This window comes from Enterococcus sp. DIV1421a (assembly GCF_051711025.1).
GTDB lineage: Bacteria > Bacillota > Bacilli > Lactobacillales > Enterococcaceae > Enterococcus_B > Enterococcus_B hirae.
Genome location: NZ_JBIOLU010000001.1, coordinates 1,047,672 through 1,509,044, shown reverse-complemented (window position 1 = coordinate 1,509,044; position 461,373 = coordinate 1,047,672). Strand labels below are relative to the sequence as shown.

Below are 461,373 nucleotides of genomic sequence, written 5' to 3'. Positions count from 1 at the left end.
ATATTTTTTTGATTTTTGATCAATTCTAACGCACTATTGAAACAAGCACTGAAACCTGCTGCAAATAATTGCTCAGGATTCGTTGCATCGGCTACACGACGTCCAGGAGCCGCAATTGCAAGTTCAAATGAATGATCTGGACTATGAACTTCACCTGAACGACCACCAGTATTGATCATTTTTGTAGAATACATTTTTTTCATAAAAAACACTCCTTTAAATTTGATTTTGTACAATTAAATTGTATACAACTTAATTGAGAAAGGCAACTAATTCGTTTCAGCATGGGCATAAAAAAAAACGAGCGACTACACGTTATGGCATCACTCGTTTTAGATAAATTATTTAAGCAGAATCAATTTTTAGAAGAAATACAAAAATAGAAGAGGAAGTATTTATGAATAAGCCTCTTATTACTCAATTGGATGGTAAGTGAAGCCACTACCAGTTACTTCAGCTACACTGCTGACAATCACAAAAGCAGTAGGGTCGATTTCTTCGATCAATGGTTTGACTCTTGAAAACTCCTGGTCTGTTACGACGATCAATAAAACTTCTTTAGATTTGCGGTTGTAGCCACCTTTTGCTTCTAATAAAGTTAAGCCACGACCAATTTCCGCACTTAAACGTTGGCGGATTTCTTCGATAGAAGTTTCGCTCATCACCATTATCGATTTTTTACGATTCATTCCTGTTTCAATATATGACATTACAATCGAGGTAATGACGATCGAAAGAATGGCATATAAAAATTCTTCAAACCCAAAAATAAATAAATTAAGTGATACAACAAACGCATCTGTTACCAATAAACCAATCGAAGTATTCAAATGAAAGTACTTTTTGAAGATCAGTGGTGGAATAGTTGTTCCGCCACTTGAAGAATTATTTTTGTATAAAATAGCGACACCCAGAGCAAAGATCGCACTACCAAAGATCACTGAAAGTAAACGATCCGACGTTATCATCATTTCAGGGACGACCGCAATAATCAGCGGAAAGACAAGACTTCCAAAAAGCACTTTGAAAAAAGGTTTTTTTCCAAGAAATACAAGAGCTAATACCAACATGATGATATTTAATACTAAAATGACCATTGCACGATCAAAACCTAAAGCCGATTCTAAGAGAATACCTAAACCACTTACACCGCCTGCTGCGATATGGTGGGGGCCTAAAAACATATTGATACCTACGCCTAAAATGGTTAAGGCAAACATTATTTTTATGTATGTCCAAATCATCGTTTTCATTTGCTTCATCCATTCATTATTGTATTTTAATTTTTTAGTGCTTTTTTCATTATAACGTAATATTCACCTAAAGTTAACTACTATTTTAAAAAAATGTTAGGTTAGTCTAACATTTCAAGTCGAGAAATAGAGGTGCTATGAGTTCACTATGTTGCTATAGATAGTGAATATTAATATTTTTTATCGATTGAAATAAAAATGAAAGATGTCTTTTACTTTTCCTTATTTCGATAAAGAGCAAATAAAGATGGAAATTTAATGAATGAAAGGTTGGACATAAATGCAACGTCATGTCGATTCGTTACGAACAGTTAGTGTGCAAGAACCATTGGCAATAAGATGAGCAGGGGTTGGTTCGTTTTCTTTTTCTAAATAAATTTCAGCTGCCCAAAATTGGATAGAGCGTCCAATTTTAGTCGGACGTGCGATCACTTGTAATTGTCCATTTTGAGCGCTGTTAAGGTGGTTGACGTGTAAATCTACACCTACCGCATATTGTGGCGAGCTTAAATGTTGGTTAGCACCAATACTACAAGCGGTTTCAATCAAGATACCGTTGATTCCGCCATGAAGGAAGCCAAAAGGTTGGAGATGGATGTCAGAAATCGGTAGTAACAATTCAACCTGTTCTTTTGAGATAGATATTGTCTCAATCTGTAAATATTCGATTAAATTCATTTTTAGGTTTCATTCCTTTTTTTGTTTTTTTGAATAGTATAACAGAAATTCTTAAAAAATATAAAATTACAAACGTTTTCTTTGGCTTTTGTGTATAATAAGAATGTTCAACTTAGAGGAGGAATAAAATGAGAGAATGGCAAACAATTAAAGACTATGAAGAAATACTTTTTGAAAAACATGGTAAAATAGCAAAAATAACAATTAATCGACCTCAAGTACACAATGCATTCACTCCAAAGACAGTGTTTGAAATGATTGAAGCTTTTACTATTTGTCGAGAGCGGCAAGATATTGGTGTGATTATTTTAACTGGGGCAGGAGATCAAGCATTTTGTTCTGGTGGAGATCAAAAAGTTCGAGGAAATGGCGGGTATGTAGGTGATGATCAAATCCCTCGCTTGAATGTGCTAGATCTCCAACGCTTGATTCGGGTCATTCCAAAGCCTGTGATTGCTATGGTCAAAGGTTGGTCGATCGGTGGGGGCAATGTCTTACAACTTGTTTGTGACATCACAATTGCCGCTGAAAATGCGAAATTTGGACAAACAGGTCCGAATGTAGGAAGTTTTGACGGCGGTTATGGATCAGGCTATCTAGCTCGAGTGATCGGTCATAAAAAAGCAAAAGAAGTCTGGTTTATGACGAAACAGTATTCCGCAACAGAAGCTTTAGCAATGAATTGGATCAACACAGTGGTACCTTTAGCCGAAATTGAAGACGTAACGATAGAGTGGGCAGAAGAAATGTTGAAGAAAAGTCCTTTAGCATTAAGAATGATCAAGGCTGCAATGAACGCAGATACAGACGGACTCGCGGGGATCCAACAATTAGCAGGGGATGCCACTTTACTGTACTACACAATGGCTGAAGCTCAAGAAGGACGAGATGCATTCAAAGAAAAGAGAGAGCCTGACTTTGACCAATTTCCTAAATTTCCCTAACAAAAAACCAAAAAGTTGGTTGCAACGACAAGCATTAAAACAGCCAGATCAGCCAGCCTTTTATACGAAAGATGTTTGTCTAACGTTTAGTGAATTGAATCACTATGTACAGCAACTTGCTTATTATTTCAAACGTTTTATAAGCAATCAACAAAAAACTATTAAAAGAGTAGCCATTTTGAGCGATAATCAGACAATGATGTATCAGTCGATCTTAGCTCTATGGGAATTAGGAATGGAGATCCAATTTCTAAATACAAGGTTAACCAGTGAAGAACTAGCTTATCAGTTAAAAGATGCCAATACACGACTATTGATCACTGAACATCCTGAACATTTTTCCTTTGAAAATGTAACCATCATTTCTTTCCCGAAAAAAAAGGAACTAATCGGGAGAATTAATGAACCACCAATTGATTTCGGCTATCAATTGGAGCAAATAGCCTCGATCATGTATACATCTGGGACTACTGGAAAGCCAAAAGGAGTACCTCAAACTTTTTCAAACCATCAAGCAAGTAGCCTAGCTACACAAAAAAGTATGGCTATCGAGTCTGGCGAGAATTGGCTTTGTTGCGTCCCGTTGTACCATATCAGTGGTTTATCGATTCTTTTACGTTCCCTTGTTTTAGGAATTAGCGTTCATTTATGTGAAAAATTTCACCCATCAGAAGTCAACCAACTGATTTTAAGCGAAAAAACCGCTTATTTGTCGTTAGTCACGAAAATGTTAAAAGATCTGTTGCCGTTTGTACCAGAAGACGGTTATCCTTCTTCTTTGAAGCAAGTTTTATTAGGTGGCGGTCCGATTGAATCTACCTTACTTAAAGACTGTTGCCAGTTGAAGCTACCCGTTATGTTGTCTTATGGCATGACAGAAACATGTTCCCAAGTTGTCGCAGGTAAAATCAATATACATTCAAAGTTTAAAGACACGGTTGGTCGTCCGCTAATGGGTGTGCAAATTAAAATCGATGGGACAGATCAAGCGAATGAATCTGGAGAAATTCTTTTGAAAGGTCCGTCGATCGTTAAAGGATATCTCAACGGAAGAGATCGACATTCGTGGACGAAAGAGGGCTGGTTTTGTACTGGTGATTGGGGCTATTTAACAGATAGTGGTGAACTAAAAATTCTTAGTCGAATGAGTGAGCGAATCATCTCTGGCGGAGAAAATATTTACCCTGCTGAAATTGAAGCAATTTTTTTAAAAAGTCAGAAAATTACAGAGGCTATTGTTATTGGTAGAGCCGATCCTAACTGGGGGCAACGCCCAGTAGCTTATTTGAAATTAATAGATAAGGTCAGCGTTAATGAAATTTGCAATCTCATGGAGCCACTTGCTTCCTACAAACATCCTGACGAAATTTTTGTCATCAATGATCTACCAAAAACAGCCTCAGGAAAACCATTAAAACGACTTTTTTTAACAGAAGAAAGAGTGAACTATATTGACTACCAACTTATTTAATCTAAATCTACAGGAAGTACCTGAAGCTGACTATGTATGTTATAGCTTTAAGATTCCTTATGAACCGTTAGCAAATCTCTTTGCAAAAGCAAGTGACTTTAAAGGCACACGTTTCTTTTGGCAAACGCCAGACAAAAATGTCGGTTTCTTGGGGTTTGGGCGTAATCTTTTAAAGAAGCGTGGAAACTGGTCCACCGAAGACCTGATAAATGCCAAACAAGAGTTTTTTAAAAAACTTTCGTTTCTGGTTCCTGAAAAAGAGACTCCGATTCTTTTTGGAGGATTACCTTTCGATGCTGAAAACAAAAAACAAGCGCCTATTTGGGGAGAATTGGCAGAGGGCTATTTTATTCTACCCGAACTATTAATCAAGCAAAATCATCAGCAACTAACTGTTGTAATAACCGCAAGGAATCATTTTAAAACTTTAAAAAAACTCGATGAGTTTATTAAAGAAAAAATGAGACTCATTAATGAAATGAAAGAGCGATGTGTCCCAGATTTTTCGCCAAGTCAAATATTAAAAGAAACTGAAGTAGCTGTTCCTCATTTCTTAAAAGCTGTTGAAGAGACGATCGAAGTCACAGCAAATAAAAAATCAGCACTTAAAAAAGTGGTTTTAGCAAGACAGATGCAATTAGTTGGCAAAGAATTTTCTGTTGAAAAAATCTTACTTCATCTGATTAGTCAACAACCAAACACCTATCACTTTGTTTTAGAAGCAAAAGGTCAAGCGTTTATTGGCGCAACACCTGAACGTTTGCTTCAGGCGACTGATACCCATTTCTTGACCGCTAGCATTGCTGGCTCTATCGCTAGAAGTTCAAACGAAAGAGAAGACGTTACATTGGGAGAAAAACTTTTAAAAGATTCTAAAAATATTGGAGAACACCAATTAGTCGTCGAACGTTTAACAGAACAGATGCACTCATTTATTAAGGGGAAACTAACAGTATCAGATAAAAGTCTTTTAAAAAACCGAGACATTCAACATCTTTGTTTGACGTTGAAAGGGAGCCGTCAGGACGGTTTCTCATTTTTAGAAGTCATACGACAACTACATCCTTCACCAGCTTTAGGCGGTGTTCCTAAACAGGCAGCCATTGATTGGATAGCGGAAAAAGAACCTATTGGGCGAGGGTTATACGGTGGTCCAATTGGCTGGTGTAGTTTAACTGAGGATGTTGGTGAATTTGCAGTTGGTATTCGTTCTGGAGTAGTGAGTGATACTGAGGTCCAGTTGTATGCTGGCTGTGGAATTGTGCCAGATTCAACGCCTGAAGCGGAATACTTAGAAACTGCTCTAAAATTTCAACCGATGATTCGAGGTGTAAAAGAATGACGAACACAAAAGAGCTGACTGCTTATTTATTAGCATTTATTCATGGATTGAAAGAAAGTGGATTAAAAGAAATGGTCATTAGCCCAGGATCACGCTCGACACCACTGGCCTTATTGGCTTATCGTGACCCGGAAATCAATTGCTATATCAATGTGGACGAGCGTTCGGCTGCTTTTTTTGCGCTTGGTTTAGCAAAAGCACAAAAGGAACCTGTGGGTCTGATTTGCACATCAGGAACTGCTGCAGCAAATTATTATCCAGCCATTTGTGAAGCTGAGGCGTCAAATGTTCCACTCGTTGTGTTGACCGCTGACCGTCCACCAGAGGCGCAAGGCGTAGGAGCACCACAAACGATGGATCAACAACATTTGTATGGAAGCCATGTCAAAAAGTATATCGGAATGGCTTTGCCAGAAGAAGGAGAATCTTTTGAAAGATATGCGTTTTTTCAAGGTTGGGAGAGTGCGGCTGCTGCAATAAAAATTCCTAAAGGACCTGTACATGTGAATCTACCTTTTCGAGAACCTTTACTGCCGGATTTATCACAATCATTTACACGTCATTATTCAAGAAAAGGGGAAACGATCAATAAAGTAACTTCCTTTTCGTTACCAGAACTTGATTCTTGGTTGACCAAAAAAGGGTTGATTATTGTTGGAAGAGAATTGACCACACGACAGGCAACGAAAATGATTGAACTAGCTGAAATCGTAGGATGGCCTATTCTTGGTGATCCACTTACAAATTTAGGAAATTGCGGGAAAGAAAGCGACAATTATATTTCTCATGTTGATTTGATCTTTGCCGATCAACGCTTAGAAACACCCGAAATCGTTTGGCAGTTTGGTAACTTGCCATTGGCCAAAAACCTCATGCTTTATTTAAAGCAGTCAAAAGACCTGACTCATGTCATCATTGATGAAAGCGAATCTTGGAAAGACTGGTTACATCAAAGTAATTATGTTTTACCAATTGATCCACTGGCGTTTTGTAGCATGGTTAAGAACATGAGCGATGAAGCATTTCATACTCATGCAGATAGAAACTGGTTATCCTATTGGCAAGAAAGAGCAAAGCTTGCCCGACAAACGATAGAAACAACCTTACCCTTAGAGGCCTATAACGAAAGCAATGCCAGTAAGCGTCTTTTTCAATTGTTAAAGTTTGACGAAACACTCTTCTTGTCCAATAGTAATGCTATTCGTTTTATTGATCGCTACGCTGGTTTTTCAAAACAACGATTTTCAGTCTATGGGAATCGGGGAGTAAATGGTATTGACGGGATTATTTCAACAGCTGCAGGTATTTGTGCGGCTAAGAAACAGCAGATGTTTTTGCTGATTGGTGACTTAGCTTTGTTTCATGATATGAATGGGTTACAAATAATCAAAGAACTTGAGCTGCCGGTGACTGTGATCGTTTTGAATAATAACGGGGGAGGTATCTTTTCTTTCCTTCCTCAAAGGGAACTAGACAACTCTTTTTTTGATCCTTTGTTTTCAACACCCTTACATCTAGACTTGGAGAAAGTGGCAGATCTCTACTGCGGCGCTTATAAAAAGCCCAAATCGCTGACTGAATTTGAACAAATAGTTTGTGAAAGTCGAGAAAGAATAGACAGTAAAGACAACAGAGAAGAGAAAGAAAATTCAACTTGGACGTTGATTGAAGTCGTTGGCGAACAAAAAGCACCAGCAGAACTTTGGCAACACATGATTGAGGGATACGGTAATCGAAATGAGTGAGGGAAAAATAAAAATTAATGGTGTTAATTATGCTTATCGTTGGTTACAGCGAACATCTCCAATGAGACCTACTATCATTTGTTTACACGGATTTACCGGAACTTCCATGAGCTTTTCTTTGCCTTTTCAAGATTTAAATGTTTTAGCAATTGATTTGATCGGGCATGGTAAGACGGATGTTTATGTTCATCCTTATCGCTATAAGCTTCCATTACTTGTTCAAGATTTAGCACAATTGGTTTTGCAATTAAAGATCGATGCTTTTTATTTGTTGGGGTATTCCATGGGGGCCCGTACCGCGTTAACTTGGCTGATTGAACAACCAAAAGGAATTTTAGGCATCATTATGGAAAGTGGTACACCAGGCATCTATTCGCTTAGCGAAAGGCTCATACGTCAAAAAAAAGATCTTCTATTAGCGCAAAAGATCATGACTGAACCATTGTCTAGTTTTGTGGATTATTGGGAATCGATTCCATTATTTGAAAGTCAAAAAGAACTACCTGATTCGACAAGAAGAAAGATTCGCCAAGGAAGACTTATGCAACAACCAATTGGTTTGGCGCTTAGTTTGATGTGCATGGGAACTGGGCAACAGACGAATTACTGGCCATCGCTTAGAAATATCCAAAGACCGATCCTTTATTTAGCAGGAGAATATGATGATAAGTTTCAAAAAATCGGAAAAAAATTGGTTGAAGAAAATAGTCTGTTTTCCATGGCGTTGGTTCCCAAAAGTGGACACTGTATTCATCTAGAACAGCCAACGAAATTTGTTTTCCTAGTAAATCAATGGATAATGGAGAAAGAAAAAAGTGATACAAATTAGAAAAATCGAGCAATTACAACTTAAATTACCTTTGACTACCCCTTTTGAAACGAGTTATGGAATTCTAACTGAAAAAGCGTTTGATTTATTGATAATCGAGGATGAATTAGGCAATCAAGGAGTAGGAGAGTTGGTTTCTTTCCAACAAGCGGACTATATTGAAGAAACGATCGACATGAGTCGCTTGATCATCAAAAATGAATTGATTCCTTTACTTACTATGTCTCCAATCAAAGAGCCTTTCGAAGTTCAGCGACGATTGACGAAAGTGCAAGGGAATTTTATGGCAAAAGCAGCCTTGGAAACAGCTATTTGGGATTTATATGCCAGACGAAAGAATGTCAGTTTCCGAGAAATTTTCAAAAGTACGAAAACAGAATTAGCAGTTGGGATTAGTTTAGGTATCCACACAGATTCTGCAAAATTGTTAAAACAAGCTCGAATGTATGTTTCTCAAGGCTATACGCGGTTGAAGTTAAAGATCAAACCAGATTACGATATCGAACCATTAACCTTATTACGAAAGGAATTTCCTCACTTGCTTTTGATGGCAGATGCCAATTCTGCTTATACATTAAAGGATCTACCGGTATTGTTAGAATTGGATCGATTAAACCTAGCGATGATTGAACAGCCTTTTAATCAACGGGATTTTATCGAGCATGCGTATTTACAGAAACAATTAAAAACACCAATTTGTTTAGATGAGAATATTCGTACACTAAATGATGTTAAAACCGCTCATACCTTGGGAAGTTGTCGTGGGATTAATCTAAAAATCCCCAGAGTGGGTGGGATCGCTGAGGCATTATCCATCGTAACATTTTGTCGTGAACATAACTTGACAGTGTGGCTAGGTGGAATGTTTGAATCAGGAGTAGGACGTTGCTTAAATATACAATTTGCCAGCCAAAATGACTTTACTTTCCCTGGCGATATATCGGCATCAGATCGCTATTACTACGATGATATCATCAAAAATAAAGCTTGCCTCACTGATGGGAAACTTGCAGTTCCCTTAGGAAAAGGCAATGGGGCAGTCCTTGATCAAGAAAAAATCGAACGTTATTGCTACAAAAAGGAACTCCTTTTTTCTCAATAATAAACGTTTGACAAATAATATGATCACTGTGGTCGTTGTAGAGATACACCAAGTAATCAGAAAGAATCCAAAAGCAGCTCTTTCTCTTTTGGATTCTTTCTTTTTGTTGAACTTTTTTTATATGAATCAGCAAGTAGCGAGTATAAAATTACACTTTCTACAATACCGATAATTCAGCTAATGTCGCCATTGACCTAACTTCTCCTTTTGATGAGATAATCATGGGAAACAGAATTCTGTTACCGATAACATAAATGAAAGCGTTGTCTTTTGTTGTTCACTCTTTTATAGTGAACACGTAATCTTAAATATGAAGGAGGAAATACATGAACACCGCAGCAATTTATCATCGACCGGAAAGTGAATATGCTTTTTTATATACAGCTGATACTTTCAGAATTCGTTTACGTACCTGTAAAGACGATGTAAAAAAAGTTTATCTTATTAGTGGCGATCCTTATACGATTGATTCACAAAAATGGTATCTGGAAGAAATACCAATGAAAAAAAGTCTGAGTACTTTAGTTCATGATTACTGGGAAGTGGAAAAAACAAGCTCGACTAGAAGGTTACAATATGGGTTTCATATCGTAGGGATTGATGGCACAGAATGTTTTTACGGGGATCAAGGGATTTTTGCGTATGAACCAGCAAACTTAGCAGAAGCAAATTACTATTTCCGGATACCCTATTTTCATGAAATTGATCGTTTCAAAGTGCCGCAATGGGCAAAAGAAACGATTTGGTACCAAATATTTCCTGAACGATTTGCGAATGGCGACTCAACTAACGATCCAGCTCATACGCTACCATGGGGAAGTAAAGCACCTGACCGAGATGATTTTTTTGGCGGTGATTTACAGGGTGTGATTGATCACCTCGATTACTTAGTTGATTTGGGAATCAACGGTATTTATTTTTGCCCGATTTTCCAAGCTATGTCTAATCATAAATACGATACGATCGACTATTTGAAAGTTGATCCAGCCTTTGGTGACGAACGCTTGTTAAAAGAATTAATCGAAAAAGCGCATAAAAAGGGCATCCGCATCATGTTAGATGCTGTTTTCAATCATATTGGTAGCGACTCGCCCCAATGGCAAGATGTGATCAAAAATGGCGAAAAATCAATTTATAAAGATTGGTTCCATATTCATTCTTTTCCAGTGGATGCCTATCAAATGACGAATTTACCCGAAACAGCAGCAAATTTATCTTATGATACGTTTGCTTTTACACCTTTCATGCCTAAACTCAACACAGCAAATCCTGAGGTTCAATCGTACTTACTAGATATTGCTGCTTATTGGGTGAAAGAATTTGATATTGATGGGTGGCGTTTAGATGTCGCTAATGAAGTCGATCATCATTTCTGGAAATTGTTCCATGAAAAAGTCACTGCAATCAAACCAGATATTTATATTTTAGGCGAAATCTGGCATTCATCCCAAGCTTGGTTACAAGGAGATGAGTTCCATGCTGTAATGAACTATGCGTTTACAGACTCAATCAAAGACTATTTTGTTAAACGAAAAATCACTGCTTCACAAATGGCAAGTGGCATGAACCATCAGCAGATGCTGTACCAAGATCAAGTAAACGAAGGAACATTTAATTTATTAGATTCCCACGATACTGCGAGAATCCTAACCTTGTGTAATGGAAATAAAGAGTTGATGAAAGCTGTACTTACTTTCATGTTTTTACAAAAAGGCGCACCTTGTATTTATTACGGAACAGAAATCGGATTGACTGGAGAAGATGATCCTGATTGTCGTAAATGTATGATCTGGGAGAAAGAGCAACAAGATACGGAATTATACGGTTTTATTAAAGAATTGATTTATCTTCGGAAACGATTATCTGAAATTTTAATCACAGGTACGATTTGCTGGGAGCTAATTGATGATAGTCAAGACGTGATTCATTTTTCTCGTGAATTGAACGGCCAAAAGATCCATGCTATTTTTAATCAATCTTCTACAAGTTATTTGGTTGATCAGAAAAATGAAATTATCTTAAGCCAAAATAGTGAATTATTAAATGATGGGAAAGCTGAAATTCAACAATTCGGATTCATTTTGATGTGTGAATAACTTGTTACCGGTAACATGCAGAAAGCGTTTGCAAGTTGTCGTTTTATAACAGTATACTCTTTATACAAACAACATTTATGGAAGTGGAGGAACAAAAAGTGAAGAAAAACTATGTTAAAAAATTAGGGTTGGGTTTATTGTCACTTGGTATTTTAGGTGGATTAGCAGCTTGTGGTAATGGAAAAGCTGATACAGCTAGCGGTGGAAATGATGAAAAAACATTAACTGTATCGGTAGATTCTGGTTATAAAGATTACATCAATGAGATCAAGGGTGATTTTGAAAAAGAGAATGATGTCAAAATCAAGCTAGTTGAAAAAGATATGTTCGATCAATTAGAAGCGCTTTCTTTGGATGGACCTGCCGGTAAAGGACCAGATGTGATGATGGCAGCCTATGATCGAATTGGTGCGTTAGGACAACAAGGCCATTTAGCGGAAGTCAAATTAGGAAATGAAGCCGACTATGATGAAACAGATAAAGCACAAGTGACCTATGACGGAAAAATTTACGGCGAACCAGCGGTGATCGAAACATTAGTCTTGTACTACAACAAGGATCTAGTAGATGCAGCACCAACCACTTTCAAAGAATTAGAAAATCTAGCCAAAGACAAACGCTTTGCCTTTGAATCAGAAGCAGGAAAAAACACTGGATTCTTAGCAAAATGGACTGATTTCTATTATTCTTATGGTTTACTAGCAGGCTATGGCGGGTATGTTTTTGGTGACAACGGAACTAATCCATCAGATATTGGTCTAAACAATGCAGGATCAATCGAAGGAATCACTTATGCTACAAACTGGTTCCAAAATGTTTGGCCAAAAGGGATGCAAGATATCAAGAGTGCAGGCGATTTCGTTAGCCAACAATTCATGTCTAACAAAGCAGCAGCAATCATTGATGGTCCTTGGCAAGCACAAACTTATAAAGACAACAAAATCAATTATGGGGTAGCAAAAATTCCAACATTGAACAACGGCGAATCTTATCAACCGTTTGGTGGAGGAAAAGGTTGGGTAGCAAGTAACTATTCTAAAAACAAAGAATTATCACAAAAATGGTTAGACTATGTGACAAACACAAAAAATCAAGAAAAATTCTTTGAAATGGTCAATGAGATTCCAGCCAATCAAGCAGCACGTGAAACAGCTAAATCAAAAAATGATGAATTGACAACTGCGGTGATTGATCAGTATGAAACTGCGCAAGCAATGCCAAATATTCCAGAAATGGCTGAAGTTTGGACTGGTGCTGAAAACTTAATGTTTGATGCAGCTTCAGGTTCTAAATCGCCAAAAGAATCTGCTAACCAAGCAGTGAAAACCATAAAAGAAGCGATTGAGCAAAAGTATTAAAAGTAACAAAGCGATCTCTATTCATGATCAAATGGATATTTTTACTAGATGTGGTGATAGTAGACCACTAAATCTCATTTGGTCAACCAAATCATAAAACAAGTCATGGATCAATAGGTGAAACAGTTGAACGGTGTATTTTCTTTAACTGTTTCACATTGATTCGTGTGAATAACATCCACGAGCAGAGTTTTTTATAGCAACTGAGTGAGGACTACAAATGAATGGAAAATGGTTTTTGATAGCAATTATTGATGACTGTCATGGATAGCTACTATTTATAGTTACTATGTATAACTGCTATGAATAGTTACTTATAGATGGCTATTATGGATAGCCGACTGATTCATTTCCTTGCGCAAAGAATAAAATAGTAGTACTGGGGGTATCGTTATGCAAGACAAACAAAATAATATCAATGTAAGAAAAATTACACTTATGTCTCTCATACCTGGCTTAGGGCAATTTGCTAATGGTCAAGCGTTCAAAGGAATCGTATTTCTAGGTATTTTCGTAGCATTTATTCTACAACTGATAGTTGGTGGCTTCCACTCCTTGATTGGGTTAGTCACACTGGGAACGGTTCCGATGGAGGATCACTCCTTATTTATTTTGATTCAAGGAACGCTGCAACTAATCATTACGGTTATTTTTTTTATTTTCTATGGACTGAATCTGTTAGATGCCAAACGTGTCGCAGTTTTACGCAAAGAAGGTAAGAAAATCAACCGAACGATGAAGGAAGTTATACATAATATTGGTGATGAGGGTTTTCCTTATTTGCTTACACTTCCAGCCTATCTTTTGATGATTTTTACGATTATTTTTCCAGTTCTAGTCACATTATTTACAGCATTTACCAACTATGATTTCAAACATATCCCACCTGCTAGTTTGATTGATTGGATCGGAGTAAAAAACTTTTTTAGTATCTTCTTCTTAAGTTCTTACCGTAATACCTTTTTCTCTGTGTTTTCTTGGACTGTTATTTGGACACTATGTGCAACGACACTTCAAATCACATTAGGTATTTTTACAGCCGTTATTGCTCACCAAAAATTTATTAAATTTAGACGTTTTTTTGGTATTATTTTCCTTTTACCATGGGCGGTACCAGCATTTATAACAATTATGAGTTTCTCTAATATCTTCAATGATAGTGTGGGGGCGATCAACACCCAAGTGATTCCTTTTATCAATCATCTGCCATTCGTAGACATTAGCGCGATTTCATGGAAAACAGATCCATTTTGGACGAAAGTTGCGATCATTATGGTTCAAGGGTGGTTAGGATTCCCTTATATCTATGTCATGGTAACAGGTATTTTACAATCCATTTCTGAAGATTTATATGAAGCAGCAAAAATCGATGGTGCAAATGCTTGGAAACGTTTCTCTAATATCACGTTACCGGCTATTTTTCTAGTAGCAGCGCCAACGTTTATTACTCAGTATACTGGTAATTTCAACAATTTCTCGATGATTTATTTATTTAACAACGGTGGTCCTGGAAGTGTAGGAGGGGGCGCAGGTTCAACAGACATCTTGATTTCTTGGATCTATAAACTAACGACGGGAACCTCGCCACAATACTCCATGGCTTCAGCCATTACACTAATTATTTCTGCAATTGTCATTTGTGTTTCTTTACTTGTGTTTAAAAAGACTAATGCATTTAATATGGAGGACTAAGCGATGAAACAATTTAATTCAAGTGCTAAATTCCAACGAAGATTGTCACAATTCTTGACCTATGTTTTTTTGATTCTTTTGTCGATCATCATTATCTATCCATTGTTGATTACAGCCAGTACAGCATTTAAATCAGGTAATATCGCTGCTTTTAGTCTGGATTTATCCAGTGACTGGACACTAGAAAATTTTAGACGGCTATTCTCAGAAACGTTATATGGTACTTGGTATAAAAATACCTTGATTATTTCCATTTTAACAATGGTTATCCAAGTGACTGTTGTAACTTTGGCTGGTTACACTTATAGTCGTTACCGTTTCATTGGACGCAAATCAAGCTTGATGTTTTTCCTGGTGATTCAAATGGTTCCAACGATGGCTGCATTGACCGCTTTTTACGTCATGGCTTTTCTACTTAACGCCTTAGATCGATACTGGTTCTTAACAATGATCTATATTGGTGGGGGAATTCCGATGAATACTTGGCTAATGAAAGGTTATTTTGATACTGTTCCACTTGATTTAGATGAATCTGCTAAATTAGATGGAGCTGGTCATTTCCGGATTTTTCTACAAATCGTTTTACCGTTAGTTAAACCAATGATTGCCGTTCAAGCATTATGGGCCTTTATGGGACCGTTTGGAGACTTCATGCTCGCTAAATTTTTACTACGCACACCAGAAAATCAAACAGTGGCAGTTGGTTTGCAAACATTCATTTCTGATGTGACAAATCAACGGGTTTCATTATTTGCCGCAGGAGCGATCCTCATTGCATTACCGATTTGTTTATTGTTCTTCTTTTTACAAAAAAACTTTGTCACTGGTTTGACTTCTGGTGGCACAAAAGGTTAGGAGCAGGTGTTGATGCAAACATTTCCTTTGAATTACTTTTCTCATTTAAATAGTCCTAGACGTCTTTTTGCTGGTAGAAGACAGTTGTCATGGCCTAAATTGAGTCTGATCTTTCTTTTCTTGGTCGCGTTGATGGTTATGCCGATTACCATGTATTATACCAATCAGGTAAAAGCAATCCCTATGGAGCAATTTTTGACAGTTCACCAACTAATTGATCAAGATGGAGTAAATAAATTTTCAGAATTACCCATGGAGAATGGGCAAATAAATCACTCACCAATAACGATTTATCAGAATAACGAAATACTGATTGGGTCAGGATTGACGAAAGAACAAAAAAACGAAAAAAACGCCTTTATTGATTTCGCAAAAAATCATTGGACAATCCAGCAAAAAGAACAGGGGCGTATAAGAACCTATCAAATGAATTACCAAGCGTCTTTCAATCCCGAATCAGTCCGAACGCCACAAGAGTTTCAAGCATTTTTAGAACAGGAATTTTACGCCAGTAATCGTCCAATGATTATTTTATCTTATAGTATGAGTTTAGGAATCATCTTATTTATAATGACTAGCTTCATTTTATTTGGTGCTTCTTTCTTTTTATGGCTAACTAGAAAGAGTCGTTTTTCTTCCATCCAAACATTCAAAGAAAGTGCCAATTTAATGTTGAATGTGATTGGAGTTGGCTCCATTATTGCCACGATTGTTGGATTCTTTTATTTTGATTTTGTTTTGATGTTAGGTATTCAATCAACTGTTTCAGTTCTTTTATTGCTATGGATTTTTGCTAAAACTGGCTTTAAAGATGAAGTCAAGGCCTAAGATCATCAACTAATTATGAGAAAATAAATGTGAAAATAATGAAAATTTGATAGGTAACATAGATTTTTTTCTGAAAAATACCCTTCTGAGTTGATTCTTTTAATTTTTAGTATTAACGTTAAATAGTAGCAATTCTAAGGAGGAAAATCATGTTAGAAAAAACAGTATATAATCAATTATTTTCACGTTCTTTCTCCCTTCCAGTCGAAGTTACTTACTGGGATGGTACGACAAAACGCTATGGAGATACTGACAATCCTCCCCAAATCAAAATTAAGATCCATGAAGAAATACCAATGAAAGAAATCACAAATAACGCCTCTCTAGCTCTAGGTGAAGCTTACATGGATCATCGTATTGAGATTGAGGGAAGTATTCAAGCGTTGATCAACGATGCTTACCAACAAGCAAACAGCTTTTTAAGAGGGAGCGACTATTTAAAATGGCTTCCTAAAAAGCAAAAACACACAAAAAAACAAAATCAAGCAGATATTCATGCACATTATGATCTAGGAAATGATTTTTATGAAATGTGGCTAGATCCAACATTAACCTATTCTTGTGCTTATTTTGAGACGCCTGAAGATACATTGGAACAAGCCCAAATCAATAAAGTCCACCACATCTTAGATAAACTTTTTATCAAGGATAATGATACGTTATTAGATATCGGTTGTGGTTGGGGAACCTTGATGTTTACAGCTATCAAAGAATACAATGTAAAAGCAACTGGTATTACCTTGAGTGAAGAACAATATAACCATATTACTAATCGGATCAAAGAAGAACATCTGGAAGATAAATGTCGGGTCTTATTAATGGATTATCGTGATCTAAAAGATGAAACGTTTGATCATATTACAAGTGTCGGGATGTTTGAACATGTGGGAGCAGACAACTTAAAAGAGTATTTTGGTGTCATCCAAAAATTACTAGCTCCTAAAGGAACAGCGTTGATTCACGGTATTACTCGTCAGCAAGGTGGGGCAGTTAATGCTTGGATCAACAAATATATTTTCCCGGGTGGATACATTCCAGGATTAGCAGAAATCGTAACAGATATTACGGATAATGATTTACAGTTAATTGATTTAGAAAGTTTGCGCCGGGACTATCAGCTTACTTTAGAACATTGGACAAATAATTTCCATAAAGTACAAGACAAGGTAACAGAAACTATGGGCGATTCCTTTTATCGAATGTGGGATCTTTACCTTCAAGCTTGTGCAGCATCTTTTGAATCAAGTAACATTGATGTTATCCAATACTTACTTGTTCAACCAAGTAATAATGATCTTCCAATGCATCGTGCATAAGGGGAGAAACCTAATAAAAAATATATTAATTAAGATTCGCATGAAAAGAGGCTGTGAAAGAAGCGTTTAGCTCCTCCCTTATTATTGAGGAGTTGCTTCTTGAACGCCGTTTATTCGTTTTTAGAGATACTAGAAGAGGCTGAGACAACTTTTGTCCCAGTCCCTTTTTTTTTTGTGAAAATGTCTAATGCTGGCCAACCTATTTTTTAGATTTTTTATTAGCTAAAAAGGAGATGATTATCGAGCTGATTTTGCCCATAGAATAGAACAGATATTGAAAGAGCAACCGTGCTAAACTGTATTTTTTGATGAATGAAAATGAAAAAATTATGATAATCAAAATTGCATAGACTATATGTGTCGTTCCATAAAGTGAAAAAAGATTTTCCATCAGTTCTCACTCTATGTATATAATCATTAAGTGTATGTTGTTATTTTTTCTCTATATTTAAATAAAAAACAATACATATATTTTCGTTGTTATAAAAGCATTTATAGAACTATAAATAACAATTGTTTATAAATAAATCGTTCATCAAACCTCCATATTGTGATATTATAAACATGAGCTGTGGGTGGCTAGTTTACTCAAGTTCAAGTAAAACGAGGGAGGTGAAAAGAGTGGAAAAAATTCTTATACCATTAAAACAACATGTAGGCGCTTCATCAAAGAGTATGGTAAAAATAGGCGAATATGTGCAACGTGGACAAAAAATTGCTAAACCAGATGGATTAGGAGCAAACATTCATTCTAGCTTTTCAGGCGTTGTATCAGAAGTAACCAACGATCAGATTGTGCTAAAGATTGATGAAAAGCAAAATTTTTCAAGTTATCTTCCTATTCCAGAAACATCCTCTTATATTCAAGCAATCAAAGAAGCCGGAATTGTCGGAGCTGGTGGAGCTGGGTTTCCGACAGATATAAAATTATCTTGTGAAATACCAGAAGGCATCTTTATCGCAAATGGTGCAGAATGTGAAGCTTTATTACTTCACAATGTAAAGCAAATGAAAAGTCAAATCAAACAATTGATTCGTGGAATAAAGTATTGCATGAGCATTACGAAAGCACCCAAAGGAATCATTGCCGTTAAAGGAAAACATCGAGAGTTAGTCATACAATTGTTAAAGTTTACCAACAATGAACCGACAATAGATGTTTACCAATTACCTGATATCTATCCTGCAGGCGATGAACGTGTAGTGATTCGTGAAGTGTTGAACATCACTTTAGACCCTGGTCAACTGCCAATCGAAATCGGAGCAGTAGTGGATAATGTTGAAACAATTAAACGCATTGTCGAAGCGATTGAGCAGCGAAAGCCATTTATTGATAAAGATCTTACGGTATCTGGTCGTGTAAAACAAAAGAAAACAGTCTTTAAAGATGTCCCAATTGGAACACCTGTCAAGCAATTAATTGATCAAGTTGGAGGTTTTATTGAGCCCCATGGAGAAATTGTGATCGGTGGACCAATGACTGGTCATAGCGGCACGGAAGAAACCCCCATTACGAAAACCAGCGGAGGGGTATTGGTTGCTATGCCATTTCCTCAAGAACATCGAAAAATAGGACTATTACTTTGTGAATGCGGCGGTTCAGAAGAAAGAATGACTGAAATAGCTGAAAACATGGGTGCTGAAGTTGTTGCTACACAACGCTGTAAGCGAATGGTAAAAGTGAATGGAAGATATAGATGTACCTTGCCAGGTATATGTCCAGGACAAGCACAAACAGTCTTTGCTTTGAAAAAAGCAGGTGCTGAAGTTGTGATGACTGGAACTTGTTCTGATTGAACGAACACCGTTATTGGTGTAGCTCCTAGGTTAGGAGTTCCGGTTTATCATCATACAGATCATGTACTTCGGGCAGATGGGCACAGACTATATCGTAAATTACCTACAACGAAATAAATTTAAATTTTAGGAGGATTTAACGAATGTCTATTACGGCTGAAACTGCCCAAGAACATGCAAAAGATCTAGCTGTACTCTGTTGTCGTGCGGAAGCAGGCACAGTGATTACGCCAGAAAATCTAGAGGACCCCGCAATTTTTCTTGATCTAGAAGAATCAGGGTTGCTTGAATTTTCTGAAGATGTGTTAACAATTGAACAAGTACTTGGTACAACATTAAAAGAAACAACGGATGCGTTGATTCCATTGACAAAAGAATTACTGGAAGGTGTATCTAAAGGAATGAAAGAAGTTCATTTAAATGAAAAAAAAGAAGTTGAGACTTCTGAAACAATTGCGACGCCAATTCAAACTGCTTCATCTTCTGTAACAAGTGGTCAGACTATTAAAATTCATATTACTGAAGGAAAAGGAATTGATTTAGAGCTTCCTTTAATGATGGCTACTCAGTTAACCGAAACGGTAAATCCTGCACCGGAATCAATAATTCCTGAGCAAGTAACGCCAGTAATACCAGCACCGGTTTTGGAAAACTCAAATCAGGTGAAAGAAAAAGTGATTCGTTCTGTACGACATGATCATCTAAAAATTGATCGGGTGATTTTTGGGGAAGAAACAAAAATCGAAGGAACAACTTTAATTTTACGAAAAATGACAGAAATTTGTGCTGAAGCAGTTGAACTGGAACAGCTCGTTGAAGATATGACTTTAGAAATCATTACACCAGATAAATACACTGAATATAGTGAAACGATTATGGACGTTCAGCCAATTGCCGCAAAAGTTGAAGGCGATCTTGGGCATGGAATTACCCGAGTACTGGATGGTGTCGTCATGGTTGTTACAGGGACGGATGCTAATGGAGTTCAAATCGGTGAATTTGGTTCTTCTGAAGGAGAATTAGATCGTAACATTATGTGGGGACGACCTGGAGCACCAGATAAAGGAGAAATCTTTATTAAAACCCAAGTGACAATCAAAGAACACGCGAATATGGAACGTCCGGGTCCGCTAGCCGCTCACAAAGCTTCTGATTACATCACTCAAGAAATTCGTGAAGCCCTCAAAAAAGCGGATGAATCATTGGTGATACATTCAGAAGAAATTATACAGAAACGTCGAATTGGCAATAAGAAAGTTTTGATCATCAAAGAAATAATGGGGCAAGGTGCGATGCATGATAATTTGATTATGCCTATCGAGCCAGTTGGAACATTTGGCGCAAAACCAAATGTTGACCTTGGCAATTTGCCAATCCTATTGGCACCAACAGAAGTATTAGATGGAGGAATCCATGCGTTAACTTGTATTGGACCGGCTTCGAAAGAAACTTCACGCCATTATTGGCGGGAACCGCTTGTTAAAGAAGCAATGGCAGATGAAGAAATTGATTTAGTCGGTGTTATGTTCGTCGGCTCTCCACAAGCGAATACTGAAAAATATTATGTTTCAAAACGTTTAGGAATGACTGTTGAAGCCATGGACATTGATGGTGCCATTGTAACCACTGAAGGTTTCGGAAATAATCATATTGATTTCGCTTCTCACATGGAAGAAATTGGAAAACGTGGAATCAAAGTGGTTGGCGACTCTTATAGTGCTGTTCAAGGAGCCTTAGTTGTTGGTAATTCTGAAATGGGCGCAATGGTTGATAATAATAAATCAAAACAAGGGATTGAAAATGAAATTTTATCAAATAATACCTTGTGTAGAGAAGACGCCATTCGTGATTTAGCTATGTTAAAAACGTTAATGGGTGGAGGAACAATTAAACCAGCTGAACGTAAATGGAATCCGAATGTCAAACAAAACAACATTGAGATTATCGAAAAAACAACAGGAAGAAAAATAGACCTGGAAGAAAATGAGCAATCTTTGCCGAAAAGTAAAAAACGTCAAGAAATTTATGAAAAAGAATAAAATAAGGTGCAAAATGGATAGAATCGAAAAATTAAAGTATGTCTCTACTGAACAAATGTTTGAAGGGATACTTGTTGAAGTTCGAGATGCGAGCGTAACTATTGATATCAAAGGACGACTAGGTCAATTAAAAATTCCGCGGCGCATGATTATTTCAGAGTACGATTTAAAAATAGGACAAGAAGTTGGATTTTTGATGAGTTATCCAGAGGTTTTGGAAGAAGCAGCCAATACTCATTACGTTGAAGCAATCACAGAACATGAACGTCGACGTTTAAAAAATCAACAGAAGAAAATAAAAATGAGAGAGGAAAATGAGTAGATGAGTTTAACAGTATTCGAAGGATTACAGTCAGAAATTTTTGTACCAATCACACCCAAATCCGTCTTTACGCCCGTTAAAAAAGAGCTGAAAGAGATGCGGATTGCTTTAGCAACGGCAGCTGGTGTCCACTTAAAAAGTGATACACGTTTTAATTTGGCAGGAGACACAACGTATCGTGAGATTCCAGATGGAGTACCAAGTGAAGATTTAATGGTCTCACATGGTGGATATGACAACGCAGACGTTAATCGGGATGTCAATGCAATGTTTCCGATTGACCGATTACATGAATTAGTAAAAGACGGCTTTATTAAAGAAGCTGCCCCTGTACATTATGGCTTTATGGGAGGCGGCGGTGACCAAGATGCCTTTAATGAACAGACGGGACCAGAAATCGCACAAAAACTCGTAGAAGAAGAAGTTGACGCAGTTGTTTTAACTGCTGGTTGAGGGACCTGTCATAGAACTGCCGTGATCGTGCAGAGAGCAATTGAGGAAGCAGGGATTCCTACTATTTTAATCGCCGCATTACCACCAGTAGTACGGCAAAATGGTTCACCTAGAGCTGTAGCACCACGTGTGCCGATGGGTGCTAATGCCGGAGAACCACATAATATTGATATGCAAACGGGTATTTTAAAAGATACTTTAGAAAGCCTAGTTTCAATTGAAACACCAGGGAAAATTGTGCCATTACCTTATGAATATATCGCTCATGTGTAAAGAGGGATCAGCATGCAAGGAGAAACATTAAAAATGAAAGTTTTCCATATGGAAAAAGTTTCCATAGGAAATCAATTTAAGCTTGATCACAATCAACTACAGATAAAAACTGAATTTGATTGTCTGTGTGAGGATGTCAAATCCTTGACGATCCGATTGTTAGAGCCAGATCAGTTAGACCTAAAAACAAATACTATCATGGATATTTTACCAATTTCTGCTAAAGTATTAGGCGTTTTGGGGACGGGTATCACCCATACATTAACGGGAGTGTCGGTCATAATGACCGGCACAATCGATGAGGGTGAACAGCTCCATGAGTTTGGTTCTTCTGATGGTGTATTGCGTGATCATTTATTTTTAAATCGACCGGGCACACCCAACGCAGAGGATTACATTATTTTGATTGACTTACTTGTCAAGAAAGGAACACCTTTCGATCGTGAGTTATGTTTAAAATTATTTCGGATAGTTGACAATTATCTGCAGGAAATCCGAGAACAATTAAAGTTGCTAGATGGTAAGGAAGCAACGGAAACACATATCTATGAAGAAAAAAGAAATCCGGGAAAGCCAAAAGTGACGTTGGTCAAGCAGGTAGCTGGCCAAGGTGCGATGTACGATATGTTATTATTTCCAGATGAACCTAGTGGGTTTAAGGGTGGTCATTCGATTATCGATATGAATAATATGCCCATCTTTTTATCTGCCAATGAGTATCGTGATGGTGCCATTCGTTCAATGGTCTAATTGTTAGAAAAGGGGATTTTTATGGGAATAGGACCATCAACTAAAGAAACTTCGATGCACCTTTTTAAAGATCCTTTACTGGATGTTTTAAGCAAAGATCCTGACATTGATTTCCAAGGTGTTATTATTATTGGCACGCCTCAAAGCAATGAAATGAAGCATCTAGTCGGACAACGAACAGCTACTTGGCTAGAAGCGATGGCTACAGATGGCGTTGTTTTATCAACAGATGGTTGGGGAAATTCAGACATCGATTTTGCCAATACCCTAGAAGAAATAGGTTGTCGTGGCATCAGTGTTATTGGGCTCAAATTTATTGGGAAACAAGCCAAGTTTGTCGTAGAAAATGATTATACAAAATATGTGCTGGATTTTAATAAATCACAAGCAGGGATTGAAACGGAAGTGGTTGGAGAAAATACGATCACTTTCTATGATGCAGTTAAAGCGCTCGCTTTTATAAAACTAAAGATGCGTAAAGATAATCAAAAATTGAAGTAACGTGGAGGTTAGTATGAAAGTATCAAAAATGATATCAGTAGTAGATACCCATACAGCTGGTGAAGCCGCTCGGTTAATTGTAGGAGGCATTCCTAAATTTCATGGAAAAACGATGGCGGATAAAAAAATATACCTGGAAACACAAGCAGATGATTTACGTAAAATGCTAATGCATGAACCACGAGGGCATAAAAATATGTTCGGGGCTTTTATTTGTGAACCGGTTCATGATGAGGCAGACTACGGGATTATTTTCATGGATTCTGGTGGCTATTTAAATATGTGCGGTCACAACACCATTGCGGCAATGACAGCAGCTGTAGAATTGGGCTGGGTAGATGTAGGAGAAGGCACCCGTGTGGTTAAAGTAACGCAAGATACACCTGCGGGGATTGTTTGCGGAGAGGTTCGTCTGGATGAAGATTACTCTGCGGAATCAGTCTCTTTTGAAAACGTGGAATCCTTTCTATATAAAGAAAATGTGGCAGTGAGTGTGCCCGATATTGGGACAGTTCATGTGGATATTTCTTTTGGCGGAAGTTTTTTTGCCATATTAAAAGCCGAAGAAGTTGGTTTAACAATTGAGCCGAAGAATGCGTCAAGATTTACTGAAGCAGGTCTTAAAATTCGCGAAGCGATTAATCAAAATATCGAGATCCAACATCCCCGATTAAAACATATTAAAACCGTTGACTTAGTCGAATTTTATGGTCCTGCTAAAAGTCCTGAAGCTACTTATCAAAACGTCGTGGTATTCGGGGATGGGCAAGTTGATCGTTCACCTTGCGGAACGGGAACGAGTGCTAAATTAGCAACTTTGTATGCAAAAAATGAGTTGAAAATTGGTGAAAGTTTTGTTTATGAAAGTATTTTAGGAACGATGTTTAAGGGAGAAATTACAAAGGAAACACGTGTAGGAAACTATCAAGCGATTATTCCCAAAGTGACGGGATCTGCTTATATTACAGGATTTAATCAATTCCTTGTCGATCCTAAAGATTCATTAAAAAATGGATTTTTACTTGATTAAAATACACGGTATAACCATCCAAAATGTGAATTGAATTCTCTAGTCCTAGCCATTAACAGATGGTTACATAAAAAATGATGGGTTAGTAAAACTCTGCTTACTATTAAGGAGGTATCATGGTACAACTACTGTTGGGTTTATTAAGCGTTTTATTACTCTATTTCTTATTCTTTTTTGTTCTCGACTTACTTGCAAATAAAGGAAATTGGGGTGGAGGAAATTATCTTATTTCTGGAACAATTGGGTTAATTACCGACTTTTTAGATACATTAGGGATTGGTAGTTTTGCGCCAACAACCATGTTACTAGAATTTACCAAGCAATTAGATAACGATCGACAATTACCAGGAACGCTCAATGTGGCACACTCTATTCCGGTAATTATTGAAGCTTTTATTTTCATTACTGTTGTTAAAGTATCACCCATTACTCTGTTTTCATTAGTTGCAGCAGCAATTGTGGGTTCGTTTGTGGGTTCGAAAACAGTCAGTAAGCTACCTGAAAAAAAGGTGCAGTTTTTTATGGGACTTGCTTTGATTGTGACAGCAATTTTAATGGGGCTAAAACAAGCTGGAATGCTGGATCTCTTAGGCTCTGGAAATGAAGCGACCGCTTTAACAGGTCTTAAGCTAATCATCGGCGTCATCGGTAATTTCCTTTTAGGTGCATTAATGACGATTGGCGTAGGTTTATATGCACCATGCATGGCATTAGTATACATGTTGGGATTAAGTCCACTTGTTGCTTTTCCTATTATGATGGCTTCTTGTGCAGGATTGATGCCCGTTGCTTCAGGTAACTTTATTAAATCTGGTGATTATGCGCGTAAAGTTAGTTTGGCAATTACGATTGGTGGAGTGATTGGGGTAATTATTGCTGTTAAATTTGTCACAAGCTTAGATTTGAATATGCTGACTTGGGTAATCATTGCTGTAATTATTTACTCAGGAATTACATATATGCGAAAAGGAATGTTTTCTAAAAAATAGAAAAGCTTAATCTAGTAGCAAAATGTGAAGGAGTGGAAAGAACTGTACAGCCACTTCTTCATTTTTAGTACACCAAACTAGCATAGTTATTTTAATGATTTGCACGCTATTTTCTGATTGTTGGTGTAACTATAGAAAATGAAGCAGTAAGCAGTAGAGGAAAAGTCATCAATTATTACACTATATGAAAAGGAAGTGGATGCCAATGAAAAAAGAAATCGAACAATTAATTATTTGTGGTGGATGTAACGCTAAGATTGGTCCTGGAAATTTAGGAAATATTTTAGCAGACCTCCCTAAATCCCAAGATGAAAAATTGTTAGTGGGCTTTGATGCAACAGATGACGCAGCCGTTATCAAATTGACCGATGAATTAGCAATTATTCAGACGTTAGACTTTTTTCCTACTATGGTGACAGATCCTTATTTATTTGGCAAAATTGCTGCTGCCAATGCGATGAGTGATGTTTATGCGATGGGAGGGGATGTATTATCTGCCTTAAATATTGTTGCTTTTCCTGAAGAAAAAGAACTACAGGTTTTAAAAGAGATTTTAAGAGGTGGGGCTGAAAAAGTTCAAGAAGCAGGTGGAATCTTAGCAGGTGGGCACTCAATCCATGACCGTTCAGTCAAATATGGACTTTCTGTAACTGGCACAATTCATCCAAACAATATTTACAAAAATAATACTTGTCAAGAAGGAGATCACTTAATCTTAACAAAACCTCTAGGTGTAAGCATTATTACCATTGGTTATAGCGCCGGGGCAATAACCAAAGAAGGGTTTGCCAAAGCAACAAAAAGTATGGAAACCTTAAATAAATATGCGATGGCTATCATCAGAAAATATCCAATCACTAGTTGTACAGACGTAACAGGATTTGGGTTAGCAGGACATCTTCATGAAATGTTACATGACAATTTTTCAGCTGAAATCTATTCAGAAAAACTGCCATATTTTGAAGAAGCTTATGAAGGAGCAAAAGCCTTTCTTTTTACTGCAGGAGGACAACGAAACCGAAATTTTATGGAAAAAAAGATGGCCTTTTATGTCGATGACTTAGGAATCGAAGAGTTGCTATATGATCCACAGACATCTGGAGGATTATTGGTAAGTATCCCGGCTAAAGAAGCAAAAAAATTAGAAGAAGAGCTGAAATCAGCCAATATCTTAGCCAAAGATTTTGGCGTTGTTACGAAAAAAAAGACAGCAGAAATCATGGTTTATTAAGAAAAAAATTGTTCGATTAGTCTAACAAACTGATCCCATGATTAACTACACATGGAAAGGAGAATCAAAATGGTTAAAATTAACGCATTGGGAAAAGTATGTCCCCTTCCAGTGATTGAAACAAAGAAAGCTTTGGAAGAAAACGATACAGTAGAAACAACTGTCGATAATGAGATTGCTGCACAAAACCTAAAAAAAATGGCGGGACAACTAGGTTATGATTATCAAGTAAAGCAAAATGATGCACAATCGTTTACTGTACGTATCTCCAAGAAAAATGGCGGGATAGCTTCTATTTATGAACAAGAACTTACAAGAGAAAATGATATTGAAGACAATTATATAGTTGTTGTCGACACGAATACGATGGGGCAAGGGTCGAAAGAATTAGGGAAACAATTATTAAAAATGTTTATTTATTCTTTAACCGAACAACCTGATTTGCCCGAAAAAATCATTTTCTACAATGGTGGGGTCCATTTAGTAAGCGACAACTCGGATTCCTTGGAGGATTTACAGATTCTTGCGGAAAATGGGATAGAAATTTATGCTTGTGGAGCCTGTCTTAACTATTATAATCTCAGTGAAAAATGTAAAGTCGGTGAAGTGACCAATATGTATCATATTGTTGAAATGATGCGACAATCTAAAAAAATCATCAAACCTTAAGGAGTAAACAATGAAGTCATATGGAGTGGTATTATTTCATTCGACACGTGAAGCAATGAAAGCTGAGCTGATGTGCCAATCAGCTAAACTATCTGTAAGAATCATTCCTACACCCGAAAAAATATATCTTAGCTGTGGTTTTTCTTTAAAATTTCCGCTAGAAGCTGAAAATCAGATACGTCATATTTTAGCTAAAAATAATGTGTCATCAGAAGGTTTTTATAAAGCGCTTCAAGTTGGACTGGATGTAACGTATTACTTATTATAAGGGGTAAAAGAAATGGCAAATATTGTAATTGGAACAGCTGGGCATATTGATCATGGAAAAACAACATTGATCAAAGCGCTGACTGGAATAGATACTGACACAACAAAAGAAGAAAAAAAAAGGGGCATGTCGATTAATCTAGGATTTGCTTACTTAAATTTACCAAATCAACAACGTGTGGGTTTCGTAGATGTTCCTGGCCATGAAAAATTTATTAAAAATATGGTTGCTGGACTACCTGGTCTTAATCTTATTTTATTAGTCATTGATGCTAGTGAAGGAATCATGCCTCAAACAAAAGAGCATATTGATATTTTGAATTTATTAGGAATCCACCATTTTTTAATTGTATTAACAAAAATTGATACGATTGATGCTGAATTGAAAGAACTAGTCATCGAAGATATACGTGATCAATTACTTCACACGCCTTTAGAAAAAGCGGAAATAATTGAAACCGATGCCATTAGCGGAAAAGGGATCAAACAATTACTAAAAAAAATCGAAGCCTACACGGAGCAAACATCAGAACAAGTAAGTAATGGAACACCAAGGCTAAATATCGATCGGGTTTTCAGTGTAAAAGGCTTCGGTACAGTAGTTACAGGCACTTTGCTGGAAGGGGAACTAACCGTTGGAGAAAACTGCTATCTCTACCCAAATAAGCGAAAAGTTCGGATAAGAAATCTGCAGGTACATGAAAATAACGTTCAAAAAGCATATGCTGGACAACGAACTGCTATCAATTTAGCAAACATTACCCGTGAAGAAGTCATGCGAGGGGATGTTTTATCGACCGCGGATTCTTTAGAGGAAAGCTGGATGCTGGATGTTAAGGTATCTTGTTTGGCAGGAACGGATGGGGGAATTAGTCTATGGGATCGGGTAAGAGTGCTGATCGGAACAAAAGAAGTAATGGCTCGTACTGTTCCATTAGGATTAGATTGGATTGGGCCAAACGAAGAAGGCTTTTTGCAGTTACGATTAGAAGAAAAAGTTTCTGTAAAAGAAAAAGATCGTTTTATTCTACGCTCTTATTCACCCATGCATACGATTGCTGGAGGTGAAGTCTTAAACGCCGTTCCAAAAAAACATCGACGATTCAAGCAGGCGATTTTAGAAAGCTTAAAAGCGAAAGAAAATGGCAATCTAAACAGTATGATAATTGATTTTATGTTAAATAAGAAACAGCCATTTACAGTAGAAAAAGAATTGTTGACCTATCTGGGTGTCACCCTTGATCAACTAAGCCATTCATTAGAAGAACTACAGGATAAAAGTCAAATCTTCTTTACCTCTTGTGGGTTTTTACTTTATGAAAGATACCAACAATTAGCAGGAAAAGCACAAAAGATCTTAGAAGAGTATCATAAAAAATATCGTCTACGGGATGGTATGCCTTTAGAAGAATTTCGTTCTAAAATACGAAATGGCTTGACCGAAAAAGAAGTTTTCGTCTTGATTCAATTATTAAAAAAATTCAACGTAATCAAAGAACAACAGAAACGATTATCTGTTTATGATTTTCAAGTACAATTTAATAGCTATCAGCAAGTCGCCAAACAAAAAATTGAACGTTACCTAGAAAACAGTGGTTATATGCCGATAAAAAAAGAAGAGTTAGCCCTTTTAGACAAAAATGCTGAAGAAGTATTGGAAGCTTTGGATGCCACCAGCGCTGTTTTTTTAACCCACGAATATGTTCTGTCAGGAAAGATTTACCAGCAAGCTATTCAACAAATCCAGACTTATATCAAGAAAAACAAGAAAATGACACTGGCTGATTTTCGTGATATGACAAACTCGAGCCGAAAAGCTTCCATGCTTATTCTAGAATCAATCGATAAACTCGGCATCACGAAACGAGTAGAAAATTATCGGATTTTAGGGAAACAAGAAGGAGACTAGTATGACTATTTATTTAGATAATGCAGCTACGACAGTCCAAAAGCCGGTTTGTATGAAACAAACAATGCTGGATGTGCTTGAAAGTGAGAGGTATGGCAACCCAGCTCGTGGCGCTCATAGCTATTCCATTCGTGCTTATCAATTAATAGAAATGGCAAGAGATACACTAAAAAGTTTTTTTCATACCGGGGATTTATATGAAATTATTTTTTCTGGAAGTGTGACTATTGCTCTTAATGCAGTATTAAAAGGGTTCATTCAAGCTGGTGATCATGTATTGACCACAAGTTGGGAACACAATTCCGTGCTGCGACCACTCTATCAATTAGAAAAACTAGGCGTTTCCTACGACATTATCAGTAGTCATCCGATCACTGGACAGTTGAATTATGAAGAATTTACTGAAAAATTAAACGCAAAAACCAAAGTAGTGGTCTGCAATCATGCAAGTAATGTGACAGGGAATCTTTTAGATATTGAATGGATAAAACGTTTTTGCCACAAACATCAGCTGTATTTAATCTTAGATATTTCTCAAACAGCTGGTCATCTACCAATTGACTTAAGTGATGGGAAGGTCGCAGCGGCTTGTTTCACTGGACACAAAGCGTTACATGGACCACAAGGAACTGGGGGCATCTGTATTCACAAAAAACTGAAACTTACACCGATAATAACTGGTGGTGATGGTATGAAGTCCTTCTCTAAGGAGCAGCCGGATGAATTGCCAGCAATGTTGGAGGCTGGGACAGCAAATGTGCCAGGAATTGCTGGATTAGCAGCCAGTGTAGGTTGGCTAATGTCCCAAGAGACACCATCATTGGGAAACTACTTCTACCAAGAAGCGACGAAGATTTCAGAATTAACGTTTTATGGAGATTTCACGAAAGAGCATATAGACGTTTTTTCGTTGAATATCAGATCTGCAGAATCAGCTTTAATCAGTGACATTCTGTGGGAAGAGTTTGGCATTGCCACACGTTCAGGCTACCATTGTTCACCGCTAATACATCAAGATTTAGGAACTAAAAATACTGGAACTGTTCGAGTATCCTTATCCCGTTTTACAACAGAAGAAGAAATAGAAAAAACCATAAAGGCGTTGAGAATAATTGCAAAACGATAGAAAGCAGGTAAACGATGGCTAGAGAAATACAACGACGATTAGCAGATTTGCCTTCAGTGGATCGTTTATTAAAAACTCCTGAATTGCAAATATTAGAAAAGAAGTATTCTTACGGAGTAGTCAAACAACAGGTACAAAGTGTTTTAGAACAAACTAGAAAAACTGTTTTAAAAGAAGAAGTGTTACCTCCAGCGATTGAAGAACTCTGTATTCGAGTGATTGAAAAATTGAAACAACGAACATATTCGTTACAAAAAGTAATTAATGGGACAGGTACGATTCTGCATACAAATCTAGGACGTTCCTTACTTAGTAAGAAAATTGAGGAACAATTAAAGACAATAAGTTTTTCCTATTCAAATTTAGAAATGGATTTAACTAGTGGCAAGAGAGGTACCAGATACAATCATTTAACGCATATTCTAAAAAAACTTACTGGAGCAGAAGACGTCTTAGTGGTGAATAATAACGCAGCAGCTGTTATGTTAATTCTTGATACTTTGGCTACTGATAAAGAAGTATTGGTTTCTCGAGGGGAACTTGTTGAAATAGGAGGGTCCTTTCGTATCCCAGAGGTAATTACCGCAACAGGTGGGAAAATTAGAGAAGTAGGGACAACCAATAAAACGCATATTAGAGATTACCAACAGGCTTTGACTTCTGAAACTGGAGCGATTTTAAAAGTCCATACCAGTAATTATCGAATCATTGGATTTACAGAAACTCCTCACTTATCAGAGTTAGCTCTCTTAGCACAAAAACATCAAGTCCCGTTAATCAATGATCTGGGTAGCGGTCTACTCATTGACATGCGCCGCTTTGGCTTACCGTATGAACCGACTGTTCGAGAAGTAATCGAGCAAGGGTGTGATGTGGTCTCCTTTAGTGGAGATAAATTATTAGGCGGACCACAAGCCGGAATTATCGTAGGTAAAAAAACGTATATTCAGAGGATGAAAGAAAATCAACTACTGCGTGCATTAAGAGTCGATAAAATGACTCTAAGTGCATTAGAAGCAACTTTAGAACTTTATCTTGATGAAGAAGAAGCCATTCGATCCTTGCCTACTTTGCAAATGCTATCGGATAAGATCGAAAATTGTTTGAATCGCGCACAAATATTAGCTGAAAAGTTAAAAAAAATCGAGCAACTCGAAGTCGCTATCGAAAAAGATTATAGTACGGTTGGTGGTGGAACGTATCCAGAAAGCTTATTACCTACCTATGCAGTAACAGTAAAAAGTAAGCAATGCCATGCGGAAGAGCTGCAACGAAGACTAAGAAAAGGAATTGTTCCAGTGATTAGTCGGGTAAAAAATGAGCGAAACTATTTAGATATGCGCACAATTTTTGAAGAAGAACTTCATCAGGTGTTCGTCAGTTTAGAAAAGATTTTTGTGAGGAAATAACATGAAATTAAAGAGAGAATTTGTGGTTGTTTCACACTGCATCTTGAATCAACATGCGGTGATACCTGGATGGGAACGGGCTCGTGGTGCTTTTCCTTTGGCCATTTCTTTATTAAATCAAGGCGTTGCGTTGCTACAATTGCCTTGTCCTGAATTTTTGACCTTAGGAAAAGAGAGACCACCAATGACATATCAAGAATATGTTGCTATACCAGGCTATCGTCAAAAATGTCAAAGTATGTTGCAACCAGTCATTCAACAAATCAAAGAGTATCAAGCGAATGATTATCGCTATTTGGGAATCATCGGGATCAATGAAAGTCCTAATTGTTCCATCTCAGCACAGCGAGGCGTACTAATGGAAGAGTATTTTGAATTATGTAAGAATCATGGGATTGTTAATCCTTATTTTGAAGTTCCAACTTGGTATACAGAAGAATCACAAGGCGATTTATATCAGAAATTAAAACTATTTTTAGAAGGAAAAGTAAACGATGAATAATAAAATGAAAATATTAACTTTATGTGCAATGGCCGTTGTTTTAAATGTTGTTTTAGGTGAGGCTGTTTCACTAATGAAAATCCCCTTATTATTTTTAGATACGATGGGAACGATTTATATTTCAACCAATTTTGGTATGAGTTATGGGGTAATGACTGGGATTGCCACTAATTTATTAATGGGGATCATCAGTGGGCCGTTGGCTGTTCCTTTTGTATTCGTAAATATTGTTGTAGCAATTATCTGTTCTTTACTAGCGAAGAATGGATTTTCTTACAAAAAAGCGCTAATAGCAGGGGGACTATTAGCCGTTGTTTGTCCAATGATCGGTGCGCCGATCCGTTTAGCTTTATTTGGTGGTTTTACCGGTTCAGGAACGGACATCCTCATTTTTGCTTTCAAGGCTTCCGGTAAAGAAATGATCACTGCAACTTATTGGGCAACTGTTGCAGGAAATATTGTGGATAAGATGCTTTCTTGTTTACTCGTTGCTTGGTTTATGAAACGTTTACCGCAACGTATCCTAGTAAAATAAAAAGAGAACAACTAACAGATATTAAAGCTAGTCCAGTCTTTTATAACTACAAACATTCTAGCATTTGATATTGATTGAACAAACGAAAAATGTTAGAATGTTTTTATTAGGGGAGTGGATGGGTTCTGGTGTTCCCTCTGGTCTTCAAAACCAGTATGAGGAGTTAAGAGCTTCTTGGGTAGGTTCGATTCCTACACATTCCCGCCAATTGAATACATACAAAGCTAAAAACGTTGATACAGAGCTGTTCTGTTGATGTTTTTAGCTTTATTTTTTTGTCGCCACTGCATCTCCACTGCATTTGATTATTTTTCGAGGTAGTTCATTGCTTGATCACTGTTTTCATCAAGTGTAAGAAAGGAACATTCTGCTTCTCGCTTTTTATCAATGCTCATGTGATTAAAATCACATATTAGTCTCGACATGGCTATTTTTCCATGCTATATTTAATTCGAAAAGAAGAAATTAAAATATAGATGTGCGCATCTACTACATAAAAAGACTTAATTATTAAGGATTTTTATCGTCTTTCTATTAATTTCCACATAGTTAAAGTTTTTATATGAATGCGCCGGAAAGGAATGAGAGCTTGATTTCATTTGAACACGTTTCAAAGTCTTTTGGAGGTACCATGATCCTAAATGATCTCAATTTATTTATACCAAAAGGTAAAATCTTTGGTATCATTGGACGAAGTGGTGCAGGAAAAAGTACAATGATTCGTTTAATAAACGGATTAGATCAACCAACAAAAGGTAAGATATCTCTATCACAAGATGTGAAAAGAAGCACAATATTTCAACATTATGCCTTATTGCAGTCAAAAACTGTCGCTGATAACATTCGACTTGCTCTGAGATTTAGCAAAGTCAATAAGCAGGAATACGACAAAAGAATTGAAAACGTTTTACGTTATGTATCAATGATAGAGAAAAAAATACATATCCCTCCCATTTATCTGGTGGGCAGAAACAACGAGTGGGGATTGCTAGAGCGTTAGTAACGGAGCCTTCGCTTTTATTATGCGACGAAATTACTAGCGCTCTTGATCCAACCGCTAAAAAAAGTATTCTAAATTTGTTAAAAAAAGTGAATGAGGAACTAGGAACCACCATCATTTTGGTCACCCATGAAATGGAGGCGATAAAAGAAATTTGTGATGAAGTGGCTGTCATTGATTCAGGAAAAGTTATTGAACAGGCAACAACCAAAAAAATGTTTTTAAGCCCTCAAAGCAATTTAGTTCGTGAATTTTTAGCCGATATGATTTATCCTAAGTATCCAAAAAAAGAATCGATTTCCTTTAATTATGTCCTTTACTTCCTGATGAATGCCACAAATTATGCTCGTTTTCAAGAAAGTAAAATGGAGGGGACGGTCTATGATATCAAAACCATACATATTAGCGGAGAACGTTTTTTTGCGATGTATTTTCTAACGAATAAAATTCCTGATAATGAATTTATTGACCAACTAATTAGTTATGAGAAGGTGACCGTTGATGTTTGAAATACTTTCATCAGAGATCATTCTCAAAGCAACTTATGAATCGATTTATATGGTCAGTATTTCCTTGGTGTTCGCTATCGGCTTAGGAGTTCCTTTAGGCATACTATTAGCAGAGACCAGAAAACAAGGTGTTTTAGCTAATTCTCTTATGTACACGGTGTTACAGACGCTTATCAACATCTTGCGTTCAGTGCCATTTATCATTTTATTGGTGGCTATTTTGCCTTTTACTCGCTTAGTTGTTGGAACTTCCATTGGAACAACTGCTGCTATTGTCCCGTTAACGTTATATATTGTTCCCTTTATGGGCCGTTTAATCGAGCAAGCCATTCTAGAAATCCCTCCTACAATTATCGAATGTGCGAAAACTTTAGGGGCAAACCGATTGGAAATCATTCTTTACTTTATTCTACCTGAAGCTCGACCGGCGATTATATTAGCTATTACTAATTCAATGATTGGACTAATTAATGCCTCTTCTATGGCGGGAACTGTTGGTGGAGGAGGAATCGGGGATTTAGCTATTTCCCAAGGCTATCAACGATTTAATAGTGGGATGATTGTTGTAACGGTAGTTATCTTAATTGTTTTAATAAACAGTATCCAATTTCTGGGAAATTATCTTTATCATAAAATTAAATATTAAGGAGTAAACTTCATGAAAAAAATAGTAACTATAGTCTGTCTGTTCGTATTGGTTCTCATTGGGGGTGGTTGTCATTCAAAAGATCAATCATCACACGCTCAGAAAAAACATGAAATTGTCATGGGGGTAACTGGAGGACCTTATAACGATTTATTTGATGATGCGATTGCACCTATATTAGAATCGGAAGGATATACGATTAAACGAATTGAATTTTCTCAATTTATCCAATCAAATACTGCCTTAGGTGAAGGAAAGATTGATGTAAATGTTGCTCAACACTCCGCTTATATGAATGTTTTCAATAAGGAGAATAGGACTGATTTAGTTCCTTTAGTTGCTACACCCTCTGTTCCGTGTAATTTGTACTCTTCCAAATATACAAGTAAAGAAGAGGTGAAAAAAGGAATGATGATTGGGATTCCCCAAGATCCGAGTAATGCAGCACGAGCCTATGCAGTTCTTGCTAAAGCTGGTTTTATTCAAGTGGATAAACAAGTGAAAAGTACCGACTTGACTGCAAAAGCAATCACAAATAACCCCTATCAGTTAAATATCAAAGAGATGGACACGAACACTTTACCACACGTGTTGGATGACCTTGATTTTGAAGTCATACCTGGAAGCACAGTTGAAGATGCAGGAATTCGACAACAACTTCATTTGATCGAGCTAGAAAAAATGGTGCCTGAATTACAAATCGTAGCTGCTGTGACAAAAGAAAATGAAAAAACGGATTGGGCAAAAGCGATTAAGAAAGCCTACCAATCAGAAAAATTTCGTACATATATCAATAGTCATAATAAAGATAATTACTGGATCATACCTGACATTTCTGAAACTGAGAATAGCAGCCAATAAAGGTATTACATATTAGCAATTGAAAGGAAGCACTGCGTTTTTACTTAAAACACGTTTTGCTTGTTCGTAGAAGCGGAGACAATTTTTTTCTTATTTTGATTTTTTAGACAAGACTGATTACTTTTTTAGTCTTGTCTTTTTTTGCTATTTAATGATTGATTTGTTCAAAAATGACAGAACAACTTTACTTGTGTATACTTAAATTAAAGTGATTTTTATTCAAGAAAGGAAATGAAAATTATGAAAACTAATGTTATTTTTTGTGGTCTATTCTCATTACTATTATTAGCAGGTTGTCAATCGAATCAGTCCACGCCAGAATCAACGCCAGCTCCAGCGACTACGTCAACAAGTACTGGACAACAAGCAACTTCTTCAACCGAAGCATCAAATCAAACAATGAATTCTGGGACGAATGCAACAAAAGAGATCAAAGTATCTGCACAAAAAGCGATTGAGTTGTTTCAAAAAGAATATCCAAATGCAGCGATTACCAGTTTAGAATTAGATAGTAGTTGGGGAAGTTTCTTCTATAAAATCGATGGTGTTGATGACCAAAATGAATACGAAATGAAGATCAATGCAGCAAACGAAGAAATCCAAAAACAAAATCCTGAGCGTTTAGATCAAGATGAACAAAATGGACAGAAGAAACAAGAAGATGCTTTGGACACAAGTAAACTTCTAAGTATTGAAGAAGCAGCAAAGATCGCTGAAAAACAAGTGGGTGGGGGAACAGCCACTGACTGGGATCTTAGTAAAGAACTTGGTACCACCTACTGGGAAGTGAAAGTGAAAAACGGCAATAAGAGTACTCAAGTGAAACTTAATAGTCAAACGGGAGAAGTTTTAGCAACTGAAAATGATGATTAATTGTCTTGATCCTATTTGCTTTTGCTTGACTTGATGATAAACTAGAAAAAATGATTCATCAAAGGAGAGAATGACTTGACCTTAGAAACGACTTTTTTTAATCATACTTTTGCTAACCCTTTTATGAATGCCTCTGGTGTTCATTGCATGACAACGACAGAACTAGTTGAATTGGAACAATCCAATGCTGGTGCTTTTATCACAAAGAGTTGTACACTGAATGAACGTGCTGGAAATCCAGAACCCCGTTATTTCGATGTGCCTCTTGGAAGTATTAATTCCATGGGATTACCTAATCGTGGATTTGATTATTACTTAGATTATGCATTGAACTATGAAAAACAGCAGACACAACCGCTTTTTTTCTCTATTGCAGGCATGAGTGCAGCAGAAAATTTGGAAATGTTGACATTGATTGAAAAGAGTGACTTTCAAGGAATCACTGAATTGAATCTTTCTTGTCCCAATGTTCCTGGCAAACCACAGTTAGCCTATGATTTTGAGGCGACGGAAGATTTATTGCAACAAGTTTTTGCCCGTTTCACCAAACCATTAGGAATCAAATTGCCCCCATATTTTGATTTGGCGCATTTTGACCAAATGGCTGAAATTTTGAATCAATTTCCTTTAACTTATGTAAATTCTATTAATAGTATCGGCAATGGTTTGTATATCGATCCTCAAAAAGAAGCAGTCGTAATCAAACCTAAAGAGGGTTTCGGTGGACTTGGTGGAGAATATGTGAAACCAACCGCTTTAGCGAACGTCCGTGCTTTTTATACTCGCTTGAAACCAGAGATCAAAATTATTGGTACTGGAGGCATTCGGAATGGACAGGATGCTTTTGAACATTTATTATGTGGAGCAACTATGCTACAAATCGGTACCGAACTTCACAAAGAAGGACCAAAAATTTTTGATCGCATCACGAAAGAACTCGAACAGATCATGACAGAAAAAGGGTATCGAACCATCGATGAATTTAGAGGAAAACTAAAAACGATCTAATCGTTAACGTTTCTCTAAGTGATGAAATAAAAGACAACAATAAAAAATAAGCCAAAGAATCCAAACATAGTTTCTCTTATTTTGGAAATCTTTGGCTTATTTTTATGCGATCCGGTGGTTTTAGAATAATAACTGGTGATTAGCTTTTAGTCTATTCGTTGGTTTGCCATGAATAGTACCTTAGCTATTAGGATTCAATAGGTGTATATAATTACTGATAATAGCACCACCGTTTGTAACATGAAGCGTAATCATTCTTTTTGTTTGTTGAATAGAAATATGAGAAAATGGCACAAAGGTATGACAAATAAAAGGAGGGATTTACTTGAAAGATGGCATGGAGATCGTGAAGGGTCTAAAAAATAAGCAGTTCAGTTACAAGGAATTAGTCAAAGAGGTTAGCCAAAAAGTAGCAAAATTAAATCCAGAATTAAACGCGTTCGTTACTTTTGAAACAGATCAACCAATTAAAGATGAGGCATCAATTCTAAAGGATGAACAGCCTTTAAGCGGCTTACCGTTCCCGTTGAAAATGTTAGGACAGGAAAAGCAAGGCTGGTTAGCTACATCAGGCTCAAAGCTTTTTCAAACTCATCGCTCATCTAGAAATTCAAATTTTGTTTCGCAAGTTGAAAAAATTGGTCTTATCCCACTTGGCCAAACAAATGCACCAGAGTTTGGTTTTAAGAATATCACCGACCCACAACTTTATGGTCCAGCTAAAAATCCTTGGAATCTTGCGCATTCGCCAGGTGGTTCAAGTGGTGGGGCAGCAGCCGTTGTTGCTTCTGGTATTTTACCGATCGCTGGTGCTAGTGACGGTGGAGGATCAATTCGCATACCTGCTTCCTTTTGTGGTCTGATTGGCTTAAAACCTTCACGAGGAACGATGCCAGTTGGTCCTCATGCTTGGCGAGGTTGGCAAGGAGCAGCGATTGATTTTGGTTTGACCATTTCTATGAGAGACACCAAAGCTTTATTTGCAGGACTGCGAAGTATCCATTCAGGAGCGCCTTATCAAGTTTCGCCAGCGGAATGGCAAGCGCATCCACCAAAAAAACGGTTGAAAATCGCTGTTTGCACAGAATCACCGATCCACACAAAAATCAGCGATGAAGCACGACAAGCAGTGACCAATGCGGTGACATTTTTAGCACAAGAAGGCCATGAAATCATTGAAATCAATTACCCTCTTGATGGAAGAGCCTTGATTCAGTCTTATTATCAAATGAATGGAGCAGAAACAGCTAGTATGATTCACTCGATTGAATCTGGGTTAGGACGGTCGGTTGCTCAAAATGAACTTGAACCGATTTCTTGGGTACTACTAGAATACGGCAAGAAGGTTTCTGCAGCGAACTATATCCAGTCACTTCATGTTTGGGATCATGCAGCAATCACAATGGAAGAACTATTTCAAACTGTTGATCTTTTTCTTTCGCCGACAACAGCATTTACTGCTCCAGAAATTTCCACTGATCTTCAAAGCGATGAAATTCGGGCAAAAATGGCTGGAATCAACGAATGCAACGAACAAGAAAGTTTAGCAGTTATTTCTGAAATGTTTGAGGAAAGTTTAAAGATCACGCCTTACACCCAACTGGCAAATTTGACGGGACAACCAGCAATCAGTTTACCCACACATATCAGTGAGGAAGGTCTGCCTTTGGGTATCCAATTCATGTCTGCCAGAGGACGAGAAGACTTGCTCTTTCAAATTGGCGAAATCTTTGAAAATCATCAAAAATTCTATTTACCGCCAAGTTATCAATAATAGTCAGTTGAAGAAAAGCAGTTGGGACTAAGAAAACTTTAGACTCAACTGTTTTTTATCTGGCTGTCAACTACCTCGTGACGATGTTTTGTCCCATTCATTTCGCAGGATTAAAGTGAACAAAAACTAATTCTAAATATTTTTAAGGAAACGATTCAAATAATAATTAACGATAGATTTTTTGTTGGATCTAAGGTAGAATGGGTAGGCGAAAATATGTTCGGAGGTGGAGGGATTGAAAACTCCTTTAACGATCGAGATGGAAACTTCTCTTTATCAATACTGTATCGAACAAGGGGGCATTGTCGTAGAAGAGGTGACCATGCCTGACGACCATGGTATCGTGGATACGTTAAGTTGTCTCACAAAGTTTGATGGTACAAGAGAGTGGCGTTGCTATGAGTTGAAAGTATCAAAAGCGGACTTTCGTTCCACTGCAAAATTATCGTTTGTCGGGAATTACAATTATTTTGTATTACCTCAAACACTTTTTGATGAAGTCAAAGCTGAAATCCCCACTGGTATCGGTGTTTTAGTTTATCGACCTTACGGGATAGCAGAAGAGATGCCAGCTTCTGGCACATTCATTATTGCTAAAAAAGCAATGAAGCAACCGTTAGCAGTGGCAGAAGAGGCGCTGCTCAACCGTTTTATGGCTTCATTATTTAGAGAAGTAAGAAAAGCCAAACAAATGGAACGAGGCGTCAAATATTTTCCAACTGATCAGTTGTATAAAGAATTAAAAAAACGTTCAGATTCTCAAGATCCATTTGCCAAAGAGCGTTATTATGAACGATTTATTGAGGAAACAGAAAATCAAGCGATCCAAGATTTACAAGCAGAAATCAACGCTTTACAGCAAGATTATGAGAATCTGCGACAAAAGCAGCAAGTTAGACGCTTGCCAACAGAGCCATTGGAGTGAATAAGTATGTACTATCCTTATTTGAGAGGGAAACAATTTGATCTTTTAGCATTAAAAGAAATGATTCAACAGAATCTATTATCTAAAAAGGTGGTTCCCATCATCGAACCAGTTCGTGATTCAGCTACCTTTAAAAACGTTGTCGAGTTATTCCAAAAAGTAAATCACCCGCTGATCATCATCGATAATCCCCAAGTGGGTCAGTTCAAACTTTTTGATGAACATTTACATTTATGGGAAGAAAAAGAAAATAGTTCCATTCAACATGCAATGATCATCACGTCCGATAATTACCAACAGATCATGGAGCAACCACCTAAATTGATCATTTTTGATGGACAACATCAGCCTCGTGATCCAAAAATATGGAAAGAATTTTCAAAAATGGATACTCATTTTTTGTTACCAGACCATAGTCGGTTCCATATTTGGTTACCAGAAAACAAAATCATCATAAAAGAAGCCTTTAAACCAAGAAAACACGTAGAAGATTATAGCGAAAAAATAGATGATTTTTTTAGCGACGACTATTTGTTTTTTAAAGAAGAGGGGAATCATGGCTTTTCAGATTTTACGATTGAAGGAAGTCGCTATTTTGATAAAGGCTTTCCTAGTCGGGCATTGGCACTTCATCTGACCTATGTTGATGCATATGGTAATCTCAGAGTAAAACATTTTATTTCTGATACGAACGATTCAGCTAAGGATCAAGCACTAAAGTTTTTTGAAGCTGTTGAAAAAATGCAACAGTGGGTATTGAGGAACCAAGATCAACTGTTGATTACAACGGGTATATTAGCCCTGCTTTCTTTGAAACAACAAAAAAAATTTCCTGGTTTAGGTGTATTGAAAAAATGGACATTGGTCCATCATTTAGAACTGCTCAGTTTATTATTAGATCAGCCGACTAATTGGTTACGCATGTATTCTAAAATAGAGGAACTACATTCGCTGATTTGTGGTATTGGACATACAGAACGACAAAAATTGGTTTGATTCCCCTCACTAGTTTATGTTTTGAAGCTAGTGAGAGATTTTTTTGCTAATCAATCCTGTTTATCAAAATAAGATCATTCTTTGAGCATTTTTATTTGTCGCTTAAATTGGTTTTTGGTGGCTTCTAACCCTTCATTATTTGCTAAAACAATGAGGTTTGGTCGTTTTTTTAACTCATCTAATTTCTTCGTGTCTTGCTCAAAAAGAGCGAGCCTTTTTTTGATTTGATCCGGAGCATCTCCACGTTGTTCTAAACGCTGCTTCAATTTGTTTTTAGCGATAGTCACAAATACTGGTTGGATCTGTTCCCCAAATGCATGGAAGAGTGCCCAAAAACCAGCAGCTGTTAAAATCGTATAACAATCACCATTTTTCAACTTTTGAGCAATCTCCCTCTTAGTTGAACCATATTTATGTCCCGCATATTCATCCCATTCCACAAATGCCTGTTCAGTGATCAACTGTTCAAATTTGTCTTCAGAGAGAAAATAGTAATCTTTTTGATCGGTTTCACCTTTTCGAGGAGGACGAGTCGTCGAAGTGACAATTTTTTCTTTTGGTTCAAAAAGAGCATTAGCAATGGAGGTTTTTCCTGAATCAGAAGGACCAATAAATACATAACATTTGTTCATCATGAATCTCCTTTAACCCTTTATTTCTTTTATTAAACGATACACGAGAAAGTTTCTTTTAGCAATTGTTCTTTTCGCATAGATATTCCAGGTGGACGACAATAAATTTTGTCTTATAAAAAACACTCTCTTGAGTCTTTAGAAAATCGTCTAAAGAGCAAAGAGAGTGTTTTAAATATACAGTTCAATTAAATTTAATCATTTAGACTAATAAACCAGTGACGATTGCACTTAAAAAGCTGACTAATGTGGCAGTCAACAAGATTTTTAATCCATGTTTCGCAACTAAGTTTCCTTTTTCTTCATTTAGACCTTTCATAGCACCCGAAATGATTCCAATGGAAGAGAAGTTAGCAAAAGATACTAAAAAGACAGATAAAATAGCTGTTGTACGTTCAGTAAAATGCAAGTTCCCAGTGGCTAGTTCTGTCATCGCAACAAATTCATTTGTCACAAGTTTCGTCGCCATGATACTACCCGCATCCACAGCTTCTTTCCAAGGAATCCCGCTGATAAATGCTAGTGGAGCAAAGATGTAACCAAGAATTTCTTGGAAAGAGATCCCAAAGATTCCACTAAAAATGGCATTGATCATAGCAATAAGAGCAACGAATCCAATCAACATAGCAGCAACTGTAATCGCTACATGAAAGCCGTCAAGAATATATTCTCCAAGCATTTGGAAGAAAGTTTGTTCTTTGTTTTCTTCAATGATCAACTCATCTTCTTTTTCTTCTAATTCATAGGGGTTAACGACGGAGGCCAAGATATACCCACCGAATAAGTTCAATACCAGCGCAGTAATTACATACTTAGAATCGATCAACGCCATATAAGAACCTACGATCGACATCGAAACAGTCGACATGGCAGAAACGCTCATGGTAAATAAACGTTTTTCAGATAAGAAAGGCAATTCTTTTTTTATTGAAATAAAAACTTCAGATTGACCTAGTATTGCTGAAGCAACACCGTTGTAAGATTCTAATTTCCCCATACCGTTGATTTTACTTAAACCCAATCCAACTGCCTTCATGAATAATGGCAAGATCTTGATATAACGCAAAATCCCGATGATTGCAGAAATAAAAACAATCGGCATCAAAACATTTAAGAAAAACGGCGCACTGCCTTTATTGGCTACCCCAGCAAAAACGAAATTGACTCCTTCACCTGCAAACGCCAGTAAATGATCGAATACTTTCGCTAACATGGAAACGACTGCTGTACCAAAAGTCGTTCGTAACAAAATAAAACCAAAAATAAATTGCAACACGATCATCAATAGTAAAGGTTTTACTTTGATGGCTTTCTTGTTGGTACTAATCAAAAAAGCAAGGCTAAAAATAAAAAGTAATCCAATAATTCCTAAAATCTGACTCAAACTATCACTCCTAATCAAAATTCCGTTTAATTTTACACGTTTTATCGTTAAAATACTAATTTTTTGCTAAGATTATCATCGCTTTTTTAGACTGAAACGCATACATTTCAATTGAAACGGATACAACAAAATAAAACTCTTAAAAGATTATCAGTTGCACTTTTTCAGGTGCAATTTAAATAAAATCTTTTAAGAGTTTATTCAGCTATTTGTTTATTAAGAAACAATGCTTATTGATAAAATAAATTTTCCGATGGATAGAAGGGAGCACTTGTGATATCAATACCTAATTGTTTCAACGTTTGTTCATCATTTTTATTGACGATGACTGTCGAGTGAGCTTGAGCACCATCTAATTCAGCAAGTTTGTCATAAGCTACTTGAGCGATAGGGTTGGTTACCGCACTGATCGAAAGAGCAATCAGTACTTCATTTAGGCTCAATGTATCAACGGAAGAATGCAGTGCGGAAGACTTCATCCCTTGAATACGTTCTAGAACAAGTGGCGACAACAATGGAATATTATCTGAGATATGTGCCAAATGTTTGATCGCATTTAAAATGACGGCAGCAGAAGCATTCATTAAAGAACTGGTGCGTCCTGTAATGATCACTTCATCGGGTAATTGGATCGCGATCACCGCAGAAGGATCGTTGCTGTCATTTTGAACAGTTTTTGCATACTCATGAGCAGGCAATACCACTTGACGGTCTTCAGGTTGAAGACCTACTTCTTCCATGATCAATTTAATTCGATTTACTGCTTCCTCATCGATCAATCCTTTTTTAAAATCACACTCTGTTTGGAAATAGCGGCGGATGATTTCTTGTCGAGAAGCTTCTTGCACAACTTCATCATCAACGATTCCGAATCCCACACGATTCACACCCATATCGGTAGGGGATTGATAGATTGATTCTTTACCAGTGATTTTTTCAATGATCCGTTTGATTACTGGAAAGGTTTCAACATCTCGATTATAGTTTACAGCAACCTTGCCATAGGCATCATAATGGAAGGAATCGATCATATTAACATCTTTTAAATCCACAGTGGCAGCTTCATAGGCAATGTTTAGTGGATGTTTCAATGGGACATTCCAAACAGGGAAGGTCTCAAATTTTGAATAACCTGCTGATTGTCCTTTTTGGCTTTCATGATAAAGCTGATTCAAACATGTTGCTAGTTTGCCACTACCAGGTCCAGGAGCAGTAACAACAACGATTGGCTTACTGGTCTCAATATATTCATTTTTGCCAAAGCCGTTTTCAGAAACGATTTTTTCAACATTAATTGGATAATCTTCAATTTCTGAATGTTTGTAGACTTTGATATTACGTCTTTCTAATTTATTGACGAAGACATTCGTAGCTGGCTGACCATTGTAACGAGTAATGACGACACTATTGATAGATAATCCGTAGCCACGCATTTCGTCGATCAAGCGTAAAATATCCATGTCATAAGTGATACCATAATCCCCACGAATTTTATTACGTTCAATGTCTCCAGCGTAGACGCAAATCAAGATTTCTGCTTGGTCTTTTAATTTTTGTAACAATTTGATTTTTGCATCTTCTTCAAAGCCAGGCAAAACACGTTTGGCATGCTTATCATCGACCAATTTGCCTCCAAATTCTAAATATAATTTGTCATAGTGATTCACTCGTTCAAGGATATATGCTGATTGTTCTTCGATATATTTCTCTGAATCAAAACCGATTTTTTTCACGAGATTCCCTCCTTAAGTACTAAAGCATTTTTTCATTTTTTTTGATTTTCGTCAACTAGTAACTAACACCGGATTAAAACAACAGATAAAATCTCAAATCTGGCTTGTTTCATCTTAAATTCATTGGTATGATAGTTTTGATAAGGAAGGTGTCACATGAAAAAAAGACAGAAAAAGAAAAACGCATATAAACAATATATCCGTTCGATTTTTACCGGTTATGAAAAAATGCTCGAAAATACTGATTTAGAAGAGATGAAGTTTACTTATTTGAATGAAGAAACACTATTATCTCGTGATGAAAATCAGCGCATTCACTTCACAACCAGAGATCTGCCTCAAAAATAAAAAAATTACTGAGTGAAAAAGAGTGGGGGGATCTGCAGTAACCCCCAAAAGTTAGAATCTAACTTTTGGAGGTCGCTTCAATCCTCTTTCCACTCTTTTGTTTTACTCTCGATACGTAAGATTATTCAATAGTGAAAGTACAATAATCAGACCTTATCAAAACGGTGGATAATCAATGAATATTGATTAAAAGATACATAGAGGAGGAAGCCCTTTGTAACATTTTTTTCTATAAAATGGTACTATTAAATTATCAATTCAATAGTAAGTAAACTCAACCTATTGTGCTTCTGTCCAAGAAAGTGGATAACTGTGAGGAGGTAATCAAAATGAAAGAAACACCACAAGAAAATAACGAAGAAATCATCATTCAGCAAGAAGATGACACTACTTTTTTTGATATCAAAGAAAAAGCTAGTACGAATCTATCTCAACTGTTAGAGGATTTACAAGCATTTGAAAGAGCTGTTCGTGAAGAAAACATTCCAGAAATCTATCAACTGTATAATGGTCATTTAAATGAGGAATTGAAAAAAAGTTCGAATGAAAACCATGAAATCGATCAGCTATTAATGCGGAAAATCCATGATCGCTTTATTCAAGAATTTCCATTTATGGAGCTAGTCGAAAAGATTTCTCCTACGATGAGTTATTACAAGATCGGTACGTATTATCACGAAAGGCCAACAATTGGCATCGATGCTAGTCTACCGGAAATTTTCGTTTTGCCCCAAATTGACGAAGAGTGGGGCACCTATGCAAACCAAGAACCGGATGACTACAGTCAACAAATTAACGAACTTGATGCTAAAGTCATCACTGCAAAAGCCGAGATCGATCGTCTGGATGAAGAATTAAAAGAAGTGGATCGCCAAATCTCTGATCTGGATGACACTAAAGGATTCTTAAATCGGAAAAAAATTGATGAAGAAATCCAAGAACTAAAAAAACAAAAACAAGCATTATCGAATGAAAAATTAGGCTGGATGCCTTATCTTGAAGCACCTGAAAAAATCCAAAATCAAAAAGCTGCTTTACTTAACGAAGCAAAAGCGAATCAATTACGTGCAGCGATCGTTGAAAAAGAACAACGACAAATCAATCGCTACTTCGGTGGGATAGAAGGGTTCAGTCAAACCATCCATCATTTCCTAATGAATTACTTAGGAAATGTTGACCCACATAAAAACCCAGAAGTATCGATGCAAGAGGGAGGGGTAGAGGAATGAATGAGCATGAAGAGTTAGAAAAAAATGAAGAGCTGGAAGCACAATCGTTAGCAGAAACGACTGTGACGGAAGAAGCAATAGAAACAGATCCTGAAAACTCCAGCAAACACTCTGCTTCTGAAGATGATTTGCTTGATGAAAATGAACAGGTCACTTCTGAACAATTAGAGGCAATTGAATCCAGTCATCCACATGAAGCGAGGGAAAATCAAGTCTATTTAGAAACAAAAGAAAAAGACCATCAAGACATTGTTCTTTTGATTGAAACAGCAGAGGCAGAATTAGCGGATTTACGCTTACGGAAATATCTACTCGAATCGGACTTTTCACAATTATTAGATGCTTTTGAACGCTATATCTTAAAAGCAGAACCTATTTCCCCGATTGGTAAGACAAGTTTGATCGAATACTTTACTTATGAGTTGCTAAAACCTTTAAATGATATTGGTTTGAAATTCTCTAATACCACTTATGATACTTGGGAAACACGACATTTTTCGATCAACTATCGTTTGAATGAGTCCAATCAATTAGTATTTTCTTTTGTTCTTCCGACGATTGATCAACGATACCAAGTGGAATCACTCAACTTATTGGAAGTTTCACCAGAAACGATGGAAATCACGGTTCAGGATGACCGTGTGTTATCTTTGATTCGTTATTGGTCTGTTGAACGGGTATTCTCTGCTGGTCAACTGACTATTTTCAATCATAAGTTCAACCAAATATTAGCTCATGCACGTCACTTAGGTTTCTTAGTCAAGCAAACCTTACTAGATAACACCCAACCGTTACATCTGAATCTTCAAAGTCAATTTGAATTGACTGACCAGGTACTAGATGACATCTTTATCGTAGCGATGAAAAATCCTCAATATGATTTTGAAAAAATTGGAGAAGAAAAATACCAAGTTCTATTAGATAAAGGACAATCCATGATCATTTCCAAAAATCAGAAAAACCAAACAATGCTTGAAGTTTCTTCTGGGGAGTACCATCGATCAGTGATTGATTTCTTTATCAATTACGAATTTTTGGTTCCTTTGATGGTTCGAAAGGCTTAGACAGGATATAAACGTGTGGCAATCCTTAGAGAGATTGCCGCATGTTTTTTGTTCCGTCTGCAGGCAATAGATCACACGGTTCTTCCGAGAGATAGTTAACTGAGAAACTGTTGAGAAGAAAAGAAAGAAGGAAATAAGATGGAAAATTTTAAAAAGAGCGGGATGTTCTCTGTGATTGCCGCATTAGGTGCGAATATTTTAGTTGCAATCAGTAAATTTGTCGGTTATGCCATTAGTGGAAGTGCGGCAATGCTGAATGAAAGTATTCATAGTATCGTCGATTGCAGCAATCAAATCCTTTTGCTTTTTGGGGATAAACGAGCGAATAGAGGGCAAAGCGAATTACACCAATTTGGCGAAGGAAGAGCAAAATATTTTTTTAGCACAATTGTGGCAACCATGCTCTTTTTTGGTGGGGGAGCTTTGGGAGTCATGGAAGCTTTTGAAAAATTGACCCATCCAGCGCATGAAGTTGATAACTCATTGATCGTTATCATTATTTTAATTTTTGGATTAGCCATTGAAGGAACGTCATTACGTATCGCTATGAAAGAAATCCATGAGTTGAATACCGAAAAGTTATCATTGATGAAATTTTTGAGAGAAAGTCGTCACAGTGAAATTTTGATCATCTTTACTGAAGATTTTTGTGCTGTGATCGGACTCATTCTTGCTTTAGTAGGAACAGTCTTGACGATGGTAACAGGAATTGCGGCGTTTGATGCGATTAGCGGCCTATTGATCGGATTATTGTTGATGGGAGCTGCCATTTTCTTAGCAAAAGAATTTTATAGTTTGATTGTTGGTGAAAGTGTGACAACGAGTGACTTGATTAAAATCAAGCAAGCCTTTGAGCGTCCGGAAGTCTCTCGTTTGATCGATGTAAAGACCGTTCATCTGAGCCCAACTGAGGTATTGGTAGCTGCTAAAATCGATATCTTTGATCACCCAGAGAATGAATCGTATGCAATCATCAATAACATTGAAGAAACGATTCGTCAGTCTTTAAATGATAAAAAAGTTTATATTTATATTGAAACTGATAAATATGACCCTAATTATCGAAGATGACCATGCTGATTCTTCAGCAAAAAATGCTTTTATGTTGCATAAAAATAACTTGTTTATGATTTAAAATTTCAAGATTCAAGCTTAAAATGAGAAAAATATAATATTGTTTTTAGATAAAACGGCTACAATTTCGTTTTTTTATGTTACAATGAGTCCGCTGTTTATTTGTTGTAATTGAAGGAGACATTTTGATGAATAAAAAGAAAAGTGCGCCATGGCTTCAGGCTTTGCACGCAGTAATGCCACTTTGCTTAAGTTATATACCAGTTGGGTTAGCTTGTGGGGTCTTATTGCAAAAAGTGGGTTTTGATCCAATCTTAACCGGTCTGTTGTCCATATTAGTATTTTCGGGTGGAGCGCAATTTTTAGTTGCTTCGATGCTAACAACTCAAGCATCTTTTGCAACGACACTTTTGATGGTATTTTTCTTGGAATTACGTTACACATTGTTAGGGTCGAGTCTTTCAGGTTTTATGAAGAAAGAAAAGAGACTATTCTTGGCGGTATTTTCACAATCGTTAAATGATGAAAATTATGCGGTTAATTATCTTAAATATTCAACTGATCCTACATGGAATAAGCGTAAAGCTTTATATGTAAATTGGTTTTCGATGGCTTCTTGGACAGGTAGTAACATGATTGGAAACATGTTTGGTTCTGTTATCCATGTAGATGCTGATCTCGTTCACTTTGCACTGACTGCGATGTTTATCTTCATGTTTGTCATGCAAATGAAAAATAAGCTGCTCATTTTTACAGGATTGTTTTCTGGTGTATTAGGCGTTACTTTCATGGTCATGTTCCAAAATACATTAGGTTTAATTGCTGCGACGGTGATTGCCTCTTTTGCAGGGTTTGCTTTAGAGAAAGCTTTCAAAAAAGAGAAGGCAAAAAAATTAAAACGATTAAAAAATCGTGGCAAACATGTCAATGAACCACTATTCAACTTCCCAGAACAGGAGAGTCAACATCATGACTAAGACGTATCTTATTCTTTTAGTACTTAGTTTATTCGTGGTGGCTTATGTGCCACGACTATTCCCGATGCTCTATTTTACCCATCGGAAAGTCCCTTCATGGTTTAGTGAATGGATGAAATATGTGCCTGTTGCGCTATTCGCAGCTTTAGCATTCAAGGATGTCTTTATTACCCATGAACATTTAGCCATTGCTTGGAATATCAAAATCTTAGCTATGGTTCTCGTAGTTGGCGTGGCGTATAAAACTCATTCTATGGCATTATCAGTAGTAACTGGACTTGCTTCGGTATTTTTGCTGTCGATGTTTTAAACAGTTCCAAAATTTTGCCTTCTCTTAGTTTTAGAGAATGGCTTTTTTTTTGCCTTTTTTATTAAAATTTTAAGGATGATTTGTCCTTCTTTGAATTTTTGCTATAATGGGAAAGGTATTGATTTAAATATAGATAGTTGAGGAAAATTTAATGAATAAAAAATTGATGCAAGGAACATTTTGGTTAACCTTTGCTAATTTGCTTTGTAAGGTATTAGGTGTTGTTTACTTGATCCCATGGCTAAGTATGATGGGGAACAATCAAGAAGGAATGTTAGCGACCACTTTATACAATGTAGGTTATTTACCTTATGGCTTGTTCCTGATGCTGGGAACAGTTGGGTTTCCTAATGCGATTGCTAAAAAAGTCGCTGTAGCAACGAAAGAAAATGATGAACAGGGCTGTCGAACGATTTTTCGCAGTACCATCAATATCATGTTTGTCATTGGGATCATTTCTGCTGTGCTGATGTATCTTTTTGCCCCGATGCTTGCAGGAATCAGCCCAATTGCAAATGTAAATAATGGGATCTTAGCAATTCGTAGTTTGTGTCCGTCATTGATCGCCATTCCAGTTCTTAGTGCAATGAGAGGTTATTTTCAAGGGAAAAACAATCTGAGACCTTATGGGACTTCACTAATCATTGAACAAGCGGTTCGTGTCCTGGTCATTTTAGCAGGAACGTTTTACTTACGCGTCTTGACCGATGGAACGATTTTAGAAGCTGTTCTGATCAGTACAGTGGCATCCTTCTTTGGTGGGTTAGCAGCAATTATCCATATGTATTTCGTTGGAATAAAAAATGATTATTTCAAATTAAAAGATTTCTTGATCTCTAGTCGTTATTTCAAGCATGAAAATCGGGCAGAGTCGGTATCGATCATTCGTGAAACTTTACCTTTCATCTTTGTGGGATCTGTTATTACCATCGTGCAAATGATTGACCAAGTGACGATGAAGCCGTTGTTGCATTTTTTCAGACCTGAAATCACGAATCAACAATTGGAATTTTTATTTAGTCGAGCGTCAGTTAATCCCAACAAGTTGACATTGATCTTGATTTCTATGGTTGGTACAGTCGCAATCAGCAGTTTGCCGATTTTAAGTACTTTGAGAAAAAAAGATCGTTTGCAAATTGAAAAGACAGTAGGAGATAGTTTTTCAATTGCTGTCTTGATTTTACTTCCTTCTCTTGCGGGGATGTCATTATTGGCGGGTCCATTGTATACCTTATTTTTTGGATATGATCCTGATAGTGTCGGCTATTTCCAATTTGCCTTACTCGCTTCATTATTCTTTTCATTGTTCACGATTCTTTCGACGATGTTACAATCACTTAGCCATCATATGATTGCGATTCGGCTGACCGTTGAAGCGATTATTTTGAAAATTGTCTTTCAAGTGATTGGATTAGCACTATTTGGCGGTTATGGTATGAGTTTTTCAAACACAATGGCTTTTGCGATCGTGTTTATCAGAGGTTATTTCTATATGTGTAAAGAGTATCGAATCGCACCTCTAGCTAAAATCAGATTTTTCTTTCTTAAAACATTCCGCTCAACCTTGTTGATGCTGGTTCTTTGTTCGATTGTATTTATCCTATTGAACCTCCAATTGACGATGACGTCGAAAGCCCATGCTGTTGTTTATTGTGTTGGCCTTGGTGGAATAGGTGGGCTGACATTTCTCTTTGCTCAATTTGGCAGAAATGGGCTCCAATTACTTAAAAACTTCCATCATCGGCATCACTCAACCAAAAATTAGGAACAACATCCAGTTCATGATAATTTTTTAAAGCTACAGAAAGTGAGAGGGACGTGATTGTTTCTCTCACTTTTTGAGTGAGAGGTTCAAATGTCATCTTTCTTATGATATAGTTAAATAGACTGGTAAAATTCTTTGAAATGAGGAAATTAAATAAATGAAACTTGCAGTAGTTACTGACAGTACGGCTTATTTGCCTGAACGAATCCAAAATCATCCTGATTTGTTCGTTATTCCGATCCCTGTCATTTTGGATGGGAAAATCTACAATGAAGGAATAGACATAGAAGCTGACGAATACTATGGGCTTCTAAATAAAAGCAAAGACTTCCCGACCACTTCACAACCTGCAGTTGGAGAAGTACTGGCGCTTTACGAAGAACTGAAAAGAAAAGGATACGATACCATCTTAAGTATCCATTTATCCTCTGGGATCTCCGGCTTTGTCAACACATTACATGCTATGAAAAACGACATTGACGGTGTAAAAATCGTTCCTTATGATTCTAAGATCACGAGTATGCCAATGGGTCACATGGTAGAAGCTGCTCTAGATTTAAATCAAAAAGGTCAATCTCTTGAAGAAATTATCGCACATATCGATCGTATCCGAGATAATACGTATGCTTATCTCATCGTGGATGACTTGAACAACTTAGTACGCGGTGGACGCTTGACTAATGGGGCTGCATTGATAGGTGGATTGCTTAAAATCAAACCGATTTTGACTTTTTCAGAAGGAAAAATCGTTTTATTTGAAAAAATCCGTTCAAGTAAAAAAGCTTTCGCTCGTGCCGAAAAAGTCATCGGCATGCGAAATGAGGAAATTGCACCACCTGTTAAACTTTATGTGATTCATGCAAATAATTTGGAAGTTGCCATACAAGAAAAAGAAAAATTACAAAAGCAATACCCGCATGCTGACATTGAGATTGGTCATTTTGGTCCAGTGATTGGTAGTCACTTAGGAGAAAAAGCAATCGGGCTTGCCATCTCTGCGCAATAATTTAGATTATTCAATTCAATGCAAGCATCGTCTCTCATTCATTGGGATACGATGCTTTTTTTGCATTTTTTCTATATAAGGCGTATAATCCTTAAAAGTTTAGTAAATGAGTAAATCACTAGGTTAGTAATTTACTAAAAGAGAAAGGATGGATTTAGATGGAAATCCCAACAAATTTAAAACACAAACCTGTTATTGTCGTTGAAGACTATGATCAAGTTGATGGTAGAAATGCTTTGCATACGGATGCTAAAGGACTATCTTTAGGGTTAGCACAATGGAATGATCGTGGAAAAGTTGATATTTCAGGCAAGGTATGGCGCCATACGGGTGAAAAATGGTCACACCAATCGGAAGAACTACCAATCACTCGGATCTTAGATCTAGCAATTTTAGCTGCGCAAGGGAGTTTGTATTTTCAAGATGCGTATCGCTATGAAAAATTTTATGATCCTGAAAATCCAGTTGTCGATATTATCGGACTTCAAGGGAATCGAATGACGGTTGAAGTGGATACCAAAAATCCTAAGATCGATGAAGATATTATGCTCTATTATGACACGTTACAAAAAGATGGCGAATTGATCGGAGAACGTTTCCGAATTTTGAAACGTCTTTTAGATGATTTAGGGTATTAAGGAAAAAAGGAGTGAGGTACATTGGAAGATTTCTCACTGACAAAAGACCGTCAATTTTCAAGTGTTGAAAAACAAATGATTTGGCAAAAGCCAACGAGTCATCGAACCAGTCAAGAAGAACAAAGAATCGCAGCTGAAATCTTTGAAAACTGGAATGATCCTGAAATGAAGATCAGTAACATCTTGCTTGAAGGGGATGCTGGGTCAGGAAAAACGCAACTGGCTAAAGCTCTTTCGGCTGATTTACAACTTCCTTATACGAAAATAACTTGTTTTGCGGATATGGATAAATCAGATGTCTTTGGTGCGCTATTGCCTATTGTTGAGTCTGACGTAGATGAAGATCAAGAATTGATTGATGCAATCAACCAAACAGAGACATTAGAGGCGGTATTACGGTTAATCAAACATCATTATAATCTTAGTACAGAAATGGCTAAATCCAAACTGGCTGATTTCATCAAGCGGATGGAACAAAATGAAAATAGTAACGTTCGCTATAAATATTATCCCTCTGAAATTGTTCGTGCGATCGAAAAAGGGTATTTGTTAGAAATCCAAGAGCCAACGGTGATCCGTGATGCTTCCGTATTAGTTGCTTTAAATTCCGCTCTTGAGCCAAATGGATTATTGAATTTACCCACGGGTGTCGTCGTCCGTCATCCAGATTGCGTCATCATCATCACAACCAATCGGAACTACCAAGGTAATCGTCCGTTGAATGAATCTTTGAGAGATCGGATGCAACATGCTGAGAAGATGGATTTACCTTCACTTGAAGTAATGGCTGAGCGAGCCTTAGGTAAGACAAAGATTCAACAACCTGAACTGCTCTTGAAATTAGCGGAGATCATTCGTTTATTAGATGATACTGCCAAAGCGAATGCCATCAAGGGAGTGGCTGGTATGCGTTCTTACTTTTATTGGGCAAATACTTGGAAACAAGGGCAAGATCTTTTCCAATCGATTTATCCTAAAGTTCTCTATAAATTGACCACTGTTCCAGAAGAATTGGAGATATTAACCCAAGCATTAGAACAAAGTGGGCTTCTTGAAGAACTTCGTGAATTATTACGGCAAATAAAGTGGGGACGTCTTTCAGAAGAAGCTTCAAGAAATCGAGGCAGAATCCTTAACGATGAAGAAGCTGATGAACGTAATATTGATCAACTAGCAGAAGAAACGTTGTCTTTAATGGAAAATGAGTCGCCTGAGATCGAAGAAGAAACTCCACCAGTGGAGAATGCTGAGATTGAAGAGGAAAAAAAGGCAGAGTCTTTTTCATTTGAACAAGAACGAAGTCAAGAAGTTTCAGGTCAGGGGCAACAGGAGCAACAAGCAGAAGATAATTCAGAAAAAATGTCTGCCTCTGATATGGAGGCTTATGACAAAGAAATCAAACGTGAGTTAACGAAAGAAGCACGACAAATAATGAAGGGGACGATGCACGAAAAAGAAGGACTGATCGTTCATCGACCAAAATTTGAACTCAAAGCACAAGAAGCAGAACAAATCAGACAACAAGTTTTACCGATCGTTGAAACATTAAGCCGTCAAATTTTAGATTTGTTGGAAAATGATGAATCAACGACTTATCAAAAAGGAAAATATGAAGGACAACGGTTCAATGCGAGTCGTGTGGCCTATAATGACCTAGGTTATTTTGATAAGAAAAATCCCCCCCACGAACAACCTTCATTGGCAGTGGCTTTAAGGATTGATGAATCTGGTTCAATGATTCGAGATGAACGAATCGAAGCAGCAAAAAAAGCAGCGATCGCCATCGCAGAATTTGCTAAACGTGTAAATATTCCTTTAATGATTTATGGAGATACAGCAGATGTCTCAACGAGAGAAAAGACCTCAATTTTTTCTTATAAAGAATTTAGTGATGATTTCCAATGGTTAGATGAGAAGTTAGTGACGATGAAACCACGACAAAATAATCGTGATGGTGCCAGTTTGAGACTAATCGCTAACAAACTAAGCCAAGAATCTGCCACGACTAAATTGCTGGTCTCGATTAGTGATGGCCAGCCTAAAGCTTTGCCAGACTATACTGGGAAGAAGGCAAGGGAAGATATCCAAAGCGTTCTGTCTGAATATGACCGTCAAGGAGTCATCTTTGTGGCTGCTGCGATTGGACAGGATCAAAAAGAAATCAAAGAGATATATGGGGAAAATCGTTTCATTGATATGACAGACATCAACGAGTTACCACAGCAATTGATCCAATTGATTGCTCGCTATTTGTAAATAGCTGAAAATAGCTGGAGTCACGTATAAGTCCATTCATCGACTAAGAGAGATTGTGACAGAAGTTCCTAGCTCTGAGAACAAGCCGAAGAATTCGAAAATAGTTCCTATTTTTGGATTTTCCGGCTTGTTTTTTTGTTAGAGCGACTGCTGGAACAAAGGGAAGAGGTTATGAACGCATTGTAGCGAATGGTTAAACACCATTTAGTTTATCTATCAGACTCTTTTTGATCGTTAATCGACTGTTAGATCCTCACATTCTGCAAACCAGATAACGAAACAAAAAAGGAAACTGTTAAAGAGAAAACGATGTTATCGGTAACATCAACAAAAAATAGTGGCATTGTTTTATAATAGAGAAAAAGAGAAGGGAAGAAAACAATGACTCAAACAAAAGCTTGGTGGAAAGAAGCGGTCGGATACCAGATTTATCCTGCCAGTTTTATGGATAGTAATGGAGACGGCATTGGGGATCTCAATGGTATTCGTGAAAAGCTTTCTTATTTAAAACAATTAGGGATTGATTTTATTTGGATCAATCCAGTTTATTCTTCACCTTTTATTGATAACGGTTACGATATTAGTGACTACCAAAATATTTTAGAAAAATTTGGAACAATGGCCGAATTTGATCAATTACTGGTAGAAGCACATCTACAAGGAATCAAAATCATTATGGATCTAGTCATCAATCATACATCTGATCAACACGAGTGGTTTATTGAATCAAAGAAGTCACTGGATAATCCTTACCGAGATTACTATATCTGGGTAGATGGAACACCTGAAAACGCTCCGAATGACTGGCAATCGATTTTTGGTGGCTCAGCTTGGGCATATGATGAACAGACGAAACAATATTATCTGCATGTCTTTGCTAAAGAGCAGCCTGATTTGAATTGGGAAAGCGAGAAATTAAAAAATGAACTTTTTTCTATGATTCGCTGGTGGTTAGATAAAGGGATCGATGGGTTTCGTTTAGATGCGATTTCCCATGTGAAAAAAGATGAATATTCTGTTAAAGCAACTGAAAACCCCTTTTCTCCTTTTCAAAATGTTTCCGGGATCGATGAACACTTAAATGAATTAAAAGATGTTTTTGATGACTATGATATTATGACTGTTGGCGAAGCTAGTGGGGTGTCAGCTGAAGAAGGTCCTGAATGGGTCGGCGCTGATGGGTATTTTGACATGATCTTTGAATTTGACCATATCTCGATTTGGAAGCACGAAAAAGAAGGGAAACTTGATGTTATCAATTTAAAAAGAGCGTTAAGTGCCTGGCAAACCGCTTTAGACGGTAAGGGTTGGAATGCACTTTATATGGAAAATCATGATACACCTCGTTCAGTTTCTGTTTTTGGTGATCCTGAACATTATTGGCAAAAATCAGCAAAAGCAGTCGCAATGATGTACTTTTTCCTGCAAGGCACGCCATTTATTTATCAAGGACAAGAAATCGGTATGACGAATATGCCGTTTACTGCCATCGAACAAATCGATGCCGTCGATTCAAGACGTCTTTATAACCAATTGCTAGAAGAAGGAAAATCTCCTGAGGAAGCTATAGATATCGTTGCTGATACAACAAGAGACAATAGCCGAACACCTATGCAGTGGGGATCAGAAAAATATGCCGGATTCTCAACAAACGAACCTTGGCTGATGGTAAATCCCAACTATCATACACTTAACGTAGAAGAACAAGAAAACGATCCTTCGTCGATCTTATCTTTCTACAAACAAATGATCCGCATCCGTCGTGAAAATCAAGGATTGATCTATGGTTCATTCAAAGAATATCTCGCTGAACACGACCAACTCTATGTTTATGAACGATCATTTACCGATAAAAACTATCTGATTATGGTCAATCTTACGAGTGAAGTAGCGGAATATTCATTACCGAATGAAGTTGATGTTCCTTGGGAATTACTTCTCACGAATCAAGAAGAACGTGTATTTGAACGAGTGGGTAAGCTTGATCCTTATGAAGCGAAATTATTTGTAAACAGTAAAAAAAGAAACTAAAAAAAGTTTGTCTTGAGCTTTCTAATGAAGTCCAAGGCAAACTTTTTTGACATACTGTATGAAGTTGGGTGACTGTACCTTTATAGAAATTAGATAATAAGTGAATATTTTATAATAAAGAATAACATTTACATAAATATTAGGTAGGTTATCAGTTAATTGATTCTTTTAAATCACTTCATACTCAGCTCGCGGACCACCAATGTATTTTGGACGTGAACGCAGAGCTGTAACATGCGCGGCTCCTAATGTTTGACTGCTTGGTCGAACAGGTACTTGAACGTGTTTGACATGCATACCGATGGAAGTATCACCGATATCGATCCCAGCTTGCGCTACCACATGTTCCACTTCTACTGGATCATCGAATTGGTCAAACGCTGCTACTGAACAAGCGCCACCAGCGTGTAAGGCTGGTACAACAGAAACAATTTCAAATTGTTTTTGCTCTGCTACGGAGCGTTCGACGACAAGGGCTCGATTAATGTGTTCACATCCTTGAACAGCTAAAGCGACTCCTAAAGGTTGCAATATTTCTCTAATCGTTTGGATAATCCACTGTCCAACTGGAGCACTTGAGTTTTTACCAATTTGTCCACCGACCACTTCACTGGTACTACATCCTAATACAAATAAATCGCCAGATTTTAAATTTGCTTCTGCTAATACCTCGTTGACCATTTTGGTTAATTCTTGTTTTAAAGATTCTTCTGTGATGCTCATTTTATTCTTCCTTTCATTACTTACTTTCTTTTTGTACTCTCGTTCGTTTTAGAGCTTGAGTGAGTGGTAAAGCCAATCCAACCCCTACAATATTTTGAAAAATATTTCCAGGAATAGAAGCTACCCCCACAGGCCAATCATATAAAAACCAACCTGCTAAAAAATAGCCACTAATCATCAGACAACTACCGATAAAAAGACCGACAAATCGACCTTTGCTTGTTTTTTCGGCAAAATAGCCACTGACCAATCCTTGCAAACCATGGATCAATAATGAAAAAAGGGCCCATTGCGGATAACCTGACAGTAAATCGATGAATAAACCACTTGAGGCACCGACAACGAACCCACCAACTGGACCAAATAATAAAGCAGTGGTGTAGATGCCAGCTTCGCAGAGCGTGACAAAGCCGTTAGTTGCTGGTATTGGTACCAAAATTGTTAAAGATAATGCTACTGTTAAAGCGATCAGCATGGCATAAATTGTCATTCGTTTCGTATTCAACGATTAAATCCCTCCTTTGATGTTACCGCCAGACCAGACACTGCCCGTTTGATCATTCATTTCAACACCGTTTAAAATACATTGATAAACGTAATTTTTACTTCGTTGAATGGCTTGTGGGAGCGTATAGCCATGGACGAGATTCGCTGTAATAGCAGAAGAAAAGGTACATCCTGCGCCATTCACCGTTGATCGTGTTAATTTTTCCATTGTAAAAGTGGTTAGTCCGTCATGACTATACAAAACATCGATTGCTTCATCGCCATGGATCCCAGAGCCACCTTTAACAACGACCGCTTTGCTTCCTAAAGTATGAATAAATTTGGTTGTCTCTATCACTTCATTGATGCTTGAAATTTTTTTCTTTCCAGAAAGGAGAGCCGCTTCTTTAAGATTGGGCGTGACAAGATCAACAAGGGGGAAGAGTTCTTTCACTAAGCACTCAATATACTGTTGATTCGCTAATGAAGTAGTTTCTTTAAAAGCTAAAACCGGATCAAGAACGATTGGGATTTGAGGGTGCTTTTTTAAAAAATCTCGGACGATCATGATTGCTTCAAGAGAATGCAATAAGCCAATTTTGATACCCGCTAAGTCTGTCATCTTCTGGATCGAAGCAAGTTGCTGTTCCAACCACTTAGCAGGTAGATTTTCTAAGAGGAATGCGTTGTTTTCGTCTAACATGCCTACACAGGTGAGTGCGCTCATTCCAAAAAGTTGAAAATTCTCAAAAGTTTTCAAATCGGATTGAATTCCTCCACCGGCAAAAGGGTCAGAACCACCAATTGTAAGTATTTTTCTCATTGTTTTCCCTCCACGAAAAGAGTATAACGAAAGTTGTTAGAAAAGAAAACAGCCAATTGGCATATTTTTATGTCATCCAATTTTGCGTAGTCTTTAGATCACCAAAATTTATCTATCATCTGAATGAAACAAGTACACTGTATTGTTGGCAACTTAACAGCTAGAAGAAAACATAAGCTATGCATACTCAAATGAACAACTTCATTAGATATGATTATCAATAAATTGAATCTTTTTTGTCATTCCTACAATTTTAACAACTGAAAAATGGTTAAACAAAAGAGAACACTGACGTTATACCTGCTAGGTAAGAGGATAACGTCAGTGTTCTTTTTATTATGCTTTTAATTCTTTTTCAATTTGTAGTCGACGGACTTTCATCGTTGCAGTCCGTGGGATATCTTCATAATCTCTGATAATCGGCGTATTCAATCGAGGTAACTCATGCACTTGTTTCCACCAACGATCCCAATCCATTTCGTGATTAGGAGCAAGAGCGATCAATGGTTGTGGTGCATTGTTTTTATCACGAACGATGACCACTTCCGATAGAAATTCTAATGAGTCTAACAAGAAATCTTCGATCGCTAAATTGCTATTGATTGTATCGATCAAATCCACTTGACGATCCTTTAAGAACAAATGCCCCTGTTCATCCATGCTGCCGTAATCACCGCTGTCCCACCAAGCACCATAAACATTTTCTTGGAAACGAGCATCTTCTTTATAATAAGTTAATGCACGACCTTTTGATAATAAATGGATGTGTCCATCTGTATTAGCAGGTAAGACGTTCCCATTTTCATCTGCGATCCGCGCTTTGGTTAAGTCGCCAAGTCCCACACCCATGTCTCTCGCATTACTCGTTTTTAAACTCTCTAATGTATGAGCTTTTAAAATCATCGGTCCGCATTCGCTTTGGCCATAAACTTGTAAGAAAACAGCTTCTTGATTAGGAGAAGTCCGTAAGAATGTTTCCATAGTAGAGTTGTTGATCGCATCAAAAGTGGAATGGTAATAACGAATACCAGCAAAAGCTTCTGGGTATTCTTTCGCTGTAAAGCTCCACTGAACAAAGTTGTTTGGATGTGTTTCAAGTGCAATCGGTGGATTTTCTTTTAACATGGCCACAACGTTTTCCCCTTGAGCATCCGCTAACGGCATCATTGGAAAGCCCATCGCCATTAACGAAGAAATACCAATATTGAAGCGAGAATGAACAGGAGAGATATGGAAAGCCACAAGTTTTTTCTCTGCGATCTTAGTAAAGACAGTTTTTTGCCATTTCGTGCGCCAGCCCATTGAATGAGCAGAATGACAAATCAATTTAGGAATACCTGTGGTTCCTGAAGTATGGGTCATATAAGAAATTTCATCGTTCCCCAATTGATTTTGTGCCACTGGTTCTGCTGGTTGAGTCAATAGTTTAGAAACAGCAATTTGTTTTTCTTTTGATCCATTTGAAATGCCAGCCACTCGTTCAGCCGTTTCATCATCAAAAAGGATAAATGGATCTTCTAAACGGTCGACAAAGACTTCTAAAGTGGGGGTAGGGAAGTGATAAGAGATCATTGCTGGTACCGCCCCAAGATAAGCTGTTGCTACAGCTAATAAATAAGTATCAAAAGCTGAACTTTTGTAGATCATGACCTTATCACCAAGTCCGACACCCAAATGAGCTAATTGATAGGCACGAGTCAAAACGAGTTGACAGGTATCTTTGTAAGTGCTTTTAAAACCAAGTTCCGGAAAAGCTGCTAAGGGTTGGTCAAAGATGATTGGTACATCTGGTGTAGCATTCGCTGCTTCTTGAAAATTAGAAAAAAGATTTAGTGGGGAATAAGCGATTGTTTCCATAAGTCACACTCCGATTTCATTTAATAGACAAGTTGGTAAGCAAAGTAAGAAAACTTGTGAATTAAATCGTTTACTTTGCAAATTCAGCTATAATCTTAGCACAAACCCTAAATAAAAAACAGCTTTCTTTGTGAAAAAATGAATTATATTTCGTTATTTCATTTTTTGTTACTTGTTATTTCCTTGTAAGAGAACTCTAACATCTTTTGATGGACTTCTTCAAATGAATGTTCATTGATATAACGATTACCATAAAGGAAATTGACGATATCCAGATCATCAAAATAAAGGGAAACGTAGTACCCGTAAGTTTTACGACATAATTCTGGCGAAATATTTTTATATACAGTGATTTTACTTAGTATTTGGCGAATCGTCCGTGGAGAGATTTGCTGGTCATGAGATGAACGAAAAGCAAAAGAATCAGGTCCTGTCCCAGTATCAGTTATTGCTAAATAGTTTTTAATGAATGGCAGTGCTTCATTGGGAATTGGCGACTGATTAAGACGATTTTTTTTACGGCTAAGATGAATGATTTGTTTATTTAAGTCAATATCTTTTCTTTTTAATTCAACGACTTCATGGATCTTTAACCCGCAATATAAAAGAATAGCTACGATCGCTAAATTTCTTGGTCGGTTCCTTTTTTCAAAGCGTGCTTCTCGTGAAGAGTTAAAGCCATTCATAGGAATAAACAGATGCTCAAAGTCTTGAAACAAAGAGGCGTCTATGAATCGAGGCGCTGCAGCAGTAGTTTCAGGGAGCGTTTTTCCTAATAGAGATATTTCTTCAGTCAATAACCCTTTTTGATACAAAAACCGTAGAAAATGATTTAACGAATATTGTTTTCGCGAAAGACCATAATAGCTATTTTTAAATAACTGGTTTGTTTGTTGATCAGCTGTGGTCTGAAACGAACGAGTATGCTGATAGACTTTGTCTAAAAAATTTAAATAGTCTTGTTTTTCAAGACAAAGAATAACTTCATCTGTGATCTCTTGATCTAAAGCTTCGTGAAGATAATCCGTGAATAAATGAAAATCTTTTGCATATTCATAACGACTGCTTAATGAAAGCTTTTTTTGATTTTCTTTTAAAAATTCTTGGAAAATAGGAGGAAGCTGTGCGATGCGTTGTTTTAACTTTTCTTGAATGTGTTTTCGTGTTTTTTGATCCATAAAAGAACCTCCTTTTTGTTCAAACCGGTGTTCTATTTTATTATTGTAGCTTATTTTTCGTTTTTCTTCTATTTCCTTTTACTGATATCTATTTATACCAACGTTTATTTGCTCATGATTCATATATATAGTAACATCGCCAACTATAAGAAAAACTGTAACCAATAAACAGGAAGACAATGATCTTATAGTATGAACGAATTGTTTCATGAGTTTTGTTTAGTGACATTTTGTCACTGTTGCGCTATACTTTTCTACAGTGACAAAATGTCACTATCGAAAAAGGAAAATGTAGGAGGGAAAGTAATGTTTTTAGCAATGAAAGAAATGAAATACGCAAAACTACGATACGGACTCATTATCGGTATCATGTTCTTGATTGCTTATGTCGTTTTCATGCTATCAGGTCTAGCAAGTGGATTAGCAGAAGAATTTAAAAAAGCGATTGATGATTGGGGTGCTCAAGAAATCGTTTTGTCCGAAGATGCTAATCAAGTGTTTGCAGCATCTCAATTGACAAGAGGTGACCTTGATCAAGTAAATGCGAAAGAAAAAGCACCGATTGGCTTATTCAGTGGAGCAATCAAGGGCAAAAACAAAGAAAATGTGACAGTCTTTGGTACGACTAACGATGCCTTTTTATTACCTAAAATCACAGATGGTCGGATGTTTGATAAGAAAAATGAAATAATTATCTCCCAAAATCTGGCACAAGATCAATATAAGTTGGGAGATCAAATCAAAATCGGTAGCGATGACCAAGCATTTACGATCGTTGGAATTTTTCCTGCCACTTATTATACGGTCTCACCAGTCATCTATACAGATCTAGAAACTTGGACACAATTAAAATATGGAGCCCAACCGTTTGCTTCAGATGACAAAAAGCCGATCAATGCGATCGTGACCAAACAATCAGCTGCAATTGATAAAGATGGCGCATCAAAAGATTTACAAAAACTGACGATTCCTGATTTTATTGAAAGTCTTCCAGGTTATTCTGCACAAAATATGACACTAAATGCAATGGTTTACTTCTTGTTTCTTGTCGTAGCAGCAGTAGTTGGCATTTTTATGTATGTCATCACTTTACAAAAAACGGCGATCTTTGGCGTAATGAAAGCTCAAGGGATTCGCAATTCATTTATTGCTAAATCGTTGATTGCACAGTCATTTGTTATTGGAGTCATTGGTGTCGCCTTAGCAGTTCTAGCTGCTTATCTAACTAGCTTGTTTTTACCAAGTGCGATGCCATTCGCTATTTTTTGGACACAATGGTTGCTATATAGTGGGGTCTTACTCGTTGTAGCAGTTGTAGGCGGCGTCTTCTCAATACGCACGATCACAAAAGTGGACCCAATCACCGCCATAGGAGGGTAAAAAATGAAGAATATTTTAACGATGAAAAATATCGTCAAGACTTTTGGTAGTGGACATACCGAAGTGACTGCACTAAAAGGAATTAATTTTAATGTCAAACAAGGAGAATTTGTCAGCATCATCGGTCCCTCTGGTTCAGGAAAGAGTACTTTCTTAACCATTTCCGGTGGGCTACAAACACCTACTTCTGGAGAAATCGCCATTAATGGTCAGTCTTTTTCCGATTTATCTGAGAAAAAAAGAGCCGATTTACGTTTTAAAGAAATTGGGTTTATTTTACAAAGTTCTAATTTGATTCCATTTTTAAAGGTCAAAGAACAATTTTATTTAGTTGATCGAGTCAGCCATCAGAAACAAAACGAAACCGTCATTGATGACTTATTGAAATCATTAGATATTTATGATCTAAAAGAAAGCTATCCTCGAGATTTATCTGGTGGAGAAAGACAACGTGTAGCGATTGCTCGTGCGTTGTTCAATGACCCTAGTTTGATCTTAGCAGATGAGCCTACCGCTAGCTTAGATACAGATCATGCCTTTGAAGTAGTCAAGTTACTTGTCAAAGAAGCACATGAAAAACAAAAAGCAACAGTCATGGTTACACATGATGCTCGGATGATCAAATGGAGCGATCGTGTCTACCGAATGAAAGATGGTGATTTGATCGAAGAAACGGAGGGATGGGATGCCTAAATCGACATTTCTTAATCTGCCGAATGAGAAGAAACAACGGCTTATTGAGATTTTACTTGAAAATTTTTCAGCTCGACATATTAGCCAAGTAAAAGTTGCAGATATTGTCGAAGATATGGCTATGTCAAGAGGGGCTTTTTATAAGTACTTCGAAGACTTGGAAGATGCCTATACCTACACGATCCAGTATTATTCGATTCAAATCCATCGAGATATTCTGAAATATATCAGTCAAAACAAGCAAGACTTTTTTCAAGGAATTGAAAATTACCTTGCGTGGTGTAGTGAACTGGAACAAAAAAGTAGTTATTGGCAGGCCATCCGCTTTTTAACGAGAAGTGATGATTTTACCAATCACCAAAGAACCAAGCCTTCTGCTGAATCAGGAAGATTAAAGGAATGGTTTAAGTTACTGAAGGCAAATGGTTTTCACATTACTTCAGAAGAAGAAGCGATTAGCTTTTTATATTTCGTCATGGATCTTGTGATCAATTCATTGACGGATTACATTGCGAATGACTGGACTACTGATGAGTTGTTGCAAGATTATCGTTACAAGGTAAAATGGCTGCAAAGAGGTTTGTAAACCGAACGAAGTGAATCTTGAATCCACTCGATTCATTTGTTAGCCGTTTCTTTTTAACTGGTAAGTAGTGTCCGTATTCAGAAAAACACTTCGATACTTCTTTGTGTCATCATCGATAACCAAATAAAAACCTTCGATAGAAAGTTCTTATAGTTGAGAGCAACGATTTTTCCTTTTTGATTCTCCGTGATAGAATTTTTATTGTAAGAAAAGAAAAGGGATGACACAGATGAAGAAAATTATACTATTTGGTGATAGCATTGCTGCTGGATTGTACCAGGGGGAGGTCGTCCATGCATTGGACCATGCGTTATCAACGACCTTAAATGCTTTAGGACAAGCTGATTTTAAGATCATTAACTTAGGAAAAAGAGGCGATTCAACGACAAGCAGCCTTGAACGATTGTCTCAACTTCCCCAAGATGAACGTACAGCTGACTACGTCGTTCTTAATGTTGGCGTTAATGATGCAATCAATCAAAGAGATAACCAAGAAGCCTATCGAAAAAACTTGGAGCAATTGATCAACTTTTTTAAACATAGCCAAGTGATTTTGATAGGGCCTAGTTACGTTGATGAAAAGATCAAAACCCAAACAATTCCTGAGATCTTAGTAGAGTATACTCAGATCGCAAAAGAAGTAGCAGATAAGAACAAAGTAAGTTTTATTGATTTTTATCATTATGAAAAATCTTTTGAGGACCCAACACTTTACTTGCAAGACGATGGGTTGCATCCTTCGAAGTTAGGCTATCACTTGCTAGGTGCTTTGATTGCACAATGTATCCAGCAAAAAGAACAAAATTAATCTACAGACCGAGTACCTCAATCTTTGCAGTACTCGGTCTGTAGATTTTTAGTTTCAAGTTTTATCATGACAAAAAGAATGAAGCGCGCTCTATTGGCTTTGACACACGGTAATAAACAACTGTTTTCTAATGGCGATATTCCTTCAACAAACCTTTTTGGATCAAGTCTTGTTTTTGTTTGAGATTCTGGATGTTTTCTTGATAATTTTGTGCATACATCACGGAATAAAGAGTGTTTAAAACATAGTCGAAGGCAATTTGTGAGGAAAATGTTGCCACTTTAGCAAAATCTAATTCATCTTGCGTAACGATGAGTTTCATCGTTGCTTGTTTTGCCATTTCTGAATGTTCATTTCCAGTGATTAATACAGTTTTAGCACCCACATGGTTTAAATGCATCATAATTTTTTCATAATGGTGAATCCTTCCACTATAAGTTAGAAAGATGGCGCAATCCTTTTCTGTTAAATTGGATGCATTCCAAGAAGAATCACTATACTCTTCAGCTAATATCAAAAATTTATTGATCTTGATTAGTTTATTTTGAAATTTGCGTGCTGTGATTTGAGAATCCCCTTTGGCAAAAATAAACATGCGATTCGCTTGATTCAATGCTGTGGCAATCGCATCAACTGACTGTTTCTCCAATTGAAGCTGTGCTTTTTTGATAGATTGGATCGACAAATCGGCCATTTTTTTAGCGATCGATTGACTATCATCTTTATCAGTAAAAGGAAAGTTTGGATCAATGATTTGATTGAACTGGGCTTTCATCTGATGGACTTCACGACCAAATTCAAAACGAAATTCTCTAAAACCAGAAAAACTCAATTTTTTACATAAGCGAATTATGGCTGAATGCGAAGTATACGTCGCTTTTGCCAATTCTTCGATCGTCATATAAACAGCTGTTTCTCTGTTTGCTTTGAGATAATCAGCAATTCTTTTTTCTGTTGTTGTAAATGCTTCTTGTCGTATCAATTGGTCTTCGATTAACATATGCTCACCTTCCTCATCCATCTTACTGAATATCCCTCTTTTTGACTACTATTTTTTGTGTAGGTTAAACATACCTGTCAATTATTCACTTAAAAGGATCACTTTCTTGAACATTTTTTTCTAACTGCGCTCAAATTAACTTTTAAAGGGACCGGTCATTTATACTGATAGTAGTTAAAAACAAAAATTGGAGGAAAACGTATGTTAACAATTGCCTATCTAGGAAATGGAAAAAGTACCAACCGCTATCATTTACCTTTTTCACGAAAACTAAAAGATAAGATCAAAATCAAAACGATCTTTTCACGTTCAGAACCCACTTGGGAAACATTTGAGGATATCCATTACACCAATCAATTGGAAGATCTATGGAACGATCCAGAAATCCAACTAGTTGTCATTACGACTCCGAGCCAATTTCATTATGAATATGCTAAATTAGCCTTAGAGCATGGAAAAAATGTCCTGGTTGAAAAACCGTTTGCTGAAACTTCGGCAGAAGCGAAAGAGTTATTTGAGCTAGCGAAACAAAAAGATTTATTTATCCAGTGTTATCAAAATCGTCGTTTTGATTCTGATTTCTTGACCGTACAAAAAGTGTTGGAAAGTGGAAAATTAGGCGATATTTTAGAAATTGAGATGCATTATGATTATTTCAGACCTGAAGTTCCTGAATCGGCAACGGAATTTTCAACAGTCAATAGTTATCTCTATGGTCATGCTTGTCACACAGTAGATCAAGTAATTTCTTACTTTGGCGAACCAGATGACATCCACTATGATGTGCGCCAATTATTAGGAACGGGACGAATGAATGATTATTTCGATTTAGATTTTTATTATGGAACAATGAAAATCTCTGTCAAATCAAGCTATTTTCGTATTAAGGAACGCCCAAGTTTTGTGGTTTATGGAAAGAAAGGGATGTTTGTAAAACAGACAAAAGATCGACAAGAAGAGCATCTTAAACTATTTTATTTCCCAGACCATCAAGATTTTGGTATTGATTTACCAGAACACTACGGCACACTTACCTATATGGACCAAAATGGAAACTACCATGAGGAAAAAGTGATTTCTGAAGTAGGGGACTATAGTCGGGTCTATGAGGGAGTCTATGAAACGCTCATAAACGGAGCCGAAAAAGTAGTGAAAGACGAAGAAACACTTCTACAAATGAACATTTTAGAAACAGGGATCAAAGAGATCCGGGAAAAAGAAGCGCAAGCAAACAAATAAACCATTCACTGTTTATGATCATTCTGAAGGATTAAGCAAAGATTGATGAGAAACAAAAAAACAAAACCATTAAAATATGATGGGGAGGACACCTCATGTTTTGACAGTTATTTTGTTCTTATGTACTATAAAATAAATAACTGTAAGGAGGAATTCTCATGACAAATTATAACGGCGAAAAAGGCAAACGTTTAAGAGGTTCGATGGCGCCTAAAACCGATGATGAAGTAGCATTAGCAGGGACAAATTCTGGTGAAACAGAAAACAAACAAGAATCGTTATCTGGCACAAACTCTGGCGAAGCCAAAGATGTCGCTTTATCTGGTTCTAATTCGGTTGAAGAGGAAGAACCAAAGAAACCGAATGCTTTTGAAAAAGAAGTGGAAAAATTAGCGGAAGAAGTAAAAGAAAAATTTGAAGAATTGACATCTAAAAAAGATACTAAAAAATAGATTTGTCAGTTGCTAGTGATCCTATGAAAAAGACAGCTTTTACGCTGTCTTTTTTTATCCAAAAACTATTTTTCCGATTTTAGAAAAAAATGGTGTCTGCGCTTACCTTCTTTGTATTATGCTTTATTTATGAGAATAATTTTTTCTCAGCTAAACATTAGGAGGTAATATATGGAAAATTTTGGGTTACAGTTAATCAATTCGAGTGTGCTTGGGCAAACCGATTTCATAAGTCTATTCACGACTTATTTATCAGATTATATGTATTTGTTCTTAGGTGGAGCCGTTCTATTTGTTATTTTGATGTTGTTATTAAGTAAAAAAATGTCCGATAAGCCTGCAAATAAAAGCGGATCTTCAAAAGGTGCTTCTAAGCAAAGCCAATATAAACGAATGAAATAGATCTTATTTTACTTTGAACAGATTGTTAGTTTACTAATAATCTGTTTTTTTGTTATAACTATAAAAAAATATTATAGTAACTATAAATATCATTATATTGAAAAATGTTTCTATCAGAACTATAATTTTCATGAAAATAACATATGAGATGAAAAGGAGCGTGTATCAACATGAGAAAAACCAGTAGAAAAGTAGTGATCGTTGGAACAGGCTTTGTGGGAACAAGTATTGCTTATGCCATGATCAATCAAGGAATTGCGAATGAATTAGTCTTGATCGATGTCAACCAAGAAAAAGCGGAAGGGGAAGCTTTAGACCTTTTAGATGGTATGGCATGGGGTGAAGAGAATGTTGCTGTTTGGTCAGGTGATTATAGCGAATGCAGCGATGCCGATTTAGTAGTAATCACAGCAGGTATCAACCAAAAACCAGGACAAACTCGTTTAGATTTAGTGAAAACAAATGCTGGAATTATGAAGGATATTGTTCGACAAATCATGGGAGCAGGATTCAACGGAATATTAGTTGTTGCTTCTAATCCAGTAGATATTTTGACTTGCATTGCGTGGAAAGAATCAGGGTTACCTTCTTCTCGAGTAATCGGAACAGGAACAACATTAGATACAACTCGTTTTAGAAAAGAAATTGCCTTGAAACTTTCTGTCGATCCTCGTAGCGTTCACGGCTATATTTTAGGTGAACACGGCGATTCTGAAGTAGCAGCTTGGTCCCATACAACAGTTGGCGGAAAACCAATCATGGAATTTGTCGAAAAAGATCATCGAATCGACGAAAAAGACTTAGATATCATTGCTGATAAAGTTAAAAATGCTGCCTATGAAATCATCGATCGAAAAAAAGCGACTTATTATGGAATTGGTATGAGTACAGCACGAATTGTCAAGGCTGTATTAAACAATGAACAAGCTGTATTACCAGTTTCTGCTTATTTATCTGGTCAATATGGAGTGAAAGATATCTTTACAGGTGTTCCATCCATCGTTGATGAAAAGGGTGTAAGAGAAGTTATTGAATTATCAATTACACCAGAAGAAGAACAAATGTTTAAACAATCTGTCAATGAATTAAGAAACGTATTAAACTCCGTGAGATAATTGAATGAAAAAAAGGAGAATGAGCATTTTGCTCGTTCTCCTTTTTATTTTTGTTTTAGAAAAAATAGTTCTCTAGGAGAAAGTGAATTGTAATAAAATGGTAGCATATTAGGTAAAGTTTTTGGGAAATGCATTTGAAACAACAAGAAAAAAATGAAGGAGGTGATTGATTTAGAGCAGAATAAGATTATTTTTTTTAAATTAGATGCAATAAATATTCTTTCTTCACTTATGATTATTTTATTCTAGAAAAAGGAGATAAGTACTATAATGCCTATAGATAATGCTGAGTTGATAAAAAAAGAAATTGAATTACGTTCAAAAATTGCTGGGGCAAGTGCTAAAGAAAATTTTTATAGTACCATGAGAGTGAGGGTTGAGCCACTAAAAGGTATGGATAGATTTAATCCTTCTAAACGAACAGAATACCAAAATAAAAAAAAATTTATTAAATTTATAGAAAAAAATACTCAAGAAGCATCGTCAAACAAGAAGGGTTATATACAACAATTGCAAGAGGTAGATAAACAACTTAAACAAGGAACTCTTCGGAATTTTGAACAAATAAGAGGAAAATCTAAAGAAGAAATTTCTATATTACCAGATTCTACTCATAATATGAATAGAACGCCTCGGGCATTTGAACAAATAAAGGGAGGCTCAAAATCATCTGTTCCATTGTCGCATTCTACCCCTAATATGGATAGACCACCAGCTTTGCCACCTAGAGTTGGAAGATAGACTTCATACATAAATAAGAAAAAAAGAAACGTTTTAAACACCGTGAGATAATTGAATGAAAATAAAAAGGAGAATGAGCGTTTTGCTGCTCGTTGTCCTTTTTATTTTTGTTTTAGAAAAAATAATTTTCTAGTAGAAAGTGAATTGTAATAAAATGGTAGCATATTAGGTAACGTTTTTGGGAAATGTATTTGAAACAACAAGAAAAAAATGAAGGAGGTAATTGATTAAAAGCGTGATCAGCTTAAAAAGAATAAAAGATGACTGGTAAAATTACTAAATAAACGAAAGGAGATAGTATATGGAAAAGCAGAATACTCAGGAGTCAAGAAGCGGATTAGAAGAATCTGCAGTTCAACAAGATATTCACTCTATACATACAGAGCAAACCGTATCTGATAGGCAACAAAATACTTTTGACAAAGATCAATCGGAGATGATATATGCAGAACTGGTAGGCTTGCCTGAAGGAAAATTCAAACAGAAACCGGAAACAACTATTTATTCAACTATCATTCAGTCTCAATTAAGCTCTTCGGAGAAACAAGAAGATCAGTCTCAGCCTCTAAATAATAAAGGAGAGTCCCTTAAAAAGAATAATTTTGACATTGATGAAGATACTGGATGGGGCACCACTTTAAGTTCTGACGATTCACAAAATGATCGCCAACATGAACGAATTAGTAAGTCAACAAAAAATGACAATGATTCATTAGAGATACAATTTGAAAAAACACAACCTAATCCTCAAACTAACAGCAATTACAAATCTTTTTTTAATGAACTTATCCGCAAGGCAGCGGAAAAAAAGAGTGAACAAAATTTAGCTACATCGTCACATTTATCTGGACATCCTATTCCAGCACCACGTTATAGTAAACTAATTATTGTTGAGAACTCCGAAGGAAGGCTGCTTGGGGTGAATGAAAATACTGGATGGGGCACTTTTTTAGGTACTAAAATTCCTCAAAACAAAAAGCCTATTCCATTACCACGTACTAAAAAAAATGTACAGAAAAGTAAAAAAAATACTCCTGCACAGTGTACTTTTAAAGATCTAAAAGATAAAACGAGTAATATAAATCAAAATACTATTTCTTCTTCAAATGATTTGAATAATAGTAATAGGTCCCATGTAAGATAGATTTACTGCATAATCAAAAAATAACTACTCAGGTTTATAGCAGAGAATTGTACAAAAGAACTAACATCTCCTTATCGTTTTTTTTCGATTATAATTCAAGACATAAAAGGAAAGGAAGAAATTTAATGCCAAGAGAAAATATCTATACAGAAGATCCAACAATAAAAAAGAAAAATGCACAGTCTAAACAAGGAGTACCTGCTTAACTACATCAGGATATGGAGCCAGTTCCACCTTCGCCATTTCGAAGTAGTGTACTTCGAAATATGAAGCCAGCTCCAACTTTACCACCTCGGGCGTTTGAACAAATAAAAGATAGCGCTATGGGAGTCCCAAAACCACCTGTTCCATCGCCGCGTTCTACCCCTAATATGGATAGACCACCTAAAATTGAAAGATAGACTTGCTACATAAACAAAAAAAGAAATTACTTTAGCATAATATATAGAAGCGAAGGGTATAAGAGGAATCATCGAATTATCAATTACACAGCTACACAGCAGAAGAAGAATTGGTTAAAAAATCTGTCAATGAATTAAGAAACGTATTAAACACCGTGAGATAATTGAATGAAAAAAAGGAGAATGAACGTTTTGCTCGTTTTCCTTTTTAATTTTTTTTAGAAAAAATAGTTCTTTAGTAGAAAGTGAATTGTAATAAAATGGTAGCATATTAGGTAAAGTTTTTGGTAAATGCTTTGAAACAACAAGAAAAAAATGAAGGAGGTGATTGATTTAGAGCAGAATCAGCTTTAAAAGAATAAAAGATGACTGGTAAAATTACTAAATAAATAAATGAATGAAAGGAGATAGTATATGGAAAAGCAGAATACTCAGGAGTTAAGAAGCATATCTGATGGGCAGAAAAATACTTTAGCCAAAGATCAATCGAAGATGATAGATGCAGAGCTAACAGGCTTGCCTGAAGGAAAAGTTAATCAGAAACCGGTAAATAATATAGGGGAGTCCCTTAAAAAGAATAAGTTAGACATGGATGAAAATACTGGATGGGGCACCACAGAAAGATACTCTGAAAAAACACAACCTAATCCCCAAACTAACAGCCATTACAAATCTTTTTTAAATGAACTTATCCGCAAGTCAGCGGAAAGAAAGAGTGTACAAAATTCAGCAAATGGTTTAGAGACTGACAATATCTTAAGCAGCGGGAATTCTCAGTCCGTTATGATAAATAAATCTCTGTATCATTTGAATGGACGAGCAGGCATTATTACAAATGTCACGCCCGAGACAAGACACAATATTGATAAAACTACTGGATCTAATATCAATAGATAACCTGCATGGTCGGTTGATGAGATAAACAATTGAAAAAATAATGTAAAAATTTAAGAAGATGATTTAAATTTAAACGTCATCAGCGCCGTATGAATCAACCAAACGCACTTGAAGGGCGTGGGCCGGATTCTGTATCACGTTGATCATGTATCTTTGATTTTATATGAGGGGATATTACATAGAGCAGACGGTGGATATGTTTCTGGAAAAAACGAATATGAAAAAATTATAGATAAAAATGATTCTAAAAAAAGGCAGAATGTGGACGAACAACAGAGTGAATTTTTATTATGTTAAGGATCTACTTGGCATAATGTATACAATGTAATCAATTTTTAGTGACTCGCTACTTGTATAATAATGGTGCACTGATCCCTACAGTGTATAATAGAGAAATGCTATATCAGAAATACAATACATTTTTTGTTTCATTTAGATCGGCAGGGATTTAATTTTATGTTAATTTTTCTAATTCAGGGGAAAACAAGAAACCCCATTATTGGTTTTTCTTATTTATAATTACAAATAAAAATAAAGGAAGAAAAAAATGAAAGAATTACAACCTACAAATCCTGTTAGCGAACAAGAATCACAACCTACAAATCCTGTTAGCGAACAAGAATCACAACCTACAAATCCTGTTAACGAACAAGATATCGAAGATCGTATAAATCAATTTTTGCAACAAAATGGTGGGAATCGTCCAATAGTATCAAGCAATATTTTTTCTAGAAATAAAAAAACAAACTTAGATGTCTTAAACAAGATAGAAACGCTTGGAGACGACCAACATAGTAAACGTTTAAAAATGTTGCTTCAGGAAATGAACGAAATGCACAAAAATTTAAATAAAGGTAACTTTAAAGGCCTGTTCCTTAGAGATCGAAAAGAAAATTACGAAAACTTTATTAAAGAAGCAGGATCAGATATTTCAGAAATATTATCTTCTCAAAAAAAAATTCAATATAAAAACGCTCTTAAAATAGCACTAGCAGGACTGTCTTACCAAGATAACTCAAACCCAAAAAAAGAATTGTCTAAAGAAAATAAAGCGTGGGTAAAACTTTTTTCTCTATTCAATAAAACGCAACGTGTTTGGATAAATGGACCTGGTCCAATACAACCTGATTATGACGACAACATTAAAAAAATGCGAAATCAATCAAAAAAGTTTGATGAAATCAGAGCTATGAGGAAAGTCAAGAAACTTTCCGAAAACAAACAGGATAAAGCAATCAATAAAAACCCTTCCAAAGAAAAATCAGAAGGTTCTTTCTTAGAAAGATAGAATTCATACATAAACAATAAAAATAAAGAAAGAGCAACTAGACATATAGATTAGTCGCTCTTTCTTTATTTTTTATTTTACTCTTTTTATTGTTTCTTCGGTTATACTGTCAAACTAGATTTATTCTCTAAATTGTATCAACTCTGTGTATGCTAGCTTGTCCAACGATTTTATTGCTAATTGATTTTCGGATAAATGACGCTTTATAGAACTAAAAACTGGGTAGAAAAACAAGTATCGGTGTCATTAGCGGTCTTAGACGAGTGTTGGAATGATTCAGGTTGTTATGTCGCTGGTTTGATTGCTAACGGACGTAAACGCATGACAAAACAACACAAACAAATGGTCGAGAATTATAAGAGTGCTGTTGATCTGATCGTTAGTAAGGAGTGACTTGTATGAAATTGAAATGTAAAGATTATGATTGTAGTATGGAAAAATGTATCTCTTTTTGGAAAGATAAAAAAAGTGTTGTCCAGATTATGATTGTTTTATTGTAGAGAGTGTCACATGTGAATATTATGGAGTTTTTGTTTCTAATTTTGTAAATTATGGATATGGACTTTATAGACAGATAAAAAATTAAATCGTGTTTAAATCTTTTCAAACACGATTTAATTGATATTTTATAATACAAAAAAATTTTAAAATTTTGCAGCGGTTCAAATGAGTCATTTTTTTTATCTTTTTAGTTTGATTTCGGTTTGATAGGGGTTTAATTCACTTTGAAACTACTTTGTATAATATATATTATGTAAACTAAAATATAAAATTTTTATCTCTCTCCTTTAAAAAGCCACAAACCCTCTCTTCTTGCTATTTATTCTATTTCTTTTTACCAGATAGTATAAAAACGATTCTTTTCTTGTTCAACTAATCAGTTATATATATCTACGCATGCATAAACCATTTAGTATTAGAGCTATCCAGAAATCATTCACACCAAAAATAGATTTTGATGTGAATTTATCTATCCATATTTTGTTAGAGCGATGATTGATAGATGTATCCTAGAAAGTAGCGTTTTATCAGTCGATTAATATACCTTTAAAGTGTAAGAACGATTATATGGGGTTATAGACTGTTAAATAAAACTATGATTTATAGCAATCATTCATGCTATTTTAAGAATCCATTTACATCATTATTACGCAACAACTCAACTTAATCTTTAAAGAAATACTATAATCGAGGAACATTAGTTTTTTATCTGTCTATATTAGTATGGTTTGCTGATGCCAAAGTTAAACTAGGAGATGTTTGTGCATATCTTGCCTTAGCTTGTTCAATATTGTTTTCTAGTTTGTTTTCCAAAATTTGTTTTCTTTTAACTATATCAACTACTTTTCGAATCGATTCTAAACATTTTTCATCGACTCTTACGGCTTGATTTTCCCCACATTCTTTCGGTAAATTTTTTAGAAGTGCAACATCGTTCCATACAAAACTTCGATTAATTTCCTGCACTCCTTCAGCAATTAGGGTCGCCCGCCCCTTTTCATGATCAACCTTATATAGGTTATTGTTCCCAAAATATAGTAATGGCTCGTCTTTGTCATAACCGCTCTTGTTTTTAGCATCTAATGGATAATATACTACCGGTTCATTTTTACTCAGCCATTCCTGAAGTTTATGTTTTGAGTGATCAGTATGTTGTACCTCTCCATCATTTTGGTGATGTTCCTGGTCTTTATTGTTTAAAGAACCAACTATATTTATTAGTTCATTTTCTTTTTCTGTTGTCACCCATATAAACCGTGATTTTTTTCTATTAAACAGTTCTTCCAACCCAAATTTAATCAAGGTTGTTTCTTGATTCTGTTGTTTATTGTCTATGACTAGTTTTCTTGAACCGTCACTAAATTTAACGTTACTCGTAATCAATTTTCCATGACAATTTAGGTAGGACTTTTTTTTATTAACAATTTTCTGGCTTGAAATGATCTTATAAAGCTTCTCCTCTTTATGATCATAATATAATAACTGATTTTTCTCGGTATTTTTCGATTTTTTGGGCAGTTTCATGTGTAGTTGTTCATGAAAGTCGTTCTCGTCTCTCTGCTCAAATTGCTGATGAAACCTTAACCCATTCTCCTGTGTTAAATGTTTATGTTCTTGGATTTGATCAGCAGAAAATGCCAGAGATAAATATCGTTCCTCTGGTGATAGTTTGTCGCTTTTCTTCATCGTCATATTCCCTCTCCTTTTATGGCCTTGTATAAAAGTTCGTTTATTTACAGTCGTACTAGTTTTCTTTGCGTTTTTCAAGTAATTACTGAAACAAACAGCTTTTATCCGCTTTCCATTCTATATCTACACTTCAGCTTAAATAAAACTTTTATTTTAAAATGACAAAACAAAAAGGTCAGCATTTTCAATTTTGTTATCTGCAAATCACCTATTCACCAGCGTGCAAGGTGCAATCGGTTAAGTTGAACAATCATTCGCTGATGAAGTCTATCCAAAGATTCATAAAAAAACATCAAAGGTAGTAGTACGCCTTTGATGTCCTTAAACTTGGTTAGAATATTCATTTTAGTAATGATCCCCACTTTAAGACTAAAACAAATAATAATCACTCGTTCTTTTTATTCAATAAATCCGAAGACTATAATCATTTTATCTAGACGGGTCATTAATTTTTTGTTGAGGTTGTGGTGCAGGACGTTTCATTCTCCGTCTATTTAGAGCAGTGAGATTAGTGGCACTTTGAGTAAAGTTACCATGTTTGATTAACGCTTGAGCGTGCGTCGTCGCATCTTCTAACGAACTTCCACCTTGACTAATGTTCTCTACTGATTTTGTCTTCGTCATTTCTGCGGATTTAGTGGCAGCATGGATATTGAGTTCGCTTTTAGTAATGCTAAGAGCTTCGGTTAATGCTTTTGCGCGGTTTGTCAAATCTTCTATCGTACTTCTACCTTGAACGATATTATTTGCTTGGTTTATCTTCGCTATTTCTACAAATTTAGCGGCAACGTCGGAGGATATACTCCACTTTGAGTTGTTTGGAACGTTGGATGCTATTACTTTATCCCCTGATTTGAGCTTGCCGTTGTAAATTTGGACATTTTTAGCAACCTGCATAGCACTTTTTTGTTTAGGATCAACTAAATATAAATCGTTATCTTTCAATAAAAGTATCTTCGTATCTTTATTTCTGTTTTCATGCTTCTTGAGGTTATATACGTTATCATAATCAGGGTCTGTAGGAAAATGTTTCCGAGCCTCTTCATGATAAGCAATTTTCTTTTCCAGTTCTCCTTTTGGTAACCATATCATTCCATTTGACAACTCGAATTTAGAGAATAAATCTATTTTCACAGTTGTCTTCGGGTCCATTAATGCAATATGTGTTGCATCAGGCCAATTATAGAGGTTTTCACCAGCAATCAAATAAGCGTTTACAACTTTCGCTTTACGATCATCAATCGTTTCAATCTTTAATTTATAAAGAAAATCTTTCATTTCCCCTTCTTTATAATAGAATAGATCTTGGGCTAGATGAGGAGTTGGATTTTTTGGTATTGGCAATGATGAAAAGGCTTTAGCATTCACCATCCGACCCGATCGACTCTTTATCTGCTGTTTCTCCTCCATAATTTTAAAACCTTTTAGCCGCTGATTAATCTTTTCTAAAGTTTCCCCATCCACGCACATCGTTGCCGTTTTATCTCTTTTTTTCTCATCTCTATCTTTAGTAAAATTCCTTTCAAAGAAATTATTGGCATAAGCATTTTCCACATTGGAAGATCGGAACAGAGTAACTCTCATCCCTTGACTATTTCTTTTGTAAAATGTCCCTTTTAGATGTTCTACGTTATCAGCGATGAGTTTCGACTTCCTATTCTCTGTGTCCAATTGATAGAGATTGCCTTTGTGTAACATTAATTGAACATTCACTATGAGATCGGAGGACGTTCGCTTCGGGATCCCTATCTTGAGACTGTCACCAATGTATGTTTCATCTGGTTCTGTTATTGTACGCGCTGCTTTTTCGGCTTCTTTTGCTTTTTCGTAACGCTCATTCTTTTGGATGATATCGTACACTACACGTGAATTAACAAATAACGTGTGAGTATCCTTTGAATCATTTTTCGTCATCTTAGCGGGTACAACTAAATTCTGGTAGCTGTTTTTCTCTTTGCTTCCTTGTGTCAATTCATTATCTTTAAACTCTACATCCTCAGCAATTACATAAGCTGTTCCTTTTCTTGTTATTTGGTCAAAATTTTCAATGAAATAGAGTTTTCCATTGTTCAAGCATAATAGTTGATCGCTTGGATCATTATCTAGAATCTCATCTAGATTTTCTATTGGTTTTTTTATCTTATTGGAGAATACAGAGTTATCAGTTGCACGTTCTGAAATACTATGTGCTACCAATAGACGATAGTTCACATCAATCTTATTATTTGTCGTTTGATTTTGATCTTCCCTGATTTGCTCTTCAGAAAAACTCAGCTGTTTATACAACTCCTGCTCATTCGTTAGCGTTGTACTCTCGCTTTGATTATTTGTTTTCGGCATAGTGATTGCACCTTCCTATTTATGTTATTTTTACATAAAAACTTGTTTGTTTAGTTCCTAAACTTTTTTAAGTTCTAAGCTGTAAAACATTTCTAAAAACTAATATTTTTGGCGCACTTTGATTTTATACTTATTACCTGTAAGAAATAATCCTTCAATAAATTTCAATAATTACCTAGATGTTCCAGGTCTTGTTCCGATTGAAACGCATGAACGAGTGTCCATCTTCTGATTCTGATTCAGGAGTTGTCTTTGAGTTTGGCTTTTTCCTTTTGAGCGTTTTTGCAACTCTACTACATTATTACTTAGTTGAGGAATGTTCCTCGATTGGTTTATTTTTGCTATTTCAAAAATTTTAGAAGCTTTGTATGAAGATATTGGCCATTTCATATTTTCATTATGCGATAAGTTGGATAAGAGTATTTTATTATCTGATTTGATCTTACCATCTTCAAAATTGACATTAGCGGCAACCTTCATAGCCACCTTTGATTTATGATCAACTAAATACAAATTGGTATCTTTCAACAAAAGTGTATATACATCTTTGTTTCTATTTTCATGAGAAATCGTTTTTTGGAATTCAATAAAATACGCCACTTTCTTTTCTACTTCCCCTTTTTGTGTCCACACCAATCCCGAAAACAACTTTGGTACAGGAAATAAATTTAATTTTATATTTTTATTGATATCGTTTAATGCAAGATGGCTTTTATGAAGTTGATTATCAAGGTGTTTATTAGTAAGCAAATAAGCTTTTTGGACTTTCCCGCGATCGTTAATCTCTAACTTATAAAGAGCACGTTTGTCGTAATCGTAATAGATTGGGTCTTTATCGTTGTGAAGGTTTGGATCTTTTACTATTGTTAACTTCTTTAACGATGATATGCTATCAACATCCACCTCAGGCCAAGGTTTACTTTCTATCTGATCCTTCTTTTCCATAATTTCAAAATATTGTAATCGCTGATTGATGTTCTCTAGGGTATCGGCGCTTACATACTTCGTTTGAGTTTTTTCTCTTTTTTCTTTAGTAAAAAATGATCTTATCAAACCTATATTGTGAGACTCTTTAAGAGTATTAGGACTGAATAGCACCATTCTTAGCCCTTGCTCATTTCTCTTATAGATTGTTCCATATTGAAATTTTACGTTATCTGCGAGTAGTTTTGACTGTTTATTTTGGCGGTCAATTTGATAGAGCTTATCTTCATGCAACATTAATTGAACTTTCATTTCCGGATCCCTAGTTCCATACTTGGGGATCCCTATCTTAAGACGCTCACCAATATATGTTGGATCTGGTTGTGCTACTGTACGAGCTATCCCCTGAGTTTCTTTTGCATTTTCGAAAATCTCATTATTCTTGATAATATTGTACACTAAACTTGGACTAGCAAGTAACGTGCGAGTACCATTTTTCTTATTTTTTGTCATCTTAGGAAATTTAATTAAGGTTTGGTTGATGTTATGCTGAATGTTCGCTTGGAACAATCGTTTATCTCCATACCATACTTCCTCAGCAATTACATAAGCTTTTTTTTCTCCTTTTTGTGGGTCCAAATTTTCAATATAATAGAGTTTGCCTTTGTGTAAGCATAGTAGTTTATTCATTGGATTATCATCATGAATATTACGTATTTTTTCGCTTGGTATTTTTATATCATCGGGCAATTTAGAGAACTCATTTTGATGGTTTGAAATCATACCATCCAACAATATATGATCATTCACATCAATACGTTCACCTATTTTTTGTTGTTGATCTGTTTCGATTTCTTCTTCAGAAAAATTCAGATGTTCATACAGCTCCTGATCATTCGTTAACGTTGAACCCTCGATTTGATTATTTGTTTCCGGCATAATGATTGCACCTTCCTATTTATGTTATTTTTTGCATAAAAAATAATCATTTGTTTAGTTCTTAACCTTATTAAATATCTGGCATATAAGATTTTGTCGAAACAAAAGATTTTTTAATGCGCTTTTATTTTATAATTATTATTTGTGAGAAATAATCCATTAATTTCCATAAATAGAAATAAAAAGCACCACAAGAAATAACTTGTTATTCTCTAATTTTTTATGAATTGTCGTACCCACTTCTGCGAGCTTTAGCTGTTAACTTGTCTAAAACGACAATTTTCATTCTTAAACATCTAATGTTCAAATCTTATAATCACTAACAAATCAATAACCGACATATTCATTGATGTTATAAGTAAGTGAGCTTAATTCCTTGATAATAAACGGACTTAACCTAGCATTTCCAATAGAAAAAGATCTTAAAACACAAATGTGTTCTAAGATCTTTAGTTATATTTTACTAATTTATCATGATACTTTTATGATAAAAAAATTTCAAAGTGAATTATCAAGCTCTATTATAGCTGTGAATGTGGTTTATTTCCGGTAATCAACCAAAATACTGATGCCATAATTGTGTCAATACGGGTAGAAAGTAAATGATTACTAGTGCTGCGATGACCATCAGTAATTGCTTGCGTTGTTTCTTTCGTTTCAACAGACTACTTGTTTTGTGTAAAAAGTATGTAGCACTTTTCGCTCCAGCAGTTAGTGTTGATAGTAGCAGTGTAGGTGAGTAAGCCGTAGGGTCTTTCGTGATAGACAATAATTTCGTACCATATTCTGGATATTTTAATAATGCTTGATAAACAGCAACGATCGTGATCGTTCCCATCAAATAATTTAACAATGAATGAACTTTTTTCAAACGCTTAAACTCCTTATTTATAAATCGTATGTTATTTTTGGATAAATAAATCAACACTTTTCGGAATAATTATTTTTCTTCTTTATTTTTTTCTCCTGATTTTTCCATCCACGGAAAAGAAAAACCGATCGAATAATCTGCTTTTAGTTCTAGTACCGCATCAAACTTCCCTTTTTTGCCAGTCAACCCTTTAACTACTTTACTAGTCTTACCTTTAGACAATAATTCCCGCATCATCGTTTTCGTCAGCTTCTTCTTTGCAATCGTTGGCCAAAGTTTAAAATCACAGGAAGCATTGGTACAAGTTGCTACTTTTGGATACAACATGACGATCCCTTGTTTACACTTTGGACATCTGCCTAGTTGATCATTTTTCTTCTCCAGCGCTTTGATTTGGCGCGTTCCAGTGATTTCTTCAGATAAATCGACTGAAGTCAGTTGTTTTGGCACGGATTCGAGTAAATGAAGGATGAATTTTTTGATGTTTGCTAAAAAGACTTCGGGTGTGCCTTCATTGTTACCGATCTTTTTGAGGTATCCTTCCCACTGAGCAGTCATTTCCGCACTAGTCAACAAAGGTTCTTGAGCGACCGCTTTACAAAGAGTGATTCCTTTAGCCGTAACAGTGATTTCATTTTTAGTGACCTCGATATAGTGACGTTGCTTTAGATTTTCAATAATATTGGCTCGAGTCGCTTCTGTTCCGATTCCCTCAACTTCTTTTAAGATTTCCTGTGCTTCTTCATCATCCAATGTTTTCCCTGCCGTTTTCATCGCAGTGATTAGTGTTCCCTCGTTGTATGGTTTTGGTGGTTGGGTTTCTTTTTGAATACTTTTCAGATCAACGCAAACCACCTGACCTTTTACCACATCTGGTAATACTTGGACTTCTTTCTGTTTGCTTTTGGTTGCTAAGATCATTTGCCACCCTATTTTGATTGGGATTTTCCCTGTACTTTTTAAGCGAAGTTCTTGGACACCAGTATAAATCGTTGTTTCTTCATATACATAATTTTCGGCAAACATTGCCATAGTCGTTTTCGCTACTTGTAAATAGATGGCTTGTTGCAAACGTGATAATTGCGCAAAACGTTCCTTGGAAGGAATCGTTTTTGTTGGAATAATTGCATGGTGTTCTTGGACTTTTGTCGCATCAACATATCTTTTTTTCGACCATGTTTCAGGAGTCTCTACGCTGCTGATTCCTAAAAAATCTTTATAACGTACTAGGTTTTTCACCAAGTAGTGATGTTCATTTTCAGTAATGTAAGTAGAATCTGTCCGAGGATAGCTTAAAAATTTCTTTTCGTAGAGCCCTTGGGCAGCATCTAATGTCGCTTTGGCACTCGCCTTCATCAATTGGTTCATTTTTGTCTGGAGACTAGATAAAGAAAATAAACGTGGACTACTTAGTTGTTTTTCTTTTTTAATGACCGATAAGATCTGTCCTGATTGCTTCCCTAAATGCGCGCCTGATTTTTCAATTACTTGATGTAGCGCTTCGAGGGTTTTAAAATTCTGCTTGGGATCGATTTTCCCTGTAAACCGTCCATCATCACAACTGATCGTCGCTTCTACTTCATAGTATGGTTCTTTTTTGAAGTTTTTAATCGTTTCTTGTAACTGATAGATCATATATAGGGTTGGCGTTTGGACACGTCCTAAAGAAAAGCTGCCATCGATCCCTTTTTGTTGCAGTAAGAGACTGTATAAGGGGCTCCCGTTCATCCCGATCAACCAATCCGCATTCTGTCTAGCTTTCGCTTCTTTATATTTAGGAAAATAGCTCTCGCCTGGACGAAGGTTTTTAAAGCCTTCATAAATCGCCTCTTTTTCCAGCGAATTGATCCACAAACGTTGATACTTTTTGCTTTTGGTGAAGGCTTGTGCTTGAATGATAATCGACCAAGCAATGGCTTCTCCTTCACGGTCTCCGTCTGTGGCGATAATGATCGTATCTGCTGATTGTAATTCCTTTTTGACGATTGAAAATTGTGCTTGTTTTTCTTTCGGCACTTCATAGCGGAAGGTTTCTGGGAAAATTGGTAAGTTAGCTAAGGACCATTTACTCCAGCGTTCTTCATATGCACCAGGAGGGACCATGTCCACTAAGTGACCGAATCCATAAGTAATCGTTACTTCCCCACTAAACAACGGATCAACGATCTCATAATACCCTTCGTGACGTATTCGTTTCTTAAATGTTTCAGCATAAGCTTTTGCTTGGGAAGGTTTTTCAGCCAGTATAACAGTTTTCATTTTATCCCCTCCATGATTCTCAGTCTTAGAACAGACTTCTTTATTATGGAACAAACATTCGCATATGACAACCCAAAAACTATTTTTTCAAAAGAAAAAAACGACTGAAGCCCCTTGTCTAACAGTCGTTTTATGAACTTAGCTTTTACAATTGGTGAAAATCCAAAGTGTTTAATCGTCCACCTATTAAAAATGGAGGACTTTTACCTAAACGAAGTGAAATAGATGATTACAGAGAGTAACTTCCTATTTCTTTTCTTCCATTTATTTACTTAAAAAATCACTGATTGCTGCACGATTGGCGTCATTGTCGATCACCAAAATACTTCCGGCATAACTACTGTTTCCGAAGTTCCATGAACCTTCAACAGGCACGCTTAAACGATCCACACCACCGACACCTCGAGCAATCGACAAAAGATTTTTGATAATAAAGAATGATGAAACATCCGTTGAGGTATAACCAATGGCTTTTCCGGCAGCGTAAGGGGCACGAATCAAGTTTAGGGGATTTTTTAGCTGACTAAAAATCGTATTCATGACTTGTTGTTGCCGTCTTACTCGACCAAAATCGCCTTCTTCATCTTTTCTAAAACGTGCATACTGTAAAAGTGTATGACCATCCATTTTTTGGACACCTTTTTTGATATCAACCCCATCCAGATTCAAATCTTTCTCTGCATCGATCTTGATACCATTCATAAACAATGCATCGACCACTTTTTCAAACGATTTAAAATCGACTTTTGCGTAATACTGGCAATCAAGTCCAAAATTTTCTTTGATGGTTTGACGGACCAGATCAGCACCGCCATAAGCATAAGCTGCATTGATCTTATTTTGACCAACTCCTGGAATTGTTACAAAACTATCACGCATGAATGAGATCAATTTTGGTTTATGAGCAGGTCCATCTAACTGTAACACCATGATCGTATCTGCACGACCAGCATCCTCACCTCTAGTGTCACTACCTAATATCAGAATATTATGTGCGCCACTCGAAGACTGTACACCATCAAATGATTCCGTTGTAACACTCGGCAAACTGGTATCATGTTCTGCCATGGATTTCCCGACAAAAAAGGAAATGACTGAAAATAAGAATAAAAATAGAATAATGCCTAAAATGATTTTCCCCCACGAACGTTTCTTTTTTGGACGAACTTCTTTTGGCTCTTTCTTCCTCTTAAAAAAATTTTTCTTCGTTTGATTAAATCCTTTTTTGTTTCCTGCTTTTGCATAGGAATAAGGGGTTTGATAGTCATTAGCTTGTCCTTCTCTGGAAGAATAAGAAGAATCCTGATCAGGTTGATAGATCCGAGTAGCTTCATCTCTTGGATCATTCAACGCTTTGTCCTTTTGACGTTCACGTCTAAAAAAACCGGTTGATTCTTTTTTTAATGGTTTTGCTTTTTTATGGATGTTCTTATAACGATCCATCCGACTCATTTTGTTTCCTCCCTGCTATCTGTACAAGTAAATAAAGGATACGCTATCTTCTTGATAAAAACAGCTATTTGAACCACAATTTAATAAAAAATAACGAAATGAGACAAGCCATTACACGTAAAGCTCGTCACACTTCTTGTTCTAATCGTTCTCGTATGTTCTGGACTGGCATTTCTCGATGTGTCCACAGTTCAAAAGCAATTGCTCCTTGATGAATCAACATACCTAAACCATTATAGGCTTTGATTCCCATTTTTTTGGCTTCTTGGATTAATCGTGTCTCACTAGGGGAGTAGATCAAGTCAAAGACGGCTAATTGCGAATGCAACAACTTTACATCAGCAATCGGTAATTGGTCTTTCTTGCTTCCCATTCCGATATCAGTTGCGTTGATCAATAGATTCGCCTGACTCAAATCTAATGCCAGTTGGCTTTCGTCCGCATAATCATGTAATCGGATGGGACAACCTGTTTTCTCAGAGACTTTCGCAAAATACTCTTTTAGTGGTAAAAAAGTGGCATTCAAACGTTTGTAGATCGTGATTTCTTGTGCGCCTTCTAGTGCCATTTGTACGACAATTGCTTTTGCTGCACCACCTGCTCCCAGAACAACGATTTTTTGATTTTTGATTGGATGCCCCGTTTCGTTGACGGAACGTACAAATCCCATACCATCTGTATTGTAGCCAATCAAACGTTGCTCCTGGTGAACGATCGTGTTGACCGCTCCGATTAATTCCGCTTCAGGGCTTAACTGATCAAGGTATGCCAAGACAGACGTTTTATTCGGCATTGAAACATTTACGCCCAACATATCTAATGTGCGGATACTCTCAACAGCTTGTCTTAGGTTCGTTTGATCTACCTCAAAAGCTAGATAAACGGCATCAATCCCCCAATGTGAAAATGCCAGATTGTGCATCAATGGTGAAAGACTATGAGAAGCAGGCTTTGCAAAAAAGCCTGTGAGTTTTGTTTTACCAGAGATCATCTTTTTCCTCCTTATAAAATAAAACAACCATCCAATCCTCGTAAACATGACACGAGACATCAGATGGTCGATTGTTTAGTTCTGTTTCTTGTGCTTTTTCTTATGTCTATGATTTATGATTGACGAGTCTTTCTAAGTTTAAAGGAGGTATGAGAAACTTGTCAACATGATTGTCAAACAAGCGGGGCCTCTTTCTCATTCATTTAAAACAAATCAATCTACTATAGGCATACTAGGCACAAAGTAGAAGGAAAAGCAGTCAGTAATCAAAAACTAATCTAACACTTCTTCAAAAAATTGTAATAGATCCGCTAGTGACAATTGCTCTTTTTCTTCTTTAGACAAATCTTTCACGATCCGTCCTTTTTGTAAAACGATCAGACGATTCCCATAATTCAAGGCATCTTCCATCCGGTGGGTGATCATCAAGCAAGTCAAGTGTTGTTCAGTAATCCTGCGATTGGTTAATTGCATCAATGATTTGGCAGTTTTAGGATCGAGCGCTGCTGTATGTTCATCTAATAGCAGCAACTCAGGCGCTTCAATGGTCGCCATCAACAAACTCAATGCTTGGCGTTGCCCTCCTGATAATTCCCCAGCTGGCGTATCTAGATGCTGCTCCAACCCATTTCCAACTTCTTGACACAATTGATAAAATTTTTCTCTTTGGTTCTTTAGGTTACGGAGACGAAGGGGTCTTTTCTTTCCTCTTTTTTGAGCCAAAAGCAAGTTCTCTGCTACTGTCATCCTTGGAGCTGTGCCCATCTTAGGATCTTGGAACACCCGAGAAAGAAAAGAAGCCCGTTTTTCTTCTGTTTCTTTCGTGATATTCCGCTCTTTAAAAGCGATCGACCCTTGACTTAATTGTAATGTTCCTGCGATCGTGTTGAACAGCGTACTTTTTCCCGCACCATTACCACCAAGGACCGTAATAAAATCGCCTTTATTGATTGTCAAATCAATTCCATCTAATAATACTTTTTCTTCATTCATGCCATTGCTAACGACTTTTTTTCCATTTTTAATTGTGATGATCGCTGTCATGGTCAAACCTCCTTTTCAAAACCGGTTTTAAGTTTCAATGCTTGTTTTAACTGAGGAATCATCAAACAAATGGCTAAAATAATAGCGGAGAAGAGTTTGAGATATGTTGTGTCAAACCCAAGTTTAATGACGATCAGGATCAATAATTGATAGATGATGCTTCCCACGACAATGGCAATCAAGCGTTCTGCTAACGTTAATTCGTGGAAAATCACTTCTCCAATAATGATAGAAGCTAGCCCGATCACGATGACACCAATTCCTTTATTGACATCGGCATACCCATCATTTTGTGCAATCAATGCACCTGATAAAGCTATAACACCATTTGAAAGAGTCAATCCTAAGATTTTCATTCGATCTGTTTTGATCCCTAAGGAACGAGCCATCGTTTCGTTGTCTCCTGTCGCGATATACCCTTGACCTAAATCGGTATTGAAAAAGAACAGTAAGACACCAATCAAGAGACTTAATGCAAGCAAGCCAAGTAACACGGTATCAAAATAGTCAGGTAAATGAAGACCATTGAACGTATCTTGTAAAATCGAATGATTCAATAAAGAAAGATTTGGTGTGCGCATCACGAATAAAATCACCGAGTTTAATCCAGACATGACTAAGATTCCGGCAAGGATCACTGGGATCTTTCCTTTGGTATACAACAGCCCCGTAACTAGTCCGGCAAGCATGCCTGCACCAACGCCAAGCAGTGTTGCTAAAACTGGGGAGATCCCATGAGTGATAGCTGTCACACAAACTGCTCCACCTAATGGAAATGATCCTTCAGTCGTCATATCAGGAAAATCCAAAATCCGATAAGTCATAAAGATTCCTAATCCTAAGATCGCCCATAACATCCCTTGTGAAATTGCTGATACGATCATTGTTCATCCCCCTCGTCTTTCGGTTCTTCTGAAACATTTTTAGCTTCTTGCTTTATTGAATCAGGAATCGTGATCCCTAATTTTTCCGCCTGTTTTTCATTGATGATGACATCGCCTTTATCAAAGACGTAAACAGGTGTCGTTGCTGGTTTTTCTTTTCCTAGTGCAAGCATCGCAGCCATTTTCCCACTTTGGACACCTAAATCATATTGGTTGATTCCGATCGTTGCCAAGCCACCTTGTTCGACCATTGAATCAACTGAAGGGATCACTGGGATCTTCGCTTTATCGGCTTCTTTTACCACTGTCTGCATAGCATTAGCAATTGTATTGTCTAAAGGAACATAAATGAAATCCACTTGTTGACTCATCACTTGGACAGTTTGGGCGATTTCATTCGTAGAAGGTACAGCATATTTTACTGAAGTCAAACCTGCTTTTTGAATCGCTTTTTCTGCTTGGCTTACTTGGTATTTTGAATTATCTTCTGAAGAAGCGTATAAAATCCCGACTTTCTTCGCATTCGGCAACAATTCAGCGCCTAACTTGATTTGCGCTTCAACAGGCGGCTGATCAGATACGCCTGTGATGTTTCCACCTGGTTCTTTTAAAGACTTCACTAAGCCGGCACCAACTGGATCTGTGACCGCACCTAAGACTAATGGGATCGTATTCGTTACATTAGCTAAAGATTGAGCAGCCGGAGTAGCGATCCCTACTAGGACATCTGGGTCAGCTTGTACTAATTGTTGACTCATAGTGGCTAATTTACTTTGATCTGCTTGCCCGTTTTGAAAGGAGATCGTTAAATTTTTTCCTTCCTCAAGCCCTGATTGTTCGAGACCGTCTTTGATCCCACGGTAAATTTCATCTAATGCCGGATGGCTCACATATTGCAAAACCCCAACGGAAACAGTTTGATCCGTTTCTTTTGGTTTCGATTCAGTAGAAGCAGGCGTTATTTTTTCATAAATAAAGGTTCCTACTAAGTAAAGCATAATAAGTGCAACAACTGTGATCAAACGTTTATTTTTCATTTTTCTTCCCCCTCATTCCTTTAATCATCATTATTCAAGTCTGGTTTCTGACACGAACTGACAAAAAAAGACAATCACCCCAACGGTAATTGTCTTCTTACATACAAAAAACCGCATAGATCAAATCTATGCGGTAGTCAAATTTCTTGTCCAGCATAGATACAAATTTTAGATTTGTACTCTAAAAAGTTGTATCTACGGTCAAAGTTCGCCATCAATACAACTTATCTACGCCAGTTACGCCAAGCTTGAGTTGTTCCTGCTAAAAATTGGTTTGATAAGTTCATTGTGGATCACCCTTTCCTTAATAATTAATCTAAGTCTAATCGAATTTAGCATGTTCGTCAACAGTTTTTTTATTCCGTCTTATTTCCAGCATTAAGATCTGTTCCCAGTTGAGCATTAGTCGAAGTCGTTTGCGTTTCTTTCCCAAGTTCTTCTTCTAATTTTTTGATATTCGCTAATGGCAAACGATTTAATTCGGGAATCAGCTGCGTAGGGAAATCACTTAACTGATTTGCGTTATAGACTAAGCGATTGGTTTCTTTGCCATTTTGGAAAAAGATTACCGTCAAATGCTCTTGCTTTAAATCGTAGCGTTGTTCTAATTCATTGACCTGATAAACCAATGGGTAAAAATAAATAGGGCGATTCAATTCCGCCATTTTTTTTGGATCATGAAAAATGTCCATTAATGCTTGATACATTTCTCCACTTGGCACACTGAACAAAACTGAAATAGCTTTACTTTCTTCAATTGTTTGCGATGCTTCATTGATATTCAAAGGTTTAAGCTTAGGAGAATTGATTTCTGCATAGACTAAGCTCTCCACCTGTGCTTCTCTAATATTTTTAGGAAAGACAAACATCGTGATCGTAATGACCAGTGAAACAAGGAATACGAACAATAAACGCATACAATAGCGTTGTGGATGCGTATCGAAATCAGCCAAAAAATGATGGTATTTGACTTTGATGGTCTCACTTATCTCTTTCCACATAGCGATCACCTTCTTTTTCGTTTTCTTTTATTATACCTAAGTTTGAGGTAGATAGAAAAAAATACATTTAAAGAATATCGATTATTTTTCAATCCAGTATCTTTTTATGATCAAATCAGTTGATAACTACCTAGTAAATTGGTCTTTCTACGTTTTTTTCGTTATAATGAAACTACTTATGAAAAGAAATGAGGAATGAACCATGTCCTTTGATGGTGTCTTTACTCATGCAATGATCAATGAATTGCGTGAGACTCTATTATCTGGTCGGATTTCTAAAATCCACCAACCTTACGAAAATGAAGTCGTATTAGTGATTCGCTCACGTGGTAAAAATCAGCGTTTGCTCTTATCTGCACATCCTAGTTATGCTCGAATCCAGATCACTCAGATCGACTATCAAAATCCAGACACACCACCGAACTTTGTGATGATGTTACGCAAGCATCTTGATGGGGCAATTTTGGAGTCGATCGAACAAATCGAAAACGACCGAGTGATCCACTTTCATTTCACGAAACGAGACGAACTAGGAGATCTCCAAAATATCATTTTAATTGTGGAACTCATGGGACGTCATAGCACGATCATCTTAGTGAATAAAGAATCAGGAAAAATCTTAGATGCGATCAAGCATATTGGTAGTTCACAAAATACTTATCGTTCCCTTCTGCCTGGTGTAGACTATATTGCTCCACCTGAACAAAACCAGCTGAATCCCTTTAGTCAGGAAAAAGAAAAAGTCTTCCATCGGCTTTCTCAAATGGACTTGACACCAAAAGGAATCCAACAACAATTTCAAGGAATCGGTTTTGATACTGCGCAAGAATTGGTGGCTCGCTTAACAGAACGCCCCAATGAAAAAATGTTGGTATGGCAAGAATTCTTCACAGCAATCGACACCCAACTCTCCCCTAGCCTTTATGAAGTAGCGGAGAAAGAATATTTTACGCCGATCAACTATCGTTTCTTTGATTCAAATACGCAACAAAAAAAGATGTACCCGACTCTCAGTGCGTTATTAGATGCGTTTTATCAAGAAAAAGCGGAAAAAGACCGTGCCAAACAACAAGGTGGCGAACTCATCCGCAAGATCGAAAATGAACTTAAACGCAACAAAAATAAACTGAAGAAACGGGAGCAGACCTTAAAAGATTCGGAAAATGCCGAGGATTATCGTCGAGACGGCGAACTATTGACTACTTTTATGGCTCAAGTTCCTCGAGGCGCAAATGAAGTGACATTGCCGAATTATTATGAAGAAGATCGGCCGATCACAATCAAGCTCGATCCAGCATTGACGCCCAATCAAAATGCCCAAAAATATTTCCATCGCTACCAAAAACTAAAAAATGCTGTCAAATTGATTGGTAAACAGATCGAAGAAGCCAAAAATGAGATCGATTATTTAGAATCTGTCTTGTCTCAGTTAGAGATTGCTGGTCCTATGGATATCGAAGTGATCAAAGAAGAATTGACAGCAGAAGGTTATTTAAAAAAGAAATCTTCGAAAAAACAAAAACGCAAGAAACCTTCACAGCCAGATCAATATCTTTCTACTGATGGTACGTTGATCTTGGTAGGGAAAAACAATCTTCAAAATGATCAACTTTCCTTAAAAACGGCGAAGAAAACAGACTATTGGCTCCACGCCAAAAATATTCCTGGCTCTCATGTCATTATCAAAAGTGACCAGCCATCTGATGAAACGATAACTGAAGCCGCTGAATTAGCTGCTTATTTCTCAAAATACCGTCATTCCGCCCAAGTACCCGTGGACTTGGTTCAAGTCAAGCATTTGCGCAAACCGAATGGCGCAAAACCAGGCTATGTGATCTATGAAAATCAAAAAACGATCATTGTTACTCCAGAAGAAGAAAAGATCAACAAGATGAAACAGATGACTAACTGATGTAATGCAATTTAATCTAGTCAACAGTATCGCATCTGGTCATCATCGATGAGTAAGCACTCCCCTTTTTATTCGCTAACATGACAAGTGCCCCTTCCAGAAAATATCGGATGATTTTTCTGGAACAGGCACTTGTTTCTATTATCTAGCTTTTCCCCTCAAGTTCCTTTTTTAAGACCATGATATTGCCTTTTTCAGTGGAGATGTTTATAGTGTTCGCCTTGTCTTTTGTCTGCTCTTTAAACTGATTAGTTATTTCCCCGAACGTGCTACTTAAATCAAAACGACTAACAACGTCTTGTGACTGCACCCACTTCACGTGACCACTAGCACTTTTCACTGTTGCTTCTAAAGGAATTTGCTGACTGACGATAACCGTGCCTGAATCATTTCCTACCGATAAACCACCAGTTAAATCCGTCAATACCAATTTCCCAGAGCCATTTTTTATCGATGTGTCTCCTGCTTGTTTTTCAATAATCGTAGTCCCTTTCATATTACGGGCAGTCAATCGTTGAATCGCTCCTGATGAAACAATATTTTTTCCTTCGATATTATTCAATTCCATTTTTTCACTCATCGTTGAAAGAACTTTTATTACCCCACTGTCAGTCACTACCCGGATTTTTCCTTGACCATCAGAAAGAATTGTTTTTCCAACTTTATTTTTTATAGCCAGCTCAGAGAAAAATTGATGGACGCTAACATCGGAAGATTGGCTGTGTATCTGGATCATTTTACTATAAACATCTGTTATGCTTATTCGTCCTTTTTTCATCTTCAAGTTGATCTTTTCTGCATATGTATGATTTAACGTTACTTCTCCTTGTTCTAAGTTAAAATGAAGGGATTTATGTTTGGTATTTTCCGGAAGATAAAAAACGACCTCGACTTTTCCCATACTTTGTGACCAGTCAAAAAATCTTGGGTGTCCAATGGTCAAGTTCATTTTGCTGCTACTCATGCTGAATAGCTGTTTTTGATCTTGCTTTCTGATATGACCCTTGATTTCTACTTTCGCTGTTTCATTTTCGGATAGTTGGATTACACTAATATCTACTGGATATGTGGAAGACACATTCAACGATTCAATCGCATTTGCTTTAAGTTCTATGTCTCTTGTCAAAAATTGCCCTTGGTAAACCCAGCTGTGATTGAACACAAGTAATAGGTTACATAAAAAACTAACTATTCCCACAAAATAAACTAGAAACAATCTCTTCCTTACCTGCTCAGGTTTCTTTAATACAATAACGAAGCATAACGAAAATAACGACGAGGTCACTGCTCCCCACATCATAACCTGTTCATAAATCAGATAATATAGCACCATCATCAAAAAATAGAAACTAGTCACTAGCAATAAAATTTGGAACAAAAACAAGAATAACTTACCTAGTTTGATCATCCAACGTTTTAAGCAAGAATTACGCTTCAATTTATATTCACGTACCAGGTCTTCGCCAGCAATTATATCTTGCTTTGCTTTCATCGCTTTTTCTAAGCGCTGGTCTTCATAATAAGCTTCAGCAATTTCTTGCGGACTTCCCAGAGCTTTTAAAATCGCTTCACAAGATTCTCCTTCTGCCATCCTTACTTTGATTTCTCTTGAAAGATCTGCTTTTATTTCAAGAAAAGCTTCTTTATCTTTTTCTAAAAATAATCCTTCTAACGCTTCAAAAAAATCATTCATTTGCTCTCTCATCTTCCTCCTGTTTTAACAACGCCACATTTTCTACAAACACCATCCATTCCTTATTTAACTCAGCCAGATATTCTTTTCCCAGTGAAGTGATTTGGTAGTATTTGCGTGCAGGTCCTCCTTTTGATTCTTTAAGGTAGGTCACACAATACCCTTCTTTGACAAATCGTCTCAATATTGGATAAAGCGCTCCTTCTGTAAGCGGAATATTTTTATTGACCAATTGGGTAATTTCATAACCATATCGATCCTTATTTTTCAGTAAATAAAGAACGCATAATTCCAATACACCTTTTTTAAATTGATTTGATTTTCCCAATAACTTCACCTTCCATAATCCATGCTGCCATGTTTTCTTTTTCTCTATTTTGAGTCTACCTTATTTTTCCCCCCTAGAAAAGAAAAAGGTGGACAGGAAGTCTTGAGAACCTTGTGTTAGACTGATTCTCTAACGCATTCCCATTTATTCCCCGTACACCTTTTTTCCTGATCTACTTGTACTTGATTTTGAAATCTACTTTTGTTTTATCTGCATATTTCACTTTAAAAGCAAATTTTTTCAACCCTTTTTGATTCGCATCTAACTGTTCCATAATATGCGTTTTAATTTCTTCTTGACTGCTTGTTTTTGCATCTAGTCCTACAAACAGTGTTTCGACATAGGTCTGCGCTTTTGCATCCTGCAACTTAAGACCCGTTCGTTCATTTTTGACTTCTGCTTTGATTTTGCCATTTGACTTGACTTCATAATCTAGTTTGATTTTCTCTTTCTGATACTCGATTTCAATTTCAATTTCTTTTACCAATGCACGTAGCGCTGAATCGCCTGGTTTGTTGGTGTCTTCTTTTTCAGGTTCATCTTTTGGGACGGTTGGCTTGTCGACAGATCCAATTGTCCCAATGTTTATTGTGCTGTAATTAGGTTTGTTGATGACAACGACTTTCAATTGGATATTTTGGTTATTTGCCATACTTGTCAAAATACCTATTGCTTGATATGTACTTTGCGCCATTCTTTTAGTAATTCGTTGTGCTTCAGTCGAAGAATAACCAAGAGCCAACCAAACACGTTCTTTTTTCAATGAAGCATACATGCGCTGAATGGACGCTTCTGTTGGTTCTAACACTATTCCCGTTGCAGCTGTTAAGTCTGCTTTGGTAAAACTCATGATCTTCTCATACTGGTTTTCTGAAATTACTGTTGCAGCACAAACATCTGGCGAGCTTGCCAAAGTAGTGGCTCCAGTGGATAGAATGATTCCCGCTAATAATAAACCTGTCAATTTTTTCATTTTCATATGTATTCCTTCTTTCTGATATATGTAAGTATTTCTGTGTTGCACCACTAATATACAATGAATAGTACTTAGTGTCAAATAATAGTAAAAAAGTTAATCGTTAGCGTTTGGTTTATCTTTTGCTATCTTTGAACGGGTTCATCCAAGAAACTTCACTCTTGTCTTTCATGGCAGCAAAAAAACGAGTAGGATGTCGAATGCCACCCTTACTCGTTTGTTAAAAACAGGCGTTTTGTTGATTTCTTCTCACTTTCTTTGTTCTTTTAAAAAGCTGGAATATTTGCGCCTTTCGAATTTTTCTTAATATACTCAGCGACTTCTTTCGTCGTCATTGCTTTTTTCAATACGTTGATTTTCTCGCTGTCTTTTTCCCCTTCTCTCGTTACCAATTGCAAAGCGTAATGTTTGCTGGCAGCTTCATCTTCCAGTAAGATCGCATCTTTGGTCGATAAGCCCGCTGGTTCTAAGTAAGCAGGGTAACAAAAGACCATCGCAATGTCCTTTTCATCATAGGCTTTTACTAGATTCAATAAATCGATTCGTTCAAATTGAAGATTTTTAGGATTGTCAACGATATCCGCCACTGTACCGTTGAACCCCATGTTATCCTTTAATTTGATAACACCATTTTTATTTAAGATCGCTAATGCTCGACCTTCATTTGTTGGATCGCTTGGAATACCGACTTTAGCATTTTTGGGCAATTGATCAGCATTCTTATAGTTTTTGGAATAAAAGCCCCCCGCAAAATAATAAATGGGTTGAACGGCGACTAAATCTGCTTTTTTTTCTTGATTGAACATTGCCATAAACGGTTCATGCTGTGCAAAATTGGCATCTGCTTCATCATGTTGAACGGCATCATTATAAGCTACATTGTCACTTACTTCCATAATATCAATGGTGTAACCCTGTTTCTCCACTTCTTTTTTGGCAATCTCCAAAATATCTTTTGATGACTCTAACTGAACAGCCACTTTGATTTCCTTTTTGTCTTTATCCGCTGAATGACCTCCACAAGCTGCTAAAGTTAAGATCGCAATCATTGCGAAACCAATCAAATAAAACTTCTTCATTCTTCTTCCTCCTATTTTCGTTTATCCAGTGTCTGAGCAACAAAGTTTCCCAGCATTTGTAAAATAAAGACTAAAACGATCATGATCACAATGGCGACATACATGACCCCATATTCATAGCGTTGATAACCGACACGAACAGCAAAATCACCGATTCCGCCACCGCCAATGACTCCCATGACTGTCGAATAGGAAACCATACTGACAGTCGTCGTCGTATACGCCAAGACTAAACCACTTCTCGCTTCTACTAGTAAAAAATGCCAGACATATTGGAAGCGAGTCGTCCCTAATGAATTAGCCAATGCATAAGTTTCGTCAGAAACATCCAGCAAGACCTGTTCAACTAGCCGGGCAAAGATAGTGATCGCAATGATACTAAGTGGTACAGAAGCTGGTATAGGACCAAAGGCTTTGCCTAATACCGCGCGAGTTACTGGGATCAACGCAATTACAAATAATAGATAGGGAAAAGAGCGGATCACTGTGACTAAAAAATTCAAAGTCCAATAAATCCAAGGATAACGACCACGAACTTTAGGATTCGCCAAAAACAACCCTAAACCTAGTGGCAATCCGCCAACCACACACACGCCCATCGAAATAGCCATCATGATGCCCGTTTCTTCGAGACTGGTCAGTAGCGCTGGCCAATACTCCATCATGCTTTGTGAATGAATCATTGCGCTAAGCTCCTTTTTATTTTTTCAAAATACGTCAAGTTTTCTTCCGTATAACGTTGTGGGTGATTTCTTAATTCGCCAATCAACTCGCCATTTTCCATGACCAAAATTCGTTGGCATAAGCTTTTCACTGTTTCTAATTCGTGACTAACAAAGAAAATTGTCGGCTGGAATTCTTCATGGACTTTATGCAATAAACGAATCACACTTTCCGTATTTTCTTCATCTAGTGAGCTGGTGGCTTCGTCACACAATAAAATTTCTGGATCACGTGTCAACGCCCGAGCAATCGACACTCGTTGCTTTTCACCGCCAGATAGTTTTACTGGATATACAGCAGCTTTATGAGCCATCCCAACAAAATTTAATAAATAATCGATTTTTTCACGATTCTTTTTCTTTTGCAGCTTCAATGGTAATGACACGTTTTCATACACCTTTAAGTTATCTAATAGATTATGGTTTTGGAAAATCATCCCCATTTTTTGTTTTTGCTGCCTTTTTTCTTTTTTGTTCAACTTTTGAATGGCCACACTATCGATTAGGATTTCCCCACTACTAGGTTCTTCCATTAAGTTCAACAAACGAAGTAACGTGGATTTACCAGAACCGCTTTTCCCAACGATTCCGATGATCTCACCTGGTTCGATTGTCAAATGAATATTCTTTACCGCTTGCGTGCCTTCATAGCTTTTAGTTACATTGATCAATTCAATCATCTGTTCCTCCAATGAAAAATAGTACACCTTATCAAACTGTTTGATAAAAATAGATAAATCAGCTTATTGGTTTTCTATTTAAATAAAAAACGCTTCCTAAATACTAACTGTTTCTATAATGGCGGAGTATTCGTAAAAAAGCAACTTTTTTACTCATCTTCTATCTGTTTTTTAACTGTATTAATAATGGTGTTTTATAAAACGATTTATCTGTATCTTTTAAGAACCCTCACTGTAACAAGCATGTATTCTATCTATTGCCATTAATCACCATAAGCTAACAACGTTGTTATTTCTTTTTTCAACAAATTCAGTTTCTTTTTCATAAAAACGAAAAATAGGAGGAAAAGAAAAAGCGGTCAAACGATCGCTGTTGCCGATCATTCAACCACTTTTTCAATGGCTCTATAATTTGAGAGCGGGACAATAGTTCTTTCTCAAAAAGAAAATAAGTTCGACTTTGATGGCTAGTGTCAAAATCGAACTTATTTTTTCTATTATGTACACTTTCCTCTCCATATATTTTCCTAATTTTCTTAAATTTAATGCCATCAGTGCCAAACCAATATCAATCGTTGCTCCTTGTTTCCCACGTAAATGGAAACGATGGAACACCAAGCTAGCCTTTAGATATCCGAACGCGGGTTCGACCTCGATTTTCTCCTCTAAAAGCTTTTTTCTGCATTCTGCTTTGAAATAGCGCCCATTATTATTTACTTGAATTTTTCGCTTTTGTTCACTTTTCGCACGCGTACATTAACGACGGACTGGACAGTTCCGACAATCCTCACATTCATAGATTTTGAAATCTTGAATAAAGCCACCTTTATCTTTCGACTATCATTTTTGAACGGTATCGGACGATTCGCTGGGCAAATGTATTCATCTTGTTCTTCAAGGTAGTGCCAGTTTTCCACGTTAAATGGATTCTCCTTGTATTTCTTTTTGTTTTCTTTGTGATAACTTAGGATTTTTTTGATTAATCAATTAATCAACATGAAATAACAAAAAAATCTGAGACAGAATGAGGTTCATTCTGACCCAGATTTGATTTTACACCACTCATCAGTCCTTATTGACAAAGAGCCAAGGTTTACACACTTTTTGTAGACTATCTTGTCATAGATATAGTTGTATTTTGTGCAATAGGTTTCTCTGAATTATTTAAAACTATACTTTCTAGTTTTTTTGAAAGGTTCTGTTTCAATGATATGTCTCTTTTGTTTCTTTCTTTAGCAAAGTTAATATTGAGTTTATTATACTCATTAAGAAACTTTTTTGCTTCAAAAGGACTTATTTTCCCTTGGCCTTCAAGCGAATTTATATGATTTACCTCCTTAATTATTTCAGCTTGAATATGAAATTTTTCCGACTCTAATTTTGGAATTATGTTACGATTTATCTCATTAAGGTCTGCTTTTACGTCACTAATATTACGAGGATTTTCAAATTGAGTCCTATACTGATCCTGTAATAGTAAAAGTAACTCTTTTTCTTGCCTACGGAAAGCATTGATTTCTTGAGTTTTCTCGTTGAACTGGGATATAAGTTTTTTACTTCTTATTAGAATACGTTCTGTTTCTTGTAGAGAAATAGTAGGTTGCTCTGTGCGTGATGTTGTCGTAGGTTGCTCTGTGTGTGATGTTGTCATAGTTGATTTACTTGTGCTCACAGAATGGGTTTTCTTTGATTCTATAGACTCTTGTAATTGATTTACCATGTCTTTACAATTGGATATAAGATAGTCGATATGCTTTTTATTTGTACTTAAAACTTTTATTTCTTTATAGCATTCTTTAAGCATTTTTTTGTTCTTTATTTTATGCTTTCTTAAATTTACCTTTTGCTGTGTCATTTTACCATATTCAATTACTATATCATTTCTTAGTTTACGGAATTTCGAGCAAAAATTTTGAACCCGCCGGAGATTCGTTTGTAATTGATTAACTTCTATAGAACTTTCAGTAGAAATTCCCTCTTTTAATTTTTTAAAATCTGTCTCTTCTTGCTTAATAAGATTCTTTATTTTTTTATGTAAAAATTTTTTAGCAGAATATGGCTGTCTTGAAACATCATCTTGTATTTCATCTAAATGTTTTAAGTTCCCCTTATTTCTGTGTTTTGACTGTAGTTTTTTGTGTGAATAAGTTTTATCAGATAAACGGGTGGTTTCATTCCTGTTTTCTAAATCTAGTACTTTTCCTAATCCCCTCCCTTGATTTTTGTTGTCTAAACTAGGCAGTGCCCTTGCTCCGCCTATTCCACTTGCTATGCTTAAAGCATTAATAAAAGTAACTATCATTTTGTCTAATCTCATATGCCATCAATCTCCTTTTCATTTAATGATTTTCACTTATCCTACGGAAAATAAAAACTTATACAGAAAAAATTCTGTTTCAAAAGCCATAATGCACCGATCATCAAAAGTTAGACCAAAAATCTAACGTCTGAAACTTTAATTTGCCCAAAGTCTGTTCGAGTCTTTCTAATCAAACCAACTAGTCCTTCACGTTCCTATTTTTGTACCCAACGATAGAGTGCACATAGAGACGCTTCACTTTTAATAGATATTTACCTTAGCTACTACATTTTTATCTAAAAGAGTTAATTCTTGGCTACTATCTGCCACAGTAGATGGTTCATTTATTGTAGAAGCATATCCAGAGATTTTGCTTTCAGATACGCTAATTCCAATAGTTAAAATATCTAAAGATAAGATAAACTTATTTTTCATTTTCTATTACCTCGAAATCCAAAAAACAGAAAGCGCTTTCTGAATAAATCATAACAGAGAAATCAAATTATATATATAAAAGTCATAAAAAATAGTTTTCATGTCATAATCGTTCATTTTTTCTGTATTGTCCTTTTTTTATAAAAAATTATTTCCACATCCACAGTCAATAAGAACAACGAAATTCAATTCATTTTAGGATATAGATTAAGGTGTTGATATAAAAACTCGAAATTTTTTGCATACAAATAATTTACAATTGTTATTATATTTTATAAAGGTAATTTATAAATTTATTCATTGTTCATTTGTACAGGTTGATCGTATTTTACAAATCAATCAACTAGATAAATTACTATAAGGAGTAGCGAGAGATAATTTAGTGATAGCTATCTAAAAAGATACCATGAAAAATTGGTTTAGTTAAACAATTACGGAGGAGTAAATATTAGCGATTATGACGTAAAACACATATTTTATGAAATTTTTTTACATAACTTAAAGTATATAATATATCAGAATAAGAAAACGTTTTTTTGTTGAAAGTGCTATCTAACACCTTTTAAGGAAACTTAAATAATGTGAAGAAAAAAATATTATTTGGTATTTATTTTGTCTCATTGTCTTTCAAAACACAAAAAAAATCTGAGACAGAATGAGGTTCATTCTGACCCAGATTTGATTTTACACCACTCATCAGCCCTTATTGACAAAGAGCTTTTTCAATTTGTTTTGATCTGACTTAGTAAAACGGTTAGACTTTCCATGAATTTTTGTGCAATTTCGCTTAATTGGCGCTTAGCAGAATAAATCACATACAATTCATTTTGGGGACTATTTGCCAATGGAATCAAACGTAAATACTCTTTGATCTCACCAATGACCAGCCCAGAACCTGAAGCATAAGCATCTGTTTCTAACACGATATTCATCAATGTTCCCCGATCACTCGTATAGATCACCGTTTCTTGATCAGGACTTTCAATCAAGTCTTCATAAAAATAAGGAAAATTATTGCCATCTTGTGTAAATCTTACTTGCGGATAAGGAAGTAATTCTTCTTTAAAGATTTCTTTCTTTTCACTAAGCGGATGTCCTTGACGTAAAAAAATGTGCGTTTGAAATTCTCCTAATGAATGGGCAACTAGTTCCCCTTGTTCTAAGTAGCGCTTGATCCCTGCTTGATTGTGTTCATTCATATAAAGAATCCCAATCTCACTATGCTGATCCTTCACTTCTTCAATCACATTAGCAGTCGTTGTTTCAACGATTCGAAACTGTTTGATCTCACTTTTGAAAGAAGAGATCAACTTTGCTGTTAAAGGACCTAAGAAATCATAATGTTGCGAAGCAATTGAAAAGCTTTCACGCTTCTCATTCGTCAAATAATAATTTTCTAAAGACTCTAACTGTAAGAGAATCCGTTCCGCTCTTTTTAAAAACTCTTGTCCTTCCTCGGTCAGATACGCCCCTCGATTCGTTCGAGTGAACAGCGTGATCCCTAACTCGGTTTCTAATTCTTTGATTCCTGCGGAAAGACTTGGTTGTGCGACATAGAGTTTTTTAGCTGCTTCTCTGAAACTCCCATTGTTCGCTACAGCAATTACATATTTTAATTGTTGGAAGTTCACTGATGATCCCTCACAAAATAACTGATTGGACGATTTTTCAACGGTTGGAGCGGACGGTTGTTTGGTTGTGCATACTGTCCTTTAAAAGGAACCAAGAAATCTTTATTTAGTTTTTGCACTTGATCCATGACAAACCATTGGATTGGTCCACTCGTTGGTGGCGTAGTTAAAGAGCCGACATAATGGTAATGGCTTTTTTGTTCAGGAAAAAGAACCAATGGATTGGTCCAATGTTCATGTTTTTCTACATCCCAACTATCGCCATTGTCTCGATCATACAACCAACCTTCATCCGTCGTTAGCTGAAACATCACACCAACAACTAAATTTTCTTTTTTGGCATTCATATGAACAAAGTGGAACTCGATATCTTCTTGATTCCCATTGATCAGATGTTCAGAAGGCATATGAAAATGGATATCTGTGAGATAATATTTCTGACCTTTAAATTCGACATAACTAAGCTGATCATAAGGAACCAAGTGGATCGTATTTTTAAATTCTTTATCTGTAAACCGTTGCTTCTGATAATGAAAAGCAATGGTATCTGATTGATCCTTCGCTGGTTCACAAGTGGTCAATGGAATGGGCGACTGCAATTCAAACGCCGCACCTTTAGCAAACCAGTCGCATAATTCAGCCCAATGTTCCGGTCCTCTTTCTCCCGTATATCCCCATTCAACATCCATATTCTTTTTCACTTTTATTCCTCCTGCATCTTTGCAAAATTTTCTATTGTTGACTATTTTTAACGATCGTGGAAACAGTCGCTAAAAAGTCTTCTTTCCCATAAAATTCTTGATTCAGTAATTCAGGGAAAATCTCGTTGAAGAAATACTTGACAGAAGGACGATGCTCAAACCCTTTGATCGTAGTTACCGCTTCAATAAACATCTCTTTATATACTTTTTCTGGATTGTTCTTGATGATCTCTTCAAATGATTCGTACAATAGATCGACTTTATCAGAGATTGCTAATAACTCACCTTCCACTGTGTCATCTTTTCCTTCAAACAATCGCCGGCGGTATACTTCTTGAAACTCTTCCGGAATCTCTTGGTTGATGAACTCATCCGTCATCTTTTCTTCAACTGTTTGTAACATTCCCCGTAACTCTTTATTTGCATACTTGACCGGTGTTTTGATATCCCCGATAAAACGTTCTGTGTAATCGTGATTTAACGCTTTTTCATAAAGTAATTTCCAATCGATCGCTTGACCATGAACCTCTTCAATGTCACCTAAGACTTGAGCAATCGAAGCCACTCGATAAGAATGAGCGGCTACCGTATGTTCAGTAAATTTAAAGAACCCTGGCGCTCGTGTAATTTTTTCCAAATTATTCAAACCTAAAATAAATTCATTCAATCCCATAAAATAGCCTCCCTTTTACTTTTCCGATGATTTTATCATTAAATAACTATCTTTCGCAAATATCCCGTTTGTAAATCAACGAAAAATTAATTTTTTTGATGAGAATCATGCCATTCTTGCTATAAAAAAATAGAAACCAGAAAAACAACTCTAGTTTCCATCAAAATAATCATAAAATTCAAAACCAACTCTGTGCAAGCTCCTCGCCTTAAAAACGACAAGCGAAGCACAGCAACTATTAGTTCAGAAACATTCAAAACAACATAGCTCTAAAACTGTAGCGCATTTTTCCGTCTCATTCATTTTGTTTTGGAAGCATTCAAAACAACATAGCTCTAAAACACTAACGGTTAGTTGCAGACATGCCGCTTTGTTTTGGAAGCATTCAAAACAACATAGCTCTAAAACGTATTGTAGTCCATAATGAAAACATATTGAGTTTTGGAAGCATTCAAAACAACATAGCTCTAAAACTTCTTCTTACAAACATCATAAAGATAATCAGTTTTGGAAGCATTCAAAACAACATAGCTCTAAAACCTCGCAGAAAATTTTTTACTTACGAAATTCCGTAATCGCGCTACTCGTCCATAGCAAAACTTTCGTCTTGGATGCTTCCTTTGTTTCATTCAGTTGTTTTGTTCGATCCTAGTATACCATGGATTTTGTTCAACGAAAGCCCTTTTTTGAGTCTTTTGTTTTTGTTCCATCTTCGTATCCTTCGTTACTGTTTTAACCAGTCCGCTGGATTCTTTTTCCATTCTTTTAGCAAGGCTAATTCCGCTTCATCAATATATTTTTCGGCTAACGCTGTTTCAATCAAGACAGAATAATTCGTGAGAGTAAATAGTGGTAACTCTGCTTTGGCAAAATTTTCTTCACCTGCTGGTAGTTCATACGTAAAGATCGCTGCTACGCCTAATACATTAGCGCCTTCTCTTTTGGCTGCTTCCGTTGCTTCTAAAACGCTTTGGCCTGTCGAGATCAAATCTTCGATCACAACCATTTTTTGACCTTCAAAAATCCGTCCTTCGATTTGATTGCCTTTACCGTGATCTTTCGCTTTACTACGGATATAAACCATAGGCAAGTCCAAGATTTCTGCCACCCATGCAGCGTGAGGGATTCCTGCTGTTGCTGTACCAGCAATGACTTCCACGTCAGGGAATGCTTGCTTGATTTTTTCTGCTAACCCTTGAGCAATTGCTTTTCTGACTTTTGGATAGCTCATCGTGATGCGGTTGTCACAATAAATCGGGCTTTTTAGTCCACTTGCCCACGTGAATGGTTCATTTGGGCTTAAGAAAACCGCTTCAATAGCTAACAAATCTTTGGCAATGTTCTTTTCAATCGTATTCAAATTGATCGACTCCATTCTTCTTTGATTGTTTGATAGGCTTGGTAGGGATCTTTCGCTTGAGTGATTGGTCGTCCAACCACGATAAACGTTGAACCAATTCCTCGAGCTTGGGCAGGCGTGACGATCCTCGTTTGATCACCTGCGACGCTTCCTTCTGGTCTGATACCCGGAGAAAGGCAAATGTAATCTTGGCGGGTAGCTGCTTTGATGCCACTTACTTCTAAGGCAGAAGAAACAACGCCATCTAGTCCGGCAGCTTCGGCACATTTCGCATAATGGATCACACTTTCTTCTAAGGGAACTTGGATCAATTGATCATGATGCATATCCGCTTCACTCGTTGAAGTAAGCTGAGTGATTGCTAATAACAATGGGCGTTTTTTGCCAGCAGGAGTTCCTTCTTCTAGCCCACGTAGTGCCGCTTGCATCATTTTGATTCCGCCAGCTGCATGGACACAAGTGATATCCACGCCTAGTTTTGCTAACCCACGCATGGCTTTTTCCACCGTATTAGGGATATCATGAAGTTTCAAGTCTAAAAATACTTCATGTCCGGCATCTTTCAACCAACGAACAATAATCGGTCCTTCCTGATAAAATAATTCCATTCCGATTTTTACAAATAATTTTTCCTCTTCAGGGAATAGTTGCATAAATTGTTCCACTTCTTGCCACGTCGAAAAGTCTAAAGCAATAATTGGTCGTTGGTTCATTTCATTCGTTCCTCTCTTACTTCTTTGATTAGTTGTTGGAGGGATTCGATCCCTAATTCTGCCATTCGTACGGGTAGTTCTTCAATCAGTTTCGGACAAATGTACGGATCCGTAAAATTAGCTGTTCCTACTGCCACGGCACTGGCTCCTGCCATGAACATCTCTAAGACATCGTCAACAGTTTGGACACCGCCCATACCAATGATCGGCAACTCGGAAACAGCGGCGACTTGATGGATCAAACGAATCGCCACTGGTTTGATCGCAGGACCAGAAAGACCGCCTGTCTGGTTGGCTAAAATAGGTTGACGTGTTTTCAGATCAATCCGCATACCAAGTAGTGTATTGATCATCGTAAAGCCATCTGCCCCTCCACTTTCGATTGCTTGTGCAATGGGCACGATATCCGTCACATTAGGGGAAAGTTTCACATAAACTGGTACACTTGCAACCTTTTTGACAGCTTGTGTCAATTGAAAGGCAACGTCTGGGTCTGTCCCAAAGGCAATGCCGCCATGTTTGACATTTGGGCAAGAAATATTCAACTCGATCGCTTTGACATTCGGCGCTTCTCCAATTTTACGACAAACCTCGACATAGTCTTCTTCACAGGCACCAGCGACATTCGCAATGATAGGTAAATCTGGATAGACAGCTAATTCTGGTAACAGTTCATTCATGACAACTTCCAGACCGGGATTTTGCAATCCGATCGCATTCAACATACCGGAGGGTGTTTCCGCCACACGTGGGGTGGGATTACCAAACCTTGCATGCGGCGTTGTCGCCTTGACCATAATCGACCCCAATTGATTCAAATCGTAATATTTCCCATATTCTTTTCCAAATCCAAAGCATCCACTGGCTGGCATGATCGGATTTTTCAATTCCAAACCCGGGAGCTTAACTGCTAAGGGATTACTCATAAGACAACCTCTCCTACTTTAAAAATTGGCCCCTCGTCACACACCTTGACACTTTTTGTTCCAGTTTCATCATCCGGTCGATGACAAACGCACGCATAACAAGCACCGATACCGCAAGCCATTCGTGATTCTAAGGACAATTGGACATTTGGGTGATCCACAAAAAGTTGTTCGACTGTTTTTAAGAGACCATTTGCACCACAAGCAAAGACAGCTTTTGGTTGCTTATGAGTACTCATTAGCAGATTCCCGACGTTTCCATGGATCCCATAAGTACCATCATCCGTCGCTACTCTGGTTTCACCTAATTCATGAAACTTTGCTTCATGGTACATGACTTCTTTTGATGCAAATCCTAAAAAATTGGTGACTTTTACGTCCCGCATATTCAGTTGTTTGGCTAATTCATATAAAGGTGGGATACCAATTCCTCCCCCTACGATGAACACTTCATCTCCTGCGGACAATCCAGTTAGGTCAAAACCATTGCCTAATGGCCCTAAAACGTCTAAAGAATCGCCAGCCTTCAACGTAGAAAATTCTTTCGTTCCTTCACCTTCGATTCGATAGATGATCTGGCAAGTGTAGTTTTGTTGATCAATCGAATGGATACTGATGGGGCGGCGTAAAAGCAAATCTGCTCTAGGTACTCGAATATGCAAAAACTGCCCAGGTATTAACATTTCTTTGACCAATTCTCCTTTTAAAGTCAATTCATAAATACGTGGTGCTAGTTGTGTTTGTTGAATGATTGTCATGACTTCTTGCTTCATATCTGCTCTCCTCTTTGGGATTTTTCATTGCCAAACATCTCGACAAAAGTGATCCTTTCAGCCAATGTCAGTAACAAGGCGAACGAAAATGATCACTTTTATCTCTGTTTAGGTGCCTACAAGCTATTTTAACTATTACTTAATCATTATAGGAACTGTCATTTTAGAACATGCTGATCAAATCGCTTGTGTTGAAAAAGCTCGAGACTCCATTACCCGAATGATCGCATCCGCTGTATCTAATGAAGTAAATAAAGGAATACCATGTTCAACTGCTTCTCGGCGAATGATAAATCCGTCTTTCGAGGCATTTCCTCGATCTTTATCGATGGTATTAACAACGACCTGTGCTTTTCCTTCTCGAATCAGCTCAACAACATTTTTCTCCGTTGCTTTTTCAGAGATTTTAGCAACAGGCGTGACGATCAGCCCATTTTTTTCAAAATAAGCTGCCGTATGCTTGGTAGCTAATAGGCTGTAACCAATTTCTGAAAAACGTTTAGCTAGCGCTAACGCTTCTTCTTTAGTTTCATCAGCGATCGTGAACAAGACGGCACCATAATCTGGCAGGCGTAGACCTGATGCTTCAAACGCTTTGTATAATGCTTTATCTAAGTTTTGATCAGAGCCCATGACTTCTCCAGTAGATTTCATTTCAGGACCTAAGTAGGTATCCACTTGTTGCAATTTAGTAAACGAGAATACAGGAGCTTTCACATGGACAGCGTTTGATTCTGGATATAAGCCATTCGTAAAGCCTAAGTCACTTAACTTTTCACCTAAGATCGCTTTTGTGGCGATTTGAGCCATCGGTATTCCTGTAACTTTACTTAAAAACGGAACCGTTCGACTTGCACGAGGATTGACTTCAATCACGTAAACTTGATTGTCGTGGATCACGAATTGGATATTCATCATACCGATACAGTTTAAACCACGAGCTAAGCGAATCGTATAGTCTTCAATGGTTTGTTTGATCTCTGCTGAGAGTGCTTGTGGCGGATAAACAGCCATGGAATCCCCCGAATGGACCCCTGCACGTTCAATGTGTTCCATGATTCCAGGGATTAGAACTGTTTCCCCATCACAAATGGCATCTACTTCACATTCACTTCCAAGCAAATAACGGTCAATCAAAACAGGATGTTCTGGGGAAGCTTTCACTGCATGTTCCATATAATCTTCCAAATCTTGTTGATTTTCAACGATTTCCATTGCTCGACCGCCCAAGACATAACTTGGTCTGACAAGAACAGGATAACCGATTTTTGAAGCGATCCCTACTGCTTCTTCTTTACTAGTTGCAGTATCACCTAGTGGCTGAGGTACTTCCAGGCTTCTTAACGCTTGTTCAAATAAATCCCGGTTTTCAGCACGATCTAGATCTTCAATTGTAGTACCTAAAATTTTGACGCCCGCTTGAACTAACGGCTCCGCTAAATTGATAGCTGTCTGACCACCAAACTGGACGATTACCCCAATCGGTTGTTCAAGTTCAATGACATTCATCACATCTTCAAAAGTCAATGGTTCAAAGTACAGTTTATCAGAGATCGAGAAATCGGTTGAAACTGTTTCTGGATTGCTATTCATGATAATCGCTTCATAACCTGCTTGTTGGATCGCTTTAACTGAATGGACCGTTGCATAGTCAAACTCGACCCCTTGACCGATTCGAATGGGTCCAGAGCCTAAGACAAGAACAGAATCTTTTTCGGATCGTTCACTTTCATTTTCAACTTCGTATGAGCTGTAAAAATAAGGCGTCTGTGAAGCAAATTCAGCCGCACACGTATCGACCATTTTGTATACGGGTTTGATGTCGGATTTTTCACGAAGCTCTCTGATCTGCTTTGCTTCAGTTTTCCACAGTTCAGCAATCTTTTGATCCGTAAACCCGTTTTGTTTCACAGTACGTAAGACGTTTTCATCTTGCGGGTGTTCCAACAGTTCAGTTTCTAGTTCAACGATATGGAGCAATTTGTCTAAAAAGAACAAATCGATCTTTGTCAACTCCGCCAGTTCTTCAATTGGATAGCCGCGGCGGATCGCCTCTGCGACATAAAATAAGCGATCATCTTGGGCACGGACGACTTTTTCGATCAATTCACTATCATCGATCATGTTTAGTTCTGGTAGTTCCAAATGGTGTGTCCCGATCTCTAAAGAGCGGACAGCTTTTAATAGGGATTCTTCAATGTTACGACCAATCGCCATTACTTCGCCAGTTGCTTTCATTTGAGTTCCTAAAACTCGTTCCCCATTCTCAAATTTATCGAATGGCCAACGAGGAATCTTAGCAACGACGTAGTCCAAAGCTGGTTCAAATTCTGCATAAGTCGTTCCAGTTACCGGATTCTTCATTTCATCTAGTGTTAAACCTAAAGCGATCTTAGCCGCCAATTTTGCAATCGGGTAACCAGTTGCTTTACTTGCTAAAGCAGAAGAGCGTGAAACACGTGGGTTAACTTCGATCACATAATAATTGAAGCTATGTGGATCAAGTGCAAGTTGGACATTGCAGCCGCCTTCGATTTTCAATGCACGAATAATCGCTAATGATGCATCACGCAACAGCTGGTATTCATGATCTGAAAGGGTCTGACTTGGGGCGAAGACGATCGAATCGCCTGTGTGGATACCCACTGGGTCAAAATTTTCCATGTTACAAACAACAATGGCATTATCAGCCGAGTCACGCATAACTTCGTATTCAATTTCTTTGAATCCTGCAATACTGCGTTCGATCAAACATTGGGTCACTGGAGAAAGGCTCAGACCATTTTCTGCGATCACTCGAAGTTCTTCTTCATTTTTACACATTCCACCACCCGTTCCACCTAATGTGAAAGCGGGACGAACGATGATTGGATAGCCAATTTTATTAGCAAATTCGACTGCTTCTTCAACAGTTGTGACGATTTCAGATTCGGGGATTGGTTGATTCAGTTCTTCCATCAACTTTTTAAATAAATCACGATCCTCTGCTTGATCGATAGCAGATAATTTTGTCCCTAACAGCTCAATGCCTAGTTCATCTAAAATACCAGATTCTGCTAGTTCCATTGCCATGTTCAAGCCCGTTTGTCCGCCTAAAGTCGGTAACAAAGCATCAGGACGTTCTTTTCGCAAGATCCTTGAAACAAATTCTAGTGTGATCGGTTCGATATACACTTGATCGGCAATTTCTTGATCAGTCATGATCGTTGCGGGATTGGAATTTACTAAAACGACCTCATATCCTTCTTCTTTCAAAGCAAGGCAAGCTTGGGTTCCGGCATAGTCAAATTCCGCCGCTTGACCAATGATGATCGGACCTGATCCAATCACCATAATTTTTTTGATATCTGTACGTTTTGGCATATTTATTTCTCCTCTCCTGCATCCATCATTTCCATAAATTCATCAAATAAATGAAGCGCATCATGTGGACCGGGAGCTGCGTCAGGATGGAATTGGACGCTAAAAGCTGGATAATGGCGATGTCTAATTCCTTCCACAGTCCCATCATTTACTTCTACATGGGTGATCAGCAACTGATCTGGATCAACTGTTTTTTCATCCACAGCATAGCCGTGATTTTGAGAAGTAAAATCGATCCTTCCAGTCGCGATTTCTCGGACAGGATGATTCAAGCCACGATGACCAAATTTCATTTTATAGGTATCCGCACCATTAGCTAAGGCAAACAATTGATGCCCTAAACAGATCCCGAAAATTGGTATTTTCCCTTGGATTTCTCGAATCATTTCAATAGCTTCTGGTACGTCTTTTGGATCTCCTGGTCCATTCGTCAGCATGACGCCATCTGGTGCTAGGGAAAGAATTGTTTTTGCATCCGTATTATAAGGTAATACGGTTAAATTGCAGTTTCTTTTACTTAGTTCACGCAAAATACTATGTTTCAAACCAAAATCAATGACAGCCACATTTTTTCCAGTTCCAGGACTTGGATATGGTTTACTCGTTGAGACTTGTTGCACTTGGTTTGTAGCTAAAACGGTCGCTTTCAATTGATCAAAAGCATGTTCAAAGGAATCACCAGCATCCACGATACTCGCTTTCATCGTTCCAACTTGACGAATTTTTCGTGTCAATGCCCGAGTATCAACCCCTGAAATTCCAGGGATACCTTTTCGTTTCAAAAACTCGTCCAATGTCATTTGACTCCGCCAATTAGAAGCCACTCTCGCATGTTCTTTGACGACTACGCCCTTGCAAGTTGGTGCGATAGATTCATAATCATCACGGTTGACACCGTAATTTCCCACCATCGGATACGTAAAGGTAATGATTTGCCCATTGAAACTTTGGTCTGTGATCGTTTCTTGATAGCCTGTCATGCTAGTAGTAAACACGATCTCGCCAAACACATTATTATTCGCTCCGAATGCTTTTCCTTTAAAAACTGTCCCATCTTCTAAAATCAATAATCGTTCCATTTGCTTCACTCCCCTTTGTGCCACGCCAATTTTCCATCAACGAATGTTCCTAATGTTTCGCCCTTGACGTTCCATCCAACAAAAGGTGTGTTTTCGCCTTTTGATAAGAAATCTTTCTTATCGATTGTACTTGAGTGTTCAATCTCGAAAACAGCTACGTCAGCAGGTGCCCCAACTGTCAATGTCCCAGCCTCTAACTGGAAGATTTCCGCTGGCTTGGTAGCCATCCAGTTGATCACTTGTTCGAGTGTGAAACGATTGGTTTCAACAAAGTGCGTATAAATCAGTTGGAAAGCTGTCTCACTTCCTACGATCCCAAATGGTGATTCTAAGAAACTTTTGCTTTTTTCTTCTAATCCGTGTGGCGCGTGGTCAGTCGCAATACAATCAATCGTTCCATCAAGAAGTCCTTCGATCAACGCTTCTCGATCTTCCTTTCCTCTTAATGGGGGATTCATTTTCCAAAAGCCGAAGTCTTCGGGGATATCTTCATCAATCAAGATTAAATGATGGGGAGAAACCTCTGCTGTAACGTGGATACCCGCTTTTTTGGCATCACGAATGACCCGCACGCTTTCCTTAGTAGAAACGTGACAGACGTGATAGTGCACACCTGTTGCTTCAGCTAAAAGGAGATCCCGTGCGATTTGTGAGGATTCAGTTACACTTAAAATACCTGGCAAACCTAGTTCTTTTGCTTTATCACCAGCATGCATCACTCCACCGAATAGTAATGATTCATCTTCCGTATGTGCTACCAGTGCTTTGTTATTTTTTGCTGCTTCTTTCATGGCTTGATACATTGTTCCTGCGGTCTGAACACCCACGCCATCATTCGTAAATGCAAATGCTCCTGCTTTAATCATCGCTTCTTGATCCACTAAGACTTCACTTCGAAGATTTTCAGTGATCGGTGCATATTGCAAGACTTTGACCACTGCATCTCGTTTGATCAAGTCATAGACCTGTTCTAATTTTTCCGGGGTATCAGGTACAGGGTTCAGATTAGGCATGGCACAAACAGTTGTAAAGCCGCCTCTTGCTGCTGCTTTAGTACCAGCTGCAATCGTCTCCTTGTATGTAAATCCTGGCTCTCGTAAATGGACATGGACGTCCACTAAACCAGGTGTGATCAGTTGTCCTTTGGCATCAAACACTTCATCAAATTCAGCCTCGGAAAATCCTTCGCCGATTGCTTTGATTTTTCCGTTTTCGATCCAAATTTCTGCAGGTGTTGTTTCATTCTTTCGTGTATTGATTTGACCGTTTTTAATGAGTGTTTTCATCTTTTCTTCCTCCTAGCTTTACGCTTTTCCGTTTAGTACTGCTTCTAAGATCGCCATTCTAACAAAGACGCCATTGCTCATTTGCTGTACGATTCGTGATTGTAGTCCTTCCACAAGGGAGTCAGCTAATTCGACATCACGATTGACTGGAGCTGGGTGCATGATGATCGCATGCTTTTGTAATTTCTTCGCACGTTCGACTGTTAATCCATACTCTTGGTGATAGGCTTCTTTTGAAAAACTTTCTTTCCCATCATGACGTTCATGTTGTACGCGAAGCATCATCATGACATCCACTTGTTCTAATAATTCATCTAATGGCAGGTAGTGCCCATAGACTTCAAATTCTTCATCGTACCATTCGCGTGGACCTGAAAAGAAGACTTGTGCTCCTAATCGTTTCAGCATTTGCATGTTTGATTTTGCTACTCGTGAGTGTGTGATATCCCCAACGATCGCTACTTTCAATCCCTCAAAGTAACCAAATTCTTCGTAGATCGTCATCAAATCAAGTAAGCATTGTGTTGGATGTTGACCACTTCCGTCACCACCATTGATAATCGAGCATTGGATTGTTTTACTTTGGATCAATTCATCATAGTAATTTTCATCTCCATGGCGGATTACTGCAACATCCACACCGAGCGCAGACATCGTCAAGACCGTATCATAAAGGGTTTCCCCTTTTTGTACAGAACTCGTACTCGCTTCAAATTCAATCACTTCTAAGCCTAGTTTCTTTTCGGCTACATCAAAGCTCTTATGCGTACGAGTACTATTTTCAAAAAACAGATTCGTCGCAAAGTATTGCGGTTTTTGTGGTGTCCAGTTTGCTCCTTGTTTAAACTCTTGACCTCGTCGGATCAAGCCCATGACTTCTTGATCCGTTAAAGCTTCCACTGTCAATAAATGTTTTAAACTAATGCGTTCTGATTTGATGATCATGATAGTTCCTCCTTAGTTTTCTTCGCTACGTGAAGTTTCGGGTAAGATAAGATTCAGAATGATACCAAGTACAGTTGCTAAAGCCATTGCTGATAACGTGAAGGTGCCTACTTCAAAAACCAAGCCGCCGATTCCGACCACTAAGATCACTGAAGCAATCAACAGATTTTTCTTTTTATCAAAATCGATTTTATTTTCGATCAAAATCTTCATTCCACTCGCTGCGATCACTCCGAACAAGATAAAGCTGATTCCGGAAATTACGGGTCCGGGGATACTTAAGATCAAAGCGCTTAATTTGCCCACAAATCCTAAAATCACAGCGAAGACTGCTGCACCACCGATGACGAATACGCTGTGTACACGAGTGATTGCTAACACACCGATATTTTCCCCATAACTTGTAACTGGAGGACCACCGACGAAAGCTGCAACGATCTGCGCTAAGCCATCTCCCATCAATGTTTTGTGTAAACCTGGCTCTTCAAAGAAATTACGTTTGGTTAATTTATTCAAGACCATCAAGTGTCCAATGTGTTCTGTCATCGTAACGAAAGCAATAGGTGCCATCGTCGTAATTGCCCCTAAGTAAAGCTTCGGTTCATATTGAACAAATGGAATCTCGAAGTTTGGTAAAGCGAACCAAGCAGCATCAGCGATCGGCTTTGTATCGACGATTCCGAAGAGTAAAGCAACGAGGTAGCCGCAAATGATCCCTAACAAAATTGGAATAAGTCCTAAAAATCCTTTTAGCCACATGTTGAAGAAAATCGTCAATGCTAAAGTGATCAGTGCCACGGCTATATATTTAAAATCATAGTTGCCTTGGTTATACATTGCGTTCGTTGCAGCATTCGCTGCTAACCCCAAACCGATTACCATGATCACGGGACCAACGACAATCGGTGGTAAAATTTTGTCCAACCAAGCTGAACCGATCTTTTTGATGATCCATGCGACGATCAAGTAAACCAGACCAGTCGTTACGGCTCCTTGGGCGATCGCTGGGTATCCGTCAGTCTTCATCAGCATTTGCATAGCTGCGATAAAGGCAAAGCTACTACCCAAGTAGGCTGGAATCTTTCCTTTAGTAGTAAAAAGATAAACTAATGTTCCTAATCCTGAGCTGACTAAGGCAATCCCTGGATCGATCCCCACTAAAATCGGCACAAGTACAGTAGCACCAAACATCGTAAAGAGATGTTGTAAACTTAAGCCGATCCAATGTCCTGTTTTTGGGCGATCGTGGATATCTAAAACCGCATCGTGATTATGGAATTTTTTCTGTTCTGACATATCAATTGCTCCTCTATTCTTCCTCTTTCAAAATCATGATTCGATCTTTGCCGTCAAGTTCTTGCATTTCGACTAAGATTTCTTCTGTTTTTGCTGTGGGAATGTTTTTCCCAACATAGTCTGCTCGAATCGGTAACTCCCGATGTCCCCTGTCTACTAAGACAGCCAGAGAAATTTTTCTAGGACGACCATAGTCCATTACTGCGTCCATCGCTGCTCGAATCGTTCGTCCAGTGTAAAGGACGTCATCGATCAAAATCACTTCTTTTCCTTCTAGTGAAACGGGAATATCTGAAGAATGAAGTTCTGCTTCAGCTGGTGTTTCTTTTTTATCATCACGATACAATGTGATATCCAGCTCTCCGACCGGAACTTCGATGCCTTCAAGTTGCTTCAAACGATCGGCAACTCTTGATGCGATGTAAATGCCTCTTGTTTTTATCCCAATTAAGACAACATCTTGAATCGTCTGATTTCTTTCAATGATTTCATACGTAATACGTGTCAATGCCCGCTTCATGGTTACTTGATCCACAACTTCTTTTGCTTGCATGTTTGTTTCCTCCTTTTTTATACACAAAAAAACTCCTGCCCTAAGAGGACAAGAGGAATGTCTAGACTGAGTGTACATTTAGATACACTGATAGTTATACTACGTCATTGAGTAATCGATGTTATGGCGCACCATAGCTCTCTTACCCACACCCTTCTTAGCCTCACGGGACTAAACTTAAAGGAACTGATATGAAGTTTTTATGCTTTCGTTGTTAAATACTATACCGTTATCTAAATCAAAATGCAACACTTTTCCTTAGTTTTTCTAAAGTTTTTTCAAAGATTGTAGGAAGCGGTGCTTCAAAGACCATTTCCTGACCTGTGATTGGATGGGTAAAACCTAAGAGCTTCGCATGAAGAAATTGCCCATTTCCTTTCAATGTCTTACTTGGTCCATAAACTGGGTCTCCAGCTAAAGGATACCCTATATATTTCATATGCACACGGATCTGATGGGTCCTACCTGTTTCTAACGTCAACTCTACCAACGTAAAATCATTGAATCGTTCCAAGACATTAAAATGGGTCACGGCTGGTTTGCCATCTTCTCTGACTGCCTGCATTTTACGGTTCACTTTTGATCGACCGATCGGTGCGTTGATCGTTCCTTTTTCATGAGGAATCACTCCATGGACTAACGCCACGTATTTACGTAAAGAAGTTTTATCTTTTAATTGCTTGGCCAAAGATTCATGTGCTAAATCATTTTTCGCTACCATCAACAAACCTGAAGTATCTTTATCGATTCGATGGACGATCCCTGGACGGATCACACCATTGATCGACGAAAGATCTTTTACATGATACATTAAAGCATTGACCATCGTACCATTCGGATGACCTGCTGAAGGATGGACGACCATGCCTTGTGGTTTGTTGACAACAGCAACCGCTTCGTCTTCATAAACGATTTCTAATGGAATGTCTTCTGCTTCAATTGAAAGAGTCTCTGGTTCTGGCACAGCGATCACGATTTCATCATTTTTCTTCACTTTATAATTTGCTTTCACCACTTGTCCGTTGACCGAAACGGCACCATCTTTGAGCCAAAGCTGGATTTGTGAACGACTATAATCGTTGAATAAACCTGTGAGTACTTTATCGATCCGTCCTGTTTCTGTTTGAATCGTTGCGTTTAATTCTGTCATTTTTTCCCTTGTTCCTTTTCATCTAAAATAATGTATATCAAAATAAGAATCACACCACAAACAAGTGTCATATCAGCTACATTGAAGATCGGAAAATTCATAAAATCTGTTTGGAACATATCGACGACATATCCCAGTCTAACACGATCAATAAAATTCCCAATAGCTCCTGCCAAAATAAAACTTAGCCCTGTCAGCAACCATCGATTACCCTGTTTGCGATTCTTGACCATCAATGTCACGACAACAATGACAGCAATCACTGTGATTATGACGAAAAACCACATCTTCCCTTCAAGCATACTCCAAGCTGCCCCAGTATTGCGTATATGATTCAACGATAAGACGCCTGGAATCAATGTCTTCGTTTCGCCTAAAGATAAATCATTGACGATCCACCATTTGACCCACTGATCAAGAGCCACTAATAATCCACTGATCATAAAATAAATTGCTAACAAAAAATCATTCCTTTTCTATTTGTTGATAAATATCTCTAGGTCTAATGATCCCCAGTAAGTTGCCGTCAGGATGACCATCTTTGGTAATCAGGACTGCTTCTAGAGTTCCTTGTTCCCGAAACATTGTTTCCACTTCATAAACATAAGTATGTTCAGCTACAAAACGATAATTCGTATATTTGCCATCACTAAAAATCAAATCAGCCGCTTTTTTATCTGTTAAATCAATGGTCCCTTTTTGACTTTCCTTTGCTAGCCAAAAACCAATGACCCGCAATGTCACAAGCGCTACGAATTTCCCTTTATTATACAAAGGAAACTGTGAGTATCGTTTTTTGGCAACCGTTCCTAACAAATCAAGTAAAGGAAGATCTCGTTCAAAACCTGTGACATGTTTCGCAAAGCGAGGTAAAACCTTTGCTGGACGAATCAAGTCTTCTTCAATCTGCTGGATCTTATTGACTGCCCAATCATTGGGTTCAGCAATCACAAAATCCACAGCAATCCGATCGTGAACAATGGCATTTCGCAACTGCGCCAGCTGAAGCAAATCTTCTTCATATTGACGAATCACTGCTTTTTTGCGTTGGGCAAGTCGCCGAACTAACTCAGTAAATCCCATATTGCGGGCGTTACCCATTTCATCTCTCATCCATTTTTCGATCCGATTAAAACTACTTAAAAAAATATCAGAGTTTGCCATCTTTCTCCTCCTTGATTACATAGGCTTGGTTTTTGATGAAAAAAAAGAAGCCAATCATTACAAGTACCACGAACATACTATAAATTAGATTGTGTAACCACAATGCGCTTAATCCACTTCCTAAAAATAAAAAGGGATAAATCTGTAACAATAAGAGATTCATTGTAATGACGTATCCTTTGGACGGATGCGTTATTGTATACACTGGACTTTTTAACCAATAAAACGAAACTTGCATTGTAAAAGGTGCTTCTAACTTAAGTAAAACCGATTGATTATGATTCAATTGTCCTTTTTTCTTTCCATTGATCCGCAGTTGGATCGGACTACCCATGCCATAAAAACCTGTTCGTCTTGTCACTCGTACGTCCATAACGCCCCTCCTCCTGATGCTTTCTTAGTATACCGTAAAACACCCGAACAAGAAAGTAGATGTCTCAAAGTGTTTGAGTTCCCTATATTTAACTAATTTATAGACATTTTTTGCTCAAATGAAGCGAGTACAGTAAAAGTAGCCAACCAGCAAAACTATTAGAAATCTGTTGTAACATCGTTTTCACTCCTTATATATCCATTAAAGATGTTCGATCGAAAATAAAAGGATGACACAACTATCCGTAATGAATAATTGTGTCATCCTTTTTTACTGTTTAGAAGTATTTTTTTCAACCTCACTTTTTGTAAATCTCCACTTGCTTTAACTACTTTATCGTTCATTGCTTTGCAACAACTAAGTAAAGAATAAAAAAAGAAATATACCCACACCATTATAAAAAACATGGGTCAATATGGCGTACCACACATTAGAAGTTTTTATATAAACGAATCCAAATAGAACGCCGCAGAAAAAAAGGTTGAAATTTCCTCCGTGTACGATTGAAAACAAAAATGAAGAGATTATGAGGAGAGAAGCCTTTGTTTTCCTGTCAGAATGTAAGCTGATTAGACTAAATCTAAAAATCATTTCTTCTAAAAATACACCGTACGTTGTAGCACTTATTATATATTTTTTCAATTCACTATTAGCTAAAGAATTTAGGGGTAAGCTATTTGTATCAGGCAAAGCAGTATTAATGACAATAATACTAACGATACAAAAGACTGCAATAAATATGAGTTTCAGCCATTGTATTTCTACTAATGATTGATAGAGAAGCTGGTGGAACAACACCAAAAACATAAAACTTAGGATCAATGGAAACCAAGAAATCCAATCAAATATGAAATCATATTTGATTGGGATTCCTATATTTGGGATCATAAAATAAATAATAAAGTAACTCAAGCAAAGAATGAATTTCCAATGTTTCTTAGTATTCCTATGTATCATATTGCTACATAATCAATATATTGTGTATTTGCTGTAGCAGTTTGAGTACGAATATATTTATTGTCTACTTTACGATAAACTCGGTAAGTTACCGTTATCCTTGCATTTTGACAATACTTCTTGAATTATCCGTTTACTGAGTATTCGTTCCCGATTTTAATATTCATTCCGAAGATCGTTGCACCAATTGATAATGTGGTTTTTCTATTGTGGGTTTCTGTACCCAAATATGTACGATTTCCTTTAGAAATACGCCAACTTTGAGGTTGTGACCAAGTTTTTGTCTGAATCGATGGTTCGTCTAATACATAGTACTCATCATCACTACAAATTGCTATGCCAGAACTATTCGTTTCATCGGCTAATACTGGAACACACGGAGTTACAGCAGTTCCTAAAGTCAAAAGTGACGTTGACACCAAAATTGTTCTAAATAAATACTTTTTCAAAAATTTGCACTCCTATTTTAGTATTAAAAAAACGTTTTCTTCGCAATGATTATAAATCATTTTATTTTAGACATATGATTGCTATCATAAAAAGCTGTTTTGAACTCAAAATCATCCGTGAAACCGCCATTATTTACTTGTTGACTAACACAATATGTATAAAAACAAGTCAGCCCTTGTATGAACATATACAAGAGCTGACTTTATCCTTTTTTTGATCGAAAGGGAGCCTTTACCTAATTTTAGGTATTCTCACTAATCATTTTTGATAGATGGCTTTTTTATGGAGCACCCTATCCTCTTTCTTTTTTAGAATAATCCCAGTACTTCCCCATCACTGGTAACATCCATATTCAATGCAGCTGGCTTTTTGGGAAGTCCCGGCATAGTCATGACATCTCCTGTTAGCGCAACGATAAACCCAGCTCCTAATTTGGGAACGAACTCTCTGATGGTAATCGTAAATCCTTCAGGAGCGCCTAGAAGTGTCGGATCGTCAGAAAATGAATATTGGGTTTTCGCCATACAAATTGGCAGTTTATCCCAACCATTAAGGACAAACTCATCGATTTGTTTTTTTGCTTTTTTAGTAAAACTGACACCTTTTCCACCATAAATCTCTTGGACGATCGTTGCCACTTTTTCTTCAATAGTCGCTGTCGGTTGATACAAGGGCTGATAATCTGCTTGCTGACTATCAATCGCACGAACGACCGCTTTGGCAAGTTTAATTCCACCGTCTGCGCCATGCTCCCAAACACTTGCTCGTTGTACGATCACCCCTTGATTTTCGCAAAGACGTTCTAACAAAGTAAATTCAGCTTCCGTATCTGTCACGAACTCGTTGATCGCAACAATTACGGGGATATGGTATTTTTCCATATTGTGGATATGACGTTTTAAATTACTGAATCCTTTTTCCAATGCTGCTAAATTTTCCGTTTTCAACTCTTCTTTAGTTGCACCGCCATGCATTTTCAATGCACGAACTGTTGCTACGATCACGATCGCATCAGGCGCTTTTTTTAAATTCGGAACTTTGATATCTAGGAATTTTTCTCCACCTAGATCTGCACCAAATCCAGCTTCAGTCACCACATACTCCCCTAATTTAAGAGCTGTTTGGGTAGCTAAAACACTATTACACCCGTGAGCAATATTGGCAAAAGGACCGCCATGGACAAATGCTGGCGTGCCATAAATCGTTTGTACTAAGTTTGGTTTGATCGCTTCTTTTAATAGCAGTGCCAATGCACCTTCTGCTTTGAGATCACCAGCTGTCACTGGCTTTTGATCAAAGGTATAACCGACAACAATTCGAGCTAAACGCGCTTTTAAATCATCGATGTCTGTTGCTAAGCATAAAATCGCCATGATTTCACTTGCTACGGTGATGTCAAAGCCATCTTCTCTCGGCACACCTTGAATCGGACCGCCCAAGCCAACAATCACTTTTCGCAGTTCGCGATCATTCAAATCGACGACACGTTTCCAGATCACACGACGTGAATCGATTCTCAGTTCATTCCCTTGATGGATATGATTGTCCAAAAGTGCAGACAATGCATTATTAGCAGACGTAATCGCATGCATATCGCCAGTAAAGTGTAAATTGATATCTTCCATTGGTAATACTTGTGCATAGCCTCCGCCGGCAGCACCACCCTTGATTCCCATGACTGGACCAAGGGAAGGTTCTCTTAACGCAATCACTGCTTTTTTACCAATTTGATTCAATGCGTCCCCAAGACCTACCGTGATGGTCGATTTACCTTCTCCAGCTGGTGTAGGATTGATGGATGTAACTAAAATCAAGTGACCATCTGGTTTTTTCTTTAATTTCTTGATGGTGGAAAAATTGATTTTCGCTTTATATTTTCCGTAAAGCTCCAGGTCATCTTGTTGGATATCCAATTTTTCCGCAATTTCAATAATCGGTTTTAACTCTGTTTCTTGTGATATTTGTAGATCGCTCTTCATCAAATTACCCCTTTACACGAACTTTATACCCAAAACAAAAGAATTTGTTCAGTTATATCTATTATACCTTTTTTTATTTTAAAACAAAATAGGCAAGATTGCTTTTTTAATTTAATTGACGTATATATAAATACTCTTTATAATGTTAGTTATGATCAGACTTTAGAAAGGTCGTGAGAGCTTTGACCACAGGAACTGTGAAATGGTTTGACAACAAAAAAGGATATGGATTTATTAGTTATGATGAAACAGAAGAAATATTCGTCCATTTTACTGCAATTGAAGAAGAAGGTTTCAAAACCCTTGAAGAAAATCAATCTGTAGAATTTGAAATAATCGAAGGAAACCGTGGGGCACAAGCCGCTCATGTCAAAAAAATGATCTTATAAGAAAGTTTCAACAATGAGTAACTTCTCTTCAAAACAGAAGAGATTGCATCAAAAATATTCAATTTAAAGAAAGACCGATACTCCGCAAAATGTTCTTTGCAAAGTATCGGCTTTTTTATAATTTTATAATTGCTTGAACGATAGAAAATCAACTTATGCTGCGTCTCTTCCATACAGTACAACGTTCACTAATATTACAAAATCTCACTTTTCAATAAAAAGATACATATTTCTGTTTGTTTTCTAATCCTATCGAAAGAAGGTTATCTCGAATTTATCAGATGATTTGAAAAAGACTGCTCGACTGTATTGAAAACTTGATTTCTAGCGTTTGCTTTAATATTTTTTACAAATTTCTTTTCTTTTTTCTTCGCTATTATTTCTTCTCGTTGTATCTATGCATCCTTCTCACTTATTTCCGAGTGAATGATGTCTTTCGCATCAGATTATTTTCTTTTCAACATTAATTGCCATTTTAAAAGAATCTTTCTAAATCGAGACAACGGATTTAAAGAATCGACAATCCGAGCAAGGGCTTGATTGTTATATAGCCTTGGTTGATAATCTTTTTTGATTGCTTTTATACCATTTTTTTACCGAGCTTTTCTAATAACTAGTTTCAACGGTCACTTTCACTATTTATGATTCGTTCATTTATGTATCTTCTTGAACTGGTTCCTGAAGTTATTTCCTGCGAATCAAACCCAGCCATGATATTTTTTAAGTCCTGAAGGTTATAACCCTGTGTTTTGCTGTTTTCTTTTAAAAATTGCCAACCATTTATCACTCCTAATTGCTCAAAACGCTGAATCCAACGATTGACATCAAAACTATGTGAACCCATAGAAAGATTCATCTCGTTGAGGTGATAGATGTCTGTTGACTCCTGGAGTAGCCCTTCTGCTGATTCGCTAAATTTCTTGAAATTTGCGCATTTTTCCAACTCGCTTGATTTATTGCACGGACAGATAGCGAACGTATTTCTTGTTTATTGCCCGTCCTATCTTGTTTCGACCATCTACTCTGAGCCATTTTTATCCTTTTTTCCTTGTCGTTGTCTTTCCTTTCTTTTAGATTTTTTGACCGCATTCTCTTTATCTTTGCACGATTCTTCTTCCAAAGCCTCCCTATTTTTGCACGATTTCTTTTCCACATATTTCTTAGCTTCGCACCTCTTCTCTTGAGAATGCCTGTTTTCTTCCAAATTCGGTAGAGATCTTCAAACATTTTTTTTATTTCCACGTCCGTTTTTCTCCTTATACTTTTTCTGTAAGTTTTATTATAAATTAGAAAAAATGTTATCTTACTTCTTTTTTTCCTTTAAAAAATATTTAGTGCAAATTTTTTATAATATCCTTTATGTTATTAAGTTATATATCCCTTGGTTGAATGGTCAGGTGTCCATTACTTTATCGAAAGTTACTGGTCAAACATCATATCATCCATTTTTCTAGGGTCAAGTTCATACAAACGTCAGCAAGACACAATCAAGCCGAAGAATCTCACCCTGATCATAAAATGATCTTCGGATTCTTCGGCTTGTTTTCTCAGAGGTTATATATAGTTATGTTTTTCTCGCAGCTATTTTATATCTGCTGAATCAATTGGTTTAAACAAGTAAAAATCAATCAGCTAGTTGTATTTACTTGGTTGTTAGTGCTTTGTTGCTCTTTACCTTCAGAATAGTAGGACAAAAAAGCTGTCTGACTTTTTTTGCGCATCAGATAGAAGGTTGGCTCAGCCTTCCCTACATATTTAATCTTTACACCTCTTTTGACCGGTGTTACAGAGTCAATATCTTGTAGCGGGATATTTTGGTCCTTCCAAAAAGCAGCATATTTAATTTTGATTGCATGGTTTTTCAAAATAAATGACCGACGATACCCAAGAAAAAGAAAAATAAAAAATAGCCCCATCACTAAGTTACTTTTCCAATAGGGTCTAGTGTTTTCAAGTGATAAAATCAAACTAAAAAATAAAATGATCAAAGATAAAGACCAATAGATGATCGTCTGCGCCCATTCCGGCTGCCAGCGAATTATTTTTTTCATTCTTTAACCTCGCATCTATTTGTAATGGTATAATTATAGCATAACACTATTTTTATAAAAAGGAGAGCTTCCTTATTATGATCAAAGTATACATTGATGCTTCCACAAAAGGCAATCCAGGACCTAGTGGTGGAGGCATTTTAATTATCCATGAAAATAAACAAGAACAGCTTACCGTCCCACTTTCGGATGGCTCCAATCATCAAGCTGAATTCGAAGTCTTTTTAAAAACTTTAGAAATTTTAAAGGAAAAAGGCTGGGTCAATGAAACAATTCTCTGTTATTCCGATAGCAAAGTACTTGTTTCTACAATCGACAAAAACCACACGAACAACGAAAGTTTCTCTTCCCTTCTATATGTGATCCAACAATTACTCGCTCAGTTCCATTTACTCATCTTACAATGGATTCCCGAGAGTAAGAATAAAGGGGCGGATAATCTGGCACGCCAAGCGCTTCAAAAACAATTAAATCCATAAAAAAAAGACTTTTTAGCTACTTACTAAAAAGTCTTTTTAAAGTTTCTGATTTAATAGAGAAGATAATTGTGATCAAAAGTAATATCGAGTTCAAAAGAACCAGCCTTTTTCTCAATAGCTTGACGAATCTTTTCTTCTAAAACATCATCTGGTAACTTGAAATTCTGAGGAACTACAATATCGAATTGCAACTCTTTCCCTTTACGTATGATCCGTAAATCGTGCAACCTCAACTCTTCCCCCAACTCTTTGATAATTTGTCTCAATTGTTTCAATATCTTACGGTATTGTTCATTATGGATTGCTACCGGATCTAGATGACAAACTAAATCTACATCTAAAGTCTTTTTAAAGTCTTTTTCGATAATGTCAATGATTTTATGTGCTTCATTCAAGTTTAAACTGTCGTCAACTTCAATATGAACAGAAGCAAACTTTTTATTTGGTCCATAATTATGAACCAACAGATCATGAAAACCTAAGATCGATTTATAAGAACTTAATTGTTTTTCCATTGTTTTGATTTCTTCGGCAGTTGGACGGCTACCTAGTAACTCATAGACAAAATCACGTAACATCATGATCCCACTAAAAATAATGTACCCGGCTAAGACAAAACCAACATAGCCATCAATACGCCAGCCAGTGAATCTTTCGATACCTGCAGATACTAAAACAGCTAACGTCGTGAATACATCATTGTAACTATCTTTGGCTGTCGCTTTTAGTGCTTCTGACTGAATTGTTTTTGAAAATCTAGTGTACATACGTCCTTGTAAAAGTTTTAACAGAATTGAAAATATCAGGACAAGAAACACGATCGGTGTCAGGACTAAATGTTCCGGCCGAAAAATTTTCCGTATAGAAGCGTCCAAAAATTGAAACCCTACATACGTAATGATGATTGAAACAAATAAGCCACTGATATATTCAAATCGTTCATGTCCAAATGGATGTTCTTGGTCTGCGGGTTTTGCAGCAATCTTAAACCCGACAAGAGTCAAAATGGATGAAGCTGTATCGGATAAACTATTGATAGCATCCGCCATGATCGAAACACTGCCAGAAAAAAGTCCGATTGCAAATTTCGCAACAAACAATAATATATTTGTGATAAGGCCTAAGATTCCAGCTATAATGCCTTTTTTGGTACGTTCTTGCCCACTAATCATTTTTTGTTCTTTTGACACTTTTTCGCTTCCTTTATTCTTTATTCTGGTTTGAGTGGCGTTGCAGCAAACAGCGCTTTAGCAATCAGTGGCGTAATGATTCCGGCACCTATCGCTTCCGGAATCCCATTGATTGCGGCAACTCCTGCCAAAGTTTTAAATAATAGATCCGCATCTACGCCATACGCATCAGCAGTTGCCCCAGTATAAAACAGTCCCATAAACCCTAGAACTAAAAGTGTATTCACGAGTGAGCCAAATACTCCTGCTAAAACCGAACCAACGACTACAGAATGATAACGTTGATAAATCCAGTGAAAAATGATTCCTGCAACTAAGCCAACTAACACTCTAGGAACAACTGAAATGATCGGATTGGTAAAGACGAGGGTATCAAATGGGGTCGTAGGCATGGCGTAAGCACGAATGATCGTGGCAATCCCCCAAAACAAACCAATGACCATGCCGTCTTTCGGTCCTAATACAACCGCAGCAACGATAACTGTTATGTGAATAATCGTCAAACTAATAAATCCTAAAGGAATAAACCCTAACCATGGAACCATTGCTTGAACGATAATGATTGCTAATAAAATCGCTCGTAAAACTAAACGAAAAGTTTTATTTTTACTATTCAATTTTACCCCCTCCTTTTTATTCTAATCGTAAAAGGTTTTGCTTTTTTGTCAATTAATTACTCTCAAAGAAAATGCTGATTGGTTGCATTCAGTTCTCATAAAATAAACCGAATTTGTCAACGGGATTTCCGTTTCAAACAAATTCGGTAGAACTTTTCTTTAACAAATAGGAGGATTTAATGCTCCTTGAACAAAAAAGGTCGTTCTTGAGCCCTTTAGCACGTATGAAAATAAATAGTATTATCGGTGCTTCCTTAAGCAATAAGCGATCAGTGTTTAAACTATGAAAAGCTGTTTAAAAAATGACCGCTTACTCGCTTCAATGAAAGCATTCTATTCCCAATTTTTTGCTAAAACCAGGTCAAGTATTCGCTCCTTGAAATAAGTTTTTTCTCTCCCAAACATAAAACACCGTTTCAAAAGGAAGTTATTATCATCTGAGCTATTCGACGCTTTCCCATTTTATTTGGAAAAGTATTTAAAGTTGATTATTGATTAGACAACCATGTTTTAGCTTCTGATAAAGCATCTGGGATACCAGCAGGGTTTTTCCCACCTGCTTGCGCCATATCAGGGCGACCACCACCGCCACCACCAACTTTTGGTGCAATTGCTTTGATCAAGTCACCAGCTTTTAGCCCAGCATCATTTGCTTCTTTCGTCATAGCGACTAACAAACTAACTTTTCCGTCTTGTTCATTTGCCAAAACAAGAATATCGGAAATGTTTTTTTGTTTCCATTGGTCTGCTAATTGACGTAATTGGTTCATATCTTTTACTTTTACTTGTGCAGTAATCATTGAATGACCACTAACTGTTTCCACATTTTTAAAGACATCGCCTGCTTGTTGGTTCGCTAGTTTACTTGCTAATTGTTCATTTTCTTTTTGGAGTTCTTTTAATTGTTGTTGTAATTGTTCCGTTTTTGATACAACCTCTTTTAATTGAGGTGATTTGACAATTGTGGCAACTTCTTTTAATTGTTTTTCTTCTGCTTCCAATAACTCATAAGCTTCTTTACTTGTTACAGCTTCGATCCGACGAACACCGGCACCGATTCCTGATTCAGAAACGATTTTAAAGATCCCAATATTTTCAGTATTTGCTACATGGGTTCCACCACAAAGTTCGATAGACCATCCACCAATGTTCACTACACGGACTTCTTGACCATATTTTTCACCAAATAAAGCCATAGCACCCATATTCTTAGCGGTATCGATATCTGTTTCGATGGTTTCTACTGGGATTGCTTCCCATATCTTCTCATTAACGATTCGTTCCATTTTTACTAATTCATCTGCTGTGATTTGTCCAAAATGAGTAAAGTCAAAGCGTAAATGTCCAGGAGCAACTAAAGAACCAGCTTGGTTTGCATGTTCCCCTAAAACTTCTTTTAAAGCTTTATGCAATAAGTGAGTCGCTGTATGGTTCTTAATGATGCGATTTCTCATCGGTACATCGATCAATAAGTGGTAAACTTCGCCTTCAGTCAATGTTGAAAGCACTTCTACGGTGTGCATAAATTGTCCATTCGGTGCTTTTTGAACGTCAACAACTGTCGCAACCTTTTCTCCAGAGGCATTGATGATCCAACCTTGATCAGCCACTTGTCCACCCATTTCTGCATAAAACGGTGTTTGATCAAAAATCAATTGACCTTGTCCATCAGACAATTCACTCACTAGTTCTTCATCTTTGATAATCACCAATAATTTGCTGTCTGATTCAACTTGATCATAGCCAATAAATTTACTATCCACTTTGATATCTGTTAATAGGGCAGATTGAACTCCCATTGATTTTTCTGTACTACGAGCAGCACGCGCACGTTGTCTTTGTGCTTCCATTTCTTTTTCAAAGCCTTCATGATCGACTTTTAAGCCTTCATCTTCTGCCACTTCTTCGGTCAACTCCACTGGGAAACCGTAAGTATCATATAATTTGAAGATATCTTTTCCAGCAAGTGTTGTTCCATTTGCTTTTTTGACTTCAGCGATCACTTGATTCAAGATTTCAAGACCTTCGTTGATTGTTTCATTGAAACGTTCTTCTTCGGTACGAACTACTTTTTCAATAAATTCTTTTTGTTGAAGGACTTCCGGATAATAGCTAACCATGATTTCGCCAACTACTGGAACAAGATCATATAAGAAAGCTTTTTCGATCCCTAATTTTTTCCCGTGCATCACTGCTCGGCGTAATAAACGACGAAGAACATAGCCACGACCTTCATTTGAAGGAAGCGCCCCATCTCCAATCGCAAAAGATAATGCTCGGATATGATCCGCAATTACTTTATAAGAAATGTCGGTTGTCGGGTTTTCACCATATTTTACTTGGTTACTTAGTTTTTCTACCGCATGAATGATCGGTAAGAACAAGTCTGTTTCAAAGTTTGTTGGTGCGTCTTGAACGATCGAAACCATCCGTTCCAGCCCCATGCCCGTATCAATATTTTTATGTGGTAAAGGTTCAAATGTATGATCTGGTTTATGGTTGAACTCAGAAAATACTAGATTCCAAATTTCTAAATAGCGTTCGTTTTCTCCACCAGGGTAGTTTTCTGGATCATCTTCTGCGACATCATTGTATGCTTCGCCTCGATCATAGAAGATTTCTGTATCAGGACCACAAGGACCCGCACCAATATCCCAGAAATTATCTTCAACATCTACAATGTGATCAAGTGGCAAGCCGACTTCTTCATGCCAGATTCGTTTTGCTTCTGTGTCTTTTGGATAAACGGTAACATATAATTTTTCCGGATCAAATGCCATCCATTCAGGACTTGTTAAAAATTCCCATGCCCAATGGATTGCTTCATTTTTGAAATAATCACCAATAGAAAAATTCCCAAGCATTTCAAACATTGTGTGGTGACGTGCTGTCTTCCCTACATTTTCAATATCATTCGTACGAATTGATTTTTGAGCGTTTGTGATGCGTGGGTTTTCTGGTACGACAGAGCCGTCAAAATATTTTTTTAACGTAGCAACCCCTGAGTTGATCCATAATAGCGTTGGATCGTTGACCGGAATTAATGATGCGCTAGGTTCAATCGTGTGTCCTTTTGATTGGAAGAAATCTAAAAACATTTGTCGAACTTGTGCACTACTTAATTGTTTCATTTTATTACCTTCTTTCTTTATTTTAAACGACAAAAAAACACCCTCACAGCCAAGGACGAAAACTCGCGGTACCACCTTGGTTGCAATGATGTTCGATCATTACCTCTTGAACTCGATAACGCTGAGTAGCGTTGATATTTCTATCAATAAAAAAGGGAGCAATTTGTTTTTTTGACTATTCTTTTTTCAGCCTGGAAAGAATTTTCTGTAAGTCAGACTTAAACAAACCATGTCCTTTTCGTACTTTACAAGTATACGTATTCTATTTTATTCTGTCAACCGCTCTTTTCCTTCAACTCTTATTTCTTTCTAGAATATTTTTTGTTAAGCTTGAATTACGCCTATTAATCAAAAGGAGAATCGATGATGCAAGTTTATTTTGGAAACAAGTCCTGGATCAGAGGGGCGAGTTTTTATCTTCGTTATCAGGTATTTGTTCTGGAACAAGGCATTTTGCCAGAATTAGAATTTGACGAAACGGACACTTCTGATAACTACTTTCTGTTAATGGAAAATAATGTTCCAATTGCAACATTACGTTATCAAAAAAAATCGTCTACTTGTCTTAACCCCGATCGTTTTTGCGTCGCCAAAAATTATCGCCAACAAGGTTTCGGTCGTCAGCTGTTGTCCTTAGCTGAACAGAAAGCGAAAAAAGAAGGCTTGCTGTCAAGTTACCTAGTAGCAGAAATGACTGCCCTTAGTTTCTATCAGCAACAAGGTTACGAGACTTGTACAGATCCTTTTATCGAGGATGGGATTACCTGCGTAGGGATGCAAAAAGAATTGATTTAAGATCTATTATCACTAGATTATCTGCTAAATGAACACTTAAAAACAGACCAAAGGAATGCAGAAGACATGCAATCCTTTGGTCTTTGAGCTTGAAGTCATGACGTCTCTTTTAAAGGGTCTGGTCATTGACTTACTTATTGGAGTTTTTCTTATTTTTTCTTGCAGTTCTAGTTTGTTGTCTGCGTTCGATTTTACGGTCTTTTTTGTTCTTTTCAGCAATTGCCCAATCGATTTTCTTTTTATATCCAGGTTTGATTTTTTTCTTTTTCTTTTTCACTAAGCCGATCAATGTAGGATCCAGTGTATCTTTGGATTTTTCCCGTTTCGTCCGACGATTGCGGTCATAAGTCTTGATGATTTCATCATTTTTGATTTCCATCGGTTCAAATGTGACACCAATTTTTTCAATACTGTCAATCGTTTGTTCATCACTTGGTGAGTACAAAGTGATCGCAGTTCCTTTTAAACCATTACGTCCAGTCCGACCTACTCGATGGATAAAGAAGTCAAGGTCTTCAGGAATTTCTGCATTGATCACATGAGAAACCCCTTCAATATCGATGCCACGTGCCGCTAGATCTGTCGCAACCACGTATTGATATTCTAAGTTTTGAACTTGGCGCATCACCCGTTTTCGTTCTCTTGGAGTGATATCTCCATGGATTTTGGCTACTTTTAAGCCTTGATTTTTCAAATAATCAGCAATTTCATCCACGTGTTGTTTCGTATTTGCAAAGACAATTGCAAGGTAAGGATGACCAATTGTTAACAATTGGTAGATCATTCGATTTTTATCTTTCCCTTTAGTAGAGATTAGCCAATTCTCGATATCTTCTGAAATAACTGCTTTCGGTTTGATTTCTTCAATGATTGGATTTTCCATGTATTTACGTAAAAATGGTCGTAATTTTTCAGGAATCGTCGCTGAGAAAACTAAAAATTGCAGTTTTTCAGGCAAGCGACTAGCAATTTGATCCACTTCATGCAAGAAGCCCATGTCCAGTGTCATATCTGCTTCATCTACAACAAATGCAAATGCTGTATGGATTTTTAATGCTTGTTCATTCATCATATCCAAGATTCTACCTGGCGTTCCCACTACGATCTGTGGTTGTTGATGTTTCAAGCGGCTCAATTGGCGTTGCTTATCCGTTCCACCTACAAAATTCGTCACTCGGATCTCTGGATCGGAAAATTTAGCGATCTGACTAGCAGCATCATAAATTTGAGTAGCTAGTTCACGACTTGGTGCAGTGATTACTACTTGTACTTCGGCTTTTTCCGCATTGATTTTTTGAAATAAAGGCAATAAAAATGTATGCGTTTTGCCCGAACCAGTTTGTGATTGACCAATGATATTTTTTCCTTTAGCGATCAAAGGAATCAAACGCTCTTGTACTTCAGTTGGTTGAGCAAAACCTTTTTCTGCTAACGCCTCATTTATATATGGTTTAAAATGAAATTGTTCAAAATTACTCATTTAAGTAAGCACCTCTTCTCTTTCTTTTTTACACGACTTTCGCATTATACCACATCCTCAAGCAATTTGCTTGATCCTTTTCAAAGTCGCTCACGATCCGCTAGTTCCCTTTTGATTGAATGGTACTAATCGTATGTGTTTGACTGGCTTTTTCATAGAACAGCACTCTTTTCTTACGAAGGAATGACAAGAAAAGATTCAGCATGAAGATAAACTGTGCAAATGCAACACCCAACACAATAAAAATCCCGCTTACCTGTAATACACCTGTCGTATGGTCAGTGATATGTTGGATCGTCTGACTAAGCCAAGCTAACCCATAAAATAAAAAGTAAAGATACCCATAACGGATAAACAGTGCTTTAAAAGAAAGTCGTTTTCCGTTATCCGAAACCACACGAATGCGTACGATTTTTTTACCTAAAGTGAGACCGTTTGTTACATATGGTATGACCATGAAATAAAGCAAGACTTCTAAAAATACCCACCAACTACTTGAAGTGATATCACCTATTTTCAAAGACAATTGAAGAGTCACAGCAATCAGTACGGATAAAACCGATAAGAAAGCCCAATCAATGAAATAGGCAACTAATCGTCTCGTTAGAGAAACTGTTTTCCCTTTTTCGTATGACACTTCATCCATTCTTGCTCTCGTAGGCAACATGAAGGTAAAGATTGGTGTCATAATGTACCCTAACGTTCCTCCGATCGTATTCGTCAATAAGTCATTGACATCAAATAGCCGATAAGGTCGAGGATAAATAAAATACAACCCACTTAACTGTGTCAATTCAAAAAATAAGGAAAGACAAAAACTTGCAATGATGGTTTTCACAAAAGATAATCGAAAATAATATCTTAAATAGATCCCGAAAGGTAATAAAAGCAAAACATTAAATACCGGTTCTAAAAAAACGCTTTGTCGCATCGCTGGTAAATACGTACTTGGATCAGATAAAACCAAGACGGTATTCTCTCGGAAATGGACCCATGATGCAAATAAATGTAATTCCATTTTAGGTCCGGTCATTTGAGCAACGGCTTCTTTTGAAGGCAACGGTAAAATAATCAAAAAATAAGCACATAACAAATAAAAAACAAACGAATATAAGATAACCGCTCTCGAAAAAATAAACGTTCCATACTTTCGATATTCATAAATGAAAAAAACCGAAGAAATCGCTAATGCCAAAAATGGAAAAACAATAAGTGCAAAGCGAATCGGTTCAATATAACTAGCCATAAACATCCCCCTTTTTCATCTTAACTAACGGTTTCATCTTATCAGTACTCTTGTAAACTATGCAAGTTATGGGGTAATTATTTTTAAATTTATATTAATTGAAGTATCATTAACAAAAGGAGGCGATTAGCGTGCTTAATATTTATTTTGTGTTTGGCGTACCCGCTTTTTTATTGATTCTCTATCTCATTTTTGCGTATATACGTAAAAAAACGACCATCCGCTATCTTGGATTTATCTTGTTAATTATTGCTAGTTTCATGCTCGTGTTTAACTTACAGACATGGCAACAAGCACTACTTGAAATGGAGCAAGCTTCCTCTCGATCTTTATCAGATCAATTAGGTTATCCGGTCTACTTGATTTGGATTCCCATTACTGTTGCTGGTTTTCTCGTCTTATTAAACCTTTTTCGTGCTTGGCGCCGACTAAAACAGTTAAGAAAAAAAACAGGATAAAAACGTGCATTCTCTTGTAGCTGGTTGGTCAAGTTAGCATTGCTTAACTTGACACGCTACAACAGAATGCACGTTTAACTATCATTTATATGTTAAACTACAGGATATTTATTTTTCAAATATAAATAAACAGGGATTCCGACTAATGTCAAAGCGATTCCGCTAAATGCTAAAAGTGTTTGTGTCAGTAACGTACTAACCACGATAAAAGCACCACCAAGAATGGCGATTAGCGGAATGATTGGGTATAGCGGAACTTTATAAGGCCTTTCAAGTTTTGGAGCTGTTTTTCTCAATATAATTACACCTACAAATACCATCGTATAAAAAATCCAAATCACAAAAACAAGCATATCCGTCAGCATATCAAATCCACCGACCATCATCATACCGATCGCAATCACTAGTTCCAAAACACCAGCAACCACTGGAATCTTCGTTCGATCGTTCAATTTTCCTAAGTGGTGACTGAAAGGTAACCGTTTTTCTTGGGCCATCACATAGGGCAGGCGCATCCCAGTAAGTGTATAGCCATTGATTGTTCCATAGACTGAAATCAAAATCCCGACAGTTACAAGTTTCCCACCTACGCCACCAAAAATCATGGTGGCCACTTCGCTAGCAGCATTACTGTTGCCACTGATTCCTCCAATCGAAGCTGTTTTTAAAAAGACGGTATTAACGAATAAATAAACAACCATAATCCCGATGATTCCTATAGAAATGGCTTTCGGTAAATCTTTTGCCGGTTTTTTTAATTCTCCTGCAATGTTTCCAACGTGAATCCAACCATCATAAGCAAACATTGTCGCTAACAAGCCCGCACCTAATGCTGAAAACAATGGCAGATCTTTTCCTGCTTCTATGGGAAACAGCTGAAACTCTACTCCACCACTGCGAAATAAGCCAAACAAGACGATGACTGCCAGTGGGATCAATTTACAGATTAAGGTAATGGATTGAAAAGTTCCACCAACTTTTGATCCTAAAAAATTGATCAGCATGATCGTCACAGCGGCTATAATAGCGATGGGGACAATCCATTGCTGTTCTAAGGCAAATAAGTTCACAAATTGTGTCCCAAAGATGATTGATAGTGCCGCTACATTTGCAGGAAAGTAAATCACAACTTGTGCCCAACCTAACAAAAAAGCAGCCGTTTGACCATAGGTTCGTTCGATATATTTGACCATACCACCTGTTTCGGGGATCGCTGCGGCAAGTTCTGCACCAGTTAAACCTGCACAGACGGAGATGATACCTCCCAAAAACCAAGAAAGCATATGTAAACTAACTGATCCTGTAACTTCTGCGACACTCGCTGCTTTAAAGAATACTCCCGCTCCAATCACTGTTCCCATCACAGTCGATAAAGCAGTAAAAAAGCCCATTGTTCGCTTTAGTTCGACTTTGTTTTTTTCAACCGATACTTGGTTACGTTCCATCGCTTATCCTCCCTTTATCGTAAACTCCCCACCACTCGATCGGAAGTTTACGATAAACTATAGTAATTAGACTGTTGCTGTCAATTTCTCTTGCAACTTGGTCAACATATCTTGAGTCATTTTATCTAGGTCGTAACGTGGTTGAAAGCCCCACTCTTTTTGCGCACAACTAATATCTAATGAATTTGGCCAAGAGTCTGCGATCGATTGTCGCACTGGATCAACTGCATAGTCCATTTCAAAATCAGGAAACACTTTTTTGATTGACGCTTTGATTTCTTCTGGTTCAAAAGACATCGCAGAGATATTGAATGCATTGCGATGAACTAAATTTTTAGGATCAGCATTCATCAACTGAACAATCGCCTCAATGGCATCTGGCATGTACATCATGTCCATAGCTGTACCACGATCAATAAAGCACGTGTATTTTCCTTCTTTGATAGCTGAATAATAAATATCCACTGCATAGTCCGTTGTCCCACCACCAGGTAAAGTTTTATAAGAAATCAATCCTGGGAAGCGTACACCTCGTGTATCTACGCCATACTTTGTATAATAGTAGTCACACAAAAGCTCGCCTGCGACTTTTGTCACGCCATACATTGTTGTTGGTCGTTGGAGTGTATCTTGAGGAGTCTCATCTTTTGGTGTATTAGGTCCAAAAGCGCCGATTGAACTTGGCGTGAAGAATTTTAACTTAAATTCTCTTGCGACTTCCAGCGCATTGACTAACCCAACCATATTGAGGTCCCAAGCGAACTTTGGTTTTGCTTCAGCGACAGCTGATAAAAGCGCTGCCAAATGAATCAAAGTATCTACTTGATATTTTTCGACTAACGCTCGCATTTTTTCGTAATCCATGACGTCTAAAATTTCAAATAGTTCACCATCTTCTAGCTTTTCAGGCATACGAATATCCGTTGCGACAACATTTTCATTACCCAGATCTTCCCTTAAACGTAAAACTAATTCCGATCCGATTTGTCCAAGGCAGCCAGTAACTAATACTTTTTTCATACAAACACTCCTTTTTAGTTCATTTTCACTATCTATTAAAAATAAATGCTACCTACATTCCATCGACCATTCCTCGACGATCAAAATATAAAAAAAGGTAATTTTTTGATTTTCACAGAAATACAACCGAAACGCTCTATCCTGTGATCGTCTTTCTCTTAGATTTCAGGCGAGATCGTTTCTACTAAATCAAATGATGCCCATTTCATTTCCGACTTTTTGGTAAATCGCTACAGCATGATCGAGCATTTCTTTTGTATGAGCTGCAGTTGGCATATTACGAACACGACCTGTTCCCAATGGTACGGTTGGATAAACGATTGGTTTCACATATAGTCCATTTTCAATCAACTTTTTAGAAAATTGTTGTGTTAGACTCTCATCGCCAAGTATCACTGGAGTGATTGGTGTTTCCGACACGCCGATGTCATACCCGATTTTTTTCAGTTCTTCTTTGAAATAAATGGCATTTTCCCAAACTTTTTCGACTAATTCTGGATGATCTTGCATCAGTTGAATCGATGCTAGAGCAGCGCCAGCAGCACCTGGTGTAAGTGATGTTGAAAACAAGAAAGGACGTCCTCGTGATTTTAACCAGTCGATCAACGATTTAGATCCTGCGACATAGCCACCAACGACACCGATTGCTTTAGACAATGTACCCATTTGCATGTCAATTTTCTGTTGGAGACCAAAATGCTTCACTGTGCCGGCTCCTTTTCCCATCACTCCAGAACCATGGGCATCATCCACATAAGTAATCAACCCGTATTTTTCGGCAATCGGGATCATATCGGGTAAATTAGCTACATCGCCATCCATTGAAAAAACACCGTCTGTGATATACATGATTTTGTTATATTTCCCACTATTTACCGCTTCTTTTGCTTTTTCTTCTAGATCGTTCATATCTTGATGCTTAACACGAATGATTTTGGCACCAGAAAGGCGACATCCATCGATGATCGAAGCATGATTCAATTCATCTGATAAGATCGCATCCTCCTTAGTCATAATGGCTGAAATAGCTCCCATATTACAATTGAAGCCTGATTGAAAAGCAATCGCTGCTTCTGTCCCTTTAAATTCTGCAATTTTATTCTCTAATTCTTGATGGATACGTAATGTGCCATTAATTGTTCGGACAGCACCTGCGCCGACACCATAGCGATTTGTTGCGTCGATACACGCTTGTTTCAGCTCCACTCGATCAGCAAACCCCAAATAATTATTCGATGCTAGATTGATCAAATTTTTCCCTGCTACCTCAATGATCGCACCATTTGCACCTTCAAGGATATCAATCGTGTTGTATAGTCCTTTTTCCTTCAATAAAGCCAGTTCCTGTTCTAAATAAGTTGACAATACTTCAGAAGACATGTCTCCACCCCCATTTTTCTAACCTTCAAGGTTGAGGAACGAATATGCAGCCTTTCGTTCCTGTTTATAAGTATACCTTTTCTGATAGCGCTTACACAAATTATGAGAGTTATTTAACTGAGTATTTTCTTACATAACAAAACAATCGGTACTCCACTAACGAAATATTTTTTTACTTATTTTAGTAACTATCGTTATTTTTAAGAGGATCACATCTAGCTAATATCAACCCTTAACTTAATCAACTTCCCAATAAATATTCCATATATTCTGAATTTTCCGCCATTAGTTAGCCTTGTTTTTTGTTATGAAATAAAAAAACGAATATTCTATTTGTATATTAAATTCTTTTAATGTTTGCTTCTCTAGCTATATATTACTTGGTCCAAGGCGCTTACCTGTAGCTATTTTAAGGAGTCTTTCTCCCAACACAAAAAACGTTCCCTATGGTCATCAGTTACTACTCATGACCACAAGAAGAGACTGAGACAAACCTTGCCTCAGTCTCTTCTGGTCTCTCTAAAAACGGATAAACGGCGTTCAAGAAGCAACTCCTCAACAATAAGCGATGATTTTCTAAAATATGAGGAGCTATTTTAAAAAATCCTCTCTTATTCGCTCGGAGCTAAACGCTTCTTTCACAGCCTCTTGCTAAACGGTGTTCAAAGAGCTGACCTTCGGCGATAAGTCAAAAAATCTCAAAACATGGGGAGCTGTTTCGAGATTTTCATCCTTAATGCTCATGCGATTACTCGTCGCAGTTTTTACTTGGTGAGCGCTCAGGTCAAAACACTCTTTTCACGACCTCTTGTTCACGGTGAGACAAAAGTAGCATCTTCGGAAAATTTGCCGAAATTTACCAAAAATTTGAGAAGCACCAAGTAGGTAACAATCAACATCAAAAACGAGTTTTTGTGTTTCTTGTCAAATTTCGGAAATTCCTTCTTATTTCTTGATGCTAAACACTTTTGTCTCAACCTCCTGTTGCCAACCAGCTTTCGGGAGTAAAATCAGGATCTCCTACTGACCATTCATTGAAGAATTCATCAATAAATTCCCGCATAAAGGCTTCTCGTCGTTTTGCTTCCTTTATACCATATGGGGTGTTCATCCTATCTGGTAATAAGAACAATTTTTCGTAAAAATGATTGATCACAGTAGACCCTTTGCGATAATCTTTTTTATTTTGATAACTGATTGGGTGCCGACTTTCATCAAAAATGGGATGGCCATGTCCACCACCAAAATAAGCCGTACGCAAAATACCAATTGCTCCTAAGGCTTCAAGACGATCTGCATCTTGAACAATTTTTCCTTCAATAGGTAATGCCATTTTTTCACCTGACAACCCTTTTGAAAAAGACAGGTTTTCAATAATCAAAAAGATTGATTCAATGGTTGCATCTGATAGCTCTAAACGTTGCAAAAATTGATGTAACTCTGCTTTTGCTTTCGTTTCATCGGCTACTACTTTATCATCGATCGTATCATGCAAATAAGCAGAAGCAAGGGTAATCAATGGATCAGCTTGCGGTTCAGTTGCTAAAATTTTCTCTGCTAATTTAACGACTCTTACCGTATGATCAATCCCGTGTCCAGTTTGATCCATTGCTAATTGCTTGAAACTGTAATCAGCAATTTCCTGCAGTTTCTCCATTTATTTTCCTTCTTTCTCGCTACTGAATTCAGCTACTTGATAGACCGAAAAATAGATTTTTTTCATGTAATCGATCAAATACTGCGGATTTAGCGCCTCACCGGTTGCATCCTGAATCAATTGCGTTGGTTTTCTAGATGCACCATATTGATGGATCTTTTCTTTCATCCATTCTTTGATTGGTCGATAATCATCGGATGCTAGCACTTCATCGATCGAAAGCTCTTTTTCTAATGCGTGAAGCAGTTGCGCAGCATACATATATCCTAAAGCATAAGATGGGAAGTAACCAAAACTAGCTCCTGACCAGTGGACATCTTGCAAGATTCCTTCTAAATCATTCGCAGGTCGTATTCCTAGATATTCCTCATACTTTTGATTCCAAATAGTTGGTAATTGAGCCACGTCCACGCCCTCATTGAAAATCATTTTCTCAATTTCATAACGAATAATGATATGCAATGGATACGTTAAACTATCTGCTTCAATTCGGATCAAGCTTGCTTGGGTTTGTTTCAGCGAGCGATAAAAGTCAGTAAATGAAATATCATCGAATGTTCCTTCTGCACATTGTTGGAAAAATGGATATTGTTTTTCCCAGAAACTTCGATTGCTACCAATGATGATCTCATTGAACAGTGATTGAGATTCGTGGATTCCCATCGAAGTACCTTGGTAAATCGGAGTATAAGCAAATTTTTCGTCAATATCTTGCTCATACATTCCATGACCAGCTTCATGGATCACGCCAAAGACTGCCATTTTAAAGTCATGTTCATTCCAACGAGTCGTAATACGTGCATCATTATGATTGATCCCGATCATAAAAGGGTGGATTGTGTCATCTAAACGTCCTCTTGAGAAATCATAACCTAACTGTTCAATCACGCCTGTGACAAACCTTTTTTGTTGGGCTTTAGTCATTTTTCGAGAAAGAAAAGAGGTATCTGGTTCATGACCTTTTTCTGCTAAGGTTTTTCTAATTTCCATGATCCCTTCTTTTACTTGTTGGAAAACACGATCTAAGATTTCAACAGACATCCCTGGTTCATATTGGTTGAGTAACACATCATAATCTGTTGCTTCGTCTTTTTTCCAATAGGGGATCAACTGTTTTGTTAACTCAATATTTTTAGTCAATGCTTCTTGAAAATCCGCAAAATTTTTCGTTTCACGAGATTGCTGCCATTGCACCTGTGCGGTAGAAGTTGCTGCTGTCAATGCAGTCATCAATTCTTCAGGAACTTTATATTCAAGTTCATAGTCTTCTTTGACCTTCTCGAACACGATTTTTCCCGTTTCAGATAATTCATTGGGATGTTCAGAAAAATATTGGATGGCTTCTTTGATCTTAGGTCCAATTTTCTTTGAGAAATAAAGACTATAAAGATAACTATTGACTTCACTACGATCCTCACTCGCTTTTTCTGGCATACCTGTTTGGATATCCCAATCTAAAATTCCCAAGGTTTGTTGCAAGAGATTGATTTCTTTTAGTTCTTTCATCAATTCTTTTTCATTCATCATTTATTCCTCCATCCATCCCATATAATTTTAAATCGTTTTGTCTTTTCTTGGTGGCCGCGTTCCCCAGTATTGGAAGAGATCAGTCCGTAAAGCTCCGTTATACAGTTTACGTTTTTTAGTAGCTTTTTGCCCATAATACTCTTCAAAAGTAAGGTCACTTGTCAAAATGTATTTACTCCATGTCTTTAATGGACGGAAAACATCGCCCATTTCTTCATACAAGCGACGAACCGTTTCTTCTTCACCTAAACGCTCTCCATAAGGCGGATTCGCGACGATTACGCCGTATTCTTTATCCGTTTTGAAATCTTTGACTGCTTGTTGTTTAAACGTGATTGAAGAGCCTAAGCCAATTTCTTCCGCATTCGCTTTAGCAATTTCGATCATCCGCCCATTGATATCAGAACCTGTGATATCGAGTTCAATATCATAGTCTGCTTGCTCTTCTGCCAATGCTCGAACATTTTCCATAACATCTTTACTAAACCAATCCCATGATTCACAAGCAAATTCACGATTAAATCCTGGTGCAATGTTGTGTCCAATCAAGGCAGCTTCGATGCAGATCGTACCAGAACCACACACTGGATCATAAAACGGACGATCTTTTCGCCAATTTGTCAACATCACTAAAGCGGCTGCCATGTTTTCTTTCAACGGTGCGCCACCTTTTTCCAAACGATATCCCCGTTTGAACAAACTAGGACCAGTTGTGTCTAGTGTGATCATGACATGATCTTTTAGTAAAGCGACTTCTAATTGAAAATGTGCGCCTGTCTCCGTTAATGGAACAGATGCCGGACGGTGATAATACTTACGCAATCGTTCAACGATCGCTTTTTTAGTGATCGCCTGACAATCAGGTGTACTATAAAGCTTAGACTTGATTGATTTTCCTGCAACCGGAAATTCAGCATCTAAAGGTAGAAAGTCTTCCCAAGGTAATGCTTTAACTTTCTCAAATAGTTCATCAAAGGTAAACGCATCAAATTCCCCAACAACGATCTTTACCCTGTCAGCTGTTCGTAACCATAAATTTGCTGTAGCGATCGTTTCCATCGTTCCTTTGAAACGTGCCCGTCCATTTTCAACTTGACAATCTATGCCTAAGTCACGTAGTTCTTTTCCAACAAGGGCTTCTAACCCACTTGCAGCCGTTGCCACAAGATTAAATTCTCTAGTCGTATCCATACTTATCTCCTTATAAGAAAAGCTGAACGTGGTCGTCCAGCTTTTTGTAAAATCAAACCGAAAAATGAATCAGTATTTTTTTCATACTTGTCTCTAAATTACCATTCTTCACTCGTTCATTTTTGTGTTCCTGAACAAACAAGTCATTTATTGAATGGTATAAATCAGTGGTGACACTCTAATGTTAAAAAAAACCTTCACAACATGGTTGGAAGGTATTCCCTGTTATATTGCGGTTTTCTGTAAGCCATGTTCTGTACACTACTTTTCCAGGGAGAAAAAGCAATGTGGTAACCATCTATCTGCAGTTAACCTGCCTTTTTGTCTCGTTCTTAATTCCCAACAAAAAGCGCCCCTACCATTGTTTGGGTTGCTCGCTCGAGGGGTTTACCGCGTTCCACCGAATAAGTTTCCCTATCCGCTTCGTCACTGTGGCACTTTCAAGGATACTTAAGCATAGTTAAAAACCTTAGCTTGTTTTCCTGCCGTTACTCTAATAGAGCACCTTAGCTTATTGTTTCGCTAAGCACGAACACTACAGGCATCACAGCCTGTGCGAGCATGGACTTTCCTCAGCCTGATCATGTCAGACCGCGATTACCCAAAAACCGCAATGTATCATCAATCTTAGAATTGACGTGTCTTTTCGTTATCATCGTCACTTGCATTTGTGTAGTTGTTTGGGTTAGGTTGGGAAACATTCACTGTTGATGATTGTTGATCCAATTTTTTTCCAAATACTTCACGTTCAAGATTTGACAAACGTTTCAAGATATCGAAATTTGTGACTGCTGCACTTTTCGGTGTTTCAACTTGTTGAACACGCGTTTGTGCTGCTCCTTGTGTTTTTGATAATTGTGCTACTTTGGCACTTAATTTATCATTTTCTTCTTGTAAAGCAAGGAGTTTTTTGCTGTAAGTTTCATAATCTTTGATGATATTGTCTAAGAATTCATCCACTTCGATGGGATCATAGCCACGCATCTTTGTTTTGAATTCTTGTTGTAAAATGTCTTTAGGACTATAAACCAATTCCGCCATATTTACACCTCTAGTTTTCATTTACATAATAACAGTTTCTACCTATATCATTGTATCGGAAATAACTTGATAAATCAAACACTATCTGAATTATTCACTGAAATTTTGTAAATCATCCATACTGACTAGCCGAATTTCATAAGAATGATCCTGTTGATAGGTTTGCGCCTCTTTCAGAAAATACTGGGTTTTCCCTGGAAACTCAGTATCATAAATTAATAGACAGCCATCGGTATGGTCAAGTAAAAAACGCGTGTGGTTTCTTAATTGGCTAGGTGATTGATAGGCTTGATGGCTAACTGCTTCAACGTAGTCTGCTAACTGTTCTGCCATTCTTAACTTTTCTTGATTATTCTCATTCCAATTATTTCCAAACTCTTTGAATGGGTAGATGATCCCCAACTTTAACTCAGGGTATTCCTGCTTTAATTCAGCAACTACTTCCGTGACCCATGTTTCTATACCCAAGTTTCCACTAGTAAGAACCCATTCAAGTCCTTCTTCGACTAATTGCTGTATCTCTTTTTTTAAGACTTTTTTAATAACCGTTATTTTAGGGTCATTTTCCTTAAAAACCCCAAGTTCAAAACTTCGATAACCGGAAATATACATCACTTTTAATCGGTCCATTTGAGTTTCCTTTTCTTTCTTGATTCTTTTTTGCTATAATGTTGGCTAGGAGTGTGATTAAAATGGTTTTACGCTATCCAAACGGCCAACCCTATCATAAGAATGCCTCTTTAAAGGAAAAAGTTCAAGAAAAAAGAGAATCAGCCATTGAATTTGGCAATCGAGGGATGCGTTTTGAAGAAGCAATTAACGAAAGTAACCAGTATTACTTAGCGCACCAAGTAGCTGTTATCCATAAAAAACCAACCCCCATTCAAATTGTTAAAGTAGATTATCCTCGACGTAGCGCCGCTGTTATTAAGGAAGCTTATTTCTCACAGGCCTCCACAACAGATTATAACGGTGTATATCGAGGTTTCTATTTGGATTTTGAAGCGAAAGAAACAAAGAATAAGACATCTTTTCCCTTCAAAAATTTCCATGCGCATCAAATTGACCATATGGAAGCTTGTCTAAAGCAACAAGGAATTTGTTTTGTCCTATTATGGTTTTCTACGTTGAAGCGTTGCTTTTATTTAGATAGTACTTATCTGATCGATTATTGGCATGCGCAAAAGAATCAGGGGAAAAAGTCGCTTCCGCTTTCATTGATCGAAAAAATAGGGATCGAGATCCAAACAGGTTTTTCGCCACGTATCCCTTATCTAAAAGCGGTAGATCAATACTTATCAACATTAACTATCGAAGGAGATCGCAAGAATGGCAAATGAGCAAACAAGAACTTCCAGACGAAACAGTCCCTCTTCTTCTAAAAAGACGAGTCAAACAAGAAATAAAACTTCTGGCAAAGGTTCCGGGCATAAGAAGCGTGGGCTTTTCATCCGTATCATCTTGATTTTATTTTCTTTGATTTGTATCGCTTTCCTAGCCGGTGTCGGATTATTTTGGTTTTATGCAAAAGATGCTCCAAAATTAACGGACACTGCATTAGATGCGACTGTTTCTTCTAAACTTTACACACAAAATGGCGAATTATTTGAAGATTTAGGAGCAGAAAAAAGAGAAAAGATTACCGCAAACGAATTGCCGAAAACGTTAGAAAACGCCATCGTTTCTGTTGAAGATCGTCGTTTCTATAAACATATCGGGATCGACCCAGTTCGGATCGTCGGCTCTGCACTTTCTAACTTTACTTCTGGAGGACTTCAAGGTGGTAGTACATTGACCCAACAATTGATTAAGCTCTCCTACTTCTCTACCAACGCTTCAGATCAAACCTTGAAACGAAAAGCACAAGAAGCTTGGTTAGCTGTAAAATTAGAACAACAAAAATCAAAACAAGAAATATTGACTTACTATGTGAACAAAGTCTATATGTCCAACGGATTATACGGAATGGAAACGGCAGCAGAAAATTATTTTGGTAAAAGATTACCAGAACTTTCATTACCACAGACTGCTTTGTTAGCTGGAATGCCACAAGCGCCTTCTGCCTATGACCCATACCAATATCCAGAACAAGCAAAAAAACGGCGAGATACTGTTTTATATACCATGTTACAAAACAAGAAAATCTCTCAATCAGAATATGATGCTGCAGTGAATACACCAATCGATGATGGTCTTCAAGAGATGAAAAAAGAAGATGATAATTCAAAAATCGTTGATAATTATGTCAAAGAAGTCATCAATGAAGTTCAAGAAAAAACGGATAAAAATGTATTTACTGATGGATTGGATATCTATACTAACTTAGATCTAGACGCACAAAAACATCTTTATGATATTGTCAACACTGATGACTATGTCAACTATCCTGATGATGAAATGCAAGTTGCTTCTACGTTGATCGATGTCAATACTGGTCAAGTAAAAGCGCAAATTGGCGGTCGCCATATTGCAGAAGATGTCACACTAGGTATGAACTTAGCTGTTAATACTTCTCGTGACTTCGGTTCGACGATGAAACCAGTCACAGATTATGGCCCAGCTTTTGAATATCTAAAATATTCTACAGGAAAAACGATCAGTGATGCTCCTTATAACTATGAAGGAACCTCAACACCAGTAGGCAACTGGGATAACCGTTTTATGGGGACGATCACCTTAAGACAAGCCTTGTATCTTTCCAGGAACGTTCCAGCTGTCAAATTGTTCAATGAAGTCGGCGCAGATAAAGTCAGCACCTTTTTAAAAGATCTTGGAATTGAATATAGTACGATCCATCAATCAAATGCGATTTCAAGTAACACAGAAAAACAAGACGGCACAAAATATGGCGCTTCTTCCTTGAAAATGGCGGCTGCCTATGCTGCTTTCGCTAACGGAGGAACGTATTATAAACCACAATATGTCAATAAGATCGTCTTCCAAGACGGCACAGAAGAAACGTTCGATCCCGATGGTAATACAGCTATGTCTCCAGAAACAGCCTATATGGTCACAGATATTTTAAAAGATACATTAACAAAAGGAACTGGGACGAATGCGTTGATTCCTGGATTATACCAAGCTGGGAAAACCGGGACTTCCAACTATACGGATGATGAGTACGCAAAATTAGGAACTTCTAGCGGTGTGTATCCTGATATTTTATTTGCTGGTTATACACCAAACTACGCCATCTCAGTATGGACCGGTTATAACAACAAAATGACTCCTGTCACCTCTGCTTCGTCTCATGTTGCTTCTGATGTTTATCGAGAATTAATGAAATATGTATCATCCAGCGTCACAAATAGCGATTGGCAAATGCCTAGCGGACTGGTAAGATCTGGCGGTGAATTATACTTTACCGATCAACTCAAGAAAACACCAAGTACGACGATCCCTTCAACAACGGTGCCATCTTCATCAGTGACACTGGTACCTGAAAGTTCGACACCGGTATCTTCTTCGTCGGAATCGACAGAAACTTCAACAACTGAGTCATCTGCCGAATCATCGACATCGTTAGATAGTTCAAGTGAAAAAAATGATTCAAGTAGTTCAGCTGAAACGCCAGAAAATAGCAGCAGTAGTCAAAGCTCTTCATCTTCGGCAACTCCTGAGTCATCCACGACACCACCAGCGCAAACACCTCCGGAGAACAATGCACAGTCCGGACAGTCCTCTAGTCGTTCAACGTCTTCTGGCACATAACAAAAAAGGAAGTTGAGAAAAACCTCAACTTCCTTTTTTTATCTTTTATTTTACGTTCAATGTTTTTTCTTTCATTCTGTTTTTTCCATCTTGACACATGTCTAACAAGGGGCAAACTTCACACCGTGGACTTCTTGCCGTGCAATGATAACGACCAAAAAATATTAAAGTGTGGTGAGTCTTGACCCATAATTCTTTTGGTACTTTGCGCATCAACGTTTCTTCTACTTCCAACACCGAGGCGTTCAACTTACAAATCCTTAAACGTTTTGTTACTCTCTCGACATGAGTATCCACAGCAATTGCTGGTATACCAAAAGCATCACCTAAAACGACATTCGCTGTCTTTCGTCCAACTCCTGGAAGAGAAATCAATTCTTCTCTAGTTTGAGGAACTTGACCTGAAAAGCGATCCATCAATTGTTGGGCACATGCTTTGATATTTTTTGCTTTATTGCGGTAAAGACCAATCGTTTTGATCTTAGGGATAATGTCATCAATCGGAGCCGCAGCCAGCTTTTCAGGAGTTGGAAAAGCTTCAAAAAGAGCTGGGGTCGCTTTATTAACTGAGACATCGGTTGCTTGAGCACTGAGTATGACAGCAATCAACAGTTCATAAGGGTTTCGATGTTTTAATTCACCATGTGCTTCTGGGAACATGTCGTACATTTTTGTCAAGGCTTCCATTGTTTTTTGTTTACTTAACATATTATTCCTCCAGCCAATTTTTCAACGTAACTTTTGGCAAGGCTTCTGGTTGTGCGTTAGTGCTTTCCACTTCTTTTTGTAACATTTGTTGTTTTCGTCTTTTTTGATCTTCTTCTACTTGTTGCTTCGTCTTTAAATTTTTACGTTCCCAAGACAACAAGATTCGATCCACATAGTTAAAACTATACGCTTGATTCAAAACAGCCTCACGTAAAGCAAGTTTCAGAATTTCCGGTTGATAATGATCTTCTTCTAACCATTGACCGATCCGTTGAAATTCGATGGCTGACAATGGGCGACCAAATTCCTGTTCAAATAACTGATAAACAGACTGCACCATTTTTTCTTGACTTAAATCAGCTTGTTTTTGATTTTGACTTTCCAAAAAATTCCCTAAAATTTCATATATAGGATATAGATTGTAACGATCAGCTTGCTTACCATCAATTGTTGCTGTTTCAATTTTAATAAACCCATTACTGATCAAGTGATTTAAAATTTGATAGATACGCTCTTGTTTGACACCCATATCCAACGCAATCGAGTGTAAATCTGGGAAAAAGTCTCCTTCGAGTTGCGCCCTTTGCAATTGCAAAATAAATAAAAACTCTTCTGCTTGTAATCCGATACGATGATAATTTTTTAACAACAAGTTCGATATCGTTGTTTGTCCTGCTTTTAAGTAATTTTCTAAGTTCAACATGATTTTTCCCTCACTTCAAATCCAGTATACGGAAAAAGCTTGTTCGAGGCAAGGTAGCTTTCCTTTACTTCTATATGTTTTTTATTTTTTGTTTCACTTTTTCACTTTTCGGAATAAATATAATATTCGCTCTATCAAAGAGCATCTGCCGTCGCAAAAAAAGCCAGGTCTCCCAATCATCATTCGATTGAAAAACCTGAACTTTTTTTAAATGATTAGAGAACTGCTTATTTATCTTCTTCCGTTTGCAAGACGTAAGGTTCTCCTTCATAAGTATACTCCGTATTGATTGTTCCGTCGTTTTCATCTGAATAAACGCGACGACTGAATGGGAAACGATGGGAATTGCCATCTTTCGCTACTTCCCCACTCATTAGATAATAATCCTCTTGTGTTTCATTCAATTGGTTGATTACTTGATCAGCTAATTGATCGACATTGATCGTTTCATCTTTTGCTTCTTTTTTATAATCATCCAGAAATGCTGCTTGTTGTACAAAATATTCTTTTTCCATTATTTGATTGCTCCTTCGTTATCGTTTGACATGATTTTCATCATCCTCTATTTATTTTGTCAGAAAACGAATTGAAAGACAACTTATAGCTTTTATGTCTAAGAATTAAAAGAATACTTTATCTCAAAATAATATTAAATTTTGTCTACTTTGTTATCTATGTGCTTATTTAGACCTAAATTTTTTCAAACTACTTCCTCACTTATCCCCTTACAAACCTAGGCATATTAAAAAGACGCTATTTTTTAAATATAGAAATCAGTAATTTTTCAAATTATTTCATTCAATTGATAGACTTGACTATCTATATACTTTCACTTGGATTTGACATCCATTTTACTGTAATAATCAATACAATCGTTTTTTTTGTTATTACTGACGCTCAGATTTTTATCATCTGATGTCAGTTGTTTTCTTGTATGTAATTCATTTTTCACACTAGCATTTATACTAGCATTTCTTGTTAAATGATGAAGATTCTTACGGATATTTTCTTCATCAAGTATTCCTTTTAAAATCTCCCCCAAGTTTGGTAATTGCCTTTTTGACGAGGTGAACACCTTAAAATTATCAAACGATTGACTTTTTTTGAAAGTAAGCGGCGAACTTGAGTCGTTGATTATACTATTGGTAAAACTTGCTGTAAATTATCCCTGAGAGTATTCCAAAAAATAATAGGGGTTTTCAGCAATTCTTTTTTCTCGTTGTTCTTTAAGCTCTAAATAAACGTTATATAGATGAGTCAACGCACTGACTTGTTTTTTATTAAATCTCGCTTCTTTTATAAAAGCTTCAAGTAACATCTTACGATTATCTCTGGTATTTCCTACCTTTGGCTTAATTGTTCTACTTTTTAATTCTACTGGTAGTTTTTTTAACCCAGTAGCTATTGTCTCTTGAAAAATAGATTTCTGACTGTTGTAGAGAACGACTCTAAAAGTCCCAAAAAGTTCTTTAACCGTACAATTTGCCATTCCATTATATCCCCTCATACTAAGGTTGAGGTATGTAGGGTCTATTTTTTCTTCGCCTAATTGCTGAATAACTTTTGCTGTATTGCAACGACTATCTTTGTGATGTTCAAATTTTGTCTGGAAAATGATTTTACTTAAAGTACTTAATTTTTCTGGAAGAATCGTTGTGAATACACCTGATGGACGATCACTGTTCGTATCTTCCAATTTATCAATCATCGCTACTAAATAATGTCCTTCTTTTCTATAAAGGATTAATCCAAATACATGATCCTGAATTTTTTTAGTGATATATGCTGGAAAAATTATAAAATCTGTTGGATCATCTTTTTTCATGTTTTCCATCATTTGCTGTAACTCTTTGGGATTTTTCATTTCATAAAATTTAATCGTTCTTTTCAAGGAATCAATGATTGCTGGTTTTTTCTCTCGGTCAATCAATGCTTCCTGTTCATCATTTTCAAGCATTTTAATAAAAGTTGAGAATAACAATTGATAATTTTTTTTTCCTTCTTCACCGACTGCTTTAAAATCTCCTGCATCAGCCAACCCATAAGCGAGTGCCAACAACATATAAGATCGTTCAAACAAGTTCATAACATCACTCCTGATTAGAATAGTTGAATTTTATCATATAAAAAAGAAACAAAAGAATCTCTTTTTCTTATTTTTAGAAAAAAAGATTCTTTTGTTTCGATAATACCCGTTGATACCTTTACGTAAAAAAAAGAGGGACTGGGACAAAAGTTGTCTCAGTCTCTTCTAGTATCTCTAAAAAACGAATAAACGGTGAGACAAAAGTAGCATCTTCGGAAATAAACCGAAATTTACCAAAAATTTGAGAAGCACCAAGTAGGTAACAATCAACATCAAAAACTAGTTTTTGTGTTTCTTGTCAATTTTCGGAAATTCCTTCTTATTTCTTGATGCTGAACACTTTTGTCTCAACCTCTCGTTGATAGCTATAAAGCGAATAAACAATGTTCAACCATTCGCTGATTGCTTATTGTGCAGTTTCGATTTCGCCCAACGCAGCTTGTGCCAATAGGTTCAAGTAGTTCCATGGACGGTCAAAATGAGGTTGGAAGAAGAAATCAGATAGCGCTAGATCTTCAACGGTCATTTTATTTTGAACAGCCAGTGACATCGTATTTGCTGATTGAGTGATATCATATTTCGACATGAATTGGGCACCGACAATGCGGTTTGTCCCTTTTTCATAAACCAATTCCATCATCACTTTTTCATTTGTTGGCATGAATTCTGGACGATAATTGTCTTCAAAGACCGTTGCTTGGACTTCTAAATTATTCATAGGTGCGCTCTCTTTTGTCACCCCTGTTGAACCAATCGTCCAACCAAATAGGTAAAGTCCAGACGTTCCTTGCGTTCCACGATACGCCATTTTATGTTCAGTCAAGTTATTTCCTACTAACAATCCTTGACGAACTGCGTTAGTTGCCAAAGGAATATAATTTTGGGTACCACTTGGGTTATAACTTACTACAGCAGAATCCCCTGCAGCAAAGATATCTGGATCACTTGTTTGCATGTATTCATTAACTTTGATGGCTCCATTAGGTAACGTATCAACTTTTCCATCAACTAATGTCGTATTTGGTCTAAAACCAACACATAAGATGACCATGTCCGCGTCAAAAGTTTCTTTAGCAGTTGCTACTTGTTTCACTTTACCCTCTTCATCCGCAATAAACTCAGAAACATTTTCACCTAATGCTAGAGTAACTCCACGGTCGACAAGTTCTTTTTCTAATACATCTGTGAATGGTTTATCAAGATATTTATTTAAAATACGATCTAAACCATCAATCAATGTAACTTGTTTACCAGATTCAACAAAAGCTTCGACTAATTCGATACCGATATAACCGCCACCTACGATGACCACCCGTTTTGCATCTTCTGCTTGTGCAATAATTTCATTTGCTTGGTTATAGTTTTTACATAACAAAATATTTTTTGATTCAATTCCTTTGATTGGCGGAATGATTGGCCAAGAGCCAGTAGTCATTACCAATTTATCATAAGAAACTATTTCAACTTCACCAGTTTTTAGATCTTTGGCTGTCACAGTTTTCTTTTCAGTATCCACGTCAGTTACATCATGTTCCATTTTTACAGTTGCACCTAAAGAATGTAGTTCTTCAGGATTAGAATAGAATAAACCGGCTGGGTCTTTTACTACACCACCCACGTATAATGCGATCCCACATGATAAAAAGGAAATATTATCATTTCGCTCGTACACAGTAACATCCGCTTCTGGGTGATTTTTTAAGATACTTTTAACAGCTGCTGTACCCGCATGCGTGCAGCCAATTACTACAACTTTCATATGTGAATCCCTCCGATTAACGATTTGTCCTTCGACAAGTTTAAATATAGCAAAAATAAAACGGATACAACAGTTTAATGCTTGTGAATTCACAAATTCAACCTTGTTGTTTTCTGTTCATTCTCCTGCGCAATTGCTGATTACTCCACGATTTACTTGTGAAAACAAAAACATATACTATAACCTTTGTGAAAGAAAGAGAAAAAAATAAAAAAAAGTCAGTGATTTGTTTATCAAACTGACTAATTTTTTATTTTTTCATATTTTTATCAATACTTTCAGCAAACTAAATCGCTTGTTCTTTTTGACACTCAGGACAGCGACCATATAATTCCAAACGATGCTCATTGATCTCAAAGTTCGTCAATCGACCAGCTGCCATTTCGATGTCCGCTAAATCAGGATAATGAAAATCGACGATCTTTCCACAATTTTCGCATATCACATGATAGTGACGTTTTGAACTAAAATCGAATCGACTAGATGAATCCCCAAATTTCATCTCTTGTACAAAGCCAATTGAAGTAAACAATCTTAAATTGTTATAAACTGTTGCCACACTCATATTCGGAAAACGATCTTCCAGAGCACGATAAATTTCGTCAGCAGTCGGATGTGAATGATGTTCAATCAGATACTCTAAAACTGCATACCTCTGAGGTGTGATCCGTATATTTTCCTTTTTCAATTTTTCGATTGTTTCTTCAACTAATAGTTTATTCTCCATTTTTAACACCCCGCGTTGTTATTCTCGTCCTATCATACTATTTTTACTTTTTAAAATCTACTTTTCATGAAAAGAAATTTCAAATTAATCATAATATTGCGAAAAAAGACGCAATTAAGGAAAAAATCTCCTTAATTACGTCTAAATGTTGTGGTAAGAATTCTTTACATTTCTTGATAAAGCGCTGTTGACAAATAACGTTCTCCGTTATCTGGGACAACCGCTAAGACTTTTTTTCCTTTACCTAACACTTTCGCTTCTGCCAAAGCAGCAGCAATCGCTGCGCCTGATGAAATGCCTACTAAGATTCCTTCTTTTTTTCCAACTTCTCTAGCAGTGGCTAACGCTTGATCCCCTGTTACAGAAACTACCCGATCATAGACGCTCGTATCCAAAGTATCTGGCACAAACCCTGTCCCAATTCCTTGAATTTTATGTGGTCCTGCTTCTTTCCCTTCTAAAATCGCTGATTCGGCTGGTTCAACTCCAATGATTTCAATTGCTGGATAGACTCGCTTCAACTCTTTACCAGCACCAGAAATCGTTCCTCCAGTGCCAATCCCTGCTACAAAAGCATCTAACCCATTCACACCAAACGCCTCTTGAATCTCATGTCCAGTTGTTTTCTCATGGATAGAAGGATTGGCTGGATTTTCAAACTGAAGTGGCAAGAAGTAGTCATTTTCCGCTGCTAAACGTTTCGCTTCTTTGATTGAGCCACTGATTCCATCCTTACCTGGCGTGAGCAGTAATTCAGCACCATAACCTTTCATCAATAAGCGTCGTTCGATACTCATCGTTTCTGGCATCACGATGATCACTTTATACCCTTTAGCTACCCCAACCATGGCTAATCCGATCCCTGTATTTCCTGAAGTCGGCTCGATGATTGTGTCTCCTGGCTTAAGAAGGCCATCCCGTTCTGCTTTTTCAATCATACTTAATGCAATCCGGTCTTTTACACTACCACCAGGATTAAAAAATTCCAATTTCACATAAACTTCCGCTGAATCTTCTGGAACCAAATGATTAAGCTTAACGATCGGTGTCTGACCAATCAATTCTGTAATCGAATGATAAATTTGTGTCATTTTAAGTTCCTCCTTAATATTTTCTTCTATTCAATGATAATACAACTAAGAAACTTCTGGCGAATAATTCGCCTTTTCAACGTAAAAAAACAGGAAAGCTGCGAAGAGCCTTTCCCGTTTTTATCTCTTAATTTAACTAAACGTTTATTTCTTGTCCGACTAATAAGGAATAGTTAGACATCGTCATCCCATTTTTAGCCATTAAGTCGTCAACTGACAAACCAAATTTCTGAGCGATATCCCACAAAGTATCGCCTGAAACGACTTTATAAGTCTGGCTGCCGCTTGTTGAAGAGGTAGTTGACGTAGTAGTCGTTGTGGTAGTACTTGTCGTCGTTGTGGTACCAGAAGAAGGCGTATCAAATCGGGTTAAATTATACGTATTAATCAATGAGTTCAATTTTGCTCCGTAACCCGGATCTGTTGCATAACGACCAGTTAGATATGCTGTCGCATCGTAAAAACTCGTGGTATTACTTTTCCAAACACCAGCATAATGATAGTCTCCAGTTGAAAAACTAGTTGAACGCAAAACGTTGGCATGATCTTGCAGAGATTCCCAATAAGAAGAATATTTACGGAAAGGTTCATTCATCGTGACCCATTGTCCATTAAGATATTCCTTTGTAGCCATATAAACGACTTGACCACTATAACTTCCTTTAACTCCGAATAAATTATAGTTTGGCGCACTTGCCAGGCTAGATGTGCCATAAGCACTTTCTAATAAAGCTTGGGCAATCATGACCGATGCATATAAATCATTGTTTGCAGCCACTTCAGAAGCTGCCCAACCGATTTGATTGATGAAAGCTTGTGGATCTGCAGTCGTTTGTGTGACCTGCTCATCTGCTCGTACATTTTGCGGTGCTGCTGTAACCATCATTGGCCCCACTAAAAGAGTTGTCCCCATCAAAGGAGCAATCGCTTTTTTATTGATCACCATGGTTCTTTTATTCTTTTGGTGTCGGGCACTGCGGGTTTTCAGCTCTTGCATTCGAATTCCTCCTCAAAAAAATAAAAAACTCTTGATAAAGTTTCCATCTTTAAACAATCTTAATTAATTAAATTATACTTTTAATTTATGGGAAACTCAAATCAATCTTTACTATTTTTCTTTTTGTAACACGAACGTAATGTTAAAGAAACATTAAGTAATATTAAACACGAATCATTATTCTAATTTTCTACTACAAAAAAAGAACATCTGAAAATAGTCTCCTTTTTTCAGATGTTCTTAAACGTTTGTCGTAAAACTTCTTTAACTCATTTTATAATTGGTTGAAAGTTGCTACAACATTTTCCACTGTGAAACCAAATTCTTCAAGAATTTTATTTCCTGGAGCAGAAGCACCAAAATGATCGATCGTGATAGTTGTTCCTTCTGTCCCAACATAGCGTTCCCAACCAAATGAAGCTGCTGCTTCAATAGCTACTCGTTTTGTTACGGCTTTTGGTAAGACGCTTTCTTTGTATTCTGCAGATTGTTTTTCAAATAAATCGAAACTTGGCATTGAAACGACTGAAACATCTTTTCCAGCTGCTGCCAATTCTTTTTGTGCTTTGACTGCTAGATCCACTTCAGAACCAGTCGCGATCAAGATACCTTCTGGTGTTTCTCCTTGAGCTGGTGATAGTACATAAGCTCCTTTTTTCACCATTTCGTCTGCCACTTCTTTCGTTGATGGCAGAACTGGAAGATTTTGACGACTTAAAACCAAGATCGTTGGTGTATCAGTCGATTCCATTGCTACTTTCCAAGCAGCGCGTGTTTCATTCCCATCGGCTGGACGAATCACGTGAACACCTGGCATACATCTTACAGACGCTAATTGTTCGATTGGCTCATGTGTTGGTCCATCTTCACCAACCGCCACTGAATCATGTGTCAACACGTAGATGACCGGTGTATTTTGAATAGCTGCTAAACGGACTGCTGGACGTAAGTAATCAACGAAAACAAAGAATGTACCGCCATAGATACGAGTTCCGCCATGAAGCTGGATACCGTTCATCGCAGCTGCCATCGCAAACTCACGAACGCCAAACCAAATATTACGACCTTCATAATGTTCTGGAGTAAAGTCTTTGTCCGCAGTGACCATCGTATTATTCGAACCTGATAAGTCCGCTGATCCGCCCCAGAAATTTGGGATTGCTTTTGATAACTCTTGAATCACTTCTTTGCTTGAAACCCGGCTAGCTTGACTTTCGCCTACTTCATAAGAAGGTAATTCAGCATCCCAGTCAGCTGGAAGTTTTCCAGCAAACGCATCTTCAAATTGTTGAGCTAATTCTGGATAAGCATGTTTATAGTTTTCAAACATTTCTTTCCATTCATTTTCAGCTTTTTGCCCTTCTTCAACCATTGTTTGGTGGAATCTTTCAGCTACTTCTTCTGGAACTGTGAAATCAGGATACTCCCAACCATACACTCCTTTAGCCATTTTAATTCCATCATCGCCAATTGGTGCCCCATGGACAGCAGAAGTTCCTTCTTTAGGAGCTCCGTAGCCGATCACTGTTTTGACTTCGATCAATGTTGGTTTTTCAGTTTCAGCTTTTGCTTCTTCGATCGCTTGATTGATGGCTTCTAAATCATTCCCATCTTTAACCAAAATATGTTGCCAGCCATAAGCTTCATAACGAGCTCCTACATTTTCAGTGAAAGCTTTTGAAGTAGGACCATCTAATGAAATATCATTTGAATCATACAATACGATCAATTTACCTAATTTCATGTGAGCAGCCATTGAACTTGCTTCTTGCGAAACGCCTTCCATCAAGTCGCCGTCGCCACAAAGAGAATAAGTATAGTGATCTACCACTTTGAAGTTTTCTCTGTTATAGGTTGCTGCCAAGTGAGCTTCTGCCATTGCCATACCTACAGCCATAGCGATTCCTTGTCCTAACGGTCCAGTTGTTGCTTCTACTCCGTCAGTATGATTGACCTCTGGATGTCCAGGTGTTTTTGAATTCCATTGACGGAATTGTTTTAAGTCATCGATTGTGACTTGATAACCTGATAAATGTAGTAAGCTGTATAACATTGCCGAACCATGTCCTGCGGATAAGACAAAACGGTCACGGTCAACCCAATTTTTTGAAGTCGTTGGGTTCACTTTCAAATGTTTCGTCCAGAGTGCATATGCCATTGGGGCTGCCCCCATTGGTAACCCTGGGTGTCCAGAATTTGCCTTTTGAACTGCTTCAATACTTAATGTACGGATCGTGTTAACGCCAAGTTGGTCGATTTTGTCGAACAAAATAACCCCTCCTATTAATTTAGGTTTTTTTTACCTTTATTTCTTACTTACTAATTTTATTAGATACGTCTAGAAAAAGCAATGTTTTTTAGTAATTATTACTGAAACTTATTTCCTCGACGATGTAAGCCTTTTTCACGTTGGATTTCTTTCAATTTTTCTGGAGTGACATCGTTACCTTCTGGATCAACGATTTTCATCCCTTCGATATGGTGTCGCATCCCAGAACGAAAAGCAGCCAGATACTCTTCTCTTAACGCCAATTGTTCTTTTTCTTCGTCAGCTGTTAAGCCTTCTGTTTTCTTTTTTTGGGCCAGTTCGTTGATGCGGGTAATTTTTTCCGGTGATAACATAGCAAGTCCTCCTTTTTACTCTACTTCATATTATATAAAAATTACGAAAAAAACAACTAGTATAAAATATTTTAAATACGAACATTTGTTTGAAAGAAGTAGTTTTATGTGGTACTATTTAATTATTAATTGAAAGAAGGTGTACTCTGTGGCCCGACAAACCGAAACCAGACAAATCGAAGTCTTACGATATATCCACGAGCAAGTTTCCCAAAAAGGCTACCCACCAACTGTTCGGGAGATCGGAGAAGCGGTTCAGCTTTCTTCTACCTCCACAGTTCACGGTCATCTTGCACGATTGGAAAAAAAAGGATTTATTCAACGTGACCCTACGAAACCACGTGCAATCGAATTAACAAAACAAGGATTAGCCAAAATAGGGGTAAAACCTTCCACGATTCCAGTGCTTGGTGTGGTCACTGCAGGTGAACCGATTTTAGCAGTTGAAGATGCGTCCGATTTCTTTCCGATCCCTCCTAACCTTTCTTCTGAAGATGGAAGCTTGTTCATGTTGACGATCCGCGGAGAAAGTATGATCAATGCAGGAATTTTAGACGGAGATAATGTAATTGTCCGTAAACAAGAAACTGCCCAAAACGGGGATATCGTGATTGCAATGACCGCCGAAGATGAAGCGACTTGTAAACGATTCTATAAAGAAAAAAATCATTTTCGTTTACAACCGGAAAACGATCTTCTTGAACCGATCATTTTAGATCAAGTCTCTATTTTAGGTCGAGTCGTTGGGCTCTACCGCAGTCATATCTATTAAAGACGATTTTTTTGACTAAACTTAAGTGAAGGTCTTACTCGCATACTCATTTATTTGCAGTAACTGCTATATCTATCAATAAAGACTGAAAAACCCGGGGCAAAGTGTCTCGGGTTCTTTAATGGGCATTAAGATGGATAAACGATGATTAAGTGTCCATAAACGGCCTGAGTTTTTTCTCTTGTGCTTTCCTCACTCCTTAAATAAAATGCACCGATCTCCTACTTTTTTGTCGATCTTTGTCGTATTTCCATTTCGATTTTTTTCATTTGGTACCACTACAATCGTCGTTTATCTACCATGATCTGCGGCATGATTTAGATCAAATACCGCTAACTGCTTTGAATACGGTGAATAAGCAAATGACCTGTGCTGGTTTAAAAAAATTCTGAGTATTACACACATAGATTTCGATCTTTTTTGTTCTTCCCTCTTTACAAAACGAACAAAAGTTCGTATACTAATTATACGAACTTTTGTTCGCATAAAATAATGAGGTGAGAAATCATGAAATCAATGAGACGTCTTGGCTTAGTATTAATGGTATTATTTTTAGGCATTATTATTGGTAATTTTGGTATGCGTACAGCATTGTTGATCTTTGTTCCGTTGTTTGCTTTATGGTTTATGTTGTGGGATGAAAAGAAATACCGTCAGTCTGAACGGCGTCGGATTCATGATGACACTTTTTATCCAGACTCCTATTATCGATCGAGACACTCTTGATCTTGACCCATAAAGAATCCTGAATAACGAAATAAAAAAAACACATATGTAAGAGTCAGAAAACGGCTCATGCACAAAAAAGTAGTCGATTGTTCCCCCCATCAAAAAACAATTGACTACTTTTACAAATACACCTGCACAAACTAAAAATAGTGAGCAAGCGTGCTTAGGATTGCTTCACAAAAAAGAGAGTGGGACAATTAGTCAGAAAAAATCTGATTAACGTCCCACTTCTTTTTACATTTATTTTTAATGTTTATTAAGCAAAAAATCGTTTAATATTCCATCAAGGTGATCATATCATATCCTTCGATTTTTTCACGACCATCTAAGTCCATTAGTTCGATCAAGAAAGCACAGCCAACAACGACACCGCCCAATTTTTCTACTAATTCGATGGTTGCTTTGATCGTTCCCCCTGTAGCTAATAGGTCATCACAAATCAAAACTCTTTGTCCAGGTTGGATCGCATCTTTATGGAGTGTCAATGTATCTGTACCGTATTCCAGTCCGTAAGTTACTTCGATCGTTTCACGAGGCAACTTCCCTTTTTTACGTACAGGCGCAAATCCAACTCCTAATTCGTAAGCTACAGGACAGCCAACGATGAATCCTCGCGCTTCTGGTCCTACAACCATATCGATTCTTTTTTCTTTCGCATAATCTACGATCTGTTTCGTTGCTTCTCTGTAGGCATCTCCATCAGCCATAAGGGGCGAGATGTCACGAAAAATAATTCCTTTTGCTGGATAATCAGGAATACTTGCAATATATTTTTTTAAATCCACTATTTGTCTCCTCCTAGGTTGTTAACCTTTTTTTAATAGAGGGAATATCACTTAACAATAAGAATTCCTCTACTTTAATTTTTTTTATTCGTTGCTGATAACGCACGCTATCAGTCAACGGATGACTTTTGGGATTAGCGATCTTTTGCAAAACGCCATCTTCTATTGTAACAAATTTCAATTCAAAAAACACCTGAATCATAAAAATTAATAATTTTTGTGGTATTTTTAGATATTGAGCAATTGAGCCTAATTTATAGCGAATATCTATTTTTTCTTGTGTATGGATTAGTTTGAACAATTTGGCATATTGTTCTCTTGATCCAACTCCATTCAAATAAGCTTCTTCATAAGAAATCCCTAATAAGTACATTCGATCGAAAGAACCAAAGGCAAGGATTTCTTTTAATATTTCTAAATCATTTGGACAATCAACTACCAGCAAGGAATGATATGAATTATCGTGGATCAACTGCTTGATATGTTCCACACTTTCGAACACGTGGACATTGTCTGTAGCCAGTCCAGAGATTTCTTTTAAAGAAGAGCGATCAAACGCAAGATACAATGTTTGTGGATCAACCTTCGTTAACTGACGGTATCTCTTTGAACGCCAATCAAAAATTTGAAATCCATCAACAACAAAGTCTGATACCAGCAATTGCGGTTTTTTCCGACCGTTCCATTCATTGATAGCTAATTTACCAACGATATCCACTGGATTATTTAACAGCTCAGCTTCTTGGTCGCCAAAACCAAATGCTACCGCATCTAACGGACTAGCTTCTTCCATCAATGTTAACTTCAAATGTTGCTGACTCGTACCAATTCTTTTCACATTTTCAGCCAAGATTTGGCGAAACAGAAAGTGAGGTACCGCATTGTCAGTACCATATGGTGCAAGTAACTTTAATTCATTAAGCAATTCAATGGTTACATCTTTGGGTGTAAGGACTTCGTCGATCGGTAAAGCTGCGCCTTTTGTCAAATCAATTTTTTGTTCGGAAACATACTGATTCATTCGTTTTTGTAATTCTTGAAGATTATCACTAGGCATCGTTAACCCTACAGCAGCATGGTGTCCTCCAAAGAAAGTAAATAAGTCACGCATCGCATCTAACATTTCATATAGATTCAGGGCTTCGACACTTCGACCAGATCCTTTCGCTGTACCATCTTCTTTGATTGTTAAGACGATCGTCGGTTTACCAGTGGCATTCATCAGCTTACCAGCTACGATCCCCAACACTCCCTCATGCCACCCAGGATGGGCAAGAAGGTGGATCTGATTCGTTTCATCAATCATTTCCAATGCTTCTTGGGTAATTTTTTCAACGACTGTTTTTCTTTCTTCATTGATCGTGTTGAGTTTTTTGGCATACGTGAGTGCCGCTTCCTCATCAAAGGTAGCTAGCATCTCGACAGCTGGATTAGGATCACCCATTCGGCCAATCGCGTTGAGCCGAGGGGCAATTGAAAAGCCGATGGTCGTTTCATCTGCTTCTTTCATAGAGACGCCACTTTCATTAAATAAAGCTTGTAAACCGATCCGTTCGGTTTCTTTGATCGTATCTAACCCTAAAGCAACAAGTGTGCGATTTTCGCCTGTCATTGATACTAAGTCTGCAATCGTTCCAATCGCCACTAGATCTAAAAATTCAGCAGGAGGTTCTTCTAATAATGCTGTTGCCACTTTAAAAGCTACTCCGACACCTGCTAGATCAGGAAACGGATAATTCCCTTGTGGATGTCGTGGATGAACGATAGCGTAGGCTTCAGGTAATTCACTGGGCATTTCATGGTGATCTGTGATGATTACATCAACACCTGCTTGTTGCGCATAAGCTACGGCATCGTGACCAGCCACACCATTGTCCACTGTAATGATCAATTGCGCACCTGCATCGATTTTTTCTTGATAAACGGCTTTGTTTGGTCCATAGCCATGGATAAAACGATTGGGTAAAAATGTTTCGACATTGGCGCCGAGTAGCTCCAATGTTTCTTTCATCACTGTCGTACTTGTAATCCCATCTGCATCGTAGTCACCATAAACGACTATTTTTTCACCATTGATCACCGCTTCTTGGATTCGACTGATGGCTTTATCCATGTCATGCATTAAGTAAGGATCATGCAATTCTTGATGTTTGGGATTCAAAAATTCTTTTACTTTCTCTACATCACGATAGCCTCGTTGCCAAAGTAATTTGCCAATAAAAGGCGATAGATTCTCTTGCTTTATACTTTGAAGAAACATTTCAGTCGGTTCTGATTCACTTAATTGCCAATCATAATTTGCTTGTCTCACTTGCTCACCCCTAACCTAGTTATTATAGCAAACGAAAAGTTTAAAAAAAAGAAGAAAGATAGCCACAAACACATTAAAATGGTCTTCAAAAAGTCGTTACTCACTTTTTGAAGACCATTTGACAAACCCGAAACTCAGCCTTTTACCTTTCAGCCAAATGTAACAATGGTTCCTGCCATCTTTTATTTTGATCTCGTTCATGAAACTTTAGTCAAAATAATTATAGCTTTGCTTTGCTGAAATTTTCTGCGTATCAGATGTTGTCGACTGCGCTTGTTGTAGTTGTTTTTTCGTTGCTTGTAATTCTGCCTGATAAGCAGCTTCTAATTCTGCTCGTTCATTTCGGAATGTTCGTTGTTGCTCTTCCTTTGCTTCAGCAATTTTTTTATCAAGATTCTCTTGATAATCTGATAGTTCCTGCTTTAATTGTTTGATTTGTTTTTTCTGTTGCCATAAAGTGGTTGATGCAGTAACAAAAACAATCAATGCACCAATAATCGCCGAACCAATGATAACTAAAATCAATGGTGCAGAAAATGAAGCAATCCCAAAGTTAACAGGAACATTTCTATTGTTTAATACAGCAAATACGACAATAATCAAGACAAGCAAAAATCCAATAATCACACTACTTTGTTTTTTCATACTCTTTCACCTACTTTTTATTAAAAATCCCACTTGCGAGGTAGTCGCCAATAGTCGGAAAGAGAGTGTAAAATTTAGCCGCTATTTCAAGAAGGACAGGACGATTCACTTCACGCTTTGGATGTTCCATTGTTCGTACAATTGTTTTTGCTAGTTTCTCCGGTTCTAAAACAAGTTGACTAACTTTTTCTAAATAACTGCCGGTAGGATCAGCTTTATCAAAAAATTCAGTAGCAACCGGTCCTGGATTCACCGTAGTGACTGCCACTCCAAGTGGTCTTAATTCTAATCGTAAGGCATTAGAAAAGCCTAAGACAGCAAATTTTGTTGCTGAATAGATCGTTGATTTTGCCGTCGCCATTTTCCCAGCCATTGAAGCAATATTGATGATATGTCCTTGCCTTCTTTCAGCCATATCAATCGCAAATTTTTGAGTTAGGACCATCATTCCTAGTACATTTACTTCAAACATATCGTAAGCTTTTCCTAAATCGAAAGTTAAAAAATCTTCAAAAATGCCAAAGCCGGCATTATTGACTAACACATCTACACGTCCGACTGTTTGCATCACTTGTTCATAGAGCCGATCGACGCTGTCAGGGTCACTCACATCTACTGGAAAAGCATAGGCTTCCTTTCCGCTTAATCTCTGACATTCTGCTTTAACCTCATCAATCAATTGGCTTCGTCGAGCACAAGCAATGACGATGGCACCTTTTTTTGCAGCTTCATAACAGATTTGAGCGCCCAATCCACCAGAACTACCGGTAACTAAGACAACTTTATTTTCTAAATTCATTCTTTTCCTCCTCACGAAATGGAATATCGACAGTATCAAAATCTTTCATGATCCTTGTATTTCCAAAGACCTCACGTGCCTCTTCTTCTAGTTCTTGCGCAGCTTTTCCTAAATAGCGCGCACTAATATGGGTTAATAACAAACTTTTCGCTGCTGCTTCTTTAGCTACTTCAGCCGCTTGATAAGTCGTCGAATGGAAGTAGTTCTTTGCCAGCTTGGCTTCATTTTTGTTAAACGTACTTTCATGAACCAAAACATCACAGTCTTGGGCCAACACGACTGAATTTGCTGTCTTCCTCGTATCACCTAAAATCGTAACGATCCGCCCTTTTTTGTCTGGTCCCACAAACTGCTTCCCGTCCACAACCCTTCCATCAGGTAATTGAACAGATTCTCCTTTTTTCAACTTTCCATATATTGGTCCAGCCGGAATATTCAGTTCTTGTAATTTTTCAACTTGAAGCTCTCCTTTATGGTCATGTTCCACAACCCGAAAGCCATAGCTGGCAATTCCATGATCTAATTTTTTAGTATAGACAGAAAAATGCTGATCTTGAAAAATCGGCTGATCTTCAACTAACTCGATGAATTTCAACGGATAGCCTAAACGTGTTTGCGAAACAGCTAACGAAGTTTTGACAAATGTCTCGATTCCTTTTGGTCCGTAGATCTCCAAGGGCGTATCTCCCCCTTGGAATGAACGACTGCTTAACAAGCCTGGCAACCCAAAGATATGGTCACCATGTAAGTGAGTAATAAATATCTTTTCAATCTTTCTTGGACGAATGTTGGTACGTAAGATTTGCATTTGCGTTCCTTCACCACAGTCAAATAACCAGACTTCATTTCTTTCATCCAAAAGTTTTAATGCAATACTGGTAACGTTTCGATGTTTGGCAGGTACCCCTGCACCAGTTCCTAAAAATTGTAATTCCATAATCTACCTGACTTTCTTTAAACTCACTATTAATTTTATGGGAAATGTGTCGGATAATCAACCGAAAGTCCGTATTGCTTCCTAAATAATTGCATTTTTATTGGTACTAAAAAAAGAAAAACGCCTTTTTCACGCGTTTCTCTTTCTTTATTCTGTTCGTCTCTTTATTGAGGATGTTTGTCTTTCCACGATTTCCGTGCCGTTTCTTGTGTTTGTTTTTCGACTTCTTTGGCAGCGTGGACGTCTTCTTCGACCTCTTCATAATCTAAGCGAGTAATTTCGCCACCTAAATCCATCATGACTAATTGGTTCAAAGGACGATTATCTTCTTCTTCAGCAATCAAAATCAAACCGGTTGCTCCTTCGCCAATTTTATTGCCCACAAAATCAAAAACTGTCTGAGCATCTTGGATTTCTTTGGCATCCTGCGTAGCACCGATCATCCCGCCAGCAAACCAGCCTAAAAGAATCCCTAGTGGGCCTCCCAAGACACCGACTAACATTCCGATTAAACCACCTTTTGAAGATTTATTGTTTCCAGTAAAATCCAAAAAATCCTCTATTTTGAATTGATGCGTTCCATTAGGATCATGACTAATCACTGCCATTTGTTCACCCTTGATGGCACGAGAAGCGTGTAATCGTTTGATTTCAGAAAATGCTTGGTAAGCTTGACTCTCTACAGGGAAATTCAAAATAATCACTCGTTTGCTCATAAAAACACTCCTCTATTCATTTTCTTTATTCTAACTTTTATTTTAAAAAAACAAAAGGAAAAACCCTTTAATAAATAACACATAAGAAATATAAATTTTTCCTATTAAAAAATCTTTCTGAATACTATTGGTGATAGCTTAAAAATTTTTACCAAAAGACAAATCCTACCATTGCTTAAACCAAAAAAGCGCCAAACCATTTTTCTGGTTTGACGCTTTGTTGATATTGAGTGTTAACATGGGCTCTTTTCATGAGCATACGTAATCTTATTCGACAAACTCAAATTCAAATTCACCAATTCTCACTAGATCGCCATCTTTTGCTCCACGGGCACGTAAAGCTTCGTCAACGCCCATTCCTCTCAACTGACGAGCAAAACGCATAACAGTTTCATCGTGATCGAAATTCGTCATTTGGAATAGTTTCTCAATTTTTTCTCCTGATAAGATCCAAGTAGCATCAGGATCGCGATCGATTTTAAATTCTGGCCCTTCTGGATTGAATCCGTATTGAACTGTTTCTTCTTCGATTTCTTCATCATATAACGGAAACTCTGGTGTTACTTCTAGAAGATCCGCTGTCGCATTCAGCAATGGATCAATGCCTTTTCTTGTTACCCCTGAAACTGGAAAAATCGGCATATCGTCTGCAAATTCATCTGTTTTTTCTTTATTAAGCTGCTCTTTGAATTTTTTCAAATTTTCTTCTGCGTTTGGCATGTCCATTTTATTGGCTACAATTATTTGAGGTCGTTCCAATAAACGAAGATTATAAGTAGACAATTCATGGTTGATCGCCAAATAGTCTTCGTAAGGATCTCTGCCTTCCATCCCACTCATATCAATCACATGTAAAATAACACGAGTACGTTCGATATGACGTAAAAACTGCGTTCCTAAGCCAACACCTTGAGAAGCTCCTTCAATCAATCCAGGAAGGTCCGCTGCTGCAAAACTGCGTCCATCGCTAGTTGTTACCATACCAAGATTTGGTACTAATGTCGTGAAATGGTACGCGCCGATTTTAGGCCGAGCAGAAGAAATAACTGAAAGCAGCGTTGATTTACCTACAGATGGAAAGCCAACCAGCCCAACATCAGCCAAGACTTTTAGTTCTAATTCGATTCTGCGTTCTTGACCTGGTTCGCCGTTTTCTGCAATTTCTGGTGCTGGGTTTCGTGGAGAAGCAAAGCGGATGTTTCCTCGTCCCCCTCGACCGCCTTTAGCAACGACTAAGGTTTGACCATTTTCAATCAAATCGCCTAACAAAGCGCCTGTTTCAGCATCACGGACAGTCGTTCCTTGAGGGACTTTTACATAAGTATCTTCTGAACCCCGACCGTGCATCCCTTTACTCATTCCGTTTTCTCCTGGCTGTGCTTTAAAATGGCGATTGAAACGAAAATCCATTAATGTACGTAAACCTTCATCAACGATCAAAATGACGTCACCGCCACGACCGCCGTCACCACCAGCAGGTCCTCCATCAGGTACATATTTTTCTCTGCGAAAAGCGACCATTCCGTCGCCGCCTTTACCGGCCTTCACATCGATGGTTACTTGATCTAAAAACATGGACATCTTTAAGTCCTCCTATTTTAATTATCTATTATTCATTTGACTGCCTGAATTTCCACAATAAACAAAAGTCTTATTTATTTTATCGGTCAAAAGCTATTTTGTCTATCGTTTCAATTAAACTTTCCAGGTTTTGTTCATTTTTTCTATTCTACTTAAGGAAATTGTTTCAAAGATCTCCTAGTGCTTTTCACCTCTCAGACCATTTTATCACTTTACTTTTGTAAGTATCTTTTTTTGACAAATTTTGTGAACAGGAGGAAAATGACAGTGTATTAATCAAGGATGCGAAGTTTGCACCCTCAATATCACTAAAGGAGGAACTTTTGATTATGACAGTAAAAGTAGGTATTAACGGATTTGGACGTATTGGACGTTTAGCTTTCCGCCGAATCAAAGAAGTATCTGATGATATTGAAGTCGTAGCAATCAATGACTTAACTAGCCCAACAATGTTGGCACAGTTGCTACAATTTGATTCAACTCATGGAACCTATCCCGGTACAGTTACTGCAACAGAAGACTCAATCGTAGTAGATGGTGAAGAAACGCGTGTCTATGCTGAACCAGATGCAAGTAAAATCCCTTGGGTTAAAGAAAACGGGGTCGATATCGTACTGGAATGTACTGGTTTTTATACTTCGGAAGAAAAAGCACAAGCCCATTTGAACGCTGGGGTAAAACGTGTAGTGATCTCTGCTCCTGCTGGTGCAATGAAAACTATCGTATACAATGTAAATGATGATACGTTAGATGCTAATGATAAAATCATTTCGGCAGGCTCTTGTACGACAAACTGTTTAGCACCGATGGCTTATTTCTTAAATAATGAATTTGGTATCGAAGTGGGGACTATGACTACCGTTCATGCTTATACTTCTACACAAATGTTATTAGACGGACCAGTAAAAGGTGGAAATTTACGGGCAGCTCGATCAGCAGCTGACAACACGATCCCTCACTCAACAGGTGCGGCAAAAGCAATTGGCTTAGTTATTCCAGAGCTTCAAGGGAAATTGCAAGGTCACGCACAACGAGTACCTGTAGTGGATGGTTCATTAACAGAACTAGTTTCCATTTTAAAAACAAAAGTGACCGCTGAACAAGTGAACGAAGCGATCAAGAAACATACTGAAGACAATCCATCATTTGGTTACGATGATCGTCAAATCGTCTCCGGTGACGTAATCGGTACCACACAAGGTTCGATTTTCGATCCAACTCAAACAGAAGTCACAACGGCTGGCGATTACCAACTCGTAAAAACCGTTGCTTGGTATGACAATGAATATGGCTTCACTTGTCAAATGATCCGTTTGTTGGAAAAATTTGCTAATCTTTAATCGCCAAAAGATCACACGTTTTCAAAGATAGAAAATAGAGACCGTTTGAACGACTCGTTGAGTGGTTCAAACGGTCTCTTTGTCTAGTTCTTCTAAACTGGTTCAAAAAGAACGAGTGATGGTAAACCTTATCATCTCTCTTGATCAAAGATAGAATTTTTATAAACGTCCCTTATTTGCGAATTACTAGCTCGTGTTTTTTTCACTTTCTTTTGAGCAAAGTGTTCTGGATAAGCTATTTTCAATGCTCTTTCTTCTCCTAAATTATTCGCTAACTCTGTATTTTTTCCACTCAATTTCTCAAGATCATTAATATAAACATAACGCCCTAACTGCATTGTACTTGAAAAAATAGCAAAATCTACTGCGGCAGAAAAATGATGAAATCCCTGTTTTGATTTTAAATAAGCACTTTGATCAATGATATAATCCGTAACTTTTCCTCCATTGCTAATTAAAGATAAATCCCTTTGAAGGATAAAGTCACTTTTGTTCTTATCGTTGCTCTTATTGAGTGCTTGTGCTAGTTCTGATAGGTTAGATTTAGAAATTTCAAATTCATGTACACAAGGTAACAGACCATTTACTTGCGTTCTTTTTTGATAGTAACCTGTGGGATCAACCACTGAAACGATAAAGTTCCCGAAAGTATTTTTCCGTATCACACAACCAAGATTCTGTTTTTCATGAGGACCCTTGTCCTTCAACTTGATCTGAATATCATGAGAAGTAACTAGAAAAGAAGTTGGATCGCCTGGCATTAATCGAGAGAGTTCTTGTACAATCGAATTTTTTTCTAACTGATAATACTTACTATATTGAAGTGAACGGCTAATTGCTGCCACTTCATTTGGCAGAACAATCCCTCTTGACTGTTTTAATTGTTCTTCTGCTTTCTCAAATATTTCTTTTGGTTCCCGCAGCTCAGCTAGGTAAATCCCTCTGTCTTCTACTTCTACTGAATCTTGTCTAGACAGCGATTTTCTTTGTTGAGAAGTTGTGAGTATTGTATCTTCAATTTTTGTTTTCCAATTCTTATCCATATTTTCCACTTGTTCAGTTTTATTATGTACAATAACCATCGAATGAAGAAGATCTTCCGAATATTGTAATTGGTTCATCCTCTTAAGTGCTGCGTAATGAAACTCATTCATCAAACGTTTATGATTATTTTGTTGAGTTGCTGGTGTAAGATTGAAGTAATCCATTTGGGGCTTCGTTTGTTCATCAATGGCCTTAACCTTCTGACCTTGTATTTGACCGCTCTTTTGAACATCCTCATGAATTTGATCAATAGCATTCCCATAAAAAATGTAGTCAACAGTGTAATATAGTTGCGGAAGTAAGAAATGAAATTTTTTTGAATGTGATATATTCTTTGCCGTTTCTTTTATTTCTCGTTTATTCCTAAGATTCTCAAATTTATCCACTAGTGTAGTCATATTCTCATGGCTAGAGTGTAATGGCGTGCCCAATAGATTGGCTAACTCTTTGGTTTTGTCTTGATCGACTGCGTATTTGCGAATCGTGAGCTCTTGGTCATTCGAAGTTACCAATGTAACGAGATATTTATTGTTTTGATTTTGGATAATTGCTCCTGTTAAACTAGTGTATACAGGCTCGTTTTCAGTGGTGTCCTTAATCAACTCTTTTTCCTCTTTATGTAACGGTCTCCCACTTAGGAGTGGTAATACGAGAAAACGAGCTTTATCTCCACTTAAGTGTAAGAGTTCTTGTTCTATTTTTTGTGTCTCTTGGATAGCATCGCTACTCCGTTCGAATGAATCGTACATTGTAAACTGACCTTTTTCTTCAACTAAACTTGTTATGTTAGGATTGGCACTCACATTGATCATATGACTCCAATTTTTCAAATACTCTTTAAACATCGCTTTCGTCTCATTCAAATCAGGAATATGCCGAATATCTCCAACTGGAAGATCAAAAAATTGTTCATACATTTTGAAATTTCCAAATTTGTCTTGCTTATTTACTTCAATCGGAGGTTTTTTTTTGAATAAACGTTTTGTACGGTTCACAATTGAATGTTTAGTATCTTTAGAGGATATTGAATTGACTAATAATCGTGCGCGCAAAGCTTGTTCTAGTTCTAGTTTATTTGCCAGTGGCATTTTTTCGCTCCCTTTCTTGAGATCATTTTTTATAATAAAAATCGTTTCGTACGATTGATTCGCTTTTTTTCATGAAACGATTTTATATCCGTTTTTATGTCAAAAAGGCTCCTAAATTCATTTTCTCTATTTTCATTCTTCACAATGTATTTTTCGATAATGACAGAAAGGTTCCTCTTTGCCTATTCTTGATTTTCGTTCGTTTTTTTGTCTGATTTATGTAAAATTCTCAACCATATATGTAAGCAGTCACCCATATTTCTATTGTGAACGGATGACTGCCGGTAAATAAAAAGAATGAGTTCTCTCTATTAGAATCCTAAAATTATTTTTGTATTAGCTATTAGCAAACAACTCATTGGACATATTTTGCTAAAAACTCTTTGACGGTTTGCTGATACTTTTCTGGGTCTGCCTGATACGCTTTTGCGTGTTCGGCTCCCTTGACCACGTATTTTTCTTTTGGTCCCTTAGTTGCAGCATATACTTTTGCTAACATATTATAGGGAACGAATGTATCCGCATCACCATGGATAAATAACATTGGTTTCGTATTTTTAGTTAATTGATCAACGGCACTTGCTTCCCCAAAAAAATACCCTGCTCGAATTTTTGTAATCAAGCTAGTCACTTGGATCAATGGAAAAGAAGGTAAGTTGAACATATCTTTTAGTTGATATGCAAGTTCTTCATCAACTGACGAATACCCACAGTCTTCGATGATCGCTTTCACGTTATTTGGTAGCTTCTCACCGCTCGTCATCATCACAGTTGCAGCACCCATACTTACTCCATAAAGCACGATTTGTTGCGACTGCCCTGTTTCTGCTATGATTTTATCGATCCATTGGACGTAATCTTTTCGCTCTGGCCAACCGAATCCGATATAATCCCCTTCACTACGCCCGTGGCCTCGAGCATCTGGAACTAACACATTGTAGCCTAAATCATGAAACATTTTTGCATAATTTGCCATTGTTTCTGCATTCCCCATATAACCATGGGCAACAATAACTGTTTTATCACTTTTCTTTTCTGCTGGCAGATAGATCGCAGACAATTTCAAATGATCTATTGATGTTAGATGCCAGTAAGTGCGATTCTCTTTCTGATTGAACCACTTTGTCGCCTCGTTTTCTTTTGTTGTTTGAGAAGTTCCCGGCGTATCGTTTTCTAAAAAATCCTTTTCTGATGGGACAACTGCATAATTATAAAAATAGTTGCCTGCAAATAATAGAACCACTATCACGACAATAGCAATTCCGATTACTATTTTTGTCAAAAGTTTCATCGCTTTCCTTCCTTATTCCATTATTAATACTAATTCTTGATTAAGTATAAACAAAGAAGTTATTCGATGCAATCCTTCCAAGAGTAAATATAAAGCTCCACATCACCCATTTCTCTTCAAATTTCATTATAAATGGTTGTAAAAAAACCATCTTCACACAACTAATCTATCAAGATCAGTCTTGTTATCTCAGAGACATAACATCTTGACAAATTATTTAGACTAATCAATTTTTCAATCATTTTTACAAAAAAACTTCAAAACCAGTAGAATTAACCGGCTTTGAAGTTTCCCCGATGGTTCTTAGCTTTTAAACAAAAATAGTTTAAAAGTTAGGAACCATTATTTTTTATTTTCGATCATTTTAAAACTTGACCACGGTTTTAAGAAGTCTAATAAGAACAATTCATCTTCTGAAATACGTCCGACTACATTCACACGACCGTCATTTTTCATCTCTTTTAGCGCAATTTGAGTTTCACCTTTGTATTGGTCATACCCCACATTATCAATCAAGACATCCCCGCGAGACATGTCCCGGGTATTATGTGGTGGGAATGGTTTATCTTTATAGTAGATTCGTGTCATTGTTGATCGAAGGATATATTCTGAACGATCACCACGATAGCTGTGGAGATTATCAAACAAACAAATCCGTTCATCTTCGGTGATATCTTCTTCAACATCTACTTTCAACGTTGGATAATCTGCATTAAATGCTTCTGCCATCGCTTTTAGTTCTTCCTCGCTTGCATAAGCATTACCGATAGAAATATCATCGATCAAACCCGTAAGCATCAAGTGCTTGACTTGTGTAGAAATCTCTAAGTTTCGATGATCTTCAAGCGAACACAAACCGTCTTGCGTTGGCCATGGTCCGAAATCAGCGGTTTGAGAATTGACGAATGCCATTGTATTCAAATTATAATTTCTAAATTTTTCTGAGCAATACACAAAATGATCATAACTCAAACCAGAATAGCGATGAGGGTAAAAATTATGAGACCCTAACAAATTATTAGTATTCGGAGAATAACTCATGATGTTGTCAACATAACTAGTTCCAGAACTCATATTAATCTCAATCTTAATACCGTATGGATTGCGTGTCATTTTTGCTTCTTCAGCTCCCGTAAACCCGATATCTAAACGGATGCCGTACGCTCCCATCTTATGGAAAAAGGAAAGATCATCGTAGGATATCCCTAATTGTTCAAATAATGCTGGATTGATATCTACCATAACTTCCATTCCTAATTGGTTCGCATATTCCACAACTTTAGAAAAATCAGCTAAAACCTTCTCTTTGTCATCTTCTATTTGTAATAAGCTAGTAAATACACGTTTGAATCCATATTTATGTGCTAAATCCAAATATGCTTTGTCCTTTTTGAACGTTGAACGTTCCGGATAAATCGAAATACCTAATTTCCCCATCAGTTGAATCCTCCCAAAATCTTTTTTGTATCCACTTACATTATAACAAAAGCGCTTTAAATGGTCTACACCTTTGAGAAAAGTGATCATAAACGAAGAAATTATGAGAAAAAGAATAGGTAAATTGATCATTATTTGTTATCATTATAGATAACAAACTGATTATCTTTGAAAGGAACCAAAAATGAAAACAAAAAAACTTCTTTTAAGTATGGGATTGGTTGCAACCCTACTATTTGCAGCAGGGTGTAATCAAAGTGAACCAAAAACAAACACTTCTGAAACAACAAGTTCAACAGAAAAAACAACGGAAAGCAGTACAAAAGAAAGTGTCGATTTAAACGCACTCCCTCTTCCTCAATTGAGCAATGAGGTCGCTGCCAATGAAGATCTGGTTGAGATGGTCACATCAAAAGGGACAATCAAAATGAAATTATTCCCTGAATTGGCCCCTAAAGCAGTTGAGAATTTTATGACACATGCTAAAGATGGCTATTACGATGGCTTGACTTTCCACCGAGTGATCAAAGATTTCATGATCCAAGGAGGCGATCCTAAAGGGGATGGTACTGGCGGTGAAAGTATTTGGGGTAAAGGATTTGAAACTGAAATATCTAACCAGCTTTACAACATCCGCGGAGCTTTATCCATGGCACGTGCCCAAGATCCTAACAGTAATGGGAGCCAATTTTTTATCGTCCAAAACTCAGATGATATGCATGACGGACTATTAAAAGATGATTACCCTCAAGCAATCATCAATGCGTATAAAAATGGTGGCTATCCTAGTTTAGATGGTGAATATACGGTCTTTGGACAAGTCATCGAAGGAATGGACGTTGTAGATAAAATCGCAGAGGTTGAAACAGATGCCTCAGATAAACCAAAAGAAGCGGTTAAAATTGAAAAAATCAATATCTTACAAGAAGCGAAAGAATCATAAGACGAATCATTAAGTAAAAGCCGAAGAATAACGAAAGGTACTCCATTGCCCTTCGCTGTTCTTCGGCTTTTACTGATAACTGGGTCCTTGTAAATTCTGCTTTTATAAAAAAAGCCGCTTTACCCAATTAAGCATCTTTGTTCACAATAAAAGTAAACTCACACTCACAAACTTTTTTATCCTCGACATAAGCCGCAGATAAAGCGGTCCCTACTGCACCCTTCATTTTTGTGATTTCAAAATGACATTTCATCACGTCACCAGGAACCACTTTCTGGCGAAATTTCGCTTTGTTAATCCCACCGATATACGCTCTTTTGCCTAAAAATTCTTCTGATTTTAAAATCAGAATCGATCCAGCTTGCGCTAAGGTTTCTAGAATCAATGCACCAGGCATTACTGGATTATCAGGAAAGTGTCCTTGGAAGAAATCTTCATTGATCGTTACATTTTTCGTTGCGACGATTTTCTTTCCTGGTTCTAAGGTATCGACATAATCGATATAGCATATTGGATAACGATTGGGAATCAAGTCCATTACTTCAGTAGCTGATAATACGTAAGACATAATATACTCCTTCTTTTGGCTAATTGCCTTGATTATTACTTTGATTATCAAAGTATCATATTCTTAAATTTTTAGCAATCTTTTTTTATTATTAAAAAAAATAGTTTGACAATCAAAGCATTTTGACTAATAATAGAAAATCAAGAGGTTATTATTTTGCAATTATTGTTTATTATACAACCTATTAAATCTTTTTAAGATCAAAGGAGTGTCAATATGTCTTTTTTAGAAGGAAAGAAAATCGTCATTATGGGCGTCGCAAATAAGCGAAGTATTGCTTGGGGTTGTGCCGAAGCAATGATGAAACAAGGTGCTGAGATCATCTATACTTATCAAAATGAACGCATGAAAAAATCATTGCTTAAATTAGTCGGCGAAGATGCCTTTACGGTGGAATGTGATGTATCAAGTGATGAAAGTATTGAAAAAGCAATGGATGCAATCGGCGAATATGCTGGAGAAATCCACGGCCTAGTACACGCAATCGCATACGCAAACAAAGAAGAATTATCAGGAAACGTATCCGATATCTCACGTGACGGCTATCAATTAGCACAAGATATCAGTAGCTATTCATTAATCGCTGTAACAAAATATGCACAAAAATATCTTGCACATAACAGCGGAATTGTAAGCATGTCTTATTTAGGATCAGAACGCGCTATTCCTAACTACAACATGATGGGAATCGCAAAAGCATCTTTAGAAGCAGCCATCCGTTACTTAGCTGCAGAACTATCTCCTAAAGGCATTCGTGTCAACGGTATTTCAGCTGGGGCGATCAAAACATTAGCGGTTACTGGCGTGAAAGATTACCAAAAATTGATTCAATTATCTGAATCACGTACACCAGATCAACAAGGTGTGACGATCGAAGAAGTCGGGAATGCCTGTGCCTTTTTAATTAGCCCATTATCAAGCGGAATGATTGGCGACATTGTTTATGTAGATAAAGGCGTCCACTTATCTTAAGAGAACCCTATTTACTTTAGTCATCCCATTTAAAACAACACGAATCGCTTTTTATTTAAGTAAGATAACGGAAAAATTCGTTTAACACTAACGAACTCACCGGTTTCAAATAAACTTTAAACGACGACCCAATATTGATAAGCTTATCAATATTGGGTCGTCTTATTTTGATTGATCCCTAAAGAAAATATGAGAACCAGACGATGATACGCATGAAATATGCCTATCTAGATTATTGTGGCAGATTACAAACCATTTGATTGTTAAAATATAAATAGTTTATATTTTAATATGAGTGAAATTGTATCTTCTATTTGGTGATGGACAAACTCTTCTAAAGTAGTATGTGGCAAGAAAGCTTGTAGAACTAAATTTATAAAAAAACTAGGACAGATCGTCTTTATCTGTCCTAGAAATCGTAGCATCTCTTTTTTATTAGATTATACTGTTTGTTTATTCGACTACTTCGATCCAACCCTCAGGCGCTTCTACATCGCCAAACTGGATCCCTGTCAATTCATCATACAATTGTTTAGTTACAGGACCAACTTCTGTTTCGCTATGGAAAACATGTAAGTTATTTTGATAATAGATCCCTCCGATCGGTGAGATGACCGCTGCTGTGCCACACGCTCCTGCTTCGGCAAATTGGTCTAATTGATCAATAAAGATATCCCCTTCGACAGCAGTTAAGCCTAAACGCTCTTCAGCCAATTGTAAGAGTGAATATTTCGTGATACTTGGTAAAATCGATGGCGATTGCGGTGTGATAAATTGCCCATCTTTAGTAATACCAAAGAAATTCGCTGCACCGACTTCTTCAATTTTCGTGTGAGTAGCAGGATCTAAATACACGCAGTCTGAATAATCTAATTCCTTCGCTTGTGTACCTGGCAACAGACTAGCTGCATAGTTCCCTCCTACTTTTGCTGCCCCTGTTCCATTAGGCGCTGCCCGGTCGTACTCTGATACGATAAAGTTCGTTGGTTTCAAACCACCTTTAAAGTAAGCACCAACTGGTGTACAGAAAACGACAAATAAGTACTCTGGCGCTGGGTGCACACCAATGTTTTCACCGACACCAATCAGAAAAGGACGTAAGTATAATGTTGCGCCTGTTCCATAAGGTGGTACAAATGCTTCGTTCGCTTTGACTACGTCTTTCACAGCTTCAATGAACATTTTTTCTGGTACCATCGGCATCAATAACCGTCTAGCACTTTGATTCAAACGACGGCTGTTTTGATCTGGTCGAAAAAGATTGATCTTGCCATCTTTTCTTCGGTAAGCTTTTAATCCTTCAAAGCATTGTTGTCCATAATGAAGCGCTGGAGAACCTTCATGGATTGTTAAATAGTTGTCTTCCGTCAATTCTCCTTTTTCCCATTGACCATCTTTCCACTTTGCAACGTAACGCCAAGGAGTTTTGATATATGAGAAACCTAAATTATTCCAATCCAATTGCATATTCATTCCACCTATCTTTGTTTTGTGAATATTTTAGCACTATCCTTGAGGTTTGTCATTTTATTTTTTGGAAAATTTCTGAAATTTGAAACAGTTTTGCTGATTTTCTTTTTCCCTCGTTCTTGTTACAATACAGTAGTGAGTATATATTTTAGAAAAGGGGATCTTATGTTTTTACAACTAGCGACAACAGCAACCACTTCCACAGGTGAAACATTAACTGACCAAGCAGTCCACCAAGTGAATGCTTTCCAACGTTTCTGGAATACGATCGATTGGGATGCAATTTTTGCAACCTTTATCCAAAAAGGACTTTATTTAGTTTTTTTAATTCTTTTATTTGCCATACTCAACCGTGTCGGAAAATATTTAATTGATAAATCTTTTAAACAATATTCTAAGAAATCGGTTTTGAATGAAAGTCGTTTAAAAACGTTACACAGTCTGTTAAATACGATTTTCCAATACACGATGGGTTTTTTCTTTATTTATGCGATTTTATCCGTCATTGGTGTTCCGATTGGTTCATTGTTGGCAGGAGCGGGAATCGCTGGGGTAGCAATTGGATTGGGCGCACAAGGCTTTATGAGTGATGTGATTACTGGCTTTTTCATTATTATGGAACAACAAATGGATGTCGGAGATTATGTAAAATTAGCGAATCTGTCAATTGAAGGAACAGTGGCTTCTGTCGGTATTCGGACGTTACAGCTAAAAGCCGTAGACGGTACGGTCCACTTTATTCCCAATCGAAACATCACGACTATCAGCAACCTATCCAGAGCGAATATGCAAGTTCTACTTGATATTCGCATCGTGCCGGAAGAAGGCTATGATTCTATCTACGAAATCATCGATCGTGTAAATCAACGATTAGCTGAAAAATACCAAGACGACTTACAAACTGAACCAACAATTTTTGGATTAGTCGATTTAGGGAACAGTAATTTTGCGATTCGAACCATTTGTTATGCCTTGAATGGAAAACAATTTGTTTTGAAAGAAGAATTTTTGAGTTCTTATGTAAAAGAATTGACAACAGCAGGATTTACCATTCCTAACAGCCCGATCAGCTTGAAATAAAAAAGATTGAGACGATTCCTTACGCTTTCCATTAAATGACCTTAATGGAGAAATAAGTGTAATCAGTCTCAATCTTTTTTGCTTTAATCGTTAACTAACGATGTCTAACTTTTCTTTTAATTCTTCGACTTTAGGCGAAACAATGTTTCGTCGTTCCAATTCATGCACCATATAGTTGACTGCCTTTAGTAGTTCTTTTCGAGTAATGATCCCTTTAAAAACTTTGTCTTCTGTAACAACCGGTAGAAAAGGTGAATCAACTAATAAATGGAGAACTTCTTCTAGTTCCCAATTTTCATCGATCGTTGCAACATTCGTTTCCATTACATCTGCAACGGTTAGTCCTTCTAATGGGTCCATACTGATCGTTTGTAGATCGATCATTTTATTGACGACATCAGATAAGCTAACTAATCCCACAAAACGGTCATCTTTTCCTAGTACAGGGATCTTCGTATAACCTACTTTCGATAAAACAAGCAAACCATGTGATAATGGATGTTGATACATGACATTCGCTACATTTTCAGCTGAGATCAAAAAAGTCTCTCGATTTTGTAGCAATAACTCTCTTACAATCGGTCCAATCATTGGAGGGCCTCCATTTCAATTTCATTTCAACATAATTATTTTACCGAAAACGGATGCAAAATTCATATAAAAAATCGAGATTTTAGTAAAAATTAGAGATTTTTTGCTTACAAGGAAAAAGTGAAAGCCAGTTCCTCGACAGGTTGATGCGCTCGATTATAATATTGAACATAGACTTGTTCTCCACTGTGTTCAATCAAGGCATAAGAAGGGATTTGGATCGGTCCTCGTGGTTGCGAAATGCTTCCAGGATTCAAATACAAGACCCCTTCTACTACCTCACAACCAATTTGATGCGTATGACCAAAAAAGACCATAGTTGCTTGGTTGGCTTGCGCTTCAAGCGCTAATTGAGTAAGACCAAAACGAACATTTGCCAAATGTCCATGAGTGATAAATATTTTATCTTTCCCAGTATCAACCCACTCTTTTTCAACAAATCCCGGTCCGAAATCACAATTTCCCTTGACTACATGGAAGTGCGTCCACAATTGATCTTCTGGCGATAATTCTGAATCGCCGCAGTGAAAGAAGAAATCCACTTTCGTTTGATAACGAGCAACTAGATCAGCTAAGATTTCCCGATCGCCATGGTTATCACTGACAACTAAATAGTTCATTTGTTTTCACCTTCCAACCAGCTTTGCCATACTTGGCTCAATTTCTTCATTGCTTGTGCCCGGTGGCTGACTTGGTTTTTTTCTTCACTTGACATTTCGGCTGCAGTTTCAGTTGAACCGTCAGGAATAAATAGTGGATCATACCCAAAGCCGTTGTCTCCTCTTGGGATTCTTACTACTTTTCCTGGCCATTGCGCTTCCACCACTAGACTTTCTTTATCCGGTGCAGCAAAAACCAAGGTGCAATGAAATTGCGCCGTTCTTTTCTCATCAGGAATCTCCGTCATCTCATAAAGTAATTTTGCATTGTTTCCTGCGTCACTTTTGTGTTCGCCGGCAAATCGTGCAGAGTAGATTCCTGGCATGCCGCCTAAAGCATCTACTTTCAAACCAGAGTCATCAGCTAATACAGGTTGATTCAACAAATAAGCAATCGTTTCCGCCTTCAGACGAGCATTTTCCTCAAACGTTGAACCAGTTTCTTCTACATCAGGTAATTCAGGATAGTCAAACAATGTTTTGACTTCATAACCAGCTTTGCCAAACATCGCTTTAAATTCTTCTGCTTTCCCAGCATTTTTGGTAGCAATAACGATCGTCTTCAAATCGTCCTCTCTTTCTGCTCGTTGCTCGAACAAGACATTTTTTTGTTCAAGAATCAATTGCTCAATCGCCGTTTTTCCATAAAAGAGCAGATCGTTTAATTGTTCTCCATCAAAGGTTGCTTCTTCCCCAGTTCCTTGAATCTCGACAAATTTGCCAGATTCAGTCATGACTAGATTCATATCGACTAACGCTGCAGCATCTTCTTCATAATCTAAATCTGCCACACATGTCTGATCGGGTAAAATCCCAACACTGATAGCAGCTAAATGTTCAATAACTGGATCTTCACGTAAAACTTTTGTTTGAAGTAACTTTTCGACTGCTAATTTTAACGCAATAAAAGCTCCTGTGATGCTAGCCGTTCTTGTCCCACCATCTGCTTGCAAAACATCGCAATCAATGATAATACTACGTTCGCCTAACTTTTTCAGATCAACGACCGCTCTTAACGAACGACCAATCAACCGTTGGATTTCCATTGTGCGTCCTGAAAGTTTTCCTTTGCTGCTTTCTCTTCGATTTCTAGTATGAGTCGCACGTGGCAACATGCTATATTCTGCTGTTACCCAACCAGTTCCTGTTTCTCTTAAAAATGGCGGAACGTTTTCTTCAATCGTAGCAGAACAATTGACGATCGTATCACCAAAGTGAATCATAACAGAACCTTCTGGATGTTTAAAAACATTTGTTTCAATCTTTATTTTTCTTAACTGCTGAGGTTGTCTTCCATCGTGACGCATCTGTTATTTTCCTCCTAATTCAATATGCTCAACATTCAACTGATCGAGCATCAACCAATCTTGTGCAATCTCTTTAAAAAGCTTAGCTGAACCAGTCGTATAGAATTGGCATAACGTCCGCCCCTCATTGACTGAATTGCTGATTTCAAAATAGTCCAGCAACATCGAAACTTCCCCGACAGTCTCTGCACCTGAATCGATTAATGTTACACTTTCTCCCATAACGTTTTGGATAATCGGACGTAACAAAGGGTAATGGGTACAACCCAATACTAATGTATCGATTTTCTTAGTAACCAATGGCGCTAGTGTCTGGGCAACGATTTTTTTTGCAACTGACGAATGATATTCATTACTTTCCACTACCGAAACGAATTTTGGACAAGCCAAACTAGTCACGGCAAGTTCAGGTACCTTCGTTTTCAGCGCTGTTTCATAAGCACGACTTTTGATCGTTCCGAGGGTTCCGATAATCCCTACTTGTTTATTTCTTGTTTGTTTAACAGCTGCTCTTGTCCCAGGTAAGATCACACCAATGACTGGAATAGGAAGTGCCGCCTTGATTTCTTCTAAAGCAACCGCAGTAGCAGTATTACAGGCAATCACTAACATTTTGATGTTTTGTTCCACCAAATGATTCGTCATTTCCCAAGTAAATTCGATCACTTGTTCTGCCGGTCTAGGACCATAGGGGCAACGGGCAGTATCTCCAACATATAAGATATTTTCATTTGGTAATTGTTTCAATGCTTCTTTGACCACCGTCAATCCACCAACACCTGAATCAATAAAACCAATCGGGCGATTATCAGTCAATAGTATCATCCTTTTTCTCAATAAATTCTATCTTCCTTATTGTGGACTTTTTAAGGTGATTTTTCAAGTACTACCTTTGTACTTCTATCCATAAAGCTTGAATAGCTCACACAGTCGATCTAAAGAATCACTAGTTTGACTTAATGATCTTAAGTTAGTTGTTTTTAGCAGATGAAGATTGCTCTTTATCTACACTTATCATGAATGATTGCGATTCGTTTTAGAGATACTAGAAGAGACTGAGACAAGTTTTGTCCCAGTCTCTGAGCAATTATGGTTTATCGACTAACTTCAGCTGATCCTTGAGATAAAGAATTCATTTGTTTTATATTTTTGTTTGGTTTTGGTAGAGTATTTTGTTCCGATCCTCGATTACTTAGTCTTTGATTCAATGGTAATGGAACTTGATCTATTGGATTTGGGTTTGTTCTATCTAGTTCGGGAAGCTTACTTAGCAAAGTTGTTTTTCCATTGATTATTTCGTTAAGCTCTTTTTTATCTTCGTTAGTGAGAGTAAGCATATAAGGTATATTGCGTCTATTTATTTCATTAAGTTTTCTGCTACCAATAAATTCCGCCATCGTAGATAGCATTTTGGGTTCTACCTTTTGGTTCTCTTTAAGTGCTAATGCAGTGTTCATTGCTCGAGATAACAAAAGCGCGTTGTCATCCACTACTTCAGCTATAGTCTTCCCATTTATGTTAATGTCTGCTTCATTTTCTTGTTTTTTATCTGTTTGTTGTTTCGCTCTTTCTCTGATTATATCCCGAAGTGCTTCTTTTTCTTCTATTCTCATGACAAGATTATCAGAAAGTGTATCCATATACTTTTCATCAAGATAACTATTCTCAATGGTAATTGCTATTTCATGTAAATCCTTTGGAGAGGTAGTTTTATTCTCTGAAAGTTGATAATTTACTTTTATTTCTTCAGCCAATAGGGAGACTATCTTATTCTGTACCACAACATTTAATAGATTAATCCGGGCTGGTGCTTTTGGTAAAGTTCCTGGTTTTGGCGACGTATTTGGTTCCAAGCCAGGAGTATTCTCACTTTGATTTAGTAGAGTTCTTAAATTTGGTTTTGGTGATGTCTGTAGTGGATCCTTTGGGTTTGAATCTAAATTGTTAAGTCCTTGACTTAATGTTGAGCTTAGGTTCATTTTAGCTGGTACTTGTGAAATTCCGAGTTCCTTATTAAGCAACGTTGTTTTTTCATTTATTATTTCACTAAGCTCTTCTTTATCTTCTTTAGTAAGAGTAAGCATATAAGGTATGTTGCGTCTATTTATTTCATTAAGTTTTCTGCTACCAATAAATTCTGCCATCATAGATAGTATTTCTGGTTCTACCTTTTTGTTCTCTTTAAGTTCTAATGCAGTGTTCATTGCTCGAGATAGCAATAGTGCGTTGTCATCTAGTACTTCAGCTATGGTCTTCCCATTTATTTTAATGTCTGCTTCATTTTCTTGTTTTTTTTCTGTTTGTTGTTTCGCTCTTTCTCTGATCATATACCGAAGTGTCTCTTTATCTTCTCTTGTCATGACAAGAGCGTTTGGAACCGCATCCATATACTTTTTATCAAGAGAACTATTCTCAATGGTAATTGCTATATTATGTAAATCCTTTGGAGAGATAGTTTTATGCTCTGAAAGTTGGTAAGCTACTTTTATTTCTTCAGCCAATAGGGATACGATCTTATCATTTATTACACTATTTGAGAATATATTCCGAAGCTTGTCTTTGTCTGCTTGTGTCAAGGCAAGCGTACGCATGAGCTCCAGTTTCTGGTCTATATTTAGGTTTAAATTCACAACCTCATTTGCTATTCTATGTAGTTTATTCGAGGTTGCAGGTCGATCCTCTGAAAGCTGATGCTTATTTGTAATAGTAGTAGCAACAGCATGTACATTCTGCTGAAATAATTGTTCTGATTCTGTTGATTTTTTTTTGACATTATTACGTCTTTCATTCGCAATATGTTTTGCTATTTCCTTTAGATCATATTGGGCGTTAGGTTGGTATTTTTTTATAATAGCTATATTAGCAACTTTCTTTTGTTCTTCGTATATAGACAGAAGAGTGTCTTGATCTTTTTCTGGTATTTTAAGTTCGAAAATAACCTCTCTTTTCTGTTCATCACTAAGATCTAATTTCGCAATCTTTTTTGCTGTTTTATTTAGTTTTTCTGGGGAGTTAGATTGATCCTCTGAAAGTTCATATTTAGTTGTAATAGCTAGAGTAGCAACTTTCTTAATTACTTGTATTTTTTTTAGTTCTTTGTATATTGTCCGAAGAGTGTCTCTATCTTCTGTTTCTATTTCAAGTAGATGAATAATTTCTTTTTCCTTTTCCTGTGCTTTACTAAGATTTAAATCCATAAGCTCATTTGCTATTCCCTTTAGTTTCTCTTGAGGGGTCGTTTTTTCAACTGAAAGTTGATATTTACTTGAAATAGCTGTAGCTGCAGTAAATATTTTCCAATTCAATTTCTCCTCAAATTTGTTTAAGTACATTTCTCGAAGAGTGTCTTGATCTTTTTCTGGTATTTCAAGTATTCTAATAACTTCTCTTTTCTGTTCATCACTAAGATCTAATTTCGTAATCTTTTTTGCTATTGTATTTAGTTTCTCTTGAGGAGTCGTTTTTTCAACTGAAAGTTGATATTTACTTGAAATATCTTTAGCAATACTAACTCTTTCCCCATTCAAGTTCTTCTCTAATTCGTTCGAGTACATTTCTCGAAGAGTGGCTTTATCTTTTTCTGGTATTTTTAGTTCGAGAATAACCTCTCTTTTCTGTTCTTCACTAAGATCTAAATCCACAATCGTTTTTGCTATTTTATTTAGTTTTTCTGGGGAGTTAGATTGATCCTTTGAAAGTTCATATATATTTGTAATAGTTAGAGTAGCAGCTTTTATGTTAGCGTATTTCTGACTTTCTTGTGTTTTTTTAAGTTCGTTATATATTGTCCTAAGAGTTTTTCTATCTCTTGTTTTCATTTCAAGTAGGTGAAAAATATCCTTTCCAATTCCCTGTACTTCACTAGGATTTAAATCCATAAGCTCATTTGCTATTGCCTTTAGTTTCTCTTGAGGGGTCGTTTTTTCAATTGAAAGTAGATATTTACTTGAAATAGCTGTAGCTATACTAACTCTTTCCCAATGCAATTCCTGCAATTTCTTCTCTAATTCGTTCGTATACATCTTTCGAAGAGTGTCTTTATCTTTTTTTGGTATTTCAAGTTCGAGAATAACCTCTCTTTTCTGTTCATCACTAAGATCTAAATCCACAATCGTTTTTGCTATTGCCTTTAAATTATTCTGGGAGTTAGGTTGATCCTCTGAAAGTTTATATATATTTTTAAAAGCTATAGTAACAGCTTTTACGTTAGCATCTTTCTGATTTTCTTGTATTTTTTTTAATTCTTTGTATATTGTCCGAAGAGTGTCTCTATCTTTTGTTTCTATTTCAAGTAGGTAAATAATCTCATGTTCCTGTAATATACTAAGATTTCGATTTATAAGCTCATTTGCTATTGCCTTTAATTTCTCTTGAGGAGTAGTTTTTTCAACTGAAAGTTCATATGTATTTGTAATAGCTATAGTAGCAGCTTTTATTTCAGCGTCTTTCTGACTTTCTTGTGTTTGCAATAAGTCTCGTTTTTCTCTGTATATTTCCTCAAGAGTAGCTCGATCTTCTTTTGAGATTTCAAGTTTAGCAATAACCTCCCTTTCCTGTTCTTCACCAAGATTTAAATCCAGGATCTCAGTTGCTATTGTCTCTAGTTTCTCTTTGGGGACAGATTGGTTCTCTAAAAGTTGATATTTATTTGTAATACCTAGAGTAGCATTATTTATTACCTGCGTTATTAATTCATTCACCTTGGGAATTTGATCATTTAGAAGCTCATATACATCATCTCTATTTATAATATGTAGATCGGAAATAAAGTTATAACACGTACTAGGTTTCAAAGGAAGATAATAGAATGTATCAAGGTCTTCAATTAGTGCAGCTTTTGTTTTTTCCGATAAAGGCGTGTTTGAATTAAGGTTATGTTGTTCATTAAGATAGTCAATAAAAAAGGTTCTATCTTCGCTATCCATTTCAATAGTTCTTTGTTGTAACAGGTTTTTCTCTTCTGGATTCAATGGACGATTGGAGATGTTTCCTTCGGTTGAAGTTGGATCATCTTTAGAAAGATCTTTATCTAATGCTACTAGTGTTTCCATATTAGTAGATTGCTTTTTCTCTTCAGTTAGTTCATAAGCAAGAGCAGGCTGATCTTTGGGCTGTGCTATTCTATTGCTTGGTTGTAACAGTTTTTTCTCTTCTGGATTCAATGGAAGATTGGAGATGTTTCCTTCGGTTGAAGTTGGATCGCCTTTAGAAAGATCTTTATCTATTACTAGTGTTTCCATACTAGTAGATTGCTTTTTCTCTTCAGTTAGTTCATAAGCAAGAGCAGGCTGATCTTCGGGCTGTGCTATTCTATTGCTTGGTTGTAACAGTTTTTTCTCTTCTGGATTCAATGGAAGATTGGAGATGTTTCCTTCGCTTGAAGTTGGATCATCTTTAGAAAGATCTTTATCTAATGCTACTAGTGTTTCCATATTAGTAGATTGCTTTTTCTCTTCAGTTAGTTCATAAGCAAGAGCAGGCTGATTTTTGGGCTGTGCTATTCTATTTCTTGGTTGTAACAGTTTTTTCTCTTCTGGAATCAATGGAAGAAGTAAAAGGATTCCTTCGGTTGAATTTGGATCATATTTAGAAAGTTCTTTACCTAATGCTACTAATGTTTTCACATTAGTATGTTGATGTTTTAGTTTATACTTTTTGGTTAATCTATAAGCAAGATTAGGCTGATTTTCGGGTTTTACTATTCTATTTCTTGGTTGTAACAGGTTTTTCTCTTCTGGAATCAGCGGAAGATGTAAGAGGATTCCTGCTGTTGAATCTGAATCATATTTAGAAAGTTCTCTATCTAATTTTGCGAATGTCACCGGATCAGTACGTTCCATTTTTAGGTTATACTTATCGGTTAACCTATCAGCAAGTTCAAGTCGATCTTCGGGTTTTACTATTCTATTTCTTGGTTGTAACAGGTCTTTCTCTTCTGGAATCAGCGGAAGATGTAAGAGGATTCCTGCGGTTGAATCTGGATTATATCTAGAAAGATCTTTTCCTAATGCTACGAATGTTTTTAGACTAGTATGTTGATGTTTTAGTTTATACTTTTTGGTTATTCTATAAGCAAGTTCAAGCTGATCTTCGGGCTGTACTATTCTATTTCTTGGTTGTAACTGTTTTTTCTCTTCTGGAATCAATGGAAGATGTAAGAGGATTCCTTCGGTTGAATCTGGATCATATCTAGAAAGATCTTTTCCTAATGCTGCCATTGTTTTCAGATTAGTATGTTTATTTTTTAGTTTATACTTATCGATTAATCTATCAGCAAGTTCAAGCTGATCTTCGGGCTGTACTATTCTATTTCTTGGTTGTAACAGGTCTTTCTCTTCTGGAATCAGTGGAAGATGTAGCAGGATTCCTTCGATTGTAGCTGGATCATATCTAGAAAGTTCTCTACCTAATTTTGCGAATTTCTCCGGATTAGTACGTTCCATTTTTAGTTCGTACTTATTGGTTAGTCTATAAGCATGACTTTGCTGATCTTCAGGCTGTACTATTCTATTTCTTGGTTGAAACAGGTTTTTCTTTTCTGGAGTCAATGGAAGATAGAAGAGGATTCCTTCGAGTGTAGCTGGGGCATATTTAGAAAGATCTTTTCCTAATGCTACTAGTGCTTTCATATCATCAGATTTATTTTTCTCAAGTTTATACTTATTAGTTAGTTCATAAGCAAGTGAAGGCTGATCTTCGGGTTGTACAATTACTTTTTTTCCGTTTTTTTTATTTAGTTTCAACCTATCCTTTAGTCTATAAAAAATACCACGCTGATTTTTGGACTGTACGCTTACTTTCTCTCCATTTTTTTTATTTAGTTTTTCCATGTTGTTTTCTCCTTTGAACTTTTATATACTGCTTTATAAATTTATCAGAAAAAAAAGGACATCAAAAACTTTTATTCCCAAATAAAGAAATTCTTGGAATTTAATACCATGGTATTTGTTCAAATTTTAGAATATTATTTTTAATTTCTGAAAATAATTAGTCAAGAATAGTGTTTTCAAAAAGATTATGCATGAATAAAGTTTTATTTGAGTCCACTTATACATAACTATTTCTTTCATAATTTTTTTCTGAATATATTTGCGTAACCACGTGTAGTGATTTGAAAAAAATAGTATTCCTGTATAAAAATATAGAAATACGTAATTTACGGATTTAATTCAATGACATCATGAAAAATAGAAACTTTTTGATTAATTAACGAACAAATGTGAGAAAACAAAAAAATCTGAGAAAGAATGGGGTACCTTCTTGCCCAGATTTGATTTTGCATCACTCATCAGTACTTATTGACGAAGAGATGAAAAATATTAATCATCCCTAAAACAGCAAGAGCCGAACAATCCCTTTTCAGAAAATGATTCGGCTTGAGCAATTATGGTTCATCGACTAAATTCATCTAAACCTTTAGATAAGTGAATCGTTGGGTTTAGTGGAGTCTGTGGTTTCGAGCTTAGACTGTTTACTCTTTTTAAAGGATTACCTTTTGATGCATTTGGTTTTAGCGATATCGGTGGTTCCGATCCTAGATTATCCTCACTTTTCTTTAGTAGAGATCTTAATTTTGATTTTAATGACGTCTGTAGTGGCGTAGTGGGTTTTGATTCAAGATTATTTAGTCCCTGACTTAATATTGAGCCTAGGTTCGTTTTAGCTGATTCTTGTAAAGTTTCTACCTGGTTTAGCAACGTTGTTTTTTTATTTATTAATTCATTAAGTTTATCTCTATCTATTTCTGGTATTTCAAGTTCGAAAATGACCTCTCTTTTCTGTTGCTTATTAAGATTTAAATTCAAAATCTCATTTGCTATTGCATCTAGTTTTTTTGGGGGATTAGGTTGGTCCTCTGAAAGTTGATAGTTGGTTATAATAGTTAGAGTTGCATCATCTACTCCATGATAAAAGAACACTTCATCGTCTGTCTTATTTTTTTGTATTTTTAACAAGTCTTGTCTTTCTCTGTACATTGTCTTAAGAGCGACTCTATCCTCTTTTGATATTTCAAGTACTCTAATAACCACCCTTTTTTGTTGCTCACTAAGATTTAAATCTATAATCTCATTTACCATTTTCTCTAGTTTATCTCGGAAGGTAGGTCGGTCATTCGAAAGTTGATATTTATTTGTAATAGCTATAGTAGCATCATTTATTCCCTTAAAAAAAATGGTGCTGCTTCGGCAAAATTTCTTCTGACAATTTGCTTCTTATTTTTATGAATCAATTGTGCCCTATCGTCACTATACCCATCTTGTGTCCGCCCATTCACTCTAGAGTCTGTCTTACTTTCTTTTATTTTTGGCAATATCTCAAGTTTTCTGTATATTCTCCAAAAAGCTTCTCTATCAGCTTCTGGTATTTCAAGACCCTTAATAACCTCTCTTTTTTGTTCATCACTAAGGTTTAAATCTATAATCTCTTTTGCTATTGCCTTTAGTTTCCTATAATGAGTAGCTTGATCTTCTGAAAGTTCATATTTATTTGTAATATAAGTAACTGAATCATGTACTAGCTGATTAAATAACTGTAATGCTTTAGCCCCTCTTATTATAACTTCTAACTTACTTTGGGATGGTGTTGGCCATCTCTGTAATTCTTTAAATATTTCCAGAAGAACATCTTTATATTCGCTTTGTATTCCAAGATAGATAATAACCTCTTTCTTCTGTTCCTCGCTTAATTTTAAATTTAAAATCTCTTTTGCTATTTTCCTTAACTCCTCTTCGGAGACAAATAGTTGAAATTTATTTATAATGCCTATAACTGCATCACCTATTTGCTGATAAAATGATACTTTATCTTCACCTTTTGTGTTCTCATCTAATTTAGCATCTGTCTTACTTTCTTGCGCTGTTAAAAAGTCTTGTCTTTCTCTATATATTGTTTGAAGAGTGGCTCGATCTTCTTCTGATATTTTAAGCTCGAAAATAACCTCTCTTTTGTATTCTTCACTAAGATTTAAATCCATAATTTCCTTTGCTATTGCCTTTAGTTTCTCTTCAGGGACAGATTGGTTCTCTGAAAGCTGATATTTATTGATAATAGCTATAGTAGCATGAATAGCAGCATTGTTTGCTTGCTGATAAAATAACTGTTCTGCTTTCATCAAATTTATTTTGTATATTTTCCAAAGAGTGGCACTATCTTCTGTTTGTAGTCCAAGTTGGAAAATAACCTCCTCTTTTTGTTCCCCACTAAGATTTAAATCCATTATCTCATCTGCTATTGCCTTTAGTTTATTTTCGGGGATAGATAGCTGATATTTATTTATGATAGCTATAGCTGCATCATCTACTTGCTGATAAAATAATATTTCATCGTCATCTTTTGTAATTTCTTTTAAATTAGCATCTGTCTTACTTTCCTGTGTTTTCAATGTGTCTTGTTTTTTTCTGTATATTTTCCGAAGAGTGGCTCGATCTTCTTTTAATAGTTCAAGTTTAGCTATAACCGCCCTTTTCATTTCCTCATCAAGATTTAAATCCATGACCTCATTTGCTATTGCCTCTAGTTTTTCTTCGGAGACAGTGTGGTTCTCTAAAAGTTGGTATTTATTTGTAATAGCTATAGTAGCATCATCTGTTAGCTGCGCTATTAATTCATTCACCTTTAGAAATTGATCATCTTTAAGCCTAGTTAATTCCCTTCTAGTTATATTCAGATCGAAAATAAAGTTATGACACGTACTAGTTTTTAAAGGAATATAATAGAATTTATCAAGGTCTTCAATTAGTGCAGCTTTCGTTTCTTCCGACAAAGGCATGTTTGAATTAAGTCTATGTTTTTCATTAAGATAGTTAATAAAAAAGGTTCTATTATTACTATTTATTTCTATATTTCTTTGTTGTAACAGATTTTTCTCTTCTAGAAAAGATTTTAGATAGGTGGAGATTTCTTCATAGGAGGGGATTTCTTCAGTTGAAGCTTGATCATCTTTAGAAAGATCTTTATCCAATGCTGCTGATGTTTCCAGATCAGTACGTTTCTTTTTCGTAAATTTATACTTATTGAATAGTCTATAAAAAAAACCACGCTGATCTTGGGACTGTATGCTAACTTTCTCTTCATTGTTTTTATTTATATTCTGTTCCTTGTTTGGCATGCTGTTTTCTCCTTTGAGATTTTATATACGCTTTATAAATTTATCAGAAAAAAAAGGACATCAAAAATTTTTATTTCTAAACAAAGAAATTCTTGGGATTTAATACTATTGCATTTATTCAAAATCTAGATTATCGTTTTTAATCTCTGGGAATATTTGGCATCCACGTGCGGTGATTTGCAAAAATAGTATTACTTTATAAAAACAGAAGAACATGTAGCCTGCAAATTCAAATCAATATCAACATGAAAATTAGAAGCTTTTTGATCAATTTATGAGACAAAGTGAAAGAACAAAAAAGCTGAGATAAAATGAGGTACATTCTGACCCAGATTTGATTTTGCGCAACTTATCAGTTCTTATTGACCAAAAACCTTTTTTTAACAGATATTAAAACTAATCAAAAAAAAACGAAAATCAGAATAACTGCTTTTCGTTTTTTCAGCTTGTTCATACGAATACTTTGACCGCACGCTCAAGTTAATTTTTGAACTGTTACACTCTTACTTGAATGTTGCTAAATTGAACACTATCTGATCGTTAGGTGATAATTTAATATCATTTGCTCCTTTTTCCGCCATTTTGCCGTTGATTGTGAACGTCCAATATAATCCTTTATCTTTGTCTTGTGCATGCCCATTAATTGCCGTCACAAAACCATTGTCTTCTTTCACTGAAAACTGTTTTTTTAGTAATTCCAGCAAGGTCTGATTTGGTTGGTAAGTAACGTTTTTTGCCGATAGTTCTTTTCCCTCTTCTTGCAAAGTGATGGTCACTTTTTTTGTAGTGGCTTGTGATTGAGCGCTTGATTGTTCTGTCGTGGTAGGTGATTGACAACCAGTCATAACGATCATACTTGATAAAGCAGCTAATAATACTATGAATTTCTTCAAAAAAAACACTCCTATTTATTAATTTGTAAAAAGAATTAACTTAAGTTATCACTTTAAACATTATAGATATGATTCTTAGACAGTTAGATTTTAATTCAAACAGTAAGGTCTGATAATAATTAATGGAATACTTTCCCAGCTCGCTCATAGAATGGTTCTTTAATATGATAAACCACATTGACATAACGTGCCAAGACAAAAAAGAGATCCGATAACCGATTAATCAGTTTATAGCTCATTTGATTCGTTTCTGTTTCTTCCAAAATCAATTCAGTGATTTCACGTTCCGCTCTTCGGGTCACTGTTCGGACAAGATGGAAATGCCCTGCTACTGGATGTCCACCAGGCAAGATAAATTTGTCGATAACCGGTAGTTTTTCTTGATAAAAATCAATCATTTCTTCCATTTTCTCCAAATCTTTTTTAGTCACGATCCGTTCTTTGACTTCCGCTGGTGTGGCAAAATCTGTTCCGATATCAAATAGTAATCGTTGAAGTTGGATTAATTGTTCGATCAAAAGTGCAAATTTATCAGGATCTAATTCTGCAACGATCGTTCCTACCCAAGAATTGATTTCATCCACACTTCCATAAGCTCTAACACGAGAAGCTGACTTAGCTAGCCGTTGCCCTCCGATAATACTAGTCATCCCAGCATCACCACTTTTAGTATAGATTTTCATGATACCATGCTCCTTTTTAACCTTATAATCCACACTTTAGTTGTACTTTACAATGGGTGCAAGTACTGCAACCTCCGATTTCTTCAATTGTACCTTCATGACAAATCGGACAGCGCTCTTCGCTCGTTTCTGAGTCGTTTGAAGCTTCTGTTAGCAAAACATCTGGGTGTACCTCTGATGTTACTAGCTCATCGGTAAAACTATTTTCTTCCGCTGATAAAGTCAGGACTTGTGAATCTCGGCTACCGTCAACATATACCGTACCGCCTTTTGCCCCACCTTGATAAAGTCGTTCGTAAATATCAGCTACTTCTTTAACACGATATCCCTTAGGTGCGTTGACTGTTTTGGAAATGGAGCTATCAACCCATCGTTGGATCGTACATTGGACATCCACGTGAGCTTCTGGTGAAAGCTCCATTGCTGAGACAAAGTATTCCGGTAACTCTGAGGCATCTGCCTCTGGATGTTTCGCTAGATATTCGTCAACGATTTCAGCGTGTACTTCAATGAATTTTCCTAAGCGACCGCTTCTAAAGTAGGAAAAAGAGAAATAAGGTTCCAATCCCGTGGAAACACCAGTCATCGTACCTGTCGAGCCAGTTGGTGCAACGGTTAATAAGTGTGAATTACGGATTCCATAAGTTAAGACACCTTGTCTAATATGTTCTGGCATCTTTTTCATATACCCAGAATGGATAAAACGCTCACGTAATTGTCGTGTTTCTTCTTCGTTCTTACCAACTAAATAAGGAAAACTTCCTTTTTCTTTTGCCAATTCGATCGACGTTTGATAAGCTGTAACGGCAATCGTTTCAAACAATTGATCGACTAACGCATTTCCTTCTTTAGAGCCATACGTTTTGCCGCAATAGATCAATAAGTCGGCTAAGCCCATCACCCCTAAACCAATACGACGTTCCCCTTTTGCTTGTTGCTCATTCTTGTCAAAAAAATAAGGGGTCGCATCAATAACATTATCTTGGAAACGTACACTGGTTCTAACCACTTCTGCAACTTTTTGAAAATCGATTTCTTGGTGCTCATCTACCATATTCGCTAAATTGATAGCCGCAAGATTACATACCGCATACGGTGTCAATGGCTGTTCTCCACAAGGATTTGTTGCAACGACTTTTTGACCATAGGCAGCAGCATTAGTCATCTCATTGGCGTTATCAATAAAAAAGATCCCTGGTTCCGCAGAATAAGTAGCACAGTAAGTGATCAATTCCCAAAGCTCTCTGGCTCGAATTGTTTGATGAACTTTCACTTTACGTCCTGTCGCTTCCCACTCACGAACATCACCGATTTCAGCCCAATGTTGATCATAATCAGCCATTTCTACTTCTGTATACTCGTCAATAGCAGGAAAACGCAAATCATAGGTCTTATCTTGTGCGACAGCTGCCATGAATTCCTTTGTCAGACAGATTGAAATATTCGCCCCTGTTAAGAAGTCAGGATCTTTGACACTATAACTTCCACCCATTTTTAATTTTTGCTTAGCCTCTTTGATGAAAGTATGTTCTGCAAATTGCAAAAGCCCCTCTTCCTTAAGCAAGACTTCAAATAGCTCCCTTTCTTCTTGAGTTAAAGGAGAAAAAGCTAGTTTCTCACTTGCCAACTGTTTGATTAGCGGGTTTTTACTTGTAGTTATCAACTGTTGCAAGATCAATGGATTCTGGATTTTTGAAATAATAAATTCAAAAATATCTGGGTGCCAATCATTGAGCATGATCATTTGCGCCCCTCTGCGACTTCCTCCTTGTTCGACTAAATGAGTGAGATTAGCTAAATCATTGAGCCAAGAAACAGCACCAGAAGATTTTCCATTTACGCCATGTACGACAGCTGATTTTGGTCTCAAGGTTGAGCCATTCGTTCCTACTCCACCACCACGACTCATGATTTCCATGACTTCTTCTCGGTGTTTTGCTAAACCAGAACGAGAATCTTGAATAAATGGCATGACAAAACAATTAAAGTATGTGACTTCTGATTGCGTACCAGCACCATATAACACCCTTCCTGCAGGAATCAAATTTTGTTCAGTCAATTGTTTGTAAAAATCTTCAAAAAATTCAGCTTTTCTATCGCCCTCGACTTGACTAATTCCGAAAGCAACTCGAGCAGCAATTTGTTCATAATACAGTTCTAAAGGTTTTTCAACTTCACTTTTGTTTCTTTTAACGAATCCACGAGCTATTTCTTCAGGATCAGTCAAAGATGAGCGAAATTCCTCTTCCACTTCGATCGTTAAATCGTCTCCAGAGTGCTGAATGATCGTTCCAATTCCACGAGCCGGGTATTGTGGATCCGCATGTACCGTCAAGACGACTAGATCACCTATGGTTAACGTCTGATTATGTGGATCTTTGTAAGTATATCGATCCAACATGACCAAGCGTGAAATCCCTTCAAATGTCAGTTCCATTTGTGGATCAATAGGTTTGACCTCCGGATAATTCCGTATATCCTGATTAAGTTTTTCTATATATTTTTTTGAATAAATTCCCATTCCATCGCCACCTTATCATAAAAAAACACTATATATAGTGTCTGTTAATTATTATCACACTACATCATGTGTTTTTCAATCTTGTAATAAAAAAAATTTATGATATAATGAGAAATATTATCAGTGAAGGAGCAGCCTCAAAAGATGAACACATTTAAACAAAAACCTTACTTTACGATTCACAAATTTGCTTATTTGTCATTATTAATTGCTGCCTGTGTCGTAGGCAGAATTTTTTTTGCTTGGTTACCAAATATTCAACCTATGACAGCAATTTTTTTACTACTTGCGGCATTTGGTTCTTTAACAGATGCTTTAATCGTCTCCATATTGAGCTTATTCATCACTAATCTATATTTAGGATTAGGGACTTGGACAATCAGTCAAATGCTCGCCTTCAGCGGGATTGTTTTGTTTTTTCATTGGATGAATCAGTTACCTATAGTCGCTAAGCATGTGACTATTCAAGCAATTTTGAGCTTTATTTGTGGGTTAATTTACGGTTTGATTGTTTCACGAATTGAAACTTTCATCTATCAACTTCCCTCTTTTTGGGCTTACTATTTTCAAGGACTTCCTTTTGATCTCGCCCATGGTATAGGTAATTTCTTTTTTTATTTGATTCTCTTTCCCGTATTCCAACGAATACTATTTCCGCTATACAGTAAGACGCTTGATGACAGATATAAAAAATAAATGACGTGAGAATCCTTATTTTATCAGCCCTCTGATTATTTTTGTCTAACTTTTTTTTGGGGTATAGAATCAGAAGTGATTCTTCTGTCCCAGTTTTCATTTAGCCATAAAAAGTGGGATATTAGTGTGGGATATTAATCAAATTTTTTCTGATTAATATCCCACACTCATTTATTATGTAATCATTTTTAGAGTTTATTGATTATTATCTATGTAACGGGTTATCCTGCTTATGCTGTAGGTCTTGAGATACAGCTGCTCTTTTTGGGGATGAGTTTTCTTCTTTAGATACTCTATTTAGTTTTTCTTTAAGATTTTCTCTTCTATCTTTGTTCACTGGAACTTCAGAACTATTTCTAACATTATTACCTCCCTCATACTTCCCCATTTCTTCTACTACTCTCTGTCGGCTTATGTGTGGACTTTTTTTCAACTCATTTTTAAGATACCTCAATACACTACTTCGAGGGATGGCTCTATTCTTCATAACTTTTGCTATTACTTGCTCAACCGCTTTATCCTCTTTTTTTCTATATTTACCCTTAAACTTCTTCAATTCTTCTTCTGCTCTCTCTTTACTTATGAATGGATTATGCTCTAATCCATATGTGAGATACTTAAATATTTGGGAAGGATCTTGAGTCCTGTCTGCATCCTTCATAACTGTTTTTATCTCTTGTTTAACCGCTTTATCCTCTTTTTTTCTAACTTTACTCTCAAACTTCTTCAATTCTTTTGCTCTCTTTTTACTTATGAATGGACTATTCTCTTTTTCTTTAGTTGTACTCGGATTTAATTCAGTTGGTTCCTGTTGAATAGTTTTTGTCTTTTCCTGTTCCTTGTTTGGCATATTATCTTCTCCTTTAAAATTTTATATACTGCTTCATCAATTTATCAGAAAAAAAGAATACATAATAAACTTTTATTTCCGAGAAAAGAAATTTTTGTAATTTAATACCATTTAATTGATTAAAATTCTAGGTTATTACTTTTAATTTCTGAGAATACAAGGTCAAGAATAGTATTTTCAAAGAATTATGCATCAAAAAATTGTATTTGAGAAGTCCTATACATAACAGTTCCTTTCATAATATTTCATTGATTCTTTAATCCTATTTTTGATTTAGCTATAAAAATCGGGTCGTTCATCCAATTTTTTCTGATTAACGACCCGAGCTCATATACTATGTAATTTGGGCTCTATATTTTTTGATGTTGGTGAAATTTACCAACATCTTTTTCATGATGTAAAAACATAGAAAAGACACCCTGAAATCCTTTAGAATTAATTTGACGAACCAATTCATAGGATAATTCAAGATGTCTTGTACTCAGCTTATCAAAGATCCCCTAAATATTCTAGACCTAACTATCTATTTTGAGGTAAATTGTTAAACCAAAGAAAGATATAAAGAGAAATTTTGCTTGATTTACAAAGGTACTCTTCAATACACGCCCGAAGAGTGTCCACATTATTCAACATATAGGAAGAACTTTTTTAAACCACCGAGTGAAGGAAACCAATGCACGACTTAAAAAGTACTTCTCAATACCAACGTGGGCTTGGTAGAAAAATGAAACGTTATTGGAAACTCCTACAAAAAGAAGAAGCAAAGTTGAACGATGAAAAACGGGTTTGGTGTTCCAGTTTCAAAGGTTACTTAACTGAAAGTGAGATTGTCGACCGATTGTTAGCTACTTGTGCCGATCTACGACAAGGCTATCAGTTATACCAAGATGTTCTTTATGAGTAAAGAAAAGAGATCATTCACTATTTGAGGACTGTTTATCCAGAGAAGTCAGCCAGTTACCTGAAACTTATGCGATAACTTTGCGAACATTTAGAAAGTTTCTGCCACAGATCCAAAATGTCCTCCGCTACAGTTATTCAAACGGACCACTAGAATGTTTAAACAACCATATTAAAGTATTAAAACACAATACTTATTGTTTTCGAAATTTTTATAATTTCAAACGACGGATCACAATTCGACACGATAAAACTATTTTAACCAAATAAAAAGAACTGAACTGGGACAATAGTCAGAAAAAAAATCTGATTATTGCCCCATTTTTTTGATTTTAAGGTACACAAAAAGCACGCAACCTTGTAAGATTAAAGTAACCCAATCAAAAAGGAGCATGCTTTTATGTTTAAAAATTATACCATCAATCAAACAACTTTACCACTAGATGTAGAACAATAATATATTCCAGAAACGGATGTTGCCTTTAAATAATAATTGGTGCTATTTCAAAGCAGAATGCAGGAAAAAGTGTCTAAAATAAGAAAAATCAGCCTGATTTTCTTTTTGAAAAGTATTATTGTCCCAATCTCGTCCAAATTATTCTAAGATATCTCTTTACCAACATCATTTGACAAAGAGCCAGCAATTATTGTTCATCGACTAAATCCATCTGACTTTTTAGGTAAATGATCATTTTGTTGTACATTTTGGTTTAGTAGAGTTTTTGGTTTTAAATCTGAATTATTTAGTCTTCCACTCAATGAAACTTGATTTGTTGAGTTTAGGTTTGTTTTAGCTGGTTCTTGTGAAGTTCCGTGCGCCCTGTTCAGCAACGCTGTTTTTTCTTTCATTATTTTGATAAGGTTATTTTTATCTTCTTTAGTAATCAAAATCTCATCAACTAAATTGCGTTGAGAGAGTTTATCAAGGCTACTGTTAACAATAAATTCGGCCATCATAGATAGCGTTTCCGGGTCTACCTTTTTGTTCGCTTTAAGTCCCAATGCTGCGTTCATTGCATCAGATAACAATATCATGTTTTCAGTCTGCACTTGATCTATAGTCTTCCCATTTATTTTAGTGTCTGTCTTATTTTCTTGTAATTTTTTGGGTTGCTGTTTCAGGCTTTCGCTGATCATATCTCGAAGTGTTTTTTCATCTTCTCTTCTCATGCCAAGAGCTTCAGGAACTTTTTTCATATAATTTGGATCAAGTACACTATTCTCAATGGTAATGGCTATTTGATGTAAAACCTTTGGAGCTGTAAATTGACTCTTTGAAAGTTGATAATCGTCTTTTATTATTTTAACCACTAGGGGTACTGCCTTATCATTTATTGTATTACTTTGGAATATATTCCGAAGTTTGTCTCTATCTGATTTTGACATAGGAAGCGTACTTATAAGCTCTTGCTTCTGGTCTATATTAAGGTCTAAATCCACCACTTCATTTGCTATTGTATGTAGTTTTTCTGGAGCTGTCGGTTGATTCTTTGAAAGTTGATAATGTCTTTTTGCTGATTCAGCCAACATGGATACTAGCTTATCCTGTGCCGTAGCATTTATTGAATTACTTTGAACAGATACTTTTGGTTTTGGTGGAATCGGTGGTGGAGTCTTTTGTTGTACATTTTGGTTTAGTAGAGTTTTTGGTTTTAAATCTGAATTATTTAGTCTTTCACTCAATGAAACTTGATTTGTTGAGTTTAGGTTTGTTTTAGCTGGTTCTTGTGAAGTTCCATACGCCCTGTTCAGCAACGCTGTTTTTTCTTTCATTATTTTGATAAGGTCCTTTTTATCTTCTTTAGTAATAAAAATCACATCAACTACATTGCGTTGAGAGACTTTATCAAGGCTACTGTTAACAATAAATTCGGCCATCATAGATAGCATTTCTGGGTCTACCTTTTTGTTCGCTTTAAGTCCCAATGCTGTGTCCATTGCCTCACATAACAATATCATGTTTTCAGTCTGTACTTGATCTATAGTCTTCCCATTTATTTTAGTGTCTGTCTTATTTTCTTGTAATTTATTGGGTTGCTGTTTCAGGCTTTCGCTGATCATATCTCGAAGTGTTTTTTCATCTTCTCTTCTCATGCCAAGAGCTTCAGGAACTTTTTTCATATAATTTTGATCAAGTACACTATTCTCAATGGTAACGGCTATTTCATGTAAAACCTTTGGAGCTGTAAATTGACTCTTTGAAAGTTGATAATCGTTTTTTATTGTTTTAATCATCAGGGATACTGCCTTATCATTTATTGCATTACTTTGGAATATATTCCGAAGTTTGTCTCTATCTGCTTTTGACATAGGAAGCGTACTTATAAGCTCTTGTTTCTGGTCTATATTAAGGTCTAAATCCACCACTTCATTTGCTATTGTATGTAGTTTTTCTGGAGCTGTCGGTTGATTCTTTGAAAGTTGATAATGTCTTTTTGTTGATTCAGCCAACATGGATACTAGCTTATCCTGTGCCGTAGCATTTATTGAATTACTTTGAACAGATACTTTTGGTTTTGGTGGAATCGGTGGTGGAGTCTTTTGTTGTACATTTTGGTTTAGTAGAGTTTTTGGTTTTAAATCTGAATTATTTAGTCTTTCACTTAATGAAACTTGATCTGTTGCTTTTACCTTAAAATATTCTTTTTCATCATAGTTATATTCACTCTTAAACTTCTCAATTTCTTTTTCTCGTCTCTCTCGGCTTATTATTGGTCTATTCTCCAACTCATCTATGAATTGCTTTAATATGGTGGGGTTAAGTTTAGTAAAGTGTCTATTCTTCATAAAACTTGCTATCGCTTGCTTAACCGCTTCATTTTCTTTTCTTTCTTCAATTAATTTTTCCACTCTTGACGTTTGATTTCCTATAAGTTCCTTAACGTCCTGTTCAGCGTTTATTTTTAGATCATGAATAAATGCTATACACGTATCAGGAGTCAAGGGATTAAACTTAAATTTATTAAGGTCTCCAATTAGTGCATCTTTTGTTTCCTTCGGCAAACGTGTATCTGAGTGAATCTTATGCCTTGTCTTAAGGTAGTCAATATAAAAAGTTTTATTTTGGCTAGTTACTTCTATTGTATTTTGGGTCTCTATTAGGTTGTTTGGTTGTATGAGTTTGCTCTCATCTGGATGAAGTGGAAGTCGTTGGATGACCCCTTCTGCTACATCATCTTTAAGTTCAGAAAGAAATTCACCTATTGCTGCTAATGTTTCCGAACTAACAGGTTCACCCTCCTCAAGCTTACACTCTTCGATTAGTTGAAAAGCTATAGTAGCATGATTATACAAAGTATTTCGAGGTCGTTTGCTTTCATTATTTGCAATTTTTTGATTTGTTTCTTTTTTCTGTTCCATGTTTGGCATGTTATTCTCTCCTTTAAAATTTTATGTACTGCTTCATCAATTTATCAGAAAAAAGAATACATAAGAAAACTTTTATTTCCAAGAAAAGAAAATTTTGCAATTTAATACCATTTAATTGATTAAAATTCTAGGTTATTACTTTTAATTTCTGAGAATACAAGGTCAAGTATAGTATTTTCAAAGAATTATGCATCAAAAAATTGTATTTGAGTAGTCCTATACATAACAGTTCCTTTCATAATATTTCATTGATTCTTTAATCCTATTTTTGATTTAGCTATAAAAATCGGGTCGTTCATCCAATTTTTTCTGATTAACGACCCGAGCTCATAAACTATGTAATTATTCTTAGAGTTTATTGATCACTATCTTTGAAATTGATCCTTTTTGTTTAGATATGCCTGTGACTTTGGTAGTACAGATGTTTTTAATTGCTCAATTCTTTTTTTCGTAAGTCTTCCTTGCTCGGATTTTCCTTGCTCACGTTTTCTTTTATTAAGGCTTCTTTGTTCGGAGCTTCCTTTTTCAAGAAATTCTTTTACACTCATCTTGAAATATTCCTGTCTTTCATTTGGTTTACTTGGAGACTTATATTCATTTTTTAATTTCTCAATTTCTATTTTTTGCCTCTTTTTGCTTATGTATTCAGATTTTTTCAACTCGTCTTGAAATTGCACCATTAGTGTTGGAGGAATTTCAGTATAGTGTCTGTTCATCTTAAATCTTTCTTTCACTTGATCAACCGCTAAATCTTCTCTAGCCTTTTTTATTGATTTTTCTATCTTGGGCGTTTGCTTCTTTAAGAGTGTCTGAACATCTCTTCTAGCGATCACATCTAAATCATAAATAAAGGAAGTAAACCTGTTAAGGTCCAAAGAATCGAAATAGAATTTATCAAGGTCTTGAATTAGTGCATGTTTTGTTTCTTTCGACAAAACTGCTTTTTTGCTTAAATCATACTTTTGATTAAGGTAGTTAATATAAAAGGTTTTATTTTTATCATCCACTACTATTCTATCATCACTATTCATTTGGATGTTCCTTTGTCGTAACAGTTTTTTCTCTTCTGGAAGAAGCGGAAGATAAAAGATAATCCCTTCTGCAGACTCTCTCTTATAGTTAGAAAGAATTTTACCTAATGTTGCTAACTTTTCCGAACTATTAGCTTCTCCCCTCACAAGCTTATGATCCTTGATTAGTTGAAGAGCAATAGCATATTGACTTCCTGTCCGTATTACTGCTATTTTTTGTTTATCATTTGGCATGTTATTCTCTCCTTTAAAAGTTATATACTACCTTGTTAAACTATCAGAAAAAAGGAGTATCTAAGTAACTTTTATTTCTGCAGAAAGAATTTTTTGGCATCTGATATCACTAAACATGTTGTTTTTCGAGTTACTATCCGATAACCATTCTGTCAAAAAGCAGTCATCACCCACTTATAGAGAATGGATGATGACTGCCTATACTAGATTAAAATTGAAGATTCTTAATTTATCCACTTCTGTTTGTCACAAATTGTTGATTGAATGATCTATCGACCACTAGAACATCGTACTTCTACTTCACGCAAGCTCCCCTTTTTTGCTTTAGCAGTCGTTCAGAACAGTTGGTTTTCTAACCGACCAATTTGTTCATTCATTTTTGACATTTTCCTAAATAAACGAACCCTTACACAAAAAATGTACTATATTTCTAGAAAATCTTACAGAAACTTCTTTCTTTTTACCATTTCCTGTTTGTCGCAAGCAATGGATCATTCGTATACAATTAGTCAATTACATTCGATAATAGACAATGATTGCTAGTCCGATACCTGATAAAATCAGTCCCCAAAATAGTTGTCCGAACATACTGGTATCTCCCAATAGCCAACGAACGAAAAATAATTTTCTTCCAAAACAAAAAATTAACACACCTATGATAAAAATAATACATCCCGTAGAAAATATCGGGTTTGCTTGAAAAGCATTTATAATCTCTTCCATCTAACAACATCTCTTTCTCTATCCATTATAGTTACCACAAACTCTGTTAGGCATCCTCTCATTTCAATACGTTTACCTAACGACACTTAGTATACTTCCTACTGTCAAGACAGTCCATATTTTTAAATGACCTGAACGAACAAAACTGTAAGCTATGTTTTTAAGCTGATCTTTGTCTACGACTACTTTCTCTCACAATATCGTTGAAGAGAAAAACGATCTAAGTTTTACATTGACGAATCAAATAAAAATACTCGCTGAACAATTTTCATTGAACAACGAGCATGCTAAGTTTTTGACTAATAGCTGTACTTTCTTTTTTCTAAATAGGAAGAAAGTAAGGATAAAGCATAGCAGACAGCAAAATACATCAATGTCATTGCCACAAACATTGGCAATACATAATTGGTATTTTGGCCGTAAACAATTCGTGCTTGGTGAGTCAATTCAGGTAAGGAAATGATCACTGCTAATGATGTATCCTTGATCAATGAAATCAGCTGACTCACGATTGCTGGGATCATTGATTTAAATGCTTGGGGTAAAACGACGATTCTCATCGTTTCTACATAAGACAATCCTGTGGAAAGACCAGCCTCCATTTGTCCTTTAGGAACGGCATTCAACCCTGCTCGAAAAATTTCTGATAACATAGCCGATTCAAAAATCGTCAATGCTGCTACGGCTGACCAAAAAATATTCATTTGGATACCGATTTGTGGTAAGGCAAAATACGTAAAGAAAATGATCAATAACAATGGAAGATTTCTGATAATATCAATTAGTATTCCTAGTATTTTTGAAAGATAAGGTATATTGGCAAAACGAACCACACCACAAATCCCGCCAATCAAAAAACTAAAGATGATTGAAAATAATGAAACCTCCACAGTCACTTTTAATCCTTCTAATAAGAAGCGGATATTCATCCATGAAAAAGCACCACTAAAATCCATTTTGTTCTCCCCTTCCTATGAACGAACTGCCCATTTTTTCTCTAAATATGTCATCAAGTAAGACAAAGGTAATGTAATTACTAAGTAAAAAAGACCCACGATGATATAGGTATCAAAAGTGTTGAAAGTTTCACTGGCAATTAAGTCCCCTTGATACATTAAATCTAACCCAGCAACGATAGCTAAAATCGATGAATTTTTGACTAGATTAATGAATTGGTTTCCTAATGGTGGTACGACGATCTTGAAAGCCTGCGGCAAAATAATAAACCGCATCGTTTGCGCATAGGTCAAACCAGCTGATAAACCCGCTTCTGTTTGCCCTTTTGGCACTGTTTGAATCCCTGAACGAACGGTTTCTGCAATAAATGCCGAAGTATAGATCGTCAAACCGATCGTCCCTGCTTGAAAGCCGTCAAAACTAATCCAATAGATCGGAAGGACGACATAAAAGAACATCACAATAATCAACAATGGGATATTTCGAAAAAATTCCACGTACGCTTTAGCTAGTCCACTGATCACTTTGTTCGTTGACAATTGAAAAATTGCCATCAGTGTTCCAATAATCAAACTAAATAATAAAGCTAACACACTTGAATAGATAGTGATTTTAAACCCTTCTAAGAAGGTTGATCCATATGTTTGCAGCAACTCAGCCATTCTTTCCCCTCCTTAATTCACTTTTCCTTGGGTGGTATCTGGGAACCATTTTTGGTAAATCTGATCATATGTGCCGTTAGCAATGAGTTCTTTTAACGCTTGATTTACGGCATCCAAAAATTCTGTTTGTCCTTTATTGATCGCAATTCCATAAGGTTCATTGGTAAACGTCCCACCTGCTAAAGTATAGTCAGGGTTCTCGTCAGCCATTCCCAACAAAATGGCATTATCGGTCGTCATAGCATCTCCTTGCCCCGATTGTAAAGCAGTAAACGCTTCGGCATAGTTTTCTAGTTCAAGAATTTTTGCATCTGGAGCATGTTCTCGGATATTTACTGCAGAAGTTGATCCTTTGACTGCGAGCACAGTTGTTTCAGCATTTAAGTCATCTACGCTTTTAATCGGGCTTCCTTTTTTGACTAATAAAGATTGTCCGGCATCAAAATAAACATCAGAAAAATCAACTTGCTTTTTTCGTTCATCTGTAATGGTCATTGTCGCAATAATCGCATCAATATTTCCATTTTTTAATAGCGGAATCCGTGTTTTAGAGGTAACTTCCACAAATTCTGCTTTCCCATCTTTTCCAAGAATCTCTTGCGTAATCGCTTTAGCGATATCGATATCAAATCCTTGAACCGTACTACTTTTGATATCCATCATCCCAAATAAGCGAGTATCGTATTTTACACCCCACGTTATGGTGTTGTTTTGCTTACTTCGTTCCAGAATATTTTCTTCAGCGACACTTTTTCCTTTGCAGCCTGCTAATATCAAAAAGACCAGACCCAAAAGGAAAAGCAAACGAATCATTGTTTTCTTACGCATTTTATTCCTCCTATCAATGATTGATTACTTTACTAATAAATTGTTGTGCCCGAGGTTCTTTAGGGTTCTCAAAGAAGTCTTTTACATTGCGGCTATCTTCCAATACTTGGCCATCCGCCATGAAAATAACCCGATCTGCTACTTCTTTTGCAAATCCCATTTCATGGGTCACGACGATCATTGACATCCCATCACGAGCTAATTTTTTCATTACATCAAGTACATCCCCGATCATTTCCGGATCTAAAGCAGATGTAGGCTCGTCAAATAGCAGCATTTCCGGATTCATCGCCAAACCTCTGGCAATTGCCACACGCTGTTGTTGTCCTCCAGATAACATAGATGGATAAGAATCTTTTTTGTCGAGCATGTTGACTTTTTCTAAGAATTTTTCCGCGTTTTTCACTGCACTTGCTTGATCTTGCTTTAATACTTTAATCGGTGCAAGTGTAATGTTTTCTAAAACGGTTTTATTAGGATATAGATTAAAATGCTGAAAAACCATTCCAACATTTTTTCTGACTTCGGTCAATTTGGTTTTTTTGTCCTGAAGGTCGATATCATTGATTAACAATCTTCCAGAAGAGATCGTTTCTAATCCATTGATACATCGTAACATTGTACTTTTACCTGAACCTGAAGGACCAATGACAACGACGACTTCCCCTTTCTCAAACTCGAGGTTTATGTTTTTCAAAGCATGGAATTTGCCGTAGTATTTTTCCACGTTATCAAATTTAATCATTGCCATATCATTACACTCCCATTATTATTTAGTAAGAAAACATTTAAAGATATATAATAGAACATATTATATCTGAAACTTACGTATTTTGTAAAGTTTCTTTGAAACTTTCTTTCGTTATTTTTCTCCTTTGCTTCTTGCATCTGCTATTTTTCTGCATTTTGTTCGTCTTTTGATTTAGAACGGTTGTTTCTTCCTCCAAAAAACGGTAAGATATTAAGTGCTTAGTCTTACAAATCGTAAAGAGGTGTTTTTTTTGAAAAATATTATTCTAACAGGTGATCGCCCGACTGGCAAGTTACATTTAGGGCATTATGTAGGATCACTCAAAACACGGGTAGAAATGCAAAAAGATGAAAACAATCAACTTTTTGTAATGATTGCAGATATGCAAGCCCTAACCGATAACGCTAAAAACCCTGAGAAGGTTTCTTCAAATGTACTTGAAGTTGCTTTAGACTATTTAGCTGTTGGATTAGATCCTACGAAATCAACGCTTTTTATCCAATCGCAAATCCCAGAATTAGCTGAATTGACTATGTACTATTTAAACCTAGTCAGCGTTGGGCGTGTCCGTCGTAATCCTACAGTTAAAACAGAAATCGAACAGAAAAAATTTGGTGAAGGTGTCCCAACTGGATTCTTTATTTATCCTGTATCGCAAGCTGCTGATATCACGGCTTTCAAAGCGAATTTAGTTCCTGTTGGTGAAGATCAAAAACCAATGCTTGAACAAACGCAAGAAATAGTTCAAAGTTTCAACCACACGTATGGCGACGTCTTAGTGGAACCAAAAGGCGTTTTCCCACCAAAAGGAATGGGCCGTTTGCCTGGCATCGATGGAAATGGAAAAATGAGCAAGTCATTGGGTAATGGCATCTATATTTCTGATCCTGCTGATGTGGTCAAGAAAAAAGTAATGAGTATGTACACAGACCCAAATCACATCCACGTGGAAGATCCAGGTCAAGTCGAAGGCAATATGGTATTCACTTATCTTGATGTGTTTGGAAAAGATAAAAGCGCAATTGAAGAAATGAAAGCTCATTATCGTCGTGGTGGTCTAGGTGATGTAAAAATCAAACGCTATTTGATTGATGTTTTGGAAGAAGAGTTTGCTCCAATTCGTGCTAGAAGAGAAGAATTAGCGAAAGATCCAGCCGCTGTGATGGCGATCCTAAGAGACGGTAGTGACGCTGCTGCGAAAGTCGCTGCTCAAACTCTAGCAGAAGTCAAAACTGCAATGGGAATCAATTATTTTAACTGATTGGCTTGTTAATGAATAAAAAAAGACGTCCTCATTCTTTGTGAGGGCGTCTTTTTTTACAGTTTAACGAATATTTGCACCAACTGTTTCACTTAGTGCTTTTTCGATCTTAGTCATTGATCGGTTAATTTCTTCATCTGTCATTGTTGCTTCAGGATTCTCGAATGTCAGACTGTAAGCCATTGACTTATGTCCTTCCTCGATATTTTTTCCTTGATACACATCAAACAGTTGGATGTCTGTTAAGAACTTACCTGCAGCAGACTGGATAACCGTTACGATTTCTTGATTGGTTACTGTTTCTGCAACTAACATCGCAATGTCACGAGAAACGGAAGGGAATTTTGTCACCGCATGGAAAGTCATCCCTTTTTGAGCAGCTTCGATCACTGAGCTCAAGTCAAATTCTGCAACATAGGTTTCTGGAACATCGTATTCTTTAGCTGTATTCGGATGAACCTGTCCAACAAATCCAATCACTGTTTCACCTAAATAGATTTCCGCTGTTCTTCCTGGATGCATGTCTTTCAAACTATCAGTCGCTTGATAAGAAATTTCTGTTGCTATTCCTAATTGTTCAAACAAGTTTTCTAAAAGACCTTTGATCGTATAGAAGTCAACTACTTCTGCTTGAGTTTGCCAACTTTTATCCTGCCAAGTACCTGTCAATGCAAGAGCAACATTTTTCACTTCCTGCGGCAAATGAGTCAATGGATCGTTTTCTTGATAGAAGACTCTTCCGACTTCATAAAAAGCGACATCACTATTTTTTCTAGCTACGTTATAGTTCACATTATCCAATAAGCCACTGATCAAGTTCATTCGTAAGACAGAACGGTCTTCGCTCATTGGCCAATCAAGACGTGTAACTAAGGAATCTTTGATTGTAAATTGACGAGATTTTTCTTCCGTTGTCAAAGCATAGCTGATGGCTTCATGTAAACCACTGTCTTCAAGTAATGTACGGATCTTGCGTGTTATTGCTTGCTCTTGGGTCAAACTTCCTGCAACAGTCTCTCCACTTGGTAATGTGGAAGGCAAGCGATCATAACCATAGATACGAGCGACTTCTTCAATAATATCCGCTTCAATCTTGATATCCCAGCGACGAGGAGGAACAGTAACGGTGAACGTTTCCCCTTCACTTTGACAGCCAAAGCCAAGTGCTTCAAAAATCTCATTTACTTCCTTCACTGTTAAGTCAGTTCCTAGATAATGATTGATTCGTGAGAGGGTGATCGTTACTGTTACGTCTTCTACTTGATAAGTCGAACCAGCAACCGCACCTTGAAGAACCTCACCGCCTGCTAACGAAACGATCATTGCAGCAGCAACATCACATGCTTCAGCAACTGTTGCTTGATTGATTCCTTTTTCAAAACGAGCAGAAGATTCACTTCTTAAATTGAATTGTTTCGCTGTTCGACGGATCGAAATTGGATCAAACAAAGCTGCTTCTAGAGCAACCGTAGTCGTTGTCTCAGTGATTTCAGAATCCAAGCCGCCCATCACACCTGCTAAAGCGACTGGTTGTTCTCCATTAGTGATCACGAGATTTTCGGGTGTTAGCACACGTGTTTCGCCATCTAACGTAACGATTTTTTCTGTTGCTTTTGCCTGACGAACGACGATTTCTTGTGATCCCAGCCGATCATAATCAAACGCATGTAATGGTTGCCCAAACAACAGTAAGATGTAGTTTGTGATATCTACTACGTTGTTGATTGGTCGAATCCCTTCATTCATCAAGATATTTTGTAACCATTGTGGACTAGATTGGATTTTTACGCCCTCAATGATTCGAATTTGATAAGCAGGCACAGCTTCTGGATCTTCGACTGTCACCTTGATTTTGTCTTTTGCCGGACGTGCTGCTTCTACTAATTCTTCCTCTGCAAAATGAGGTGTTTGACGATAAATCGCCCCCACTTCATATGCTACTCCTCGCATAGATAAAGCATCTGCGCGGTTCGGTGTAATCGATAACTCGATAATTGAATCGTCCATGTCTAAATAAGAAAAGACGGGCTCTCCATTGACTGCCTCTTGTGGAAGATAGTAGATTCCTTCAGCATATTCTTTGGGAACAACACTATCTGGATAGCCAATTTCTTGTAAGGCACAAATCATTCCATTAGAAACTTGACCACGCATTTTCCCTTTTTTGATTTTTACATTCCCTGCGATCCGTGAATTAGGTAAAGCAACGATGACTTTGATCCCTGCCTTCACGTTAGGTGCGCCACAAACGATCTGTGAAAGTTCTTCTTCACCGATATCCACTTGGCAAATCGATAAATGATCGGAATCAGGATGTGGTACGCATTCCTTGACTTCGCCGACTACGATTTTTTTTAAGCCTTCTTCAGGAACCGTGATTCCTTCCACTTCGATCCCAGTCACTGACATTTTATCAGCTAGTTCTTTTGGCGTAACTGCTGACAAATCAAGATATTTATTTAACCATTTATAAGAAACTAACATGCTTTTTACTCCCCTTTGAACTGACTTAAGAAACGCAAGTCATTTTGATAGAAATTACGAATATCATTGACACCGTAACGTAGCATTGCTACTCGATCTGGGCCAAGGCCAAAAGCAAAACCAGAGTATTTTTCCGGATCGATTCCTGACATTTTCAATACATTTGGATGAACCATCCCAGCTCCTAAGATTTCAATCCAACCTGTGTGCTTGCAGACATTACAGCCAGCGCCACCACATTTGAAACAGCTGACATCCACTTCAACAGAAGGTTCAGTAAACGGGAAATAACTAGGACGTAGTCGAATTTCACGTTCTTCACCAAACATCTTTTTCATAACGACTTCTAAAGTGCCTTTTAAGTCACCCATCGTAATGTTTTCATCGATCACTAATCCTTCGATTTGATGGAATTGGTGACTATGAGTAGCATCATCTGTATCACGACGGAATACTTTCCCAGGTGAGATCATTCGAAGTGCACCTTTTGAAAAGTCATGTTTTTCCATCGTACGTGCTTGTACTGGTGAGGTATGCGTACGAATCAAGATCTCTTCTGAAATATAAAAAGTATCTTGCATATCACGAGCTGGGTGGTCTTTTGGTAAGTTCATTCGCTCAAAATTATAATGATCAGACTCCACCTCATACCCTTCAACAATTTGGTAGCCCATTCCAACAAAGATATCTTCGATTTCTTCCATGATTTGTGTCAAGATGTGGCGGTTTCCTTGTTTGACTTGACGTCCTGGCAAGGTCACATCAATTGTTTCTTTGCTTAAAGCTGTTGCAAGTGCCGCTTCTTCTAACGCTTGCTTTTTACGTTCAATTTCTGCTGTCAACAGATCACGAATCTCATTGGCAAAACTACCAACTTTCGGACGTTCTTCAGGACTTAGATCCTTCATTCCCCGTAAAACTTCGGTGATTGGTCCTTTTTTTCCTAAAGTTTCTACACGAATTTGATTTAATTCTTTTAAATCGCGTGCTGTCGCTATTTTAACGATTGTGGCTTCTTTCAAGCTTTCTAATTGGGCTTGTAGAGACATTCCCTATTTCCTCCTTCAAATTCAAATACAAAAAAGACCTCATTCCTACAAAGGAACGAGGTCTTCGCGTTACCATCCTAATTTACGGTCAAAACCGTACACTTACTTTTTTAACGACATTTGCCGGTCTGAATAAATCAGACGAACTCAGAAAGTGAACTTCATTTTTCAAACTCAGGATCTGCTTACAGTCTATGACAGATCTCCCTGGACTGGTTTAGCCAAACTACTCTTTTTCGTCAACGTTCTTTAGCTATTCATCTAATGCCAGTTTACAAGATTTCACTTCCAAAATCAACTGCATTCTTCTTCTGTCACCCATTTTTCACTCCAAACCTGTAACTGAACGATGGCCTTTTGAAGATCCGCTCCTTTTTCAGTTAACATATATTCTGAACGGCTGGACTCTTTACATGAGAAGTTTCTGGCGATGATTTTTTCTTTTTCAAGTTCTTTTAATCGTTCAACTAAAACCCGATCACTCACCATAGGTATTTTAGCTGCGAGATCAACAAAGCGTTGCGGACCATTTTCAAGCAATACATCAATAATCAGCCCATTCCATTTTTTACCTAAAATCGAAAAGGTCTTTTCAAATTTAGGACATAAAGTGAACTCTGTCTGTGTTAGCTCCATTTTACTCACCTCTTTGCTAAGAGTATAGCATATTACTTACAAAGTGTAAGTCCTAGTTGCTCAATTATTATTATTTATTAATATTTATTATTTTCTTTGCGCTTAATAAGACAAGAAAGACATCTGTGACAGGCTTTTCTAATGATTCTGTCAACGCCTGTTGATAAAGATTCAATTGCCCACGATATTTTTGAATGACTGCATCAATCGCTGTTTCATCGTTGCGATCCAAAATGAAATCCGTCTTAAAGTCATATAATTGAATCGTCGTGGGTAAATCGATATAACCATCAACAATCCCATGGATCAGTAATTCATCTTCTTCATTTGGGTATTGTTCAAAGACCCGTTCTGCAGGTAATAGCATTGAAAACGGTTGTTCCCGTTTGACATGCTCTTTTTGCTTGATCAATTCTTTTCCTAGCTCGGTTTCAAAAAACCAAAGAATAGCAGAAAAATCAATTTTTTTGGCTACCTTTTGATCCACTAAACGCTTTTTGACTAATTCATCTAGCAATGCTTGGATCGACTCAGTAGTCGGCATTTCTAATGGCAGCAATTGCAATAAATAGTGTGTTGCAGTTCCGATTGCCGCAGCTGAAACCTGTTGCGTTTTTTGTAAGAAACGTGGTTCAGCCAATGTATCTTGCGTATAACGGAATTGGCGGTTTAACCCTCTTGTTTCATTACTTTCCCAGACAAGTTTAGCATCAAGCGTATCATCTGGATCTTCAAACAAACGTTTAATTTCAGAGACCGATTGATAACTTGTGGTTTGCGTTGACTCTTTGAAAGGATAACGATAATCGAGTCGTGCTTTCAGAGCAGGTGATAGTGGTGTTTGATCCACGTCATTATTTTCAGCAGCATCGTTTTCTTGCGCTATTAAACGTTGCCTTTTTTCAAGCAGAGATTGTTGATTCATCCAAGTAATCGCAAATTGGCTATCAGAGTTTTTTAATTCTGAAAGAATGGTTGCTTCGGCAAAATAGTTTTGCATCAATGGATGACGCATCAAACTAAGACCGATCCAGCTCATCAAGCTGTTCTTCCCTTTTAATCGAGTCGTTGGTTCTAAGACTAATTCGGTTTGTTCAGAAGCTTCTGACCAATTCTTCAAGGTATCTTCTTTATTTTTATACGAGCCGATAATAAATAATTTTTGTTCCGCACGGGTCAAACCAACGTAGAGTTTACGCATCTCCTCTGACAATAACTTATTTTGTTTGGCTGATTTGATCGCTTGGTAAGGCAAGGTATCATACAACACCCGAGTATCAGGGTCCATATAACGAATCCCCGCACCTAGTTTTTCTTCAAAAGCATATCGCTTTTTTAAATCTTGCAAATTGAATTGTTTGGTCATATCTAATAAAAAGACAATAGGAAATTCTAAGCCTTTACTTGCGTGAATCGTCATGACTCGGACGGCATTATCGGCGGATGAAATCACCGGCTCCGCTAAATCTTTGTCTTTTTCCTGCATCTTTTCGATGAAGCGAACGAATTGATACAACCCTCTAAACGAACTTTGTTCATACGCTTTTGCACGATCAGCCAAGGCATAAAGATTTGCTTGTCTTTGGGCACCGGCTGGTAAACCTGCTACATATTCTAAATAACCGGTTTGTAAATAGATCTCCCACAGCAAGTCAGTGATTGAAGACCGCCGAGCCAGTTCCCGCCACAATTCGAGTTGGTCATTGAAATGGCGCAATTTATCAGCTAATTCATTCTGATTTGCTGTTTGGTAAGCCAGCACCGCATCATAATAGGTATGCGTACGATCAGCTAAACGGATCTGTGCCAGTTCTGGTTCAATCAGTCCTACGATCGGTGAACGTAAAACGGCTGCCAATGGAATATCTTGATATGGATTATCAATCAATTGTAGCAAAGAAATCATCGTACGTAGTTCAGTAGATTGAAAATAATTTTGGGCATCGTTCATTTCTAAAGGAATATCCAATGTTTTAAAGATCTCTAATATCGTCAGATTATTCTTCTTTGTAGGTGTTAAAAGTACGATATCTTTATATTCGACAGGACGATTCTGTTTCATTTTTTTATCATAGATCAGGAATTTTTCATCAATCAGTTCGCGGATTTTTAAGCCCGTCATAAAGAGTTCGCCTTCTGTTTTGTCCTCTAGATTCTCATCAATTGGAAGGTCGCTGTTTGGCTCTTCTTCTTTTTCGTAAATCAATAGTTCTGGTTCAAAGCGATCGACTTCGGGGAAATCGGGAAATCCTAATCGTAATTGTGCAGCATCATCATAAGCGATTTGTCCCACAACGGGGTCCATCAATTGTTGGAACACTAGATTGGTAAATGACAGGACTTCCTTTCGGGAACGAAAGTTTTCTGCCAAAATGATCCGTCTTCCACCGTCAGCTGTTGAAAATGCTTCATACTTTTCAATAAACAAACTAGGATCAGCTAGTCGAAAAGAATAAATCGACTGTTTGACATCCCCAACCATGAATAAATTGCCGTTTGTCGGATCAGGCTGTCTAAGCCAATAAAGGATAGCTTCTTGCAACTGATTGATATCTTGGTATTCATCGACCATTACTTCTTTGAATTGCTTACGATAAAGCTTTGATGCTTCACTTGGAAGCCATGACTCTTCTGTTTGAGTCGTCAAGATTCGCAAGGCAAGATGTTCTAAATCATTGAAATCTACTACTCCCTTTTCTCTTTTTCGTTGGCTAAAGCCATCCATGAAACGTTTGGTGACATTCGTCAACTCTTCCACTAGGACAGCAGCTTTTTTCGTCCGTTCGGTCAATTGTTCAGGAGAAATCGGAAAATAAGTTTTTCCAATTTTCTGAATGATTTTTTTCGCCTGATCTCTTAAATTTTTAACTTCGGCTGAACGTTCTTTCAGCTCTGCTTTGCGACTGCTTTTAAAAGTAGTAAAAGTCAATGTTTCTAAACCAGTATAGGCTTCCGGCAATTGATCTTGTAATAAGTGATCATAAATGCGTTGGACTTGTTCTTTTTCTCCTGCAACTTGTTCCAACATTTTTTCCAGACCTTCTTCTTGCGCTAATCCAACCATTTCTTCATAAAGTTGCACACTTTGTGCCATATCTGTAAGTAGAAGTGGTCGCAATTGTTCTTGGTACAATGGAGAATGAGCTAATCCATCATCTAAACGATAGTTATCCACTAATTGATCTAACCAACGCTTGGGATCAGGATTCGCTCGCGCAAATTCATAAAGAGAGAAAACCAGATTGGTCAATCCATCATCTGAACGATCATTTGAAAAATTCATTGTTAATTGGAAAAACTCTTCCCGATCTTCGCTATAACAAGCCTCGCGTAATTCATCCCAAACATCTTCTTTCATTAAGATCGTTTCTGTCTCATCCGTTAACATCCGAAAAACTGGATCAATATCGATCAAGTAGTAGAATCGGCGGATGACCGTTAAACAAAAAGCATGTAAAGTAGAAATATTAGCACTCGGCAATAAAATCAGCTGTTTCGTGAAATGTTGTTGGCGTGCCGGATCGCTTTCACTATTGACTGCCTCTTGTAAAGCTTCTTGGATCCGTTCTTTCATTTCTTTCGCTGCCGCTTCTGTAAACGTCACGATCAAAAGTTCATCAATATTGAACCCCATTTTTAGTTTTTCGATTACTCGACGGACAAGCACTGTGGTTTTTCCAGAACCAGCGGAAGCTGATACCAGCAAGTTATCTCCCTGATCAAAAATGGCTTGCCATTGTTCGTCAGTGAATCGTTCGTTTTCTGGTCTCAAAGGAATTTTGGTCATTCTTCCTCACTCCTTTTTTCTATTCTTCGCAGGGCTTCTTCCTTGTTTAATTTTTCTAAACGGTGATAATTGTTTTCTTGCAACATCACATCAAACGTACAAACACTTCTAAAAGGACACATTTGACAAGCAAGCCGCTCCTTGTCTTTGTATGCTGGATTAAGTTTGATCTCCCCTGACGTGATTTTATCCCCTGCTAAACGCATATTCGCACGATTATGCGCCATAAAAAGTTGGAGTTCCTGTTCTGTATAGAATTTTTCTTTACTAAAACTTCCCTTTTGATAGACATCTTTCGCATTTTTCTTGATCGGATAAATCAAAGAGTTCTCTTTTGCTTCCAGTGAATGATCTAATACTTCCAATAACTCAGGTTCATCGACAAAAATGCCGTCATAACTGAATTTTTTCAATGTCTCTTTTTCAATTTCATTTGCTTCAGACAAAATCGGATTATGGACATGTAAATAATAGGAACCAGCTGGTCGAACCAATGCTTTTCCAGTCAATTTGACAGCATCCATCAACGCCACGTCTAGATAGGTCAACAGTTGCATAGCCATCCCGTAGTAAGCTTCAGTGACATCAAAGGAACGTCCACTTGATTTATAATCGACAACACTAAGCCAGGTATCCGCTTGTTCAACAGCAACATCCACACGATCAATCTTCCCACGAACATGTAATTTCCCACCATTATTCAGTGGTAATTCCAACCCTGGGATACCTTGAGCGCCAGCAATTTGGCCAAACAATATTTCTGTTTGAAGGGGCTTCATCCCTGTATTTTTACTTTGCTTTTGTAATGCCCAAGCTACTTTTTGGATCGTTTGTCCTAACTGATAACGAATATAGTTCATTCGAGCTGAACTATCTAAAATTTCAAAGCGTAACTCGCCAAAGACGTCTTGCAAGACTTTTTCAGTAAACTCTTTACGTTGTGTGTCGGTCATTTCTACTAGCGATATCTGATTTGAAAATAGTAATTTAAAGAAACGGTCTAATGATTCATGATAAAAATCACCTGTAGCAGCTGGCGTTAAACCATAGACCATTCGTTCTTTCAGTTTCAAACCAAATTGGACAAAATATTTATATTCACAATTATAGAAATTTTCTAATCTGGAAATAGAGGTATAAATATCTTTACCATAGAGTTCCTCTGCCATCTTTTTAGGTAATGACACCGGGACATTAAGATGTTCTTGACTTTCAAAAATGCGCAATGCAAAATTTCGCCATTGTGATTGCAAGATCTGCTCTCTTAGTTGGCGCCAATACACCGGAACTTTTTTCTTCTCTTCCTTTGCTAAACGATAGATATGATTGATTGTATTGATCCCACTACGATACGTACCGATATAACAACTCGGATCGCTGTCTAAAACCAAATGCTCTTTTCTTTCAGCTGGGATCATCAAGTATTCCATGATTCGTTTCAAATAAGGAGAGATTTTCAACGTGTTTGTATCATAACTTTGAGCGTAACTGAGGTATAGACGCTGAGTGGCTGAAGCAAACACCAAGTAGGCTTGCAATGGTTCAAAAGACAAGTTCTCTTTTGCGGGATCAAATAAAAATTTCTCTTCCGCTAAACGAGCATTCAACGTTTCCCTTTCCTCACTAGAAAGCAAGCCTTTCGTTTCGTGCCGATCAGGAAATACTTGATCATTCAAGCCAATGGCAAACGTGACTTTCGCCTGGTTTGATCGTACCAGTTCCAAGCGGTTGATGCGTACTTGGTCGATTGCTGTAGGAATCTTCCCATAACTTAAATTTTCTAACCCGCTGGTAATGATTTCCTGAAACAAATGCCAGTCAAATTCAGATTCCCCATAAATGAGCGAATACTCGTCCAGTAAATCAATCAACGCCCCCCATGTTTGCTCATGGTTTCGGGCTGCTGCTAAATTGCCTCGTTCAATTTCTTGATTTCGCCAAAAAACTAATTGTTGTTGTACGCCACTGTTCACCAAAAAACGATAAAAGACCGTCGCGCCTTCTTGTCCATTTTTACATTTTTTCATCTTGTCAAAAAATGTTGGGACTTTCTCTTTGAAGAAGTGCCGAATATCATTCGAGCGTTTTTCTAATTCTTGAACATCTTCCAGTTGTTCTGCTTCAAAATCGTAAGACACGAACTGCCAATCTTTTTCTCTCGTCCAGTATGAACCTTGATAGTTATAAGCAAGTGCTACATTTTCTGTGACATCTAATTTTGCTCGGAACTGATTTCTTTGCTCACGCCAACTGGCTAAGTCTAGTGTATCATCCGCTTCACAAATGAATAATTCAGTTTTGAAAAAACGCATGATATCATTCAAACGATAGGCATATCGATCTAAAGCGAATAAACTATTGATCCATTCGATCAATGGATGATTCTCCATCAACTGCTCTTCATCAATATAAAAAGGAATCGCCATTTCTTTGAAAACAGGTTGTAGCAAGTTACCATAAAACGCCATATCTTTCGTTAACACTTGAATGTCACGATAGCGATAATTTTCCTCGCTGACCAAACGACGGATCTCCACAGCTAGTTGTCTGACTTCTTCGGTGGCGTTCTCTGCTTCCCAAATTCTCAACGCCTCTTGTTGCCCAACCTTCAGCGGCTGGCTTTTTTTGTTGCTAGAAGTTTCTTCCCACATTTTTTGCAAGTGCATGAGTGCAAGCGGTCTTTCATGTTCTGGGGCAAATTTTTCCACTAAAACCGGCACTCTTCGTTCTTTGGCACTGTTGATTAGTTGGAAATAGAGCTTTCCTGTTTCATGAAACAATGTCAACACTTCAGGCATATCCGTGATATAAGGACGATCAAGAAGCAAATCAATCACTAGCTGTCCCTTTTCCATCATGACCTGTAACAATTGATATTCTTGCGCATTGACTCGAGTGAAACCACTAACGATAAATTTCACCTTGGACATGTCTTGCGTTTGTAGATAATTTGCCAAAATGGTCAAAGCATCTTCAGATTGCAGCGCACGTTGGACTAATTCTTCTTCAAAAGCTGTAAAAATCAATTGAAGATCTTTCATTTTCAACTGTTGATTTTCAGCTTTTACCGTATCCGCTAGTTCTGAAAAGACAAGATCTTCAGGTGAAATATTTCCAATACGTAATTCATTGTGCAATTCTTGCAGCTGGCGAATAAACCCTTTTTTATTGATTTCTCCCCGAAAAATCGTTAAATTTTCTTCATTTTTTTCTAGGATCTGTCGCAAGATCATTGCCGAACCAGATTCTGAAAGTTCATTACCAGACAATAACGTTGTTTGCTGCAACAAATACCACGCTAAACGATAAAAACTAAAGACTTGGACATTCGTTGTACTAAATGACGTTTTGCCACTTCTTTGACGCAGCTCTGTCAAGATTTCTTGTTCTTGTTCAAATTTATTATAGTTAGGTACAAGGAAAAATACCTGGTGCATGCTATCTTTTGCTAACCATTCGACTGATTCATCAATCAACGCTGTACGGTGGTCTTTTCGGGCTGTCCCGAGAATAAATTGTAAAGACATTTTCCCTCTCCTTATTCCTTAGATTCATTCCTCATTCATTATACCAAAAACAACTGAACATTTGTTCTTTCTCCTATTTTTTTTAGAAATTAATTGTTTGCGCTTATAGAGATTATTTTACCAAATCCTCTCAAAAAAAGTTTAAGACTACTTCTTGCGATTCACATCCATCAATCGCTATCCTTTACTTATTTCTTATACTTATCCATATAAAAAAAGCACCAAAGCTAGTTATTTCCACTAACTTTGATACTTTCTTTTATAACTTCATTTGGTTTAATGAATGGAACCCATCAATTTTTTGATTGGTTCTTTGATCATAAACAATACAACTGCTCCAACGATTGCTACGACACCGACAATCCCGAAATAAGCAGATTCAGTACCTGGTGTATAGAAACGCGCGATTTGTGCATTGATCGCTTGTGAAGAAGCATCTGCCAAGAACCAGATAGCAATGGTTTGTGATTCAAAAGCTTTAGGTGCTAATTTTGTTGTCGCAGACAAGCCAACTGGTGATAAGCATAATTCAGCGATTACGACAATGAAGAAGCTGCCGATCAACCACATTGGACTTACTTTACTATCTGTGCCATAAAGCATGCCTGGTAACATCATTAATAAGAAAGATAACCCAGCAAATAATAATCCTAGTGAGAATTTCACTACTGTTGATGGTTGTCGTTTTCCTAATCTCGTCCACAATGTAACAAATACTGGTGTCAAGACGAAGATGAAAATCGGATTCAATGATTGGTACCAACTAGCTGGAATATTCATACCGAACAATGTTGATTGTGTCCGTTCTTGTGCAAACAGAGCCAAGATGGAAGATCCTTGTTCTTGTAACGACCAGAAAATGATCGCTGCTAAAAATAATGGGATATACGCCCATACTTTTGGTTTTTCCTCTGCTGTAACATTTTTAGCTGTTAACATTTTAACAAAATAGTATAACGGTAAAAGAATACCTAAAACACTAATTGAATTGACAAAGAAATCAATGGTTAAATGTCCAGTGACTTGTGCGCCACCAAAGATTGCTACAATCACAACTAAAGCAATGACTAAGTTACGAATGAATTTTTTACGCTCTGCTGCTGTTAATGGGTTAGGAGCAACTGTTCCTATACCATCCAACGTTTTACGTCCTTGGATCACGTATTGTAACAGTCCAAAGAACATTCCGATTGCAGCTAATGAGAAGCCAAGATGGTAGTTGTATTCCTGTCCGATCGTTCCTACGATGATCGGTGCTAGCATCGCACCTAAGTTGATCCCCATATAAAAAATAGAGAAGCCGGCATCTCGTCTTAAATCAGTTTTTGAATAAAGATGTCCAACCATTCCGGAAACATTTGGTTTCAAAAAGGCTGTCCCAAAGATAATCAAAGCCATTGAGACGAATAAAGTGGAAACACCAAATGGCAATGCTAAGACGATATGTCCAAGCATAATAAATATTCCACCGAAGAAAACAGTTCTTTTTGCACCTAGTACACGGTCTGAAACCCAACCACCGATGATACTAGACATATAAATCAGTGAACCATAAATTGACATAATTGCTAATGCTGTTGCGGTAGGTAATCCAAGTCCACCGTTTGCTACAGTATCGTACATGTAGTAAAGCAACAGCGCACGCATACCATAATAACTAAATCGTTCCCACATCTCTGTGAAGAACAATGTTGACAACCCCTTCGGCTGACCGAAGAAGCCCTTGTCTTGTTGATTTTCCATAATCCATACCCCAATTCTTTAAATTTTCAGAAAATACTATAAATATTCACTGAAAAATTTAACTAAAAAACTTATTTAAGAAATATATACTTATTTTCTATAAAAACGAATAAAATTTAATGGGAAAACGATAATAAAAAATAAACAGATATTTAATAATTATATATTGCTATTTTAAAATGATCGAGTTTTACTTAGTTTAACAACAATGGAAACGTTAACTAAAATAACCTCTATTATTTTAATATTCATTAAAAAATTTACTTATTTTTTGTGAGCATATTATTTCACTTACTTTTTGTAAGGTGATATACTTCGTATGTACTCATAAAATATGCAGATCGCAACTAAAGGAGATTTTACCATGACAACATTTACAACAACTTTGCAAAACCGTCGTTCTATCTATGATTTAGGACGTAACGTAACACTATCAAATGAAGAATTAACAGCTTTGATCAAAGAAGCAATCAAAGAAAGTCCAACTGCATTTAATGCACAATCAACACGAGCAGTCATTCTTTTTGGAGATGCTCACGAAAAATTATGGGAAATGACCGAAGAAGCTCTTCGCCCATTGACACCTGCTGAAGCTTTTCCAAATACGCAAAATAAATTAGCGGGCTTCAAAAAAGGCTATGGAACAGTCTTGTTCTTTAAAGATACAGATATCATCAAAAATCTCCAAGAACAATTTACATTATATGCTGACAACTTCCCAGATTGGTCAGAACAATCAAATGGGATTGCTACAGCAAATACATGGGTAGCCTTAACAGAACAAGGTTTAGGAGCTAACTTGCAACATTACAATCCAGTAATTGACGAAGCTGTCGCTAAAGAATGGAACATCCCATCTAATTGGAAACTACGTTCTCAATTAGTGTTTGGCTCACCAGAAACACCAGCTGGAGAAAAAGAATATATGAACGACGAAGATCGTTTCCGTGTATTTAACTAAAACCTCTATGTAATAACCAACTTTTAGCCCAATACTTTAATGGTTGTGAATAGCGTGCTTTAACTTGAACAATAAGTGCACATTTTTAAAATAGCTTTTCAACTCCTTAAAAGTGTCTGCTTATGGTTTAATGTTCACTCTGTGATACCATTTCTGTCTATATTAAACTACTAAAGATAAAGAGCTCGGGGCGAAGGTCGCCCTGAGCTCTTTATCAATTTTCTTTTATCCTACCTTTAACCAGAAGGACTTGTTACATTAATTACATAAAAATCTTAAAATAGTCTATTCATGCGTTCTATTAGACTTGCCTATTAATAAATTCTATCAAATTTCACTAAAAAATTTAGAGATACCTTTAATGATCTAAAAAATTAGATACTAGAAGAGACTGGGACAAAAGTTGTCTCAGTCTCTTCTAGTATCTCTAAAACGAATAAAATGAGTTTTTGTGTTCCTTGTCAATTTTCGGAAATTCCTTCTTATTTCTGGATACTAAACACTTTTGTCTCAACCTCTTCCTGATGGCTTTGTTACGACTATCATCTTTTTCTATTATTTTGAATGAATTAATTTATAACAAGCATATAAGTTTTTCAACACCCAGGTTTTATTTTCGTAAACGAGATATTTTGCAGCCCACTGAGGCTTGTATTTTTCTTTGTATTTCCTTAACCCTTTGAATGAATACAAATACTGAGTATTATTATAGACGCTGTAAATAAACGTATTCTCTAAATTAATTGTGTTTTTATAAGTAGAAGAGAACGGAGCCATTCCTAAATTGAATTTTTGATAACCTTGTTCCTTAGCCCATAGGATGGAATATAAATAAAGAGCATCCATCATTGCCACTTCTTCACTGATAGACCAACGGATCAAGTCGACTGAAATGGTCTCATTAGTATAAGTTGGCATCATGGAAACAAAGCCAACAATTTTTTGTTCTTGATTTCTTATAATACCAACTGCTGCACAATTTAAATATTCCTTCTCAAATCGTCCGACAGAAAAAGTCATCTCATTTTTTGACCTTAACCATTGATCAGATACTTCTTTCAATTCTGACAACAGTTCACGATCATGGGATAACTGTGATGTTGGTGAAAATTCCGAAGAAATTGAGCCCACGCTTTCTGATGACTCTGAAACAATTGTCGGTTCGATGATTTCAAACGTATACCCTAGTTTTTCCATTTGGTTTAATGTTGCTCTAAACCCTCTCTTCTTCTTCCCTGATAGTGAAAACTCAGATAAATCAATGACTGCTTCTTCTCCTAACTTGAAAAATTCGCAATTTAGATCATTATAAAAACTAAGGTACTGTGTGGAAGCTTGATAAAAAACAATTCGTTTGCCTAATTGATTCGCTTTAGACACCAAAGTTTTCAAAAAAGGAAAAATGGCTTCTTGTTTACCAACTGGATCACCTAAAATAAAGAGATAATGGTTATTTTCTTGATAAATCACTGCAACATCTTCCCACCACGCTACTCGGTTTTCCTTTAAAAAACCTAAATGAGCTAAGTGATTTCCACCATTTTGTTCTAAGAAATTTCGATATTCAGCATCATCTAATAGCTTTAAATCAAGCTTTAATGATTTCCTTTTTCTTCTTCGGTGTATAACTGACCAAAGCCCAGAAAGTAAAAGCAATAATAGTGTCGTTCCACTCAGAATAAAGAATGATTGTCTAGGCAATATCGGAAAAATTTCAGTTAGACTATCAAATACATAGAGACACGCTAAAGTCCAAATCAATTTTTCTAAAACACTTTGTTTGATGACTTCGACCTCTAACCATCTCCTATAAAATAGAGTATCTACAAATAATACCGTTGTTAATAAGAGGGCTGTCAAACTTTGGTCTTCCCAAAAAAGATAAAACTGACAAAGTGCTAATAACATCAGTTTGAAACGCAACATTTTCCAAGTATCGATCGCCCCTTTATAAATCCCTACGACATCTGTCAGTAATAAAATGCTCAGACATACGTAAATTGGCGCAATAAAAAAAGCCGACTTCATTCCCATATATGCATATTCAAAAAATAAAATGCATGAATCAAATAAAAATGTTAATGAACAAAATAGAAAAATGGCTGTGCTGAGCGTTCTTCCAATTTGCTTCATCTGTGCTTGCGTAATCGAAAATACTACTGTCGTAAATTCCTTCGTAAGAATCGTAAATTGATTATTGCTGATTTTTTGACTAATCAGCATTTGAACTTCACTCACACTGAACAATAAACCAAACAATAGTGGAATGAAGTAATACGCTAAACGATACAGAATCAGCGCCATCAATACTGCTTCTTTATCTATCTGCAGCTCCTGTGTAGCGCCTAAAAGGAAAATGACATCAAACGCACCAAAACCACCTGGTACCATACTAATAATTCCAGCAATCGTTGCTAAAATAAAAATACTTTCCATATCAACGAATTGAACCTGCAAGTTAAGAAAACGAAACGCGACGTACATCACAATACCAGAAGTGAGATAATCAATCGTTGATACGATCGTGAATTGTAAACCTAACCATCTCGCAGCTGGAAGTGGCGGTTTGATACTAATGTAGCCGATATATAGAGGCAACAAACAAGCACTGACAATTAAACCAATCTTGATCGTATCATTTCCCTCTAATAAATGACTTTCTGGAAAAACATTTAGCAGCACCATTGCAGATAATACGCCCACACCAGAAATAGATGAGATCAATAATAGCGAAATCGCTTTTTTTAGTTGGTTTACTCTGCTTTGGTCAATATAGTTTTTATAGAAATTATAACGTACGCTGGCACCAAAAATTCCACCAAATCCCAAAACTGCATTGAATGAATTGGCAATCCAGCTGATTTTTAATAGTTTTATTTTAGAAATTTTCATCGTCTTCAGTTTTCGGATCAATGCAAAGTCGTAGAGACAAAGAATGAAAATGCCTAAAGCACCTACTAAAAACAAACTGAAAATTTTTAAGATAGATTCATTACTAATTGTTTGTAACACTTTGCTTAACCTAATGGTAGAAAGTTCACTATTTATTTTTAAAACAGAGATCGAAAAAATGAATAGTGAGAATATAATTTTGAAAAAATTGAGTTTCATCCTCTTCATTAAAATTAAAAGTCCTTTCATTATAATAGAGCTAATATATATCAAATTAGTGAAACAATTTTTTTAATGTTATTATAAAAGTGATCGCAACGATTCAAAAATAAATAAACAAACTCTTTCTCATACGAAGAATCATTTTGAAATGCTGTATAATCTAGCGTCTGCAAGGCAAAGAAAAAAGAGACCGAGCTAATACTAGCCTCAGTCTCTTATTATATATGCGACTCCGAAATAGGTTCATCCCATATATCGCTCACTATCGTTCTTTGTTCTTATTCTAAAGTAACTTACTCTTGATCAGAATCAATCATAATATCAATTTCGGCATCATCATTTAAATGCTGTGCTAAAAAAGTGACCAACTCTTCCATTGATACAGAAAATTTCAGCATGGGTCCACGCCAACCGTTACGAAAGAAATTCATTTTTATGATGGAAGATCCTTCCGGTTGATACAAAACGATTTTATTGATCTCAGAAAAAGGAACACCTTTTTTATCAAAGCTATTTAGAACAAGCCCATCTTCTGTTATACCACGACTATCTAGCAAAAAGCTGATGAAAATTAGCGCTGACAAGACCCCTTTTGCCAATTCATCTGCAGTTGGTTGACTAATCAGCGTAAACCAAAGAACTAAGATAGCCAGAAAAGGCACGACTAAGTAAACCCAGCGATTTCTAACCGTTCGATAGACGATTTCTCGACGTACCAACCATAAAAACAAACACATAACAAAGACAAATAAAAATAATAGTAAAGTAAATATACTAATCATCTAACTACACCTCTTTTCTCTTTCCAAATACTCGAAAAAGAAATAAAAATTACAAGCAAAAGGACATACAGTACCGATTTCGTTACTGTACGTCCAAAATCATTTCTTCTTATTCAAATGTTTCGTATTTTGCAACAACCATACTTGCTTTTTCTTCTAATAACTCTTGATCTTCCATTGCGCATTGAGCAACTTTGACTACGGCACAATTCGTCATTTTTGAAACAACTTCTCCGATAACTGCTTTTGTAAACCCAATCGGTTTACATGAATATTGCTCTCCTAAATTAATCATTTCTTCCGTCATCAAAATCCTCCTAAACTACCAAGCTCTTTTATAAGGTAACTGTTTTTTTCAAACAGTAATTGCTCTTTCAAATAAACATCATCTAAAAACATTTGTTATTTGACCTGCGATTTATTTCGACCTTACTGGCATTATAGCGTACTGTTTTCGTTTTCACAATTAAAAACTATCAATAAATCGAAACATTTTTTTCAATTTAAAAAAAATTATTCGGCTATTGATCCTGTGATTTTTCAGGACTTTTGTCTTCTTATTTTAAATTTGGAAAACAACATGTCAAATTTTTTATTTTATTTTTAAAAAAAAGCATTATAATATGTAAATATCAGAAAAAAGGGGAATTATTATGAAAAGATTCATTGGTAAAAAAATATTATTCGTGGCAGTCCTATTATTCGTTATTTTTTCTGCCACCACTTATTTTCACCATTCACACAATGTTGAAAAGGATACTGAAAAAGTGAGTAGTTATGCTAAAAAACAAGTTTTACTTGATGTCCCCTTGGAAAGCCAATTCACCGAGCCAGCGTTAGGAAATGGCTGTGAAGTTACTTCACTGTCCATGCTGCTTTCTTATTATGGTTACGAGACTTCTAAAAACCAGTTAGCTCAACAATTGAATTACGTCCCTGTTTTTAATGCTGATGGTACACATGGCGATCCTAATGAAGGGTTTGTTGGGGATATCAGCGGTGGAGATTGGGCAATGGGCGTCTATGTCCCGCCTATCGCTTCGTTGGCACAGACAATCGTAAAAACAGATTATCATACTCTTCCAAAAACCGATGCAACAATCAATGACATTAAGAAAGCTTTACAACAAGGAAAGCCTGTGTGGGCCTCCGTTACTTTAGATTTCCAAGTGCCTACTGATACTGATTTCGTTACTTGGCAAACAAACAATGGGCAAGTAAAAGTGACACCATTAAACCATGCCTGTGTAGTTACTGGTTATGACAATGACAATATTTATGTAAATGATCCTTATGGAGAAAAAAATAGACCCGTAGCAATCGAAGATTTTGAGGCAATTTTCACCTCAATGGGTGGTCAAATGTTGACTTTAGAGAAAAGCTAGTATTTTCATAAAAAATACATTATACTCTAGCTAAATATGATGGAAAGGATTGAGGGAAATGGAAAAAATTCATAAAAGAATAGATCCTAATGAAATTCCGATCATTTTCGTTCGTGATGTAAATGGTCATACACCAACCAAAGTTTCCGTCAAGGAATGGACGGATCGCTATAGCCCAGTTTCACTCAATGAGTTACAGATCAAACTTTATCGTCAATCATTAGCCTATTATTCTGAGAAAGATTATGCAAAAGCGATTGATTTATTGAAATTTTTAATCTCACAAACAAACTACACACATTTTGAATACATCGAACGTTTGGCAACGATCTATCGAATCATCGATGCTCCACTAAAAGAATTTCAGTTACTTTCTAATACATTATCAATTGCCAATTTGATCCCACTTCCATCTGGTTTAATCAAGAAGTTAGAAAGACGAATGATCACTGTCAAAAAAAAGCTGGATAAAGAGTAATCTCTTGCATTTTCTTTGTGTCGTGCTATGATCAAATTGTTCGATTGGGATGTAGCCAAACTGGTAAGGCACTTGACTCTGAATCAAGCAATTGCAGGTTCGAACCCTACCATCCCAATAAAAAAACCAATCAGAAATTCAGTTTTCTGATTGGTTTTTTTATATCTTCTTTAAGTTTACATAATAAAATTATAATTATCCAATGATAGCTAATGCTTTTTTAGGTACTTCTTTTTTGTCAACTTCTTCATATGACTCGACGTGAGCGCCCTTATTAATAATCTTTAAATAATGTCCTTCTTTTAAAATAGATAAACCTGTAAATTCAATCGTTCGTTCATGTCCCTTTTGATCGGCAGCTTTTTGGATATAAGTCGCTGTTCCATAGGAGTTGACTTCATCTGGTTTTTTCGTCTTGACGTATACCTCTCCTTTTGTTACCAACGGATTTAACTGGTCTACCACACCTGCCATCTCATCGTGGGCGTTTTGCGTATAAAACTTCAAGCCAACTAATGCGACTCCTGCAAATAATACCGTTCCAATAACTACTTTTACTACTTTCATTTTTCTACCTCCTATTTTTATTTCATTATATCCATAAAAATAAACGGCTTCATCCGCCTCTAGTTGGAGATTTTTCTCCTACTTTGGCACAAAAGCTTTTGCTCACCCTTGTTCTAAATAATGCTCAATATTAAAAAACGCTCAAAACGGCTAAAACCATTTCAAGCGTTTTTTTTAATAATAAAATCATGAGCAACAATTTTGCCATATGATTAATTTCTTGTAATTAATACAGCCTAGTTGGATCATAATGATAAACTACATTCCCGTTCAATAATGCCTTACCTACGACATATTTACGATTCTCTAATTTTAGCCACGCTTCACGAAAAAGCATGACCTCTTCTCTTTTGACCTCAATTTTTTCAATTTTTCCGTCAATCAATTCTTGGATAAGTGCTTCGTATGGATTCATTGTTCTCCTCCGTCACAATCAATACGTAGTAAAAATTGGTTCATGATCTACTTTTGTATCTAGGTCTGTTCTGACATTTACCGTTGTATATAAAACTTTTTCAACAGGTATACTATAATAATTGTCTTCGCTACTGCTGAATTGGTGTACACCTTTTTTCGTCAGAATACCATTGATTTTATTCATCAGTACTCTTTTTTCTACACTATTACTGACCACATAGTAAATCACACGTATATTGTTTACTAAATGTAAATCGACTTCTAACATTACTTGATCCATGAAAATTTCATCCTTTCTTTCGGATCAATTATAGCAAGAAACTTCTTGTTAATCAAAAACCTTTGTATGTCCTTCTTGGTTATCAATTAAAGAAATACTTGCATCATTTGATACAAAATGTTATTTTGTATCAGATATCATTATTATTCTGGGAGGCACTCTCGTGATTGCGATTGGTCAGCTTGTTTTTTACATTCCATTTTTCATCATGCTAAGTATTCTTTTCTATTACATAAATTGGACAAAAAAGAAACTATCTGTTTTACTTGTTTCTCTTCCAAGCATCTATTTTACTTATCAAATCTTTTCTTTCCGCCATTGGGAAATCCCTTCTGTCTTAATTAGACATGTCATTAGTTTAGTTATTTCAGTCATTATACTTATACTTTGGATATTTTATTTATTAAATAAACAAGATTAGTGTGTGTATAGATTGTGAATAAACGAACAAAAAATGAGTGTGAAAAAAGTGAGCAACCACTTTTTCACACTCATTTTTGATCATTCATTTACACCAAAGAAAGATTTGAACCGTTCAAGGATTGACGCTTGTTTTAAATCAATAAACTGTTGGGCAACAGAAAATTTGTCCTCTAGCAATTCTTTATTTGATTCAATCAAAATTTTTGCTTCTTCGTACTTCTTTTCTTTACATAGTTGTTTGACTTCATTCAATACATCACCAGCACTCATCTTTTCACCTACTTCAGTTATTAGGAACCTGTTGATATAAAAGGTTGTCTCAATGTTGAATGTTTACGATTCTTTCACACAATGAACTTTCTTCCGCAGCACATAAGCTATTCTTTTTGATCACTTGACGTGATAAATCGGATCGACTCTTGGTACTCCCGATAGTCTCTACTATAAAGATCTGTTAATTGATCTGGCAAAACGAACCAAGCTGGATGGTACCCATTTACAGTGACAGGAAATCCTTTCTCTTGCAGACTATCACCATCCCAGCGTAAGGCAATCGCTGTTTTGCCTGACCATTTCACTAAAGCAACAGAATAACCTTTTTTCGTCTGCGTACCATCTTCTAAAATTTTGAGGATTTCAATTTTTTCTCTAGGAGCTGTAACCTCTTGTGGACGTACCATTCTTTCCCCTCCTTATTTGACCACTAACACACTGCAGGGCGCATGAGTAACAACGTAAGAAGCTGTAGAGCCGACTAAAGCTTGTTGGATTGCTCCTTTACCAGTAGCCCCCATGACAATCAAATCGATCGCTTCTTGTTGTGGAAACACCGTCCCAATCAAGTTACGTGGGTCACCCGTTTCAACAATAGCATGGATGTCATTGATCCCATATTCTTTCGCATCATGGATCTTTTTTAACATTTCGACTTCTATCTTCTGTTTTTCTTCTGCATAGATTTTTGAAAATGCGTAGGCGCTATGTGTCAACTCTACTTTATTGATGATCGAAACGATAAATAATTCGGCTTCATTATCTTTCGCTAAATCTAGCGCTTCCAAAAAAGCTTGTTCTGATTGCTTAGACCCATCGACAGCTACCATTATTTTTTGATATCTCTTACTCATGTTATCGCCTCCTTGTTTCTATTATTGTAACATCACATGCTAAATTTAAAAAAAATTACGCTGTTTTCAATTATTTCGTATTTATTTTCAAAAAATGTAGCTTTTTTTTACTTGTTTTTAGTGTTTATTTTTCTCATCAATTGTTCTTGTTAGTGGTTTATTTTAAACGTTTATGACGGTTTTCTCATTGTTTTTCACATTTTATGATAATCTGTTTGTTACAAAAAACGTATCTTTGTTACAAAGTGTCATAGAGCTTTTACCTATGAAATATTTTCTCATGGTAAAGTATTCCTCGTTGGACACAACAAAACTATTTTTAAATTTATGAAGGAGATCTTACATGAAATCACTTAAAACATTACTATTAGGAACAACTTTGACTGCCGGCGCACTATTCTTTATGGGAACATCTGCACATGCGGACGAAGCTTATACCGTTCAATCAGGTGATACGCTATCAACGATTTCTCAAAAATACGTTGGTGATAACTCCTTGATCCAAACTATTGCAGAAAAAAATTCAATCTCAAACATCAACTTGATTTATTCAGGTCAACAATTAACAATCCCAACAGGCGAACAAGCAGCAACAACACAAACAGCTTACCAAGCGCCTGCTCAAACAAAAACAGTGGCTGAACAACCAGTGAAGCAAGAACCAGTTCAACAAGCAGCACCTGCTCAACCAGTTGCTCAGGCAACGCAAACAGCGGCACAAGCAACACCAGCGACAACAAACACTAGCTCAGCGAAAGAATGGATCGCTCAAAAAGAATCTAGCGGTTCTTATACAGCAACAAACGGTCGTTACATCGGACGTTACCAATTAGATTCTTCTTACTTAAATGGTGACTATTCAGCAGCAAACCAAGAACGAGTTGCTGAACAATACGTATCTTCTCGTTATGGCTCATGGGAAGCAGCTAAATCTTTCTGGGAAGCAAACGGTTGGTACTAATATAAAATAGCTTGTTTAAAAAGCGAAGGTCCCTCTTTAGGATCTTCGCTTTTTTATTGATTCTATTCATTTATTTTTTTGAGATTGTTTTAACTTCTTGATTGCCCATTCGTAGTGACTGGAAGTTGCAGAAATGAAATAACTACCTAATGTGGTATTCCCCACCCATGCAAATTGCTTTTTCTGGAATAACTCTTCATTACTCAAGGCGTCTAATTTTTTCATTACTTGCTCATGGCTTTTTTTCAGATCGTTTTCAGCTTCCACTAAAGAAGTTGTTTGATGCTTTTCTACAAACTCTTCATTCATCTTCCCGTAGGTTCGCCAATTATACGGTTCAGGCAAGAAATTTCTTTCTTCTCCGTTAAAGTTGCTTTCAAGCCATCGTAACAATAGTTGATGCCATTCGTATAAATGGATCAATACATCTTTTAAGTCTTTGTCTCGTCGCCAATGTGCTTCCTTTTTTTTCGCCAAAAACTCTTCACTAAATTGAAAGGATTGCTTGCGATCTTCCTCACTCATACCGTTAATTAATTTCCATAAATCATCGAATTGGCTGTTTGCTTTTTCAAGCAATTCATCTTTTGATTTTGGTCGCATATGACACCCCACTCTTTTTTGCTAAATCACCTGCTCACCACAAGGGATTTCAAAATGATTTGTAGTAACTTTTATGTGTACATTATTTTGTGTTACGAGCAACAAAAGCAAAACGATGCTGCAAATTATAAATCGTACCATGTCGTTTCAACTCTTCATAAAGTCCCAATAACTCTTTGAAATTTTTCTCAACTGTAAATCCTGGGTACTCCCATTCAATCGTCCGTACATAAAAGATCAAACTATCCATATCAAAGAATTGTTGATTCAAATAGGCTTCGTCACAAAACAAAAGATCAAAATGGTGCTGTTCTAGTTCTGCTTTCACTAAGGAAAGATGAAAATCAAAACATTCTTTCCTTACTTCTGGCATCAAACGAGAAGCCAAATTCAACCCGTTGAAATCTCCTACTTGTTGAGAAATAAATAACCCATCTGGTTTCAAGACACGCTTCACTTCAGCTACTGCAAAAGATTCATGAGAATTGATCACTAGATCAAATGAATCATCTGGAAAATCCAATACGTCCTCTTCCCCCACAAATTTTACTGTTACACCTTGAGGGTCAAGTGTTTGTAATAATAGCTGGTAATTAGGCGGATACCCTTCCGTTACTGCTGTCTGTTCATAAGGATGGTTAAATGTTTGTAACAATTCACCTCCACCTGTTCCCATATCTAATAGAGACATAGTTGGAGTTAAATAATTTAAAACAAGCTCTCGGTAATCCCACGGAGGCTCTTCACACGACCATTTCCCATCTAAATAGGAAAAATCCCAGCCAGTAAAATTTTTCTGTTGTTCCTCACTTTTAAGCCACTCTTTTTTTAATTGGTCCATCATCTTTTATCGCTCCAGTCATTATGATTTTATAATCGTTGACGGCGATATAGTCGATTGGATAAAGCATACTCGATATAGGTCTATCCATTCCACTATATCGAGTAGCTACCTCGTTGTTTTCTCATGTTCATTCTCCTTTTGATTGACTTAAAAACAGTATATCATGAAAACCAGAAACAGAAAACGCTTACTAAAAAACTGTTTTGTGCGTTTGCTTAGATTGTTAGATAATTTGGAAGCTATAAATTTTTTGATTTTTAACAACCTCTTTCGCAATTATTTTCCTATACTGTACAATCTTTCAGTACATCAACTATCCGAATATTTTACATAGAAAAAAACTCTTCTATCAGCATTTACTAAAAGCTGTTAAAAGAGTTTAAGTTAGTGTATCAGCCAATAACTCATTATTGATTCAAGATATCCTTCGCTTTCATTTTTTCCATTTCTTTTATTGTCTTTTTTTTCTTTGATTCTTTTCCGCCTTCATAAATACAGATCAATGTAATCAAACCAACAATAGGCATTAATATATTTCTAAATGTTAGATTTAAATGACCTGTCAAAACGATAAAAACAACTAAACCACTGAAAATCACTGGTAAGATCGCTCCCATATATTTATTCCCTATATAACCACTTAGGGTTTGAAACCCAATAATACCTGCAATAAATAAAAATTGTATTATATTATTCATCTATACTCTCCCTATGTTTTTTTATAATTTCTTTTGCTACGTCTAAACTTATTTTTTCGTTAATCACGAGTTGCATCATTGATACTTCAAAAGAATCTTCTTGCTTTATATCAAAAAGTTTTATTTTTTCAATTAATCTATCTAACCTTAATCTTACTGTTGGGTAACTAACTTCATACTCTTTTGCTAACTGCTTTAAGGAACCTGATGCCAACAAAAATTTCTTAATAAATACTTGTTCCTCAGGTTCTAAATTAAAAAACCATTCCATTCATTAACCTCCCAACAAAATATAAATATAATTAAACAAAGCTTAACATTGTTAAAAATAAAACACAACTTAATTTATTAAGTATGATTTATAAAGCATTTCGAGATGCGATTTGAATAGAAAAAGAGAAAGAGATAAAAGTCGTTATCATTTATTCATATTTTGACAATTTTACTTCATCCAGCATCAATTTTTACAAAACAAAAACTCCTTTATCAACTTTTTCTAAAAGTTGATAAAGGAGTTTAAAAGTTGTTTACTCGTTGAATATGAAATCTGTGTCAAAATTATCTGATACCAAGTGCAATCCGTGCATAACGACTCATCTTATCCGTCGTCCAGGCTGGATACCAAACTAGTTTGACTTCTGCCTTGGTTACTTCTGGCACTTCTTTTAAGGCGTCGTGGATGGATTCAGTTAGGATATCAGCTAATGGGCAACCCATGGTTGTTAAGGTCATTTTAATGACTGTTTCTCCGTTTTCTGGATCAAATTCGATTTCATAGATCAAGCCTAGGTTGACGATATCGATTCCTAGTTCAGGGTCGATGACCATTTCTAAGGCAGCTAAGATTCGTTCCTTGATTTCATTGACTTCTTCTGCAGACCATTTTTGGTTTGCTTCGCTCATCTTGCAGCACTCCTTCATGCAATTTTCATTTATCATACTCTTTTTTTGCTCATTTGTAAATGAGAATCGAGAGGTTCTATTCTCATTTAGCAGGTTGAAAACAGAAAATTCTTCTGACTTATTTAAATCAATTATTGTTTTTTAGTTTTTGAAGGAGTTTTCTTTATTTCGGGAAAGACACCCGTAGAACGGTAAAGATTTTGTTCGCTTTCATTCGCAAAACGGCCAAATACCGAATGCGTTGGTAAAATATTGATAAAAGCATCTTCGTCGATTTCATGGACGATTTGATCTAAATCATACATTTCATAACGAGTGATCACCATCATGATCGTTTTACCTTCTTTTTTAGAATAGCCACCGATTGATGGTAAGAGGGTCATTCCTCGAACCATATTTTGAGCGATCGCTGCGGTCACTTCATCTGGTTTGACCGTCACAATCATGGCGGTCACTTTTTGATGACTCGTATGAATCGCATCAATCACTTGGGTCATGGCATAGATAGAGATAATCGTATAGAGCGCACTCTCCCAGTTAAAAAGAAAGCCCGCAATCACCACGATCAAACCATTTAACATCAACATATAATTTCCAACGGTTTTCCCTGTAGTTTGTGAAAGGACTAAAGAAATAATATCCATTCCTCCAGTTGTAAACCCCATTTTAAGTGAGATCCCTACACCAACACCTAACAAAACACCGCCGACTAAGGCATTCATTAAAATATTGTCCGTCACCTGCCCAGTGGGAAGTAAGGTAGTTGCTACCGATACGGCTACTACATTGACAAAACTTAAAATCGTTGCTCGTCTGCCTACTTTCAAGAACCCTAGAATAAAGACAGGGATATTCAAAATAAAGATAAAGGCACCTGTGTCCACTTTTACGTGGAGCCAGTCAGATAATAACGAGGCAATGATTTGGGCAATCCCATTCATCCCTGCGGAAAAGACGTTTGCTGGAATCAAAAAATAATTTAAGGCAACCGCTGCGGTCAATCCGGTGACTAAGATAACCACAATCTTTTTTAATATTTCATTTCTTTGATACACTGTCATAATCTTACTCACAAGCACCTCTTCCTTTCAAAGTTATTCCAATTGTAAGAATAACAGGTTATGAATTAAATTAAAATACTTGAATCATAAATGAGAATAATTTTAGTAAAGCTTCAACACAATCATTTGACTATGATACAATAAAATAAAAACAAATCAGGAGGATCACTATGGCAAAAGATGCAAGTTTTGACATTGTTTCAGAGGTCACAATCGAAGAAGTCAGAAATGCGATCCAGCAAACAATAAAAGAATTAACCAACCGTTTTGATTTTAAAGATTCGACTATTGATATCAAATTTGATAACAATAAATTAACCATTCTCAGTGACGATGATTTCAAGATCGAACAAATCAAAGATGTCTTGTTCAGTAAATTAAACAAACGAAATGTTCCAATCAAAAATATCCATTTCTCTGAATCAGAGCATGCCCTTGGAGGAAAAGCACGCCAATCCGCTGAACTTATCAATGGCATTGATCGGGAAAATGCCAAGAAAATCACAACTGAGATCAAAAATTCAAAGATTAAAGTAAAAACCCAGATTCAAGAAGATCAAATTCGTGTAACTGGAAAAAACCGTGATGACCTTCAAGCGGTGATTGCTTTATTGCGAAAATTAGATCTGCCAATCGAACTTCAGTTTACTAACTATCGTTAACAGATAGCTTTACTTGTCAGACAATGAAACAATTGATCAAATACGCGCTTGAACAGATAAGACACCTGAATCTACCAGTCGTTTGTGGTGGATTCAGGTGTTTTTAATTTTAAACTACTAGCGCTAGAGTAATTTCACATCTCTAATGATTTACTTTTGTGCCAAAAATCGGTGATTTCTTTTGTGAGTTCAGAAAGGTTTCTGACAGTGGTCGCTGACTGCCAATGTCTTGGAAACAATTGGCGATAATCCAACCGAGTAAAACGCTGATCTGCTAACAAAACGATTCCCTGATCACTGGCATCTCTAATGACACGCCCCGCTGCTTGTAAGACTTTATTCATACCAGGTAATTGGTACGCATAAGCAAATCCCAGCTGATCTTTTTCGTCATAATATTCTTTGATCAACTCCTGCTCATGGTTCATTTGTGGTAACCCAACGCCAACGATCATACTGCCAATTAATCGGGTTCCTTTTAAATCGATCCCTTCTGAAAAGATTCCGCCTAACACACAAAAAGCTAGTAAGGTTTCGTCTGGATCAATTTGAAATTGCTTCAAAAATGTTTCTCTCTCAGTTTCACTCATCATGGTATCTTGAATCAGCACCTTAACATCTGGATATTTTTCCTGAAAGGCTGTTACTGCCTGATCCAAATATTGGTAAGAGGGGAAAAATATCAAGTAATTCCCGATTTTTTCTTTTGTAAAATGTTGGATTGTTTCAATTAATCGAGGCATGTTCTCTTCTCGTTTACGATAGGTTGTTTCTAAATAATTTGTGATCAGCACTTTTTGGTTTTCTTCTGGAAAAGGACTTGGCAAGCGATAAGCTAAGCTCTCTTTTCCTCCTAGCGTTTCTTGGTAATAAGACAATGGCGAAAAACTAGCGGAAAATAAGATACTACTTCTCCCCTTAGCTAAAGATTGTTCTAAAAAACCACTAGGATCGATGCAAAATGCTTTGATGATGAAATCTTGATAAGTTTTCTCTACAGTTGTTTCATAATGATCATCGTAAAATTCACTGATTTTCAAAAAGTGAAGTAAGTCAAAATAAAAGGGGAGTAACGTCTCTTGAATGGCATGTTCAGGATACTCTGACAACCACTCTTGGATATGCTCACTCAATTGATAACCAGCATTAACCAATGTGTCCGCGGGTGCTTTTTGATGGTGGTAGGTCCACCCATCTTCATTTGAAATTTCCTGGATCTGATCGAACGCTTTGAGTAACTTATTAAAACGTCGTCTTAGCTTTTTAAATTCTTTTGGAATGAGTGCATAGACGTTTCTAGCGCTTCGATATGAAAGTTTTGCGGAGTACATCTCTCGGGAACGACTGACCAAATTATGGGCTTCATCAATCAGAAAAAGATGATCCTCATTTTTTTCGCCTTCAAAAAAACGTCGTAAATAAACAGTCGGATCAAACAAATAATTATAATCCCCAATAATCACATCACACCATAAACTCACATCTAGCGACAACTCAAAAGGACATAACGTATGTTTCTTCGCATAGGTTTCAATAACTTCTCTGGTGATTTGATTTTCATGATTCAATAAATCCCATAATCCTTCATTGATTCGATTGTAATAACCGTTGGCATACGGACATTGATCTGGATTACATGTTGTTTCGTCTAAAAAACAAATCTTATCTTTGGCTGTCAAAGTCACACTTTTGGTCTCAGCACCCACATCTTTTAACGCCTCCAAAGCATCTTCAGCGACTTGTCTCGTGATTGTTTTAGCCGTTAAATAAAAAATGCGTTCTCCCTCTTCTTCCCCTATTGCTTTCAAAGCGGGGAACAGTGTAGAAACTGTTTTTCCAGTTCCTGTCGGTGCTTCGACGAATAATTTTTGTTTTGTACGAATCGTTTTATAGGCAGCGACTGCTAACTCTCTTTGACCTTTACGGTAGTTGTCATAGGGGAATTTCAAAGCCATCAAAGAAGCATTTCGAACGGTACGCCAATTCTCTTGAAAAATCAGCCATTCTTTATAGTCATCTGTAAGTTTTTTAAAAAACTCATTTAATTGTTCGATGGTTTGATGCTCAACTTTTCGGGTAATGATTCCTTCAGTAGTTTGATAATAAGTTAGTTGCAAATTGATTTCTTTTAAATCATGTTCATGACAATAAATATAAGCATAGGTTCTTGCTTGATGGAAAAATAATTCAATTTGTTCTTTTTCTAAGTCTTCATACCTCGGTTCCGAAGTTTTTATTTCATCAATATAATAGATGCCTTCTTTTTGGAACACGCCGTCTGCTCGCCCTTCTATGATTAGCTGGTATTCCTCGAAGTGGACAGTCGTCTTTAAAAAGACTTCTTTTTCATAGTCTTCTCCAGCATCTTTTTGAAGCTTCCGATGGATCTTGGCACCTTCCAGTGCGGTATGGTTACTTTTTTTACGATTGTCGATACTGCCACGCCTTAAGATAAATTCAACAAGGTTACGTACCGATATTTTTGATTGCTTCACCACTCCCACTCCTTTGACTATAAGCTTACCTGAAAAAGAAAAGAATCGCAAAATACTAAAATCAAGCTTATCAATTTGCCGATTTATACGCCTCAACAGATGAAAGTATTACAGCTATTTAGTCACTTCTTCCTTTCACAAGTAGGATCACAAAGCTATAGATTTGTTTACATTATTCAGATATCTCTCTCCCTTTACATTCATCATCGTTCACTTGAAAGTAAAGTAAAACATCCGAAAATAGCTTTTTGCATTTTCGGATGCTTCCCTTTGTTTTTCAGAGTTGGACATCACTGTCGCAAGCTCGAATAGGATATAGAATTAGGATTTTTGGATGAGCTCACTCTAACACCAACTTATTAAAAAGAAGTGAGAATTTTCTGGCCTCTTGTTTAAAATCTCTCAATACTTTTATTTTACATCTTGTCATTGAAATAAGTGGTTCATTTAGGAAGCAAGAAAACTCGGCTACAAAAAAACATGACTCAGCTCTACTATAATAAATTAATTCAATTAATTCATTTATTATTCATACAATTCGATTTAGATTCACCGTGGACCATTCCTCAAGTAGGGTCTTTTGTTTCATCTTATCAATTGAGTTATACTAGAATTAAGTAAGCGATCAGGAGGAACTCTTTATGCATATTGAACAAATCAAAACTGGGATAATCGAAGAAAATTGTTATTTGGTTTATAACGATGAAGCGCTACTGATTATTGATCCTGGTGAAGATGCAGCAAAAATCAAAACGCAAATCGAAAAAACGCAACAACAACCCGTAGCGATTTTACTAACACATACCCACTATGACCATATCGGAGCCGTCGAAGAACTTCGTCAGTTTTATCAGATCCCTGTATATGTTAGTCCATTAGAACAAAGTTGGTTAGGCGATCCGATATTAAATCTTTCTGGTTTGGGAAGACATGATGACATTGCGAATATCATTGTTTCACCTGCTGAATATGAATTTGAAATGAAACCCTATCGTCTAGGGAATATGACATTTCGGGTCGTCCCTACACCTGGTCATTCGATTGGAAGTGTCAGCTTTATCTTTGATGATTTCGTCGTATCAGGTGATGCACTATTTAAAGGCAGTATCGGTCGAACCGATCTATATACTGGGAATCTGGAGCAGCTGCTACACAGTATTCAAACCCAGTTGTTTGTGTTGCCAGATGAATTTGCCGTTTATCCTGGGCATGGAGATGCTACGACCATTGAACATGAAAAAAGAACCAACCCTTTCTTTAATGCTTAACTAACAAATCGATTGGAGGCTGTAAATATGACTAAAACCACTCTTTACATCGTCAGACACGGAAAAACGATGTTCAATACGATTGAACGTGTCCAAGGTTGGTGTGACACACCACTCACCAAACAAGGCCAAGAAGGAATCCACTATCTTGGAAAAGGATTGAAAGACGTTGATTTTTCTTTTGCTTATTCTAGCGATAGTGGTCGTGCTATTGAAACGGCACGTATCATCCTCAGTGAACATGCCAAAGGAAAAGATATCCCTTACTTTATCGATCAAAGGATTCGTGAATGGTGTTTTGGCTCCTTAGAAGGTGGCTATGACATGGAAATGTGGGGAGTTATCCCCCGAGTATTAAACTTCAAAACTTATGATGAGATGTTCACGACGGACGTAACTTTTGAACAAATTGCTAATGCTATTTATAACCTGGATACCGCTGGCTGGGCTGAGACCTACGATACTTTAAAAAATCGTGTATGGTCAGGATTTGAAGACATTGCGCACCATTGCGAAAAAAATGGTGGTGGCAACGTCCTAGTTGTTTCTCATGGGTTGACGATTGGCTTTTTACTCAGTCTAATTGACGTACATCAACCTGTTCGAGCAGGCTTATTAAATGGCAGCGTGACAAAAGTGACGTATGAAAAAGGCAATTTTTCAATTGAAGGAATCAACGATACTAGTTACATTGAGCAGGGAAAAAAACACTCGCGGGATTCTTTCTTATAATCGTTCTGTTATCAAACACTGGTTTGCGAGTACTCACTTGAGTACTCGCTTTCTTATGCCCTCTTTCTATTTCTCAAGTTTTTCTTAACATCAAGAAAGCATTTGGTTTTCATTAGAAAGAACGGTATACTTAATACTGTATTTTATTTGGGAAGGAAGGTCCGTATGTTTTTTGCAAATATCATCAAAGCAGCTATCTTAGGAATTATCGAAGGGATTACCGAGTGGTTGCCGATCAGTAGTACTGGTCACTTGATCCTAGCAGATCAGTTCATCAAGCTAGATGCTAGCACACAGTTTATGTCGATGTTCAACGTCGTTATTCAATTAGGTGCTATTTTAGCAGTCGTCGTTTTATATTTTCATAAATTAAATCCCTTTTCTCCAAGCAAAACCACTATTGAGAAAAAAGATACTTGGACATTATGGTTCAAAGTCGTAGTCGCTTGTATTCCAGCAATTATTATTGGATTACCTTTAGATGATTGGTTAGAAGAACATTTTCATAAATTTCTACCAGTTGCGATCGTCTTAATCGTTTATGGGATTGCATTCATTGTTGTGGAAAAAAGAAACAAGACAAAAACACCACGTTGGACAACCTTAAACGATTTTACTTATCAAGCGGCGTTACTGGTTGGATTATTCCAAGTATTAGCGTTAGTTCCTGGAACTTCTCGTTCAGGAGCTACGATCCTCGGAGCCATTTTGATTGGTGCTTCTCGATTTGTAGCAACAGAATTTTCATTTTTCCTTGGTATCCCAGTGATGTTTGGTGCCAGTGGTTTAAAAATCGTGAAGTATCTAGCTGAAGGAAACTCCTTTAAAATGGAAGAAACGATTATTTTACTCGTTGGAACCCTCGTATCATTTATTGTCTCCGTTTTAGCCATCAAATTCTTGTTAAGTTATTTGAAGAAAAACGACTTTACAATTTTTGGTTGGTATCGGATCATTTTAGGGGTCATTTTGATTGGTTACTGGTTTATCGCAATGTAACTGAATAAAACGAATTCAAAGCACCGTATGATTACGGTGCTTTTTTATATTTATTCTAATTATCCCCTTTCCAAAAAAGCATCATTCTAAATGATAACTATTATCGTTCTCATTTAGCGATTTTCATTATCAATTAGAATTTTGGTGTGGTATATTGATTTTGTAAAGGAGGAAACAAATATGACTCGTTTAATACAGACATTTATCCCGACAATCGGTTGTTTATTACTTATAATTTTAGGTTTGGCTACTCAATCTTTTGTGCCTTTTCTAAGTATCATCTTTTATTTAGGCGCCATCTCATTCGGCGGTTTCAAGCAGACTCGTGAAGGGTTGACCGAACTTTGGCAGGAAAACACATTGAATGTTGACTTATTGATGGCCTTGGCTGCAATTGGCGCTTGTTTGATCGGTGATTTTTTAGAAGGCGCGATGCTTACGTTTATTTTCTGTTTAAGTGGCGCTCTCGAAGAATATACGACCAGTAAAAGTCAGCAAGAAATTACCGCTTTAATGAATCTACAGCCACGAAAAGCACAACGTTTAACTGCAAACGAAGAATTAGAAGAAATTGCTGTAACTGATCTTAAGATCGATGATCGGGTATTTGTCCCAAAAGGTGGAACGATCCCAATTGACGGCTATTTAGAAAGTCAACAAGCAACGGTTGATGAAGCAACATTGAGTGGTGAATCTGTACCAGTTGAAAAAGTTCCTCATGATGAGTTATTTGCAGGAACGATCAATCGAGGGAATCCTTTGATTCTACAGGTGACTAAAAAAAGTGATGAGACCGTTTTTGCTAAAATCATCCAGCTGGTTGAAAAAGCACAAAGCACCCCTACAAAGACCGCTTCTTTTATCTCTCGTATTGAAAATACCTACGTTAAAGGTGTGTTAGTCGTTGTTCCATTAATGATTCTCGTTTCATATTTCATTTTTAGCTGGAGTTTTCAAGAAAGTTTTTATCGGGGAATGGTTTTACTGGTTGTCGCCTCTCCTTGTGCGTTGGTTGCCTCTGCGACACCCGCAACACTAGCAGCCCTTTCTAACGCTGCCCGCAACGGTGTGCTGGTCAAAGGTGGACTCCATTTAGAACAATTAGCTGATTTAAAAGCAATTGCCTTTGATAAAACCGGAACTTTAACGAAAGGTAAACCGATAGTAACTGATAGCTATTTTGTAAAAGATCAGAATCTGGCGCAACAAATCTTAGTTTCAATGGAACAAAAAACAACGCACCCCTTAGCTCAAGCAATCGTAACACATTTTGACATTGCTATACCAAAAGACATCCAAAAATTACCAATCGAAGAAATCACGGGGTTTGGTTTACGAACAGTTTACCAAGAAGCTCAGTGGATTGTAGGTAAATGGGAACCAGAAAAAACGTCGATAGCTGAAAAAAAACTTCTTGATAAAATTCATTTACTCGAACAACAGGGAAAGACAGTGATTGTTTTAACCAAAGACAATCAATTGATAGCACTCATCGGCTTATTAGATGTGCCGAAAGAAAATGCCCAACAAGTCATTGACTATTTCAATAACCAGCAAATTGATACCAGCATGATCACTGGAGATAACCAAGGGACTGCTGCAGCTATTGCAGAGAAAATTGGTGTTCAACACTTACTGGCTAACTGCACACCATCGGATAAAACACACTATGCACAACAGCAAAAAGAAAAGTACGCTGTCACAGCAATGGTTGGTGATGGTGTCAATGATGCCCCAGCTCTTGCAACTGCTTCACTAGGAGTTGCCATGGGACAAGGAACGGATGTCGCTATGGAAATCGCTGATATCGTCTTGGTAAAAAATGACTTGCAAAAATTAAGTTATGCCCACCGTCTTTCACTAAGAATGAAGAAAATCATTAAGCAAAATATTATTTTTTCTCTTACAGTGATTTGTTTACTGATCCTTTCTAACTTTCTGCAATTTTTAAATTTACCTCTTGGCGTGATTGGTCATGAAGGAAGCACGATCTTGGTTATCTTAAATGGGTTACGTTTATTGAAACCCTTACCTGAAGATACTTCCAAAAAATCACGTTGCACTGGCTGTCCCTTACAGCCGAATCACCACTCTATCTAGTTTTTCCACTCTGATGAACCTCACTTTTGTAACCGTTGAAAAAATGATATGATTGATGGCAGGAAAGTGAGGTTCTTTTTTTATGGAAAGTTGGATTTTTCTTGGATTGATCATGCTTGTTGCCCTGCTTGCTAAAAATCAAAGCTTGATCATCGCTACAGGTTTTATATTACTAGTCAAATTGATACCGACATCGAAAGTGTTTCTTACTTGGCTTCAAGGCAAAGGAATTAATCTAGGAGTCACCATCATCACAGCTGCTATTTTAGTTCCAATCGCTACTGGCGAGATTGGCTTAAAAGATTTACTAGATGCCTTTAAATCACCCATCGGTTGGATTGCTGTGTTTTGTGGTGGTCTAGTAGCCGTCCTTTCTTCCAAAGGAGTCGGTTTGATTGCTTCAGACCCGCAGATTACTGTTGCATTGGTTTTTGGAACAATTCTCGGAGTCGTTTTCTTAAAAGGGATCGCGGCTGGTCCAGTCATTGCTTCTGGTATTACCTATTGTCTCTTGCAATTATTTTCTTTAAGTAAATGAAAAAATCGATCACAGTTAAAGTGTTTTGAGTCCTCTGAATCGAATCGTTCGTGATATACTTATTCCGAGGTGATCACATGTTAGAAAAATTAAAATACTTTATCGGCACGGTTGGTTGGTTTTTATTAGCGATCGTATTGATTTTAGGACTAGCTTATCTTTTATTTCCAGATCTGATCCAAAATGTGTTCAATACCTACTTTAATTGATCGTGAAAAAAGTAAACCCGATGAGGTTGAGACAAAAGTGTTTAGCATCAAGAAATAAGAAGGAATTTCCGAAAATTGCTCCTCAAATTTTTGGTAAATTTCGGCTTATTTCCGAAGATGATGCTTTTGTCTCACCGTTTATTCGTTTTTAGAGATACTAGAAGAGACTGAGACAAGTTTTGTCCCAGTCTCATCGGGTTTATTGTTTTTCCATTTGTCTTTACTTATGGAATCTACTTGATAAAAGTTGCGTGGGTTTCATCAAGTATGTTTTTAATGTTCCTACCTCTTCTCCTTACCCATACACCACTTCCCCCCTTTTATGTTTCCTAAAATATTATTAAATAATCCTCATTTCTTTTTGGCTCCTCCTTTCATTTTTTGTTATACTAGAACACAAGATAGCATCACTTATATTTTTAATCATTCGCTATTATGCTTTATATATAGAAAGGAAAACGCTCATGGAAACCTTTGAAGGTCTTTTAATTGATACGTATGTCTTACAAGAACAACCTATGATGTTGACTGGCTTAAATCTTCAACTGGAAGATTGTGTCATCAACGGTCTGTTGAAAGATCGTTACTTGGCAAAATATATTCTTCGGCTCCCTTTAAATAAATATGTATTAGAAGTCAGTGGAAAATGGAACCGCCGCAATCAATTAGTCATCAAAAAAATGATGATCAAAAATATTGATGAATACATTAAAATTATTGGGACTCCGGAATAAATTTAGACACACCAACGGTTAACGGTTATAAAATAACTAAAGAATGGTATCGTTATGATTGCTTAGTCTACAAGGAACGTATCCCTTTTCAAAAAAAGCTTTGCAAACGGTTCGCTTTGTTATATAATATTCGAGTACCAAACAGTCCCATTCAAATTTTGTTTAAAAAGATAAATTTATCTGCTTTGGTTGAACGCTATTGTCTCCCACAATAGCGTTTTTTATTTGCCCATTTTCCTTCTCTTTCAATGCTAGTAGAGCCTAGAATTAAGTTTCTTTTAGTGTTAAGGAAAAAAACTTGTCATGTTCATATTGCAAAGATTACTTCATTTAGGTATAATAATGAATGTTGAATTATGCGGTAACACGCGTAAGAACTTAATTTATCGGAGGTGAAACTAATGCCAAACATTGAATCTGCAATCAAACGTGTTCGTACAAGCGAAAATGCGAACGTTAAAAATTCATCTCAAACAAGCGCTATGCGTACTGCAATCAAAAAATTTGAAGATGCTGTAGCTTCAGGTGCTGAAAACGTAGATGCGTTATATAAAGAAGCTGTTAAAGCTATTGATATGGCTGAAACAAAAGGTCTAATTCATAAAAACAAAGCTAACCGCGACAAATCTCGTTTAAGCAAAAAAATCGCTAAATAAGGAAATCGGCTACGGCCGGTTTTTTTATTTTGTCTCAAACAGTCTATTCGATCACCCTTCTGTTGGGTTTCTTTCCATTCTTTTTATTAGTAAACCAGCTGCGGCTGACTCAGCACTTCCTATTCTAAAACAATTGATGTCTAAAAAACGCTCAAAACATCATCGTTTCAAGCGTTCTTTTTGGATTTATTTCGATTGTTTTTCTCTTCTTTTTAACTCTTCAAAAGCTGACCTGTTCGTAAGACAAATAATTGAAAGCTTAATTCTTTTTCGATTTTACCACTTTTGATTTGGTAATCCATTTCAACCAGATCGTCAAATAAACGCCTTAGGATCTTTTCATCAAATTTACGTACCTCTTGCATCGCCAATTTTACACGGTAAGGATGTATCTTTAAAGTCTCAGCAATATTAGCCTGCTGATAACCGATTTTCATCAAAAACTTGGTCTGTAAAAACAAACGTATTTGTGAAAGCAAGATGGCATTGATCTTAATGGTTTCTTCTCCTTGGGTAATTAAATCTTCAAACAACCGTAGCGCTTGTTCTGTTTTCCCGGAAAGAATATATTGTGTCATATCAAAAAGATTATGTTCCAAGGTTTTAGGGACTAACTGTTCCACTTCTTTAACAGTGATCAGTTCTTGTTGTTGCCCATACAATAGTAATTTATTCAGTTCCCTCATCATTTTTGATAGATCGAGATCCGTTAACCGTAAAAACAGATCAATCGCTTTACGGTCCATTTGAAACGGTGCATTTTCCAGTGTATTCAATAAATACTGACGTACTTCTTTTTCATTCAATTGCTGAACATTGATGGTCACAGCAGCTTTTTTTAATTGTTTCGTTACTTTTTTTCGCTCATCTAATTTCTCATAGGGAGCAAAAAACACTAAAACTGTTGATTCTAAAGGTTCTTTTAAATAATCAATCAGTAGATCCGTATTTTGTTCAATCCCATTATTCACTTTTTCAGCTGTTAAAAAGTAGGGATTTTCTACAAATACTAGGCGTTGATCACCAAAAAATGGCAAAGTCTCTGCCTCAGCAACCACCTCATCAATACTAGCATTCCCCATATCAAAACTTAAGAAATTCAAGTCATCTTGACTATCGATTTGAATTTTTTTCTGGATTTCTGCTCTTACCTGATCCTGTAAATATTTTTCAGTACCTAGAATCAAATAACAAGGCGCAAGCTTTTCTTTACGGATTTTTTGTAAATCTGCTTGAATACTCATTTCGTTCACCACTTTCAAATTTATCCTACCATGAGTAGCTGGGAATTGCTAGTCTATCATTGTGTGGATCTTTCCGTTTGGATACCAAAAGGGATGCCATTTAAAAGTAATTGCGCCTTGACGGTCGGTACGCAAAGGAGTGACTTTATTCTGCTTTAACGTCGCTAGTACGTCTTCATGAGGATGACCAAATAAATTATTCACGCCACAGGATAAAACACCATAGGTTGCTTCTAATTGCGAAATGAACTGTGGATGACTAGATGTGCGGCTGCCATGATGTCCTAATTTGATCACATCCGCTTTTAAATCTGGATAAGCGTTTCCGATCTTTTCTTCTGCGTGCTGATCTAAATCACCTAAAAAGAGAAAACGACAGGACTGATGAGTCACTGACAAGCCAATCGAATCTTCATTTTCGCCCTTCCCCTGGGTAATCGGAGACAACACAAAAAAATCAAAATAACCTTTGATCCAATCACCCTGCCTGACTTCACAAATAGTGGTTCCTGCTTTTTCCAATTTCTGCAACTGCGTATGGAGCCAGGTGCTTTTGCCAGCTCCCCAACCAATATAAATCGTATCGATCTTGAAATGTTTTGCTAATGTCGTGATTTCTCCCACATGATCGATATCGTCATGCGTTAATATCAGTTTATTGATGTGTCGGATGCCATTTCCTTTTAAAAATGGGACAAGATTGAACTCTGCAGATGGTCTAACCCTTCGCTCTTGCCAAGCTTCTTTTTGAAAACTCAATTTTCCACCAGTATCAATTATAACGATTTCTTTTAAAAACGGCGCTTTAAAAAAAATACTGTCTCCTTGCCCTACGTCGGTGAAAGTGATGCTACTTCCGAATTGAAGAAAACGACCAAAAATGAGAATAATGGGTACAAGGAGTGCAGCGGTCACGCATTGAAATGGTTCATGTTGCTTTTTCTCTATAAGCCATAAAAGAAAGCCTAAACTAAATATTAACAACCAGCCATTCGGTCGCCCAATCACTAGATTGGCAAATCTCAACGAATCTAGTAATCTCTCGAAATGGACTAAAAAAGAATCAAGCAACTCGCTAACACTTGGAGGTAATACCCTGCCAAAAACAAATAAAAACGTCAAACAAGGAAGAAATACTTTCTTAAAAACAGGAGCAAAAAGAAGAGTCAACATACTCCCTAATAGTGACCATTCATAAAAATGCCAAGCTGTCAGTGGCATGATGCCGATACTAAATAACACGATAGTAGTGAACTTTTGAAACTTAATGGTTGGGTGAGACAACAAAAGAAAGAAGAAGCTCATTCCTAAACTTAGCTGGCCCTCTACTTGGAAAAGACAAAGCGGCTCGATCAGCAAAAGTATCCATAAAATAATCGAATAATGATCGAAAGAAGAAAATTTGACATTGAGGAGTTTTAGCCCTAATTTCAATAAGAATGACAGCCCCGCTCTTTTCACTGACACAGAGCCCCCAGATAAGCTAAAATACCCCAAAGTCCCCCCAACTAGTGGGAGATAACTAGCAGTTAATGTCATCCCTCCTCTGCGAAACAGATAATAGAGCCAACCTAAGTAAGTTTGGATGTGCATGCCTGACAAACTGAATAAATGAAGTAAGCCAGTTTCTTTATATGTGTCTTCTGATGCTAAAAACTGACTATCTTTATAGCCAAAGATCAAAGCATTCATATAGACACTCACCTTGTGACTAAAGTGTTCTTGAATAAACGTAATAGACCTTCCTCGTGTTCTGCTCAGCATATTCTGCCAAGCATTACGATTCAAATGTTCTTTGATCTGGCGTATCTGAAATCGTCCTTTGATCCGATGTATTTGGTCATACTTTTTTTGATCAAACCCATAAGGATTCCTTTGTTTGGAAGTTTCTTGGTAATCCCCGACTACAATTAATTCAATCGCTTCATGTCTAAGAACAAGAAAAGAATTTCTTTCTTGTTCAGATTTGGCATAATAGCTGCAAGAAATCTTTTGCTTGTCCGTTGTGTGCCCAATAAAAGTCACTAAATCTCCATTCATTTTCACTGTGTCTGAGGCGACCATGATACGTTCCAACGTCCTTTGATCATCGATTGGTTTTGTTTCTTTAAGCCAGCAAGAAAATAAAACCAGCGTACTACAAATGAGACTTAAACCAATAATTTGTTTATTTTCTTTCCGTAAAAAAAACAAAAAAAATCCAGCGAAAATCAAACGATAATGCCATCTGTCTGTATAATAAAACAAACAAATAAAAATCGAAGAAATCGCTGGAAAAATGAATCGATTCTGTGCTTGATCACAAAATCTACTAAACATGTTCTCCTGATAATTCTTTTTGGAGTTTAGAAAAGTGAGTAGAATCCAATGATACTTGATGAACAGTTGCACCTAATTGTTCGATCAATGATTGTGCATACGGATCATTTCGATAATCATGTAAATAGTTGATTTTTTTGATTCCTGCTTGTAATAAGGCTTTTGTACAAGCTAAACAAGGGAAATGAGTCACGTAAATCTCTGCGCCCTCCGTAGGTATGCCTAGTTTTGCACATTGTAATAAAGCATTCATTTCCGCATGGATTGTTCGCAAGCAATGACCATCGACGATATAACAGCCTTCATCAATGCAATGAACATCCCCACTAACAGCGCCATTGTAGCCTCCAGCAATGATCCGTTTTTCTCTTACTAAAGTTGCGCCGACTTCTAATCGTGTACAAGTACTTCTCAATGATAATAATACTGCTTGAGCCATAAAATATTGGTCCCAAGGAATCCGTTCATTGCTCATATTAGCCACCTCTATCGTTTATTCTATAGTAATTGTAACGAAGTTTTTGATTTTTTCAACTGTCTTCTGACCAATTCCGTCTATTTCTTGAAGCTCGTCAATACTTTTGAACGACCCGTTGTCTTGTCTATACTGAATAATTTCTCGGGCTTTTTTTTCACCGATCCCCGGTATTTGTTGCAATTGCGAAAGATCAGCGGTATTAAGATGCACTCGATCTGGGTTATCTACCGTCGCTAGACTAGCATTTGAGCTTTCTGGAATTTCTTCGCCTACTTCAGGAACGTACAGCATTTGTTGATCCGTTATTTTTGCTGCAAAGTTGATCTGTTTCTCGTCAGCTGATTCCGTCAGCCCACCTGCTTTTTGAATGACATCAAAGACCCGATCTTCTGCCACAAAAGCGTACATTCCAGGCCGTTTTACCGCTCCTTTCACATCGACATAAATCACTGACCTAGACGATGTACTCACCGTTTCATCAATTGGCTTCGTTTCAGAACTGTTCTTTTCCTGAGCCTCAATCGATTGGTTTGTCAAAAATAGTTGATCCTTTTTACTTGATTGACTGAAAAAATGAACCATCATTCCACCAAGGATGATGACTCCTATGACGCCAAAGATCCCTCCGATCACAAATTTTGGTGAAGAAAAGTTGCTAGTGTAGAAACGCTTTCGTTTGTTCTTCCATTCTTCGCTCATTGTGACTATTTTCCGATTGGCTTCCTTTCTTTAAATTCTGAAGAAGTTTTTCTCTTCATGATTAAATACGTCAAACCATTTTTCTGCATGAAAATAAACCTACTTTTGGGACAATTATTTTTATGAAGAATGAATCTTTCATACCTTTAAACATTTCAGGAATAGGCGTTGATATAGTGTCTATATTCCTCTTTTCATTAACTAGCAAAAACCATCAAAATCACTTTTACTGACTTTGATGTTTATCTATTTTTCTATTCGTTTTTGAAAAATAGTTTCAAGTTCACACTCTTAGCGAAGCTCTTCCTTGATTTTTTTGAGCATGTACCCGACTTACCTAAGTAATCCTAAATCCGATATCTTTGCCACTGTCTCTCTAGCGGCTATGTACAATTATTCTCACTATGCCAAAGAGCAATGCCTCAACTACATCAACTTTCCAAGTGTTCAAGTCTCCTAAATAAGTCAAAGACTCGCTTTTCCTCATGAATAATCGTGAGCTAGTTTACATAGATTTTATAAGATATTTTTTTACGGACAAAATATTCCATTGTCTAAACTAGTCGTTATACCATATCCAGATAGGTAACTAGTACGATTACGAGACATGTGATGATCATGTAAATAATGTTTTCTAACCGTCTTGTATGATTTTTTAGAATAATCCCAGGATCAGTAGAATTGAAACTAGTCCGATACTCGATTGGCACAAAATTACCGATACATATTCCGAATAACAAAAGTAAAAAAGGCCAATTTGTAATAACTCCTCTATTCATAAACGCACCTATGATTGAGCTAACATAAATCACCATTTGAATCATTATAATTACAATCGCTTTTTTTCTCATCATTAATCCTCTCCAAGTAAATTTAGAAAAACAAACAGGACTTGATCACAAAATAAAAGTGGTAGTTGGTTTTAAATAGATTTCAAGAATAAAATTCTCCAGCTCTTTCCTCTATTTTCAGAATACCCAATGAATCGGATAAATGTAAAAATTAAAAGCTGTGTGCCAACGTAGTTTTTACTAGGGAATCAGTAAAAAAACACTGACTTAGAACGATCTGATCATCTAACTGTATTCATTTTTCTGTCCTTCGATTATATCATACATCTTCACTTTATTTCCTATTTTTTCATTTCACCGAAAATTTTTTCCATAATAAGTTTAAACTCTTTATCAACTGACGCAGTTAAAAATAACTTTTATTTTACTGATCAAACGAATAAAAAAGCTTACCTCATACACATAAATCCCCTCATGGCTAGTTTCTATTCATTTTAGTTTCTCTATAAAAAAGAGACAGACAAGCTTTCCGTTAAGGCTGAGTCATTGAAAACATCAATCTTAAAGGAAATTTTGTCTGTCTATTTATTCGTTCAAAAACTGTTTCATGAACAACGATAAAAAAATGTTGTTGAAACAAAACGATTTATAATGAATCTTTAGTTCATTTTTTCTAAATAATCAAGGGCATCTTGTACGGTTTTCACTGGTACAATTTTCATTGAAGAGTTCAATTCTTTCGCAGCAGCTTTGGCTTCTTCGTAATTGGTTTTGATTTCTGGATGTTTCTTCTTGATTTCATCTGAGATTGGATCATCCGGTGCAAAGAATATTTCAACGCCAGCTTTGTCTGCACTAGCCACTTTTTTATCAATACCACCAATTCGCCCAACTTCACCGTCGCTATTGATCGTTCCAGTACCAGCAATTTCTTTCCCTTGACGAAGATTTTTACCGGTCAATTGTTCATAGATTTCCAGGGTAAACATCAAACCAGCAGACGGCCCTCCGATTGATCCTGAATTAATCATTACATCTGTATCCGACTTGATACTCGTATGATCGGTTAAAGTAATCCCAATCCCTGCTTTATTATCCGTTGGCAGTTCGATCAATTTACCTGAAGTTTCGTTTTCTTTGCCATCTCGGAGATAGGTGATCGTGACCGTATCGCCGACTTTTTTACTTTTGACATACTTCATAAATGCTTCTGCACTTTTAAAGGTTTGTCCATCAACTTTTGTGACTGTATCACCAACTGCTAATTTTCCATAGAAATTGGAATTCTTCTCGACACTCATGACATAAACACCTTTAAATTCCATCTGGTAAGAGCGCCCTGCCAATTTTAGTGCTTGCTCAATCGCTGCATTTTGGGAAGACTCCATATAATATTGTTGGATTTGATTGTATTCTTCGCTAGTCGCCCCGCCAGTCAACTCCTCAGCGCTAATCAAATCTTCAAACGGTGCTAGCTTAGCTTTGACTGCTGTAAAACCAGTTGCTCGACGGATGCCCACTGAAGTTAATGAAAAGGAACCTGAATCTTTGTCCTTTTTCCCATTGACGGTAATCAGCTCTTTCAAATTGATGGTTGCTCCTGGTGCTTCCACATAAAAAGGAAGTGGAATTACCACGAACCCAATAATAAATATCCCTAAAAAAATGACAAGAATCGTCTTTAACCATCTTTTAAAGTCCATCATTTTCACGCTTTCCAGCTAACGCTTCGTTGATTACTGGTGGAAGATAGTCACTGACATCTCCCCCAAAGTGTAAGACTTCTTTTAATAAACTAGAACTAACGTGACTATATTCTTGTTTAGCCAATAAAAAGACCGTCTCGATTTCTTGATTTAAATGATGGTTCATTTGAGCAATATCCCGTTCATATTCAAAATCCTTTACACTACGGATACCACGAATGATGGTTTGAACAGCTAATTCATTCGCAATCTCGACTGTTAATTGATTTTCCTGGTGGTACACTTTAACATTCGGAAGATGACGAACAGCTTGAGTAATCAATGTAACTTTTTCATCAACGGTAAATAGATGTTTTTTTGACGTATTCACAAATACCCCAATGATGACCTCATCAAACATTTTTGCTGCTCGTTCAACCATATCTAAATGCCCATTCGTGAACGGATCAAAGCTGCCTGGAAACAAGGCTTTTTTCATAGGGCTTCCTCTTTTCTGTAGATAGTCACAGTTGAAATACCATACGTTTGTTTTCTGATTTGCGTAAAATCAGCAATCTTTTCTGGTAATTCCACTGTTTTATCAGTTTCACATACAATAACTGCCGAATCATTAAAAAGGTCCAGCTCCGTCATTTTGATTATTTGGTCAAGAATTTTTTGTTTGGCATATGGTGGGTCAAGAAATAAATAATCAAATTTTTGCTGATCATTTGCCAGCTTTTCGATGGCTTTGTCCGCATCAAGTTTTAACGTGGTGAATTTTTCTGGCTCTTTCGTTACTTTAATGTTTTCTTGGATTATTTTTAGCGCTTGGTAATTTTTGTCTACACAAAAGGCATGCCCACAGCCACGAGAAACTGCTTCGATAGCTAACCCGCCACTACCAGAAAATAGGTCTAAGACTGTTTCTCCGTCGAAGTAAGGACCGATCATATTGAAGATCGATTCTTTCACTTTATCTGTGGTGGGACGTGTATTAGCCCCTGCTAAACTCTTTAAGCGTCGTCCACCATATGTTCCTGATATGACTCGCATTGACTCACTCCTTTTTAAAAATCGTGCTGTTAATAGTATACCAAAAAAAAAGATAAAAAAACTTGGATCGCCATTAATTTCATGCTTTCTCAAGTTATTTTTATCTTTTTTATTTAAGAGATGAATGATTTACACAAAACAGGTTTAAAAGACATGGTCTGCTAAACGGATTTTAGTGTTGATCTCCTCAATCTCAAAACCTTCTTCTTTGACTGGTTGCTTCGTACCAATCTTATCAGCAAAGTTCATTTCGACGTCTGGACGATAAGAGCGTTCAACTTTGCGAACAAAATGAAGTTTGTTGATTCGTTCTGCAGTTTGCTCAAATGTGTCTTCATTCAAATACAATACGACATATTTCATTTTACGTGAAACGTAATGAAGCAATCCAAATTTCTTCAAATTTTTTAATTGTTTCAAACTGTATACCCAGACAATCAACCCACGTCGTTTCGTTAGTTGAAATTCATTTTTTTCATCATTCATGACAGTTACCTCCACATCCACTACGCCCCTTTTGTTCAAAAAAAGGATTTCCCGCATCAATTTTAATCGTCAACGATACCGTTTCTGCTAACTGTTGGCTAATTTTATCCAATAGATCTTGCAATTGTGTTTCCATACAACGAAAATCCGCTACTTTTTCATGCAAATCAAGTTGGCGTTTGGCTAACCGAACAGCTCTTTGCTTCTCTCGAAATTCTGGTGCATATTTTTGATAAGGAACAACTTTTTCAAACTGTTCTTTTTTTATTGAGAAATCATTAATCAATAAATTGACATCCGCTGATTGTTCCATCACTTTTTTAGCTTTTAAATATTTTTTCATCGTCTCGCTTTTTTTGATACAATTGGATAAGCTCTGACATTGATCTTCTAAGGCAAATAATTCCTCATTGATTATCACTGCTATCGGTACTCTCCTTAACTTCTTCTTGCATTAAGACTAACATATTTTCTTTTGAAAAAGCAATTCCTAATAGATCGGAAGTGTTAACTAAAAAGCGGTCGTGATAGTACGGATCACTATACAAAAATAAAAATGTAAACGTTGGATCAATCACTGGATGGGTAAAGACACCGGTCGATTGGGGAAGCTTTCTTTTTGCGACTAACGAATCAATTTCATCAGTAGTCAATGAAAACTTAGCAGTTGCGTTTGTACTACCCGCTATTTGTTGCCATTCTGCTAATCGTTCTTTCGTCAAAATATCTTCTGGGCTATTAAGATAATCACTTAAAAGCAATTTCGTTTGAGTAGAAAAACCGGTCGTCTGCTTATAAAGTGGTAAGCGATCCAATTGCCTTAACTGATTCAACAATCGAACACTATGACCTTCTTTTGCTTGATTGATTTCAGCCCAATCTACTTGATCGTCTATTTTATATTGCGGTAAGTCTGAACCAAATACTTGATAGGGATGAAGTTTCAACAAACTAGCTTTATCCAAATAAACGATCGAAAACAGTCCATTACTACTTTGGTCGAAGAATAAAATAGCAAACGTATCATTATCAAACGCAATCAACGGTCGATAATTCATATCTTCTTCCATCAATTCGATCCCGACATCTGTTCCATTGTATTGAAAATTAAAATTCGTATAGATCGTGGTGATCTCTGTTAGATCTTGCATTGTCATCCCTAAGTAAAAAGGAGCAATCGTTGAGTTGTCCGTATTTAATACTTTAATCGTGGAAACTTTATCTTTTGTGATATTCGCTTCAAAGGATAAGTGATTGATTTGATCATGGTAATATCTTGTTTCAAAACCAAACCCACTCGTCAAGCGTTCATAAGGATCACCAAAACGTTGCTCTAATTCATCAACTGATTGACCAACATACGTGGAAAAGCCAGATGTTTCCAACTTCTGGTATTTCCACGTAGTCATTTGATTTTGAGTGATTTGCTCTGAGCTTTTTTTTACTTCAAGTTTAGGAGGAAACAACACCGGCTGCATGTAAAATGCAATGATCACTGATAACAATATCGCACCAAATAACCCTAGCCGTTTCATCTTTTTCCCACCTTTATTTTTCAGTCACTTCAATCAATAAATCACCAGAAGCGATCGCATCGCCATCTGTTACATAGACATGCGCAATTTCACCATCAAAACGAGCTTCAATTGCCGTTTCCATTTTCATTGCTTCCGTGATCATCAATGTATCGCCTTTTTTGACATGATCGCCTTTTTTGACTAATACATCTAATACAGAACCAGACATCGTTGCACCGATATGTTCACGATTTGTTGGTTCAGCTTTCACACGTGTTTGTACAGTACTGATGATCGAATGGTCGTTCACTGTGATTTCACGACGTTGACCATTCAAATTAAAGAATAAGACACGATTACCTTCAATATCTGGTTCGCCGATTTCATCCAAGCGAATAATCAAAATCTTGCCTTTTTCAATTTGAACATTCACCGTTTCTCCTAAGCGAATCCCTTGGAAGAATGTTGGTGTATCAAGTAATGTCACATCACCAAATTGATTATAGGCTGCTTGATAATCTAGAAAGACTTGCGGATACATCAAATAGCTCAGCACTTCTTCTTGTTTAGGTTCATAGCCGATTTTTTCAGCTAATTCTGCTTTGACTTGTTGGAAATCAACTGGTTTAGCTAAAGCTCCAGGACGTTCAGTAATCGCTTCTCGTCCTTTAAGGATGATCTTTTGTAATTTTTCCGGGAATCCTCCAACCGGTTGTCCTAGCTCTCCTTGGAAGAAAGTAATGACAGATTCAGGGAAACTCAGTGTTTCACCTTTTTCATAGATATCTTCCTCCGTTAAATCATTTTGAACCATGAACAAAGCCATGTCTCCTACAACTTTTGATGAAGGGGTAACTTTCACGATATCACCAAACATCAGGTTCACTGTATGGTACATCTGTTTGATGTCATCCCATTTATTTCCTAAACCAACTGCTTTGGCTTGTTGTTGGAGATTAGAGTATTGTCCACCAGGCATTTCATGCATATATACTTCTGTTTCTGGTGCATTCAAACCGTTCTCAAATGGTTTGTAATACATACGGACATCTTCCCAGTAATGATTCAATTGTTGTGCATTTTGAATATTGATTTCTGGCAATCGTGGACCGTTGACCAAAGCATAATACAAACTGCTCATACTTGGTTGACTTGTATTCCCACTCATCGCACTCATCGCCACATCGACGATATCTACCCCAGCCTTTGAAGCTGCAGAATAGGTAATAATTCCATTTCCACTCGTATCATGTGTATGAAGGTGGATTGGCAAATCAGTAGTCTCTTTTAATTCACTAATCAAGCGATAAGCAGCTTGTGGTTTCAGTAAGCCAGCCATATCTTTGATCGCAATGATATGCGCCCCAAGTTGTTCTAGTTCTTTCGCCATGTCCTTGTAATATTGGACATTATATTTTGCACGACTAGGATCATTGATATCTCCGGTATAGCAGATCGCAGCTTCTGCAATCTTACCTGTATCTCGAACCGCTTGGATACTTTTTTCCATTTGCGGTACCCAGTTCAAACTGTCAAAGATTCGAAACACATCAATTCCTTGAGCCGCTGCTTCTTTCACAAATTCTACTAAGACGTTATCCGGATAATTGGAATAACCGACTGCATTTGAACCTCTGAACAACATTTGTAACAGCGTATTTGGCATCAATGCTCGGATCTTTCTTAATCTTTGCCAAGGATCTTCATTCAAGAAGCGATAAGCGACGTCAAAGGTTGCTCCTCCCCACATCTCACTTGAGAATAGTTCAGGTAATCCTTCACCGGTCAATTGAGCAATCTCTTTAAAGTCTTTCGTACGAACACGAGTTGCTAATAAACTTTGATGAGCATCTCTAAATGTCGTATCAGTCAATAACAAGTTTTCTTGCGATTTGATCCATTGGACTAACGCATCCGAACCATCAGAATCTAAAACATTTTTTGCTGTCAGATAATCTGGGCGTTTAATCAAATCTTTCGGTACCCGAGGAGATTCATAAAATGGTTTTTCACCATTTTTGATTCCTGGGAAGCCATTCACGGTAATTTCACCGATGTATTTCATTGTTTTATTCCCACGGTCGCGTAAACGAGGGAACTCAAACAGTTCTTTTGTATTATCGATAAATGTCGTTTTAGCATTTCCTGATTGAAATTCAGGATGGGAAATCACATTCAACATAAATGGGATATTGGTTTTGACTCCACGAATCCGAAATTCTTTTAAGCAACGTTCCATTTTTTGGATTGCCGTATCAAAATCTGCCGCATGCGTACAAACTTTGACTAAAAGTGAATCAAAGTATGGGGTAACCACATATCCTGCATAAGCATTACCGACATCTAAACGCACTCCGAAACCACCAGGTGAACGGTAAGTATCGATTTTCCCTGTATCAGGAAGAAAATGATTCAACGGGTCTTCTGTAGTGATCCGACATTGAATCGCAGAACCATTTAGTTTGATATCTGCTTGTTGCGGCAGACCAATTTCACTGTGTAAATCTTTCCCTTGGGCAATCAATAATTGAGTAGTCACGATGTCCACATCGGTAATCATCTCTGTAATCGTATGTTCCACTTGGACTCGAGGGTTGACTTCGATAAAATAAAAGTCATTTCCTTCAACTAAAAATTCAACCGTCCCAGCATTGACATAACCAACGTGTTTCATTAATTGAACGGCTGCTTGACAGATGCGTTCGCGTTGTTCAGTCGACATGGAGACACAAGGGGCTACCTCTACTACCTTTTGGTGACGTCTTTGTACAGAGCAGTCTCTTTCAAATAAATGGATCACATTTCCATGTTTATCGCCCAAAATTTGGACTTCGATGTGTTTAGGATTTGCAATATATTTTTCAACATACACTTCATCGCTGCCAAAAGCCGCTTTTGCTTCACTTTTCGCACGATCATAGCCTTCTCGAGCGCTTTTTTCATCATGGGCGACACGCATTCCTCGTCCCCCACCACCTAGAGCGGCTTTAATCATGATCGGATAACCGTACGTTTCAGCAAAAGACAAAGCATCTTCGACCTTTTCAATCGGTCCATCAGTCCCAGGAATCGAAGCAATTCCAGCTGCGATAGCTGCTGCTTTTGCTTTGATCTTGTCACCAAAGATATCCAAATGATGTAAGTCTGGTCCTACAAAAGTGATGCCTTCTTCCTTGCATCGTTTTGCAAAACTTAGATTTTCAGATAACAACCCATAGCCTGGATGGATCGCATCCGCTCCACAGGCTTTCGCAATGGCAATAATCCCTTCAATATCTAAGTAAGCGTCAATCGGTTTTTTCCCTTCGCCAACTAGATATGCTTCATCTGCTTTAAACCGGTGCACGGAATACTCATCTTCTTTTGCGTAGATACCTACAGTTTTAATTCCTAATTCTGTACATGCTCGAAACACTCGTACAGCAATTTCTCCTCTGTTAGCAACTAAAACTTTTTCCATCAAACCACTCCTACATCTTTTTAGTATAAACCTAAACTTTTTCGTTTTTCATCTGCACTGATATTCAAGACGAAGCCAACACAAATGGATAACATCAATAAACTAGATCCTCCCTGACTCAAAAATGGGAAAGTGATCCCAGTTAACGGAATAACGCCGGTTATCCCTCCCAAATTGATAAATATTTGGATCATGAACATGGCACCAATCCCAATACATAATAGAGAATTAAATGGATCTTTTGAGCGAATCCCCACCAAAAAGATCCGAACAATCATGAAAAACAGTAAAGCAAGAATCAAGATCCCCATGATCACGCCTAACTCTTCTACCACAATGGCATAAATAAAGTCCGTCTGCGCTTCATTTAAAAAACCTTTTTTCTGGATACTATTTCCAAGACCTCGACCAAAAAGCCCTCCATTGAACATCGCATAATAACCATTAGCTAATTGATGACCTTTGTTCAACTCGTCAGAAAAAGGATTTTGATAAATGGCAAATCGGTTATAGATATATTGTAAACGTCCGGGAAATATTTTCCCGTGGGTGATATTGATCAACCAGATTGCTAAAGCACTCAAGCCAACCCCACCGACCCCAACGATCAACGTATAAACGTAGTTGATACCACTAGCCAAAAGTAAGACTAAGATAATTAAAAAAATGACAGTTGCATTACCAAAATCGGGTAAAATAGCAACTAGTGCTGTTAGTGCCAACACTAACAGTAACGGTCTTTTAACAGTAGAAACAAAATCTTTTTGAACGCTTCTTTGTCTTTTAGATAACGTTAATGCTAAGTACCAAATCACAATGATCTTTAAGTATTCAGCTGGCTGGAGAGAGAATCCAGCGATTTGAAGCCATCCTTTCGCTCCATTGATCTCTTTCCCGAAGAATAAAACGATCAATAGCAAGATCGTCAGTACAGCAATAGCTGCCATAATCAGTCGTTGATTTTTTAATACGGATGTTTTCATTTTATATAAAAGTCCAATAGCTACTAAGCTAACGCCCCAAAACAAACTTTGGTTAAAAAAAGAGGCGGAAGGACTGCTTCCATTTTCTAGCAATAAATAAGATGATGAACTATAGACCATGATTAAACCTAAAATACATAGAATCAAGTAAGGAATCAAAATACTATAGTTTAATAAATGCCTTTTTTTTACTTTCTTAGGCAAGTTTACTCCTCCTTGCCAATTTCTTTTTTATCGTAATTTTCTTGGTAAACCTCACTATATAATCGGTTCAGTTCACGCTCTAGCTCACTCAGCAACAATTGTCCTTCCGTTTTATCGATGATGCCTACACGAACGGCAAATCCGACTTGTTGTGAGAAGCCATACATTTGCGTATCTACTACTTCTTCAAATGCCTTACATTGTGAGATACACAGGCTATTTTTTTGATTTTTGATCAAGCGTTTGATTCGTTCTGATTCATCTTTAAGCACTTGAACTGCAAATTCATTTGATAGAGAATCCATCTAAGCCTACCCCCATTCTAAGTTTATTTATTATAACATACTTAAAATTCTAACGGGGAAAAATCCCAGTTTTCGCTCAGGGATTTTCTTCTTTTTTTACTATTTGCTAGCCTATCATGAGCAAAAACAATAGATGCACTAATTTTACAAACGATACACTACTTAACTAGAAAGTATCAGTGCTAAAAAAGCGTCCCCGTATTTGTCTAACTTGCTTTGTCCTACCCCTTTTATCTGCAATAAAGAAAGTCGATCTTTTGGACGTTGTCGACTCATTTCTTTTAAAGTCGCATCTGAAAACACCACATAAGGCGGCACGCCTGCTTCAGAAGCTAAGTCAGTTCGTAACTCTCTTAGCGTTTCAAATAAGGTGTCAGCTTCTTCATCAGAAAGTTGTTGGACTTTTTCAGCTTCTTTTTTAAATACTTTTTGTTTCCCTTTTAACACTTCGATTCCTAGTTCCGTTACTTTCAACGTGGGGTATTCACCGTTCATTGAATACAGATAACCACCAGAAATAAGATACTCGATCAACTGAAGAATATCTTTTTGTGCCCATTTTTTTAATAAGCCATAAGTTGATAACGCTTGAAAACCTAGCATCTTGACTTTTTGTTCTTTCGAACCAGCTAATACCTTCATCAACAATTGTTTCCCATAATTTTCACCCATGCGTTTCAAGCAAGACAACACCATCTGTGTTTCAGTCGTTACATCGACTAGTTCACGTTCATCTAAACAGTTACCACATCTTCCACATGGGATACTTTTTTCGCCAAAATAAGTAAGAATATATTGTTGCAGACAGGATTCGATGTAGACGTATTCCGTCATTGCTTTTAATTTTTCGTATTCTTTTTGTTTTTGTGACTCTTCTCGTTGGGATTGTTGGATAAAAAATTTTTGGACCTGTATATCTTGGGGAGCAAACAACAAGACAGCCTCACTTAAGAGCCCATCACGACCTGCTCGTCCCGCCTCCTGATAGTAAGCTTCTAAAGAACCAGGAATCTGATAATGAATGACGAAGCGGATGTTACTCTTATTGATCCCCATGCCAAAAGCATTCGTTGCAACTAATAATTCTGTACGGTCATATAAAAAGTCTTCTTGGATTTCTGTTCGTTGGCTTTCACTCATCCCACCATGATATCTGCCAACACTGAAATCAAATTTCTTTAACAAATGATAGATTCGATCAACTTCTTTGCGGGTAGCGGCATAAATGATCCCTGATTGCTTTTTATTGATACGCAGATACTCAATTAAGTACTGCTCTTTTTTTTGATCTTTTACTACTTGTAAACGTAGATTTTCTCGTGCAAAACCCGTTTGAATATGATTATCCATTGGTATCTTTAAAAGTCTTTTAATATCTTCTGCTACTTGCTTTGTTGCAGTAGCAGTCAATGCCACAATGACCGGTCGTTGATCAAACGTGTTTAATGTTTCTGCCATATGAAGATAGCTTGGACGAAAATCATGTCCCCATTGTGAGATACAATGCGCTTCATCAATCGCTATCAGTTGCACGTGCCAACGTTTCATTGATTGGATAAAATCTGGCATGATAAACCGTTCTGGCGCAACATATAATAATTGGATTTGTTGCTGTTCGAGTAATCGAAACCGAGAAGCAGTCTCATAACTATCCAATGAACTATTGATAAATGTCGCTGAAATGCCTAACTGATTGGCGGCATCTACTTGATCTTTCATTAGAGAGATCAAAGGAGAAATGACCACAGTCAAGCCATCCAGCATCAACGCTGGCAATTGATAACAAATGGACTTCCCACTTCCTGTAGGCATGATCCCTAGGACGTCTTCATGACCAAGTACCTTTTGGATAATTTCTTTTTGTCCAGGGCGAAATACTTCATAACCAAAGTATTGTTTTAATATATCATTCATTTTATCCCTACTTTTTAGTTGATTTAAGAGGTTGTGAAAGAAGCGATCAGCTCCGAGCGAATAAGAGAGGATTTTTTAAAATAGCTTCTCATATTTTAGAAAATCATCGCTTATTGCTGAGGAGTTGCTTCTTGAACACCGTGAATAAGAGGTTGTGAAAGCATCGGGAAGCTCCGATGACAATAAGAAAGAATTTTTTAAAACAGCTTCTCATGTTTTGAAAAATTCAGGCTTATTTCAAGGAGCTGATGCTTGAACACCGTGAATAAGAGGTTGTGAAAAGGGCGCTTTGACCTGAGCGCTCACCAAGTAAAAACTGCGCCGAGTAATCGCAGGAGCATTAAGGATGATAATCTCGAAACAGCTCCCCATGTTTTACGAAACTCAGCTTTATGTCAAAAAACTGCCGCTCGTCCACGGTTTAGTTGTTTTTTATTTATAAAAAGCCTAGAGCAACCTTTTATTATTGACCCTTCTATCGCCCCTCTATAACTATAATACGTCAATTATATTTTACTTCTCCAAGCAATCAAGTACAACATGCTTTTTGTGAAACTTCAGCTTTTCGTGAAACAAAAACCGAAGTAATTAAAGATTTTAAAAAGACTTTTAATAAACTTTTAGCGTACTTATTGAATTTTTCTTTTAATTTTTATTAACTTCTCCACAGATAACAATTTTAGAAAAAGGAAAAACAATTCTCTCCTTTTAATTTCAAACAATTGAATACGTTCTAAAAAATTGAGAAGCAAAATTTGCCGACAGTATTTTTCTTTTCATCCACTTTAATGCTGATTTACCAGTCATCTGAACAAAAAATAAACCGAAGATGCCCGAAAATAGTTACTCCTATTTTTGGACTTCTTCGGTTTATTTCTCAAAGCTAAACATCACTGTATCAACAAGTTGAACAGATGATTATTTTTTCTTTTTAGAAGCTTTTTCACGTGCATTTTTGTTTAAGATTTGTTTTCTTAAACGGATACTTTCCGGTGTTACTTCACAATATTCATCGTCATTCAAGAATTCTAACGATTCTTCTAACGTCAATTGTTTTGGTTTTTTGATAACAGATGTTTGGTCCTTGGTAGCAGAACGAACGTTAGTCATTTGTTTTGCCTTCGTGATGTTAACAGTCAAGTCATTGTCACGGCTATTTTCACCAATGATCATGCCTTCATAAACTTCTGTACCTGGTTCAACAAAAACAGTTCCACGTTCTTCGATACTCATGATTGAATAAGTTGTTGCTTTTCCAGTATCAATCGATACTAACGCACCTTGGTGTCGTCCACCGATTTGACCTGGTAACATTGGTAGGTATTGATCAAATGTGTGGTTCATGATGCCGTAGCCGCGAGTCATTGAAAGAAATTCAGTTGAATAACCGATCAAGCCACGAGCTGGTGTTAAAAATGTTAGACGGATTTGTCCATTACCAGTATGGATCATGTCTTGCATTTCACCTTTACGTAAGCTTAATGATTCGATTACGCTACCCATATATTCTTCAGGTGTGTCGATTTGAACACGTTCAAAAGGTTCACATTTCACGCCATCAATTTCTTTTTCGATAACTTCAGGACGCGATACTTGTAGTTCATAACCTTCACGACGCATGTTTTCGATCAAGATTGACAAATGAAGTTCTCCACGACCAGAAACTGTCCAAGCATCTGGAGAATTTGTTGGTTCAACACGCAATGAAACATCCGTTTGCAACTCAGCCATCAAGCGTTCTTCAATTTTACGAGCAGTGACATATTTTCCTTCACGGCCAGCAAATGGTGAATTATTCACTAAGAAAGTCATTTGCAGTGTTGGTTCATCAATGTGTAGAATTGGCAGAGCATCTTGGTGGTCCACAGGTGTCACTGTTTCCCCAACGAAAATATCTTCCATTCCTGATACGGCAATTAGATCTCCAGCTTTTGCTTCGTCAATTTCTAAACGTTTCAAGCCGAAGAAACCAAATAATTTAGTTACACGGAATTTTTTAACTGAACCGTCTAATTTTAGTAAGGCAACTTGGTCCCCTACTTTGATCGTTCCACGGAAGACACGACCAATCCCGATACGTCCAACATAGTCGTTATAATCAAGCAATGATACTTGGAATTGTAATGGTTCATCGCTATTGTCTACTGGCGCAGGGATTTTTTCAACGATTGTATCAAAGATCGGTGCCATTGTTGGTTCTTGATCAGCTGGATCATCAGACAAGCTAGATGTTCCGTTTAATGCTGAAGCATAGATAACTGGGAAATCTAATTGATCATCATCTGCACCTAGTTCAATAAATAATTCTAATACTTCATCAACAACAAACTCAGGTCGTGCAGAAGGTTTATCAATTTTATTCACAACTACGATCGGTGTAATATGTTGTTCTAGCGCTTTTTTCAAAACAAAACGAGTTTGTGGCATCGTTCCTTCATAAGCATCAACTACTAAGACAACGCCGTCAACCATTTTCATGATTCGTTCAACTTCGCCACCAAAGTCCGCATGCCCAGGTGTATCCATGATATTGACACGAATCCCTTTATAATCAACTGCGGTATTTTTTGCTAAAATCGTGATTCCACGTTCTTTTTCTAAAGCATTTGAATCCATCGCACGTTCTTGTAATTGTGTGTGTGCGTCTAATGTATCTGATTGTTTCAATAATTCATCAACCAATGTGGTTTTTCCGTGGTCAACGTGGGCGATGATCGCTACGTTACGGATATCATTTCTATAGTTCAATGTAACTAACTCCTTCTCGGTTCTTTATGACAGTGAAATTTTACTCGACTGTTTATTATAGCAAACTTTTTTCATGAAATATAGTAAAATGTTTTCATTTTTTCGAGAAAATTAATATTTTAGCCATATTTTTCTTAATTTTGCGGTTTTTTTACTTATTTAGCGAATCAGCCGCAGCAATAAGAGCCCGAATTTCATCATAGGCTTGAGGTGTAGCCGCAATATAATATTCTCTTCCTCGAAATTTTAGCTTTTCTCCTGAGATACCGCTATATTTCATTCCAAATTCAGCGAGTAAAACATTCCCTGCGCCATAGTCCCACGGGCTCAAATTTGCAATATAACCAATATGTTTCCCTTTTAAAAGTGCAATCATTTCTAGTCCTGCACATCCATAAATACGAACACCCATACTTTGTTCACCAATCGTTCGAACATTCCACCGGTTATGACTAAAAAGATAACCGTTCAAACCAATAAGTCCATCTTTTAAACGAAGGTCTTCTGGCTTAGTTAACGGATGGTTATTCATATAAACACCTAAATCTTTTCCACCCCAATACAGCGCTTCTTTCATCACGTCATAAATAAAACCAAGTTGTCCAACACCATCTTGATAAACGCCTAACATAATACAAAAATTCTCTTGTTCAAGTACGAAGTTCATGGTTCCATCAATTGGATCAATAACAAATACTTGCCCTTCAAAGCTTTCTAACTCACTGTAACCTTCTTCTTCTGCGAGAATCTTTGCTTCTGGATTATACGCCTGAATCTTTTCAATCAAAAAAGCTTGGACTTCACGATCCATATTGGTAACCAGATCTTTTCGATTGGTTTTTTGATCAACCTTCAACGTCTTGATTTGTACCCTACGGATTTTCTCAGCTGCTTCTTTAAGCCAAATTTTGATCTGATGGATCAGTTCTTGTTTATTCATGTTCTCACCCATTCATTTTTAGGATTTTTTTCTGATTCTTTTTTGCTGCTTGAACTGTTCGATACAATGAATAACCTGATACTTTTTCAAATTCTTTTCCTAATTTTTTTTCTTCTCCAATAGATGGAATAACCGTTTTGAATTGTTGGTATGATTTTAAAAATCGAGCATTATCGATGCCCTTTTCATTCGCTAACTCTAAATCCTCCCACATCTTCATCACAATGACCATTTCTTCGGTGGTCCAATCTAAATCAAGCGGGTATTGATAATCTTGCATACTTCATTCTCCTATTTCCTATAGTCAAAATCAGTGTATCATAAGAATAAGTACATAACCAAATAGTTTCGATTTTCTAGTTTACATAATTAATTTATAGTTGAATAACTATGTTTTTATCGCTAGCTAAGAAAAATAAGTAATAGTCTATAAAAATTCACACGTTCATACAAAGAACCGTCACTAACAAAATAGAGAAAATAAATTCTGTCGGTGACGTAGGTTTATTTATTAAGATAAGAGAAAAAGATCTAACATTTTTACTTTTCCTAAGGGATTTCATATGAAACTAACGTCCTTCATGTTCAGGTATGTTTAACGAGCTCATAGACGCTTCATTAGCAAAACTATGATTTATCCGATATTGTTCATTTATTTTAGTGGCAGTGTATGTTTCATCTTTTGAAATTAATTTAAACATCCCCTTCTGTAGCTCAGCAAATTTAGAATTCCCTTCATTTTCTAAAAAAATCTTATAGAACCAATTTTGAGAGGATAAAGACGAATTTTTAATATAATGACAATGTGGCAATGCTTTGACAACAACTTCAATAAGTACTTCTGCATCGACCTTAGGCCTATATGATTCATTATCCTTTCTACTTAAATAATGAAGTAAGGTGCTTTTAACATCTCGTTTAGTAATGATATTTCCTCCATTAACAGCTAGTTCATTGTATTTTTGAATCGTTTTGTTTAGTTCAAAATTTATTATATTATCGCTAAGTATCTCTTCTGATGATATAGTACTTGGAATCTCTGCTGCATTAATATACATCGTAAATTCAGACGAAGAAACATATTTTTCTAAATTTTCAGAAAAACTCTCCAAACTTATTGGATTTTCTAAAATTGCTTTGGGTAAAATTTCACTGAACTGAGATTGTTCAGAAATTCCTATTTTATTCATAATAATGCTTATTTCCCTATTGGCCTCTTCACTGAGAGGAACAACTTTACCAAACTCTGAATGTTCACTCAAAATTTTTTCAACGATACAATGATAGCTTGATTTTTCTAATAGCTCTGGTAAATAATCGTTTAATTTTTCCCATGGAAATTTTAGCTTTTCTTCTAATATTTGTTTCATACTTTTGGTACTAATCTTATTTGAATGTGCAAAAGTTTGAAGATCTTTGTCTGGCCTAAGTAAAAAAGATTTTGTTAGTTTATTATCTTCTTTATTCATCTGTTGACTACCTCCTACAAAATATTAATAATTGCTATCTATTTAGTTCTACATTAAGTATAGACTGAGAGATGCTCCGAGTATCAATTACATTTATTTTCTTATTATGAGATAAACCTTTATGTATCGCGTTCAATCGCTTTACTTCTATTCTTTTTTTTTCTCTTTGTTCGAATGCTTCTTTTTCTCTGCGATTATTTTCGCCTATTAGACGACTAAAATCAGGGAATGTCGTTTCTACAATATCATTCCCATTTTTATAATAATTGGCAATAATTTCCATTCTAGATTCTTTTTGGCATTCTATAAACAACGCACTGATGACACTTTTTCTAAAACCTTCATTTGCACATAATAATTCACTGCGTTGGAACCCTTTTCCTTCTCTTTTTAGCGCATCTAATAAAGAAGGACCTTCGATTTTATATTTTTCAAATATAATATTTTCAATTTCAGCATACCTCAATGGTTCTCTCTCAAATAAATCTGTTAAATGAACATAATAATTGTATGCACTTTTCTCAAATATACGTTGGATTGTTCGATAGTCATTATGTCGATTCACATTGCCAACATTTGGATTTACATGAATTTTTTGTATTTGAGTAAACTTCATCTTTTTACCCCATTTCTTTTTTTACATAACTCTCTAACGTCCCTCTCAATACTTTTTACTTTTATATCATTTTTTATTTGTGGTTTGTAGAGCATCGCTCATCTGATTGATTTGAATTTTCTGTGTTGTAACCGAGATCTTATCATTCAAACTAGATAAGTGCGTGTGCAAATTGTTTTGATGTTTTCTCTTTTTTCTCCAATTTTCATATTCTATCACCGTAGTCTAAAATTATTGCCAATTAAGCTAGATAAGTTCATTAACTTTTTTATAAAAAAAGCTTATCATGAAATCGATTACAAGGAGGACCCTTTTATTTTTTTTTTTGAAAATTATGTTCATATTACAACACTGTATACGAAAAATTTTTAGTATAATGGAGTGTTGTAGGTTATTATGCGGAATTTTTTATAGCACTATTCAACAGCAAATGAAGTCGTGGATCATTTACTTTCCCCATGAATTTCAGCTTATTGTTCCCACAAAGAGATACCAACTAACTATGATTGAGAAAACGCTACTTTTTCCTAGTTACTACAAGAAATGCTGAAAGAACATACTTTAATGTGAAGCAAAAAACATCAAAACTAGTTGAAGTTACTAATTTTGATGTTTATTAGAAATCTTATTAGATTTGATAAAGAACTAAGAGCTATAATTATCTCGATTTCTCTTCTGTTTTTACTCGTTGTTCTTCTGTATGAGATGCTACGAAACCCTTCTGCAAACGTTCTCTTATTGCCATTAAATCATGTTTTTCTTCTTTATCACAAAGTGTTTGACTAATATATTGACCAGTAATTTCAGCATTTTTATGCCCATTTTGATGGTATTTCTCATTCAATTGAATGAACGCCTGTTGTCTACATTCCTTCATTAATCTTGCTATCATAAAATCTCAAATATTTTTCAATGGCGGATAAAATAATTCGCTGAAAGCAAGCCCTTTTCCTTCTCGCTTTAACAAAAGCAATAAAGAAATACCTTTAATTTCGTATTTATCCATAATGGTCTTTTCAATTTCAAAATACGCTAACGGATTTTTTTCAAAGAGATCTGATAGATGGTTGAAATAGTTCATTTGATTCTTTTTGATAATTTTCATAATATCGTTCCGTTGTGGAAGACGATTGATATCGTCTATATTAGGAGGTACCTGAGTGCCTTCTTCTCTTTGACTCATCATTTCCGACCTTTCTTTTTATTATATTTGACTTGATTCATTTTTATTGAATCTTTTTCTAACGAATAAATTCAAGTCATTATTATTGGCAATAAATCTCCATTCATTATTTTGGCTGCTGTATCTTTAGTATGTTCCGTTAATAAATAAGTTTACTGTTTTTGTAAGATTCTGTTCAACAGCACTTGCTCAGATCATTTTATTCAATTATCAGAAACACTACCACTTATGTACAAACGTCTATACATCCACTCTCAGGCATTTCACTTATTTTCCATAATCAATTCCTTTTTAATACATTTATTGTTTCTCTATTTTAACATCGAATGTTCTAACAAATAATTCACTTTTTCTTCTTTTTAGAAAAAATGTTCGATCAAAATCAAATTCTTGGTCTTTTTCTGAATAATTTTTTGTTTGTTTTATTTTTTTCTAAGGTTTATTCGATTTTACTAATGATTATCCTGTTAGAATTTTATTACGTCCTTCCGCCAAAAATTAAATTTGGACTCGTATCTTGTTTATGTTCTATCCTTATATTACTTTCTGTAGCCGTAATTTTAGCATTTCCAATACTTGCTGAAAAAGTTTGAAGTCCTTGTGATTTCATTTCGATTTCTTTTAGTAATAGATCATAATTTTTAATCCAATTATTCAACGTTTTCGGAACCAAACGATAATATTCACATATTTGCTTTTTAGTCATTTCTTTATTCTTAAGTAAACGAACGCATGCTGCTTTAACTTCAGCTGGACAAGACAAATTCCCTGGCCCTAGCTCCCTATTTTTTAAATCTTCGAGAGTTGTTATTGTGTTTTTATTTCCAAGTGCCTGATCGTATCTATAATTCCATCTTCTTAAATTCCCATCAGAAATGTTCAATTTGTCACACAATTCTTTCTGCAATAATCGTTCACTTCTCCATAAAAGTACACAAGCTTCCTTAACCTCATTAGTACAATTCAGATACTCCTCAGTTTGTTCCCTACTCCTCAACTCTTCGATAGTCGATATTATTTTATGAGTTAACTTCTCTTTTTTATCTATATGTTCTGATTCACTATTGGCTGACTGATCGGGGACAACCTCTTCATATTCAAGCAACTTTTGAAATGTATCAATTGATAATCCCAATATGTCACAAAATGTCTCTCTTGTGATAACTGATTGAATGGATTGATATAGTTGAACGTAATCCACTTTAGGATATGTTTTATTGACTTTTTTTGGTAGAGCAAGCTCAAGAGAGTGCGCCGTTTGAGAAATAGGCTGTTTATCAATTTTTTTGATTGCCTGAGCCACTGGGATGTTTTTGGAACTTTTCGTACGCTTATCTTGTATTTCCTTTTCTGTAAAGTCACTTATATTGCGATTCTGAGGATCAGATTGTTCTTGATGTTCATTTGATTTCGCCTCATCAGATATTCGTATTCTTTTTGGTTCATATATATCACCTAACACTTTCACTGCTTGCTCTATCGTATAATTGCCATTTAACAGCGGATTATATAATTCGTCCCATCCTTGAAGATTAACTGATTTCTGCTCATCAAACATTTGTTTTCTTTTTGTGTGAACTGTATTGTCTGACACTTCCACTGTTTGAGCTATCGGAAATTTATCCTTTAATATAGGGTTGAATAAATTGCCCGAGTCTTGGTGAAGCAAACGATGATCTTCATTTGCCTCGTTTAAATTATTCGAACCTTTTATTTCCTCATTCTCATCACCTACATGACATCCCTCTTGAGGGATTACAATCGTGTCATTTTTCATAGAGTCACTCTCCTTTAGAGTAATTTAACATTAAGTTAGTAAATAACTACTTCTGCTAAAAAATCAAATAATTGATATCGAAATGTGTCGATCCAATTGCTTTTTTATTTTTCAGAAAAAAAGGTAAAAATAAGAAAAGACATCTCGAAACCATTTAGAATGGATTTGACTGACCAAGTCATAAAAGGATTCAAGCTGTCTTATACTCAACTTATCAAAGATACCTTAAATACTCTAGACCTAACAATCTATAGCTAATAAAAAGGACAAAAAGGAATTTTTCTTCTTTCTGTCCTTTTTATTCTAAGATTTCTCTTTACCAACATTAGTTATAAAAAACCTAATTTTGATATTTATTAGCTAACCTTATCCGGCTGGACAAAGAGCTAAAAGCGATTATCTCGATTCTCCTCTATTTTTACACTTTGTTCTTCTTTAGGATATTTTGCGAACTCCTTCTTCAGGTGTTTTCTTATCCCCACTAGATCACGTTTTTCTTCTTTATTGTCAGATGATATAAAGTATGGGTCTGTGATTTCAACAATTCTATGCCCATTTTGTTGGTATTTTTCATTCAATTGAATGAATGCCTGTTGTCTACATTCCTTCATCAATCCTTTTATCATAATCTCTCGAATATTTTTCAATGGTGGATAAAATAATTCGCTGGATGCCAGACCTTTTCCTTCCCTTTTTAACAAAACCAATAAAGAGATACCTTTAATATCCTGTTTATCCATCATTTTTTTTTCAATTTCAAAATAAATTAACGGTTTTTTTTCAAAGAGTTTTGATAGATGATTGAAATAGTTCATTTGATTCTTGTTGATGATTTTTCTAATATCGTCCCATTGAGAATGGCACCTGACATCTTTTGTATGAGGGTCAACATAAACCCCTTCTTCTCTTTTACTCATCATTCCCGACCTTTCTTTCTAACGTATCTGACTTGATTCATTGTATATAGATTTTTTCCAAAAAATAAAATTAAGTCATTCCCGTTGACAATAGAGCTCCATTTATTATTTTTGCTGCTAAATCTTTGTTATATTCAATATTTATAAAACAAGTTTACCGTTTTTGTGAGATTCTGTTTAATAACAACTTAACCATAGCTTTTGTCCAGCCGCTAAAATACTATCAGAGACTTACAAACGTTCATATAATGCAATCTAAGGAACTTGACTTCTTTTCCATAATCATTTCCTTTTTTATTCATTTATTATTTATCTATTTTAACATCGAATGTTCTAACAACTAGTTTACTTTTTCTTCTTTTTAGAAAAAAATGTTCGACCAAGATTAATCCATTGGCCTTGGTCAACATAATTTGTCGGTTTATTTTCATTGTATCTAATGTTCATTCCAATTTTACTTGTGATTAACTGGCTAGAATTTTATTGAATCCTTTGATTACCCGAGACTAAATTTGGACTCTTATTTTGCTCATTGGCTAACCTCGCATTATTGTCTGCTGCTGTAATTTTAGCATTTTCGACATTCGTTGAAAAAGTTTGGCGTTCTTGGGATGTTCTTTCTGAATTTTGGAGTAATCGGTCATAGTTCTTGATCCAGTTATAAACCGTTTTCGGATTCAAATGATAAATCTTACATAATTGCTTCACGGACATTTCTCGATTCTTATATAAAAGAACTAATTTTAATTTAACTTCATTCGTACAACACAGCTTTCCTGAATTTAGCTTCCTTTCTTTTAATTCTGTAAGAGTTGTTATTATATTCTTCTGCTGATTTCTATGTGCTTGATTGTATTTATCCATCCAAGCTCTTAAAACCCCATCAGTGATGTTCAATTTGTCACATAATTCAGTCTTAGTCTTTGAGCAACCTCTCCATAAAAGTACACAGGTCTCCTTCACTTTATCAGTACAATCCAGATACCCATCAGTTTGTTTGCTACTTATTAATTCTTCGATAGTCGATATTGATTCACGAGTTAATTTCCCCTCTGTATACTCTTTGAGCCAATTTAGAAAGGGAATATAGGGTAAATTTTTCTTATAACAAAAATAAGTGATAGAATTGTAAGAATGTTTAGAATTAAGATATAATTTAACATTTTCCAATTTGTATTCTTTCGGGAAAACTATTCTTTTATCCCTTGGATATCTTATTTCACTATTGGTTGACTCATCTGGAACAGCTTCTTTAAGCAACCCTTGAAATATATCTTCTGACAATTCCATTATGTCACAAAATGTCTCTATTTTGATGGTCGACTGAATGGATTGATACAGTTGGATATATTCTAAATAATCATTCTTAGTGTCTGATTGATTGGCTTTTTGTGGAAGAACTGGGTCAAGAGAGTGCCTCGTTTGAGGATTAAGCTGCTTATCGGTTTGTTTGGTTGTTTGACTTTCTAAGTGCTGTATATTATGTAGACCCTCAGATAAATGAGCAGTAGCTCTTTTTGGATGTCTTTCTTTGTCAAGCACCGTTTCCTGATTCTGATTCACTGGGGTGCTTTCTGAATTTTTCGTACTCTTGTCTTGTATGTTCTTTTGTGTAAAGTCACTTGTGTCCCTATCATTATGTATGCTATGCGGATTCTGGAGATGTTTTTCTTCATCAATCGAAGATTCCGAATTTTGGCCCACTACAGAGTTCATTCGATTATTTTCCAGATCAAACATATTTCCAGTTTCTATTTCTTGTCCCTCTGTTTGTCCTTTCCTCTCCTCGGCTATCCTTTGCTCTTTTGTTTCATGATTAGAAAAAAGAGTATCGGCTAATTCTAATTCTTGACGAGTCAGAGGACCCAGTTCGAACACGTAGCGTACTAGGTCTTCTTCTGGACTGGGCTTATTGACCGATTCTCTTGTCGTTTGAGGTGGGAATTGTGAATCATTTATGGTGTCTCGCTCATTAAATAAATGGTTATTTGCGCCTTTTAGCCTTTTTGGATATCCCACGTTTTCGTCTGATCTAGGGTGCACTCGCTTATTTCCTGAATCAAACATATTGACATCTTTTATTCCTTGTTCCTCTATTTGCCCTATCCTTTGCTCCTTTGGTTCAAGATTAGAAAAAAGAGTATACGCCGCTTCTAATTCTTGAATAGTTGGAGGACCTTGGTTGATTATGTGACTTACTAGCTCCTCCTCCGGACTGGACTCATTAACCAGATGATTATCTTGTCCTAGCTCACCATATGACTGTTGCCCATTTCCATTGGAACCTATTACATTCTTTGTTATGTATCGTTGTTCCGTCCATTCATTTTCCATAGTAATTTCCTTTTCTAATTATTTATCTATTTTAATATCAAATTTTCTAGCAAATAGTTTATTCTTTCTCTTTTTTAGAAAAAAATGTTCGATCAAGATCCAACTATTGTTTTTTTTCAAAGTAATTGTTTAATTTATTTCAATTATATTTAACGTTCATTCCACTTTACCTATAATTAACTTATTAGAATTTTATTGGATCTTTTGATTACCCAAGAATAAATTTGGACTCTTATTTTGCTCATTGGCTAACCTCGCATTATTGTCTGCTGCTGTAATTTTAGCATTCCCGACATTGGTTGAAAAAGTTTGGCGTTCTTTTGAATCTTTTTCTGCACCATTAAGTAGTAGTTTATATTTATTGTACCAATTATAAAATGTTTTAACGTTCAAATGATACTTTTGACATATTCGTCCCTTGGTATTTTTTGTATCATTTAATAAAAGAATACATTCTTTTTTGACTTTCTCCGTACAACTCAAATACCTGAACTTTAAATCCCTATTTTCTAATTCTGAGAGAGTTGTTATTATTTTCTTCTGCTCATTTCCATGTGCCCGGTTGTACCTATCTTCCCAAGATCTTACAACCATATCATTGATGTTCAATTTGTTACTTAATTCAGTCTTAGTCATTGAGCAACCTCTCCATAAAAGTACACAGGCTTCCTTAACCTTAGCGGTACAATCCAGATTTCTCCCATTTCGTTCCCTACTGATCAATTCTTCGATAGTAGAGATTGATTTACGAGTTAAATTCCCCTTTTTATGTTCCTTTATCCAAGAACTAAAGGAACTATAGTCTAAATTGTTCTTATCACAAAACTGCCGTTTAGATTTGTAAGAATGTTGAGAATTGAGATATAAATTGATCTTTTCTAATTTATATTCTCTCGGTATAATTTCCCTTTTATTCTCTATATATCCTAATTCACTATTAGTTGACTCAGCTGAAACAGCTTCTTTAAGCAACTCTTGAAATGTATCTTGTGACAATTTCATTATGTCACAAAATGTCTCTATTTTGATGGTCGTTTGAATGGATTGGTATAGTTGAATATATTTTAAATAATCATTTTTAGTGTATGATTGATTGACTTTTTGTGGAAGAACAGGGTCAAGAGAGTGCCTCGCTGGAGGATTAAGCTGCTTATCCGTTTGTTTGGTTGTTTGATCCCCTAGGTTACTTTCTAAGTTTTGTATACTATGTTGCATCCTTTGATTGCCTTGACTCTTACCTTGTTCATGAGCTAACCTCGCATTATTGTCTGCTGTTGTAAATTTAGCATTCCCGACATTAGTTGAAAAAGTTTGGCGTGCTTGGGATGTTCTTTCTGAATTTTGGAGTAATCGGTCATATTCTTCGATCCAAGCATTAACCGTATTCGGAGTCAAATGATAAATCTTACATAATTGCTCTATGGACATTTCTTGATTCTTATATAAAAGAACACATTCTCTTTTAACTTCCTCCGTACAACACAGCTTTCCTAGCTTTAACTTCCTTTCTTTTAATTCTGTGAGAGTTGTTATTAACTCCTGCTTCTTACCACGTGCCTGGTCGTATCTATTATTCCAAGTTCTTAAAGTCGCATCAGAAATGTTCAATTTTTTACACAATACCTTGTGTGCTATTCGCTTACTTCTCCATAAAAGTACACAGGCTTTCTTAACCTTAGCAGTACAATACAGATTTCTCCCATCTTGTTCCCTACTGATCAATTCTTCAATAGTCGATATTGATTGACGAGGTAATTCCCCCTTTTTATGTTCCCTTATCCAAGATCTAAAGGAATCATAGTCTAAATTGTTCTTATCACAAAACTGCCGTTTAGATTCGTAAGAATGTTGAGAATTGAGATATAAATTGATCTTTTCTAATTTATATTCTCTCGGTATAATTTCCCTTTTATTCTCTATATATCCTAATTCACTATTAGTTGACTCAGCTGGAACAGCTTCTTTAAGCAACTCTTGAAATGTATCTTGTGACAATTTCATTATGTCACAAAATGTCTCTATTTTGATGGTCGACTGAATAGATTGATATAGTTGAATATATTCTAAATAATTATTCTTAGTGACATTTTGTGGAAGAACAGGATCAAGAATATACCCCGTTTGAGGAATAGTCTGCTTATCGGTTTGTTTGGTTGTTTGATGCCCTAGGTTACTTTCTAAGTTTTGTATACTATGTAGATTCTCAGATAAATGAGCAGCAGCTCTTTTTGGATGTCTTTCTTCATCAAGCGCCGTTTCCTGATTCTGATTCACTGGGGTGTTTTCTGAATTTTTTATACTCTTATCCTGTTTCTTTTGTATAAACTCACCTGTGCCCCTATCATTATGTATGTTATGCGGATTCTGGGGATGTTTTTCTTCATCAATCAGATATTCCTGATTCTGATCCTCTATAAAGTTTACTTGATTATTTTCCGAACCAGGCTGATTAACTGCTTTTCCTGCCATTGTTTGTTCCATTATAGGATATTCTACCTGTTGACTATTTGACGATTCATCGAATAATTTGTTCGATTCTTGACGTTCACTTAATTCCATTACATACTTCATTGGTTTTTTTCCTGAGTTTAATGTCTCATCAAATCTCATTAATATTTCCGTTATTTCTTCTGTCATGAGACTATCATTTGATGAATCATCGAATAAATCATTATTAGATTGTTTTGGAAGTTCATTCGATCCGTTCACATAATCCACTAGATTTTTTGCTGGGTCTAACGTCTCATCAATTTCCATTAACGCTTCCACTATTTCGTCTGTCGTGAGACTATCATTTGATAAATCTTCGAATAAATCATTATTAGATTGTTTTGGAAGTTCATTCGATCCGTTCACATAGTCCACTAGATTTTTTGCTGAATCTAACGTCTCATCAACTTCCACTAACGCTTCCACTATTTCGTCTGTCGTGAGACTATCATTTGATGAATCATCGAATAAATCATTATTAGATTGTTTTGCAAGTTCATTTGATCCGTTCACATAGTCCACTAGATTTTTTGCTGGGTCTAACGTCTCATCAATTTCCATTAACGCTTCCACTATTTCGTCTGTCGTGAGACTATCATTTGATAAATCTTCGAATAAATCATTATTAGATTGTTTTGGAAGTTCATTCGATCCGTTCACATAGTCCACTAGATTTTTTGCTGAATCTAACGTCTCATCAACTTCCACTAACGCTTCCACTATTTCTTCTGTCGTGAGACTATCATTTGATGAATCATCGAATAAATCATTATTAGATTGTTTTGCAAGTTCATTTGATCCGTTCACATAGTCCACTAGATTTTTTGCTGAGTCTAACGTCTCATCAACTTCCATTAACGCTTCCACTATTTCTTCTGTCGTGAGACTATCATTTGATGAATCTTCGAATAAATCATTATTAGATTGTTTTGGAAGTTCATTCGATCCGTTCACATAATCCACTAGATTTTTTGCTGAGTCTAACGTCTCGTCAAATTCCATTAATGCTTCCACTATTTCTTCTGTCGTGAGATTATGATTTGACAATTCATCGGATAAATTTGCTGACTTTTGAAAAAACGAACGTTCTTCATTGGACTCATTTGAATAGTCAAAATCAGATAAACTATCGAACAAGCTATTTCCAAATTCACCTTCTGTCTCTGATAAAATTGGGTGTTCCTCTTGGTTTTCTCTTAGATGACTTCCAGTTACTTGCACTTGTTTGCTATTGAAGATATGATTCTCACTACTTGTTGCTTCCTCTAATTTATTTGGTAAAGGAAGTGATGAAGAAAAGTTTTTATTTTGTTGAGGACCGATCCCTTGAAGTTTATCCTGTTGGTTCTCATCAATTAAATGCTCATTCTCTGTTGTATGTATTTGTTTGCTTATTTGTGATAGTTTGGGTGAATATTCTTCTACTTCATGAAGTACATAAGATTTCTTTGGCTTCTTAGGTTTCACACTCGATGTTTTCAAACTATTTTTATCAATTGGGAACGCCGATAGTGAAAACTTTTCTGGGTCCTTATTTTCTTGCATCTTTCTTTTTCTGCTTGAACTGTCATTGAGATTGTATTTTTTTGACTGGCTGTCATGATCAACACTTTTTTGTTTTCTTAATGAAATGACTTTGTCCTCTAAAGACCTTGGCTGAGCAGGATGTACCTGTTCCAGCTCATCTTTTAGAAGAACTTCTGAAATCAGCTCTTGTTGCTTCACTAACTCTTCCCTTTGCTCAAAACTATTTCTATCTAACTGTAAAATTTCATTTTCTGACGATGTTTTATATTGCATCTCTTCCTTCTGTTCTCTTGCTTTCTTTATTTTCATCAAAATGGTTCTCGCTGATCCGTTAAATTTATTAACAAGTTTACTTACCCACAAGTCTCCTGCTAAATATGCTTCGATATTTTGATTATTGCTCTCTTCCTTTTCTTTAGTTGTCTCATTCGTTAAGCTTTGCTGTTGCAGATTTTGCTCTTTTAGACTGTGTGTTACATTTCCAATGGTTCTCTTTGATACTCCAAATCGCTCAGCAAGTCCTGCTATCGATGTATTTTCTGTTTGGTATGCTTCTATAATCCTTTCATTTCTCTTTTTAATTGAATTGTTAGGACCGCCAATTTCATTATTCTTTTCATTCTCATGACAGTCTCCTTGAAGTGTTTTAATCGTTTCTTTTCTCACAAAGTCAATCTCCTTTAAAGTGATTAAAAATTAATTAGTAAACAACTAGTTCCGCTAGTTAAATCATTGATATAGAAATATGCTGACCTGATTGCTTTTACCACATTTATTCTAACACCCTCTTTCAAAAAGCTTGACTTTCTTTTTTCTTTTTTCAGAAAAAGAGGTTTTGAAAAGACCACAAAAAAAACATCAAAGCTAGCAGTTTTTGCTAACTTTGATGTTTCATCGATCATGTATCAATTCAATTTGTCAAAAAGATGTTTTTAACCTGGCAACTATCGCCAGCATCCATACTTTTTTTGAAACAGTTCGGATAAAATATCCCAATTGCTAAATTAAATATGGATTGGTAAACCTAAAGCGAGTTCAGCAGCATCCATCGTAATTTCACCTAGCGATGGATGTGGATGGATCGTTAACGCAATATCTTCGGCATTCATTCCTGATTCAATGGCTAAAGCAAGCTCAGAAACCATATCACTAGCACCTACACCACCGATTTGCGCTCCAATGATGACATTGTCTTCATTGGTCGTCACTAAACGGATAAAACCTTCTGTTTTTGCAAGCGATAACGCCCGTCCATTTCCTGAAAACGGAAATTTATATGCAGTAGCTTCAATACCAGCTTCTTTTGCTTCTTTGATCGTCATCCCAACAGAAGCTAATTCTGGATCTGTAAAGGCAACCGCAGGCATTGCTTTATAGTCAACTGCTACTTTCTTACCTGAGATAGCTTCTGCAGCAATTTTTGCTTCATAACTTGCTTTATGCGCTAAAGCAGCACCTGGTACGATATCCCCAATTGCAAAAATGTTTGGCACGTTCGTACGCCCTTGTTGATCCACTGGAATCAATCCACGTTCACCGACTTCGACACCCGCTTGTTCTAATCCCATATCGTCAGTATTTGGACGACGGCCAACTGTTACCATAACATAATCTGCTGTCACTGTTTCTTCTTTACCGTCAACAGTATATTTGACTGTCACACTGTCCCCATTATCAACAGCTTCTTTCGCCATTGCATTGGTTACGATTGTCACACCTTTTTTCTTGAAGTCGTCTTCCACTAATTTCACCATATCTTTTTCATAGGTAGGTAAAATTTGAGGAGAACCTTCAAGAATCGTTACCTCAGCACCTAAGTTAGCATAGGCTCCACCTAATTCTGCTCCAATAACTCCGCCACCAATAATGACGAATTTTTTTGGTACTTCTTTTAGAGCTAAGCCGCCTGTTGAGTCAAGTACACGTCCGCCAAACTTGAATCCTGGGATTTCGATCGGACGGGAGCCAGTGGCAATGATTGCGTTATTGAAAGAATACGTTTGAGCAGAATCGGGATGGATCACACGCAATGTATGATCATCGACGAAGAATGCTTCGCCTTCGATTGTTTCTACCTTGTGTTTTTTCAATAAGAAGCCAACACCAGAAGTCAGTGTTTTCACTACTTTATTTTCTTTCCAGTCTTGTGTTTTTGCAAAATCAAGTGTGACATTTTCACTCGTGACACCGAATAAAGTTGAATCAAGAGATTCTTGATAATGATGTCCTGCAGCAATCAGCGCTTTTGAAGGAATACAACCAACGTTTAAACAAACACCACCGATGTATTCTCTTTCAATGATTGCCACTTTTTGTCCCATTTCAGCAGCACGGATGGCAGCAACATAGCCACCAGGTCCCGCACCGATTACAACTGTGTCTAATTCTACAGCAAAATCTCCAACTACCATTTGTTTATCATCCTTCCATCATCAATAACTCAGGATCAGCTAAAAGTCGTTTGATATTGTTCATTGCTTGTTGAGCTGTTGCTCCGTCTACGATACGGTGATCAAAGCTTAAGGAAAGTTTCATCACTCGTCCAACAACGATTTCACCTTCACCATTAACGATCGGTTGTTGTGCAATTGTTCCCACACCTAAAATTGCTACTTCAGGGTAGTTGATTACTGGTGTAAACCAGCCACCACCTACAGAACCAATATTACTGATCGTAATAGTGCCATTTCGCATATCTTCAGCTGCTAATTTACCTTCATGAGCTAGTTTTGCTTTTTCATTGATTTCATCCGCAATCGCAAACATCCCTTTACGGTCTGCATCTTTTACATTTGGTACATACAAGCCATGATCTGTATCAGTTGCGATTCCGATGTTATAGTAATTTTTATAAACGATTTCTTGGTTCGCATCATCAATTGACGCATTCAAAATAGGGAATTTCTTCACAGTAGCAGTTAATGCTTTTACCACGTATGGCAAGAAAGTCAATTTTGTCCCATTCGCAACTGCCACTTCTTTAAATCTCTTACGATTATCCCAAAGTTTAGAAACCTCTACTTCGTCATGTAAAGTAACATGTGGCGCTGTTTGCTTGCTATTGACCATTGCTTTAGCAATCGCTTTACGTGTCGGTGTCATTGCTACACGTTCTTCCAATTCACCTAAATTAGATTTGAACGCTTTTGCTGGTGCTGCTGGCTTGCTTTCAGCTTTCGCTTCAACCGCTTTTTCTGTCGCAGGTGCAGCTGGTTCAGCTGATGCTGTTTGACTCGCATGCCCACCTGATAGATAGCTTTCAATATCTTCTTTTGTCACACGTCCACCTTTACCAGTTGCAGTGACTTGTGTGATATCCACGTCTTTTTCACGAGCAAATTGTCGAACTGATGGCATAGCCAAAACACGTTTGTTAGGATCAGCTGCCTCAGCTACTGATGCTGAACCAGAAGTTTCTACTTTAGCATCAGTTGATTCAGCTGTTTTTTCTGATGTAGTAGAAGGCGCACTATTATGTCCTGGTGCATCGATTTCTACTAATACATCACCAACAGTTGCAACTGTTCCTTCTGATACCAAGATGTTTTTAACCGTTCCAGTCACTGGTGACGGGATTTCTTCTACCGATTTATCGTTTTGTACTTCTAACAATGTGTCATCTTCATTGATGGTATCGCCTGGTTTCACAAACCATTTAACGATTTCACCTTCTGCGATTCCTTCACCAATATCGGGTAATTTAAATTCAAAGACCCCACCATCGGCACTAGCTTCAGTTGGTTCAGCAGCTGGATGTTCAGGTGTTTGCTCTTTCGCTGCTACTCCAGCATCGCCACTTGTTTCGTTGTCTTCATGTCCTGGTGCATCGATTTCTACCAGTACATCGCCAACATTCGCGACTGTTCCTTCAGGTACGATGACGTTTTTCACTGTCCCAGTAACTGGGGATGGAATTTCTTCTACTGATTTATCATTTTGAACTTCTAATAACGTATCATCCTCATTGATGGTATCGCCTGGCTTGACAAACCATTTGACGATTTCGCCTTCTGCGATTCCTTCACCAATGTCAGGTAATTTAAATTGGTATGCCATGATTTACTTACGTCCCTTCTTATTTCTTAGAATTCTGCAATTTCTTTGACTTTTGCTTCAATATCAGCCGCATTTGGTAACCAGATGTTTTCAGCTTGTCCAAATGGAAAAACAGTATCTGGTGCTGCTACACGTCCAATTGGTGCTTCTAATGAAAGGATCGCACGTTCTGAGATTTCAGCAATCACTTGGGCACTTACACCTGCTTGTCGTTGCGCTTCTTGAACGACTACCACACGACCAGTTTTCTCAACTGATTGAATGATTGTGTCAATATCTAGCGGTGCGACTGTTCTTAGGTCAACGACTTCTACTGAAATATCCTCTTTCGCAAGATTGTCAGCTGCTTTGATCGCTTCACGAACCATTGCGCCATAGGTAATGATTGAAACGTCTGTTCCTTCACGAGTAATTGCCGCTTTGTCCAATGGTACTTCATAAGCTTCATCTGGAACTTCTTCACGGAATGAACGATAAAGTTTCATATGTTCCAAAAATACAACTGGGTCATTGCTGCGGATAGAAGAGATCAATAATCCTTTTGCATCATAAGGATTTGATGGAATGACTACGCGAATTCCTGGAGATTGAGCAATCAATCCTTCTAAGTTATCTGAATGAAGTTCTGGTGTGTGAACCCCACCACCAAATGGTGAACGAATCGTGATCGGTAGATTTCTAGTCCCACCCATTCGATATCTTGTACGTGCCATTTGTGCGACTACTTCATCCATGGCTTCAAAAATAAATCCAAAGAACTGAATTTCAGGTACTGGACGAAAACCTTCTAAAGCTAACCCAAAACTCATACCAGCAATCCCTGATTCAGCTAATGGGGTATCGAAAACGCGTTCTTCGCCAAATTTTTCTTGCAATCCTTCCGTTGCACGGAAAACTCCACCGTTTTTCCCAACATCTTCACCAAAAACGATTACGTTCTCATCATTTTCAAGTTCAAGTGCTAGGGCATCTGTGATTGCTTGAATCATTGTTTTTTGTGCCATGATTATTTCGACTCCTTCGCTTCATAGATTGCAATTTGTTCTTTAATTGATTGTGGTGCCACTTCAAACATATTTTTTAAGAAATCAGAAACTTTTTGTTTTGGAATCTTATCTGCTTCAGCAATCGCTGCTTTGATTTCCTCTTTTGTTTGTTCAATTACTTGTTCTTCTTTTTCTTCTGACCATAGACCTTTTTCTGTTAGGTAGTTACGGAAACGGATCAATGGATCTTTTTTCTGCCATTCGTCATCTGTTTCTTTTGAACGGTAACGAGTTGGGTCATCTCCTGATAAAGTATGCGGACCATAACGGTAAGTCAATGTCTCAATCAAGACTGGACCATTCCCGTTGATTGCCCAATCACGTGCCATTTTAGATACTGTATAAACTGCTAATGGATCCATACCATCTACTTGGATCCCTGGAATCCCGGCTGCCACAGCTTTTTGCGCTAATGTTTTAGCAGCTGTTTGTTTTTCACGAGGTGTTGAGATCGCAAAGCCATTGTTTTGGATATAAAATACAGCATTTGCATGATAAGCTCCAGCAAAGTTGATTGCTTCATAGAAATCACCTTGAGAAGAGCCGCCGTCACCTGTATAAGTGAAGACCACATTTTTTTTGTTTCGTTTTTTCAATCCTAAAGCCACACCAGCTGCTTGGATGTACTGCGCACCAATAATGATTTGTGGTGGTAGAGCTTTCAATTCTTCTGGATAAAAATTCCCTGCTGCATGTCCTCGTGACCATAAGAAAGCTTGTGCTAAAGGCAATCCGTGTTTTACTAATTGGGGAACATCACGGTAACCAGGAAGTAATACGTCTTCTTTTTCAAAAGCAAATGCACTTGCAAGTTGGCTAGCTTCTTGACCAGCTGTTGGTGCAAAGAATCCTAGACGTCCTTGACGGTTTAAAGCTGTTGAGCGTTGGTCTAATACACGAGACCAAACCATGCTAGTCATTAATTCTACTAATTGTTCATCTGATAAATCAGGAACAAGATCAGGGTTTACTACTTTACCATTTTGGTCAAGCGCTTGGTATACTGGAAAATCTGAATTGACTTCATCTAATAACGCATTAAAGTCTAGTGGTAATTTCTTTTTTGCCATTTGTACACATTCCTCTCTCATCATATAAGAAAATCTCATCTTTCTGCGATTGAAACAGATATATAAACTGTATCAATATCCAACCGTCTTCTTTTATAAATTATCATGGATCATTAAGAAATACAAGCTAAAAGCAAAAAAATTCACGTTTTTAAAAATTTGCAATAATCCGCTTAACCACGCAAATAGTGAACAACATCACAATCAAGAAAGCGGTTTACATCTTTTATACAAAATTAGTCCTGATTTTCTATCTACTCCTCTCTACTGTTATCATTGAATCCGCACATTGTTATACCTTATTCCAACAAACAGAAAAAATTTTTTATTAATTAGTGATTTTCTTTACAATCATCCCTCTTTTAATTTTCTACTATATGTGTATTTTTTTCAATTAAAAAGCAACAGCAAGGAATCTCCTTAACTGTTGCACATGAACCTGCTCTTTTGATCATGAATTAAACGGATAAACGTTTTGCTAATTTTGCCATTTCCGCTTGAAAAAATGGCAGCCTTTCTTCAGTTAAACGACTAAAATTGATACGCAACCCGTTGGTCTCTTCTCCAAACAAAAAACTTGGTGCAATGCCTAACCCTGAGCGGATCAATTCTTCCGCAATATCTCTTGTCAATTGCTGTCCTTTCCACGTAATCCACGCATAGTACCCACCATAAATGGGCCAGACTTCAAAAAAGTTTTGCGTTTTTTCCCATTCAACCAGCGTCAAACTTCTTTTGTATAATTCTTCCCTCACAATGGCGATCTTTGTGCTATAACTTTCTTCAAATACAGTCATCGCCACATTTTGGGGAAAGATGCTCATCGAAAATTCCATCATTTCCTGCGCTTTCGCTAAGCGGTCGATAAAGGAACGCAGCCCAACGATCCAACCTATCTTGGTCGTTTGTCCTAATACCCTAGATAATGAACCGACATATAAGACATTTTCCGGATCAATTGAATGGATCGCAGTTGGTTTATGCTTTTCACTATCATGAAAGGATAAGTCACTAAAAACGTCGTCTTCAATGATCGGTAATTGATAGTTGCGACAAAGGGTCACTAATGCTTCGCGACGTTTTTGGGACATCACTTTCCCTGTTGGATTTTGAAAGTTTGGATTGACTAAGACAGCTTTCAATTTATTTTTCTTGATCAACACTTCTAGCTTATCCAGCTCAATACCTTCGCTATCCATGGGTACACCAAATAGACGAATCCCTGTCGCTTTAAATAAGGACAAACGATAAAAAAACGAAGGCGCTTCTACCGCAATAGCATCACCACTAGATAAAATCGTCTGTAAAATTAGAAAAATAGCCTGTTGACCCCCACTCGTAACTAATAATTGCGTTTTAGTAAAATCAAAATAAAATTTTTCGATCAAGTAATTTTTTATTTTTGCTACTAATGGAAGATAACCTAGACAGGTGATTTGTTGCTCTTTTTCAATAATCTCATTCATTGAGTATGCTGGAAATTGAACGTTTGGTAATAAGTCTGTAGGCATCTCGCTCGAAAATAAATCGAGAAAATAAGGGTTCAGTTTTCCTACTTCGATCATTTTTTCATAACTATCATCGATTTGTTCATAGCGTTGAGAAAATAATTCGCGCCAATTCACTCTCGGGGCAGAATACCGCCCCCATTCGGTTTGATTCACAAAGCGTCCACTGCCTCGGCGACTGATAAGAACGCCAAGATCTCGTAATTCATCCAACGCTCGAACCACAGTGGTGCGATTTGTTTGAAAAATAACTGCCAATTTCCTTTCAGAGGGCAAGGGTACGTTGGGATCTAAATTCCCATTTTCAATATTTTTCATCACCTGATCCATAATTTGTCGATAAATTGGTCTTTGTTTCTTATCTATGACTTCCCACATGTTCTTCTCCATTCCTCTTTCTTCTACTGCCTATTTTATCTTATAAAAAAGGGATCGAAAAGCAAAGAAAAAGCAAAGCATGATGCGAGAGCATCTACTTTGCTTTTTAATAGCTATTAAATGGTATCTCCGTTAAAAATGGAGTTTTTAACAATCACATAATCTACTTTGCGAATAGCTTCAATATCTTTCCCACCCGCATAAGAAATAGAAGATTGTAAATCTTGTTGCATTTCAACCAACGTGTCTTTCAAAGACCCTTTATGTTGGATCCAAATTTTCTTACCTTCTACATTTTTCTTTTCACCTTTTTGAAACTCGGAGGCAGAGCCGAAGTATTCTTTGTACACTACGCCATTTTCCACCATTGTCTCACCAGGCGATTCTTCATGTCCGGCAAATAGCGAACCGATCATAACCATTGTTGCGCCAAAACGAACGGATTTTGCAATATCACCATGGGTACGAATACCCCCATCAGCAATAATCGGTTTTCTGGCAGCTTTCGCACACCATCTTAAGGCAGCAAGTTGCCAACCACCGGTACCAAAACCGGTTTTGATTTTTGTGATACAAACTTTACCAGGTCCGATTCCAACCTTTGTTGCGTCAGCTCCGGCATTTTCTAATTCCCGAACAGCTTCTGGTGTCCCAACGTTTCCTGCAATAACGAACGTTTCTGGTAAATGTTTTTTGATATGTTGGATCATTTCAATCACCGCATTTGAATGACCGTGCGCAATATCAATCGTGATATAATCAGGAACTAAATTTAACTGTGCTAATTCTTCAACAAATGAATATTCTTCTTGTTTTACGCCAACACTGATTGAAGTAATCAATTGTTGCTCCTTCATTTTTTGCACAAAGGGGATTCTTGCTGCTTCATCAAATCGATGCATAATATAGAAGTAACCATTTTCTGCTAAAAATTGTGCAATTGACTCATCGATGATCGTTTGCATATTCGCAGGGACAACAGGCATTTTAAAAGTATGCTTTCCTAGTGTCACTGTCGTGTTACATTCTGAACGGCTACTTACAATACATTTATTAGGAATGAGTTGGATATCTTCGTAATCAAACACTTTCATGGACATGATCCTCCTGATGTTCGAATTCAGTAAAACACGAACATTATTTGCTTTTTGGGTGTTTATTTTTAGCACCTTATGTAATTTACCGTATTTAAACTAAAAAATCAAGGGGAATATAAACAAAAAAATAAAAACTCCTTAATCTGAAATAACACTGTCTAGCCATCAAACTTTTCGACAAATAAACAATCAGCTGTTTGTCGCTTATAGCTACTCAATCTCTACCAGGTGGTTCATTCTTTTGTTGATTTCCAGCTTCTTTTGATTGGTTTGTTTTCTCTTGATCGTTTTTATTCAGAGTTCCGGTTTGAACGAGTGTCTGTTTAGCGCCAGTGATAATGGCATTCAACCTTTTATAAACTTGATTTTGATTATCAGGGTTTTCTTTATCTTTAGATAACTTTGTTTGCGAAATGTTCGAACTTTTTTCTAGCTCTTTTTCTCTATCCTTTTTGAATTTCTCCATACCAGCAAGTACTTTAGGGCTAAAATAGCTTTGCGCTATTTCTTGGATCATTCCAAGTAGAGCTCTATTAGGTTTATTTGATTTTGCAGATTTCGTTTTATTTATTGCGTGTGTCATTACTCCAAGACTATAGCGTTGGGGGTCTAGTTTTAGATTGCCTTTCGCTTCTTTACCATCACTGACATTTTCATACGCTGCTCTATGAGCGTTTAGCTCACTTTCTGGCATTGACGAATTATTGTCCCATTTATTTAGATATCCCATTTTACTCCCCTTTTCGTAGATTCTTAGTGACGTTCCTCGCATCAATATATGTAGAAGTCATTAGCGAACAAGCAACTAATGACTGTTTCATTCAATGTTTTTTCATGTCTATGGTAGGATATTGCCAGCTTCGCGATACAGCGCATACCAGTCTTCACGACTCAGTTCAACGTCTGATGCTTGTGCAATTTCCTTGATTCGCCCTACATTCATCGTTCCTGCAATCACTTGGATATTCGCAGGATGGCGTAAAATCCAAGCTGAAGCTAAACCTGTTGGCGTTGTATGATATTTTTCAGCAAGTTCTGCTAATTTTTGATTCAATTTAGGAAACTTTTCGTTACCGATAAATACCCCTTCAAAAAAACCATATTGATAAGGCGACCATGCTTGGATCGTCATTTCATTCAAACGTGAATAATCCAAGACACTACCATCGTGGTCAACGCTAGCTTCATCTGTCATATTCACATGGATCCCTTGATCAATCATTCCAGAATGTTTCAATCCAAATTGCAATTGGTTGATCAACAAAGGTTGTTTGACGTATTTCTTTAGCAATTCGACTTGCATTGGTTTCTGATTACTTACACCGAAATAACGTACTTTACCTGACTTTTCTAATTCATCGAATGCCTCTGCCACTTCCTCAGGTTCAACTAAGGTATCAGGACGATGTAATAGCAACGCATCAACATAATCCATTTTTAACCGTTTGAGACTACCTTCCACTGATTCAATGATGTGCTTTTTGGAAAAGTCAAACATCACACCAGGAACAATCCCACATTTTGTTTGAACAAATAGCTCTTCTCTCTTTATTGAAGTTTTTGCTAATGCACTAGCAAAGATGGTTTCACATTCTCCACCACCATAGATATCCGCATGGTCAAAAAAATTGATACCGTTATCAAAAGCAGTTTCAATAATACGTTCTGGATGTTCAGCGCCATTAATCCTCATACATCCGAGAATAACCGATGACACCTTTTGATTTGAAGTTCCCAATTGAATCTGTTTCATTAAAATCATTCCTTTCTTTCCCATTAGATTTTAACACATTTACTTCAAAAAGGGGGCAAAAAGAGGCATGCCACTTTTTTCTCAAAAAAGAAAAAATGTTATCCCCCTTTTTGTTGCGCTAGTGATTCTTAGAAAAAACGTTGATTGCTTTCATTCCAATATCTTTCCGATAAAATGTCCCCTTTGTATCTTTTGATTCTAACACGTTGTATATTTTTTCCCTCGCTTCTTCAATTGTTTCCCCATAGGACTCCACTAAGTAGATTCGACCACCTGAACCTTTTAAATTTCCTTTTTCCTCTTGAACACCCGCATAATAGACAGTTACCTCCTCTTCAGGAAAATCGGGCAAATCCATAGCGGTTAAATACTGATTAGGATAACCTTCTGCTGCAACTACAACCCCTAAATGATATCCAGTTTCCTCCCAAATTAAATGAACCGGCTTATGGTCTAACAAATCAGTGATCACTTGCGCCAAGTCACTCTTCAATCGAGGTAAAATGACTTGTGTCTCAGGATCGCCAAATCTCGCATTAAATTCAATCACTTTCGGTCCATCTGAAGTGGCGATCAATCCTGCATACAATACACCGATAAACGGACGACCAATTTCGCTCATCCCCTTAGCTGCAGGTTTTATTACTTTTTCGATCCCCGCTTCAATGATTGCTTCAGAAATGTGAGGTACTGGAGAATAGGCGCCCATCCCTCCAGTATTCGGTCCTTGATCTCCATCATACGCTCGTTTATGATCTTGTGAGATTTCCATTGGATAAACTGCTTCGCCATCCACAAACGCTAACAAAGAGAACTCTTCTCCTTCTAAAAATTCTTCCACAACGATTTGATGTCCACTTTGTCCAAAACGATGTTTTTCCAGCATATCGCTGGCTGCCTGTAACGCTTCGGCTTTTGTCATCGCTACGACCACGCCTTTGCCAGCAGCTAAACCGTCCGCTTTGATCACAATTGGGGCACCCTTCTCTTCGATGTACCATTTGGCTTCAAGATAGTTGGTAAAAGTTTTAGATTCAGCAGTTGGAATCTGACAACGCTCCATCAATTCTTTGGCGAAACTCTTAGATCCTTCAATCAATGCGGCAGCTTTCGTCGGACCAAATATTTTTAACTCTGCTTTTTTAAAATCATCTACGATCCCATTTAGTAATGGAATTTCTGGGCCAACAAAACTCCAAGTAATCGACGCTTTCTTAGCAAACTCGATCAATCCTTGATGATCAGTTTCTTTAATATCAACGATTTTGACCCCATCACGTGTCATGCCAGGATTCCCCGGTGCACAATAAACGTTTTCGACTAGCGGACTTTGTAAGATTTTACTCGCAATCGCATGTTCACGCCCACCAGATCCTATGATCAATATATTCATTTCTTACTCCTTCTATCTTAATGTCTAAAATGACGGACGTTCGTAAAGACCATGGCAATTCCATGTTTATTAGCCATATCAATCGACGCTTGGTCCTTGATACTTCCACCAGGCTGAATGATCGCCTTGATTCCGTGTTTAGCTGCATATTCCACCGAATCATCCATTGGGAAATAAGCATCGCTTGCCAAAACAGCTGCTTGTGCTTTTTCTCCAGCTTGTTCAATCGCAAGTTTGACAGAACCGACACGATTCATTTGTCCTGCACCAATCCCTAGCGTCTGATACCGATTACTTACAACGATCGCATTTGATTTGACGTGCTTAACAGCTTTCCAAGCAAATGCTAATGCAGCCATTTCATCAGATGTTGGCTGACGATCGGTTACTACTTGCCATGTAGTTGGTTCTTCCATTGCTGTATCTTTTTCTTGGACGAGTAAACCTCCAAGAACTGAAACAATTTCATTAGATGCTTTTGTTAATTGCGAGTTAAAGTCAACCGTTAATAATCGTAAATTCTTCTTGGCTTTTAAAACTTCTAGACTTTCTGGTGTATAAGACGGTGCAATGATAATTTCTAAAAAGAGTTTATGCATTTCTTGAGCTGTTGCTAAATCGACTTCCCGATTCAATACCACAATCCCACCAAAAATCGAAACAGGATCTGCTTCATAAGCTGCTAGCCAAGCATCGAAAATCGTGTGAGCTGAGCCAATACCACAAGGATTCATGTGTTTGAGTGCTACGACTGTTGGTTCTTGGTATTCACTCATGATCCGCAAAGCAGCATCTGCATCACGAATATTATTAAAAGATAGTTCTTTTCCATGAAGCTGTTTTGCTTGAGCAATCGAATAACGTTCTGGTAGAGCAGATTGATAAAAGACAGCTTGCTGATGACTATTCTCGCCATAGCGGAGGTCTTGCTTGCGTTCAAAAGTAAGAGTCAATTTTTCCGTCTTTTCTTCCTTCACTTGCTCCGTTAAATATTGAGCAATCAATGCATCATAGGTTGCTGTGTGACGAAATACTTTCGCTGCCAGTTTCTGACGTGTCGCTAGAGAAGTAGTCCCTTGATTTCTCAGTTCATCTAAAACAATTGGATAATCGTTCGGATCAACGATTGCCGTGACAAATTCATGGTTTTTGGCAGCACTACGCAACATACTTGGTCCACCAATATCAATATTTTCAATGGCTTCTTTTTCATTAACATCCGGTTTCATGATTGTTTCTTTGAAAGGATACAAATTGACGCAAACAAAATCAATCGGCAAAATCTCAGAAGCTGCCATTGCATCTCTGTGACTAGCAAGATCACGACGTGCTAATAATCCCCCATGAATCTTAGGATGCAAAGTTTTGACACGTCCGTCCATCATCTCAGGAAAGCCAGTGACATCTTCGATTGCGATGGTTAAGATTCCCGCTTCATCAAGTGCTTTTTTGGTGCCCCCAGTTGAAATAATCTCAATTTCCAAAGCTTGTAATCCCTTGGCAAATTCAACAATTCCTTTTTTATCCGATACACTTAACAATGCTCTAGTCATTTTTTTCTTCCTCCACTTTTTGCATTTCTTTGATGACTGCTTCGATTATTTTAGGATAGGTCTGATGTTCGATTTGATGAATCTTTGCTTCTAAGCTATCCAATGTGTCTTCTTTCGTGATCTCTATGGTTTCTTGGTGAATGATGGGTCCTGTATCTATCCCTTTATCAATGTAATGAATCGTTATACCTGTTTCTTTGACTTTCGCAGCAAACGCATCACGAATCCCATGTAAGCCAGGAAAATCAGGTAAAAGAGAGGGGTGGATATTAATGATCCTTGACTCATAAGCATTCAATAAAGTCGGACCAATAATCCGCATGTATCCTGCTAATACAATGAGTTCAATTTCTTTTTCCACTAGGATCTCTAAAATTTTTTCTTCATATTCTCTTTTAGATGAAAATTCTTTTGGTGAAAAAAAATGAAATGGTACATGTAACTTTTCTGCCCGTTCTAAGACAAAAGCATTCGGCTGGTCACAAAAAAGCCATTCAAAGGTATCTGGCAACTTATTTTCCCGAAAATAGTCAACTAAAGCTTGAAAGTTGCTGCCATTTCCTGAAGCAAATACGGCAATCTTCATTTTTCTTCCTCATCAAACAACACTGCTTTATTTTTTAAGGGAATTACTTCACCGATTCGATAAACCGCTTCTCCTTGCTCGTTGATTTTTCCAATGACTTCATCGACTTGAGAAGCTGCTACTGCTACAACCATGCCAATACCCATATTAAAAATCTCAAACATCTCTTGTTCAGGGATTTCACCTAAACGTTGGAGACAATCAAAAATCGGCAAGCTAGGCCATGAACCTAATTGAATTTGCGCGGCCGTTCCTTCCGGCAACATCCGAGGTATATTTTCTACGAATCCACCACCAGTGATATGTGCCGCACCTTTGATCTTTTGTTCTTTTATGATTGGCAGCAAAGCTGATACATAGATTTTTGTCGGCTTTAACAATTCTCGGTCCAGTGTTTCAGACAGACCCTCTATCTGATCGGTTAATGTGTAACTATTTTGTTCAAAAAACACTTTCCGAACCAATGAATAGCCGTTTGAATGAATCCCGCTAGAAGGTAAGCCTAACAGAACATCACCAACTTCGATTTCACTTCCTGTGATCAATTGCGACTTTTCTGCAACCCCAACTGCAAAACCAGCAAGATCATACTCATTTTCCGCGTACATCCCTGGCATCTCTGCGGTTTCGCCACCGATCAACGCAAGATTACCTGCTACACAACCATCCGCCACGCCAGCGACGACTTTTTCTAATTTTTGTGGATCATTTTTTCCAGTAGCTAAATAGTCTAAGAAATATAAAGGTTCCGCACCTTGAGCTAAAATATCATTGACACACATCGCCACACAATCGATTCCGATTGTTTCATGTTGATCCGCTTCGATGGCTACTAACAATTTTGTTCCTACCCCATCTGTCCCCGATACCAAAACTGGTTCTTTTAATTGGTAAGAACTTAAATCAAAACAGCCACCAAAACTGCCTAAAGCACCCATTACCCCTAGTCGCTCTGTTTTTTTCACGTGTTTTTTGATTCGTTCTACTACTTCATAGCCAGCTTCTACATCCACACCAGCATTCGCATAGGCATTGCTCATGTTACTTCCTCCTTTATTGAAAAAAAGATACTTTTTCTTTCAATGATTCACGGTATTTTTCTTCATAGTCGTATAGAGGTGTCGGATAATCACCATTAAAATAAGCCATACACAACCCAGAATAAGGAGCTGCTTCTTTTAATCCGATTGCTTGGATCAACCCATCCTCACTCAAAAATTCCAATGAATCTGCTTCGATACATTGTCTGATTTCTTCGATACTATGATTCGCTGCAATTAGTTCTTTTCTCGTTTGAATATCAATGCCGTAAAAACAAGGATATTTTAACGGTGGTGAAGCAATTCGTACATGAACCTCTTTTGCTCCTGCTTCTTTTAATAGACGTACGATTCGCCGGCTCGTTGTTCCTCTAACGATCGAATCATCCACCATCACGATTCGTTTGCCTTCAACAACTCCTCTGACAGCCGAAAGTTTCATCCTGACACCCTGTTCCCTTAACGCTGGTGTAGGTTGAATAAAGGTTCTGGCAATGTATTGATTTTTTACTAGTCCAATCTCATAAGGGATGCCACTAGCTTCGGCATAGCCACTGGCTGCTGATAGCGAAGAATTTGGAACACCTACAACCATGTCAGCATCAATTGGCGCTTCCTGTGCTAAATTTCTCCCCATATTTTTACGAGCAGTGTGTACATTGACACCAGCGATATTTGAATCTGGTCGTGCAAAGTAGATATATTCCATGGAACAAATCGCTAACTGGGTTTCGGTCGTATAAGTATCGATCGTGTAGCCTGAGTCATCAATGATCACTACTTCCCCTGGACGAACATCTCGAATAAACCGCGCACCGATGACTTCCAGTGCACAAGTTTCAGAAGCAATCACATATGCACCATTTTTCATTTGACCGATTGCCAAAGGTCGAAAACCATTCGGATCAAGAGCGGCGATCATGGCATCTTCTGTTAAAAGCAAATAGGCAAAACCGCCTTTCACTTCATTTAATGCTTCTTTTAAACGATCGAGTAATGTTGTTTTTTTACTTCGACGAATCAAATGCATCAAAATCTCTGTATCTGAATTGGAATGGAAAATCGCACCGTCTTTTTCTAACGACGTTCTCAATGAACGGGCATTCGTAAGATTACCATTGTGAGCTAGACCGATTGACTGATCATAAAATTTAAATAAAAAGGGTTGGATATTGTCCACACTACCATTACCTGCTGTAGCATAACGCACATGTCCAATCGCTGCTTGTCCAGAGAGTGCAGCTAGCTTTCTTTGATCTTTGAAAACTTCTGAGAGTAAACCTAGATCCCGGTGACCTAATAGTTTCCCTTGATCATTTGAAACGATCCCAGCACCTTCTTGACCACGGTGCTGAAGACTATGAAGCCCAAAATACGTTACGCTAGATGCTTCTTGATGTCCCCAGACACCAAACACCCCACATTCTTCATTTAAACTTTTTACTTCATAAGACATTCGATTGCGTCCTCCCAGCATTTTTTAGCTGTTGTAACAGCTAGATGGATTTCCCCATCACTTGCTTGGATCACGATATTACTTGACTCAGTCACTTTACCGATACAACTTGCTTTTTCGCCCATCAAACGTTCAAATTCCTCGCGATCTTCTGGAAGGATGGTGACCACAAATCTTGATTGTGTCTCTGAAAAAAGTTGTGCTGTCGTCAGATTTACTGTGACATCTAATCCCAATTGGGTACCAAAAGTTGCTTCAGCCAACGCCACAGCCAAACCGCCTTCCGAACAATCATGCGCACTGGTTACCACTCCTGCTTGAATAGCCGCCAGTAGACTTTCTTGGTTTTGTTGTTCCGTCAATAGATCAAAATGCTCGATGTCCCCTTCAATTTTTCCTAATTGCATTTTTTGCAATTCACTACCATTAAAATCGTCATAAGTTTCACCAACAAGATAAATCAAATCATCCGCTATTTTGAAAGATTGAGTGGTGATGTGTTGGTGGTCTTCGATCAATCCGACCATGCCGATCATCGGGGTAGGATAAATCGCTTTGCCATCCGTTTCATTGTATAAAGAAACATTCCCGGAGATCACAGGTGTCGCAAAGACTTCACATGCTTTGGCAATCCCGTCTGCTGATTTGACCAGTTCCCAAAATACTTCTGGTTTATCAGGAGAACCATAATTCAAGCAGTCTGTGATCGCCAATGGACGTCCGCCACTAGCTACAATGTTTCTGGCAGCCTCTGCAACAGCAATTTGGCCACCTATCTCGGGGTTTAAGTAAAGGTAGCGGGCATTACAGTCAGTCGTCATAGCAATTGCTTTTTCAGTTCCACGAATACGCAATACGGCAGCATCACTTCCAGGGGAAACTACTGTATTGGTTTGTACTTGAGAATCATAGGTTTCATAAATCGCATGTTTTGAAGCTATTGTCGGTTGTTTCAATAAATCTAGCAATAATTGATTCGCATCTTCAATGATTGGTTGATATTGCCCTAACTGTTTAAATTTTTCGATTCGAGCGGGTTCTTGCACTGCCTTTTCATAAACAGGTGCATCTTCGGCTAAGGCATCAACTGGTAAGTTAGCTACTTCTTCCCCATGATGGTACAAGCGATACAAGCCATCATCGGTGACTTCTCCAATCGTAACAGCATCCAAATCATATTTTTTAAATAATTCTTTGACTCTTTCCTCTGCCCCAGCTTTTACACAAATCAACATTCGTTCCTGTGATTCTGAAAGCATCATTTCGTAAGGAGTCATATTTGTTTCTCGTTGTGGCACATCGTCTAATGTCAAAATCAAACCAGATCCAGCTTTTGATGCCATTTCCGAACTTGAAGAAACCAATCCAGCAGCGCCCATGTCTTGGATTCCTACTAAAATGTCCGCATGTTCCAGGATCAATTCTAAGCAAGCTTCAAGTAATAGTTTTTCCATAAAAGGATCGCCTACTTGGACTGCGGAACGTTGCTGTTCTTCTTCTTGACTGAACTCTTCTGAAGCAAAAGTCGCACCGTGAATGCCGTCGCGTCCTGTTTTCGCACCGACATACATGATCGAATTACCCACACCAGAAGCTTGCCCTTTTTGAATGTCTTTGTGATCGATCAACCCTACGCACATGGCATTAACTAACGGATTCCCTTCATAACAAGGATCAAACGCTACTTCTCCTCCAACCGTCGGTATTCCGATACAATTACCATACCCAGAAATCCCTGCGACTACTTCTTCCAATAAGTACTTGGTTCGTGGTTGGTCTAACTCGCCAAAACGTAAGGAGTCAAGTAAAGCAATCGGACGTGCACCCATACTGAAAATATCGCGGATGATCCCACCAACACCGGTTGCCGCTCCTTCATAAGGTTCTACTGCTGAAGGGTGATTATGACTTTCCGCTTTAAACACAACTGCTTGACCATCACCGATATCCACGATACCAGCTCCTTCTCCTGGACCTTGAAGAACATGCGGTCCACTTGTTGGGAACTTTCGTAAAATCGGTTTAGAATTTTTGTAAGAACAATGCTCGCTCCACATGACTGAAAACAAACCTGTTTCGGTGTAATTGGGCATTCTCCCCAAAATATCTTCTTCGATCATTCGATATTCTTCGTCTGTCAATCCCCATTCAGTATAAATTTTCTTTTCTTTGATCTCTAAGGGACTTGGTTCATTCCGTGTTTTCATCTTAGACAGTCACCTTTCCAAAATTTTTTAACATCGATGCAAAAAATCGTTTTCCGTCTTCTGATCCTAGTAACGCCTCCATTGCCCGTTCTGGATGAGGCATCATCCCCAACACATTTCCTGCTTTATTGGTGATCCCTGCAATATTTGCGACACTACCATTGATATTCTCAGCGTAAGTAAAAACGATTTGATTATTGGCTTTTAACTCTTGCAACGTTTGATCATCGCAAAAATAATTTCCTTCGCCATGAGCGACAGGCAGCTGAATGATCTCATCGGTGTCATACTCCGAAGTAAAGGCTGTCTGGTTGTTAACTTTCAAAGGAACAGTTTTGCAAATGAAGCGCAAAGAATCATTTTTTCTTAACACGCCTGGAAGAAGACCCGCTTCTGTAAGGATTTGAAACCCATTACATGTACCAAAGACTGGTTTTCCTTCCTCCGCAAAACGAACGACTTCATTCATGATAGCTGAAAAACGCGCAATAGCTCCACACCGCAAGTAATCGCCATAGGAAAAACCACCAGGGAGCAATACGCCGTCATAGCCTTGTAGAGAGGTTTCATCATAACGAACATACTCAGCTTCTACTTCCATAATGTCACGAATTGCCCACAGCATATCCGCATCACAGTTCGAACCAGGAAAGACAATCACGGCAAATTTCATGCTAGATTCCCTCCAATTGTTCGATTTCATAACGATACGTTTCCATGTTGACGTTAGCTAATAGTTTGTCACAAATCCCTTCAATCGTTTCCTCTACTGCGCTAGCTTCTGCTGAAACTTGGATCTCAAAATATTTACCGATTCGGATATCTTCAACAGTTTCATATCCCAAACGATGGACCGCATTTTTCACTGCTTCTCCTTGAGGATCTAATACAGAATCTTTATAGGTGACATAAACTTTTACAAAATACATTTCATTTTCCCCTCTCATAAACCAACTTGTGTTAAACGTGTCAAAACTTCTTGATATACTGGGACAATCTCCCCAATTTTTCGTCGATAAACATCTTTGTCCATGTGTTCGTTTGTTTTCAGATCCCATAATCGACAAGTGTCAGGCGAAATTTCATCTCCTAATACGATTTCGCCCGTAGCTGTTTTCCCAAATTCCAGTTTGAAATCAATTAACTGTAAATCGATTTTCTCAAATAGTTGGATTAACAAATGATTGATTTTTCTAGCCTGTGTCTTTAATTCAGTAATTTCAGCTTCATCTGCAATTTGTAAAAACAGCACATGTTCATCATTGATAAATGGATCATCTAATTGATCGTCTTTGTAATAAAATTCGACAATTGGTGTGGGTAATTTTTGTCCTTCAGGAATTGCCAACCGTTTTGAAAAACTACCAGCTGCACTATTTCTGACTACCACTTCTAAGGGAAGAATATTTAATTTTTTCACTAATTGTTCGTCTTTTCCGATTTGTTGAATAAAGTGATTGGCAATCCCTTGTTCGGATAAATAATGGAAGACTTTACTTGTGATTTGATTGTTCAGTTCCCCTTTTCCATTTACTTGGTCTTTCATCAAGCCATTTAAAGCGGTAGCTTGGTCCAAGTATTCCACCCAAATCACCTGTTCATCTGAAGTATGGTACATTTTTTTGGCTTTTCCTTCATACAGCAAATCTTTCTGTTCCATTTCGACATCTCCTTAAATTCTTGACGATCACAACAAACATTATTTTTTTGTTCGTCTTTTCACTTTAAATTTTAACAAGTGTTTTTATCCTGTTCAATAAAAACATGTACATTTATAGCATTAAAATTGTCTAATGTTCGTGTTTAATCAAAAAATTCTTCCCTGGAAAAATAATAAGCGTTTACACCTATAATAATTGATGCTATAGTAGGATTAGAATGATTCTGGATATTTATTCAAGGAATTCAAGGAGGTAGCGAAATGGAAGAGGCCGCAGTTTGTGCCCAATGTTTTTTAATGGATTTATCGCCCGAGGAAACGTCACGTTTATATAATGACCTGTTGTCTATCAAAGATGTCTACTTATGTAATAAAGATACGAGTTTTTATACCTTCAGAAAAATCCGTCGTGCGGCAAAGCGCCATACTGAGTGTCGAAAGCGCACATTTGAATATCAAACATTTTCTGAACATCAACTCGTGATCAGTCAGATACACGAACAAAAATTATTCAAAAATCATTATCGTATCCAAGTCACTTATGATCAGCAAGAATTTGATTATACTTTTATCGAAGAATTATTGAGTTTGCTTCATACTAAACATTTTAACTATTCCGCTCAAGCCCTTTACGGATAGTTTTCTCATGCTATTATCAAGCAACATCATGAAATGAATCAAAATAGCTAAAAAGAACCCCGACCAGTTGAGTTATCTGTGTCAAGGTTCTTTTTTATTACATTTCAGTAAAAGAGTGGCTGCTTCTAGCAATCCCAAGCAAGCCACTCATTTTGATTATTTGTCTTTTTCTCCTAAACCAACACGGTCAAAGATCACATCCACATTTTTCAAGTGATGATGGTAGTCAAATGCGTCATCGATCTCTTCTTTTGTTAAAACAGAAGTAACCGTTGGATCCTCTTCAAGTAAAGGTCTAAATTGAACTTGATGATCCCATGCATAAGCTGTTTTAGGTTGAACCAAGTCGTAAGCTTCTTCTCTTGTCATACCTTTGTCAATCAGTTTCAACATCACACGTTGACTATAGATCAAGCCAAAAGTAGCTTCCATGTTACGTTTCATATTCTCAGGAAAGACCGTCAGATTTTTTACGATATTTCCAAAACGATTCAACATATAGTCCAATAAAATTGTTGTATCAGGTAAAATGATTCGTTCTGCTGACGAATGAGAGATATCTCTTTCATGCCACAACGAAACATTTTCATAGGCTGTGACCATATGACCACGAATCACTCGAGCAAGTCCAGCCATGTTTTCTGAACCGATTGGGTTTCGTTTATGAGGCATTGCTGAAGACCCTTTTTGTCCTTTAGCGAAGAACTCTTCTACTTCTCTCGTTTCTGATTTTTGCAAACCACGGATTTCTGTTGCAAAACGTTCGATGCTGGTAGCAATCAATGCCATAGTCGCAAAGTACTCTGCGTGGAGATCACGTGGGAGCACTTGCGTAGAGATCTCTTGCGGACGAATCCCTAATTTTTCACACACATATTCTTCAATAAATGGCGGAATGTTCGCAAATGTTCCTACCGCTCCTGATATCTTACCTGCTTCAACACCTTTGGCTGCATGCTCAAAACGTTCAATATTTCGTTTCATTTCTGAATACCAAGTAGCTAATTTCAAGCCAAATGTCGTTGGTTCAGCATGAACGCCATGCGTTCTTCCCATCATCACTGTGTACTTATGTTCTTTAGCTTTTTCACCAATAATTGCCGTAAAACGTTTCAAATCATCTCGTAAAAGATCATTTGCTTGTTTGATTTGATAACCATAAGCTGTATCCACGACATCAGTACTCGTTAAGCCGTAGTGGACCCACTTACGTTCTTCACCTAATGTTTCAGAAACTGCTCGAGTAAAGGCAACAACGTCGTGACGTGTTTCCTTTTCAATTTCCAAAATACGTTCAATATCAAAAGATGCATGTTCACGAATTTTTTTGACATCTTCTTTAGGAATTTCTCCTAATTCTGCCCATGCTTCGTCAGCTAAAATTTCTACCTCCAGCCAAGCTTGGTATTTGTTTTGTTCTGTCCAGATATTGCCCATTTCAGGTCGTGTATAACGTTCTAACATCAATTTTTCTCCTTTAATCCCAAATATTGGTTTTCTTTATTTCATCCAAAGTTTGTTGAATGTCTTCAGTTACGATAGTAATATGCCCCATTTTACGACCCTTTTTCGCTTGTGCTTTCCCATAAAAATGAAATTGCCAATCTGGTTTTTTATCGATCAAATGATAGCTTTCTAATAACTGCTCGCCCAATACATTGACCATCACTGCCTCACTCAATAAACGGACTTTTTTACTTAATGGCCAACCACATATTCCCCGAATATGGGCATCAAATTGACTCATCGAGCATGCTTCAATGGAGTAATGTCCCGAGTTGTGAGGTCGTGGTGCTAATTCATTCACATATAAACCACCAGTTTTTGTTAAAAACATTTCAATGCAAAGTACGCCAGATAAGCTCATTCCTTCAGCGATGACTCGAGCAATCCGCTCTGCTTCTTCAACAACCTCATCAGCGATTGTTGCTGGTGCAATCGTTTCATGTAAAATGTTGTTACGGTGGATATTTTCAACCACTGGAAATGTACTATAATCCCCTTGTCCGTTTCCAGCAACTAAGATCGAGATTTCTTTTTCAAAGGGAATCCATGCTTCCAATACACAGGTCCCTTCCCTTAGTAAATCCATTGCTGGCGCAAGGTCTGCCCGACTTTTCAAGACGTATTGTCCCTTGCCGTCATATCCACCTCGTGTCGTTTTCAACACACAAGGATAACCAATACCATCAATGGCATCTTGAATATCGGTTGGACTTACAATTGTCGCATAAGGGGCAATAACGATATTATTCGTTTCTAAAAAAGATTTTTCTAAAAGACGATCTTGGGTGATCGCTAATAAATCAGTTCCTTGAGGAATAAACGACATAGAGGAAATGGCATTTAATGCTTCCACACTGACGTTTTCAAATTCATACGTGATAACATCTGTTCGTCTAGCAAGTTCTTCCAATGCAAAAGTATCATCGTATGTTCCTTGAATATACCAATCAGCTACTTGAGCTGCTGGACAATTCGTTACAGGATCAAGAACCCCGACTTTAAAGCCCATTTCTTTTGCACTGATCGCCATCATCCGTCCTAATTGTCCGCCACCGACAATTCCGATCGTTGATCCAGGCAACAAAGGTTTAACCAAGTTGATCACTACTTTCTATCACAGTTTCAGCTAACATTAACCGTCTTTTCGCTAACTTAGCCTCCAACTTTAAATCATACATTGAAAGCATCTCAACCGCAAGTAGTCCAGCGTTAATTGCCCCCGCTTTTCCAATCGCCGTCGTTGCCACAGGAACACCACCAGGCATCTGGACAATAGATAATAGCGAATCTAATCCGTTCAATGTTCGTGTTTGTACCGGAACGCCAATTACTGGTAAGGTTGTTTGAGAAGCCACCATTCCTGGCAGATGAGCGGCTCCACCTGCTCCAGCAATGATCACTTTGATTCCCCTTGCTCGTGCTTCTTTGGCATACTGAAACATCAAATCAGGTGTACGATGCGCAGAGACGACTTTCTTTTCGTAAGCCACCTCAAACTCTTCTAGAATCTCGCAAGTATTTTTCATCGTTTCCCAATCAGATGTACTCCCCATAATTACCGCAACCTTGATTGTCATACATTTCTCCTTTCTCTACTTTCACATTCATATTTTAGCAATCGGTTTTTTTGATGTCAAAGAATTTTCGAATATTATAAAGATTTTAAGCTTTAATGTTCGGTATTTATATCAGCGAAAAAACGAGAGTGAGACAATCGTTCTTTCTCAAAAAGAAAATAAGTTCGATTTTGATGTTTATTGTCAAAATCGAACTTATTTTTGTTATGCGCACTTTCCTCTCCATATATTTTCCTAATTTTCTTAAATTTAATGCCATCAGTGCCAAACCAATACCAATCGTTGCTCCTTGTTTTCCACGTAAATGAAAACGATGGAACACCAAGCTAGCCTTTAGATATCCGAACGCGGGTTCGACATCCATTTTTCGTTTCCGATAAATCGAACCAGTTTTCTCCTCTAGAAGCTTTTTTCTGCATTCTGCTTTGAAATAGCGCCAATTATTATTTACTTGAATTTTTCGCTTTTGTTCACTTTTCGCACGCGTACATTGACGACGGACTGGACAGTTCCGACAATCCTCACATTCATAGATTTTGAAATCTCGAATAAAGCCACCTTTATCTATTCTGCGACTATAATTTTTGAACGGTACCGGACGATTCGCTGGGCAAATATAGGTGTCTTATTCTTCAAAATAACGCCAATTCTCCACGTTAAACGGATTCTCCTTGTACTTCTTTTTATTTTCTTTGTGGTAACTTCCATAGGTAATCAAGGGGGTTTTATGTAAAACATCGTTGATATACATGTAAATTTCTTCGCTACCATACCCTGCATCTGCCACAATGTACTCCGGCAACTCCTTATGTTGGTCTAAAAAACTATCTAAAAATGGCTTCAATGTTTTGGTGTCTGTGGGATTCGGAAATAATTCATAGCTAAAAACATACTGATTTTCGGTGGCGATTTGTAAATGATAACCTGGTTTGCGCTGTCCATTTCGCATATAATCGTCTTTCATCCGCATAAAGGTAGCATCAGTAAATATTCTACATCTAGTGGTAAAGTTGTTTGGTTGATGGTATTTTTTTTAAACATAAAGCACACTCCTTTGATTTTTTTTTAAGCACTTGAATCATACAAGGTTGTGTGCTTTTTGTGTGCCTTAAAATCAAAAAAAATGGGACAATAATCAGATTTTTTTTGACTATTGTCCCACTCTCTAATCTTAGTATGTTTTTGTAAATGGAAACAATAAATTTCGTGGGAACTATCATATCCTTTGTATAGATTTATGTAATTATCCATTATACAAGTAGAAGAAAAGAGTAGTTTTTCATCTTTTCCTAACAAAAGAAATTATTAGAATATAACAATAATCTTAACGTGTTAAGATTGAACTATGAATAAAAATAAAGGAGTGAAGAGATGAAAGAATGGTATGAAGGGTTTTACTTTACAAAAGATGAGATTAACAGTCAAAGAAAAATAACTGAAAAAGCAAAACAAGCCCTTAATGTGAAACATGAATATTCATCAGCGAGCAAAGTGGCGAAAGAAAACTACGAAAAAGAAAATAAATGCTTGGAATATATGATAAGTCATCATCAAGAAGAAAAGGATCAACCAGCATTTAGCGCAAAAGAATTAGATGAAGCAAAAGTACAAGTGAATAAATTGGAAATGCAGCATGCTCGGATATCCGATCCTTTTGGCAATGAAGCATTAAAAATATCAGAAAAACTTAAATATGCCAAAAACAGATACAATCATATGGAAAACATAAATAAACCCAAAGTACAACGACAGCAAAAAGCGAAAGAGGAAAAAAATGCAGCGGCTAATTTGGACGCGTTACAAGCAAAGAGAGAACAAAGAGGAGAACCTGATGATAAAAAAATTAAGGTGTATATGGACAATTTTAAAAAGTCAAACAACCAGTTAGAAGCAAAATACAATAACTTAACGACTAACAGTCCTGATAAAAATGGAAAACTCAAAGAAAACCAATTTGAGGAAATCACAAACACTGTGCAGTATGTTAAAGATAATAAACATAAAATGTCCCTGCTAGATAAAAAAGAGTCTAGAATCCAAGATAAATTAAGTAATGAAACAGAGAGCCGAAAGAACATAAAAAATCAAATAAATGAAATAGATAATTCGTCATTTTTCAATAAAATTATAGTGTATTTTACAGGAGAGAAGAGAGATTTAACGAAAAAATTAGACACAAAAGATCAAAATATAGTAACTTATAATAAAGAATTGAGTACGATATCTGTAGATAAAGCAGCATATATAATGGAGAGTGAAGCAGCAATAGATAAAATGTTACCCATAAGTCAAGAAAAACAGGCTGAGCTTAATGCTTTAAAAACGAATCTCAAAACTTTGATGAATGAGGTGAATCATTTATCTAAAAATACACAAGTAACCCAACAAATTGATCCCAAATTCAAGGATGATTTGACAAACTTAGAAAATTCGAATAAAATACTTTCGGAAAAAATTAATAATTCAATAAACATAGTTCAAAATTTAGCTGACCAAAAAAAGGAATTTGCAACAATGAGGGGTCAAAGTACATTTATTGATCTAAAAGAAAATGCGAAGGAAAAACAAAGTGAAATTGTAAGTCAAGGGAAACAAACTGAAAAAAGTAAACAACCAGATAAATCAGAGCGGGGTTCCTCTTTTGCATAGCATAAATAGCATATAATAGGTATAGAATATTGATTTTAGCGTATACATAAAGAAATAAACTAGAACGAGGTTGAGACAAAGGTATTTAGCGTCAAGAAATAAGCAGGAATTTCCAAAATTTGCTTTTCAACTTTTTGGTCAATCCCTGCTTATTTTTCGAAGATGTTACTTTTGTCTCAGTCTCATTTTTAGGACGATTCAAGTTATTTTTTTGCTAATGCTTCTTCAATAATCTCTTCATCTTTTTTCAACCCGTTAAAAATAAGATTCAAAACGATTGCTGTCACGCTACTCATGACGATCCCATTCCCCGTAAACATTTGAACTGTTGGGGGTAATTGGCTAAATAAAGTCGGCATAATATTGAATCCTAAGCCAAAACCAATCGAAACAGCAGTAATCAAGAGATTTTTGTCATTCGTAAAATCAACTTCCATCAACATCCGAATACCTTGAACAGCAACCATCCCAAACATGACCAACATGCCGCCACCTAGAACTGGCTCTGGAATGATTTGTGCCAAAGCACCTATTTTAGGAAATAATCCAAGAATAATCAAAAAAATTGCAGAGAAATAAATTGGCTTTCTTGTCTTGATACCAGAAAGTTGGACTAGCCCAACATTTTGAGAAAAACCAGTGTAAGGGAATGTATTGAAAATCCCACCTAAAATAACCGCCAGACCTTCGGCACGATAGCCTTTTTTCAATTCTTCTTCGCCCACTTTTTGTCCAGTGATATCCCCTAGCGCAAAGTAAACACCTGTTGACTCTACCATACTCACAATAGAAATAATGATCATCAACAAGATCGACCAGACATCAAAAGTTGGTTTTCCAAAATAAAAAGGTTGAGGCACGTGAAAAACAGGTGCTTGACCAATCGCACTTAAATCCACCATTCCCAGTACAGCAGCTAAAATACTCCCGCCAACTAAACCGATCAGTACAGCAATCGAGCGAACAAACCCTTTAGCTAACATTTGTACTCCGACGATCAGTGCAATTGTAACGAAAGCTAGCAATAAATTGGTTTGATTTCCAAAATTAGTCGCAGATGAATCGCCACCGCCCATTTTTTCGATTGCAACTGGAATCAACGTCAACCCAATCACGGTAATGACCGTCCCAGTCACGATCGGCGGAAATAATCGTTTGATCTTTGAGAAAAATCCAGACACTAAAACAACAAAAATACCAGAAGCGATAATCGAACCATAAATTGCCCCAACACCTTGGTCGCTCCCAATTAGGATCAGTGGTGCAACTGCTTGAATGGCACAACCTAAAACAACTGGCAACCCAATACCAAAAAAACGATTAACCGTCAATTGTAATAATGTTGCTAAGCCACACATAAAAATATCAATCGAGATCAAGTACGTCATTTGCTCTTGATTAAACCCTAGTCCCGTACCGATCAGCAATGGAACAGCAACTGCCCCAGCATACATTGCTAAGAGATGTTGTAAACCTAATACTGCGGCTTGGCCATTTTTTGTTTCTTTCTCCACCTTTATGCATCCTCCTCAAGAAATTCAACTTGTCCGTTGGATAATGCCGCAATTCGTGCCAATGAAACAACTTTCAAGCCCATTTCTTCTAATAGCTGACGGCCATCTTGGAACGATTTTTCAATCAGGATGCCGATCCCTTCGACTCCTGCACCTGCTTGGCGGCACAATTCAACCAACCCTTTCGCCGCTTGACCGTTCGCTAAGAAATCATCAATGATTAAAACCTTGTCCTCTGCAGATAAAAATTTACGAGAGATAGAAATCGTACTAGTCACTTGTTTTGTAAAGGAATAAACAGAAGTAGTCAACAATTCTTCATCCATCGTCAAGCTTTTGGCTTTTCTGGCAAAAATCATTGGTACATTTAATGTCTGTGCCACAAATAAAGCTGGTGCAATTCCAGAAGCTTCAATCGTTACCACTTTAGTGATTCCTTGATCTTTGAAAACTTCCGCAAATCGTTGGCCTATTTGTTCCATTAATACCGGATCCACTTGATGCGTCACAAAGCTATCTACTTTTAAGACGCCTTCACCTAGCACACGGCCATCTTTTTGAATACGTTCCACTAATTCTTTCACTTTATTTTCCCCTTTTTCATTTATTGATATCAAAGCTAACCACTATTCGACCTCATGGATCACCCTTTCAAGGTTTCAAGCTCGTGCGATATACGCAAAAATGTCTGCTTTTTAAACAAAAAAACCCTTTTACTAAATAAGTAAAAAGGGTGCAAGACACTCTTTCACTTATAGTCCAGCATTTACGGTGCTGGCTAGAAACTGTCATCCTTATCATGACGATATATAAGTGGGCTATATCACTACGTTCCTTCGATCCTCTTAAGAAACAAAATAGTGATCTATTTTGCTCAAGTAGTCTAGAAGTAGCTTTAATAAAATATGTTGATTGGTTCAAGCATTCATAATCGTTGGTTGGCACTTTTAATGTTAGCTTTTGTTCCAAACGATGAAAACAGTTTAACATCTGTTTCAGAAAGTGACAACCAACTTTCACTATTTTTTTCTAAAATCTAATATTTTTGATCTCATTCAGCAAGGTTGTTCGGTATTTCTGACAGAAATAAAGAGAAAAAAGAGAATTTACGTGAGTGCCACGATTTTTTCTCTTTTTTGACTTGTTTTTGATTTTTATGATTCCTCTTGCTTTTCAAGTTGTCGATACTTTTCCATTTTACGACTAAATAATTCCCCGTTACTTGGAGGAGTATAGGTAATAGCGTTCGCTCCAGCTTTGATCGTATCCAAGATGCTTTGATCTGTTGGACCACCAGTAGCAATAATCGGTAGTTCCGGATACTTTTCTCGGAAAAATTTTACCGTTTCAGTTGTTTCTTTCCCTGCACTGATATTGATGATCGTAATACCTGCTGCCAATTTTTCATCGATTTCTGTATATTTCGATGTCACTGTACTAATCACTGGGATATCCACTGCACGACAAACTTCTTGAACTGTTTCAAGTGGTGTGGGTGCATTTAAAACGACTCCTAATGATCCTTGCGCTTCAGCGAATAAGCTCATGTAAGAAGAGCGCGTGCCTTGCGTTAGACCTCCGCCAACACCTGAAAATACTGGAATGTCTGCTGCTTCGATAATACTTTTAGTGATTGCAGGATGCGGAGTAAATGGGTACACAGCAATCACGGCATTTGCATTTGTATTCCGGACAATTGCTATATCAGTAGTAAAAATAATCGATCGGATCAGTTTTCCAAAAATCTTAATACCACTTGCCTCCATAATGACCTCAGGTACTCTAACGATATCTTTTCGTAGCTCGGTCATAATTTCAGGGGTAAATTGCTCTGCCATCTTGCCACTCCCTTTTTCATAGTTATTGATCATATTGATCCAAGTGATAGGTTTCAATGACTTGGATAATTTTTTGTGCGTAGGAAGGGTCAGTTGCGTAGCCTGCATCTTGCAGTGCTTGGGCAGCTTCACGATAGTTCGTAGCCGTGATCACTTTTTCATATAATGCTGGATTCCAATCTACCCCATTCACAAAAAGTTGTGTGTGAGAGTCCATCGATTGTTCCCATGAATCATACACACGAAAATCTCCTTGGATCGTGACCCATTCTTCATTCACAAATTCCTTTGTTTCTAAATTGACCTTTTTTTGATCACCATATGCTTTAATTCCAAAAAGATTATTGTATTGACTGGCTAACGTACTCTCGCCCCAGTTTGATTCAAGAATTGCCTGACCTAAAATGATACTTGGGAGAACGCCATAGCCGGTTTGTAATTCTTTCGCATGAGGAGCTAATCGATCAATAAATTGTTGATGTGTTTGTGCCTCATTGTTATTCTGTTCTTGCCCAACAAGAGGCGCTGATAAGCCTCGTAAAGAGAGAACAAAAGCTATCATCAACAATATTCCACCAAAAATCACAGCAATCAAGCGTAATGAATTACGTTTTTGTTTCTTCCATTTTTTTTTGGCCATTCACTACTCCTATTTCTTTTGTAATTGTTCTAAGTATTCTTCTAATGTGATATCATGTTTCGAAATATAGGCCGCACTTTCTTCTCCAACATAACGTAGGTGCCATGGTTCATACGTGATTTTTGTAATATCTTGACGATCTTTAGGATAACGTATGATAAATCCATATTTAGGCGCATTTTCAGCAATCCATTTTGCCCCTGGTTGATCTCCATAACTTGCCTCTAAAAGCTGTGAAGGATAATTATTATACCAATTTTCATCCACTACATCGACCGCTAAGCCTGTATGATGTTCACTATGCCCAGGGACGGTGATCGTTTGTTTCGTGATTGCTGTCGCCTCTTCCTCTGAAACATGTTGACTACTCATCACTTCTTGGACATTTTGTGTAAACACCTGTTGCTGTGCTGCAACCGAACGATATGCGGAGACCATCACTAAAGGAAAACCTGCAGATTGTGCTGCTTTCGCAAAATCTTCATAATGGGATTCGATACGTTTATCGATCAAATAACCATTGGGCAGTGATGCCAGCTGCGTGTCTTCATTGATTTCTTTTTCGATTTTATGATCAGGTCCTACCAAGACAAGATCCCAATCGGTCGGTTGAACCTTTGGTAGATCTTCACTTTTTTTGGTAGAATCCTTCACTTTAGTTTCTTTGGAACTCTTTGTTGTCTGTTTGGTTACTTGTTCAGTTGTTTGATTTTCTGCTTGGACGTCAGATTTCATGTGTTGCTCGCTTACAAAGATGTACCCCATTGCGGCAACCATGATCACAACTGCTCCAAACCCTAAAACTTTATTCACTCTTAAAAATCCTCTCATTCCTTTTTATGTTCATTTTTTTCATGAACATAGGTTTCTTCTAAATTCTCGTTTACCCAATCCAACAGTTCCAATTTCTCGCCTTCGATCTGTCTTTGAACGTCTGCAGGTAATCGAAAGTTCAAGATGTCGTCATAACCCCATTCATCATAATTAATACTTACCTTCAAGTCAAGGAACCCTGTAAGATATTGATCGTTTTTTAATGGAATCAATTCGACTTTGGCAGGACCATCCGTTAACCATTTTTGAGCGATTCTCGTTTTGATTTGTTTATACTCTGCCACTGCAGTCGTCCTTTTTTCAGGGAAAATGATCGTTTGTCGTAAAATCTTTTGCGTAAGCATCCATTCATAATCAGTAAACAGGTTTTTGATTTTCTGCATGGTTTCAGATGGAAGGTTCTTCTCTCCTCGTTTCCAGCCTTCCCACTGCGCTTCGTCAATTACTAAATAGTCCTCTAAAAAATTCTTTTCTGTTGCGTACTGTTCCAGTAATACACTAAGAATCAAATCAACATAAACTTGATGCATAAAAGTTTCCCCCTCTACTCATTTTACTTAAATTTCAAAAAAATTCACTACGGCTTTACTTTTTCTTATTAAAGTACTCTAACACAAATTTTAACGATTCATTTGGTATAATTAAACAAGGACAATGGCATTTTTTCATTTCATTCACTATATTAAATATAACACGAGAAGGAGTTTTGAAGTATGAAAAAGTATCAATGGGGAATCATTGGCTTAGGAAATATTGCACATGAGTTTGCGGAACATTTTGACCAAGAAACAAGCGAGTTGGCAGCAGTTGCTTCACGAACAATAGATAAAGCAGAAGCATTTGCACAACGCTATCATATTCCTAAAGCATATGGTAGTTATCAAGAAATGCTTAATGACCAAGAAATCGATATTATTTATATTGCCGTTCCCAATCGTCAACATAGTCAACATATCATGGAAGCATTAGCAGCGAATAAGCATGTTTTATGTGAAAAAGCGATCACCATGAATAAAAAAGAACTGACCGAAGCAATGAAATTAGCAGAAGAAAAGAATCTAGTGTTAGCAGAAGCGATGACGATTTTCAATATGCCATTGTATCAACAGTTACGTTCTTTGATCGATACAAACAAGCTTGGGGCATTAAAAATGATTCAAGCACCATTTGGCAGCTATAAAGATCCCGACCCAACCAATCGCTTTTTCAATCCTGAATTAGCTGGTGGTGCTTTATTAGATATTGGGACATATGCCGTCTCGTTTGCTCGTTTCTTTTTGAGCTCTCAACCAGAAGTTATTGCATCAACAATGGTACCATTTGAAACAGGTGTGGATGAACAGTCAGTGACTATTTTAAGGAATAAAGAAAATGAGTTAGCAACGATCAGTCTGACTTTCCAAGCCAAAATGCCTAAAGTGGGAATCGTTGCCTTTGAAGAAGGCTATATCACCATCACCGATTACCCTCGTGCGGATCGTGCGGAGATCATCTTCAATGACGGGACAAAAGAATGGATCGAAAGCGGCAGCACCGCGCAAGCCATGAATTATGAAATCGAAAATATGGTTAAAACTATTAAAGGCGAACTCCCTAACCGTTCGTTGTTTCTGACCCACGATGTCATCGAGATTCTTGATGGGATGCAAAAACTTTGGCAAAAATAAGCTCCTTGAAATAAGCTGGAATTTTTCAAAACATGAAAAGCTGTTTAAGCAACGGAGACATCCCCAATGCTTAAACAGCTTCTCTTTATTTCATTCATTGAACTGAATAATTTAACCAATCGATTGTTGCGAAAATTCCGCTTTGATTTCAATAAAGCTCTTAAAGGATTGCAAAAATTGAAACAATTCTGCTCGATCTTCAAATTCTAAACGTTCTTTGGGCATAGCCATGTCCCGATATAGTTCGTAGACTTCTTCAATCCGCTTCAATAATTCTTTCCCATCATTTTTTTCAGAAAAAGTTTCTGCAGTATAAACCAACAAGCCGTAAATATGCTTGCCATAAGGAACCGGGTCTTGGATTCGATCCAGATTCCCCTGCATATCTTTGATCACGTTGATTTGGGTTCGACGCATGGAAAAATACGTTTCATAGTATTGCGTTTGTTTCACCCAGTAATTCTCTTGGTACTTCCTAGCATCGCTCTGACTTTCTCTTACGAAAGCCAACAATTTATCACAAAGCAGTTGATTGTTGGTATTTCTTCCAGTCAGTAGGAAATCAGCCATGTTGTTTAAAATGATACGAAACTCTTCTTCGATCAATTGTTGATTTTTTTGTAGCTGTTTTTTGATATCCGGCATATAGATATTCGCTACTAATGCAAAAAAGACACCGATAGCCATTAAACTTGCTGCATTACCGATCAACGACCAACTCATATTTTTTTCACTTAAATAGTGTGTGACTAGCACAGAATTTACGACAATTCCATCCGTCAATTTTAACCCAACAGTCAGAGGAATAAACAGTAGTAGGAACAAGCCAAACCCCAAGATCGTATAATCAAAAATAAAAAAACTAATAAAAGCAATCACAGTCGCTAAAATAAATGCCGCAATCCTTAACATCCCAGTTCTTAAAGTTGAACGTTTCGTGTTGCCCACACTTAACAAAGCAATGATTCCTGCTGAAGGCCAAAACAATAATGAAAACATTTGGGCGGTAACCATGGACAACATACTACTAACCACTGTTTTCACGGTCCTCATTCCGATACGCATAAGCAACCCCTCTCTTTTCTTAGAATTATACTAAAAGACTTAGCTAAAAACTAGCAATCTCTTTAAAAGTTCGTTATCCTATTAAAAAGGACTAAAAGGAGAATAAGCGATGGAATTTGGCCGTTTTCGTTTAGGAATGCGAACAATAAAAAGCGCATTAGCAGTTTTTTTATGTATTTTATTTTTCCACGTCACTGATCGAGGACTACCGATGATTGCTGCATTGTCAGCTGTTTTTTCCTTGCGCCAAGATTTAACCACTACTGTTTCCTTTGGTCGTTCAAGAATCATTGGCAATTCAATCGGCGGCTTTCTCGGAATCATCTATTTTTTAGTAAAGAACTATTTTCACAATGATTTTTTAGTGGAATTATTTCTGCTGCCGGTTCTAGTGGTCATCGTCATCGTGGTATCTGACGGAATCAATAATAATTCTGGGATCATCTCAGCAATCGCCACTTTGTTGTTGATTGCTCTGAGCGTTCCTCAAGGCGAATCCTCTTTATATGCGATCCAACGAGTCTTAGACACATTCATTGGAACCTTTATCGCCATCGGAATCAATTTCTTTCTCCGTCCACCTGAGACAGAAAAGAAAGAAGAGCTTGTAGAAGACTTAGTTGAGCTGCAAAAAAAAGAAGCTTTGCTTAGAGAAAATTTGGCAGAAGTCGAAGAACAGATCAAAAAACACAAAAATAGCTAATACATAAATAAACAAACCAGTCTCTTCAACATGAAAGAAACTGGTTTGTTTATTTTTCTAACTAATTTAAACAATAGTTATTCTGCTTGATCGGGTTGTTCCCCGTTTTCATAGAGATTAACTTGTTTCATCGTTCCACGATTAGAGAGATTTTCGATAATGTCTTTGATATCTAATCCTGTTGTTTCTTTCAACGTTTCTTGAGTGGAAGCTAAGAGATTGGTAGCATAGTTAGTCACCCGGTTCGCTCCGCCGTTTTCGCTTGACCCGTTACTGGTATCAACCACTGAGATTTTCTCAATGTTTCCTAATGGCTGTGCTGCTTCTTTCATTAATTGTGGTAACATCTCGATTACCATACTCAAGACCGCTGCTTCACCATATTCTTTGAACGCATCTGCGATTTTGGCTTTGGCTTCAGCTTCGGCCGCTCCTTTGGCTAAAGTCGCTTCCGCTTCCGCTTGACCAGCTAACCGGGTTTTATTGGCTTCGGCTTGTGCCAGAGCTTCAACGCGGAATTGTTCAGCTTCGGCTTCAGTTACTTCTTTTACCTTTTGAGCTTGTGCTTCTTGTTCTTTGGCATAACGATCCGCATCAGCTTTTTTCTTCACTTCCGAATCGTATTGTTTCTCACGACGAATGATTTCTTTTTCTTCTAATTCAATTTGTTTTTGTCGTTCAATGACTTTTACTTCCATTTCTTGTTCAACAACATGTTGTTGCGCCCGAGCGCTTTCCAAGTTATAGGCTTGGTCTGCTTTGGCTTTTGCAATATCTTGTTCTTGCTTGTAAGAAGCTAGTTTTAATTCTTTTTCTTTGATTGATTCTGCAATTTCCGTCTGTCTTTGTAGTTCCGCTGCTTGAGAATCTTTTTCAGCTTCTGCTTTTTTAATACGTGTTTCTTTTAACGCTTCTGCTTCCGCAATATCTGCGTCACGTTTCACTTGGGCGATCCGTGGTTTCCCTAAAGAATCTAAGTAACCGTTTTTATCACGAACTTCTTTGATCGTAAACGAAACAATGATCAATCCCATTTTCGCTAAATCAACAGATGCCACTTCTTGAACGCTTTGACTAAATTTGTCGCGGTTTTGATAAATTTCTTCTACAGTCATCGAACCCAAAATGGAACGAAGATGCCCTTCCAAAACTTCTCTTGCTTCATTTTCAAGTTCCTCACGTGTTTTACCTAGAAATTGTTCTGCAGCAGTCGCAATCTCTTCCACTGAAGAACCAATCTTGATGATTGAGGTGCCATCACACATCACTGGTACCCCTTGTTCAGTATAGACTTCTGGCGTCGAAACATCTAACTTGCTTGACAAGAGACTGATCCGATTCGAGCGTTGGAAAACTGGTAAAACAAATGCCCCGCCACCACGAACGATTTTGATTTTATTATTACTTTCATCTGCGTGGACATTTTTACTGCCTAAATAACTCCCGCTAATAATTAATGCTTCATCTGGTTTGGCAGTTTGATATTTTGCTACAAAGACGATCAGTAACATTAAAATGATCAAGACTGCAATAGCAATTGCGATATAAACTCCTGATATTTCCATTTCTTATACACTCCTTCATATTTTTAGCATGCCTTCATAAGGCGTTACATAACAAACTCTTTCTTTTACTTCAATGATCAAGACCTGTTCTCCTTGCTTAGCTGGTGAACTTTGTGGGGCATAAAAGCATGCAGGTCGCGTAATCGAACCAGTCACACTTTTTAATTGGATCTCCCCCATCCCTTTTAATGGTATGGGTGTAACTACGATCGCCATCTGTCCTTCAAGAGTTTTTTCTGATGCCGACAACGTACTTTCAGCATTTTTCATCGGCATTCGGACATAAAAATTGAGCAAAAACACTAAAACAGTTGCAATCGCCCCACTTGAAATCAATAGAAACAGCGAATCTAATTCTGTTAAGCGCTCTCCTAAATACCCAAACAGGCTGGTAAAAGTTAGCCAAGGGACAATGAGTATCGGGTCAATTGGACCATCGAAATCAAAAATATCTCCAAAGACTAGCAGAAAAACTGCAATCCCCGCACAAGTTAAAAGTGTATACCAATAAATCGTCTCTAATGCCACCCCTCCAATCATGTAATCGCCTCCTCCTCTGTTTTGTTCTATCATACCAATAGAATAACTTTCTGTATAGTTTGATCGATATTTTGTTTTACCAATTTCCCAATGACGATTTAGCCAGTGGGGCGGACACCCCACCGGCAACAAAAGAACTTTGATGCGATCGTTTATTATTTTTGTTCGCTTCTATTCTGAAAAAGAAAATGGCTCATGCATCTAGTTTGTGAGTTGATTTTACCGTCATCCCTACAAAAGCTTTCTCTAATTCAACAAGAAGGAATAAAACCAATCCAGGTAGTAAACTGATGCTTACTTCTTGGACAGTCAACGAAACTGTCCCAATCGCAATTTTTAATGGTGGGAACACTAACATCAATCCTTGTAAGAGGATCATCGCTCCAATCGAATAGAGTAATGCCCGATTTTCAAAAAGATCTTTTGTCAGACTAAATTCAGTCACTCTTCGACAATTAACCATGTAGAAGGCTTGTCCAAAAACCATCGCATTGATCAGAACGGTTTGTTTCGCTTCAGCAGGAACAAAATCCATTGCAACGAACCCTAAAATAGTCATGATGATCCCAACATATAAAATACGCAAAAGTGCATATTTTGATAGGATTTTTTCGTTAATTGGTCTCGGTGGACGATTCATAACATCTTGATCTGCTTTTTCAAAACCCAATGCGTATGAAAGGGTGATCGAAGCGACTAGATTTAACCACAAGATTTGTACAGTAGTTAAAGGTAATGGGAAATTTCCTACCAATGAAAAGAGCAATAATAATCCTTGGGCTAAACAAGTTGGCAAATAAAAGAGAATCGTCTTTTTCAAATTATCAAAAATTCTTCGTCCTTCTTTCACGGCTTTTGCAATGGTCTCAAAATTATCATCTACCAACACCATGTCTGCTGCCTGTTTGCTAACATCGCTCCCTTTGATTCCCATAGCGATCCCGACATCGGCTTTTTTCAAAGCTGGCGCATCATTAACGCCGTCCCCAGTCATTCCAACAATTTCATCTTGTTCTTGGAGATAGGTCACAATAGCCAATTTATGTTCAGGTGTCGTCCTGGCAAAAACATCATTCTCACGGACAGCGATCTTCCATTCTTCTTCTGTCAATTGATCTAATTCCGTTCCCGTAATCGCCGATTTAGCATTTTTTAAACCTAATTTCTCAGCGATCGCTTTTGCTGTTGCTTGATGATCGCCAGTGATCATTTTTACTCTGATCCCTGCTTGTTGCATTTCCTTGACTGAAGCAATAGCTGATTCCTTTGGTGGATCAATGATGCCACTAAGTCCAATCATCACCAGCTCATTCGTTAATTCTTCATGTGACAATTCACGATCCTTTAACTCTTTCATTGCAAACGCTAAGACACGTTGGCCTGTTTGCGCTAATTGTTCGTTTTTTTGTAACCACATAGCATGATCTATCTGTTGTTGTCTTCCATCTGATCCCAGTTCATATTGCACTTTATTCAGTAAAACATCTGGCGCACCTTTCACAAATAAGATCCTTTTTCCTGCAATTTCATGGACGGTCGCCATATATTTGTAAGCTGAGTCGAAAGGGATTTTATCAACGACTGGATAAAGTTCGATCGGTTGTTGATTGGTCCATTTTAATAAAGCTAATTCCGTGGCATTACCTGAAGTTGGACATACTCCTTGAGTTAGTTGGGTTTCTTGACAATTATGCATCGCTTCAACAAGCCAAGTCTCATTTTTGGTCCAGTTTTTTTCTTCAAGCATTTCCACCCCATGGTTCGCTTCTCTAGTCGCTAAGCTAACCAATGTCATTTCATTTTTAGTCAGTGTTCCTGTTTTATCTGAACAAATTACTGTCATTGCCCCTAACGTTTCAACTGTGGGTAGATTTTTGACGATTGCTTGTTTCTTTGCCATTCGATTGACACCCGAAGATAAAATAATCGTTAAGATCGAAGGAAGTCCTTCTGGGATAGAAGACACGATCAAGGCAATGACAGCTGTCGCTATATAGCCCCAAGTCATGCCATAATAAAAGTAGGATACGGTAGCTAACAATAAAATCAACGCAGCGATTCCTTTAAATATACTAGTATTCATTTCTTTGATTTTCTTCAATAACGGTGTTTCTTGTTCTGTGATCGACCCTAATGAAGTGCTGATTTTTCCAATTTCTGTAGCAGTTCCGACAGCGACTACGATCCCTACTCCTCTGCCTGATTCCACTTTAGTCCCAGAAAAAGCCATATTCGTTTGTTCCGCTAAAGGAGTCTCTAGCGGTAACGGGTCGGTCGTCTTTTGGATCGCATGGGTTTCTCCAGTAAGAATTGCTTCATCGATTTGTAAATTGAACGTTTCACTCAAACGAACATCTGCAGAAACGATATCTCCAGCAGCTAATACGATTTGATCCCCCACCACTAAATCAGCTGGTGCAATCTCTTTTTGCTGTCCCTTTTCGATGATGACTGCTTTTTCACTAAGTAATTCCGCAATGCTGTCTAAAGATGAAGCTGCCTTTCGTTCTTGTAAATAGCCGATCAGCGCATTTAAGAAAACAACTAAAAAAATCATACTGCCTTCAATATATGCGCCTGTAAAAAGCTTAACGATCGCAGCTCCTAGTAAAATGTACATCAGTGCATCATGAAAGTAAGAAAGAAATTTTTTCCATTCTGGAACTTTAATACCATTTTCTAAGACGTTTCTTCCATACTTAAGTTGTCGTTCGTTCCTTTCTTGTTCGTTCATTGCTTTTTTTACCATTAATTTTTCTTTGATTTCTATGATTGATAAGGTGTACCATTCTTTCATTTTTTTCCTCCAATAATTCTTACTGATCAAATCATAAAGGTTAGAGTGACTCTAAGGTCAAGAAAAATTTAAGCAAATCTATCTATGTAGAATAAAAAAATCAATTCCATTCACATTTCCCCCACGTTTCGTAGTAAAATAACCTTACTTAAAATGACTGATCAATGGAAGTGATGATTTGAAAATCAATGAATTAGCAAAGCTCTATGATATTACAGCCCATACTTTACGCTATTATGAAAAATTAGGTTTGATTACACCGGATTATGATGAAAATGGCTATCGAAATTATTCTTACGAACACATTGAACAACTGAATACCATCCGTGACCTACGTTATTTTGACGTCTCCATTACTGAGATCGCCGATTATTTGAAGCAAAAAGAAATCAGCAAGACAAAAGAATTATTAGCTTTTGAAATCGAGGCACTTCATCAACTCATCAGTGACTCACAAAAAAAAATCGAACTATTAATCGAACGTGTCCAGTTAATTGAAGAAGCAGAAAGCATAGACTATCAAGAAGTGCTATTAGTGCAGCAACCGAAAAGACTGATTCTTAAAGCTTCTACGGTTGCGACGGATGAACAAATCGACTTTTCGTTAAAAGAACTTCATAAAAAATACGAACCTTTATTAAGCACTAATAATCAAAATCTTTTTGGTAGTATCATCCATTTAGAAGAAGATCCTTTTACCTATCAAGTATTTTATTTTTGTCCTGATCTTACGATTAAAAATGAGGATGCTGAGATACTCCCTGCTGGAAATTATCTTAGTTATAGTTTTAAAGGTGACTATGAACAAAGGAAGAAAGGAATTGCTACCATCATGAACTACCTGACTACCCATTCGCTTCATAGAGCCAGTCCATTTTATGAATCTTATCTGATTGATTTTCACGAAACGAATAAGCCAGAAGAATATGTGACGCGTTTAGAAATTTTAGTTGAATCGTAGCTTTGGATAACTAAGTATTTATACAAGAAAAAACTACGTCTGAGTTTGACATCAGACATCAAACTCAGACATAGTAACTCTTTTATAAATCAAGAATAAAAATTTGCTACTAAGTGCTACGAATCAATAAATGTGAAGACTTCAAGTAAGCCCCCGCAAGCTTCTTCATTTTTGACCGTAATATGCATGCATCCCATGTTTTCGATAGTAGTGCTTATCTAAAAGATATTGTGGAATAGATTGCATAGCAGGATTAATTTTTTCATTTTCTTTAGCCATTAAGCATATTTCGTCTAAGATCAAGCTATTCTCTACCGCCTTTGCAGGGGTTTCACCCCAAGTAAATGGGCCGTGTCCATAAACGAATACACCAGGAACTTCAGTGGGAGCTAATTGTCTCTCTTGAAACGTTTCAACAATCACATGACCAGTGTTTCTTTCATAAGCACTTTTAACTTCTTCTTCAGTTAATTGCCGTGTGCAAGGAATCGTTCCATAAAAAGCATCCGCATGAGTTGTTCCATAGGCAGGCAAGTCTCGACCAGCCTGCGCCCACATGACTGAATGAGTGGAGTGCGTGTGGACGATAGCATTGATTTTTTCAAAAGCTTGATACAAAATCACATGAGTCGATAAATCAGAAGAGGGCTTCATCCCATCTTCTTCTAGCGGATTTCCAGCTAGATCAGTCACTACCATTTGTTCGGGAGCCATCTGTTCATACTTTACACCACTTGGCTTGATCACGATCACCCCAAGCGCTCGATCAATCTCACTGACATTTCCCCAAGTCAACTTAACTAGTCCATATTGAGGTAGTGCCAAATTTGCTTCATAAACACGTTGTTTCATTTCTTTAATGATCGGATTACGCAAACTCATAACCTGCCTCCTTTAGCTTCGGATAAAGATAGCTTTTTGCTGCTGCGATTTCTTTTTTAAAATCCGGATTTTTTTCACTCCACATTTCAATTAAAAATGACCCATTATAATTCAACTGTTTGAGTTTCTTTAACAAACCCTCAAAGTCAACACAGCCTGCGCCAAAAGGAACATCACGAAATTGACCTGATGATTCAGTTGTTACTGGATAGGTATCCTTTAAGTGGATGGAAGAAATCCATTCGATTCCCTTTTCTAGTTCACGTTCTGGATCGTTTTCTTGCCAAGCCGAAAGGTTACCAAGATCTGGGTAGACTTGAAGATATGGTGAATCAATCTGGCGTTTGATTTCTAAAAATTTAGTGATTGAATTCATAAATGGATCATCCATAATTTCAATTGACAAGATTATTCCATATTCAGAAGCTATTTTGACGCTTTCTTCGAGTCCTTCAATAAATAATTTTCGTGATAGCCTTGTTTTTTTCTCATAATAGACATCGTATCCGGCTACTTGGATAATTTTGATACTTAAGCGCTGAGCAAGTCGGATCGCTTTGACCATCAATTCTTTGGCTTTTATCCGATACGCTTCATTTGAAGAGCCAAAAGGAAACCTGCGATGACCACTCAGACAAATGGAATTGATCCGTATGCCCGTCTCTTTCATGTCTTTGCGTATTTGATTGATCCTCTCGTCAGACCAATTGAGTCGAGCTAGGCGTTCATCTGTCTCGTCAATCGACATCTCAATAAAGGAAAAACCAAGTTCCTTTGCTAATAAAAAGCGCTCTTTCCAAGAGATATCTTTTGGTAGTGCCTTCTCATAAATTCCGATTTGAGCCAAGTCTATTCCCCCCAAATGCGAATCATTTCTTGTTTAAAATCATTGGCTGCTTTTGCAGGATCGTCCGCACTAGAAATCCCTCTTCCAGCTATAAAAGTTTCCACTTCAATCCCTGCGAATAATTTCAATGTTTCCACGTTTAATCCACCTGTCACAGAAACTGCAAAGCCCATTTCTATCAATTTCTTTACTTTTGTCAGATCCCGTTCTCCCCAAGTTTCACCAGAAAGTAATGCATCTCGACTTTGATGATAGATCACCTGTTGGATACCGATCCTCCGCCATTCAGCTGTTTGTTCATAGGTCCAATCCCCATACAGTTCGACTTGCAATGCCTTCACTTCTTTTTGAGCTGCTTCCATGGTTGGCAGAGTAGCACAGCAGATAACAGTCATAAAATCCGCACCGGCATCAGTTACATTTTTGGCTACCGTGCCCCCGGCATCCGCACATTTTGTATCAGCAACAATTGTTTTCCTTGGAAACATGCTACGAATACAGCTGATGGCTTTGCGCCCCTCTTGCAGACATAAAATGGTTCCAATTTCAATAATATCGACAATATCCCCTACTTGAAATACATCTGCTAATGCTTGTTCTAAATCATTATGATCCAAAGCAATCTGTAATTTTGGTCTGCTCATTTTGTCTTCCTCTTTTATTTAGATTTTTGATACAACGCTGATTCAGCAAATTTTTCACCAATTTCTTTGGCTGACATGACATTTTTAATGCCAATCACTGTAATTCCTTTTTTCTCTGCTTGGATAAACATATTCAAAAAATTGACTGGTGTAAAAACGACATCATACTGAGTCGCAGAACTTTTTCCTTCAGAAATTGCACAATGATGGATTTTGGTAATTGACACACCTAGTTCTTTCATTGCCTTTTCGACGCTTCTCATCATCATCAAACTTGTTCCCGACCCGTTTGCGCAAGATACTAAAATTCTCATTATGTTTTCCTCCTATGTGTTCATTTTAATTTTATTGTTGTATTTAATTCTCGTTGTGATATTTTTCTGCATATTGCTCATAATCATCGACGATCAAAAAGTACCCGTCTGGATTTTTACGGTATTGTAATTGTGGAATAATCAATAGCCCAACCACGACTAATGCGATACCAACATACCCCAAAAACTTCATCATTACAGTAAATAATGGCCAAGCAGTGGCCCAGTCAAACATACCGAGATAGCCACCATATTTTGACATGCCGATCCAAGTTGCAAAAACGGCCGATCCACCAACTTGAATGATTCCAGAAAGAAATGGGAATAGACAGGCGGCTTTGAAACCACCTCGATTGTTGGCAAAAACTGCGATAACTGCATTGTCAAAGAACAATGGAATAAAACCAGCAATCACGATGGTTGGTGATTTGAACAAAATGAGTAAGGCAATCATCAAAAATTGACCTAAGGCACCAAACAAGAAGCCAATGGTTACGGCGTTAGGTGAACCAAAACCAAAAGTAGCAGCTACGTCAATCCCAGGAACCGCACCTGGTAGGATTGTATTTGAGATCCCTTGAAAAGATTGTGTTAGCTCATCCACGAAAGTACGGACTCCTAATTGTAAAATGGCTAGGTAGACAGCAAAATTCAATGATGTTGTCATAATATAGAACAAGAAACTTTGTCCTTCTTGCATAAACTGTGCTTGAATCAAATAATCTTTTCCTAGCACTAACAAAATAATTCCAAAAAATAAAAGCATTAATAAAGAAGTTGCTACCATATTTTCATTAAATATAGATAAAAAACCTGGTAATTCAATATCTTCCAATTTTTTATCCACTTTTTTAGAGTGTTCATTTTTTTGATCACGTTTCTTTAAAAACTCGGCTAACTTCGCAAATATATAGATACCAAACATTTGCTGATGTGCCACAGAAAAACCAGCGCCCTCGGTTAACTCCTGGGTGATACCAACTGTTAAATTAGAAGCTACTGCCCAATAACAGCCTAAAATCAGTCCCATAAAAATCAGAACTTGAATTCTTCCTAAAGAGGGAAAACAAAATAATAATATCCAAAAAGCAGTTGCAGATTGTTGAATCTGAACATTTCCAGTTGTAAAAACCGAACGTAATTTTGTATATTTTTGAAAACGAACGAGTAAGATATTCATAACAAAAGCAATCAAAAGTAAAATCATGACATCCCCAAATGTACGACCAAATGTTTCCTCTAATCCAGAGTCAACGGCATTTTGTCCAAAATATGGATCGGTGACCATCGCATCCAGATTAAACCGTTCTTTTAAACCTACTAAAATGGGGCGGAAGTTGTTTACTAATCCTCCTGAACCAACCGTCAAAATGAAGTAACCGACTGTTGCTTTCAAGAAACCAGCAATACACTCATAAAATGGACGTTTCAAGAGAATGTACCCTAGCAGTACAATAAAACCAATCAGATAAGCTGGTTGAGTTAAGATGTTTGTAGCGAAATAAGTCCAAATGCTCAATAAAAAATCAGCCATTCTTTTTTCCTCCTATAAGTTATACTCTTGCATCACCACTCGATAGTCTTCAATCGAATCGGTATCTGCCAAACGATCAATTAGTCCATCTATCATCAACAACTCAGACAATTTTTGAATATTTTCCATATGCTGATCTACATTTTTGGCTGCTAAAGTAAAGAATAAACTTGCTGATTTTTCTTCTTGGTCGAATTGAATGGGTCTTTTCATTTTAGTGAATGATATAGCTGTTCCATAAACTCCTTCACTATCTGCTGAAGAATGTGGCATTGCCACTTTGGGAACAATCACGATATAAGGACCATGTTCTTCTACACATTGGATGATTTCATCTACGTAACTTTGATCAATCAACTTTTTATCTAATAATAGTTGACAGCTTTCAGCAACAGCTTCCTTCCAATCAGTAATTTCTTTATCGGAATATTTCACCAAGCCTTGATCCAAAAAATATTTCAACATGTTGTTAGCCTCTTTTCTATAAGAATGACGGGAATGGTGTATCGTTTTCTACAGAAAATACATCCTCAAAACCACGGTAGAAATTAAATTCCAGGTCGTCTTTGTTCGTTGGATAGGTAAACTTGCCTCCTACCTGCCAGATATATGGTTTAAAATCGTACTTCAAGCGATCCTTTTTAAACTTCCATATTTCGGTAATTTCTTTTGGATCAGCCATAAAATTTGCCCAGATATCATAATGAACAGGGATGACTACTTTAGCCTTTAATGACTCAGCCATTCGCAACATATCGACAGAAGTCACTTTATCCGTGATACCTCGTGGATTTTCACCATATGCACCTAGGCAAACATCAATAGTATGTTCGTTCCCATGTTTCGCAAACATATTAGAATAATGAGAGTCTCCAGCATGATAAATATTTCCACCCGATGTTTCAAATAGATAATTCACAGCGATCTCATCCATTTCTTGAGGTATTTTCCCTTTTAAAGTTTCCTCTGGATCTTCACAAGTGACTAATGCTGTACGGTCAAATGCTTCTAAAGCAACGATAGTTACATCCTCAATTTTGACTTCATCTCCTGGTTTGACGATTATCGTTTTCTCTTTTGGAATTCCCCAGTTCAACCAAGTATTTACTACTTCTTTAGGACCAATGAATTTTGCATTCGGACAATTTTGATGAACAGCAGCTGCTGTATTGATATCCAAATGATCCGAATGGATATGCGTGACAACTAAAGCGTTTACACTTTTCATTTCAAAAGGGTCAATCACAAAAGGTTGCGTCCGCAAGTTCGGTTGCATTTTTTGAACCCCACTCATTCGCATCATCTGATGCCCTTTTTTCATCATCCCATTTCCATGACTACGTTTACCTGTCCCACACCATAAATCACACAAAATATTTGTCCCTTTATGCGTCTTTAACCAAATCCCGGTACAACCTAACCACCACATCGCAACCGTTCCTTCTTTTACTTCTTCTGTTTCGATCTCTTCATTCAAGTAGGTACCCCATTCAGGAAATGTTTCTAAAACCCAATTTTCTTTTGTGACATCATTGACATGTTTGCTCATTGTAATTCTCCTCTCAAGAACTTTCTTTTGTTGACATCTAAATCATAATATGCAACGACAAACATGAAAACCCTTTTATATGACTGTTTGTTATTTATATGATCGTTTTTGTAAGTTAATTGATTTTTTTAGTATGATATATATAGTTAATAAACTTTATATGAATCTTTGGAGCGATAAAAATCATATACATAGGCAACAAATAGGAGGGTAAATAATGAAAAATTCCATTGTCAATATTGAGAAGCGTCAAAAGGATATTTTGGAGCGATTACAACAAAAAGAGCAAATGACAACATATGAGTTAGCTGAATCTTTAAAAGTCTCTATTAGTACAATACGCAGAGACCTAAATTTATTAGAAGAAAAAAATGAGATCATTCGTCATTACGGGTTTTGTTCTTATAATTATGATAATCGTACAGACTTTGATCAATCTGGACCAGAACGACTAAAACAATCAATCGCTCGTGAAGCTTGTAAATACATCAATGATTATGATACCGTATTCATCAATTCTAGTTCTACTGCACTTAAAGTGGTTGAATATGTACGTGCCAATCACCTGACAATTGTCACAAATAACGTAAAAATCACTTACTCCCCTCATAAAGAAAACTGCAATTATATCTTGACTGGAGGTGAGATGCGCTTTCCAAAAGAAGCATTAGTGGGTGATATCGCATTAAATACCATTTCTTCAATGAATGCTGATGTCTGTATCATTGGTTGCAGTGGTGTGTCGCTCGATAATGGCGTAACAACTAAAATTCTCAATGAATCAACGATCAATGAAATGATGATTCGTCAAACGTTTAAATGTAAAATTCTAGTTGCTGATCATCGTAAAATTGGTTTAACATCAAAATTTAAAATTGCAGATATTTCTGTTTTTGATTATTTGATTACTGACAAGTTTTGTTCTGAAAAAGTAATTGCTGAAATCAAAAATGTTGGGGTGAAAGTCATCCAAATCAGTTAAAAAAAAGCCGGTGTGAATGGAACAAGGTTCTGTCCCAGCCACATCGGCTTTTGCTTATTTACGAATGATGTTCAAATAAAATGATCTGATCCATTAAGTCAAAGCTCTTCAAATCAGCCTTTCAGCGATGGTTCGCTCCTACTTACTTAATAACAGTCTTTTTATTAAGCGTGATAACGTTCTACACCATCTAGGTATGTTGCTTCTAAAGTCATATCTGGATTCAATACGATAAAATCAGCGTCCCGTCCTTTTGCGATCTTGCCACAAGTATCATCGATCTTGCAGCTGATTGCTGGTACTAAGCTTCCCATCATCACAGCTTGTTCAGGTGTAGCTAATCCCCAGTCTACTACATTTTTGATTGCTTCTTTTAATTTCAAGATACTTCCTGCTAAATTACCTGATTCTAAGCGAGCAGTTCCATCTTTCACGACCACTGGAAATTCTCCTAAATTATAATTGCCATCAGGCATTCCACCAGCCATCATGCAATCAGTGATCAATGCCACATGGTCATGACCTGCTTTTTCCATTAAAATTTGAGCAGCATTTGGATGAACATGATGCCCATCACAAATCAATTCTGAAAAAACATGTTCTAGCGATAGTAGCGCACCAACCATTCCAGGTTCACGATGATTTAATCCACGCATGCCATTATACGCATGGACAAAGACACTGGCACCTGCTTCTACTGCCTTTTGTGCTTCATCGATCGTCGCATTACTATGACCCAATGAAACAACCACGCCTTCATCTGTCACTTGTTTGACAAACTCTTCAACGCCTTTTCGTTCTGGGGCTAGGGCAATTTTTTTGATCAGTCCGCCCGAAGCTTCTTGCCATTCATGGAAAGTATCAAGATCAGGGTCTCCAAAATAACTTGGATTTTGCGCCCCTTTATGTTCTTCCGTAAAGAATGGTCCTTCAAAATAGATTCCTTTAATTTTTGCTCCAGGAGCTTCTTGGTACATTTTTCCAATTGTTTCAGCTACATCTTTTAAACGTTCTTTACTTGATGTTAAAGTAGTTGGTAAAAACGATGTTACTCCACAAGAAAGCAATCCTTCTGACATTGCTTTCACACCTTCTGCATCATTATCCATCACATCATGGTTCATATAGCCATGAATATGCGTATCAACTAGACCAGGAGCGATCCATTTTCCGCTTTGATCAATGATATTGACTTCTCCTTCAGGTGTGTTTTGGGTATACTCCCCAAAAAGACCATCAGTGATTTCAAGATAACCTGCATTTTTGACACCGGATGACAAAAAGAATTTGTCTGCGTAGATAAAAGTTCTCATTCTTCTCTCTCCTTTGATTTTCTATCCTAAAGGTACTCTTATTTTGGAGATAAGTCAAGAATGGTCTACACCATTTAGAGACTTTTTGCTATTTTTTTAACTGATTGTGCCAATTCTTCATAAAAGAGAGCTTTATTGATTTCACCTTTCTTTTTATAAATCAAACTCTTTAAAATAAATAAATCGTTAAGGTAATAATAACTATTTTTGTCTTGCGCCCACCGTATTCCTTGATTTACTTGTTCTAAAGATAGTTCAATTTCTCCTTGGTGCAACAAAAAGCTTCCATAGTTATAAAAAATTTGAGTAAACTCACTTTTGGTTCGATCTTGGATCGTCTCTTGGAAGAGTTGGATACTACGACTTAAATAGTACCTAGCTTCCGCAGTTTTGCCAGCTACGCCATAGATTTTGCCAATGCAACTGACTAGCTGGATCTCAACATCCGTCACTTGTGTTCGATCTTTTAACGTCGAATAGGAGAGCGCTTCTTTTAAATAACTAAGTGCTTGAGTAATATTTTTTCGTAATGTAAATTCACAGACGCCTAAATAATAATAATATTTTTGAAAATCCGCAGCTTCGTACAAATTTTCTGTAACCTCTGGCGATTTTAACACTTGTTCCAGCTTGCGATAATCTCGTTGCTGAAAATACAAGTCTGTTAACTCAAAATTCTTTAAGACCGCTCGAATTTTCCCATGAGATAAACGCATGACATGATCGATCGTTACGCCTAAACGTTGGCAAATTTGTGCCATTACAACAACATTTGGTAGCTCTTCATTATTTTCAATTCTGCTTAAAACACTCTGTGAACAAATATCTTGCGAAAGCATTTTTTGTGTCATCTTCTGTTCTTTTCGAATTTCTTTTATGATTGTACCAAAGGAAGCGACCAACGTTTCCATAAGCATCCTCCTTCAAAATATGCGTATTCGCATTATACCAATATTTTACTTTACGGAAGAAGAAACATCAAGAAAAGTCCTATCAAAAACTTGTCCGACTTTTTTCCTTCCTTATTTTTGATTTAGCTAGTGATTATTTCATCTCTCACACCAAAAAGAGCCAAAACTTGAGTTCGGCTCTTTTGAGTAAAAACATCCATGACAGGCTATTTTTGTCGGTAAGTCGATAAAAATTCACGCATTTTGACAGCAGTCGTTTTCAGATCATCCATCTTTGGTAAATAAACGATTCTAAAATGATCCGGTTGATGCCAATTAAATCCCCCACCATGAACCAGCAAGATATGATGTTCATGTAGGAAATCTAAAACAAACTTTTCGTCATCTAAAATATTGAAACGCTTCGTATCAATCTTAGGAAAAATGTAAAACGCTGCTTTAGGTTTTACTGCAGAAAGGCCGGGAATGTCATTAATGGCATTGTAAATAAATTCTCGTTGCTCATAAATACGCCCACCAGGTAATAATAATTCATCCACACTTTGATAACCACCTAATGCCGTCTGAATGATTTGCTGAGACAATACATTGGAACAAAGACGCATCGAAGAAAGCATGTTCAATCCTTCAATATAGCCTTTAACATGTGATTTATCTCCACTCAACACCATCCAGCCAACACGAAATCCTGCAACACGATGGGATTTAGATAAACCATTCAACGTCACGACAAATAAATCTGGTGCCAAGGTAGCGATTGGAATATGTTCTAAACCATCCATGACTAAACGATCATAAATTTCATCAGAATAAATAATCAATTGATTTTGACGAGCAATCTCCACGATTTGCTCTAAAATCTCTTTTGGATACAATGCTCCAGTTGGATTATTTGGGTTGATGATCACGATTGCTTTTGTTCTACTCGTTATTTTTGATTTAATGTCATCAATATCAGGATACCATTCTGCTTGTTCGTCACATATATAATGAACAGGTTTTCCACCAGCCAGTGATACTGAAGCCGTCCATAATGGATAATCAGGCATCGGAACTAAAACCTCATCCCCATTATCAAGTAGACCTTGCATACACATTGTGATCAGTTCGCTGACTCCATTCCCTGTATAAATGTCGTTGATCGTCACATTGGGGAACTTTTTGATTTGACAATATTGTTCAATCGCTTTTCTTGCTGAAAAAATGCCTTTAGAATCAGAATAGCCTTCTGAATCTCGTGCATTCATAATCAAATCACGTATCACTTCATTTGGCGCTTCAAATCCAAAGGGGGCAGGATTTCCAGTATTTAACTTCAAAATACTGATCCCTTCTTCTTGCATACGTTCGGCTTCTTCTAACACAGGTCCACGTACGTCGTAGCTTACGCCTTCTAGTTTATTGGATTTTTCAAATTCTCTCATAACGCTATCCAATCCCTCATTTCAAAATAAACAGAAATTTCTGATTTTTTATTTTTTACTTATTTTCAATATCATACTCTATCCCTCTAAAATTTACCACAATTTTAAGTAAAACCATAAGAAAATTTAGTTAGTTTTCAAACTCATTTCCGTCGATATTCATTGAAGAAATTCGCACCCCAGTCCATAGCAATTCCGCAAATAACACCCAAAAAAATTCCGGCAGACAAATCTTTCAATACAATACCAAGAATTAGCCCAACACTCATTCCTAAGATAGAAAACTCCCCATCATATTTTTCCACTTTTTCTCTCCCTTTTCATCTTGACATCTGCGGAAATACTCGCTATCATTAATTTATTGTTATTATACGCAGACGTGATGGAACGGCAGACATGCAAGATTGAGGGTCTTGTGAGCGTACGCTCGTGTGGGTTCAAATCCCATCGTCTGCATCAATGACTAGTCGTAGAGCATTCCGTGCTCTACGTTTTTTTGTTTTCTTATTCACGTCTTATTAATAAACTTACTGTTCGTTATACTAAACGACCTGACTTCTGATAATTTTACGCATAAATTCTTCTTTCTATTTTACTCTTCCTGTTAATTTACTGCTAATGATTACTATGGACAGTTCCTTCTTATGTTTCATAAGATAGCTTTTTTGATTATTTCTCCTTATTACGATTAAGCAATGAAATCAGTATTGTTTTATCTGCATGCCTTCTATTTTGCCCATCTTGATCATTTTTTATACTTACAACCTATGACCTATACTGTAAAAGAATTATGAGAACGATGAATATTAGGAACCATAATTGAACGCTTATTCAATCGATTCTTTTAAATAGTGTAACGCTTGTTTACAGTTCTTGAATCCTTTTGCTTTCCATTGGACATTTCTCTTTCTTGACCTATATATTTCATTTTTTTCTCATCATCAAACTCGTATTCTTATAAATAAAGATGACATTACCAGCTTATAACCTTATTTTATAAGCTTAAGCAGTATTTTAGTACTAATATAAAAATTAGTTTATAATTAGAGTATGTCAAATATGGAGAGGAGAAATAACAAATGAAAACTTTAGACATTATTGCTTTAACATTGTTGATCGTTGGTGGATTAAATTGGTTATTGGTTGGTTTATTAGAATTTGATTTAGTTGCTACTATTGCAGGTGGATCTACGACAATTCTAGCTAAAGCGATCTATATTATTGTAGGAATTTGTGCTATTTATTGTTTGAAATTCTTTCCACTTATTACAAATAGAGTAGAACGATAATTTTTTAATTATCCTCTGTTCCTAATATAAATAAAGCAGTCATGAGCGTTAGTTTGTATGCTCATGACTGTTTTTATTTATATTCATGTAAGCGTTATTCGAGACAAAAGAGAGATTTTTTCTACAGAAAAACGTGAGATTAACCTTTTCTTAATAACTAGACAGCTACTCTTTTCAGAGACATTATGCTTGATTTTACGACAAAGAAATCGCTTTCGATTACATATGTTACTTCAAATATTACAAAAAAGGTAGATTTGTCATAAAGCTATTACCTATGAAATATATCCCCGTGGTAAAGTATTCCTCGTTGGTCACAACAAAACTATTTTTAAATTTACGAAGGAGCTTTTACATGAAATCACTTAAAACATTACTATTAGGAACAACTTTGACTGCCGGCGCACTATTCTTTATGGGAACATCTGCACATGCGGACGAAGCTTATACCGTTCAATCAGGTGATACGCTATCAACGATTTCTCAAAAATACGTTGGTGATAACTCCTTGATCCAAACTATTGCAGAAAAAAATTCAATCTCAAACATCAACTTGATTTATTCAGGTCAACAATTAACAATCCCAACAGGCGAACAAGCAACAACACAAACAGCTTATCAAGCGCCTGCTCAAACAAAAACAGTGGCTGAACAACCAGTGAAGCAAGAACCAGTACAACAAGCAGCACCTGCTCAACCAGTACAACAAGCAACGCAAACAGCGGCACAAGCAACACCAGCGACAACAAACACAAGCTCAGCGAAAGAATGGATCGCTCAAAAAGAATCTAGCGGTTCTTATACAGCAACAAACGGTCGTTACATCGGACGTTACCAATTAGATTCTTCTTACTTAAATGGTGACTATTCAGCAGCAAACCAAGAACGAGTTGCTGAACAATACGTATCTTCTCGTTATGGCTCATGGGAAGCAGCTAAATCTTTCTGGGAAGCAAACGGTTGGTACTAATATAAAATAGCTTGTTTAAAAAGCGAAGGTCCCTCTTTAGGATCTTCGTTTTTTTTACTAAGCAAAGCGTAAATGAAAAAAATTGGCAGAAATAGTATCCTTTCTGTCAATTTTTTTGATAATTTCGATTTTCTAATTCCAGTTTGGCAAATGGTGGTTCGTTCATCGTGTTTTTTGAACAGTTGTGTTTGTCTAACTGCTCAAAATTATTTTTTGTTTCTTTCATGACGTTCAATAAATAGTTGTTCTCTGCTTTCAATCGTTTCACTAATGAATTCAAATAATTGTTTTCTTTATGTAATTCGTCTATTGTTTTACTCTTTTCGTCTGTCATATGATTTGAATAGTTGTCTGTTTCTCTTCCTGGTTTCTTCATCCCCACCTCAGAAGGCAACAACGAGTGGTGAAGTAATTTAGTATACAGTTCTTTGTATTCCTGATACTCAGCATTCAATTGTTCTTTCATATGATCATTTGTCGATTTTTTTCGATAGATGGATGTCTTATTTTGTTGAAGAACTGCTTCTAACTTTTTGAGTAATTCTGTTTCTATTTCACAGTTTTTATATTTGGACATAATATAAGCAGAATTGAGACGTCCTTCTTTCATGGGTATTAGGCCAATATGTAAGTGTGGTTTCTCTTCATCAAAATGAACATGTGCATAAATGATATTCGATAGACCGTATAGTTTTTGAAAGGTTTGAACAATTTGTAAAAAAAATAGTTTTGTTTCTCTTACTGATAATTTTTTTAATGCCGATTCTTTAAAGATGATTCGCCATTCAATTAATATTGTCCAATTAGAATGAATCGATTTTGTTGAAGATAAATGGGTCAAATATTTTCTAATGATCTTTTTATAGTCAATAAATTTCTTATTTAAAACATCATAATTTAAAGATGTTTTATCTGGTTGTACAATACTTGATTCAACTATTTCTCTTTGATTATGTCTTTGGACTTGTTCTAATTCATAAAATCGATAATCCGTTTTTTCTAATTTGATTGATTTAATAGTTCTGCCTCCTTACTTTCTTCTTACTATGTGAATCTTTCAAACAAGTAAATAAACAACGTTTTCATCTAAAGTTTAGTTAATTCTATCCGAAAAAACAAACCGAAAAATTCCTATTTCTTGGTAATTATGTACTTTTAGTGAAATAAAAAAGGACCCTCTTTAAAGGATCCCAAGTAAACCAGTTAAAACAAAACCTACTTCGTGAATTTTCGAGTGAACTAAGATAATAAAGCAAGCTTTGGCCCGCCTCTAAATAACTATTTTTTATTATGCTAGCTATGATTCGTTAATCAATACGGAGTGTTCCATCAATGGTTGTTGTATTGATTAGTTCTTTTTCATCATATACTTTATAATATATCTTTATGCCATGCGTACCCGAGGAAGGCATATTCTTGAAAGCAACCGATTCAATCCCATTGTTGGGTGGAATCAATCCTGAAACATATAATTTTTTTTGATTAGATGCTAAATAGTATTCTACTTGTATATTATAGGAGTTGACACCCACATTACGTACATCCACGTGGGCTTTTCCCTCTTTATTTAATTCGATTTCATGCTTCAATACAATCCGAACATTGTCTTTATCGACTTCTTCCTGCATCTTTTTTAATAATTCGCCATTATTCAACTGAGTGATGTTCTCATCAAAATCTGGCAATCCTGTAACGACTTGAGGGGGAGATTGATTAAAATAGAAGTATCCACTGATCCCCAATATCAAAAGTACTACAGAGAAGGTTATCAGGATATATGTGCTTTTTTTTCTTTGTTTTGCTTTATGTGCCATTTAAAAATCTCCCTTTCTGATAAAATCAAAAACAAATCGTCTCAACCAGATGGATAAAAAAATCATTCGTTAAGCATTTACTTTTATTTTTTTTCAAACAATCCACAAGTTTTTTTGTTGATCAACTAGTTTCTTTCGTTCCAACAGTTTATACTTTCAATGATTAGCAGAACTCCAACTATTTGGAATCCTGCTAAATGGTATTCTAAGACAATCATGTCATTGTTACTATGTGCGAAATTCCCTGTTTATTCTGCTGGGAATTCCAATAATATATGATATAAATGAAACAAATCACGCTTTTTTATGATTCAGTATCTTTTAAAGCAGTGAAATTAAACGTTATTTCGTAACTTGGTCTAACCACTTGATTTTCTTTAAATCCTTCAGCGATTTTTCCTTCGAATTTTAACGTTTTAGATGAAGATTTATCTAATTCTGTTAAATAAGTAGGGCTATTAAGAAATTGACCCGCAACACTTTGTAAACGGACGCCCGCTTCATTTGTTGGCGTAAAGTATAAATCTTGTCTTACACCCGATTGACTTTTTTCTTCAAATTTTGATATTTCAATCTTGACTCTACGTGCACTAGAATTATTTGTTACGGTATAAATAGGTGATAAGATATTAGGAAGTGGCTGGCCATCATCTGTTACCGCATTTGCATAACGTACTTTTGTAGGTACAGTGATGTCAACATAAGATACATCTTCCGGTCCGACCGGATCCCATGGACCAATCCAGCCATCCACTTTAATTTGTGCATTATCTTCTCCTTGAATAGTTACGCTGTCATCCTCAGGGTCACTTAATCCAGGAATCCAGCCTAATTCATTATCTTTAACTGTTTCTGCACTTGCGTTCATTGTTCCAATCCCAAATCCACCTAATAAAATAGATGATACTAGTAACACATTTGTCAACTTCTTCATTATTCTGTCTCTCTCCTCGCTGAAAACGTCTCACAACATTTCCATAAAAATAAAATTACATGATATAGTTTTTTTCTCGATTGAGCTCAATCAACATAACCGTTGAGAAAAGGGATACAATTGTTCCAAGTAACATCATATAAACGCTCAATTGTTCACCAGTTTGTGGAAGTCTCACTTTTTTTGAAGAACCTGAATCAGATGGTGTGATCGTTATAGTTGCTTTTTCTTTGGTTCCTGCGTCACTTACGTTATCAATTGTACTGGCATCTGCGTCCGCATCCCATACTCCTATTATTGCTTCAACTTGAATCGTTTGTTCATTTGTGGTTTGTGCATGACAGTTTGTTGTAATGAAAAGACTAACCATTAAAACACCTATCAAATAATACATCACTCTTTTTATTTCGCTCTTCACCTCCAATACTTTAACGACGCAACCTCCACAATAATATTATCCGTAAAAATAAAATAGAATGAAAACCAAGTTTTACCGATAGATTGGTAAATACCTTTTCCATTAGTAATTGTTATGTAACAAAAAGATGATTAGCTTAGAACATCTAAAAAATAATACTTAATTTTTAGCCATATCAGTTGATAAGCGGAAACTTTTCCGAAATTTATAGTCATAGTGCAAACTAACTATCCATACTGGAATTAACTTTTATATGGTAATAATCAACTAATTTATTAATGATATCTTCATCAAAATAACTAGACATCCCAATCGTTGGAATACCGAAATGGTCAGGCGAATATACATCTGTTAAAAGGCAATCGAACTTTTGTAAATAGCCCTTTTGTATTTGAGTAGTAGGATCGAGTATCTCAATTTTGATATTATGTCTAAAATAAAATTGAATTTCCTCTTTGAGCATCCGCATATGATCGTAAGAGCTATCCAATAAAAGTGCTACATTGATGCTTGCTTTACTTTCTCTCACGCGTACCCATAGTTCAGACCAAGAAGTTAATAATTTGAAGATGGATTGCTGGATCATTTCATCTAAGTAAGATAAAAATGGATTACCAAGAGAAAAGTAAATATCAAAAAATTCATCTCTTAATGCGGTAACTAACTCAGGACTTACCTTCAACGTATTTTCAAAAAAATCCGTTTTTTTATTGTATAAAATATAAGTAGGTCGCACCGAACTCATGGTCGTCCAATAAATATCATGAATCAACTTATCTCGATTCTCGCAAAGTAATCCAAAACGTTCTTCCAGCAAAGTAATCACATAGCCGATCTGTTTCTTTATTGAGACCGAATCGATTTCAACTCCTTCTGAATGAAAGCGAGCGATTGGATTAATTGGCTGATGGAATTCATAAAATAATTGCTGAAGATTTTCTTTTACACTTTTGATGCCAAAGACATTATGTATTTTTTCTACTAGTTTTTTTTCGTTCATTAGATGTGTAAAATGAAAAGGTATCTCGTTAACTTCTAATTGATAGCCTTGCTTCAATCGTGTAAAACAGACATACAATTGAAATTTTAAATTTCCCAAAAATAAATGATGGTCATTGTTCACAATTGCCCATATCGTATTTTCTTTGATGAATATATCAATGATCTCTGAAATCAAATTTCTTTCTTCTTTTTGTATCAATTTTTCAGGCAAATGATATTTCTCAGAAAAATATACTGAAAAGAAGTCTCTGATATTCCCTTCGTTTCCGATAATTTTGATTTGATTGGTAATTTGAAAATCGAAAAACCGGATTTCTTGATTGATTCGATTAATTACCCTTGATACCTGAGTTTCTGAAATATAAAGCAAATCACTAAGCTCTTCTTTAGAAGTAACTTTTCCTAGGAAAATCGTTTCCAGTAATGTGTATTCTAGACTCTTTTCAAGAATTTTTGAATAGATAAATGACTTAGGCGTTGTGATATCTTTCTTTAAAATGATTCCTGCTCTAAAAGAAGTTTCAATTGATAGAGGCTCAATCATTTCGTTGACTTGAGATAGATCATTTCGAATGGTTTTTTCTGAACTATCAATTTTTTCAGCTAATTCCGCAGTCGTAATCCATTCCGTATTCCAAAGGATTTCTAAAATATTCAATTGGCGTCTCAAACGCCCGTCTAATATTTCTCTCATTTCTATTACATCTCTCCTCTCCTAACAGATAAATACTCCTTGTTTTATTTTTAGCATATCCCAATCTTTAAAAATAACCTTAATATACCGAGCCCTTGGTAAAATATCTTTCATAATCTTTTATTTTTTCCACCGATCCATTGAGTTGTTCGTGATGCAAAGTAAAAAAATAGGAGACCAAAGACAATCATTCATCTCGGGTCCCTTTACTAGGTAGGTCTATGCAACAAACAGAATCGTTTTCACTAAATAGCACGCTCACTTTTTTTATAGTTAATGTAACGATAACTGCTCTTTGGATGTTCATTCGGAAATACTACTATGATTGTTACTGTATCGTTCAGCCTCTTTCTCAATATGTATATTCAACTTGTTTTGCTTTTAGATGAGTATATTCTTTCTAAAAACGTGTAATTCTTCCTTTTTGTTGATCAAAAAATGATGTAGTTTTTTGACAAATTCTTCTCCAAAATAATTAGGGACGCCAATAATTTTCACATCTCCTAGATCGCCAGTATTAAAGCCATTGGTTAGGACACAATCATAGTGTTTTAGCTGATTCACAGAATTTTGTGCTATTGGCAATAAAATATCAACTTCATATGTATTTCTAAAATGATATTCGATTTCTTCTTTTAGCATTTTTAAATGCCCGGCTGGTGCATCTAATAGCAATGCAGCGTGGATTTTAATCGTTGGCTTACGTATTTCCGAACGAAATTCAGACCATTGTGAAACTAAAGTATAAATGGATTGATAAATCATATTTTTTTTATCTAGAGAATGAACGGTTAGATCGTCATAAATTTCACTGAATTTAGCTTTCAAATTTAAAACGATATCTTGTCGATCATTCATTAATTCGCAGACAAAATCTTCTTCAACGTTATTTAAAATATGCGTTGGACCGATCGTACGAAATATCCGCCACATAACGGCCTGAAGTAGAGCTGTTTTGTTCTGGCATTTAATCTTAAATTCATAGCTAACTTCCAAAATCAAATTTTCCAGTCTTGTTTGTAAGATCGATTGACTAGTCCCTAGTTGTAAGCATCTTTCATTTAATTTGAATGGAGCATGAAAATACTCAAACAGGTTAAACAAAACTTCTTCTGATAGTTCGATACCAAACACAGCTTGCCACCTTTTGTTTAATTCTCGATCTCCAGTAATCATAGAATAATTAAAATAATCTTCCTCTTGTTTAAAGAATGAGCTAGATTTACAACGATAGGCAGCTACCCATAATCTCATTCGCATTTTATTCAATAAAAAATGATGTTGATCATCCATAACCATCTTCTCTTTATTTTGTTTATAAAAAATATCAAGTACTGTATCAATCAGTTGAAATTCTTCTGTTTTAAAAAGTAAATCGGGTGAAAGGTATTTTTCATAGAACAAACTAGAGAAAAGTTTACGGATATTTTTTTCGTGACCGATCAATTTCAAATCATTTGTGATTTTTATTTCGTATTTTTTCATTAAAATATTCATTTTATTATGTAATCGATTGAGTTGTGTTTCTGAAATAAAGAGTTGATCGCATAGTTCCCCTCTTTTCATCATGGGATTGATGAATATCATTTCCAACATTTGACATTCGACACTTTTTTGTAAAAAAAGCGAATAAACATATGATTTTGAAACACCTAAGTCTTTACTTAAAAAAACGCCATATTTTACCGAAGTCTCTATTTTTAAAGGTTCAATTATTTCATTCAGTTGTTTGATGTCTGTTCGGATCGTTTTTTCAACCCCACCTATTTTTTTGACGATCTCTGCAATCGTCAGCCATTCGTTGCTCCAGAGTAACTCTAAGAGTGCTAGCTGTCTTAAACTTTGTTTCGTTAGTAATTGCTTCATTTTCCCCTCCTAATCCCTCAAAATTTACAAACGCTTTGTTTTCTCTATTCTCCTCTATTATTAATTTTAATGTACGAAAATAAGTATGTCTACCATTTCATTAAAATATAAGTATAATAATATTAAAAAAGTAGTGATCAACCTATAATATTCGTGCTTTTCTGCGAGGTAATATTTTAATAAAAATAACACTCAAGATATCTATTATTAAAATATTTACTACCGGATCTTTTAGAGAACTCTATAAAGAGCCTTTCACTAAAATAATCTTTTTATCATTTTCACTACAATAGAAAAAACGCCTAAATTCGAGGACATTTTCAGCCACAGATTTAAGCGTTTATTTTTTTATATTTAATCGTTTTTTTACATAATCAATACACTGTATTTTTTATTTCAATAAATAGGATAAATCACTCGCTACCGTTGGATAACCCATGATCCACTGCTCTAATTCTTCTTTTTTTGTATGTTGACTAATCAATAAATTCAAATCATTGATTAAATCATCTGCCTGTTCACTAAGGACACTGGCACCAATCAAATACCCAGCTTTGTCATAGATCATTTGGGATTTAGCAAGTGGTTCATTCACACGATGATAGGTAAACCAATTGGTCATATCAATTTCTACTACTTCTTCTTGTCCAGTGAGTTGTTTTTTTGTTACCCCGACCTGAGCCAATTTCGGACTAGTAAAAACGATCGTAGGGATGGAAGGGTAACTAATTTTTTCTTTAGTATTTCCTAATACATAGTTTGCAACATAATTTCCTTCAAAGGTAGCAACTGGGGTTAATTTTGGCTCTGTCCGTGAGATGATATCCCCGCAAGCAAAAATCATTGGATTACTCGTTTGAAGATAGTCATTAACAACAACACCATGTTTCGTTGTTTCTACCTTCGCCTTTTCCAGGTCTAGTCGCTCAACATTTGGCTGTCTTCCAGTGGCACAAAAAATCGCATCTGCTTGTAGTTCTTGATCGTTTGACTGCAAGGAATAGTGCGTTTCTTCTTGAATGATTCGCTGTGACTCAAAATCAAAAACAAATCGAATCCCGGCTGCTTCCATTTGTTTAACTAATTGTTTGACCAATTGTTCGTCAAATGCTTTTAATGGTCGTTGATTATGGTGAACGATCGTGACATTGCTTCCTGAAGCATGAGCGATCATCGCTAATTCAAATGCAATATAGCCTGCACCAATAAAAATAATGTCCTGAGGCAATTCACTTAATGATAAAAAGTCAGTACTTGTTTGTAAAAATTCATTCCCATCAATAGGTAAAATCGATGGTCGTTGACCAGTAGCAAGAATGAAATGTTCAGCTGAAATTTTTTCTTCTCCTACCATGATCGTATTTTCATTGATAAAGCGTGCTGTTCCAGCTAAATAATCAATGTCAGCTGCTGCTAATTCTTTTTGACGATTCTTTGAAACTGGATCTGTAAAACTGCGCTTAAATGCTTGTAGTTCTTGCCAATCAACAGTTGGTACTTCACTGAATCCTTTACCCAACAACTGTTCAATTCGTTTTCTTGCTTCCACACTATTTAGTAGAATTTTTTTAGGGTCACATCCTCGATTAGGACAAGTACCACCCCAAAGATTTTCTTCGATGATCAAGACGTTCTTCCCTGCTTTTTTTAACCCATAAGCCACGCTCATACCAGCTACGCCGGAACCAATCACAACTTCATCATATTCTTTCATTTTCCCTTTCCTTTCTAGATAAATAAGTGAAGATATCTTTTCTTGTAATCTCCCCAAGATTTTCCTCATTTTCTCGAATATTTACTGCTTCATGTTGGATCAATAATTCGAATACTTCAGTCAGCGGTGTACTTAAGTAAACATCTGGAAAATCCGCTTGATGAAGTCCTTTGCTGTAATCGTCAGCTACGATCAGCTCTTTTACTGTTTGTTGTTTTTGTTGAATCGTTTCATCAAAAAAGCTCCGTACAAATTCATTTTTAGGCTGAGTCAACAACTGGTCGGGTTGGTCACATTGAATTAATTCGCCCTCTTTCATGACAGCGATCCGATCTCCTAATTTTATGGCTTCATCCATATTATGCGTCACAAAGACGATCGTTGTGCCTAATTCTCGATGTAAGGAAAGTACAAGGTCTTGTAAAGAAGCTCGAGACAAAGGATCTAAAGCACTAAATGGTTCGTCCATCAAAATAACTTCTGGGCTAGCTGCCAAAGCACGGACGATACCGATCCGTTGTTGCTCTCCACCGGATAATTCCTGTGGCATTCTATTTCGATAGATTGTAGGATCAAGTCCGACTTTCTCAAGTAATTGGTCAGCTATTTTTTCTCTTTTTCTTCTTTCCCATCCTAGCATTTCTGGAATAACTTCGATATTTTGTTGGACAGTCATAGTTGGAAACAACGCAATTTGTTGTAAAACATAGCCCATTTTCCACCGCATTTTTTGTAAATCATAGTCTTTTAACGATTTACCCTTGAAGAATATCTCCCCTGCGCTCGGCTGAGATAGACCATTGATCATTTTAAGCGAGGTCGTCTTCCCGCTACCAGAGGGGCCCACCAAAACAAAGATTTCCCCTTGTTCAATCGATAAGTTTAGTTCTTTAATTGCATATTTTTCGCCAAATTTCTTTTGGACTTGCTTGAATTCTATCAGATTATTCATTTATTCCCCTCCTTCAGTAGTCCTTCTTTTTCCAAGAATGCATGCGCTACTTCCGCAGGTTGTTGTTTTTCTACATTCACTTGATAATTCATTTCAATCATTTGAGATTCTGTTACTTTGTCAGCGAGCTTGTTTAGAGCTGCAACGATTTCTGGATGTTCCTTCGCAAAGGCTTTGGTCATCAAAGGAGCTCCTTGATAATCTGGAAATAATCCCTGATCATCTTCTAAGGTGACAAGGTCATATTGTTTTAGATCACTATCCGTCGAATAAGCATCTACTACATTGACATCTCCGTTATCGATGGCTTGATAGCGTAAACTTGGTTCCATACTTTGTACACTTGGAAAATTAAGTTTGTAAAGTTCTTGGATTCCTTTATAGCCATCCGAACGATCAATAAATTCTAATGTGAAACCGGCTTTTATCTGATCTTCAATCTTTCCCAAATCAGAAATGGTTTTTAGCCCATTTTCTTTGGCAAATGATCGCTTCACCGCTAAAGCATAGGTATTTTGATACGCCATTGGTTGAAGAAGTGTCATTTCAAATTGTTCACCTAATAAGCGATTTGCTTGATTATAGGTTTCTTTTTCATTCAATTCTTTATTTTTTAAGTCATCAGGTACTTTAACTAAGCTTTCTAAAACAGTTCCTGTAAATTCCGGATAAATATCGATCTGTTGATTCTCCAATGCACTAAAAAGAAAACTGGTTTTGCCGAAGTTCGGTTTTAATTCAACTTCAACATCTGAATTATCTTCAATTAATTCTTTATACATTTGAATCAAAATATCTGGTTCTGAACCTAATTTCCCAGCAATCGTCACCTTATCTTCTTTAAAGAGTCCGCTTTGATACAAAGATATTCCACCGATTCCCAAAAAGATAAGCAATAAAGTGATAACTGTATATCGAGGTTTCAAATGTTGAAGAAGTCTGATTAAACTACTGAAAATAATCGCTAACAAAGCTGAACTGATTGCACCGATCAGTGTCAAAACTGGCGTATTGCGATCGATTCCTAATAAAATAAACGTTCCTAATCCACCGGCACCGATCAATGCTGCTAACGTCGCTGTTCCAATGATCAAGACAAGGGCTGTTCGAATACCTGAAATAATCACTGGTAATGCGATTGGCAATTCCACTTTGATCAACCGTCTCATGCGTGACATACCAAAAGCAACTGCTGCTTCTTCAATGGATGGATCAATTTCACTAAGTCCGATATACGTATTTTGAAAAATTGGTAATAACGCATAGATCACTAATGCAATCAACGCTGGCACTGTTCCGATTCCAACGAAGGGGATCAACAATCCTAATAAAGCTAAAGATGGGATCGTCTGTAAAACACTGGTTATCTGCAACAATACTTCTGCCATTTTTTTATGGTTCACTGCCCAAATAGCTAATGGGATTGCAATAACAATCGCAATCAATAAGGCAATTAATGAAATTGATAAGTGCTGAAATGTTGCGGAGATCAATTCTCCTTTTCGCTCAACAAGCGTTTGAAAAAAATTATTCATAGGATCTTCCTTTCCATTCTAATTTAAGTATAAACATAGACGAAAAAATCCCCAACTAAGTTGTCTGAAAAGAACAAAAAAGATGCGTAGTTCATCATTTGTAAATCCAACACCCCGGCAATTCTCTGAATATGCTTCAAACTAGCAATAAAGTCCTTAATCAATAAATGGAAAGAAAATGGAAAGAAAGAAGAAATTTATTTCTTCAAACTCTATGTATTTCTTTTATATAAAAAAAGACACATCTCACGAATTTGAACGAGAAATGTGTCTAATTTATTTGAATATAAAAAAACAGCCAGTAAAGCAGAAACCTCGTGGGGGAGATAATTTTTACTGGCTTGTTCATAAATTATTATACTGTAAGTTTTGTCCAAAGATAAAAAAAAGTAATAAATGATCGTTTTAGAGTCATAAACGTTCAATTTTTCTCGAAATTCCTATTTTTTCTCAAATGACTAGCTGGTTTGCTCTTTCTTTCACTCCGTATAATGGGTAAAATTCTTGACCTTTTTGATATAAAATTTCTTTTTCACGATTTTTCATCAAGAAAACAAGCAACTCTTTCATCGGCAGATTGGGTTTATTTGGTTCAAATAAAAACACACATTGAGTCTCACCTTTTTTCTGAATACTCGTCAAAGCCTGCAGATTATCATGAAGATCACAGTAGATGCCTTTATATTCTCTTTTCGTTGGAGAAGTTGTGATGAGTGTTAATAGATCAGCTGCTCGCATAGTTACTCCTTTCCTTGGACATCCTTTAAATGTTGAAAAAATTTTTCAAATTATCTATTGAAGATTCTTAACTAATAAGTATAATAAAGAAGTTGCTGAAAATTTTCAAAAGAAAAGAGGTTTGAGAATGAAAAAAATAAATCTATTAATTGATCTGGTTGGTATCAGTTTTGGCGCTGCACTTTATGGTTTAGCTGTGACCGGAATCAATATTCCTGCTAAATTAGCAGATGGTGGTGTAACAGGAATTGCCCTTTTACTTAATAATTTATTCGGTTTTGCTCCTTCCATTACATCACTTATTATCAATTTACCATTGCTATTGGTTTCATTATTCATTTTTGGTAAGCAGGCTTTTCTGCGAACGATTGTCGGAACCTTTGCCTTAGTGTTCTTTTTACATTTGTGGGAAGGACTAAACGTCCATTTTGCTGTCCACAATCTTTTACTCAATAGCCTGATGACTGGTGTATTATCTGGTATCGGTTGTGGTCTGGTCTTTCGCTTTGGTGGAAGCACTGGCGGAACAGACATTATTTACCAAGCCTTTGAAAAATATTTCCATATCAAGATCGGTAAAAGTCTATTCTTGATTACATTTGGTATCTTGGTTGTTTCTTTATTATATCTGGATGTAACACATTTTGTTTATACCTTACTCAGTTGCTCCATCTTATCTTATACGTTAAACAAAGTGAAATATCTCGAAGTAAAAGGTTCTCTCAATCCTTTTTCTGCAAATCGTTCAAAAGAACCTTTTGATACTCTTGATTCTGCAGAACAATTTGAATAACATTCTTAAATGATTGGTTAGCGACTGAAAAGTATATTTCTACTTTTCAGTCGCTATTTCGTTACTAGCAAAACCTCCAGTAATCACTACTTTACCATGTACTTTTCCAGTCTCTACTTCCTTCGTTGCCTGCTTTAAAGTCTCTTTGCTGATGCCTTCTCTGTATACTTTTCCTAAAGTAGTATGGATTTTTTCTTCTTCTACCAATGCTGTCAAATGTTTTAATATTTCCCCTTGTGTCTCGATTAGTTGACCATAATCCGTTTTAGTAAACATATATTCCCATTCAAATGAAACAGATAAATTTTTAAAACTTGCAATATCGATTGGTCCATCAAGTCCTACGATCATCCCAATTTTCCCCATAGGTTGAATCATTTCTGCCAGCTCAGTTAGATAGGGACGGATATCATGTAAAACCGCTACGACATCGACGGTGCTTATCCCAACCTTTTCTAGTTGAGGCTTTAACTCTTGATGGTAATCAATTGGATGATCGACCCCATTTTCTTTTAACCATTGAAAGTTTTTGGGGCTGGCTGTCGCAACCACCTCTAACCCACTCCATTTTGCTAATTGTGTGAGAATCGAACCGACACCTCCAGCACCGTTGATGACCAATATTTTTTTACCTTTATTCGCTGATTCTTTAGGAATCAATTGAAATTTCTCAAATAAGAGTTCATAGGCGGTGATCGCAGTTAACGGTAATGCTGCACTAGCTTCGTCCGTGAGATTTTCTGGTGCTTTTGCCACAATTCGTTCATCTACCAACTGATATTCTTGGTTACTACCTGGTTGTTTTGCTGAACCAGCATAATAAATACGGTCTCCTATCTCAAAATTTTCAGATTGGGGACCTTTTGCAACTATTTTCCCTACCGCATCAAATCCCAAAACAGTAAAAGACTCTTGTTTTGGCGTCTGCATTCTAAATTTTACATCCACTGGATTCACTGAAATCGCTGAAATCTCCACCAATAACTCCCTTTTTTTAGGAACCGGAGTTTCTGCCAACTTTTCTAAAAAACTATTTTTGTCAGTCAATGGTAATCCCTCATAAAACCCTATTTGCTTCATTTGTTTTTTCATAGAAACCTTTCCTTCTTTCTTTATACAAAAAGACCTGGATCAATCCACGAAAGGAGTTATCCAGGCTTTCCATTATTTAAAATAGCTATTTTCTCCCAAAGAATTCCCTTGTTCTTCTATCAATCCTTTTAATGATCTTTCTAAAACACCATGATTTTTATCTTTTCTTTTTGATGTCGCACTGAGTGGTTCTTTCTCAGCTTTGTTAAAAGGTTGTACAGAAGGAGAGCCGGCTTTTTTTGTTTGGTAAGGTACCGGTTCATTATCAAATAACAAATATGAATCTTTCATTTTTTTCATTGAATCAACTAGTTCTGCGTCAGAAATACTAGATACTTTTGGATCAGGAATAATTGATGCTGGCACATACTTAGGTACAAAGTAAGAACGCCCACGACCATTTTTTTGTTGGTTCGATGTATAGGCTTTGGTACTTGTGTGCTGCTCTTGACTCTTCTGACTATTCATTGAATCAGCCGCTTTTCTCGTCCGCTGATTAGTCAATGGGCGATTACTTGCTTGATGCGTATGATAATCAGGAAGCTGTTCTTTGTGTCTGACTAAATTTTCTTTTGGAATTGTTGATTTTTTTGAATTGCTCAAATTTCGACGTTTGCGTTGTTCTCTAGCATCGCCTTGAGCAAAGTGAAATTCTTGCATTTGCTCAAACATTGGTTGATTATTGTTTTCGGTTAATAGATCATCCTGTCCATCAAATAAAACACGCCTTTGGTTTTTTGCTAGTTTGACGCCAATTTCGTCATCATAGGCAGGAAAACGAAAATGTTTCCGTCTAATTTCATTCATTTTAAACCATCCTTCTCATAAATGGAACTTTTCTCAATCATAGCATAATTTTTTCATTTTCCATAGTAACCATAACTAAATTTAACCTCTTTCGACGGTCATCTGGTCGTTTCTCGAATGACCAATTCAGGGAAAAATCGACGGTATCCTTGACTTTCTCCTTTTTCGGTAATTTTTTTTAACAACATTTCACCACAAACTTCACCCATTCGTACGATATCTTGTTTTACCGTAGTTAATTTGGGTGAACTGATTTGGTCTAAAAATACACCATCAAAGCCAATGACTCCAAAATCTTCAGGAATTTTTCCCTTTTCTTTAGCAATACCTCTTACAATCCCTAAAGCTAGTCGGTCAGAGCTGCAAATAAAACAAGTCTTTGGTTTAATAGTTGACCAATGATCGGCAAGATATTTCTCTGCCATTGTCGAATGATTTGGGAAACGTAATATTTGCGGCTTCATGTTGGCTGTTTCCATAACTGAAAGGTAGCCTGCTTCTCTTGATAACTCAAATGGCTCATCCTCGTCAATCCCAATATAAATAATTGTCTCGTAACCGCATTCCATAGCATATTGTGAAGCCTTTGCTGTGCCATAATGATTATCGCTATCTACATAATCATAGCCAAAACGATTTTCACCAAAAAGGACGACTGGTTTTTCCAATCGGTCGATCCAGTCAAAATCTTTTTCTCTCACCCCTGTAATGATGTAGCCGTCGCAAGACCCTACGTCAAATGCATCATTGGTTACCAACTGCAAAGAATAGTGCGCTTTTCCAATACATTTTGCAATTCCCATCAATAAATTCATATAATACGGTTCTGTTGTATCAATCTCTTCAAGGATGAAAAGTTTGATGATTTGTGACCGATTAGAAACGAGTGCTTTTGCTGCAATATTGGGGCGATAATCTAATTCTGCCATCGCAGAAAAAACTAATTCTTTTAACTCATCCGTTACTTGTTCCGGGTGATTGATGACACGAGACACCGTCATTTTGGATACATTTGCTTTTTTAGCAACATCAGCTAATGTTGGCATAGATTGCTCCTTTCACAATAGAAAACTTTTTTCTGTTTTCTATCATTATAGCAAACTTGAAAGCGATAAAATGTAGAAATATCGTAAAAATCATCTGCACGCCAGCATCTTTTTAATAAAAGTTCACTAGAATCGAAAGCCAGTTACTCCATTTTATTAGAAAAATGTACGTTATCTCCATCTATTTTCTAGTTTCAGATATGAACTAGAAAAATAGCAAAGAATGAGACTAAGCCAAAAATAGCCTCCTCTTCTAGTCTCTCTAAAACGAATAAACGGTGTTTAAGGAGCAACAACTTCAAAAAATTTGCCGAAATTGACTAAAAATTTGAGAAACACCGAGTAAGTATCCATCAATAGCAAAAACCAGTGTTTGTGTTTCTTGTCAATTTTTGGATATTCTTTCGTATTTCTTGATGCTAAACGCTTTTTTCTCAACCTCAACTTTGATTTTTTTCATAGTGTTGTTTACTTTTCTATTTATTTTATTATAAAAAATCAGAATACACCTGTCTTTTCTATTCTTTGGATCCATTCATCATTTGCACCAAAAATTTGGTTGCTGTATCCATCAATGGTACTTTTACCATATGCTTTTCGGTTTGCGAATAATCAAAAACAATTCCTTGACCATAACGCTCTTTTTGATTATTTTTCACAAAATCATTGGTTTGTTGAAAGGGAATTTTCTCGTCTTTTTCACCGTGCCAAAAATATAAAGGTCGCCCAGCTAGTTTTTCTGGTTGCAAAGATAAATCATATTTTTCGACCCAAGAAATTAAATCAAAATAATCGTTCGGCAGTATGTATTGGTACTGATGAGCTCTTTTGTAAATTTCTTTAGCATACTGTTCAGGCGCAGGGGAACCCATCAGACAAATACCACCAACCAAATGCGGATGTTTTGTTAACAACGCACAAGTCGTCATCCCCCCCATTGAAACGCCACCTACAGCTACTTTTTCATGAAGAACATCTCGTTTTTCTAAGTGCTTCAATAAAGTCTCAAATTCAAATAAGTTTCCATAAATACTATTCCAAAAGGTAAAGGAAGGAATAGCAGAAACTACTTGCTTTCTTTCACCATGGTTCATTGCATCTGGTAGTAAGACACGAAATCCTTGTTTCGCAAACTTTCTTCCTTGTGTCAAAACTAATTCTTTACTCGTTTGCCAACCATGATAATAAATAATTATCGGAATTCTTTCAGCTCTTAATTCGGTTAGGACAACTTCTAATAATGGAATATTATTTACTTTACGTTTTAATATAATTGGATTCACTTCTTTAGTCTCCGATCTTCATCAAAATAGTCGAACGAAATATTTCCCATCCACTAACCACAATTTGAAATAAACAAATCGTACCAAACAAAATCAAAAATAAGCTCATCGTTTTTGAAAAGAGCAATAATGCTAAAAGACCAGCTAGTCCTAATCCTAAGGTAAGCAGTGGATAAATTGTGAAATTAAAAAAACTAGCAAAGCTGCCAAAAATATTTCCGATAAAGATCACGGAAAATAAAAAAATACTTAAAAGCAAGCTATCGGTCAATGATATCTGAAAGATATTATTATTGGCTACGATGGGCTGCTGAAGTGAATATAAATCTAAATACCCACAAGAGGCAACACTGAGAACATGAGTGACTCCTATGGCTCGGTTTATTATTTTCATTCGTATCACCAACTCTCTTTATAATTCTATTATAATCGTTTTATCATCATTTAGAACAAAAAAGGCTTAAATTTTAATTTTTTCTTTTTTCCAAATAATCGTTCACAATCAAAATGACCTAACAACCTATGAGTACCTCTTGTTTTTTTTGTCATGCTCCTCATTTTGTCTGTCTAGTTCTGAAAAAATTTAATTCTTTTTTCAGGCATTTCATGTTCAAACTTCTCCTTTTTAAAATAGAGAATAAATATACTTTTGGGAAAATCTACATCAAACTGATCTATTATTAACTCATAAGTAATAATCAATGTTTTCACTAAAATTCTTTGTGAATAAAAACATTTAAGTGGGGCACATCATTAGTAAAACCTTTAATTAAATTAGTTTGAAAACTTGTAATTGAAGTTAAAATGAAATTTACCATATAAAAAAAGCCTTTATTTTTTATTTCCATTAAAAAGCATCGACATATACTCATCATTTTGTTATCATATATCTGATTAACACTATTTTTATCAGGAGAATATATGAAAACGAAACGACAGACAAGTACATTTTTGCACATAGGGACGCTTTTCGCCCTATTGACACTTTTTTTGTTCTTATGCTATTCCTATTTCAGATCTTCCGATATACCATGTAATGCCTTTGGCTGGTTATTGTTAGATCACCCCGGTTTAAGTCAGGTAGATGAGAGCCTCTTCTTGTTAATTCTTTCATCTTTGTGTGGTTTTATTTTTTCATTGGCTTTTCGAACATATGTGAAAAAACAAATTCCCAAAAAGATGGATGAAGCTGCTACAATTTTTGTTGCATCTAGGTTGCTCGCATTGCTGACCGTTTTATTCTATTCCTTTAACCAAAATTCATTGTTCTTTTTTATACTGAATGGACTGGTTATCATTTTATCCATCTTTACTTACTTTATTTTTTCACTAATATTCAAAAAGTTACGCTTGCCACTTTTAATGCAACTAATCCCACTATTCTGCTTTGTCTATAGTGTCTTTTCTTTTCTTGTATTAGCGTTAGCGCCAACTTTTGATCCAGCAAATATTCAAATCACTAGTAATTTTCTTGAATTACTCTTCATTTCGTGTTTAGGAATGATGATGTGGCAAATAAGAAAAACAGTTCAGGACAAGTAAGTCTAAGTGCCTTGAACTGTTTTTTTATTTTTCGGATGATATTGCTAATAAAGAATCGTTTACAATAGACATAAATGATTGAACTTTACATAAAAAACATCAAAGCTAGTCATTTCTGATAACTTTGATGTCTGAGGATTATTAACAGTTGAGTCTAAAAATTTTTCAGTTGATTTTTTCTATATAAGAAAAATCTGCTAAATTTAGTTCCTTGATAAGACGATCATAGACTTTTCTAGCAATATAAGCATGCTCTTCCACGGTTCTTCCAGCAGTGATTTTGGGTAGTTGTGTTCTGCTGCTTGCCGTTTCAACCAACGGCAATGCTAATTGATAGTTGAACTGATCATCAGTTTTCACAACTTTAACAGTATTCGACAAGATCAGTGAATCAAAGAAGATACTGGAACGACGATTCTTATATTTTTGAGCTTGGATACGCTCAATGATTACTTCAACTTGATCAAAATAATAAGTTTCGTTGACGTCACCGATCAGTTCTACAAGTTTTAAAAATTCTGATGTCACAGGTAATTGTTTCTTTTGTAAATAAAAATAATTGGCAAGAGAATAAGATAACTTGTTATGATAATTTAAAGAAACAAATCGATAATTCTCATTGCCAGCAACCTGTCTCGTCACAGGAATAAGATCTTCTACGGTTGCATAAAAATAGGTTGAATTAGACACGAAACATTCTTGCCAACATTCATTTCCCATAACCAACTGTTTTTCCGTTTGCGACAAAGGACTAATAGCTTGTAAAATCTGGGCTGCAGCTTCTTCAATTTCTTTTTGATAAGTTTCTTCTTCAAATATTGGAAAATTCAACTTATAACGACGATTTTCCCGCTTGATTAGATTTTCATCAATCAACTGATCAAGAAAAGCTTCAAATTTCGGTTGATCAAATTTTTTTTTCAACTCTCTCAAAATAATGTCTTCTTCTTGATGATGATGCAAATACTCAATCAAAGTTGGAAAAACAGCATTGTTTACTAGTTTGCTAAGCAACTGCTGGTGATTTTGTGAATAAAAATAGTTCATTTTTTCCCCTTCTCGTTTTCCCTAGCTCAATCGGAAATAGGCCGAAGAATCCCAAAAATACGAGCAACTATTTTCGGATTCTTCGGCTTATTTTTTAAAGCTGGATCACTTCTGTTCCAACCTCATTTTGATCGAACAAGCTAGGCTGGCATTGTAAGCCTGGAACAAATAGCTGTCAGGCTCTTTAATAACTATCGAATAAAAGGTGTTAGCAACCCCTTAGCTAGCTTAGTTAAAAACTGCTGTTAGCTGAGGAACGACTTGTTTCTTACGAGAAACAACTCCTTTTAATAAGGCACGATTGTTCGTTAATTTAACTTGGAAAGCTTCTTCGACTTTATCTAATCCTTGACCTGCAACTAATAATTCAGAATCGCTATCTAGGATATTCGTTACCACTAGGACAAAGAGGTCATATCCATTTTTAGCCATTTCTTCAGTCATCGCTTCTTCCAGTTCCGTTTGACGAGCCATTACTTCGCTTAAATCGACTGTATTCACTTGTGCAATGCGAACATTAGCTTCTCCCATTGGGAAGCTTTTGGCATCAAGATCAAGTAAGGTTGCAGCTGATTTATCGCTAAGATTTGTACCGGCCTTTAACATATCTAACCCATAGCTTGTCAAATCAACGCCTGCAATTGTTGCAAGTTCTTTTGCAGCTGCCTCATCTTCTGATGTGCATGTTGGTGATTTGAATAGCAATGTATCAGATAAAATTGCAGAAAGCATAATGCCAGCAATCTCTTTAGGAAGTTCTACTTGGTTTTCTTTATATAACTTCAAAATGATTGTACTTGTACAACCTACTGGTTCAGCTCGGTAATAAAGTGGATTTGCTGTTTCAAAATTTGCAATCCGATGATGATCAACGACCGCTAAAATTTCTACTTCTGCAATATCAGAAATACTTTGTTGAAATTCATTATGGTCCACTAGCATCACTTGTGTTGCTTCTTCTTTTGCTGATTGAACGACACGTGGGGCAGATAACTTAAAGTAATCTAATGCATATTGTGTTTCTTCGTTAGGTGTACCTAAAGCTACAGCTTCAGTTTCTTTTCCTAGTTGATTTTGCAAGTGCGAAAAGGCGATTGCCGCTCCAATTGCATCTGTATCTGGATTTTGGTGACCAAAAACTAAAATTTTTGACATTTGTCTCGCTCCTTTATGGTTTCTCCTACTTAATAATAGCAAAAAAACCGAAAGAAGCAATACTGACGCTATAATTTCTAGAATGGAAGATATTCCGATCCACCTTACTTTTATATCAAACAATCGTAAACAAAATTTTTGATAGCGCGAAGTACCATGGAACAGTCATTTAAAAAGTTGGCCATGCCATTACTTATTTCATTGCAGAACTCTTCGCACTGAAAGAAAAAGTTGGAAAAAGTAAATCATTTATCGTTTTTTTTCTTTACTAGCCTTTAATGACTACTTGAGTTTTGAGCAAACGGTTCAACTAAGCGGTTTTCAGCGATTACCTGTGCCATCCATAAACTTGATTGTTTCGGTAACCGTTTATAGCCATTGTCCAGATCGACACGATAAAAACCATATCTATTTTTATAGGCATTCAACCAACTCCAACAGTCAGCAAATGTCCACATATGATACCCGAAGCAAGGAGAACCTTCTGAAATTGCCTGCTGCAGTTGCGTCAAATGTTCAAATAAAAAATCAATTCGGTAGTTGTCGTCAATCATATTCTCTTTATTGTTGAACCGTTCTTCTTGCGACACACCCATCCCGTTTTCTGAAATATACCATGGAATATTGCTATAACTGTTTTTTAACCGCATCGCAATATCATAGATTCCCCGCGGATAAATCTCCCAGCCACGATGTGGGTTAATTCGTTTCTCCGGCCAATCATAACCTCGGAATAAATCTCTTAGTCCTGTGATTGGTCGTTTCTTTTCTTGAGGTGCTTGAACACGTAATGGCTGGTAATAATTACAACCAATAAAGTCTACTGTATTCTCCGCAAAAATTTCTTTATCACCTGTTTCTGTTTTAGGAAGCAAATCACTTTCTCGTAATACCTCTACCAGCTCTTCTGGAAAAGTACCTCGTACCGCACAGTCCAGAAAGCTGCGAATATAAAACAGGTCTGCCCACTTTGCAGCAGCCACGTCTTCAGCTTCTTCGCTTTTAGAGTAAACGGGTGCTAAATTGAGAATGATAGAAATTTGTCCGTCATTAAAAGAAGAGCGCCGGTACTCCTTTACAGCTTTCGCATGCGCTAGTAGTGTGTGATAGGCAACTTGTATAGCTCGTTTAAAATCATGCACCTTGGGCCAATGTGCATCTCCCATATACCCACATTCGATGTGTACAAGAGGCTCATTGAACGTCGCCCATTTTTTTACTAAATCGCCAAAAGCTTCAAACGCAGTCTTTGCGTAAAATGCAAAATGATCCGCTGACTCACGAACTTCCCAGCCACCTTTTTCCATCAGCCACCAAGGCATATCAAAATGGAACAAATTGATGATCGGCTCAATGCCATTATCCAGCATTTCCTGAAAATAGGCTCGGTAAAAATCAACAGCTTGCGGATTTAATGTCTTGCCATCCGGTAAAAGACGCGTCCAAGCAATCGATGTCCGATAGGAATTTAAATTCATTGCCTTCATACAGGCAACATCTTCTTTGTATTGATAATACGTATTAGAGGTATTTTCTGGTCCTGTTCCGTTATAAAACAATTCTGGTTCTATTTCAAACCACTTATCCCAAGTTGATGGGCTCTTGCCATCAACCAAAGCAGCTCCTTCTGTCTGAGGGGCAGAAGCCGCTGCTCCCCACAGAAAGTTTTGTGGAAATGTATCCATTTAAAATTTCCTTCCTTTTCTATCGTTTTATCCACTGATTCCCTTCAGTCAGTGAACCCAATGATCATCGTTTATGTTGGTTCATTCTTTTTCTCATTTATATTTACCATGATTTGGCAAAATTATTTAGTCAGTGTGATACTCGTTCTCTTTGATCTTTATCATGAAACCATTTGTTTGACCATCATCGCTATGCTAGTTGCTAATAATCTCATTTTGGTTTCTCCAAACTCTTGATGTTTTGTTCAAACAAAGCTGGACGCTAGGAACATCCCCAACGTCCACTTTGATGTTAAAGATGATTATTCGGTTTTAGCCCAACGATCATATGCTTTTTGATAAGTGCTGACAAAATCATTTAATCCCATTGATTTTAATGTACTGACATATTCATCCCATTTAGCCAAACTTTCCACACCTGTAATAAATTTAGCTTCCATTTGCTCTACATAAGTCCGAATGTCCGTCGCGTTGATCGCAATTTGATCTGCTTCATCTTTCGTCATATAAACAATTGGGAAAGGTACCTCGGTATTGGGCATGATTTTCTCGTTGATTTCTTTCATGCGAAATTCCGTCCATACACTAGGATCAGGATCGTTGACATTAGCTAAAACACTTTGGGCATAATCGTCTTCTAATCCCGGTACGACTAAGCCATAATCCATTGCAATTTTCCCACGGTCTTCTTCCATCTTTTGTTTATTTTCACCTGTGTATACCCGAACTTTTTCTCCAGAATCGTTTGTTTCATATTTCCAAAATGCCCCTTCTGGACCTTTTGTCATTAAATCTTGTCCTTCTTCTGTGTAAAGATAGTCCGCCCATCGCATTGCTGCCTCTGGACTTTTACATTTATTGGTAATCACAAACGTTCCAGTTGTTACACGAGGATGACCCGGTGCTAAAGGTGTATTTTGAATACTTGAAGTAACTGGTGAAAACATTGGATCTGATAAAGACTCCTCAGGCATTTTACCAGTAGCCATGTATGAAGCATACGCGCCAAATAAACCGACTTTATCTGTTTGTGTGTTTCCTTGATACTTTTCTTCTGACTGCGAGAAGACTTCTGGGTCCAGCAATCCTTCAGAATAAAGTTTATTCATATACGTTAAATATTCCTTATAGTTAGCCGATGCAGCAGCATAACGCACTTTTCCGTTAACTTCTTCGATTCCTAAAGATTTCATACCAAAAGCAGGTAGCAACCACGTACGAATAATTGCCAACTTGTTGCCGTCTGATAACGGAATCTCATCTTGTTTGCCATTACCGTTGGGGTCTTCTTCTTTGAATCGCTTCAACAATTTATATAACTCATCCGTGTTTTTTGGCAATTCGGTTACCCCTAATTTTTCTAGCCACTCGCCGTTATACCATAAAGGTGAGATATAAAGAGGGCTAGAGGTATCTTCTGGATATAATCGTGGTAAAGAATAAATGTGCCCATCTGGTGCAGTAATTGATTTTTTGAACTCTGGGTTTTCATCAAGGATTTTCTTTAAATTTGGCGCATAGTCATCAATCAAATCCTCCAAGGCAATTAAAATTCCTTGTGATCCATAATCTGATTGTTTGGCATTTGAAAGACCACTTCCTGCACCAAAAATAACATCTGGTAACTCACCAGAAGCAAAAGCCAAATTCAATTTCGCTTCAAAATCTGTACTTGGCGGAGTAATATAATCAAAATTGATTCCAGTTAATTCCGCTAACGCTTTAGCCGAAGCTAACTCATCCCATTCTGCTTCTCCACCAGGAGCCATCATCGTCATGTTGATTTTTTCTTTGACGATTGGCATTCCGGTTTTTTCAACGGCAATAGTTTCTTCTTTTCCAGCAGTATTTCCCTTGTTCCCACAAGCACCCAAAAGAGTTGTTGTCAACACTAATGATGCAATTAATAAATAACATTTTTTCATTCATTTCACTCACTCTCTTATTTATTTTTTAGTTAGCCTTTCAAAGAACCAACCATGACACCTTTAACAAAGTACTTTTGTAAAAACGGATAGATCATAATGATTGGTAATGTCGAAACGATCATTACTCCATATTTAATGACTTGTGCAAGCTGTTGTTTACTATAAGCTACTTCTGCTGCCGCTGCTGTCATCTCTGTTGTTCCTTTTGTTAAATCTTGATTCACTAAAATCTCTCGCAGGATTAATTGAAGCGGATACATTGATTTGTTTGTTAAATAGATTAACGCGCTAAAATAACTATTCCAATGGGCCACTCCGCAAAATAGTCCCATTACTGCAATAATTGGCATTGATAATGGTAAAACAATCTTCATAAATATCTGAAAGTCAGAACATCCATCAATCAATTCCGCTTCCTCCATTTCTCTAGGAATGGTAGATTGAAAGAAAGTACGTGTAATTGCAATATTATAAACTGAAACGGCCCCTGGAATAACTAACGCCCAAATCGAATCATTCATCCCTAGATTTTTAATCAATAAATAAGTAGGTACCAAACCGCCACTGATAAACATAGGAACCATCAAAAACTTCATAAATAGATTTTTCCCATAAAATTCTGCTCTTCCTAGAGCATATGCACAAGGAAGTGTACATAATAAATTGATAAATGTTCCTAGTAATGTGTAATAAATCGTGTTCCGGTAACCTTGCCAGATACTTTTATACGTAAAAATCGTTTTGTAACCATCCCAAGTGATCTTTTTTGGCAATAACCACATTTCTCCAGAATTGACGGAGGTCGGACTAGATATAGATGCGCTTATAACATAAATCAACGGATAAATAACCAACAAAAGGGCAATGGCAATAAACAAGTAGATGAGAAACATAAAAAATTTGTCGCCTTTCGATGATCGGATCGCTTTTGAATACATTATTTTCCCTCCATTACCATAAACTTGTTTCGCTGACTTTACGCGAAATTTTATTTACTGTGATCAATAAAAATGCGTTGATTGCTGCATTGAACAGTCCGACAGCTGATGCATAGCTGTATTGCGCATCAAGCAACCCTTGTTTGTAAACAAACGTTGCAATCACATTTGAAGAATCCATATTCAACGCGTTTTGCATCAACAGGATTTTTTCATAACCTAATGACATCAAACTCCCTACATTCATGATCAGTAAAATAACCATAGTAGGAATGATAGTCGGTAGGTTGATATACCAGATTCTTTGCCATCTCGTTGCACCATCGACAGTTGCAGCTTCATGAAGCTGTGTATCAACACCAGATAATGCAGCTAAATAAATCACTGAGCCCCATCCTGTTCCTTGCCAAACCCCAGATAATACGTAGATCGTTTTAAACCAACGAGGATCTGTCATGAAACTAATTCGCTCAAAACCTAGAAAAACCAGTAGATGGTTAATAATACCGGTGGAAGGCGTCAAAAAAGCAATTAACATACCGCATACGACAACGACTGAAATAAAATTAGGTGCATAAGTCACTGTCTGCGTAAATTTTTTAAATTTTCCATCTTTCAACTCATTTAGTGCTAATGCTAAAATAATCGGTAGCGGAAATCCTACGACCAAAGAATATATACTGATACCTAACGTGTTTTTAATTAGATCCCAGAAATAGTAGGAATCAAAAAAACGTTGGAAATGCTTAAATCCTACCCAAGGACTTCCAAAAATCCCTAATGATGGGATATAATCCTTGAATGCTATAATCACGCCGTACATGGGACCGTAAGAAAAAACAGTAACCACCACCAATGCTGGAATGACAAAAACATACAGCTGTCGGCTTTTATATAATTTTTTTTTGATCTCTGACCATTTTGTTTTCTCTTTTTCTTTATTGACATCAAGTAATGCATCAGCCATTTTTTAACCTCCTTTTATGAAGTTCACTCATCTCTATCCTTGTGGCTTTTTTAAAATTTCAAGACCAATCAGCCCAATTGCTGGTTTCTCTAATTCACTGCTGAGGATATATATTTGATCTTCTTCCGTATATACTTCTAATTCTTTTTTTGTAGATAAATCTTTAATCACATGATGTTTCCCGGCCTCAATGTCAGCTAAAAATATTTTTTCTTGTGTAAAGCGAATACTTTGAAAGGCATAATGTATGGTTTGATCTTTGCTGTATGTTAATTTCCACTGATTTTGCCATTCTTTAGGTTGTGAGCGAGTTTCATAGATTCCTTCTCCATAGATATTTAGCCAATTCCCAATTTCCTGTAAGATTTTGGTTTCTTCATCAGTAAAGGTACCATCTGGTTTTGGCCCAACTCCTAAGATCAAATTCCCACCTTTGCTGACCACATCGACAAAAGTTTCCAATAGTTCTTGGGAACTCTTAAAGCGATCATTTGGTACATAGCCCCAATCATCACCAATCGGGATATTACTTTCCCAAACTTTCTTGGGAATTTCAGCTAGTTCTGGCACCTTTCGTTCAGGGGTCACATAGTTCTCATGTCTGCCCCCCATCATACGATCCACAATAATTAATTCCGGTTGCTTCTCACGAGCGATTTCTGCTAATCGATCCATTTCCAGGTCTTCTTTTTTCTGTCCACACCAACCAGCATCTAACCATAAAAGATCCACATGACCATAGTTATGCGTGATTTCTTTAATCTGATTATGAACAAAACTTACGTAACGTTGCCAAATTTCTGGGTAACGTTCCGTATCATAGCTCGCATGACGCCCCTTAATCGTATCGTCATCCAACCAATAAAACGGCGAATACCAATCGGCTTTTGAATAGTAGGCTCCTGTTGCTATTTCTTCCTTACGAAAAGCCTCAAAAACTTCTTTTAAAATATCTCTTTTAAACGGGCTTTGTTTACCGCCAACCTTATATTCTGTTTCAAGAGTATTGTACATATTAAACCCATCGTGATGTTTCGTTGTAAAAATACAATACTTAATGCCTGCTTCTTTACATATACTTGCCCATTTCTTTGCCTGTAATTTTTCTGGGTTAAACTCTTTAATCAAATTCCAGTAGTCTAGTTGCAGTTGTTTAAAATCTTTCCGAAACTCACGCCCTTCTCTTGCCCAAAGGTCTTTTTCAGAAAGTTGCCAAGATTCTACGATTCCTGCTTGAGCATAAAGTCCGTAGTGAAAAATCACGCCAAGTTTTAAATCTTGAAACCATTCTAATCGTTCTTTTAGCATTTCTGTTTCTGGATAAGTCCTATGATCTAATTCAACCTCTTTAGGTACTTCGATATCTCCGCGTATCGCCATTTATGAAACCCCTTTCATGTTTGTGCTTTAAATTTACAAAAAAAGCAAGGCAACAGCAATATGTAAAAAGCATAAGCTATGTAAAAACAGCATAAAGCGTAACTTATTTAGAGGATATCTATATCTTATCTCTTAGTCGGAAAGTAACTATGTAAAAGTAGAAAAAGCTATGTAATAATCGCATACTGATAGAAAACATAAATAAACCTTACTATAATAAAAAGAGCTGTATGACTAATACAAGGAGGTTTTAGCTATGAATCAACATAAACGATCACCACATTCTATTTTTGATTTCACCTATTCTTTAGGAAAATTCTTGCTTTTTCTCATCAAGCTCCAAGTATTTTGGTTTTTATCGGTATTAAAAGGTTGTATTCTACTAGGAACTTTTCCCGCAAGTGTTACCGTTCTCAAATTTTTCTATCATTTATTTGAAGAAAAACAAATTCCTCAAGTCTTATATTCAGATTTTCAAACAAGCTTCAATAATCTGTTTATTTCAACAAATCAACTAGGCTATGCTGCTGGCATGTTACTAGGATTTCTATGGATGGATCTGAGAATTGCAGCTGTATATTTACAAAACCCTTTCATTCATATGGGGATCTTATTATTATTTATCGCAACTGTCATGGTCATTCTTTATTTATTCCCAGTATTTTTACGTTATGATTTGTCATTCACACAATATTTCAAACAAGCATTATTTCTATCTTTGTGTAGCTTGATTGAAACCGTAGCGATTATTCTGGGGCTCTTTGTCGTGACGGCGGTCTCTACCTTTTTCCCAATTTTGACAATCGTGGCTTTTGTGCCTTTATTCTGTTTGCCATTAAGTTGGTTCTCTTTGCAATCAATGATTAAAATTGAAGAAAAAAATCGTACGTTAATGCAATAATAAAAAACGAATCTTAAATCAAACAAACAGCTAAAAGCTGTAACAGAACTGCGAGGAGATTTTACAAGGAAACCTCAATAATAGCTCTTTTTTTAACTTACAATCTACAATGCGATTCGTCAGCCCTTTAGGTAAAAGTCAAATGTCTGTTTCACTCCTTATTCATAATTGTCGCCATCAAAGGGAACCTTCTGTCAATCGTTGACTCAAGCCTTTTTTCAATTTTTGCTAAGGCTACTACCTGTTACTTATCCCTTTCGTTTTTTCTTTCATTTATTATTTTCCAGAAGCTGATCGACTATGTATATTCATCAACTTTCACTATGTCAAATAAACAGATTATGTACTTTCAAGCTAGTTATTTTCTTTTTTTACAAGTGCTATATACTGAAAAATGAAAACGATTACTTCAAGGAGGTTATTATGCAAGTTTCAATCGAACTTACAGATGTCATGCGTGATTTTTTTGAAATTGCGACAAACGAATTAGCGTTAACTATTTCAGATAATGGAAAACCACTCCAACTGATTCAGCGCAACGGTTCATTAAAAATTGAAAATAAAGAAAACGAAACGTTTATCTATTTTCAGGAAAAAGCCCATCTTTTTCGAGCGCTGTCACTCTGGTTAGATCGCTGTGAAGAAGAATTTGTTTATGAAGAGTTCCCGCAATTTGAAAAAATTGGGCCCATGGTAGATCTTTCTAGAAATGCTGTGATGACTGTTGATCAGCTGAAACACTTTTTTGTTCTTTGTAGCAAGATGGGATTAAATAGCTGCATGCTTTATATGGAAGATACGTATCAAATCCCTGATTATCCTTACTTTGGTTATTGTCGTGGTGCCTATTCTCTTGAGGAATTAAAGGCGTTGGATGCTTTTGCAGAGACGGTAGGGATTGAGCTGATTCCTTGTATTCAAACGCTGGCTCATTTAACTAATCCGCTAAAATGGGGATTTGCCAATGGCATGAGAGATACAAGTGATATTCTCCTTGTGGAAGAGGAAAAAACATATCAATTTTTAGATCGTGCAATTTCTGTGATCGCAGCCGCTTTTAAAACGTCAAAAATTCATATCGGGATGGACGAAGCTCATGAGCTGGGACGTGGTCATTATTTAACCCAGCATGGTTTGATCGATCGCTTTGATATTATGGAAAAGCATCTGAAAAAAGTAATGGAAATCTGCAGAAACTATCAGTTACAGCCCATGATGTGGAGCGATATGTTTTTTAGAATCGGTTCAAAGTCAGGAGACTATTACGATAAAGACGTACATTTCCCAGAAGATTTGATTGCAAAGATTCCTGAAATTAGTATGGTTTATTGGGATTATTACCATCATTCAAAAGAAGAATACCAATTGCATTTTTCAAATCATAAAAAATTGCAACGACCGATCGTTTTTGCGGGCGGTATCTGGACGTGGAATGGTCTTGCACCAAATTATGGAAAATCGTTTGAAACGACCAGTGCTAGTCTTTCTGTCGCAAAAGAGGAAAAAATCAACGAAGTTTATGCTACTTTATGGGGCGATGATAGTGCTGAAACACCGATCATCGCAAGTTTGTTAGGATTACAACAATTCAGCGAGGAACAATTTGCTCCTGAAGTAAGCATGGAACTGATTAAAGAGCGTTTCCGTCTCTTCCACCATCTTGAGGCTGATGATTTTTTACTGCTAGATGCTTTTGATCAGACGAAAGGTGTAGCAAAAAATAACCCTGATGGATCAAATAGTAGTAAGTTGGCACTTTATCAAGATCTATTATACGGTCTTTACGATGTTGATCTGCAAAATTTAGAACTTCCTTCGCATTATAAGGACTTAAGTGAGAAACTATCTAGCGTAACAGCTAATGAGGACACACAAACGATGTTTACTTTTTATCAGAAATTAGCACAAGTCCTTTTTATAAAAACAAATTTGATCGGTCGCTCTTATCGAGCCTACCAATCAAAAAGGAATGACCAGTTACAACTAATCCTTCACGAACTGGAAGTTCTCACCAAAAAGATCAATGAGTTGCAACACCTCCATCGCCAGCTATGGTTTGAATGGAATAAACCCTTTGGCTATGAAATTATCGATCTTCGTTACGGTGCCTTAAAAAGTCGGATAGAAACAACCGTTTGGCGACTGAATAAATTTTTAACAGGAGAAATCAAGCAATTGCCTGAGCTTGAGCAAACGCCTTTACCCTTCGATGCTCCTTTCAAAACAGCAAGCGGCGTCGGGCGAAACTTGTTCCATGGAATTTATAGTGCTAGTAAACTATCAGATATCTAAAGGCAGGGATAAAAAATGAAAAAGAGAACTCTTTTTTTGGTCATTCTGAGTATTTTTTTGTTGGTCACCTCTGCTTCTCAGCTTGTCAGAAACGTGCCTCGTGTCGAAGCAAAACAGACATCTACTAAAATCACTGGGAAAATCAATAATCAAAGAACTGCGAACATCTGCCATCAGCTTTTGCAACAAAATTTAAAGGCTGCAACGGATAAAAATCTGAACGACTATTTAGCAACACTAGTCAAAGATGCACATAAAGCGACCACAAAAGAAATGCAGCAATTTTTTAAAGACTATGATGTCAGTCATGAACTGCTTTCTTTCGAAGTAATCAAACAAGCACCTCAATCGATGTTAGTAGTGGCAGAACAAAAAACAGTGAATCATGGGAAGAAGGCATATCGAGATCATATCACAACGGCATATCACACCTTTATTTTGGAAGAGAATAAATGGAAAATCAAAGAAACAACAATGACAAATACACAATTTTTAAATTAGGAGTGTTCATATGAAAAAATTCAATAATTGGCCCACCGACTATCCTGATCCTAACTGGTTTATCCATGATCGTTTTGGTTTGTTTATCCATTTTGGCTTGTTCAGTGTGGGAGCTAGACACGAATGGTTTATGACCACAGAACAAGTCTCTTTAAAGGAATATTCAAAAAAATATTTTCAGCATTTTAACCCTGATTTGTTTGATGCAGATGCTTGGGCAAAAGAAGCCGCTCGCTGTGGGGTAAAATACATGGTATTCACGACAAAACATCATGAAGGCTTTGCCTTATGGGATACGAAACAAACTGATTACAAAATCACCAATACTGCTTTTGGACGAGATCTTCTGGCAGAGCTACTCCCGGCTTTTCGCAAAGTCGGGATCAAAATCGGGTTATATCACTCACTGATCGATTGGCGCCATGAACATTTCCCACTGGACGGACTGCATCCTGAAAGAGAGAACCAGAAACTGCGAGAAAAAAATTCTGAAAGAGATATCAAGATTTATCAACGCTATCTACGTGAACAAGTCAAAGAATTACTGACAGAATATGGAAAAATCGATTATTTATGGTTCGATTTTTCTTACAGCCACCGCGATTGGGGATGGTCAAAAGGAAAAGGGCACATTGATTGGGATAGCGAAGCACTAGAAAAGCTCTGCTTAGAACTGCAACCTCATCTCCTATTGAATGATCGGCTTGATTTAGGCCATGGCATCACTACTCCAGAACAGTTTCAACCTGATAAACCATTAGAGAAAAACGGCATGCCTGTTATCTGGGAAGCCTGTCAAACAATGTATGGCACTTGGGGGTATGACCGTGACAATATGGAATGGAAAAGTAGTGAGATGCTTTTGAAAATGCTGATTGATACCGTTTCAAAAAATGGGAATTTCTTGATGAATATTGGTCCTAATCCACGAGGAATGATTGATACGAAAACGTTGGAACGGCTTCATGCTATCGGGGATTGGATGACCCTTCACAAAGCATCAGTCATTGGTTGTTCATATAGCGCCTTTGAAGCTCCTGACGATTGCCGATATACACAAAATGGAAACAAGCTTTATCTGCATCTCTTTTCTTATCCTTACCGCAACCTTCATCTTAAAGGATTAGCAGGTAAAGTTGAGTTTATTCGTCTGCTCAATGATGGCTCGGAAATTTTTTATCGAGGATTTGATCCGGACGAAGTGATTACTTCTACAGAAGCAGTCATTGCTCCAGAAGATCTTGTCATCACCTTGCCAATCATCAAGCCTGATGTGCTGATCCCAGTAATTGAAATTACCTTGAAAGACGAATAAAGAGCAAATAAAGACCAAATAAAAAGCAGATGATACTTCCTTCGGTGATTCACAAAAAATACCGGCATCGAAAGCTTGTAAAAACATACTTTTATTGAGAAATATCGTAAAACATTTGAATAACTACCCAAGTTGTATGCTGAAAAAGCAACAATTTGGGTAGTTATTTCAGTCTTTTACAATTATTTGCTCTTGTTTTTTTGTAAGAAGCTCAAAACTGGAAATAAAATGACTTCTTCGTCCTGCTCCAGTTCGATGCCTCCCTTAGTTTACTCCTATTTATTGCTTATAAAGTTCCTTCTCTATTCATTGTTCGGTATTGACCTGGAGTCACACCAACGTTCGTCCTGAATTTTCTCGTATAGTTTGAAACATCATAATAACCATTCTTTTGAATAATCGTTTTTATTGGCAAATCAGTTTCTATTAAGTCTTGCTTGATTTTTTCTAGCCGCAATTCTTGCAGATATTTTGAGAAAGTAGTACCTGTTTCTTTTTTGATAAAACGGCTAAGATAGGAAACTGAAAGTTGAAATTCATCTGCCAACTTTTCCATAGATAATTGGGAAGAAGCATAATTTTTGTGAAGATATTCGAACAATTCTTTTTTCAGCACAGACTCTTGATTTTGTGGCTTAACTTGCATAACCTCACAGATCATTTTTGCGAGCATTAATAGTTGTTGCTTCAATTCGAGTAAATTACTAAACTTGGCACTTCTTTCTGCTTTTTTCAAAATTGTTTTATTTTGCAAATTACTACTTACTTTAGCAACTGCATTTAATAGATAAAAACCATACATTTTTTGTCCACTATAAGAAAAATGTTCTTTAATCCCCCGCTCAATCAACGATTCAATCGTTTCCGCAGCAATCGTTAAGTCTCCTTGACGCAGACTTTGAATCAATTTCAGTTTTTCTCCATCTGGGTAATTAATGCTGGTTGAAGACTCTTCACTTGGAATTTCATTATAGAAAACAAAGTTATTTTCTACTGTTGAATAGTCTAATGCGGCCAAACCTTCAATATAAGAAGCATTGATCTTCGTAAGGTTTTCAGTACTATTTCCTACTCCTATCCTAAAAGTACCGTAACACGCTTTTTTTAGTTGCTGAATCATCTCTATTACAACTTTCTTGTGACTAGTTTTTTCATAGGTACTAAAGATATAGGCGGTCACTCCTGCAGATAGGATCTCTGTACCATATCCCGAAAAGTTCTTTCCGCTTACTTTCAGCGGTAACTCATTAGCTGTGTCGTCAATGCTCTGGATAGGATAATCAACTACGACGACAAAATAGCAAGTACCGGTAAAATGCACTTGGACAGAGTTCAGTAGAACTAATGAATCTTCTGGAGACTTAAATTTCCCTCCTAAAATTTTTCTAAGGACCTGTTCTCTCGCATGGGGAGTCTGTCGTTTAATTTCTTTATGTAGCTCTTCATGTTCGTTCAAAAATTGCGCCAACGTTTCATACACATTCCCGTTGGAAACAGCTACACCAATTTTATTTCGATAATATTGATCAATCAATTTTTCAATGTTGCGGATCGGCTGTGAAAAACGAGTACCTATAATCACTACAAGCACTAGACCAAACACAAAAATCACAAAAAAAAGTTTTAAAAACTTTTGGTGGATGGTATTGATCTTTGTCAAAGCTTGTGATGGATCCATTACAGAAACAAACGACATATTCAAATCCCTGCTATTCAAAGACTGGACAAGATAGTTTCGATGGTTGTAGTAAAAATTATCCTGTTGCAAGATCATTTGAATTTGCTTCGGCTGATGCAAATGCGCCATTAGTTTGTTATTACTGGTATCTGCTGCTAGAATACGATACGAGTCATCAATCAGATAGTTGGTACTGATACCATCACTATTGGAAAGATTCAACAGCTTATTCAAAATCGAAAGATTGATTGAATAGATTGCTGCGCCATAAAAATGCATTTCTGCATCTTTAATTGGAACAATGTAAAAAAGTTGTGTGGAATTGGGTTCTTTTTTCAGGGTTAGCCCAGTTGGAATATCGTTATCTAGATGTGAAAGCAGCTCTTTTTTATCAAGCGAATGATTATTGATTTTTCGTTGCAAAAAATTGTCCACTGTCAAGCTACCGGCAGATGAAAACAATGTATTTGGGTTTTCTTTGTAGTAAAGATAAATTTCCTCAACAAAATCATTACTTAGCTTATATTGTTGCAAGCTAAGTTGTCCTTCACGAGCATAATAACTATGGGAAAGCCTTCCAGGTGAAAGATTGGTGTTATAAGGAATATGTTGAGTGATATTATCCAATTGCAAAAACTTATTTTCAGATGAGTACTTCAATTGGAGTAACTGGTTCTTGGCTGTCAAAACAACTTGCTGATTAATGCTTTCTTTAGCCGTATGAAACCAAATTAACGATACCATAAAAAATGGCACTAGAAAGACAAAAAGATAAGATAAAATCGACTTAGAAAGCTGTCTGTGCTGTTTATTTTTCCCGTTAGTAGCAACTTCTCGTACCATATGTCCCTCCTTGATTCTTTAGCTAATCCTGTCGTGGTATCTAGGGCTTTAGTTATAAATAGCAACTTTTCATTTCTATAATTACTCCTCACAATTCCATCCGCATTGGTCAATGAATAGATATCTACAGGCTGCTGATCCCGATGAAGATACCTAAAAAAGCTGATCCATCAACTTCATAGAACCATTTTCTTTATCCTGACAACCCAGCTTTTTGCCGACACATTTTATTTACATATATCACAAATCTAATTTTTATCTGTTATTCTTCCATCGTTTCCTTTTATTCCAACGTATGTATGCCTCGATTATAAAGCGCTTTCTAAGCAAAGGAAATCCTTGCTTAAAATTTTGATTATTGTTCAAAAATTAGCAAGATTTTTGTTCAACTCATTCATTTTTATTCAAAAGCATTTTATTCGCAAAAAGAAAGCGCTATAATAAAAGAAAAACTTGGAGAAAAAAATGGAGACTAGACGTACAAGCGATCTTTTAAGCTATTTGGTAAAAAAGAAACAAGCAACTTCCAAAGAACTTTGTACTCACCTTCACTGTAGTATAAGTACACTTCGCAGAGAATTACTTGAGCTAGAAAAACGAAAATTGATCCGCAGAACTTGGGGCGGGGCGATCTTGAACGAAACGACAAACATGGAATATACTTATCTTCAAAGAGAAGCCAGTAATATTCCGGAAAAAAAGATTATCAGTGAATTAGCACGAGATTTTATTGCACCAGGTATGTGTATTTTTTTAGATTCCAGCAGTACGGTTCTACACCTTATTCCACTACTTGTTAAGATACCTAACTTAATTATCATTACCAATGGTTTGCGTACAGCTTTAAAGTTAAGTGAATGTCAGAACGAATCTTTAAAAATTTATTTGACTGGCGGTGAAGTCAAACTTAATGCTAGTACAGTTATTTCAAATACACTTGATCCCATTACCAGTTCCTTTCGTTTCAATGCTGCCTTTTTATCTTGCCGGGGGCTCGACCATGAAGGGATTTATGAAGCAAACTTCAATCAAGCACAAATCAAAAAAGAAATGATGAATAAAGCACAAGAGATTGTTTTATTGGCTGACGAAACGAAATTTGACTCTACTCATTTTTTCAAGATAGGTGATTATTATGATTATGATGCGATTGTTACCAATAAAAAACCGCCTAAGATTTATCATAGAATCATTGAAAAAAATGACATTCACTTGGTGTATCCCACTGAATGAGAAATATAAATGGACAAAAAACGATTGGAGCATCCAATATTTCTCATTGTCCAACTTGTTGATAGAACTTTTGCAACCAGCCAAACAAACGCCCTTGTTACTCACCCTTTTTCTTCTCAAAAAGCAGGTGACTCAAACAGCACTTATTTGCTTCATCAAAAGAAACAGCACACCTACATCAAGCTATTGGTTGACCTGAAATCACAGATCCTCAAACAAGACAATCCGCTATAAAAAGTGTTTTGGTATCACTAAAAAATGAACATACAGTATTGAGGCCATTGCTTAATTGGCTCTATCATTTATGTGACTGAAGGATTCTTCAGTCACATTTTCGTGCGCTTTGTGCGAAACAAAAAATCTGAGACAGAATATGATTCATTCTGACCCAGATTTGATTTTACACAGCTACTCAGTTCTTATTGCTGAGATATCCTCGATAGTCTTCTGTGTGAAGTAGTCGTTTGGCATTCTCGACTCTTTCTTTTGTTGGCGGTTCAATACCTTCTAGTGGATAATCTAAGCCAAGTGTTTCCCACTTATATTTCCCCATCGTATGGTAAGGTAGAATCTCTACTTTAGCTACATTGTTCAATGTCTTGATAAAGTCATCCAGCCGAATCAAGTATTCATCATAGTCACTGCGTTCAGGAACTAATACGTGTCTGATCCACACTGGCTTATTGATCTCAGAAAGATATTGCGCCATCTCCAGAATATTTTCATTATCCCAACGTGTTAACTTTTTATGCTCTTCGTTGTCGATGTGTTTGATATCAAACAGTAACAATTCAGTATACTTCATCAATTCTTGAAAACGAGAAAAGAATGGTTCGTCACGCGTGAAAGGCTTCCCACAAGTATCTAGCGTAGTATGCATACCACGCTCTTTCGCTTTCTTGAACAGTTCGATCAAAAAATCGATCTGTAATAAAGGTTCGCCTCCACTAACAGTGATACCGCCTTCTGAACCCCAATAGGAACGATAGCGCTCTGCTTGGTCTAATAGTTCATCCGCCGTATATTCTTTTCCTCCGCCTATATTCCATGTATCAGGATTATGACAAAATTCACAACGCATGCGACAACCTTGCATAAAAACGACGAATCTAACGCCTGGTCCATCTACAGAACCAAACGTTTCGATCGAATGAACATAGCCAATTGTTTTTTCTTCCATAAGGATCACTTCTTTTCTTTGATTTCATTTTATTTCAAAAGACACTTGAATCAACCGATTGCTAGGAAAAGACGAGGGCAAAGACCACCGCCTTGCCCTCAACCTTTTTCAATCGTTCTTTTTAATGATAGATCGTATTATTTATTCCGCTTTACATTCTATCGTGTGATGTTCTCATCAATACGTCTAATTGTTGTTCTCTCGTTAGATCACGGAATTTAACAGCATAACCTGAGACACGGATCGTCAAGTTAGGGTATTTCATTGGATTTTCCATAGCGTCACGTAATAGATCATTACTAAATACATTGACGTTCAAATGATACGCTCCTTTAGAGAAGTAACCATCTAATACATTACGCAAGTTGCCGATACGTGTTTCTTCATCTTTTCCAAGACCGGAAGGATTGATCGTTTGCGTATTAGAGATCCCGTCACGTGCATAACCATAATTGATTTTAGCAGTTGAGTTAAGACTTGCCAACAATCCATTTTGTTCTGCATTGTAACTTGGGTTTGCCCCAGGAGCAAGAGGTTTACCTGCTTCACGTCCATCAGGTGTGTTACCAGTGTTTTTACCATAAACCACGTTTGATGTGATTGTTAATAATGACGTTGTTGGTGTGGAGTTACGGTAAGTTTTATGACGTTTGATTTGTGTCATAAAGTATTCTAAGATCCATTCTGCTAACTCATCTGCTGCATCATCGTCATTTCCGTATTTAGGGAAGTCGCCAGTTACTTCGAAATCAACAGCAATTCCTTTTTCGTTACGGATTGGTTTCACATCTGCATATTTGATTGCTGACAAGCTATCCGCTGCATGAGAGATTCCAGCAATCCCTGTTGCAAATGTACGTTTCAAATCTGAATCCATCAATGCCAGTTGAGCTGCTTCATAAGAATATTTATCATGCATATAATGGATGATGTTTAATGTATTCACATATAACTCAGCTAACCAGTCCATCACATTCATAAATTTGTGTTTTACTTCTTCAAAGTCTAATACATCAGCTGTGATTGGACGGTACTCAGGAGCAACTTGGGCACCAGTTACTTCATCAACCCCACCGTTGATTGCGTATAATAATGCTTTTGCTAAGTTCGCACGAGCACCGAAGAACTGCATGTCTTTTCCAACAACTGTTCCAGATACACAACATGCAATAGCACAATCATCTGAACCCCATTGTTCACGAAGAAGATTGTCATTTTCAAATTGGATAGATGAGCTTTCGATTGCAATTTTACTTGCATAAGTTCTGAAGCCTTCTGGTAAATGTTCTGAATATAAAACTGTTAAGTTTGGTTCAGGAGAAGGACCCATGTTAGTCAATGTGTGCAATAGACGGAAATCATTCTTAGTTACTAATGAGCGTCCATCTAAGCCCATTCCAGCGATTGAAAGAGTCGCCCAGATTGGGAATCCTGAGAATAATTGATTGTATTCTGGTGTACGGGCAAATTTCACCATACGCAATTTCATGACTAAGTGATCGATCAATTCTTGTGCTTCTTGTTCGGTGATCACGCCATTATCTAAGTCACGTTGGATATAGATATCTAGGAAAGCAGAGATACGTCCGATTGACATTGCTGCACCATTTTGTGATTTGATTGCTGCTAAATAACCGAAGTATAACCATTGTACTGCTTCTTTTGCATTAGCAGCTGGTTTAGAGATATCATAGCCATATTTTGCAGCCATTTCTTTCATTTGTGCTAAAGCACGATATTGTTCTGTGATTTCTTCACGAAGACGAATGACTTCTTCATCCATTGTATGGAAACCTGTCATATCATGGTCTTTTTTCTTTTGTTCCATCAAATAGTCAATACCATACAATGCGATACGACGGTAGTCGCCGATGATTCGTCCACGTCCATAAGCATCTGGAAGGCCTGTAATGATTTTGTTTTTACGTGCTGCACGCATTTCAGCTGTGTAGGCATCAAATACACCTTGGTTATGTGTTTTACGCCAATCGCTAAAGATATGTGTCAACTCATCATTAGGTGTGTAACCATTACTTGTTAATGCATTGTTAGCCATATTGATACCACCAAATGGCATAAATGCTTGTTTCAATGGTTTATCTGTTTGTAAACCAACGATTTTTTCAAGATCTTTGTCTAAATAACCTGCATCATGTGAGGTAATCGTTGAAACGATTTCTGTGTCCATGTCATAAACGCCATTGCGTTCAAATTGAATATCATTTAGTTTTTGTAATTCTGCCCAAAGCTTTTCTGTTGCTTCAGTTGGTTTTTCTAAAAAGCTGTCGTCTCCACGGTATTCAGTGTAGTTATTTTGGATGAAGTCTCTTGTATCTACGCCTTCTTTCCATTTCGTTCCTTTAAATCCATTCCATTGCTCCATTGTATGGACCTCCCGTTATCTGTTTTATGTAACAGTTTTTACGTGATTAGTATAACACAGACGAGCATCTTTGCAAGGGTTTTCTTGTTTTTTATTTAACAAAAGATGGCGTTTTTATTCACTTATAACAACAAACGCTAATATACCAAGCTTTAGCAATTGTGAACACTTTCATATTTTTTTATCTTAATATTTATAATTTTTTAATAATCAGAAAAAAGAAGGTAGTTCTGTATTAAAACAGATCTACCTTCTTTCAAAAAAACTATAACAGTTAATCGGTAATGGCTACTTCAGGTGGCTCAATGACTTTGATCACTTCGCCGCCTTTTTTCTCGTCAACTGCAAATGAGCCATTAGACGTTCGATCGCCAATCGGATAATCCGTTGGGTCAATCATTAGCTCTTGACCTTTTTGATTGATGATCATTATTTCTTTGGCGTTTCCTTCAGACATATGAATAACTCGATGTGGATTTTTCTTTAGTTCACGTAGAACCGTAACACCACGTTTTGCTCGAGAGGTTTGACTAATTTCTTGCGCAAGCATCCGTTTTACCGCACCACGTTGAGTGACGATGATGATTGGCGTATCTCCTTCTGTCAAAACGAGTAACCCGTTAACGACAGTATCTTCGTCTTTGAGGTTGATTGAACGAACGCCAGCAGCTTTTGCTCCTACCACAGGTACTTCTTCTAATGGATATCGTAACCCCATCCCTTGGTAGGTGACTAAAAAGAGATCTAAATCCGTTTGACCTTCTACCAAGTAAGACGCAACTAATTCATCATCGTCGCTTTTGAGTTTCATGCCACTTAGCGGACGACTCTTATAAGTACGCCATGGTTCAAATTCAGTCATTCGAGTTTGTTTCACCCAGCCATTTTTACTGATGAAGACCAATGTTTTTTCTGCTTCGATTTTTTTGTATGGAAAAACGGCTAGAATCGATTCATCAACCGAAAGATTGACAATCGTTTGTGAAATATGTTCTCCAGCATCTTTCCATTTTAAATCTGGCAATTCATGGACAGGACGATAAATGACATTTGCCTTATTGGTGATCAACAACACATGATCCAAGGTATTTAGTTCACCAGAATACAAGAGATAGTCCCCTTCTCTCATGCCGATTTCCTCTGGTTTAGAAGCACTATATGAACGTAGACTAGTCCGTTTCACATAACCTTCCTTCGTTACGCTGACAATCACATCTTCTTGTGCTACTAACACTTTTGTATCAATTTTGATTTCTTCGATTTCGTCTTCAATTGTCGTTAAACGTGCATTAGCATACTTTTTCTTGACCTCACGAAGTTCTTTCTTCATGACTGAGAATAATTCTTTATCATTAGATAGAATTTTGTTTAATTCAGTGATTTGTGCTATTAAGCTTTCTGATTCTTTACGTAATTCCGTAATATCCGTATTTGTTAGACGATATAGTTGCAACGTCACGATTGCTTCAGCTTGTTCTTCCGTAAACTGAAAAACTTCGACTAAATTTTGCTTCGCGTTTTTCTTATCTTTACTTTCTCGAATCGTGGCAATGACTTCATCTAAGATCGACAAAGCTTTCATTAAACCTTCTACGATATGCTGGCGCTTTTGTGCTTTTTCTAAATCAAATTGACTTCGTTTCGTGATTACTTGTTTTCGATGATCAATATAACTACTTAAAATATCTTTTAACCCCACTTGATGCGGTGTCATGTGATCAATAGCTACCATATTGAAGTTGTAATTGATTTGTAGTTCAGTATTTTTAAACAGGTAATTGAGGATACCTTGTGCGTTAGCATCTTTTTTCAATTCAACCACGATCTGTAATCCAGTGCGGTCACTTTCATCTCTAACTTCAGCAATGCCATCGATTTTTTTATTTAAACGGATTTCATCCATTTTCTTCACTAATGTGGCTTTATTTACTTCATAAGGGATCTCGGAAATCACGATTTGCTGCTTGTTCCCTTTAATCGCTTCAATTTTAGTCTTTGATCGTAGAATGACTTTTCCACGTCCAGTTTCATAAGCTTTTTTGATTTCTGCTTTTCCTTGCAAGATTCCCCCAGTAGGAAAATCAGGACCAGGGATATAATCCATTAGTTTCTCTAAACTCGCTTGGGGATGATCAATGAGGTAAATCGTACCATCAATGACTTCTGCTAAGTTATGGGTAGGGATCTCCGTAGCATAACCAGCGGAAATTCCCGTTGAACCATTGACTAATAGGTTTGGATATCTCGCTGGCAACACAGTTGGTTCTTTTTCAGTATCATCAAAGTTCCATACAAGATCAACCGTATTTTTTTCAATATCTGCCAACATTTCACCACTTAATTGGGAGAGCCGTGCTTCTGTATAACGCATAGCAGCTGGTGGGTCACCATCCATACTACCGTTATTTCCGTGCATCTCTATAAGTACTTCTCTTAGCTTCCAATCCTGACTCATCCGAACCATGGCTTCATAAATACTACTGTCCCCATGAGGATGATAATTCCCCATGATATTTCCGACAGATTTGGCAGATTTACGGAATCCTTTATCAAAAGTATTGCCATCTTTATTCATCGCAAATAAAATTCGTCTTTGAACGGGTTTCAATCCATCTCGGATGTCTGGCAATGCTCTTTCTTGAATAATATATTTTGAGTAACGTCCAAAGCGGTCACCCATCACTTCTTCTAGGGTTAGTTCTTGGACTTCTTGACGTTCTTCCATTAGGTGACCTCCTATTCTTCTACTAATTCAGATTGTTTCTCTTCATCGAACAATTCATTGGACGTAGCTGTATTTTCAATATCTTCTTTTTTATCTAAGATACTACCATCTTCTTCTAACGTGAATTGCACATGATTTTCGATCCATTTTCGGCGAGGTTCAACTTTGTCCCCCATTAATGTCGTCACGCGACGTTCCGCTTGAGCAGCATCATCTATCCTCACGCGAATCAACGTTCGAGAGGCTGGGTCCATGGTAGTTTCCCACAATTGTTCTGCATTCATTTCTCCAAGACCTTTATAGCGTTGCAACATATAGCCTTTACCAATTTTTTTGATGGTCGCTGCTAATTCATCATCTGTCCAAGCATATTCGACCACTTGTTTTTTTCCTTGACCTTTAGAAACCTTATAAAGCGGTGGTAATGCGATATACACTTTTCCTGCTTCAATCAATGGTTTCATGTAACGATAAAAGAACGTCAGTAATAGCACTTGAATATGTGCACCATCGGTATCCGCATCGGTCATGATAATAATTTTGTCATAATTGCAATCTTCAATTGAAAACTCAGGTCCAACACCTGAACCGATCGTATAGATCATCGTATTGATTTCTTCGTTTTTCAAGATGTCTTGCATTTTTGCTTTTTCAGTGTTGATCACTTTCCCACGAAGAGGCAAGATGGCTTGGAATTTACGGTCTCTTCCTTGTTTTGCTGAACCACCAGCAGAGTCTCCCTCCACGAGGTATAACTCATTCTTCTTCGGATTTCGCGATTGGGCAGGTGTCAGTTTCCCTGAAAGTAATGATTCGCCTTTTTTACGTTTTTTCCCATTACGGCTTTCTTCTCGGGCTTTTCGGGCAGCTTCACGAGCTTCTCGGGCTTTGATTGCTTTTCGCACCAGCATTTGGCTCATTTCACTGTTTTCCTGTAAATAAAAGCCCATTTGTTCTCCAATGACATTATCTACTGCCGTACGGGCAATTGGTGTACCCAATTTTTCTTTTGTTTGCCCTTCAAATTGTAAGAGATTCTCAGGTACCCGAATGGAGAGGACGGCTGCTAAACCTTCTCTAAAATCACTACCTTCGAGATTCTTATCTCGTTCCTTCAGCAAGCCCACTTTTCTAGCATATTCATTGTAGGCTTTCGTCATCGCTGACTTCATACCGACTTCATGGGTGCCTCCATCTTTCGTTCGGACATTATTCACAAATGACAACACGTTTTCTGAATATCCATCATTATATTGGTAAGCAACTTCGACTTCGATACCGTCTTTTTCACCAGAAAAATAAACAACTGGTGTCAACGTATCTTTTTCTTCGTTTAGGTAATCAACAAATTCTTTGATCCCTTCTTCGTAGTGAAAAACTTCCTTAATTGGTTCTTCACCACGCAGATCAGAAAGTGTGATTTTTACTCCTCTTAAAAGAAAAGCTGATTCTCGCAAACGTTCAGATAAAATATCATAAGAAAATTTAGTAGTGGAAAAGATCGTGTCATCTGGTAAGAAATGAACTGTCGTTCCATTGGATTTCTTGGTTTTCCCGATTTTTTTCAGTGTACCATCAGGCTTACCACCATTGCTGAATTTTTGTTGATATTCAATCCCATCACGGACGATTGTAACAACCAACCATTTTGATAAAGCATTGACCACACTTGCTCCGACACCGTGTAGTCCCCCTGAGGTCTTGTATCCTCCTTGACCGAACTTTCCGCCGGCATGTAGTACAGTAAAAATCACTTCAACTGTGGGGATACCAGAAGCATGCATCCCAACTGGCATACCACGACCGCTATCTGTCACAGTGATACTATTGTCTTCATGAATGGTTACATCAATTTCATTTCCATATCCAGATAAAGCTTCATCAACCGCATTGTCAACGATCTCATAGACTAAATGATGTAAGCCCCGGCTATCCGTTGACCCGATATACATTCCTGGTCGTTTTCTAACTGCCTCTAATCCTTCAAGAACCTGGATCGATGCATCATTATATTCGTTCTTTACTTTTTTTGCCAAGGCAAACGCTCCTTCAATAATACTTTACGGTTAAAACCGCATCACGATAATCATACTAGAAATACGCATGAAAAAAAAGAGGTTAGGAAAGAATTAAAACTTAATTACTAACTAACCTTTGAGAATACCATCTTTTTTATCCCATTGTTCGCTTTTGTCTTGTCGATTAAATATTTCATGTTATTTAAAATGCAAACATTTAGTTATCTTTTTCGTTCATATTGTTCCACTCGATTTTTATACAACGATCCATGACGATGTCTTTGCGATTTGCTGATTGAAGCTTGTTTGCTGCTTCTTCATTTGCGATACCTAATTGCGCCCAAAATACTTTTGCTTGAGTCTGTAAAAAGTCAGCAGCTACCTCTGGCAAAAATTCACTACGCCGAAAAATATCCACAATATCGATTGGTTCTTGGATTTCCTGTAGCGACGGATAGACCTTTTCGCCTAAAATGATCTCTCCTGCTAATAATGGGTTCACCGGAATGATACGATATCCCCGTTCTTGCAGAAATCGAGCAATTTGGTAACTTGTTCGTTCTTCCTTATTACTCAAACCAACAATTGCAATCGTTTTTGCTGTTTTTAAATAATCGAAGATTTTTTCTTGTGTTGGATTTTCAAATGACATAAATAATACTCCCTTTCCTTCACTCTTTCAAGTATTTCCAATTGTTCACGTACTTTATTCATGCTAAAATAAACATTAGTTTCAAATTGAAAGAGGTAGAACAATGAAATTAATTTTATTATTGGTACTTGCCTATCTTCTAGGCTCGATTCCTTCGGGGGTTTGGATAGGTAAATTATTTTTCAAAAAAGACATCCGCCAACATGGTAGCGGAAATACTGGCACCACCAATACTTTTAGAGTTTTAGGAAAAACAGCAGGTACAATTGTGTTGTTCATGGATATCTTGAAAGGAACCTTGGCAACTTGCTTACCAGTTATTTTCCACGTTACAACCATTAATCCCCTATGGTTTGGTGTTTGTGCGATCTTAGGTCATACGTTCCCTATTTTCGCTGGCTTCAAAGGAGGCAAAGCAGTTGCAACAAGTGCTGGAATGTTACTTGGATTCAATCCTCTATTTTTTATCTATTCCAGTATCATCTTCGTTGTTACGCTCTTTTGTACTAGTATGGTAAGTTTAACAAGTATGATCAGTGCAACTTTGATCACTTTATCAACGATTATCCTTCCTTACATCGCACCTGGTATCTTGCCTAAGCAAAACTGGCTATTGACGATCATTGCATTTTTAGTTTCTGCCTTTATTTTCTATCGCCATAAAGAGAATATCCTACGAATCAAAAACCATACAGAAAGTCGTATCCCCTTCGGATTGAATAGTAGTAAGAAAAAAAATTGACCTGAGAGAAAAACAGTTGACTAATCAGCCAACTGTTTTTTTAGCTTTTAAATGATTGATTCGTTAAGAAGCGAAAAGAAACGATTAGCAAAATAAAGGGAACATGAATCATTATACCTGATTTCCTCTGATTAATTGAAATCAAACAACTTTAGGATAACCACTATTTTACCGTAATCGAATATTTTGTTTGAAAAATTTCATGTGCGCCTAGTTGATTGATTCCAGCTTTTTCCATCAATTCTCCCGAGCTGTTTACTGTATCTGCAATACCACACCAAGGTTCGATACAAACAAAAGGCGCTTCTTTTGGATAAGGTGACCAAATCCCAACATATGGCATATCTTTATAACTCAATGTCACACTGTGGCTAGATTTTTCACTACGGATGGCATAAGCGTTCAATCCTTTCGTTTCAAATACTAGTGCATCATTTTCAAAAAGATCGTGTACTAATGCAAGGTTGGTATTTGTTTGTCCAAGTGTTTTTTGTTCCATATCGATATATGGCCCACTTAAAGGTAAACGCAAACGTGATTTTTTAGGTGAAAACGCAAGATAAAAATCATCAAAAGTCAATCCTTCTTCCAGAGGAACATTAAAGGCTGGGTGACCCCCAATCGAAAAGAACATTTCTTCTTCTCCAGTATTAGCCACTTGATAATGAACGGTGATCCCATCTCCACCTAATTCATAAGAAATCACTAATTCAAAATCAAAAGGATAATTTTTTTTGGTCTCGGGTGTGCTTCTTAACAAAAAGCTGGCTAATTCTTGACCATGTTCGATTACTTCAAAATCCATATCTCTCGCAAAGCCATGTTGCCCCATTGAATAAGTCTTTCCTTGGTACGTGTATTGGTCATCCTTTAATCTTCCAACAAATGGAAATAAAACGGGCGCATGTCTTCCCCAATACGCTGGATCAGCTTGCCAAATATACTCAAGATTATTATCCTTTGATTTTAAACTGACCAATTCTGCTCCATGTTCAGCAATTTCAGCAATCAATTGATCATTTTGAATGATTACAGTCATTATAATTCCTCCACCGTTAAATCTTAGGACCTGAGATAGCTAGTCTCAGGTCCTAAGCTATTCTTATTTTTTCCAACAAGAAGTATCCGAATCATCCTTGGCATTACTCGTGTGTTTCAGCGAAAAGAAAACCTAAAGGAGACTCTTTTTGTTTACTTCGTTCCTACTGAATAGATTCATCTAATCAATCGGTCATAGATTTTTAGTAACTGTGTTTTGTTAATTCTTCTTTGAATCTGGAATTTAGAACTTTTAAATACGTCCCTTTCATCCCAAGGGAGCGTGATTCAATGATCCCAGCTGACTCTAATTTACGTAATGCATTGACGATCACTGAGCGAGTGATCCCAATTTTATCCGCAATATTGGATGCTGTTAAACGTCCTTCATCGCCTTCTAAGGCATCGAAAATCGCTTGAACTGCCTTCAATTCGCTATAAGACAAAGTATTGATCGCCATTTGGACAGCTGTTGCACTTCTGACATCCGCTTCAATACTACGTGATTTTTGATAAAGGATCTGCATACCGACTACCGTCGCACCATATTCAGCTAACACTAGGTCTTCATCGGTAAAGGCTTGTTCCATTCTTGATAAAATAATGGTTCCTAACCGCTCGCCAGCACCAAAAATAGGGACTACTGTCGTCAAACCAAATGGGTATTTTTCTCTTGCTTCAAAAGGAAAAGCAGTCATTTCACTACTGATCGGAATATTGGCTTCCGTTTTGTTCAATTGATCAACTGTGTCAGTATAAGAATCGGGAAATTGCTTTTCAACAAACATCATTTTTATCCGTTCATTGTTGACATCATGACGTTCATCATAGCCTAATAAGACTCCTTCACTGCTAATGATATAGACATTACTATCTAAAATAGCACCTAATGTCACAGCCATTTTATCGTAAGGTAAATCAGCTCGCAGATCGAAAGTATTTTTTTGTTGTAATAATTTGTTGATATTGCGGGTTTTTGTTAATAAATCCGTCATTTTCTTCCTCCGATTTTATAAAATAAAACGACTTAAATCTTCATTTGCTACAATCGAACCTAATTTTTCTTCTACATAAGCTTCCGTAATCGTGATTTCTCCCATTTGCATGTCAGGTGCTTCAAACAATAAGTCTTCTAACAATTTTTCTAAGATCGTGTGCAAACGTCTAGCTCCGATATTGTCTGTATCGCGGTTCACATCATAAGCGATTTGAGCGATTTTCTCAATTGCTTCTTTCGTAAAGATAACTGAAACATTTTCTGTACCAATTAATGCTACGTATTGTTTGATTAGTGCATTGTTTGGTTCAGTCAAGATTTTAATAAAGTCATCTGCAGTTAAATCATCTAATTCTACACGTATTGGAAAACGTCCTTGCAATTCTGGAATCAAATCACTTGGTTTTGATAAATGGAAGGCACCAGAAGCAATAAATAAGACGTGATCCGTTTGGATAACTCCATACTTCGTGTTCACTTGTGAACCTTCAACGATTGGCAGGATATCTCTTTGGACGCCTTCACGTGATACTTCACCAGATTGTTGTGATTTTGAAGTGATTTTATCGATTTCATCAATAAAAATGATCCCGCTTGATTGTGCTAATTGAATGGCTTCACTATGGATGTCAGCATCTTTGACTAGTTTACTTGATTCTTCTTTGATCAACAGTTCAAGTGCATCTTTTACTGCTAACGTGCGCTCAACCTTTTTCTTCGGTGTTAGCGCCCCTAATGTTTCATTTAAATCAATGCCCATCTGTTCCAAACCATTGTTCATCATTGGAGCTGGTTTCTTTTGTTCTTCTATTTCGATTGTTACTTGACGGTTATCAAGTAAACCTTTTTGTAATTGTTCTAGAACCGTTTTCCGATTGACACGGATTTCTTCAGTCACTTCTTCTTGCGGTTCTGCTGTATTTTGTTGCGCAACATTGAACATGTTCATCATTTGTTCAAATTGATTTCCTGTTTGTTTTTGTTCTTTTTTAATCCCAGGAACCAGCACTTTTACTAGGCGTTTTTCTGCTCTTTTCTTAGCTTCAGTATATACACGGCTATATTGTTCTTTTTCAACGATCTGGATCGCATTTTCTACTAGATCACGAACCATTGACTCCACATCTCGACCAACATAACCTACTTCTGTAAATTTCGTTGCTTCTACTTTCACGAAAGGAGCGTTGACGATTTTCGCCAATCGACGAGCGATCTCTGTTTTCCCTACCCCTGTTGGTCCGATCATCAACATATTTTTAGGTGTGATGTCTTGTTGCATTTTTTCATCTAATTGTAAACGGCGATAGCGATTGCGCAAAGCGACCGCAACTGATTTTTTAGCTGCTTGTTGTCCAATGATATATTGATCTAATTCATTAACGATTTGTCTTGGTGTTTGTTTTAATTCATACATTCTTCTTCACCTCTATAATTCTTCCACAATAATATTATGATTTGTAAAGATACAAATGTCTGCTGCAATATTCAATGCATTCTCTGCGATTTCTTTGGCACTCATGTCGTTTTGTGCGTAGTTCTTCATTGCTCGAGCAGCAGCTAATGCAAAATTCCCTCCTGAACCAATTGCCAAAATTCCATCATCTGGTGCAATCACTTCCCCAGTACCTGAAACTAATAACATTTCTTTTTCATTCATTACGATCAACATTGCTTCTAGTTTTTGCATGGACTGTTGTGTCCGCCATTCTTGCGCTAATTCCACTGCAGCTCGCTGTAAATTACCATTGTATTCATTTAATTTGCCTTCAAATTTTTCTTCCAATGTAAATGCGTCTGCGACACTTCCAGCAAATCCTACGATGACTTCATCATTATAGATTCGACGGACTTTTCTTGCGCTTCCTTTCATCACCACGGATTCGCCCATTGTAACTTGACCGTCACCTGCCATTGCAAATTTTCCATCTTTTTCAACGGCACAAATCGTCGTTGAATGAAATTGTGATTCTACCATAGTTATTTCCTCCCAATTAAGATTACTGATCCTTTTCTATTACGCTCTTGGATGAAACGAGCGATATTTTTTTTGTAAACTTTCTTTTGTCACGTGAGCATAGATCTGTGTAGTAGATAGATTAGCATGACCCAACAGCTCTTGAACTGTCCGCATATCTGCACCATTATTCAGCAAGTGTGTAGCAAAGGTATGCCGCAGCATATGTGGATGGATCGAACTATCTAAACTACTCTTTTTAATCACTTGATTCAATACATACTCGATCCCTGTTGGCGTAATTGGTTCACCATGATGGTTCACAAAAACATAGTCATGACTCTTGTGGTATTTATCCATCAAAACCTTTCGCCCTTTTTCAAAATACTCTTGTAAGGCATCTTGTGCGAATGAACCAAGTGGTGCATACCGTTCTTTATTCCCTTTACCATGAATCAACATGACTTCGGAGTCGAAATCGATTTCTGCTAGTTTCAAATTACTGCACTCGCTTAATCGAATCCCCGAACCGTAAAGAACTTCTAATAGCGCTTGGTTCCTCAAATCTAAAGGTTTTTCTCCTTTGACACTGTCAAATAATACTTGCATTTCATTCTCATAAAAAAAGCGAGGTAGTTTCAAATTTTTCTTTTTTAGGTGGACATAAGAAAAAGGATTTTCTTTGATCACTTCTTCTTTTAAAAGGTATTGATAAAAAGAGCGCAGACTTGCAATCTTACGACTGATCGAATTTCTGCTATATCTTTCATCAGTTAGGTAACTTAAATACACTCGAACATCTAAGTGATTGATTTTTAATAAATCATCCTCTCCTGATTCTGTAAGAAATCTTTCAAAATTAGTGAGGTCTTCCTCGTATGCTTCTCGTGTTTTTTCAGAGTAACCACGTTCCACGATTAAATAACGCAAAAACTTATCTTTCCACGTTTGTTCTAGCATTTTATCACCTTCCTTTTAATCCCAGAGATAAATTTAGCATAGCAAAATTAAAAAAACAAATAAATTGTCAGAATTTAATCAATATTTCTAAGTTTGTTCACAATTGAAACAATTAATTTGACAAATTTCTTAGATTACAACCTTTTTTTTAATCTGATATTTACTCATTTTTTACCAAAAGAAAAAAATTTTTTTGGAACACTACAAATAAAAGATGTGTTGTATATTTATTTTATGCCTAGTAAAGAGCCCGGAACACCTTTGTCCCGGGCTCACTTCATGTTACTGAGCTGTTACTTCATCAATTAATTCTTTTTTTATTTGTTCATTTGCCTGAAGTGCTCTTTGAGCAATCGCTTCATAACGTGTTTTTTTGTCACGAATGCGCTCTGGTAATTCAGGGAACAAACCATAATTCGCATTCATTGGTTGGAAATGTTTTCCTTCAGCATGTGTAATATAATACGCCATACTCCCAATCGCTGTTTCTCGTGGAAACTCAATCGGCTCACTTTCTTTAGCTAAACGAGCAGCATTGATCCCTGCAAGCAAACCACTAGCTGCACTTTCAACATAACCTTCCACACCAGTCATTTGTCCTGCAAAGAACAAGTCTTCACGCTTCGTTGATTGATAAGTTGGTTTCAATAATTCTGGTGAATTCATAAAACTGTTGCGGTGCATCACACCATAACGGACAAATTCTGCGTTTTCTAAACCTGGGATCATACGGAAAACCCGTTTTTGTTCTCCCCATTTTAAGTGCGTTTGGAAACCAACGATGTTATACAATGAGGCAGCGGCATTGTCCTGACGTAACTGGATCACCGCATAAGGGCGTTTACCGGTTTTTGGATCTTCTAATCCAACTGGTTTCATTGGACCAAAAAGCATTGTTTTAAAGCCACGCTGAGCCATCACTTCGATTGGCATACAGCCTTCAAAGTATTTTTCTTTTTCAAATGATTTAAGTTCGGCTACGTCAGCTGTTGTTAAAGCTTCGTGGAATGCTTTAAACTCTTCTTCAGTCATTGGACAGTTTAGATAAGCTGCTTCCCCTTTATCATAGCGTGATTTTAAATAGACTTTATCCATATCGATCGTTGCTTTGTCTACGATCGGTGCTGCTGCATCATAAAAATAGAATCCGTCAGAACCATTGAATGCTTTAATACTTTCAGCTAACGGGTGAGAGGTTAAGGGACCAGTAGCAATGATCGTGATCCCTTCTGGAATTTCAGTGATTTCTTCATTGATGACTGTTACTAGCGGGTGTTCTTTGACTTTACGTGTGATCGTCTCAGAAAAAGAATCTCGATCCACTGCTAAGGCACCGCCAGCTGGAACAGCTGTTTCATCAGCTGAAGTGATCACGACTGAATTTAACCGTCGCATTTCTTCTTTTAATAAACCTACTGCATTTGCTAAACTATTTCCTCTCAAGGAGTTGGAACAGACTAACTCTGCAAAATTACTTGTATGGTGTGCTTCTGTTGATTTCACTGGGCGCATCTCGTATAAACGAACAGGAACACCTGCTTGAGCGACTTGCCAAGCTGCTTCACTTCCAGCTAATCCTGCACCTATTACATTAACAGTTTTCAAATAAAGACCTCTTCTCATTTTATTTTTGAATGTCTTCTTCGTAGTCGCCATTGATACATACGACTTGTTTTCCGCCTTTGACTTTCTTTTCAACTAAATACTGGTCACATTTCGGACAATTTCGACCTACTGGTTTGTCCCAAGAAGTAAAGTCACAGTCTGGAAAACGTGAACACCCGTAAAAGATTCGGTTTTTCTTAGACTTACGTTCAATCACCTGACCCTCATGACAAACTGGACAAGTCACACCGATCTCTTTAACAATTGGTTTCGTATTTCGACAATCAGGAAAATTACTACATGCATAAAATTTACCATACTTTCCTAATTTTATAACCATTGGATGCCCACAAATATCACAGTCAAATCCAGCCGGTTCATCTTTGATTTGAATTTTTTCGATTTTTTCTTCTGCATTGGTCAATTCTTTTTCAAATGGTTTGTAGAAACGATCCACCACTTCGATCCATGCTTCTTTTCCTTCTTCAATTTTATCCAAATCACCTTCCATTTCAGCGGTAAAATGGATATCGACGATTTGGGGGAAGAAATCACAAATCAAAGAATTGACGATTTCACCCAATTCAGTTGGTTCGAATCGTTTTTGTGTCAATTTAACATAGTAACGTCGTTGGATCGTATCCAGCGTTGGCGCATAAGTGGAAGGACGTCCCACACCATTTTCTTCCAAAGCACGGATTAAAGTTGCTTCACTGAATCTTGCTGGCGGTTGCGTAAAATGTTGCTTCGGTTCAATGTCCACTGATTGAACAATGTCCCCTTGTGCTAGTTCTGGTAAGATATTTTCTTTATCTTCTTTCCCATCATCTCTGCCTTCAACATAGACTTGCATGAACCCTTTAAATTTAACTTTAGAGCCATTCGCAATAAAAAGTACGCCATTTTGTTCTAAGGTAACTTTCATGGTATCTAATATCGCTGGTGTCATTTGACTAGCAACAAATCGTGACCAAATAAGGGTGTAGAGTTTTAATTGGTCCTTGTCTAAATATTGTTTGATTTCCTCAGGAGTACGTAGGACACTTGTCGGGCGAACTGCTTCATGGGCGTCTTGCGCACCTTGCGCATTTTTGATTTTACGTTGTGCATGACTAGAAAATTCTTTCCCGTAAGTTTCTTCGATGAAGGTAGCCGCTTCTGCTTTCGCAGTCTCAGCGATCCGTGTTGAATCGGTACGCATATATGTGATCAAACCTACAGTCCCTTGCTTACCTAAGGAGATTCCTTCATATAATTGTTGCGCAACCATCATCGTTTTCCGTGTTCTAAAATTCAATTTTCTAGCAGCTTCTTGTTGTAGGCTACTCGTAGTAAATGGGTTTGCTGGATTTCGTTTCCGTTCTTTCTTTTCAACTTTTTGAACGGTGAAATCTGGTCCATCAATACGATCAGTAACTTCTTTTACGGATTGGGCATCAGGCAATTTCTTTTTCTTGCCATCAATTCCCCAAAAGTTTGCTTTAAATTTTTTACGTGTTTTTTTGAAATTACCGTCAATGCTCCAGTATTCTTCTGGAATGAAATCACGGATTTCTTTTTCACGATCAATGATAATTTTTAATGCAATAGACTGTACTCTTCCAGCACTTAGTCCTTTTTTGACTTTGCGCCATAGGATTGGACTGATGGAGTAGCCCACCAAGCGGTCTAACGCCCGTCTTGCTTGTTGGGCATCCACTAAATCCACGTCGATCGTTCTTGGTTCCTTGAAGGCTGCTTTTACCGCTTCCTTAGTAATTTCGTTAAAAACCACACGATTTTTTTCTGATAAATCTAAACCTAGTAAATAGGCTAAATGCCAAGCAATTGCTTCCCCTTCTCTATCCGGGTCACTTGCAAGATAAACTTTTTGCGCTTTTTTTGCTGCTGATTTTAAACTTTTGATCACATCGCCTTTTCCGCGAATTGAAATATAATGGGGTTCATAGTTGTTTTCGACATCAATTCCCATTTTACTTTTAGGTAAATCACGTATATGACCGACACTGGCCATTACTTTATAATTACGACCAAGATATTTTTCAATGGTTTTGGCCTTTGCAGGTGATTCCACAATCACTAAATATTTATATGCCATTACTGAATGGACTCCTTTCCATTGACATGTTCCTACTATATTAAGCGGACTCATACAAATCGTAGCTTATCATATCCATTCAGAAAACGTTTGTCAAGAAAATCAAATGAGAAGTTCCTGTTATTCTTTCAACTCGAACAATAAATCTTCACCAGAAATCACACAAACAGCACCATCTTGAATTAGTTGATGGGAGCCAGTTGAGTATTGTGTCAAAATATTTCCAGGTACAGAAAAAACAGTTCGACCGATTTCTAACGCTTGTTGTGCTGTTATCAAAGAACCACTCTTTTGCTTTGCTTCAATGACACAAGTGCCTTGTGACAAAGCAGCAATGATTCGATTTCTCATGGGAAAGCGGTATTGTTTTGGTCCTTCGTATGGTGGATATTCACTAAGTAAAAGATGATTCTTTCCAATTTCTGCTTGAAGAAATTGGTTTTCCTTTGGGTAGGCTTTTTTAATTCCTGTACCGATTACCGCAATCGTCTTTCCAGTATTTTTAATCGCAGCCAAATGTGCGTATGTATCGATTCCTTTGGCACAGCCACTAACGATGACATAGTTAGCATCTATGACCGGAGTTAAAAGTTCATGTACAACTTTTTTTGCCAAGACCGAGGTTTTCCTGCCCCCAACCACACTGAGCATCTTTTGTTTTAGTAGAGAAAGATCACCAGAATAAAATAAAAGAATCGGTGGTGTCGCAAGATGAAAAAGTTGCGGGGGATAGCACGGGTCAAGACAAGTAATGAATGACTGAGCTGTTTTCAATTTCGCAAAATTTTGATTGATTTGCCGCCAACTTTCTTGAAATTTTTCTCGATGACGAACAATTTTTGCGATTTCAATGATTTCATAAGAAGACAACTCGCATGTTTGAGTTTCCAATAAAGCCTGGACAACCGCCCATTTTCCTTGACTGCTAATTCCTTTCGCATAAGCTAATTTAAGTAAAAATCCTTCAATCTGATCCATGAACGAAAACCGCCTCTCGAAGTTACTTTTAAATAAAATACGCAAGAGACGGTCAAACATCTTAAGATAAATAATTTTTTATCGGTGCAAAAGAGCGTCGATGAATAGGGGTAATTCCTTGTGTTGCTAAGCCTTGTAGATGTTCTTTCGTTCCATAACCAGCATTATGGCCAAAACCATAACCTGGATATAGTTCATCATATTTTTTCATTAAATCATCACGATAAACTTTTGCAATGATACTTGCTGCCGCAATAGAAACTGAACGAGCATCTCCCTTGATCAATTTTTCTTGCTGGATTGGCAAATCCAGTGTCATGGCATCAATTAAGAGATAATTTGGACGTATCGCCAGCTTTTCTACAGCTTGGATCATTGCTAGTTTGCTTGCCTCATAAATATTGACCTCATCAATCTTTTTTTCATCAATGATGCCGATACCGATAGCAAGTGCTTTTTGTTGGATTTGGTCATAAAGCTGTTCTCGTTTTTTTTCTGATAATTGTTTCGAGTCATTTAATCCAAGGATCGGTTCGTCTTTAGGTAGGATGACAGCGGCCGCTACTACTGGCCCTGCTAAAGGCCCACGCCCTACTTCATCAATCCCCGCAATCCATTCATATCCTTGTTCATATGCCTGCTTCTCAAATAATGACATTTCCAAATATTTTTCTTGGATCAATGCCGTTTTTTTTACTTGTTTCTCAAAGGATAGAAGCGCTTGTTGTACCCCTTTTCGCTGATCTTGCTTTAGTTCGGCAATGAAGGGATCAGTTAACGACGTCACTGTTTTTAATCGTTCCTTGATACTTTGGATCGATTCACTCATCGCTTGTTTTCCCCATTTCTTCACATCGATCTAGCGTGTAGCGCCCAAGTTTTCCTTGACGGATATCGAAGACTACCACTTCACTACCACGATCATAATCATCTTTATAGCCACGCTTTGCAGTAATCGTCATCAATAATTCAGGTGCTAATTGTTGTTCTGCTTCTTCTGGTAACTGATAGCGCTCCGCAATTCTTCCTGGATAGTAACGAGCGAAAAAATCTAAGCCATAGATAGCGAGATCATCTAAATGAACTAACTGGTCTTTAATGGCACCGGTTAGTGCTAGTTTTTTACCGATCTCTTCATCTTCAAATTTAGGCCATAAGATTCCTGGCGTATCTAATAACTCTAATTCGCTACCTAGGCGCAACCATTGTTGTCCTTTTGTCACACCAGGTTTATTACCTGTTTGCGCAATTTTTTTCCCAACTAAGCGGTTCATCAATGTTGACTTCCCGACATTTGGAATACCTAAAACCATGGCTCTGATTGCTCGTGGTTTGATCCCTCGAGCGGCATCACGTGCCCTTTTTTCTTTCAGTGCTTCTTTGGCTGCTGGAATCAACGCTTTGATCCCTTTACTCTCTTGAGCGGTAATCGCTAATGCTTGATGACCTTGTTGTTGAAAATACGTTTGCCATAACTTCGTTTGTTGGGGGTCTGCTAGATCAGCTTTATTTAATAATACCAACCTTGGCTTTTGTTGGATGATCTGATCAAGCATTGGATTACGTGAAGACAAAGGTAATCGTGCATCGACTAATTCAAAGACGATATCGACATATTTCATTTTCTCAGAAACTTCACGACGGGCTTTTGCCATGTGCCCTGGGAACCATTGGATCGTCATAGAATAAATTCATTCCTTTCATATAAGGATTTCAAACCTTATTCTTACATTATCATATTTAACCTTAGTAAATCTATGCATACAAGTCTACTACCATCAAGTAAGTTGATTAGGCTCATTTTCCTTATATTATTCAAAACAATTATTGGGTAGACTCTTTCAAAAGCAGCTCTGCAACTATCCATACTACCATGAACCTAAGATCAGCGATTATTTTTATGCATTTATCCTGACTTTACAATCTTTTAAAGTGGATACCGCTTTTTATTCATCAGTGGTTCGGCAGAATAATCCTTCTATCATGATACTAAATCTCAACGCCTTAGGGTATTTTTCTTTATCAAACATGTTTTGTACTTTTATTACTATTAATAAAAAGAAAATACATCATTATAAATAACAAAAAGGCGCCTGTTCCGTATTTTATCATATTTCCTTACTAATCGCACTCTCATTTTGGCATTTTCCGTTCTCTGGGTTCTTGATTCCTCCATGCTACAAATTGGTGAGATAACACATCCTTTAAGACTTCTTCGTGATCCATTACTCAATATAATTTTAGATATTTTTTCACTTTATTATCGATTCTGAGTTTTGGAATCATCAACTATCGATTATCCTTTTTCAGTTAAAAATGAGTGGAAAACTTCCAACTTGCTTTCTAACGTTTAATCGATTGAGTTATTTATTTTTTTATTTAACGCTCTTGCTTGCTTTTTGCTCTCATTTTTTGCGTATAGATAAAAAGCAATGGTGTGTAAGATCAAATTTAAAATAAGATAAATTGCCAAAAGATTAATTGGTGAAATTGCCAAAGGCAGTTTGAATGAAAGTAAATTGAAAATCGCTAAACCCGCAACTGTATTTCCAACAGTCGCAATCAAAATATTACTGACTGGTTTCAGCGTAAGATGATTCCAAAGCACATCATACATCACACCAAAGACTAATGCACAAACTAGACTAACACCCATTACGTGCCAAAGAAAATAAACATGGATCATCTGCCCTTTCGCAAAGAAGCTTGTTATTATAAATATCAACCAGATGCTGCTTAACGAGAACGTTTGAAAAAAATTATGTTTTATCTGTTTACTCATACCCACATCTCCTTAAATTTTTTTACATAGTGACGATTCACAATAAATTTAGAACCATTTTTCATTTCAATTTCAACCCGTGCATTATCCGTAGAACGAAAAGCTTTAATAAAAGTTCGATTAACTAGCGTACTAATGTTGATCCGCACAAATCCGTAACTTGTAAATTGCTTCTCAACTATTTTTAACCGTACAGCTAATAGATACCTCTCATTTGATGTAAAAACGACATGACACATCTGTTCTTTTGACTCGATTGAGGAGACATCACTTAATAGCCTGGAAACTTTCTTATTTGTTTTTGCATCAATTACTACGATTGTTTGCTCCGTAGTCAGAATAGCTTCTTTTATTCTCCCCCACGTTTTTTCGCAAGAAGAATGGGTAGTTACCTTCACTGTATCCTGTGCAATGTGATTATCAATTCCAAATTTTATTCTCAAATTTTCTCCTCCTTGCTTTGATACTCTCAGTTTAAGCCGTACGCATACCATATTCAATTCCTTTCCATGAGGTTGCACTTTTTCGTAAGAAGATTGCAAAAGATAGGAAACATTTCAATACTTCCTCCCTATTCAGGTGTACCCTGCTTCTTCAAATGAAGAATGTTCCTGTCTTTAATGATGAACGACATTCGCTTGGGTTTAATCGTTTTTTCTAGTATTCTGCCGATAAATATATTCAATGAACGTTTATAAAACTGTAAAGAAGAATTCTTTCAGCACGCATCTTTTGACAACGTTTACATTTTAATGGATGATAGGATAAAAGAAAGGAGAGGTACAAATGAACAGTATGGTTTTTGTTAATTTCCCCGTTGAAGATGTAGACAAGTCTGTTGCTTTTTATGAAAAATTGGGCTTTAAGAAAAATGAAGAATTTTCAACTGACGAAGCAAGCGCTGTGGTTTGGGACGACACATTTTGGATCATGTTACTCTCTCACGGTTTTTACAAAAAATTCTTAAAAGACAAAGAAATCGCAGATAATAAAAAAACAAGTGGCGCCTTGATTTCTTTTAGTGTAGCAAATGCGGATGAAGTTAAAAAGTTTGCGAATACGGCGAAAGAAAATGGCGGAAGCTATCATGAAGTCGATATGGGCATGTCTGAAGAAGAAATGTTTTCACTTGAAGTCCAAGATTTAGATGGAAATACATTAGAGCCTGTCTGGATGAAAATGTAAATTTTTTAAAGCCCTCCATTAGAAAAACAGATGGAAGGCTTTTTTAGATAAATTATCTTGGTCTCCTATGCACTTATTTTGGCTTGTTTGACTAAAATAGTAGTGCTAGTAGATCTTCGTTATTAAAATGAAAGATATAATCTGAAACAGTCATATCATTTAATGCGTTTTTTATTTCTTCATAAATAAATTTTTGACCAAGTAATTGTTGTTCAAGAATACTTACATCTTTTTGTCCAAAAAAATCACCATAAAAACGAATCTCATTGATTCTCCCATGCAGTGTCGACAAACGGACGTCCACAATTCCAACTTTGGGGAGCCTGATTCTGCGTTTCACCGAAAACCTTGGTGTTTCACCATAGACCCAATCATCATTAGCATAACGATTCTGGACGATTTGTTCAATGTTTTGTTCATCTTTCTTCGTCAAATCTACCCTTTTATCTTCAATTTCTTGCAGATCATCGACCTGATAGACTTCACAAATCAGTGCATCTCGAAAATCAGCGGTTTTTTCAAATTGATATTCTTCCTTTAAAAATGGTTTCAGATTCGTCACACTTTTTTTTACTGATTTCGTTGCTTTAGACTCAATCTTTTCTTTGGAAACCGTCAAAATTTTATCAAGAACGGACAAATCAACGTCGTACATCAGTGTACCATGTGAGTATAACCGATTTTTTTTCGTATACATGGCATTCCCTGAAAATTTCATTCCTTCGATATACATATCATTACGTCCACCAACTTCTGCTTTGGTTGCGCCCATTTTTCTTAATGCTGTGATAATAGGCGAGGTAATGGATTCATATTCACCAAATTTCATTGCATTTTTGCTGGTCACAAAGCTAAAGCTTAGATTTCCTAAGTCATCATATACAGCACCTCCACCTGAGGTTCGCCGAGTGAGTGTCACGTTTTTTTCCCTTAAATACTTGAGATCGATTTCTTCATAACTATTTTGGTTTCGTCCAATAATCACACAAGGTTTTTGAATATATAATAAAAACAAAGGTTCATCACTGTCAAAATTGTTCATAAGATATTCTTCTGTTGCTAGATTTCTCCGAATATCTAAACTTTCCATGATATGATAGCGCACTTTTATCCCTTCTTACTTTTTCTCCTATCATCTCTTTTAGAACATAAAATGGCAAGAAATTAGTTCATTTTATATCTTAATTGTACTATTTTAATCAAGTAAAAAAGCGACCTCCAAAAGTTAGACCAAAAAATCTAACTTTTGGAGGTTGCTTTCCTCATCACTCTAAAACAAATAAGCGCTGGCATTAGCGCCTTGAAATCATGCTGAATGATCTCTTTTCTTTACCCAATCCATTTTATCTCGTTCAAGGGATAGTAAACAAAGCGAGCCTTACCCAATATTTCGCTTCCTGTAATCATACCAAAGGAGCGACTGTCTTTCGAAACACGTCGATTGTCCCCTAAAACAAAGTAACTGTCGGCTGGCAGCTTTGTCTTATTCGTTAATTCTTCCAGAGTAAAGTCCGTTGTATAAGGACTACTTTCATGATCTGACTTTCTATTTTTCGTTAGAAAAGGTTCTTCGACCACTTTTCCATTCACTTTCAGCTGATCATTCTCATAGCTAATTGTCTCTCCTGGCAACCCGATCACTCGTTTGATATAAATCGTTCCATCAGCCAATTGAAAAACAACTACGTCAAACCGTCTGATTTCAGAAAATTTTTCCATTACAACCATGTCACCTTGTTTCAAGACGTTTTCCATCGAATTACCTTCCACTGGCACTGGAATAAGAAGAAATCCTCTTAAAATAAAAGCGATCAAGATGGAGCAAAGTACATATTTGATTATAAGCCAAAAACGGTCGATATAGCGTTGTTTTTTTGTCAATATCCATCATTCCACTCTCAAGGTTATCGTTCTTTCTCTATTATAGAAAAAAAAAACAAAAAATGCGACTAGATGTTTCCTTTTTGATCTTTTCTAAAAAATGAAGAAAACAAACGCAGAATCAATGGCTGTTTTCTAAATATTTTTCCCACACCTCATCAAATATATCCATAGATGACAAATAATCCACATTCAATTCTAGATAATCGGAAATTTCTTCATAACTCGTACTATGTTTAGGAAACTGGATATCTTTTCCTGCTTCTGTGGCGAAAACAGACTGTTGATCTGCTTGTTTACCGCCACGAAGAGTCATTAAATAATGATAGAAGCTTTGATTCACATTCTTTCCTCCCAGTTTTCTTTGACGAAAGCCGCTCTTCTTGCATGGTTTCGCTCAAAATTTTCAGGATTTTTTTTATAATAATCTTGATGCTCTGGCTCAGCCAAATAAAATGGTTGTGCTTTTTCAATCGTGGTCACGATCGGTTTTGTAAACCGACCACTAGCCGCTAATCGATTTTTACTTTCTTCCGCGATTCTCTTCTGTTCATTTGTCGTAAAGTAAATAACCGGCCGATAATTCTCGCCACGATCTTCAAATTGTCCAAATGCATCCGTTGGATCGGTTTGCTGCCAATAAATTTCCACTAATTCTTGATATGATATTTTCTCTGGATCATAGATGATCTCTACCGCTTCTGTATGACCAGTCGTTTTAGATTTGACTTGTTCATAGGTTGGAGATGGCACATGTCCACCTGTATAGCCAGACATGATCGTATGAATCCCTGGTAGCGTATCAAAGGGCTGAATCATACACCAAAAGCATCCTCCAGCAAAAATTGCTCTTTCCATCCTTCTCTCTCCCATCAATGACCCACTGTTTACTTCGTTACACTCGTGTCGGTGGTATCAGTATTCTTTGTCGTTTTATTGCTCGTTGTCTTTTCACCAGTTTCTTTAGGTAGATATAGACTAAAACGAATGTCATCATTCACTAAATCAATTTTATCTGCTTTGATGTACATACCATTTTGCATACGGAAGCGATCTAAACGTAGCATGATCGTCAAATCATCCGTATTGATTTCAATCCAATCAGGCAACTTATAATTTCGCTTGATCATATTCATGATATCTTTGATCGGTAAACTCAATGTGCCGATCGAAAGACTTTTCGCTTTTAATTGGACATTTCCATTTTCCATCACATATGGATCAAAGTACAGATAAAAGTTGATTGGAAATCCTAATACTTCAAACGTACCATTCAACATCGCTTCATTTTCAAGATAAAATTTATATTGAATACCTTGGTCTTTTTGATAATCTGTCAAGAAAAAACTGATCATTTGATTGACCTTTTCTTTATTGGTGTTGATGGTCAAGACTGGATCTCCTTGTCTTTGGGTGATCGCTGGCACCTTAGCAAAATCCGGTTCTCGATTCGCAAAAATCCGAGTACCTAAAAAGATGCTTGATCCAAGAACAACCCCTAAAAGGATCAAAAAAGCCCATTTCCAATAATTTTTCTTTTGAATTTCAGTATTCGTTTGTGTCGAAACCTTTTTTGAGCGTTTTTCCATTATTTCTGATCCTCCCTTGGCAACCATTGGTCTTGCGTTTCAATTAATTCATCTCGTACAGCATTGGCCATCAATTGATAGCCTAAGTTATTAGGATGAAAATGATCTTCTTCATACAATACATTATTTTTGCTATTTGACGTACTTTCGCTAGTACTTGACTGATTCGTTCCTTCTTCAGTTACGCCAACTTTTTGGTTTAACCCTTGATATAGTAAATCATTGATTGGGATAAAATAGCAGTTGTCCGCATTTTTGACAACAGACTCAGTCCCAGCATTCCAGTTGTTCACAATCGTCTGCATGTCTTTAATCTCAGGGAAATTCAAATAGAATGGATTATAAATACCTAAGATGTAAACCGGTGCGTGACCATTTAACTTCCTAATTTCTTCGATCAGTTGTTCAACATTTTTCTGATACTTTTGTAATGGTCGCTTAAATGATTGGATACTGATCCCAAATAGATCGTTTTGAATCACTTTCATTAAGTCATTTCCGCCCACTGTCAAAGTGATAAAGTCAGCTGATTTAATGTTTGTTTGAATCTCTGAATTTTTCTTGAGCCGTTTTAAAATTTGATCGCTCCGTTCACCGTTTACCCCATAGTTTTCAATTTCAACAGCAGTCAGATCATAGCGATCTTTTAAATCGTTGGCTACTAATGGAACAAAACCACCTTGTTTCGTTTGATCTCCTATTCCTTCAGTTAACGAATCGCCGATAGCTACATAATGGATTTTTTCTTTTTGATCCGTCTTTTGACTAACTGTCGCTGCTGGTTTTAATAGCGGTTTAGCTTTTGGAATCGATAAAGATAGTCCTAAATATACAAATATAGCGATAAGTAATGGGAACAAAACGAGCAATAGTTGTCGTTTTGTTAATTTCATATCATTCACCTCATATTATTCGATTGTTTCTTATGTTATCAAAAATTAAAATAAAAAGGTAGTGTTTCTGAAAAAAATAAGAATTATTATAAAGAAAAAAAGGATAAAATCAATGGCTAACTGACCAATGATTTATCCTCTTGATTTAGTCAACGTAATACATGATTGCAAAGGCGTTTTTCCCCGTATGTGTTGCAATAACTGGATTCGTGTGTAGAACAGGAATCGTCATATCAGGAAATAATTCTTGTAGTCCTTCTTTAAATTCTTGAGCAAGCTCTTGAGCATCTGCATGAGAGATCCCAATTTGACGAACATTTGGTAGTTCTTTTAATTCTTTCTTCAAATTATTGAACCATTTGTCAAAGGTTTTCTTTCCTCGACCCTTAGCAACTGGGATCAACTCTCCATGAGTGAAATTCATCACAGCACGTATGTTCAATACACTTGACAATAAACCAGTCGCTCGGCTAATGCGCCCACCTTTGACTAAGTTATCTAATGTAGAGATCCCAATATATAATTTTGTATTTTCTTGTACTTTTTTGATTTCTTCAAGAATCTCATCAGCACTTTTTCCTGCTTGTGCAAGTTCAGCAGCACGGATCACTTGGAAGGACAGCCCCTGATCGGTTGTATCACTATCGATGACAGTCACTTTCGTTTTAGTCAGATTGCTTGCCTGACGGGCCGCTTCAACCGTTCCACTCAAACCTTTAGTCATATGGATCGAGATAACTTCACTGCCATCTTCGCCAAGTTGATCATAGGTTGAAATAAATTCACCGATTGGCGGTTGACTCGTTTTTGGTAATGATTTAGCTTGAGCCATCATATCCATGAATTTTTCTCCACCTAATTGATCATCATCAGGATAGACCACGCCATCGATCATGATAGCTAGCGGCATCACCTGGATATTTAAGTTATCTCGCACACTTTTTTCCATTGTACAAGAAGAATCTGTTACGATTTTTACATTTGTCATACTATCTCACTCTTCCTTTAACAAGATGCCTTTTGGTTTACAACAAGTACTAATAAAGGCAATTTCTTTTTTAAGTATAACAGACAACAGACGTTTTTTCATTAAATACCTCTACGAACGATTCCGTTTTCATCCAAAGATGTGGTATTGATCATTTCAACTTTATTAAAAAAGATATTTCCCAAAATGTGCTAAACAAGCTTTCAGGAAATACCTTTTTTCATCGGTTATTTATTTTCTTTTTCGTTGATATGTTTCAAATTGATGGGCATATGGATTTTTTTCGTCCATCTCCCCTTGGCTGATATTGATTAATGACCATTGATCCCAATCAACTTCTGGAAAATAAGTATCCCCTGTAAAAGAATGATGGATGACTGTACGATACAGCACCGAACAAAAAGGAAGAAATTCTTTATAAATAGCTGATCCTCCCGCAACGAACAAAATGCCATCGTTTTCCTTTGCATAGTCCAATACTTCTTCAATCTCGTGCATAACCATGACATTGTCAGCTTGGTAATCACGATCTCTTGTCATCACGATTGTTTGACGGTTAGGCAACGGACGACTTCCCATACCTTCAAATGTTTTTCTTCCCATAACTAAAGTGTTTGCTTCAGTCATTTGTTTAAAAAACTTCAGATCATTGGGTAATCGCCAAGGCAGTTGGTCTTCTTTACCGATCAACCCATTTTCATCTTGTGCCCAGATAGCAGCTAACATTTCATCATCCTTTCTGTGTTCATACTGCGATTGGCGCTTTGATTGCTGGATGAGGTTCATAGCCTTCAACCTTGATATCATCCATTTCAAAGTCAAACACAGATTTTTTTTCTGTATTTAAAACTAATTTAGGAAACGCACGCATTTCTCTTGAAAGTTGTTCTTTCATTTGTTCCACATGATTTGAATAGAGATGAGCATCACCTAAAGTATGGATAAATTCACCAACTTCTAATCCAGTTTCATGCGCAATCAAATGGGTTAACAAAGCATAACTGGCAATATTGAAAGGCACACCTAGAAATACATCACCACTCCGTTGATACAATTGACAACTTAAACGACCATCATGAACATAAAATTGAAACATCGTGTGGCAAGGCGGTAACGCCATACTAGGAACATCTTCTGGATTCCAAGCAGACACGATCAAACGTCTTGAATCAGGTGTTTTTTTGATTGCTTCGACCACTTCCTTGATTTGATCGATAAACCCACCATCTTTCGTTTCCCAATGGCGCCACTGGTACCCATAGATGTGACCTAAATCGCCATATTTTTCAGCAAATGCGTCATCAGTTAAAATTCTTTCACAAAATAGCTGACTTTGTTCTTGATATTGTTTATTAAACTCAGGATCAGAGATGCTTCGATGGCCAAAATCAGTCATATCTGGCCCATGGTATTCATCACTTTTGATATATCGTTCAAATGCCCATTCATCCCAGATATGATTGTTATTTTGTAAAAGATAACGGATATTCGTATCCCCTTTTAAAAACCATAACAATTCACTCTTAATCAACCCAAAAGGAACCCGTTTCGTTGTTAATAATGGAAATCCTTTTTGTAGGTCGAACCGCATTTGATAGCCAAAAATGCTGCGTGTACCGGTGCCTGTTCGGTCGCCTTTTTCATGTCCTTCTTCTAGTAGTTTCCTGCCTAAATCAAGATATGCTTGCTCCATTTTTTTCCTCCTAGTCTTCTACCCATTCGCTTAAGTATTCCCAACGAGCCATTTTCTCATCTAATTTGCTTTCTGCTTGTGAAACGTTTGCTTGTAATTCTTGTAAACGAGTAAAGTTATCTCCTTGATGATTCATTTCTTCTTGCAGCTCTGAAATCTGTTCTTCTAATTCAGCAATTTCATCTTCGATCGTTTCCCATTCTTTTTGCTCTAAATAAGAAAGTTTCTTTTTTGTTACCTTTTTATCGTCAGCAGCCGGCTTCGTTGGTTCATTCATTTTTTCTTTACCTAAAGGCGCTACATCTTTTTGTGTCAATAAATAACTCGACATATCCCCATAATATAATTCTTGCTTAGCATTTCCTTGAAAAACTAATAATTTTTCTGCTACTTTGTCTAAGAAATAACGGTCATGTGATACAGTAATCACGGCACCTGGGAAACTCTTAAAATAATCTTCTAAAATGGTCAGTGTGGCGATATCTAAATCATTCGTTGGTTCATCCAAGAGTAAAACATTAGGTTGTTGGATCAGCAATTTCAATAGATATAGTCGACGCTTTTCGCCACCAGATAATTTTTTGATCAATGTGCCATGCATAAATCGAGGAAATAAAAATCTTTCCAATAATTCAGCCACACCAATTTGCATACCTTCTGCCGTTTGAGCTTCTTCAGCTGCTTCTTGCAAATAAGCAATCATGCGTTTTTCGGGATTCATCTCTTCATTTTCTTGTGTATAGTAGGCGATACGAACAGTCTCACCAACCGTAAACGTACCATTATCTAAAGGAATACGTCCCGCTAAAATATTCAGTAAGGTTGATTTACCGGCACCGTTTTTCCCAGTGATACCTAAACGTTCTCGTGATTGAATCAACAAATCTAAATGGTTGATCAGCAATTTCCCTTCAATAGCATATGTTCCATCTTTGATCTCTAATACTTTTTTTCCTAAACGTTTCGTTGCGATATTCAATTCGAGGTCTGCTTCATGATTGACTTGATACAAGTTTTCTTTAAGATCCTCAAAACGATTGATGCGTGCTTGTTGCTTCGTTCCGCGTGCTTGAACTCCAGCTCTCATCCAGGCTAATTCTTGTTTGTACAGGCGCTTTCGTTTTTCTTCTTGTTCCACTTCCACACGATCTCTTTCAGCTTTTTCTAAAATATAAGCTTCATAATTCCCTCGATACTCGTGTAGTTGTCCAAATGATAGTTCAAAAATGCGATTCGTCACTCGATCCAAGAAATAACGATCATGAGTGACCATTAATAACGATCCACGATACTGTTTTAAGTAATTTTCTAACCATTCAATCGCTTCATAATCCAAGTGGTTCGTGGGTTCATCTAATAATAATAAATCAGGCTCATCGATTAGGACTTGTGCTAAACTTACACGTTTTTTTTGTCCACCTGATAGTGCGCCAATCTTTTTATCTAATTCACTGATGCCTAATTTTTGTAAGATAATCTTAGCATTTGTATCTGTGGTCCAAGCATCTTCTTTGTTCATTTGTTCTTCTGCCTTGGCATAACGTCTCTGAACGCTCTCGTCCTCGCCATTCTCAGCTAATACAAGCAAAGCTTCCTCATATTCTCTCACGGTACGGATTAATGGACTATTTCCTTGAAAAACCGCTTGAAGTACAGTCAATTCATCAGAAAATTCGGTTGTCTGTGACAAATATCCAATTCGATAATCATTCGGATAAAAAACTGTTGGTCGATCTCCATCCCCACTGTCGATACCTGCTAAAATATTTAATAAACTTGTTTTTCCAGTTCCATTAGTTCCAATCAAACCGATTCGGTCTTTTTCGTGGATCAAAAAAGAAATCTGGTTAAATAGTTCTTTTTCACCATACGTTTTATTGAGGTCAGTTACTTTTAATTCTTTCAATCCATTCCCTCCTCATCTTGGTTATTGTATCATAAAATAATTTAATTACGGATATTTTTCTATTGTCATCTTAGACAAAATAAAGGGAGAAAATAAGATAGTGTTGATTTTTTCATTAGAGTGGGATAATAGTTAGAAAAAATCTGATTATTGCCTCATTTTTTTAAGGTACACAAAAAGCACACAACCTTGTATGATTAAAGTGCCTAAACAAAAATCAAAGGAGTGTGCTTTTTTTGTATCTATAAAATAAAAAAAATTTTATGTTTTGACTATCTATAACGTTCCTATTATAAAAAATAATTAGAAAGATGTTAATTATTCGATTATAGCTACTGCTCTAACCCAACCAGCACTAGCATTTTTAATTTTTATCGGATAACAACTGATTTTAAACCCCGTGGAAGGTAATTGATCAAGACTGGTTAATTTTTCAAGCTGACAATAAGATTTCTCGATTCCTGCAAAATGCCCTTCCCAAATAAGTGAAGGGTCTCCGGTCTTATCAAATTCTTTTGCAATGAATGGTAAAGGTCTGTCCCATGACCAAGCATCGGTACCTACCACTTTTATTCCTTGTTCGAGTAGCCATAAAGTTGCTTCTCTTCCTACACCGCACCCACTGATTAAGTAATTTGATGTTCCCCAATATTGATCCGCTCCAGTCCGAATTAAAACAATGTCCTTTTCTTTTAATCGATAGTCCATCGCATCTAAAGCTTCTTTAAAATCCTCGATTTCTAATCGATATCCGTCTGGTTTGTTTGAAAAATCAAATACAACACCATTACCGTAACACCAATCAAGAGGAATTTGCTCAATTGTCCAAGCTGGCTTACCTTTATCCATTGTTGGATGGTAGTGATAAGGAGCATCTAAATGAGTACCTGAATGCGTAGTCAAGTGAATTTTTTCGATCGCCCATGCTAAACCAGCAGGCAAGTGTTCTTTTTTTGCTGTTCCAAAGAAACGAAGCATATCGTTGACGCTTTGTTCATGATCAATGTATGAAATTTTAGGTATCATTTCCTCTGGATCACTGGGCAAATCATTTTCTATAGTGATACTTAAGTCAACTAATTTCAATGTCTAACAACTCCTTGAATGATTATCTAAGTTTTAATATTAACTAAAAAAATTTTTCTATTTTACTTTTTTTTGATGATTTTTGAATTTATTTTTTATAGTGATAGTCTGATGGACAATCAATGAATTATGTCATTAAATAAAGGATAAACGTTAAGAACGATGCTTCTATCAGTTTACAACGATTAGAAAGGTGAAGAAAATCTTGAAAAATAACTGTCATTTATCCTATTGATTTTATAATGTGGAAGTCCAACATAGTATACTTTACTTGATTTTTCGAGACTAGAAGAAATATCATCTTTACATTAATAGAAAAATATATTACAATTTTTTTCGAATATCGGAGGATCCTAAGGGATTGGATAAGATTACTCTTATCCAATCCCTTTTTTGTTTTCTGATATCTAATTTTTCTTAAGGAGGTACGAAATGGAGAAGAACTGGTTTTACGTTATCTTCGGAGGTTTTTTAGAAATTTTTTGGGTACTTTGTTTAAAAAAATCAGAGAATTTCCATCATTTTTTCTATTCCATTTTGACGATTTTGCTCGTTGTTATTAGCTTTTATTTATTTGCTAAAGGTATGGAAAGCTTACCTACTGGAGCAGCATATACAGTGTTTACTGGAATAGGTGCAGTTGGAACAATCATTTTTGGTATTTTATTTCTGAATGAAAGTGTATCTGTGCAAAAAATATTGTTTTCTGCATTATTAGTTATAGGAATTTTGGGTCTAAAAATCACAACAAAGGAGGAATAATCTGTGGATATACTTTATCTTATACTAGCAGGAATAGCAGAGATCATAATGGTCTTTTCTCTTAAAAATTCACACGGATTTAAAAAAATAAATTGGAGTATTATAACTATTATTTCTGCATCCTCTAGTTTACTACTTTTATCGCATTCAATGAATACATTAGAAGCTGGGGTTAGCTATAGTATTTGGGTAGCTTTTGGTTCCATTGGTTCAATGATTCTTGGAGTATTTTTATTTAAAGAAAAAATGAACTGGCTGCAATTTGCTTCCATGATTATTATTTTATTTTCTGTGATTGGCCTAAAACTAGTTAGCTAATTAAATTGAAGAATCTATTGTCATTTGTGAGACTGGGACAAAACTTATCTCAGTCTCTTCTACTATCACTAAAGCTGTTTGCTAATTGAAAGCTATTTTCTTTTAAATACGCTTCAAATGCTTCTTGTGTGGTTTGTGTGGTTTGAGTTTCATTCGGATCAAGCTTGACACAAAACTCTCCGTTTTAAGCGATTATCTGGGCTTTTCCTTCAAAGTAAGGTTTTTCTTGACGTTCCTGATCTTTTCTTGCAATTGGTAGATCATAGATGTTGTTGGGGTTTGGACTCTACCTAAGGACAAACTTACTGGTATGCCTTTTTGCTGCAAGAGTAAACTATACCATGGGTTATCATTCATACCATCAATGAATCAACGTGAAATAACAAAAAATCTGAGACAGAATGAGGTTCATTCTGACCCAGATTTGATCACGCTGAGCACTTACTCAACTTTTTTAGCCGGAAGCGAACGTTTTCTTGCCCGCAATGCGAATTTAAATGAAAAATCATCAACTGGCTTATTCATAGTATAGGATTCCAGTAAATTAATATTTTTCCGATAACTATTAGCAGAAAAAGTCGTGATCTTCTCAGCTTCTTCATACTCATCAACGATTTTGCGCTCTAAGTAATAGCCACGCAACATTTTTTTGGAATAAAGACTGTCTTGTTGGATCATCCAAGAGGAGATCAAATTTCCTGAAGCCATTTTGATGCCTTCCATTTTTCGTTGTTGGATGAAAAAGTTGACCATTGTTTCATCATAAACATCGGTTAGGTTTTCTAAACTCTCAATGATCAATTGTGTGTTTTTTTGATAGGTTTCCCGAATTTCTTGAATATCTTTTTCGGAAATCAGTGTCTTTCGATCTGATTTTTGTCGTTGCCAGAACATTTTGGGATGTAAGATGATCCGAATCAACCGTCGAACAAAAATAAACCAGAAGCCGACAAACGACAGTACCTGACTAGTAATAGAGTGTTCAAAATTAGCAAGAAATCGTGAATAAAAACGATAGCCATTTGAGGAAAGCTTACCAGAACGATAACTTTTATCTAATCCATCACGTTCGATGGATAAAATCAATGCTTGAATTTCTTGTACTTCTTGCTTTTCATCATCAGAAAGATCTTTTAAATAAAGATCACGGATACGCTCTTGATAGTTTTCGATCACTGCTTCAGTTGCTAAATATTCTTTTGAATCTTTATCTAACGTTTTGATTTCAGATTTCAATACTTCAATGACTTCTTCTAGGATCATTAAAGCATTCAAATCTGTTTTCACTACCTCTTCCGTTTCTGTCAACAGGGGTAAAACCACGATGCCTACGATCAGCGTTACCAAAATAACTCCTGCCGTCAAAAATAATAATAAAGAGCGCTGATAAAAAATCATTTGGTTAATCGTAAAAGGTAAGATGAAAATCGTTGCTAAACTAACCGTTCCTTTCACACCACCAAAAGTTAAAATCAAAATCTCATTCAATTGTTCCTTGAATTCTTTTCCTTTATATTTAAATAAATAAAAAAGACTGATCGAAACAAAGCGAATCATAAATAAGATCATTGAGATCAACAAAATCGTGATTAACAGCAACCAGTTTGAATAAAGCCCATCTCCCCAAACTGGAGAAAATACTTGGGTTAATTCGATTCCTAAAAAAATAAAAACTAACGCATTCAGCGTAAATGTGATTGTTGTCCATGTACTATCGGACAAACTTGATAACTCCGCATCAAACACCGAGATTTTTCTAAATCCCGAAGCTTGCAATACCCCAGCTACTACTGCGGCAATAATCCCTGAAACATCAAATACTTCTGCTAAAACATACGCTAAAAACGGTAATAGCAATTCAATTAACAAGTAACCTGTCACATCTCTGGCAGAAGCCTTCTCAATCAGATTAATCACTTTTCGTTTGACCCAGACAAGTAAAAAGCCAACGACGGCTCCTCCTATACTAGAAAACACAAGTGTAAATCCTGCGTTGACTGCAGAAAAAGAGCCCGTGATCAATGCAGCTAATGCAAATTGAAAGGCGGTAACACCTGAAGCATCATTCAATAATCCTTCGCCTTCTAAAATATGCATCGCTTTATTTGGGATATTCACCCGTCCAGAGAGCGAGCTGACAGCGACAGCATCGGTTGGTCCAAGAGCCGCTCCAAAAGCAAAACAAGCAGCTAATGGCACGCTGGGTAATAAAAACGACAGCGTGAAACCAACCCCGACTAATGTCAGGATTACCCCTCCAAAAGCCAGAAATAAAATCGTATCAAAGTTTTTCAGGATCGAGGATACATCGGCTTTTTCTCCTTCACGAAAAAGCAACGGCGCAATGATCATCACTAGAAAGAGTTCTGGTTCAAAGTTGATCGATTGGCCCCATTCTGTTAAGCCTAAGATGATACCAAGAAATATTTGGATCAGTGGAGCTGGGATCATAGGTAAAATGCGGCTAGCTATATTAGATAAGGTGATCGTTACAGCAAATACGATCACTAACTCAGCAAATTCCATGGTCCGTCCCCTTTATTTTTTATTTTGAGCGAGTACCTTTAGAAATTGTTCTTTTTTCTTCAATATTTTGTTTTCTACCACTTCTGCTTGTACATTGTTTCCTTCTAATTCACACTGTACTCGCTTTGATTCTAAACGTAGCAAATCATGTTTCAATCGCTCAAGCTGACGGTACATGATGATATTTTTCTTCCGCAACTTACAAAGAATTTGCCGACGATCTTCCATTGAAAACGCACCATAACGATCATGCAACAGTTTCTTTTGTTCTTCAAAGCTCTTCCTCATTTTTAAGATCTCCTAAATGCAAACTTGATCTTCATGAAACACTGAACGTTAAAAGGAAAAGGATTCTCCTTCATTGGACAAGTTCAGCTGGATTCGAAGAATAAGTTTGCTTGAATTTCAGAAACTCATTCTATTCCAAATAGAAGAAAATATCAAGTGCGGAAAACACACCAAAAAAGGAGCTGGGAAACCATTTCCGCTCCTTTCTCAGCTATCCATTAAACTTTGGTTTTATTCAAAAAACTCGCCATAGATATCTTCAACACGTTGATCCGGATTGATCACGATGTATAAATTACCTGTTTTTTCACTGATTTTAGTTGATTGGTATTGATTATCCAATCCTTCTGTTCCTTTATCAAGATAAGGGAAATAAACTAGGTCAGGTGTACCATTGCGATAAAGAATCTCCATCCGTTCAATATCTTCATATTTTAATGCGCGGTTGAACATGCCCATCTCTAATCCACCTAAGTTGATGTCGTGAGTTGCTACGGAATCACCTTCGTGAAAAATTTCGATCTTAAATCCAGCACAAGGATGGATTTCCATAAATTCACTACCATTGATTCGTCCAAAACTCGTTGTTATTTGTTTGATCCACAAATCACCAATATGGCGACGATTGATCGTCCACGTTTCGCCGTTTCGGAAATAAAATTTTAGCGCTGTCATTTCTTTACTCATAAAAAAATCCCCTTTTGACGTCATTTATTCTGGTTCCCTTTTAGTTTAGCACACATCCCACGTGAAGGTCACATCTAAAGTTTTTTCAAAGATGTGAAACTTTAGAAGCGTTCCACTATTGACAAAAAAATCCGGAAGCAACTCCCCAGCAATAAGCGAGGATTTTCTAAATAGGAGAAATTTTTAAATTCCTCACTTATTACTCAGAGCTGATTGCTTCTTTCAGAATCTCTATTAAAGCGCGACTTCGACATTCATCGAAATCTATAAATGGTTATTTTGCTGGAGATAATCAACAAGGGCATTTGCTTCATTTGCTAAATTTCCCTCTACCACTGCTCTTTCTGCAGCTTGAAGTGCATCACTGACCCATTTCCCTGGTTTCTTGTCACTCACACTAAGAAGTTTCTTCCCATCAATTGCTAACTCTCGCATGGATGTAATCGGTAATTGATCATAGCGCTTTGCTACTTGTTCTAGTTGAGGTGTTTCACCAAAATAAATCATGAGTTCTTCTGTCTTCAAAGCGTTCTCTTTTCCCAAACAATAGAGTACCATTGGTTCCAACATCTGTCTTTTACGTTGAATCAATCCATGAACGATCATTTGAACTTCTCGAATCATTCGGTTGGAACATTTCCATTCCTTTAAGAAAGGACGGATCTCACTTTCTTGAAGTCCTAACTGATCGATCAACAATGCCCACGCCTGACTTTCAGTTTGCAATGGTTCATCTGGTAAATCGGCAAAACGTAACAAGGCTTCACCATAGTCTCTTAAACCTGGACAATAAATATAACATTGCGTCTCAACGAATGTTCTCAATCCTGTAGAACGCTCTTTCCCTAATAACATTTTGATGAATTCCACATTAATCCGTTCGACAGAAATTTTTCCTAATAATGAATGGTTGGCCTGAATGGCCGCAGCCGTTTCTTGCTCGAGTGTAAACCCAATTTGACTAACAAATCGAATCCCACGCATCATACGCAAAGCATCTTCATGAAACCGTTCCTGTGGATCGCCTACTGCTCGAAGGATCTGGTTTTCTAAATCAGCTAACCCGTCAAATAAATCAATGATTTGACCATCTTCTTTTAATGCAAATGCATTGATCGTAAAATCACGTCTTTTTAGATCCTCTTCAAGTGAACGGACAAATTCGACATGATCTGGACGGCGATAATCTTGATAGGTCGATTCTGTCCGAAAGGTCGTGATTTCATATTGTTCCTCTTCAGCCAAGACCAAAACGGTGCCATGTTCAATGCCGATATCAATGGTTTTCGGAAAAAGTTGTTTGATTTCTTCTGGGAATGCACTTGTTGCGATATCTACATCATGGATGGGTTGATCCAACAAGATATCTCTGACGCTTCCCCCGACAAAATAAGCTTCAAAACCCGCTTGCTCCAATTTATTCAAGACAGGAATCGCTTTTTGGTATTCTCTTGGTAATTGTTTTAGTTTCATTGTTTTCCCTCTTCCAACTTGATGGCTTACGCTTTTTTATCATCCTTATTTGCTTCTTTTCTTTCAAAGCGATTGTGATCTCTGCGATTAAATTTTTCCATATTTTTTTCAAATACATCCGTTAAATCGATTTCCAGGGAATTTGCCATGATCATAGTGACAAATAAAACATCACCTAATTCTTCTGCTACAGAATTGTTGGGCTCCGTTTCTTTCTTCGCTTTTTCACCGTATGTATGATTGACTTCTCGAGCCAGCTCCCCGACTTCTTCTGTTAAGCGTGCCATTTGAGCTAATGGAGAAAAATAGCCTACTTTAAACTGTTGGATATAGTCATCTACTTCCTGTTGCATACTTCTTAAAGAACGTTCTTTTGTCATTTCTTCTCCACCTTTCCTATTTATCTTACCAAAAACTACGTCCAAATCCTAGGCAAGAGCGATTGAGAAAATAAAGATTACGTGCTACATTGAGTAATGTGATGTAAAAAGAATGAAATATTGTGAAAATATTAGTCGGTTTATCGAAGGAGTGGTTTGATGATCTCAATGAAAACAGTTAAAGAAGTCGTAATGATTATGGTTGGTACAAGTATTTATGCGTTTGGACTCGTTTATTTAAATATTGCGAATCATTTAGCAGAAGGTGGCGTTTCAGGGATCACTTTGATCTTACGCGCACTTTTTGGGATTGATCCTGCCTACTCTACGCTATTGATCAATATACCTTTGATTTTGATTGGTGGAAAAATTTTAGGAAAACGTTCACTCGCTTATACCGTCTTGGGAACAGTTTCGTTGTCTGCATTTTTATGGATTTGGCAACGTGTTCCTTTACAAATCAATCTTCAACATGACTTACTGATCGTTTCATTATTGGCTGGCTTAATTGCCGGAACTGGAAGTGGTCTGGTCTATCGGATGGGTGGAACTACCGGTGGAAGTGATATCATTGCTCGTATATTAGAAAAGAATTATGGGATCTCAATGGGTCGATCTTTACTGGTATTAGATGTTATCGTTTTGTTGGCTTCATTGACTTACATTGACTTGAAACGCATGATGTATACGTTAATTGTTTCTTATGTTTTCAGCCGTGTCATTGATTCAATCTTAGATGGCGGTTACTCAGCTAAAGGGATTTTAGTCGTCTCAAACAAAAATGAAGAAATTGCCCCACTGCTGATGACTGGATTAGAACGTGGCGTTACTTTTTTAAGTGGTGAAGGTGGGTTTTCTGGTCATTCTAAAAAAATTATCTATATGGTGGTTAGTTCGAGTGAATTGAATGAAGTGAAACGAATCGTCCATGAAATCGATGAAAAAGCCTTTCTATCGATTATCAATGTCCATGAGGTCGAAGGAGAAGGATTCACTTATCTTAAACCACAGTCTAAGTTATTTAAGCGAATATAGCTCTCTCCTAGTTCTACTCGTTTTTCTGGAGTGAGTTTCATCTTTCTTTTTGGCATACAAAATCCCCCTATACAGGACTTTTATATTTCAGTGTCCTATATAGGGGGAGCATATCAACTTTCCTCAGTCTTTTTTAGTATCTTTAAAAACGAATAAACGGTTAGATAAAAGTATCCTTAGTTAGGATTCTTTCCTGCATGTTCGCCTTTTACTTGGTTCTTGCTTAATATTTCACGATTAACTTCATCGGACAATTCCAGGAAAGCATCTTTATCCCCTTTTTCAAGCGCTTGATCAATCTGTAAGTAAAGCATTTTGAGATGGGCTGCTTGTTCTTTCTCTTTGAGATATTGCTCGACTAGTTCAAGATCTTCTTCACTAATAGAGTCGTTCCAAGATGCAAAGGGGTTCTCTTCTAAAACCATTAAATACTCTTTCGTCTGCCAAGCATTTTCAAAAAGGCATTCTACATATAGCGGTCTTTTCCAATTTAATCGAATTTCATGAAAAATTTGATCAGTATCGGTAAACTCTTTCCCCTCGAGAAATAATTTCATTGGTTCTCCATCGAAAGAAAGGTCACTGATTTGTAATCCCCGATTTGCTTGATTCGCTCCTTCAACAAAATGAACATTACTTAAGATTGCTTCATGATTAGCCAAGTAATTCAAAATCCAAAAAACCTCTCTGCGACTAAATGAAACATGATTGACCATCCAAGTTAAGAAATTCTTTTTTTCCTTTACATCTATTAGCATTTTACTCACCTCTCTGCTAGGTCGTCTAATACTGACAATGCCTCCAAATCTCCAGGTTCCAATTCTAAATAATGAGTAAGTAGATCTTTTGTTTTTGTCAATTGTCCTTCTTCTCGTAAGAATAAGGCGTATTCTTTTAGAAAATCAGGTTCATGCTCCAATTCGTGATACGCTTGTTCATAATGAACAGCTGCTAGTGTGAAGTCCTCTAATTCATTATAGGCATGGGCTAAATTCCATTCCGCATATGGATTTGCAGTTTCTTCCATTTGCTCGATACTCTTGATTACATCTTCGTAACGTTCTTCATCTAAATACAAATTACTTAATGTTAATAATGTTTCGTCTTGTTTTTCACCTAATTCCAACGCATTTAATAATAGTTTTTCTGCTTTTTCTTTGTCATGTAAGCGATACGCATTTTCAGAAGCTAAGTGATAGAGTTCTACTTGATAAGGATTTTCTTTGATCCCATCTTCAAGAACTTTCTGCGCTTCTTCAATCAATTCTTCTTCTTGTAATGCTTGACCTAAATAAAGATAAAGAGATTGATATTGGGGATTTACTTCTCTCAATTCTTGTAAATAATTGATCGCTTTTTCATTTTCTTTTAGCTGCAGATTGGTGAAAGCTAACTGGAATAAGCGATCATCTGTCCGTTCTTCCTGCAATGCTTGTTCCAATGGTTCGATTGCTGCTTCAAACTCTCCTTGCATGCTTAGAGATTGTCCTAAACGTTCCTGCATAGAGATACCAGAAATCTCATCAATATTACTTGATAATAATAGTTGATAGATCGTTGCAGCTTCAGCAAAACGATCGACTGAAAAGTAAAGTTCGGCTAAAGCAAATTGGATCAATGGTTCATCAGGCAACAACGCAGCTGCTTCCTTTAATTTCGCTTCACTGACTTCAGGAATACCGATTACTTGATATAAATCAGCAATTGCTAATAAAGCTTGAGGATAGTAGTCACTTTCTTTTGAAATGTTTTCCAGATATTCAAATGCTTGATCGATTTCATTATCTTCAATCGCAATTTCCGCCAATGGAATGAACAACTCATCATTTTCGGGGTACTGTTTCACTAACTGTTCAAAAATTTGCTTTGCTTCTTCTAAAAAACCAATCGCTAAGAGTTCTTCCCCTAATTCAGCCAAAACATCGGCCGGATCTTCTTTCAAAGCTTGTGTCAGATATAACTGAGCTTGCGCCAAATCTTCCTCTGACAATGCTTGTAACATTTTTTCACTATTTGTATTCATTTAAATCCCTCTAATCTCACTAATAATCTCGTCATAAGATTTCATTGTTTGTATTAATTCTTGTTCCTTTGGCGATTGATATTTCTCTATTATACCAATTTTTTTCAAAACAAGAATTTTTTTGCTTTTTTCCGCTAGAAGTAAGACATTTTCTAAATAATCAATTTTTGATAATTGTTCTGGCCAATCGATAGGATAACCCAGATGTTTCAACCAGATAAAAAAATTTTTCAATTGAAAGGACATATCCGCTAGTCCTACATTCCAAGTAAGATGAAAAAGCATTCCTAATAGTTTTTTCATACTAGCTGATAACAAATGACCATTTTCTGTTAGGTAAAAAGCTTGTTCAAATAGTTTACCATAATTTGAGAGATTTTCCGCATCTACTTGGTAAAAACTAATCATTTCTTCCAGCATCCCCGTAAAAGCCCGCTGAGATAACTGCCTTGGTTGCGGATAGTTTTTATAGAGATTTTGTAAAAAATGATAATCACAAACTAAACCACATGTTATCAAAGTCAAAAAATCTATTTGTTTCCCTTCTCCTTGTTTTTCACTGATTGTTTGATCGTAAACAATTCGTTCTGGAAGGTTGGTCGTTCGCAAGACGACTTGATTTGGCAATTGTAAAATATTTCGTTGAGGAGTTAATGCCCGGGCCATTGAACGAATCGATACCGGTATTAGCCATAATGTTGATGCAAGTGAGGTATGCTTCTGGAAAAAACCTGCTAAATCCATGATTCCCTCATTCCCAAACCCAATGATAAGTAAGGATTGGTTTTCAGGATATCGTTTTGCAAATGTCACAAGATTACTTAGTTCTGTTAAGTGATTACATTGAGTATTGGCACAGATATACCAATCAATCTCACTTGGGTTAGGAAACTGTTGGTTGATTTTCTCAACAAACAAATCGTAATACCGTTGGTTCGTCAAAAATAAAACAGGCTGATCAATCGTTATTGTTTTCAGTTGGCTGACCAACGTTTCCCCATAATAGATTTTTGTTTGTTCTTCTTGTCCTTGATAGTCGATTTCCATAAGCACCCCTCCTTTTCTTTATTTTACCATTAGTAAGTAAAATCGGAAAAGAATAGGGTAAATTCTTGGGAGAATATAGAAAAACTTCGTAATTCACCTACATTTAAGAGCACCTATTTAAAGAATTCTTGTGTAATAAATCGGGCATGGTATACTGTAATACGAAGTAAAAGATTATATAGGACTTTGCTTTTCATTTTATAAAACGGAGAAATGGATTAAGCAATTTTATTCAACTAAATTTCATCAAAAATGAGGGATAAGTTTTGTCAAAAATAAATAAAAAATCAGTTACAGCAATTTTAATTATCTCCCTATGTGCTTTTTTTATGGTTTCACCTCAAATTTATAAACATGCACTCATTGTTTCAAATGACTGGGTATTTCATATGAACCGTTTCTATGACACGGCTATGCAATTAAAAAATGGCACGTTTAATTATTTCCAATCCATCTACGGTTTTAGCCAATCGGGAAGAGTCATCAATGCCCTTTATGGAACCGACTTTGCCTATTTACATGGACTGTTACTTTTAATTTTTAAAACTTGGTTCAGATTCCAACTTGTATCTACTTTTCTGTGTTACTTCACTGCCGGTACATCGATGTATTTCCTTGGACGGTACTGCCATTTAGAGCAAAAAATTGCTACTGGGATGGCTATTTTATACATGGGTACACCTACCATTTTTTACTATACTCTTGCCCAAAATTTTTCTGGTTGGGGTGCTGCCTTTTTACCTCTTATTTTTATTCCAGCTGTTAGAATGATAAGAAATCGGGAAAACCCAATCCAACCTGTTGTGCTAGGAGGAACCATTTCATTATTGCTATCTGTCCATATGTTTTCAACCTTACTAGCCGTAGCCGCTTTGATTCCCTTTTTCCTTGTAGGTTTTCTTCACTCGAACAAAAAAATAGTAATAATCAAACAGGCTCTACTAGCAGTGGTGATCGCTATCGGTCTTTCTTTCAATACGTTTACTGCTTTTCTGGATTTGTCCAATGATACCTTGATTCCACCATACGCAGTAACTGATCTATTATCGAATAGTACTTCACTTTCGTTTGGTTCAATTGGCTGGACAAACTTTGGACTAATCCTTTCTATGATATTTGTTTTTCAACTTGTGTTTACTATCGTCCACTTTAATAAACTCAGTGTGTTGGAAAAAACAATCAACTTAGTCGGAGCATTCTTTTTACTTGTCTCTTCTAAATACATTCCTTGGAATGATATCGGCAATTATTTTACATTTGTTCGCAAAATGCAATTTCCACAAAGACTGGGTTGCCTCGCATGTATCTTATTAATACTAGGGTTCGGTTTTACCATTCAAAAAGCCTTTGTAACTTTAGAGAAACAATCGGTTTTAAAAATCAGTGTGCCACTATTACTGACTTTTTCATTGTTAAATTTAACAGGTGGCTATGCTTTAATTTCGGATACAGCAGCTATCTGGAATAGTGATGCCCCACTTTCTAAAGACACAAGTGCTGCTGAAACCTTAGAAAGTAATGCAAGTAATATTCGTCACCTATTTGGAGGCAATGCTGATCTATCTGCTGCTTTACAAATACACAGAAAACCGATGGCTGACTATTTACCTGCTAGTGGTGGACAATTGGAAGATCCTTACAAAGCTTATAAAGAGGACGTTTTACACAATTCTATCCCTCTTAAAAGATCAATTGACAAACAAGGGAATATACATCTAACTTTCACTGCTAAAGATACAAATAAAATAACTTTACCAGTAATCATTTACCACAATAGTTCTCTCATAATCAATGGAAAATCTAGAAGTGAAGCACAATATTCACTGACTTCAATAGGCGCTCTAAGAATTTCTCCAAAGATTGGTACAAATGAAATTATTGTAGGATATAAACCAGGTAAACTATTCAGATCAGCTATTTATATCCGAATATTAACAGTGGTTATCATCATTGCTTACTATATGAGCAAACGATGCAAATTTTTCAGTAAAAACAAACGCACGCAATAACCGATGAGCAAAAGATTTTTTCTAAACAGCCAGATAGAAAAATGAGACAATGAGCGAAGCAAGCAACTTTGAATAAATAAGAGGTTGTAAAAATAACGACTATCTTATTCATTAAGATAGTTTGAAAAAATAGCTTTTCGTCAATAATGACTGAGAAGTTTTGTATTAAAAATCTGGGACAGAATGAACCGTATTCTGCCTCAGATTTTTTTATTATCGTTTAAAGAAAGGTTGTGAAAGCATCGGAGCTTCAATGACAATAAGAAAAGATTTTTTGAAATAGCTTTTCCTGGTTTAAAAAAGCATCGCTTATTGCTGAGGAGTTGCTTCTTGCAGACCATTTACTCATTTTTAAACTGAAAAATAAGATTTATATCTCAGATTCATAAATAACGGAGACGCAAAGTACCCTTCTTCTCTAACTTCTTCACTCTAAAACTCAAAACAATAGGAAATATAAAAAAGCACTTGCAGCTTAAAGCCACAAGCGCTTTTTTATGAGCCGTATTATTTAACAGCGTCTTTTAATGCTTTACCTGGTTTGAATGCAGGTACTTTGCTAGCTGGGATTTCGATTTCTTCACCAGTTTGTGGATTACGTCCTTTACGTGCAGCACGTTCGCGAACTTCAAAGTTACCAAAACCGATTAATTGAACTTTTTCGCCGTTAGCTAAAGCATCTTGAATAGTTGAAAATACAGCATCGACTGCTGCAGTTGCATCTTTTTTAGTTAAGTCAGTAGCTGAAGCAACTTTTTCGATTAATTCTGCTTTGTTTGCCATGGATAGATTCACCTCCTCCACAAGAGATATGATGTAAAACATCAGTTTAGTTAAAAACATTCTGAGTGGTCCAGAAGTTTAAAAGAAATATTGATCTAGTTCAATATTCTGTTATCACGATATCATATAAACCGCTTAATAGCAAGGTTTTTACCATTTTTCACGTGCTTTTTTTAGTCATAAAAACGTAATAAACAAAACCACCTATTTTTTTTGAAAAAAATCTGCCGATGTGGTAAAATGCCTATTTTCGTCTTCTTGGAATGATTCGGATCGAAGTTCCTTCGAAAGTAAATGCTTTACGAATTTGATTTTCTAAGAAACGTTCATAAGAAAAATGCATTAACTCTTCTTCGTTAACAAAAACGACGAAGGTTGGTGGTTTTACAGCCACTTGCGTAGCATAGAAAATCTTCAAACGCTTCCCTTTATCTGTTGGAGTCGGGTTGATCGCTACTGCATCCATGATGATATCATTCAAGACAGCAGACGGCACACGCAAGTTTTGATTCATACTTACTTCTTCGATCATTTCAGGTAAACGTTCTAAACGTTGTTTTGTGACTGCTGATACGAAGACGATTGGCGCGTAATCTAAATAACGAAATTCTTCACGAATTTCTTGCTCAAAATCACGCATCGTATTGGTTTCTTTTTTGACAAGATCCCATTTGTTTACCACGATGATCACACCACGTCCTGCTTCATGTGCGTATCCAGCTACCCGTTTGTCTTGCTCACGGATTCCTTCTTCAGCATTCAAAACCATCAAAACGATGTCGGAACGGTCAATGGCACGCATCGCACGCATCACACTGTATTTTTCGGTATTTTCATATACTTTTCCACGCTTACGCATTCCTGCAGTATCGATCATTAAAAATTTCTGACCGTTATCAGATACAAAGTGAGTATCGATAGCATCTCTAGTCGTTCCTTCTATATCCGAAACGATCACTCGTTCTTCTCCTAGAATCGCATTAATCAAGGAAGATTTCCCAACATTTGGGCGGCCGATCAAACTAAATTTGATCGTATCATCCTCTTCTTCTTCCCCATCATTTGAAAAGTGTTTAATTGCTTCATCTAATACGTCGCCGATCCCTAAACCGTGACTCCCTGACACTGGATATGGATCACCCAATCCTAATGAATAAAATTCGTAAATATCATTTCGCATTTCGGGATTATCCACTTTGTTAACTGCTAAAATCACAGGTTTATTACTACGGTATAAAATTTTTGCTACTACTTCATCTGCATCGGTGACTCCTTCACGTCCGCTGACAACACAGATGATGACATCTGCTTCTTCAATCGCGATTTCTGCTTGATGCTTGATTTGATCCATGAATGGTTCGTCACCTAAATCAATCCCACCTGTATCGATCACACTGAATTCTCGACCTAACCATTCGCCTTTAGCATAAATACGATCGCGAGTTACTCCTGGAGTATCTTCGACAATCGAGATACGCTCGCCAGCGATGCGGTTAAAAATCGTAGACTTACCGACGTTCGGGCGGCCAACGATTGCAATTGTTGGATTTGCCATATTTTTTCCTCCTCACAAGTTTCCAATCTTACTTAGTGTAACGAAAGCTTTGCGAACTTTCAAGCATTGTTCGCTAAAATTACGCAAGTATTTATTCATTGGACAACTTTTTTTCATAAAACATCAAAGTGAATATTGAACCCTAGGAAACCATCTTTTATTCTTGTTTCTTTGGTTAAAGAACTACATTGTTCAAATAACCCTAAAAACCATATTCAGAACCGCTAGATGAGCGTTAGCCTAAATATTCACACACTACTGAACTTAAAATCGATCAGTGACATTTGATTATAGCATAATTTGTTTCTCTCGTTTTCATTTTCTACTCTTTTTATTGTTTCATGATATGTGAAAGCTCTTTTCTTCACTCTCATTCTTTCAACGATCTTCATATTCTCAAACTCTCAGTTTATCTAGCGCAATATCCTAATTCCTTATTCTAGCCTGTGTTTTCTTATGGTCACTTCATTAGTCCCACTGTGCCTACAATATAGCCTGATGCCCAAAAATGTTGATTTTCAAACTCAAATTATTATTTTCATGTTTACCAGAAATTATTAACGTCCTTTTTCTTTTAAATAGCCTGTAAAACTGGACATGCATATTTCATTAATCTACAACCGGAAAGTTTATGCCATATCTAGCTATGAGAAATAAGCCGAAGAATCCAAAAATAGTTCCTCCTATTTTTGGTATTCTTCAGCAATTTTTTGTTAAAGCAACTTCTTGAACCATGTGGATAAGGTCGTGAAAGAAGCGATCAGCTCCAAATTTTTTTGAACGAATGTGATAAACATCAAGAAAAGAATTTGACGTTAAATGCTCCCTCCAGGAAGTAATGAGATTGGCAAAATGTAATCCTTGCTTGTCTTTTCATTCTTCATTTTTTTCAGAAGAACATCAACAATTAGACTTGCGATTTCATCAATTGGTTGTCTGATTGTGGTCAATTGTGGGAAAAATTTCTCAACAAAAGATGTTCCATCATAGCCAATAATTTTTAGATCTTCTGGGATATTAAGTTTAAGCTGATGAGCAATTTTCATAGTAAGAATGGCTGTTAGATCATCAGAAACAAAAATACCATCTGGTTTGTGACTTAGGATCGTCGACTTGATTTCCATTTCTCGACGAATCGTAGAGAGATTATTAGGAATTTTGAAAACTTTGCCATTTGGATTTTGAAAAGAAAAACCAAGCGCACGTAACCCTGTTGGAGAATCCGTATTGTCATTTCCTGTAATCATAATACTATTTTGACAACCATTTTTTTGTAACGTTTTAGCAGCCAGTTTTCCACCTTCAAAGTTGTCTGAAGAAACAATGGAAACATTGGGAGCTAAGTTTCTATCAAAAGCGACAATAGGTGCTCCCACACGCTCATAATCAGCAATTCCAAGATTATGACTAGATGAGATAATCCCATCAACTTGATTCGCTTCAAGCATTTCAATATATTCCCGCTCTTTAGCAGGATCGTTCTGACTATTGCAAATAATTGTTTTATAGCCATGTTTGAATAATTCGATTTCCAGATACTCAATCAGTTCAGAGTAAAAGATATTACTGATATTAGGAAAAATAAGCCCAATAAGTTGGGGTGACTTTCCTTGAAGTCCACGTGCTAGATTATTAGGTTTATAACCAAGAGTTTTCATAGCTTCATGAACTTTTTGTTTTGTTTTTTCCGATAAATATCCCTTATTGTTAATGACGCGTGAAACGGTAGTTGGGCTAACTCCAGCTAGTTCAGCGACATCAGATAATTTTGCTACCATATTAATATTTTAATTCAAAGTATTTTCCAGTCGGTTCACCTGATTTAAGTTGAATACCATTTTGGTGTTTCTCAGGGAATACGCGACTAGTAAATACTTTTTCTCCTTTATTAATAAAAATCTCAATGATTGAATTATCTACAAAAATGTTAGCAATTGTTTCTTTAGTATCAATTGAGCATTCACGAATCGTACCAAAGTCAGTGGCATATTGAATGCCTGCTTTACTGCGATCTAAAATAATTTTTCCTTCTTTGGTATCTACAATCAAGCTAAGTCCATTTCCTTTACTATCAGAGAAAAGAAGTAACTCCGATTTCTGATTTGGAGGAAAAGTTAGTTCAAGCTCATAAGTATTATTTGTTTCTGCTTTTGATGTAAATTGTTCAGAACTAGCACGTAATGATGTAATAGCTTCTACTGGATATTGGTAAAGTTTACCATCTTTTATTGAAAGTTCTTTTACAAGACTCATTGCTCCCTGATAATCATACTTATCAGTTGGATAATCGATATCAGGTAGTCCAATCCAACTGACAATCAGAGCACGACCATCAGGAGTATTGAATCCTTGAGTCGCATACGCTTCAAATCCATAATCAAGATTTTGAATTTCTGAAGCGCCCACAAGTTTCACTTTTTCTATGTCAAGCGATTGACAGATCTTAAAAGTATTTGGGTAGATATTTCCATAATTAAGCTCAGATTTATCCAACCCTTGAGGACAATAAATAAGAACAGGTTTTTTGTCTACAAATACCAGGTTTGGACACTCAATCATGTATTCTGAACCAGTGCCGCCAAAATCAAGGTTGCCAACTTCCTCCCATGTTTCCACGTTATTGTCAGTCGCTTTGTAAAGTTTGATAAAGCCTGATTTTTCTAAATTTTGTGCTCCAACAATCGCATACAATTGTCCTTCATAATTAAACATTTGTGGATCACGAAAATGATCAGTTACATCAGCAGGTGGATGAATAAGAACATTCTCACCTTTCGTAATGTTGTAGTTTTTATCCATCCATGCTCCGATTTGAAGTGTATCACGTTCCCAATTTTCATTTCGAACGTTCCCTGTATAGAGTAAGAATAGATTCCCCTCTATTTCATATGCAGAACCGGAATAAGCGCCGTGGCTATCTCGTTTTGTGTCTGGAAGAAGTTCTGCTCCTGTTACATGAAAATGAACTAAGTCATCTGATTCAGTGTGCACCCATTCTTTCAAACCATGAGCAGCTCCAAATGGCCAATTTTGATAAAAAAGCGTATATTTTCCGTTAAAAAAAGAAAAACCATTAGGATCGTTTAACAATCCTGTTTTAGGTTCGATATGATAGCTAGCACGCCAAGGTGATCGTTTTACATTATCCTTAACTTTATCCATCTCATCTTTAGTCCAATCAGAATAAGCACGATATCGTATTTCTCGAGGTAAGTTCATATTTTACTCCTTCAATTTATCTTTTTACAACTAGTATGGTAAACGTTTTCCGTTGAAAAATCAATCATTTCATTTAAAAAAATAAATTATATGATAAACGTTTGACATATTTTTAAGATATGCTAAAATAAATTTGCATTTCAGTGAACCGTTTTCACGTAAAAATAAAAAAGGAGTGATTCGAATGAATTACAGTAAAGTAGCTTCCGACGTAATACAAGCGGTCGGAAAAGATAACCTTATTGCAGCTGCACACTGCGCTACACGTCTTCGTCTCGTACTAAAAGATGACACGAAAGTGAATCAAAAAGCTTTAGACGAAAATCCAGATGTGAAAGGCACATTTAAAATTGATGGACAATATCAAGTGATTATCGGTGCAGGTGATGTTAATTTCGTTTATGACGAACTTATCAAAAAAACTGGACTTTCAGAAATTTCAACAGATGATTTAAAACAAATTGCTAGTAAAGATAAAAAATTCAACCCCATTATGGCATTAATTAAATTATTATCAGATATTTTTGTTCCAATTATACCTGCCCTTGTTGCAGGTGGTTTATTAATGGCATTACAAAACTTTTTAACAGCTGCTGGACTTTTTGGACCAAAATCAATTGAAGAAATGTATCCTGCGATTGAAGGTATTTCCTCAATGATCCAACTAATGTCCGCTGCACCATTTATGTTTTTGCCTATTCTAGTTGGTATTTCCGCTGCTAAACGTTTTGGAGCCAACCAGTTCCTTGGTGCTGCAATTGGAATGATTATGACAACACCACAACTTGGTGGTTCTATGGAATATTGGAATATTTTTGGTTATCATGTCTCACAAACTAACTATGCTTATCAAGTCATTCCTGTGTTAGCAGCTGTTTGGCTATTATCAATACTGGAAAAGTTTTTTCACAAAAAACTTCCATCATCCGTTGACTTTACATTTACCCCCTTATTATCTGTAATCATTACCGGCTTTCTAACCTTCACAGTCATCGGCCCTGTCATGTTATTACTTTCTAACGGGATTACAGATGCGATCGTTTGGCTATATAATGCAACCGGATTTATTGGAATGGGTATTTTTGGTGGAACTTACTCGTTAATCGTTATGACAGGTCTTCATCAATCATTTCCTGCAATTGAAACGCAGTTACTTTCAGCATGGACTAATGGTATTGGACATGGAGACTTTATATTTGTAGTTGCTTCTATGGCGAATGTTGCCCAAGGTGCTGCAACATTTGCTATCTGGTTCTTGACTAAAAATGCTAAAACAAAAAGTCTTGCTTCCTCTGCAGGGGTATCAGCTCTTCTTGGAATTACTGAACCAGCTCTGTTTGGTGTCAATTTAAAATATCGTTTCCCATTTTTCTGTGCTTTAATTGGTTCCGGAGTTGCCGCTGCAGTAGCAGGTCTACTGAAAGTAGTTGCTGTATCACTTGGTTCAGCAGGTTTTCTTGGATTTCTTTCAATTAATGCAACCTCTATCCCATTTTATTTACTATGTGAATTAATTAGCTTTGCGATTGCTTTTGCAATTACTTACTTTTATGGAAAAACAAAAGCTTCAGGCATCTTTGCAGCAGAAGCTCTTACGGATCAAACAGTAACGAATCATTCAGAAAACACCCAACAATCCACAGTTACTTCTGGAGAACCTACTAAAACAAATCATTCTTCAGAAACAATCGTTAGTCCCCTTGCTGGTGAAGTGATTGGACTTGATTCAGTAAATGATCCAGTATTTTCTTCAGAGACTATGGGAAAAGGTATTGCGATTAAACCAACTGGGGACACTGTTTATTCTCCAGTAGATGGTACTATTCAAGTTACATTTGAGACTGGACATGCTTACGGTCTTAAATCGAATGACGGCGCTGAAATACTGATTCATATTGGTATTGACACCGTATCGATGGGCGGTAAAGGATTTATACAAAAAGTTACTGCTAATCAAAAAGTAAAAAAAGGAGATATCCTTGGAACGTTTGATCGTACGCTAATTAAAGAAGCAGGACTTGATGATACAACAATGGTTATTGTGACAAATACCGCAGATTATTCAAAAGTGACACCACTTATTAAAGGAACAGTTACCGCTACTACTGATTTACTTGAAGTTGAATAATGTAATAGTCAATAGTACTGATTATTCTTTCTAACCAAAACATCAATAAACGGATAATTTAAAGGGCAATGCGCGATCTGATGTATGTATTAACTGGAATAATAGCGATTTTTCAAAAGAAAATAACAAATAAACGAGTTAAATTCTTTAAAAATCTGAACAATAAATTGGTTAAATGCATAACTGCCCATGAAATCATCTTTAACTATAAGGAGAAATGTTTTATGCTATACGGTGCAATTGAAGCAGGAGGAACAAAATTTGTCTGTGCAGTTGGTAATGCACAATTAGAGGTTATTGAGAGAGTGAGTTTTGAAACTTTGAATCCAGGAGAAACAATGCCACAAGTTGTTTCTTTTTTCAAAAAATATGAAACAGAATTGTCTAGCATTGCTGTTGGTTCTTTCGGACCTATTGATATCCATCCTGAATCGAAAACATATGGATATATAACCTCAACACCTAAAATACCGTGGAGAAATTTTGATTTTATTGGTTATCTAAAAAGAAATTTTGAGAAAATTCCTTTTTATTGGACAACTGATGTCAATGCTGCAGCTTATGGAGAATATATAGCTGGACATGGTCAAGGCCATTCATTAGTTGTTTATTATACAGTTGGCACAGGTATAGGTGGTGGTGCACTGCAAAATGGAAGATTTATCGAGGGATTCAGTCATCCGGAAATGGGACATATGATTGTACGTAATCACCCTGACGATCACTTTAAGGGTAACTGCCCTTATCATCAAAATTGTTTAGAAGGTATGGCAGCAGGACCTGCTATCGAAAAGAGAATAGGAATTAAAGGTCAAGATTTAAAGGAAGATCATCCTTTTTGGGACATGGAAGCTTTTTACATTGCCCAATGCATTCATAATACTACAATGATATTTTCACCGGATATTATCATTTTAGGTGGTGGTGTAATGAAACAAGTACACTTACAAGAGAAAATTCATCGTGAATTTTCAAAACTTAATCAGAATTATGTTGCTCATCCGAAAATAGAAGAATATATTGTTTTTCCAAAATTAGGAGATCAAGCTGGAATTATCGGTTGTTTAGGGCTAGCCCAAAAAATAGCTTCTAATTAAACAATGATAGAGTTTTGATAGTAGTTTGACAGAAATCTCCAGCTCTGATAAATAGTTTAAGCAAATCATCTATCTAATATCTCCAATTGTGAATACAATATGGCATTTGCACAGCCATTGGGTATGGTCTAAACGATGTACTTTATTAGGTATTCCTTAGCCCTTCTCACAGCAGTTGGTTTTATCTTTCACTCGATTTGTGAGTTTAACTAGTTCTAGTGATAATAACAGAAAAAGATCAATCAATGTTGTAAACATTGATTGATCTTTTTGTCTCATTTCAGTCTTTTTAAAATGAACACTCAAAAATTTTATTTTTCTGAATCATCAGTAGTCGTTTCTTCGACTTCTTCTTTCAAAGCATCACCTAAAAGATCCCCCATTGTGAAACCAGTATTTTCTTCTGGTAATTCATAGGTTTCAACATCTTTTGGTTCTTCTTCCGATGCTGGTTTTTCTTCTAAAGCCTTGATGCTAAGGGCAATACGATGTTCTTCAGGATGTACTTCTAAAACTTTTACTTGCACTTCATCCCCTTCATGAAGTACTTCATGAGGTGTAGCGATGTGCTTGTGAGAGATTTGAGAAATATGAACCAGACCTTCTACCCCTGGGAATACTTCTACAAATGCACCAAAGCTTGTCAAACGTTTCACTTTTCCATCTAAAACTGAACCAACAGTGGCTTTTTCTTCAATATCAGTCCAAGGCCCAGGCAACGTGTCTTTAATTGAAAGAGAAACACGTTCTTGTTCAGGATTAATCGAAAGAACTTTTACTTTTACTTCATCCCCAACTGCTAAAGCATCACTAGGCTTCGCCACATGGCTATGTGAGATCTCAGAAACATGGACCAATCCATCAATTCCACCTAAATCAACGAAAGCACCAAAATCAGTAATACGAGCTACTCGTCCGTCGATAACGTCTCCCTCGTGAATATTGGCTAGAATTTCTTTTTTCTTTTCTTCTTTTTCCGTTTCCACAACTGCTTTGTGTGAAAGAATTAAACGGTTTTCTGAAGGTTCGATCTCAACGATCTTGAACGCCAATGTTTGACCTTTGTATTCTGAAAAATCAGCAACAAAATGATCTTCCACCATTGAAGCTGGTACAAAACCACGAACACCTACATCAACGACTAAGCCGCCTTTTACGACATTCGTCACAGGTGCTTCGATGATATTACCTGCTTGGAAATCTTTTTCGATATCTTCCCAAACTTTTTTGGCATCCAAACGGCGTTTTGAAAGCAAATAGCTACCGTTTTCTTTATCTTTTCCGATAGTACTGATAACTACAAGTTCTAGAGTATCTCCTACTTTTACTACCTCGTTGATATCTTCAACAGGTGAAGTAGACAATTCTTTAGCAGGAACGACGCCTTCAACTCCGGCACCTTCGATTCCTACCACAACTTGTTTATCTTCGATTACTAAAACTTCGCCGGATACAACGTCTCCAACGTTTACTTCTTGGACGCTATTCATTGCATCTTCCATTGATTGACTGTTTTCTGTTTGATTTTGTTCAAATTCTGTCATAACATTTGTCCTCCTAACCAACATTCTGCCGTAACAACGGTACTAATTTTAGTTTAATTGATTATTAAAAAAAAATAAAGCGATTTCGTTTGGTTTACCCTAAAAATCCTGGATTTTTCCCTTTTTACAAAAGATAGCCTTTTTCTGTGACCACTTTTTTGATGGATTGGACAACTTCCGTAATCGATTTTCCCGTAGTGTCGATTCGAATGGCATCATCCGCTTGTCTTAAAGGGGATACTTTTCTTGTAGAATCATAATGATCTCTCTCTTGGATTTCCTTCGTAAGAGTTTCCAACTCTGTTGGTATCCCTTTTTCAATATTTTCTTTATAGCGTCTTTGTGCCCGTTCTGTTACACTTGCTACTAAAAATATTTTCACTTCTGCTTGAGGTAAAACAGAAGTACCAATATCTCGACCGTCCATTACAACCCCACCATGTTCACCAATTTTACGTTGGATCGAAACCAGTGCTTCACGTACTTTTTGATGAGCAGAAACTTCAGAAACTGCCTTGGTCACATCTGGCTGACGAATTTCCGCAGTCACATCTTGGTCTGCCACCAGAACGTGTTGACCGTCTGTCTCTTGGATAAAAGAGATTGGATAGGCTTGGATCAGCTTTACGAGTTGCTCTTCATCTCCAAAAGGTACTTGATGTTTTATCGCTAGATACGTAATGGCACGATACATGGCACCTGTATCGGTATAAATATAGTTGTATTCTTTTGCCAAAATTTTTGCAACAGTACTTTTACCTGACGAAGCAGGTCCATCTATTGCAATACTGATTTGTGTCATGCTATAACTCCCTTTTCAAAAAAAAAGCCGCAGATCGCGGCTAAGATTATTTAACTTTTAATTGTTGACCAGGATAAATCATATAATCGTTTGGATCTATTCCATTTAGTGCAAATAATTGATCAATAGTGATCCCGGCACGTTCAGCCACTTGTTTAGGTCCGTCACCCGGTTGAACAGTCACCATTGACCCATCTGCAGCAGCCGAAGAGGATGGTGTTGTCGCTTCTTCTACCGTGCTCGTTGGTTGTGTTTCTTGTTGGTAAGTAGACGTTGTCGAAGGCGTTGTTTCCTCTGGTACAGTAGTACTTTGTGGTGTACTTGCTACTACTGATTCCGTCTGAGTAGTACTTTCTGGTTCCGTACTTGATTCTTTTGTTGATGATACTTCTGATGACGTCGTACTTTCTACTACAGAAGATGTTGTTGTAGTTGATGACGCACTTGAAGCATTGGAAGAACCATTTCTAATCCAGAAGTAAGCTCCCGCTGGAATTGCAATACACAATACTAATAATACTAAGAAGAGAGACAAAAACAGCGTGTTGCCTTTCTTTTGTTGTCGTTGAGAACTTCTTGAAGAAACTTCGTCTTCAGTGTCATAAATCGGTTGTTCCCATGGCTCTTGTGTTTCATTATTTTCTGATGAATGATGTCTATCTTTTCTGCTCACCTTATTAACCTCCTAATTTCTATCGTGAATATTATACCATAGCCAGAACGCGATTGTCTTATAAATTTTCTATCCAATGTTTTTTTAAAATAAATTTAGTAAAATATCTTGCCACTGTTTTAGCTCTACAGATGGGCTGACTTCTCTATTTTCCTGACTCGTAAGGACTGCTCCATCAATATCACAACATTTTTCTGGTTTTTTTATCAGTTTCTCCCCAAAGTATTCAAGAATCAGCGCTCTTCGACAAGTCTTTGCATTGACATAATGAAGCATTTGTTGTAGTCGATATTCCTTTTCTTTTTCTTGACGTTTTAGCCGATTTAACCACTCTTGCGGATTGCTCGTTTGTGCAATTATTTCTAACCATTTTTGTTGAATCTCATCGAATTGTTCTTGTTCATTGCTATGATATTGCAGATAAATTTCAAAACTTTGTCGTTGTTCTCTAGAAAGTTGATTAAAAAAATAATGAATGCGTTCGTCATTTTCTTTGTATAAAAGAATCGCTTCACTCGCCTGTTGGTCTCTTCCCGCACGCCCGATTTCTTGAACATAATTTTCTAAACTATCTGGTAAATCGTAATGGACAACATAACGAATATCTGGCTTATCGATGCCCATACCAAAAGCATTCGTCGCAATCAAAAATTGAAGTTTATTTTGACTAAATTGTTGTTGCAACTGTCGCCTTTGTGATGCCTCTAATCCACCATGATAATAGCCGATAGTAAAACGTGAGCGAAATAGCTGATACAAACGCTCTACCTCTTTCTTTGTCGCACAATAAATAATCATCGAGCCTTTTGCTTGTTTCATCAGGTCCTCTAGATCAGCTTCTTTTTGGGAAGTCTTTTTGACATATAAAGCAATATTTTGTCGATTAACCGAATGGATAATTCGAACTGGCACTTCTTGAAACAAGACAGTTTCAATATCATGTTGCACGGCTGTAGTAGCGGTTGCTGTCAAGGCAAGCGTTACTGGAGAGCCTAATTTCTGAGCAATTTCTCCTAGTTGTTGGTATTCCGGACGAAAATCTACCCCCCACTGAGAAACGCAATGCGCCTCATCGATCACATATAACCCAATTTTTTGTTTTTGTAATTGTTCTATCACATCTTTTTGCGTCAACATTTCTGGACTTAAAAATAAAAATTTATAATTGGACAAATGATTTAACACATAATATCGTTCTGTTCTAGATAGTAAACTATTGAAAGCAACAACTCGCTTTTCTCCTTGTTTCTGTAGTTGCATCACCTGATCCTCCATCAATGAAAGCAAAGGTGAAACAATGAGAACCATTCCTTCACGCAGATAACCGGTCAGTTGGTAGCATAGACTTTTTCCATTTCCTGTAGGTAACACTGCGAGGACATCTTGGTCATTCAATAAAGACTGGATGATTTCTTCTTGTCCTGAACGAAACGAAGTAAATCCAAAACGTTTTTGTAGTTCATCCTTCAGCGACATTCTTCAGTTCCCCTTTCAATACACCAATTTGATAAAAACGAAACTCTCCATAGTCTAGTGGTGCGACTTCATTTAATTCTCGATAATTCCATTCTTTGATGTTCGATAGTTGACTTAGTCGCTTAAATGTCTGCTTGGTGATCATTTTTTGATAAGGAAAATCAGTTAAATAAAGTTGCCATTCGATCAAATGATCGGTTACTGTTCCTCTTTTTAAATGACGTATCTTCATTACTTCATCAATTGAGCATCCAGATAAAATCAGTTTTCTCGTCGTTAACATACTTTGATTGAAGTTTTGCATAAGTAGTGGTGAAACCAATTGAAAAAGCAACGAATCTTTTTTTTCTTCGATTGTTTTTAGCAGCAGGTGTACTTGCTTTGCTTCATACAATTCACGTTGCACTTCATTGGTTATTTCTGTTAATTGATAAGTTAATAAACCAGGTGACTGGATACCTGAAAATTGATTGGCCAGAAAATTAGCCGATTCAGACGTCATCGTTAAAAAGATTTCACTCAGTTCTTGGCTTAATTTTTTTGCTAGGGTTTGTCGATCTAGTTGTGTGTCAGCTAACCATTTTTTTACTTGGATAGTATAATAGGGACTAGTTTCAATCGGTAAGTATTCCTTTTTATTATTTACCAGATGAGAGACAACTTGAACAGCAAACTTGATCAACCGCCAACAATTCTCAGCGGTTCTGCCATAACGATCATAATGGAGCCCTTCTAGATCAATTATTTCTTCTGCTAAAGCTTTTTCACCTAAATGAGTGATCATCACGCCATCTTCTAGCTGAATAAGGAACTTTTGGTCAACTAATTGGTCAATGATACGTGTAAATTCTTCTTGATTCATTTTAGGAAAACTACCATGTATAAATAATAAATGGTTTAAAAAACTATAAATCAATACCGAACTCGTTCGTTTTCCTGTGATAACTTGGTATAAGGAGCTGATCCTTAACTTGTTTCTTGTTGAAAATAAAGCTAAAATAAATGAAGTCATATTACTCCCCTTAAGAATAGGATGGTCAAAATGTCATTACTATGTAAATTAGTACCTGAGCGCTGTATCGCTTGTGGTCTTTGTCAAATCGAAGCCCCAGATATCTTTGATTATGATGAAGAAGGAATCGTTTTATTTGCGCAAGAACCAGAAGCTCATCAGCAATTTGTTTCTCAAACTGACGAGGAAGCCGTCAGAAAAGCTTATCAAAAATGTCCAGTAAGAGCTATTTTATTAGAGAAATCATGAAAACTAGTTAACCAAATGAATATAGATCAATGTAAGTGTTTCTAACAATGATGATTTGAAAAGTAGGCAGTTGACCTGGAAATGGTGTCTGAACAAATTTCTTTCTATGTTCAAGTGAAAGTTTGAGTTGATTTATCTCTAGTCTATTTATATAAAGATTGTGACTTATGTAGCTCTTCGGCAAAGTTTCTGATAAATGGACTTCTGAACTGCCTTAGATAGAGTCATGAAAGAAGCGGGAAGCTACGATAACAATAAGCTTGAATTTTTTTTAACAGTTTCTCATGTTATAAAAAATCCAAGCTTTTTTCAAAGAGCTGATACACACTTTTTACTCATTTTTAAAGTGAGCTGTAAGATTTAGGTCTGGAACTCTATTCTCCTAACCAATTGATTAACGTATTAATAATCGCTGTTTGTTGGTCTTCGTTTGTAATCTTAGCTTTACCGTCTCCCTTTTGTTCCCCATAGCTGCCAAATCCGCCATGATTTCCTCCATTAATCGAAACATATTCTGTTTGCTCAGGTAAATATTCTTTAGCTGATTCATAGGCTTTTTGATTCAAGACTTTATCATTAGAAGCAGTCAGGCTTAATACAGGTAATGTCGTTTTCGCCAATGTACCTTTTTCATCAGGATAGCTTGCTAAGAAAAAGATTCCTTTTAAGTGTTTGTCAGAAGAATGCTGATTAGCATAACGACTCGCCATGACGCCCCCCAATGAGTGTCCACCAATCACATAATTTCGATTTGAAAAGTCTTCTTTGATCTTATCTGCCTTATTCCCACTAAGTATGGCTAAGTCAAGAGGCATCTTAGCGATTGCTACGGAGTACCCACTTTTTGCTAATTGTTCAGCCCAGACACTATAACTAGCTGGTTCAACCAAAGCACCTGGATAAAAAATAACCAGTGGTTTTTGACTTTTTTCTTTCGTCTCAAAAAATAAATAATCTTTTTTATCTTTTCCATTTTGGGCTATTTGACTTGCTTGACTAGATGGTTCATAGGTATTTTGTTGTAAATAGTAGTACCCAGCGCCTCCTGCTAGCCCCAAAAAAATAATTATACCAATTAATACTCGCTTAAATATCTTCACATCTCTCACCTATTCTCCTTTTATCGTACCTATTGATCGATTATAAATTCACACTAAATAAAATACGAATAAATTGCAACTCTTTTTTCTTGAAAAAGAATAAATTTGTTTAGCCAGTGGCACTAAATGCGATCTTTCTTAGACCTGACTCTTCCCCTCTACAAGACCCACTATAACAAAACAAAAGGCTGATGAATGTACATTGACCTTCATCAGCCTTTAACAGTAAGAGAGCAGTTTCGTTCTCTATTGAACTAAAGTGTATTTAGTTGAGCATTTCAAATGATTATTTTCCACACAAACGGTACACAGCTTCTGCATAGATTTCCATTGCTTTGTACATGCTACTTAGTTCCCAACGTTCATTTGCCTGATGCATAAAATCAGGGGTATCTGGGAACATTGCACCAAATGCTACACATTGGTTCATCGTCCGCGCAAAAGTTGCACCGCCAGATACAAATGGTTCAGTCATATCACCAGTAATATCACGGTAAGTTCCTAAAAGATTTTTGATCAATTCACTGTCTAATGGAACATAAAGGGAATCTAAGAAGTCAAATTCTTCATAAGTCAAGTCATACTTTTTAGCAGTTTCTGTTAGTTTTTCTACGAGTTCATCTTTTTTGAAAGTTACTGGGATACGCATGTCGACCCCGATTTTAGTTTGTTCAGGAGTGATTTCCAGACTAGCAAAGTTCATTGTCAATTCGCCAGATTGTTCATCCACCGTTTTTCCTACCACGTTTTCACCAGTAGCATTTTCTTGAACTAATTGACCTAAGAAGTTGATTGGAGCAAAATCAAATACTTCAGAAAGAGCAATCGCTAAACGAGAGATTGCATTGACACCTTCTGCTGCATCTTTGGCATGGATACTTTTTCCAAGAACGACAATTGATTCTCCTTGATCTTCAAAGTCAAATCCATGTTTTTTCAATGCTTCTTTGACTTCAGCTAATTTTTCACCAGCATAAGGAGCTGCATCTGGAACGACATTCAGTGCGCCACCAGCTTTAACTGAAAATTCAGATGTTCCCGGTCCAGTTAGGTAAGCTTGTAGTAATCCTTTTTCAGCATAAATCAATGGAAACTCTGCATCTGGTGCGAATCCTTGCGTAATACCTTCTTCTTTTTCGTTGTATTTATCTAAACAACGCCACAAGTTTTCTTCATCGGTTCCAAAAATAAATCGGATACGTGTATTAAATTCAACGCCTGCATCCATCAACGCTTTGACAGCATACATTGCAGCGATAGAAGGTCCCTTGTCATCTTGTGATCCTCGTCCAATCAACCAACCATCTTTGACAGTTGGTTCAAATGGTTTAGAATCCCAATTGTTTTCATCGCCAGCTGGAACGACATCCATATGACACAAGATACCAAATAGCTCATCGCCAGATCCGACTTCCGCATAACCATAATATCCTTCTGGATCTTTAAATGTCTTAAATCCTAGATTTTCACTGATTTCTAACACTTTATCCAATGCTTCGATCACTTTTGTCCCAAAAGGATGCCCTTCACCAGTATCTGATTCGTCCAGAACTGAAGGGATTCGAATCAATTCATTTAAAGATTCCAATGCTTGTTCATGATGTTGTTTTGTTACAAATTGTTTCATGTTACTAGCCTCCTAATATAATAAAAAGGTTATGTCAAAACAACAGACACAACCTCTTTTTTCAAACAATAAATAGTTGAGCTTGGATCTTGTCCATTCACATCAAGTAAAAAACCATGTACACTCTAAGTCAACGGTTTTGTCTACTTTGTTATAACATTGCCGCTACACCTAAGATAACACAAATGGCTACGAATAGGATAGCAATCAATTTTCCTGTGAATTTCCACCAAACGGAAATATCAAAACGAGCGATCGCAACAGCCCCCATAACGATTGCTGATGTTGGTGTGATCAAGTTGACCAAACCAGATGCTGATTGATAAGCAGTGATAACTAAATCTTTACCAACGCCTGCAAATTCACCCATTGGTCCCATGATTCCCATAGTAGCTGCTGCTAGTCCAGAAGTTGATGGGATCAAGAATGACATAGGGATATAGAAGATAAACGTTAAGATCAAGAAGACACTAGATGACAATGAACTTAATCCTTGTTCACCCCAATGTAAGATCGTATCAGTGATTAAACCATTATTCATCACAACTTGGATACCACGTGCAACAGCTACCACGATCGCAACACCGATCAAATCTGAAGCTCCTGCTAAGAATTCAGAAATAAAGACTGATTCTTTCATTCCGTAAGTGATTGCCACTACAATAGCCATCACTAAGAACAACATGGTAATTTCTGGGAAATACCATTCTCCTAAAGGAAGCATGTTTTTACCTAAAACAGTTCCGACTACAGGTAACCCTGTTAACCAGTTAGTTAATGATTCAAAAATCGTAAAGTTTTTATTCAATGTTGTCCAAGGAATCAAACTAATGATCATAATACCAAAGGTAATGAAAAATAGGATATTTACATGTTTTTGTCTTTTAGTAATTGATTCTTGACGACCAATTGAATCGATATCAAAATGTTTGATGTCTTCTTCACGTTGTTTATATACAAGTGATTTCGTTGGGTCTTTTTCCACTTTAGATGCGTAACGGTAGACATAAGCAATTGAGATAGCCAATAGTACCACGAACATCAAGAAACGTAACCCGATTCCTTCACCCATTGAGATACCAACTGCTTGAGAAGCGACCCCAGTAGCAAATGGATTAACGGTTGAAGCTAAACAACCAACTTGTGATCCTACTAAAACGATAGCTACTGCAACAACTGTATCAAACCCAACAGCCATCATAACAGGAATCAATAAAGCATAGAACGGAATAGTTTCTTCCGCCATACCATAAGTTGAACCACCTAATGCAAATAAGATCATCAACACAGGGATCAACATTTTTTCTTTCCCTTTAAAGCGTTTTACAACGGAAGCAATCCCTGCATCCAAAGCACCAGTTTTATTGATAATACCTAAGAAACCACCCACAACTAAAATAAAGAATGAAATTGGAATAGCAGCCGGTGTTTCTTTCGTTAATTCCCCAGCAGGTACACCTAGCATCCCATTAATCGGTGCCATAAAGATATCCCATAGCCCCTGAGGATTTTGCTCTACTCGTTCATATGATCCAGCAATGATGTTGCCTGCATCATTGACACTATAATGTCCAGCTGGTATGAACCAAGTTAGTACAGCGATAATCGCAATAATAATAAATAAGACCGTATACGCTGAAGGCATTTGAAATTGTTTCTTCTTTGTTTGTTCCATGTTCTTCTCCCTTTCTTGTAACATTAGAATCTTATAAGAGTGATTCCATCAGTTATTTTATCAAAAAGAATACGATAACCAAAACAATAACCTATTGATTTGGCAAATTTTATTCAAAAATCCTGCTTTCACTCCTTTCTCTATAAAATTTAAGGTAAAGCTTTTTCAATACAATTGTAGCGTTTTCCACTTCCATTATAACAAAACTATTTATCATTCAAAAAGTGATTAATTTCACATTTTGTATCATAAAATACATTTTTATGCATAAACAAAAGAAATACTCAAACACCGTTTATAAAACGCTTACACAACGTGAGTTAATGAATTTTTTTTCATTAAAATTTCCGATATTTTTTTATTTCCTTGAATTCTTTTTAGAAAAAACAATGTTTATTTTCTCATCCCCTTTTTTTCTAATAGTTGGACTACTTTTTCAGAAATACTAGTACTGACAAAAACGGCTCCTTAACTTTTTATATTGTAAAAGTTAAGGAGCCTTGACTGATTTTTTTAATGATAAAATAATTAAGAAAGTGGCATCAATTCATGCTTCCCTCTGAAAATGGATAAACGAGCATGAGTTGCTGTACTATTTATTTGTTGTTCGTCACTGTATGTCTTTGTGCCAACTGGTGTTGTTTCCGACTTAACCATGGCAATAATTTTGCGTGTAAAACCAAAAAGGCAGCACTGACGATAAATCCTTTAATGATATTAAATGGGACGATTCCGATCAGGACATAATTAGCTAACGGCATCCCTAACATTTGATTAGCATTTAAACCTAAAAACATAAGGTACAATGGGGTAATCACAAAATAGTTTGCGACACTCATGAAGATCGTCATTGCGATCGTACCAGAAATCACACCTAAAAACTTATTTTTCCCTACTTGAGTCTTCTTACGGAAGAAGTAGAAAATAGGTAAGGTAAAGATAGCTGTTGCTAAAAAGCTGGCTGTATCTCCTACCAAATTATCTGGTGAAAAGCCAGTAGTGATCAAGTGTAAGATCGATCGTAAGAAAGCTGTAACCAATCCAGCAACTGGACCAAATAAAAACATACTGATCAGTACTGGGATATCACTAAAATCGATCTTTAAAAAACTAAAGGCTGGCATGATCGGAAATGCGATATATTGCAAAACCAATCCGATCGCAGCAAATAATGCCACAGCGACCATTTTTTGTACACGGGTGTTCTTCATTTGAAATCCTCCTGTTAGGACTCCTCTTCAGCGAACTTTTCGACGAACTTTTTGCAAATAAAAAAACTCTCCAATAACAGGGAGAGTTAGAGTTATTTGGCAAAAAACTACGTCAAATAAGCTCTATCTTCTTTATCCAGACTATACTGTCGGTATCGGAATTTCACCGATTCAGCTACTTAGGTAAAGTAGGTCGTGGACTATAACCACCGGTCGGGAATTTCACCCTGCCCCTGAAGACGAACCATTTATAATTTTGTTTACCTTTACATTATACATCGCTTGAGAAAAAATGCAATCATTTATTCTTATAATAAGTAAGTAATCATTTTGATTGATTCAATAAACTGCTGACTTCTTTTTTGTTCAACTCACGATAGTCGCCAGGGCGTAAGCCTTGAAGCGTCAAATCGCCGTATTTTTCTCGTTTTAATTTTTGAACAGGTAAGCCAACTGCTTGAAGCATATTTTTTACTTGATGATTTCTACCTTCATGGATAGTCAATTCAACGATACTATGATTTGTCTTAGGATCCACAGATAATATTTGGTAACGTGCTGGTGAAGTTCGTTTCCCTTCGATTTTTATCCCTTTCGTCAGGGGAGATAACATTGTTTTAGTAGCAATCCCTTTGACTTTCGCCACATATACTTTATCTACTTCATGTTTCGGGTGGGTCAAACGTTGCGCAAAATCACCGTCATTAGTCAAGAGCAGTATACCCGAAGTATCATAATCTAATCGTCCTACTGGATAAATTCGTTCTTTCACCATTGGAAGCAAATCAGTTACGACTTTTCGCCCTTTGTCATCAGCAACAGCGGAAATCACGCCTTTTGGTTTATATAGTAAATAGTACCCGTATTCTTCTTGATAAATCGGCACTTCATCTACTTCGATCAAATCACGTTTGCTAACTTTTACTCCGAGTTCTTTTACTACTTTGCCGTTGACTTTTACTCGTCCAGCCAAAATATATTCTTCCGCTTTACGTCTGGAAGTGATCCCTGCATGCGCAATTACTTTTTGTAGTCTTTCCATTATATCTGTTCTCCTTCATCCATTTCATCAAAGAATAAGTCGAGTGAAGACTCTTCGTTTAATGAATGCTCCATTGCTTGTATATCTGGTAAGTCTTTTAATGAGTTCAGACCAAAATAATCTAAAAAATAAGGAGTCGTCCCATACAAAATAGGTCGTCCAGGTCCTTCCACACGTCCTTTTTCTTCAATCAACTGATGAGCAGCTAGCCGTTGAATGGCACCTGAGACTTGAACCCCACGAATTTGTTCGATTTCTACTCTGGTAATCGGTTGTTTATATGCAATGATCGCCAACGTTTCGACAGCTGCTTGTGAGAGAGTATTAGACGTCCCTTGGGCATATCGTTTCAACAATGGCGCTAACTCTTTTTTGGTTGTTAAAACGACATGCGCCTCTGTTTCCAAAATATGCAAAGCACTAGCTGGATCATTTTCATATCTTGTTTTTAATTCCGTTAATAAAGCCGCTGTCTCTTCTTTCGTAATAGTTAACAGATAGCTGATTTCTTCTAACCCGATTCCTTCCTCGCCAACAATAAATAAAATGGCTTCAAGTTCACTTAATTTTGTCATCTTTGGTATCTCCTACTGCTAGATAAAGCATAATTGTTTCATAATTTCCTTCTTGTTGCGCAACGATCTGACCATTTTTCATCATTTCTAATAAAGCCATAAATGTAGTGACTACTTCTGTTTTCGAAGGCGTTTCAAAAAAAGACTCAAAAGAGCATCCCTTATGATGTTGCTTAAGACGCTCTTCAATAAAGATGATACGTTCTTCAATTGTTGTATCATCAGGAGTAATCGTTTTTTCAACTTTCTCTGAGAATTTCTTTCGCTCTAAGATTTTTTCCATCGCATGAAACAAATCAATCTTTTTGACTTGTCCCCGTTTCAATGGTTTCTCTTGTCCAATGAGATCGTCTACTGCAACTGGTTCTTTCGTATAATATAAGCTTCTCTCTTGGGCTTTTTCGGTTAACTGCTCTGCAGCATACTTATACTTTCGATATTCCAATAATTGATTGACTAATTCGTCACGCGGGTCCTCTTCCCAATACTCATCTTCAATGATTGCTTCTTGAACAGGTAACAAAGTTTTGCTTTTGATCGCCATCAACGTGGCAGCCATCACTAGATATTCTCCAGCAACAGCAAGTTCAAGAGTTTTCATCGTATGGATATAACTCATGTATTGCTCAGTGATCGTTGCAATCGGGATATCATAAATATCGATCTCCATTTGCTGGATCAAATGAAGGAGTAAATCTAAGGGTCCTTCAAATATATCTAATTTGATATTGATTTCTGTCACCATATTCACTCTTTCTTCTTGTTTCGATCGACCCATTTTGCGAGATATGGACGGGTAATCTCTGTTGGTCGTATGGAAAAGTCTGGGTATTTTTCTTGAAGTTCATCAAGCATTTGAAAGCCCATCTGATCTCCCCGATAAGATGGATTCAATGAAACATCGTGAATAATCAATTCCTGATTTTCACCCCAATAAACACCAATAATCCCTTGAATATTCGTTGAACCTTCTGGTGTGAAGAAAAAAAGTTCATATCCTTCTTCTGTTTCATAGGTATTGATTTCTTTGAGTAAATTCGATTTATCCGTTAGTTTCTTATGAAAACTTAACAGTCCCATAGCAATTTTACGATTTTCTTTTCGGTAATGTGTTAACATTTTTTCACCTTCCTATGACTAAGCCCTTGGAAAATGCTGCTTATAAACATCCGTCATTCTTTTCTTTGTGATATGTGTATAAATTTGTGTTGTTGAGATATCAGCATGTCCTAATAATTCCTGTACCGTTCGAAGATCTGCACCATTTTCCAGCAAATGTGTCGCAAAACTATGCCTTAAAGTATGAGGGGTCACCTCTTTATTGATTCCTGCTTCACGCACTAATTGTTTAAGGTTTTTCCAGATACCTTGCCGTGATAACCCTGTACCATGATGATTGACAAATACATGCGTTTCAGAAGGATTCGCTACAAGGAGGGGGCGTGCTTCGTCTAGATACCGCTCCAACCATTGGATCGCATAATCACCTAGAGGTATGATCCGTTCTTTGTCCCCTTTACCAAGTGTTTGGACCAAGCCGAGCGACAAGTGAAGATCACTTAGCTTTAAACCAACGAGTTCACTGACACGCATACCTGTTGCATACATGACTTCTAGAATTGCTCGATCTCTGATCCCTAGATTTTTGGTTGTATCAGGTGTTTCGATCAATCGTTCAACCTCAGTCAAGGATAAGGTACTAGGTAACTTTTGAACCTTTTTAGGCGTATCAATGTGTTGCATCGGGTCATGATCAGTCAATCGTTCTTGACGTAAGAATTGATGAAATCTTCTCAAGCTAGTAATCATTCTGGTCACGGTTGCTGGAGCTTTCTTTTCATTATGCATCTTTTCCAGATAATTGATCACGACGTAGCGATCGACATCTTGCCAGGAAGTGATTTGCTCATCTTCTAAATAGTGAAGATACTGTAACAAATCTCGTTCATAACTTTTTCTCGTATTTAATGACAAGCCACGTTCAATCGTCAAATAGTGGAGATAATCATTAATTTCTTCATTCATAATAATCCACCTCGTGCTCTTCTATCATATCAGATACCCTTCATTTTCGATAGTCTATTTTACAGCTAGGCAAAGAAAAAGCCGTCTAGCAATCAGACGGTTTTGCTTTCTTTTTCTTTAGTGTAACATTTTTGACAAATACCATGAAATGTTAAGCGATGATCTTTTACCAAAAAGTGATACCGTTGCTCCACAATTTCTTCCACTTCACACAATAAATCTTCTTCGACCTCTTCAATCGTGCCACATCGTAAACACAATAAATGATGATGGAAATGTTTTGCTCCTTCTTTTCTCAAGTCATAGCGAGCAACACCATCATTGAAGCTGACTTTATCAATGACTTTCAAATCGGTCAAAATCTCTAACGTCCGATAGACAGTAGCTAACCCAATTTCTGGACTCTTTTTTTTCACTAGAAAAAAGACTTCTTCTGCCGATAAATGTTCTTTCTCATTTTCTAAAAGTACTTGTAAAGTTGCTTCTCTTTGTGGGGTTAATTTGAACCCCGACTCGTGCAATTGTTGTTTCGTTTTTTTCATTACTGACATCGCATTCATAACCATGTATTCAACCCCGACAATTTATAATAATTATAATCAAACAAAAGGAATCTCTTTCTAAATTAAAATAATTATAAGCTAGTTAAGAAAAACATGCAAGGTATTCTCAATTAGATTTTCTAATTCGTTTCGTTACCCCTGCTTCTTGTTTGACTAGTCCTTGTTTTAATAGATTGCCGATTGCTCGTTTAAAAGCTCCCTTGCTTATACCAAAAGTTTTCATGATATCTTCCGGATCAGATTTGTCAGTAAAATAGATTTGCTCATCTGCTGATCGTTCGATGATCGTTAAAATCATTTGTGCATCATCAGAGATTGCTTCATATGCTCTTGGTTTTAATGAAAGATTCAATACTCCATCAGGTCTCACGCCAATTACTCGTCCTTTGACTTGTTCACCTAAGCGCGGCTCATTATAGCGTTCAGATGGGTGGATAAATCCGATATAATAATCATCTGTTAAGACGTACGTTCCGGTCAGTTTCAAGCGGTAAGCAACGCCTGTAATGTCTTTATTTTTGATTTCTTCTGTTCCACGTTTACTCAATGATTTAAAAATCTTTTCATCGGCTAAACTACCCCAAATTCGGTCTTTGCTATCGACTCTTAAAGCAACCATTAAACGATCGCCTTTTTTAGGCCAAAGTTCTGTCATCGTTGGTAGTTCATCTAATGAGACTACAAAATCTTTGTCGGGTAATCCAATATCGACGAATACTCCTAAATCTTTTCGTGAAGCAGTCACTGTACCAAAAGCATAGTGACCAATTCGACTTTTAGGAATCAACGTAGTAAAACGATTTTCATGTTTTTGATTTTGATAACCAAACCCTTCGACTGCTTCACCGATACGATAGGTCCCTTCGGTTTTACTTAATCCAAAAGTTTGTCCATTTTTCTGGACAAAGTAATTTTTTTCATTTTCATCAATTACCATTCCGGTAAATATTGTTGCCAATAATTCATTCATCTTATTTCTCCTTATTTATAAAAGATTCAGCCATCTTTTCTTAGCTATCATAACATAATGTTCCCATGATTAGTAGTTGGTTTGGTCTTAGTCGTCGCAAAAAAACTCAGACATCGTGTACCTGATCCTATATGGTCATCCACTTAGTTCCATACGATCTACGATATCTGAGTAGTATTTGATCATTGTCTATCTAGCAGATTAATGACTGCCATTTCCGCCAAACCAGCCTGTTTTACAATTGATCGTCACAATATAAAATGGTAATGCACTTTCACCGATTCCACGCATCAAATTAGATTGGGTTGAAGTAGCATAAAGATTATAGTAACCTTCACCATTTTCGATTCTCGCTTTTTCTAGTTTATATCCACCTGCCACAATGTAACCTCGTTGAATACAAGTAGCAATAACACTTTGTTGGACTCCTGGTGCCCAATTCCATGCTGGATTAGATGCATCAGCCACATCACTTTGTCGAGTTGACATGATGGGTTGATTGGCTGAATTAGTCTTATTCGTAGTTGAACTAGATTTTGCTTGTTGTGCAGCCAGAGCTGCAGCTTGTTTGGCTGCTTCAGCTGCTTTTTTTGCTTCTTCAGCTTTTTTTGCTTCTTCTTTTGCTTGTGCTTCTTTCTGCTCTTTCGCAGTCAAGGTTTCATCTACTTTTTTTAGTTGATCTTTTAAAGCGACAGCTAGCTCTTCATTTTTGATTTGCTCTACAGCATTTTTTGCTTCGTCATACTGCTCTCTGTTCGCACTGTCTACGACTTGATTATCATGATAGACAACGTTCACTTTATCTTTAGCCGTCTGCAATTGTTTGTATTGGTCCTCTGCTTCGGTTTGCGCTTGCTTGATCAGACGTCCAAAAGCAGTTTCATTTGTAGTCATTGGTTGAATGGCTTGATCCTCTTTTAGTTTAGGATCAGCTGCTAAATGATCATCGTCAATCACTACCGAAGTAAATAACTGGTTGACACGTTGAATATCTTTGATTTTGGTTTGGATATCCTGGAATGTTTTTTCTAATTCAGGGTATTCTTTCTCTTTTTTTACGTCATTCAGATCAGTCTTTAGTTTAGCTAAGTCTTGATTGATCATTGAAGTACGGATAAACTGGTGAGACGGATCTGTATAAAAAGCATTCAAGGCTGTTTGTAGATCTGCCACCTTTTGTTTTTGTCTTTCTTCTTGTGCAGCGATTTGTGCCTGAACATCTTGCTGATGGTCATAATAAGCCCAACCACCGACTCCGAGCAAGACGATTGCTGCTAAAGCCAGATACGGTCCTTTTTTCGATCTTTTTCGTTTCCCCTCATCAGTCTTAGCTGATGTAACTGGTTCTTTTTGTTCCGTTTCTGCCCTTTGATCGATTTCATTTGATAATTCTATTTTTTCTATAGCTTCTGGTTTTGAAGAATCTTTCTTACGAATTTCTTCTTTTGGTTCTTCTTCTTTTGGTTCTTCTTTTACCGATTCTTCTTTCGGTACTTCTTCTTTTGCTGTTTCTTTTTTCGATATTTCTTCTTTTATAACTTCTCCGTTTGATTGATTCTCTTGTGATGGAGCTGCTTTCGGAATATCTTTTTCTGAAACTTCAGGTTTCAAATTTTCGTTTAACGCTTCGACCTCATGGGTTGAGTTTTTATCGACATCTTCCGCACTCGTTTTTTCTTCGACTTCTTTTTTTCCTATCAAAAGTTTTTCTGACGATGATTGGACGTGAGTCGTTTTTGAAGCGGGCACTGGTTCTTCAGTTTGTTCCTTAGAAGAAAGCAGTTGATTTTCTTCTGAAGTTTGGGGTGCCGTTAAGCGTTCATGATTTTTTTCTGTTGCCGTTTCGAACGTTTCTTCTTGATCAATCGCTCGATGGTCAGTTGGCTGAACAACGCTATCCTTCGTATCAACTGTTTCCTTTTCTTTCGTTTCACGTTCGTTAGTTCCTGGCACTGTACTTTCTTGTTTTGAATCAGTCTCTTTGGCATTTTTAGCTGCGAGTTCCTCTTGGATCATTCGCATCAATTCTTCTGCATGTTCTTCTGTTGTATCTTCTCTATGAGCTTTGATATAAGCAGATAAAATCGAATTTTCTTTTTCATGATCAACAAATTCTTTTAATTCAGCTACTCTTTTTTGTTGTTCTGCTTCGAGTTCATCCGTCATTTCATCGCCGTTAGCTTGTTTTTTCGAATCAGTTCCTTCTTCACTTGTTGACGGCTTTGTATTTGCCTTTTTAGTGACTACATCTTCAGCATCATTAGTTTCTGCTAGATTCGTTTCTCCAGATGATTCTTCTTTAAACAAGGCCATGACCGATTCTAATGGTAACTCTGTTAATTCTGACCATTCGATTGGATCATTTAATTCCGTGTCAGGAAAATGTTCTTCTGAAGAATCTATTGGTAATTGACTGTTGTTCTTTTCTTCATTCGTGTGTTGGTCTTGCTCTTTTATTTGGTAACCACAATCAGGACAAATCAACTTTCCTTTGATTTTCTTTGATCCACACGTTGGGCATTTTTTTATCACTGAGCGATCGGCTCCTTTTGTTAGGTTTACGCTACCATTTAATCTACCATATTCTGAAAGTTTCGCCAAGAGCCTATTTTGATCAAACAGATGTCAAATAGTATAACTCGTAAAAATAAAACAAATAATTTATAAAAAGTTTCTTATAATTACGCATAGTTACGCAATTATTTATGTTTTCATCATCATAATGTTAATAGCGCATCAATTATTTGTTTATTATGATCAGATTCAAGCTTTTGACTCAGCCATTGACTAAAAAAGTAGCACGAGATCATCTATTCTGATCCCGTGCTACTTTGTTTTCAGTAAAGGCTACTCGCTATTTTAAAAGACAGTCATTGTCTATAAGATTCAAAATTTGAAACCTATTTTTACTCTAAGAAATCTTTCAATTGTTTTGAGCGTGATGGATGGCGTAATTTACGTAACGCTTTCGCTTCGATTTGTCGAATACGTTCACGTGTTACTCCGAATACTTTCCCAACTTCTTCGAGTGTTCTGGTACGACCATCGTCTAAACCAAAACGTAAGCGGAGAACATTCTCTTCACGGTCAGTCAATGTATCTAAAACATCTTCTAATTGTTCTTTTAGCAATTCATAAGCTGCATGTTCTGCAGGACTAGTAGCTTCTTGGTCTTCAATGAAGTCTCCTAAATGAGAATCATCTTCTTCACCAATTGGTGTTTCTAAAGAAACTGGCTCTTGCGCGATTTTCAATATTTCACGTACTTTTTCTGTAGGAAGGTCCATTTCTGCACCAATTTCTTCTGGCGTCGGTTCTCTTCCTAAATCTTGAAGTAATTGACGTTGGATACGGATCAATTTATTGATGGTTTCTACCATATGCACTGGGATACGGATCGTACGTGCTTGGTCAGCGATGGCACGAGTGATTGCTTGTCTGATCCACCATGTAGCATAAGTTGAAAATTTGAATCCTTTACGATAGTCAAATTTTTCAACAGCTTTCATCAAGCCCATATTTCCTTCTTGGATCAAATCAAGAAATTGCATGCCACGTCCAACATATCTCTTAGCAATACTTACGACCAAACGAAGGTTTGCTTCAGCTAAACGCTGTTTTGCTTCTTGATCACCTTCTTCGATTTTTAAAGCAAGAGCTACTTCTTCTTCCGCAGTTAATAGGGAAACACGACCAATCTCTTTTAAATACATACGAACTGGATCGTTGATTTTTACACCAGTAGGTGCTGACAGATCTTCTGTTTTTGCTTGTTCCGCTTTTTTCTCTGCACTCTTCAAGCTATGGATCGATGGATCTCCGTTTTCATCAACAACGCTGATTCCAGCATCCTCGACTTTTTGGATCAATTTATCCATCTCATCCGCATTCAATGTGAATGGCGTTGCAAGTTTATTTGAAAGATCATCATACACGACTTGTCTTTTTGGTTTGTTTTCTTTGATAAAAGCTGCTACTGCTGCTTCATACTTTTTATTCTCTGTTACATTTGCCATAAAAGAAGGCCCCCCTTGAGTAGCTATTCGGCTTGTTTTAACTGTTTTGTTAAATTAATGATCTCAATCGTTAATTCCAATTCTAATTGCTTGTTTCCAGTTCTTCTAGCCTCTTGCTGCATTTGTTTTTTTAAAGTTATTTCATCAGCTAAACTAGACTTTCTGATTACACGCAATAAGTCTTGGATTTCTCTTGGTGTGCTTTCTTCGGCTACACGCAAATACTCGATTTCCACCACTAAACGCCTTAAATTTTCATCTTGCAAAAAGTCCAAAAACTCCGCAAGGTTGAATTCATCATGTTGTGACACAAATGCATCGAATAAAAAATATACTTCTGCATAAATGTCATGAATAAACTGAAATTGCTGTTCTTTCAAAAGATTACGGACAGATATCTCTTTGAACACTCTGTACAAGAGCATTTGTTCCGCTTTTTCTACTTGAGTCAGCGGTCTCTTTTTCGTTATTGCCGTCCGTGAAATAGCTGGTTCTGGCAATGTCGTTGGTTGGTTGGTTCGATTCGTTTGATTTTCCCTGCGAAAATCCCGTATTTGCTTTTGCAGGGTTTCACGACTAAGTTGAAATTCGGTCGCTAGTTGCGACAAATACATATCTTGTTCGATTGGCGAGACAACTTGACTAAGTTCTCTCGATACCTCTTCTAAGTACTGGATTTTATCTTTTTCATTCTCCAGGTTCTTGTCTTGCTTCAAATAACGTGACTTGAAAGTAAAGACCGTTTCACGACCATGAAAGATCAGTTCATTAAAGGAGTCATTTCCATATTTACGTAAATATTCATCGGGATCAAGTTTTTCCGGAATCACAACGATTGATAATTGCAATCGACTATTTTGTCGTAACAATTCGATCCCTCGATTCGTTGCCTCGAATCCTGCCTTATCTCCATCGTAACAAAAAACTAGTTCTTTGGTTACTCGTTCAATCTGCTGGATCTGTTGATTCGTTAAACTCGTTCCCATGGAAGCTATCCCATTTTTTACACCTGCTTGCCAAGAAGCAATGACATCCATGAAACCTTCAAATAAAAGAACTTCACCGCTTTTTCGGATATCACTACGTGCTTTATCCAAGTTGAACAACACTTGTCTTTTATTGAATAATTCTGTTTCTGGACTATTCAAATATTTGGGTTGATCTTTTTCTTGTCCTTTTTCTGGTGCAAGCCAGCGTCCAGAAAAACCAATCGTGCGCCCTTGAGGGTTTCTGATAGGAAACATGATACGTTGGTAAAACCGATCAGATATTCCTCCATCCTCATGAGAGATAAACAAACCAGAACGTTCCAACACTTCTTGATCGTATGCTTCAGTTTTAAATACTTGTTTCAAAAATGAACGTTCATTCGGTGCAAATCCGATCGCAAATTCTTCAATCAATTCTAGTGTCAAACCACGTTGTAGTAAGTAATCTAAAGCTTGCTCGCCTACTTTCGTGTGTAGCAACATATGATGATATACTTCTGCGGCTTTTTCATGCGCTAAAATCAATTTTCCTGTAATTGAATCGCTATTTTCGAAGGGAAGTGTTTGTTTGCGCCATTGATCTTCTAACTGAATTTGTTCAAAATCAGCAACTTTGACGACTGCTTCTGGGAAACTAAGTCCTTCTAGTTCTTGAAGAAAAGTAAAGACGTTTCCTCCTTTTCCGCAACCAAAGCAATGAAAAATCTGTTTATCTTCAGCCACCGAGAAAGATGGTGTTCGTTCTTCATGAAAAGGACACAAACCTAAATAATTCTTTCCAGATTTTTTTAATTGGACGTATTGACCAATCACCTCAACAATATTCGTTTGTCCACGAATCGTTTCAATGACTTCTTGAGGAATCCGTTGAGCCATGCTTTCACCCCCTGTAAATAGCTAATTGGCATCTGTCAAAGAGATACCTCAGGAGAATAACCGGTAAAAAATCGCACTAACGAAAATCAGTGCGATTTTAAAGGACACAATTATACATGTTTCATTCTATCACAATTCTAAACTTTTTCAAGTATAATACTTGTCATTCTAAGAACAAGCAACGGTTTATTTCGTTGTTGCTAATTTATTCAATAAGTAGTCACGGATATTGGTCTTTCCATAAATCAGTCTCAAAATGATATTAACGATCATAAAACCAATGAAATATGGCCAAGCCGTTCCTAACCCAAGATCAACTTCTAACAGATGATGGAAAAGCATCGCTGCTACATAAATCCCTACAACAGTTGTTACCGCTAAGAAAATTCGCAACGGATTAAATGGATAACACGCTTTGACTACTGCCATACAGCTGATTCCGATCAATAGATAATACATTAAAGTGGTCGTTTGCAACGGGGTAAATGGCAAAACTTTTCCTAAAATATAAACCACAATAATATTCAATACGACTAGTAATGCATTTGGTAACGCATTGATCAATGCTGTTGGTAAATAACGATAGGTAATCTTTCGTTTATCTTGTTCAAACGATAAGAAGAAAGAAGGATAACCTTCAATAGCTAAGTCAATCAATGTGATCTGGATTGGGATGAATGGAAACCCGATTGCAGTAATTGCGCATAAGATAGAAAGAATAAACGAATAGATCGTCTTGATAAAGAAAATACCTGAAACTTTGGTCACATTGTTTACGACACGACGCCCTTCGAATAAGACTTCTGGTAAAGTCGTAAAATCAGAATCAAGTAAAACGAGATTAGCAATTTGTCTTGTTGCACCGTCTCCTTCAGCCATGGCGATACTGCAGTCTGCTTCACGCAGTGCCAATACGTCATTGACTCCATCCCCAGTCATAGCCACAGTTCCACCACTTTGTTTTAATTCATTCACTAATGTTTTCTTTTGTTGTGGACTCACACGACCAAAGACCGTGTACTCATGAGCGGCTTCCCGGACAGCTTTTTCTTCTGTCATCGTAGAAAGATCAACATACGAATCATAATTTGGTAAGCCTGCACGGCGGGCAATATTTGAAACTGTGAACGGATTATCACCTGAAATAACCTTTAGATTCACACCTTCAGCATGTAAATAAGCTAATGTTTCTTCTGCATTTTTACGTATTGGGTCGTCAATTTCAAACAGCGCGATTGGTTCAACGCCTTTTGGCTCTCCTTCAGTCAAATGTTGTTCAGGAGCGACACCCAGCATCAATACACGGTAGCCATTTGCTTGAGCATCCACCAAACTTTCTGGCAGTTGTGATTTTTCAACCAAACGTTCAGGAGCTCCTACATAGATCACACCTAATTCAGGAAACTCCATTGCTCCCCATTTACGGTCAGAAGAGAAAGCTAACTTTTCAGTCACAGTATAGCGATTAGCTACTTGAAAGTAATCTCTAAGCGCCCGCATGGTAAGATTATTGTCACTGCTTTCAGCTAGATAGGTTCCCATGATTTCAGGAATCGCTTTTTCGTACTTAGGATTTAGGGCTTCGACCCGTTGGATACTCATTTTTCCTTCAGTGATCGTCCCTGTTTTATCCAAGCAAAGCGTATCTACATGAGCAAGTGTTTCAATCGAATACATATCTTGGACTAAGATTCTTTTCTTTGCTAATTTCGTTACACCAGTAGTCAGTGCAATACTAATCAAAAGGACTAAGCCTTTAGGCAACATCCCTAGTAATGCTGCTGCCGAAGCAATAACAGAAATCTTAATGGAAGCATCACGGATAAATAACGCTTCTAAAAATAAAATAATACCTAATGGAATTATAATGAAGCTAGTAAATTTCGATACTTTTCGAATAGAATCGACAAGTTCAGAATGAATCGCTTTATGGGTTTTTGCCTCACTCGTTAGGCGAACTGCATAGTTGTCTGCGCCAACACGAATCGTTTGAGCTAAAACAGAACCACTGGTTAAGAAACTACCTGAAAGCAATTCATCTCCTTCGGTTTTGACAATCAGGTCTGACTCCCCTGTCAATAGTGCCTCATTGGCTTCTGCGCGTCCTGAGATCACTTTTAAATCAGAAGGAATCTGTTCCCCTGCACCAATCTTTACGACATCTCCTAAAACTAATTCTTTCGTTGAAATCGACTGCTCTTTTCCTTCGCGGATAACTCGTACCTCTGATTGCGAAACAATCGATAGCTTTCTTACTAGATTTCTAGCATGGATTTCTTGATAGATACCAATAATGATATTCACCACAATGATTGCCAAGTAAGCCATATTGGAATAGGCACCGACCAATAGTAAGCAAATCCCAATACCAAAATTTAAAAAATTGAATAGCGTTAGTATATTGTCACTAAGAATCTGCTTAGTACTTTTTGATGCATCCTCTTGGTAATCATTTTGCTGCCCAGAGGAAATTTTTTGTCTCACTTCTTCCTGAGTAAGACCATTCATTTCTTTCGTTTCCATTTTTCGCCAACTTTCAAAAAATAATCAATATATTTAAGTCTAGCTTGTTCTATTATTAAAAACAACTTATTTTTTACAAATTTATACAAAATAAGAACACATGATTCTATGCCGCTGAGAAATCCCAGCAAAAATCATGTGCCATTCAACCTTTATTTATATTGTTCTTCTAAACGACTCATCCACCAACCTAATGCGATACCAGCAAAAAATAAAATGGGACAAAAGATGATTCCTAGTAAACTTAAATTTGTGTAATCTGTAGGAACAATCATTACCGTCGAAGCAAAAACAACTCCTAAAATAAAATGGAACAATTTACTATATGCCTTAGAAAAGATAAAATCAAATAACTTTGATAACGTCAACACGCAGACTACCGCGCCTAAACCGATCGGTAAGATCACGTCTAAGCGAGCTTCTTTGAAACCATCAGCCATCGCCTTGTATAACCCCATATAGACTAAAAAATTCGAGGGACTCAGTCCAGGAACAATCATCCCTAAGCCGATTAAACCGCCAGCGATGATCCAAGTTACTGTGTTTTGTTCAACTTGACCATCAAATAGTTGTGATCCGTAAAGTAAAAAGAAATAAGCCACGATCAATGTGACGATCATCAGGATGATATCACCTGATTGCCGCCCTTTCTTTCCAGCTTCTTTCCACAACGCTGGAACAGTACCTACAATACACCCAACAAAAAACCATAAAATCGTCGTTTCATATGTCCCTAATAAGAAACTCACCAAAAAGGAAAGCAAAAAGACTCCGCTGATGCCTCCTAATCCGACAGGCAAAAAGAAAAGCACGTTTTCTTTAAAATTTCTGGTTAGATGAGCTAAAAAAGAGATCAATCGTTCATACATCCCAAAAACAGCTGCTAAAGCGCCTCCGCTTACCCCCGGTAAAATAAAACCCGAACCGATAAACATTCCCTTTACAAAGCGCAATAGCCAGTCTTTCCCTGAATCTTTCGCTACCTTTTCTGTTATGATTTGTTCTTTTTCCACTTTTTTGAGCACTCCTTCTTTCTGATAAGATAAAGATCTAGCAAAAAATCTCAGCATTACACTCAATTAGTTAAAAACTTTGTCATATAACTCAATGAGGTCTTCATTCATCTTGACAACTCTTGTGTAAAACATGTTCCCTCCATTATGATAAAGATAACCGCCATTGTAAAGCAATGAGGGGACTCGCCAATAGCGATACTTGGTTTTTTTCTCATTACCTAAAAGTGGACTCAAGACATTTTTGGAATATTCTTCTGCTATCTCCATAGTATTTTCCCCACCTCGGTTTTTTACGTAGACAATATAATCCTTACCGAAGTTATAGGCTTGTATAGCTGTATCAAGATCACATCCTTGTTTTTTTGCCTCATTGATCATTTCTGCTAAGTAGCTGACTCCTTGATCGATACTTTCTTTTTGATTATCGATCACATTGGCTTTACCATAGGCGCTTTCCGAACTTTGCATCAAATCAATCCCCTTGCCTTTTGATTCTGTTAAAATGATCCCCTTGACCAAAGACTCGTACTCTTCCATATGGTACTTTTTGATTGCTGTTGTTATTTCTGGTTCGTACTTTTCTACTCTTTTAATCGATTGATAGGTTTTTCCTAAGATGATCAATACTCCTATGACCAAGACAATCACTAAAAAAGAGACGATTCTTCGAAAGATTGATTTTTTCTTTTTTTTCATAAACATTCACCTAGTTATTTTGACATCTTTTTTTATCTTACTATTTATTATCGTTCTTGGCTATTTCTTACTAATCATTTGTTCCTTTCCTTAATAAAAACTGAAATTTTCGGAATTTTTTACTATCTTACGAAAATGATCGTTGTTTTTTTAGGAAAACAATTGCTCTTATAGGAGAATTGTCGTTATACTTTAACCAGTAGGTGATTATGTGAAAAAAGAAAAGAAATATGCAAAAATGACTGATGGAACAGAGATCTATTATGAGAAAAGCGGAAATGGCATGCCTCTGTTTTTACTCCATGGTAATGATGGCAGTGGTCGTTTCTTCTCAGAGCAAGTTCCTGTCTTTAGTCAGTTTTATACCGTTTATCTCATTGATAGTCGAGGTCACGGACGTTCAACGAATCAAGCAAATACCTTGTCTTTTCGTTTGATGGCAGAAGATCTTTATACCATCATGCTACTTGAAGGAATTACAAAAGCAAATATACTAGGTTTTAGTGATGGAGCTAATCTTGGATTGGTCTTTTCAAGTTATTATCCAGAGAAAGTACATCGATTAATATTAAATTCAGGAAATACTTTAGTTAAAGGGGTTTTATTCTCAGCGAGACTGCTTAGCTACTGTCATTATATTGGTATGTGGTTGCTTTCTTTAGTTTGCCCATCGCTTAGAAAAAATTTGTTAGTGATCAAATTGTTGTTAAAAGATATCGGTCTTTCAACAGCAGATTTAGAGAAAATTAAATGTAAAACATTGATTATTGTTGGAAAAAAAGATGTGATCAAACTGCAACACTCCCTTTACCTAGCAAAAACGATCCCAAATGCTTCTTTTGTTTTAGTGAACGAACAAGGACATCAGTTAGCTAGAAAAGATCCTCAACGTTTCAATCAAGAAGTATTAGATTTTTTGTCTGAATAATAAGAATAGTAGGTGATTTTTTTGTTAAAACAAGCCTTACAATGGTTCAAAAACCATTTAGGTCTCTTTAAAACAATCTTTTTAATTTCTGTGGTTGTCATTATCGTTAGTGAATTGATCAATATTGGCAAAACACTATCGATCGCTCAATTAGCCGAAACATTTGCAACAATCCCACTTTGGAAGACGGGGTTGATGCTCATTGTTGGATTACTATCTGTTGCACCGATGATTGGGTATGACATCATCCTTAACCGCTTGTTGGGACAAAAATTAAAAAAGAGTTATTTATTTGAAACAAGTTGGTTGATCAATACCATCAACAATGTTGCCGGTTTTGGCGGCTTTGTCAGCATCGGATTACGCTCCGAATTATACGGTCATAAAAAAGACAGTAAGCAGTTGATGCAAGCTTTGTCGAAGATCTTTTTATTTCTAATGGCCGGACTGTCTATTTATAGTTTGATTTCTTTTTTTATGGTCTTTTTTGCACCGGTTGCGCCTTTTATTAAGCAGTATTGGATTTGGTTGATCGGTGGTGGGTTATACTTCCCACTTGTTTTTGTAGTCACTACCTTAAAAAAAGAGGGCTACCTCGGAGGACTCTCATTAAAAACACAAGGACAATTGCTGCTTGTCTCGATCTTAGAGTGGTCTGGTGTCTTGTTCACCTTTCTAGCAGTTGGGGCACTTATGGATATCAAAGTCGATTTGTGGCAAACGATACCGCTCTTTATCGCAGCTTCAGTTATCGGAATCGTCTCGATGATTCCTGGTGAAATCGGTAGTTTTGATATCATGATGATTATCGGTCTTTCTGCCATAGGTGTGCCAAAGGCAACTGTAGTCGTTTGGATCTTACTGTACCGAATTTTTTATTACATTATTCCTTTTTTGATCGGGATCGTCTTTTTCTTTAAGAATATTGGCTCAACCTTTGATCAACGTTATTCTGGTATTCCTAAGCAGCTGGCAACAGAGATTGCTCATAAAGCCGTCGTCGTCCTTTTATATTTTTCTGGTATCATGATGGTTCTTTCAGCAACGATCCCACAAGCTTTTACCGAGTTTCGTTGGCTGCATAGTATCAATCCGTTAAGGTTGCATTTTATTATTCAATTCCCAAGTATGTTGTTAGGATTTCTCTTTGTCATCATGGGGCGTGGGATTGCTGCAAGAGTCAAAAGAGCCTATTGGCCAACTATTGCACTGATCTTTTTAGCAGCATCTTATGTGACGATTATTGACTTTAGCTTTACTGCAGCTATTTTCCTATTGTTACTGTTGTTGATCGTAATTGCTTCGAAAAATGAATTATTTAGAGAACAAATCATTTATTCATGGGAATGGTTGACGATTGATGGTGTGATTATTGGTGCCTTAGCGTTGCTTTACATCATTATTGGCGTTTATAATCTGCCAACATTTCCTCATCGTAAGCATCATTTTATTTCGTTCTTTTTGTTCCCGTCAGAAAAGATTTGGTTATCTGGATTATTTGCTATTATTGCAGTAAGCTTTATCATCATTCTTTTCGTCCACTTCCTACAAGGAAAGAAACAGCAAGTCGGCGAACCGTTGGATGAAGAAAAAGCGTTAAATATCCTCCATACCTTTGGCGGAAATTCTGACAGTCAATTGATTTTCTTAAAAGACAAGCGCATGTTTATTTACGAAAAAGACCAAGTTGGAACGGTTTTATTACAGTTTGCTTGTTACAATAATAAATGTATCGTGATGGGCGATCCTTCGGGTAAAAAAGAAGATTTTCCTGCTGCTATCGAAGCGTTTATTGAAGAAACTGATCGTTTGTGTTACCTCCCCGTCTTTTATGAAACGAGTGAAGAAATCGTGATGATTTTACATGAATTTGGCTATGATTTCATCAAAATGGGCGAAGAAGCACATGTAGAATTAGCCAATTTCACTACTTCTGGAAAGAAAATGAAAGGGTCACGTGCGATCTTGAATCGGATTGACCGAGAAGGTTTTACTTTTGAGATTATTCAGCCACCTTTTTCTGCGACACAGATGACTGAACTCAAACAAATTTCTGATCAATGGTTAGGTAGCCGAAAAGAAAAAGGTTTTTCACTGGGGTTCTTCTCAGAAGATTATCTACAGCGGGCACCGATTGCTGTTTTAAAAGACCCACAACAAGACTTAGTAGCATTTGCTTCGATCATGCCAACCTACACAGATAACAAAATCGGCACGATTGATTTGATGCGTTATGATCCTGAGAAAGCACCAGCTGGAAGTATGGATTATCTTTTCCTTCATTTATTTGAGTATATGAAAGAGGAACAGATTGAGTTTTTCAACTTGGGGATGGCGCCATTATCCAACGTTGGAACCTCAAGAAAAAGTTTTATTCAAGAACGAATTGCTTACTTAGTTTATGAATTTGGTTCACATTTTTACTCTTTCCACGGCTTGCGTGAGTATAAAGATAAATATGCGACTCATTGGACTTCCCGCTATACTTCCTATTCACGTGACAGTTGGATTGCCTATGTCATGATCGCATTATTGATCATTGATAATGCACCAGTTGACCATAAAAAGCGATTAGTAGGTTTAAAGAAATGGTTACAAAAACGCTGAATATGACAACTTATATCTAATGATGGAAGAAAAAAAGACGCATGATTCTAAAAGTCATCTGACTTGTTGAATCGTGCGTCTTTTTTATTTATCTATCCTTTGTTCTTAGGCTTCGATTTCTGTTACGATACCTGAACCTACTGTACGACCACCTTCACGAATAGAGAAAGTCGTCCCGTTTTCAATAGCAACAGGATGAATCAATTCTACATCGATCGTTACGTTGTCGCCAGGCATGACCATTTCCGTTCCTTCTGGCAAAACAATTGTTCCTGTTACGTCAGTTGTGCGGAAATAAAATTGTGGTCGATAATTATTGAAGAATGGTGTATGACGTCCGCCTTCTTCTTTAGTCAAAACATACACTTCTGCTTTGAATTTAGTATGAGGTGTAATTGAACCAGGTTTGGCAATCACTTGGCCACGTTCGATATCTTCTCTTTGAATCCCACGTAATAACACACCTACGTTATCCCCTGCTTCACCGTAATCAAGCGTTTTGCGGAACATTTCAACTCCTGTTACTACGGCTTTTTGCGTTTCTGGTTTGATCCCTACGATTTCGATTTCATCACCGACTCGTACAGCCCCACGGTCAATCCGACCAGATGCTACTGTTCCACGTCCAGTAATTGAAAATACATCTTCGACGGGTAACAATAATGGTTTGTCCGTATCACGTTCTGGTGTTGGGATGTATTCATCGACTGTGTCCATCAATTCCATGATAGCTGCTTCTGCATCAGGGTCACCTTGTAATGCTTTTAATGCTGATCCTTTGATTACAGGTGTATCATCACCTGGAAATCCATATTCGCTTAATAGTTCACGAACTTCCATTTCTACTAGATCAATTAATTCTTCATCATCGACTAAATCTGTTTTGTTCAAGAAAACAATCAAATATTTCACGCCTACTTGGCGAGAAAGTAAAATGTGTTCACGAGTTTGAGGCATTGGGCCATCCGTAGCAGAAACAACCAAGATTGCTCCGTCCATTTGAGCTGCCCCAGTGATCATGTTTTTCACGTAATCCGCATGCCCTGGTGCATCGATATGTGCATAGTGGCGTTTGTCTGTTTCGTATTCCACATGAGCAGTATTGATCGTGATTCCACGTTCACGTTCTTCAGGTGCTGCGTCGATACTAGCATAGTCTTGAGGATTTGCTAAGCCTTTTTTACCTAGTACTGTAGTGATCGCAGCAGTTAAAGTAGTTTTCCCATGGTCGACGTGTCCAATGGTTCCAATATTTACGTGTGGTTTACTTCTATCATAATGTTCTTTTGCCATAATTAACAAACCTCCTAATTAATTTAGAGCTTTAAAGTTTTGCTCTCATCTGTTGTCCATTATAGACTTCTTTGGAAAAATCCAAAAAGAATCTGTCCGCCTTACTTTTTGTAAGTATCGAACAATTTGTATTATACGTCAAACTTGGTCAAAGTCAACCAAGAACACTTATGCTGATTAATGACTAATTTTTCATCAGCCAACCATGCGTAATTGTTGTGACTATCTCCTTGTTTTCACTACAATGGGCTCTTTCGTAACTATCAATATTCGCGATAAAAACAAATCATTTCTTGTGTCGCTACCGATTTAAATTGGCATTTTTCATAAAATCGACGGGTTCGTTGTTCATTTTCTGTCAATAAAACTTTTTGTCTGACTTTTGGATAAGCTTGTACCATTTTTTCGATTAATTGTGTCCCAATCCCCATGTTTTGATAAGCTGGATGAACAAGCAAATCTTGAATGTAAAGAATTGTTTCGCCATCCCCGACACTACGGATCAATCCAATCAATTGTTGTTCGTCCCATACTGTTATCACTTTGAGAGATTGTTGGATTCCCAGAGCTAATTGTTGGATGTCATTCGTATAGGCTGACCATCCTACAGCTGTATAGAGCGCGAACAATGCATCAAGGTCAATTTTTTTCTCTTCGCTGAATTCCATGTGCTTTCTATCCTTTGCTATATTTTTGTATGATGTAATCCGTCTCAATCTGTCGTTAACTCAATCAGATTTCCTTCAGGATCTTGGATAACTGCTTCATAATAACCGTCGCCCGTAGTTCTTGGTCCACTGATCAGTGGAAAGCCATCTTTTACAAATGTTTCAGCAAATGAATCCACCTCTGTTTTTGTTCCCACTGAAATTGCTAAATGAGCATAACCAAAAGTATCAACTGCACGATCTGATAAAAAAGGCTTTGTAATCAATTCAATCCGACTTCCTGAGGTGAAATTCAGGAAGTAAGATTGAAACCGGGTTTTAGGATTCGTGTATTTCTCTGAACTTTCTGCAGCAAAATAGTTCTCGTAAAACGCTCTCATTTTTTCCAAATCATTAACCCAAATAGCAATATGTTCAACTTTCAATTTGTAACACTCCTTTATATTTTCGTTATCTCTTCCTATCCTTTATACCATTTTCTCTTTATTTGATAAAGAATGATGTGATTATTTTGGCTTTTGCGCTTAGTGATCAGTTCACAAAAGAAATGGTGTTATCTGGTAAAAAGAAAGCTGTCATTCTGAAACATCTAAAGATATGCACTACTTATATAGTTTACACCTGCAAAAAAACCAAGGAAAACTTTATACTGACCGAAAAAAGTTAACTTTTTAATCCAACTTTTAACGTTCACTATAGTTTCTCTTGGCTCTTTTCTTGTCTGCTACATTTTATTGTATTCTCTGAATAAGCATTCTTTTAATAATTATAAACGATTTAATACTTCGTCTACATTTTTGATCATGACTGAGATTGTTCCATCTGGGTTATTAACAAATTCGATCAAATCTGGATTTCGGTAGACGTCTACAGGGACGATCAATTCGATTCCATTGGATAACTTGAATTTTTGTTTACCAAATTTTTTCTCAGAAATTTCTTGGACTTCTCTGACTGGCAAAGCTTCAGCAACAAATCCCTGTTCTTGGACTTCTTCTTGAAAAGCTAATTTCGCTGTGATATTTTCTTTGAAGACTTTTTCCGCAATCATTTCATGGTCTAGTCTGCCCTTTTCCTCGATCGTATCATAAACAGCCTCTTTTAAATCAGCCACTAGATCAAATTCTTCAGTTTCAAATTTTTTCCCTAAACTTTTAACTACTTTTTGGATCACTTTGACATTCTCTTCTAATGAAGGCGCAGGAACACTTTCGATGACTCTCCCCGAAAAATAGAGTTCTTTTTTTCCAGAAAACTCATATTTTTTTTCAATCAATTCATAGGTTAAATCAGTTAACGCCACCGCAAACGCTTCATCTGCCTTTTGGGATTTTGCCCCCAATATCGCTCGATTCAAAATCAATTGATTGGCGATTCCTGTTTCGTCTGCCTCTACAAAATGTGTATAGGATTCTCGGTAATTGACTTTTAACAAAGCCACATACATCACCGTATCTACTTCATACAAAACAACAAAGACATCAGCGCTTGGTGCTTCTTCGCTTTCTTGATAGATCTCGAACCAGCGTTGAACGATCCCTTCACTTGCTGCTACAAAGTTTTCTTGACAGTCCTGGACTTGTTTCGCCATCATACTTTCAGGTGACAGCTGTCCTGTTTTAGTTTGTGCAGAAGAAATTTTTTGGATTTTCTTTTGTAAAAAATCTCGAATAAACTCTTTAGTCAGATCCAATTCTTGTTGAGAAAATACGGGTGATCCCGTTTCACGATCAATAATATGCATAATTGCTTTTTTTAAATAAATATCCATGTTCTCATTCCCTTCTGGTTTAGTTTACGGAAAATCAATACAAAATACCAGAACGAAAATCATTATTTTCCTTTTTTTGAAAAAAATAATTGTCTCCTAAACAAAATGGATTCCTTTTTTGAGAAAATGCGCTACACTTAAAAGTGAACTAAAAATTAAGGAGTTGAGAATATGGATTCATTAACAAATACGTATCGTTTATCAAATGGTTATGAAATTCCGATTGTTGGTTTTGGTACTTGGCAAACACCGGATGGCGATGTCGCAGTTTCTTCAGTCAAAGAAGCGCTAGCTGCTGGTTATCGCCACATTGATACAGCACAAGGTTACAAAAATGAGGAAAGCGTCGGTCAAGCGATCAAAGAAAGTGGGATTCCCAGAGAAGAGATTTTTCTAACAACAAAACTTTGGAATGCCAATCACAGTTATGACTTAGTGATGTCTTCGTTTGAAGAATCACTACAAAAATTACAAACAGATTATATTGATCTTTTCTTGATCCACTGGCCTAATCCTGTGGCTTTCCGTGACAATTGGGAAGAAGCAAACGCCCAAACTTGGCGAGCTTTTGAAGAGCTGTATGAAGCTGGAAAAATCAAAGCCATTGGCGTCAGCAACTTCTTGCCCCATCATCTGGATGCGTTACAAAAAACAGCCAAGATCATGCCAATGGTCAACCAAATTTTCTTAGCTCCTGGTGAATTACAACCAGCAGTCGTTGACTATGCTAAAAAACACGAAATGATCCTGGAAGCTTACAGTCCACTTGGCACAGGGAAAATTTTCGATGTACCAGAGATGCAGGAAATTGCCAAAGCCCATCAAAAGAGTATTGCTCAGGTTGCTTTACGCTGGTCCTTACAACATGGTTTCTTGCCTCTGCCAAAATCCGTAACTCCTAGTCGGATCAAAGAAAATGCTGAACTTTTTGACTTTGAACTGTCAGAAGAAGAAATGCAACAAATCGATCAATTAGATGGCGTAGTTGGTAAAGCAAAAGATCCAGATACTACCCAATTTTAATTTAAGGATGTTTGATAACAATGACTCCGATTGAACGTTTAGAAAGGCTCTCAGAAGAAATCACTCGTACTTTTCATCCTGATTTTATCTTTTTGATCGGATCAGACAAGATCCAACACTTCCCAGCACGTAACTGGTCCCATGATCAAAAAATTCAAGAGCTAACCAACCGTTTCGATCATTCGCTAATGGTTACGACTTGGCAAGGACATGAAGTGATCTATTCACCTGAACTGTCTGTCTTTGCTTTGATTCCTTGTTCCAAAACAACGTAGCTGACTTCAATGATCGTGATAAGCCGATACACACTGAGTTTTTCTTGCCGGTGTCGTATCGGCTTATCTTTTGATATACACCTAAAAAGAGGAAACATTTCTGATAAAAACAAATATTTTCCTAAAAAATTGCGTATAATACATACATATCTAAGTTTTTTTCGTATAATCCTTTTCATTTCATCTTTTTTTTCTTATAATCGAAAGGGTATGAGCGAAGGAGAGAACATATGAAGAAAAAACAAAAACAAAAATTACTCAATCAATTCCGTCCTTCTTTAGATGGAATCAGAAGTCAATTATTTCATTCTTTAGAGGATGAAAGTCTACGTCGTTACGGCTTACCTTTACAAGTCATGCTTGATCCGAAAGACCGCCACATCTTAACGATTGGACTTGCAGGAAAAACAAATGAAGATACTCGCATCAATGTACCGATTGATGATAATTTCACAACTGTCTTAAAACGAATCCGTTCAGGAGAAAAAGACATCTTTGAACGCTTCCGTGACAACTTATTGATTGAAATCGTTTCTTATTGGAATGATCAACGTCTTAAAAATGATGAACCAACTGCTCAAGAGGTTTCTACACCTGTTGCTGAAACAAAAGTTGCTGACTCAAAACCTGTGGAATCACCTAAAACAGCTGAAGTATCAAAAGCGGAAACAACTGAAAAACAACGCTCAACTGAAACTGCCGCTTTGAATTTCGCTGATTTTTCAAGCGCAGTAGCGGAATATCCAAAATTTTATGTAGAAAAAGAAGCTGATGCAGCAGTCATCTATGAGAAAACCTCAGATGAACCACGTAAATTAGCTGAAATTTCAATGACAGCAGAAAACCAATTTACAATTGAAAAAGCGTTAGAACGCAAATACAAAGTGAAACTGACATTGATCCCATTGATCGAACAGTTTGCTGCAACAGCTATTTCAGAAAGATAACCAGTTTCACAAATCTATCCACCGCATCAAAAAACGGCTTTTTGTCAAATGATGCCGGTAATGAGAAATCATAAAATGTTAAATGAGCAGAAAGGCAATTGCCCTCTGCTCATTTTTTTATAGTAAAATATTTTTTCTATTACTTTTAATCACCAAAAGTTGTCAATAATCTTCACCAATATTAAAAAAGATAGAACCAAAAAAACAAGCGGTCTCTTCCCCTTAGTTTATTGGTTATGTTTTTCCAGCTTACCCATGTGCATGATAAAAGACATTCAGTTCATAAGCGACACCAGAAATAATTACTGCTAGTAAAAGGACTAAAAGACCTAAAACTACTTTTTGCTTTTTAGAAAAAAGCGTTTTTTTCTTCTCTAATTGCCTTGTTTTCAATATTGAATCTGTGGAGATAAAAGAGAAACAAACAACATAAGACAATAAAACTACTACTGCACTTAACGAAAATCCAGCTAAAATATCACTTGGATAATGGACTCTTAGATATAATCGAGTTGCTGCAATCAGCAATGGATAGCTGATAAGATACCAAGCAACTCTTCTGGTATCCTGACGACTCCAAATAATACTTAACGATAAGATAATTGTTAGGAAAAGCGCAAAGGATAATAAAGAATGTCCACTAGGAAACGAGTAACTCGTACGTATTTCCAATTGTGAAACGGCAGGTCTGATTCGTGCAATGAGCTTTTTTAGAATATACCCAAAAAAACTAACCGCAAAGATATTACAGATATTCCAAATCGCTAACAAATGGTAATTCTTTTTCCAAATATAAAAAGCAAAAAGAAAGGCGAAACATAAGGTCGGACCAATCGTTGCTAACTTAGCAAACAAACGAACAATCGCTGTTAATTGTGGAAAATTAGGTAAATCGATCTTTGTATAAACCGCTAAATCTAGTGTTTCGAACCATGGAGGATTGATTTTTACGCATAAAATCAATCCAATCAAAAGACATAATGGAACGATTGATAATTTCAGTGCTTTTTGTTGATAATCACTCATAAAACTTTCACTTACTTTCTAACTTCATCTGACTAAACAAATGACTTATTCTACTTTTTTAAAACCTAAGATC

405 protein-coding genes, 3 tRNA genes, 1 other RNA gene, 5 pseudogenes, 2 riboswitches and 1 other annotated feature (2 of these 417 running past the window's edge) are annotated in these 461,373 nt (G+C 36.7%); of the genes and pseudogenes, 123 read left to right on the top strand and 291 right to left on the bottom strand.

What is annotated here, in order from left to right; genetic code table 11:
• From IGK21_RS06925 to IGK21_RS06915, 3 genes are all read right to left on the bottom strand, one after another.
• On the bottom strand, window positions 1-203 hold the beginning of the coding sequence (locus IGK21_RS06925) for an organic hydroperoxide resistance protein (RefSeq protein WP_010719118.1). Its footprint begins 208 nt before the window's first position; the window shows 203 of its 411 coding nt (coding positions 1-203); the start codon lies at window positions 201-203; its stop codon lies beyond the left edge, outside the window.
• A 210-nt stretch (window positions 204-413) separates the two neighbouring features.
• Window positions 414-1,262, bottom strand: a complete 849-nt coding sequence (locus IGK21_RS06920; RefSeq protein ID WP_034698045.1) for a YitT family protein — start codon at window positions 1,260-1,262, stop codon at window positions 414-416.
• 279 nt (window positions 1,263-1,541) lie between these two features.
• Window positions 1,542-1,931, bottom strand: coding sequence for a PaaI family thioesterase (locus tag IGK21_RS06915; protein ID WP_034698042.1), 390 nt, complete (start codon window positions 1,929-1,931; stop codon window positions 1,542-1,544).
• Between the two features lie 128 nt (window positions 1,932-2,059).
• Here IGK21_RS06915 and menB point away from each other — a divergent pair, with 128 nt between their 5' ends.
• The 37 genes and pseudogenes from menB (at window position 2,060) to IGK21_RS06730 (ending at window position 41,903) form a co-directional block, all read left to right on the top strand.
• Window positions 2,060-2,875, top strand: coding sequence for a 1,4-dihydroxy-2-naphthoyl-CoA synthase (gene menB / locus IGK21_RS06910; protein WP_010719121.1), 816 nt, complete (start codon window positions 2,060-2,062; stop codon window positions 2,873-2,875).
• The gene (gene menE, locus IGK21_RS06905) at window positions 2,820-4,346 is read left to right on the top strand and encodes an o-succinylbenzoate--CoA ligase (protein ID WP_034698039.1); all 1,527 of its coding nucleotides are present in this window, start codon (window positions 2,820-2,822) and stop codon (window positions 4,344-4,346) included. The genes menB and menE overlap by 56 nt, the downstream gene beginning before the upstream one ends.
• Complete coding sequence (locus tag IGK21_RS06900; RefSeq protein WP_034698037.1) at window positions 4,327-5,688, top strand: isochorismate synthase; 1,362 nt, start codon at window positions 4,327-4,329, stop codon at window positions 5,686-5,688. The genes menE and IGK21_RS06900 overlap by 20 nt, the downstream gene beginning before the upstream one ends.
• Window positions 5,685-7,433, top strand: a complete 1,749-nt coding sequence (menD, locus tag IGK21_RS06895; protein ID WP_034698034.1) for a 2-succinyl-5-enolpyruvyl-6-hydroxy-3-cyclohexene-1-carboxylic-acid synthase — start codon at window positions 5,685-5,687, stop codon at window positions 7,431-7,433. The genes IGK21_RS06900 and menD overlap by 4 nt, the downstream gene beginning before the upstream one ends.
• On the top strand, window positions 7,426-8,262 hold the full coding sequence (gene menH / locus IGK21_RS06890; RefSeq protein ID WP_034698031.1) for a 2-succinyl-6-hydroxy-2,4-cyclohexadiene-1-carboxylate synthase: 837 nt from the start codon (window positions 7,426-7,428) through the stop codon (window positions 8,260-8,262). The genes menD and menH overlap by 8 nt, the downstream gene beginning before the upstream one ends.
• Window positions 8,252-9,364, top strand: coding sequence for an o-succinylbenzoate synthase (gene menC / locus IGK21_RS06885; RefSeq protein WP_034698527.1), 1,113 nt, complete (start codon window positions 8,252-8,254; stop codon window positions 9,362-9,364). Before menH ends, menC begins: the two co-directional genes overlap by 11 nt.
• Before the next feature lie 326 nt (window positions 9,365-9,690).
• A complete protein-coding gene (locus IGK21_RS06880; protein ID WP_034698028.1) occupies window positions 9,691-11,460 on the top strand; it encodes a glycoside hydrolase family 13 protein in 1,770 nt (589 codons plus the stop codon).
• Window positions 11,461-11,558: 98 nt separating this feature from the next.
• Window positions 11,559-12,818 carry an extracellular solute-binding protein gene (locus tag IGK21_RS06875; protein WP_010737611.1) on the top strand — a complete coding sequence of 420 codons (1,260 nt, stop codon included), beginning with the start codon at window positions 11,559-11,561 and terminating at the stop codon, window positions 12,816-12,818.
• A gap of 393 nt (window positions 12,819-13,211) precedes the next feature.
• Entirely contained in the window at window positions 13,212-14,510 is a 1,299-nt protein-coding gene (locus IGK21_RS06870; RefSeq protein WP_181915000.1) for a carbohydrate ABC transporter permease, read from the top strand.
• Window positions 14,511-14,513: 3 nt separating this feature from the next.
• Window positions 14,514-15,365, top strand: coding sequence for a sugar ABC transporter permease (locus IGK21_RS06865; protein WP_010719130.1), 852 nt, complete (start codon window positions 14,514-14,516; stop codon window positions 15,363-15,365).
• 12 nt (window positions 15,366-15,377) lie between these two features.
• A complete protein-coding gene (locus IGK21_RS06860) occupies window positions 15,378-16,193 on the top strand; it encodes a maltodextrose utilization protein MalA (RefSeq protein ID WP_034698022.1) in 816 nt (271 codons plus the stop codon).
• Window positions 16,194-16,342: 149 nt separating this feature from the next.
• On the top strand, window positions 16,343-17,509 hold the full coding sequence (locus IGK21_RS06855; protein WP_010719132.1) for a class I SAM-dependent methyltransferase: 1,167 nt from the start codon (window positions 16,343-16,345) through the stop codon (window positions 17,507-17,509).
• 621 nt (window positions 17,510-18,130) lie between these two features.
• Entirely contained in the window at window positions 18,131-19,423 is a 1,293-nt protein-coding gene (gene prdC / locus IGK21_RS06850; RefSeq protein ID WP_179299865.1) for a proline reductase-associated electron transfer protein PrdC, read from the top strand.
• A gap of 26 nt (window positions 19,424-19,449) precedes the next feature.
• The gene (gene prdA / locus IGK21_RS06845; RefSeq protein WP_438719120.1) at window positions 19,450-21,345 is read left to right on the top strand and encodes a D-proline reductase (dithiol) proprotein PrdA; all 1,896 of its coding nucleotides are present in this window, start codon (window positions 19,450-19,452) and stop codon (window positions 21,343-21,345) included.
• A gap of 13 nt (window positions 21,346-21,358) precedes the next feature.
• Complete coding sequence (locus IGK21_RS06840; protein WP_010719135.1) at window positions 21,359-21,667, top strand: CBO2463/CBO2479 domain-containing protein; 309 nt, start codon at window positions 21,359-21,361, stop codon at window positions 21,665-21,667.
• On the top strand, window positions 21,668-22,393 hold the full coding sequence (gene prdB / locus IGK21_RS06835) for a D-proline reductase (dithiol) protein PrdB (protein ID WP_080292465.1): 726 nt from the start codon (window positions 21,668-21,670) through the stop codon (window positions 22,391-22,393).
• 12 nt (window positions 22,394-22,405) lie between these two features.
• On the top strand, window positions 22,406-23,143 hold the full coding sequence (gene prdD, locus IGK21_RS06830; RefSeq protein WP_010737604.1) for a proline reductase cluster protein PrdD: 738 nt from the start codon (window positions 22,406-22,408) through the stop codon (window positions 23,141-23,143).
• Window positions 23,144-23,164: 21 nt separating this feature from the next.
• A complete protein-coding gene (locus IGK21_RS06825; RefSeq protein WP_063627132.1) occupies window positions 23,165-23,644 on the top strand; it encodes a glycine/sarcosine/betaine reductase component B subunit in 480 nt (159 codons plus the stop codon).
• 13 nt (window positions 23,645-23,657) lie between these two features.
• Window positions 23,658-24,674, top strand: a complete 1,017-nt coding sequence (locus tag IGK21_RS06820; RefSeq protein WP_181914998.1) for a proline racemase family protein — start codon at window positions 23,658-23,660, stop codon at window positions 24,672-24,674.
• A gap of 116 nt (window positions 24,675-24,790) precedes the next feature.
• Window positions 24,791-25,663 carry a sulfite exporter TauE/SafE family protein gene (locus IGK21_RS06815; protein WP_010737601.1) on the top strand — a complete coding sequence of 291 codons (873 nt, stop codon included), beginning with the start codon at window positions 24,791-24,793 and terminating at the stop codon, window positions 25,661-25,663.
• A gap of 199 nt (window positions 25,664-25,862) precedes the next feature.
• Window positions 25,863-26,894: a selenide, water dikinase SelD gene (gene selD, locus IGK21_RS06810; RefSeq protein WP_081001065.1), complete on the top strand. Its 1,032-nt coding sequence runs from the start codon at window positions 25,863-25,865 to the stop codon at window positions 26,892-26,894.
• Between the two features lie 69 nt (window positions 26,895-26,963).
• Window positions 26,964-27,563 carry a sulfurtransferase-like selenium metabolism protein YedF gene (gene yedF / locus IGK21_RS06805; protein ID WP_181914997.1) on the top strand — a complete coding sequence of 200 codons (600 nt, stop codon included), beginning with the start codon at window positions 26,964-26,966 and terminating at the stop codon, window positions 27,561-27,563.
• Between the two features lie 10 nt (window positions 27,564-27,573).
• Window positions 27,574-27,831, top strand: coding sequence for a DUF3343 domain-containing protein (locus IGK21_RS06800; RefSeq protein ID WP_181914996.1), 258 nt, complete (start codon window positions 27,574-27,576; stop codon window positions 27,829-27,831).
• Window positions 27,832-27,843: 12 nt separating this feature from the next.
• Complete coding sequence (gene selB / locus IGK21_RS06795) at window positions 27,844-29,739, top strand: selenocysteine-specific translation elongation factor (protein WP_181914995.1); 1,896 nt, start codon at window positions 27,844-27,846, stop codon at window positions 29,737-29,739.
• 1 nt (window position 29,740) lies between these two features.
• Entirely contained in the window at window positions 29,741-30,865 is a 1,125-nt protein-coding gene (locus IGK21_RS06790; protein ID WP_034697992.1) for an aminotransferase class V-fold PLP-dependent enzyme, read from the top strand.
• 14 nt (window positions 30,866-30,879) lie between these two features.
• Entirely contained in the window at window positions 30,880-32,274 is a 1,395-nt protein-coding gene (selA, locus tag IGK21_RS06785) for an L-seryl-tRNA(Sec) selenium transferase (protein WP_181914994.1), read from the top strand.
• A gap of 1 nt (window position 32,275) precedes the next feature.
• Complete coding sequence (locus IGK21_RS06780) at window positions 32,276-32,776, top strand: CD3072 family TudS-related putative desulfidase (RefSeq protein WP_034697986.1); 501 nt, start codon at window positions 32,276-32,278, stop codon at window positions 32,774-32,776.
• Entirely contained in the window at window positions 32,769-33,311 is a 543-nt protein-coding gene (locus IGK21_RS06775) for a CD3073 family putative ECF transporter S component (RefSeq protein WP_010737592.1), read from the top strand. Before IGK21_RS06780 ends, IGK21_RS06775 begins: the two co-directional genes overlap by 8 nt.
• 110 nt (window positions 33,312-33,421) lie before the next feature.
• Window positions 33,422-33,518 (top strand) — tRNA-Sec (locus IGK21_RS06770).
• 355 nt (window positions 33,519-33,873) lie between these two features.
• Window positions 33,874-34,820: pseudogene (locus tag IGK21_RS06765) on the top strand (methionine ABC transporter ATP-binding protein).
• Window positions 34,813-35,466: a methionine ABC transporter permease gene (locus tag IGK21_RS06760; RefSeq protein ID WP_010719143.1), complete on the top strand. Its 654-nt coding sequence runs from the start codon at window positions 34,813-34,815 to the stop codon at window positions 35,464-35,466. Before IGK21_RS06765 ends, IGK21_RS06760 begins: the two are co-directional and overlap by 8 nt.
• A gap of 12 nt (window positions 35,467-35,478) precedes the next feature.
• Window positions 35,479-36,327, top strand: a complete 849-nt coding sequence (locus tag IGK21_RS06755) for a MetQ/NlpA family ABC transporter substrate-binding protein (protein ID WP_181914993.1) — start codon at window positions 35,479-35,481, stop codon at window positions 36,325-36,327.
• A gap of 240 nt (window positions 36,328-36,567) precedes the next feature.
• Window positions 36,568-37,200 carry a PepSY domain-containing protein gene (locus IGK21_RS06750; protein WP_181914992.1) on the top strand — a complete coding sequence of 211 codons (633 nt, stop codon included), beginning with the start codon at window positions 36,568-36,570 and terminating at the stop codon, window positions 37,198-37,200.
• A gap of 75 nt (window positions 37,201-37,275) precedes the next feature.
• On the top strand, window positions 37,276-38,208 hold the full coding sequence (locus IGK21_RS06745) for a dihydroorotate oxidase (protein WP_034697978.1): 933 nt from the start codon (window positions 37,276-37,278) through the stop codon (window positions 38,206-38,208).
• A 325-nt stretch (window positions 38,209-38,533) separates the two neighbouring features.
• The gene (locus IGK21_RS06740) at window positions 38,534-39,982 is read left to right on the top strand and encodes an amidase (protein WP_438719114.1); all 1,449 of its coding nucleotides are present in this window, start codon (window positions 38,534-38,536) and stop codon (window positions 39,980-39,982) included.
• A gap of 235 nt (window positions 39,983-40,217) precedes the next feature.
• On the top strand, window positions 40,218-40,907 hold the full coding sequence (locus IGK21_RS06735; RefSeq protein WP_010737586.1) for a hypothetical protein: 690 nt from the start codon (window positions 40,218-40,220) through the stop codon (window positions 40,905-40,907).
• 6 nt (window positions 40,908-40,913) lie between these two features.
• On the top strand, window positions 40,914-41,903 hold the full coding sequence (locus tag IGK21_RS06730) for a sce7725 family protein (RefSeq protein ID WP_181914990.1): 990 nt from the start codon (window positions 40,914-40,916) through the stop codon (window positions 41,901-41,903).
• Between the two features lie 74 nt (window positions 41,904-41,977).
• Here the strand turns inward: IGK21_RS06730 and IGK21_RS06725 are convergent, their stop codons facing one another.
• The 3 genes from IGK21_RS06725 to IGK21_RS06715 form a co-directional block, all read right to left on the bottom strand.
• Window positions 41,978-42,535, bottom strand: a complete 558-nt coding sequence (locus tag IGK21_RS06725; protein ID WP_438719112.1) for a guanylate kinase — start codon at window positions 42,533-42,535, stop codon at window positions 41,978-41,980.
• A 202-nt stretch (window positions 42,536-42,737) separates the two neighbouring features.
• Complete coding sequence (locus IGK21_RS06720) at window positions 42,738-43,919, bottom strand: NupC/NupG family nucleoside CNT transporter (RefSeq protein WP_034697966.1); 1,182 nt, start codon at window positions 43,917-43,919, stop codon at window positions 42,738-42,740.
• Between the two features lie 230 nt (window positions 43,920-44,149).
• On the bottom strand, window positions 44,150-45,652 hold the full coding sequence (locus IGK21_RS06715) for a DUF1846 domain-containing protein (RefSeq protein ID WP_094940296.1): 1,503 nt from the start codon (window positions 45,650-45,652) through the stop codon (window positions 44,150-44,152).
• Window positions 45,653-45,808: 156 nt separating this feature from the next.
• On the opposite strand from IGK21_RS06715, the gene IGK21_RS06710 reads away from it, so the two are divergent.
• From IGK21_RS06710 to IGK21_RS06660, 11 genes are all read left to right on the top strand, one after another.
• The gene (locus IGK21_RS06710; protein WP_010719153.1) at window positions 45,809-46,000 is read left to right on the top strand and encodes a hypothetical protein; all 192 of its coding nucleotides are present in this window, start codon (window positions 45,809-45,811) and stop codon (window positions 45,998-46,000) included.
• A gap of 329 nt (window positions 46,001-46,329) precedes the next feature.
• Entirely contained in the window at window positions 46,330-47,229 is a 900-nt protein-coding gene (locus IGK21_RS06705; protein ID WP_181914989.1) for a viral A-type inclusion protein, read from the top strand.
• Window positions 47,226-48,293, top strand: a complete 1,068-nt coding sequence (locus IGK21_RS06700) for a hypothetical protein (RefSeq protein WP_181914988.1) — start codon at window positions 47,226-47,228, stop codon at window positions 48,291-48,293. Before IGK21_RS06705 ends, IGK21_RS06700 begins: the two co-directional genes overlap by 4 nt.
• Before the next feature lie 138 nt (window positions 48,294-48,431).
• A complete protein-coding gene (locus IGK21_RS06695; protein WP_010719156.1) occupies window positions 48,432-49,364 on the top strand; it encodes a cation diffusion facilitator family transporter in 933 nt (310 codons plus the stop codon).
• 191 nt (window positions 49,365-49,555) lie between these two features.
• Entirely contained in the window at window positions 49,556-50,344 is a 789-nt protein-coding gene (locus IGK21_RS06690) for an AzlC family ABC transporter permease (RefSeq protein WP_010719157.1), read from the top strand.
• Complete coding sequence (locus tag IGK21_RS06685; RefSeq protein ID WP_010737579.1) at window positions 50,337-50,654, top strand: AzlD domain-containing protein; 318 nt, start codon at window positions 50,337-50,339, stop codon at window positions 50,652-50,654. The genes IGK21_RS06690 and IGK21_RS06685 overlap by 8 nt, the downstream gene beginning before the upstream one ends.
• Window positions 50,655-50,805: 151 nt before the next feature.
• Complete coding sequence (locus IGK21_RS06680) at window positions 50,806-52,419, top strand: polysaccharide biosynthesis protein (RefSeq protein ID WP_161652405.1); 1,614 nt, start codon at window positions 50,806-50,808, stop codon at window positions 52,417-52,419.
• A 157-nt stretch (window positions 52,420-52,576) separates the two neighbouring features.
• The gene (locus IGK21_RS06675) at window positions 52,577-53,425 is read left to right on the top strand and encodes a DegV family protein (protein WP_010719160.1); all 849 of its coding nucleotides are present in this window, start codon (window positions 52,577-52,579) and stop codon (window positions 53,423-53,425) included.
• Between the two features lie 158 nt (window positions 53,426-53,583).
• Complete coding sequence (locus IGK21_RS06670) at window positions 53,584-54,063, top strand: DUF6530 family protein (protein WP_181914987.1); 480 nt, start codon at window positions 53,584-53,586, stop codon at window positions 54,061-54,063.
• Between the two features lie 21 nt (window positions 54,064-54,084).
• Complete coding sequence (locus IGK21_RS06665; protein ID WP_181914986.1) at window positions 54,085-56,319, top strand: AAA family ATPase; 2,235 nt, start codon at window positions 54,085-54,087, stop codon at window positions 56,317-56,319.
• 381 nt (window positions 56,320-56,700) lie between these two features.
• Window positions 56,701-58,350, top strand: a complete 1,650-nt coding sequence (locus IGK21_RS06660) for a glycoside hydrolase family 13 protein (RefSeq protein WP_181914985.1) — start codon at window positions 56,701-56,703, stop codon at window positions 58,348-58,350.
• A gap of 168 nt (window positions 58,351-58,518) precedes the next feature.
• Here IGK21_RS06660 and IGK21_RS06655 read toward each other — a convergent pair whose 3' ends face one another.
• The 5 genes from IGK21_RS06655 to IGK21_RS06635 all read right to left on the bottom strand — a co-directional run bounded on the left by IGK21_RS06655 (window position 58,519) and on the right by IGK21_RS06635 (window position 63,417).
• Window positions 58,519-59,073 carry a TIGR01440 family protein gene (locus tag IGK21_RS06655; protein WP_034697955.1) on the bottom strand — a complete coding sequence of 185 codons (555 nt, stop codon included), beginning with the start codon at window positions 59,071-59,073 and terminating at the stop codon, window positions 58,519-58,521.
• Window positions 59,074-59,089: 16 nt separating this feature from the next.
• Entirely contained in the window at window positions 59,090-59,578 is a 489-nt protein-coding gene (locus IGK21_RS06650) for an ECF transporter S component (RefSeq protein WP_181914984.1), read from the bottom strand.
• A 3-nt stretch (window positions 59,579-59,581) separates the two neighbouring features.
• Window positions 59,582-60,382: a hydroxymethylpyrimidine/phosphomethylpyrimidine kinase gene (locus IGK21_RS06645; protein ID WP_181914983.1), complete on the bottom strand. Its 801-nt coding sequence runs from the start codon at window positions 60,380-60,382 to the stop codon at window positions 59,582-59,584.
• Window positions 60,383-60,718: 336 nt separating this feature from the next.
• Window positions 60,719-62,239: an AMP-binding protein gene (locus IGK21_RS06640; protein WP_034866587.1), complete on the bottom strand. Its 1,521-nt coding sequence runs from the start codon at window positions 62,237-62,239 to the stop codon at window positions 60,719-60,721.
• Between the two features lie 158 nt (window positions 62,240-62,397).
• Complete coding sequence (locus tag IGK21_RS06635; RefSeq protein WP_161637824.1) at window positions 62,398-63,417, bottom strand: tyrosine-type recombinase/integrase; 1,020 nt, start codon at window positions 63,415-63,417, stop codon at window positions 62,398-62,400.
• Window positions 63,418-63,723: 306 nt separating this feature from the next.
• Here IGK21_RS06635 and IGK21_RS06630 point away from each other — a divergent pair, with 306 nt between their 5' ends.
• From IGK21_RS06630 to IGK21_RS06615, 4 genes are all read left to right on the top strand, one after another.
• The gene (locus IGK21_RS06630; protein ID WP_034697946.1) at window positions 63,724-64,797 is read left to right on the top strand and encodes an ABC transporter permease; all 1,074 of its coding nucleotides are present in this window, start codon (window positions 63,724-63,726) and stop codon (window positions 64,795-64,797) included.
• Window positions 64,798-64,800: 3 nt separating this feature from the next.
• Window positions 64,801-65,490: an ABC transporter ATP-binding protein gene (locus tag IGK21_RS06625; RefSeq protein WP_010737568.1), complete on the top strand. Its 690-nt coding sequence runs from the start codon at window positions 64,801-64,803 to the stop codon at window positions 65,488-65,490.
• The gene (locus IGK21_RS06620; protein WP_181914982.1) at window positions 65,483-66,076 is read left to right on the top strand and encodes a TetR/AcrR family transcriptional regulator; all 594 of its coding nucleotides are present in this window, start codon (window positions 65,483-65,485) and stop codon (window positions 66,074-66,076) included. The genes IGK21_RS06625 and IGK21_RS06620 overlap by 8 nt, the downstream gene beginning before the upstream one ends.
• Before the next feature lie 229 nt (window positions 66,077-66,305).
• Complete coding sequence (locus tag IGK21_RS06615; protein WP_034697942.1) at window positions 66,306-66,884, top strand: SGNH/GDSL hydrolase family protein; 579 nt, start codon at window positions 66,306-66,308, stop codon at window positions 66,882-66,884.
• Window positions 66,885-67,011: 127 nt separating this feature from the next.
• On the opposite strand, the gene IGK21_RS06610 is transcribed toward IGK21_RS06615, so the two are convergent.
• Window positions 67,012-67,884 (bottom strand): MurR/RpiR family transcriptional regulator, encoded by an 873-nt coding sequence (locus tag IGK21_RS06610; RefSeq protein ID WP_034698518.1) that lies wholly within the window; start codon window positions 67,882-67,884, stop codon window positions 67,012-67,014.
• 201 nt (window positions 67,885-68,085) lie between these two features.
• Between IGK21_RS06610 and IGK21_RS06605 the strand changes: the two genes are divergently transcribed.
• The 9 genes from IGK21_RS06605 (at window position 68,086) to IGK21_RS06565 (ending at window position 75,956) form a co-directional block, all read left to right on the top strand.
• The gene (locus IGK21_RS06605) at window positions 68,086-69,123 is read left to right on the top strand and encodes a Gfo/Idh/MocA family oxidoreductase (protein ID WP_181914981.1); all 1,038 of its coding nucleotides are present in this window, start codon (window positions 68,086-68,088) and stop codon (window positions 69,121-69,123) included.
• 158 nt (window positions 69,124-69,281) lie between these two features.
• Complete coding sequence (locus IGK21_RS06600; RefSeq protein WP_034697939.1) at window positions 69,282-69,575, top strand: hypothetical protein; 294 nt, start codon at window positions 69,282-69,284, stop codon at window positions 69,573-69,575.
• A gap of 171 nt (window positions 69,576-69,746) precedes the next feature.
• Window positions 69,747-69,977 (top strand): hypothetical protein, encoded by a 231-nt coding sequence (locus IGK21_RS06595; RefSeq protein ID WP_010719176.1) that lies wholly within the window; start codon window positions 69,747-69,749, stop codon window positions 69,975-69,977.
• Window positions 69,978-70,147: 170 nt separating this feature from the next.
• Window positions 70,148-71,092, top strand: a complete 945-nt coding sequence (locus IGK21_RS06590) for an L-lactate dehydrogenase (protein ID WP_181914980.1) — start codon at window positions 70,148-70,150, stop codon at window positions 71,090-71,092.
• Between the two features lie 270 nt (window positions 71,093-71,362).
• Window positions 71,363-71,833 carry a hypothetical protein gene (locus tag IGK21_RS06585; RefSeq protein WP_034697936.1) on the top strand — a complete coding sequence of 157 codons (471 nt, stop codon included), beginning with the start codon at window positions 71,363-71,365 and terminating at the stop codon, window positions 71,831-71,833.
• Between the two features lie 301 nt (window positions 71,834-72,134).
• Complete coding sequence (locus tag IGK21_RS06580) at window positions 72,135-72,977, top strand: hypothetical protein (protein WP_051641752.1); 843 nt, start codon at window positions 72,135-72,137, stop codon at window positions 72,975-72,977.
• A gap of 815 nt (window positions 72,978-73,792) precedes the next feature.
• Window positions 73,793-74,275, top strand: a complete 483-nt coding sequence (locus tag IGK21_RS06575; RefSeq protein ID WP_010719178.1) for a hypothetical protein — start codon at window positions 73,793-73,795, stop codon at window positions 74,273-74,275.
• 547 nt (window positions 74,276-74,822) lie between these two features.
• Window positions 74,823-75,563, top strand: coding sequence for a hypothetical protein (locus tag IGK21_RS06570; protein ID WP_438719099.1), 741 nt, complete (start codon window positions 74,823-74,825; stop codon window positions 75,561-75,563).
• 195 nt (window positions 75,564-75,758) lie between these two features.
• Window positions 75,759-75,956 carry a hypothetical protein gene (locus IGK21_RS06565; RefSeq protein WP_181914978.1) on the top strand — a complete coding sequence of 66 codons (198 nt, stop codon included), beginning with the start codon at window positions 75,759-75,761 and terminating at the stop codon, window positions 75,954-75,956.
• Between the two features lie 813 nt (window positions 75,957-76,769).
• On the opposite strand, the gene IGK21_RS06560 is transcribed toward IGK21_RS06565, so the two are convergent.
• The 11 genes from IGK21_RS06560 to IGK21_RS06510 form a co-directional block, all read right to left on the bottom strand.
• Window positions 76,770-77,756, bottom strand: a complete 987-nt coding sequence (locus tag IGK21_RS06560) for a hypothetical protein (RefSeq protein WP_034697928.1) — start codon at window positions 77,754-77,756, stop codon at window positions 76,770-76,772.
• Between the two features lie 426 nt (window positions 77,757-78,182).
• Window positions 78,183-80,093 (bottom strand): hypothetical protein, encoded by a 1,911-nt coding sequence (locus IGK21_RS06555; protein ID WP_051641750.1) that lies wholly within the window; start codon window positions 80,091-80,093, stop codon window positions 78,183-78,185.
• Window positions 80,094-80,264: 171 nt separating this feature from the next.
• A complete protein-coding gene (locus IGK21_RS06550; RefSeq protein ID WP_181914977.1) occupies window positions 80,265-81,956 on the bottom strand; it encodes a hypothetical protein in 1,692 nt (563 codons plus the stop codon).
• 553 nt (window positions 81,957-82,509) lie between these two features.
• Window positions 82,510-82,794: a hypothetical protein gene (locus tag IGK21_RS06545; RefSeq protein ID WP_174270245.1), complete on the bottom strand. Its 285-nt coding sequence runs from the start codon at window positions 82,792-82,794 to the stop codon at window positions 82,510-82,512.
• A 102-nt stretch (window positions 82,795-82,896) separates the two neighbouring features.
• Complete coding sequence (gene topB, locus IGK21_RS06540; RefSeq protein WP_181914976.1) at window positions 82,897-85,086, bottom strand: type IA DNA topoisomerase; 2,190 nt, start codon at window positions 85,084-85,086, stop codon at window positions 82,897-82,899.
• A gap of 264 nt (window positions 85,087-85,350) precedes the next feature.
• Window positions 85,351-86,538 carry an LCP family protein gene (locus tag IGK21_RS06535; protein ID WP_094940273.1) on the bottom strand — a complete coding sequence of 396 codons (1,188 nt, stop codon included), beginning with the start codon at window positions 86,536-86,538 and terminating at the stop codon, window positions 85,351-85,353.
• Window positions 86,539-86,665: 127 nt separating this feature from the next.
• Window positions 86,666-87,529, bottom strand: coding sequence for a shikimate dehydrogenase (locus IGK21_RS06530; protein WP_181914975.1), 864 nt, complete (start codon window positions 87,527-87,529; stop codon window positions 86,666-86,668).
• A 273-nt stretch (window positions 87,530-87,802) separates the two neighbouring features.
• Complete coding sequence (locus IGK21_RS06525) at window positions 87,803-88,573, bottom strand: ABC transporter ATP-binding protein (RefSeq protein ID WP_010719188.1); 771 nt, start codon at window positions 88,571-88,573, stop codon at window positions 87,803-87,805.
• 2 nt (window positions 88,574-88,575) lie between these two features.
• Entirely contained in the window at window positions 88,576-89,457 is an 882-nt protein-coding gene (locus IGK21_RS06520) for an ABC transporter permease (protein WP_010737553.1), read from the bottom strand.
• A complete protein-coding gene (trpX, locus tag IGK21_RS06515; RefSeq protein WP_034697916.1) occupies window positions 89,454-90,494 on the bottom strand; it encodes a tryptophan ABC transporter substrate-binding protein in 1,041 nt (346 codons plus the stop codon). Before trpX ends, IGK21_RS06520 begins: the two co-directional genes overlap by 4 nt.
• 356 nt (window positions 90,495-90,850) lie before the next feature.
• Complete coding sequence (locus tag IGK21_RS06510) at window positions 90,851-91,495, bottom strand: hypothetical protein (RefSeq protein WP_181914974.1); 645 nt, start codon at window positions 91,493-91,495, stop codon at window positions 90,851-90,853.
• Window positions 91,496-91,697: 202 nt separating this feature from the next.
• Between IGK21_RS06510 and efbA the strand changes: the two genes are divergently transcribed.
• Window positions 91,698-93,407 carry a fibronectin-binding protein EfbA gene (gene efbA / locus IGK21_RS06505; protein WP_096709137.1) on the top strand — a complete coding sequence of 570 codons (1,710 nt, stop codon included), beginning with the start codon at window positions 91,698-91,700 and terminating at the stop codon, window positions 93,405-93,407.
• Window positions 93,408-93,552: 145 nt separating this feature from the next.
• Here the strand turns inward: efbA and IGK21_RS06500 are convergent, their stop codons facing one another.
• The 29 genes and pseudogenes from IGK21_RS06500 to IGK21_RS06360 all read right to left on the bottom strand — a co-directional run bounded on the left by IGK21_RS06500 (window position 93,553) and on the right by IGK21_RS06360 (window position 122,991).
• A complete protein-coding gene (locus IGK21_RS06500; RefSeq protein ID WP_181918561.1) occupies window positions 93,553-95,112 on the bottom strand; it encodes a DUF4097 family beta strand repeat-containing protein in 1,560 nt (519 codons plus the stop codon).
• Complete coding sequence (locus tag IGK21_RS06495; protein WP_096709139.1) at window positions 95,093-95,428, bottom strand: PadR family transcriptional regulator; 336 nt, start codon at window positions 95,426-95,428, stop codon at window positions 95,093-95,095. The genes IGK21_RS06500 and IGK21_RS06495 overlap by 20 nt, the downstream gene beginning before the upstream one ends.
• A 172-nt stretch (window positions 95,429-95,600) precedes the next feature.
• A complete protein-coding gene (locus IGK21_RS06490) occupies window positions 95,601-96,407 on the bottom strand; it encodes a YusW family protein (RefSeq protein WP_181914972.1) in 807 nt (268 codons plus the stop codon).
• A 263-nt stretch (window positions 96,408-96,670) separates the two neighbouring features.
• The gene (locus IGK21_RS06485; protein WP_088775142.1) at window positions 96,671-97,483 is read right to left on the bottom strand and encodes a MetQ/NlpA family ABC transporter substrate-binding protein; all 813 of its coding nucleotides are present in this window, start codon (window positions 97,481-97,483) and stop codon (window positions 96,671-96,673) included.
• Window positions 97,484-97,494: 11 nt separating this feature from the next.
• Entirely contained in the window at window positions 97,495-98,166 is a 672-nt protein-coding gene (locus IGK21_RS06480) for a methionine ABC transporter permease (RefSeq protein WP_181914971.1), read from the bottom strand.
• Window positions 98,163-98,885 carry an ATP-binding cassette domain-containing protein gene (locus IGK21_RS06475; RefSeq protein ID WP_181914970.1) on the bottom strand — a complete coding sequence of 241 codons (723 nt, stop codon included), beginning with the start codon at window positions 98,883-98,885 and terminating at the stop codon, window positions 98,163-98,165. The genes IGK21_RS06480 and IGK21_RS06475 overlap by 4 nt, the downstream gene beginning before the upstream one ends.
• Before the next feature lie 405 nt (window positions 98,886-99,290).
• Window positions 99,291-99,850 (bottom strand): annotated as a pseudogene (locus IGK21_RS06470) (transposase); the annotation flags it as partial.
• 146 nt (window positions 99,851-99,996) lie between these two features.
• Window positions 99,997-101,202 (bottom strand): hypothetical protein, encoded by a 1,206-nt coding sequence (locus IGK21_RS06465; RefSeq protein WP_181914969.1) that lies wholly within the window; start codon window positions 101,200-101,202, stop codon window positions 99,997-99,999.
• Window positions 101,203-101,445: 243 nt separating this feature from the next.
• Complete coding sequence (locus IGK21_RS06460; RefSeq protein WP_178286290.1) at window positions 101,446-101,619, bottom strand: hypothetical protein; 174 nt, start codon at window positions 101,617-101,619, stop codon at window positions 101,446-101,448.
• A 722-nt stretch (window positions 101,620-102,341) separates the two neighbouring features.
• Window positions 102,342-103,250 (bottom strand): LysR family transcriptional regulator, encoded by a 909-nt coding sequence (locus IGK21_RS06455; protein WP_010737543.1) that lies wholly within the window; start codon window positions 103,248-103,250, stop codon window positions 102,342-102,344.
• On the bottom strand, window positions 103,247-103,951 hold the full coding sequence (locus IGK21_RS06450; protein WP_181914968.1) for a carbonic anhydrase family protein: 705 nt from the start codon (window positions 103,949-103,951) through the stop codon (window positions 103,247-103,249). The genes IGK21_RS06455 and IGK21_RS06450 overlap by 4 nt, the downstream gene beginning before the upstream one ends.
• Window positions 103,952-103,982: 31 nt before the next feature.
• Window positions 103,983-104,624 carry a YfbR-like 5'-deoxynucleotidase gene (locus IGK21_RS06445; protein ID WP_010719207.1) on the bottom strand — a complete coding sequence of 214 codons (642 nt, stop codon included), beginning with the start codon at window positions 104,622-104,624 and terminating at the stop codon, window positions 103,983-103,985.
• A gap of 724 nt (window positions 104,625-105,348) precedes the next feature.
• Window positions 105,349-105,999, bottom strand: a complete 651-nt coding sequence (gene pyrE / locus IGK21_RS06440; RefSeq protein ID WP_164445105.1) for an orotate phosphoribosyltransferase — start codon at window positions 105,997-105,999, stop codon at window positions 105,349-105,351.
• Window positions 105,981-106,697, bottom strand: a complete 717-nt coding sequence (gene pyrF / locus IGK21_RS06435) for an orotidine-5'-phosphate decarboxylase (protein WP_181914967.1) — start codon at window positions 106,695-106,697, stop codon at window positions 105,981-105,983. The genes pyrE and pyrF overlap by 19 nt, the downstream gene beginning before the upstream one ends.
• Window positions 106,694-107,623 (bottom strand): dihydroorotate dehydrogenase, encoded by a 930-nt coding sequence (locus IGK21_RS06430; RefSeq protein ID WP_034697879.1) that lies wholly within the window; start codon window positions 107,621-107,623, stop codon window positions 106,694-106,696. Before IGK21_RS06430 ends, pyrF begins: the two co-directional genes overlap by 4 nt.
• Window positions 107,620-108,396 carry a dihydroorotate dehydrogenase electron transfer subunit gene (locus tag IGK21_RS06425; RefSeq protein ID WP_053766055.1) on the bottom strand — a complete coding sequence of 259 codons (777 nt, stop codon included), beginning with the start codon at window positions 108,394-108,396 and terminating at the stop codon, window positions 107,620-107,622. Before IGK21_RS06425 ends, IGK21_RS06430 begins: the two co-directional genes overlap by 4 nt.
• A gap of 177 nt (window positions 108,397-108,573) precedes the next feature.
• A complete protein-coding gene (carB, locus tag IGK21_RS06420; RefSeq protein WP_053766056.1) occupies window positions 108,574-111,759 on the bottom strand; it encodes a carbamoyl-phosphate synthase large subunit in 3,186 nt (1,061 codons plus the stop codon).
• A gap of 2 nt (window positions 111,760-111,761) precedes the next feature.
• Entirely contained in the window at window positions 111,762-112,838 is a 1,077-nt protein-coding gene (locus IGK21_RS06415) for a carbamoyl phosphate synthase small subunit (protein ID WP_034697869.1), read from the bottom strand.
• Window positions 112,839-112,843: 5 nt separating this feature from the next.
• Window positions 112,844-114,124 (bottom strand): dihydroorotase, encoded by a 1,281-nt coding sequence (locus IGK21_RS06410; protein WP_438719088.1) that lies wholly within the window; start codon window positions 114,122-114,124, stop codon window positions 112,844-112,846.
• Between the two features lie 18 nt (window positions 114,125-114,142).
• A complete protein-coding gene (locus IGK21_RS06405; RefSeq protein ID WP_010719215.1) occupies window positions 114,143-115,069 on the bottom strand; it encodes an aspartate carbamoyltransferase catalytic subunit in 927 nt (308 codons plus the stop codon).
• A gap of 12 nt (window positions 115,070-115,081) precedes the next feature.
• Window positions 115,082-116,365, bottom strand: a complete 1,284-nt coding sequence (locus IGK21_RS06400) for a solute carrier family 23 protein (RefSeq protein ID WP_053766058.1) — start codon at window positions 116,363-116,365, stop codon at window positions 115,082-115,084.
• A gap of 13 nt (window positions 116,366-116,378) precedes the next feature.
• Window positions 116,379-116,918, bottom strand: coding sequence for a bifunctional pyr operon transcriptional regulator/uracil phosphoribosyltransferase PyrR (gene pyrR, locus IGK21_RS06395; protein ID WP_010719217.1), 540 nt, complete (start codon window positions 116,916-116,918; stop codon window positions 116,379-116,381).
• A 238-nt stretch (window positions 116,919-117,156) separates the two neighbouring features.
• Window positions 117,157-118,068, bottom strand: a complete 912-nt coding sequence (locus IGK21_RS06390) for an RluA family pseudouridine synthase (RefSeq protein ID WP_010719218.1) — start codon at window positions 118,066-118,068, stop codon at window positions 117,157-117,159.
• Window positions 118,065-118,529 carry a signal peptidase II gene (gene lspA / locus IGK21_RS06385; protein WP_010737534.1) on the bottom strand — a complete coding sequence of 155 codons (465 nt, stop codon included), beginning with the start codon at window positions 118,527-118,529 and terminating at the stop codon, window positions 118,065-118,067. Before lspA ends, IGK21_RS06390 begins: the two co-directional genes overlap by 4 nt.
• Window positions 118,530-118,533: 4 nt before the next feature.
• Window positions 118,534-119,232, bottom strand: a complete 699-nt coding sequence (locus IGK21_RS06380) for a CBS domain-containing protein (protein ID WP_010719220.1) — start codon at window positions 119,230-119,232, stop codon at window positions 118,534-118,536.
• Complete coding sequence (locus IGK21_RS06375) at window positions 119,219-119,605, bottom strand: hypothetical protein (protein ID WP_010737532.1); 387 nt, start codon at window positions 119,603-119,605, stop codon at window positions 119,219-119,221. Before IGK21_RS06375 ends, IGK21_RS06380 begins: the two co-directional genes overlap by 14 nt.
• A gap of 357 nt (window positions 119,606-119,962) precedes the next feature.
• Window positions 119,963-120,196 carry a CPBP family intramembrane glutamic endopeptidase gene (locus tag IGK21_RS06370; protein ID WP_229060502.1) on the bottom strand — a complete coding sequence of 78 codons (234 nt, stop codon included), beginning with the start codon at window positions 120,194-120,196 and terminating at the stop codon, window positions 119,963-119,965.
• 491 nt (window positions 120,197-120,687) lie between these two features.
• Window positions 120,688-121,011: an LMxysn_1693 family intestinal colonization protein gene (locus IGK21_RS06365; RefSeq protein ID WP_252703137.1), complete on the bottom strand. Its 324-nt coding sequence runs from the start codon at window positions 121,009-121,011 to the stop codon at window positions 120,688-120,690.
• Window positions 121,012-121,320: 309 nt separating this feature from the next.
• Window positions 121,321-122,991 carry a formate--tetrahydrofolate ligase gene (locus IGK21_RS06360; RefSeq protein WP_181914964.1) on the bottom strand — a complete coding sequence of 557 codons (1,671 nt, stop codon included), beginning with the start codon at window positions 122,989-122,991 and terminating at the stop codon, window positions 121,321-121,323.
• Between the two features lie 182 nt (window positions 122,992-123,173).
• Here IGK21_RS06360 and IGK21_RS06355 point away from each other — a divergent pair, with 182 nt between their 5' ends.
• Window positions 123,174-123,380 (top strand): cold-shock protein, encoded by a 207-nt coding sequence (locus IGK21_RS06355; RefSeq protein ID WP_010719225.1) that lies wholly within the window; start codon window positions 123,174-123,176, stop codon window positions 123,378-123,380.
• Between the two features lie 619 nt (window positions 123,381-123,999).
• Here the strand turns inward: IGK21_RS06355 and IGK21_RS06350 are convergent.
• From IGK21_RS06350 to IGK21_RS06340, 3 genes are all read right to left on the bottom strand, one after another.
• On the bottom strand, window positions 124,000-124,224 hold the full coding sequence (locus IGK21_RS06350; protein WP_181918634.1) for a hypothetical protein: 225 nt from the start codon (window positions 124,222-124,224) through the stop codon (window positions 124,000-124,002).
• Window positions 124,225-124,232: 8 nt separating this feature from the next.
• Complete coding sequence (locus IGK21_RS06345) at window positions 124,233-124,622, bottom strand: hypothetical protein (protein WP_225792538.1); 390 nt, start codon at window positions 124,620-124,622, stop codon at window positions 124,233-124,235.
• 386 nt (window positions 124,623-125,008) lie between these two features.
• Window positions 125,009-125,431 (bottom strand): EbsA family protein, encoded by a 423-nt coding sequence (locus IGK21_RS06340; protein ID WP_181914963.1) that lies wholly within the window; start codon window positions 125,429-125,431, stop codon window positions 125,009-125,011.
• Between the two features lie 77 nt (window positions 125,432-125,508).
• Between IGK21_RS06340 and IGK21_RS06335 the strand changes: the two genes are divergently transcribed.
• Window positions 125,509-125,910, top strand: coding sequence for a ribonuclease HI family protein (locus IGK21_RS06335; protein ID WP_181914962.1), 402 nt, complete (start codon window positions 125,509-125,511; stop codon window positions 125,908-125,910).
• Window positions 125,911-125,960: 50 nt separating this feature from the next.
• On the opposite strand, the gene IGK21_RS06330 is transcribed toward IGK21_RS06335, so the two are convergent.
• From IGK21_RS06330 to alaS, 3 genes are all read right to left on the bottom strand, one after another.
• Window positions 125,961-127,082, bottom strand: coding sequence for a cation diffusion facilitator family transporter (locus IGK21_RS06330; protein WP_181915178.1), 1,122 nt, complete (start codon window positions 127,080-127,082; stop codon window positions 125,961-125,963).
• Window positions 127,083-127,120: 38 nt separating this feature from the next.
• Window positions 127,121-127,717: an ECF transporter S component gene (locus IGK21_RS06325; protein WP_010737525.1), complete on the bottom strand. Its 597-nt coding sequence runs from the start codon at window positions 127,715-127,717 to the stop codon at window positions 127,121-127,123.
• A gap of 488 nt (window positions 127,718-128,205) precedes the next feature.
• Window positions 128,206-130,848, bottom strand: a complete 2,643-nt coding sequence (gene alaS / locus IGK21_RS06320) for an alanine--tRNA ligase (RefSeq protein WP_053766064.1) — start codon at window positions 130,846-130,848, stop codon at window positions 128,206-128,208.
• A gap of 366 nt (window positions 130,849-131,214) precedes the next feature.
• Between alaS and IGK21_RS06315 the strand changes: the two genes are divergently transcribed.
• Complete coding sequence (locus IGK21_RS06315) at window positions 131,215-131,643, top strand: GNAT family N-acetyltransferase (protein ID WP_014834680.1); 429 nt, start codon at window positions 131,215-131,217, stop codon at window positions 131,641-131,643.
• 130 nt (window positions 131,644-131,773) lie between these two features.
• Here the strand turns inward: IGK21_RS06315 and IGK21_RS06310 are convergent, their stop codons facing one another.
• Together IGK21_RS06310 and IGK21_RS06305 are read right to left on the bottom strand one after the other, a co-directional pair.
• The gene (locus IGK21_RS06310) at window positions 131,774-133,123 is read right to left on the bottom strand and encodes a DEAD/DEAH box helicase (RefSeq protein WP_123874800.1); all 1,350 of its coding nucleotides are present in this window, start codon (window positions 133,121-133,123) and stop codon (window positions 131,774-131,776) included.
• 100 nt (window positions 133,124-133,223) lie between these two features.
• Window positions 133,224-134,369 (bottom strand): VanZ family protein, encoded by a 1,146-nt coding sequence (locus tag IGK21_RS06305; RefSeq protein WP_161652374.1) that lies wholly within the window; start codon window positions 134,367-134,369, stop codon window positions 133,224-133,226.
• A gap of 131 nt (window positions 134,370-134,500) precedes the next feature.
• On the opposite strand from IGK21_RS06305, the gene IGK21_RS06300 reads away from it, so the two are divergent.
• Entirely contained in the window at window positions 134,501-134,827 is a 327-nt protein-coding gene (locus tag IGK21_RS06300; protein WP_034697837.1) for a hypothetical protein, read from the top strand.
• Window positions 134,828-134,919: 92 nt separating this feature from the next.
• On the opposite strand, the gene IGK21_RS06295 is transcribed toward IGK21_RS06300, so the two are convergent.
• From IGK21_RS06295 to IGK21_RS06255, 9 genes are all read right to left on the bottom strand, one after another.
• Window positions 134,920-136,272, bottom strand: a complete 1,353-nt coding sequence (locus tag IGK21_RS06295) for an APC family permease (RefSeq protein WP_088745157.1) — start codon at window positions 136,270-136,272, stop codon at window positions 134,920-134,922.
• A 66-nt stretch (window positions 136,273-136,338) separates the two neighbouring features.
• The gene (locus IGK21_RS06290; protein WP_034697831.1) at window positions 136,339-137,292 is read right to left on the bottom strand and encodes an L-threonine 3-dehydrogenase; all 954 of its coding nucleotides are present in this window, start codon (window positions 137,290-137,292) and stop codon (window positions 136,339-136,341) included.
• A gap of 189 nt (window positions 137,293-137,481) precedes the next feature.
• Entirely contained in the window at window positions 137,482-138,672 is a 1,191-nt protein-coding gene (locus tag IGK21_RS06285) for a glycine C-acetyltransferase (protein WP_034697827.1), read from the bottom strand.
• 973 nt (window positions 138,673-139,645) lie between these two features.
• Window positions 139,646-140,329, bottom strand: a complete 684-nt coding sequence (locus IGK21_RS06280; protein ID WP_181914961.1) for an HD domain-containing protein — start codon at window positions 140,327-140,329, stop codon at window positions 139,646-139,648.
• Complete coding sequence (locus IGK21_RS06275) at window positions 140,330-141,853, bottom strand: carboxypeptidase M32 (protein WP_053766067.1); 1,524 nt, start codon at window positions 141,851-141,853, stop codon at window positions 140,330-140,332. It abuts the gene before it with no gap.
• A 30-nt stretch (window positions 141,854-141,883) separates the two neighbouring features.
• The gene (locus IGK21_RS06270) at window positions 141,884-143,047 is read right to left on the bottom strand and encodes a THUMP domain-containing class I SAM-dependent RNA methyltransferase (protein WP_010737516.1); all 1,164 of its coding nucleotides are present in this window, start codon (window positions 143,045-143,047) and stop codon (window positions 141,884-141,886) included.
• A gap of 238 nt (window positions 143,048-143,285) precedes the next feature.
• Window positions 143,286-143,656: RNase P RNA component class B (gene rnpB, locus IGK21_RS06265), an RNA gene on the bottom strand.
• An 18-nt stretch (window positions 143,657-143,674) separates the two neighbouring features.
• Window positions 143,675-144,088 (bottom strand): cell division regulator GpsB, encoded by a 414-nt coding sequence (gpsB, locus tag IGK21_RS06260; protein WP_010719243.1) that lies wholly within the window; start codon window positions 144,086-144,088, stop codon window positions 143,675-143,677.
• Between the two features lie 90 nt (window positions 144,089-144,178).
• A complete protein-coding gene (locus tag IGK21_RS06255; RefSeq protein WP_034697818.1) occupies window positions 144,179-144,718 on the bottom strand; it encodes a DUF1273 domain-containing protein in 540 nt (179 codons plus the stop codon).
• A 62-nt stretch (window positions 144,719-144,780) separates the two neighbouring features.
• Between IGK21_RS06255 and recU the strand changes: the two genes are divergently transcribed.
• Together recU and IGK21_RS06245 are read left to right on the top strand one after the other, a co-directional pair.
• On the top strand, window positions 144,781-145,428 hold the full coding sequence (gene recU, locus IGK21_RS06250; protein ID WP_034697815.1) for a Holliday junction resolvase RecU: 648 nt from the start codon (window positions 144,781-144,783) through the stop codon (window positions 145,426-145,428).
• Window positions 145,418-147,799: a PBP1A family penicillin-binding protein gene (locus tag IGK21_RS06245; RefSeq protein ID WP_034697812.1), complete on the top strand. Its 2,382-nt coding sequence runs from the start codon at window positions 145,418-145,420 to the stop codon at window positions 147,797-147,799. Before recU ends, IGK21_RS06245 begins: the two co-directional genes overlap by 11 nt.
• Window positions 147,800-147,844: 45 nt before the next feature.
• On the opposite strand, the gene nth is transcribed toward IGK21_RS06245, so the two are convergent.
• From nth to IGK21_RS06195, 10 genes are all read right to left on the bottom strand, one after another.
• A complete protein-coding gene (gene nth, locus IGK21_RS06240; RefSeq protein ID WP_010737512.1) occupies window positions 147,845-148,507 on the bottom strand; it encodes an endonuclease III in 663 nt (220 codons plus the stop codon).
• A 1-nt stretch (window position 148,508) separates the two neighbouring features.
• Window positions 148,509-149,210: a DnaD domain protein gene (locus IGK21_RS06235; RefSeq protein ID WP_034697809.1), complete on the bottom strand. Its 702-nt coding sequence runs from the start codon at window positions 149,208-149,210 to the stop codon at window positions 148,509-148,511.
• 227 nt (window positions 149,211-149,437) lie between these two features.
• Window positions 149,438-149,725: a DUF5960 family protein gene (locus IGK21_RS06230; protein WP_014834686.1), complete on the bottom strand. Its 288-nt coding sequence runs from the start codon at window positions 149,723-149,725 to the stop codon at window positions 149,438-149,440.
• Between the two features lie 647 nt (window positions 149,726-150,372).
• Entirely contained in the window at window positions 150,373-151,296 is a 924-nt protein-coding gene (locus IGK21_RS06225) for a hypothetical protein (protein WP_252703136.1), read from the bottom strand.
• Window positions 151,297-151,702: 406 nt separating this feature from the next.
• The gene (locus tag IGK21_RS06220; protein ID WP_181914960.1) at window positions 151,703-153,055 is read right to left on the bottom strand and encodes an NADH oxidase; all 1,353 of its coding nucleotides are present in this window, start codon (window positions 153,053-153,055) and stop codon (window positions 151,703-151,705) included.
• Window positions 153,056-153,341: 286 nt separating this feature from the next.
• Complete coding sequence (locus IGK21_RS06215) at window positions 153,342-153,782, bottom strand: Fur family transcriptional regulator (protein ID WP_010719254.1); 441 nt, start codon at window positions 153,780-153,782, stop codon at window positions 153,342-153,344.
• Between the two features lie 164 nt (window positions 153,783-153,946).
• The gene (cysK, locus tag IGK21_RS06210; RefSeq protein ID WP_010719255.1) at window positions 153,947-154,873 is read right to left on the bottom strand and encodes a cysteine synthase A; all 927 of its coding nucleotides are present in this window, start codon (window positions 154,871-154,873) and stop codon (window positions 153,947-153,949) included.
• Between the two features lie 136 nt (window positions 154,874-155,009).
• Window positions 155,010-155,870, bottom strand: coding sequence for a glucosaminidase domain-containing protein (locus tag IGK21_RS06205; protein ID WP_034697803.1), 861 nt, complete (start codon window positions 155,868-155,870; stop codon window positions 155,010-155,012).
• A 274-nt stretch (window positions 155,871-156,144) separates the two neighbouring features.
• A complete protein-coding gene (gene tkt, locus IGK21_RS06200; RefSeq protein ID WP_034697800.1) occupies window positions 156,145-158,139 on the bottom strand; it encodes a transketolase in 1,995 nt (664 codons plus the stop codon).
• A 98-nt stretch (window positions 158,140-158,237) separates the two neighbouring features.
• A complete protein-coding gene (locus IGK21_RS06195) occupies window positions 158,238-158,492 on the bottom strand; it encodes a DUF896 family protein (protein WP_034697797.1) in 255 nt (84 codons plus the stop codon).
• 148 nt (window positions 158,493-158,640) lie between these two features.
• Between IGK21_RS06195 and lexA the strand changes: the two genes are divergently transcribed.
• Together lexA and IGK21_RS06185 are read left to right on the top strand one after the other, a co-directional pair.
• Window positions 158,641-159,264 carry a transcriptional repressor LexA gene (gene lexA, locus IGK21_RS06190; protein WP_010719259.1) on the top strand — a complete coding sequence of 208 codons (624 nt, stop codon included), beginning with the start codon at window positions 158,641-158,643 and terminating at the stop codon, window positions 159,262-159,264.
• A 507-nt stretch (window positions 159,265-159,771) separates the two neighbouring features.
• Window positions 159,772-159,990: a hypothetical protein gene (locus IGK21_RS06185; RefSeq protein WP_010719260.1), complete on the top strand. Its 219-nt coding sequence runs from the start codon at window positions 159,772-159,774 to the stop codon at window positions 159,988-159,990.
• Between the two features lie 275 nt (window positions 159,991-160,265).
• Here IGK21_RS06185 and IGK21_RS06180 read toward each other — a convergent pair whose 3' ends face one another.
• From IGK21_RS06180 to obgE, 7 genes are all read right to left on the bottom strand, one after another.
• A complete protein-coding gene (locus IGK21_RS06180; RefSeq protein ID WP_010719261.1) occupies window positions 160,266-160,778 on the bottom strand; it encodes an adenine phosphoribosyltransferase in 513 nt (170 codons plus the stop codon).
• A 13-nt stretch (window positions 160,779-160,791) separates the two neighbouring features.
• Window positions 160,792-163,089 carry a single-stranded-DNA-specific exonuclease RecJ gene (gene recJ / locus IGK21_RS06175; RefSeq protein WP_034697793.1) on the bottom strand — a complete coding sequence of 766 codons (2,298 nt, stop codon included), beginning with the start codon at window positions 163,087-163,089 and terminating at the stop codon, window positions 160,792-160,794.
• Window positions 163,090-163,296: 207 nt separating this feature from the next.
• Window positions 163,297-163,734 carry a LapA family protein gene (locus IGK21_RS06170; RefSeq protein WP_034697790.1) on the bottom strand — a complete coding sequence of 146 codons (438 nt, stop codon included), beginning with the start codon at window positions 163,732-163,734 and terminating at the stop codon, window positions 163,297-163,299.
• A gap of 10 nt (window positions 163,735-163,744) precedes the next feature.
• Window positions 163,745-164,533 (bottom strand): SDR family NAD(P)-dependent oxidoreductase, encoded by a 789-nt coding sequence (locus IGK21_RS06165; RefSeq protein WP_010737503.1) that lies wholly within the window; start codon window positions 164,531-164,533, stop codon window positions 163,745-163,747.
• Window positions 164,517-165,470, bottom strand: a complete 954-nt coding sequence (rnz, locus tag IGK21_RS06160) for a ribonuclease Z (RefSeq protein WP_034697787.1) — start codon at window positions 165,468-165,470, stop codon at window positions 164,517-164,519. Before rnz ends, IGK21_RS06165 begins: the two co-directional genes overlap by 17 nt.
• A gap of 164 nt (window positions 165,471-165,634) precedes the next feature.
• On the bottom strand, window positions 165,635-166,186 hold the full coding sequence (locus IGK21_RS06155) for a hypothetical protein (RefSeq protein ID WP_010737501.1): 552 nt from the start codon (window positions 166,184-166,186) through the stop codon (window positions 165,635-165,637).
• Between the two features lie 267 nt (window positions 166,187-166,453).
• Window positions 166,454-167,767, bottom strand: coding sequence for a GTPase ObgE (gene obgE / locus IGK21_RS06150; protein WP_010719267.1), 1,314 nt, complete (start codon window positions 167,765-167,767; stop codon window positions 166,454-166,456).
• A 329-nt stretch (window positions 167,768-168,096) separates the two neighbouring features.
• Here obgE and gap point away from each other — a divergent pair, with 329 nt between their 5' ends.
• Window positions 168,097-169,107 carry a type I glyceraldehyde-3-phosphate dehydrogenase gene (gene gap / locus IGK21_RS06145; protein ID WP_010719268.1) on the top strand — a complete coding sequence of 337 codons (1,011 nt, stop codon included), beginning with the start codon at window positions 168,097-168,099 and terminating at the stop codon, window positions 169,105-169,107.
• Window positions 169,108-169,238: 131 nt separating this feature from the next.
• Here gap and IGK21_RS06140 read toward each other — a convergent pair whose 3' ends face one another.
• The 3 genes from IGK21_RS06140 to IGK21_RS06130 all read right to left on the bottom strand — a co-directional run bounded on the left by IGK21_RS06140 (window position 169,239) and on the right by IGK21_RS06130 (window position 173,967).
• A complete protein-coding gene (locus IGK21_RS06140; RefSeq protein WP_232622367.1) occupies window positions 169,239-171,239 on the bottom strand; it encodes a hypothetical protein in 2,001 nt (666 codons plus the stop codon).
• A gap of 355 nt (window positions 171,240-171,594) precedes the next feature.
• The gene (locus tag IGK21_RS06135; protein ID WP_034697773.1) at window positions 171,595-172,530 is read right to left on the bottom strand and encodes an alpha/beta hydrolase; all 936 of its coding nucleotides are present in this window, start codon (window positions 172,528-172,530) and stop codon (window positions 171,595-171,597) included.
• 342 nt (window positions 172,531-172,872) lie between these two features.
• Window positions 172,873-173,967 carry a DUF871 domain-containing protein gene (locus IGK21_RS06130; RefSeq protein WP_010719272.1) on the bottom strand — a complete coding sequence of 365 codons (1,095 nt, stop codon included), beginning with the start codon at window positions 173,965-173,967 and terminating at the stop codon, window positions 172,873-172,875.
• 184 nt (window positions 173,968-174,151) lie between these two features.
• Here IGK21_RS06130 and IGK21_RS06125 point away from each other — a divergent pair, with 184 nt between their 5' ends.
• Entirely contained in the window at window positions 174,152-174,910 is a 759-nt protein-coding gene (locus IGK21_RS06125) for a peptidylprolyl isomerase (protein WP_010719273.1), read from the top strand.
• 127 nt (window positions 174,911-175,037) lie between these two features.
• Here IGK21_RS06125 and fabZ read toward each other — a convergent pair whose 3' ends face one another.
• Window positions 175,038-175,478, bottom strand: a complete 441-nt coding sequence (gene fabZ / locus IGK21_RS06120) for a 3-hydroxyacyl-ACP dehydratase FabZ (protein WP_010719274.1) — start codon at window positions 175,476-175,478, stop codon at window positions 175,038-175,040.
• 216 nt (window positions 175,479-175,694) lie between these two features.
• Here fabZ and fabI point away from each other — a divergent pair, with 216 nt between their 5' ends.
• Complete coding sequence (gene fabI, locus IGK21_RS06115; protein WP_010719275.1) at window positions 175,695-176,450, top strand: enoyl-ACP reductase FabI; 756 nt, start codon at window positions 175,695-175,697, stop codon at window positions 176,448-176,450.
• A 453-nt stretch (window positions 176,451-176,903) separates the two neighbouring features.
• Here the strand turns inward: fabI and IGK21_RS06110 are convergent, their stop codons facing one another.
• Window positions 176,904-177,917 (bottom strand): branched-chain amino acid aminotransferase, encoded by a 1,014-nt coding sequence (locus tag IGK21_RS06110; protein ID WP_034697772.1) that lies wholly within the window; start codon window positions 177,915-177,917, stop codon window positions 176,904-176,906.
• A gap of 168 nt (window positions 177,918-178,085) precedes the next feature.
• Here IGK21_RS06110 and IGK21_RS06105 point away from each other — a divergent pair, with 168 nt between their 5' ends.
• The gene (locus tag IGK21_RS06105) at window positions 178,086-179,000 is read left to right on the top strand and encodes a mechanosensitive ion channel family protein (RefSeq protein WP_034697771.1); all 915 of its coding nucleotides are present in this window, start codon (window positions 178,086-178,088) and stop codon (window positions 178,998-179,000) included.
• Between the two features lie 90 nt (window positions 179,001-179,090).
• On the opposite strand, the gene cbpB is transcribed toward IGK21_RS06105, so the two are convergent.
• The 10 genes from cbpB to IGK21_RS06055 form a co-directional block, all read right to left on the bottom strand.
• Window positions 179,091-179,591, bottom strand: coding sequence for a cyclic-di-AMP-binding protein CbpB (gene cbpB, locus IGK21_RS06100; protein WP_010719279.1), 501 nt, complete (start codon window positions 179,589-179,591; stop codon window positions 179,091-179,093).
• A 107-nt stretch (window positions 179,592-179,698) separates the two neighbouring features.
• Complete coding sequence (locus tag IGK21_RS06095; protein ID WP_181914959.1) at window positions 179,699-180,211, bottom strand: metallophosphoesterase; 513 nt, start codon at window positions 180,209-180,211, stop codon at window positions 179,699-179,701.
• Window positions 180,208-181,557: a ribonuclease PH gene (gene rph / locus IGK21_RS06090; RefSeq protein WP_181914958.1), complete on the bottom strand. Its 1,350-nt coding sequence runs from the start codon at window positions 181,555-181,557 to the stop codon at window positions 180,208-180,210. The genes IGK21_RS06095 and rph overlap by 4 nt, the downstream gene beginning before the upstream one ends.
• Window positions 181,558-181,560: 3 nt before the next feature.
• Complete coding sequence (racE, locus tag IGK21_RS06085; RefSeq protein WP_010737494.1) at window positions 181,561-182,382, bottom strand: glutamate racemase; 822 nt, start codon at window positions 182,380-182,382, stop codon at window positions 181,561-181,563.
• Between the two features lie 269 nt (window positions 182,383-182,651).
• A complete protein-coding gene (locus IGK21_RS06080; protein ID WP_181918633.1) occupies window positions 182,652-188,387 on the bottom strand; it encodes a hypothetical protein in 5,736 nt (1,911 codons plus the stop codon).
• Window positions 188,388-188,948: 561 nt separating this feature from the next.
• Window positions 188,949-189,635 carry a hypothetical protein gene (locus IGK21_RS06075; protein WP_181914957.1) on the bottom strand — a complete coding sequence of 229 codons (687 nt, stop codon included), beginning with the start codon at window positions 189,633-189,635 and terminating at the stop codon, window positions 188,949-188,951.
• A 77-nt stretch (window positions 189,636-189,712) separates the two neighbouring features.
• On the bottom strand, window positions 189,713-191,665 hold the full coding sequence (locus tag IGK21_RS06070) for a hypothetical protein (RefSeq protein ID WP_181914956.1): 1,953 nt from the start codon (window positions 191,663-191,665) through the stop codon (window positions 189,713-189,715).
• Window positions 191,666-192,168: 503 nt separating this feature from the next.
• Window positions 192,169-192,567: a DUF4430 domain-containing protein gene (locus tag IGK21_RS06065; protein WP_223610182.1), complete on the bottom strand. Its 399-nt coding sequence runs from the start codon at window positions 192,565-192,567 to the stop codon at window positions 192,169-192,171.
• A 110-nt stretch (window positions 192,568-192,677) separates the two neighbouring features.
• Window positions 192,678-193,241, bottom strand: coding sequence for a cob(I)yrinic acid a,c-diamide adenosyltransferase (locus IGK21_RS06060; protein ID WP_096709163.1), 564 nt, complete (start codon window positions 193,239-193,241; stop codon window positions 192,678-192,680).
• Between the two features lie 22 nt (window positions 193,242-193,263).
• Window positions 193,264-195,762: a vitamin B12-dependent ribonucleotide reductase gene (locus IGK21_RS06055; protein ID WP_181914955.1), complete on the bottom strand. Its 2,499-nt coding sequence runs from the start codon at window positions 195,760-195,762 to the stop codon at window positions 193,264-193,266.
• Between the two features lie 144 nt (window positions 195,763-195,906).
• On the opposite strand from IGK21_RS06055, the gene IGK21_RS06050 reads away from it, so the two are divergent.
• Complete coding sequence (locus IGK21_RS06050; RefSeq protein ID WP_096710395.1) at window positions 195,907-196,458, top strand: DUF6580 family putative transport protein; 552 nt, start codon at window positions 195,907-195,909, stop codon at window positions 196,456-196,458.
• A gap of 205 nt (window positions 196,459-196,663) precedes the next feature.
• Here the strand turns inward: IGK21_RS06050 and IGK21_RS06045 are convergent, their stop codons facing one another.
• Window positions 196,664-197,308 (bottom strand): hypothetical protein, encoded by a 645-nt coding sequence (locus tag IGK21_RS06045; RefSeq protein WP_181914954.1) that lies wholly within the window; start codon window positions 197,306-197,308, stop codon window positions 196,664-196,666.
• A gap of 618 nt (window positions 197,309-197,926) precedes the next feature.
• Between IGK21_RS06045 and IGK21_RS06040 the strand changes: the two are divergent.
• Window positions 197,927-198,478 (top strand): annotated as a pseudogene (locus IGK21_RS06040) (transposase); the annotation flags it as partial.
• A gap of 381 nt (window positions 198,479-198,859) precedes the next feature.
• Here the strand turns inward: IGK21_RS06040 and IGK21_RS06035 are convergent.
• The 7 genes from IGK21_RS06035 to IGK21_RS06005 all read right to left on the bottom strand — a co-directional run bounded on the left by IGK21_RS06035 (window position 198,860) and on the right by IGK21_RS06005 (window position 206,763).
• Window positions 198,860-201,577 carry a hypothetical protein gene (locus IGK21_RS06035; RefSeq protein ID WP_252703134.1) on the bottom strand — a complete coding sequence of 906 codons (2,718 nt, stop codon included), beginning with the start codon at window positions 201,575-201,577 and terminating at the stop codon, window positions 198,860-198,862.
• Between the two features lie 365 nt (window positions 201,578-201,942).
• Window positions 201,943-202,842, bottom strand: coding sequence for a hypothetical protein (locus IGK21_RS06030; protein WP_053766352.1), 900 nt, complete (start codon window positions 202,840-202,842; stop codon window positions 201,943-201,945).
• Window positions 202,843-203,355: 513 nt separating this feature from the next.
• Entirely contained in the window at window positions 203,356-203,565 is a 210-nt protein-coding gene (locus IGK21_RS06025) for a hypothetical protein (RefSeq protein ID WP_010737487.1), read from the bottom strand.
• Window positions 203,566-203,864: 299 nt separating this feature from the next.
• Entirely contained in the window at window positions 203,865-204,521 is a 657-nt protein-coding gene (locus tag IGK21_RS06020) for an amino acid ABC transporter permease (RefSeq protein WP_010737486.1), read from the bottom strand.
• Window positions 204,522-204,536: 15 nt separating this feature from the next.
• Complete coding sequence (locus IGK21_RS06015; RefSeq protein WP_010719298.1) at window positions 204,537-205,184, bottom strand: amino acid ABC transporter permease; 648 nt, start codon at window positions 205,182-205,184, stop codon at window positions 204,537-204,539.
• Window positions 205,185-205,196: 12 nt separating this feature from the next.
• Window positions 205,197-206,012, bottom strand: coding sequence for a transporter substrate-binding domain-containing protein (locus IGK21_RS06010; protein WP_010719299.1), 816 nt, complete (start codon window positions 206,010-206,012; stop codon window positions 205,197-205,199).
• 13 nt (window positions 206,013-206,025) lie between these two features.
• A complete protein-coding gene (locus IGK21_RS06005) occupies window positions 206,026-206,763 on the bottom strand; it encodes an amino acid ABC transporter ATP-binding protein (protein WP_010719300.1) in 738 nt (245 codons plus the stop codon).
• 250 nt (window positions 206,764-207,013) lie between these two features.
• On the opposite strand from IGK21_RS06005, the gene trpS reads away from it, so the two are divergent.
• A complete protein-coding gene (trpS, locus tag IGK21_RS06000) occupies window positions 207,014-208,024 on the top strand; it encodes a tryptophan--tRNA ligase (RefSeq protein ID WP_081129004.1) in 1,011 nt (336 codons plus the stop codon).
• 63 nt (window positions 208,025-208,087) lie between these two features.
• Here the strand turns inward: trpS and pheT are convergent, their stop codons facing one another.
• The 6 genes from pheT to IGK21_RS05970 all read right to left on the bottom strand — a co-directional run bounded on the left by pheT (window position 208,088) and on the right by IGK21_RS05970 (window position 221,250).
• Window positions 208,088-210,508 carry a phenylalanine--tRNA ligase subunit beta gene (pheT, locus tag IGK21_RS05995; protein ID WP_181914952.1) on the bottom strand — a complete coding sequence of 807 codons (2,421 nt, stop codon included), beginning with the start codon at window positions 210,506-210,508 and terminating at the stop codon, window positions 208,088-208,090.
• Between the two features lie 5 nt (window positions 210,509-210,513).
• Window positions 210,514-211,557: a phenylalanine--tRNA ligase subunit alpha gene (pheS, locus tag IGK21_RS05990; protein ID WP_010719303.1), complete on the bottom strand. Its 1,044-nt coding sequence runs from the start codon at window positions 211,555-211,557 to the stop codon at window positions 210,514-210,516.
• Window positions 211,558-211,605: 48 nt separating this feature from the next.
• Window positions 211,606-211,809: a binding site (T-box leader), on the bottom strand.
• Between the two features lie 42 nt (window positions 211,810-211,851).
• Window positions 211,852-212,193 (bottom strand): winged helix-turn-helix transcriptional regulator, encoded by a 342-nt coding sequence (locus IGK21_RS05985; protein WP_010719304.1) that lies wholly within the window; start codon window positions 212,191-212,193, stop codon window positions 211,852-211,854.
• 70 nt (window positions 212,194-212,263) lie between these two features.
• Complete coding sequence (addA, locus tag IGK21_RS05980; RefSeq protein WP_181914951.1) at window positions 212,264-215,980, bottom strand: helicase-exonuclease AddAB subunit AddA; 3,717 nt, start codon at window positions 215,978-215,980, stop codon at window positions 212,264-212,266.
• Window positions 215,977-219,507, bottom strand: a complete 3,531-nt coding sequence (locus tag IGK21_RS05975; RefSeq protein WP_081129000.1) for a PD-(D/E)XK nuclease family protein — start codon at window positions 219,505-219,507, stop codon at window positions 215,977-215,979. The genes addA and IGK21_RS05975 overlap by 4 nt, the downstream gene beginning before the upstream one ends.
• A 276-nt stretch (window positions 219,508-219,783) precedes the next feature.
• Complete coding sequence (locus IGK21_RS05970) at window positions 219,784-221,250, bottom strand: peptide MFS transporter (protein ID WP_010719307.1); 1,467 nt, start codon at window positions 221,248-221,250, stop codon at window positions 219,784-219,786.
• A 364-nt stretch (window positions 221,251-221,614) separates the two neighbouring features.
• Between IGK21_RS05970 and IGK21_RS05965 the strand changes: the two genes are divergently transcribed.
• The gene (locus tag IGK21_RS05965) at window positions 221,615-222,211 is read left to right on the top strand and encodes a nitroreductase family protein (protein WP_010719308.1); all 597 of its coding nucleotides are present in this window, start codon (window positions 221,615-221,617) and stop codon (window positions 222,209-222,211) included.
• Between the two features lie 555 nt (window positions 222,212-222,766).
• On the opposite strand, the gene IGK21_RS05960 is transcribed toward IGK21_RS05965, so the two are convergent.
• The 3 genes from IGK21_RS05960 to IGK21_RS05950 form a co-directional block, all read right to left on the bottom strand.
• Window positions 222,767-225,223: a phosphatidylglycerol lysyltransferase domain-containing protein gene (locus tag IGK21_RS05960; RefSeq protein ID WP_252703133.1), complete on the bottom strand. Its 2,457-nt coding sequence runs from the start codon at window positions 225,221-225,223 to the stop codon at window positions 222,767-222,769.
• 395 nt (window positions 225,224-225,618) lie between these two features.
• Complete coding sequence (locus tag IGK21_RS05955) at window positions 225,619-226,107, bottom strand: hypothetical protein (RefSeq protein ID WP_010719310.1); 489 nt, start codon at window positions 226,105-226,107, stop codon at window positions 225,619-225,621.
• 109 nt (window positions 226,108-226,216) lie between these two features.
• Window positions 226,217-226,414 (bottom strand): hypothetical protein, encoded by a 198-nt coding sequence (locus tag IGK21_RS05950; protein WP_010719311.1) that lies wholly within the window; start codon window positions 226,412-226,414, stop codon window positions 226,217-226,219.
• A 346-nt stretch (window positions 226,415-226,760) separates the two neighbouring features.
• On the opposite strand from IGK21_RS05950, the gene IGK21_RS05945 reads away from it, so the two are divergent.
• The 3 genes from IGK21_RS05945 to IGK21_RS05935 all read left to right on the top strand — a co-directional run bounded on the left by IGK21_RS05945 (window position 226,761) and on the right by IGK21_RS05935 (window position 228,088).
• Complete coding sequence (locus IGK21_RS05945) at window positions 226,761-227,492, top strand: C39 family peptidase (protein WP_181914949.1); 732 nt, start codon at window positions 226,761-226,763, stop codon at window positions 227,490-227,492.
• A gap of 58 nt (window positions 227,493-227,550) precedes the next feature.
• Complete coding sequence (locus IGK21_RS05940; protein WP_181914948.1) at window positions 227,551-227,970, top strand: hypothetical protein; 420 nt, start codon at window positions 227,551-227,553, stop codon at window positions 227,968-227,970.
• 45 nt (window positions 227,971-228,015) lie between these two features.
• A tRNA-Gln gene (locus IGK21_RS05935) sits at window positions 228,016-228,088 on the top strand.
• A gap of 77 nt (window positions 228,089-228,165) precedes the next feature.
• Here IGK21_RS05935 and IGK21_RS05930 read toward each other — a convergent pair.
• The 3 genes from IGK21_RS05930 to IGK21_RS05920 form a co-directional block, all read right to left on the bottom strand.
• Window positions 228,166-228,537 (bottom strand): YxeA family protein, encoded by a 372-nt coding sequence (locus IGK21_RS05930; RefSeq protein ID WP_178286337.1) that lies wholly within the window; start codon window positions 228,535-228,537, stop codon window positions 228,166-228,168.
• A gap of 226 nt (window positions 228,538-228,763) precedes the next feature.
• On the bottom strand, window positions 228,764-228,952 hold the full coding sequence (locus IGK21_RS05925) for a hypothetical protein (protein ID WP_010719315.1): 189 nt from the start codon (window positions 228,950-228,952) through the stop codon (window positions 228,764-228,766).
• Between the two features lie 18 nt (window positions 228,953-228,970).
• On the bottom strand, window positions 228,971-229,234 hold the full coding sequence (locus IGK21_RS05920) for a hypothetical protein (RefSeq protein WP_010737474.1): 264 nt from the start codon (window positions 229,232-229,234) through the stop codon (window positions 228,971-228,973).
• A gap of 163 nt (window positions 229,235-229,397) precedes the next feature.
• Here IGK21_RS05920 and IGK21_RS05915 point away from each other — a divergent pair, with 163 nt between their 5' ends.
• Window positions 229,398-229,655, top strand: coding sequence for a hypothetical protein (locus IGK21_RS05915; protein ID WP_010719317.1), 258 nt, complete (start codon window positions 229,398-229,400; stop codon window positions 229,653-229,655).
• 80 nt (window positions 229,656-229,735) lie between these two features.
• On the opposite strand, the gene IGK21_RS05910 is transcribed toward IGK21_RS05915, so the two are convergent.
• The 3 genes from IGK21_RS05910 to IGK21_RS05900 all read right to left on the bottom strand — a co-directional run bounded on the left by IGK21_RS05910 (window position 229,736) and on the right by IGK21_RS05900 (window position 230,784).
• Window positions 229,736-229,927 carry a hypothetical protein gene (locus IGK21_RS05910; protein ID WP_010719318.1) on the bottom strand — a complete coding sequence of 64 codons (192 nt, stop codon included), beginning with the start codon at window positions 229,925-229,927 and terminating at the stop codon, window positions 229,736-229,738.
• Between the two features lie 107 nt (window positions 229,928-230,034).
• Window positions 230,035-230,337 (bottom strand): hypothetical protein, encoded by a 303-nt coding sequence (locus tag IGK21_RS05905; protein ID WP_181914946.1) that lies wholly within the window; start codon window positions 230,335-230,337, stop codon window positions 230,035-230,037.
• Between the two features lie 12 nt (window positions 230,338-230,349).
• On the bottom strand, window positions 230,350-230,784 hold the full coding sequence (locus IGK21_RS05900) for a universal stress protein (RefSeq protein ID WP_010719320.1): 435 nt from the start codon (window positions 230,782-230,784) through the stop codon (window positions 230,350-230,352).
• Window positions 230,785-231,127: 343 nt separating this feature from the next.
• Between IGK21_RS05900 and IGK21_RS05895 the strand changes: the two genes are divergently transcribed.
• Entirely contained in the window at window positions 231,128-231,745 is a 618-nt protein-coding gene (locus tag IGK21_RS05895; protein ID WP_010737411.1) for a LysM peptidoglycan-binding domain-containing protein, read from the top strand.
• A gap of 66 nt (window positions 231,746-231,811) precedes the next feature.
• Here the strand turns inward: IGK21_RS05895 and IGK21_RS05890 are convergent, their stop codons facing one another.
• The 6 genes from IGK21_RS05890 to IGK21_RS05865 all read right to left on the bottom strand — a co-directional run bounded on the left by IGK21_RS05890 (window position 231,812) and on the right by IGK21_RS05865 (window position 235,866).
• Window positions 231,812-232,348, bottom strand: coding sequence for a ClbS/DfsB family four-helix bundle protein (locus IGK21_RS05890; protein WP_181914945.1), 537 nt, complete (start codon window positions 232,346-232,348; stop codon window positions 231,812-231,814).
• A gap of 82 nt (window positions 232,349-232,430) precedes the next feature.
• Window positions 232,431-233,192, bottom strand: coding sequence for a class I SAM-dependent methyltransferase (locus tag IGK21_RS05885; protein WP_010719323.1), 762 nt, complete (start codon window positions 233,190-233,192; stop codon window positions 232,431-232,433).
• 407 nt (window positions 233,193-233,599) lie between these two features.
• On the bottom strand, window positions 233,600-233,890 hold the full coding sequence (locus IGK21_RS05880; RefSeq protein ID WP_034700666.1) for a hypothetical protein: 291 nt from the start codon (window positions 233,888-233,890) through the stop codon (window positions 233,600-233,602).
• Window positions 233,883-234,161, bottom strand: coding sequence for a DUF2089 family protein (locus IGK21_RS05875; protein WP_063627040.1), 279 nt, complete (start codon window positions 234,159-234,161; stop codon window positions 233,883-233,885). Before IGK21_RS05875 ends, IGK21_RS05880 begins: the two co-directional genes overlap by 8 nt.
• 287 nt (window positions 234,162-234,448) lie before the next feature.
• Window positions 234,449-234,793, bottom strand: coding sequence for a metal-sulfur cluster assembly factor (locus IGK21_RS05870; RefSeq protein WP_010719329.1), 345 nt, complete (start codon window positions 234,791-234,793; stop codon window positions 234,449-234,451).
• Window positions 234,794-234,924: 131 nt separating this feature from the next.
• A complete protein-coding gene (locus IGK21_RS05865) occupies window positions 234,925-235,866 on the bottom strand; it encodes a YitT family protein (RefSeq protein WP_010737469.1) in 942 nt (313 codons plus the stop codon).
• 158 nt (window positions 235,867-236,024) lie between these two features.
• On the opposite strand from IGK21_RS05865, the gene IGK21_RS05860 reads away from it, so the two are divergent.
• On the top strand, window positions 236,025-236,516 hold the full coding sequence (locus IGK21_RS05860; RefSeq protein ID WP_010719331.1) for a YajQ family cyclic di-GMP-binding protein: 492 nt from the start codon (window positions 236,025-236,027) through the stop codon (window positions 236,514-236,516).
• Window positions 236,517-236,650: 134 nt separating this feature from the next.
• On the opposite strand, the gene IGK21_RS05855 is transcribed toward IGK21_RS05860, so the two are convergent.
• The gene (locus IGK21_RS05855) at window positions 236,651-239,014 is read right to left on the bottom strand and encodes an ATP-dependent DNA helicase (RefSeq protein ID WP_181914944.1); all 2,364 of its coding nucleotides are present in this window, start codon (window positions 239,012-239,014) and stop codon (window positions 236,651-236,653) included.
• Window positions 239,015-239,652: 638 nt separating this feature from the next.
• Between IGK21_RS05855 and IGK21_RS05850 the strand changes: the two genes are divergently transcribed.
• From IGK21_RS05850 to rpsT, 8 genes are all read left to right on the top strand, one after another.
• The gene (locus IGK21_RS05850; protein ID WP_181914943.1) at window positions 239,653-240,279 is read left to right on the top strand and encodes an MBL fold metallo-hydrolase; all 627 of its coding nucleotides are present in this window, start codon (window positions 239,653-239,655) and stop codon (window positions 240,277-240,279) included.
• Between the two features lie 27 nt (window positions 240,280-240,306).
• Entirely contained in the window at window positions 240,307-241,011 is a 705-nt protein-coding gene (locus IGK21_RS05845; RefSeq protein WP_053766367.1) for a histidine phosphatase family protein, read from the top strand.
• Window positions 241,012-241,176: 165 nt separating this feature from the next.
• Complete coding sequence (locus tag IGK21_RS05840; protein ID WP_053766368.1) at window positions 241,177-242,010, top strand: undecaprenyl-diphosphate phosphatase; 834 nt, start codon at window positions 241,177-241,179, stop codon at window positions 242,008-242,010.
• Between the two features lie 180 nt (window positions 242,011-242,190).
• Entirely contained in the window at window positions 242,191-244,110 is a 1,920-nt protein-coding gene (locus IGK21_RS05835) for a heavy metal translocating P-type ATPase (protein ID WP_438719053.1), read from the top strand.
• Window positions 244,111-244,192: 82 nt separating this feature from the next.
• Entirely contained in the window at window positions 244,193-244,648 is a 456-nt protein-coding gene (locus IGK21_RS05830) for a DUF441 domain-containing protein (RefSeq protein ID WP_010719338.1), read from the top strand.
• 77 nt (window positions 244,649-244,725) lie between these two features.
• Window positions 244,726-244,857, top strand: a complete 132-nt coding sequence (locus IGK21_RS05825) for a hypothetical protein (RefSeq protein ID WP_010719339.1) — start codon at window positions 244,726-244,728, stop codon at window positions 244,855-244,857.
• A 464-nt stretch (window positions 244,858-245,321) separates the two neighbouring features.
• Window positions 245,322-245,591 carry a hypothetical protein gene (locus tag IGK21_RS05820; RefSeq protein ID WP_438719051.1) on the top strand — a complete coding sequence of 90 codons (270 nt, stop codon included), beginning with the start codon at window positions 245,322-245,324 and terminating at the stop codon, window positions 245,589-245,591.
• A 401-nt stretch (window positions 245,592-245,992) separates the two neighbouring features.
• Window positions 245,993-246,247: a 30S ribosomal protein S20 gene (gene rpsT / locus IGK21_RS05815; RefSeq protein ID WP_010719340.1), complete on the top strand. Its 255-nt coding sequence runs from the start codon at window positions 245,993-245,995 to the stop codon at window positions 246,245-246,247.
• 212 nt (window positions 246,248-246,459) lie between these two features.
• Here the strand turns inward: rpsT and holA are convergent, their stop codons facing one another.
• The 43 genes from holA to purC form a co-directional block, all read right to left on the bottom strand.
• The gene (gene holA / locus IGK21_RS05810) at window positions 246,460-247,503 is read right to left on the bottom strand and encodes a DNA polymerase III subunit delta (protein ID WP_034700673.1); all 1,044 of its coding nucleotides are present in this window, start codon (window positions 247,501-247,503) and stop codon (window positions 246,460-246,462) included.
• Between the two features lie 36 nt (window positions 247,504-247,539).
• A complete protein-coding gene (locus tag IGK21_RS05805) occupies window positions 247,540-249,810 on the bottom strand; it encodes a DNA internalization-related competence protein ComEC/Rec2 (RefSeq protein ID WP_181914941.1) in 2,271 nt (756 codons plus the stop codon).
• Window positions 249,803-250,285, bottom strand: a complete 483-nt coding sequence (locus tag IGK21_RS05800; RefSeq protein ID WP_010719343.1) for a ComE operon protein 2 — start codon at window positions 250,283-250,285, stop codon at window positions 249,803-249,805. Before IGK21_RS05800 ends, IGK21_RS05805 begins: the two co-directional genes overlap by 8 nt.
• 18 nt (window positions 250,286-250,303) lie before the next feature.
• Window positions 250,304-250,987 (bottom strand): ComEA family DNA-binding protein, encoded by a 684-nt coding sequence (locus tag IGK21_RS05795; RefSeq protein WP_181914940.1) that lies wholly within the window; start codon window positions 250,985-250,987, stop codon window positions 250,304-250,306.
• Window positions 250,988-251,553: 566 nt separating this feature from the next.
• Complete coding sequence (locus IGK21_RS05790) at window positions 251,554-251,766, bottom strand: hypothetical protein (protein WP_438719048.1); 213 nt, start codon at window positions 251,764-251,766, stop codon at window positions 251,554-251,556.
• Window positions 251,767-252,437: 671 nt separating this feature from the next.
• Window positions 252,438-253,481: a SepM family pheromone-processing serine protease gene (locus IGK21_RS05785; RefSeq protein ID WP_025480486.1), complete on the bottom strand. Its 1,044-nt coding sequence runs from the start codon at window positions 253,479-253,481 to the stop codon at window positions 252,438-252,440.
• Complete coding sequence (gene coaD, locus IGK21_RS05780; protein ID WP_010719347.1) at window positions 253,471-253,962, bottom strand: pantetheine-phosphate adenylyltransferase; 492 nt, start codon at window positions 253,960-253,962, stop codon at window positions 253,471-253,473. The genes IGK21_RS05785 and coaD overlap by 11 nt, the downstream gene beginning before the upstream one ends.
• The gene (rsmD, locus tag IGK21_RS05775) at window positions 253,959-254,558 is read right to left on the bottom strand and encodes a 16S rRNA (guanine(966)-N(2))-methyltransferase RsmD (RefSeq protein WP_309578072.1); all 600 of its coding nucleotides are present in this window, start codon (window positions 254,556-254,558) and stop codon (window positions 253,959-253,961) included. Before rsmD ends, coaD begins: the two co-directional genes overlap by 4 nt.
• 105 nt (window positions 254,559-254,663) lie before the next feature.
• Window positions 254,664-255,005 (bottom strand): YlbG family protein, encoded by a 342-nt coding sequence (locus tag IGK21_RS05770; protein ID WP_010719349.1) that lies wholly within the window; start codon window positions 255,003-255,005, stop codon window positions 254,664-254,666.
• The gene (locus IGK21_RS05765; protein ID WP_010719350.1) at window positions 254,998-255,426 is read right to left on the bottom strand and encodes a YlbF family regulator; all 429 of its coding nucleotides are present in this window, start codon (window positions 255,424-255,426) and stop codon (window positions 254,998-255,000) included. The genes IGK21_RS05770 and IGK21_RS05765 overlap by 8 nt, the downstream gene beginning before the upstream one ends.
• Window positions 255,413-256,540, bottom strand: coding sequence for a CAP-associated domain-containing protein (locus tag IGK21_RS05760; RefSeq protein ID WP_181914938.1), 1,128 nt, complete (start codon window positions 256,538-256,540; stop codon window positions 255,413-255,415). Before IGK21_RS05760 ends, IGK21_RS05765 begins: the two co-directional genes overlap by 14 nt.
• A 13-nt stretch (window positions 256,541-256,553) precedes the next feature.
• Window positions 256,554-259,982: a pyruvate carboxylase gene (locus tag IGK21_RS05755; protein WP_010737454.1), complete on the bottom strand. Its 3,429-nt coding sequence runs from the start codon at window positions 259,980-259,982 to the stop codon at window positions 256,554-256,556.
• A 20-nt stretch (window positions 259,983-260,002) separates the two neighbouring features.
• Entirely contained in the window at window positions 260,003-261,169 is a 1,167-nt protein-coding gene (locus tag IGK21_RS05750) for an FtsW/RodA/SpoVE family cell cycle protein (protein ID WP_010719353.1), read from the bottom strand.
• 2 nt (window positions 261,170-261,171) lie between these two features.
• Window positions 261,172-261,474: a DUF1507 family protein gene (locus IGK21_RS05745; RefSeq protein WP_010719354.1), complete on the bottom strand. Its 303-nt coding sequence runs from the start codon at window positions 261,472-261,474 to the stop codon at window positions 261,172-261,174.
• 162 nt (window positions 261,475-261,636) lie between these two features.
• On the bottom strand, window positions 261,637-263,388 hold the full coding sequence (recQ, locus tag IGK21_RS05740; protein WP_034700685.1) for a DNA helicase RecQ: 1,752 nt from the start codon (window positions 263,386-263,388) through the stop codon (window positions 261,637-261,639).
• Window positions 263,389-264,306: 918 nt separating this feature from the next.
• On the bottom strand, window positions 264,307-266,136 hold the full coding sequence (gene typA, locus IGK21_RS05735; RefSeq protein ID WP_010737451.1) for a translational GTPase TypA: 1,830 nt from the start codon (window positions 266,134-266,136) through the stop codon (window positions 264,307-264,309).
• Window positions 266,137-266,287: 151 nt separating this feature from the next.
• On the bottom strand, window positions 266,288-267,076 hold the full coding sequence (locus IGK21_RS05730) for an inositol monophosphatase family protein (RefSeq protein WP_252703179.1): 789 nt from the start codon (window positions 267,074-267,076) through the stop codon (window positions 266,288-266,290).
• Window positions 267,077-267,080: 4 nt separating this feature from the next.
• Window positions 267,081-267,356 (bottom strand): UPF0223 family protein, encoded by a 276-nt coding sequence (locus IGK21_RS05725; protein WP_010719359.1) that lies wholly within the window; start codon window positions 267,354-267,356, stop codon window positions 267,081-267,083.
• Window positions 267,357-267,645: 289 nt separating this feature from the next.
• Window positions 267,646-268,545, bottom strand: a complete 900-nt coding sequence (locus IGK21_RS05720) for a hypothetical protein (protein ID WP_034700687.1) — start codon at window positions 268,543-268,545, stop codon at window positions 267,646-267,648.
• Window positions 268,546-268,579: 34 nt separating this feature from the next.
• Complete coding sequence (locus IGK21_RS05715; protein ID WP_034700688.1) at window positions 268,580-269,161, bottom strand: hypothetical protein; 582 nt, start codon at window positions 269,159-269,161, stop codon at window positions 268,580-268,582.
• Between the two features lie 658 nt (window positions 269,162-269,819).
• Window positions 269,820-270,053, bottom strand: coding sequence for a hypothetical protein (locus IGK21_RS05710; protein WP_034700689.1), 234 nt, complete (start codon window positions 270,051-270,053; stop codon window positions 269,820-269,822).
• Between the two features lie 6 nt (window positions 270,054-270,059).
• Window positions 270,060-270,344, bottom strand: coding sequence for a hypothetical protein (locus tag IGK21_RS05705; protein WP_158000816.1), 285 nt, complete (start codon window positions 270,342-270,344; stop codon window positions 270,060-270,062).
• Window positions 270,345-270,822: 478 nt separating this feature from the next.
• The gene (locus tag IGK21_RS05700) at window positions 270,823-272,121 is read right to left on the bottom strand and encodes a hypothetical protein (protein WP_181914936.1); all 1,299 of its coding nucleotides are present in this window, start codon (window positions 272,119-272,121) and stop codon (window positions 270,823-270,825) included.
• 386 nt (window positions 272,122-272,507) lie between these two features.
• Entirely contained in the window at window positions 272,508-273,038 is a 531-nt protein-coding gene (locus IGK21_RS05695) for a hypothetical protein (protein ID WP_130029660.1), read from the bottom strand.
• A 480-nt stretch (window positions 273,039-273,518) separates the two neighbouring features.
• Entirely contained in the window at window positions 273,519-275,372 is a 1,854-nt protein-coding gene (locus IGK21_RS05690) for a helix-turn-helix domain-containing protein (RefSeq protein ID WP_181914935.1), read from the bottom strand.
• 192 nt (window positions 275,373-275,564) lie between these two features.
• Complete coding sequence (locus IGK21_RS05685; RefSeq protein WP_438719041.1) at window positions 275,565-280,055, bottom strand: transposase; 4,491 nt, start codon at window positions 280,053-280,055, stop codon at window positions 275,565-275,567.
• Window positions 280,056-280,393: 338 nt separating this feature from the next.
• On the bottom strand, window positions 280,394-281,800 hold the full coding sequence (gene lpdA / locus IGK21_RS05680) for a dihydrolipoyl dehydrogenase (RefSeq protein WP_010719369.1): 1,407 nt from the start codon (window positions 281,798-281,800) through the stop codon (window positions 280,394-280,396).
• 7 nt (window positions 281,801-281,807) lie between these two features.
• Window positions 281,808-283,445, bottom strand: coding sequence for a dihydrolipoyllysine-residue acetyltransferase (locus tag IGK21_RS05675; RefSeq protein WP_181914934.1), 1,638 nt, complete (start codon window positions 283,443-283,445; stop codon window positions 281,808-281,810).
• 26 nt (window positions 283,446-283,471) lie between these two features.
• A complete protein-coding gene (locus tag IGK21_RS05670) occupies window positions 283,472-284,449 on the bottom strand; it encodes an alpha-ketoacid dehydrogenase subunit beta (RefSeq protein WP_010737448.1) in 978 nt (325 codons plus the stop codon).
• Between the two features lie 2 nt (window positions 284,450-284,451).
• Complete coding sequence (gene pdhA, locus IGK21_RS05665) at window positions 284,452-285,561, bottom strand: pyruvate dehydrogenase (acetyl-transferring) E1 component subunit alpha (RefSeq protein WP_010719372.1); 1,110 nt, start codon at window positions 285,559-285,561, stop codon at window positions 284,452-284,454.
• Between the two features lie 458 nt (window positions 285,562-286,019).
• The gene (locus IGK21_RS05660; RefSeq protein WP_181915177.1) at window positions 286,020-287,447 is read right to left on the bottom strand and encodes a PLP-dependent aminotransferase family protein; all 1,428 of its coding nucleotides are present in this window, start codon (window positions 287,445-287,447) and stop codon (window positions 286,020-286,022) included.
• Window positions 287,448-287,563: 116 nt separating this feature from the next.
• The gene (gene guaC / locus IGK21_RS05655; RefSeq protein ID WP_010719374.1) at window positions 287,564-288,541 is read right to left on the bottom strand and encodes a GMP reductase; all 978 of its coding nucleotides are present in this window, start codon (window positions 288,539-288,541) and stop codon (window positions 287,564-287,566) included.
• A gap of 217 nt (window positions 288,542-288,758) precedes the next feature.
• The gene (locus tag IGK21_RS05650; protein WP_178306012.1) at window positions 288,759-289,274 is read right to left on the bottom strand and encodes a hypothetical protein; all 516 of its coding nucleotides are present in this window, start codon (window positions 289,272-289,274) and stop codon (window positions 288,759-288,761) included.
• Between the two features lie 108 nt (window positions 289,275-289,382).
• Window positions 289,383-290,297 (bottom strand): aldo/keto reductase, encoded by a 915-nt coding sequence (locus IGK21_RS05645; RefSeq protein WP_010719376.1) that lies wholly within the window; start codon window positions 290,295-290,297, stop codon window positions 289,383-289,385.
• 118 nt (window positions 290,298-290,415) lie between these two features.
• Complete coding sequence (gene purD, locus IGK21_RS05640) at window positions 290,416-291,690, bottom strand: phosphoribosylamine--glycine ligase (protein ID WP_096709197.1); 1,275 nt, start codon at window positions 291,688-291,690, stop codon at window positions 290,416-290,418.
• A gap of 17 nt (window positions 291,691-291,707) precedes the next feature.
• Window positions 291,708-293,243: a bifunctional phosphoribosylaminoimidazolecarboxamide formyltransferase/IMP cyclohydrolase gene (gene purH / locus IGK21_RS05635; protein WP_034700373.1), complete on the bottom strand. Its 1,536-nt coding sequence runs from the start codon at window positions 293,241-293,243 to the stop codon at window positions 291,708-291,710.
• Window positions 293,236-293,829 carry a phosphoribosylglycinamide formyltransferase gene (purN, locus tag IGK21_RS05630; protein WP_010719379.1) on the bottom strand — a complete coding sequence of 198 codons (594 nt, stop codon included), beginning with the start codon at window positions 293,827-293,829 and terminating at the stop codon, window positions 293,236-293,238. The genes purH and purN overlap by 8 nt, the downstream gene beginning before the upstream one ends.
• The gene (gene purM / locus IGK21_RS05625; protein ID WP_034700371.1) at window positions 293,826-294,869 is read right to left on the bottom strand and encodes a phosphoribosylformylglycinamidine cyclo-ligase; all 1,044 of its coding nucleotides are present in this window, start codon (window positions 294,867-294,869) and stop codon (window positions 293,826-293,828) included. The genes purN and purM overlap by 4 nt, the downstream gene beginning before the upstream one ends.
• Before the next feature lie 13 nt (window positions 294,870-294,882).
• Complete coding sequence (gene purF / locus IGK21_RS05620) at window positions 294,883-296,325, bottom strand: amidophosphoribosyltransferase (protein WP_034700370.1); 1,443 nt, start codon at window positions 296,323-296,325, stop codon at window positions 294,883-294,885.
• Window positions 296,310-298,532: a phosphoribosylformylglycinamidine synthase subunit PurL gene (gene purL, locus IGK21_RS05615; RefSeq protein ID WP_181914933.1), complete on the bottom strand. Its 2,223-nt coding sequence runs from the start codon at window positions 298,530-298,532 to the stop codon at window positions 296,310-296,312. Before purL ends, purF begins: the two co-directional genes overlap by 16 nt.
• Before the next feature lies 1 nt (window position 298,533).
• Complete coding sequence (gene purQ / locus IGK21_RS05610) at window positions 298,534-299,205, bottom strand: phosphoribosylformylglycinamidine synthase subunit PurQ (protein ID WP_034700366.1); 672 nt, start codon at window positions 299,203-299,205, stop codon at window positions 298,534-298,536.
• Window position 299,206: 1 nt separating this feature from the next.
• The gene (gene purS / locus IGK21_RS05605) at window positions 299,207-299,461 is read right to left on the bottom strand and encodes a phosphoribosylformylglycinamidine synthase subunit PurS (RefSeq protein ID WP_010737437.1); all 255 of its coding nucleotides are present in this window, start codon (window positions 299,459-299,461) and stop codon (window positions 299,207-299,209) included.
• 14 nt (window positions 299,462-299,475) lie between these two features.
• The gene (gene purC, locus IGK21_RS05600; RefSeq protein ID WP_034700365.1) at window positions 299,476-300,192 is read right to left on the bottom strand and encodes a phosphoribosylaminoimidazolesuccinocarboxamide synthase; all 717 of its coding nucleotides are present in this window, start codon (window positions 300,190-300,192) and stop codon (window positions 299,476-299,478) included.
• Window positions 300,193-300,453: 261 nt separating this feature from the next.
• Here purC and IGK21_RS05595 point away from each other — a divergent pair, with 261 nt between their 5' ends.
• Window positions 300,454-300,831: a hypothetical protein gene (locus tag IGK21_RS05595; RefSeq protein ID WP_010737435.1), complete on the top strand. Its 378-nt coding sequence runs from the start codon at window positions 300,454-300,456 to the stop codon at window positions 300,829-300,831.
• A gap of 156 nt (window positions 300,832-300,987) precedes the next feature.
• Here IGK21_RS05595 and purB read toward each other — a convergent pair whose 3' ends face one another.
• From purB to IGK21_RS05575, 4 genes and pseudogenes are all read right to left on the bottom strand, one after another.
• Window positions 300,988-302,295 (bottom strand): adenylosuccinate lyase, encoded by a 1,308-nt coding sequence (gene purB, locus IGK21_RS05590; RefSeq protein WP_010737434.1) that lies wholly within the window; start codon window positions 302,293-302,295, stop codon window positions 300,988-300,990.
• Window positions 302,296-302,308: 13 nt separating this feature from the next.
• Window positions 302,309-303,433: a 5-(carboxyamino)imidazole ribonucleotide synthase gene (gene purK, locus IGK21_RS05585; RefSeq protein ID WP_010719388.1), complete on the bottom strand. Its 1,125-nt coding sequence runs from the start codon at window positions 303,431-303,433 to the stop codon at window positions 302,309-302,311.
• Window positions 303,426-303,914 carry a 5-(carboxyamino)imidazole ribonucleotide mutase gene (gene purE, locus IGK21_RS05580; protein WP_010719389.1) on the bottom strand — a complete coding sequence of 163 codons (489 nt, stop codon included), beginning with the start codon at window positions 303,912-303,914 and terminating at the stop codon, window positions 303,426-303,428. Before purE ends, purK begins: the two co-directional genes overlap by 8 nt.
• 106 nt (window positions 303,915-304,020) lie before the next feature.
• A pseudogene (locus tag IGK21_RS05575) lies at window positions 304,021-304,902 on the bottom strand (transposase); the annotation flags it as partial.
• A gap of 383 nt (window positions 304,903-305,285) precedes the next feature.
• Between IGK21_RS05575 and IGK21_RS05570 the strand changes: the two are divergent.
• Window positions 305,286-306,563, top strand: a complete 1,278-nt coding sequence (locus IGK21_RS05570) for a hypothetical protein (RefSeq protein WP_034700362.1) — start codon at window positions 305,286-305,288, stop codon at window positions 306,561-306,563.
• A gap of 203 nt (window positions 306,564-306,766) precedes the next feature.
• Here the strand turns inward: IGK21_RS05570 and IGK21_RS05565 are convergent, their stop codons facing one another.
• The 6 genes from IGK21_RS05565 to IGK21_RS05540 form a co-directional block, all read right to left on the bottom strand.
• A complete protein-coding gene (locus IGK21_RS05565) occupies window positions 306,767-308,077 on the bottom strand; it encodes a nucleobase:cation symporter-2 family protein (RefSeq protein WP_010719392.1) in 1,311 nt (436 codons plus the stop codon).
• 2 nt (window positions 308,078-308,079) lie between these two features.
• Complete coding sequence (locus IGK21_RS05560) at window positions 308,080-308,661, bottom strand: xanthine phosphoribosyltransferase (RefSeq protein ID WP_010719393.1); 582 nt, start codon at window positions 308,659-308,661, stop codon at window positions 308,080-308,082.
• A 151-nt stretch (window positions 308,662-308,812) separates the two neighbouring features.
• Window positions 308,813-308,910: riboswitch (purine riboswitch) on the bottom strand.
• Window positions 308,911-309,231: 321 nt separating this feature from the next.
• A complete protein-coding gene (locus tag IGK21_RS05555) occupies window positions 309,232-309,915 on the bottom strand; it encodes a hypothetical protein (protein WP_010737428.1) in 684 nt (227 codons plus the stop codon).
• Window positions 309,916-309,937: 22 nt separating this feature from the next.
• Window positions 309,938-310,555, bottom strand: a complete 618-nt coding sequence (locus IGK21_RS05550) for a glycoside hydrolase family 73 protein (RefSeq protein WP_010737427.1) — start codon at window positions 310,553-310,555, stop codon at window positions 309,938-309,940.
• Between the two features lie 9 nt (window positions 310,556-310,564).
• Complete coding sequence (locus tag IGK21_RS05545; RefSeq protein WP_034700361.1) at window positions 310,565-311,368, bottom strand: M15 family metallopeptidase; 804 nt, start codon at window positions 311,366-311,368, stop codon at window positions 310,565-310,567.
• A 14-nt stretch (window positions 311,369-311,382) separates the two neighbouring features.
• On the bottom strand, window positions 311,383-311,919 hold the full coding sequence (locus IGK21_RS05540; RefSeq protein WP_014834723.1) for a hypothetical protein: 537 nt from the start codon (window positions 311,917-311,919) through the stop codon (window positions 311,383-311,385).
• Window positions 311,920-312,102: 183 nt separating this feature from the next.
• On the opposite strand from IGK21_RS05540, the gene IGK21_RS05535 reads away from it, so the two are divergent.
• On the top strand, window positions 312,103-313,056 hold the full coding sequence (locus tag IGK21_RS05535; RefSeq protein ID WP_010737424.1) for a Gfo/Idh/MocA family protein: 954 nt from the start codon (window positions 312,103-312,105) through the stop codon (window positions 313,054-313,056).
• 111 nt (window positions 313,057-313,167) lie between these two features.
• On the opposite strand, the gene IGK21_RS05530 is transcribed toward IGK21_RS05535, so the two are convergent.
• Window positions 313,168-314,121 carry an aromatic acid exporter family protein gene (locus IGK21_RS05530; RefSeq protein WP_034700359.1) on the bottom strand — a complete coding sequence of 318 codons (954 nt, stop codon included), beginning with the start codon at window positions 314,119-314,121 and terminating at the stop codon, window positions 313,168-313,170.
• 109 nt (window positions 314,122-314,230) lie between these two features.
• Between IGK21_RS05530 and IGK21_RS05525 the strand changes: the two genes are divergently transcribed.
• Window positions 314,231-314,824 carry an FUSC family protein gene (locus IGK21_RS05525; RefSeq protein ID WP_010719400.1) on the top strand — a complete coding sequence of 198 codons (594 nt, stop codon included), beginning with the start codon at window positions 314,231-314,233 and terminating at the stop codon, window positions 314,822-314,824.
• A gap of 77 nt (window positions 314,825-314,901) precedes the next feature.
• Here IGK21_RS05525 and IGK21_RS05520 read toward each other — a convergent pair whose 3' ends face one another.
• The 3 genes from IGK21_RS05520 to IGK21_RS05510 all read right to left on the bottom strand — a co-directional run bounded on the left by IGK21_RS05520 (window position 314,902) and on the right by IGK21_RS05510 (window position 319,726).
• Window positions 314,902-316,389, bottom strand: coding sequence for a flotillin family protein (locus IGK21_RS05520; protein WP_010719401.1), 1,488 nt, complete (start codon window positions 316,387-316,389; stop codon window positions 314,902-314,904).
• A gap of 15 nt (window positions 316,390-316,404) precedes the next feature.
• Window positions 316,405-316,929: an NfeD family protein gene (locus tag IGK21_RS05515; RefSeq protein ID WP_010719402.1), complete on the bottom strand. Its 525-nt coding sequence runs from the start codon at window positions 316,927-316,929 to the stop codon at window positions 316,405-316,407.
• Between the two features lie 193 nt (window positions 316,930-317,122).
• The gene (locus tag IGK21_RS05510) at window positions 317,123-319,726 is read right to left on the bottom strand and encodes an HAD-IC family P-type ATPase (protein ID WP_034700357.1); all 2,604 of its coding nucleotides are present in this window, start codon (window positions 319,724-319,726) and stop codon (window positions 317,123-317,125) included.
• Window positions 319,727-319,904: 178 nt separating this feature from the next.
• Here IGK21_RS05510 and IGK21_RS05505 point away from each other — a divergent pair, with 178 nt between their 5' ends.
• On the top strand, window positions 319,905-320,687 hold the full coding sequence (locus tag IGK21_RS05505; RefSeq protein ID WP_010719404.1) for a MerR family transcriptional regulator: 783 nt from the start codon (window positions 319,905-319,907) through the stop codon (window positions 320,685-320,687).
• A gap of 165 nt (window positions 320,688-320,852) precedes the next feature.
• On the opposite strand, the gene IGK21_RS05500 is transcribed toward IGK21_RS05505, so the two are convergent.
• Genes IGK21_RS05500 through ulaG form a run of 7 tightly spaced genes read right to left on the bottom strand, consistent with a single transcriptional unit; the run spans window position 320,853 to window position 326,457 of the window.
• Window positions 320,853-321,569 (bottom strand): L-ribulose-5-phosphate 4-epimerase, encoded by a 717-nt coding sequence (locus IGK21_RS05500; RefSeq protein WP_034700355.1) that lies wholly within the window; start codon window positions 321,567-321,569, stop codon window positions 320,853-320,855.
• Window positions 321,556-322,416 (bottom strand): L-ribulose-5-phosphate 3-epimerase, encoded by an 861-nt coding sequence (locus tag IGK21_RS05495; protein ID WP_034700353.1) that lies wholly within the window; start codon window positions 322,414-322,416, stop codon window positions 321,556-321,558. The genes IGK21_RS05500 and IGK21_RS05495 overlap by 14 nt, the downstream gene beginning before the upstream one ends.
• A gap of 2 nt (window positions 322,417-322,418) precedes the next feature.
• Window positions 322,419-323,060 carry a 3-keto-L-gulonate-6-phosphate decarboxylase UlaD gene (locus IGK21_RS05490; protein WP_181918556.1) on the bottom strand — a complete coding sequence of 214 codons (642 nt, stop codon included), beginning with the start codon at window positions 323,058-323,060 and terminating at the stop codon, window positions 322,419-322,421.
• A 14-nt stretch (window positions 323,061-323,074) separates the two neighbouring features.
• Window positions 323,075-323,374, bottom strand: coding sequence for a PTS sugar transporter subunit IIB (locus IGK21_RS05485; protein WP_010719408.1), 300 nt, complete (start codon window positions 323,372-323,374; stop codon window positions 323,075-323,077).
• A gap of 43 nt (window positions 323,375-323,417) precedes the next feature.
• Complete coding sequence (locus tag IGK21_RS05480; protein ID WP_181914931.1) at window positions 323,418-324,908, bottom strand: PTS ascorbate transporter subunit IIC; 1,491 nt, start codon at window positions 324,906-324,908, stop codon at window positions 323,418-323,420.
• Between the two features lie 12 nt (window positions 324,909-324,920).
• Complete coding sequence (locus IGK21_RS05475; protein WP_034866766.1) at window positions 324,921-325,373, bottom strand: PTS sugar transporter subunit IIA; 453 nt, start codon at window positions 325,371-325,373, stop codon at window positions 324,921-324,923.
• A 16-nt stretch (window positions 325,374-325,389) separates the two neighbouring features.
• The gene (gene ulaG / locus IGK21_RS05470) at window positions 325,390-326,457 is read right to left on the bottom strand and encodes an L-ascorbate 6-phosphate lactonase (protein ID WP_181914930.1); all 1,068 of its coding nucleotides are present in this window, start codon (window positions 326,455-326,457) and stop codon (window positions 325,390-325,392) included.
• A 217-nt stretch (window positions 326,458-326,674) separates the two neighbouring features.
• Between ulaG and IGK21_RS05465 the strand changes: the two genes are divergently transcribed.
• Entirely contained in the window at window positions 326,675-327,439 is a 765-nt protein-coding gene (locus IGK21_RS05465) for a DeoR/GlpR family DNA-binding transcription regulator (protein ID WP_053766402.1), read from the top strand.
• 164 nt (window positions 327,440-327,603) lie between these two features.
• Here IGK21_RS05465 and nagA read toward each other — a convergent pair whose 3' ends face one another.
• From nagA to IGK21_RS05445, 4 genes are all read right to left on the bottom strand, one after another.
• Entirely contained in the window at window positions 327,604-328,752 is a 1,149-nt protein-coding gene (gene nagA / locus IGK21_RS05460; protein ID WP_010719415.1) for an N-acetylglucosamine-6-phosphate deacetylase, read from the bottom strand.
• 74 nt (window positions 328,753-328,826) lie between these two features.
• Window positions 328,827-329,663, bottom strand: coding sequence for a helix-turn-helix domain-containing protein (locus IGK21_RS05455; protein ID WP_010719416.1), 837 nt, complete (start codon window positions 329,661-329,663; stop codon window positions 328,827-328,829).
• 206 nt (window positions 329,664-329,869) lie between these two features.
• Window positions 329,870-331,087: a pyridoxal phosphate-dependent aminotransferase gene (locus IGK21_RS05450; RefSeq protein WP_010719417.1), complete on the bottom strand. Its 1,218-nt coding sequence runs from the start codon at window positions 331,085-331,087 to the stop codon at window positions 329,870-329,872.
• 143 nt (window positions 331,088-331,230) lie between these two features.
• The gene (locus IGK21_RS05445; RefSeq protein ID WP_181878293.1) at window positions 331,231-331,392 is read right to left on the bottom strand and encodes a hypothetical protein; all 162 of its coding nucleotides are present in this window, start codon (window positions 331,390-331,392) and stop codon (window positions 331,231-331,233) included.
• A gap of 68 nt (window positions 331,393-331,460) precedes the next feature.
• On the opposite strand from IGK21_RS05445, the gene IGK21_RS05440 reads away from it, so the two are divergent.
• The 3 genes from IGK21_RS05440 to IGK21_RS05430 all read left to right on the top strand — a co-directional run bounded on the left by IGK21_RS05440 (window position 331,461) and on the right by IGK21_RS05430 (window position 333,346).
• A tRNA-Leu gene (locus tag IGK21_RS05440) sits at window positions 331,461-331,543 on the top strand.
• 623 nt (window positions 331,544-332,166) lie between these two features.
• Window positions 332,167-332,376: a DUF378 domain-containing protein gene (locus tag IGK21_RS05435; RefSeq protein ID WP_010719419.1), complete on the top strand. Its 210-nt coding sequence runs from the start codon at window positions 332,167-332,169 to the stop codon at window positions 332,374-332,376.
• Window positions 332,377-332,731: 355 nt separating this feature from the next.
• Window positions 332,732-333,346: a LysM peptidoglycan-binding domain-containing protein gene (locus IGK21_RS05430; protein ID WP_252703198.1), complete on the top strand. Its 615-nt coding sequence runs from the start codon at window positions 332,732-332,734 to the stop codon at window positions 333,344-333,346.
• Between the two features lie 106 nt (window positions 333,347-333,452).
• Here the strand turns inward: IGK21_RS05430 and IGK21_RS05425 are convergent, their stop codons facing one another.
• The 10 genes from IGK21_RS05425 to IGK21_RS05380 all read right to left on the bottom strand — a co-directional run bounded on the left by IGK21_RS05425 (window position 333,453) and on the right by IGK21_RS05380 (window position 345,013).
• Entirely contained in the window at window positions 333,453-334,271 is an 819-nt protein-coding gene (locus IGK21_RS05425; RefSeq protein ID WP_374220323.1) for a plasmid recombination protein, read from the bottom strand.
• Window positions 334,272-334,653: 382 nt separating this feature from the next.
• Window positions 334,654-335,160 carry a hypothetical protein gene (locus tag IGK21_RS05420; protein WP_010737409.1) on the bottom strand — a complete coding sequence of 169 codons (507 nt, stop codon included), beginning with the start codon at window positions 335,158-335,160 and terminating at the stop codon, window positions 334,654-334,656.
• A 304-nt stretch (window positions 335,161-335,464) separates the two neighbouring features.
• Window positions 335,465-336,094, bottom strand: coding sequence for a hypothetical protein (locus IGK21_RS05415; RefSeq protein WP_088745506.1), 630 nt, complete (start codon window positions 336,092-336,094; stop codon window positions 335,465-335,467).
• A 55-nt stretch (window positions 336,095-336,149) separates the two neighbouring features.
• The gene (locus IGK21_RS05410; RefSeq protein WP_223603537.1) at window positions 336,150-336,488 is read right to left on the bottom strand and encodes an LPXTG cell wall anchor domain-containing protein; all 339 of its coding nucleotides are present in this window, start codon (window positions 336,486-336,488) and stop codon (window positions 336,150-336,152) included.
• A 247-nt stretch (window positions 336,489-336,735) separates the two neighbouring features.
• Window positions 336,736-338,208 (bottom strand): helix-turn-helix domain-containing protein, encoded by a 1,473-nt coding sequence (locus tag IGK21_RS05405; protein ID WP_010719424.1) that lies wholly within the window; start codon window positions 338,206-338,208, stop codon window positions 336,736-336,738.
• Between the two features lie 381 nt (window positions 338,209-338,589).
• Complete coding sequence (locus tag IGK21_RS05400) at window positions 338,590-340,074, bottom strand: helix-turn-helix domain-containing protein (protein WP_034867558.1); 1,485 nt, start codon at window positions 340,072-340,074, stop codon at window positions 338,590-338,592.
• Between the two features lie 391 nt (window positions 340,075-340,465).
• Window positions 340,466-341,788 (bottom strand): dihydrolipoyl dehydrogenase family protein, encoded by a 1,323-nt coding sequence (locus IGK21_RS05395; RefSeq protein WP_053766408.1) that lies wholly within the window; start codon window positions 341,786-341,788, stop codon window positions 340,466-340,468.
• The gene (locus IGK21_RS05390; protein WP_034700339.1) at window positions 341,775-342,740 is read right to left on the bottom strand and encodes an ABC transporter ATP-binding protein; all 966 of its coding nucleotides are present in this window, start codon (window positions 342,738-342,740) and stop codon (window positions 341,775-341,777) included. Before IGK21_RS05390 ends, IGK21_RS05395 begins: the two co-directional genes overlap by 14 nt.
• Window positions 342,737-344,275 carry an ABC transporter permease/substrate-binding protein gene (locus IGK21_RS05385; RefSeq protein WP_010719428.1) on the bottom strand — a complete coding sequence of 513 codons (1,539 nt, stop codon included), beginning with the start codon at window positions 344,273-344,275 and terminating at the stop codon, window positions 342,737-342,739. Before IGK21_RS05385 ends, IGK21_RS05390 begins: the two co-directional genes overlap by 4 nt.
• 450 nt (window positions 344,276-344,725) lie before the next feature.
• The gene (locus IGK21_RS05380) at window positions 344,726-345,013 is read right to left on the bottom strand and encodes a hypothetical protein (protein ID WP_034700338.1); all 288 of its coding nucleotides are present in this window, start codon (window positions 345,011-345,013) and stop codon (window positions 344,726-344,728) included.
• Between the two features lie 127 nt (window positions 345,014-345,140).
• Between IGK21_RS05380 and IGK21_RS05375 the strand changes: the two genes are divergently transcribed.
• Window positions 345,141-345,806, top strand: coding sequence for a YitT family protein (locus IGK21_RS05375; protein WP_010719430.1), 666 nt, complete (start codon window positions 345,141-345,143; stop codon window positions 345,804-345,806).
• Window positions 345,807-345,845: 39 nt separating this feature from the next.
• On the opposite strand, the gene IGK21_RS05370 is transcribed toward IGK21_RS05375, so the two are convergent.
• The 5 genes from IGK21_RS05370 to IGK21_RS05350 form a co-directional block, all read right to left on the bottom strand.
• On the bottom strand, window positions 345,846-346,898 hold the full coding sequence (locus tag IGK21_RS05370) for a zinc-binding alcohol dehydrogenase family protein (protein ID WP_034700337.1): 1,053 nt from the start codon (window positions 346,896-346,898) through the stop codon (window positions 345,846-345,848).
• Window positions 346,899-346,970: 72 nt separating this feature from the next.
• Window positions 346,971-347,705: a hypothetical protein gene (locus tag IGK21_RS05365; RefSeq protein ID WP_010737399.1), complete on the bottom strand. Its 735-nt coding sequence runs from the start codon at window positions 347,703-347,705 to the stop codon at window positions 346,971-346,973.
• Between the two features lie 98 nt (window positions 347,706-347,803).
• A complete protein-coding gene (locus IGK21_RS05360; protein ID WP_034700335.1) occupies window positions 347,804-348,751 on the bottom strand; it encodes a LacI family DNA-binding transcriptional regulator in 948 nt (315 codons plus the stop codon).
• Between the two features lie 518 nt (window positions 348,752-349,269).
• Window positions 349,270-350,034: an alpha/beta fold hydrolase gene (locus tag IGK21_RS05355; RefSeq protein ID WP_181914927.1), complete on the bottom strand. Its 765-nt coding sequence runs from the start codon at window positions 350,032-350,034 to the stop codon at window positions 349,270-349,272.
• 4 nt (window positions 350,035-350,038) lie between these two features.
• Window positions 350,039-350,428 carry a hypothetical protein gene (locus IGK21_RS05350; protein ID WP_034700331.1) on the bottom strand — a complete coding sequence of 130 codons (390 nt, stop codon included), beginning with the start codon at window positions 350,426-350,428 and terminating at the stop codon, window positions 350,039-350,041.
• Between the two features lie 527 nt (window positions 350,429-350,955).
• Here IGK21_RS05350 and IGK21_RS05345 point away from each other — a divergent pair.
• Window positions 350,956-351,576, top strand: coding sequence for a hypothetical protein (locus IGK21_RS05345; RefSeq protein ID WP_010719437.1), 621 nt, complete (start codon window positions 350,956-350,958; stop codon window positions 351,574-351,576).
• A gap of 165 nt (window positions 351,577-351,741) precedes the next feature.
• Here IGK21_RS05345 and IGK21_RS05340 read toward each other — a convergent pair whose 3' ends face one another.
• The 7 genes from IGK21_RS05340 to IGK21_RS05310 form a co-directional block, all read right to left on the bottom strand.
• On the bottom strand, window positions 351,742-352,623 hold the full coding sequence (locus IGK21_RS05340; protein WP_181914926.1) for a DUF1803 domain-containing protein: 882 nt from the start codon (window positions 352,621-352,623) through the stop codon (window positions 351,742-351,744).
• A 228-nt stretch (window positions 352,624-352,851) separates the two neighbouring features.
• Entirely contained in the window at window positions 352,852-353,778 is a 927-nt protein-coding gene (locus IGK21_RS05335) for a manganese-dependent inorganic pyrophosphatase (protein WP_010719439.1), read from the bottom strand.
• A 275-nt stretch (window positions 353,779-354,053) separates the two neighbouring features.
• Window positions 354,054-355,463 (bottom strand): glycoside hydrolase family 1 protein, encoded by a 1,410-nt coding sequence (locus IGK21_RS05330; RefSeq protein ID WP_181914925.1) that lies wholly within the window; start codon window positions 355,461-355,463, stop codon window positions 354,054-354,056.
• 302 nt (window positions 355,464-355,765) lie between these two features.
• The gene (locus IGK21_RS05325) at window positions 355,766-357,388 is read right to left on the bottom strand and encodes an extracellular solute-binding protein (RefSeq protein ID WP_438719017.1); all 1,623 of its coding nucleotides are present in this window, start codon (window positions 357,386-357,388) and stop codon (window positions 355,766-355,768) included.
• A gap of 32 nt (window positions 357,389-357,420) precedes the next feature.
• Window positions 357,421-358,332, bottom strand: coding sequence for a carbohydrate ABC transporter permease (locus tag IGK21_RS05320; RefSeq protein ID WP_374220260.1), 912 nt, complete (start codon window positions 358,330-358,332; stop codon window positions 357,421-357,423).
• 10 nt (window positions 358,333-358,342) lie between these two features.
• Window positions 358,343-359,296, bottom strand: a complete 954-nt coding sequence (locus IGK21_RS05315; RefSeq protein WP_181914922.1) for an ABC transporter permease — start codon at window positions 359,294-359,296, stop codon at window positions 358,343-358,345.
• Between the two features lie 33 nt (window positions 359,297-359,329).
• Window positions 359,330-360,676 (bottom strand): alpha-L-fucosidase, encoded by a 1,347-nt coding sequence (locus IGK21_RS05310; protein WP_181914921.1) that lies wholly within the window; start codon window positions 360,674-360,676, stop codon window positions 359,330-359,332.
• Between the two features lie 256 nt (window positions 360,677-360,932).
• Between IGK21_RS05310 and IGK21_RS05305 the strand changes: the two genes are divergently transcribed.
• The 4 genes from IGK21_RS05305 to IGK21_RS05290 all read left to right on the top strand — a co-directional run bounded on the left by IGK21_RS05305 (window position 360,933) and on the right by IGK21_RS05290 (window position 365,685).
• Window positions 360,933-361,577, top strand: a complete 645-nt coding sequence (locus IGK21_RS05305) for a DUF624 domain-containing protein (protein WP_181914920.1) — start codon at window positions 360,933-360,935, stop codon at window positions 361,575-361,577.
• A gap of 423 nt (window positions 361,578-362,000) precedes the next feature.
• The gene (locus IGK21_RS05300; protein ID WP_181914919.1) at window positions 362,001-363,869 is read left to right on the top strand and encodes a beta-N-acetylhexosaminidase; all 1,869 of its coding nucleotides are present in this window, start codon (window positions 362,001-362,003) and stop codon (window positions 363,867-363,869) included.
• A 15-nt stretch (window positions 363,870-363,884) separates the two neighbouring features.
• Window positions 363,885-364,370: a hypothetical protein gene (locus IGK21_RS05295; protein ID WP_181914918.1), complete on the top strand. Its 486-nt coding sequence runs from the start codon at window positions 363,885-363,887 to the stop codon at window positions 364,368-364,370.
• Between the two features lie 10 nt (window positions 364,371-364,380).
• A complete protein-coding gene (locus IGK21_RS05290) occupies window positions 364,381-365,685 on the top strand; it encodes an alpha-L-fucosidase (protein ID WP_181914917.1) in 1,305 nt (434 codons plus the stop codon).
• A gap of 286 nt (window positions 365,686-365,971) precedes the next feature.
• Here the strand turns inward: IGK21_RS05290 and IGK21_RS05285 are convergent, their stop codons facing one another.
• Window positions 365,972-368,206 carry a helix-turn-helix domain-containing protein gene (locus tag IGK21_RS05285; RefSeq protein WP_181914916.1) on the bottom strand — a complete coding sequence of 745 codons (2,235 nt, stop codon included), beginning with the start codon at window positions 368,204-368,206 and terminating at the stop codon, window positions 365,972-365,974.
• 465 nt (window positions 368,207-368,671) lie between these two features.
• Between IGK21_RS05285 and IGK21_RS05280 the strand changes: the two genes are divergently transcribed.
• Together IGK21_RS05280 and IGK21_RS05275 are read left to right on the top strand one after the other, a co-directional pair.
• Entirely contained in the window at window positions 368,672-369,439 is a 768-nt protein-coding gene (locus tag IGK21_RS05280; RefSeq protein ID WP_010737385.1) for a DeoR/GlpR family DNA-binding transcription regulator, read from the top strand.
• Between the two features lie 9 nt (window positions 369,440-369,448).
• On the top strand, window positions 369,449-369,673 hold the full coding sequence (locus IGK21_RS05275) for a hypothetical protein (RefSeq protein ID WP_063626944.1): 225 nt from the start codon (window positions 369,449-369,451) through the stop codon (window positions 369,671-369,673).
• A gap of 178 nt (window positions 369,674-369,851) precedes the next feature.
• Here the strand turns inward: IGK21_RS05275 and pflA are convergent, their stop codons facing one another.
• From pflA to IGK21_RS05250, 5 genes are all read right to left on the bottom strand, one after another.
• Window positions 369,852-370,619 carry a pyruvate formate-lyase-activating protein gene (gene pflA, locus IGK21_RS05270; protein ID WP_010737384.1) on the bottom strand — a complete coding sequence of 256 codons (768 nt, stop codon included), beginning with the start codon at window positions 370,617-370,619 and terminating at the stop codon, window positions 369,852-369,854.
• A 151-nt stretch (window positions 370,620-370,770) separates the two neighbouring features.
• Window positions 370,771-373,002, bottom strand: a complete 2,232-nt coding sequence (gene pflB / locus IGK21_RS05265) for a formate C-acetyltransferase (protein ID WP_010719453.1) — start codon at window positions 373,000-373,002, stop codon at window positions 370,771-370,773.
• A gap of 274 nt (window positions 373,003-373,276) precedes the next feature.
• Window positions 373,277-375,727, bottom strand: coding sequence for a DNA topoisomerase IV subunit A (gene parC / locus IGK21_RS05260; protein WP_010719454.1), 2,451 nt, complete (start codon window positions 375,725-375,727; stop codon window positions 373,277-373,279).
• Between the two features lie 11 nt (window positions 375,728-375,738).
• A complete protein-coding gene (parE, locus tag IGK21_RS05255; RefSeq protein ID WP_010737383.1) occupies window positions 375,739-377,763 on the bottom strand; it encodes a DNA topoisomerase IV subunit B in 2,025 nt (674 codons plus the stop codon).
• Window positions 377,764-377,962: 199 nt separating this feature from the next.
• Complete coding sequence (locus tag IGK21_RS05250) at window positions 377,963-378,397, bottom strand: CoA-binding protein (protein WP_181914915.1); 435 nt, start codon at window positions 378,395-378,397, stop codon at window positions 377,963-377,965.
• Between the two features lie 103 nt (window positions 378,398-378,500).
• On the opposite strand from IGK21_RS05250, the gene plsY reads away from it, so the two are divergent.
• Window positions 378,501-379,139, top strand: a complete 639-nt coding sequence (plsY, locus tag IGK21_RS05245) for a glycerol-3-phosphate 1-O-acyltransferase PlsY (RefSeq protein ID WP_010719457.1) — start codon at window positions 378,501-378,503, stop codon at window positions 379,137-379,139.
• A gap of 163 nt (window positions 379,140-379,302) precedes the next feature.
• Here plsY and IGK21_RS05240 read toward each other — a convergent pair whose 3' ends face one another.
• The 12 genes from IGK21_RS05240 to IGK21_RS05185 form a co-directional block, all read right to left on the bottom strand.
• Entirely contained in the window at window positions 379,303-380,178 is an 876-nt protein-coding gene (locus IGK21_RS05240; RefSeq protein WP_034700304.1) for an aldose 1-epimerase family protein, read from the bottom strand.
• Window positions 380,179-380,380: 202 nt separating this feature from the next.
• Window positions 380,381-381,172 carry a GTP-sensing pleiotropic transcriptional regulator CodY gene (gene codY / locus IGK21_RS05235; RefSeq protein WP_010719459.1) on the bottom strand — a complete coding sequence of 264 codons (792 nt, stop codon included), beginning with the start codon at window positions 381,170-381,172 and terminating at the stop codon, window positions 380,381-380,383.
• A gap of 15 nt (window positions 381,173-381,187) precedes the next feature.
• Window positions 381,188-382,588 carry an ATP-dependent protease ATPase subunit HslU gene (gene hslU / locus IGK21_RS05230; RefSeq protein ID WP_010719460.1) on the bottom strand — a complete coding sequence of 467 codons (1,401 nt, stop codon included), beginning with the start codon at window positions 382,586-382,588 and terminating at the stop codon, window positions 381,188-381,190.
• Window positions 382,589-382,600: 12 nt separating this feature from the next.
• Entirely contained in the window at window positions 382,601-383,149 is a 549-nt protein-coding gene (gene hslV, locus IGK21_RS05225) for an ATP-dependent protease subunit HslV (protein ID WP_010719461.1), read from the bottom strand.
• 39 nt (window positions 383,150-383,188) lie between these two features.
• On the bottom strand, window positions 383,189-384,088 hold the full coding sequence (xerC, locus tag IGK21_RS05220; protein WP_181914914.1) for a tyrosine recombinase XerC: 900 nt from the start codon (window positions 384,086-384,088) through the stop codon (window positions 383,189-383,191).
• 282 nt (window positions 384,089-384,370) lie between these two features.
• Entirely contained in the window at window positions 384,371-385,744 is a 1,374-nt protein-coding gene (gene trmFO, locus IGK21_RS05215; RefSeq protein ID WP_181915176.1) for an FADH(2)-oxidizing methylenetetrahydrofolate--tRNA-(uracil(54)-C(5))-methyltransferase TrmFO, read from the bottom strand.
• Window positions 385,713-387,791: a type I DNA topoisomerase gene (gene topA / locus IGK21_RS05210; RefSeq protein ID WP_010719464.1), complete on the bottom strand. Its 2,079-nt coding sequence runs from the start codon at window positions 387,789-387,791 to the stop codon at window positions 385,713-385,715. The genes trmFO and topA overlap by 32 nt, the downstream gene beginning before the upstream one ends.
• 120 nt (window positions 387,792-387,911) lie before the next feature.
• Window positions 387,912-388,769, bottom strand: coding sequence for a DNA-processing protein DprA (gene dprA, locus IGK21_RS05205; protein ID WP_181914913.1), 858 nt, complete (start codon window positions 388,767-388,769; stop codon window positions 387,912-387,914).
• A 61-nt stretch (window positions 388,770-388,830) separates the two neighbouring features.
• Complete coding sequence (locus IGK21_RS05200) at window positions 388,831-389,598, bottom strand: ribonuclease HII (protein ID WP_096710453.1); 768 nt, start codon at window positions 389,596-389,598, stop codon at window positions 388,831-388,833.
• On the bottom strand, window positions 389,591-390,451 hold the full coding sequence (ylqF, locus tag IGK21_RS05195; RefSeq protein ID WP_010719467.1) for a ribosome biogenesis GTPase YlqF: 861 nt from the start codon (window positions 390,449-390,451) through the stop codon (window positions 389,591-389,593). The genes IGK21_RS05200 and ylqF overlap by 8 nt, the downstream gene beginning before the upstream one ends.
• Window positions 390,452-391,119: 668 nt before the next feature.
• Window positions 391,120-391,551 (bottom strand): hypothetical protein, encoded by a 432-nt coding sequence (locus tag IGK21_RS05190; RefSeq protein WP_010737376.1) that lies wholly within the window; start codon window positions 391,549-391,551, stop codon window positions 391,120-391,122.
• Window positions 391,548-391,994 (bottom strand): LytTR family DNA-binding domain-containing protein, encoded by a 447-nt coding sequence (locus tag IGK21_RS05185; RefSeq protein ID WP_181914912.1) that lies wholly within the window; start codon window positions 391,992-391,994, stop codon window positions 391,548-391,550. The genes IGK21_RS05190 and IGK21_RS05185 overlap by 4 nt, the downstream gene beginning before the upstream one ends.
• A 343-nt stretch (window positions 391,995-392,337) precedes the next feature.
• Here IGK21_RS05185 and IGK21_RS05180 point away from each other — a divergent pair, with 343 nt between their 5' ends.
• Window positions 392,338-392,736: a VOC family protein gene (locus IGK21_RS05180; RefSeq protein ID WP_010737374.1), complete on the top strand. Its 399-nt coding sequence runs from the start codon at window positions 392,338-392,340 to the stop codon at window positions 392,734-392,736.
• Window positions 392,737-392,827: 91 nt separating this feature from the next.
• On the opposite strand, the gene IGK21_RS05175 is transcribed toward IGK21_RS05180, so the two are convergent.
• The 11 genes from IGK21_RS05175 to IGK21_RS05125 form a co-directional block, all read right to left on the bottom strand.
• Window positions 392,828-393,841, bottom strand: coding sequence for a lipoate--protein ligase (locus IGK21_RS05175; RefSeq protein WP_181914911.1), 1,014 nt, complete (start codon window positions 393,839-393,841; stop codon window positions 392,828-392,830).
• Window positions 393,842-394,065: 224 nt separating this feature from the next.
• Entirely contained in the window at window positions 394,066-394,617 is a 552-nt protein-coding gene (lepB, locus tag IGK21_RS05170) for a signal peptidase I (protein ID WP_034700293.1), read from the bottom strand.
• A gap of 121 nt (window positions 394,618-394,738) precedes the next feature.
• Entirely contained in the window at window positions 394,739-394,960 is a 222-nt protein-coding gene (locus IGK21_RS05165) for a YozE family protein (RefSeq protein WP_010719473.1), read from the bottom strand.
• Window positions 394,957-395,475 carry a peptide-methionine (S)-S-oxide reductase MsrA gene (msrA, locus tag IGK21_RS05160; protein ID WP_010737371.1) on the bottom strand — a complete coding sequence of 173 codons (519 nt, stop codon included), beginning with the start codon at window positions 395,473-395,475 and terminating at the stop codon, window positions 394,957-394,959. The genes IGK21_RS05165 and msrA overlap by 4 nt, the downstream gene beginning before the upstream one ends.
• Before the next feature lie 29 nt (window positions 395,476-395,504).
• Window positions 395,505-396,206, bottom strand: coding sequence for a YpmS family protein (locus IGK21_RS05155; protein WP_010737370.1), 702 nt, complete (start codon window positions 396,204-396,206; stop codon window positions 395,505-395,507).
• Window positions 396,206-397,099, bottom strand: a complete 894-nt coding sequence (locus tag IGK21_RS05150) for an SGNH/GDSL hydrolase family protein (protein ID WP_010719544.1) — start codon at window positions 397,097-397,099, stop codon at window positions 396,206-396,208. Before IGK21_RS05150 ends, IGK21_RS05155 begins: the two co-directional genes overlap by 1 nt.
• 145 nt (window positions 397,100-397,244) lie before the next feature.
• Window positions 397,245-398,087 carry a DegV family protein gene (locus tag IGK21_RS05145; protein ID WP_010719545.1) on the bottom strand — a complete coding sequence of 281 codons (843 nt, stop codon included), beginning with the start codon at window positions 398,085-398,087 and terminating at the stop codon, window positions 397,245-397,247.
• Between the two features lie 231 nt (window positions 398,088-398,318).
• On the bottom strand, window positions 398,319-398,813 hold the full coding sequence (locus IGK21_RS05140; protein ID WP_010719546.1) for a dihydrofolate reductase: 495 nt from the start codon (window positions 398,811-398,813) through the stop codon (window positions 398,319-398,321).
• A gap of 19 nt (window positions 398,814-398,832) precedes the next feature.
• Complete coding sequence (locus IGK21_RS05135; protein WP_034700291.1) at window positions 398,833-399,780, bottom strand: thymidylate synthase; 948 nt, start codon at window positions 399,778-399,780, stop codon at window positions 398,833-398,835.
• 10 nt (window positions 399,781-399,790) lie between these two features.
• Window positions 399,791-401,686, bottom strand: a complete 1,896-nt coding sequence (locus tag IGK21_RS05130) for an ABC-F family ATP-binding cassette domain-containing protein (RefSeq protein WP_034700289.1) — start codon at window positions 401,684-401,686, stop codon at window positions 399,791-399,793.
• A 318-nt stretch (window positions 401,687-402,004) separates the two neighbouring features.
• Entirely contained in the window at window positions 402,005-402,772 is a 768-nt protein-coding gene (locus tag IGK21_RS05125; RefSeq protein ID WP_010737366.1) for a cyclase family protein, read from the bottom strand.
• A gap of 432 nt (window positions 402,773-403,204) precedes the next feature.
• On the opposite strand from IGK21_RS05125, the gene IGK21_RS05120 reads away from it, so the two are divergent.
• Entirely contained in the window at window positions 403,205-403,534 is a 330-nt protein-coding gene (locus IGK21_RS05120; RefSeq protein WP_010737365.1) for a DMT family transporter, read from the top strand.
• A gap of 3 nt (window positions 403,535-403,537) precedes the next feature.
• Window positions 403,538-403,852: a DMT family transporter gene (locus IGK21_RS05115; RefSeq protein WP_034700287.1), complete on the top strand. Its 315-nt coding sequence runs from the start codon at window positions 403,538-403,540 to the stop codon at window positions 403,850-403,852.
• Window positions 403,853-403,934: 82 nt separating this feature from the next.
• Here IGK21_RS05115 and IGK21_RS05110 read toward each other — a convergent pair.
• The 6 genes and pseudogenes from IGK21_RS05110 to IGK21_RS05085 form a co-directional block, all read right to left on the bottom strand.
• Window positions 403,935-404,209 (bottom strand): annotated as a pseudogene (locus IGK21_RS05110) (DNA topoisomerase); the annotation flags it as partial.
• Between the two features lie 84 nt (window positions 404,210-404,293).
• Window positions 404,294-406,378, bottom strand: coding sequence for a cation:proton antiporter (locus IGK21_RS05105; RefSeq protein WP_010719552.1), 2,085 nt, complete (start codon window positions 406,376-406,378; stop codon window positions 404,294-404,296).
• A 12-nt stretch (window positions 406,379-406,390) separates the two neighbouring features.
• Complete coding sequence (locus IGK21_RS05100; RefSeq protein WP_010719553.1) at window positions 406,391-406,666, bottom strand: hypothetical protein; 276 nt, start codon at window positions 406,664-406,666, stop codon at window positions 406,391-406,393.
• Between the two features lie 231 nt (window positions 406,667-406,897).
• The gene (locus IGK21_RS05095; protein WP_010751262.1) at window positions 406,898-407,353 is read right to left on the bottom strand and encodes a hypothetical protein; all 456 of its coding nucleotides are present in this window, start codon (window positions 407,351-407,353) and stop codon (window positions 406,898-406,900) included.
• A gap of 264 nt (window positions 407,354-407,617) precedes the next feature.
• Window positions 407,618-408,826 carry a CCA tRNA nucleotidyltransferase gene (locus IGK21_RS05090; RefSeq protein WP_181914910.1) on the bottom strand — a complete coding sequence of 403 codons (1,209 nt, stop codon included), beginning with the start codon at window positions 408,824-408,826 and terminating at the stop codon, window positions 407,618-407,620.
• A gap of 26 nt (window positions 408,827-408,852) precedes the next feature.
• Window positions 408,853-409,206: a nucleotide pyrophosphohydrolase gene (locus IGK21_RS05085; RefSeq protein ID WP_010719556.1), complete on the bottom strand. Its 354-nt coding sequence runs from the start codon at window positions 409,204-409,206 to the stop codon at window positions 408,853-408,855.
• 159 nt (window positions 409,207-409,365) lie between these two features.
• On the opposite strand from IGK21_RS05085, the gene IGK21_RS05080 reads away from it, so the two are divergent.
• Window positions 409,366-410,241: a YitT family protein gene (locus tag IGK21_RS05080; protein ID WP_010719557.1), complete on the top strand. Its 876-nt coding sequence runs from the start codon at window positions 409,366-409,368 to the stop codon at window positions 410,239-410,241.
• Window positions 410,242-410,417: 176 nt separating this feature from the next.
• Here the strand turns inward: IGK21_RS05080 and IGK21_RS05075 are convergent, their stop codons facing one another.
• Genes IGK21_RS05075 through IGK21_RS05065 form a run of 3 tightly spaced genes read right to left on the bottom strand, consistent with a single transcriptional unit; the run spans window position 410,418 to window position 413,311 of the window.
• Complete coding sequence (locus tag IGK21_RS05075) at window positions 410,418-410,999, bottom strand: ReoY family proteolytic degradation factor (RefSeq protein WP_010719559.1); 582 nt, start codon at window positions 410,997-410,999, stop codon at window positions 410,418-410,420.
• A 5-nt stretch (window positions 411,000-411,004) separates the two neighbouring features.
• Entirely contained in the window at window positions 411,005-412,264 is a 1,260-nt protein-coding gene (locus IGK21_RS05070; protein ID WP_010719560.1) for a tetratricopeptide repeat protein, read from the bottom strand.
• On the bottom strand, window positions 412,265-413,311 hold the full coding sequence (locus IGK21_RS05065; RefSeq protein WP_010737358.1) for a hypothetical protein: 1,047 nt from the start codon (window positions 413,309-413,311) through the stop codon (window positions 412,265-412,267).
• Window positions 413,312-413,640: 329 nt separating this feature from the next.
• Between IGK21_RS05065 and IGK21_RS05060 the strand changes: the two genes are divergently transcribed.
• Window positions 413,641-415,320: a hypothetical protein gene (locus tag IGK21_RS05060; RefSeq protein WP_241767372.1), complete on the top strand. Its 1,680-nt coding sequence runs from the start codon at window positions 413,641-413,643 to the stop codon at window positions 415,318-415,320.
• Window positions 415,321-415,827: 507 nt separating this feature from the next.
• On the opposite strand, the gene IGK21_RS05055 is transcribed toward IGK21_RS05060, so the two are convergent.
• The 4 genes from IGK21_RS05055 to IGK21_RS05040 all read right to left on the bottom strand — a co-directional run bounded on the left by IGK21_RS05055 (window position 415,828) and on the right by IGK21_RS05040 (window position 420,877).
• Window positions 415,828-416,103 (bottom strand): HU family DNA-binding protein, encoded by a 276-nt coding sequence (locus IGK21_RS05055; protein WP_002290178.1) that lies wholly within the window; start codon window positions 416,101-416,103, stop codon window positions 415,828-415,830.
• A 244-nt stretch (window positions 416,104-416,347) separates the two neighbouring features.
• Window positions 416,348-417,658, bottom strand: coding sequence for a ribosome biogenesis GTPase Der (der, locus tag IGK21_RS05050; protein ID WP_010719563.1), 1,311 nt, complete (start codon window positions 417,656-417,658; stop codon window positions 416,348-416,350).
• Between the two features lie 815 nt (window positions 417,659-418,473).
• Window positions 418,474-419,436, bottom strand: coding sequence for a LacI family DNA-binding transcriptional regulator (locus IGK21_RS05045; RefSeq protein WP_010737356.1), 963 nt, complete (start codon window positions 419,434-419,436; stop codon window positions 418,474-418,476).
• 1 nt (window position 419,437) lies between these two features.
• Window positions 419,438-420,877, bottom strand: coding sequence for a sucrose-6-phosphate hydrolase (locus IGK21_RS05040; protein ID WP_181914909.1), 1,440 nt, complete (start codon window positions 420,875-420,877; stop codon window positions 419,438-419,440).
• A 184-nt stretch (window positions 420,878-421,061) separates the two neighbouring features.
• On the opposite strand from IGK21_RS05040, the gene IGK21_RS05035 reads away from it, so the two are divergent.
• Both IGK21_RS05035 and IGK21_RS05030 read left to right on the top strand, forming a co-directional pair.
• The gene (locus tag IGK21_RS05035; RefSeq protein WP_081128711.1) at window positions 421,062-423,005 is read left to right on the top strand and encodes a sucrose-specific PTS transporter subunit IIBC; all 1,944 of its coding nucleotides are present in this window, start codon (window positions 421,062-421,064) and stop codon (window positions 423,003-423,005) included.
• 224 nt (window positions 423,006-423,229) lie between these two features.
• Complete coding sequence (locus tag IGK21_RS05030; protein WP_181914908.1) at window positions 423,230-424,102, top strand: ROK family protein; 873 nt, start codon at window positions 423,230-423,232, stop codon at window positions 424,100-424,102.
• A 311-nt stretch (window positions 424,103-424,413) separates the two neighbouring features.
• Here the strand turns inward: IGK21_RS05030 and rpsA are convergent, their stop codons facing one another.
• The 5 genes from rpsA to IGK21_RS05005 form a co-directional block, all read right to left on the bottom strand.
• Entirely contained in the window at window positions 424,414-425,646 is a 1,233-nt protein-coding gene (gene rpsA, locus IGK21_RS05025; RefSeq protein ID WP_010719568.1) for a 30S ribosomal protein S1, read from the bottom strand.
• A 124-nt stretch (window positions 425,647-425,770) separates the two neighbouring features.
• The gene (gene cmk / locus IGK21_RS05020) at window positions 425,771-426,448 is read right to left on the bottom strand and encodes a (d)CMP kinase (protein WP_181914907.1); all 678 of its coding nucleotides are present in this window, start codon (window positions 426,446-426,448) and stop codon (window positions 425,771-425,773) included.
• 46 nt (window positions 426,449-426,494) lie between these two features.
• Window positions 426,495-427,121 (bottom strand): SAG1386/EF1546 family surface-associated protein, encoded by a 627-nt coding sequence (locus tag IGK21_RS05015; protein ID WP_181914906.1) that lies wholly within the window; start codon window positions 427,119-427,121, stop codon window positions 426,495-426,497.
• A gap of 84 nt (window positions 427,122-427,205) precedes the next feature.
• On the bottom strand, window positions 427,206-428,597 hold the full coding sequence (locus tag IGK21_RS05010) for a RecQ family ATP-dependent DNA helicase (RefSeq protein WP_181918554.1): 1,392 nt from the start codon (window positions 428,595-428,597) through the stop codon (window positions 427,206-427,208).
• On the bottom strand, window positions 428,581-429,609 hold the full coding sequence (locus IGK21_RS05005) for a helix-turn-helix domain-containing protein (protein ID WP_181914904.1): 1,029 nt from the start codon (window positions 429,607-429,609) through the stop codon (window positions 428,581-428,583). The genes IGK21_RS05010 and IGK21_RS05005 overlap by 17 nt, the downstream gene beginning before the upstream one ends.
• 30 nt (window positions 429,610-429,639) lie before the next feature.
• Here IGK21_RS05005 and IGK21_RS05000 point away from each other — a divergent pair, with 30 nt between their 5' ends.
• Complete coding sequence (locus IGK21_RS05000; protein ID WP_010719573.1) at window positions 429,640-429,858, top strand: ferredoxin; 219 nt, start codon at window positions 429,640-429,642, stop codon at window positions 429,856-429,858.
• Between the two features lie 374 nt (window positions 429,859-430,232).
• Here IGK21_RS05000 and IGK21_RS04995 read toward each other — a convergent pair whose 3' ends face one another.
• The 17 genes from IGK21_RS04995 to IGK21_RS04915 form a co-directional block, all read right to left on the bottom strand.
• The gene (locus IGK21_RS04995) at window positions 430,233-430,958 is read right to left on the bottom strand and encodes an alpha/beta hydrolase (RefSeq protein WP_053766480.1); all 726 of its coding nucleotides are present in this window, start codon (window positions 430,956-430,958) and stop codon (window positions 430,233-430,235) included.
• A gap of 286 nt (window positions 430,959-431,244) precedes the next feature.
• Window positions 431,245-432,585, bottom strand: coding sequence for a M20 family metallopeptidase (locus IGK21_RS04990; RefSeq protein ID WP_034867515.1), 1,341 nt, complete (start codon window positions 432,583-432,585; stop codon window positions 431,245-431,247).
• A 151-nt stretch (window positions 432,586-432,736) separates the two neighbouring features.
• Window positions 432,737-434,260, bottom strand: a complete 1,524-nt coding sequence (locus IGK21_RS04985; RefSeq protein ID WP_010719576.1) for a YfcC family protein — start codon at window positions 434,258-434,260, stop codon at window positions 432,737-432,739.
• A 596-nt stretch (window positions 434,261-434,856) separates the two neighbouring features.
• On the bottom strand, window positions 434,857-435,471 hold the full coding sequence (locus IGK21_RS04980; RefSeq protein ID WP_010737347.1) for an ECF transporter S component: 615 nt from the start codon (window positions 435,469-435,471) through the stop codon (window positions 434,857-434,859).
• Between the two features lie 121 nt (window positions 435,472-435,592).
• Window positions 435,593-435,716, bottom strand: a riboswitch (FMN riboswitch).
• 80 nt (window positions 435,717-435,796) lie between these two features.
• A complete protein-coding gene (locus IGK21_RS04975; RefSeq protein WP_010719578.1) occupies window positions 435,797-436,513 on the bottom strand; it encodes a pseudouridine synthase in 717 nt (238 codons plus the stop codon).
• Complete coding sequence (gene scpB, locus IGK21_RS04970; protein ID WP_181914903.1) at window positions 436,513-437,088, bottom strand: SMC-Scp complex subunit ScpB; 576 nt, start codon at window positions 437,086-437,088, stop codon at window positions 436,513-436,515. Before scpB ends, IGK21_RS04975 begins: the two co-directional genes overlap by 1 nt.
• Window positions 437,072-437,839, bottom strand: a complete 768-nt coding sequence (locus IGK21_RS04965) for a segregation/condensation protein A (protein ID WP_277749450.1) — start codon at window positions 437,837-437,839, stop codon at window positions 437,072-437,074. Before IGK21_RS04965 ends, scpB begins: the two co-directional genes overlap by 17 nt.
• Complete coding sequence (locus IGK21_RS04960) at window positions 437,836-438,207, bottom strand: hypothetical protein (RefSeq protein ID WP_010719581.1); 372 nt, start codon at window positions 438,205-438,207, stop codon at window positions 437,836-437,838. Before IGK21_RS04960 ends, IGK21_RS04965 begins: the two co-directional genes overlap by 4 nt.
• An 18-nt stretch (window positions 438,208-438,225) precedes the next feature.
• The gene (xerD, locus tag IGK21_RS04955; protein WP_181914902.1) at window positions 438,226-439,113 is read right to left on the bottom strand and encodes a site-specific tyrosine recombinase XerD; all 888 of its coding nucleotides are present in this window, start codon (window positions 439,111-439,113) and stop codon (window positions 438,226-438,228) included.
• A gap of 92 nt (window positions 439,114-439,205) precedes the next feature.
• Window positions 439,206-439,679 carry a ferric iron uptake transcriptional regulator gene (fur, locus tag IGK21_RS04950; protein ID WP_010719583.1) on the bottom strand — a complete coding sequence of 158 codons (474 nt, stop codon included), beginning with the start codon at window positions 439,677-439,679 and terminating at the stop codon, window positions 439,206-439,208.
• Between the two features lie 103 nt (window positions 439,680-439,782).
• Complete coding sequence (locus IGK21_RS04945) at window positions 439,783-440,646, bottom strand: CvfB family protein (RefSeq protein ID WP_081128721.1); 864 nt, start codon at window positions 440,644-440,646, stop codon at window positions 439,783-439,785.
• Between the two features lie 201 nt (window positions 440,647-440,847).
• Window positions 440,848-443,178 carry a cell division site-positioning protein MapZ family protein gene (locus IGK21_RS04940; RefSeq protein WP_181914901.1) on the bottom strand — a complete coding sequence of 777 codons (2,331 nt, stop codon included), beginning with the start codon at window positions 443,176-443,178 and terminating at the stop codon, window positions 440,848-440,850.
• A 374-nt stretch (window positions 443,179-443,552) separates the two neighbouring features.
• Window positions 443,553-444,662 carry an RNA polymerase sigma factor RpoD gene (gene rpoD / locus IGK21_RS04935; protein ID WP_010719586.1) on the bottom strand — a complete coding sequence of 370 codons (1,110 nt, stop codon included), beginning with the start codon at window positions 444,660-444,662 and terminating at the stop codon, window positions 443,553-443,555.
• 23 nt (window positions 444,663-444,685) lie between these two features.
• On the bottom strand, window positions 444,686-446,527 hold the full coding sequence (gene dnaG, locus IGK21_RS04930; protein WP_010719587.1) for a DNA primase: 1,842 nt from the start codon (window positions 446,525-446,527) through the stop codon (window positions 444,686-444,688).
• A 186-nt stretch (window positions 446,528-446,713) separates the two neighbouring features.
• Window positions 446,714-449,035 carry a cation-translocating P-type ATPase gene (locus tag IGK21_RS04925; RefSeq protein WP_181878300.1) on the bottom strand — a complete coding sequence of 774 codons (2,322 nt, stop codon included), beginning with the start codon at window positions 449,033-449,035 and terminating at the stop codon, window positions 446,714-446,716.
• Window positions 449,036-449,202: 167 nt separating this feature from the next.
• Window positions 449,203-449,985, bottom strand: a complete 783-nt coding sequence (locus tag IGK21_RS04920) for a DUF368 domain-containing protein (protein WP_225792594.1) — start codon at window positions 449,983-449,985, stop codon at window positions 449,203-449,205.
• Between the two features lie 144 nt (window positions 449,986-450,129).
• A complete protein-coding gene (locus IGK21_RS04915) occupies window positions 450,130-450,762 on the bottom strand; it encodes a lysozyme family protein (protein WP_034700254.1) in 633 nt (210 codons plus the stop codon).
• A 211-nt stretch (window positions 450,763-450,973) separates the two neighbouring features.
• Between IGK21_RS04915 and IGK21_RS04910 the strand changes: the two genes are divergently transcribed.
• Window positions 450,974-451,690 carry an alpha/beta fold hydrolase gene (locus IGK21_RS04910; protein WP_010719591.1) on the top strand — a complete coding sequence of 239 codons (717 nt, stop codon included), beginning with the start codon at window positions 450,974-450,976 and terminating at the stop codon, window positions 451,688-451,690.
• A gap of 21 nt (window positions 451,691-451,711) precedes the next feature.
• On the top strand, window positions 451,712-454,297 hold the full coding sequence (mprF, locus tag IGK21_RS04905; RefSeq protein ID WP_010737339.1) for a bifunctional lysylphosphatidylglycerol flippase/synthetase MprF: 2,586 nt from the start codon (window positions 451,712-451,714) through the stop codon (window positions 454,295-454,297).
• Between the two features lie 105 nt (window positions 454,298-454,402).
• Here mprF and tuf read toward each other — a convergent pair whose 3' ends face one another.
• The 4 genes from tuf to IGK21_RS04885 all read right to left on the bottom strand — a co-directional run bounded on the left by tuf (window position 454,403) and on the right by IGK21_RS04885 (window position 458,029).
• Window positions 454,403-455,590, bottom strand: a complete 1,188-nt coding sequence (gene tuf, locus IGK21_RS04900) for an elongation factor Tu (RefSeq protein WP_010719593.1) — start codon at window positions 455,588-455,590, stop codon at window positions 454,403-454,405.
• Window positions 455,591-455,853: 263 nt separating this feature from the next.
• Window positions 455,854-456,258 carry a GNAT family N-acetyltransferase gene (locus tag IGK21_RS04895; RefSeq protein ID WP_063626896.1) on the bottom strand — a complete coding sequence of 135 codons (405 nt, stop codon included), beginning with the start codon at window positions 456,256-456,258 and terminating at the stop codon, window positions 455,854-455,856.
• 44 nt (window positions 456,259-456,302) lie between these two features.
• A complete protein-coding gene (locus IGK21_RS04890; RefSeq protein ID WP_010719595.1) occupies window positions 456,303-456,683 on the bottom strand; it encodes a VOC family protein in 381 nt (126 codons plus the stop codon).
• 341 nt (window positions 456,684-457,024) lie between these two features.
• Window positions 457,025-458,029: a nucleoid-associated protein gene (locus tag IGK21_RS04885; protein ID WP_181914899.1), complete on the bottom strand. Its 1,005-nt coding sequence runs from the start codon at window positions 458,027-458,029 to the stop codon at window positions 457,025-457,027.
• 171 nt (window positions 458,030-458,200) lie between these two features.
• Here IGK21_RS04885 and IGK21_RS04880 point away from each other — a divergent pair, with 171 nt between their 5' ends.
• The 3 genes from IGK21_RS04880 to IGK21_RS04870 all read left to right on the top strand — a co-directional run bounded on the left by IGK21_RS04880 (window position 458,201) and on the right by IGK21_RS04870 (window position 460,274).
• Complete coding sequence (locus IGK21_RS04880; RefSeq protein WP_034700247.1) at window positions 458,201-459,052, top strand: aldo/keto reductase; 852 nt, start codon at window positions 458,201-458,203, stop codon at window positions 459,050-459,052.
• A gap of 20 nt (window positions 459,053-459,072) precedes the next feature.
• Entirely contained in the window at window positions 459,073-459,327 is a 255-nt protein-coding gene (locus IGK21_RS04875; RefSeq protein ID WP_181914898.1) for a hypothetical protein, read from the top strand.
• 230 nt (window positions 459,328-459,557) lie between these two features.
• Window positions 459,558-460,274, top strand: coding sequence for a hypothetical protein (locus IGK21_RS04870; protein WP_034867500.1), 717 nt, complete (start codon window positions 459,558-459,560; stop codon window positions 460,272-460,274).
• Between the two features lie 249 nt (window positions 460,275-460,523).
• On the opposite strand, the gene IGK21_RS04865 is transcribed toward IGK21_RS04870, so the two are convergent.
• Both IGK21_RS04865 and IGK21_RS04860 read right to left on the bottom strand, forming a co-directional pair.
• Window positions 460,524-461,300 carry a phosphatase PAP2 family protein gene (locus tag IGK21_RS04865; protein ID WP_034700241.1) on the bottom strand — a complete coding sequence of 259 codons (777 nt, stop codon included), beginning with the start codon at window positions 461,298-461,300 and terminating at the stop codon, window positions 460,524-460,526.
• 45 nt (window positions 461,301-461,345) lie between these two features.
• On the bottom strand, window positions 461,346-461,373 hold the 3' end of the coding sequence (locus IGK21_RS04860) for an FtsW/RodA/SpoVE family cell cycle protein (protein ID WP_181914897.1). Its footprint extends 1,112 nt past the window's final position; only the last 28 of its 1,140 coding nucleotides appear in the window; its start codon lies off the right edge, out of view — the gene reads right to left on this strand; its stop codon occupies window positions 461,346-461,348.

Coding starts and splice junctions, on each gene's coding strand:
- IGK21_RS06920 (WP_034698045.1), bottom strand. CDS start 1,262: ATGAAGCAAATGAAAACGATGATTTGGACATACATAAAAATAATGTTT.
- IGK21_RS06915 (WP_034698042.1), bottom strand. CDS start 1,931: ATGAATTTAATCGAATATTTACAGATTGAGACAATATCTATCTCAAAA.
- menB (WP_010719121.1), top strand. CDS start 2,060: ATGAGAGAATGGCAAACAATTAAAGACTATGAAGAAATACTTTTTGAA.
- menE (WP_034698039.1), top strand. CDS start 2,820: ATGCATTCAAAGAAAAGAGAGAGCCTGACTTTGACCAATTTCCTAAAT.
- menD (WP_034698034.1), top strand. CDS start 5,685: ATGACGAACACAAAAGAGCTGACTGCTTATTTATTAGCATTTATTCAT.
- menH (WP_034698031.1), top strand. CDS start 7,426: ATGAGTGAGGGAAAAATAAAAATTAATGGTGTTAATTATGCTTATCGT.
- IGK21_RS06880 (WP_034698028.1), top strand. CDS start 9,691: ATGAACACCGCAGCAATTTATCATCGACCGGAAAGTGAATATGCTTTT.
- IGK21_RS06870 (WP_181915000.1), top strand. CDS start 13,212: ATGCAAGACAAACAAAATAATATCAATGTAAGAAAAATTACACTTATG.
- IGK21_RS06865 (WP_010719130.1), top strand. CDS start 14,514: ATGAAACAATTTAATTCAAGTGCTAAATTCCAACGAAGATTGTCACAA.
- IGK21_RS06860 (WP_034698022.1), top strand. CDS start 15,378: ATGCAAACATTTCCTTTGAATTACTTTTCTCATTTAAATAGTCCTAGA.
- IGK21_RS06855 (WP_010719132.1), top strand. CDS start 16,343: ATGTTAGAAAAAACAGTATATAATCAATTATTTTCACGTTCTTTCTCC.
- prdA (WP_438719120.1), top strand. CDS start 19,450: ATGTCTATTACGGCTGAAACTGCCCAAGAACATGCAAAAGATCTAGCT.
- IGK21_RS06840 (WP_010719135.1), top strand. CDS start 21,359: ATGGATAGAATCGAAAAATTAAAGTATGTCTCTACTGAACAAATGTTT.
- prdD (WP_010737604.1), top strand. CDS start 22,406: ATGCAAGGAGAAACATTAAAAATGAAAGTTTTCCATATGGAAAAAGTT.
- IGK21_RS06825 (WP_063627132.1), top strand. CDS start 23,165: ATGGGAATAGGACCATCAACTAAAGAAACTTCGATGCACCTTTTTAAA.
- IGK21_RS06820 (WP_181914998.1), top strand. CDS start 23,658: ATGAAAGTATCAAAAATGATATCAGTAGTAGATACCCATACAGCTGGT.
- IGK21_RS06815 (WP_010737601.1), top strand. CDS start 24,791: ATGGTACAACTACTGTTGGGTTTATTAAGCGTTTTATTACTCTATTTC.
- selD (WP_081001065.1), top strand. CDS start 25,863: ATGCCAATGAAAAAAGAAATCGAACAATTAATTATTTGTGGTGGATGT.
- yedF (WP_181914997.1), top strand. CDS start 26,964: ATGGTTAAAATTAACGCATTGGGAAAAGTATGTCCCCTTCCAGTGATT.
- IGK21_RS06800 (WP_181914996.1), top strand. CDS start 27,574: ATGAAGTCATATGGAGTGGTATTATTTCATTCGACACGTGAAGCAATG.
- selB (WP_181914995.1), top strand. CDS start 27,844: ATGGCAAATATTGTAATTGGAACAGCTGGGCATATTGATCATGGAAAA.
- IGK21_RS06790 (WP_034697992.1), top strand. CDS start 29,741: ATGACTATTTATTTAGATAATGCAGCTACGACAGTCCAAAAGCCGGTT.
- selA (WP_181914994.1), top strand. CDS start 30,880: ATGGCTAGAGAAATACAACGACGATTAGCAGATTTGCCTTCAGTGGAT.
- IGK21_RS06780 (WP_034697986.1), top strand. CDS start 32,276: ATGAAATTAAAGAGAGAATTTGTGGTTGTTTCACACTGCATCTTGAAT.
- IGK21_RS06775 (WP_010737592.1), top strand. CDS start 32,769: ATGAATAATAAAATGAAAATATTAACTTTATGTGCAATGGCCGTTGTT.
- IGK21_RS06760 (WP_010719143.1), top strand. CDS start 34,813: ATGTTTGAAATACTTTCATCAGAGATCATTCTCAAAGCAACTTATGAA.
- IGK21_RS06755 (WP_181914993.1), top strand. CDS start 35,479: ATGAAAAAAATAGTAACTATAGTCTGTCTGTTCGTATTGGTTCTCATT.
- IGK21_RS06750 (WP_181914992.1), top strand. CDS start 36,568: ATGAAAACTAATGTTATTTTTTGTGGTCTATTCTCATTACTATTATTA.
- IGK21_RS06730 (WP_181914990.1), top strand. CDS start 40,914: ATGTACTATCCTTATTTGAGAGGGAAACAATTTGATCTTTTAGCATTA.
- IGK21_RS06725 (WP_438719112.1), bottom strand. CDS start 42,535: ATGAACAAATGTTATGTATTTATTGGTCCTTCTGATTCAGGAAAAACC.
- IGK21_RS06710 (WP_010719153.1), top strand. CDS start 45,809: ATGAAAAAAAGACAGAAAAAGAAAAACGCATATAAACAATATATCCGT.
- IGK21_RS06705 (WP_181914989.1), top strand. CDS start 46,330: ATGAAAGAAACACCACAAGAAAATAACGAAGAAATCATCATTCAGCAA.
- IGK21_RS06700 (WP_181914988.1), top strand. CDS start 47,226: ATGAATGAGCATGAAGAGTTAGAAAAAAATGAAGAGCTGGAAGCACAA.
- IGK21_RS06695 (WP_010719156.1), top strand. CDS start 48,432: ATGGAAAATTTTAAAAAGAGCGGGATGTTCTCTGTGATTGCCGCATTA.
- IGK21_RS06690 (WP_010719157.1), top strand. CDS start 49,556: ATGAATAAAAAGAAAAGTGCGCCATGGCTTCAGGCTTTGCACGCAGTA.
- IGK21_RS06685 (WP_010737579.1), top strand. CDS start 50,337: ATGACTAAGACGTATCTTATTCTTTTAGTACTTAGTTTATTCGTGGTG.
- IGK21_RS06680 (WP_161652405.1), top strand. CDS start 50,806: ATGAATAAAAAATTGATGCAAGGAACATTTTGGTTAACCTTTGCTAAT.
- IGK21_RS06675 (WP_010719160.1), top strand. CDS start 52,577: ATGAAACTTGCAGTAGTTACTGACAGTACGGCTTATTTGCCTGAACGA.
- IGK21_RS06670 (WP_181914987.1), top strand. CDS start 53,584: ATGGAAATCCCAACAAATTTAAAACACAAACCTGTTATTGTCGTTGAA.
- IGK21_RS06660 (WP_181914985.1), top strand. CDS start 56,701: ATGACTCAAACAAAAGCTTGGTGGAAAGAAGCGGTCGGATACCAGATT.
- IGK21_RS06655 (WP_034697955.1), bottom strand. CDS start 59,073: ATGAGCATCACAGAAGAATCTTTAAAACAAGAATTAACCAAAATGGTC.
- IGK21_RS06645 (WP_181914983.1), bottom strand. CDS start 60,382: ATGAGAAAAATACTTACAATTGGTGGTTCTGACCCTTTTGCCGGTGGA.
- IGK21_RS06640 (WP_034866587.1), bottom strand. CDS start 62,239: ATGGAAACAATCGCTTATTCCCCACTAAATCTTTTTTCTAATTTTCAA.
- IGK21_RS06635 (WP_161637824.1), bottom strand. CDS start 63,417: ATGGATCAAAAAACACGAAAACACATTCAAGAAAAGTTAAAACAACGC.
- IGK21_RS06630 (WP_034697946.1), top strand. CDS start 63,724: ATGTTTTTAGCAATGAAAGAAATGAAATACGCAAAACTACGATACGGA.
- IGK21_RS06625 (WP_010737568.1), top strand. CDS start 64,801: ATGAAGAATATTTTAACGATGAAAAATATCGTCAAGACTTTTGGTAGT.
- IGK21_RS06620 (WP_181914982.1), top strand. CDS start 65,483: ATGCCTAAATCGACATTTCTTAATCTGCCGAATGAGAAGAAACAACGG.
- IGK21_RS06615 (WP_034697942.1), top strand. CDS start 66,306: ATGAAGAAAATTATACTATTTGGTGATAGCATTGCTGCTGGATTGTAC.
- IGK21_RS06610 (WP_034698518.1), bottom strand. CDS start 67,884: ATGTTAATCGAAGACCAATTGATACGACAAGAAGCATTTACAACAACA.
- IGK21_RS06605 (WP_181914981.1), top strand. CDS start 68,086: ATGTTAACAATTGCCTATCTAGGAAATGGAAAAAGTACCAACCGCTAT.
- IGK21_RS06600 (WP_034697939.1), top strand. CDS start 69,282: ATGACAAATTATAACGGCGAAAAAGGCAAACGTTTAAGAGGTTCGATG.
- IGK21_RS06595 (WP_010719176.1), top strand. CDS start 69,747: ATGGAAAATTTTGGGTTACAGTTAATCAATTCGAGTGTGCTTGGGCAA.
- IGK21_RS06590 (WP_181914980.1), top strand. CDS start 70,148: ATGAGAAAAACCAGTAGAAAAGTAGTGATCGTTGGAACAGGCTTTGTG.
- IGK21_RS06585 (WP_034697936.1), top strand. CDS start 71,363: ATGCCTATAGATAATGCTGAGTTGATAAAAAAAGAAATTGAATTACGT.
- IGK21_RS06580 (WP_051641752.1), top strand. CDS start 72,135: ATGGAAAAGCAGAATACTCAGGAGTCAAGAAGCGGATTAGAAGAATCT.
- IGK21_RS06575 (WP_010719178.1), top strand. CDS start 73,793: ATGGAAAAGCAGAATACTCAGGAGTTAAGAAGCATATCTGATGGGCAG.
- IGK21_RS06570 (WP_438719099.1), top strand. CDS start 74,823: ATGAAAGAATTACAACCTACAAATCCTGTTAGCGAACAAGAATCACAA.
- IGK21_RS06565 (WP_181914978.1), top strand. CDS start 75,759: ATGACGCTTTATAGAACTAAAAACTGGGTAGAAAAACAAGTATCGGTG.
- IGK21_RS06560 (WP_034697928.1), bottom strand. CDS start 77,756: ATGACGATGAAGAAAAGCGACAAACTATCACCAGAGGAACGATATTTA.
- IGK21_RS06555 (WP_051641750.1), bottom strand. CDS start 80,093: ATGCCGAAAACAAATAATCAAAGCGAGAGTACAACGCTAACGAATGAG.
- IGK21_RS06550 (WP_181914977.1), bottom strand. CDS start 81,956: ATGCCGGAAACAAATAATCAAATCGAGGGTTCAACGTTAACGAATGAT.
- IGK21_RS06545 (WP_174270245.1), bottom strand. CDS start 82,794: ATGGGAACGATCACGATCGTTGCTGTTTATCAAGCATTATTAAAATAT.
- topB (WP_181914976.1), bottom strand. CDS start 85,086: ATGAAAACTGTTATACTGGCTGAAAAACCTTCCCAAGCAAAAGCTTAT.
- IGK21_RS06535 (WP_094940273.1), bottom strand. CDS start 86,538: ATGAGTCGGATGGATCGTTATAAGAACATCCATAAAAAAGCAAAACCA.
- IGK21_RS06530 (WP_181914975.1), bottom strand. CDS start 87,529: ATGATCTCTGGTAAAACAAAACTCACAGGCTTTTTTGCAAAGCCTGCT.
- IGK21_RS06525 (WP_010719188.1), bottom strand. CDS start 88,573: ATGACAGCGATCATCACAATTAAAAATGGAAAAAAAGTCGTTAGCAAT.
- IGK21_RS06520 (WP_010737553.1), bottom strand. CDS start 89,457: ATGATCGTATCAGCAATTTCACAAGGGATGTTATGGGCGATCTTAGGA.
- trpX (WP_034697916.1), bottom strand. CDS start 90,494: ATGAAAAATAAACGTTTGATCACAGTTGTTGCACTTATTATGCTTTAC.
- IGK21_RS06510 (WP_181914974.1), bottom strand. CDS start 91,495: ATGTGGAAAGAGATAAGTGAGACCATCAAAGTCAAATACCATCATTTT.
- efbA (WP_096709137.1), top strand. CDS start 91,698: ATGTCCTTTGATGGTGTCTTTACTCATGCAATGATCAATGAATTGCGT.
- IGK21_RS06500 (WP_181918561.1), bottom strand. CDS start 95,112: ATGAGAGAGCAAATGAATGATTTTTTTGAAGCGTTAGAAGGATTATTT.
- IGK21_RS06490 (WP_181914972.1), bottom strand. CDS start 96,407: ATGAAAATGAAAAAATTGACAGGTTTATTATTAGCGGGAATCATTCTA.
- IGK21_RS06485 (WP_088775142.1), bottom strand. CDS start 97,483: ATGAAGAAGTTTTATTTGATTGGTTTCGCAATGATTGCGATCTTAACT.
- IGK21_RS06480 (WP_181914971.1), bottom strand. CDS start 98,166: ATGATTCATTCACAAAGCATGATGGAGTATTGGCCAGCGCTACTGACC.
- IGK21_RS06475 (WP_181914970.1), bottom strand. CDS start 98,885: ATGATTGAATTGATCAATGTAACTAAAAGCTATGAAGGCACGCAAGCG.
- IGK21_RS06465 (WP_181914969.1), bottom strand. CDS start 101,202: ATGAGATTAGACAAAATGATAGTTACTTTTATTAATGCTTTAAGCATA.
- IGK21_RS06460 (WP_178286290.1), bottom strand. CDS start 101,619: ATGAAAAATAAGTTTATCTTATCTTTAGATATTTTAACTATTGGAATT.
- IGK21_RS06445 (WP_010719207.1), bottom strand. CDS start 104,624: ATGGGATTGAATGAATTTATTTTAGGTTTGAATAATTTGGAAAAAATT.
- pyrE (WP_164445105.1), bottom strand. CDS start 105,999: ATGGAGTCGATCAATTTGAATACGATTGAAAAGAACATTGCCAAAGAT.
- pyrF (WP_181914967.1), bottom strand. CDS start 106,697: ATGAACCAACGACCAATTATTGCTTTAGACTTTTCGACGTGGCAAGAA.
- IGK21_RS06430 (WP_034697879.1), bottom strand. CDS start 107,623: ATGAGTAATCCCTTAGCAGTTAAGCTCCCGGGTTTGGAATTGAAAAAT.
- IGK21_RS06425 (WP_053766055.1), bottom strand. CDS start 108,396: ATGAAGCAAGAAGTCATGACAATCATTCAACAAACACAACTAGCACCA.
- carB (WP_053766056.1), bottom strand. CDS start 111,759: ATGCCAAAACGTACAGATATCAAAAAAATTATGGTGATTGGATCAGGT.
- IGK21_RS06415 (WP_034697869.1), bottom strand. CDS start 112,838: ATGGAACGATTATTGATTTTAGAAGATGGGACAGTTTTTAAAGGAAAA.
- IGK21_RS06410 (WP_438719088.1), bottom strand. CDS start 114,124: ATGAAAACACTCATTAAAAACGGTCAAATCAATACACGAAAGAATGAA.
- IGK21_RS06405 (WP_010719215.1), bottom strand. CDS start 115,069: ATGATCATCAAATCAGAACGCATTAGTTTAAAACATTTATTGACAGTG.
- IGK21_RS06400 (WP_053766058.1), bottom strand. CDS start 116,365: ATGTCAGAACAGAAAAAATTCCATAATCACGATGCGGTTTTAGATATC.
- pyrR (WP_010719217.1), bottom strand. CDS start 116,918: ATGCAAGCAAAAGAAGTTGTGGATCAAGTAACCATGAAGCGGGCATTG.
- IGK21_RS06390 (WP_010719218.1), bottom strand. CDS start 118,068: ATGACAGAATTAAACGCAACGATTCAAACAGAAACAGGACGGATCGAT.
- IGK21_RS06380 (WP_010719220.1), bottom strand. CDS start 119,232: ATGGCAAACTCTGATATTTTTTTAAGTAGTTTTAATCGGATCGAAAAA.
- IGK21_RS06375 (WP_010737532.1), bottom strand. CDS start 119,605: ATGGACGTACGAGTGACAAGACGAACAGGTTTTTATGGCATGGGTAGT.
- IGK21_RS06370 (WP_229060502.1), bottom strand. CDS start 120,196: ATGATTTTTAGATTTAGTCTAATCAGCTTACATTCTGACAGGAAAACA.
- IGK21_RS06360 (WP_181914964.1), bottom strand. CDS start 122,991: ATGAAGAGCGATCTACAAATATCACAAGAAACAGAGTTAAAACCGATT.
- IGK21_RS06350 (WP_181918634.1), bottom strand. CDS start 124,224: ATGGGTTCACATAGTTTTGATGTCAATCGTTGGATTCAGCGTTTTGAG.
- IGK21_RS06340 (WP_181914963.1), bottom strand. CDS start 125,431: ATGAAAAAAATAATTCGCTGGCAGCCGGAATGGGCGCAGACGATCATC.
- IGK21_RS06335 (WP_181914962.1), top strand. CDS start 125,509: ATGATCAAAGTATACATTGATGCTTCCACAAAAGGCAATCCAGGACCT.
- IGK21_RS06330 (WP_181915178.1), bottom strand. CDS start 127,082: ATGATTAGTGGGCAAGAACGTACCAAAAAAGGCATTATAGCTGGAATC.
- alaS (WP_053766064.1), bottom strand. CDS start 130,848: ATGAAACAATTAAGTAGTGCACAAGTTCGACAAATGTTTTTAGATTTC.
- IGK21_RS06315 (WP_014834680.1), top strand. CDS start 131,215: ATGCAAGTTTATTTTGGAAACAAGTCCTGGATCAGAGGGGCGAGTTTT.
- IGK21_RS06310 (WP_123874800.1), bottom strand. CDS start 133,123: ATGAGTAATTTTGAACAATTTCATTTTAAACCATATATAAATGAGGCG.
- IGK21_RS06305 (WP_161652374.1), bottom strand. CDS start 134,369: ATGGCTAGTTATATTGAACCGATTCGCTTTGCACTTATTGTTTTTCCA.
- IGK21_RS06295 (WP_088745157.1), bottom strand. CDS start 136,272: ATGGAACGTAACCAAGTATCGGTTGAAAAAAACAAAGTCGAACTAAAG.
- IGK21_RS06290 (WP_034697831.1), bottom strand. CDS start 137,292: ATGAAAAAAGTATTAGTTACTGGCTGCCTTGGACAAATCGGATCGGAA.
- IGK21_RS06285 (WP_034697827.1), bottom strand. CDS start 138,672: ATGTCTTCTGAAGTATTGTCAACTTATTTAGAACAGGAACTGGCTTTA.
- IGK21_RS06280 (WP_181914961.1), bottom strand. CDS start 140,329: ATGGAGAAACTGCAGGAAATTGCTGATTACAGTTTCAAGCAATTAGCA.
- IGK21_RS06275 (WP_053766067.1), bottom strand. CDS start 141,853: ATGAATGAAAAAGAATTGATGAAAGAACTAAAAGAAATCAATCTCTTG.
- IGK21_RS06270 (WP_010737516.1), bottom strand. CDS start 143,047: ATGGATACGACTAGAGAATTTAATCTTGTGGCAACGGCTGCAAGTGGG.
- gpsB (WP_010719243.1), bottom strand. CDS start 144,088: ATGGCGGAATTGGTTTATAGTCCTAAAGACATTTTACAACAAGAATTC.
- IGK21_RS06255 (WP_034697818.1), bottom strand. CDS start 144,718: ATGGACCGATTAAAAGTGATGTATATTTCCGGTTATCGAAGTTTTGAA.
- recU (WP_034697815.1), top strand. CDS start 144,781: ATGGTTTTACGCTATCCAAACGGCCAACCCTATCATAAGAATGCCTCT.
- IGK21_RS06245 (WP_034697812.1), top strand. CDS start 145,418: ATGGCAAATGAGCAAACAAGAACTTCCAGACGAAACAGTCCCTCTTCT.
- nth (WP_010737512.1), bottom strand. CDS start 148,507: ATGTTAAGTAAACAAAAAACAATGGAAGCCTTGACAAAAATGTACGAC.
- IGK21_RS06235 (WP_034697809.1), bottom strand. CDS start 149,210: ATGTTGAACTTAGAAAATTACTTAAAAGCAGGACAAACAACGATATCG.
- IGK21_RS06230 (WP_014834686.1), bottom strand. CDS start 149,725: ATGGAAAAAGAATATTTTGTACAACAAGCAGCATTTCTGGATGATTAT.
- IGK21_RS06225 (WP_252703136.1), bottom strand. CDS start 151,296: ATGAACTTGTTTGAACGATCTTATATGTTGTTGGCACTCGCTTATGGG.
- IGK21_RS06220 (WP_181914960.1), bottom strand. CDS start 153,055: ATGAAAGTTGTAGTAATTGGCTGCACGCATGCGGGTACAGCAGCTGTT.
- IGK21_RS06215 (WP_010719254.1), bottom strand. CDS start 153,782: ATGGAGAATAAACTATTAGTTGAAGAAACAATCGAAAAATTGAAAAAG.
- cysK (WP_010719255.1), bottom strand. CDS start 154,873: ATGACACAAATTTATCATTCGATTACAGAATTGATTGGTCAGACACCG.
- IGK21_RS06205 (WP_034697803.1), bottom strand. CDS start 155,870: ATGCAAGAGCTGAAAACCCGCAGTGCCCGACACCAAAAGAATAAAAGA.
- IGK21_RS06195 (WP_034697797.1), bottom strand. CDS start 158,492: ATGTTATCACCGGAAAAAATTACCCGCATCAACGAACTGGCCCAAAAA.
- IGK21_RS06185 (WP_010719260.1), top strand. CDS start 159,772: ATGAAATCAATGAGACGTCTTGGCTTAGTATTAATGGTATTATTTTTA.
- IGK21_RS06170 (WP_034697790.1), bottom strand. CDS start 163,734: ATGAAAAAACAAAGTAGTGTGATTATTGGATTTTTGCTTGTCTTGATT.
- IGK21_RS06165 (WP_010737503.1), bottom strand. CDS start 164,533: ATGAATTTAGAAAATAAAGTTGTCTTAGTTACCGGTAGTTCTGGTGGA.
- rnz (WP_034697787.1), bottom strand. CDS start 165,470: ATGGAATTACAATTTTTAGGAACTGGTGCAGGGGTACCTGCCAAACAT.
- IGK21_RS06155 (WP_010737501.1), bottom strand. CDS start 166,186: ATGAGCAAACGAGTGATTATTTTGAATTTCCCTGTAGAGAGTCAAGCT.
- obgE (WP_010719267.1), bottom strand. CDS start 167,767: ATGTCCATGTTTTTAGATCAAGTAACCATCGATGTGAAGGCCGGTAAA.
- gap (WP_010719268.1), top strand. CDS start 168,097: ATGACAGTAAAAGTAGGTATTAACGGATTTGGACGTATTGGACGTTTA.
- IGK21_RS06140 (WP_232622367.1), bottom strand. CDS start 171,239: ATGCCACTGGCAAATAAACTAGAACTAGAACAAGCTTTGCGCGCACGA.
- IGK21_RS06135 (WP_034697773.1), bottom strand. CDS start 172,530: ATGAAACTTTTGACAAAAATAGTAATCGGAATTGCTATTGTCGTGATA.
- IGK21_RS06130 (WP_010719272.1), bottom strand. CDS start 173,967: ATGGGGAAATTAGGTATTTCGATTTATCCGGAACGTTCAACGTTCAAA.
- IGK21_RS06125 (WP_010719273.1), top strand. CDS start 174,152: ATGAAAACAAAAAAACTTCTTTTAAGTATGGGATTGGTTGCAACCCTA.
- fabZ (WP_010719274.1), bottom strand. CDS start 175,478: ATGTCTTACGTATTATCAGCTACTGAAGTAATGGACTTGATTCCCAAT.
- fabI (WP_010719275.1), top strand. CDS start 175,695: ATGTCTTTTTTAGAAGGAAAGAAAATCGTCATTATGGGCGTCGCAAAT.
- IGK21_RS06110 (WP_034697772.1), bottom strand. CDS start 177,917: ATGCAATTGGATTGGAATAATTTAGGTTTCTCATATATCAAAACTCCT.
- IGK21_RS06105 (WP_034697771.1), top strand. CDS start 178,086: ATGTTTTTACAACTAGCGACAACAGCAACCACTTCCACAGGTGAAACA.
- cbpB (WP_010719279.1), bottom strand. CDS start 179,591: ATGATTGGACCGATTGTAAGAGAGTTATTGCTACAAAATCGAGAGACT.
- IGK21_RS06095 (WP_181914959.1), bottom strand. CDS start 180,211: ATGAACTATTTAGTTGTCAGTGATAACCATGGCGATCGGGAAATCTTA.
- rph (WP_181914958.1), bottom strand. CDS start 181,557: ATGCGTCACGATGGAAGACAACCTCAGCAGTTAAGAAAAATAAAGATT.
- racE (WP_010737494.1), bottom strand. CDS start 182,382: ATGATACTATTGACTGATAATCGCCCGATTGGTTTTATTGATTCAGGT.
- IGK21_RS06080 (WP_181918633.1), bottom strand. CDS start 188,387: ATGGAAAAACTAAATAAAAAAAATGGAGAGAAAGTAAGCGTACAGTCC.
- IGK21_RS06075 (WP_181914957.1), bottom strand. CDS start 189,635: ATGGTAAATGAGATTATAGATTTAAATCTTAGTGAGCAACAAAAAAGG.
- IGK21_RS06070 (WP_181914956.1), bottom strand. CDS start 191,665: ATGCCAAACAAGGAACAGAATATAAATAAAAACAATGAAGAGAAAGTT.
- IGK21_RS06060 (WP_096709163.1), bottom strand. CDS start 193,241: ATGAAAATCTATACTAAAAGTGGTGATGCTGGGATGACTAGTATTATC.
- IGK21_RS06055 (WP_181914955.1), bottom strand. CDS start 195,762: ATGGGAATTTATTCAAAAAAATATATAGAAAAACTTAATCAGGATATA.
- IGK21_RS06050 (WP_096710395.1), top strand. CDS start 195,907: ATGAACACATTTAAACAAAAACCTTACTTTACGATTCACAAATTTGCT.
- IGK21_RS06045 (WP_181914954.1), bottom strand. CDS start 197,308: ATGCCAAACAAGGAACAGGAAAAGACAAAAACTATTCAACAGGAACCA.
- IGK21_RS06035 (WP_252703134.1), bottom strand. CDS start 201,577: ATGCCAAACATGGAACAGAAAAAAGAAACAAATCAAAAAATTGCAAAT.
- IGK21_RS06030 (WP_053766352.1), bottom strand. CDS start 202,842: ATGCCAAATGATAAACAAAAAATAGCAGTAATACGGACAGGAAGTCAA.
- IGK21_RS06025 (WP_010737487.1), bottom strand. CDS start 203,565: ATGGAAGAGATTATAAATGCTTTTCAAGCAAACCCGATATTTTCTACG.
- IGK21_RS06020 (WP_010737486.1), bottom strand. CDS start 204,521: ATGGATTTTAGTGGTGCTTTTTCATGGATGAATATCCGCTTCTTATTA.
- IGK21_RS06015 (WP_010719298.1), bottom strand. CDS start 205,184: ATGGCTGAGTTGCTGCAAACATATGGATCAACCTTCTTAGAAGGGTTT.
- IGK21_RS06010 (WP_010719299.1), bottom strand. CDS start 206,012: ATGCGTAAGAAAACAATGATTCGTTTGCTTTTCCTTTTGGGTCTGGTC.
- IGK21_RS06005 (WP_010719300.1), bottom strand. CDS start 206,763: ATGGCAATGATTAAATTTGATAACGTGGAAAAATACTACGGCAAATTC.
- pheT (WP_181914952.1), bottom strand. CDS start 210,508: ATGTTAGTTTCTTATAAATGGTTAAATAAATATCTTGATTTGTCAGCA.
- pheS (WP_010719303.1), bottom strand. CDS start 211,557: ATGTCTCTACAAGCCCAATTAGAAAGCTTGAAAGAAGCCACAATCGTT.
- IGK21_RS05985 (WP_010719304.1), bottom strand. CDS start 212,193: ATGGAGCTAACACAGACAGAGTTCACTTTATGTCCTAAATTTGAAAAG.
- addA (WP_181914951.1), bottom strand. CDS start 215,980: ATGACCAAAATTCCTTTGAGACCAGAAAACGAACGATTCACTGACGAA.
- IGK21_RS05975 (WP_081129000.1), bottom strand. CDS start 219,507: ATGTCTTTACAATTTATTCTCGGGACAGCCCGAAAAGACCACCGTACA.
- IGK21_RS05970 (WP_010719307.1), bottom strand. CDS start 221,250: ATGGAAAATCAACAAGACAAGGGCTTCTTCGGTCAGCCGAAGGGGTTG.
- IGK21_RS05965 (WP_010719308.1), top strand. CDS start 221,615: ATGACAACATTTACAACAACTTTGCAAAACCGTCGTTCTATCTATGAT.
- IGK21_RS05955 (WP_010719310.1), bottom strand. CDS start 226,107: ATGATTAGTATATTTACTTTACTATTATTTTTATTTGTCTTTGTTATG.
- IGK21_RS05950 (WP_010719311.1), bottom strand. CDS start 226,414: ATGACGGAAGAAATGATTAATTTAGGAGAGCAATATTCATGTAAACCG.
- IGK21_RS05945 (WP_181914949.1), top strand. CDS start 226,761: ATGAAAAGATTCATTGGTAAAAAAATATTATTCGTGGCAGTCCTATTA.
- IGK21_RS05940 (WP_181914948.1), top strand. CDS start 227,551: ATGGAAAAAATTCATAAAAGAATAGATCCTAATGAAATTCCGATCATT.
- IGK21_RS05930 (WP_178286337.1), bottom strand. CDS start 228,537: ATGAAAGTAGTAAAAGTAGTTATTGGAACGGTATTATTTGCAGGAGTC.
- IGK21_RS05925 (WP_010719315.1), bottom strand. CDS start 228,952: ATGAATCCATACGAAGCACTTATCCAAGAATTGATTGACGGAAAAATT.
- IGK21_RS05920 (WP_010737474.1), bottom strand. CDS start 229,234: ATGGATCAAGTAATGTTAGAAGTCGATTTACATTTAGTAAACAATATA.
- IGK21_RS05910 (WP_010719318.1), bottom strand. CDS start 229,927: ATGAGTGCTGGTGATGTATTGAATGAAGTCAAACAACTATGTAAAGAA.
- IGK21_RS05905 (WP_181914946.1), bottom strand. CDS start 230,337: ATGGTACGTCCACAAGAGGTTACAGCTCCTAGAGAAAAAATTGAAATC.
- IGK21_RS05900 (WP_010719320.1), bottom strand. CDS start 230,784: ATGAGTAAGAGATATCAAAAAATAATGGTAGCTGTCGATGGGTCTAAG.
- IGK21_RS05895 (WP_010737411.1), top strand. CDS start 231,128: ATGAAATCACTTAAAACATTACTATTAGGAACAACTTTGACTGCCGGC.
- IGK21_RS05890 (WP_181914945.1), bottom strand. CDS start 232,348: ATGCGACCAAAATCAAAAGATGAATTGCTTGAAAAAGCAAACAGCCAA.
- IGK21_RS05885 (WP_010719323.1), bottom strand. CDS start 233,192: ATGATGGACCAATTAAAAAAAGAGTGGCTTAAAAGTGAGGAACAACAG.
- IGK21_RS05880 (WP_034700666.1), bottom strand. CDS start 233,890: ATGAATAATATAATACAATTTTTATTTATTGCAGGTATTATTGGGTTT.
- IGK21_RS05875 (WP_063627040.1), bottom strand. CDS start 234,161: ATGGAATGGTTTTTTAATTTAGAACCTGAGGAACAAGTATTTATTAAG.
- IGK21_RS05870 (WP_010719329.1), bottom strand. CDS start 234,793: ATGAGCGAAGCAAACCAAAAATGGTCTGCAGAAGAAGTCAATGAAATC.
- IGK21_RS05860 (WP_010719331.1), top strand. CDS start 236,025: ATGGCAAAAGATGCAAGTTTTGACATTGTTTCAGAGGTCACAATCGAA.
- IGK21_RS05850 (WP_181914943.1), top strand. CDS start 239,653: ATGCATATTGAACAAATCAAAACTGGGATAATCGAAGAAAATTGTTAT.
- IGK21_RS05845 (WP_053766367.1), top strand. CDS start 240,307: ATGACTAAAACCACTCTTTACATCGTCAGACACGGAAAAACGATGTTC.
- IGK21_RS05840 (WP_053766368.1), top strand. CDS start 241,177: ATGTTTTTTGCAAATATCATCAAAGCAGCTATCTTAGGAATTATCGAA.
- IGK21_RS05835 (WP_438719053.1), top strand. CDS start 242,191: ATGACTCGTTTAATACAGACATTTATCCCGACAATCGGTTGTTTATTA.
- IGK21_RS05830 (WP_010719338.1), top strand. CDS start 244,193: ATGGAAAGTTGGATTTTTCTTGGATTGATCATGCTTGTTGCCCTGCTT.
- IGK21_RS05825 (WP_010719339.1), top strand. CDS start 244,726: ATGTTAGAAAAATTAAAATACTTTATCGGCACGGTTGGTTGGTTTTTA.
- IGK21_RS05820 (WP_438719051.1), top strand. CDS start 245,322: ATGGAAACCTTTGAAGGTCTTTTAATTGATACGTATGTCTTACAAGAA.
- rpsT (WP_010719340.1), top strand. CDS start 245,993: ATGCCAAACATTGAATCTGCAATCAAACGTGTTCGTACAAGCGAAAAT.
- IGK21_RS05805 (WP_181914941.1), bottom strand. CDS start 249,810: ATGTTTAGTAGATTTTGTGATCAAGCACAGAATCGATTCATTTTTCCA.
- IGK21_RS05800 (WP_010719343.1), bottom strand. CDS start 250,285: ATGAGCAATGAACGGATTCCTTGGGACCAATATTTTATGGCTCAAGCA.
- IGK21_RS05795 (WP_181914940.1), bottom strand. CDS start 250,987: ATGAGCGAAGAATGGAAGAACAAACGAAAGCGTTTCTACACTAGCAAC.
- IGK21_RS05790 (WP_438719048.1), bottom strand. CDS start 251,766: ATGAATAGAGGAGTTATTACAAATTGGCCTTTTTTACTTTTGTTATTC.
- IGK21_RS05785 (WP_025480486.1), bottom strand. CDS start 253,481: ATGGACTTTAAAAGATGGTTAAAGACGATTCTTGTCATTTTTTTAGGG.
- coaD (WP_010719347.1), bottom strand. CDS start 253,962: ATGAAAAAAGCCTTGTTTCCAGGCAGCTTTGATCCGTTCACGAATGGG.
- IGK21_RS05770 (WP_010719349.1), bottom strand. CDS start 255,005: ATGAATGATGAAAAAAATGAATTTCAACTAACGAAACGACGTGGGTTG.
- IGK21_RS05760 (WP_181914938.1), bottom strand. CDS start 256,540: ATGAAACGGCTAGGGTTATTTGGTGCGATATTGTTATCAGTGATCATT.
- IGK21_RS05755 (WP_010737454.1), bottom strand. CDS start 259,982: ATGGAAAAAGTTTTAGTTGCTAACAGAGGAGAAATTGCTGTACGAGTG.
- IGK21_RS05745 (WP_010719354.1), bottom strand. CDS start 261,474: ATGGATTCTCTATCAAATGAATTTGCAGTTCAAGTGCTTAAAGATGAA.
- recQ (WP_034700685.1), bottom strand. CDS start 263,388: ATGAATGATATATTAAAACAATACTTTGGTTATGAAGTATTTCGCCCT.
- IGK21_RS05730 (WP_252703179.1), bottom strand. CDS start 267,076: ATGAATAAACAAGAACTGATCCATCAGATCAAAATTTGGCTTAAAGAA.
- IGK21_RS05725 (WP_010719359.1), bottom strand. CDS start 267,356: ATGCAAGATTATCAATACCCGCTTGATTTAGATTGGACCACCGAAGAA.
- IGK21_RS05720 (WP_034700687.1), bottom strand. CDS start 268,545: ATGAATAAAGAAGATAATAAACTAACAAAATCTTTTTTACTTAGGCCA.
- IGK21_RS05715 (WP_034700688.1), bottom strand. CDS start 269,161: ATGAAGTTTACTCAAATACAAAAAATTCATGTAAATCCAAATGTTGGC.
- IGK21_RS05710 (WP_034700689.1), bottom strand. CDS start 270,053: ATGATAGCAAGATTAATGAAGGAATGTAGACAACAGGCGTTCATTCAA.
- IGK21_RS05705 (WP_158000816.1), bottom strand. CDS start 270,344: ATGAGTCAAAGAGAAGAAGGCACTCAGGTACCTCCTAATATAGACGAT.
- IGK21_RS05700 (WP_181914936.1), bottom strand. CDS start 272,121: ATGAAAAATGACACGATTGTAATCCCTCAAGAGGGATGTCATGTAGGT.
- IGK21_RS05695 (WP_130029660.1), bottom strand. CDS start 273,038: ATGAGTAAAAGAGAAGAAGGGGTTTATGTTGACCCTCATACAAAAGAT.
- IGK21_RS05690 (WP_181914935.1), bottom strand. CDS start 275,372: ATGGAAAATGAATGGACGGAACAACGATACATAACAAAGAATGTAATA.
- lpdA (WP_010719369.1), bottom strand. CDS start 281,800: ATGGTAGTTGGAGATTTTGCTGTAGAATTAGACACAGTTGTAATCGGT.
- IGK21_RS05675 (WP_181914934.1), bottom strand. CDS start 283,445: ATGGCATACCAATTTAAATTACCTGACATTGGTGAAGGAATCGCAGAA.
- IGK21_RS05670 (WP_010737448.1), bottom strand. CDS start 284,449: ATGGCACAAAAAACAATGATTCAAGCAATCACAGATGCCCTAGCACTT.
- pdhA (WP_010719372.1), bottom strand. CDS start 285,561: ATGGCAAAAAAGAAATTACCACTAGACTTTAATGCGTTATTAGATGAA.
- IGK21_RS05660 (WP_181915177.1), bottom strand. CDS start 287,447: ATGTGGGAAGTCATAGATAAGAAACAAAGACCAATTTATCGACAAATT.
- guaC (WP_010719374.1), bottom strand. CDS start 288,541: ATGAAAGTGTTTGATTACGAAGATATCCAACTCATTCCTAATAAATGT.
- IGK21_RS05650 (WP_178306012.1), bottom strand. CDS start 289,274: ATGGGATATCTAAATAAATGGGACAATAATTCGTCAATGCCAGAAAGT.
- IGK21_RS05645 (WP_010719376.1), bottom strand. CDS start 290,297: ATGAAACAGATTCAATTGGGAACTTCAAATCAAAAGGTGTCATCGGTT.
- purD (WP_096709197.1), bottom strand. CDS start 291,690: ATGAATATATTGATCATAGGATCTGGTGGGCGTGAACATGCGATTGCG.
- purH (WP_034700373.1), bottom strand. CDS start 293,243: ATGACTAGAGCATTGTTAAGTGTATCGGATAAAAAAGGAATTGTTGAA.
- purN (WP_010719379.1), bottom strand. CDS start 293,829: ATGAAGATTGCCGTATTTGCTTCAGGAAATGGCAGCAACTTTCAAGCT.
- purM (WP_034700371.1), bottom strand. CDS start 294,869: ATGAGCAATGCCTATGCGAATGCTGGTGTGGATGTAGAAGCTGGCTAT.
- purF (WP_034700370.1), bottom strand. CDS start 296,325: ATGTCTTATGAAGTAAAAAGTTTAAATGAAGAATGTGGGGTGTTTGGT.
- purL (WP_181914933.1), bottom strand. CDS start 298,532: ATGAAAACACGGAATGAACCAAGTCCCTTAGAGATCAAAGAAAAGAAA.
- purQ (WP_034700366.1), bottom strand. CDS start 299,205: ATGAAATTTGCCGTGATTGTCTTTCCTGGTTCGAACTGTGATGCGGAT.
- purS (WP_010737437.1), bottom strand. CDS start 299,461: ATGTATTTTGTAAAAGTTTATGTCACCTATAAAGATTCTGTATTAGAT.
- purC (WP_034700365.1), bottom strand. CDS start 300,192: ATGGAACAGAAAGATTTGCTGTATGAAGGAAAAGCCAAAAAAATGTAC.
- IGK21_RS05595 (WP_010737435.1), top strand. CDS start 300,454: ATGGAAGAGGCCGCAGTTTGTGCCCAATGTTTTTTAATGGATTTATCG.
- purB (WP_010737434.1), bottom strand. CDS start 302,295: ATGTTAGAACGTTATACACGACCTGAAATGGGCAATATCTGGACAGAA.
- purE (WP_010719389.1), bottom strand. CDS start 303,914: ATGACAATCAAGGTTGCGGTAATTATGGGGAGTACATCTGATTGGGAA.
- IGK21_RS05570 (WP_034700362.1), top strand. CDS start 305,286: ATGAAAGAATGGTATGAAGGGTTTTACTTTACAAAAGATGAGATTAAC.
- IGK21_RS05555 (WP_010737428.1), bottom strand. CDS start 309,915: ATGGCAGAGCAATTTACCCCTGAAATTATGACCGAGCTACGAAAAGAT.
- IGK21_RS05550 (WP_010737427.1), bottom strand. CDS start 310,555: ATGGCCAAAAAAAAATGGAAGAAACAAAAACGTAATTCATTACGCTTG.
- IGK21_RS05540 (WP_014834723.1), bottom strand. CDS start 311,919: ATGCATCAAGTTTATGTTGATTTGATTCTTAGTGTATTACTGGAACAG.
- IGK21_RS05535 (WP_010737424.1), top strand. CDS start 312,103: ATGAAAAAGTATCAATGGGGAATCATTGGCTTAGGAAATATTGCACAT.
- IGK21_RS05530 (WP_034700359.1), bottom strand. CDS start 314,121: ATGCGTATCGGAATGAGGACCGTGAAAACAGTGGTTAGTAGTATGTTG.
- IGK21_RS05525 (WP_010719400.1), top strand. CDS start 314,231: ATGGAATTTGGCCGTTTTCGTTTAGGAATGCGAACAATAAAAAGCGCA.
- IGK21_RS05520 (WP_010719401.1), bottom strand. CDS start 316,389: ATGGAAATATCAGGAGTTTATATCGCAATTGCTATTGCAGTCTTGATC.
- IGK21_RS05515 (WP_010719402.1), bottom strand. CDS start 316,929: ATGATTGGAGGGGTGGCATTAGAGACGATTTATTGGTATACACTTTTA.
- IGK21_RS05510 (WP_034700357.1), bottom strand. CDS start 319,726: ATGAAAGAATGGTACACCTTATCAATCATAGAAATCAAAGAAAAATTA.
- IGK21_RS05500 (WP_034700355.1), bottom strand. CDS start 321,569: ATGAGTTTGCGTAATCCGATCATTAAAGAAATGAAACAACGTGTTTAT.
- IGK21_RS05490 (WP_181918556.1), bottom strand. CDS start 323,060: ATGAGCAGACCAAAATTACAGATTGCTTTGGATCATAATGATTTAGAA.
- IGK21_RS05485 (WP_010719408.1), bottom strand. CDS start 323,374: ATGAGAATTTTAGTATCTTGCGCAAACGGGTCGGGAACAAGTTTGATG.
- IGK21_RS05480 (WP_181914931.1), bottom strand. CDS start 324,908: ATGGCTGATTTTTTATTGAGCATTTGGACTTATTTCGCTACAAACATC.
- IGK21_RS05475 (WP_034866766.1), bottom strand. CDS start 325,373: ATGTTGAAATATTTTTTGGATCAAGGCTTGGTGAAATATTCCGATAAA.
- ulaG (WP_181914930.1), bottom strand. CDS start 326,457: ATGAGCAAACATGTCAATGATGTCACAAAAGAAAATTGGGTTTTAGAA.
- IGK21_RS05465 (WP_053766402.1), top strand. CDS start 326,675: ATGAAAAATTCCATTGTCAATATTGAGAAGCGTCAAAAGGATATTTTG.
- nagA (WP_010719415.1), bottom strand. CDS start 328,752: ATGAGAACTTTTATCTACGCAGACAAATTCTTTTTGTCATCCGGTGTC.
- IGK21_RS05455 (WP_010719416.1), bottom strand. CDS start 329,663: ATGGAAACGTTGGTCGCTTCCTTTGGTACAATCATAAAAGAAATTCGA.
- IGK21_RS05450 (WP_010719417.1), bottom strand. CDS start 331,087: ATGAGAGAATTTGAAAAATCCAATAAACTAGAAGGCGTAAGCTACGAC.
- IGK21_RS05435 (WP_010719419.1), top strand. CDS start 332,167: ATGAAAACTTTAGACATTATTGCTTTAACATTGTTGATCGTTGGTGGA.
- IGK21_RS05430 (WP_252703198.1), top strand. CDS start 332,732: ATGAAATCACTTAAAACATTACTATTAGGAACAACTTTGACTGCCGGC.
- IGK21_RS05420 (WP_010737409.1), bottom strand. CDS start 335,160: ATGGCACATAAAGCAAAACAAAGAAAAAAAAGCACATATATCCTGATA.
- IGK21_RS05415 (WP_088745506.1), bottom strand. CDS start 336,094: ATGAAGAAGTTGACAAATGTGTTACTAGTATCATCTATTTTATTAGGT.
- IGK21_RS05410 (WP_223603537.1), bottom strand. CDS start 336,488: ATGTATTATTTGATAGGTGTTTTAATGGTTAGTCTTTTCATTACAACA.
- IGK21_RS05405 (WP_010719424.1), bottom strand. CDS start 338,208: ATGAGAGAAATATTAGACGGGCGTTTGAGACGCCAATTGAATATTTTA.
- IGK21_RS05400 (WP_034867558.1), bottom strand. CDS start 340,074: ATGAAGCAATTACTAACGAAACAAAGTTTAAGACAGCTAGCACTCTTA.
- IGK21_RS05395 (WP_053766408.1), bottom strand. CDS start 341,788: ATGAAAGAATATGATGAAGTTGTGATTGGTTCCGGCGTAGCTGGTATG.
- IGK21_RS05390 (WP_034700339.1), bottom strand. CDS start 342,740: ATGAATAATCTGATAGAATTCAAGCAAGTCCAAAAGAAATTTGGCGAA.
- IGK21_RS05385 (WP_010719428.1), bottom strand. CDS start 344,275: ATGAATAATTTTTTTCAAACGCTTGTTGAGCGAAAAGGAGAATTGATC.
- IGK21_RS05380 (WP_034700338.1), bottom strand. CDS start 345,013: ATGCGAGCAGCTGATCTATTAACACTCATCACAACTTCTCCAACGAAA.
- IGK21_RS05375 (WP_010719430.1), top strand. CDS start 345,141: ATGAAAAAAATAAATCTATTAATTGATCTGGTTGGTATCAGTTTTGGC.
- IGK21_RS05370 (WP_034700337.1), bottom strand. CDS start 346,898: ATGAAAAAACAAATGAAGCAAATAGGGTTTTATGAGGGATTACCATTG.
- IGK21_RS05365 (WP_010737399.1), bottom strand. CDS start 347,705: ATGAATGAAATTAGACGGAAACATTTTCGTTTTCCTGCCTATGATGAC.
- IGK21_RS05360 (WP_034700335.1), bottom strand. CDS start 348,751: ATGCCAACATTAGCTGATGTTGCTAAAAAAGCAAATGTATCCAAAATG.
- IGK21_RS05350 (WP_034700331.1), bottom strand. CDS start 350,428: ATGAAAATAATAAACCGAGCCATAGGAGTCACTCATGTTCTCAGTGTT.
- IGK21_RS05345 (WP_010719437.1), top strand. CDS start 350,956: ATGAAAACGAAACGACAGACAAGTACATTTTTGCACATAGGGACGCTT.
- IGK21_RS05340 (WP_181914926.1), bottom strand. CDS start 352,623: ATGAACTATTTTTATTCACAAAATCACCAGCAGTTGCTTAGCAAACTA.
- IGK21_RS05335 (WP_010719439.1), bottom strand. CDS start 353,778: ATGTCAAAAATTTTAGTTTTTGGTCACCAAAATCCAGATACAGATGCA.
- IGK21_RS05330 (WP_181914925.1), bottom strand. CDS start 355,463: ATGGATACATTTCCACAAAACTTTCTGTGGGGAGCAGCGGCTTCTGCC.
- IGK21_RS05325 (WP_438719017.1), bottom strand. CDS start 357,388: ATGAAAAAATGTTATTTATTAATTGCATCATTAGTGTTGACAACAACT.
- IGK21_RS05315 (WP_181914922.1), bottom strand. CDS start 359,296: ATGGCTGATGCATTACTTGATGTCAATAAAGAAAAAGAGAAAACAAAA.
- IGK21_RS05310 (WP_181914921.1), bottom strand. CDS start 360,676: ATGGCGATACGCGGAGATATCGAAGTACCTAAAGAGGTTGAATTAGAT.
- IGK21_RS05305 (WP_181914920.1), top strand. CDS start 360,933: ATGAATCAACATAAACGATCACCACATTCTATTTTTGATTTCACCTAT.
- IGK21_RS05300 (WP_181914919.1), top strand. CDS start 362,001: ATGCAAGTTTCAATCGAACTTACAGATGTCATGCGTGATTTTTTTGAA.
- IGK21_RS05295 (WP_181914918.1), top strand. CDS start 363,885: ATGAAAAAGAGAACTCTTTTTTTGGTCATTCTGAGTATTTTTTTGTTG.
- IGK21_RS05290 (WP_181914917.1), top strand. CDS start 364,381: ATGAAAAAATTCAATAATTGGCCCACCGACTATCCTGATCCTAACTGG.
- IGK21_RS05285 (WP_181914916.1), bottom strand. CDS start 368,206: ATGGTACGAGAAGTTGCTACTAACGGGAAAAATAAACAGCACAGACAG.
- IGK21_RS05280 (WP_010737385.1), top strand. CDS start 368,672: ATGGAGACTAGACGTACAAGCGATCTTTTAAGCTATTTGGTAAAAAAG.
- IGK21_RS05275 (WP_063626944.1), top strand. CDS start 369,449: ATGGACAAAAAACGATTGGAGCATCCAATATTTCTCATTGTCCAACTT.
- pflA (WP_010737384.1), bottom strand. CDS start 370,619: ATGGAAGAAAAAACAATTGGCTATGTTCATTCGATCGAAACGTTTGGT.
- pflB (WP_010719453.1), bottom strand. CDS start 373,002: ATGGAGCAATGGAATGGATTTAAAGGAACGAAATGGAAAGAAGGCGTA.
- parC (WP_010719454.1), bottom strand. CDS start 375,727: ATGGAAGAACGTCAAGAAGTCCAAGAACTAACCCTAGAAGAAGTGATG.
- IGK21_RS05250 (WP_181914915.1), bottom strand. CDS start 378,397: ATGTCATTTGAAAATCCAACACAAGAAAAAATCTTCGATTATTTAAAA.
- plsY (WP_010719457.1), top strand. CDS start 378,501: ATGAAATTAATTTTATTATTGGTACTTGCCTATCTTCTAGGCTCGATT.
- IGK21_RS05240 (WP_034700304.1), bottom strand. CDS start 380,178: ATGACTGTAATCATTCAAAATGATCAATTGATTGCTGAAATTGCTGAA.
- codY (WP_010719459.1), bottom strand. CDS start 381,172: ATGACGGATTTATTAACAAAAACCCGCAATATCAACAAATTATTACAA.
- hslU (WP_010719460.1), bottom strand. CDS start 382,588: ATGTATGAATTAAAACAAACACCAAGACAAATCGTTAATGAATTAGAT.
- hslV (WP_010719461.1), bottom strand. CDS start 383,149: ATGGTAGAATCACAATTTCATTCAACGACGATTTGTGCCGTTGAAAAA.
- xerC (WP_181914914.1), bottom strand. CDS start 384,088: ATGCTAGAACAAACGTGGAAAGATAAGTTTTTGCGTTATTTAATCGTG.
- trmFO (WP_181915176.1), bottom strand. CDS start 385,744: ATGGCGACTACGAAGAAGACATTCAAAAATAAAATGAGAAGAGGTCTT.
- topA (WP_010719464.1), bottom strand. CDS start 387,791: ATGGCATATAAATATTTAGTGATTGTGGAATCACCTGCAAAGGCCAAA.
- dprA (WP_181914913.1), bottom strand. CDS start 388,769: ATGGATCAGATTGAAGGATTTTTACTTAAATTAGCTTATGCGAAAGGA.
- IGK21_RS05200 (WP_096710453.1), bottom strand. CDS start 389,598: ATGAGTGAATCGATCCAAAGTATCAAGGAACGATTAAAAACAGTGACG.
- ylqF (WP_010719467.1), bottom strand. CDS start 390,451: ATGACGATCCAATGGTTCCCAGGGCACATGGCAAAAGCCCGTCGTGAA.
- IGK21_RS05190 (WP_010737376.1), bottom strand. CDS start 391,551: ATGAGTAAACAGATAAAACATAATTTTTTTCAAACGTTCTCGTTAAGC.
- IGK21_RS05180 (WP_010737374.1), top strand. CDS start 392,338: ATGAACAGTATGGTTTTTGTTAATTTCCCCGTTGAAGATGTAGACAAG.
- msrA (WP_010737371.1), bottom strand. CDS start 395,475: ATGGAAAGAGCAATTTTTGCTGGAGGATGCTTTTGGTGTATGATTCAG.
- IGK21_RS05155 (WP_010737370.1), bottom strand. CDS start 396,206: ATGGAAAAACGCTCAAAAAAGGTTTCGACACAAACGAATACTGAAATT.
- IGK21_RS05150 (WP_010719544.1), bottom strand. CDS start 397,099: ATGAAATTAACAAAACGACAACTATTGCTCGTTTTGTTCCCATTACTT.
- IGK21_RS05145 (WP_010719545.1), bottom strand. CDS start 398,087: ATGACAAATGTAAAAATCGTAACAGATTCTTCTTGTACAATGGAAAAA.
- IGK21_RS05140 (WP_010719546.1), bottom strand. CDS start 398,813: ATGTTAGCTGCTATCTGGGCACAAGATGAAAATGGGTTGATCGGTAAA.
- IGK21_RS05135 (WP_034700291.1), bottom strand. CDS start 399,780: ATGGAGCAAGCATATCTTGATTTAGGCAGGAAACTACTAGAAGAAGGA.
- IGK21_RS05120 (WP_010737365.1), top strand. CDS start 403,205: ATGGAGAAGAACTGGTTTTACGTTATCTTCGGAGGTTTTTTAGAAATT.
- IGK21_RS05105 (WP_010719552.1), bottom strand. CDS start 406,378: ATGGAATTTGCTGAGTTAGTGATCGTATTTGCTGTAACGATCACCTTA.
- IGK21_RS05100 (WP_010719553.1), bottom strand. CDS start 406,666: ATGAGGAAGAGCTTTGAAGAACAAAAGAAACTGTTGCATGATCGTTAT.
- IGK21_RS05095 (WP_010751262.1), bottom strand. CDS start 407,353: ATGAGTAAAGAAATGACAGCGCTAAAATTTTATTTCCGAAACGGCGAA.
- IGK21_RS05090 (WP_181914910.1), bottom strand. CDS start 408,826: ATGAAACTAAAACAATTACCAAGAGAATACCAAAAAGCGATTCCTGTC.
- IGK21_RS05085 (WP_010719556.1), bottom strand. CDS start 409,206: ATGACAAAAGAACGTTCTTTAAGAAGTATGCAACAGGAAGTAGATGAC.
- IGK21_RS05080 (WP_010719557.1), top strand. CDS start 409,366: ATGATCTCAATGAAAACAGTTAAAGAAGTCGTAATGATTATGGTTGGT.
- IGK21_RS05075 (WP_010719559.1), bottom strand. CDS start 410,999: ATGCTAATAGATGTAAAGGAAAAAAAGAATTTCTTAACTTGGATGGTC.
- IGK21_RS05070 (WP_010719560.1), bottom strand. CDS start 412,264: ATGAATACAAATAGTGAAAAAATGTTACAAGCATTGTCAGAGGAAGAT.
- IGK21_RS05065 (WP_010737358.1), bottom strand. CDS start 413,311: ATGGAAATCGACTATCAAGGACAAGAAGAACAAACAAAAATCTATTAT.
- IGK21_RS05060 (WP_241767372.1), top strand. CDS start 413,641: ATGGTTTCACCTCAAATTTATAAACATGCACTCATTGTTTCAAATGAC.
- IGK21_RS05055 (WP_002290178.1), bottom strand. CDS start 416,103: ATGGCAAACAAAGCAGAATTAATCGAAAAAGTTGCTTCAGCTACTGAC.
- der (WP_010719563.1), bottom strand. CDS start 417,658: ATGGCAAATCCAACAATTGCAATCGTTGGCCGCCCGAACGTCGGTAAG.
- IGK21_RS05045 (WP_010737356.1), bottom strand. CDS start 419,436: ATGGTAGCAAAATTATCTGATGTCGCTGAACTAGCTGGAGTTAGCCCA.
- IGK21_RS05040 (WP_181914909.1), bottom strand. CDS start 420,877: ATGAACTTACCTCGAGAAATACGATATCGTGCTTATTCTGATTGGACT.
- IGK21_RS05035 (WP_081128711.1), top strand. CDS start 421,062: ATGAATTACAGTAAAGTAGCTTCCGACGTAATACAAGCGGTCGGAAAA.
- IGK21_RS05030 (WP_181914908.1), top strand. CDS start 423,230: ATGCTATACGGTGCAATTGAAGCAGGAGGAACAAAATTTGTCTGTGCA.
- rpsA (WP_010719568.1), bottom strand. CDS start 425,646: ATGACAGAATTTGAACAAAATCAAACAGAAAACAGTCAATCAATGGAA.
- cmk (WP_181914907.1), bottom strand. CDS start 426,448: ATGACACAAATCAGTATTGCAATAGATGGACCTGCTTCGTCAGGTAAA.
- IGK21_RS05010 (WP_181918554.1), bottom strand. CDS start 428,597: ATGTCGCTGAAGGATGAACTACAAAAACGTTTTGGATTTACTTCGTTT.
- IGK21_RS05005 (WP_181914904.1), bottom strand. CDS start 429,609: ATGACTTCATTTATTTTAGCTTTATTTTCAACAAGAAACAAGTTAAGG.
- IGK21_RS05000 (WP_010719573.1), top strand. CDS start 429,640: ATGTCATTACTATGTAAATTAGTACCTGAGCGCTGTATCGCTTGTGGT.
- IGK21_RS04990 (WP_034867515.1), bottom strand. CDS start 432,585: ATGAAACAATTTGTAACAAAACAACATCATGAACAAGCATTGGAATCT.
- IGK21_RS04985 (WP_010719576.1), bottom strand. CDS start 434,260: ATGGAACAAACAAAGAAGAAACAATTTCAAATGCCTTCAGCGTATACG.
- IGK21_RS04980 (WP_010737347.1), bottom strand. CDS start 435,471: ATGAAGAACACCCGTGTACAAAAAATGGTCGCTGTGGCATTATTTGCT.
- IGK21_RS04975 (WP_010719578.1), bottom strand. CDS start 436,513: ATGGAAAGACTACAAAAAGTAATTGCGCATGCAGGGATCACTTCCAGA.
- scpB (WP_181914903.1), bottom strand. CDS start 437,088: ATGACAAAATTAAGTGAACTTGAAGCCATTTTATTTATTGTTGGCGAG.
- IGK21_RS04960 (WP_010719581.1), bottom strand. CDS start 438,207: ATGTTAACACATTACCGAAAAGAAAATCGTAAAATTGCTATGGGACTG.
- xerD (WP_181914902.1), bottom strand. CDS start 439,113: ATGAATGAAGAAATTAATGATTATCTCCACTATTTGACGATTGAACGT.
- fur (WP_010719583.1), bottom strand. CDS start 439,679: ATGGTTATGAATGCGATGTCAGTAATGAAAAAAACGAAACAACAATTG.
- IGK21_RS04945 (WP_081128721.1), bottom strand. CDS start 440,646: ATGAATGAATTATTGGCAACAATATTTACCGGAATGGTAATTGATGAA.
- rpoD (WP_010719586.1), bottom strand. CDS start 444,662: ATGGCAAATGTAACAGAGAATAAAAAGTATGAAGCAGCAGTAGCAGCT.
- dnaG (WP_010719587.1), bottom strand. CDS start 446,527: ATGGCTCAACGGATTCCTCAAGAAGTCATTGAAACGATTCGTGGACAA.
- IGK21_RS04925 (WP_181878300.1), bottom strand. CDS start 449,035: ATGAATGGTCTTACTCAGGAAGAAGTGAGACAAAAAATTTCCTCTGGG.
- IGK21_RS04920 (WP_225792594.1), bottom strand. CDS start 449,985: ATGTTTATCGGTTCGGGTTTTATTTTACCGGGGGTAAGCGGAGGCGCT.
- IGK21_RS04915 (WP_034700254.1), bottom strand. CDS start 450,762: ATGAAAAAAAAGAAAAAATCAATCTTTCGAAGAATCGTCTCTTTTTTA.
- tuf (WP_010719593.1), bottom strand. CDS start 455,590: ATGGCAAAAGAACATTATGATAGAAGTAAACCACACGTAAATATTGGA.
- IGK21_RS04895 (WP_063626896.1), bottom strand. CDS start 456,258: ATGGAATTCAGCGAAGAGAAAAAAATTGACCTTGATGCATTGTTCGCG.
- IGK21_RS04885 (WP_181914899.1), bottom strand. CDS start 458,029: ATGGATATTTATTTAAAAAAAGCAATTATGCATATTATTGATCGTGAA.
- IGK21_RS04880 (WP_034700247.1), top strand. CDS start 458,201: ATGGATTCATTAACAAATACGTATCGTTTATCAAATGGTTATGAAATT.
- IGK21_RS04875 (WP_181914898.1), top strand. CDS start 459,073: ATGACTCCGATTGAACGTTTAGAAAGGCTCTCAGAAGAAATCACTCGT.
- IGK21_RS04870 (WP_034867500.1), top strand. CDS start 459,558: ATGAAGAAAAAACAAAAACAAAAATTACTCAATCAATTCCGTCCTTCT.
- IGK21_RS04865 (WP_034700241.1), bottom strand. CDS start 461,300: ATGAGTGATTATCAACAAAAAGCACTGAAATTATCAATCGTTCCATTA.